Source organism: Streptomyces sp. NBC_00386 (genome assembly GCF_036063235.1).
GTDB lineage: Bacteria > Actinomycetota > Actinomycetes > Streptomycetales > Streptomycetaceae > Streptomyces.
This window is the reverse complement of sequence record NZ_CP107950.1, coordinates 628,166-1,083,261: the sequence shown is the minus strand read 5'-3', so window position 1 is coordinate 1,083,261 and position 455,096 is coordinate 628,166. Positions and strand designations below refer to the sequence as shown.

The 455,096-nt window shown below is 70.9% G+C and carries 407 protein-coding genes, 3 tRNA genes and 16 pseudogenes (2 of these 426 running past the window's edge); 220 read left to right on the top strand and 206 right to left on the bottom strand.

Translation table 11 applies throughout. From position 1 onward, the window contains the following. Positions 1–100, bottom strand: partial view of a TetR/AcrR family transcriptional regulator gene (locus OG780_RS04605; RefSeq protein WP_328444937.1) — the 5' portion only. The gene continues 590 nt to the left of window position 1, outside the view; only the first 100 of its 690 coding nucleotides appear in the window; it begins with the start codon at positions 98–100; the stop codon falls past the left edge of the window. Between the two features lie 91 nt (positions 101–191). Here OG780_RS04605 and OG780_RS04600 point away from each other — a divergent pair, with 91 nt between their 5' ends. Continuing rightward, a complete protein-coding gene (locus OG780_RS04600) occupies positions 192–890 on the top strand; it encodes a class I SAM-dependent methyltransferase (protein ID WP_328444935.1) in 699 nt (232 codons plus the stop codon). A 284-nt stretch (positions 891–1,174) separates the two neighbouring features. Here the strand turns inward: OG780_RS04600 and OG780_RS04595 are convergent, their stop codons facing one another. Continuing rightward, positions 1,175–2,464: an RNA-guided endonuclease InsQ/TnpB family protein gene (locus OG780_RS04595; RefSeq protein WP_328444933.1), complete on the bottom strand. Its 1,290-nt coding sequence runs from the start codon at positions 2,462–2,464 to the stop codon at positions 1,175–1,177. Between the two features lie 39 nt (positions 2,465–2,503). On the opposite strand from OG780_RS04595, the gene OG780_RS44550 reads away from it, so the two are divergent. Both OG780_RS44550 and OG780_RS04590 read left to right on the top strand, forming a co-directional pair. Continuing rightward, positions 2,504–2,620, top strand: a complete 117-nt coding sequence (locus OG780_RS44550) for a toxin-antitoxin system HicB family antitoxin (protein ID WP_443062105.1) — start codon at positions 2,504–2,506, stop codon at positions 2,618–2,620. 904 nt (positions 2,621–3,524) lie between these two features. Further along, on the top strand, positions 3,525–3,932 hold the full coding sequence (locus OG780_RS04590; protein ID WP_328444931.1) for a hypothetical protein: 408 nt from the start codon (positions 3,525–3,527) through the stop codon (positions 3,930–3,932). 125 nt (positions 3,933–4,057) lie between these two features. On the opposite strand, the gene OG780_RS04585 is transcribed toward OG780_RS04590, so the two are convergent. Continuing rightward, on the bottom strand, positions 4,058–4,744 hold the full coding sequence (locus OG780_RS04585; protein WP_328444929.1) for an SIR2 family NAD-dependent protein deacylase: 687 nt from the start codon (positions 4,742–4,744) through the stop codon (positions 4,058–4,060). A 508-nt stretch (positions 4,745–5,252) separates the two neighbouring features. Here OG780_RS04585 and OG780_RS04580 point away from each other — a divergent pair. Further along, positions 5,253–5,818 (top strand): annotated as a pseudogene (locus OG780_RS04580) (IS5 family transposase); the annotation flags it as partial. A 21-nt stretch (positions 5,819–5,839) separates the two neighbouring features. Here OG780_RS04580 and OG780_RS04575 read toward each other — a convergent pair. After that, the gene (locus tag OG780_RS04575; protein WP_328444927.1) at positions 5,840–7,081 is read right to left on the bottom strand and encodes an IS110 family transposase; all 1,242 of its coding nucleotides are present in this window, start codon (positions 7,079–7,081) and stop codon (positions 5,840–5,842) included. Positions 7,082–7,425: 344 nt separating this feature from the next. Between OG780_RS04575 and OG780_RS04570 the strand changes: the two are divergent. The 9 genes and pseudogenes from OG780_RS04570 to OG780_RS04530 form a co-directional block, all read left to right on the top strand. Next, positions 7,426–7,677, top strand: a pseudogene (locus tag OG780_RS04570) (transposase); the annotation flags it as partial. Between the two features lie 92 nt (positions 7,678–7,769). Further along, positions 7,770–8,847, top strand: a pseudogene (locus tag OG780_RS04565) (RNA-guided endonuclease InsQ/TnpB family protein). A 67-nt stretch (positions 8,848–8,914) separates the two neighbouring features. Further along, on the top strand, positions 8,915–9,061 hold the full coding sequence (locus OG780_RS04560; protein ID WP_328444925.1) for a hypothetical protein: 147 nt from the start codon (positions 8,915–8,917) through the stop codon (positions 9,059–9,061). A gap of 79 nt (positions 9,062–9,140) precedes the next feature. Beyond that, complete coding sequence (locus OG780_RS04555; RefSeq protein ID WP_328444923.1) at positions 9,141–9,572, top strand: hypothetical protein; 432 nt, start codon at positions 9,141–9,143, stop codon at positions 9,570–9,572. A 140-nt stretch (positions 9,573–9,712) separates the two neighbouring features. After that, a complete protein-coding gene (locus OG780_RS04550; protein ID WP_328444921.1) occupies positions 9,713–10,435 on the top strand; it encodes a DUF4232 domain-containing protein in 723 nt (240 codons plus the stop codon). A gap of 370 nt (positions 10,436–10,805) precedes the next feature. Next, a complete protein-coding gene (gene rpmG, locus OG780_RS04545) occupies positions 10,806–10,970 on the top strand; it encodes a 50S ribosomal protein L33 (protein WP_328444919.1) in 165 nt (54 codons plus the stop codon). Between the two features lie 87 nt (positions 10,971–11,057). Then, positions 11,058–11,318 carry a type B 50S ribosomal protein L31 gene (locus OG780_RS04540; RefSeq protein ID WP_326783840.1) on the top strand — a complete coding sequence of 87 codons (261 nt, stop codon included), beginning with the start codon at positions 11,058–11,060 and terminating at the stop codon, positions 11,316–11,318. 41 nt (positions 11,319–11,359) lie between these two features. Beyond that, the gene (gene ykgO, locus OG780_RS04535) at positions 11,360–11,482 is read left to right on the top strand and encodes a type B 50S ribosomal protein L36 (protein ID WP_328444916.1); all 123 of its coding nucleotides are present in this window, start codon (positions 11,360–11,362) and stop codon (positions 11,480–11,482) included. 211 nt (positions 11,483–11,693) lie between these two features. Continuing rightward, positions 11,694–12,299 (top strand): GOLPH3/VPS74 family protein, encoded by a 606-nt coding sequence (locus OG780_RS04530; RefSeq protein ID WP_328444914.1) that lies wholly within the window; start codon positions 11,694–11,696, stop codon positions 12,297–12,299. 239 nt (positions 12,300–12,538) lie between these two features. On the opposite strand, the gene OG780_RS04525 is transcribed toward OG780_RS04530, so the two are convergent. Continuing rightward, positions 12,539–13,693 (bottom strand): hypothetical protein, encoded by a 1,155-nt coding sequence (locus OG780_RS04525; protein ID WP_328444912.1) that lies wholly within the window; start codon positions 13,691–13,693, stop codon positions 12,539–12,541. Between the two features lie 380 nt (positions 13,694–14,073). Here OG780_RS04525 and OG780_RS04520 point away from each other — a divergent pair, with 380 nt between their 5' ends. The 6 genes from OG780_RS04520 (at position 14,074) to OG780_RS04495 (ending at position 22,265) form a co-directional block, all read left to right on the top strand. Beyond that, on the top strand, positions 14,074–15,048 hold the full coding sequence (locus OG780_RS04520) for a LacI family DNA-binding transcriptional regulator (protein WP_328444910.1): 975 nt from the start codon (positions 14,074–14,076) through the stop codon (positions 15,046–15,048). A gap of 607 nt (positions 15,049–15,655) precedes the next feature. After that, positions 15,656–16,966, top strand: coding sequence for an ABC transporter substrate-binding protein (locus tag OG780_RS04515; RefSeq protein WP_328444908.1), 1,311 nt, complete (start codon positions 15,656–15,658; stop codon positions 16,964–16,966). An 8-nt stretch (positions 16,967–16,974) separates the two neighbouring features. Next, the gene (locus OG780_RS04510; protein ID WP_328457889.1) at positions 16,975–17,955 is read left to right on the top strand and encodes a carbohydrate ABC transporter permease; all 981 of its coding nucleotides are present in this window, start codon (positions 16,975–16,977) and stop codon (positions 17,953–17,955) included. Then, a complete protein-coding gene (locus tag OG780_RS04505; RefSeq protein WP_328444906.1) occupies positions 17,952–18,848 on the top strand; it encodes a carbohydrate ABC transporter permease in 897 nt (298 codons plus the stop codon). Before OG780_RS04510 ends, OG780_RS04505 begins: the two co-directional genes overlap by 4 nt. 49 nt (positions 18,849–18,897) lie before the next feature. Next, positions 18,898–20,241 (top strand): glycoside hydrolase family 36 protein, encoded by a 1,344-nt coding sequence (locus tag OG780_RS04500; protein ID WP_328457887.1) that lies wholly within the window; start codon positions 18,898–18,900, stop codon positions 20,239–20,241. After that, a complete protein-coding gene (locus OG780_RS04495) occupies positions 20,238–22,265 on the top strand; it encodes a beta-galactosidase (RefSeq protein WP_328444904.1) in 2,028 nt (675 codons plus the stop codon). The genes OG780_RS04500 and OG780_RS04495 overlap by 4 nt, the downstream gene beginning before the upstream one ends. A 101-nt stretch (positions 22,266–22,366) precedes the next feature. On the opposite strand, the gene OG780_RS04490 is transcribed toward OG780_RS04495, so the two are convergent. Genes OG780_RS04490 through OG780_RS04455 form a run of 8 tightly spaced genes read right to left on the bottom strand, consistent with a single transcriptional unit; the run spans position 22,367 to position 26,175 of the window. Then, on the bottom strand, positions 22,367–22,780 hold the full coding sequence (locus OG780_RS04490) for a gas vesicle protein K (protein ID WP_328444902.1): 414 nt from the start codon (positions 22,778–22,780) through the stop codon (positions 22,367–22,369). Beyond that, positions 22,777–23,010, bottom strand: coding sequence for a gas vesicle protein (locus OG780_RS04485; protein WP_328444900.1), 234 nt, complete (start codon positions 23,008–23,010; stop codon positions 22,777–22,779). The genes OG780_RS04490 and OG780_RS04485 overlap by 4 nt, the downstream gene beginning before the upstream one ends. Further along, positions 23,007–23,876, bottom strand: coding sequence for a GvpL/GvpF family gas vesicle protein (locus tag OG780_RS04480; protein ID WP_328444898.1), 870 nt, complete (start codon positions 23,874–23,876; stop codon positions 23,007–23,009). The genes OG780_RS04485 and OG780_RS04480 overlap by 4 nt, the downstream gene beginning before the upstream one ends. Further along, complete coding sequence (locus OG780_RS04475) at positions 23,857–24,270, bottom strand: gas vesicle protein (RefSeq protein ID WP_328444896.1); 414 nt, start codon at positions 24,268–24,270, stop codon at positions 23,857–23,859. Before OG780_RS04475 ends, OG780_RS04480 begins: the two co-directional genes overlap by 20 nt. A 58-nt stretch (positions 24,271–24,328) precedes the next feature. Beyond that, the gene (locus OG780_RS04470) at positions 24,329–24,580 is read right to left on the bottom strand and encodes a gas vesicle protein GvpG (RefSeq protein ID WP_328444894.1); all 252 of its coding nucleotides are present in this window, start codon (positions 24,578–24,580) and stop codon (positions 24,329–24,331) included. Between the two features lie 10 nt (positions 24,581–24,590). Next, the gene (locus OG780_RS04465) at positions 24,591–25,304 is read right to left on the bottom strand and encodes a GvpL/GvpF family gas vesicle protein (protein ID WP_328444892.1); all 714 of its coding nucleotides are present in this window, start codon (positions 25,302–25,304) and stop codon (positions 24,591–24,593) included. Between the two features lie 3 nt (positions 25,305–25,307). Further along, positions 25,308–25,796, bottom strand: a complete 489-nt coding sequence (locus OG780_RS04460; protein WP_328444890.1) for a gas vesicle structural protein GvpA — start codon at positions 25,794–25,796, stop codon at positions 25,308–25,310. Between the two features lie 28 nt (positions 25,797–25,824). Beyond that, positions 25,825–26,175 (bottom strand): gas vesicle protein GvpO, encoded by a 351-nt coding sequence (locus tag OG780_RS04455; protein WP_326783825.1) that lies wholly within the window; start codon positions 26,173–26,175, stop codon positions 25,825–25,827. Between the two features lie 166 nt (positions 26,176–26,341). Here OG780_RS04455 and OG780_RS04450 point away from each other — a divergent pair, with 166 nt between their 5' ends. After that, complete coding sequence (locus OG780_RS04450; RefSeq protein WP_328444885.1) at positions 26,342–26,842, top strand: hypothetical protein; 501 nt, start codon at positions 26,342–26,344, stop codon at positions 26,840–26,842. A gap of 86 nt (positions 26,843–26,928) precedes the next feature. Here OG780_RS04450 and OG780_RS04445 read toward each other — a convergent pair whose 3' ends face one another. The 3 genes from OG780_RS04445 to OG780_RS04435 form a co-directional block, all read right to left on the bottom strand. Then, positions 26,929–27,297 carry a low affinity iron permease family protein gene (locus OG780_RS04445; protein ID WP_328444883.1) on the bottom strand — a complete coding sequence of 123 codons (369 nt, stop codon included), beginning with the start codon at positions 27,295–27,297 and terminating at the stop codon, positions 26,929–26,931. Between the two features lie 2 nt (positions 27,298–27,299). Further along, positions 27,300–27,530 (bottom strand): CsbD family protein, encoded by a 231-nt coding sequence (locus OG780_RS04440; RefSeq protein ID WP_328444881.1) that lies wholly within the window; start codon positions 27,528–27,530, stop codon positions 27,300–27,302. A gap of 430 nt (positions 27,531–27,960) precedes the next feature. Continuing rightward, on the bottom strand, positions 27,961–28,497 hold the full coding sequence (locus OG780_RS04435; protein ID WP_328444879.1) for a DUF5709 domain-containing protein: 537 nt from the start codon (positions 28,495–28,497) through the stop codon (positions 27,961–27,963). Positions 28,498–28,736: 239 nt separating this feature from the next. Between OG780_RS04435 and OG780_RS04430 the strand changes: the two genes are divergently transcribed. From OG780_RS04430 to OG780_RS04415, 4 genes are all read left to right on the top strand, one after another. After that, positions 28,737–28,910, top strand: a complete 174-nt coding sequence (locus OG780_RS04430; protein WP_326783820.1) for a CsbD family protein — start codon at positions 28,737–28,739, stop codon at positions 28,908–28,910. Between the two features lie 236 nt (positions 28,911–29,146). Then, complete coding sequence (locus OG780_RS04425) at positions 29,147–30,655, top strand: MFS transporter (RefSeq protein WP_443062104.1); 1,509 nt, start codon at positions 29,147–29,149, stop codon at positions 30,653–30,655. A 413-nt stretch (positions 30,656–31,068) separates the two neighbouring features. Further along, complete coding sequence (locus OG780_RS04420) at positions 31,069–33,357, top strand: M4 family metallopeptidase (protein ID WP_328457883.1); 2,289 nt, start codon at positions 31,069–31,071, stop codon at positions 33,355–33,357. 474 nt (positions 33,358–33,831) lie between these two features. Further along, entirely contained in the window at positions 33,832–36,375 is a 2,544-nt protein-coding gene (locus OG780_RS04415) for a discoidin domain-containing protein (protein WP_328444875.1), read from the top strand. A gap of 125 nt (positions 36,376–36,500) precedes the next feature. Here OG780_RS04415 and OG780_RS04410 read toward each other — a convergent pair whose 3' ends face one another. From OG780_RS04410 to OG780_RS04375, 8 genes are all read right to left on the bottom strand, one after another. Beyond that, positions 36,501–36,860, bottom strand: coding sequence for a hypothetical protein (locus tag OG780_RS04410; protein WP_328444873.1), 360 nt, complete (start codon positions 36,858–36,860; stop codon positions 36,501–36,503). A 269-nt stretch (positions 36,861–37,129) separates the two neighbouring features. Next, positions 37,130–38,071 carry a Ppx/GppA phosphatase family protein gene (locus tag OG780_RS04405; protein ID WP_328444871.1) on the bottom strand — a complete coding sequence of 314 codons (942 nt, stop codon included), beginning with the start codon at positions 38,069–38,071 and terminating at the stop codon, positions 37,130–37,132. Between the two features lie 210 nt (positions 38,072–38,281). Further along, entirely contained in the window at positions 38,282–38,758 is a 477-nt protein-coding gene (locus tag OG780_RS04400) for an ATP-binding protein (protein WP_443062103.1), read from the bottom strand. Between the two features lie 114 nt (positions 38,759–38,872). After that, positions 38,873–39,313, bottom strand: coding sequence for an OsmC family protein (locus tag OG780_RS04395; RefSeq protein ID WP_328444867.1), 441 nt, complete (start codon positions 39,311–39,313; stop codon positions 38,873–38,875). A gap of 52 nt (positions 39,314–39,365) precedes the next feature. After that, the gene (locus OG780_RS04390) at positions 39,366–40,043 is read right to left on the bottom strand and encodes a response regulator transcription factor (protein WP_328444865.1); all 678 of its coding nucleotides are present in this window, start codon (positions 40,041–40,043) and stop codon (positions 39,366–39,368) included. Next, positions 40,040–41,398 carry a sensor histidine kinase gene (locus tag OG780_RS04385; RefSeq protein WP_328444863.1) on the bottom strand — a complete coding sequence of 453 codons (1,359 nt, stop codon included), beginning with the start codon at positions 41,396–41,398 and terminating at the stop codon, positions 40,040–40,042. Before OG780_RS04385 ends, OG780_RS04390 begins: the two co-directional genes overlap by 4 nt. A 212-nt stretch (positions 41,399–41,610) precedes the next feature. Continuing rightward, complete coding sequence (locus OG780_RS04380; protein ID WP_328444861.1) at positions 41,611–42,459, bottom strand: ABC transporter permease; 849 nt, start codon at positions 42,457–42,459, stop codon at positions 41,611–41,613. Next, entirely contained in the window at positions 42,456–43,391 is a 936-nt protein-coding gene (locus OG780_RS04375) for an ABC transporter ATP-binding protein (RefSeq protein WP_328444860.1), read from the bottom strand. The genes OG780_RS04380 and OG780_RS04375 overlap by 4 nt, the downstream gene beginning before the upstream one ends. Positions 43,392–43,697: 306 nt before the next feature. Between OG780_RS04375 and OG780_RS04370 the strand changes: the two are divergent. From OG780_RS04370 to pgm, 4 genes and pseudogenes are all read left to right on the top strand, one after another. Next, positions 43,698–44,021 (top strand): annotated as a pseudogene (locus OG780_RS04370) (helix-turn-helix domain-containing protein); the annotation flags it as partial. Between the two features lie 501 nt (positions 44,022–44,522). Beyond that, the gene (locus OG780_RS04365) at positions 44,523–45,353 is read left to right on the top strand and encodes a PP2C family protein-serine/threonine phosphatase (protein WP_328444859.1); all 831 of its coding nucleotides are present in this window, start codon (positions 44,523–44,525) and stop codon (positions 45,351–45,353) included. A 146-nt stretch (positions 45,354–45,499) separates the two neighbouring features. Then, the gene (locus OG780_RS04360) at positions 45,500–46,495 is read left to right on the top strand and encodes an MASE1 domain-containing protein (RefSeq protein ID WP_443062102.1); all 996 of its coding nucleotides are present in this window, start codon (positions 45,500–45,502) and stop codon (positions 46,493–46,495) included. Between the two features lie 100 nt (positions 46,496–46,595). Next, positions 46,596–48,236, top strand: a complete 1,641-nt coding sequence (gene pgm, locus OG780_RS04355) for a phosphoglucomutase (alpha-D-glucose-1,6-bisphosphate-dependent) (protein ID WP_328444857.1) — start codon at positions 46,596–46,598, stop codon at positions 48,234–48,236. A gap of 48 nt (positions 48,237–48,284) precedes the next feature. On the opposite strand, the gene OG780_RS04350 is transcribed toward pgm, so the two are convergent. Beyond that, a complete protein-coding gene (locus OG780_RS04350; RefSeq protein ID WP_328444855.1) occupies positions 48,285–49,403 on the bottom strand; it encodes a serine hydrolase domain-containing protein in 1,119 nt (372 codons plus the stop codon). 198 nt (positions 49,404–49,601) lie between these two features. Between OG780_RS04350 and OG780_RS04345 the strand changes: the two genes are divergently transcribed. The 3 genes from OG780_RS04345 to OG780_RS04335 all read left to right on the top strand — a co-directional run bounded on the left by OG780_RS04345 (position 49,602) and on the right by OG780_RS04335 (position 52,008). Then, positions 49,602–50,294 (top strand): TetR/AcrR family transcriptional regulator, encoded by a 693-nt coding sequence (locus tag OG780_RS04345; protein ID WP_328444853.1) that lies wholly within the window; start codon positions 49,602–49,604, stop codon positions 50,292–50,294. A gap of 54 nt (positions 50,295–50,348) precedes the next feature. Further along, positions 50,349–50,819, top strand: a complete 471-nt coding sequence (locus OG780_RS04340) for a DUF5990 family protein (protein ID WP_328444852.1) — start codon at positions 50,349–50,351, stop codon at positions 50,817–50,819. Positions 50,820–50,976: 157 nt separating this feature from the next. Beyond that, a complete protein-coding gene (locus OG780_RS04335) occupies positions 50,977–52,008 on the top strand; it encodes a medium chain dehydrogenase/reductase family protein (RefSeq protein ID WP_328444851.1) in 1,032 nt (343 codons plus the stop codon). 43 nt (positions 52,009–52,051) lie between these two features. On the opposite strand, the gene OG780_RS04330 is transcribed toward OG780_RS04335, so the two are convergent. The 5 genes from OG780_RS04330 to OG780_RS04310 all read right to left on the bottom strand — a co-directional run bounded on the left by OG780_RS04330 (position 52,052) and on the right by OG780_RS04310 (position 56,794). Further along, on the bottom strand, positions 52,052–52,384 hold the full coding sequence (locus tag OG780_RS04330) for a putative quinol monooxygenase (protein ID WP_328444850.1): 333 nt from the start codon (positions 52,382–52,384) through the stop codon (positions 52,052–52,054). A gap of 121 nt (positions 52,385–52,505) precedes the next feature. After that, on the bottom strand, positions 52,506–53,309 hold the full coding sequence (locus tag OG780_RS04325) for a phosphatase PAP2 family protein (RefSeq protein WP_328444849.1): 804 nt from the start codon (positions 53,307–53,309) through the stop codon (positions 52,506–52,508). Beyond that, positions 53,310–54,263, bottom strand: a complete 954-nt coding sequence (locus OG780_RS04320) for a YihY/virulence factor BrkB family protein (protein ID WP_328444848.1) — start codon at positions 54,261–54,263, stop codon at positions 53,310–53,312. After that, positions 54,263–55,999: a diacylglycerol kinase family protein gene (locus OG780_RS04315; RefSeq protein WP_328444847.1), complete on the bottom strand. Its 1,737-nt coding sequence runs from the start codon at positions 55,997–55,999 to the stop codon at positions 54,263–54,265. The genes OG780_RS04320 and OG780_RS04315 overlap by 1 nt, the downstream gene beginning before the upstream one ends. A gap of 297 nt (positions 56,000–56,296) precedes the next feature. After that, a complete protein-coding gene (locus tag OG780_RS04310) occupies positions 56,297–56,794 on the bottom strand; it encodes a lamin tail domain-containing protein (protein ID WP_328444846.1) in 498 nt (165 codons plus the stop codon). Between the two features lie 170 nt (positions 56,795–56,964). On the opposite strand from OG780_RS04310, the gene OG780_RS04305 reads away from it, so the two are divergent. The 4 genes from OG780_RS04305 (at position 56,965) to OG780_RS04290 (ending at position 58,987) form a co-directional block, all read left to right on the top strand. Beyond that, complete coding sequence (locus OG780_RS04305; RefSeq protein WP_328444845.1) at positions 56,965–57,234, top strand: DUF6400 family protein; 270 nt, start codon at positions 56,965–56,967, stop codon at positions 57,232–57,234. Continuing rightward, complete coding sequence (locus OG780_RS04300; RefSeq protein ID WP_328444843.1) at positions 57,221–57,478, top strand: hypothetical protein; 258 nt, start codon at positions 57,221–57,223, stop codon at positions 57,476–57,478. The genes OG780_RS04305 and OG780_RS04300 overlap by 14 nt, the downstream gene beginning before the upstream one ends. A 280-nt stretch (positions 57,479–57,758) precedes the next feature. Beyond that, positions 57,759–58,367 (top strand): hypothetical protein, encoded by a 609-nt coding sequence (locus OG780_RS04295; RefSeq protein ID WP_328444839.1) that lies wholly within the window; start codon positions 57,759–57,761, stop codon positions 58,365–58,367. 185 nt (positions 58,368–58,552) lie between these two features. Continuing rightward, on the top strand, positions 58,553–58,987 hold the full coding sequence (locus tag OG780_RS04290; protein WP_328444837.1) for a hypothetical protein: 435 nt from the start codon (positions 58,553–58,555) through the stop codon (positions 58,985–58,987). 37 nt (positions 58,988–59,024) lie between these two features. Here the strand turns inward: OG780_RS04290 and OG780_RS04285 are convergent, their stop codons facing one another. The 3 genes from OG780_RS04285 to OG780_RS04275 all read right to left on the bottom strand — a co-directional run bounded on the left by OG780_RS04285 (position 59,025) and on the right by OG780_RS04275 (position 62,257). Further along, positions 59,025–59,684 (bottom strand): hypothetical protein, encoded by a 660-nt coding sequence (locus tag OG780_RS04285; RefSeq protein WP_328444835.1) that lies wholly within the window; start codon positions 59,682–59,684, stop codon positions 59,025–59,027. Next, positions 59,681–61,330: a serine/threonine-protein kinase gene (locus tag OG780_RS04280; protein WP_328444834.1), complete on the bottom strand. Its 1,650-nt coding sequence runs from the start codon at positions 61,328–61,330 to the stop codon at positions 59,681–59,683. Before OG780_RS04280 ends, OG780_RS04285 begins: the two co-directional genes overlap by 4 nt. Positions 61,331–61,459: 129 nt before the next feature. After that, positions 61,460–62,257 carry an oxidoreductase gene (locus OG780_RS04275; RefSeq protein WP_443062298.1) on the bottom strand — a complete coding sequence of 266 codons (798 nt, stop codon included), beginning with the start codon at positions 62,255–62,257 and terminating at the stop codon, positions 61,460–61,462. A 414-nt stretch (positions 62,258–62,671) separates the two neighbouring features. Between OG780_RS04275 and OG780_RS04270 the strand changes: the two genes are divergently transcribed. Beyond that, complete coding sequence (locus tag OG780_RS04270) at positions 62,672–63,412, top strand: flavodoxin family protein (RefSeq protein WP_328444830.1); 741 nt, start codon at positions 62,672–62,674, stop codon at positions 63,410–63,412. A gap of 126 nt (positions 63,413–63,538) precedes the next feature. On the opposite strand, the gene OG780_RS04265 is transcribed toward OG780_RS04270, so the two are convergent. Next, positions 63,539–64,108 (bottom strand): TetR/AcrR family transcriptional regulator, encoded by a 570-nt coding sequence (locus tag OG780_RS04265; RefSeq protein WP_328444827.1) that lies wholly within the window; start codon positions 64,106–64,108, stop codon positions 63,539–63,541. A 72-nt stretch (positions 64,109–64,180) separates the two neighbouring features. On the opposite strand from OG780_RS04265, the gene OG780_RS04260 reads away from it, so the two are divergent. After that, positions 64,181–64,672: an FBP domain-containing protein gene (locus OG780_RS04260; RefSeq protein ID WP_328444825.1), complete on the top strand. Its 492-nt coding sequence runs from the start codon at positions 64,181–64,183 to the stop codon at positions 64,670–64,672. Between the two features lie 256 nt (positions 64,673–64,928). On the opposite strand, the gene OG780_RS04255 is transcribed toward OG780_RS04260, so the two are convergent. Then, on the bottom strand, positions 64,929–65,585 hold the full coding sequence (locus tag OG780_RS04255; protein WP_328444823.1) for a hypothetical protein: 657 nt from the start codon (positions 65,583–65,585) through the stop codon (positions 64,929–64,931). A gap of 403 nt (positions 65,586–65,988) precedes the next feature. On the opposite strand from OG780_RS04255, the gene OG780_RS04250 reads away from it, so the two are divergent. From OG780_RS04250 to OG780_RS04240, 3 genes are all read left to right on the top strand, one after another. After that, complete coding sequence (locus OG780_RS04250) at positions 65,989–66,408, top strand: ATP-binding protein (RefSeq protein ID WP_328444821.1); 420 nt, start codon at positions 65,989–65,991, stop codon at positions 66,406–66,408. 123 nt (positions 66,409–66,531) lie between these two features. Next, the gene (locus tag OG780_RS04245; RefSeq protein ID WP_328444819.1) at positions 66,532–67,053 is read left to right on the top strand and encodes a hypothetical protein; all 522 of its coding nucleotides are present in this window, start codon (positions 66,532–66,534) and stop codon (positions 67,051–67,053) included. Positions 67,054–67,168: 115 nt separating this feature from the next. Beyond that, entirely contained in the window at positions 67,169–69,061 is a 1,893-nt protein-coding gene (locus OG780_RS04240) for a glycoside hydrolase family 15 protein (RefSeq protein ID WP_328444817.1), read from the top strand. Between the two features lie 47 nt (positions 69,062–69,108). Here OG780_RS04240 and OG780_RS04235 read toward each other — a convergent pair whose 3' ends face one another. Continuing rightward, complete coding sequence (locus OG780_RS04235; protein WP_443062101.1) at positions 69,109–69,930, bottom strand: maleylpyruvate isomerase family mycothiol-dependent enzyme; 822 nt, start codon at positions 69,928–69,930, stop codon at positions 69,109–69,111. A gap of 466 nt (positions 69,931–70,396) precedes the next feature. Then, positions 70,397–71,998, bottom strand: coding sequence for a hypothetical protein (locus OG780_RS04230; protein WP_328444815.1), 1,602 nt, complete (start codon positions 71,996–71,998; stop codon positions 70,397–70,399). A 625-nt stretch (positions 71,999–72,623) separates the two neighbouring features. On the opposite strand from OG780_RS04230, the gene OG780_RS04225 reads away from it, so the two are divergent. Continuing rightward, a complete protein-coding gene (locus OG780_RS04225; protein ID WP_328444813.1) occupies positions 72,624–72,983 on the top strand; it encodes a DUF1330 domain-containing protein in 360 nt (119 codons plus the stop codon). Positions 72,984–73,124: 141 nt separating this feature from the next. Here OG780_RS04225 and OG780_RS04220 read toward each other — a convergent pair whose 3' ends face one another. Together OG780_RS04220 and OG780_RS04215 are read right to left on the bottom strand one after the other, a co-directional pair. After that, positions 73,125–74,357, bottom strand: a complete 1,233-nt coding sequence (locus OG780_RS04220) for a carbohydrate-binding protein (protein ID WP_328444811.1) — start codon at positions 74,355–74,357, stop codon at positions 73,125–73,127. A gap of 209 nt (positions 74,358–74,566) precedes the next feature. Next, positions 74,567–75,214, bottom strand: coding sequence for a TetR/AcrR family transcriptional regulator (locus OG780_RS04215; protein ID WP_328444809.1), 648 nt, complete (start codon positions 75,212–75,214; stop codon positions 74,567–74,569). Positions 75,215–75,788: 574 nt separating this feature from the next. Between OG780_RS04215 and OG780_RS04210 the strand changes: the two genes are divergently transcribed. Together OG780_RS04210 and OG780_RS04205 are read left to right on the top strand one after the other, a co-directional pair. Further along, positions 75,789–77,204, top strand: coding sequence for an alpha/beta fold hydrolase (locus tag OG780_RS04210; RefSeq protein WP_328444807.1), 1,416 nt, complete (start codon positions 75,789–75,791; stop codon positions 77,202–77,204). A 253-nt stretch (positions 77,205–77,457) separates the two neighbouring features. Next, on the top strand, positions 77,458–80,265 hold the full coding sequence (locus tag OG780_RS04205; protein ID WP_443062100.1) for a hypothetical protein: 2,808 nt from the start codon (positions 77,458–77,460) through the stop codon (positions 80,263–80,265). Positions 80,266–80,364: 99 nt separating this feature from the next. Here the strand turns inward: OG780_RS04205 and OG780_RS04200 are convergent, their stop codons facing one another. The 4 genes from OG780_RS04200 to OG780_RS04185 form a co-directional block, all read right to left on the bottom strand. Further along, positions 80,365–81,234 (bottom strand): nuclease, encoded by an 870-nt coding sequence (locus OG780_RS04200; protein ID WP_328444803.1) that lies wholly within the window; start codon positions 81,232–81,234, stop codon positions 80,365–80,367. 151 nt (positions 81,235–81,385) lie between these two features. Beyond that, a complete protein-coding gene (locus OG780_RS04195; protein WP_328444801.1) occupies positions 81,386–81,796 on the bottom strand; it encodes a hypothetical protein in 411 nt (136 codons plus the stop codon). Positions 81,797–81,906: 110 nt separating this feature from the next. After that, positions 81,907–82,737: an aldo/keto reductase gene (locus OG780_RS04190; protein ID WP_328444799.1), complete on the bottom strand. Its 831-nt coding sequence runs from the start codon at positions 82,735–82,737 to the stop codon at positions 81,907–81,909. Positions 82,738–82,946: 209 nt separating this feature from the next. Next, positions 82,947–84,101 carry a S1 family peptidase gene (locus OG780_RS04185; protein ID WP_328444797.1) on the bottom strand — a complete coding sequence of 385 codons (1,155 nt, stop codon included), beginning with the start codon at positions 84,099–84,101 and terminating at the stop codon, positions 82,947–82,949. Positions 84,102–84,518: 417 nt separating this feature from the next. Between OG780_RS04185 and OG780_RS04180 the strand changes: the two genes are divergently transcribed. The 6 genes from OG780_RS04180 to OG780_RS04155 all read left to right on the top strand — a co-directional run bounded on the left by OG780_RS04180 (position 84,519) and on the right by OG780_RS04155 (position 96,673). Further along, positions 84,519–85,685 carry a serine/threonine-protein kinase gene (locus OG780_RS04180; protein WP_328444795.1) on the top strand — a complete coding sequence of 389 codons (1,167 nt, stop codon included), beginning with the start codon at positions 84,519–84,521 and terminating at the stop codon, positions 85,683–85,685. A 403-nt stretch (positions 85,686–86,088) separates the two neighbouring features. Beyond that, complete coding sequence (locus tag OG780_RS04175; protein WP_328444793.1) at positions 86,089–89,826, top strand: S8 family serine peptidase; 3,738 nt, start codon at positions 86,089–86,091, stop codon at positions 89,824–89,826. A gap of 188 nt (positions 89,827–90,014) precedes the next feature. Further along, positions 90,015–91,769 carry a hypothetical protein gene (locus OG780_RS04170; RefSeq protein ID WP_328444791.1) on the top strand — a complete coding sequence of 585 codons (1,755 nt, stop codon included), beginning with the start codon at positions 90,015–90,017 and terminating at the stop codon, positions 91,767–91,769. Positions 91,770–92,084: 315 nt separating this feature from the next. Further along, positions 92,085–93,284 (top strand): beta-1,3-glucanase family protein, encoded by a 1,200-nt coding sequence (locus OG780_RS04165; RefSeq protein ID WP_328444789.1) that lies wholly within the window; start codon positions 92,085–92,087, stop codon positions 93,282–93,284. 185 nt (positions 93,285–93,469) lie between these two features. Further along, complete coding sequence (locus OG780_RS04160; protein WP_328444787.1) at positions 93,470–95,563, top strand: SpoIIE family protein phosphatase; 2,094 nt, start codon at positions 93,470–93,472, stop codon at positions 95,561–95,563. A gap of 153 nt (positions 95,564–95,716) precedes the next feature. Then, positions 95,717–96,673: a YhjD/YihY/BrkB family envelope integrity protein gene (locus OG780_RS04155; protein ID WP_328444785.1), complete on the top strand. Its 957-nt coding sequence runs from the start codon at positions 95,717–95,719 to the stop codon at positions 96,671–96,673. 30 nt (positions 96,674–96,703) lie between these two features. Here OG780_RS04155 and OG780_RS04150 read toward each other — a convergent pair whose 3' ends face one another. Then, positions 96,704–98,773, bottom strand: coding sequence for a SpoIIE family protein phosphatase (locus OG780_RS04150; RefSeq protein ID WP_328444783.1), 2,070 nt, complete (start codon positions 98,771–98,773; stop codon positions 96,704–96,706). Between the two features lie 246 nt (positions 98,774–99,019). Between OG780_RS04150 and OG780_RS04145 the strand changes: the two genes are divergently transcribed. Continuing rightward, a complete protein-coding gene (locus OG780_RS04145; RefSeq protein ID WP_328444781.1) occupies positions 99,020–101,512 on the top strand; it encodes a SpoIIE family protein phosphatase in 2,493 nt (830 codons plus the stop codon). A gap of 32 nt (positions 101,513–101,544) precedes the next feature. Here OG780_RS04145 and OG780_RS04140 read toward each other — a convergent pair whose 3' ends face one another. The 6 genes from OG780_RS04140 to OG780_RS04115 form a co-directional block, all read right to left on the bottom strand. Continuing rightward, positions 101,545–103,299, bottom strand: coding sequence for a SulP family inorganic anion transporter (locus tag OG780_RS04140; protein WP_443062099.1), 1,755 nt, complete (start codon positions 103,297–103,299; stop codon positions 101,545–101,547). 52 nt (positions 103,300–103,351) lie between these two features. Next, positions 103,352–106,075 carry a cation-translocating P-type ATPase gene (locus OG780_RS04135; protein ID WP_328444779.1) on the bottom strand — a complete coding sequence of 908 codons (2,724 nt, stop codon included), beginning with the start codon at positions 106,073–106,075 and terminating at the stop codon, positions 103,352–103,354. Positions 106,076–106,137: 62 nt separating this feature from the next. After that, positions 106,138–107,175 (bottom strand): polyphosphate kinase 2 family protein, encoded by a 1,038-nt coding sequence (locus OG780_RS04130; protein WP_328444777.1) that lies wholly within the window; start codon positions 107,173–107,175, stop codon positions 106,138–106,140. Positions 107,176–107,216: 41 nt separating this feature from the next. Then, complete coding sequence (locus OG780_RS04125) at positions 107,217–107,720, bottom strand: three-helix bundle dimerization domain-containing protein (RefSeq protein WP_328444775.1); 504 nt, start codon at positions 107,718–107,720, stop codon at positions 107,217–107,219. A 252-nt stretch (positions 107,721–107,972) separates the two neighbouring features. Continuing rightward, entirely contained in the window at positions 107,973–108,653 is a 681-nt protein-coding gene (locus tag OG780_RS04120) for a lipoprotein (RefSeq protein WP_328444773.1), read from the bottom strand. Between the two features lie 246 nt (positions 108,654–108,899). After that, the gene (locus OG780_RS04115; RefSeq protein WP_328444771.1) at positions 108,900–109,352 is read right to left on the bottom strand and encodes a phospholipase; all 453 of its coding nucleotides are present in this window, start codon (positions 109,350–109,352) and stop codon (positions 108,900–108,902) included. A gap of 341 nt (positions 109,353–109,693) precedes the next feature. Between OG780_RS04115 and OG780_RS04110 the strand changes: the two genes are divergently transcribed. The 4 genes from OG780_RS04110 (at position 109,694) to OG780_RS04095 (ending at position 112,393) form a co-directional block, all read left to right on the top strand. Further along, positions 109,694–110,140, top strand: a complete 447-nt coding sequence (locus OG780_RS04110; protein WP_328444769.1) for an SRPBCC domain-containing protein — start codon at positions 109,694–109,696, stop codon at positions 110,138–110,140. After that, complete coding sequence (locus OG780_RS04105) at positions 110,137–110,490, top strand: ArsR/SmtB family transcription factor (protein ID WP_328444767.1); 354 nt, start codon at positions 110,137–110,139, stop codon at positions 110,488–110,490. The genes OG780_RS04110 and OG780_RS04105 overlap by 4 nt, the downstream gene beginning before the upstream one ends. A gap of 381 nt (positions 110,491–110,871) precedes the next feature. Next, the gene (locus OG780_RS04100; RefSeq protein WP_328444765.1) at positions 110,872–111,471 is read left to right on the top strand and encodes a cysteine hydrolase family protein; all 600 of its coding nucleotides are present in this window, start codon (positions 110,872–110,874) and stop codon (positions 111,469–111,471) included. Positions 111,472–111,481: 10 nt separating this feature from the next. Continuing rightward, complete coding sequence (locus OG780_RS04095; protein ID WP_328444763.1) at positions 111,482–112,393, top strand: GlxA family transcriptional regulator; 912 nt, start codon at positions 111,482–111,484, stop codon at positions 112,391–112,393. 17 nt (positions 112,394–112,410) lie between these two features. Here the strand turns inward: OG780_RS04095 and nhaA are convergent, their stop codons facing one another. Then, a complete protein-coding gene (gene nhaA, locus OG780_RS04090) occupies positions 112,411–114,312 on the bottom strand; it encodes a Na+/H+ antiporter NhaA (protein WP_328457875.1) in 1,902 nt (633 codons plus the stop codon). A gap of 290 nt (positions 114,313–114,602) precedes the next feature. On the opposite strand from nhaA, the gene OG780_RS04085 reads away from it, so the two are divergent. The 3 genes from OG780_RS04085 to OG780_RS04075 all read left to right on the top strand — a co-directional run bounded on the left by OG780_RS04085 (position 114,603) and on the right by OG780_RS04075 (position 118,263). Next, a complete protein-coding gene (locus OG780_RS04085; RefSeq protein ID WP_328444761.1) occupies positions 114,603–116,990 on the top strand; it encodes an excinuclease ABC subunit UvrA in 2,388 nt (795 codons plus the stop codon). Positions 116,991–117,320: 330 nt separating this feature from the next. After that, positions 117,321–117,647 (top strand): carboxymuconolactone decarboxylase, encoded by a 327-nt coding sequence (locus tag OG780_RS04080; protein WP_328444759.1) that lies wholly within the window; start codon positions 117,321–117,323, stop codon positions 117,645–117,647. Positions 117,648–118,062: 415 nt separating this feature from the next. Continuing rightward, positions 118,063–118,263 carry a DUF2191 domain-containing protein gene (locus tag OG780_RS04075; RefSeq protein ID WP_328444757.1) on the top strand — a complete coding sequence of 67 codons (201 nt, stop codon included), beginning with the start codon at positions 118,063–118,065 and terminating at the stop codon, positions 118,261–118,263. Between the two features lie 256 nt (positions 118,264–118,519). Here the strand turns inward: OG780_RS04075 and OG780_RS04070 are convergent, their stop codons facing one another. The 4 genes from OG780_RS04070 to OG780_RS04055 all read right to left on the bottom strand — a co-directional run bounded on the left by OG780_RS04070 (position 118,520) and on the right by OG780_RS04055 (position 121,539). Continuing rightward, positions 118,520–119,290: a calcium-binding protein gene (locus OG780_RS04070; protein ID WP_328444755.1), complete on the bottom strand. Its 771-nt coding sequence runs from the start codon at positions 119,288–119,290 to the stop codon at positions 118,520–118,522. Between the two features lie 846 nt (positions 119,291–120,136). Further along, complete coding sequence (locus tag OG780_RS04065; RefSeq protein ID WP_328444753.1) at positions 120,137–120,562, bottom strand: organic hydroperoxide resistance protein; 426 nt, start codon at positions 120,560–120,562, stop codon at positions 120,137–120,139. A gap of 93 nt (positions 120,563–120,655) precedes the next feature. Then, positions 120,656–121,156: an MFS transporter gene (locus OG780_RS04060; RefSeq protein ID WP_328444751.1), complete on the bottom strand. Its 501-nt coding sequence runs from the start codon at positions 121,154–121,156 to the stop codon at positions 120,656–120,658. Positions 121,157–121,161: 5 nt separating this feature from the next. Then, entirely contained in the window at positions 121,162–121,539 is a 378-nt protein-coding gene (locus OG780_RS04055) for a winged helix-turn-helix transcriptional regulator (RefSeq protein WP_328444749.1), read from the bottom strand. A 105-nt stretch (positions 121,540–121,644) separates the two neighbouring features. Here OG780_RS04055 and OG780_RS04050 point away from each other — a divergent pair, with 105 nt between their 5' ends. Beyond that, complete coding sequence (locus OG780_RS04050; RefSeq protein WP_328444747.1) at positions 121,645–122,010, top strand: DoxX family protein; 366 nt, start codon at positions 121,645–121,647, stop codon at positions 122,008–122,010. Positions 122,011–122,095: 85 nt separating this feature from the next. Here OG780_RS04050 and OG780_RS04045 read toward each other — a convergent pair whose 3' ends face one another. Beyond that, a complete protein-coding gene (locus OG780_RS04045) occupies positions 122,096–123,268 on the bottom strand; it encodes an amidase domain-containing protein (protein ID WP_328444745.1) in 1,173 nt (390 codons plus the stop codon). Between the two features lie 403 nt (positions 123,269–123,671). Between OG780_RS04045 and OG780_RS04040 the strand changes: the two genes are divergently transcribed. The 3 genes from OG780_RS04040 to OG780_RS04030 all read left to right on the top strand — a co-directional run bounded on the left by OG780_RS04040 (position 123,672) and on the right by OG780_RS04030 (position 126,145). After that, positions 123,672–124,628, top strand: a complete 957-nt coding sequence (locus OG780_RS04040) for a GlxA family transcriptional regulator (protein ID WP_328444743.1) — start codon at positions 123,672–123,674, stop codon at positions 124,626–124,628. A gap of 117 nt (positions 124,629–124,745) precedes the next feature. After that, on the top strand, positions 124,746–125,744 hold the full coding sequence (gene gap / locus OG780_RS04035) for a type I glyceraldehyde-3-phosphate dehydrogenase (RefSeq protein ID WP_328444741.1): 999 nt from the start codon (positions 124,746–124,748) through the stop codon (positions 125,742–125,744). Between the two features lie 83 nt (positions 125,745–125,827). Further along, the gene (locus OG780_RS04030) at positions 125,828–126,145 is read left to right on the top strand and encodes an antibiotic biosynthesis monooxygenase family protein (protein WP_326783741.1); all 318 of its coding nucleotides are present in this window, start codon (positions 125,828–125,830) and stop codon (positions 126,143–126,145) included. Positions 126,146–126,202: 57 nt separating this feature from the next. Here OG780_RS04030 and OG780_RS04025 read toward each other — a convergent pair whose 3' ends face one another. The 5 genes from OG780_RS04025 to OG780_RS04005 form a co-directional block, all read right to left on the bottom strand. Next, on the bottom strand, positions 126,203–127,384 hold the full coding sequence (locus OG780_RS04025; protein ID WP_328457873.1) for a hypothetical protein: 1,182 nt from the start codon (positions 127,382–127,384) through the stop codon (positions 126,203–126,205). Positions 127,385–127,605: 221 nt separating this feature from the next. After that, positions 127,606–128,832, bottom strand: a complete 1,227-nt coding sequence (locus OG780_RS04020) for a bifunctional glycosyltransferase family 2/GtrA family protein (RefSeq protein WP_328457871.1) — start codon at positions 128,830–128,832, stop codon at positions 127,606–127,608. Positions 128,833–129,166: 334 nt separating this feature from the next. Next, positions 129,167–129,682, bottom strand: a complete 516-nt coding sequence (locus OG780_RS04015; protein WP_328444736.1) for a hypothetical protein — start codon at positions 129,680–129,682, stop codon at positions 129,167–129,169. 8 nt (positions 129,683–129,690) lie between these two features. Further along, positions 129,691–130,206 (bottom strand): SigE family RNA polymerase sigma factor, encoded by a 516-nt coding sequence (locus OG780_RS04010; protein WP_328444734.1) that lies wholly within the window; start codon positions 130,204–130,206, stop codon positions 129,691–129,693. A 153-nt stretch (positions 130,207–130,359) separates the two neighbouring features. Next, the gene (locus OG780_RS04005; RefSeq protein WP_328444732.1) at positions 130,360–131,697 is read right to left on the bottom strand and encodes an NAD(P)-binding domain-containing protein; all 1,338 of its coding nucleotides are present in this window, start codon (positions 131,695–131,697) and stop codon (positions 130,360–130,362) included. A gap of 257 nt (positions 131,698–131,954) precedes the next feature. Here OG780_RS04005 and OG780_RS04000 point away from each other — a divergent pair, with 257 nt between their 5' ends. From OG780_RS04000 to OG780_RS03985, 4 genes are all read left to right on the top strand, one after another. Then, positions 131,955–132,605, top strand: a complete 651-nt coding sequence (locus OG780_RS04000) for a TetR/AcrR family transcriptional regulator (protein WP_328444730.1) — start codon at positions 131,955–131,957, stop codon at positions 132,603–132,605. Next, on the top strand, positions 132,605–134,317 hold the full coding sequence (locus tag OG780_RS03995) for a GMC family oxidoreductase (protein ID WP_328444728.1): 1,713 nt from the start codon (positions 132,605–132,607) through the stop codon (positions 134,315–134,317). The genes OG780_RS04000 and OG780_RS03995 overlap by 1 nt, the downstream gene beginning before the upstream one ends. Beyond that, a complete protein-coding gene (locus tag OG780_RS03990; protein WP_328444726.1) occupies positions 134,314–134,964 on the top strand; it encodes an acetoacetate decarboxylase family protein in 651 nt (216 codons plus the stop codon). Before OG780_RS03995 ends, OG780_RS03990 begins: the two co-directional genes overlap by 4 nt. A gap of 279 nt (positions 134,965–135,243) precedes the next feature. After that, positions 135,244–136,170 carry an SGNH/GDSL hydrolase family protein gene (locus OG780_RS03985; protein WP_328444724.1) on the top strand — a complete coding sequence of 309 codons (927 nt, stop codon included), beginning with the start codon at positions 135,244–135,246 and terminating at the stop codon, positions 136,168–136,170. 86 nt (positions 136,171–136,256) lie between these two features. Here the strand turns inward: OG780_RS03985 and OG780_RS03980 are convergent, their stop codons facing one another. After that, positions 136,257–137,672, bottom strand: a complete 1,416-nt coding sequence (locus OG780_RS03980; protein WP_328444722.1) for a cellulose binding domain-containing protein — start codon at positions 137,670–137,672, stop codon at positions 136,257–136,259. Positions 137,673–137,970: 298 nt separating this feature from the next. Between OG780_RS03980 and OG780_RS03975 the strand changes: the two genes are divergently transcribed. Further along, the gene (locus tag OG780_RS03975) at positions 137,971–138,858 is read left to right on the top strand and encodes a GntR family transcriptional regulator (RefSeq protein ID WP_328444720.1); all 888 of its coding nucleotides are present in this window, start codon (positions 137,971–137,973) and stop codon (positions 138,856–138,858) included. A gap of 113 nt (positions 138,859–138,971) precedes the next feature. Here OG780_RS03975 and OG780_RS03970 read toward each other — a convergent pair whose 3' ends face one another. Together OG780_RS03970 and OG780_RS03965 are read right to left on the bottom strand one after the other, a co-directional pair. After that, positions 138,972–139,745 (bottom strand): crotonase/enoyl-CoA hydratase family protein, encoded by a 774-nt coding sequence (locus tag OG780_RS03970; RefSeq protein ID WP_328444718.1) that lies wholly within the window; start codon positions 139,743–139,745, stop codon positions 138,972–138,974. 131 nt (positions 139,746–139,876) lie between these two features. Then, positions 139,877–141,118 carry a cytochrome P450 family protein gene (locus OG780_RS03965; RefSeq protein ID WP_328444716.1) on the bottom strand — a complete coding sequence of 414 codons (1,242 nt, stop codon included), beginning with the start codon at positions 141,116–141,118 and terminating at the stop codon, positions 139,877–139,879. Between the two features lie 316 nt (positions 141,119–141,434). Here OG780_RS03965 and OG780_RS03960 point away from each other — a divergent pair, with 316 nt between their 5' ends. Further along, entirely contained in the window at positions 141,435–142,262 is an 828-nt protein-coding gene (locus OG780_RS03960; RefSeq protein WP_328444714.1) for an alpha/beta fold hydrolase, read from the top strand. Positions 142,263–142,395: 133 nt separating this feature from the next. Here OG780_RS03960 and OG780_RS03955 read toward each other — a convergent pair whose 3' ends face one another. Then, positions 142,396–145,239 (bottom strand): SpoIIE family protein phosphatase, encoded by a 2,844-nt coding sequence (locus OG780_RS03955; RefSeq protein ID WP_328444712.1) that lies wholly within the window; start codon positions 145,237–145,239, stop codon positions 142,396–142,398. Positions 145,240–145,281: 42 nt separating this feature from the next. Between OG780_RS03955 and OG780_RS03950 the strand changes: the two genes are divergently transcribed. Together OG780_RS03950 and OG780_RS03945 are read left to right on the top strand one after the other, a co-directional pair. Continuing rightward, on the top strand, positions 145,282–145,404 hold the full coding sequence (locus OG780_RS03950) for a hypothetical protein (RefSeq protein WP_328444710.1): 123 nt from the start codon (positions 145,282–145,284) through the stop codon (positions 145,402–145,404). 105 nt (positions 145,405–145,509) lie between these two features. Continuing rightward, positions 145,510–146,808, top strand: a complete 1,299-nt coding sequence (locus tag OG780_RS03945; protein WP_443062098.1) for an AI-2E family transporter — start codon at positions 145,510–145,512, stop codon at positions 146,806–146,808. Between the two features lie 97 nt (positions 146,809–146,905). Here OG780_RS03945 and OG780_RS03940 read toward each other — a convergent pair whose 3' ends face one another. Together OG780_RS03940 and OG780_RS03935 are read right to left on the bottom strand one after the other, a co-directional pair. Next, positions 146,906–147,352 carry an SRPBCC family protein gene (locus OG780_RS03940; RefSeq protein ID WP_328444708.1) on the bottom strand — a complete coding sequence of 149 codons (447 nt, stop codon included), beginning with the start codon at positions 147,350–147,352 and terminating at the stop codon, positions 146,906–146,908. A gap of 104 nt (positions 147,353–147,456) precedes the next feature. Continuing rightward, positions 147,457–148,035, bottom strand: coding sequence for a hypothetical protein (locus tag OG780_RS03935; protein WP_328444706.1), 579 nt, complete (start codon positions 148,033–148,035; stop codon positions 147,457–147,459). A gap of 156 nt (positions 148,036–148,191) precedes the next feature. Here OG780_RS03935 and OG780_RS03930 point away from each other — a divergent pair, with 156 nt between their 5' ends. From OG780_RS03930 to OG780_RS03915, 4 genes are all read left to right on the top strand, one after another. Next, positions 148,192–148,701 (top strand): molybdenum cofactor biosysynthesis protein, encoded by a 510-nt coding sequence (locus OG780_RS03930; protein WP_328444704.1) that lies wholly within the window; start codon positions 148,192–148,194, stop codon positions 148,699–148,701. Between the two features lie 192 nt (positions 148,702–148,893). Next, the gene (locus tag OG780_RS03925; protein ID WP_326783723.1) at positions 148,894–149,256 is read left to right on the top strand and encodes an ArsR/SmtB family transcription factor; all 363 of its coding nucleotides are present in this window, start codon (positions 148,894–148,896) and stop codon (positions 149,254–149,256) included. Further along, positions 149,253–149,762, top strand: coding sequence for an SRPBCC family protein (locus OG780_RS03920; protein WP_328444700.1), 510 nt, complete (start codon positions 149,253–149,255; stop codon positions 149,760–149,762). The genes OG780_RS03925 and OG780_RS03920 overlap by 4 nt, the downstream gene beginning before the upstream one ends. A 29-nt stretch (positions 149,763–149,791) precedes the next feature. Next, positions 149,792–150,346 (top strand): TIGR03086 family metal-binding protein, encoded by a 555-nt coding sequence (locus tag OG780_RS03915; protein WP_328444698.1) that lies wholly within the window; start codon positions 149,792–149,794, stop codon positions 150,344–150,346. A 41-nt stretch (positions 150,347–150,387) separates the two neighbouring features. On the opposite strand, the gene OG780_RS03910 is transcribed toward OG780_RS03915, so the two are convergent. Beyond that, positions 150,388–152,658 carry an FUSC family protein gene (locus tag OG780_RS03910; protein ID WP_328444696.1) on the bottom strand — a complete coding sequence of 757 codons (2,271 nt, stop codon included), beginning with the start codon at positions 152,656–152,658 and terminating at the stop codon, positions 150,388–150,390. Between the two features lie 609 nt (positions 152,659–153,267). On the opposite strand from OG780_RS03910, the gene OG780_RS03905 reads away from it, so the two are divergent. The 3 genes from OG780_RS03905 (at position 153,268) to OG780_RS03895 (ending at position 157,886) form a co-directional block, all read left to right on the top strand. Continuing rightward, on the top strand, positions 153,268–155,328 hold the full coding sequence (locus OG780_RS03905; RefSeq protein ID WP_328444694.1) for a serine/threonine-protein kinase: 2,061 nt from the start codon (positions 153,268–153,270) through the stop codon (positions 155,326–155,328). Between the two features lie 115 nt (positions 155,329–155,443). Next, positions 155,444–156,526 carry a DNA polymerase III subunit beta family protein gene (locus OG780_RS03900; RefSeq protein WP_328444692.1) on the top strand — a complete coding sequence of 361 codons (1,083 nt, stop codon included), beginning with the start codon at positions 155,444–155,446 and terminating at the stop codon, positions 156,524–156,526. A 475-nt stretch (positions 156,527–157,001) separates the two neighbouring features. Beyond that, positions 157,002–157,886 (top strand): lamin tail domain-containing protein, encoded by an 885-nt coding sequence (locus OG780_RS03895; protein WP_328444690.1) that lies wholly within the window; start codon positions 157,002–157,004, stop codon positions 157,884–157,886. A gap of 186 nt (positions 157,887–158,072) precedes the next feature. Here OG780_RS03895 and OG780_RS03890 read toward each other — a convergent pair whose 3' ends face one another. From OG780_RS03890 to OG780_RS03870, 5 genes are all read right to left on the bottom strand, one after another. Continuing rightward, the gene (locus tag OG780_RS03890; protein ID WP_328444688.1) at positions 158,073–159,095 is read right to left on the bottom strand and encodes an ABC transporter permease; all 1,023 of its coding nucleotides are present in this window, start codon (positions 159,093–159,095) and stop codon (positions 158,073–158,075) included. After that, the gene (locus OG780_RS03885; RefSeq protein ID WP_328444686.1) at positions 159,092–160,054 is read right to left on the bottom strand and encodes an ABC transporter permease; all 963 of its coding nucleotides are present in this window, start codon (positions 160,052–160,054) and stop codon (positions 159,092–159,094) included. Before OG780_RS03885 ends, OG780_RS03890 begins: the two co-directional genes overlap by 4 nt. Further along, positions 160,047–161,600, bottom strand: coding sequence for a sugar ABC transporter ATP-binding protein (locus tag OG780_RS03880; RefSeq protein ID WP_328444684.1), 1,554 nt, complete (start codon positions 161,598–161,600; stop codon positions 160,047–160,049). Before OG780_RS03880 ends, OG780_RS03885 begins: the two co-directional genes overlap by 8 nt. A gap of 1 nt (position 161,601) precedes the next feature. After that, complete coding sequence (locus OG780_RS03875) at positions 161,602–162,702, bottom strand: ABC transporter substrate-binding protein (protein ID WP_328444682.1); 1,101 nt, start codon at positions 162,700–162,702, stop codon at positions 161,602–161,604. A 143-nt stretch (positions 162,703–162,845) separates the two neighbouring features. Continuing rightward, positions 162,846–163,859, bottom strand: coding sequence for a LacI family DNA-binding transcriptional regulator (locus OG780_RS03870; protein ID WP_328444680.1), 1,014 nt, complete (start codon positions 163,857–163,859; stop codon positions 162,846–162,848). 159 nt (positions 163,860–164,018) lie between these two features. Here OG780_RS03870 and OG780_RS03865 point away from each other — a divergent pair, with 159 nt between their 5' ends. Both OG780_RS03865 and OG780_RS03860 read left to right on the top strand, forming a co-directional pair. Continuing rightward, the gene (locus tag OG780_RS03865; protein WP_328444675.1) at positions 164,019–166,622 is read left to right on the top strand and encodes a PA14 domain-containing protein; all 2,604 of its coding nucleotides are present in this window, start codon (positions 164,019–164,021) and stop codon (positions 166,620–166,622) included. 238 nt (positions 166,623–166,860) lie between these two features. After that, entirely contained in the window at positions 166,861–168,051 is a 1,191-nt protein-coding gene (locus OG780_RS03860; RefSeq protein ID WP_328444672.1) for an MFS transporter, read from the top strand. Between the two features lie 72 nt (positions 168,052–168,123). On the opposite strand, the gene OG780_RS03855 is transcribed toward OG780_RS03860, so the two are convergent. Together OG780_RS03855 and OG780_RS03850 are read right to left on the bottom strand one after the other, a co-directional pair. Next, positions 168,124–168,573: a hypothetical protein gene (locus tag OG780_RS03855; RefSeq protein WP_328444670.1), complete on the bottom strand. Its 450-nt coding sequence runs from the start codon at positions 168,571–168,573 to the stop codon at positions 168,124–168,126. Positions 168,574–168,629: 56 nt separating this feature from the next. After that, the gene (locus OG780_RS03850; protein ID WP_328444668.1) at positions 168,630–169,232 is read right to left on the bottom strand and encodes a hypothetical protein; all 603 of its coding nucleotides are present in this window, start codon (positions 169,230–169,232) and stop codon (positions 168,630–168,632) included. 246 nt (positions 169,233–169,478) lie between these two features. On the opposite strand from OG780_RS03850, the gene OG780_RS03845 reads away from it, so the two are divergent. Both OG780_RS03845 and OG780_RS03840 read left to right on the top strand, forming a co-directional pair. Continuing rightward, the gene (locus OG780_RS03845; RefSeq protein WP_328444666.1) at positions 169,479–170,006 is read left to right on the top strand and encodes an SMI1/KNR4 family protein; all 528 of its coding nucleotides are present in this window, start codon (positions 169,479–169,481) and stop codon (positions 170,004–170,006) included. A gap of 193 nt (positions 170,007–170,199) precedes the next feature. Further along, a complete protein-coding gene (locus OG780_RS03840; protein ID WP_328444664.1) occupies positions 170,200–170,496 on the top strand; it encodes a hypothetical protein in 297 nt (98 codons plus the stop codon). Positions 170,497–170,615: 119 nt separating this feature from the next. Here the strand turns inward: OG780_RS03840 and OG780_RS03835 are convergent, their stop codons facing one another. Next, positions 170,616–171,143 carry a MarR family winged helix-turn-helix transcriptional regulator gene (locus OG780_RS03835; protein WP_443062097.1) on the bottom strand — a complete coding sequence of 176 codons (528 nt, stop codon included), beginning with the start codon at positions 171,141–171,143 and terminating at the stop codon, positions 170,616–170,618. Between the two features lie 96 nt (positions 171,144–171,239). Here OG780_RS03835 and OG780_RS03830 point away from each other — a divergent pair, with 96 nt between their 5' ends. After that, complete coding sequence (locus OG780_RS03830) at positions 171,240–171,602, top strand: HGxxPAAW family protein (RefSeq protein WP_328444662.1); 363 nt, start codon at positions 171,240–171,242, stop codon at positions 171,600–171,602. 152 nt (positions 171,603–171,754) lie between these two features. Next, a complete protein-coding gene (locus OG780_RS03825; protein WP_328457865.1) occupies positions 171,755–172,495 on the top strand; it encodes a vWA domain-containing protein in 741 nt (246 codons plus the stop codon). 102 nt (positions 172,496–172,597) lie between these two features. On the opposite strand, the gene OG780_RS03820 is transcribed toward OG780_RS03825, so the two are convergent. Next, positions 172,598–173,689 carry a PP2C family protein-serine/threonine phosphatase gene (locus OG780_RS03820; RefSeq protein WP_328444660.1) on the bottom strand — a complete coding sequence of 364 codons (1,092 nt, stop codon included), beginning with the start codon at positions 173,687–173,689 and terminating at the stop codon, positions 172,598–172,600. 284 nt (positions 173,690–173,973) lie between these two features. Between OG780_RS03820 and OG780_RS03815 the strand changes: the two genes are divergently transcribed. After that, a complete protein-coding gene (locus tag OG780_RS03815; RefSeq protein WP_328444658.1) occupies positions 173,974–174,750 on the top strand; it encodes a hypothetical protein in 777 nt (258 codons plus the stop codon). A 46-nt stretch (positions 174,751–174,796) separates the two neighbouring features. Here the strand turns inward: OG780_RS03815 and OG780_RS03810 are convergent, their stop codons facing one another. After that, the gene (locus tag OG780_RS03810) at positions 174,797–175,168 is read right to left on the bottom strand and encodes a VOC family protein (RefSeq protein ID WP_328444656.1); all 372 of its coding nucleotides are present in this window, start codon (positions 175,166–175,168) and stop codon (positions 174,797–174,799) included. Positions 175,169–175,409: 241 nt separating this feature from the next. Further along, positions 175,410–176,345 (bottom strand): SDR family oxidoreductase, encoded by a 936-nt coding sequence (locus OG780_RS03805; protein WP_328444654.1) that lies wholly within the window; start codon positions 176,343–176,345, stop codon positions 175,410–175,412. A gap of 129 nt (positions 176,346–176,474) precedes the next feature. On the opposite strand from OG780_RS03805, the gene OG780_RS03800 reads away from it, so the two are divergent. Together OG780_RS03800 and OG780_RS03795 are read left to right on the top strand one after the other, a co-directional pair. Then, complete coding sequence (locus OG780_RS03800) at positions 176,475–177,041, top strand: TetR family transcriptional regulator (protein ID WP_328444652.1); 567 nt, start codon at positions 176,475–176,477, stop codon at positions 177,039–177,041. A gap of 172 nt (positions 177,042–177,213) precedes the next feature. After that, a complete protein-coding gene (locus OG780_RS03795) occupies positions 177,214–177,954 on the top strand; it encodes a class I SAM-dependent DNA methyltransferase (protein ID WP_328444650.1) in 741 nt (246 codons plus the stop codon). Between the two features lie 36 nt (positions 177,955–177,990). Here OG780_RS03795 and OG780_RS03790 read toward each other — a convergent pair whose 3' ends face one another. Further along, positions 177,991–178,908 (bottom strand): NADP-dependent oxidoreductase, encoded by a 918-nt coding sequence (locus tag OG780_RS03790; protein WP_328444648.1) that lies wholly within the window; start codon positions 178,906–178,908, stop codon positions 177,991–177,993. Positions 178,909–179,068: 160 nt separating this feature from the next. On the opposite strand from OG780_RS03790, the gene OG780_RS03785 reads away from it, so the two are divergent. Then, complete coding sequence (locus OG780_RS03785; RefSeq protein WP_328444646.1) at positions 179,069–179,497, top strand: YrdB family protein; 429 nt, start codon at positions 179,069–179,071, stop codon at positions 179,495–179,497. Between the two features lie 37 nt (positions 179,498–179,534). Here the strand turns inward: OG780_RS03785 and OG780_RS03780 are convergent, their stop codons facing one another. Beyond that, positions 179,535–180,068, bottom strand: coding sequence for a GNAT family N-acetyltransferase (locus OG780_RS03780; protein ID WP_328444644.1), 534 nt, complete (start codon positions 180,066–180,068; stop codon positions 179,535–179,537). A gap of 91 nt (positions 180,069–180,159) precedes the next feature. Between OG780_RS03780 and OG780_RS03775 the strand changes: the two genes are divergently transcribed. Beyond that, positions 180,160–180,420 (top strand): hypothetical protein, encoded by a 261-nt coding sequence (locus OG780_RS03775; protein ID WP_328444642.1) that lies wholly within the window; start codon positions 180,160–180,162, stop codon positions 180,418–180,420. Between the two features lie 109 nt (positions 180,421–180,529). On the opposite strand, the gene OG780_RS03770 is transcribed toward OG780_RS03775, so the two are convergent. Continuing rightward, on the bottom strand, positions 180,530–180,754 hold the full coding sequence (locus OG780_RS03770; RefSeq protein WP_328444640.1) for a hypothetical protein: 225 nt from the start codon (positions 180,752–180,754) through the stop codon (positions 180,530–180,532). Next, complete coding sequence (locus OG780_RS03765; protein ID WP_328444638.1) at positions 180,751–181,380, bottom strand: ParA family protein; 630 nt, start codon at positions 181,378–181,380, stop codon at positions 180,751–180,753. Before OG780_RS03765 ends, OG780_RS03770 begins: the two co-directional genes overlap by 4 nt. A gap of 318 nt (positions 181,381–181,698) precedes the next feature. On the opposite strand from OG780_RS03765, the gene OG780_RS03760 reads away from it, so the two are divergent. Further along, positions 181,699–183,282 (top strand): sodium/solute symporter, encoded by a 1,584-nt coding sequence (locus tag OG780_RS03760; RefSeq protein WP_443062297.1) that lies wholly within the window; start codon positions 181,699–181,701, stop codon positions 183,280–183,282. A 140-nt stretch (positions 183,283–183,422) separates the two neighbouring features. Beyond that, positions 183,423–184,247 (top strand): polysaccharide lyase family 7 protein, encoded by an 825-nt coding sequence (locus tag OG780_RS03755; RefSeq protein ID WP_443062296.1) that lies wholly within the window; start codon positions 183,423–183,425, stop codon positions 184,245–184,247. Positions 184,248–184,324: 77 nt separating this feature from the next. Here OG780_RS03755 and OG780_RS03750 read toward each other — a convergent pair whose 3' ends face one another. From OG780_RS03750 to OG780_RS03740, 3 genes are all read right to left on the bottom strand, one after another. Then, positions 184,325–185,764, bottom strand: coding sequence for a gamma-aminobutyraldehyde dehydrogenase (locus OG780_RS03750; RefSeq protein WP_328444634.1), 1,440 nt, complete (start codon positions 185,762–185,764; stop codon positions 184,325–184,327). Between the two features lie 16 nt (positions 185,765–185,780). After that, complete coding sequence (locus OG780_RS03745) at positions 185,781–186,182, bottom strand: YybH family protein (protein ID WP_328444632.1); 402 nt, start codon at positions 186,180–186,182, stop codon at positions 185,781–185,783. Between the two features lie 74 nt (positions 186,183–186,256). Continuing rightward, on the bottom strand, positions 186,257–187,792 hold the full coding sequence (locus tag OG780_RS03740; protein ID WP_328444630.1) for a purine-cytosine permease family protein: 1,536 nt from the start codon (positions 187,790–187,792) through the stop codon (positions 186,257–186,259). Between the two features lie 109 nt (positions 187,793–187,901). Between OG780_RS03740 and OG780_RS03735 the strand changes: the two genes are divergently transcribed. Beyond that, positions 187,902–189,350: a PucR family transcriptional regulator gene (locus tag OG780_RS03735; RefSeq protein ID WP_328444628.1), complete on the top strand. Its 1,449-nt coding sequence runs from the start codon at positions 187,902–187,904 to the stop codon at positions 189,348–189,350. A 49-nt stretch (positions 189,351–189,399) separates the two neighbouring features. Here OG780_RS03735 and OG780_RS03730 read toward each other — a convergent pair whose 3' ends face one another. After that, positions 189,400–190,032, bottom strand: a complete 633-nt coding sequence (locus OG780_RS03730; protein WP_328444626.1) for a TetR/AcrR family transcriptional regulator — start codon at positions 190,030–190,032, stop codon at positions 189,400–189,402. Positions 190,033–190,096: 64 nt separating this feature from the next. Here OG780_RS03730 and OG780_RS03725 point away from each other — a divergent pair, with 64 nt between their 5' ends. Together OG780_RS03725 and OG780_RS03720 are read left to right on the top strand one after the other, a co-directional pair. Next, complete coding sequence (locus tag OG780_RS03725; RefSeq protein ID WP_328444624.1) at positions 190,097–190,975, top strand: ABC transporter ATP-binding protein; 879 nt, start codon at positions 190,097–190,099, stop codon at positions 190,973–190,975. Then, on the top strand, positions 190,965–191,723 hold the full coding sequence (locus tag OG780_RS03720) for an ABC transporter permease (protein WP_328444622.1): 759 nt from the start codon (positions 190,965–190,967) through the stop codon (positions 191,721–191,723). The genes OG780_RS03725 and OG780_RS03720 overlap by 11 nt, the downstream gene beginning before the upstream one ends. A gap of 20 nt (positions 191,724–191,743) precedes the next feature. Here OG780_RS03720 and OG780_RS03715 read toward each other — a convergent pair whose 3' ends face one another. After that, entirely contained in the window at positions 191,744–192,343 is a 600-nt protein-coding gene (locus OG780_RS03715; RefSeq protein WP_328444620.1) for a TetR/AcrR family transcriptional regulator, read from the bottom strand. A 180-nt stretch (positions 192,344–192,523) separates the two neighbouring features. On the opposite strand from OG780_RS03715, the gene OG780_RS03710 reads away from it, so the two are divergent. Beyond that, entirely contained in the window at positions 192,524–193,543 is a 1,020-nt protein-coding gene (locus tag OG780_RS03710; protein WP_328444618.1) for an aldo/keto reductase, read from the top strand. Positions 193,544–193,664: 121 nt separating this feature from the next. On the opposite strand, the gene OG780_RS03705 is transcribed toward OG780_RS03710, so the two are convergent. Continuing rightward, positions 193,665–196,016 (bottom strand): galactose-binding domain-containing protein, encoded by a 2,352-nt coding sequence (locus OG780_RS03705; RefSeq protein ID WP_328444616.1) that lies wholly within the window; start codon positions 196,014–196,016, stop codon positions 193,665–193,667. 105 nt (positions 196,017–196,121) lie between these two features. Further along, on the bottom strand, positions 196,122–196,547 hold the full coding sequence (locus OG780_RS03700) for a S26 family signal peptidase (RefSeq protein WP_328444614.1): 426 nt from the start codon (positions 196,545–196,547) through the stop codon (positions 196,122–196,124). A gap of 128 nt (positions 196,548–196,675) precedes the next feature. On the opposite strand from OG780_RS03700, the gene OG780_RS03695 reads away from it, so the two are divergent. The 3 genes from OG780_RS03695 (at position 196,676) to OG780_RS03685 (ending at position 199,275) form a co-directional block, all read left to right on the top strand. Next, complete coding sequence (locus tag OG780_RS03695; RefSeq protein ID WP_328444612.1) at positions 196,676–197,386, top strand: VanZ family protein; 711 nt, start codon at positions 196,676–196,678, stop codon at positions 197,384–197,386. 68 nt (positions 197,387–197,454) lie between these two features. Beyond that, entirely contained in the window at positions 197,455–198,162 is a 708-nt protein-coding gene (locus OG780_RS03690) for a response regulator transcription factor (RefSeq protein WP_328444610.1), read from the top strand. Positions 198,163–198,171: 9 nt separating this feature from the next. Continuing rightward, positions 198,172–199,275, top strand: coding sequence for a sensor histidine kinase (locus tag OG780_RS03685; RefSeq protein ID WP_328444608.1), 1,104 nt, complete (start codon positions 198,172–198,174; stop codon positions 199,273–199,275). A 39-nt stretch (positions 199,276–199,314) separates the two neighbouring features. On the opposite strand, the gene OG780_RS03680 is transcribed toward OG780_RS03685, so the two are convergent. Next, positions 199,315–199,905: a TetR/AcrR family transcriptional regulator gene (locus tag OG780_RS03680; protein ID WP_328444606.1), complete on the bottom strand. Its 591-nt coding sequence runs from the start codon at positions 199,903–199,905 to the stop codon at positions 199,315–199,317. 161 nt (positions 199,906–200,066) lie between these two features. Between OG780_RS03680 and OG780_RS03675 the strand changes: the two genes are divergently transcribed. Beyond that, the gene (locus tag OG780_RS03675) at positions 200,067–200,519 is read left to right on the top strand and encodes an iron chaperone (RefSeq protein ID WP_328444604.1); all 453 of its coding nucleotides are present in this window, start codon (positions 200,067–200,069) and stop codon (positions 200,517–200,519) included. Between the two features lie 126 nt (positions 200,520–200,645). On the opposite strand, the gene OG780_RS03670 is transcribed toward OG780_RS03675, so the two are convergent. After that, the gene (locus tag OG780_RS03670) at positions 200,646–202,055 is read right to left on the bottom strand and encodes a DEAD/DEAH box helicase (protein ID WP_328444602.1); all 1,410 of its coding nucleotides are present in this window, start codon (positions 202,053–202,055) and stop codon (positions 200,646–200,648) included. A 392-nt stretch (positions 202,056–202,447) separates the two neighbouring features. Here OG780_RS03670 and OG780_RS03665 point away from each other — a divergent pair, with 392 nt between their 5' ends. Next, on the top strand, positions 202,448–204,103 hold the full coding sequence (locus OG780_RS03665; RefSeq protein ID WP_328444600.1) for a sigma-70 family RNA polymerase sigma factor: 1,656 nt from the start codon (positions 202,448–202,450) through the stop codon (positions 204,101–204,103). 75 nt (positions 204,104–204,178) lie between these two features. Here the strand turns inward: OG780_RS03665 and OG780_RS03660 are convergent, their stop codons facing one another. Further along, entirely contained in the window at positions 204,179–204,775 is a 597-nt protein-coding gene (locus tag OG780_RS03660) for a TetR/AcrR family transcriptional regulator (RefSeq protein WP_328444598.1), read from the bottom strand. Positions 204,776–205,010: 235 nt separating this feature from the next. Here OG780_RS03660 and OG780_RS03655 point away from each other — a divergent pair, with 235 nt between their 5' ends. Then, on the top strand, positions 205,011–205,619 hold the full coding sequence (locus OG780_RS03655; protein WP_328444597.1) for an ATP-binding protein: 609 nt from the start codon (positions 205,011–205,013) through the stop codon (positions 205,617–205,619). A 135-nt stretch (positions 205,620–205,754) separates the two neighbouring features. Here the strand turns inward: OG780_RS03655 and OG780_RS03650 are convergent, their stop codons facing one another. Continuing rightward, positions 205,755–206,570, bottom strand: coding sequence for an alpha/beta fold hydrolase (locus OG780_RS03650; RefSeq protein ID WP_328444596.1), 816 nt, complete (start codon positions 206,568–206,570; stop codon positions 205,755–205,757). A 255-nt stretch (positions 206,571–206,825) separates the two neighbouring features. Further along, a complete protein-coding gene (locus OG780_RS03645) occupies positions 206,826–207,788 on the bottom strand; it encodes an MHYT domain-containing protein (RefSeq protein ID WP_328444594.1) in 963 nt (320 codons plus the stop codon). Positions 207,789–208,111: 323 nt separating this feature from the next. Here OG780_RS03645 and msrA point away from each other — a divergent pair, with 323 nt between their 5' ends. Then, a complete protein-coding gene (gene msrA / locus OG780_RS03640; protein WP_328444592.1) occupies positions 208,112–208,624 on the top strand; it encodes a peptide-methionine (S)-S-oxide reductase MsrA in 513 nt (170 codons plus the stop codon). Between the two features lie 216 nt (positions 208,625–208,840). Here the strand turns inward: msrA and OG780_RS03635 are convergent, their stop codons facing one another. Next, a complete protein-coding gene (locus tag OG780_RS03635; RefSeq protein ID WP_328444590.1) occupies positions 208,841–209,761 on the bottom strand; it encodes an MFS transporter in 921 nt (306 codons plus the stop codon). Positions 209,762–209,771: 10 nt separating this feature from the next. Here OG780_RS03635 and OG780_RS03630 point away from each other — a divergent pair, with 10 nt between their 5' ends. Further along, positions 209,772–210,113 (top strand): Lrp/AsnC family transcriptional regulator, encoded by a 342-nt coding sequence (locus OG780_RS03630; protein WP_328444588.1) that lies wholly within the window; start codon positions 209,772–209,774, stop codon positions 210,111–210,113. A gap of 80 nt (positions 210,114–210,193) precedes the next feature. Here the strand turns inward: OG780_RS03630 and OG780_RS03625 are convergent, their stop codons facing one another. After that, positions 210,194–210,571: a nuclear transport factor 2 family protein gene (locus tag OG780_RS03625; protein WP_328444586.1), complete on the bottom strand. Its 378-nt coding sequence runs from the start codon at positions 210,569–210,571 to the stop codon at positions 210,194–210,196. A 253-nt stretch (positions 210,572–210,824) separates the two neighbouring features. Here OG780_RS03625 and OG780_RS03620 point away from each other — a divergent pair, with 253 nt between their 5' ends. From OG780_RS03620 to OG780_RS03600, 5 genes are all read left to right on the top strand, one after another. Then, positions 210,825–211,136 carry a WhiB family transcriptional regulator gene (locus OG780_RS03620; RefSeq protein ID WP_328444584.1) on the top strand — a complete coding sequence of 104 codons (312 nt, stop codon included), beginning with the start codon at positions 210,825–210,827 and terminating at the stop codon, positions 211,134–211,136. A gap of 100 nt (positions 211,137–211,236) precedes the next feature. Then, positions 211,237–211,596: a hypothetical protein gene (locus tag OG780_RS03615; RefSeq protein WP_328444582.1), complete on the top strand. Its 360-nt coding sequence runs from the start codon at positions 211,237–211,239 to the stop codon at positions 211,594–211,596. A 149-nt stretch (positions 211,597–211,745) separates the two neighbouring features. Beyond that, a complete protein-coding gene (locus tag OG780_RS03610; RefSeq protein WP_328444580.1) occupies positions 211,746–212,348 on the top strand; it encodes a GNAT family N-acetyltransferase in 603 nt (200 codons plus the stop codon). Positions 212,349–212,937: 589 nt separating this feature from the next. After that, the gene (locus OG780_RS03605; RefSeq protein WP_328444578.1) at positions 212,938–214,584 is read left to right on the top strand and encodes a peptidoglycan-binding protein; all 1,647 of its coding nucleotides are present in this window, start codon (positions 212,938–212,940) and stop codon (positions 214,582–214,584) included. A 570-nt stretch (positions 214,585–215,154) separates the two neighbouring features. Further along, positions 215,155–217,080: a glycoside hydrolase family 5 protein gene (locus OG780_RS03600; RefSeq protein WP_328444576.1), complete on the top strand. Its 1,926-nt coding sequence runs from the start codon at positions 215,155–215,157 to the stop codon at positions 217,078–217,080. 381 nt (positions 217,081–217,461) lie between these two features. Here OG780_RS03600 and OG780_RS03595 read toward each other — a convergent pair whose 3' ends face one another. After that, the gene (locus tag OG780_RS03595) at positions 217,462–218,538 is read right to left on the bottom strand and encodes a hypothetical protein (protein WP_328444574.1); all 1,077 of its coding nucleotides are present in this window, start codon (positions 218,536–218,538) and stop codon (positions 217,462–217,464) included. 174 nt (positions 218,539–218,712) lie between these two features. After that, complete coding sequence (locus tag OG780_RS03590) at positions 218,713–219,348, bottom strand: MerR family transcriptional regulator (protein WP_328444572.1); 636 nt, start codon at positions 219,346–219,348, stop codon at positions 218,713–218,715. A gap of 79 nt (positions 219,349–219,427) precedes the next feature. On the opposite strand from OG780_RS03590, the gene OG780_RS03585 reads away from it, so the two are divergent. Next, on the top strand, positions 219,428–219,922 hold the full coding sequence (locus tag OG780_RS03585; RefSeq protein WP_328444570.1) for a DUF4188 domain-containing protein: 495 nt from the start codon (positions 219,428–219,430) through the stop codon (positions 219,920–219,922). Between the two features lie 122 nt (positions 219,923–220,044). On the opposite strand, the gene OG780_RS03580 is transcribed toward OG780_RS03585, so the two are convergent. The 4 genes from OG780_RS03580 to OG780_RS03565 form a co-directional block, all read right to left on the bottom strand. Beyond that, the gene (locus tag OG780_RS03580) at positions 220,045–220,764 is read right to left on the bottom strand and encodes a hypothetical protein (RefSeq protein WP_328444568.1); all 720 of its coding nucleotides are present in this window, start codon (positions 220,762–220,764) and stop codon (positions 220,045–220,047) included. 495 nt (positions 220,765–221,259) lie between these two features. Next, on the bottom strand, positions 221,260–221,928 hold the full coding sequence (locus OG780_RS03575; RefSeq protein WP_328444566.1) for an alpha/beta fold hydrolase: 669 nt from the start codon (positions 221,926–221,928) through the stop codon (positions 221,260–221,262). A 23-nt stretch (positions 221,929–221,951) separates the two neighbouring features. Continuing rightward, positions 221,952–222,533: a hypothetical protein gene (locus OG780_RS03570; protein ID WP_328444564.1), complete on the bottom strand. Its 582-nt coding sequence runs from the start codon at positions 222,531–222,533 to the stop codon at positions 221,952–221,954. A 137-nt stretch (positions 222,534–222,670) separates the two neighbouring features. Continuing rightward, entirely contained in the window at positions 222,671–224,221 is a 1,551-nt protein-coding gene (locus tag OG780_RS03565; RefSeq protein WP_328444562.1) for an FUSC family protein, read from the bottom strand. A 171-nt stretch (positions 224,222–224,392) separates the two neighbouring features. Here OG780_RS03565 and OG780_RS03560 point away from each other — a divergent pair, with 171 nt between their 5' ends. Then, on the top strand, positions 224,393–224,923 hold the full coding sequence (locus OG780_RS03560) for a MarR family winged helix-turn-helix transcriptional regulator (protein ID WP_328444560.1): 531 nt from the start codon (positions 224,393–224,395) through the stop codon (positions 224,921–224,923). 11 nt (positions 224,924–224,934) lie between these two features. Next, positions 224,935–226,251, top strand: coding sequence for an alpha-amylase family glycosyl hydrolase (locus tag OG780_RS03555; RefSeq protein WP_328444558.1), 1,317 nt, complete (start codon positions 224,935–224,937; stop codon positions 226,249–226,251). Positions 226,252–226,450: 199 nt separating this feature from the next. On the opposite strand, the gene OG780_RS03550 is transcribed toward OG780_RS03555, so the two are convergent. Beyond that, positions 226,451–227,062, bottom strand: a complete 612-nt coding sequence (locus OG780_RS03550; RefSeq protein WP_328444556.1) for a helix-turn-helix domain-containing protein — start codon at positions 227,060–227,062, stop codon at positions 226,451–226,453. Positions 227,063–227,506: 444 nt separating this feature from the next. Between OG780_RS03550 and OG780_RS03545 the strand changes: the two genes are divergently transcribed. The 13 genes from OG780_RS03545 to OG780_RS03485 all read left to right on the top strand — a co-directional run bounded on the left by OG780_RS03545 (position 227,507) and on the right by OG780_RS03485 (position 240,632). Continuing rightward, the gene (locus OG780_RS03545; RefSeq protein WP_328444554.1) at positions 227,507–227,776 is read left to right on the top strand and encodes a phosphopantetheine-binding protein; all 270 of its coding nucleotides are present in this window, start codon (positions 227,507–227,509) and stop codon (positions 227,774–227,776) included. Beyond that, positions 227,769–228,536, top strand: coding sequence for an SDR family NAD(P)-dependent oxidoreductase (locus tag OG780_RS03540; protein ID WP_328444551.1), 768 nt, complete (start codon positions 227,769–227,771; stop codon positions 228,534–228,536). Before OG780_RS03545 ends, OG780_RS03540 begins: the two co-directional genes overlap by 8 nt. Positions 228,537–228,561: 25 nt before the next feature. Then, positions 228,562–229,035, top strand: a complete 474-nt coding sequence (locus OG780_RS03535) for a MaoC family dehydratase (protein WP_328444549.1) — start codon at positions 228,562–228,564, stop codon at positions 229,033–229,035. Continuing rightward, positions 229,035–229,841 carry an SDR family NAD(P)-dependent oxidoreductase gene (locus tag OG780_RS03530; RefSeq protein WP_328444547.1) on the top strand — a complete coding sequence of 269 codons (807 nt, stop codon included), beginning with the start codon at positions 229,035–229,037 and terminating at the stop codon, positions 229,839–229,841. Before OG780_RS03535 ends, OG780_RS03530 begins: the two co-directional genes overlap by 1 nt. Beyond that, entirely contained in the window at positions 229,831–231,123 is a 1,293-nt protein-coding gene (locus OG780_RS03525; RefSeq protein WP_328444544.1) for a beta-ketoacyl synthase N-terminal-like domain-containing protein, read from the top strand. Before OG780_RS03530 ends, OG780_RS03525 begins: the two co-directional genes overlap by 11 nt. Continuing rightward, on the top strand, positions 231,120–232,433 hold the full coding sequence (locus tag OG780_RS03520; protein ID WP_328444542.1) for a beta-ketoacyl-[acyl-carrier-protein] synthase family protein: 1,314 nt from the start codon (positions 231,120–231,122) through the stop codon (positions 232,431–232,433). Before OG780_RS03525 ends, OG780_RS03520 begins: the two co-directional genes overlap by 4 nt. 5 nt (positions 232,434–232,438) lie before the next feature. Further along, complete coding sequence (locus OG780_RS03515; protein WP_328457861.1) at positions 232,439–233,152, top strand: alpha/beta hydrolase; 714 nt, start codon at positions 232,439–232,441, stop codon at positions 233,150–233,152. A 113-nt stretch (positions 233,153–233,265) separates the two neighbouring features. Further along, positions 233,266–234,267: an ACP S-malonyltransferase gene (locus tag OG780_RS03510; RefSeq protein ID WP_328444540.1), complete on the top strand. Its 1,002-nt coding sequence runs from the start codon at positions 233,266–233,268 to the stop codon at positions 234,265–234,267. A gap of 561 nt (positions 234,268–234,828) precedes the next feature. Then, complete coding sequence (locus OG780_RS03505) at positions 234,829–235,059, top strand: DUF397 domain-containing protein (RefSeq protein ID WP_326790655.1); 231 nt, start codon at positions 234,829–234,831, stop codon at positions 235,057–235,059. Between the two features lie 79 nt (positions 235,060–235,138). Next, complete coding sequence (locus OG780_RS03500) at positions 235,139–235,942, top strand: SAM-dependent methyltransferase (RefSeq protein ID WP_328444537.1); 804 nt, start codon at positions 235,139–235,141, stop codon at positions 235,940–235,942. Positions 235,943–236,383: 441 nt separating this feature from the next. Continuing rightward, entirely contained in the window at positions 236,384–238,312 is a 1,929-nt protein-coding gene (locus OG780_RS03495) for an FHA domain-containing protein (RefSeq protein ID WP_328444535.1), read from the top strand. Positions 238,313–238,525: 213 nt separating this feature from the next. Then, positions 238,526–239,152, top strand: coding sequence for a TetR/AcrR family transcriptional regulator (locus OG780_RS03490; protein WP_328444533.1), 627 nt, complete (start codon positions 238,526–238,528; stop codon positions 239,150–239,152). A gap of 475 nt (positions 239,153–239,627) precedes the next feature. After that, positions 239,628–240,632 (top strand): patatin-like phospholipase family protein, encoded by a 1,005-nt coding sequence (locus tag OG780_RS03485; protein WP_328444531.1) that lies wholly within the window; start codon positions 239,628–239,630, stop codon positions 240,630–240,632. 174 nt (positions 240,633–240,806) lie between these two features. Here the strand turns inward: OG780_RS03485 and OG780_RS03480 are convergent, their stop codons facing one another. Then, positions 240,807–241,337, bottom strand: coding sequence for a hypothetical protein (locus tag OG780_RS03480; protein WP_328444529.1), 531 nt, complete (start codon positions 241,335–241,337; stop codon positions 240,807–240,809). A gap of 209 nt (positions 241,338–241,546) precedes the next feature. On the opposite strand from OG780_RS03480, the gene OG780_RS03475 reads away from it, so the two are divergent. Continuing rightward, on the top strand, positions 241,547–242,290 hold the full coding sequence (locus OG780_RS03475; RefSeq protein WP_328444527.1) for a class I SAM-dependent methyltransferase: 744 nt from the start codon (positions 241,547–241,549) through the stop codon (positions 242,288–242,290). A gap of 75 nt (positions 242,291–242,365) precedes the next feature. On the opposite strand, the gene OG780_RS03470 is transcribed toward OG780_RS03475, so the two are convergent. Then, entirely contained in the window at positions 242,366–242,671 is a 306-nt protein-coding gene (locus OG780_RS03470) for a hypothetical protein (RefSeq protein WP_328444525.1), read from the bottom strand. 42 nt (positions 242,672–242,713) lie between these two features. Beyond that, positions 242,714–243,025 carry a hypothetical protein gene (locus tag OG780_RS03465; RefSeq protein WP_328444523.1) on the bottom strand — a complete coding sequence of 104 codons (312 nt, stop codon included), beginning with the start codon at positions 243,023–243,025 and terminating at the stop codon, positions 242,714–242,716. Positions 243,026–243,320: 295 nt separating this feature from the next. Here OG780_RS03465 and OG780_RS03460 point away from each other — a divergent pair, with 295 nt between their 5' ends. From OG780_RS03460 to OG780_RS03450, 3 genes are all read left to right on the top strand, one after another. Further along, positions 243,321–244,499 (top strand): hypothetical protein, encoded by a 1,179-nt coding sequence (locus OG780_RS03460; protein WP_328444521.1) that lies wholly within the window; start codon positions 243,321–243,323, stop codon positions 244,497–244,499. 111 nt (positions 244,500–244,610) lie between these two features. Further along, complete coding sequence (locus OG780_RS03455; protein WP_328444519.1) at positions 244,611–245,408, top strand: hypothetical protein; 798 nt, start codon at positions 244,611–244,613, stop codon at positions 245,406–245,408. Positions 245,409–245,576: 168 nt separating this feature from the next. Further along, entirely contained in the window at positions 245,577–246,302 is a 726-nt protein-coding gene (locus OG780_RS03450; protein ID WP_328444517.1) for a spermidine synthase, read from the top strand. 40 nt (positions 246,303–246,342) lie between these two features. Here the strand turns inward: OG780_RS03450 and OG780_RS03445 are convergent, their stop codons facing one another. Genes OG780_RS03445 through OG780_RS03425 form a run of 5 tightly spaced genes read right to left on the bottom strand, consistent with a single transcriptional unit; the run spans position 246,343 to position 251,627 of the window. After that, entirely contained in the window at positions 246,343–247,233 is an 891-nt protein-coding gene (locus tag OG780_RS03445) for an STM4011 family radical SAM protein (RefSeq protein WP_328444515.1), read from the bottom strand. Positions 247,234–247,240: 7 nt separating this feature from the next. Next, complete coding sequence (locus OG780_RS03440) at positions 247,241–248,596, bottom strand: STM4012 family radical SAM protein (protein WP_328444513.1); 1,356 nt, start codon at positions 248,594–248,596, stop codon at positions 247,241–247,243. Then, positions 248,593–249,399, bottom strand: a complete 807-nt coding sequence (locus OG780_RS03435; RefSeq protein WP_328457858.1) for an STM4013/SEN3800 family hydrolase — start codon at positions 249,397–249,399, stop codon at positions 248,593–248,595. The genes OG780_RS03440 and OG780_RS03435 overlap by 4 nt, the downstream gene beginning before the upstream one ends. Before the next feature lie 58 nt (positions 249,400–249,457). Beyond that, complete coding sequence (locus OG780_RS03430; protein ID WP_328444511.1) at positions 249,458–250,621, bottom strand: STM4014 family protein; 1,164 nt, start codon at positions 250,619–250,621, stop codon at positions 249,458–249,460. A 37-nt stretch (positions 250,622–250,658) separates the two neighbouring features. Next, entirely contained in the window at positions 250,659–251,627 is a 969-nt protein-coding gene (locus OG780_RS03425) for an STM4015 family protein (protein WP_328444508.1), read from the bottom strand. A gap of 321 nt (positions 251,628–251,948) precedes the next feature. Between OG780_RS03425 and OG780_RS03420 the strand changes: the two genes are divergently transcribed. Beyond that, positions 251,949–252,275, top strand: a complete 327-nt coding sequence (locus OG780_RS03420) for a hypothetical protein (protein WP_328444505.1) — start codon at positions 251,949–251,951, stop codon at positions 252,273–252,275. Between the two features lie 135 nt (positions 252,276–252,410). Next, a complete protein-coding gene (locus tag OG780_RS03415; protein WP_443062096.1) occupies positions 252,411–253,439 on the top strand; it encodes a DUF6745 domain-containing protein in 1,029 nt (342 codons plus the stop codon). Between the two features lie 35 nt (positions 253,440–253,474). On the opposite strand, the gene OG780_RS03410 is transcribed toward OG780_RS03415, so the two are convergent. Then, positions 253,475–254,275 carry a class I SAM-dependent methyltransferase gene (locus OG780_RS03410; protein ID WP_328444501.1) on the bottom strand — a complete coding sequence of 267 codons (801 nt, stop codon included), beginning with the start codon at positions 254,273–254,275 and terminating at the stop codon, positions 253,475–253,477. Between the two features lie 379 nt (positions 254,276–254,654). Here OG780_RS03410 and OG780_RS03405 point away from each other — a divergent pair, with 379 nt between their 5' ends. Next, positions 254,655–255,926 carry a phosphatase PAP2 family protein gene (locus OG780_RS03405; protein ID WP_328457856.1) on the top strand — a complete coding sequence of 424 codons (1,272 nt, stop codon included), beginning with the start codon at positions 254,655–254,657 and terminating at the stop codon, positions 255,924–255,926. A 157-nt stretch (positions 255,927–256,083) separates the two neighbouring features. Further along, positions 256,084–256,908 (top strand): SDR family oxidoreductase, encoded by an 825-nt coding sequence (locus tag OG780_RS03400; RefSeq protein WP_328444500.1) that lies wholly within the window; start codon positions 256,084–256,086, stop codon positions 256,906–256,908. Positions 256,909–256,961: 53 nt separating this feature from the next. Here the strand turns inward: OG780_RS03400 and OG780_RS03395 are convergent, their stop codons facing one another. Next, positions 256,962–257,312, bottom strand: a complete 351-nt coding sequence (locus OG780_RS03395) for a PRC-barrel domain containing protein (protein ID WP_326783633.1) — start codon at positions 257,310–257,312, stop codon at positions 256,962–256,964. A 148-nt stretch (positions 257,313–257,460) separates the two neighbouring features. On the opposite strand from OG780_RS03395, the gene OG780_RS03390 reads away from it, so the two are divergent. Then, positions 257,461–258,465, top strand: a complete 1,005-nt coding sequence (locus OG780_RS03390; RefSeq protein WP_328444496.1) for a hypothetical protein — start codon at positions 257,461–257,463, stop codon at positions 258,463–258,465. Positions 258,466–258,510: 45 nt separating this feature from the next. Here the strand turns inward: OG780_RS03390 and OG780_RS03385 are convergent, their stop codons facing one another. Continuing rightward, the gene (locus OG780_RS03385; RefSeq protein ID WP_328444494.1) at positions 258,511–259,266 is read right to left on the bottom strand and encodes a tetratricopeptide repeat protein; all 756 of its coding nucleotides are present in this window, start codon (positions 259,264–259,266) and stop codon (positions 258,511–258,513) included. Between the two features lie 329 nt (positions 259,267–259,595). Beyond that, entirely contained in the window at positions 259,596–259,892 is a 297-nt protein-coding gene (locus OG780_RS03380; protein WP_328444492.1) for a hypothetical protein, read from the bottom strand. A gap of 275 nt (positions 259,893–260,167) precedes the next feature. On the opposite strand from OG780_RS03380, the gene OG780_RS03375 reads away from it, so the two are divergent. Both OG780_RS03375 and OG780_RS03370 read left to right on the top strand, forming a co-directional pair. Continuing rightward, positions 260,168–261,457: an RNA-guided endonuclease InsQ/TnpB family protein gene (locus tag OG780_RS03375; RefSeq protein WP_328444490.1), complete on the top strand. Its 1,290-nt coding sequence runs from the start codon at positions 260,168–260,170 to the stop codon at positions 261,455–261,457. A gap of 38 nt (positions 261,458–261,495) precedes the next feature. Continuing rightward, positions 261,496–261,615 (top strand) — tRNA-OTHER (locus tag OG780_RS03370). Here the strand turns inward: OG780_RS03370 and OG780_RS44545 are convergent. The 6 genes and pseudogenes from OG780_RS44545 to OG780_RS03345 form a co-directional block, all read right to left on the bottom strand. Then, positions 261,586–261,819 (bottom strand): annotated as a pseudogene (locus OG780_RS44545) (maleylpyruvate isomerase N-terminal domain-containing protein); the annotation flags it as partial. The gene OG780_RS03370 and the pseudogene OG780_RS44545 sit on opposite strands and share 30 nt — an antisense overlap. 418 nt (positions 261,820–262,237) lie before the next feature. Then, complete coding sequence (locus OG780_RS03365) at positions 262,238–262,660, bottom strand: hypothetical protein (RefSeq protein ID WP_328444489.1); 423 nt, start codon at positions 262,658–262,660, stop codon at positions 262,238–262,240. 209 nt (positions 262,661–262,869) lie between these two features. Next, positions 262,870–263,475 carry an NUDIX domain-containing protein gene (locus tag OG780_RS03360; RefSeq protein WP_328444488.1) on the bottom strand — a complete coding sequence of 202 codons (606 nt, stop codon included), beginning with the start codon at positions 263,473–263,475 and terminating at the stop codon, positions 262,870–262,872. Positions 263,476–263,595: 120 nt separating this feature from the next. Beyond that, positions 263,596–264,123, bottom strand: a complete 528-nt coding sequence (locus tag OG780_RS03355; RefSeq protein ID WP_328444487.1) for a GNAT family N-acetyltransferase — start codon at positions 264,121–264,123, stop codon at positions 263,596–263,598. A 41-nt stretch (positions 264,124–264,164) separates the two neighbouring features. Then, positions 264,165–265,151 (bottom strand): hypothetical protein, encoded by a 987-nt coding sequence (locus OG780_RS03350; RefSeq protein ID WP_328444486.1) that lies wholly within the window; start codon positions 265,149–265,151, stop codon positions 264,165–264,167. A gap of 171 nt (positions 265,152–265,322) precedes the next feature. Then, positions 265,323–266,018, bottom strand: coding sequence for a hypothetical protein (locus OG780_RS03345; RefSeq protein WP_328444485.1), 696 nt, complete (start codon positions 266,016–266,018; stop codon positions 265,323–265,325). Between the two features lie 117 nt (positions 266,019–266,135). Between OG780_RS03345 and OG780_RS03340 the strand changes: the two genes are divergently transcribed. From OG780_RS03340 to OG780_RS03280, 12 genes and pseudogenes are all read left to right on the top strand, one after another. Beyond that, positions 266,136–266,786, top strand: a complete 651-nt coding sequence (locus OG780_RS03340) for a TetR/AcrR family transcriptional regulator (protein ID WP_328444483.1) — start codon at positions 266,136–266,138, stop codon at positions 266,784–266,786. Positions 266,787–267,273: 487 nt separating this feature from the next. Next, positions 267,274–267,899, top strand: a pseudogene (locus OG780_RS03330) (DUF6000 family protein). A 57-nt stretch (positions 267,900–267,956) separates the two neighbouring features. Then, entirely contained in the window at positions 267,957–268,241 is a 285-nt protein-coding gene (locus OG780_RS03325; RefSeq protein WP_328444481.1) for a hypothetical protein, read from the top strand. Positions 268,242–268,909: 668 nt separating this feature from the next. Further along, positions 268,910–270,118, top strand: a complete 1,209-nt coding sequence (locus OG780_RS03320) for a globin domain-containing protein (protein ID WP_328444479.1) — start codon at positions 268,910–268,912, stop codon at positions 270,116–270,118. Between the two features lie 71 nt (positions 270,119–270,189). Beyond that, positions 270,190–270,831: a class I SAM-dependent methyltransferase gene (locus tag OG780_RS03315; protein ID WP_443062095.1), complete on the top strand. Its 642-nt coding sequence runs from the start codon at positions 270,190–270,192 to the stop codon at positions 270,829–270,831. Positions 270,832–271,036: 205 nt separating this feature from the next. Beyond that, positions 271,037–272,053 carry a GlxA family transcriptional regulator gene (locus OG780_RS03310; RefSeq protein ID WP_328444475.1) on the top strand — a complete coding sequence of 339 codons (1,017 nt, stop codon included), beginning with the start codon at positions 271,037–271,039 and terminating at the stop codon, positions 272,051–272,053. Further along, entirely contained in the window at positions 272,050–273,948 is a 1,899-nt protein-coding gene (locus tag OG780_RS03305) for a thiamine pyrophosphate-binding protein (protein ID WP_328444473.1), read from the top strand. The genes OG780_RS03310 and OG780_RS03305 overlap by 4 nt, the downstream gene beginning before the upstream one ends. After that, a complete protein-coding gene (locus OG780_RS03300; protein WP_328444471.1) occupies positions 273,920–274,573 on the top strand; it encodes an SRPBCC family protein in 654 nt (217 codons plus the stop codon). The genes OG780_RS03305 and OG780_RS03300 overlap by 29 nt, the downstream gene beginning before the upstream one ends. Then, positions 274,570–275,589 (top strand): 3-oxoacyl-ACP synthase III family protein, encoded by a 1,020-nt coding sequence (locus OG780_RS03295; protein ID WP_328444469.1) that lies wholly within the window; start codon positions 274,570–274,572, stop codon positions 275,587–275,589. Before OG780_RS03300 ends, OG780_RS03295 begins: the two co-directional genes overlap by 4 nt. A gap of 173 nt (positions 275,590–275,762) precedes the next feature. Further along, positions 275,763–276,080 carry a hypothetical protein gene (locus OG780_RS03290; protein WP_328444467.1) on the top strand — a complete coding sequence of 106 codons (318 nt, stop codon included), beginning with the start codon at positions 275,763–275,765 and terminating at the stop codon, positions 276,078–276,080. Positions 276,081–276,151: 71 nt separating this feature from the next. Continuing rightward, positions 276,152–277,015 carry a GNAT family N-acetyltransferase gene (locus tag OG780_RS03285; protein ID WP_328444464.1) on the top strand — a complete coding sequence of 288 codons (864 nt, stop codon included), beginning with the start codon at positions 276,152–276,154 and terminating at the stop codon, positions 277,013–277,015. A 97-nt stretch (positions 277,016–277,112) separates the two neighbouring features. Next, positions 277,113–277,655 (top strand): GNAT family N-acetyltransferase, encoded by a 543-nt coding sequence (locus tag OG780_RS03280; RefSeq protein WP_328444462.1) that lies wholly within the window; start codon positions 277,113–277,115, stop codon positions 277,653–277,655. A gap of 145 nt (positions 277,656–277,800) precedes the next feature. Here OG780_RS03280 and OG780_RS03275 read toward each other — a convergent pair whose 3' ends face one another. Further along, positions 277,801–280,104 carry a helix-turn-helix domain-containing protein gene (locus OG780_RS03275; RefSeq protein ID WP_328444460.1) on the bottom strand — a complete coding sequence of 768 codons (2,304 nt, stop codon included), beginning with the start codon at positions 280,102–280,104 and terminating at the stop codon, positions 277,801–277,803. A gap of 434 nt (positions 280,105–280,538) precedes the next feature. On the opposite strand from OG780_RS03275, the gene OG780_RS03270 reads away from it, so the two are divergent. Further along, complete coding sequence (locus OG780_RS03270) at positions 280,539–283,898, top strand: S8 family peptidase (protein ID WP_328444458.1); 3,360 nt, start codon at positions 280,539–280,541, stop codon at positions 283,896–283,898. Between the two features lie 203 nt (positions 283,899–284,101). Here OG780_RS03270 and OG780_RS03265 read toward each other — a convergent pair whose 3' ends face one another. Then, positions 284,102–285,091, bottom strand: coding sequence for an aldo/keto reductase (locus tag OG780_RS03265; protein WP_328444456.1), 990 nt, complete (start codon positions 285,089–285,091; stop codon positions 284,102–284,104). A gap of 279 nt (positions 285,092–285,370) precedes the next feature. Then, a tRNA-Met gene (locus tag OG780_RS03260) sits at positions 285,371–285,444 on the bottom strand. A 339-nt stretch (positions 285,445–285,783) separates the two neighbouring features. On the opposite strand from OG780_RS03260, the gene OG780_RS03255 reads away from it, so the two are divergent. Further along, on the top strand, positions 285,784–287,853 hold the full coding sequence (locus OG780_RS03255; protein ID WP_328444454.1) for a glycosyl hydrolase family 28-related protein: 2,070 nt from the start codon (positions 285,784–285,786) through the stop codon (positions 287,851–287,853). A gap of 678 nt (positions 287,854–288,531) precedes the next feature. Then, entirely contained in the window at positions 288,532–289,746 is a 1,215-nt protein-coding gene (locus tag OG780_RS03250; RefSeq protein WP_328444452.1) for an MFS transporter, read from the top strand. A 61-nt stretch (positions 289,747–289,807) separates the two neighbouring features. Here the strand turns inward: OG780_RS03250 and OG780_RS03245 are convergent, their stop codons facing one another. The 3 genes from OG780_RS03245 to OG780_RS03235 form a co-directional block, all read right to left on the bottom strand. Next, positions 289,808–291,091 (bottom strand): aromatic ring-hydroxylating dioxygenase subunit alpha, encoded by a 1,284-nt coding sequence (locus OG780_RS03245; protein ID WP_328444450.1) that lies wholly within the window; start codon positions 291,089–291,091, stop codon positions 289,808–289,810. A gap of 215 nt (positions 291,092–291,306) precedes the next feature. Next, positions 291,307–293,157: a GAF domain-containing SpoIIE family protein phosphatase gene (locus OG780_RS03240; RefSeq protein ID WP_328444448.1), complete on the bottom strand. Its 1,851-nt coding sequence runs from the start codon at positions 293,155–293,157 to the stop codon at positions 291,307–291,309. Between the two features lie 328 nt (positions 293,158–293,485). Continuing rightward, a complete protein-coding gene (locus OG780_RS03235; protein ID WP_443062094.1) occupies positions 293,486–294,982 on the bottom strand; it encodes a PepSY-associated TM helix domain-containing protein in 1,497 nt (498 codons plus the stop codon). A 411-nt stretch (positions 294,983–295,393) separates the two neighbouring features. Here OG780_RS03235 and OG780_RS03230 point away from each other — a divergent pair, with 411 nt between their 5' ends. Continuing rightward, a complete protein-coding gene (locus tag OG780_RS03230; RefSeq protein ID WP_328444446.1) occupies positions 295,394–296,212 on the top strand; it encodes an RNA polymerase sigma factor SigF in 819 nt (272 codons plus the stop codon). A 305-nt stretch (positions 296,213–296,517) separates the two neighbouring features. On the opposite strand, the gene OG780_RS03225 is transcribed toward OG780_RS03230, so the two are convergent. The 4 genes from OG780_RS03225 to OG780_RS03210 all read right to left on the bottom strand — a co-directional run bounded on the left by OG780_RS03225 (position 296,518) and on the right by OG780_RS03210 (position 300,007). Next, positions 296,518–297,099 (bottom strand): DUF2231 domain-containing protein, encoded by a 582-nt coding sequence (locus OG780_RS03225; RefSeq protein WP_328444444.1) that lies wholly within the window; start codon positions 297,097–297,099, stop codon positions 296,518–296,520. A 156-nt stretch (positions 297,100–297,255) separates the two neighbouring features. Then, positions 297,256–298,329, bottom strand: a complete 1,074-nt coding sequence (locus OG780_RS03220; protein ID WP_328444442.1) for a glycoside hydrolase family 19 protein — start codon at positions 298,327–298,329, stop codon at positions 297,256–297,258. Between the two features lie 419 nt (positions 298,330–298,748). Next, positions 298,749–299,348, bottom strand: coding sequence for a DUF4328 domain-containing protein (locus OG780_RS03215; RefSeq protein WP_328444440.1), 600 nt, complete (start codon positions 299,346–299,348; stop codon positions 298,749–298,751). Between the two features lie 209 nt (positions 299,349–299,557). Continuing rightward, positions 299,558–300,007, bottom strand: coding sequence for a MarR family winged helix-turn-helix transcriptional regulator (locus tag OG780_RS03210; RefSeq protein WP_328444438.1), 450 nt, complete (start codon positions 300,005–300,007; stop codon positions 299,558–299,560). Positions 300,008–300,120: 113 nt separating this feature from the next. Between OG780_RS03210 and OG780_RS03205 the strand changes: the two genes are divergently transcribed. The 3 genes from OG780_RS03205 to OG780_RS03195 all read left to right on the top strand — a co-directional run bounded on the left by OG780_RS03205 (position 300,121) and on the right by OG780_RS03195 (position 303,248). Beyond that, positions 300,121–301,629: an MFS transporter gene (locus OG780_RS03205; protein WP_328444436.1), complete on the top strand. Its 1,509-nt coding sequence runs from the start codon at positions 300,121–300,123 to the stop codon at positions 301,627–301,629. A 115-nt stretch (positions 301,630–301,744) separates the two neighbouring features. Beyond that, complete coding sequence (locus tag OG780_RS03200) at positions 301,745–302,536, top strand: maleylpyruvate isomerase family mycothiol-dependent enzyme (RefSeq protein WP_328444434.1); 792 nt, start codon at positions 301,745–301,747, stop codon at positions 302,534–302,536. 145 nt (positions 302,537–302,681) lie between these two features. Then, the gene (locus OG780_RS03195; RefSeq protein WP_328444432.1) at positions 302,682–303,248 is read left to right on the top strand and encodes an AMIN-like domain-containing (lipo)protein; all 567 of its coding nucleotides are present in this window, start codon (positions 302,682–302,684) and stop codon (positions 303,246–303,248) included. Positions 303,249–303,393: 145 nt separating this feature from the next. On the opposite strand, the gene OG780_RS03190 is transcribed toward OG780_RS03195, so the two are convergent. Together OG780_RS03190 and OG780_RS03185 are read right to left on the bottom strand one after the other, a co-directional pair. Next, entirely contained in the window at positions 303,394–304,134 is a 741-nt protein-coding gene (locus OG780_RS03190; RefSeq protein WP_328444430.1) for a VOC family protein, read from the bottom strand. A 403-nt stretch (positions 304,135–304,537) separates the two neighbouring features. Continuing rightward, positions 304,538–304,861: a DUF6191 domain-containing protein gene (locus OG780_RS03185; protein ID WP_326783598.1), complete on the bottom strand. Its 324-nt coding sequence runs from the start codon at positions 304,859–304,861 to the stop codon at positions 304,538–304,540. A 635-nt stretch (positions 304,862–305,496) separates the two neighbouring features. On the opposite strand from OG780_RS03185, the gene OG780_RS03180 reads away from it, so the two are divergent. Both OG780_RS03180 and OG780_RS03175 read left to right on the top strand, forming a co-directional pair. Further along, the gene (locus OG780_RS03180) at positions 305,497–305,820 is read left to right on the top strand and encodes a hypothetical protein (protein WP_328444425.1); all 324 of its coding nucleotides are present in this window, start codon (positions 305,497–305,499) and stop codon (positions 305,818–305,820) included. Between the two features lie 321 nt (positions 305,821–306,141). Next, positions 306,142–307,316: pseudogene (locus tag OG780_RS03175) on the top strand (IS630 family transposase). Here OG780_RS03175 and cpt read toward each other — a convergent pair. From cpt to OG780_RS03160, 3 genes and pseudogenes are all read right to left on the bottom strand, one after another. Then, complete coding sequence (cpt, locus tag OG780_RS03170) at positions 307,309–307,839, bottom strand: chloramphenicol phosphotransferase CPT (RefSeq protein ID WP_328457851.1); 531 nt, start codon at positions 307,837–307,839, stop codon at positions 307,309–307,311. The pseudogene OG780_RS03175 and the gene cpt sit on opposite strands and share 8 nt — an antisense overlap. Continuing rightward, positions 307,721–308,152: pseudogene (locus OG780_RS03165) on the bottom strand (LexA family protein); the annotation flags it as partial. The pseudogene OG780_RS03165 and the gene cpt, both read right to left, overlap by 119 nt. Positions 308,153–308,156: 4 nt before the next feature. After that, positions 308,157–309,659 (bottom strand): MFS transporter, encoded by a 1,503-nt coding sequence (locus OG780_RS03160; protein ID WP_443062093.1) that lies wholly within the window; start codon positions 309,657–309,659, stop codon positions 308,157–308,159. 155 nt (positions 309,660–309,814) lie between these two features. Between OG780_RS03160 and OG780_RS03155 the strand changes: the two genes are divergently transcribed. Both OG780_RS03155 and OG780_RS03150 read left to right on the top strand, forming a co-directional pair. Continuing rightward, positions 309,815–310,291 carry a MarR family winged helix-turn-helix transcriptional regulator gene (locus OG780_RS03155; RefSeq protein ID WP_443062295.1) on the top strand — a complete coding sequence of 159 codons (477 nt, stop codon included), beginning with the start codon at positions 309,815–309,817 and terminating at the stop codon, positions 310,289–310,291. A gap of 118 nt (positions 310,292–310,409) precedes the next feature. Further along, positions 310,410–310,841 (top strand): hypothetical protein, encoded by a 432-nt coding sequence (locus OG780_RS03150; RefSeq protein WP_328444421.1) that lies wholly within the window; start codon positions 310,410–310,412, stop codon positions 310,839–310,841. Between the two features lie 13 nt (positions 310,842–310,854). Here OG780_RS03150 and OG780_RS44540 read toward each other — a convergent pair whose 3' ends face one another. From OG780_RS44540 to OG780_RS03140, 3 genes and pseudogenes are all read right to left on the bottom strand, one after another. Continuing rightward, the gene (locus OG780_RS44540; protein ID WP_443062294.1) at positions 310,855–311,073 is read right to left on the bottom strand and encodes a hypothetical protein; all 219 of its coding nucleotides are present in this window, start codon (positions 311,071–311,073) and stop codon (positions 310,855–310,857) included. After that, positions 311,061–311,729 (bottom strand): annotated as a pseudogene (locus tag OG780_RS03145) (IS5 family transposase); the annotation flags it as partial. The gene OG780_RS44540 and the pseudogene OG780_RS03145, both read right to left, overlap by 13 nt. 45 nt (positions 311,730–311,774) lie before the next feature. Beyond that, on the bottom strand, positions 311,775–312,167 hold the full coding sequence (locus tag OG780_RS03140) for a winged helix-turn-helix transcriptional regulator (protein WP_328444417.1): 393 nt from the start codon (positions 312,165–312,167) through the stop codon (positions 311,775–311,777). A gap of 146 nt (positions 312,168–312,313) precedes the next feature. Here OG780_RS03140 and OG780_RS03135 point away from each other — a divergent pair, with 146 nt between their 5' ends. Then, positions 312,314–313,159: an NAD(P)H-binding protein gene (locus OG780_RS03135; RefSeq protein ID WP_328444415.1), complete on the top strand. Its 846-nt coding sequence runs from the start codon at positions 312,314–312,316 to the stop codon at positions 313,157–313,159. Positions 313,160–313,264: 105 nt separating this feature from the next. Here OG780_RS03135 and OG780_RS03130 read toward each other — a convergent pair whose 3' ends face one another. Beyond that, positions 313,265–313,876 carry a DUF6197 family protein gene (locus tag OG780_RS03130; protein WP_328444412.1) on the bottom strand — a complete coding sequence of 204 codons (612 nt, stop codon included), beginning with the start codon at positions 313,874–313,876 and terminating at the stop codon, positions 313,265–313,267. A gap of 194 nt (positions 313,877–314,070) precedes the next feature. Beyond that, positions 314,071–314,796, bottom strand: coding sequence for a siderophore-interacting protein (locus OG780_RS03125; protein WP_328444410.1), 726 nt, complete (start codon positions 314,794–314,796; stop codon positions 314,071–314,073). 137 nt (positions 314,797–314,933) lie between these two features. Here OG780_RS03125 and OG780_RS03120 point away from each other — a divergent pair. Beyond that, positions 314,934–315,533, top strand: a pseudogene (locus OG780_RS03120) (GNAT family N-acetyltransferase); the annotation flags it as partial. Positions 315,534–315,780: 247 nt separating this feature from the next. Then, positions 315,781–317,241, top strand: a complete 1,461-nt coding sequence (locus OG780_RS03115; protein WP_328444408.1) for an RNA-guided endonuclease InsQ/TnpB family protein — start codon at positions 315,781–315,783, stop codon at positions 317,239–317,241. 96 nt (positions 317,242–317,337) lie between these two features. On the opposite strand, the gene OG780_RS03110 is transcribed toward OG780_RS03115, so the two are convergent. Continuing rightward, entirely contained in the window at positions 317,338–318,654 is a 1,317-nt protein-coding gene (locus OG780_RS03110) for a cytochrome P450 (protein WP_328444406.1), read from the bottom strand. A 30-nt stretch (positions 318,655–318,684) separates the two neighbouring features. After that, positions 318,685–320,040 (bottom strand): glutamine synthetase family protein, encoded by a 1,356-nt coding sequence (locus tag OG780_RS03105; RefSeq protein WP_328444404.1) that lies wholly within the window; start codon positions 320,038–320,040, stop codon positions 318,685–318,687. Between the two features lie 552 nt (positions 320,041–320,592). Here OG780_RS03105 and OG780_RS03100 point away from each other — a divergent pair. The 8 genes from OG780_RS03100 (at position 320,593) to OG780_RS03065 (ending at position 328,524) form a co-directional block, all read left to right on the top strand. Then, positions 320,593–320,781, top strand: a complete 189-nt coding sequence (locus OG780_RS03100; RefSeq protein WP_326783586.1) for a ferredoxin — start codon at positions 320,593–320,595, stop codon at positions 320,779–320,781. 5 nt (positions 320,782–320,786) lie between these two features. After that, positions 320,787–321,995: an NAD(P)/FAD-dependent oxidoreductase gene (locus OG780_RS03095; protein WP_328444395.1), complete on the top strand. Its 1,209-nt coding sequence runs from the start codon at positions 320,787–320,789 to the stop codon at positions 321,993–321,995. 22 nt (positions 321,996–322,017) lie between these two features. Then, on the top strand, positions 322,018–322,824 hold the full coding sequence (locus OG780_RS03090) for an acetoacetate decarboxylase family protein (protein WP_328444393.1): 807 nt from the start codon (positions 322,018–322,020) through the stop codon (positions 322,822–322,824). Positions 322,825–322,864: 40 nt separating this feature from the next. After that, positions 322,865–324,328, top strand: a complete 1,464-nt coding sequence (locus OG780_RS03085) for an aldehyde dehydrogenase (RefSeq protein ID WP_328444391.1) — start codon at positions 322,865–322,867, stop codon at positions 324,326–324,328. After that, positions 324,321–325,256: a 3,4-dihydroxyphenylacetate 2,3-dioxygenase gene (locus OG780_RS03080; RefSeq protein ID WP_328444389.1), complete on the top strand. Its 936-nt coding sequence runs from the start codon at positions 324,321–324,323 to the stop codon at positions 325,254–325,256. The genes OG780_RS03085 and OG780_RS03080 overlap by 8 nt, the downstream gene beginning before the upstream one ends. Positions 325,257–325,265: 9 nt before the next feature. Continuing rightward, positions 325,266–326,111, top strand: coding sequence for a fumarylacetoacetate hydrolase family protein (locus OG780_RS03075; RefSeq protein ID WP_328444387.1), 846 nt, complete (start codon positions 325,266–325,268; stop codon positions 326,109–326,111). A 155-nt stretch (positions 326,112–326,266) separates the two neighbouring features. Continuing rightward, positions 326,267–326,893 (top strand): TetR/AcrR family transcriptional regulator, encoded by a 627-nt coding sequence (locus OG780_RS03070; RefSeq protein ID WP_328444385.1) that lies wholly within the window; start codon positions 326,267–326,269, stop codon positions 326,891–326,893. A 170-nt stretch (positions 326,894–327,063) separates the two neighbouring features. Next, positions 327,064–328,524, top strand: coding sequence for an APC family permease (locus tag OG780_RS03065; RefSeq protein ID WP_328444383.1), 1,461 nt, complete (start codon positions 327,064–327,066; stop codon positions 328,522–328,524). A 15-nt stretch (positions 328,525–328,539) separates the two neighbouring features. On the opposite strand, the gene OG780_RS03060 is transcribed toward OG780_RS03065, so the two are convergent. Next, complete coding sequence (locus OG780_RS03060; protein ID WP_328444381.1) at positions 328,540–329,250, bottom strand: type 1 glutamine amidotransferase; 711 nt, start codon at positions 329,248–329,250, stop codon at positions 328,540–328,542. A 117-nt stretch (positions 329,251–329,367) separates the two neighbouring features. On the opposite strand from OG780_RS03060, the gene OG780_RS03055 reads away from it, so the two are divergent. After that, a complete protein-coding gene (locus OG780_RS03055; protein WP_328444379.1) occupies positions 329,368–330,858 on the top strand; it encodes an aldehyde dehydrogenase in 1,491 nt (496 codons plus the stop codon). A gap of 50 nt (positions 330,859–330,908) precedes the next feature. On the opposite strand, the gene OG780_RS03050 is transcribed toward OG780_RS03055, so the two are convergent. Next, positions 330,909–332,111: an RNA-guided endonuclease InsQ/TnpB family protein gene (locus OG780_RS03050; protein ID WP_328444377.1), complete on the bottom strand. Its 1,203-nt coding sequence runs from the start codon at positions 332,109–332,111 to the stop codon at positions 330,909–330,911. Positions 332,112–332,418: 307 nt separating this feature from the next. On the opposite strand from OG780_RS03050, the gene OG780_RS03045 reads away from it, so the two are divergent. Then, the gene (locus OG780_RS03045; RefSeq protein ID WP_328444375.1) at positions 332,419–333,129 is read left to right on the top strand and encodes a gamma-glutamyl-gamma-aminobutyrate hydrolase family protein; all 711 of its coding nucleotides are present in this window, start codon (positions 332,419–332,421) and stop codon (positions 333,127–333,129) included. Positions 333,130–333,283: 154 nt separating this feature from the next. Here the strand turns inward: OG780_RS03045 and OG780_RS03040 are convergent, their stop codons facing one another. Continuing rightward, a complete protein-coding gene (locus OG780_RS03040) occupies positions 333,284–333,856 on the bottom strand; it encodes a MarR family winged helix-turn-helix transcriptional regulator (RefSeq protein WP_328444373.1) in 573 nt (190 codons plus the stop codon). Between the two features lie 135 nt (positions 333,857–333,991). Here OG780_RS03040 and OG780_RS03035 point away from each other — a divergent pair. The 9 genes from OG780_RS03035 to OG780_RS02995 all read left to right on the top strand — a co-directional run bounded on the left by OG780_RS03035 (position 333,992) and on the right by OG780_RS02995 (position 343,411). After that, positions 333,992–334,064: transfer RNA gene (locus tag OG780_RS03035), tRNA-Trp, on the top strand. Positions 334,065–334,172: 108 nt separating this feature from the next. Then, on the top strand, positions 334,173–334,574 hold the full coding sequence (locus OG780_RS03030; protein ID WP_328444371.1) for a YciI family protein: 402 nt from the start codon (positions 334,173–334,175) through the stop codon (positions 334,572–334,574). After that, the gene (locus OG780_RS03025) at positions 334,571–335,821 is read left to right on the top strand and encodes an RNA polymerase sigma factor (RefSeq protein ID WP_328444368.1); all 1,251 of its coding nucleotides are present in this window, start codon (positions 334,571–334,573) and stop codon (positions 335,819–335,821) included. The genes OG780_RS03030 and OG780_RS03025 overlap by 4 nt, the downstream gene beginning before the upstream one ends. A 93-nt stretch (positions 335,822–335,914) precedes the next feature. Next, positions 335,915–336,868 carry a phytoene/squalene synthase family protein gene (locus OG780_RS03020; RefSeq protein WP_328444366.1) on the top strand — a complete coding sequence of 318 codons (954 nt, stop codon included), beginning with the start codon at positions 335,915–335,917 and terminating at the stop codon, positions 336,866–336,868. A 67-nt stretch (positions 336,869–336,935) separates the two neighbouring features. Continuing rightward, positions 336,936–337,682, top strand: a complete 747-nt coding sequence (locus OG780_RS03015) for a phosphotransferase family protein (RefSeq protein ID WP_328444364.1) — start codon at positions 336,936–336,938, stop codon at positions 337,680–337,682. 448 nt (positions 337,683–338,130) lie between these two features. Then, positions 338,131–339,486 (top strand): beta-1,3-glucanase family protein, encoded by a 1,356-nt coding sequence (locus OG780_RS03010; RefSeq protein ID WP_328444362.1) that lies wholly within the window; start codon positions 338,131–338,133, stop codon positions 339,484–339,486. 475 nt (positions 339,487–339,961) lie between these two features. Then, the gene (locus OG780_RS03005; RefSeq protein ID WP_328444360.1) at positions 339,962–340,795 is read left to right on the top strand and encodes a PIG-L family deacetylase; all 834 of its coding nucleotides are present in this window, start codon (positions 339,962–339,964) and stop codon (positions 340,793–340,795) included. 70 nt (positions 340,796–340,865) lie between these two features. Next, positions 340,866–341,735: a class I SAM-dependent methyltransferase gene (locus OG780_RS03000; RefSeq protein ID WP_328444357.1), complete on the top strand. Its 870-nt coding sequence runs from the start codon at positions 340,866–340,868 to the stop codon at positions 341,733–341,735. Positions 341,736–341,962: 227 nt separating this feature from the next. Further along, positions 341,963–343,411: a tannase/feruloyl esterase family alpha/beta hydrolase gene (locus OG780_RS02995; protein WP_328444355.1), complete on the top strand. Its 1,449-nt coding sequence runs from the start codon at positions 341,963–341,965 to the stop codon at positions 343,409–343,411. A 79-nt stretch (positions 343,412–343,490) separates the two neighbouring features. On the opposite strand, the gene OG780_RS02990 is transcribed toward OG780_RS02995, so the two are convergent. After that, a complete protein-coding gene (locus OG780_RS02990; protein ID WP_328444353.1) occupies positions 343,491–344,741 on the bottom strand; it encodes an MFS transporter in 1,251 nt (416 codons plus the stop codon). A 141-nt stretch (positions 344,742–344,882) separates the two neighbouring features. Here OG780_RS02990 and OG780_RS02985 point away from each other — a divergent pair, with 141 nt between their 5' ends. Further along, complete coding sequence (locus OG780_RS02985; protein WP_328444351.1) at positions 344,883–345,845, top strand: LysR family transcriptional regulator; 963 nt, start codon at positions 344,883–344,885, stop codon at positions 345,843–345,845. A 73-nt stretch (positions 345,846–345,918) separates the two neighbouring features. Here OG780_RS02985 and OG780_RS02980 read toward each other — a convergent pair whose 3' ends face one another. Then, a complete protein-coding gene (locus OG780_RS02980; RefSeq protein ID WP_328444349.1) occupies positions 345,919–346,791 on the bottom strand; it encodes an SDR family oxidoreductase in 873 nt (290 codons plus the stop codon). Between the two features lie 294 nt (positions 346,792–347,085). Next, positions 347,086–347,499, bottom strand: coding sequence for a DUF1398 domain-containing protein (locus OG780_RS02975; protein ID WP_328444347.1), 414 nt, complete (start codon positions 347,497–347,499; stop codon positions 347,086–347,088). A 130-nt stretch (positions 347,500–347,629) separates the two neighbouring features. On the opposite strand from OG780_RS02975, the gene OG780_RS02970 reads away from it, so the two are divergent. Continuing rightward, positions 347,630–348,073, top strand: a complete 444-nt coding sequence (locus OG780_RS02970; protein ID WP_328444345.1) for a MarR family winged helix-turn-helix transcriptional regulator — start codon at positions 347,630–347,632, stop codon at positions 348,071–348,073. Between the two features lie 69 nt (positions 348,074–348,142). Here OG780_RS02970 and OG780_RS02965 read toward each other — a convergent pair whose 3' ends face one another. After that, positions 348,143–348,610: a DUF5959 family protein gene (locus OG780_RS02965; RefSeq protein ID WP_328444343.1), complete on the bottom strand. Its 468-nt coding sequence runs from the start codon at positions 348,608–348,610 to the stop codon at positions 348,143–348,145. Positions 348,611–348,757: 147 nt separating this feature from the next. Here OG780_RS02965 and OG780_RS02960 point away from each other — a divergent pair, with 147 nt between their 5' ends. Together OG780_RS02960 and OG780_RS02955 are read left to right on the top strand one after the other, a co-directional pair. Continuing rightward, positions 348,758–349,210 (top strand): nuclear transport factor 2 family protein, encoded by a 453-nt coding sequence (locus OG780_RS02960; RefSeq protein ID WP_328444341.1) that lies wholly within the window; start codon positions 348,758–348,760, stop codon positions 349,208–349,210. Positions 349,211–349,349: 139 nt separating this feature from the next. Then, positions 349,350–350,081 (top strand): ferritin-like domain-containing protein, encoded by a 732-nt coding sequence (locus OG780_RS02955; RefSeq protein WP_328444339.1) that lies wholly within the window; start codon positions 349,350–349,352, stop codon positions 350,079–350,081. A 33-nt stretch (positions 350,082–350,114) separates the two neighbouring features. Here OG780_RS02955 and OG780_RS02950 read toward each other — a convergent pair whose 3' ends face one another. The 4 genes from OG780_RS02950 to OG780_RS02935 all read right to left on the bottom strand — a co-directional run bounded on the left by OG780_RS02950 (position 350,115) and on the right by OG780_RS02935 (position 355,320). Further along, entirely contained in the window at positions 350,115–350,519 is a 405-nt protein-coding gene (locus OG780_RS02950; RefSeq protein ID WP_328444337.1) for a hypothetical protein, read from the bottom strand. An 83-nt stretch (positions 350,520–350,602) separates the two neighbouring features. Beyond that, a complete protein-coding gene (locus OG780_RS02945; RefSeq protein WP_328444335.1) occupies positions 350,603–351,133 on the bottom strand; it encodes a hypothetical protein in 531 nt (176 codons plus the stop codon). A 124-nt stretch (positions 351,134–351,257) separates the two neighbouring features. Then, on the bottom strand, positions 351,258–353,855 hold the full coding sequence (gene rph, locus OG780_RS02940; RefSeq protein WP_328444332.1) for a rifamycin-inactivating phosphotransferase: 2,598 nt from the start codon (positions 353,853–353,855) through the stop codon (positions 351,258–351,260). A 337-nt stretch (positions 353,856–354,192) separates the two neighbouring features. Further along, entirely contained in the window at positions 354,193–355,320 is a 1,128-nt protein-coding gene (locus OG780_RS02935) for a MerR family transcriptional regulator (RefSeq protein ID WP_328444330.1), read from the bottom strand. A 181-nt stretch (positions 355,321–355,501) separates the two neighbouring features. On the opposite strand from OG780_RS02935, the gene OG780_RS02930 reads away from it, so the two are divergent. After that, entirely contained in the window at positions 355,502–355,939 is a 438-nt protein-coding gene (locus OG780_RS02930) for a hypothetical protein (RefSeq protein WP_328444328.1), read from the top strand. Positions 355,940–356,022: 83 nt separating this feature from the next. On the opposite strand, the gene OG780_RS02925 is transcribed toward OG780_RS02930, so the two are convergent. From OG780_RS02925 to OG780_RS02910, 4 genes are all read right to left on the bottom strand, one after another. Continuing rightward, a complete protein-coding gene (locus OG780_RS02925; protein WP_328444326.1) occupies positions 356,023–356,400 on the bottom strand; it encodes a toxin Doc in 378 nt (125 codons plus the stop codon). A gap of 5 nt (positions 356,401–356,405) precedes the next feature. Further along, entirely contained in the window at positions 356,406–356,657 is a 252-nt protein-coding gene (locus tag OG780_RS02920; protein WP_328444324.1) for a hypothetical protein, read from the bottom strand. A gap of 157 nt (positions 356,658–356,814) precedes the next feature. After that, entirely contained in the window at positions 356,815–357,123 is a 309-nt protein-coding gene (locus OG780_RS02915) for a hypothetical protein (protein WP_328444321.1), read from the bottom strand. A gap of 200 nt (positions 357,124–357,323) precedes the next feature. Further along, positions 357,324–357,848: a MarR family winged helix-turn-helix transcriptional regulator gene (locus tag OG780_RS02910; RefSeq protein ID WP_328444319.1), complete on the bottom strand. Its 525-nt coding sequence runs from the start codon at positions 357,846–357,848 to the stop codon at positions 357,324–357,326. Between the two features lie 39 nt (positions 357,849–357,887). Here OG780_RS02910 and OG780_RS02905 point away from each other — a divergent pair, with 39 nt between their 5' ends. Then, the gene (locus OG780_RS02905) at positions 357,888–358,796 is read left to right on the top strand and encodes an EamA family transporter (RefSeq protein ID WP_328444317.1); all 909 of its coding nucleotides are present in this window, start codon (positions 357,888–357,890) and stop codon (positions 358,794–358,796) included. A 42-nt stretch (positions 358,797–358,838) separates the two neighbouring features. Here OG780_RS02905 and OG780_RS02900 read toward each other — a convergent pair whose 3' ends face one another. After that, the gene (locus OG780_RS02900) at positions 358,839–359,561 is read right to left on the bottom strand and encodes a VOC family protein (protein ID WP_328444315.1); all 723 of its coding nucleotides are present in this window, start codon (positions 359,559–359,561) and stop codon (positions 358,839–358,841) included. 245 nt (positions 359,562–359,806) lie between these two features. On the opposite strand from OG780_RS02900, the gene OG780_RS02895 reads away from it, so the two are divergent. Beyond that, positions 359,807–360,757, top strand: a complete 951-nt coding sequence (locus OG780_RS02895) for a hypothetical protein (protein ID WP_328444313.1) — start codon at positions 359,807–359,809, stop codon at positions 360,755–360,757. An 87-nt stretch (positions 360,758–360,844) separates the two neighbouring features. Here OG780_RS02895 and OG780_RS02890 read toward each other — a convergent pair whose 3' ends face one another. From OG780_RS02890 to OG780_RS02880, 3 genes are all read right to left on the bottom strand, one after another. Then, positions 360,845–361,762, bottom strand: a complete 918-nt coding sequence (locus OG780_RS02890; protein ID WP_328444311.1) for an aminoglycoside phosphotransferase family protein — start codon at positions 361,760–361,762, stop codon at positions 360,845–360,847. Between the two features lie 142 nt (positions 361,763–361,904). After that, positions 361,905–362,720 (bottom strand): bestrophin-like domain, encoded by an 816-nt coding sequence (locus OG780_RS02885; protein ID WP_328444309.1) that lies wholly within the window; start codon positions 362,718–362,720, stop codon positions 361,905–361,907. 675 nt (positions 362,721–363,395) lie between these two features. Further along, positions 363,396–363,755: a GNAT family N-acetyltransferase gene (locus OG780_RS02880; protein WP_328444307.1), complete on the bottom strand. Its 360-nt coding sequence runs from the start codon at positions 363,753–363,755 to the stop codon at positions 363,396–363,398. Between the two features lie 466 nt (positions 363,756–364,221). Here OG780_RS02880 and OG780_RS02875 point away from each other — a divergent pair, with 466 nt between their 5' ends. From OG780_RS02875 to OG780_RS02865, 3 genes are all read left to right on the top strand, one after another. Then, complete coding sequence (locus tag OG780_RS02875) at positions 364,222–364,629, top strand: hypothetical protein (protein ID WP_328444305.1); 408 nt, start codon at positions 364,222–364,224, stop codon at positions 364,627–364,629. An 80-nt stretch (positions 364,630–364,709) separates the two neighbouring features. After that, the gene (locus OG780_RS02870; RefSeq protein WP_328444303.1) at positions 364,710–365,078 is read left to right on the top strand and encodes a hypothetical protein; all 369 of its coding nucleotides are present in this window, start codon (positions 364,710–364,712) and stop codon (positions 365,076–365,078) included. A gap of 797 nt (positions 365,079–365,875) precedes the next feature. Continuing rightward, complete coding sequence (locus OG780_RS02865; RefSeq protein WP_328444300.1) at positions 365,876–366,421, top strand: ISAs1 family transposase; 546 nt, start codon at positions 365,876–365,878, stop codon at positions 366,419–366,421. 37 nt (positions 366,422–366,458) lie between these two features. On the opposite strand, the gene OG780_RS02860 is transcribed toward OG780_RS02865, so the two are convergent. After that, positions 366,459–367,217 (bottom strand): hypothetical protein, encoded by a 759-nt coding sequence (locus tag OG780_RS02860; RefSeq protein WP_328444298.1) that lies wholly within the window; start codon positions 367,215–367,217, stop codon positions 366,459–366,461. A gap of 188 nt (positions 367,218–367,405) precedes the next feature. Here OG780_RS02860 and OG780_RS02855 point away from each other — a divergent pair, with 188 nt between their 5' ends. The 3 genes from OG780_RS02855 (at position 367,406) to OG780_RS02845 (ending at position 372,425) form a co-directional block, all read left to right on the top strand. Next, complete coding sequence (locus OG780_RS02855; RefSeq protein ID WP_328444296.1) at positions 367,406–368,863, top strand: hypothetical protein; 1,458 nt, start codon at positions 367,406–367,408, stop codon at positions 368,861–368,863. A gap of 72 nt (positions 368,864–368,935) precedes the next feature. Continuing rightward, positions 368,936–371,164, top strand: coding sequence for a hypothetical protein (locus OG780_RS02850; RefSeq protein ID WP_328444294.1), 2,229 nt, complete (start codon positions 368,936–368,938; stop codon positions 371,162–371,164). Between the two features lie 118 nt (positions 371,165–371,282). Beyond that, positions 371,283–372,425 carry a winged helix DNA-binding domain-containing protein gene (locus OG780_RS02845; RefSeq protein WP_328444292.1) on the top strand — a complete coding sequence of 381 codons (1,143 nt, stop codon included), beginning with the start codon at positions 371,283–371,285 and terminating at the stop codon, positions 372,423–372,425. A 679-nt stretch (positions 372,426–373,104) separates the two neighbouring features. Here the strand turns inward: OG780_RS02845 and OG780_RS44535 are convergent. Beyond that, positions 373,105–374,070, bottom strand: coding sequence for an NUDIX hydrolase (locus OG780_RS44535; RefSeq protein ID WP_443062092.1), 966 nt, complete (start codon positions 374,068–374,070; stop codon positions 373,105–373,107). A 281-nt stretch (positions 374,071–374,351) separates the two neighbouring features. Here OG780_RS44535 and OG780_RS02830 point away from each other — a divergent pair, with 281 nt between their 5' ends. Continuing rightward, positions 374,352–375,044 carry a VOC family protein gene (locus OG780_RS02830; protein WP_328444289.1) on the top strand — a complete coding sequence of 231 codons (693 nt, stop codon included), beginning with the start codon at positions 374,352–374,354 and terminating at the stop codon, positions 375,042–375,044. 633 nt (positions 375,045–375,677) lie between these two features. Here the strand turns inward: OG780_RS02830 and OG780_RS02825 are convergent. Both OG780_RS02825 and OG780_RS44530 read right to left on the bottom strand, forming a co-directional pair. Then, on the bottom strand, positions 375,678–377,009 hold the full coding sequence (locus OG780_RS02825) for a lanthionine synthetase LanC family protein (RefSeq protein ID WP_328444287.1): 1,332 nt from the start codon (positions 377,007–377,009) through the stop codon (positions 375,678–375,680). A 172-nt stretch (positions 377,010–377,181) separates the two neighbouring features. Further along, a pseudogene (locus OG780_RS44530) lies at positions 377,182–377,385 on the bottom strand (IS5 family transposase); the annotation flags it as partial. Positions 377,386–377,729: 344 nt separating this feature from the next. Here OG780_RS44530 and OG780_RS02820 point away from each other — a divergent pair. Beyond that, positions 377,730–378,970: pseudogene (locus tag OG780_RS02820) on the top strand (IS110 family transposase). 21 nt (positions 378,971–378,991) lie between these two features. Here OG780_RS02820 and OG780_RS02815 read toward each other — a convergent pair. From OG780_RS02815 to OG780_RS02805, 3 genes and pseudogenes are all read right to left on the bottom strand, one after another. Further along, positions 378,992–379,591 (bottom strand): annotated as a pseudogene (locus OG780_RS02815) (IS5 family transposase); the annotation flags it as partial. Positions 379,592–379,757: 166 nt separating this feature from the next. Further along, positions 379,758–380,453, bottom strand: coding sequence for a response regulator transcription factor (locus tag OG780_RS02810; protein ID WP_328444283.1), 696 nt, complete (start codon positions 380,451–380,453; stop codon positions 379,758–379,760). After that, on the bottom strand, positions 380,450–381,712 hold the full coding sequence (locus OG780_RS02805; protein WP_443062293.1) for a sensor histidine kinase: 1,263 nt from the start codon (positions 381,710–381,712) through the stop codon (positions 380,450–380,452). The genes OG780_RS02810 and OG780_RS02805 overlap by 4 nt, the downstream gene beginning before the upstream one ends. 422 nt (positions 381,713–382,134) lie before the next feature. Between OG780_RS02805 and OG780_RS02800 the strand changes: the two genes are divergently transcribed. Both OG780_RS02800 and OG780_RS02795 read left to right on the top strand, forming a co-directional pair. Continuing rightward, positions 382,135–382,827, top strand: a complete 693-nt coding sequence (locus OG780_RS02800) for an ABC transporter ATP-binding protein (protein WP_328444279.1) — start codon at positions 382,135–382,137, stop codon at positions 382,825–382,827. After that, positions 382,824–385,241: an ABC transporter permease gene (locus OG780_RS02795; RefSeq protein ID WP_328444276.1), complete on the top strand. Its 2,418-nt coding sequence runs from the start codon at positions 382,824–382,826 to the stop codon at positions 385,239–385,241. Before OG780_RS02800 ends, OG780_RS02795 begins: the two co-directional genes overlap by 4 nt. Before the next feature lie 193 nt (positions 385,242–385,434). Here OG780_RS02795 and OG780_RS02790 read toward each other — a convergent pair whose 3' ends face one another. Both OG780_RS02790 and OG780_RS02785 read right to left on the bottom strand, forming a co-directional pair. Further along, entirely contained in the window at positions 385,435–386,649 is a 1,215-nt protein-coding gene (locus OG780_RS02790; RefSeq protein ID WP_328444275.1) for a glycoside hydrolase family 3 N-terminal domain-containing protein, read from the bottom strand. Positions 386,650–386,850: 201 nt separating this feature from the next. Further along, positions 386,851–387,144 (bottom strand): annotated as a pseudogene (locus OG780_RS02785) (hypothetical protein); the annotation flags it as partial. A 330-nt stretch (positions 387,145–387,474) separates the two neighbouring features. Here OG780_RS02785 and OG780_RS02780 point away from each other — a divergent pair. From OG780_RS02780 to OG780_RS02770, 3 genes are all read left to right on the top strand, one after another. Further along, positions 387,475–387,921, top strand: coding sequence for a hypothetical protein (locus tag OG780_RS02780; RefSeq protein WP_328444273.1), 447 nt, complete (start codon positions 387,475–387,477; stop codon positions 387,919–387,921). 329 nt (positions 387,922–388,250) lie between these two features. Next, positions 388,251–389,216 carry a poly(ethylene terephthalate) hydrolase family protein gene (locus OG780_RS02775; RefSeq protein ID WP_328444271.1) on the top strand — a complete coding sequence of 322 codons (966 nt, stop codon included), beginning with the start codon at positions 388,251–388,253 and terminating at the stop codon, positions 389,214–389,216. 60 nt (positions 389,217–389,276) lie between these two features. Further along, positions 389,277–389,921, top strand: a complete 645-nt coding sequence (locus tag OG780_RS02770; protein WP_328444269.1) for a hypothetical protein — start codon at positions 389,277–389,279, stop codon at positions 389,919–389,921. 75 nt (positions 389,922–389,996) lie between these two features. Here the strand turns inward: OG780_RS02770 and OG780_RS02765 are convergent, their stop codons facing one another. The 9 genes from OG780_RS02765 to OG780_RS02725 all read right to left on the bottom strand — a co-directional run bounded on the left by OG780_RS02765 (position 389,997) and on the right by OG780_RS02725 (position 399,018). Continuing rightward, the gene (locus OG780_RS02765) at positions 389,997–390,743 is read right to left on the bottom strand and encodes a maleate cis-trans isomerase family protein (RefSeq protein WP_328444267.1); all 747 of its coding nucleotides are present in this window, start codon (positions 390,741–390,743) and stop codon (positions 389,997–389,999) included. Further along, positions 390,740–391,438 (bottom strand): hypothetical protein, encoded by a 699-nt coding sequence (locus OG780_RS02760; protein WP_328444265.1) that lies wholly within the window; start codon positions 391,436–391,438, stop codon positions 390,740–390,742. Before OG780_RS02760 ends, OG780_RS02765 begins: the two co-directional genes overlap by 4 nt. Next, positions 391,435–392,334: an SDR family oxidoreductase gene (locus OG780_RS02755; protein WP_328444263.1), complete on the bottom strand. Its 900-nt coding sequence runs from the start codon at positions 392,332–392,334 to the stop codon at positions 391,435–391,437. Before OG780_RS02755 ends, OG780_RS02760 begins: the two co-directional genes overlap by 4 nt. Next, complete coding sequence (locus tag OG780_RS02750; protein WP_328444261.1) at positions 392,331–393,296, bottom strand: hypothetical protein; 966 nt, start codon at positions 393,294–393,296, stop codon at positions 392,331–392,333. The genes OG780_RS02755 and OG780_RS02750 overlap by 4 nt, the downstream gene beginning before the upstream one ends. Then, positions 393,293–394,096, bottom strand: a complete 804-nt coding sequence (locus OG780_RS02745; protein ID WP_328444259.1) for a hypothetical protein — start codon at positions 394,094–394,096, stop codon at positions 393,293–393,295. The genes OG780_RS02750 and OG780_RS02745 overlap by 4 nt, the downstream gene beginning before the upstream one ends. 8 nt (positions 394,097–394,104) lie before the next feature. Then, the gene (locus tag OG780_RS02740) at positions 394,105–395,322 is read right to left on the bottom strand and encodes an aromatic ring-hydroxylating dioxygenase subunit alpha (RefSeq protein ID WP_328444257.1); all 1,218 of its coding nucleotides are present in this window, start codon (positions 395,320–395,322) and stop codon (positions 394,105–394,107) included. Positions 395,323–395,407: 85 nt separating this feature from the next. Continuing rightward, entirely contained in the window at positions 395,408–396,394 is a 987-nt protein-coding gene (locus OG780_RS02735; RefSeq protein WP_328444254.1) for an alpha/beta hydrolase family protein, read from the bottom strand. Beyond that, complete coding sequence (locus tag OG780_RS02730; RefSeq protein ID WP_328444252.1) at positions 396,391–397,197, bottom strand: hypothetical protein; 807 nt, start codon at positions 397,195–397,197, stop codon at positions 396,391–396,393. The genes OG780_RS02735 and OG780_RS02730 overlap by 4 nt, the downstream gene beginning before the upstream one ends. Before the next feature lie 66 nt (positions 397,198–397,263). Next, positions 397,264–399,018 (bottom strand): nitrilase-related carbon-nitrogen hydrolase, encoded by a 1,755-nt coding sequence (locus OG780_RS02725; protein WP_328444250.1) that lies wholly within the window; start codon positions 399,016–399,018, stop codon positions 397,264–397,266. Positions 399,019–399,125: 107 nt separating this feature from the next. Between OG780_RS02725 and OG780_RS02720 the strand changes: the two genes are divergently transcribed. Continuing rightward, positions 399,126–399,437, top strand: a complete 312-nt coding sequence (locus tag OG780_RS02720; protein ID WP_328444248.1) for a Dabb family protein — start codon at positions 399,126–399,128, stop codon at positions 399,435–399,437. Positions 399,438–399,486: 49 nt separating this feature from the next. On the opposite strand, the gene OG780_RS02715 is transcribed toward OG780_RS02720, so the two are convergent. The 6 genes from OG780_RS02715 to OG780_RS02690 form a co-directional block, all read right to left on the bottom strand. Next, positions 399,487–400,473 carry a hypothetical protein gene (locus OG780_RS02715; protein WP_328444246.1) on the bottom strand — a complete coding sequence of 329 codons (987 nt, stop codon included), beginning with the start codon at positions 400,471–400,473 and terminating at the stop codon, positions 399,487–399,489. Positions 400,474–400,627: 154 nt separating this feature from the next. Beyond that, positions 400,628–402,112 carry an aldehyde dehydrogenase family protein gene (locus tag OG780_RS02710; RefSeq protein WP_328444244.1) on the bottom strand — a complete coding sequence of 495 codons (1,485 nt, stop codon included), beginning with the start codon at positions 402,110–402,112 and terminating at the stop codon, positions 400,628–400,630. Between the two features lie 76 nt (positions 402,113–402,188). Further along, a complete protein-coding gene (locus OG780_RS02705) occupies positions 402,189–403,391 on the bottom strand; it encodes an FAD-dependent oxidoreductase (protein WP_328444242.1) in 1,203 nt (400 codons plus the stop codon). Then, entirely contained in the window at positions 403,388–404,932 is a 1,545-nt protein-coding gene (locus OG780_RS02700) for an aldehyde dehydrogenase family protein (RefSeq protein WP_328444240.1), read from the bottom strand. Before OG780_RS02700 ends, OG780_RS02705 begins: the two co-directional genes overlap by 4 nt. Further along, positions 404,929–406,212, bottom strand: a complete 1,284-nt coding sequence (locus OG780_RS02695; protein WP_328444238.1) for an acyl-CoA dehydrogenase family protein — start codon at positions 406,210–406,212, stop codon at positions 404,929–404,931. The genes OG780_RS02700 and OG780_RS02695 overlap by 4 nt, the downstream gene beginning before the upstream one ends. 41 nt (positions 406,213–406,253) lie before the next feature. Further along, positions 406,254–407,618, bottom strand: coding sequence for a flavin reductase (locus OG780_RS02690; protein WP_328444236.1), 1,365 nt, complete (start codon positions 407,616–407,618; stop codon positions 406,254–406,256). Between the two features lie 263 nt (positions 407,619–407,881). On the opposite strand from OG780_RS02690, the gene OG780_RS02685 reads away from it, so the two are divergent. Beyond that, positions 407,882–408,667 (top strand): IclR family transcriptional regulator, encoded by a 786-nt coding sequence (locus OG780_RS02685; protein ID WP_328444234.1) that lies wholly within the window; start codon positions 407,882–407,884, stop codon positions 408,665–408,667. 12 nt (positions 408,668–408,679) lie between these two features. Here the strand turns inward: OG780_RS02685 and OG780_RS02680 are convergent, their stop codons facing one another. Together OG780_RS02680 and OG780_RS02675 are read right to left on the bottom strand one after the other, a co-directional pair. After that, complete coding sequence (locus tag OG780_RS02680; RefSeq protein WP_328444232.1) at positions 408,680–409,375, bottom strand: hypothetical protein; 696 nt, start codon at positions 409,373–409,375, stop codon at positions 408,680–408,682. Positions 409,376–409,391: 16 nt separating this feature from the next. Beyond that, on the bottom strand, positions 409,392–409,574 hold the full coding sequence (locus OG780_RS02675) for a hypothetical protein (protein ID WP_328444230.1): 183 nt from the start codon (positions 409,572–409,574) through the stop codon (positions 409,392–409,394). 63 nt (positions 409,575–409,637) lie between these two features. On the opposite strand from OG780_RS02675, the gene OG780_RS02670 reads away from it, so the two are divergent. Together OG780_RS02670 and OG780_RS02665 are read left to right on the top strand one after the other, a co-directional pair. Next, a complete protein-coding gene (locus OG780_RS02670) occupies positions 409,638–409,760 on the top strand; it encodes a CoA transferase (RefSeq protein WP_328444228.1) in 123 nt (40 codons plus the stop codon). 1 nt (position 409,761) lies between these two features. After that, the gene (locus OG780_RS02665; protein ID WP_328444226.1) at positions 409,762–410,406 is read left to right on the top strand and encodes an isochorismatase family protein; all 645 of its coding nucleotides are present in this window, start codon (positions 409,762–409,764) and stop codon (positions 410,404–410,406) included. 50 nt (positions 410,407–410,456) lie between these two features. On the opposite strand, the gene OG780_RS02660 is transcribed toward OG780_RS02665, so the two are convergent. The 6 genes from OG780_RS02660 to OG780_RS02635 form a co-directional block, all read right to left on the bottom strand. After that, positions 410,457–411,149 carry a neocarzinostatin apoprotein domain-containing protein gene (locus OG780_RS02660; protein WP_328444225.1) on the bottom strand — a complete coding sequence of 231 codons (693 nt, stop codon included), beginning with the start codon at positions 411,147–411,149 and terminating at the stop codon, positions 410,457–410,459. Beyond that, positions 411,146–411,832 carry a neocarzinostatin apoprotein domain-containing protein gene (locus OG780_RS02655; protein ID WP_328444223.1) on the bottom strand — a complete coding sequence of 229 codons (687 nt, stop codon included), beginning with the start codon at positions 411,830–411,832 and terminating at the stop codon, positions 411,146–411,148. The genes OG780_RS02660 and OG780_RS02655 overlap by 4 nt, the downstream gene beginning before the upstream one ends. Continuing rightward, positions 411,829–413,979, bottom strand: coding sequence for a hypothetical protein (locus OG780_RS02650; RefSeq protein ID WP_328444221.1), 2,151 nt, complete (start codon positions 413,977–413,979; stop codon positions 411,829–411,831). The genes OG780_RS02655 and OG780_RS02650 overlap by 4 nt, the downstream gene beginning before the upstream one ends. A gap of 4 nt (positions 413,980–413,983) precedes the next feature. Further along, positions 413,984–415,105, bottom strand: coding sequence for a hypothetical protein (locus tag OG780_RS02645; RefSeq protein ID WP_328444219.1), 1,122 nt, complete (start codon positions 415,103–415,105; stop codon positions 413,984–413,986). Next, positions 415,102–416,109 (bottom strand): WxL protein peptidoglycan domain-containing protein, encoded by a 1,008-nt coding sequence (locus tag OG780_RS02640; protein WP_328444217.1) that lies wholly within the window; start codon positions 416,107–416,109, stop codon positions 415,102–415,104. Before OG780_RS02640 ends, OG780_RS02645 begins: the two co-directional genes overlap by 4 nt. Positions 416,110–416,356: 247 nt before the next feature. Continuing rightward, a complete protein-coding gene (locus OG780_RS02635; protein WP_328444215.1) occupies positions 416,357–417,976 on the bottom strand; it encodes a hypothetical protein in 1,620 nt (539 codons plus the stop codon). A 497-nt stretch (positions 417,977–418,473) separates the two neighbouring features. On the opposite strand from OG780_RS02635, the gene OG780_RS02630 reads away from it, so the two are divergent. The 12 genes and pseudogenes from OG780_RS02630 (at position 418,474) to OG780_RS02580 (ending at position 428,795) form a co-directional block, all read left to right on the top strand. Further along, the gene (locus tag OG780_RS02630; protein ID WP_328444213.1) at positions 418,474–419,034 is read left to right on the top strand and encodes a MaoC family dehydratase; all 561 of its coding nucleotides are present in this window, start codon (positions 418,474–418,476) and stop codon (positions 419,032–419,034) included. Next, positions 419,031–420,122, top strand: coding sequence for an LLM class flavin-dependent oxidoreductase (locus tag OG780_RS02625; protein WP_328444212.1), 1,092 nt, complete (start codon positions 419,031–419,033; stop codon positions 420,120–420,122). The genes OG780_RS02630 and OG780_RS02625 overlap by 4 nt, the downstream gene beginning before the upstream one ends. Beyond that, positions 420,119–421,351, top strand: a complete 1,233-nt coding sequence (locus tag OG780_RS02620; protein WP_328444211.1) for a CaiB/BaiF CoA transferase family protein — start codon at positions 420,119–420,121, stop codon at positions 421,349–421,351. Before OG780_RS02625 ends, OG780_RS02620 begins: the two co-directional genes overlap by 4 nt. After that, a pseudogene (locus tag OG780_RS44525) lies at positions 421,344–422,156 on the top strand (MmgE/PrpD family protein); the annotation flags it as partial. The gene OG780_RS02620 and the pseudogene OG780_RS44525, both read left to right, overlap by 8 nt. After that, positions 422,143–422,634: pseudogene (locus OG780_RS44520) on the top strand (hypothetical protein); the annotation flags it as partial. The pseudogenes OG780_RS44525 and OG780_RS44520, both read left to right, overlap by 14 nt. A 33-nt stretch (positions 422,635–422,667) precedes the next feature. Beyond that, complete coding sequence (locus tag OG780_RS02610; protein ID WP_328444207.1) at positions 422,668–422,817, top strand: hypothetical protein; 150 nt, start codon at positions 422,668–422,670, stop codon at positions 422,815–422,817. Further along, positions 422,814–423,980, top strand: coding sequence for a RidA family protein (locus tag OG780_RS02605; RefSeq protein WP_328444205.1), 1,167 nt, complete (start codon positions 422,814–422,816; stop codon positions 423,978–423,980). Before OG780_RS02610 ends, OG780_RS02605 begins: the two co-directional genes overlap by 4 nt. Then, complete coding sequence (locus OG780_RS02600) at positions 423,977–424,489, top strand: MaoC family dehydratase (protein ID WP_328444203.1); 513 nt, start codon at positions 423,977–423,979, stop codon at positions 424,487–424,489. Before OG780_RS02605 ends, OG780_RS02600 begins: the two co-directional genes overlap by 4 nt. Further along, positions 424,486–424,911 carry a MaoC/PaaZ C-terminal domain-containing protein gene (locus tag OG780_RS02595; protein ID WP_328444201.1) on the top strand — a complete coding sequence of 142 codons (426 nt, stop codon included), beginning with the start codon at positions 424,486–424,488 and terminating at the stop codon, positions 424,909–424,911. Before OG780_RS02600 ends, OG780_RS02595 begins: the two co-directional genes overlap by 4 nt. Further along, positions 424,908–426,659, top strand: a complete 1,752-nt coding sequence (locus tag OG780_RS02590; RefSeq protein WP_328444199.1) for an acetyl-CoA acetyltransferase — start codon at positions 424,908–424,910, stop codon at positions 426,657–426,659. The genes OG780_RS02595 and OG780_RS02590 overlap by 4 nt, the downstream gene beginning before the upstream one ends. 71 nt (positions 426,660–426,730) lie before the next feature. Continuing rightward, positions 426,731–427,894 carry an acyl-CoA dehydrogenase family protein gene (locus tag OG780_RS02585; protein WP_328444197.1) on the top strand — a complete coding sequence of 388 codons (1,164 nt, stop codon included), beginning with the start codon at positions 426,731–426,733 and terminating at the stop codon, positions 427,892–427,894. A gap of 7 nt (positions 427,895–427,901) precedes the next feature. Further along, positions 427,902–428,795 carry an HpcH/HpaI aldolase/citrate lyase family protein gene (locus tag OG780_RS02580; protein WP_328444195.1) on the top strand — a complete coding sequence of 298 codons (894 nt, stop codon included), beginning with the start codon at positions 427,902–427,904 and terminating at the stop codon, positions 428,793–428,795. A gap of 41 nt (positions 428,796–428,836) precedes the next feature. On the opposite strand, the gene OG780_RS02575 is transcribed toward OG780_RS02580, so the two are convergent. Genes OG780_RS02575 through OG780_RS02565 form a run of 3 tightly spaced genes read right to left on the bottom strand, consistent with a single transcriptional unit; the run spans position 428,837 to position 432,680 of the window. Beyond that, positions 428,837–430,636, bottom strand: a complete 1,800-nt coding sequence (locus OG780_RS02575; RefSeq protein WP_328444193.1) for an MmgE/PrpD family protein — start codon at positions 430,634–430,636, stop codon at positions 428,837–428,839. After that, a complete protein-coding gene (locus OG780_RS02570) occupies positions 430,633–431,457 on the bottom strand; it encodes a cyclase family protein (protein ID WP_328444191.1) in 825 nt (274 codons plus the stop codon). The genes OG780_RS02575 and OG780_RS02570 overlap by 4 nt, the downstream gene beginning before the upstream one ends. Continuing rightward, the gene (locus OG780_RS02565; RefSeq protein ID WP_328444189.1) at positions 431,454–432,680 is read right to left on the bottom strand and encodes a CaiB/BaiF CoA transferase family protein; all 1,227 of its coding nucleotides are present in this window, start codon (positions 432,678–432,680) and stop codon (positions 431,454–431,456) included. Before OG780_RS02565 ends, OG780_RS02570 begins: the two co-directional genes overlap by 4 nt. A 224-nt stretch (positions 432,681–432,904) precedes the next feature. Between OG780_RS02565 and OG780_RS02560 the strand changes: the two genes are divergently transcribed. Next, positions 432,905–434,350, top strand: coding sequence for a dihydroorotase (locus OG780_RS02560; RefSeq protein ID WP_328444187.1), 1,446 nt, complete (start codon positions 432,905–432,907; stop codon positions 434,348–434,350). 57 nt (positions 434,351–434,407) lie between these two features. Here the strand turns inward: OG780_RS02560 and OG780_RS02555 are convergent, their stop codons facing one another. Further along, entirely contained in the window at positions 434,408–435,250 is an 843-nt protein-coding gene (locus OG780_RS02555) for a DUF4437 domain-containing protein (protein WP_328444185.1), read from the bottom strand. 76 nt (positions 435,251–435,326) lie between these two features. Next, positions 435,327–436,931, bottom strand: coding sequence for a class I adenylate-forming enzyme family protein (locus OG780_RS02550; RefSeq protein ID WP_328444183.1), 1,605 nt, complete (start codon positions 436,929–436,931; stop codon positions 435,327–435,329). A 183-nt stretch (positions 436,932–437,114) separates the two neighbouring features. Here OG780_RS02550 and OG780_RS02545 point away from each other — a divergent pair, with 183 nt between their 5' ends. Together OG780_RS02545 and OG780_RS02540 are read left to right on the top strand one after the other, a co-directional pair. After that, entirely contained in the window at positions 437,115–438,056 is a 942-nt protein-coding gene (locus OG780_RS02545; protein ID WP_328444181.1) for an alpha/beta hydrolase family protein, read from the top strand. A gap of 357 nt (positions 438,057–438,413) precedes the next feature. Then, positions 438,414–438,653 carry a hypothetical protein gene (locus tag OG780_RS02540; protein ID WP_328444179.1) on the top strand — a complete coding sequence of 80 codons (240 nt, stop codon included), beginning with the start codon at positions 438,414–438,416 and terminating at the stop codon, positions 438,651–438,653. Between the two features lie 209 nt (positions 438,654–438,862). Here OG780_RS02540 and OG780_RS02535 read toward each other — a convergent pair whose 3' ends face one another. Beyond that, positions 438,863–439,633, bottom strand: a complete 771-nt coding sequence (locus OG780_RS02535; protein WP_328457845.1) for a polysaccharide deacetylase family protein — start codon at positions 439,631–439,633, stop codon at positions 438,863–438,865. A 208-nt stretch (positions 439,634–439,841) separates the two neighbouring features. Between OG780_RS02535 and OG780_RS02530 the strand changes: the two genes are divergently transcribed. Then, positions 439,842–440,276: a VOC family protein gene (locus tag OG780_RS02530; RefSeq protein ID WP_328444177.1), complete on the top strand. Its 435-nt coding sequence runs from the start codon at positions 439,842–439,844 to the stop codon at positions 440,274–440,276. A gap of 465 nt (positions 440,277–440,741) precedes the next feature. Beyond that, positions 440,742–443,417, top strand: coding sequence for a glycoside hydrolase family 5 protein (locus OG780_RS02525; RefSeq protein WP_328444175.1), 2,676 nt, complete (start codon positions 440,742–440,744; stop codon positions 443,415–443,417). 84 nt (positions 443,418–443,501) lie between these two features. On the opposite strand, the gene sigJ is transcribed toward OG780_RS02525, so the two are convergent. Continuing rightward, complete coding sequence (sigJ, locus tag OG780_RS02520) at positions 443,502–444,440, bottom strand: RNA polymerase sigma factor SigJ (protein ID WP_328444173.1); 939 nt, start codon at positions 444,438–444,440, stop codon at positions 443,502–443,504. 178 nt (positions 444,441–444,618) lie between these two features. Here sigJ and OG780_RS02515 point away from each other — a divergent pair, with 178 nt between their 5' ends. Beyond that, positions 444,619–445,275: an LUD domain-containing protein gene (locus tag OG780_RS02515; RefSeq protein WP_328444171.1), complete on the top strand. Its 657-nt coding sequence runs from the start codon at positions 444,619–444,621 to the stop codon at positions 445,273–445,275. A 159-nt stretch (positions 445,276–445,434) separates the two neighbouring features. Here OG780_RS02515 and OG780_RS02510 read toward each other — a convergent pair whose 3' ends face one another. The 4 genes from OG780_RS02510 to OG780_RS02495 form a co-directional block, all read right to left on the bottom strand. Further along, complete coding sequence (locus tag OG780_RS02510) at positions 445,435–452,292, bottom strand: glycoside hydrolase domain-containing protein (RefSeq protein ID WP_328457843.1); 6,858 nt, start codon at positions 452,290–452,292, stop codon at positions 445,435–445,437. A gap of 605 nt (positions 452,293–452,897) precedes the next feature. Continuing rightward, on the bottom strand, positions 452,898–453,761 hold the full coding sequence (locus OG780_RS02505; protein ID WP_328444169.1) for a hypothetical protein: 864 nt from the start codon (positions 453,759–453,761) through the stop codon (positions 452,898–452,900). Between the two features lie 77 nt (positions 453,762–453,838). Continuing rightward, complete coding sequence (locus OG780_RS02500; protein WP_328444167.1) at positions 453,839–454,270, bottom strand: hypothetical protein; 432 nt, start codon at positions 454,268–454,270, stop codon at positions 453,839–453,841. A gap of 207 nt (positions 454,271–454,477) precedes the next feature. Continuing rightward, positions 454,478–455,096 carry the 3' portion of an ArsR/SmtB family transcription factor gene (locus tag OG780_RS02495; RefSeq protein WP_328444165.1) on the bottom strand. 398 nt of this gene lie beyond the right edge of the window, so the window shows 619 of its 1,017 coding nt (coding positions 399–1,017); the start codon falls outside the window, past its right edge — the gene reads right to left on this strand; its stop codon occupies positions 454,478–454,480.

Below are 455,096 nucleotides of genomic sequence, written 5' to 3'. Positions count from 1 at the left end.
CCGCGGCCAGGATCGAGGCGCGCCGCTCGGCGGCCGGCATCCGGGTACGGGTGCGGGCGGCCTTGCCCTGGCGGGTGGAGGCCCTGTCGGTGTCGGTCACACCCGCCATCGTAGGCCCGTTGCGAGTTTTCTTAGTCGGGACTAAGTTAGTGGTGTACTTAGTCGCAACTAAGTTAAGGGAAGTGACCGGTATGTCCATCGGACGCCTCATGCAAGGAAAGCCGCACGCGGACACCCCAGGAGTGACGATCGGAGCTCCGCGCGCCTACGAACTGTGCGGCGCGTTCTGCTTCGCGGGCCGGCGGAACCGCGCCTTCTCCCGGCTGGCCGCGCTGAGCGGCGCCGAGACCGGGGACCGCGTGCTCGACGTGGGCTGCGGCACCGGGTATCTGACCCGGCGGATGGCCGCCGTCGTCGGGCCGGAGGGAACGGTGACGGGCGTGGACCCGTCGCCCTCGGTGCTCGCCTACGCGCGACGCAGGAACAGGGCCGGACAGGGTGCCGTGTGCACCTACCGGGAAGGGGTCGCGGAGGACCTCGCCCACCCGGACGACTCGTTCGACACCGTCGTCACCAGCTTGATGCTGCACCACCTGCCGGAAGAACTCCGGCCGGCCGCCCTCAAGGAGATGTGGCGGGTCCTGCGGCCGGGCGGGCGCCTGCTGGTCGTCGAGTTCCGGCCGCCGAGGAGTGCCGTCGGACGCCATCTGGTGCACGGAGGCCTGGGCCACGCCATGTCCCACAACAGGACCGACCTGCTGGACGGGCTCGTCACCGGCGCGGGCTTCGGGATCCGGGGGAGCGGGGACGTCCGCCCGTGGCTGACCTACGTCCAGGCCGTACGGCCGACGTCCGAGGAGCCCGCGGGGCAGCCGGGTCAGGCACCCTGAGCCGTCGCCGCCGGACCGCGCGACCGGCCGTCGTCGCCCCCGGGCACCCGGCCCGGCGGCGCCGACTCCCGCACAGCGCCCCGCGGACGACGAGACTCGCTGGTGCTGGTGCTGGTGCTGGTGCTGGTGTCGGGTCGGGTCAGCCAGGACACGCCCTGGCCGCGCGAACGCCGCCCGTCACGGCGTCAGTCGTGAGCCATGTCCGACTCTGCGGAACTCACCGCGGACTCCGCGCCGTCGACCAACTTCTGCAGCCGGGCGACATCCTTGACATCCTCCCCCTCTTAAAAGAGGGGGATTCCAACCCGGCTGGGTTGGGGTTCACGGACGTTCGACCGCTGTTCGGGCGGTGTCGTCCCTCCGGCACCGGCTGTTCGCCGGGGGCGGGGGATCCCGCCCTGTCCTGCCGCGACGTTGACTGCTGCGTTGGTGTCCGCGTTGCAGGTGAAGCCGCAGAAGGAGCAGACGAACTCGGCTTGGCTCTTGCGCGAGTTCTTGTCGATCCAACCGCAGACACTGCAGCGCAGACTGGTGTAGGGGGCGGGGACGTCCTCGACCCGGCCCGGGGCCTTGTGCCCGGTGCGCCGGCGGAGCAGGCCCCAGCCCTGAGCAAGGATCGCCCGGTTCAGCCCGGCCTTCTGCCTGACCTGCTTGCCGGGCTGCTCGGTGCTTCCCCTGGCCGAGCGGGTCATGTTCTTGATGTTCAGCTTCTCGAACCGCACCAGGCCGTAGGTGCGGGCCAACATCGTCGAGGTCTTCTCGCACCAGTCCTTGCGCCGGTCGGCCTCACGCGCTTTGAGCCTGGCCGCCTTGGCGTACTCGGCACTCTTGTGCTCGCTTGCCTTCGGGGCGCGAGCGGCACGCCGCTGGTGTTTACGGACCTGCGCACGTTCCTTCACCGTGAGCTGCGGGCAGTTCAGCTTCCGCCCATCGGAGAGGGCGGCCGTGATGTTCACGCCCCGGTCGATACCGATGACCTCACCCGTGCCGGGCGCTTCGATCGGTGCGGGGATGACGGCGAAGGCGATGTGCCACTGGCCGTTGCGGTAGGTGATGCGGAATGTCTTCGCGGTGGGCAGTGCGGTCCGGGTGAGGCGGAAGCGGACCCAGCCGCAGCCGGGCACCTTCACCCGAGCCCACCGGCGATTGAGCCTGTGCACCACCACCGAGCGGGCCATGACCTGCCTGCCGGTCTTCGCGTTCAGCTTCGGTGAACCGTCCGCCTCGAACTCCGGGACGCGGTCGGTGCCGATGACGCGGAAGCCCTCGTGCACGTGCTTCTTGCGCCAGGTCGGCTCACCGAACCCGGACGTGAAGCGGGCGTTCCTGGCCTGGGCGAAGTCCTTCAGCGCCTGTTGCTGAACGTCCGCGTTCCCACTGCCGAGCCACTCGTTGTCGCGCCGGGCCTCGGTGAGCTGACGGCACTGCTCCGCAAAGCCGGGCGCGGACGCGCGGCCGGGCCGCCAGTGCGCATGCTGCTCCACCGCCAGGTTCCACACGTACCGGGCGTGCGCACAGTGCAGCAGCATCTGCTGCTCCTGCGCGCACGTGGGGTACATACGGAACTTCGCCATGCGGCCACTGTAACGGCGCAATAACGCGATAACAGTGGAATGTTCACATTCACGCTCCGCATTCCCGAAGAACTCCATGCCCGGCTCGCCGCTCAACCGGCCGCCGACCGGCAGCCCTCAACGCCGAGATCGTGCACCTGCTCGAGATCGCCCTGACGGCGAGCCCTCTGCCCTGCCCTGCTCCGCAGGGGCTCGCATTCACCCCCGGCCTGAAGGCCAGGGCACCCTGCGAGGAAACGAGGTGGAATTCTTGTGGCCGGACACCGGCGGTCGTGATCACCCAGTTGCGCTGCGCGGGGAGCGTCGCCTCCACGCCGGCCCCGCCGCCCGGCAACGGGAGCACGACCTCGCAAGGCATCGGTGGATGTAACACGCCGATTTGTGGGACCGCCCGCGTCGGCCCTCCCGCAAGTGCGGTCGGTGCAGAGTCTGTTGCGAGCGAGTCCCACCTGCTCTGCGACGTGAACGGCACCCTGCTCACCGCCATCACGCGTCGACGTCATGGCAGTTCGGCCTCACGTCGTGGCCGCCGACGTGACGAAGGCTCGCCCCCGCGTTGCGCCCCGTACTTCATAGCGTGATCAGATCCGCGCTCGTACGGCTCCGAACGGATCCTTCGGTGGGTTCCGTGGCAGGCCCGTTCGCGCCCTGCCGTACAGGGAATCCGGATGGAACGCAGGGACACCCGAAGGTTCGGGACGAGCATGGGCGTCCGGGTGCGGCGTGGTGTGCCGCGGCGTAACGTGAGATGAGAGAGCTGCTCTGTGGGGGTACATGGGGACAGGACTACCGTTTCGCTCATGCTCCGGGGGTTTCCATGTCTCGACGTGTGATCCCATTGGCTGCTGCTCTCATGGCGGCCTTGGCCTTCAGTTCTTACCCGCCCATCGCGGCTGCGGCAGAGCCTCAGGTTGCGACTCGAGCCCACTCGGCCCTGGGTGAACCGGATCCCGACGTGCTTCATCCCATGTCGAGACAGGCGTTTGACGATGCCTGCAAGAACCAAGGTTACGCCCAGGGGGTGACTTTGGTCGGTACCGATGCATATTCCATCCGTTGCGTGAATGATGAGGGAAGTCTTCAGACTTTCAATGAGCGACAGCAGATTCACGACTTCGTGGCACAGGCCTGTCAAGACACCTATCCCGAGCTGAGAGTGACTGACCGTCTCGCGACCATGGGGGGTACCTTCACCGCCTGGCAGTGCGCGGACTACGGGTCCTATGCCGGGATTCCTGACCTCAAAGGGTGGTGCGAGTCCAAGGGGCTTGTGCTCATCAACCGGCGGGACGTCAAATACCCGGCATACAGATGGTTCTGTGCGAACGCGGCCGGGACGAGGTCCGAGGGAATACCGATGGACGAAGTCTGCGCGTGGCAGTACGGCCAGGAATCTCTCGACCGTGTGTACAACGTGTACGGGAAGAAGATCGAAGATTCCTGGGACTGCTTCTACACGAGGGACTGACCAGGAGGTCCAGAATAACCCGGCGCTGTTATGCAGGCCGTGGCGCGCTATTCGGGACTGTGCGAATCCGCGCGCTGGTCCTGGTGACGCTCGCAGTCACCTGCGTACCTGGACATCGATTTCCCTCAGCTGCTCAGCTGCTTCAGCAGCTCCGGCAACGCGGTGTCGATGGGCTCGCGCACGACGTCGTCGGCGAGTTCGTCGTACGGGGTCGGCTCCGCGTTGACGACGACGAGCCGGGCCCCGTGGTCGGCGGCCACGCCCGCGAGGCCCGCCGCCGGCTGGACTTGGAGGCTGCTGCCGACGGCGATGAACACCTGGCAGGCCTTGGCGATGGCGGCGGCCTGGCCGAGGACGACGGGGTCGAGTCGTTCACCGAACATGACGGTCGCCGGTTTGAGGATCCCGCCGCACTCGAGACAGGCCGGATCGTCCTCACCGGCGTCGACCCGGGCGAGGGCGTCCTCCATGGGCCCGCGCGCATGGCATCCGGTGCACACGAAACTCCGTGCGGTGCCGTGCAGTTCGAGGACCTTGCGGGCGGGCATCCCGGCGAGCTGGTGCAGTCCGTCGACGTTCTGCGTGATGACCCTCACGGGGACCCCGGAACGCTCCAGCTCGGCCACCGCCCGGTGCGCGGCGTTGGGCTCGGCCTGGAGCGCGCCCGTCTCGCGCCGCATCTGCCACGCCCGGCGCCTGATCTCGGGATCGCCCATGTAGTACTCGTACGTGACGAGCTTCTCGGCCTGGGGATCCTTCCGCCAGAGCCCGTTGGGGCCGCGATAGTCAGCGATTCCGGAATCGCAAGGCATTGGTGGATGTAACACATGCGGCCTTGCTGGCGCTGTCGGTGGCCGTCCTCAACTCAGGCCGCACTAGTGGGTACATCGACCAGCACGGTGCAGAGACGGTGAGGGAGGGCAGAATGGCGTTCACAAGACGCAGGCGAAGGAGCGTTGCGAAGTGAGGCCAGGAAAGCGACAGGAGCTGGCCGAGGGCACGGGTGAGGCGCAGGCCGTGGACGGGGCACTCGCGAACAGCGGCGTCCTGAAGGTGGCTGGGGATCTGGTCTTGGGGCAGGGCCGCCCCGTCCTGCGCTCGGGCTATCTGCATGAGGTCGCCCAGCTCGCAGCCGCCGGGTTCGAAGGCCGAGACGCCGAATTGGTGGCCGTGTCTGCGTTCTCCACCGCACCCGACGGTGTCCAAGAAGCCCAGGGAGGCGATGCGAGCACGGCCTACTGGCGATGGCTGGCGCCAGCGTGGTCAGGGAAGACCCTGCTTAGACCGTGTCCTACGTGGGGTTCGGTCGTTGGGTCCGTCATGGGGCGGGGTACGTGGAGTTGGATTGTTCCGGACGGGCTGTGGGAGATCGCGGAGCCGCTGATCCCGCCGTCGAAGATGCGGCCGCAGGGTGGCGGGACGCAGGACACACCTGATGAGACGCTGTTCGCCGCGATCATCTACGTGCTGGTCAGCGGATGCGCCTGGCGGGCACTGCCGCCGTGCTTCGGGATATCGAAGTCGACGGCCCACCGCAGGTTCCTGATCTGGTCAAGAGCCGGTGTCTGGGGCCGACTGCACGAAGAGATCCTGCACCGCCTGAACGACGCCGGCCTGCTCGACCTCTCCCGCGCCGTCCTCGACTCCGCCCATGTCCGGGCTAAAAAAGGGGCGAACTCACAGGTCCGAGCCCCGTGGACCGGGGCAAGCCGGGTTCCAAGATGCACGTCCTGTCGGACGCGAACGGACTGCCCCTACTCGTCGGCCTCTCGGCAGCGAACACCCACGACAGCCAAGCACTGAAGCCCATGATCACGGGTCACCAAACGAGACACGACCCCCACAACGGCCGCTACTTCAAGCCGCAACGCCTGCATGCCGACAAGACACCCCATGCAGCTATCGGGTCAAGCAGCAGCTGCTGGCGGTGTCCGTGAGATGACGGTGAAGGCGATCGTTTCGTCGAACTTCTGGCGGGTCGTCAAGCAGTGATGCAGTTGGCCGAGCATGCGGTTGAACAGGCGTCGGAGGGCTGCGTGGTAGCGATCACCGGTGTCTCTTCGGCGGTTGTAGTGGGCATGGGCCCCGGGTGAGGCGGTGAGGGCGGCGAACGCCCAGTGCCGTCCGGTCGCTGCCAGGCGGCTGTTCTTGATCCGCCGATGGCTGACGCGTCTGCTTTTGCCGGATTCACGGGTCACCGGAGCGCTTCCGGCATAAGCCTTGAGGTCCCGGCCCGTCGCGAACCTGGTGCGGTCGTCACCTATCTCAGCGAGCATCCGGGCGCCAGTGAGCACGGAAAGGCCGGGGAAACTTGTGATGATCTCCGCGTCGGGATGCTGAAGAAAGAGTTCCTCGGTGTCACGAGCGAGGTCCTCGCAGGCCCGGCATGCCGCGTCGAGCTGGGCGAGCAGTGCGAGTGTCTGACGCCCCATCGCCGTTTCCACCAGAGCCGGTTGGCGAAGCCGTGTCTCGCGGAGCACTCCGAGGAGTCGGTCGGTCTCGGTATCGATCCGACGCTGGCGGCCGGCCCTTGTGACGGCGGCTCTCAGTCGGCTGCGGGTGAGGCGGGCAGCCTCCGCCGGAGTCGGCGCAACCGCCAGGATCGCGCGGGCCTCTCGGGCAAGCAGACGCTCGCGTTTGTCCGCAAACGCCTCAAGGATCGCCGGGTAGTACTCACGGAGATGAGATCGGAGCCGATTGTGGGCTCGCGTGCGGTCCCAGACCGCGTCCTGCTGAGCTCGAGCCAGAACGGCAATCGCCCTGGCCAGATCGGAGTCGTTCGGCAGCGCCCGATGCTGCTCGGCGTCGGTCCGCAGGATGTTCGCCAGGACCAGGGCGTCGTGGTGGTCGGACTTTTTGCGGGAGACGACATGGCGGTCGCGATAGCGGGCCACAGCCATCGGATTGATGGCGTAGACCCGGCGGCCGGAAGCCCGCAGGCAGGCCACCAGGAGTCCGCGGGAGGTCTCGATCGCGATCGGGATCGGATCGTCCGGGCTGTCGCCGTGCTCGGCGAGCAACTGCAGCAGGTCCTGGAAGCCGGCCGTGTCGTCACTGATCCTGAGCTTGCCGAGCAGTCGGGCGTCGGAGTCGACCACCGCCACGTCGTGGTGGTCCTCCGCCCAGTCGATTCCGCAGGTCACGTGCAACGTGCGCTCCTCTCGAGCCTTCGCTGTCCCTCGGCTTCGAGCCGAGACGGGACCACCCGGCCACCTAATAGAAGCGCTCGCCGGCGCACCACCCCATCAGCCGTCCGTGGCCCCAGCTGAGCCCAGGGGCCTCGCTCTTGTGGAGAGCTCCACGGCTCCGGCTGATCGGGAGGTGGCCCTGGGAACGGCTCGAACCACGGCACGGTACGCCGACCGAATTCGAATCGGCAGAGGCTGGGTCTGCGTCCCTCTTGTCGAAGCGCTCCAGGCGCTGCATACAGACCAGACGTCGCACCCAGCCCCTGCCAGGACTGGCTCAACGGCCAACCCACAGCGCCTATTAGGCCTACGACGTCCCTCACCTGCGAAAATGGTTGTGGGGCAGGCGTATTGGCGTCCGCATTGCACGCAAGGGAGTCGAGTCCAGCGAACGGCTCGGTCGCCGAAGGTGGGTGATCGAACGGACCATGTCCTGGCTGTCGGGCTACCGCAGACTCAGCCCCCGCTACGAACGCCACCCCCGCAACTACCTGGCGTTTCTCGGCCTCGCCGCAGCCCTCTGTTGCTACAAACGATTCGTCCGCCTCACCACATAGGACACGGTCTTAGGTGAGGATCTGGTTCCCGATGTGGTGACAAACGACAGGACAGTAGGACCAAGTCAACCTGACCGAAGGGGGTGGGCTGGATGATCCGTGCGTACAAGTTCCTGCTGCGGCCCACCGTCCGGCAGGCCCAGGCGCTCGCCGAGATGCTGCGCGACCACTGTTCCCTCTACAACGCGGCGTTGCAGGAGAGGCGGGATGCCTGGTGGCACCCGTCGAAGACGAGCGTCAAGTCCGGTGAGACACCCGGCTATCCGCGTTTTCGTGGGGTGAACTGGTTCGACACGGTGGACTTCCCCAGGGACGGGGACGGCTGCCGCTGGGACTCCACTCCGCATGACCTGGTCACCCGCGTCCGTCTCCAGGGCGTCGGCCACGTCAAGGTCAACCGGCACCGCCCGGTGCCCGGCAGGGTCAAGACGATCTCGGTCAAGCGCGAGGGCCGTCAGTGGTTCGTCGTGCTCACCGCCGAACTGGACCGGCCCGAGCCGCTGCCCGCGACCGGCAGCGTGGTCGGGATCGACCTGGGCATCGCGAACTTCCTCGCCGACTCCACCGGCGCCTTCGTGCCCAACCCGCGCCACGGCCGCCGCACGGCCGCCAGGCTCCAGGCCGCGCAGCAGGCCCTGTCCCGGTTCCCGCGCCGCAAGGCCAAGGACCGCACCGCCAACCACCGGCGCGCCGTGGAGAAGGTCGCCCAGCTCCACGGCAAGGTCCGCCGCCAACGGTTCGACCACGCCCACAGGACCGCGCTCGAACTGGTCCACGCGCATGACGTCATCGCGCACGAAGACCTCAAGATCCGCAACATGAGCAGGACCCCCGCCCCGAAAGCCCGACCCCGACCGGCCGGGCGCCTTCCTGCCCAACGGGGCCACCGCCAAGGCCGGGCTCAACAAGTCGATCAACGATGCCGGTTGGGGGGTGTTCCTGACGATCCTGCACGCCAAGGCTGAAAGCGCCGGACGGGAAGTGATCGCCGTGGACCCCCGCAATACCTCCCGCACCTGCCCCCACTGCGGGCACACCGCCAAGGAGAACCGGCCCACCCAGGAGAAGTTCCACTGCGTCGCCTGCGGACATATAGCGCACGCCGACACGGTGGGAGCACTCAACGTTCTACGGGCCGGGCTGGTCCGTCGCAACGCCGACCCGGCGTAACGAGAAGCCCCCGGCCTCAGCCGGGGGAGGAGTCACGAACAGCACCCTCGACCTGGGGGCCGGCCAGATGCCCGGCGGCTTCCCGCACGCACTGGCCGCCGGCACGACGTTCACGGGCCGCCTCGACGGCTCCGGGGCGTCGCTCACCGCCGAGGGAAGCACCACCGACGGCGTGGCCGCGCTCACGTTCACCTTCGACGGCACGGCCTCGTGACACCCTTGTCGGCCCTCATCCGGCGGACGGCCATGACGGGACGGCGGGAAAGCGGGGGGACCGCACCGGGGGAGGCCGGATGACGACAGAGGACCGGCTGGACACCTGGAGCGTACGGATCGCCGAACGGGCCGCAACCCTCTCCCAGGCCCAGGAGGTGGCCGACCGCCTGCGCGGGGCCCGCTGGACACTGCGCGACGACGGCACACTGGCGGCCGACCCGGCCGAGGTCCCGGTCCTGCGCACCACGTCCGTCGATGCCACGACACGCCTGCTGACCGGGAAGCGCACCCGGCGCACGGACGTCAGCGCGACCACGACATGGATGGAGGCCCGTCTCGTCACCGGCGCGGGCCCGACGGTCCGGCTGGACCTCATCAGGGCCGCGACCGGGGTCACGCGGGCCGTGGTCGACTGCCGGGAGTTCACCTCCACGTCGACCACCGCGCAACGCCTGTCGCTGACCTTGGGAAACGACGAGAAGTCCGGTCCGAGCGAGCGGCCCCGGTGATCGGTACCCGGGGCGTCACCGTCGTGTCACAAGCCTGTGCGCGAGTGAACCACGGAGGCCGTCCGGCGATCTACAGCGACGAGTGCCGGTGAACGTCCGGCACCTGAACATCGCAATCGGGGGACTTCATGCTGTACGGGATGCACTTCGGGTCGCGTGTCCGCGGGGCCGCACTGGCCATGGCGACCATGTCGGCGGCCACCCTTCTCATGACCGCGTGCCAGCCGGGCCCGGACAGCGCGGATTCCGCCGCCTCGCCTTCGGGCAAGGCGAAGAAGCCGACGGCCTCGTCCTCCGGCTCCCCGACTCCCACCGCGCCGTCCGGCGGGACGGGCGCCTCGGCCGAACCCGCGGGCGACTCCACGCCCAAGGCCCCGGCATCGGTCCCCGCCACCGCCACCGCGAAACCGGCGACGAAGACCAAGACGTGCGCGGCGGAGTCCTTGAAGGCGTTCATGTACCAGGCCGACGTACGGCCCCCGGGCACCGGAACCGGCGCCGCGATCGTCGAGTTCACCAACATGTCCGGAGCGACGTGCGCCCTCGAGGGGTATCCGACCGTGGCGGGGGCGGCGAACGGCACCCCCGAGAAGAACCACCCGCTGACCGTGACCCGGACGGGCTCCTCGTCCAAGGTGACGCTCGCACCCGCCGCGAAGGCCTGGCTCAAGATGACGTTCGTCCAGGTGCAGGGCGAGGCCGACGGCTACTGCGTGTCCGGGACGACTCCGGTCACCTATCCGACCCTGGTGGTGGGTCTCCCCTCCAGCGGAGCGCACCAGCTCGCTCTCGAAGACGGCGTGCCGGCCGAGTGCGACGACAAGGTGACGGTCACCGCCGTCACCGCGACGAAGCCCTCCTGACCCGACGGTCACCGGCGCGCTGTCACAGCCGTCGCCGAGGGGTGGCCACGACCAGGGGGTGGGCCGCGGCGGGGGTCGCAGAGGGGTGTCCCTTCGAAGCCGTCCATAGGCTGCCGGAGCGGTGCCGTGCCGGTCCGGGCCCTGTGGGCGGCGACCGGAGACGTCTGCCGGGCCGGGCCTATGGAACGGACCCGGCCCGGACCTGTGGAACGGGCGGGGCCGGGTCCGTCGACGCGGCCCTCGGCGCGGTGACCGCCTCCTGCTGTGTCCGGGGGCCGGGAATGCAGGCACCGGGTGCGCTGTTACAGCTCATGTAACTGATTGGCATGCGCGAGTCAAGGCTCGTGCATGGTGGACGAAGGAGGGCCTCATGGCACGCAGCACCGCGCGCCCCGTCGTCACGCTGAGGTCGACGGCCGGGACCGGCGTCACGTATGTGACGCGCAAGAACCGCGGGAACGACCCCGACCGGCTGGTCCTGCGCAAGTACGACCCGCTGGCGGGCCGGCACGTCACGTTCCGCGAGGAGCGCTGACCGCACGCCGGGCGTACCCGGCGGACGCACCCGTCGTATCACCGTCGTATCCGCAGACGAACCTGCCGTAACCGAGGAGGGAACCGCATGAGGCCCCACATCCACCCCGAATCCCGTCCGGTCGTCTTCCGGGACCGTGCCGCCGGTGTCGCGTTCCTGACGCGATCCACCGCGCACTCCGCCCGGACGATCGAGTGGGAGGACGGGGCCGTCCATCCGGTCGTCGACGTGGAGATCTCGTCGGCGAGCCACCCGTTCTACACCGGGACCTCACGGGTCCTGGACACCGCCGGCCGGGTGGAGCGCTTCGAGCGCCGCTACGGCCGTACGGCGTCGAACCGGCACTGACCGCCGGAGCGCGCCGAGTTCGGCAGAAGGAGGACAGAACCATGAAGGTACGAGCGTCACTGCGCTCGCTGAAGTCCAGGCCCGGGGCCCAGGTGGTCCGCAGGCGCGGTGTGGTCTTCGTCGTGAACAAGAAGAACCCGCGCCTGAAGGCCCGCCAGGGCTGACGGCACATCAGGCCGAGGGAAACCGGTCCGGCGGACGCACCGCGCGTCGGCCGGACCGGCCGCGCGTGATGTGTGCCGGGAGTTACGATCACGATCGTGACGTGCCCTTCCTCCGCGGACGACGGATCGCCCGCGGAGGGTGGTGCGGTGGACGCGCTGGATCCGATGCGTGAGGGTCGCGCCGGGCGAAGTACTCCGAAGGGAGCCGTTCGTGACCACGGCCAGGGACTTGTTCATCATCACGATGGACAAGGAGCCGGAACGTAGTGTCGGGCAGGGCGATCTGTCGCTCGCCCTCGCCGGAGCCGAGGTGATCGATCTTCTCGCCGACGAGGTCATCACGCTGGACGGTGACCGGATGACACCGGCGAGGCAGCCCGCGACGGACGACCGTCTTCTGGGCGAGGCGGCGTCCTCGCTCGTGCGGCAGGTCCCGTACGAACGGGTCGAGGACTGGCTCTGGCGCAGAGGCCGCGATCTGGCCAAGGCCTATCAGGCCGACCTCGAACAGGCGGGCCAGCTCACCCGGCAACGGCGGGGCCGACTGCCCTTCGGCCCCGACCGCATGGAGCTGGTGGACTCACCGGCCCGCAGCCGGGCGATGCACCGCTGGGCGGCGGACGAACCCGTCCTCGCCGCGCTCGCCGACGTGGTCGGAATCCCCGCCGAGGAGAGCGATGACAACTCGACGGTCGAGGACGAGGCGGTGACGACCGTCCTGGTCGCCGTGCACGACGCGGTGATGGAACTGGAAGCCGTCCGCCAGCGCCGGGCCATCGAGAACGCGGCCTTCGCCAACATCTGGCGCGGCGCCTGACGGAACCCGCGCCAGGGGCGGGCCCGCAGGCAACGGACGGCCTCGCCGACGTGAGCGACCCGTCGTCCGACGGCCACGGGCGGCCCACCCCGGCAGTGCGTGCGCCGCACCCCGCAATGCGTGGGCCGGGGTCCGCCGCGACGAGCGCCGGGCGTGAACGGGGAGGGGCGTGGGCCGCGGGGCGTGAACGGGGAGGGGCGTGGGGGAGTGGCGGACACGCCGTTCCCCCACGCCGGAGGTCACTCGGAAGCCTCGCGGGCCCGCCGCTCGCTCTCACGTGCCTCCTGGAGGTGGGCGTCGACGCGCTGTGCCCGCCGGGGCAGCAGCGAGTCCGTGACGCGCTGAAGCGTCTTCGCCAGCGGGTGCTTGTCCTGCCCCTGAGCGGAAACCCGCACGGCGGACGCGGCGTCGCGGTACTCGGCCATCCCGGAGAGCGCCGCGTGCGCGAGCTCGGTCGCCTCGCGGTACAGGTCGCGCGACTTCGTCATCGCGTCGAGGGCTTCGGAGTACGAGGCCACCAGAGCGCGTGCGTGCGTGAGTTCCTCTTCGAGGGTCAGCAGACTCCATTCCTCGCGCAGCGCCGTGAAGGCCGCCGCCGCGTCGTCCGGCAGCGGCCAGGGAAGCGCCGCGAACTGCACGACCTTGTCGAGGAGTTCCGTCGGTTCGGAGCCGTCGAGGAAGACGCTGCGCACCCTGAACGCCTGCTCGTCGAAGCCGGTCCGGGCGGGGGTGCCGGACAGGATGACGGCGCCGCCACGCGGGACGGACGTCCCGAGGTCGCCGAGCGCCCAGTTGACGGCGTGGAACTGCTCGGGCGTGGCCCGGTGTTCCACCACGCGGTGCCGCAGCGCGGGCGGCAGCAACCGGACCAGCGGGAGGCGGCCCTCGGCGTCGGGGGTCATGGCCTCGTGCACGACGACGTTGATGCTCCAGCTGTGCCGGGCGATGTCCTTGAGCAGGCGGCGCAGCGCCGCGTCGTCCTTCGGCAGCGGGTTGATGTCCTGGAGCAGCAGCCCGGCCGCGGCGTCACGGTCCCAGGAGAGGTCGCTCCGCTCGGGCCAGAGCAGTGCGGCGGGGGAGGGCCACCCGGGATCCCAGGGACGCTCCGCCTCGGCCGCGAGTGTCCAGCGCCGTTCGCCGTCCACCTGCGCACGTCCGTCGGTGGTGAGCCGCGCCCGCACGGTCACGTCGCCGTCGACGAACCAGCGCGCCTCGAAGACGTGCCCGTCCGGCGTCGTGTCGTTCTCCTTCTCCAGGAAGTCCTGGATCCTTTCACTGTTCTTCAGTTCCCGCAGGTGCTCCCGGAGGGCCGTCTGCGGGGCGGGACCTGTGTGGCGCCCGGCGGCCAGCCAGACCGTTTCCGGGGCGGTGAGACGCTCTGAGGACTTCGGCATGAGTCACTTTGCTGGTGGGGTGAGGTGTGCCCTCCCAGTATGGTCACCTTTGGCCAAGAGCCGGGAGGCGAGGCCCCTTGAGATCACAGACCTCCGCCATCGGGTGACTATGCGCGTTTCGTTGACGATTGACCGTATTGGGGTCATCGTGAGGAATTCGAGCGGCCCCGGGTGTGAGGGCGGTCTGCCGGGACGGCCCGCGCCGCCGGGGTCACGGCATGCGCGCCGGGGCGCGGTGACGGCGGGCGTTTCGGTCCCCCGAGGGTGTGGACCTGCGAGGACGCGACTCGGGCCGTGAACGGCCGGAACTCGCCGGACGGCGGGCGCCGGTAGGGTTGCGGTCGGAGAAGGGGCGGACGCGGATGCGGCAGCGGGTGACCATGAGTGACGTGGCGCGGGCCGCGGGAGTCTCGTCCGCCACCGTCTCGTATGTGCTGAGCGGAAAGCGGCCGGTCACGGAGGAAACGCGCAAAGCGGTCGAATCCGCCATCGAGCGGCTCGGCTTCACCCTCAACCCCGTTGCCCGGAGCCTTCGTACGGGCAAGTCCACCATGGTCGCCCTCGTCGTGCCGGACATCGCGAACCCCTTCTACGCGCTGCTCGCCCGCTCGATCCAGGACGAGCTGCGCGGCCGGGGCTACCACGTGCTGGTGAGCAGTACGGGAGCGCGGCGGGACGAGGAGGAGGCGCTGCTGCACGAAGCGGTGCACCAGAGGTTCGCCGGTGTGGTGATGACACCGTTCCGGCTCGCCACCGACGCATTCGACGTGCTGCGCGCCGCCGGGATCCCGGCGGTGGTCAGCGCCGACGTCTCGTTCGGTGACGTCGATCTGGTGACTCCCGACGCCGACGACGCGGTCCGTGCGGCGCTGGCGCACGTGGCGGCCACCGGCCGGCGGCGCATCGGTGTGATCGCAGGGCCGCTGGATGCCGCCGGCGGTGATCCGCGCCTGGAACGCGTACGGGAGCACGCGGCCGAGGCGGGGCTGCGCATCGCCCGGGAGCACATCGTCCACGGCGAGCACACGCGCGAGGCGGGGGCGGAGGGCTTCGAACGGCTGATGCGGGCACGGTCCCGGCCCGAAGCGGTGCTGTGCGGCAACGACATCACGGCTGTCGGCGCGATGGACACGGCCGAGCGCCTCGGGCTCGACATTCCCCGCGACGTGTCGCTGGTGGGGCACGACGACATCGAGTTCGCCTCGCTCGTCCGGCCGCGTCTGACGACCATCCGCTATCCGGCGCGCGAGGTGGGCCGCGTGGCGGCCGGGCTCCTTCTGGAGCAGATCGACGGCCGGACGCGGCGAAGGACCGTACGGGTCGGTGCGGTCTTCGTGGCGCGCGCGTCGGTCTGACACCGCGTCGGCACGGAGTCCGGGCCGGGTTGCCGACCCCGTCGCGGCCCTGTGACCGCCCCTCCCGCCACGCCTGTTTCCGTTCCACGGCTTTGCCCGATCGATGTCGAGGGACCGTAGCGTAATCGATTACGTTGCGCGAGACTGGACGGCGGACGAACGCCCGACCGGGGTGCACGGCCCCATGACCCGTCATCAGTCTGTCGCATTTGGCAGGGAACAGCCCGCAAGTCGATTTGGGCTGCCTGTAAACAAAACCAACCGTCACCTGTTTGCTTTTGGTCAGCTGCGTCGCAAAAGCCAACACTGTTGATTCGGTCGGGCCGCCCGCCGTTCGCCGGTTCGTGAACCGGGCGAGGTGGTGGACCCGACGGCTCGCGCCGGTCGTTCTCGCCCCCATTTCTTGGCGTCTGCCGAGACTGTGGACTCCCGGCGCCGATGGGCCGTGACGTGTCGGTCACGTTTCGGGTAAGGCGAGTGCGAGGTCTTGACGCCGTGACGACATGAGGCTGTCATTACGCCCACGTTGTTCGGTCGAGTTGGTTTCTGATCGATTTCCGGCCTCCCCGCCGTCCAGCCTGACCGAACCCTGCCCTCAGGAGCCGTCATGCACCTTCCCCTCTCGGGTCTGTCCGCCCCAACGCCCAGCCGTCGCACCCTCATCCGTGGAATCGGCGGCGCGGTCGCCCTCGGCGCGGGCGTACCCCTGCTGAGCGCCTGCGGCGGCAGCGGCACGGCGTCGGACCCCAAGACGGTCACCGTCGGCTCCAACGCGTCCGACGCCGTGCCGAAGAAGGCCTTCGCCGACGTCTACGCGGACTTCAAGAAGCAGTCCGGCATCACGGTCGACGTCAACACGAAGGACCACAACACCTTCCAGGAGCAGATCAACTCGTATCTGCAGGGCACGCCCGACGACGTGTTCAACTGGTTCGCCGGGTACCGGATGCAGTTCTTCGCGGCCAAGAAGCTCGCCTCGCCGATCGACGACGTGTGGGCGAAGATCGGGGACAACTTCCCCGAGGCGATGAAGAAGCTCAGCAAGGGCGAGGACGGCAAGTACTACTTCGTCCCGATGACCACGTACCCGTGGGCCGTCTTCTACCGCAAGAGCGTGTTCCAGCAGTACGGCTACAAGGTCCCCACCACCTGGGACGAACTGATCGCCCTGTGCAAGCAGATGAAGAAGGACAAGCTGGTCCCCATCGCCTTCGGCGACAAGGACGCCTGGCCCGCGATGGGCACCTTCGACCAGATCAACTTCCGTCTCAACGGCTACGACTTCCACGTGCAGCTCATGGCGGGCAAGGCCTCCTGGACCGACGCCAAGGTCAAGGCCGCCTTCGACCACTGGGCCGAGCTCCTGCCCTACCACCAGGACGGCTTCATGGGCCGCACCTGGCAGGACGCGGCGCAGACGCTCGTGGCCAAGAAGGCCGGCATGTACCTCCTCGGCACCTTCGTGGCCCAGCAGTTCACCAACAAGGACGACCTGGACGACCTGGACTTCTTCCCCTTCCCGGAGATCAACTCCGCGTACGGCCAGGACACCGTGGAGGCGCCCACCGACGGCCTCATGGTCAGCAAGGCCCCCAAGAACCACGCCGGTGTCCTCAAGCTGCTGGAGTACATGGGCAGTCCGGCCGCCGAGGAGCTCTACCTCAAGGGCGACCCGAGCGTGGTGGCCGCCTCCGCCAAGGCCGACACCTCCGCGTACTCGGCGCTCCAGAAGAAGGCGTTCGACATGATCGGGGGCGCCAAGACCCTGACCCAGTTCATGGACCGGGACTCCCGGCCGGACTTCACCTCGACGGTGATGCAGCCCGGACTCCAGAAGTTCCTCCAGAACCCCAAGGGCGTGGACGGCCTGCTGGCGTCGATCGAGCGCCAGAAGAAGCAGATCTTCGCGACCTCGTGAACGACATCATGACCACCGACACCACGACGAAGTCCCCGGAGGCGGCCAGCGTGCCGCCTCCGGGCGCCGCCTCCGCGCCGAAGCGGGCCGCACGTGGCAAGCGCCGCCTGCTGACCCGCCGTGACCGCTTCACGCTCGCCCTCATGGCGGGCGTGCCCACGGTCCTGCACGTGGCCCTGGTCTGGGTCACCGCCCTCGCCTCCATCGCGCTCGCCTTCACCACCTGGGACGGCATCGGGTTCGGCTCGATCAGATGGGTCGGCCTCCAGAACTTCGAGCAACTCTTCAACGACAACCCGCAGTTCTGGCCCGCCGTCCAGCACAACATCATCTGGTTCGTCGTCCTCATCCTGATCCCGACGCCGTTCGGCCTCTTCCTCGCCGTCCAGCTCGACAAGAGGATCCGCTTCAGCCGCGTCTACCAGACCGCGTTCTTCCTGCCGGTCGTCATCTCGATGGCCTGCATCGGCTTCGTCTGGCAGCTCGTCTACAACCCGGACACGGGCCTGATCAACAGCCTCATCGGCGCCAACGAGCCGGGCCACTACATCGACTGGATCGGCGACCCCGACCTCAACCTGTGGGCCGTCCTCGTCGCGGCCTCCTGGCGGCACACCGGCTACATGATGATCCTGTACCTGGCCGGCCTCAAGGGCGTCGACCCCTCCCTCAGGGAGGCCTCCGCGCTGGACGGCGCCAACGAGTGGCAGACGTTCAAGAACGTCATCTTCCCCACGCTGCGCCCCACCAACACGGTCGTGCTGGTCGTCACCATCATCGAGGCCCTGCGCGCCTTCGACCTGGTCTTCGTCTTCAACAAGGGTGCCCAGGGGACCGAGTTGCTCTCGATCCTGGTGACCAACAACATCATCGGCGAGTCGAGCCGCATCGGTTACGGCTCCGCGATCGCCGTGGTCCTGCTGGTCATCTCGCTCGTCGTGATCGTCCCGTATCTGGTGGCCACCTTCCGGAAGGAGCGGCGACCGTGAGCGCCCCCACCCTCGCGGCCGGCGCGCGCAAGCGGCGCGCGCCCGTCCGCCCCGCCCGCGTGCTCCTGCACGTCTTCCTCGCCGGTACAGCCCTGGCCTGGCTCGCCCCGCTGCTGTGGGCGGTCTTCTCGGCCCTGCGCCCGTACGGCGAGACCAGTGACAAGGGCTATGTGTCCTGGCCGGACACGCTGAACCTCGACAACTTCAAGAACGCGTTCGAACAGTCGGACATGACGCACTACTTCGTCAACACGCTGCTGATCGCGGTGCCGGCCGTGCTGCTCACGCTGTTCCTGTCGTCGATGGTCGCCTTCTACGTCAGCCGCTTCGACTTCCGCCTCAACCTCGCGCTGCTGCTGGTCTTCACGGCGGGCAACCTGCTTCCGCAGCAGGTCATCATCACCCCGCTGTACCGGATGTACCTGCTGACCGACCTGCCCGGCATCACGGAGAGCGGCAAGCTGTACGACTCCGCGCTCGGCCTGGTGCTGATCCACGTGGCCTTCCAGTCCGGGTTCTGCGCCTTCGTGCTGAGCAACTACATGCGCTCCCTGCCGGACGAGCTGACCGAGGCCGCGCTCGTGGACGGAGCCTCGGTGTGGCGGCTGTACTGGCAGATCACCCTGCCGCTGTGCAAGCCCGCGATGGCGGCCCTCGCGACCCTGCTGTCGATCTGGATCTACAACGACTTCTTCTGGGCCCTCGTCCTGATCTCGACCGGCGAGAACATGCCCATCACCTCCGCCCTGAACAACCTCTCCGGCCAGTACTTCACGGACCCCAACCTGGTCGCCGCCGGCGCTCTGCTCACCGCGATCCCCACACTCGTCGTGTACTTCGCGCTCCAGCGGCAGTTCGTCAGCGGTCTGACCCTCGGCGCCAACAAGAGCTGAGACGACACCACCCGAAAGACTCAGGCGGCTCCACGTGAAAGAGACCGACGTGCCCCAAGCCTTCACCCCCGTAGCCTCCGTACCCGTGGACCCGCGCACCGCACGGGTCCACGAGGAGGGCTGGCAGTCCTGGAGCCCCAGTGGCTCCTACGCCCTCGACGACGCTCCGCACCGCCCGACGAACGCCAACTGGGCGACCGTCTGCTACCGGCCCGGCCGCACCGCGCCGCCCGCCGGCTTCCAGGGCGAGGGACTGCTCGCGCTGGACCCCGGCGACGGCTCCCCGGTCCGGCTGTGGGCGGCGCCCGACCCGGCCGCCTCGGTCCCCTCGATCCGGCTGGCCGTCCACGACGGCCGTGCCGGGATCAGTGCCGACGGCCCGGTCGCAGAATCCTCGTACTCCGGACCGGACGGAGTCCAGGGCGCGCTCGCCGCCTGGGCCGACGCCCTCGCGACACCCGCCCCACGGCCGGCACCCACGGTGTGGTGTTCCTGGTACGAGTACTTCACCGCCGTCACCGAGGACGACATCCACGAGAACCTCCGCGCCATGGACACCCTCGACCTCCCCGTCGACGTCGTCCAGATCGACGACGGCTACCAGAGCGCACTCGGCGACTGGCTCACCCTCTCCGGTCGCTTCCGCTCCCGCGCGGCCCTCGCCGACGCCATCCGCGCGCGCGGCCGGCGCGCGGGAATCTGGACCGCCCCGTTCCTCGTGGCGCCGCACAGCGAACTCGCCGGCCGGCACCCCGACTGGCTGGTCCGCGACCCGGCGGGCGCACCCCTGCACGCGGGCCACAACTGGAACCACGACCTGTACACCCTCGACGCCACGCACCCCGAGGCCAGGGCCTATCTGACCGACGTCTTCGGCACGCTGCGCGCCGAAGGATACGACTACTTCAAGACCGACTTCCTGTACGCGGGAGCCCTGGACGGCGTACGGCACTCCGGAGCCGACGCGCTGACCGCCTACCGCGCCGGAGTCGCCCTGATCCGCGAAGCCATCGGTCCCGACGCCTACCTCCTCGGCTGCGGAGCCCCGATCCTCCCGTCCATCGGCCTGTTCGACGCGATGCGGGTCAGCCCCGACACGGCACCGCACCGGCGACCCGAGGCCGACGACTACAGCCAACCCGGCCAGGACGCCGCCGAGTTCACCGGAGCCGGCCGCCGATGGCAGCACCGGCGCCTGTGGATCAACGACCCCGACTGCCTGATGGCCCGGCCCGCCGTCGAGACCCGCGAACGCTGGGCGGCCCATGTCGAGGCCACCGACGGCCTGATGGCCTCCAGTGACCGGCTGCTGTCCCTCGACGAGTGGGGTGTGGCCACCACCCGCCGCCTGCTGTCCTCGGGACACGCGCCGGCCTCGGGAGGAGCCGCATGACCCACGAACGCACCCTGTCCGTCCCCGGCATCGTCTACGGCGGCGACTACAACCCCGAACAGTGGCCCGAGGAGATCTGGGCCGAGGACATGCGCCTGATGCGCGAGGCCGGCGTCACCATGGTCAGCGTCGGCATCTTCTCCTGGGCGCTCATGGAGCCCTCCGAGGGCCGGTACGACTTCACCCGCATGGACCGGCTCCTGGACCTCCTCCACGAGAACGGCATCGCCGCCGACCTGGCCACCCCCACGGCCGCCCCGCCCGCCTGGTTCTTCCGGGCACACCCCGAAGCGCTCCCGGTCGACCGCGACGGCCGAACACTGACCTACGGCAGCAGGCAGACGTTCTGCCCGAGCAGCCCCGCCTACCGCGAGGCCGCCCTGCGCGTCACGACAGCCCTCGCCGAGCGCTACGCCGCACACCCGGCCGTGGTGATGTGGCACGTCCACAACGAGTACGGCTGCCACAACGCGGCCTGCTACTGCGACATCAGCGCCCGGTCCTTCCGCCGCTGGCTGCGCACCCGCTACGACGACGACCTGGCGGCCCTCAACCACGCCTGGGGCACGACGTTCTGGAGCCAGTGGTACCACGACTGGGAGGAGGTCCTGCCGCCCCGCGCCACCGGCGCCGTCCCCAACCCCACGCACCAGCTCGACTGGCGCCGCTTCTGCTCCGACGAACTGCTGTCGCTGTACACGGCGGAGCGGGACGTCCTGCGCGCGGCCGCCCCGTCGACACCCGCCACCACCAACTTCATGGTGATGGACACCTTCGACGCGCTCGACTACTGGCGGTGGGCCCCGGAACTCGACGTCGTCTCCAACGACCACTACCTGATGTCCACCGACCCGGCCTCCGAGATCGACGTCGCGCTCTGCGGCGACCTGACACGGTCGCTGGCCGGCGGACCCTGGCTGCTCATGGAGCACTCCACCGGCGCCGTGAACTGGCAGCCCGTCAACAGAGCCAAAGCCCCCGGGGAAATGCGCCGCAACGCCCTCGCCCATGTCGCCCACGGCGCCGACGGCATCGCCTACTTCCAGTGGCGGGCCGCGAGGGCGGGCGCCGAACAGTGGCACTCGGCGATGCTCCCGCACGCGGGCACGGACAGCCGCATCTGGCAGGACGTCGTCCGCCTCGGCGCCGACCTCAGGGCCCTGGCCGAGGTGCGCGGCAGCACCGGCACGGCCGAGGTCGCCATCGTCTGGGACTGGAACGCCCGTTGGGCACTGGAGCTGCCCTCCCAGCCCAGCGGCGACCTCCGGTACAAGGATCTGGTCCGTGCCTGGTACGAGCCGCTGTGGCGGTCCGGCGCGGTCGTCGACTTCGTACGCCCGGACGCGGACCTCTCGGCCTACCGCCTGGTCCTCGCCCCGAGCCTCTACCTGGTGGACGAGGCGGGCGCGGCGAACCTGGCCGGCCATGTCGAGCGCGGCGGCACCCTCGCGATCGGCTTCCACAGTGGCGCCGTCGACGAGAACTGCCACGTCAGACTGGGCGGTTACCCGGGAGCGTTCCGCGAGATCCTCGGCATCCGCGGCGACGAACTCTTCCCCCTGCTCCCCGGCGAGTCGGCCGGCCTGACCGGCCAGGTGCCCCCGGGCGCCACGGCCACCCTGTGGTCGGAACGGGTGCGCCTGAACGGCGCCGAGGCGGTCGCCACGTACACGGACGGACCCCTGGCCGGCGTCCCGGCGGTGACGAGGAACACCCACGGACGGGGCACCGCCTGGTACGTGGCGACCCTCCCCGACGCGGACACGCTCACCGCCCTGCTGGACCGCGTCCGCGCCGAGGCAGGGGTGGCCGGCGGTGACACACCACCGGGAGTGGAGAGCGTCCGCAGGCGCGGCCGGGACGCCGACTACGTGTTCCTCATCGACCACGCGGGCCGAGGCGCGGAGATCCCCGTCCCGCCGGGCGCCACCGAACTCCTCACCGGCAAACCCCTGTCGGGCTCGGTGAGGGTCGATCCCGGCGAGATCGCGGTGGTACGGGAGCCGCGTGCGGCGGGCGCGTAGCCCATGGCGGTGACGGCCGGTGGCGGGGGCGGATCCAGACCGGCCCCGCCACCGCTCGCCACGCCAGGATGCGGGCCGAGGAGCAGCCGGTGTGTCCCCGGTCAGTCGGGCGGCGGCAGCAGCGGGCCCAGGGGACCGAGGTCGAGGTTGAGGTCCTCCATGGTCAGGCCATGGGTCGCGCACAGGTCCCTCATCCGGTCGTGCAGGACCATGAGCGTCGCGCCCAGCCGCTCCTCGTCCTCCTCGCTGAGATCACCCTGGTCGACCCGGCGCAGCGCCTGCCGTTCCATGACCTGACGCAGCAGTTCGACCAGCGTCAGAACCAGCCGCAGAAGGTCGCGCTCGACCGTGTCCGGGTCGGTGTTGATCCGCCTGGCCGCGGCACGACCCCGCGCACCCGGCCGTGACCGGTCCGAGGGCTCGGCCGGCAGCAGCCGGAAAGCCCGTGCCGCGGCCTCCGCCGCCTCTTCCAGGGGATCCGCGGCGCCCAGGGTGCCGTCGTCGTCAGCCGTCATCTCCGCCTCGCGGGGGGAGCGGACTGTTCCCAGGGCGACGGGTTCTCCGCGCTGACGGACACGATCAGGGCGCGCAGCGAGATCCGCACGAGATCGATGTCGGCGACGGACAGCACCACGTCACCGGTCAGGACCACCCCTCCGGCGAGCAGCCGGTCCAGCAGGTCGATGAGCGCGACCTGACGGTCCGGCAGCGGTTCCACAGCGGTCGGACGGCCGGGCCCGGTCATGGCCCGACACCTCGGACCGAGTCGTCCCCGCCGTCCGTGCCGCCGGGGCCGTCCGTGTCGTTCACGGGCATCGCGAAGGAGTACGGCGCCCACGGGCCCGTGACCTCGACGCGGATCCCCGCCAGCCCCTGGCCCGCGCGGGCGGCCTCGGAGCGGAAGGCCTCGCCGCGCCCGCGGGGCACCAGAAAGGCGTCGTTGAACACGTTCTCGCCCGCGTCGCCCGCCAGGGCGCCTTGCTGGGGCCGGTGCGCCGCCCGGTCGGTCGCGTACGCGCCTGCCACGTTCCCCACACGCTCGGCCGCCTCCTGGGCCGCTCGGTGGAAGGCCTCCCGGTCGCCGCGCTGTCGTCTTCGGGCACTCAGGTAGGCACGCCCCGGCGAGATGTCCGCCGACGGGGATTCCGGGGCCGCCGGGGTGGGAGGGACGGTCGCCTCGACATAGATCTTCACCCCCCATTCGACCTGGTCGGCCAGGTGGTCCAGGCGCTCGGTGAACAGCCGTACCGCGGAGCGCAGCATGTCGCGCGCACTGCTGTCGTCGCGGTAGACGGTCGCCAGCCGCAGCGGCAGCGCCGGAGCGCGGGCCGCGACTTCCTCGACGATCGCGTGGTGCGCCCGTGCGACCGCCTCCAGCCAGTCCAGGTCCTCCAGGTGCCGTCTGAGACCCTCCTCACGGAAGTCCGCCGCCGGCACCGGGCTCACCACGAGAACGATGTCCGCGTCGCCGTGCTCCTTCCCGCCTTCGGCGATCAGGTGTACCGGGGCGCCGGCCACTCCCGTGAGCCCGGTGAGGGACTGTGGCAGATCCGGGTGCGCGCGTGCCACGGCGTACGCGTAGGTGACCGGTTCACTCGTACTCGTCGTCATCGCGATCAGCTCTTCGGCGGGTGGTGCCGTGCGGTTCCGCGTCCACCTCGGGGATGCCCCTGTCCCGGCGCAGAGCGTTCAACTCGGCGCGCAGCCTGCGGTTCTGTTCGGCCAGCGATCGCTCGTCCCCGGCACCCGACGTGAGCGACGGGTCGTGCTCCCACCAGTCGATGCCCATCTCCCTGGCCTTGTCGACCGAGGCGACGAGCAACCGGATCTTGATGGTGAGCAGTTCGATGTCGAGGAGGTTGATCCGGATGTCGCCCGCGATCACGATGCCTTTGTCGAGGACGCGTTCCAGGATGTCGGCGAGACTGGCGGAGGACCCCTGCGCGTACGGCGGAGCGGCTCGGGACGGATAGTCGCCCAGGCGGTTGGAGAGCGGTTGACTCACGACGGGGGCCTCGAGTTCTCTCGGATCCGGTCGGGGTTCGTTCGGGTGACCGGGCCGGTCAGGGCGGTCCGCCCTGACCGTGGATCCTGATCTCGTCCAGCCGGTCGAGCAGTTGGTCCTCGATCCGGTCGAACGTCTCCTCGTCGATCTCGCCGGCGATCAACTGCCGTTCCAGTTCGGCGAGTTGGAGCCGTATCGGTGCCGGGTCGTAGTACTCGTCCTCCGCGGCCTCCAGGACCCTGTCCATCACCCAGGAGACTCCGCGCACGGGTGCCAGGGGAAGCATGACGATTTCTGTGAACAGTCCCATGACGTCTCCATCAGCTGAAGCTGTACGGAGGGAGCGGACCGTTGAGCCGGAATTCGAACCCCTCGCCCATCTGGTGGGCGAGACTCAGCTCCGTGGCGAGGAAGAGTTCGTCCTGCTCGTCGCTCACCAGGAACGAGACGTTGAGGAAGTCCGTTCCGGTGGGCGGAGAGGAGTCGACCTCCCGGGCGAACGGGCGGAGCGCCTCGATCACGCCGGAGGCCAGTGCCTCCTGGCGGGCCCGGACCTCGTTGGCGACCAACTCGCCGAGCCGCACGGACGTGTCGGGGGCCGCCGTGCCGGCGCGGATGTCGTCGTTGAGCTGCCGGGCCGTCTCCGACTGCGTGAGGATCTCCCGCAGCAGCATCTCCTCGTCCTGCGACGCCTTCAGGTTGTACTCGGCGCAGCCCTCCAACAGGCGCAGGCGTTCGGCGTACTCGTCGCCGCGTTCCTCCAGCGCCTGCCGGACCGTGTCCTCGTCCGGGGCGGTGTAGCCGAACCTGAGGGGCAGCACGGTGCCGTCCGCCAGCAGACGCTGCTGGATCTCCTGGTGCCGGCCGATGTCTCGGCGTTTGGGGCGCAGTTCCTCCGGCGCGTCGCTCACGACCGCGCAGAGCGGGCCCGCGGTCACCGTGCGCAGTGGGGAGGGTGAGGCGCCGACTCCGTCGAGACCGTCGAGGCGCAGCGGATGGTCCTTGAACGTGATCGAGTAGATATAAACGGCCATGGCTCACTCCTCCGCGCGGGACGCGCTTCTCTCCCGCCGGGCGGGGCGCTGGGCGGGCCGCCGTCGTCGCTGCACCGTCTCCTCCTTCTCCTCTTCTTCCTCCGGCTCGTCCTCCTCGTCGCTGTCCTTGCCCGTCACTCCCCGGATGGTTTCGGTGACGGCTTCGGCGGCGCCGCTGAGGGCTCCCTTGGACTTGCCCTTCGCGCCGGATTCCAGGGTGTCGCCGACGAGGTCGGTGAGCTTGGACGGTGCCTTGTCGCCAGATTCCAGGTCAAGGCGGTTGCACGCCTCGGCGAAGCGCAAATAGGTGTCGACGCTGGCCACGACGATGCGTATATCGATCTTCAGGATCTCGATGCCCACGAGGGACACACGGATGAAGACGTCGATGACGAGCCCGCGGTCGAGAATGAGTTCCAGAACGTCGTAGAGAGTGCCGGATGATCCGCCGCTCCGGGCGAGATTGCCACTACTCTGCGGCACCATAGTCATGGTGCCTCCCTTCACCGGCTGTGATGTGTCAGCGCCGGTCGATCTGTCCACGCGTATAGCGGCGCTTCCTCTCGTAGGCCACCAGGTCGCCCTTCTTGTCCAGGGTCACTCGGTAGGTGGCCATCACGCTGGTGGTCTCGGGGACGCGCTCCAGTTCGAGTACCTCCACATCCGCTTCCCAACCGTCGTCCGTGGGTCTGATCGCGGAAACGGATTCGGGGGCTCGGCCGAGCAACGAGCCGAGTTGCTTCACCGCCGAACGGATGGCCCGGGCGGGGCCTCCGGAGCGTGATGGGGCCGCACTGTCACCGGCGGGCCGTCGGCGCGCGGTACCGCGGTCGGCGCTCGGCCGCCGTTTGGCGGGTTCTGCTGCGGCCATGGTGTCTCCGGTCATCGAAACGGACGCCGCATTCCCATGTAAATATGCAATCCCATCATATAGGGGTACTTGGAGTGTCAGGTGTGGACGGCCTTCTCCGAGCCGGCCCAGTGGAGCACGCGGGCTCAGGGGAGGCGGGGCCGCGTGGTCCGAAGGGAAAAGGTTCATGAACGTGACGACCAAGATTGCTCTGGCCGCGGCTGTCGCCGGGGGCTATCTGCTCGGACGTATGAAGAAGGGCCGCCTCACGTTCGCGGTGGCCACATATCTCGCCGGGCGTCGATTCGGGCTCGATCCGCAGCAGTTGGCCACGGAAGGGCTCAAGCGGCTCTCGGAGGTCCCGGCCGTCGCGGAGCTCCAGGAACGGGTACGGGGCGAACTGACGAACGCCGGCCACGAGGCCCTGGCGGCTCCTGCTCCGGCCGAGAAGGCGCCTGCCACGAAGGCGGCAGCCAAGAAGACCGCGCCCCCGGCGAAGAAGATGGCAGCGAAGAAGGCTGCGGCGAAGAAGACGGCCGCTAAGAAGAACCCGCCCCCGGCGAAGAAGACGGAAGCGAAGAAGACCGCGGCTGAGAGGGCCCCAGCGAAGAAGACCGCCGCGAAGAAGGTGCCCGCGAAGGGACCTTCGTCCAGGGCGGCCAAGGGTGCTTCCGGACGCCGGAGATAGGGCATGGCCACCAAGGAACGCGGCTGGACCTCGGGAATTTCCCAGCGCTACCTCACGACGTCACGCTCACCGACGAGGAAGCCCCGTCAGGTCTCGTCCTCCATGCGGATCACCCGCCTGAGATCCTCATGTGCCTTGCCGGGGGTGCCTTTCTGCGCCTCCAGCAGTGCCGAGGCGATGGCGTCCAGCTTGCGCTGGATCGCCCGCTCGGACCGTAGCTCGGAGTTCTTCAGCAGTGCCAGGAGCAGCAGCGTCACCGCGGTCATCGCGTCGCCGGCGAGAAGGAGCCATTCCCCGGCGAGGCCGGCGATGTGGACGGCGACCGTCAGAGCGACCAGTCCGACGCAGAACGTGAAGAAGACGGGCGAGCTGGTGAACCTCGACCCGGACTCGGCGAGTCGCTCGAATCCGCCGCGTTCGTCGCCACCGCGGTCGGCGGGATGCTGAAAGGCCATGGTCAGTGCTTGGTCCACTGACGCACCCGCGCCGTGGCTTTCTCCGTCACCTCCTGCGCCTTGCCCCGCAGTTGCTCACGCCGGCCCGCCCTCTGGACCGACGTGTCGCCCAGCGCCTTCCCGACGGACTCCTTCACCTTGCCCTTGATCTGCTTGGCCTTCGCGTTGCCCTGGAACATCATCGCCACCGTCCTCCGGGTGCGCGCCGTGCCGCGACGCGGCGGGTCGCTCATCCCTTCTCACCGTGTGACCTGGCGGGCGGCACCGCAAACCGGCCCGTCCGCCACCTCGGCCACGTCCGCCACCTCGTGCAGCCCGGCCGGTTTCCCCGCGCGCCGGAGGGGGACCCGATGCCCGAAAGCCCGGAACCAGCGAAAGGGACCGGATCCGATGGAGCCGGACGCGGTGGGAGCCGGGGCCGGACAGAGAAGTGATGAGAAGGAGCCATGGCTGCCGATATCGGGACCAGGAGCACCCAGCGACCGGAGACGGGATGGGCGAAGGCACGTCGTCGGCGGCAGACCGGGCCGAGGACCTGTCTTCCGGCGACGGCCGGCGCGTCGGCCCGCCAGGACCGGACCGCCCCCGAGTGGAACATCGTCAGGGGTGAGGACTGACCGGCCGTCACTTCTCCGTCCAGGGCCGCGCCGTCACGGGTGAGCCTCAGGAGGCGGAGTCCGTCTCGGAGCGCAGCCGGCGGATCTCGTCCTCCGGAGGACGGCGCTGCCCCTCGTCCACCAGGCGCTCGGGCATGTCGTCGTCCGGGATCAGGTGAACGGCCTCCTGCTCGGCGGGGTCGGAGTCGCCGTCGGCGCCGACATCCTCGGCGATCATGTCGTGCTCGGCGTCCTCATGGGCGCCCACGTCGAGGGCCAGGATCCTTTCCGCGGGATCCGTGTCCACCTCGTCGTCCAGGAGATCGCCTCCGTCGGCCGCCAGGTCGTCCTCGCCGTCGTCCTCACCGGGGTCCCGCAGGGCCGGATCCGTCCGTTCCTCGGCCAGCTTCTCGTCCAGGCTCTCCCCCTCGCGCTGTTCACGCGCCGTGGTGCCCGCATGGTCCACCGCGAGCGGGCGCTCGGGCGGGGACCACCCGTCGTCGAAGGGGTCCGAGCCCCGGTATTCCAGGGTGTCCTCGGGGTCGAGGATGCCTTCGTCCTCGCGTATGTCGGGACCTCCCGGCTGGTAGACCTCATCACCCATGACGCCGTCCTCGCTCTGGCTGCCCAAGATGGGCGCGACCTCCGGACGGATCCGAGTGTCATCGGCCCATGTCTCCAGGCTCACCCAGCACACCGGTTCCGGCATGCCGGAACGGCATGCGATCACAGAGAGTCACCGGCGGCGAGGTGATGATTCTCGATCTCCACGTTTGGCACCCGCGGGAAGGGTCACCCGATGAGTCGACACTCGAAGCCGATCGTGATGGGAAGTGAGACATCGTGAGTGGCGAGCAGAAGGCCAAGGCCAAGATGGAACAGGCAAAGGGCAAGACGAAGGAAGCGGCCGGGCGCGCCGTGGGCAACGAGCGGATGACCGCCGAGGGCCAGGCCGAGAAGGCCAAGGGCGACGCGCGGCAGGCCAAGGAGAAGACGAAGGACGTCTTCAAGGGCTGAACAGGGCTGAAGGGGCTGAACCGCCGAAGCCCTGAAAGGGCCGACCGCTCAGGTCCCAGTTCCAGGGGAGTCGGCGCGGCCGCCAGTCCGACCACGTGGGGCCCGTTCCGGGGAACGGGCCCCACGGTCATGCACGCGTCCGGCACGGTCGTGCACGCGGCGACCGGCCGGACCTCGTGTTGCCCCACGCCCCCACGGGCCGAAGATGGTGGGGGTGGCGGAGAGGAGTCCCCGGCGTGGAACTGGACGCGCAGGCAGAGGGGCGAGGGGACCGCGCGCAGGGGCCGACCGAGGGAGCCGATCCGCGGCGGTGGCGCGCCCTGTGGGTCACCCTGACCGCCGGGTTCATGAGCCTGCTCGACGTCACCATCGTCGCCGTCGCGCTGCCCTCCATGCAGCGCGCCCTGCACGCCTCCGCCCCGTCGATCCAATGGGTCGTCTCCGGTTACGCCCTCACCTTCGCGCTGGTTCTCGTGACGGCCGGACGCCTGGGCGACGCGATCGGCCGACGGCGGATCTTCCTGCTCGCCCTCGCCGCCTTCGTCCTGTGCAGCGCCGCGGCCGGCGCCGCGCCGACGATCACTCTCCTCGTCGTGGCGCGACTGGCCCAGGGCGCGGCCGCCGGGTGCCTGGCACCGCAGAACTCCGCCCTCATCCAGCAACTGTTCCGGGGAGCCGAGCGGGGGCGGGCGTTCGGGCTCTTCGGTGCCACCGTCGGCATCTCCAGCGCGGTGGGCCCCGTCATCGGCGGCCTGATCCTGATGCTCGCCGACGGGCCCCAGGGCTGGCGCTGGATCTTCTACGTGAACGTGCCGGTCGGAGCAGTCGCCTTCCTGCTGGGCCTGCGGCTGCTGCCCAAGGTCGCTCCGCGTCGCCGGGAACGGCTCGATCTGCGGGGCGTCCTGCTGCTCGGCTGCGGGGTGCTCGCCCTGATGCTTCCCCTGATCCTGGCCGAGTCCGGCGGCGTACGAAGGCTGTGGTGGCTCTTCCCGCTGGGGGCGGGCCTTCTCGCGGTGTTCGCCGGGTGGGAGCGGCGCCTGACGGCGGTCGGCGGGCAGCCGCTCCTGGATCCGCGCCTGGTGACGAGCACGCGAGGCTACGCGGCCGGAGCGGCCATCGCCGCCCTGTACTTCGTGGGGTTCAGCGGCGTGTGGCTGGTGTTCGCGCTGTACTTCCAGAACGGTGAGGGCTTCTCCCCGCTGCGCTCGGGGCTCGCGGTGACCCCCTTCGCCATCGGTTCGGCGGCGGCGGCCGTGGTGGCCGGACGGCTCGTCGAGCGGCTGGGCCGGCTCCTGACCGTCTGCGGTCTGGCCGCCGTCGCCCTGGGGCTGGGCGCTGCCGTGCTGATCCTGCGCCTCGCGCCCGGGGATCCGACCGTGTGGTACTCGGCTCCGGCCCTGTTCCTCGGCGGGCTGGGCAGCGGCTGCGTCATCTCGCCGAACGTCACGATGACGCTCCGGGACGTGCCGGTGCGGATGGCGGGCGCGGCCGGCGGCGCCCTGCAGACGGCCCAGCGGCTGGGCGGCGCGGTCGGTACGGCGGCGCTGCCGGGACTCTTCTACGTGGTGCTCGGCACGGGAGGGCACGACTTCCGCTCCGCCCTGGCGATCGCCGTGGGCTCCGGGATCGTGGCCGTCCTGTGCGCCCTCGCCCTGGCCGTTCACGACTGGCTGCGCGACCGTGAGCCCCGGCCACCCGGCCACCGGGCCGCCGTTCCGGGACGCCGCACGAACACACCCACGTGAGTCGGCCCTGAGGCACCTGCGTGGGAAACCGGCCGCGTGGAAGGCCGTGCCGTCGGCCATGCTCACAGCCATCGCACAGCGGCCGAAAAGGTGTGACGGGCGGATGAACTCGCAGTAGGTAATGGCAAGTTCAAGCCGAAGTCTTGTCCGCTCCATGACAAGGTCATCGGGTCGATGTCACTCTGCTGTCGACCAGGCACGCTTCGTACACACGCTGGTGCCCTCATCCCCTCCGGCTCATCCCCTCCACATCGTCCCCTTCCAGCGCACCCGCACCCCGACGATTCACGCGCCGCCGACTCCGCGAGCGCCTTCGTGCGGCAGTCACTGCGGCGCTGCTTCCCGCCCGGCTCACCACGGACCGGCCGTACCCGACGGTCGGCCCGCCCGGGCCACCCCCCTCGCAGATGGAGATGACCTTGAACCGGCAACCCCCTTCCGTCCGTCGGCGCAGACGCGCAACTGTCCTCGCCCTCACCGCCGCGAGCTCGTTACTGGCGCTCGCCGTCCGCCCGGCTCCCGCGTCAGCGGCCCCCGCCGATCCGCTGCCCGCCAGGTCCGGCGCCCGGATCGTCGCCGAGCCCAGGTCCGGCGCCCTCCAGGTTCCGCTGTCGCCCGCCCGGCACGCGGCGCTGGTCGAGAGCGCGGGAGCGGCGGCGGGTGCCACCGCGAAGCGGCTCGGCCTCGGCGCCCGGGAGCGACTCGTCGTCAAGGACGTCTCCAAGGACGCGGACGGTACGACCCATACGCGATACGAGCGCACCTATGCGGGACTGCCGGTGCTCGGCGGCGATCTGGTCGAGCACCTGAGGAGCGGCCGGAGCACCGTGTCCGAGGCGGGCCGGGCCGCCGTCACCGTGCCGAGCGTCAAGCCCAGGATCTCCGCCGGTGACGCCGCGGCCAGGGCCCTCGCGGTGGGACGAGCGGCGGCCGTCCGGCGAGCGGGCGTCGACGGGGCACCCCGGCTCGTCGTCTGGGCCGCCGGCACCCGCCCGGTCCTGGCCTGGGAATCGGTGATCGGCGGCGTCCAGCGCGACGGCACACCGAGCGAGCTGCACGTCATCACCGACGCCGCCTCCGGCAAGGTCGCCTCCCGGTATCAGGGGGTCGACACGGGCACGGGGACGGGCCAGTACGTCGGGACGGTGCCGCTGTCCACCACCCCGTCCGGATCGTCGTACCAACTGGTCGACGGCGACCGTGCCGGCCATCGCACCTACGACCTCAACCAGGGAACCTCCGGCACCGGGACCCTGTTCACGGACGACAACGATGTCTGGGGCAGCGGTGCCCAGAGCGACCGGCAGACCGCCGGTGTCGACGTCGCCTACGGAGCGGCCGCGACCTGGGACTACTACAAGGACGTCTTCGGCCGCAACGGGATCCGCAACGACGGTGTGGCCGCCTACAGCCGGGCCCACTACGGCAACAACTACGTCAACGCCTTCTGGCAGGACAGCTGCTTCTGCATGACCTACGGCGACGGCGCGAGCAACACGCACCCCCTGACGGCCCTGGACGTCGCCGCCCACGAGATGAGCCACGGTGTGACCGCGGCCACCGCCAACCTCACCTACTCGGGAGAGTCCGGCGGTCTCAACGAGGCGACGTCGGACATCTTCGCCGCGGCCGTGGAGTTCCACGAGAACCTCGCGGCCGACGTGCCCGACTACCTGGTCGGCGAGAAGATCGACATCCGCGGCACCGGCGCGCCGCTGCGCTACATGGACAAGCCCTCCAAGGACGGTTCCTCCCGCGACTACTGGGACTCCTCGCTGGGCGGCATCGACGTCCACTACTCCTCGGGACCGGCGAACCACTTCTTCTACCTGCTCTCCGAGGGGAGCGGCGCGAAGACCGTCAACGGGGTGTCGTACGACAGCCCGACCCATGACGGTCTTCCGGTGGCCGGCATCGGCATCGAGAACGCCGCCCGGATCTGGTACCGCGCGCTGACGACGTACATGACGTCCACGACCGACTACGCCGGCGCCAGGACCGCGACCCTGCGAGCCGCGGGCGATCTCTTCGGGGCCTACAGCCCCACCTATCTCGCCGTCGCCGACGCCTGGGCGGGGATCAACGTCGGTGACCGCATCGCCCTGGGTGTCAACGTCGCCCCGGTCGCCGACCAGACCTCGGGGGTCGGCCAGCAGGTGTCCCTCCAGGTGAACGCGTACACCACCAACACCGACGCGAGCCTCGCCTACACGGCCACCGGACTGCCGGAGGGCCTGTCCATCGGTGACACCGGGCTGATCTCCGGGATCCCCGTCACGCCGGGGACCAGCGACACGACGGTCACGGTGACCGACAGCACCGGCGCGGCCATGTCGGTGGCCTTCCACTGGCGGATCGCGTACGTCTACGCCAACAGCACCCGAGTCGACATCCCCGACGTCGGCCCGGCGGTCGAGTCGCCCGTCACGATCACGGGCCGGCCCGGCAACGCCTCGGCGACCACCGAGGTCTACGTCAACATCGTGCACACCTACCGCGGTGACCTGACGGTCGATCTGGTCGGCCCCGACGGCACCGTCTACTCGCTGCTGAACCGCAGCGGGGGCTCGGCCGACAACGTGGACCAGACGTTCACGGTGGACGCCTCCGCGCAGCCGGTCGACGGCACGTGGAAGCTGCGCGTCCGCGACCTCGCGTCGATCGACGTGGGCTACATCCAGGAGTGGAGGATCACCCCCTGACCCTCCACTGACCCGTGCCCGTCCGGACCGCCTCGCGGACCGGACGGGCGAGCAGTCCCCGCCGAGTGTCCGGGGGCGTCGCGCCGTTGTGACGGCAGACGCCCCCGGACACTCGGCTTCTTTCTGTCCTCGATCACGTTCCGCTGCGGGACCTCCGCGTGTTCTGGGCTTTCCGAGCCTTCCGAGCCTTCAAGCCTTGACGGATCCGGACGGCCTCCCGCCTGTCCGCGTCGGCCCCCATCCAGGTCAAACCCCTTGAAGTGGCCCACCAACACGGGCCCGACGCACACGAGTTGAAGAAACCCGTGTCATGGGACTTGCCACTCTGATGGTTCATTACTTAAATCAAACCGTGAACTAAGAGCGCCGGAAGGCCAGTTCACTGCGTTCCCACCCACATGGCAGAGCTGTGTCCACAGCTCTCGATCCACTGTGTCCGCTCCGCTCGTTACCCCACCCGCATGGAGTCACGGCATGAAACTCAGAACCCTGGGTGTCGCGCTGGCCGCTATGGCCGCGCTCGTCACCCTGCCCTTGCAGAGACCGGCCGCCGCGGCCGATCTCCCGCTGTCCCAGGGCAAGACGGCCACGTCCTCGTCGGACGAGAACGGGGGCACTCCCGCCGCCTACGCCGTCGACGGCGACACCGCCACCCGGTGGTCCTCGGCCGCCACGGACGCCCAGTGGCTCCAGGTCGACCTGGGCGCCTCGGCCACGATCACCAAGGTCGTCCTCAACTGGGAGGCCGCGTACGGCAGCGACTACCGCATCCAGACGTCACCGGACGGCAGCACCTGGACCGACATCAAGACGGTGACCGGCGGCGACGGGGGCACCGACACCCTCGACGTCTCGGGCCAGGGCCGCTACGTCCGGATGAACGGCGTCCACCGCGCGACCCAGTACGGATACTCCCTCTGGGAGTTCCAGGTCTTCGGCACCAGCGGCACCGGTACCCCGACGACCTGCGACACGGCCAACGCGGCGCAGGGCAAGGCGGCGACCGCCTCCTCCACCGAGAACGCGTCCGGCCCCGCCTCGGCCGCCTTCGACGGCAACACCGCGACGCGCTGGTCCAGCGCCTTCTCCGACCCGCAGTGGGTCCAGGTCGATCTCGGATCCTCCAGCGACCTGTGCCGGGTCGACCTCAACTGGGAGGCGGCGTACGGCAGGGCCTTCCAGATCCAGTCCTCCACGGACGGCCAGAACTGGACCGTCCTCAAGTCCGTCACCGACGGCACCGGCGGCACCGCCTCCTACGACGTCTCCGGCAAGGGCCGGTACGTGCGCATCTACGGGACGACCCGGGGCACCGCGTACGGGTACTCGCTGTGGGAGGTCGCCGTCCACACCGGCACAGGGACCGGCACCCCGCCCGTGCAGGGCGGCGGAGACCTCGGGCCCAACGTCATCGTCGTGGACCCCTCGACGTCCGATCTGCAGGGCAAGTTCGACCAGGTCTTCGCCCAGCAGGAGTCGAACCAGTTCGGTTCCGCCCGCTACCAGTTCCTGATGAAGCCGGGCACGTACAACGGCATCAACGCCCAAGTCGGCTTCTACACCTCGGTCTCGGGCCTCGGCCTGAACCCCGACGACACCCACATCAACGGCGACATCACCGTGGACGCGGGCTGGTTCAACGGCAACGCCACCCAGAACTTCTGGCGTTCGGCGGAGAACCTGTCGATCACCCCGGTCAACGGCACGGACCGCTGGGCCGTGGCCCAGGCCGCGCCCTTCCGCCGCATCCATGTACAGGGCGGCCTCAACCTCGCCCCGAACGGCTACGGCTGGGCCTCCGGCGGCTACATCGCCGACTCCAAGATCGACGGTACGGTCGGCCCGTACTCCCAGCAGCAGTGGTACACCCGTGACAGCTCCGTCGGCGGCTGGACCAACGGTGTCTGGAACATGACCTTCACGGGCGTCCAGGGAGCACCGGCGACGAACTTCGACTCCGGCCCGTACACCACCCTGGACACCACCCCGGTCTCCCGCGAGAAGCCCTACCTCTACCTGGACGGCAGCACCTACAAGGTGTTCGTGCCCTCCAAGCGGACCAACTCCCGCGGCGTCTCGTGGCCCAACACGGCCGGTACGTCGATCCCGCTCGACCAGTTCTACGTCGTCAAGGCCGGCGCGACCGCGCAGACCATCAACGCGGCGCTCGCCCAGGGCCTCAACCTGCTGTTCACCCCGGGCGTCTACCACCTCGACCAGACGATCAACGTGACCCGGGCCAACACCGTCGTCCTCGGTCTCGGGCTCGCGACCGTCGTGCCGGACAACGGCATCGACGCGATGCACGTGGCGGACGTGGACGGCGTCAGGCTCGCCGGATTCCTCATCGACGCGGGCAGCTCCAAGTCCGACACCCTGCTGCAGATCGGTCCGTCGGGCGCCTCGGCCGACCACTCCGCCAACCCGACCACCATGCAGGACGTGTTCGTGCGGATCGGCGGTGCGGGCCCCGGCCTCGCCACCAACTCGGTCGTGGTCAACAGCGACGACGTCGTGATCGACCACACCTGGCTCTGGCGGGCCGACCACGGCGAAGGAGTCGGCTGGGAAACCAACCGCGCCGACTACGGGCTCGTGGTCAACGGTGACGACGTCCTGGCGACCGGCCTGTTCGTCGAGCACTTCAACAAGTACGACGTGCTGTGGAACGGCGAGAACGGGCGCACGATCTTCTACCAGAACGAGAAGGCGTACGACGTACCCAACTCCGCCGCCATCACCCACGACGGCATCGTCGGGTACGCGGCCTACAAGGTCGCCGACTCCGTGGCCGTGCACGAGGCATGGGGCCTGGGCAGCTACTGCAACTTCACCTCGGACCCGTCGATCGTGCAGGCACACGGCTTCCAGGTCCCGGTGAAGACGGGGGTCAAGCTGCACGACATCCAGGTGATCTCCCTGGGCGGCAAGGGCCAGTACGCCCACGTCGTCAACAACACCGGCGCACCCACCTCGGGGACGGACACCGTCCCGTCCAAGGTCACGCAGTTCCCGTGATCCTGAACGGCGCCGGCTGACAGACAAGCGGGTGCCGGCGCTCCCCCGGACCGGGGGAGCGCCGGCACCCGCGCGCGTTCCGCGTCACGCGGCGGCGTGGGCCGCGGTCGGCCCGGTCCGCCCGCTCAGACGGAGCGGTGCCCCGAGCCGAAGCCCGTAGCGGCCCCCGTCGTGCCGCGAGGTGTGTCGAGCCGCGTGTCATGAGCCCGGGGCGCTTCCTGGTCGGGCGGCCCCGCCGGCTCCACCCCGGCGGCGTGCGCGAGGAGGCGACGGGCGAGTTCACGTGCCTCGGCGGGGGTGAGCGAGGCCCACACCCCGTGCTCGTCGCCCTGGTCGGGACCCACGTCCAGCGTCACGCGGCCGATCGTCCGGCCCGGCGTGGGCAGCCGCAGCTCCTTCACGGAGATCCTGCGGCCGCACGAAGTCACCAGGGGCAACTCGCCCGCCCCGGCCACGCGTAGCCGCCGCTGTCCGGACGCCGTCATCGCTCTCACGCCTTTCCACGAACAGAACCGCCGGTGGGTCCACCGCACTCGGTGGAACTCCGCGCTCCGGCATCTGCCGGACTGTTCAGGTCAGCGTCGAGTGGTACCGGTTTGTTCCCGGTCTCCGCGCGCCACGCTCCCTCGCGACCGCATCCCGCGAGCCGCCCGCCGGCCCCGTGGGTCCCGAACACGGGGCGGTGTTCACGTGGTTGACGAAATCCCCGCCCGGTACGCGGACGGGGAGCGCCCGGCGGACCGGGCGGCCCGCGTCAGCGCGGGGTGGAGCCCTTGGCGCGCAGGGCCCCGAGGCGTTCCAGGAGCAGGCCCTCCCGGGTGGACCAGGGCGAGACCTCCACACTCGTGGCCCGGCAGGCCTCCATCAGGGCTTCCGCGACCAGCGCCCCGGCCAGGGACTGTCCGGCCCGGTGACGTGAGATGCCGGGCAGACGGCCGCGGCCCGCGGACCCGTTCTTGGCGAGAACGCCCACCGCGGCCCGTACCTCGTCGAGGGTCAGCCGCTGCGGGGCCCGGGAGCGGTCGCGGCCGGCGGTGGTGTAGCGGGCGAGCTGGGTGAAGGTCTTGGAGCAGGCGAGCACGCGCCCGTCGGGATCGGCGCGCGGCAGGTCGGCCACCTCGGCGAGCCGGCCGCTCAGATGGTCGCGCACCTCGGCGAGCCGTCGCTTCGAGGACACGGCCTCGTCCAGCTTCCAGGCGCGGGTGACCGTACGGGCGCCCAGCGGCAGGGAATGGGTCGTCCGGGGTTGCCTGGACGATCCGGACGCGACCTCCACGGTCCCGCCGCCGATGTCGAGCACCAGCAGGGAGCCGGCCCGTTCGCCCGCCCAGTGGCGTGCGGCCACGTAGGCCAGACGGGCTTCCTCCTCGCCGGACATCACCCGCAGCCGGGTACCGGTCGCGCTGGCCACCTGGGCGAGGACCTCGTCGCGGTTGGGCGCGTCGCGAATCACCGACGTGGCGAACGCGTACACCTCCGGCAGGGCTCCCCGGTTCTCGGCGAGCGTTTCGGCCACGGCCCGCTGCACGCTCCGTACGCCTGATTTGTCCAGTCGTCCCGTGGCGTCCAGTGTCTCGTGCAACTGGAGCCGTACCTTTCGGGACAGCACCTCCTCCATGGCGACTCCGGCGCGGCGCCGCGCCACGGTGAGCAGAGCGCTGTGGCACCCGACGTCTAGTACACCTGCCTGACGCACTGTGTTAACCACCCGTTTCCTGCAGAAGGGGACCCCGCGAACTCACCATTGTCCCGCACGGTGGCCGTGGTGACGCGACACGATTTCGTTTCGGCTCGTCAGGAGCCTGTCGGGGACCTTCAGGGTGCCCACGGCGGCGCCGGGCGGCCGACCGAGGGGACTTCACGCGCGCTGCCGTGCCCCGTGTCGCACCGGGGGCGGGAGCCGGCGTCAGGTGGCGGAGTGGCTCATGTCGCTGTCCGGCGTGTCGGCCAACGCCACCACGGCGGTGATCCGTTTGCCGACGGGTTCCCGGTGCGCCTCGAAGGCATGGCACACGGCCATGACGATCTCCAGTCCGTGCTGGCCGACGCGGCCGGCATCGGCCGCGCGTGCCACCGGAAGGGTCGGGTCGGAGTCCCACACGGTCGCCCGGACGGCGCCCTGGTCGACCTCCAGCGACAACAGGCACGGTCCGCCCGCGTACTTGACCGCGTTGGTCACCAGCTCGCTGACGACCAGGGGGACCATGCCCATCACCCGTCCGGAGACGGGCAGTCCGGCGACCGCCTGCACCCGTGTCAGGAAGTCGCGGGTGAACGCCCGCGCCTGGGCGATGCACGCGGAGTCACCGTCGTACGCGACTGAGGCCTCGATGAGTGCACCCCGCTGTTCCTGCTGTCCCGCTTCGCTCACCTGCTGACCCATATGATCCGTCCCGCGTCCACCTCTTCGACGTTCGGCGTCTGCCCCGGAAATCCGGCTTCACTCCACCCGGCCGCGCATTCGTCCGCGGGGTACCGCGACGGGGTGCCGCCGAGGTCAGGCGTCGGCGACCGTCACGGCGACGGGGGTGCCGGCCTCGATCGTGCGGCTGACCGTGCAGAGCCGGTCGTGCGAGGTCTTGACGGCGCGGGGGAGGATGGCACGGGCGCGGTCGCCGGGCTCGCCGTCCGGGAACGCCACCGAGAAGGTGACCGCGAGGTCGGTCATCCGGTTTCCGAGTTCGTCGCTGATCTTGTCGCCGGTCACCGTCAGGGTGAACCGCGTGGGCTCCACATGGCGGCCGGTCGCGACATCGACATCGGCCGCGGTGCAGCCGCCGATGGCCGCGAGCAGCAGTTCGACCGGGGTGAACTCGTCCTCCCCGCCGGGTCCGGAACCGGTACCGAAGGCGATCGTCCCGCCCCGCGTGTTCGTCGCGGTGAAGTGTCCGGTGCCGGTCCGCTCGACGGTGACGCGGCGCAGCTTGTCGTCAGTCATACCGCCGACCCTAATGTCGCGCCGCGCCGCCCGCCTCGGACGTGCCGTCGGGTCAGTCGGGCGGGTTCGGCCGGACGACACCGAGGTCGTAGGCGAGGATGACCGCCTGGACGCGGTCGCGGACGCCCACCTTCGACAGGACGCGGCCGACGTGCGTCTTGACCGTCGACTCCGCCACGACGAGGCGCCCGGCGATCTCGCTGTTGCTCCAGCCCTCGCCGATGGCGACGAAGATCTCGTACTCGCGCTCGGTGAGGGCGAGAAGGCGGGGGTCGTCCTGCGGCCTCGCGCCCGACGGATCGTGCGGGAGGTGCCGGGCATAGGCGTCCAGGAGACGCCGGGTCAGCGCGGGGGCGATCACCGCGTCCCCCGCAGCGACCGCCCGGATCCCGGCGAGCAGTTCCTCCGGATGGGCGTCCTTGAGGAGGAACCCGCTGGCTCCCGCGCGCAGTGCGGCGTAGGCGTACTCGTCCAGGTCGAACGTGGTCAGGATCAGGACCCGGGAGCGGCCGCCGGAGGCGACGACCCGGCGGGTGGCCTCGATGCCGTCCATCCCGGGCATCCGTACGTCCATGAGGATCACGTCCGGGCGCAGTTCGGCGGCCCTGCGGACGGCGTCGGCGCCGTGGGACGCCTCACCGACGACAGAGGTGTCCGGCGTGCTCTCCAGGAGCATGCGGAAGCCCAGGCGTTGCAGCGGCTGGTCGTCGACGATGAGCACACTGGTCACGCGGCACCGCCCGTGACGGCCGGCGGAGCGAGGCCGGTCCCGGCCGGAGGGGTGAGATCGAGGGTGGCCCGCAGAGTCCACCCGCCGTCGGGGCCGGGCCCCGCGACGACCGTTCCGTCGTAGAGGGCCGCGCGTTCTCTCATGCCGGGGATGCCGTGCCCTTCGTCGTCGTGCGGCCGGGAGCGCACGCTGCCGTTGCCCGGGCCGGTGTCGTGGACGTCGATGTGCAGCAGCGCCTCCTCGACGCCCACCGCGAGATCGACGCGTGTCCCCGGGCCCCCGTGCTTGAGGGCGTTGGTGAGAGCCTCCTGGACGATGCGGTACACGGCGAGCTGGACACCGCGGTCCAGGGTGCGCAGTTCGCCGCTGCTGCGGTGCACGACCACAGGACCGGCGGCCCGGATCCGCTCGCACAGGGCGTCGATGTCCCCGATCCCCGGCTGGGGGCTCAGCTCGGGCGCGCTGGGAGTCGCGGGCTGCTCGCGCAGCACGCCGAGCATGCGGCGCAGCTCGCCGAGCGCCTGCCGTCCGGTGTCACCGATGAGCAGCAGGGCCTGCTTCCCGCGTTCCGGCGCGAGGTCGTTCGCGTACGCGCCGCCGTCGGCCAGGGTGATGATGACGGAGAGGTTGTGGCCGACGATGTCGTGCATCTCGCGGGCCACGCGGGTGCGTTCGGCGGCGGCGGCCAGTCTGCTGCGCTGGTCGCGCTCGACCTCCAGCCGGGTCGCGCGGTCCCGCAGGACGGCGAGCTGGCCGCGCCGGATCCGGACGGCCAGTCCGAGCGCGACGGCCGCGGTTATCGTGCTGAAGAGGAAGAACAGCGCGTCCAGGACATGTACTTCGGGCGGCAGGCGCACGGCGACCAGCCCCAGCGCGCCGGCCGTGACCGCGCAGGCCACGGGCAGTCGTCGCAGCTCTCCGTGCAGCACCAGGCTGTAGAGGGCGATCAGCACGGCGACGTCGGCGCGCAGCCAGACGCCCAGCGCCAGCTGGAGGATGAACACCGTGGTGATCACGGCGAAGGCGAGGGAGGGCCTTCTGCGCCGCCACAGCAGGGGCAGTACCAGTCCGGCCTGCAGCGCGAGCGTTCCCGGCCAGGGCAGGTGGGTGAACTGGGTGTCGAATCCATGGTGTCTGCCGTCGTCGTCGTGCACCAGGTCCGGCACGCAGAACAGCAGTGCCACGACAGCCGTCACCGCCGCGTCGAGGATCCACGGACGCTTTCGGTCACCCTGCTTGAGCCGACGGCCGAGACGGGACAGCGCACGGGCCAGCGGGTGGTTCCACGGCAGGTCGGCCTCGGCGAAAGGACGGTCGTCCGCCGGTTCGGGCAGGGCGGTGTCGTCGGCGTTCATGGGAGTCACTGGTCCACGCTCATGGGTCTCACCTGTCCATTGTGGGTCCGGACGCTGTGGGTCCGGCCGCGTCCTCGTACGCGCCTCCTCGTGTCCTCGTACGGGCGTCACCGCGCGGGTCGGCCGTGATGCCCGGTGCCCGGACGGCACGGCACCGGACCGGGTGATCCGGTCGGGTGCCGTGCCGGTCGTGAGGTGCGGTGCGCGGTGTGTCAGGCGTCCGTGCGGACGAGACGGTAGGCGGCGCCCGCCAGCGCGAGCACGGTCCAGCCGAGGAAGACCACGAGCCCGGCGGTGGGCGACAAGGTGGTCGAGTCGTGGGTCAGCGCGAACATCGACTCGCCCGCGCTGCTCGGCAGGTAGGGGCTGATGTTGTCCTGCCACGAGCTGGGCAGCAGCGAGACCAGACCGGGCACCAGCATCAGCGAGGCGACCAGGACCGAGATACCGCCGGCGACCGAGCGGAGCAGAGCGCCCAGGGCGGTGCCGATCACGCCGACCAGACCGAGGTAGAGACCCGCGCCCAGCAGGCTGCGGACCACGCCGGAGTGGGACAGGGTGAGGGCCGCGGGGGTGCCGGAGACGATGCCGCTGTCGATCGTGAAGGCGACGAAGACGCCGACGGTGGCGACGACGAGGGCGACCAGGCCGAACACCGAGGCCTTGGACCACAGCACCGGCAGCCGGCGCGGCACCGCCGCCAGCGTGGAACGGATCATGCCCGTCGAGTACTCACCGGCGGTGATCAGCACACCCAGCACACCGAGCGCCAGCTGCGCGAAGTTCGTGCCGAACACGGAGAGACTGAGCGCGGTGGCCGCGACGTCGTCGCGGTGCATCGGGTGGCCCGAGTTGAGCTCGGACTTGTAGTGCACGGCGGCGATCACGCCGAACGCGACGAGGAACAGCAGTCCGAGGCCGAGGGTGATCCAGGTGGAGCGCAGCGACCACAGCTTCGCCCACTCGGAGCGCAGCACACGGCGCCCGGTGACCTTGTACGTCGGACGGGCCTCCCGCACCGGTGCGGGCGCGGGGCTGTCGGTGACGGTGACGGTGCTCATGCGGCCCTCCCGGAGGACTCGACGGTGGCGCTGGCGTGGTACTCGACAGCGTCGCGGGTCAGATCCATGAACGCCTCTTCGAGAGAGACGGTCCGGGAGCTGAGCTCGAACAGTGGGATGCCGTGCTCGGCGGCCTTGAGACCGATCGCCCGCGGGGTCAGACCCGTCACCTGAAGTTCTTCGGATCCGGCCGCACCGGTGATCTCGACGCCGGGGCCGGCCAGTACCTCGCGCAGCCGGGCCGCCTGGTCGGTGACCACGGTGACGGTGTCACCGCCGGCCTGCTGGACCAGCTCCCGCACGGTGGTGTCCGCCAGCAGACGCCCCCGCCCTACGACGATCAGGTGGTCGGCGACCAGGGCCATCTCGCTCATCAGGTGAGAGGAGACGAAGACCGTACGGCCGTCCGCCGCGAGCCCGGTGAGCAGGTTGCGGATCCACAGCACGCCCTCGGGGTCCAGTCCGTTGACCGGTTCGTCGAGCATGACGGTGGCCGGGTCGCCGAGGAGTGCCGCGGCGATGCCGAGACGCTGGCCCATGCCGAGGGAGAAGGCGCCCGCGCGCTTCTTGGCCACCGTCTGGAGGCCGGTCAGCTCGATGACCTCCTCCACCCGGCGGCGCGGGATGCCGTGGGTGTAGGCCTGGGCCATGAGGTGGTCGAAGGCGGACCGGCCCGGGTGGATCGACTTGGCCTCGAGCAGCGCGCCGACTTCCTGGAGCGGCGCGGTGTGCTGGGCGTAGTGCCTGCCGTTGACCGTGACGCTGCCACTGGAAGGCGCGTCCAGGCCGACGATCATGCGCATGGTGGTGGACTTTCCCGCGCCGTTGGGGCCCAGGAAGCCGGTGACGGTGCCGGGCTTCACGACGAAGTCCAGCCGGTCCACCGCCGTCTTCTCGCCGTACCGCTTCGTCAGCTGATGTGCCTCGATCATCGATGGTCCCTTGCTTTCGGGGGCAGGCCCCCCACCTGACTGCTCACCCACCACGCTAGGAGCCCGCGGTCCCGGATCCGTGGTACCGGAGAGCCCGGTCGAGGGGAGGCACGTAGTACCGCGGTATCACTCGGCTACGGCTCGCGGATGACAGGACGCGGGCGGGCGCGCCCGGTCCGATCCGGCGAAGCCGGGCAACGCCTCACTCCGTCCGGCCCGTTCCGCTCCCCGGTTCAGGTCAGGGGAGTACCGGTCGTGCATACGTTCTCGCTGGTGGTGGGCGGCGCTCGTTCGTACGATCACCATATGCAGCTTCGGTACGCCTTCAGGCTGTACCCGCAACCGGGCCAACGCCTCGCGCCGGCCAGGGCGGTCGGGTGCGCCCGGGTCGTGTACAACGATGCCGTGCGTGCCCGCGAGGACGCCCGTGCGGCGGGCGAGCCGTTCCCGAAGGCCGCTGAACTGTCCCAGAAACTGATCACCCGGGCCAAGCAGACACCAGGGCGGTCCTGGCTGGGTGAGGTCTCCTCGGTCGTCCTCCAGCAGTCCCTGCGCGACGCGGAGTCCGCGTACCGGAACTTCTTCGCCTCCCTCAAGGGCCGGCGCAAGGGCGCGAAGGCCGGTGCGCCGGTTTGCGGGGTGGCGCCGACGCCGCCATGGGAGGGCTGAAGACGGGCACGAACGGCACACGTCTCACCCTCACGGGTAAGGCGGGCGGCACCGGTCTGCCCGTCACGGTGGGCACCACCCTGTCTACCACTTCCCACAGTCTCCCCGTCACCCTTGCGAGCGTCCTGGTCCTCCGGGTATGACGTCCCGCGCGATGAAGCGGATGAACAGTCCAGCACTGTCTCGCGGGCGGGGCGCGGCTGTCAGCCGAGGACAGGCGGGCCTTGTCGGTGCTGTGACGGTTGCACCGGCCGAGACCTGGGCCGACGGCCTGACGGACCTGGCCCCGTCAGCTCCCCTTCGCTCCGGTCATCCCTGGCCGCCGCCCGTGCCCCTGTCGAGCCGTCGGGCGGTGTCGGCAGGGAAGCGTCGATGTCGGACCTTGCCACCTCGGTCGTTATCATCCGGTAGAGATGTTTTTTTGATTTTTCTTTCACTTGTGGCTTTTCTCCGGGGTGGTCGATGTCCCGCAAGCCGCCGACGGGCGACGACGAGCTGCTCGCCAGGCTCGGATCGCTGACCGCCCAGGCACGTGAACGCGCGGAGTTCCAGCGCTCCCAGGTCGAACTGGCCATCGCGCTGCAACGCGGCATGCTTCCGGGAGACCTGCCCTCCGCCCCGGGTTTCGACGTGGCCGTCCAGTACGCGCCCGCCTGCTACGGCCTCAACGTGGGCGGGGACTGGTACGACGCCTTCAGGCTGCCCGACGAGCGCATCGGCCTGTCCATAGGCGACGTGCAGGGCCACAACATCGAGGCCGCCGCCTTCATGGGGCAGGTCAGGGTCGGCCTGCGCGCCCTCGCCTCCGTCACGAGCGACCCCGGGGAACTGCTCGCCCGGACCAACGACCTCATCCTGTCCATCGGCTCCGACCTCTTCGCGACCTGCATCTTCATGCGGCTCGACCCGGTCACCGGCGTACTGGAGAGCGCGCGGGCCGGGCACATACCCTGCGTCTGGGCGACAGCGGACGGGAAGTCCGGCATCACCGAGGACGAAGGCGGGCCACCGCTCGGCATCGAGGCCGGGACGCGGTACGCGGTGACCCGGCACCGTCTCACCACCGGCGGGGTCTTCGTCCTGCTGACCGACGGCGTCGTCGAGGGCCCGTCGATGAACGTGGACGAGGGCCTCGACCAGGTCGTCCGGCTCGCCGGAGTCGCGGCCGTCGCGGGTCTGTCGGCCGGTTCGCTGGCCGCCGCGGTCATCAAGGGCGCCGAGCGCGTGGGGCACGAGGACGACGCGGCCGTACTCGTGGTCCGCCACGGCGCGCCCGCCGTCCGGTTCCGGTAACGCGCCACCTTCCGGTTCCGGGACGCGGCTGTCGTCCGCTTCAGGGTGACGCGCCCACCGTCCGGCGCTGCTGACGCGCCCGCCGCCACTCGCCGCACACCGGCGCTCGCCTCGCCGACAGGGCCCCGGCGGTGTCTGATGACTCTGTGGTGGCTGCACAGAAGATGAGCCGACCGGCCGTCGGCGCCCTTCAGACCCTGGTGATCGCCGCCTGCTACTACGGAGCAGGGCGGCTGGGACTCATGCGGCGGCTCACTGTCGAAGGAGCGGTGTTCACGCCCATCTGGCCGCCCACCGGCGTGGCCGTCGCCGCCCTGCTGCTCCTGGGGATCCAGGCGTGGCTCGGGATCGCGATCGGGGCCCTCCTGGTCGTCCTGTCCCTGTCCTCGTTCACCTCGCTCCAGCTCTCCGCGGCGGGCATCGTCGCGGGCAACACCGTCGCTCCGGTCTGCGCCTACCTCCTGCTGCTCGCCGTGCACTTCCGCACCGATCTCAGCCGGTTCCGCGACGGTCTCGCCCTGGTGTTCCTGGCGGCCCTGGGCGCCATGACGATCAGTGCGACCGTGGACGTCGGCCTGCTGGTGGCCACGGACAAACTCGCCGTGGGCGACTTCTGGCCGGTCTGGCTGGCGTGGTGGGTGGGCGACGCGATGGGCGTCCTGATCGTCACCCCGGTCATCCTGATGCTGTACGCCATACGAGCCCCGATGCGACTGACACGGTGGAAGGAGGCCGCCGTGATCCTCGTCGTGGCCGGCGTCATGGTGCCGGTCGCCACCCGCAGTTCCATCAGCATGCTGTTCCTGATCTATCCGCTGCTGATCTGGGCGGCCCTGCGATTCGAGCTCCCGGGCAGCATGGTGTGTGCCCTGTTCGCCTCGGTCATGGCCACCGTCGCGGCCACGGAGGAGGTGGGCCCGTTCTACCGGCTGAGCCATACCGAGGTCATGATCAAGCTGCAGGCCTTCAACGGAACCATGGCCCTGACGGCCCTCCTCCTGTCCGCCGTCATCACCGAGCAGCGCAACACCAGACGCTCCGTGGAACGGGCCTGCCAGGAACTGGTGGAGGTCCTCGAACATCTGACCGCAGGGAATCCCACGCCCAGACCGCCTCCCCTGGAGGAGGACGGCCACGCCTGACGGCGGCACGGTTCCGCCGTCCGGCCCGGTGCCGCCGCCCGGCCCGGTGGGGAAAGATGAGACCACCAGCGAAGAACCACCGATGCGGAGGTGCGGGTACATGCAGCACGAGCGAGCGGGCCGTCCGGCCGGCCCCGAGGATCTCGTCGACGTGGCCCGGTTGGTCACCGCGTACTACGCGCTCCACCCCGACCCGGCCGAACCCGGCCAGCGCGTCTCCTTCGGTACGTCCGGACACCGCGGTTCGTCCCTGGCGACGGCGTTCAACGAGGACCACATCGCCGCGACGAGCCAGGCCATCTGCGAGTACCGCGACGGCCGGGGCATCGACGGCCCGCTCTTCCTGGGTGCCGACAGCCACGCGCTCTCGGAACCCGCGAAGGTCACCGCCCTGGAGGTGTTCGCGGCCAACGACGTGTCCGTGCTCCTCGACAGCGCGGACGGCTACACGCCCACCCCGGCGGTGTCGCACGCCATCCTCACGTACAACCGCGGACGCTCCGAGGGCCTCGCGGACGGTGTGGTGGTGACCCCTTCCCACAATCCGCCGGCCGACGGCGGCTTCAAGTACAACCCGCCGAACGGCGGCCCGGCGGGCTCCGAGGCGACCTCCTGGATCCAGGACCGGGCCAACGAACTCATCAGGGACGGCCTCAAGGACGTACGGCGCGTCCCCTACGCCCGGGCGCTCGCCGCACCCGGCACCGGTCGCCACGACTTCCTCGGCACCTACGTGGCCGATCTGCCGCAGGTGCTGGACCTGGACGCGATCCGGGCGGCCGGGGTCCGCATCGGCGCCGACCCGCTGGGCGGGGCATCGGTCGCCTACTGGGGGCGCATCGCCGAACAGCACGCGCTGGACCTGACCGTCGTCAACCCGCTCACCGACCCCACCTGGCGGTTCATGACGCTGGACTGGGACGGGAAGATCCGCATGGACTGCTCCTCGCCGTACGCGATGGCCTCGCTCATCGAGCGGCGCGACCGTTTCCAGATCTCCACGGGCAACGACGCCGACGCCGACCGCCACGGGATCGTCACCCCCGACGGCGGGCTCATGAACCCCAACCACTATCTCGCCGCCGCCATCGCCTACCTCTACTCCCACCGCGAGCGCTGGCCCGCCGGGACGGGGATCGGCAAGACCCTGGTGTCCTCCGGAATGATCGACCGGGTCGCCGCCGACCTCGGCCGCCGGCTGGTCGAGGTGCCCGTCGGATTCAAATGGTTCGTGGACGGGCTGGTCGACGGCTCCCTCGGGTTCGGCGGCGAGGAGTCGGCGGGCGCCTCCTTCCTGCGCCGTGACGGCTCGGTGTGGACCACCGACAAGGACGGCATCATCCTGGCCCTGCTCGCCTCGGAGATCACGGGAGTCACCGGGAAGACGCCCTCCGAGCACTACGCCGGACTCACCTCGCGCTTCGGGGAGCCCGCCTACGAGCGCATCGACGCCCCGGCGTCGCGCGAGGAGAAAGCCCTCCTCGCCAAGCTGTCGCCCGCGCAGATCACGACCGACACGCTCGCCGGGGAGGCCGTCACCGCGGTTCTCACCGAGGCACCGGGCAACGGCGCGCCCATCGGCGGCATCAAGGTGACCACCGAGAGCGCCTGGTTCGCGGCCCGTCCGTCGGGCACCGAGGACGTCTACAAGATCTACGCGGAGTCGTTCCTCGGTGCCGATCACCTGCGCCGGGTGCAGGACGAGGCGAAGGCGGTGGTCTCGGCGGCCCTGTCCGGCTGACACCACGCTTCGGGCCGGAGGCGCCGTGGTCACCGCGACACGGCGCCGTCAGCCGTACATCGCCACCCGGGAGAGAGCCGCGAGGGCCTCGTCGATGGGATGGGGCTGCGGCAGGCCGGAGGAGTCGAGCCTGTTCCAGCGCTGCGTGTTCACCGCGACCGCGAGCTGCCGCCCGCCGTCGGCACGGGTCATGGCCAGCGCCCCACCACCCCAGACCGTGCCGCCATGGCCCCAGAAGGTGGCCTGGCCGGGACCCTCCATCGGATGCAGGCCGAGGCCGTAGTCGATCGTCCTGAGCTCCTGGGACACGACCGGGACCGTACGGCGCATCTGCTCCAGCGACGACGGGCTGACGATCTCCCCGGCCAGCAGCAGGCCGTAGAAGCGGTTGAGGTCCGAGAGGGTCGATATCAGCGAAGCCGACGGCCCCACCCAGGACATGTCGAACACGCTGTAGTCGCGGGGCGGGTCGATCATGCCGAACCACGCCTCGTAGAGCTGTGAGTGCGGCCCGTCGACGTGGGGCCCCGAAGGGAGTCCGGTGTCCCGGAGCCCTGCGCGCTCGATGACGTTCTCGGTGATGCACCGCTCGGCCGTGGCGCCGGTCACCTGTTCCAGGAGCTGGGCGAGGAGCAGGTAGTTGGTGTTGGAGTACACCCCCGGAGTACCGCCGGGGGAGCCGAACGCGGGTGCCGTGACCCCCATCGCGATCAGCTCGACGGGATCGAATCGCGTGAACCGGTGGTCGTCCAGGCTCTGGGGCCCGGTGTCCGCGATGGAGGGGTACGCCTTGAGTGAGGGGTAGGCGTACGGGAGGTACTCGGCGAGGCCGCTGGTGTGGTTGAGCAGCATCCGGACCGTGATGGCTTGGCCGCGTCCGCCGGGAACCAGCGCCGGAAGGTATCGGCCGATCGGAGTGTCGAGCCCGATCCGGCCCGCCTCGACCTGCTGCAGCACCGCGGCGGCGGTGAAGGTCTTGGTGATGCTGCCGACCCGGTGCCGCATGCCGGCGGTGACGGGGCGGCCGGTGGTGACATCGGCGACCCCGGCCGCGCCGCGCCAGACCTGGTCGCCGTCCCGTACCTCGGCGAACAGGCCCGGCACGCCGGCGCGGTGGACGTTCTCGACGGCCGCTTCGAGCGCAGCGGGATCCAGTGGGTTGTTCACGTCATGCGTCCTTTCGGCTTCCCCGGGCCGAGCTCCGCTCAGGTCGCCCGACCCCGGACAACAGGGCACGAGTGGTCTGCCGGCCCGACTCGTCGAGGCGCGCGGCAGGTCCATGTCCTCATTATGCACGCGGTGCGTGCAACACCAAGTGCATAAGCAAGTGCATAGGCTAGGCTGAAACGTGGCGAGAGGAGTGGGATGGCAGGCCGAAGGCGTTGGTCGACCGAAGAGATCCTGGACGTGGCCGCCGAGCTGCTGTGCACGAGCGACCCGGACTCGTTCAGCGTGCGCAAGCTGGCCGCGGCCCTCGGGACCGATTCCTCCAGCCTCTACCGGCACTTCCGCAGCAAGACCGAACTGCTGCGCGCGGTCGCCGACCGGATTCTCCTGACCGCCATGGACGGCTACCGCGCGGAGGGCGACTGGCGGCAGCGCATCACGGCCCTGGCGTTCCAGGTGAGGGACGCCTTCGGCCGGCAGCCCCAGCTCGCCGCGGTCTGGGGGCGGTACGCGTCGAGCGGCGCCGGTTCCCGGCTGGTCATGGAGGAGGCGCTGCAGGCGCTGCGCGCGTCGGGACTGCCCGACGAACAGATCCCGGCCCGCTACCACCGGATCGCGGTCCTCGTCTCCGCGCTGATCGCATCCGAGGCGGGGGTCGGCACGGTGAGCCCCGAAGAGCGCGAACAGGGCCTGGAGCTGTTCCGCGTGGCGGTGCTCGGCGCCGACCCCGAGCGCTTCCCGGCCCTGGCCCACTTCGCCCGTGACATCCGCCCGCTCGGGACGGACCGCCGCGCCGCGTTCGAGGAGATCCTCACCGCCCAGCTCGACCGGATCGAAGCCGCGGTCCGTTCGAGCCGCCCGCTCGGTCCGGAAGAACCGGCCGACGACTGAACCGCCGCGGGCGCGACGGGTGCCCCCTGGCGGTTCGACGGCATGATGGCCCGTATGCACATCCGTATCGACGCCGACGACCTGCCCGGCCTCACCTGCCCGGCCCCCGAAGGCCGCGGCACCGTCGCGGCGTACGACAACATCCACGTGGCGGTGCAACGCCGTGACCGTCCGGCCGAACTGCTCGATCCCCAGCCCGGCGACGGCGCCCTCGCGACCTGGACTCTCCCCTGCACGGCCGCGCCCTCGCCGGCGGGGATCGAACTGAAGGGCCCCTACGTGCAGGACCGCCTGGGGCACCGGTTCATCTATCTGTCGTGGGGCACGGTCGACGAGGCGGGTGTCTTCAGCATGTTCCGTCGCGCCAAACTCATGCTCGACGCCGTCCCCGCGGATGTGCTCGACGCCGCCGCGCGCGAAGGTCTCCTCGTCGGGCGGCTGGGGCTGACCGACGCGCTCGGAAACCCGCGGTGCGCCCGCGTCGTGCCGCCGGACATCGAGTGGACGGCCGAATCCGCCCCGTAATCCCTGCGCGTACCCGAGGCGGTGGCGGGCCGACGGGCCCGGCGGCACCCTCCGAGTTAGAACCTATAACGAAAGCTCTTGACGCTCACGCCCGTGCGTTATAGCTTCTAACTAAAGCGATAGTAGATAACTCGCGCGGAGTGCAGTGGAGGTCGTCATGAACGCCGAAGGGCTCGTCGAGGTCGTCCTGCCGGGCAAGGTGGAGCCGGAAGGGCTGGAGATCCGGCACGGCGCCGTGCCGGTCGCGGGCCCCGGTCAGGTCGTCGTCCGGATGGAGGCGACCGGCGTCTCCTTCGCCGAACAGCAGATGCGCCGCGGGCGGTACTACGACCAGCCGCCGTTCCCCTTCGTTCCCGGCTACGACCTGGTCGGCACGGTTCTCACCACCGGCCACGGGGTCGACCCGGGCCTGACCGGCACCCGGGTCGCCGCGCTGGTCAAGGTCGGCGGCTGGGCCAGTCATGTGCGCGTGGAGGCGGCCGACGTCGTACCGGTGCCCGACGGCGTCGGGGCGGCGGAGGCGGAGACCGTGGTCGTCAACGGCGTCACGGCCTGGCAGATGCTGCACCGCAAGGCACGGATCGGCGCGGGCCGGACCGTTCTCGTGCACGGCGCCAACGGCGGCGTCGGTTCGGTCCTGGTCCAGCTCGCGCACGCCGCCGGCGCCAAGGTGATCGGTACCGCCTCGGCACGTCACCACGACTCCCTGCGCGAACAGGGCGTCATCCCCGTCGACTACCGCACCGAGGACGTCGCGGCGCGCGTACGCGAACTCGCGCCCGGCGGGGTCGACGCCGTGTTCGACCACGTCGGAGGCCGCAGCGCCGTCGACTCGTGGCACCTGCTGGCTCCCGGCGGCACGCTCGTCTCCTACGGCAGCGCCTCCACCCGGGACGACACGGGGTCCAAGCAGTGGCCCGTGCTCAAGCTGCTCGGCCGTGTCTGGCTGTGGAACGCCCTGCCCAACGGCCGCCACGCGTACTTCTTCAACATCTGGGCCGGGCGGGCCCTGTCCCGGACCCGGTTCCGGGCCCGGCTGCACGCCGACCTCACCCAGGTCTTCGGCGCCCTCCAGCGCGGTGACGTCACCGCGCGGATCGCCGCCCAGCTGCCGCTGAGCGAGGCTGCCGAGGCGCTGCGACTGGCCGAGTCCGGCACCGTCGCCGGAAAGGTCGTCCTCAATCCGTAGGCCGGGACCCCCGCCCGGTGCCGCGGCGGCTGTCGGACAGGCTTCAGGGCCGCTCCTCGACGACCATCTCGCCCAGGAGGGACCAGTCGTCCTGGGGGACCTTCATGTTCACGATGCGCGGTGTCGTGGTCAGGTGACCAGGCAGGGCCTGCTGGGCGGCCTTGAAGTGCGCGGACTGGACGTGGGACGCCCCGGCCTCGTCGTCCCGGAAGGCCTCGACCAGGACGTACTCCGTCGGATCGTCGAGGCTCCGGGACCAGTCGAACCACAGGCAGCCGGGCTCGGCGCGGGTGGCCGCCGTGAAGTCGGCCGTGATCTCCGGCCACTTCTCCGCGTCCTCGGGGCGGACGCTGAACTTGACGGTGATGAAGATCATGAGGGCTCCTCGGATCGGTGTCGAGCCATTCTGCGCCGCCCCCGGCAGGTGAACACCAGGGGCCTGTAGGCCGATCGGGGGAACCTCCCCGCGCCGAGGCGCGGCGCGCCCGGACGGACCGTCATGTGGCGGCCCGCTCCCCGGTTCCTCCGGGGGCGTCGGCTTCGGGCCGTTCGTCGGTGAGTTCGGGCTCCAGGCCTTCGCCGACGTCGGCGGGGGGCCTGCCCGTGTCGGCCCGCCAGGCCTCGAACGCCCAGGCGGTGAGGGCGACGACGGTCAGACCGAGCAGCCAGCCGCCCAGCACATCGCTGAACCAGTGAACGCCCAGCGCGACGCGGGTGAAGCCGACGCCGAGGACCGAGAGCACGGCGGCGCCCCAGCACAGAGCGCGCAGGGAGCGCGGCACCATGGGCAGCAGAACCAGCAGCAGCACGGCGAACGAGGTGGTGGCGGTCATCGCGTGGCCCGACGGGAAGGAGAACCCGGGCGCCCGCGCCACCGGATCCTCCAGCGACGGACGTGCCCGCTCGACGACCGTCTTCACCAGGAGCCCGATGAACCCGCCGGCCACCGCTGTCACCGCGGCCCACGCGGCCAGGCGCCAGGCCCGGCGGTACACCAGCCAGACGGTCAGCAGCGCGACAGCCGTGCGCAAGGTGACCGGATCCCAGACGCGGTCGGAGAGGAAACGCAGCGTGCTCGTCCAGGCGGGATGCTCCAGGGCGATCTCGTGCAGCCGGCGGGCGGCGCCCGCGTCGAGCCGGCGCAGGGGTTGCCACCGGCCCTCGATCAGGACGAGGAGCAGGCCGAACGGCACCGCCGTGATCGCGGCCATCGCGGCCGAGCCGAGCAGCCGGGCGCCGAACCGTCGGTCGGCCGCCCGGCGGCGGTCCCTCAGGTTCCGGACCGTCGCGCGCGCCGCCATTCAGACTCCCGGATCGGGTCGGACCGGACCGGGACGCCGTGCGCGTGAGGCCTCCAGCTGGGCGGCGAAGGACAGTCCGAGGAACAGGGCGATCGAGGTCAGATAGGCCCACAGCAGCAGCGACATGAAGGCGCTGAGAGGGCCGTAGACCGTGTCGAAGGTGCCGCTGACCCCGAGATAGAGGCTCAACAGCCAGGTCAGCGTCGTCCACAGCACGAGGTACACGGCCGCCCCGAAGGCCAGCCAGGTGTAGCCGGGTTGGCGACGGCGGGGCGAGCGGCGGAAGATCGCGCTGGCCGAGATGAGGGCGAGGAGCAGGCCGAAGGGCCAACGCAGCATGTCCCAGGCTGTCTTGGCGCCCCCGTCGACGTGGTAGACCGTCACGACGGCGGACGCCAGGTCGCCGCCGGCCACCATCAGGACGAAACCGAGGCCGAGCGGGATGCCCGCGCTCAGGGACATGACCAGGCCGCGCAGGTACTTCCGGTGGAACACGCGGTCGCGCTCGTTGCCGTAGATCCGGTTGGCACCGCGCTCGATCTGGCACATCGCGGTGGTCACGTTGACCAGGGAGAAGGCCAGCCCGAACCACAGGGCGACCTGCGCCCCGTCGCCCGCCGTGTGCCGGCTGCGGCGCAGCGCGTCGTCGACGACGTCGGCGCTCGGGCCCGCGGCGATCCTGCGGATCGTCAGTTCGGCGACTCTGCCGATGTTCTCGGTGTGCAGCGCCGAGGACAGGCCCACGAACGCGATGGCGAGCGGGATCAGGGCCAGTACCGTCTGGAGGGCGAGCGCACGGGAATGGCTGAACCCGTCGGCGTAGCGGAACCGGATGAACGCGTCGCGCAGCAGGGGCCAGCCGCCGTACCGGCGCAGCGACGCCAGGGCCTCGTCGGCCGAGAGCTCGTCGCCGGACATGGCACGGGTCTCCGGGACCTTCGTCGCGGTACCCATCACTTCTCCTGGGAAGGCAGCAGGACGGTCAGGGCGCCGGGCCGGACCTCGGCGGTGAGGCGCCGGCCGGGGTCCACCGGATCCCCGTCGAGCTCCCTGGACTGCGGCGCGTCGAAGGTGAGTTCGGCCCGCCGGAAGGTGAAGAACTCCACGGGGAGCCCGTGACGGTCGTCGCCCTCGGCCGTGAGGGTGCTCGCGGCGGACGGCCGCCGGGGTGCGGCGCGTCCGCGCAGCAGTGTCCGGACGGCCCGCAGCCAGCCGCCGGGTCCGCGCGGGTCGAGGACCAGGAGGTCGAGCAGCCCGTCGTCGGGACGGGCGGCGGGCAGCAGGGTGACCCCGCCCTGGACGGTTCCCACGTTGGCGACGAGCACCATGCGGGCCGTGCGGCGGAAGGCGGGGGACCCGTCCAGCCGGATCGTCACCCGCATACGGGGCGTGCGCAGCGTTCCGAACCCGGCCAGCGCGTAGGCGGGCCAGCCGAGGGCGGCCTTGGCGCGAGGATCGGTGTGCTCCATCATCGCGGCGTCGAGCCCGGCCCCGGCCATGGCGGCGAACCGGGTGGCGGGCAGGCCGTCGCCCTCGATGCTTCCGAGGTCGAGCCGGCGCGGACCGCCGCTCAGCGCGGCTTCGAGCGCGGCGACCGGGGAGAGCGGCAGACCGAGATTGCGGGCCAGCAGATTGCCGGTGCCGCAGGGGACGACGGCCAGGGGAACACCGCTGCCGGCCAGGGCGTCGGCGACCGCGCGGACCGTTCCGTCCCCACCGCAGACCACGACGAGCGTCGCGCCCTCGCGGACCGCGCGGGCGCTCTGTCCGGCCCCGGGATCGTCCGCGGTGGTCTCCAGGAACACGGGTTCGCGGTGGCCGTGCCGTTCGAGGGTCCGCCGCAGTTCGTGGCGCTCGGACTCGTCGGTCACCGTGGGGTTGAGGATCACGGCGGTCGTACCGGGGGGACGCTCGGCGACGGTCCGTGCGGAGCGTGCGCCGGACGGCACGGCGGTCACGGACGGGCCGACGAGCAGGGCGCGCCCCACGATCAGCAGGGACAGCCCGCCGTTGACGAGGCCGCCCAGGACGTCTGTGGGGTGGTGCATGCCCCGGTAGAGCCTGGCGGCGCCCACGAGCAGCGGCAGGAGCAGCAGCAGCCCGGCCACGACCCTGCGCCACGGCCCGCGGACCCGGGACAGTGCGAGAACCGCCAGACCCGCGTAGAGCGCGGTCGCCGCCCCGGTGTGCCCGGAGGTGTAACTCGACGTGGGCGGCGAGGCGTCGAGGCGGTCCACGTCCGGCCGGTTGCGGTCCACCGACTCGGTGATGGCCAGGAAGACCAGCGACTGGAGCGAGACGGCGACGGCGAGGAAGACCGCCTGACGCCACATCGGGAGGCGGGGTATCAGGAGCAGCCCCAGGCAGGCCAGAAGCGTGAGGGCGACGACCGTGAGGGTGTTGCCGGCCTCCGAGGCGATGGAGGACAGCGTGGTGAGGGTGCCCGTGCGGGCCTGTTCGAGGCGCTCGTTGACCGTGTCCTCGGCCGTCAGCGGCCACAGTCCGCGGGCGGGACCGGTGATCAGCAGTCCGAGGCCCACCATCGACGCGGCCTGGCCCGCGGTCAGTGCGGCGATGCGGGCGCTGGTCCGGCCGGTGCCCCGGGGCAGTGCGAACGAGCGGGTGGAGCCCACGGCTTCGGTGCGGCCGCCGGTCACTTCGGCGGCTCCGTCCGGTACGGCGGTCGGCATCGGGGACTCCCAGGGGCAGCGCGCTGCGGCCGGTTGCCGCCCGGGACGCGCTTCCTCCCGGGTCCACGGCCGTCTGCCCCCGATGGCCCCGGACAGGCCTGTCACGGCGTGGATCGGGACGAAAGCCCCCGGTCCTCGCGGTCGTCCCGTCCCGGGCGGAGCGACCGCGTCACGCCGGGAACGGCTCCGTCCCGGGACGGAGCGACCACGCGGTCGCTCCGTCCCGGGGCGGTCGTCTCCGGGCGGACGGTGCCCGGCGGCCGTACGGGGACCGGTCAGCGGGCCCCGGCGCTCGGCTCAGCCGTGGTACGAGATGTAGCCGTTGCCGTCACGGTCGTTGGCCGACTTGGTGTACGAGTGGACGTCGGCACGGGCGCCGGACGACTTGTACAGGTAGATGCTGTCCTTGTCGTTGTTCCAGATGAAGTTGCAGTTCTGGCGGTAGACGACGTTGCCGGCGTCCGAGGCCGTGCCGTGGCCGCCGCGGAGCTTGATGTAGTCCCCGGGCTCCAGGTAGTGGTTCGCCGTGAAGGTGAACTTGTTGCCCGTCGCGTCCTTGACGACGTAACCCTTCAGGTTGACGGTCGTGCCGGCCGAGTAGTTCTTGATCGTCAGGTACTCGTTCTTGCTGTTGCCGCTGGAGCAGCTGTTGGAGTCCCGGCCGGGCGCGTCGTACTGGACGCCCTTGATCTTCAGCGCGGACGAGTACTCCGTGGCCTGGGCCGGAGCCGTGGCGATGGCGGCGAGCGTGCCGGCAGCGGCGGCGGTGACGGCCAGGGCATTGCGGATACGCATGAGGAATCCCCCCTCAGTGGTGCGGATGGAGCTCCAGGAGCATACCGATGATGTGATCAACAGATGACGGAGATGTGTGGGACTCGTAAGCGTCCGCCGGCTTCGGACTCGCTGTGACTTCGCCCACCTCCTCTTGTCCCGACAAGAAAGGCATACCTAAGTTCTCTCCCATGGCCCCACAGAACCCCTCGCTCCCCAGCGACCCCGCCTCCGGGCCGGTCGAGTTCTCCATCGACCTCACCGCCCAGGAGGTCCAGCGGCAGGCCCAGGTCCTGGCCGCACTCGGTCCCGACTGGGACCCCCTGGAGGTGATGCGCCAGGAGGAGGCCGCGTACGCGCTTCTGTACTCCGGTCTCGACGAGCGGCAGCAGCGCGTGTACGACGACCTCGTCGCGGCCGGCGTGCTTCCCCGGCGCGGAGACGGCCGTGCTGCCGCTTGACCCGCAGGCGGACATCGGGCGGCGCGCCTGGGTGACCTGCCCGAACTGCGCCGACAGCCGCGGATGCGCCTCCTGCGAGCAGCGGCGGTCGTGTTCCGACCACTGGCGCTACCTGCTCTCCACCACCGGAAGCCTGCTCCACCTCCAGTGCCCCTCGTGCACCCATGTCTGGGCCCACGAGACCGGATTCGGCGCCACCCGCTCCTGGTGGAGCCGCGTCACGGGCGGCCGCCCCGGACGCTGACCCGGCGGGCCGGCATCGCGGGCGCGGGATGCGCCCACCCCTGATGACCCGCACGTCACGGCGGGGTTATCCTCAAGGGCCCCAGGCGGGTCGAACTCGTCCGACGCGCCGCTGTGGGAAGATCGCAACCCCGCACGACAGCAGTCCGGGCCCGCGCACGCCATCGCTCGAAGATTCGAGGACGCTCGCGGCCCACCGGTGAATGACGGACCGGCCCGCGCGGGTAAAGAAACTCCATGCGCATCTGCGCGAACATCCCACTGCCGAAGGACTGCCGGTCTTGGACCTCCCATACTCAGAATCTCCTGCCGCGCGACGTCCGGGACGCACGTGGACCGTCCGCATCTCCGGCCACAGCGACCGCACCGCGTCGGTCACCTGCTCCTCTCCCTGCGCCATGCCGCCGCGGTCCCGTGACCTCGCCGCGCTGCGCCGCTTCGCCGAGGCCCACATCGGGGCCCACGCCCGCGCGGCCACCGTGCACGCGGACGCCGCCTGCGCCTGCCGGCAGACGCAGTGCGCCTCCCACGAGGGCAGCCAGGTGCACTGCATGGGCAGCGTGCTGCTGGTGCTGCGCCATGATCCGGCCATTGCCCAGGTGTGGAACCTGATGGAAGTCTGCGCCGCCTGCGCCCCGTTGATGACGCACACCCGCGTCCTGGGCCGCGCGGTGCCGCACACCCGGACACCGTCCACGCCCTCCGCGCCGACGGCCGCCGCCGGTGCCCCCGCGGCCGCTCCCGTGGTCCCCGGCGGATTCAGCGCCCCGAGCGGCCCCGGTTTCAACAGCGCGGACGCACCCCCTGCACCGTCACGTCGCCGTACCGGCGGACACGGCCGCCCCCAGCCCCGGCAGGGCCGACGGGACCAGGGCAGGTCTCGCGGCTGACCACCCGGCCGGCCCGCACCGGGCCGACCCGCGGTCCCACCGCCACCGGGCCGGCCCCGCGCACAGGTCGTACCGGAGGGGGCGCAAGACCCAGGTCGGGACATTTTCGTGAACGGCACCTGTTCGGTTGAGAGTTCACCATCGACTGAAAGGTGTTGCATGACTTTGCGCAATTCTTGCAGGCGTTGCAAGGTGGCACGCAGCACGGCTCCACGGCCGCCGCTCTCGCCGACCCGAAGGACGCCTCCATGTTCACCACCAGCCGCCTCATCCATCCGCGCGGGCTCAGGACGGCTCTGGGACTGTCCGTCGCGATCGCGGGCCTGATGGGTGCCGCCGAGGCGCCCGCCGCCGCGCGAGACGCCGGTCAGGGGGTCCTCGCGGGCGATGCCGTCGACGCGACACCCGTTCCGGACTGCGTCCACTACTACAGCGACTGGCGCTACACGACCGTCGTCAACGACTGCGACACCACCGTGGACGTCACCGTCCAGTACACCGACGGCCAGGGCGCCCCGTGCCGCACCCTGCTTCCCCGGGCGATCGCCACCTTCGCCGGCTACGGCCCCCAGCTCAACTACGTCACCGGTCTGAGCGCCTGCACACCGTCGAGCGTGTGAAGTCGCCGTCACGCCGCCGGGCGGATGCCCGGCCTCGTCACGGGCAGTGGTACGTGAGCTTCGTCGACACCGTGCGGCGCACCGGCGACAGCAGGTGCAGCTCGGCGCGTGCCGCGTAGCTGCCGTCGCCCTGGAACGTCCACAACAAGTGCAGTGTCGCCCGCTTCTGGTGACGCGTCAGATCCTCGTGCAGGACGTCCGAGGAGGTGCCGTCGCTGCGGACCCAGCGGTAGGTGAGTTCGCCGGGACTGCCGTTGGTGGTGACAACGCCCGTGATGTCGGCGGTCTCGTCGCATCCGGGCGAGGGCGATCCGGCGCCGACCGCGACGCTTTCCACCCCGAGGGACGGCGCGGAGCGATGCCACAGGAGAAGGGCGGCGACGGCCAGCAGCACCACGGCCGGCAGCGCGTGCCGGCGCCAGGTCCGGCGGCGAACCGGCACGGCCGCGGGAGTCACGGCGACCCGGCGCATGGTGTCGGCGTTCACGCCGGGGCCGAAACGCAGCAGGGTGCCCTCGACCCGGTCGGGCGCGACGGCCCCGGCCTCGGCGTCCGACAGCGCGACGGTGGGCGAACTCCCGGTGAGGGCAAGCGTGTCGGAGGAGTCCGGCCGCTGGATCCAGTGGCTGCCCAGCACGGTCGCGCTGTAGTCGTCGTCGGGGGAGTGGGCGCCCGGGGCGCCGGAGTCGTCGTTCATCGCAGGGAGCACCGCCGGGTCAGGAGTTGTTGCCAGGCGCCGCCGTCGGCGGAGGCCGGCTGGGTGCCGGCCCGGACGCCCCAGTAGCAGCCCGCTCCCTGGAACGTGTGGTCGAGGGCGATGGTGTACTGGGTCGAACCGCTGCGCCGGTACGTCTCCGCCGCCCCGTCCTGGGTTCCGGCCTGCCCGCTGACCTCACCCGTGAACCACGCGACCGTGAGGGTGACCGGCCCGGTGCCGTCAGTGGTGACGGTCGCCGTCGCCGCCGCGGTCGCCGTGCCCGTCTGCCGGAACTCGCCGAAGGTGACGGACTTGACGTTGACGGTGAGGGTGGGCGACGGGGACGTCGTGGTGGGCTCGGACGTCGTCGTGGGCGGTGGCGTCGGAGGCGCCACGGTGGCCGACGCGGACGCCGAACCGGACGCCGAGGCCGACGCCGACGGCTGCGCGGTGGCGTCCGTGGCCGAACCGGAGGGCGAGGGCGGAGCCGACGCGGACGGCGAGGAGGACGGCGTCGGGGAGCCGGGGTCCGCCGTCGCCGTGGGGCCGCTGTCACCGGTCGGCTGCGCGCTGGTGGTGGCCAGTGCCTCCGCGGCCCTTCGGGGGGTGCCGAAGTCCGGGGCGTGCCGGTCGACGCCGTACGTCAGCAGGAGGGCCGCGACGAGCGCGGCCCCGGACACGAGCAGCGCGCGGAGACTCGGCTGCCAGGCCCGGAGCCAGTCCGGTGCACTGCCGAGGACCGTGCGCGCCGCGTCCGTGGCGTGGCGCGGCACGGAGGGGGCGGAGGGGATCAGCAGAAGGCACAGGGCCGCGAGCGCCGCGAGTCGCCGGCGGCCGCGCTCCTCCCAGTCCGGGCCGTACGCGCCGCCGGCAGTGGCCTCGAGTTCCGCGACGAAGTCCTCGGCGTGGGCGGGCCGTTGGCCGGGAGCCTTGGCGAGGCCGCGCTGGACGAGGGAGCGGACAGGCTCGGGGACCTCGTCGGCGGGGATGGGCCCGTCCACGTGCTGGAGGGCGAGTTCGGCCAGGTTCTGGCCCGTGTAGGGCTTGCGGCCGGTCAGGCACTCGAAGAACGTCGCGGTCGCGGCGTACACGTCGGCGGCGGGTGAGGCGGGGGCGCCGGTCCACTGCTCGGGAGCCATGTACGACGGCGTGCCCGCGATGCCGGCCGTGGTGCCGTCGGTGGCGGCGATCCCGAAGTCGACGAGCTTCGACGTGCCGTCGGTGCGGACGAGGACGTTCTCCGGCTTGTAGTCACGGTGGACGACGCCGATGCGGTGGGCGTCGGCGAGGCCGAGCAGCGAGCCCTTGAGGAGGACGAGGGCGGCTTCCGGATCGAGGGGAGCCTGCCGACCGAGCAGGGCCCGCAGGCACACCCCGTCCACCAGTTCCATGACGATGGCCGCGCCCTCGGGCCCCTCCACGTACTCGTAGAGGCCGGCCACATGGTCGCTGCGCAGCCCGCCGAGCAGCCGCGCCTCCGCCCGGAACTCCTGCACGAAGCCCGGACGGGTGCGCAGCGACTCGCTGAGGTACTTGACCGCGACCGGATGGCCGGTCTCCTCGTGCACGGCCAGCGCGACGCGTCCGCTCGCCCCCGAACCGAGCTCGCGGGACTCGGTGTAGCCCGGTACCGCCCAACCGCTCATGACCCATGCCTCCCCGGGACGTGGGACCCGTGAGGCATTCCGGTGCCCCCGCGCTCCAGTCGTGTGCTGTGAGACACGATCGGGGCCGCTTCGGTTGCAGGCGGCGGGGAACGGATCGCCGGGTGTCCGTCACCCCAGTTCGGCGAGGTCCTCGGCGGTCAGTTCGAGTGCTCCGGCGGCGATGTTCTCCTCCAGGTGTGCCAGGGAGCCGGTGCCGGGGATGAGGAGGATGTTGGGCGACCGGGCCAGCAGCCAGGCCAGGGCCACCTGGGGTGTGGTCGCCCGGTGGCGGGCGGCCACGGCCTCCAGGTGCTCGGCGGTGACCGGCTGGAAGCCGCCGACCGGGAAGAAGGGGACGTAGGCGACGCCGGCCTCCGCACAGGCGTCGACCAGGGGATCGTCACCGCGCTGGGACAGGTTGTAGAGGTTCTGGACACAGGAGATCGGCGCGATCTTGCGGGCCTCGGCGAACTGGTCGGCCGAGATGTTGGAAACGCCCAGATGCCGGATCAGGCCCTCGTCCCGCAGCGCCAGCAGCGCTTCCAGCGGCTCGGTCAGGGAGGCCCCGCCGGCTTCGCCGACATCACCCATCCGGAGGTTCACCACGTCCATCCGGTCCAGGCCGAGTGAGCTGAGGTTCGCCTCGACACCACGGCGCAGATTGCCGGCGGTCAGGCCCGTCTTCCGGTCCGCGGGCAGGGTGATGTCGGCGCCCTCCACCAGGGCGCCCACCTTGGTCACGATCACCAGGTCGTCCGGATAGGGGTGCAGTGCCTCCCGGATCAGCTCGTTCGCCGACACCCCGTCACGTGCGTAGTAGTACGAGGTGTCGATGTGGTTCACCCCGAGCTCCACGGCGCGGCGCAGAATGCCCAGTGAGGTGTCCCGGTCCGGCCGCTCGCCCTGCGGCCAGCCGGTCAGCTTCATCGCGCCGTAGCCGATGCGCGCGACGCCCAAGTCGCCGCCGAGTTCCCATCGTTCAGTCGTCACGACCTCCACCCTAGTGTCCCGACAGGCGACGTTCGCCCCGTCGCGACGCCCGGCACGCTCCCCCGAGCTCTCGGCTTCGCTCAAGCAGGGGCCCCCATGACGCCGCTCCTTGACGGGCAAACGTTGCCTGCCGGGCACTGGATCCTGTCGTCCGGCCTGCCGCGTACGGCCCGCATCCGCACGGCGCGTGACACTCCGATGCGCGCCCTGTGCGAGGCGTTCCCGTGAGTCGGTCGAGGACAAGCCGGGGCATACACGAGACGCTGCCCCTGAGCACCGTCCGGACCCGACAACCGAGTCGCCCCCGTTTCCCGGCCCGCACCGCCGCGGCCCCGCACCAAGGAGTCACCCGTGACCGAGTCACCTTCGACCTCGGCAGCCGACGACGCGTACCGCTTCGAGGACCTGCGCGCGCTGTTCATCAACTGCACCCTCAAGCCGGCACCCCAGCTGAGCCACACCGAAGGTCTGGTCGACAAGAGCAGCGCGATCATGGAGGCGCAGGGAGTCACGACCGAGGTCGTACGCGCCGTCGACCACGACATCGCTCCGGGTGTCTACCCGGACATGACCGAACACGGATTCGCTACGGACGACTGGCCCGCCATTCAGGAGCGGGTGATGGCCGCCGACATCCTCGTCCTCGCCGGGCCGATCTGGCTCGGTGACAACAGCTCGGTCACCAAGCAGGTCGTCGAGCGGCTGTACAGCGGCTCGGGACTGCTCAACTCCGCGGGTCAGTACGCCTACTACGGGCGTGTCGGCGGCTGTCTGATCACCGGCAACGAGGACGGTGTGAAGCACTGCGCGATGAACCTCCTCTACAGCCTCCAGCACCTCGGCTACACCATCCCGCCGCAGGCCGACGCCGGCTGGATCGGGCCGGCGGGACCCGGCCCCTCGTATCTCGACCCGGGTTCGGGCGGTCCCGAGAACGACTTCACCAATCGCAACACCACCTTCATGACCTGGAACCTGATGCACATGGCGGCCCTGCTGAAGCGGTCCGGCGGCATCCCCGCCCACGGCAACCAGCGTTCGCGATGGGACGCGGGCTGCCGCCCGGACGCCCCGAATCCCGACTACCGCTGAGGCAGGTACTGCGGGCGGATGGTCCTGTGCCGGACACCGGCGGCGTCGACGGTTGTCCGGCACGGGAACGGGAAACGCGGGCCGTCGGTGCGGCCGGCCGGTCGGCTGGTCGGCCGAGCGCCGGACTCAGGGCGCGGGCCAGTTGCGCAGCAGGGTGTCGAGGGCGTCCAGGACGCGTGCCCAGCTTTCCCCCGAGTCGGGGGCGCTGTGGCTGAAGCCTCCACTCGCCTCCAGGCTCACATAGCCGTGGAACACACTGCCCAGCATCCGGACCGCGTGAGTCTCGTCCGGTTCCGTGAGGTCGTAGCCCCGCAGGATCGCCCGCATCATCCGCGCGTGTCTGACGCCCGCGCTCGCCGCCGCGGTCTCGGGGTCGAGTCTGAGCTGTGCGGCGGCGTAGCGGCCGGGGTGTTCCCTGGCGTAGTCGCGGTAGACGTTCGCGAAGGCGGTCAGCGCGTCCCGGCCGGCCCGGCCCGCCAGCGCGGCGGCACCCCTCTCGGCGAGTTCGTCCAGGGCGAGCAGGGCGATGCGGGTCCTGAGGTCCTGTGAGTTCCTCACGTGCGAGTACAGGCTCGCCACCTTGACGTCGAACCGTCTGGCCAGTGCCGAGACGGTCACCTGATCGAAGCCGACCTCGTCGGCCAGCTCCGCCCCCGCCCGTGTGAGGCGTTCGGCGTTCAGTCCCGCGCGGCCCATGTCCCTACCTCTCCCTCGGCGTAACCGATTATGCATTTGCCTAAAGCTTTTAGGCAAATTACCGTGAGTCTTATGAAGTCGTTGACCGAGCAAGAGATCCGTACCGCGTTCGTGAACTGCAGCAAGGGTGAGGCGAAGCGCCTCTCCGTCCCGCGCGACCTGGCGGAGCGGCCCTGGGACGACCTGGACTACCTCGGCTGGCGGGATCCCCAGGCGCCTGACCGCGCCTACGTCGTGGCCGAGTCGGGTGACGGTCTGAAGGGCCTCGTGCTGCGCTGCCCCGGCGCGACGGTGGGGCAGTTGCGGCGCAGCATGTGCTCGATGTGTGTGACCACCCACACCGGAGGCGTCTCCCTGATGGTCGCGCCCAAGGCGGGGAAGGCCGGGCAGCAGGGCAACTCGGTCGGTGCCTACATCTGCAGCGACCTCGCCTGTTCGCTGTATGTGCGGGGCAAGCGGGACGCGGGCGCCGGCGGGCGGATGCGCGAGTCGCTGACGCTGGAGGAGAAGATCCAGCGGACCGTGGCGAACCTCGCGGCGTTCATCGCCAAGGTGACGGCCTGACCCGTGCATCGGACGGCGGCGGGCCGCGGCGCGAACGCCGCGGCCGCGGCACCGGACTTCACCGGCTCCCGCGGGACCTCGTCAGGTCCTCGCGGCGGCGGGGACCGCCTTCGGGAGAGGGCGCATCAAGGGGTGTGGTGCGTGGTCGCGCGGGACACACGCCGAGGGTCCTCGCGAGCGCCCGACCGTTCGCCCGCAGGGCCCGGGAGGCCGTGTGGACGCGCAAGTCCCGCACGGCGAACCGGGGTCGATCCGTTCAGGCGCTTTCCGTCTTCGCCTCTGCCTTGGCCTTCGTCTCCGCCTTCGCCGGCTGTTCCGTGCCGGGCGACGGCTCTTCGGCGTCGACGGCCGTGTAGAACACGGAAGTGCCCTGCTTGGCGCGGTGTGCATGGCTCTTGGCCACGAGGTTCTCGAGCGTGGTCCGGACGACATTGGTCTGGATGCGACGCTCGGGGTGGGTCTGGCCCAGCGCCGTGGAGACCTCGGCGGCGGAGCGCGGTTCCCGCTGCTCGGTGAGATAGCGGCGGATGAGTTCGATGAGGGTGGGCTGTGCCGAGGCGGTCTCGGCCGCGGGCTTCCTGGCCGTGGACGTCCGCGCCGTCGTGGCCTTCGCGCTGTCGGCCTTCCTGGTCCGGCGCTTGCCCTCGGCGGACTTGCCGGGAGTCTTCTGACGGGGCACCGAGGTCGCCGCCGTCGGCTCGGGGCCGGTCTCGACGGGCGCGGTCGTGGCCCCCAGCGCCTGATGCAGGTTGGTCAGGACGGCGTGGTCGTGGCGCAGAGCGTTCAACTGCTCCTGAAGTGCCTCCATTTCCCCACCGATGCGCTCCTGCTCTTTGGTGTTGCGCTCCAGGTCGGCGACAACCTGGGCCGTGTACTGCGATGTCAGTTCGGTGGGAGTCTTGGTGTCGGGCACGATGGGACCTCTCTTCGATGCGCGGTCGCACATGAACACACCGGGAAGGTGCCGTGGGGCAGGGCGTGTTGGTGTCGACCGGGCTGCATGGCTGGGCGACCGCACGTGGTGCGTATGCCCCGGCTTACAGATAGTACGGACAGTGTTGGCCCGTTGTTCCTTTCGCGTGCGGGTTCGCCCCAAAGGGGAGTTCGGGTCGTTCCACGGGACCGACTCCCTCCGTGCCGTCCGGGCTCCGTTCCGAGCACATGGGTGCCCTGCCCGAACTCCTCGGCGGGGCAGGCGTGGAGGGCCGCCGCGATGTGCCGAAGCGATCGGTGACGGTGCCGACTGTACGCATGTCCCGTGGGTACACGACCCGTACGGGGGGCACGGACGACACCGGCGGAAGCGAGGTCGCGTCATGGCGGTCAAGGCGATGGGCTGGGCGCACTCGTTCCCGGTCTCCGGAGGGGTGAGCGCCGGACGACGCTGGACCCGTGGGCACCTGGAGTCCCTGGCGTGGACGGCGGAGGAGCCCGAGACGGTGGACGCCGTCGTGCTGACGGTGTCCGAGCTGCTCACCAACGCCCACATCCACGCCCGGAGCGACGCGCATCTCGTGCTCACCTGGGACGGCGACTGCCTGCACGTGAGTGTCCACGACGAGGACTCCACACCGCCGATCCAGCGTGACCCGGAGCCGGGAGCGCTGTCCGGCCGCGGGGTGGGCATCGTGCGGATGCTCGCCGACGAGTGGGACATGAAGTGCCAGCGGCACGGGAAGACGGTCACGGCGTGTTTCCGGCCGTCCGGCGCCCGGCAGCGCGGGGACGGCGGCTGAGGCCCGCTCCCTCCCCGCCGCCACCCCGCACTGCGTACGGCGAGTCCGCCCGAGTCCGCCCGAGTCCGCCCGGACGGCCACGCCCGCCGGGCGTGGCCCCGGCCCGCCGCCTATCGTGAACGGGTGAGTGGCTCCAGCGTTCCGCCCGAGCGCGGGGATGGCGCATACCGGCCGGAACACCAGCGGACCGACTACGCGGGCGCCATCTACGGCTCCATCCTGGCCGCCTCCGTGGTGGCCACGGCCGGAACGACGGGGGAGTACCCGCGGCTCGAGGCCGTCGTGCTGCTGGTGGTCACCGGCCTGGTGTTCTGGGCGACCCATGTATACGCGCAGATCGCCGGGGAACGCATCGTCGGCCAGCGCTGGTCGCTGCGCCAGATCCGCCGGATCGGCACGCACGAGTGGTCCATCGTCGAGGCGGCCACCCTTCCCGCCGCCGCCGTGGCCCTCAGCGCAGTCTTCGGGACGAGCGTGGGCACGGGCCTGTGGATCGCCCTGGGCATCGCCGTGGCCCAGCAGATCATGTGGGCGTGCCTCGGAGCCGTCCGCGCCGGCGCCTCCCGCGGGCTGGTCGTCGCCGAGGGCTTCGTCAACCTGGCCCTCGGCCTGGTCATCGTCGCCGCCAAGGTCGTCCTGCACTGAGCACGCGCGAAAACCCCCGAATACCCATGAACACTCATGAACACCCCTGAACGCGGACGACTCGTTAGCCTGGAGCGGAGGGGGAGGCTCGGGTGACGGCCCAGAGGAGGCCGGTATGGCCAGCACGGCGGACATGAACTCCGGGGTCGGAGCCGACGGCGGGACCCATGGCGCGCCCGGTGGCCCGTACGGCACGGGCACCCCCCGTTACCTGCCGATCGCCGACCACGGCCTGATCGGCGACCTGCGCAGCGCGGCGCTGGTCGGCACCGACGGCACCATCGACTGGTACTGCTGCGAACGCTTCGACGCGCCCAGCGTCTTCGCCTCGATCCTGGACGCCGACCGGGGCGGCCGCTTCGAGCTCGCCGCGGACGTTCCGGCACGGACGAAGCAGTTCTACTTCCCCGACACGAATGTGCTGATCACCCGGTTCTTCGCGGACGACGGGGTCGGGGAGATCCAGGACTTCATGCCGGTCGTCGACGACTCGCGCGAGGCCGGCCGGCACCGCCTGATCCGCCGTGTGGTGTGCGTTCGGGGCACCCTGCCCTTTCGCGCGCGCGTCGCCCCCCGTTTCGCCTACGGGACGGTCCCGCACACCGTGCACGTCGACTCCGGTCAGGCCGTCTTCACCACACCCGCGCTCAAGCTGGCCCTGACGTCCACGGTGCCGGTCGAGGTTGCGGGGCAGGACGTGTGGTCGCTGTTCAAGCTGCGCGAGGGCGAGTCCGCGGTCTTCGCCCTCGACCGGATCACCGACGAGGTGGCTCCGCGGTTCTGCGCCGTGACGGAGGCCGAGCGGGACTTCAAGGCCACCGTGCGCTACTGGCGGCACTGGCTGTCGCAGTCCCGCTACCGGGGCAGGTGGCGGGAGATGGTGCACCGGTCCGCCCTCACACTGAAACTGCTCACGTACGCCCCCACCGGCGCCATCATCGCCGCGCCGACCACCAGCCTGCCCGAGCGGATCGGCGGTGAGCGCAACTGGGACTACCGCTATGTGTGGATCCGCGACGCCGCGTTCTGTGTGTACGCGCTGCTGCGCCTGGGCTTCACCGACGAGGCCGAGGCCTTCATGGGTTTCCTGTCCGAGCACGTCCAGACCGGTATACCGGAGGACATCGGCCCGGACGGCCCGCTGCAGATCATGTACGGCATCGACGGGCGCCGTGACCTGCCCGAACGCGAGCTGACCCACCTCGAGGGCTATCGCGGATCCGCGCCCGTACGCGTCGGCAACGGCGCCGTCGGCCAGCTCCAGCTCGACATCTACGGCGCCCTCGTCGACTGCCTCTACCTCTACGACAAGTGGGGGCAGCCCCTCTCCAGCGCGCACTGGGACAACATCCGCGGGTTGGTCGACTGGGTGTGCGAGTACTGGGACCAGCCCGACGAGGGAGTGTGGGAGACCCGCGGAGGCCGTAAGCCCTTCCTCTACTCCCGCGTCATGTGCTGGGTGGCCATCGAACGTGCCATGCGGCTGGCCCGGCACCGTGGCCTGCCCGCCGACGTGCTGCGCTGGGGCGAAGCCCGCGACACGATCTACCAGCGGATCATGAGCAAGGGCTGGTCCACCCGACGCAACGCCTTCACCCAGTGCGAGAACAGCGACATCCTCGACGCGTCGCTGCTGATGATGCCGCTCGGGAAGTTCATCTCCCCCACCGACCCCAAATGGCTCGCCACCCTCGACGCCCTGGGCGAGGACCTGGTCTCCGACTCCCTGGTCTACCGATACGACCCGCAGACGAGCCCCGACGGTCTCCAGGGCGAGGAAGGCACCTTCTCGATCTGCTCGTTCTGGTACGTGGAGGCACTCACCAGAGCGGGCCGACTCGACGAGGCCCGGCTCGCCTTCGAGAAGATGCTCACCTACGCCAACCACCTCGGCCTCTACGCGGAGGAGATCGGTCACACCGGCGAACAGAGCGGCAACTTCCCCCAGGCCTTCACCCACCTCGCCCTCATCAGCGCCGCCTTCAACCTCGACCGCAGGCTCGGCTGATCCCGCGGGAGGGTCGCGGAGAGCGGGCCCGTGCGGGGGCGGTGCGCTCAGGGCGCGGTGAAGAGGCCGGGGAAGCGGGGCGCGAGCCAGGGCTTGCGGCCACGGACGAGGATGCGGCCGCGGAGAAGGGGGCTCACCTGCCCCTGGCGGCCGAGTGCCATCAGGAGGAAGGTGACCGGCTCGATGGAGATGGTGCAGTCCGGTCCCGCCGGTGGCCGCTCGTCGACGGTCACCACACCGTCGGCCAGTGTCACGCCGAACGCGCCGCCGCCCCACAGCCGTATGGCGTAGCGGGCGTTCATCCCGGCGGTGTTGCGCGGTTCGGCCACCCGCGGCATCGCCGTGAGCAGGAACGGCAGGGTCAGCTCCACCCGGGCCCGGTCGAGCATGTGCGGCCGTCCCAGCGCGCGGGCGAGGTCGTAGCCGTGGCCGAGCATGTGCGTGAGCAGGTACGCCCCGAGCTCCGCCGGACTCATCGGGCCCAGCGGAGTGACCACGGGTCCCTCCAGGACGCCTTCGTCCAGTGACGCGGCACAGGCGTCGGCGTGTTCGACGATCATCGCGGCGAGGGGTTCGGCCCGCCGCTCCCCGAACTCCGCCAGCGACCGTTCGTTGGCCCCGGCGAGGCTCTGCGGGGTGCCGTCCCCGTAGGGGCGCGCGTGTCCCGCCGCGAGCTGGGCCATCAGCTCGTTGGCCAGAGCCAGATGTGCGGCCGCCTCGCCGACACTCCACGTGGCCCCGGGGATCCGGCGTTCCATGTCGGCGTCGGCCCGCAGCAGCGCGGCGATGTCCTCGGCGGTCTCGTGCAGCGCCGCACCCAGTCCCTCGGGCAGCTGCCTCCGCACGTCCTGCCCAGCCACTGAGTCCACGTCCTTGCCTTTCCTGCCGGCCTCGCCTCACCCGGGGCTGCGGGCAGACCCTGGGGAGGTGAGGCAGTAACGGTCACCGGGCGTACAGAAGACCAGGCATCGGCGGCAGCGACAAGACCCTGAACAGGGAGAACGCATTTCTGAGGCGGGCCGTCGGCGGAAAAACGGTCATTTACGCCATGGTGCCGGTCCGAACGGCTGAAAGAGCATATAGAGCCCACCCTGACCGTCGACCGGACCGGAACGGCCCGGTGCCCGCCCCCCAGCTCTGGCGCGCTCTCGGTCACGCGGACGGCGAGACTTCCGAAGCTGTGATCCATGTCGCGACGATCGACCTCATATGCCGCAGACCCACCCGCGAATCCACCCCCGACCGGCGCGACACCTGGACCGTGAACCCGGAACATACGGGCTCCCCTACGGCGCTGCCTGCGCGCATGAGCACGCCTGCTTCACCGGACCGGGCTCACACGGTTGACGGCGGTTTGAGCCCGAGGTGAAAGCGCAGCAGGCGCACCTGGTCCGGGCCGAGTGCGTCTTCGGCGTCGTACAGGTGTCTGGTGAGCGCGTCGGCGGTACGGCCCTGCGGCATCGAGTACGTGGTGGCGGCCTCGCGGGTGAGCCAGGCGGCGATGTCGCTGCGGGCGAGGTCTTGCATCGAAGGGTCGGCGACGAGTTCGAGGTCGATGAGCAGCCGAGTCCAGGTGTCCCCTTCGTGCAGCAACCGGTAGGCGGCCGTGCGTATGTGATGGGGGTTGTTCGCGGTGAGCAGTTCCCGCAGACGCGCCAGGTCGAGGCGGGACGCCCAGGGGCGCAGCGCGATGGTGACCTGCCGGGTGACCACGCCGGACGGGTCGGTGAGCATGGCGGAGAGGGTGTCCGGGTCGGCCGCGCCCAGGCGGCGCAGCGCGCGCACGGCCGCTGCCCGGCCGCGGGGCCGCGGGTGATCGAGCCAGCAGGGGATGAGGCCGGCGTCGTCAGCGGTCCCGGTCTCGCCGAGGCCGGCGATGGCTCCCGGCTCGGGGAGCGAAGCCGTGACGAGGCGCCGGTACTGCTCCGCCGGGTCGGATCCGGCGCGGCGCAGCGCGGTCTGAGCGACCGCCCGCACGGTCGGGCTGAGGTCGGCGAGCGCGGCGACGGCGGGGGCGGTGTCGCCTTCTCGGGCCAGTAGCTGGACCGCCTCCGCGCGGACCACCGCGGTACCGCTGGACAGCAGGGGACGGACGAGGTCGAAGGTTTTGGCCGCGGCCGCGGTCTTCACCGCGGCTTCGGCGCACCGGACCCGGGTCGGCAGGTCGTCGTCGTGTTCGGCGGCGTGGAGCATCTGCGTCAGGTCGAGCCGGCCGGCGGCGAGCGCGGTCAGGTGTGCGGTGCGGCGGGTGCGCCGGTCGGGGACGGCAAGGGCGGCGGTCAGCAACTCGACCGGACCTTCCCGGAACGCGGTTTCGATGCGGCCGGCCAGCCAGCGGCCTTCACGCCGTTCCCCCAGGGCCAGGGCGAGCGCCGCGACCAGCATCGCGGTGGAGGGCTCGGCGAGGCGGTGTTCGAGCGCAGGCCGGGCACGGTCACGGACCTGCGGAACCCAGTCGCAGGCCCGCAGCGTCAGCGCGGGCACCGCCAGGGTGTCGTGGAGTTCGGCCAGTCGGGCAACGGCGGCCTCACGGACATGGCCGTCGGGGTGGAACGCGGCGAGCGTGAGTCCCAGCGGGGAGTACTCGCCCCGCGACAGGCGCTGCACCGCGACCGCCGACCAGCGCGGAGCCCGCCACCACACACGGCGTGCCACCACATCGAGCATGAGCCACACACGGGGGTGCGCCCGCAGCAGGAGCTGTCCGGTTTCGGCAACCAGTCCGGGGTCACCGTTGCGGTCGACGGCGAGCAGCAGAGCGGCCAGTTCGTCGGCGTTGCGGTGATGCCGGGACTCGACGGCGGCCGTGGCGTCGCGGAGTTGCTGTGCGGTCGGCCGGACGGGCAGGCGGTCGTCGCGCAGGTGCGCCGGGACGCGGCGAACGTCGGCCCGGGTGCGAAGCCGCAGCAGCAGTTTCCGTACAAGGCCGCGGGTCACGGCGTTCCCCTTCCGGTTCGGCGGGCCGGCCGCTCGCGCTGCCGGAACCTGAGGATCCTCCTCGATCCACGGGCTGCGCGAGCGATTTCCGGGCGGCGGCGACACCGGGGCTTCCGAGGGGGCCGGTCTTCGTTGGCCCGATGCCGCCTGTCGGCCGTCGCTGCTTCGACGCGCTCACGGGACAGCCGCGCTCAGACGGCCGGCGGGCACCGGCAAGGCCGGGTTCGACGATGACGCTGTTCCGGGCACGGCGGTCGGCCCGGGCGGTTTCATCCCCGGCGCCGACGAGGCTGACCTGGAGAAGCAGCTGTGAAGAAGGTGGCGAACGGGCTCTCCTGGACGTGTCGTGCCCGGGTCCCCACGAGGGAGAGGCATACGGGGGAGAGGCGTACCTGTCGCGTCAGCCGCACGAGGGGCGGCTCCTGGTGCGCTGCCAGAGGAGTTTCACATGTTCCGTGGCGATGGAGTGCGCGCGGCTGACGGTCACCGTGACCCGTCCTCCGGTCCGGCCAGGAAGGCCGAAGGCGTAGAGGCGTCACGGGCCGCTTACCTCTCGGGTAATCGACTCCTGTGGGCGCGGCTGCCAGGGTCGGTGAGAACGGAGCCCGAACGGCCGGAGGATGCCATGACCGCGTACGCCATAGCCCACCTGCGGGAAGCCGCACCGCACCCCGAGATCGCCGAGTACATCGAGCGGATCGGCGCGACCTTCGGACCGTACGGCGGCCGCTTCCTCGTGCACGCCACGCGGCACGAGGTGGTGGAGGGAGGCTGGCCCGGCCATGTCGTCGTGATCGGCTTCCCCGGCATGACCGAGGCGCGTGCCTGGTGGGAGTCACCCGCGTACCGGGACATCGCTCCGCTGCGCTCGCGGCACATCGAAGGGGACATCATCCTGGTCCCGGGCGTGCCCGAGGGCTACGACCCGACGGCCACCGCGAAGGCGATGAGGGAGGCACTGCGTTCCGGCCCCGGGGTCACGTGATGAGGGGACGGAGCCGCCCGGATCCCGGGTGACGCCGTCCCCTCAGAGGTACGGTCCTGCGGCGGGCCGAGGGCCGGCGGAGCCGGACGGGGCGCCCGTGGGGGTGCCCCGTCAGAAGCCCGTCAGGAGCCGGTCAAGTGGTCAGCAGGCGCCCTCGTCCTGCCACGGACCCCACTCGGCGCCGGTCGGCGCCTCGTTCTGGGTCCACCACTTGGCCTTCCAGTTGTGGTTGTTGTACGAAGCCTCGTTGCCGGCGGTGTAGACCGTGGCCGAGTTCCAGGCCGTCTTGCAGGCGCTGCTCGGCGGCGTGGGCGTGGGCGTCGGGGTCGGGGTGGGCGTCGGGGTGGGGGTACCGGTGGGCGGGGTCGCACCGGCGAACTTCACCGAGTACTTCGCGAAGTCCCAGGAGTTCTGGGCCACGCTGGAGCAAGTGCCCGACGTACGGCCGCCGTTGTCGGCGGGGGAGCACTGACGGTCGCGGTTGAGGGACCAGAAGGTGAAGCGGTCCATCTTGTGGCTCGTGGCGAAGTCCAGCACCGTCTGGAAGTCGGCCTGGGAGAAGTACTCGCCGGTGTCACTGCGCCCGTTCATGCCGGAGAAGCCCTCATGGGCGTAGGCGGTCGCCTGGTCCCAGCCGAAGGTCGACTGGAGGATCGTGTTGAAGTTGGCGAGCGCGCCGGTCTGGGACGCGGCGCCGTTGAAGCCGCCGTCGAACGGCATGATGGAGAAGTTGTTCGGGGTGAAGCCCTGCGCCTTCGCCTCCAGCAGCATCTGCTTGCCGAACCAGCCCGTTCCGTCCGCCGTGCCGGCCGTGGTGACGGACACGTACAGGCCCGGGTTGTTCTGCTGAAGGATCTTGGCGGCACCGATCTCGTTCTTGATGGCCGCCGTGTTCTCGTACTCCGGCTCCTCGAGGTCGAAGTCGACCGCGTGCAGGCCGTACTTGGTGATGACCTGCTGGTACGCGGCAGCGGTGGAGGCCGCGTCCGAGCAGGTCTGCCCGAGCTTGGTGCCGCCGTAGCCGCCGATCGAGATGGAGACGTCGCCGCCCTTGGCGCGGATGGTGTTGATGACCGACTGCACGGCCGTGTCCGAGGACACCGCTGCCGTTCCGCCCCAAGTGGGCGAGCAGCCGCCGCCGTTGGGGGCGAGGACGAAAGCGAGCTGGAACGCCTTGAGACCGGTCGTGTCCATGATGGCGGCCGCGTCCGGCGGATCGTTGTCCAGCGGCATCAGGTAAGGGGCGGCGGCGTACCAGCGGTTGCTGAGCGCGGTGGTCGCGCCCGAGGCGTTGCCCGCGACGAGCGCGGTCGTGCCGACCGCGGCCAGGCTCACGGCGGCAGCCGCGCCCAGACATGCGCGAAGACGTCTCACTGTGCCTCCAGAGGGGTGGGGGAGTCCCCAGCTTCCGGGCTCTGTCGCGATCACGTCAATATGTTGGACTAGACCAAATGGGTCTTTGGACTAGACCAGATGAAATCTTTACCCGGCCGCCGTTCCCGCGCGCCTCGCGTGGGGCTCGCGGACCGTTCGCCCGCGGCCCGCGGCTCCAACCGGTGGGTCCTGACGGGTCGTTGCCGGCGTCAGTACGGCAGGCCCTCGGATGCCGCCCGGAGTGCGGCGTGCATGCACGCGGCGAGGTCCTCCTCCGAGGCCTGCGCCTCGTCGGCGAAACGTACGGCGAAGTCCTCCGCCGCCGCGCGCAGCGCGCCGTTGACGGTGGCCGCGTGCACCTTGACCCGCAGATCGTCGGTGCTCCCGCCGGAACGCCGGGCGAGGACTTCGGTGAGCACGGGCAGCGCGTCGTCGTGGGCCTGGAGCCAGACGGCGCGCAGCGCCGGCTCGGTGGGGGTCATGCGGATCAGGTCGAGCACCGCGGGGTCGGCGGACGGCAGTGTCCCGTGACGGCAGGAACGGATGAGGAAGTCCAGCAGGCCGGTCTCCGGCGGCCAGTGCCGCAGTTGATCCGTCGCCGCGTCGAGTCCCGCCGTCAGTAACGGGCGTACGCAGCTCTCCTTGGTCGGGAAGTGGCGCCACAGCGTGCGGGTCGAGACGCCCACCGCCTCCGCGATCTGGTCCCCCGTGGTGCTCGTGACGCCCTGGGAGACGAACAGGCGCACGGCCTCGCGGGCTATGTCCAGACGGAGGGCCTCCTTGCGCCGTTCGCCCAGTGACGGCCGCGCGGCCGCCGCGGCCTGCGTGGTCCGGTCTGCGGGTGCCGCTTCGCGCACCGTCGCCCCACCATCCCTGTCTGTCCGACCGGAGGCAGCATAGCGAGCCGTTCGGAAATGGCGCACGCAGACATCTTGTCACTGAGTGACATCCGCTCCTACTCTCCTGATGTGACTCGGGAGTAACTAGCGGGCGCCGAACGGGACTTCGACGTCCGCCGCTGCCGGGAACCGATACAGGAACAGGACGGCACGGGACAGCGGGACACAGTACGGAACGGCGGAGCCGCAGCCACGAGCCCCCGGGCTCCGCCGAACACGACCCCCGAGCCCTGCCGCCTCACCCGCACGTCGGACGACGTGCGGGTGGACACCGCACCACGCGCCGCCCGGCCGACGGCGCGTCGACGGTGTCCTCGTCCTGTCCACCTCCGCGATGCGGCCGGGCGGGGTCCCGTCCTGCCCGAACTCCGCATCCCGGCACCGCTCTTCCCCCCTCACCGACCCGTGACCGTCACCGAATTCCCGCGGTGGCGGCCCCCGGCCGGCCCCCAGCCACACCCGGCGTCACGCCATTGACGCCGTCGGCCGCCCGCACGACCCCCACGTTTTGACGAAGCAGGGAGTGAGCCGCATGGAACGACCCCACAGCACCCATCAGCCGCGTCCGGTGTCCGGCCGGCGTCCGGAACGGGATCTGCCCTCCACGCGCCCCGGGCCCGTCGCACGGAACCGCGGCCGCCTCCTCGCCACCGCACTCGCGGTACTCGCCTGTCTGAGCGTCCAGGCGCTCCCCGCGACGGCGGCCGGCACCGGCGACGTGGTGTCCCGTGGCGTGACCATCCCCGCGTTCTACACGCCGCCTGCGAACCTCCCCGCGGCCAACGGCGCCCTGATCCGCAGCGAACCCCTCCCCCTCGCCCTCAGCCTGCCCGGCCTCGACGGTCCGCTCCCCGGCACCGCGACCCGCCTGATGTACAAGTCGACCGACTCCAACGGGCGGCCCGTCGCCGTGACCGGCGCCTACATCGAGCCCTCGGCCCGCTGGAAGGGCGACGGCCCGCGCCCCCTGGTGGCCGTGGCCCCCGGCACCATGGGCCAGGGCGACCAGTGCGCGGCCTCCATGGGGCTCGAACACCCGATCAGCCTGAACGACGAGACGGTTTCGGTCGGGTACGAGGACCTCTCGATCTACCGGCTCCTGGCCTCCGGCGTGGCGGTGGTCGTCACCGACTACGTCGGGCTGGGCGCGACCGACCGGCTCCACACGTACGTCGACCGCCTCGACGGCGGCCACGCGCTGCTCGACGCCGTCCGCGCGGCCCGCGCGCTGGGCGGAACGTCGGTCACCTCCGCCTCACCCGTCGGCCTCTTCGGCTACAGCCAGGGCGGCGGTGCCAGCGCGTCGGCGGCCGAACTCCAGCCTTCCTACGCCCCGGACATCACCCTGGCCGGCACCTACGCCGGCGCACCGCCCGCCAACCTCACCGAGGTGATCAAGGGCATCGACGGCAGCGCCCTCGCCGGCGCCCTGGGCTGGTCCCTCAACGGCTTCCTCCAGTCCGACCCCGATCTCAAGGACTTCGCGGACGCCCACATCAATGCCGCCGGGAAGGCCGCGCTGAACGACCTCTCCACGATGTGTGTCGGCGACGCGATCCTCGGATACGCGTTCAAGAAGAGCACCTCCTGGACGACCGACGGCCACTCCGTCAGCGACCTCGTCGCGAGCACACCGGCCCTCCAGGCCACGCTCGCCGACCAGCGCATCGGCAATCTCAAGCCGACCAGTCCGGTACGTCTGGTCACCGGCGTCCAGGACGACATCGTTCCGCACGCCCAGGCACGTCAACTCGCCGTCGACTGGTGCCGCAAGGGCGCCGACATCACGTACGACGCCATCGTCCTGCCGAACCTCGGCGACGGACTGCTCCTCAACCATGTCGCACCCCTCCTCACCGACCAGGGCGACGCCATCTCCTGGCTGACCGACCGTCTCTCCGGCAGGCACGCCTCCTCCAACTGCTGGACGATGCCCCTCCAGCCCTGACCCGTCCCGTGCGGGCCCTGGCGCCGATCCCCGGCGCCGGGGCCCGCACGCGTGGGCGGCGGAAGAGAGCGTCACGCGCACCCTCCGTCTGGCCGGAATGCTCGAATCGGCGTCGCCGTAAGGGAGTTGAGAAGGAAGAACGCCGCCGACGCGAGGCAACCCCCCGGCCTCCTCCTCCGTCCTCGTGGGACGGGGGAGCCCTTCGGGACCGACGTGGCGACGGGGGCGCATGCCGACCAGGAGGAGAAGAATCTTGTTCCGTGTCCGGCGAATAGGAGTCGTCGCTGCGGTGTTGCTCGCAGCGGTCGCGGGATCGCCAGGATCGACCCAGGCACAGCACAACACCACCGGCTCCGCGCGGTCCGTGGGATCGGCCTCGGCCGAGGACGCCGACGGCGGACTTCCCACCGGGTGGAGCCTCACCGGAGGGGGAGGGGCGCGACAGTTGGTCTGGCGCTCGGCCGAGCCGGTGCCCATCAGCGACTCGGGCGTCGCGTTCTATTCCGGGGACCGCTTACTCGGCCGTCCCGTCGGCGCGCCGGACGGCCGCTCCTTCCGGCTCGCGCTGGGTGCGGCACAGTTCGGGAAGCCGTCCGATCTCCAGGCACGGACCGGCGAACGGCGCCTGGACGCCGTGGGCGCCGGGCGGAACCGGCCCGTCGGGCCGAAGGAGCCCGGGGAACCGTCCGGGCTGTCGCCCCGGCCTTCGACCCGGCTGCCGGTGAACGCCGTCGACCCCGGCAGGCCGGGCTCCTACCGGACGGCCACCGGTGACTACAAGCTCCCCTCGGTCCGCCTGCCCGGCCTGGCCGAGCGCGTGGAGATGCGCGCCGTGGTGGTCGCGCCCACGAACGCCCCGGGACACCGGCCGCTGGCCCTGTTCCTGCACGGCCGCCACGCCACCTGCTACGGCCATGGCCACGACCCGAGTGGCGAATGGCCCTGCCCGGCGGGCAGCAGGCCCATTCCGAGCTACCGGGGTTACCTCGCCGACCAGAAGCTGCTGGCCTCGCAGGGATATGTGACCGTGTCCATCGCCGCCAACGGCATCAACGGACAGGACTACGCGGCGGAGGACGGCGGCGCGCAGGCCCGGTCGTCGCTGGTGCGGCAGCACTTGGCCCGTTGGGCGGGCTGGTCCGCGGACCCGGCCTCCGCGCCCCCGATCGTACGTCGCGCGGCTCCCGCGGACCTGTCACGTGTCCTGCTGGTCGGCCACTCGCGCGGCGGCGAGGGCGTGAACCGGGCAGCCATGGACAGCCTGTACGGCGCCCCGGCCGACCAGGACGGCTATCACGGGCCGGTGCGCTGGCACATCCGCGGCACCGTCCTCATCGGCCCCACGATCTTCGGGCAGAACCCGGCGCCCGACGTCCCCTCCGCGACGATCCTGCCCGGCTGCGACGGCGATGTGTCCGACCTCCAGGGCGAGATGTACGTGGACGCGACACGCGGAGTCAGCCACGGCGCCGCTCTGCACAGCGCCGTCTACATGGTCGGCGCCAACCACAACTTCTTCAACGCCGAGTGGACCCCGGGCCAGGCCCAGGCACCGGCGGAGGACGACTTCTGGAACGGGGAGCCCGACCGGGTGTGCTCGCCCGGCACCGCCACGAGGCTGACGGCACGTCAGCAGCAGACCGCCGGCGCGACATACATCGCAGCCGCCGCGCGGCTGTTCGTCGCCGGTGACGACCGTGCACGGCCGCTGCTCGACGGTTCGGGGCGGCGCGCGCCCTCCGCCGGTCCCGTCCGGGTTCTCACCCACGCGGTCGGCGGACGCCGGACTCCGGCGTTCCTGCCGGACGGACAGGTCTCCGTCGACGGCGGCAGGCTGTGCGAGGAGGTGACCGAGGCCGTGTCGGAGGCCTGCCTCGGTTCCGGCCGGAGCGGTGTCTCGCCGCACTTCGCCACCTGGGCGCCGTCGCAGGAGCCGGGCCGGCGTGCCGTGGCACTGCGATGGACGTCCGCCGGTCACGCGGTCCGGGTCGGTTCGGCGAGGCCGGTCTCGATCGCCGGCTCCCGGGATCTGGCGCTGCGTCTGATCGTTCCGCCGAACACCAGGGACGCCCGGTTCGACATCGGACTGACCGACACCTCCGGCCACCGGGCGACCCTGGGGCGGGTCCGTCTCGACGGTCTGCCCGGAACCGACCGGACCGCCTCCTTCTGGGGCCAGGAGGTCAGGCTGCCGCTGGCCGCCGCCCTCCGCGCGGGGGTCGATCCACACCGGGTGAAGTCCCTGGAGATCGTCCCGCGCACCGGCTCCGGGCAGGCGTGGCTCGTCGACTCGTGGGGATGGCGCGCCGGAACCCCCGCGGTCGGGGCCGCGGATTTGGTACGCGTCGACATCGGCCGGATGACCGTCGACGAGGGCGGCCCGGGCGTGCGGACCTACCACGTGCCGGTGAAGGTCACCGGTCAGGGGAAGGGCACGCTCCGGCTGTTCGTCGCCGATCCGGACACGGGCCGGACCACCTCGCGCGAGGTGACCGTAGGGCCCGGCCAGAGCCCCGAGGTGCCGGTCGAGGTCCGGGGCAACACGCGCTACGGCTACGACGTCTCCCACGACATCTTCGTGAAGGCGGTCCACGGCGCCGTGACCGGTGCCTACCGGGGTGGTGTGACCGCGCTGAACGACGATCCGGCGCCCACCGTCGAGGTGACCCCGGCCGCCGCCAGTGCCGTCGAGGGCGGGAGACTGACCTGGCGGATGTCCCTCTCCGCGGCGGCCGACGTGGAGATCGCGGCCGACGTCGTCATCCTGCCCGTCGCCTCGGGCGCCGAACTGTCCACCACCGACGTCGATCCCCAGTGGCTGCGGAACAACACCGGCGAGGCACCACTGCCGTCACGGCCCCTGTCCCGGCTGCGCGGACTCTCCCTGTACCCCGACGTTCCGCCCGGCCGGACGAGCACCGAGATCACCATTCCCGTCGTCGCGGACACGGCGACCGAGCCCGCGGAGACGGTACGGCTGCGGCTGCGGGTCTACGACGAGGAGAACGGTACGCGGTACGACGGGCCGGAGTTCACCGGCACGGTGCGTGACGCGGCGTAGCCCGCCGCCGGGCCAGCGCGCCGGCCGGATCCGGGCTCTCTGGACCCGGCTTCCGGCCGGGGCGCGGGACCCGCGCCCCGGCCGGAAGCCCCGGGACGCCTACTTCTCGTCGAAGACGAGGTCCTCCGGAGGGCGGTTGAGCCGTACGGTGTCGCCGTTCGTGACGTCCACGATCGTGTCGAAGCCGGTCCACTGTCCGGCGGACAGGACGAACAGCCGGTCCTCGCGCTGCTCCAGGTAGGGACGGAAGCCGTCCAGGGACGGGTCGCCGTCATTGAGCTGGAGGTAGTCCGCCAGCCGGCGGAAGAGCTTGGGCAGCAGCACCGCGGAGTCGGTCAGCGTGGCCGGGCCCTCCACCTTCGCTCCGCTCTGGGTCTGGTCGGACGGCCACAGCCCGAGACCGTCCTGGCGGGCCTGCCGCGCCGCCCCGGACAGCTCCCGCCGGAGGCCGACGAAGAGGTTGCGGTAGAACGTGGGGTAGGCCAGGCCTTCGGCGAGCTGATGATGGTTGGCGGTCTGCCGAAGGTGCTCGGCGGTGACGGTGACGAGCGCCCCACTGGCACCCGGGGCCTCGGTTCCGCGGCCCGCGAGAGCCACACAGCGCCCGTGGACGTCCGCGCTGCGCGTCAGGATGTAGCCGGGTACGGACTCGGGCGTACTGCGCCTGACGATTCCGTTCGCCCCGCGCTCCACCTCCTCGAATCCCAGCCAGTCGAGCAGCGCCTCCGCGGCCTGACCGGCGTACGGCGCGGGCTGATGGAGTTCGGGCCCGTGCGGCGGCCTGTAGTGGGTCTCCAGGGAGTCGATGCCGTCCAGCCGGAGCTGGGCCCCGCCGGCCAGATTGCGGCGCACCTTTCGTCCCCGCAGCAGGTCCCACTCCCCGGGATCGTCCGGGACGAAGCGAACCGAGTCGCCGTCGGGGCTGGCCCCGACGATTCTGTACGACCCCTTGATCAGCAGCATCGGCATGTCGGTTCCCCCATCACTCGCACGGCCCCTCCACGATGACCCGCACGGCGTCGCACGGCACCTCGGCGGAGCGCGATGGGTACCCGAAGTCATGCAATGAGCGGACCGTGGCACCGCGCTCGGCAGCACGCGGCGTACGACGCGCGCTGTTCTACCCGGTGCCACCGACCGCGCCGCTCGCCGGCAGGAGCGGGGCTATGCCGGAGAGGTCGCGGACGGTGACGCTGTTGCGGTCGCGGACGGACCGGCCGAAGGCGTACTGCGGCCACAGCCCGGCCGCGATCCGGCTGCCCCGCTCGCTCCACTCCCCGGCCGGTTCGCTGTTGCTCCGGTAGTAGTTGAGCGCGTAGCCGCCGGTGTGGACGCGCAGCAGTACGAAGCCACCCGGGTAGTCCTTCGCCGCGCCGACCTCCTGCAGGGTGACATGACCGGCCTGCGGAAGAACGGTGCGCTTGTTGCGGTGGGTGTGCCCCGAGTGGTGCAGGAAGACGCCGGGGGCCGAGGCGCAGGCCTCGAGAATGCTCCGGGCCTGGCGCCGGTCGAGCCGCTGCCCGCTCGTCACGGGGAACGGCGAGTGGGAAGGATGTCGTGTCCCGGTTCCGGGGGACCAGAAGGACACCTCGGCGTCGGCGCCCCGCCGCGGAGACCCGGCACGGGCGGGGCTCCGGGGCCTCAGAACTCCTCGTGTGTCGTGGGGTCGCCGCCGAGGCGCCGGTGCGGACGGTCGCCGACGGCCGTCATCTCGGCGGGAGTCAGCTCGAACCCGAAGACGTCGAGGTTCTCCCGCTGCCGCCCGGGGTCGGCGGACTTGGGGATGGGCACCGCTCCGAGCTGTGTGTGCCAGCGCAGCACGACCTGCCCGGGCGTCACACCGTGGGTCTCGGCGATCTTTCCGAGTACGGGGTCGTCCAGGAGGGCGGAGCCACGGCCCAGGGGACTCCAGCTCTCCGTGATGATGCCCCTGTCGTCATGGAAGGCGCGCAACTCGTCCTGGGGAAGCAAGGGATGGAGCTCGATCTGGTTCACCGAGGGCACCACTCCGGTCTCCGCCTCCAGCCGGCCGAGATGTTCGGCCGTGAAGTTCGAGACACCGATCGACCGCACCAGGCCCGCCGCGCGGAGCTCGATCATCGCCTTCCAGGAGTCCACGTACTTGTCGACGCGGGGCAGGGGCCAGTGGATGAGGTAGAGATCGACGTAGGAGAGTCCGAGACGGGCCCGTGACTCCTCGAAGGAGGCGAGCGTCTCCTTGTAACCGTGGTGCCGGCCCGGCAGTTTCGTGGTGACGACGATCTCCTCACGAGGGACGCCGGAGCGGGCGACGCCCCGTCCGGTGCCGGTCTCGTTGCGGTAGTTGGTCGCCGTGTCGACGAGCCGGTAGCCCATGCCGAGCGCGCGGCTCACCGCTTCCTCGGCCTGCGCGTCGTCCATCGGCCAGGTGCCGAGGCCGACAGCCGGGACCTTCGTACCGTCGTGGGCCGTGCGGCCCGGGATGCTGATCACGAGGAGCCCTTCCGAAGCTGCGAGAGGTACCCGCCCATGGTGCACGGCTGCCGCCGCCGCGGCGACGCGGGCACGCCGTCACCGGCAGGACCTCCGGCCCCGCTCGGCCGGGAGCCGGGGCCGAAGGCCGGCGCACCGCGCCACGCGTCCCGGACGACTCGCGGGTGCAACCGGCCCGCTCGGCGGACGAGCGGGCCGGTGCGGTCGGGTCAGGCCGTGTGCAGCCTGAGCCCGTAGCGGTTCAAGATCTCGTTCACGGGCTGGTACCAGGTCTCGCCTCCGCTGCTGCAGTTGCCCCAGCCGCCGGAGGTGACGCCCTGTGCCTGGTCGCCGCTGATGAACGAGCCGCCCGAGTCGCCGGGTTCGGCGCAGACACTCGTCTTGGTCATCTGGTGCACCGCGCCCTGGCTGTAGTTGACGGTCTCGTTCTTCGCGAGGACGGTGCCGCAGTGCCAGTGGGAGGTCGAGCCGGAGCGGCAGATCGACGCTCCGACGGGCGCCTCGCCCGAGCCGCGGACGAGCTGGTCGGACACGGTGCCCCAGCCGAGGACGACGGGTACCGTCCACCACCCGCTGCCCACGTTGACCCAGGCGTAGTCGTTGTCCGGGAACGAGGAGCCCTGGAAGTTGCCGATGTAGCTGCCGTCCCAGCCGCGGACGGAGGCGCCCGGCTGGGCGCAGTGTCCGGCGGTGACGAAGCCGCCGTACACGGAGAAGCCTATGGAGCAGCGGACGTTGCCGGTGTAGTAGGGGTCACCGCCCACCGTGCCGGCCGCGAACGTCCTCGGAGCCTTGTCCGTCTGCCGCACGACGACGGGGCCGGCCGCCCGGGCGCGGGCGACGAAGGACCGGACATCGTTGTCATCCTTGTGCGCGGACACCACGTCGACGACGACGGAGCCGGCCTGGGGGTCGACGTGCCAACTGCCCACGCCGGCCGGTGCGTGGAGCGCGTCGATGCGTGCCATGGTGGCGTCGAGCTGCCGTTGGCTGTGTTCGACGAGGGTGACGCGCGCGCCGGTCGCCTCCACGGCATCCCGGGACGCGGCTTCGGTGACGGCCACGACGAGCTTGCCGCTCTTCGCGTCGAACCAGGAGCCGCCGTAGGCGGCGCCGGCCACGCGCCGGGCGGTGGCCTCGACGCCGCGTGCGGCGGTTTCCTGGGCGAGTCGGGCGGTCGCCTGCCGCTCGGTGAGTCCGAGGTCGTGCTGCATGGCCGAGACGAGGGCCGAGGAGGCGGGTGCCCGGGATGTCGTGGTGGTGAGGGGGGCCTCGTCGGCCGCGGCCTGGGTGAGTCCGAGCGTCGCGGCGCTGACGAGCAGGCCGGCGGATAAGGCGATGCGCAGAACTGTGGTGCGTCTCATGGAGTTGCCTTTCGTCGATCCGATGGTCGGTGAGTGGGGCGAAGGGCAGGAGAGAGCGCTCTCAAAGTGCGTGAACGAGGGTAGTGGGAGGTCCTTACCAGGTCCATACCAATGCACGGACCGTTCGCCCGGGGCGGCCCGAAGTGCGGGGCTTCCGGTGCGTCCGACCGCCGGGACTTCTTCCTGAGTTGTCGCCGGCCTGCCCCTGGAGCGGTTCTCGGGGTCACTTTCCGTCAGTGTCCGGTGGCGCACCGAACGGTTCTCCGTGATCTTGAGGCCGAGGGTGAACAGCGTCTGATCACCGTCGTGTTGGCAGTAGGCTCAACCTGCTGCGGCGCCCCGATGATCACTCATGCTCGGTAGGGAATCGACCCGTGGCGATCGACGGAATCCCAACGGCGTGAGGATGAAGCACAAGTGCTGATAGCGGGGCGGTATCGGCTGCAGACCACTCTCGGGCGGGGCGCGATGGGGGAGGTGTGGCGGGCCCACGACGAGATGATCGGCCGGTCCGTGGCCGTGAAACTGCTTCTCTCCCAGGACGCCGACCCGACGGCCGCGGCCCGGTTCCGTCTGGAGGCCCAGACCGCGGGCCTGCTCAATCATCGCCATGTGGTGGGTGTTCTGGACTTCGGGGCCTATGAGAACCGGCTGTTCCTCGTGATGGAGCTGGTCGAGGGCGACAGTCTCGCCGGTGTCCTCACCGACGCCGGGAGACTTCCCGCCGGCCGGGTCGCGCGGATCGCGGCCGAGGCCGCCGCGGGGCTGGCCGCCGCGCATCAACAGGGCATCGTGCACCGGGACATCAAGCCGGGCAACCTGCTCCTGGACGCCGAGGGAAGCGTCAAGATCGGCGACTTCGGGATCGCCCGCTTCATGGACGATCCGGCGGGCGGTCTGACCGCGACCGGGCAGATCGTCGGCACCAGCCTGTACCTGGCCCCCGAACGGGCCCTGGGCAAGACCGCCGGGCCGCCCTCCGACATGTACTCGCTGGGCTGTGTCCTGTACCAACTCCTCACCGGACGGCCGCCGTTCCAGGCGGGCAGCCCTGTCGCGGTCCTCCACCACCATCTCGACACCGCCCCCACCCCGCCGCGCGAGCTCGGCGCCGATCTGCCGCCCGCCTTCGAGAACCATCTGCTCGGCCTGCTCGCGAAGCAGCCCGAGGACCGCCCCACCGCGATCGAGGCGGCCGCCTGGTACAGCTCGGGCTCCTGGCAGGGGCGTGCCGAGCCGCTCCCGGCGGTGATGCCGGAGCCGGGGCGCCACCGGCAGGCCGTCAGGGCCACGGGCCCCGCGACCACGTACGCTCTGCCGTCGGTGCTGAGGGACACCGCGGGCGGCGGGCACCGGTCGCGCCGACGCCCGCGCTCGGGGGTCGGCGAACTCCTCGCCGACCGGCGAAGAGTCGTGGGCGCGGCCGCCGGAGCCGTGGTCTTCCTGCTGGCGGTGCTCGTGGGCGTGGCGGTGTTCTCGCCCGACAGCAGCTCCGCGGAGACCCCGGAGCCGGGCTCGACCGGCGGGGTCAGTACCTCCGCCCCCGCCGCCACGGAACCGACCGGTCCGGCCGCCGGCTCCTGACAGGACCGGAGCCCGGCGAGGGTGCGGGGCGGGCGGTGCCCGGCGCGGGCACGCGGGCCTGACGGTGCCCGGTGAGGGTGTGCGGATGGGCCGCGACCCGGCGAGGGTGCATGGGCCGGACGGTGTCCGGGAGGGGGTCCGTGCAGGGCGTGACCCGGCCGGCCCAAGGATGCGGCGAATGAGATAACTCCCCTGTGTTTGTGGGGAGTTCTTCGATCTGGCACATGTGAGACGTGGCGCTTTCGTGCCATCGGCCCGCTGTTCCCTCCGCAGGTCCGGGGCCGGTAGAAAGCGCTCCATGATCTCCCGCATACCTCCCAGCCGCAGCGGCCGAACGCCACTCGCGGCAGCGGTCGGCACCTTGGCCGTTCTGACGTCCCTGGCCTTGCCACCCCCTCTCGCGGTGGCTGACGACTCATCAGCGACCCTCGCCGCGAACCCCGTTGCGGCTTCAGGTTCCGGGCAGCACACCGTCACTCTCCTCACCGGTGACGTCGTACGCGTCACCGGCCTCTCCGGCGGCAAGCAGACCGCCGACGTGACCCGCCCGCCCGGCGCTCTCGGAGGCGTGCGCACCGAGACCGTCGGCGGCGACCTCTACGTCTACCCGGACGAGGTGCTGCCCTACCTGGCCGCGAACCGGCTGGACCGGCGGCTGTTCGACGTCACCGCCCTGATCGAGCAGGGCTACGACGACGCCCACAGCGACGGCATCCCGCTGATCCTGGGCTACGGCTCCAAGACGGCGCCGTCCGCCCAGGGCACGCCCAGCGGCGCCACCCGCGTGCGCAACCTGCCCGCGATCCACGCGACCTCCGTGCGCGCCGCCAAGAAGCAGACCCGGAAGCTGTGGCGGTCCGTCGCGCCCACGGCCTCCGCCACCGACGCCTCCGCGGAAGCCCTGAACGGATCGGCGGCGGCCGGTACTGCCAAGCTCCGCCAGGGGCTGTCCAAGATCTGGCTGGACGGCCGCGTCAAGGCCACCCTGAAGGACAGCACCGCGCAGATCGGCGCGCCCGCCGCCTGGGGCAAGGGCCTCGACGGCAAGGGCGTCAAGGTCGCCGTGCTGGACACCGGCGCCGACTCCCACCACCCCGACCTCGCCGACCGGATCTCCGGGTCGCAGAGCTTCGTCCCCGACGAGACCGCCGACGACGGCCACGGCCACGGCACCCACACCGCCTCCACCGTCGGCGGCAGCGGCGCCGCCTCGGACGGCGCCGAGAAGGGCGTGGCGCCCGGTGCCGACCTGCTGGTCGGCAAGGTGCTCTCCGACGCCGGCTACGGCCAGGACTCCTGGATCATCGCCGGCATGGAGTGGGCCGTCGACCAGGGCGCCAAGGTGATCAGCATGAGCCTCGGCTCCTCGGAGCCGTCCGACGGCACCGACCCGATGAGCCAGGCGGTGAACCGGCTCACCGACGAGAGCGGTGCCCTGTTCGTGATCGCGGCCGGCAACTCCGGCGGCGAGGCGAGCATGGGCAGTCCCGGAGTCGCCGACGAGGCCCTGACCGTCGCGGCCGTGGACTCCGCCGACAAGCGCGCGTCCTTCTCCTCCCAGGGCCCGCGCCTGAACGACTACGCCCTCAAGCCCGACATCTCCGCGCCCGGCGTCGCCGTCCTGGCCGCCAAGGCGGGCGGCAGCGCCGCGACCGGCTGGTACCAGTCGATGAGCGGCACCTCGATGGCGACGCCGCACGTCGCGGGCGCCGCCGCGATCCTCGCCCAGGAGCACCCGGACTGGAAGGCGCACCAGCTCAAGGACGCGCTGATGAGCACGTCCAAGGAGCTGTCCGCCTACACCGCCTACCAGGTGGGCTCGGGCCGCGCCGACCTCGGCGCCGCCACCGCCGCGACGGTCACCGCGACCGGCTCGGCCTATTTCGGCATCGACGCCTGGCCGCACGACGGCGCGAGCTCAGTCGACCGCACCGTCATCTACACCAACACCGGCGACTTTCCCGCGGAGCTGAACCTCGCGCTGAACGCCACCGTCGCCGGCGGCCCGTACGACACCGAGCCGACCGCCGACAAGGGCAAGCCCGCCCCCGACGGCATGTTCACCCTCTCCGCCGACACCGTGACCGTGCCCGCCCACGGCACCGCGACGGTCACCGCGACGGCCGCGCCGGGCCTGGGCGCCGACGGCCGCCGTTACCTCGGCCAGATCACCGCCGCGGACGCCTCCTCCGGCGCGACGCTCGCCCGTACCCAGCTGGGCCTGTACCGGGAGGACGCTCGCCACACCCTGCACGTCACCCTGAAGGACCGTTCCGGCAAGCCGACGGCGGGCTGGGTCGAGGTCCAGCGTTTCGGGGCCAACGAGGACCCGTACTCCCAGACCATCGACGACAGCGGCACGCTGGACCTGCGACTGCGCGAGGGCACCTACAGCCTGGTGACCTACCTGGACGTGCCCGGCAGCCACGGCCCGGACTCGGTCGGCATGGCGCTGATGGGCGACCCCGAGGTCGTCCTCGACCAGGACCGTGACGTGGCCCTCGACGCGAGCCGCACCCGCGAGGTCACCGCGGAGGTCCCGCGCAGGACCGAGGACCGGGTGCTGTCCATGAACTGGTACCGCGCCGACGGCTCGGACCTCAACCAGTACGGGCTGGGCATCCTGGAGGTGCAGTACCTGCTGGCCGCCAAGTACGACAGCATGTTCGTGCTGCCCACCCGCAAGGTGACCACCGGCAGCTTCGAGTACGAGACCCGCTGGCGCAAGGCGGTCCCGTTCCTCACCCTCACCCACGACGGCCGTGAGCTCCGGCCGATGGGCCAGGGCGGCTCCGCGCTGTACGACGGTCACAGGCGCCTGGACGTGGTGTACGCCGGGACCGGCACCGCCGCCGAGTACGCGAAGGTGAGCGCCAAGGGCAAGGTGGCGCTGGTGACCCGTTCGGACGCCATCTCCGCCGTCGACCGGGCACAGGCCGCGGCCGACGCCGGGGCCGGGCTGCTGATCGTCGTCAACGACCGGCCGGGCAAGCTGCTGGAGTACGTCGGCACCACGGGCAGCAACTACAGTGCCGTGCCGGTGTTCTCCCTCACCGCGCGCGACGGCGCGGCCCTGATCGCCGACGCCAAACGCGGCCGGGGACGGCTGGAGGCCGAGGGTGTGCCCAACTCCCCGTACGTGTACGACCTCTCCGACGCCCACCCGGGACAGATCCCGTCCACCGGGCTGACCTACCGGCCCCGTTCGTCCGATCTGGCCACCGTGGACATGCGCTTCCACGGCACCACCACCACGCCCAGCGGCGAGTACCGGTCGGGCTTCCGTCCGTACCGCAAGTACGGCTCCGGGTACCTGCAGCGCTTGGACATCCCCGGCACACGCACCGACTACGTCTCGACGCAGCCGGGCGCGCGGTGGGTGGAGAACCTGGCCACCGGGCCGGGAATGGCGCTCTCCTCGCAGAGCGTGCGGAACGCGTACAAGCCGGGATCGCGGCAGGTCCGTGACTTCTTCGGGGCGGTGACGCGGCCCGCCAACGGTGGCACCTACTGGTGGTCGCAGCGGCAGAAGGCCCAGATCGCGTTCAACGTCCAGCCCTGGGCCGACAGCAGTGCGGGACAGCACGCCGGCGTCATGCAGAGCGGTGACAAGAAGAGCCTGAAGGTCTATCAGGACGGCACTCTGATCAAGACCAGCGCCTCGCAGGCCGCCACGATCTACCCCGCGCCGACGACCCCGTCGGTCTACACCCTCGACCTCACCGCAGAGCGTGACGCGGACACCTACCGGCTGTCCACCCGCACCCACACGGTCTGGCAGGTGAAGTCCGACCCGGTCACCGACCCGACGAAGATCGAACACATGGCCGTGCTCCAGATGGACTACGGCGTCGCCACCGACCTCGCGAACGACGCCCGCGGCGGCCGTCAGACACTCACCCTGACGCCTCGCCACATCGAGGACGCGGTGGGCACCGGGAAGATCCAGGGCGCCACGCTGTCGGTTTCGTACGACGACGGCACCACGTGGAAGCCGGTCAAGGTCACCGGCAAGTCCGGTACCTGGACGGCCTGTTACGACGCCCCGCACTACGGCTACGTCTCGCTGAAGGCCGAGGGCTGGGACGACGCGGGCAACCGCATCACGCAGGAGGTGATCCGCGCCTACGGTCTGAAGTAGTCCGCGAACGGAGGCTGTCGGCCCGGACCACCGGTCGCCCCACCGGCGACCGAGCGGCGACAGCCTCCGTACGCATGAGGGATCGGAGCTGTGTTCCCACCGGAACGACAGCCTGTGTCCGCGCTCTCCGGGCAACCAATACGGGTGCCCGGCTGTCCTTTGGACGAGGATCCCGGAAGGGGGCGCCGATGGGGCTGGTGCGTGTACTGCTGCCGTTGCCGCGCGCGGCGGCCCGGCTCGGTCCTGGTGCGGGGCGGCGGCTGCTCGGCGCCGCGCTGACGCACTGCGTGGCCCCCGGCTGGGTGCTGCTGCGGCCGCCCCCGTCGTGGCGTCGGCTGGCCTGGGCCGAGGAGGCGACGGCCGTGTACCGGGCGCTGGCCGAGGGGAAAGGCGCCCGTCCGCGCGACCGTGACCTGCTGGCGCGCAGTCTTGTCTGGCACGCCTACACGCTGATGCTCGTCAACCGCTGCGAGCAGGCGTGCACGGCGCTGGACGCGTCCTCGGCCGTACCGGGCGCCCGGTGGTCGCCGGCGCAGCGGGCCCTGCACCTGCATCTCCGGGCACAGGCGCAGTTCGGCCTGGCGCGACCGGACGACGCGCTGGTCTCGGCGGGGGAGTGCGTGGCCGCCTACCGTCGCCTCGTCCTCACCCGACGGGACCGGACCCTTGGCACCCTGCCGGGCGCGTTGCGCACCTACGCCCTGGTGCTCGCTGCCCTGAACCGCACGGAGGAGTCCGTGGCCGCCTACGAGGAGTGCGCCGGGCTGTTGCGGGACATGTCGCTGCGCGAGGTGAGCCACGCGATCCTGGTGCGTGTACGCGTACTGTGCGAACTCACCGCGGGGCTGGTGACATTGGGCCGGCACGAGGAGGCGCTGTCCGTCGGCAGGGAGGCCCGGGACGCCGCCGACCCGATCATGCTGCGGGTCGCGCCCGAGGCCGTACGGCCGCTGCGGGTGAGGCTCTTCGTGGACCTGGCCCGTTGCCTGGCGGCCACCGGGGACCGGTCCGCCGCGCGCACGACCGCGGAGGAGTCCGTGACCGAAGCGCGGACCCTGGCGGACCGGGACCGGACGGCGGGTGAACCCCTGCTCATCCTGGCGCTGGACTGCCTTGCCGACCAACTCGGCGAACTCGGGCACCGGGCCGCGGAGTTGAACTGCCGACGGGAGGCGGTCGACCTGAGTGCCACGCTCGTCGGTGAACGGCCGGACACCCACGACTCTCTCCTCGCCGTCTGTCTCGAGCGGCTGGCCGACTGCCACACGGCGGCGGGCGACCGCGGTGAAGCGGTCCGGGCCGGTGAACGCGCCGTGGCCGCGTACCGGCGTGCGGCGGAGTTCGACCCGATGGCGCACGAGCCGCAACTCGCGCGTGTTCTGGAGGACTTGAGCCGACTGCGGTTGGACGACGGAGACCTCGACGGCGCGGTCGGGGCCGCACGGGAGACGGTCGCTCTCACGCGCCGTCTGGCCGAGTCGGACTGGTCGGCCCACCACGCCGTGACGGCCCGCCGTCTACGGGTGCTCGGCCGAGCCCTCCGCCGCGCCGGCGACCACGGGGCGGCTGTCGCCTGCTACGCGGAGTCGGAGTCCGTCCTCGTCGACGAGTCGGCGGGTCCCGAGGCCGGCCGGTACACGGCCTCCCTGGCCGCCACCCGTTCCGGTCTCGCCCGGGCGCTCGACGAGGAGGCCCGCGCCCATCTGGCCGACGGCCGGGCCGACGACGCCGTCGCGGCGCTGCGCGCCCTGCTCTCACTCACCCGCCGCACCGGCCGGACAGACGTCCACGCCCGCTGTGTCACCGCGTTCGCCGACGCCCGCGCGGAATACCCGGACGCAGTCGTACCCGCCTGGACACGGGTGACCGGGCAGGCCTTTCCGACGTTCGTGTACCGCTCGTCCGGGGCCGTGGGCGGGGACACACCGCCGGGCGGGAACTGAGCGCGGCGGCCGATCGGGGTGGATCCGCGACAGACCGGGCGGATCGCGCTCCAGAAGCGGAACCCTCCTTCTTAAGTGCGGGTTAAACGCGTCTTAAGCAACCATGGGGACCGTCTGCTTCAGCAAGTAGCCGCAGGTCAGGGCGATTTGGCGGGCGGCGGCGGCAGTTGGCCTCTCAACAGCTCGTGCGTAGCATCGGTGCCCACCGGTGTCGTCCACCACGGGCGGAGAGCGCTCTCAACGCTTGCTGTCCGCCCGAAAAAGACATCCCCCCACCGCCTTTCCCAGGCACAAGCACCAAGGAGTACCCGTCATATGACGTCTCGTCACCAGCGGAACCTGACCCGTCGCAAGGCCCTGTTCGCCCTCGGCGGCGCCGCCGTCGCCGCACCCGCCATCGCGGCGATCGCGCCGTACGCCATGGCCGGGCAGACGGACGCGTCCACCAAGGCCGCCGCGGGTGCGCTCCCGCTGACGATCGTCAACAACAGCGGCTCGTTCGGCAACGGGTCGGTGTACGTGTACATCGTCGGGAACCAGGACGGAAAGCAGGTCCGCGTCACCCAGGACGGCACACTCGCGCCGATCTCCCTCTCGGACAACGGCGCGGACGGATTCACCGACTACGCGCTCACCCTGGCCGCGAGCGGCGAGACACGGCTCAGCCTCCCGTTCATGTCGGGCCGCGTCTACGTGTCGCTGGGCGCGAAACTGAAGTTCAAGGCGGTCCAGGACGGCAACGGCAACGCGGCCCTCCAGTTCCCGGCCGGCTGGGTCACCTCCGACCCCAGCTTCGGGGTGCTGCACGACTGCGCGGAGTTCACCTACAACTCCGCCGGGATGTTCTGCAACACGACCATGGTCGACATGTTCAGCGTGCCCATGAACATCCGGCTGAACGGGGCCAAGGAGCAGACCACCGGCACCATCCGCGACGGCGGACGGGCCGCCGCCTTCGCCGCGATCAAGCAGAACGAGGACTTCGCGCCCCTCGTGGTGGACGACCTCCGAATCATCGCCCCCGGCCACGGCCTGGACTCCGGCGTGTTCGCCAAGGACTACCTCGCCCCGTACATCGACGAGGTGTGGAGCACGTACACCGGCAAGGACCTGACCGTCACCACCAACGCGGGCACGTTCACCGGCCGGGTCCGCGCGGACCGGTTCACGTTCGACGGACCCGCCTCCGTCTCGTTCGCCAAGCCCTCCACCCGTGACGTCCTCTTCTGTGACGGCACCCTCGCCGCGCCCAACGACGGCACGACCGGCCCGGTGGCCGCCGTGCTCGGTGCCGGGTTCAACCGTTCCACCCTGCTCAGCAACCCGGCACAGCCGACCGTCTCCGCGGCCGACTTCTACCGGACCGAGCTCACCAACCACTATTCCAAGACCGTTCACGCGGCCACCGAGGACGGCAAGGCCTACGGTTTCGCCTTCGACGACGTCGCCGACTTCGCCTCCTTCATCCAGGACGGCGCACCCACGGCGATGCGGCTGACCCTGTCGCCCTTCTAGGGCCGCCTCCGCGCCCGTCCTGCCCGACATGGGCAGGACGGGCGCTCCGGCCGACGGGCGCCCGCGGCGCGGATCGGGGACCGCCGGGCCGCACCGGCGCTCCGGTCGCGCGTCGCCGGTGAGCGAATATGGTGGAACCCTGACAAAACAGAATGTATAGGTGGTCAACGGTCTACGGAAGTGTCATGGTTGCATCGCTGGGTGGACATGGCCGGCCGGACGCGGAGCTGGACGAGGCCATTCTCGGCGCGCTCTTCTCCGAGTCGACCGTGGGTCTGCACGTCCTCGACACACAGCTTCGTCTGGTGCGCTTCAACACGGCGGCCCGTTACGTCAAGGCGTTCGCCCTGGATGAGGCACTGGGGCGCCACCCGAGGGAGTGGGGTCGTGACTTCTACACCGGAAACTACGAGGCGACGCTGCTCGAGGTGCTGGAGACGGGCGTGCCCGCGCTGGACGTGGAGGTGCGCGGTCATCTGAGTTCCGACCAGGCCGAGATCGTGCTGTCGGTCTCGTGTTTCCGGCTGGAGGACGCCACCGGCGGAGTCCTGGGGCTGGCGACGGCGGTGGTGGACATCACCGAGCGCAAGCGGGCGGCGGACCGACTGGCCCTGCTGGAGCGGGCGGGAGGGCGCATCGGCACGACGCTGGACATCTTCCGTACGGCGCAGGAGTTCGCCGACGAGATGGTTCCCGCGCTGGCCGACACGGTCGTGGTCGAGGTCCTGGACTCCGTCCTGCGGGGCGAGGCCGGCGCTCCGGGCACCCTCTTCGAGTACGGGGCCCTGCGGTGCACGAGCCGTCGTTCCTCCGCCCTGGACGCCGAGCGGTACCTGCCCTCCATCGGCGAGGTCATCGGCCTGTCCATGGCGACGCCCTTCGCGCAGTGCCTGTCCGACCTCCGGCCACGCGCCGTCCAGCAGCTGACCCCGGACGCGGACTGGATGGACCGGGAGCCGGTGCGAGGGCGGCGTCTCACCGAGGCGGGGGCGCATTCGCTGCTCGTGCTGCCGCTCACCGCCCGCGGCTCCGTGATCGGGCTGGCCCACTGCTACCGGGACCGCACCCCGCACGCCTTCGACGACGGCGACCTCGCGCTGGCCGCCGAACTCGCCGACCGGGTCGCCCTGTGCCTGGACAACGCCCGCCTGTACGCACGGGAGCGTTCGGCCGGGCGTGTCCTGCAGCTCAGTCTGCGGCCGGCCCGGGTCCTCGGCCACGACGCGGTCGAGACCGCGTACAGCTACTGCCCGCTGGGCGCGGGCGGGGACTGGTTCGACGTGATCCCGCTGTCCGGTTCGCGGGTGGCCCTGGTGGCCGGTGACACGGTGGGCCGGGGCCTGGAGGCGGCCGCCACCATGGGCGAGGTGAGGGCCGCGATCAGCGCGCTGGCCGTCCTCGACCTGGCCCCCGAAGAGGTCCTGGAACGGCTGCACGCCCTGGTGACCCGGCTCCATGGAGAACGGCCGCGGCGCCCGGGCGCCGCGATGGAGGACGCGCGCCAGGACACCACCTGCCTGTACCTCGTCTACAGCCCTGTGACCCGCCGCTGCTCGGTCTCCAGCGCGGGGCATCCGCCTCCGGTGCTCGCGCTGCCCGACGGGACCGTCGAATACGCCGTGGTGCCCGCCGGGCCGTCGCTGGGCCGTGGCCTGGCGAAGTACGGCAGCGCCGAGTTCGAACTCGCCGAGGGCAGCGTCATCCTGCTGTCCAACACCGCCATGCTGCGTGCCGTCTCGGACGACCCGCAGGAACTACTGGAGCGTGTCGGCGACACGTTGCGGCCGGTCGACCGGCCGCTTCAGGAGATCTGCGACGAGGTGCTCTACAAGCTGGCACCGGAGGAGATGGAGAACGACGCCGTCCTGCTGCTGGCGCGTACCCGGGGTCTGGGACCGGACCAGGTCGCCTCGTGGACGCTGCCCAACCACCCCGCGTCCGCCGGCGAGGCACGCTCCCGCGCCGAGCGCGCGCTGGCGGACTGGGGGCTGGAGCAGCACGCCTTCACCGTCACCCTGGTGGTCAGTGAACTCGTCACCAACGCGGTCCGGTACTCGGACGGTCCCATCTGCGTGCGCCTCATTCTCGACGGATCCGCGATCGCCTGCGAGGTGACCGACGACAGCAGCACCGTGCCGCACCTCCGGCACGCCGAGGAGGCCGACGAGGGCGGCCGGGGCCTCTACCTCACCTGGCAGGTCAGCCGGCGCTGGGGGACCCGGCCCGAGTCCCGCGGGAAGACGATCTGGGCGGAGATCGCCCTGTCCGAGGAGGAATGAGCGCGTCGAACGCCTGCCGGCCGCGGAGCCACCCGGCCGGCCGGGTGGCTCCGCACAAACCGCCCGGCCCGGACGCGGACGGCGGGCCGTGTCGGCCGTCCCGGCCGGGACGGCCGTCCGTTACGCTCGCAGCGCCATACCGGGCCCGATGACATGGAGGACAGGACGGCGGGGATCAATCGCGAGCGCCTCGTCAGGATGCTGACGTTCTGGCTGCGTCCCGCGTTCGCGCTGCGCGTCGTCAGCCGGTTCCAGAAGATCGTGGGCTTCGACCGCTCGATGGCCCTGGCGTCCAGCGCGCTCACCGCGCTCATCCCCCTCACGATTCTCATCGGCGCCGTGCTGAGCAGCTTCTCGGACTACGACGCCGCCGACCGGATCATCAAGCGCTACGGCCTCACCGGTCAGGGTGCCGCGGCGGTCAAGTCGCTCCTGGCCCCCGCCGAGAGCGCCAGCGCGAGCGTGGGTGTCTTCGGGAGCCTGTTCCTGATCATCTCCGTGCTGAGCTTCGCCCGCGCCTCGCAGCGGCTGTTCGAGCAGACCTGGGAACTGCCCCCGCTGAGTGTCCGCAACACGAGGAACGGCCTGTGGTGGATCCTCGGGCTCGCCGGGTACGCGGCCGTCACAGGGTGGCTGCACGCGGTTCTCGGGGGGAGCAAGCTGGGCGTGGCGGCCTCGGTGTGCGAGATCCCGGTGAGCGTCGCCTTCCTCGTCTGGAGCGGCTGGGCGCTGTCCGCGAAGCGGATCCCCTGGCGCGACCTTTTGCCCTTCGGCGTCACGGCGGGCGTGGCGACCGCGCTCTACTCGGTGGGCGCGACCGTGTATCTGCCGCGCCTGTTCAACTCCTACGCCGCACGCTACGGGGCGGTGGGCGCCGTCTTCGCGATGATCTCGGCGCTCTTCGCCGCGATGTTCGTCATCGTCGCGTCGGCGGCCCTCGGGCACGAGATGCGCGATGAACTCGTCCGGATCCGCGCGGGCGACCGTCCCTCCGACGACGAGGTCCGCCGCGAGTGGGACAGCGTGGTCGAACAGGCCCGGTCGCGGTGGCACACCACGCGCGAGCAGGTCTCCTCCCGCCGGCGCTCCAGGGACACGAAGAACGGGTAGGGCTCCTTCGCGCGGCCTCCTTCGCGCGGGCTACTTCGCGCGGGCGACGAGCAGGGCGACGTCGTCGTGGTCGTCGGAGTTGCGCAGTCCGTACAGGAGCAGGTCGCAGATCTCCTCGAGCGGTCGGTCCGCCTCGTCGAGGAAGGAGAGAAGGACGTTCAGGCGGTCGTCGATGGGATGCAGTCGGGTCTCGACGAGACCGTCGGTGTAAAGGACGAGCAGATCATTCGGGTTGAGTTCGACCGTGGTGGTCTCGAAGGAGATGCCACCGACGCCGAGGGGGGCGCCCGAGGGCAGGTCCAGCAGTTCGGGGGCGGCGCCGGAACGCACCAGCGCGGGCGGCATGTGCCCGGCGTTGGCGATGCGGCACTGCCCGCTGTGGGGGTCGTACACGGCGTAGATGCACGTCACGATGTAGTGCTCCAGATCGCACGTGATCTTGTCGAGGTGCTGGAGCACATCGCCGGGGTCGAGGTCGAGGTCGGCGTACGCGCAGGTGGCGGTGCGCAGCCGGCCCATGGTGGCGGCGGCGTCGATGCCGTTGCCCATGACGTCGCCCACGACCAGCGCGGTCCGGTCGTCGGCCAGCGGTATCGCGTCGTACCAGTCGCCGCCGACCTCGCTGGTGGCCTGCGCCGGCTGATAGCGGGACGCGACTTCCAGACCGGTGAGACGCGGCGGATGCTGGGGCAGCAGGCTGCGCTGGAGCGTGACGGCCGTGTTGCGCACGCTCTGGAACCAGCGGGCGTTGTCGATGGCCACGGCGGCGCGGGTGGCCAGCTCACCGGCGAGCACCACGTCGTCCTCGTCGAAGGGGAGCGGATTGCGGGTGCGCTTGAGGTCGAGGGCGCCGAGCACCTCACCGTGCGCGATCAGCGGAACCGCGAGGTACGAGTGGACGCCGGCCTGCGCCAGCAACGCCGTGCCCTCGGCGTCGCGGGCGATACGCGGCAGATCGTGCTCGCCGACGTGCCGCACCAGGACCGGCCTGCCGGTGTGGACGCACAGGGTCACCAGACGGTCACCCTCGTATGTAGCCAGGTCGCCGGGAGGGTCGGCGGCGCGCAGGGCCACGGTGGGGTGCGAGGCCTTGAGGGCCAGGGCGCGGAAGAACTCCGGGCCGCTGTCCGGCCTGCGCTTGCGGCGGCAGGCCAGGACGGAGTCGAGAACGTCCACGGCGACCACGTCGGCCAGTTCGGGGGCGGCGATGTCGGCCAGTTCGCGGGCGGTCTGCTCCACCTCCAGGGTGGTGCCTACGCGGGTGGAGGCGCTGGCGACGAGCGCGAGACGACGCCGCGCGCGGTCGGCCTCGGCGGCCGCGCGATGGCGTTCGGTGACGTCGACGACCGAGACGGCCGCGCCCAGGATGCGTCCGCCCGGGTCCTCCAGCCGGTAGAAGGAGAGGGACCAGGCGTGTTCGTGGTCGGGATCGGCGGGCGGGCGGCCCACGTGGTACTGGTCGAGCAGCGGTGTGCCGGTGGTGAGCACCTGACGCAGCGCCGACTCGACGGTGTCCACGTCCGGGAACGGCAGTGTCTCCCGCAGGTGACGGCCGACATGGTCCTCGGCGGGGATGCCGTCGATCCGTTCCAGCGCCGGGTTGACCATGAGATACCGCAGGTCGGGGTCCATCAGGGCCAGTCCGATGGGTGACTGGTTGATCAGCTGCTCGCACAGGGCCAGGTCGGTCTCGACGCGCTGGAGCAACGTGTGGTCGGCCGCGATGCCCAGGGCGTAGACGTCCCCGAGATCGTCCAGGAGCCGCATGTTGCGGAACTCCATGAGGCGGGTGCTGCCGTCCTTGTGCCGGATGGGGAACGCGCCCGCCCAACTGCGTCCCGTCTCCAGGACATCGGCGAACAGTTCGGTGACGGACTGCATGTGCTCGGGGTGGATGATCAGGCGCGCCGCGTACTTGCCGAGGGCCTCCTCCGCCGAGTACCCGATGAGCTCCTCGGCCTGCGGGGTCCAGAACACGATGCGCCCGTCGGCGTCGAGGACCAGCGCGCCCACGTTGAGGACGTCCAGCAGGCCGGTCGGCCGGGACCGTGCGGGTTCGGGACCGCCCGCACTGTCGGACTGCGTGGACTCGGCTGTCATCCCTGGCCCTCCTCCACCGGCCGGCGCGATGTGCCGGGCTCCGTGGCCGCCGCCGGGCACGTGTGTGCCGACTCCGGCCCTTCCATGCTGCGCCCTGCCCCGGGCCTTGCCCACTCCAGAGCGCCCATTGGCATGTTCAGGATGAGAGGTCGATGCCGTGCGGTGCCGTGCCGGGGGTGATCGTCCGGTGGGCCTGCACATCCGGCGGACAAGCAGGAACATGGTCGTGTAGAGGATGAGAGCTTCATGGTTTCTTCGCAGGAAGGTTCCGACGCGCCCGTGTCCCAAGGACCGGGCGATCCCCTTGACGCGTCCTCCGACGCGGCGGCGGTGGTGTCCGGCGAGGGGCTGGTGACGGCCTGGACCAGGGGGGCCGAGGCCCTTCTCGGCCATCCGGCGGCCGAGATGGTCGGCTCATCGGCCGCGCGTCTGCTCGCGCTGCCCAGGGACCCCTCGCGGGTGGCGGCGGTCGCCGAGCGCTGCCGCGGCGGAATGGGCTGGAGCGGACACATCCCCCTGCGGCACCGCGACGGCCGGCGCGTCGACGCCGACCTGCGCGTCTCCGCGTCGTTCCGCATGGGCGGGAGCGAGTGCTTCCTGATCTCGGCACGGGACCGCAGACGGCCGTGGACGGTGGGCCCGGCCTTCCTCGACGGGTTCCTGACCCGCTCGCCGGTCGGCATGGCGGTGCTCGATCTGCAACTGCGCTACGTCTGGATGAACGACACCCTGGAACACCTGGGCGGTGTGCCCCGCGAGCAGCGGCTCGGACGCCGGCTGACCGAACTGCTGCCCGGGCTCCAGGCGGAGACCATCGAGGGACTGATGCGCAAGGTCCTGGCGACCGGCGAGCCGATGATCGACTACGAGTACCTGGGATGGAGCTGGGCCGACCCGCACCGCCGGCACGCCTACTCCTCCTCCTTCTTCCCGCTGGTCGGCGTCGACAAGTCCTACACCGGCGTGTGCTACACGGTCCTGGACGTCACCGACCGATGGAACGCCCGGCAGATCCTGTCGCTCGTCAACGAAGCCGGGACCACCATCGGCGGGACCCTCGACGTCATGCGGACGGCCCAGGAGATCGCCGACTTCGCCGTTCCGCGGTTCGCGGACTTCGTCATCGTCGACCTCCTGGAATCCGTCCTCAGCACCGAGGGCCACGGAGCCTGGCTGTCGGACGCGGGACCCGCACCCGCCAAGCCGCTGATGCGGCGCGCGGGCATGAGCTCGGTGCGGGAGGGGTGCCCGGAGGCCGTGGCCCGGATCGGAGACCGGGCGGACTTCCTGCCGCCGCCCCACGACGTGAACCTGCTCACCAACGGCGAGCCAGTCCTCATCCAGGTCCTCGACCCGGACGACGACCTGTGGATCGCCGAGGAGCCCGCGAGAGCGGCCAGCATCCGCCGGTACGGGCTGCACTCCCTCATCTCCGTGCCGATGCGGGCGCGCAACACCGCCCTCGGACTCACCACGTTCCTGCGCTCGCTCAATCCGGTCTCGTTCCAGCCCGACGACGTCCTGCTGGCACGCGAGGTGGTGGCGCGCGCGGCCCTGTGCGTCGACAACGCCCGCCGCTACACCCGCGAACACACGGCGGCGGTCACCCTTCAGCGCAGTCTGCTGCCCCACGCCCTGTCAGGGGGAACAGCCCTGGAGGTGGCCTCCTCCTACCTGCCGGCGGACCCGAGCGGCGGGGTCGGCGGCGACTGGTTCGACGTCATCCCGCTGTCCGGGGCCCGGGTCGGCCTGGTCGTCGGCGACGTGGTCGGCCACGGCATCACCGCGGCGGCCACCATGGGCCGGCTGCGCACTGCGGTGCAGACCCTCGCCGACATGGAACTGCCCCCCGACGAACTGCTGGCGCACCTCGACGACCTCGTGCTCCGGCTCAGCGAGGAGCGCGGCCAGGAACAGCGGGCCGGCCTGACCACCACCGAACAGGACGCGGACCGGAGCACCACCGCGTCCTTCCTCGGAGCGACCTGCCTGTACGCCGTCTACGATCCCGTCACCAGGCGCTGCACGATGGCCCGGGCGGGACACCCGCCCCCCGTGTTCGTCGCCCCCGACGGGCGCGTCTCCTACCCCGAGCTGCCCGCCGGTCCACCGCTCGGCCTCGGCGGGATGGCCTTCGAGAGCCGGGAGATCGAGCTCGAGGAGAACAGCCTGATCGGCCTCTTCACCGACGGCCTCGTGGCGGGAGCGCACTACGACATGGAACTCGGCATGGCGCAGCTGGGAGAGCTGCTCGCCCGGCCCGATCCCGACCTCGAAGCGCTGTGCTCGGACGCGGTACGGCACCTCGTGCCCGTACCGCAGCCCGATGACATCGCCCTGCTCCTGGCCCGCACCCACTCCCTGGGGGACGACCATGTCGTCTCGTGGGAGGTGCCGGTGGACCCGGCCGCCGTCTCCGAGATGCGGGCCCGCGCCACCCACGTCATCGAGGCGTGGGGCCTCGGGGAACTGACCATGACCACCGAGCTCATCGTGAGCGAACTCGTCACCAACGCGATCCGCTACGCCGTACCGCCCATCCGGCTGCGGATGCTCTGCGACACCCGGCTGACCTGCGAGGTCTCCGACGCCAGCAGCACCGCCCCACGGCTCAGACACGCCCGGAGCACGGACGAGGGCGGCCGGGGCCTGTTCCTGGTGGCCCAGCTCTCCCATCGCTGGGGCGCCCGTTACACGGCGGACGGAAAGATCATCTGGGCCGAACAGGAGATCCCCTGAGGATTCCCGGCGCATGATCCGAACGACAAACCCTAGGCCTGGGGATCACCGTCCTCGTCGCCCGGGTCAATGCCGTGGTCGCGGCACCAGGAACGGTAGGCGGCGACCGCCGTGGGCAGGGTGGGGAAGATCCGCTCCTCGCCGACGGACGCGCTCAGCCCGTAGGCGTCCAGGTCGTCCCGCAGATCCTGCTTGACCCGGGCCATCGCGAACTCGACGCCCCGCTCCCCGAGTTCCCGGCGCAGCTCGTCCATCGAGTCCAGGGCGGTGATGTCCACCTCCACGTTGGCCTCCGCGTTGAGGACGAACCACCTGACGGGGACCTCCTGTTCGGCCACCGCGGCGAGGGCGCTGCGCCGGAAGTCCTCCGCGTTGGCGAAGAACAGCGGGGAGTCGTAGCGGTAGACCACCAGACCCGGGATCACCCGGGCGTCCGGGAAGTCGTCGACGTCGTGCATGCCCGCGAGGCCCGGTACCAGCCCCTGGACCGCGTCGTGCGGGCGCGCCACCCTGCTCAGCAGCTCGGCCACCGACAGACCCACGGCCACCAGCACCCCGTAGAGGATGTCGAGAGCGAGGACGCCGACGAGACAGCCGAGGGCCAGCAGGAGTTCCCGGAGCCGGAAGCCCGCCAGCCGCCGGAAGCCCGCCAGGTCGATCATCCGGATCGCGGCGTAGACGACCAGCGCGCCGAGGACGGCCGTGGGCGTGTCGGTGAGCAGGGGACTCAGGAACAACAGCACGGCCAGCACGAGGAGCCCGGCCGTGAGCCCGTACACCTGGGTGCGCCCGCCCGCGGACTGCGCGAGGGCCGTACGGCTGGCGCTGCTGCTCACCGGGAACCCCTGAAGGGTGCCCGCGCCGAGGTTCGCGGCGCCCAGGGCCAGCAGTTCCTGGTTCGCGTCCATCTCCGTACCGCCGTCGTCGGTCGTGAAGGCACGCGCGGTGAGGATGAAGTCGGTGTACCCGACGAGCAGGACACCGACCGCGGGCAGCAGCAGTTGGGGCAGGGTGTCGAGCGGGGGGAAGTCCGGGCGGGGGAGCCCGGCCGGGATCTTCCCGATCACCGCGAGGCCGTGGTCCTCGAGGCCGAAGGCCGCGACCACGGCCGTACCGGCGACCAGGACCAGCAGCGGTCCGGGGACGCGCCAGCGGAAACGCGTGGCCAGGTAGAGGACGACCAGCGTCGCCGCGCTGAAGATCACCGTGGCGGGATGGACCTCGTCCAGGTTCCCGAAGAAGGAGGCCAGTTTCGGGAAGAACTCCGAACCGTCCGTCGGCACACCGGTGAGCTTCGTGAGCTGATCCACCATCATGATCAGTGCCACGCCCGCCAGATACCCGATCAGCACGGGCCGGGAGAGCAGATCGGCCACGAAGCCCAGCCGTGCCGCCCAGGCCACCACGCACATCAGCCCCACGGCGACGGCGAGCGCCGAGGCCAGTACCGCGTACCGCTCCGGATCGCCGCCGGCGAGCGGCCCGACGACGGTCGCGGTCATCAGCGCCGTCGTCGACTCGGGCCCCACCGACAGAAGCCGGGACGAACCCACGAGGGCGTACAGCACGATGGCGGGCAGGATCGCCCACAGACCCACGACGGGCGGCAGCCCGGCGACACTGGCGTACGCCATCACCTGCGGCACCAGATAGGCCGCGACCGTCACTCCGGCCAGCAGGTCTCCGCGCAGCAGGCTCCGCCGGTAGTGCCTGAGCACCGGGAGTCCGGGCAGCGCCGGTACAGGGGGACGCCACCCTCCGCTCGGGGTGCCGTGATGCTTCGACACGGGCCAGTCCTTCGGATCGCGCCGGCGGGCTCATGGACAGGGGCCCGCGTGGTCACTCGGTGCGCCGCGCCCTGCGGGCCAGGAGCTTACCCACCTCCCACACGACCAGGAACGCGACGGCGGACAGCAGGGCCCAGCCGAACTGCCGCAGGTCGATCTCCGTGGTGCCGAGGATGCGGCGGAACCCGTCCATCTGCGTCACCGCGACCGCGAGGACGAACTGCGCCAGTGCCGTCCAGTTCATCTGCTTGCTGTCGAAGGTGCTCGGCGCCAGCACCGAATCCGTCTCGCTGCGGCATTCGAACGCGGCCACGATCAGGCACAGCGCGAACGCGGTGAACGCGATCGAACTGCCGGTCTGGACACTGTCGTAACGGGATTCGCCCAGCTTGATCAGCCCGAGCAGGATAAGTGTGATCGCCAGACCGCTCAGACCGACGGTCACCATCACCGGCCGGGTCAGCACCGTCTCTCCCCGGGGGCGGGGCCTGCGCCGCATGAGCCCCGCGCTCTCCTTGTCGAAGCCCAGCGCGAAGCCGAACGAGGCGTTGACCACGAAGTGGATCCACAGCACCTGCGGCGGGGTGAAGGGTTCACCGGCCGCGATGTTGAAGACGGTCGCCCCGAGGAAGGTCAGGACGAAGGTGACCAGCAGCAGGAGCACGAAGCGGATGTACTTGGTGAGGTTGTCGTAGAGATTGCGGCCCTGTTCCACGGCGTAGACGATCGTCGCGAAGTTGTCGTCGGACAGGATCATCCGCGCCGCGTTCTTCGCCACGTCCGTACCGCTGCCCATGGCGATACCGATGTCGGCGGACTTGATGGCGGGAGCGTCGTTGACACCATCGCCGGTCATCGCGACGACATCGCCCTTCTTCTTGAGCGTGGCCGCCAGCAGCACCTTGTGCTCCGGCGCGACCCGGCCAACCACCCCGATGTCGTCGATGCGGGCCAACTGCTCGTGCTCCGGCAGCGCGGCGAAGTCCGCTCCGAGGACCGCCTCGCCGGGGATCCCGAGTTGCCGCGCGATGGCGGCACCCGTCGTGACGTCGTCCCCGGTCACCATGCGGACCCGGATGTGAGCCGCCCGGGCGCTCGCCACGGCGGCCTTGGACTCCTCACGCGGCGGGTCGACCATCCCGACCAGACTCGTCATCCTCAGCCCGGTGACGTAACCCAGCAGGTCTCCGTCCGGATCGAAGTCGGCCGGGTCCAGGTCCCGGGTGGCCGCCGCCATCACCCGGCGTCCCTCTCCGCCCATGCGCTCGCCCTGCTGGTCGGCGCGCCGGCCGAGGTCCTCGTCCCACGGGACGGTCGCGCCGCCCGACAGCGCGGTCGTCGCGCGGGCCGTCACCGCCGGAGCCGCGCCCTTGACGAAGCAGCGCACCACCGGACGCCCGGACGGGTCCACCGTGGAGTTGAAGGTGGCCATGAGCTTGTAGCCGGGGTCGAAGGGCAGCGTGGCGAGCCGGGGGAGCCGCTCGCGGGTGCCCTCGATGTCCAGCCCGGCCTTGTGGGCCAGCACCAGGAACGCGCCCTCGGTGGGATCGCCCACGACCTCGCCGTCCACCAGCTTGCCGTCGTTCGCGACGAGGTACGGGAGGATCGCCTCCTCGATGCCCGCGGAGGAGCCCGCGGCATGGTGGATCCTGCCTTCGAGACCGTAACCCGTGCCCGAGACGGTGTAGCGGTCGGTGGGCGTCACCACCTCCACCGCCGTCATCTGGTTCATGGTCAGGGTGCCGGTCTTGTCCGAGTTGATCGCCGACGTGAACGCCAGGGTCTCGACGGACGGCAGCTCCTTCACGATCGCGTTGCGCTTCGCCAGATTGAGACTGCCGACGGACAGAATCGCCTGGGTCACCGTCGGCAGCGCCTCGGGAATGGCGGCGATGGCCAGCGAGACCGCGCTGACGAACAGGGCGTCCCACGCCTGGTCGCGGCGGTACCCGAGCGCGAACATCACGATCATGGTCAGACCCGCGGCGGCCGTGATCCACAGCGTCAGCGTGTCGAGCTCCTTGGTGAGCGGCGCCTCCTCCCGCTCGGTCGCCGACAGCATCTCCGAGATCTTTCCGAGTTCGGTGCCCTCACCCGTCCCGGTGACGACCACGACACCGCTTCCGTGGGTGACCGGGGTGTGCATGAACGCCATGTTCGACTGATCCCCCGGGCCCAGCAGGACCTTCGGCAGGGTCTCGGCGTCCTTGGACGCGGGGACGCTCTCGCCGGTGAGCGCCGACTCGTCGATCTGCAACGCGTGGGCTTCGATGATCCGCCCGTCCGCCGGAACCTGGTCCCCGGCGGTGATGTGCACGACATCGCCCACGACCAGTCGCTCCGCCGGGATCTCCGACTCGGTTCCCTCGCGCCTCACCCGGGCCGTCGCCGTGAGCATGGACTTGAGCGCGTTCATCGCGCTCTCGGCCTTCCCCTCCTGCCGCAGGCCCACGACGGCGTTCAGCAGGGTCAGCAGGACGAGAAGGATCGCGGTGGTCCACTCGGAGATCGCCAGCGAGACGACCGCGGCCACCATGAGGACGACCTGCATATAGCTGCGGTACTGATCGACGAACCGCCGCCACGCCGGTTTCGGCTTCTCCTCCGGCAGCGTGTTCGGCCCGTTCTCGGCGAGCAGCTCGGCGACCCGGGCGGCGGTGAGTCCGGACGTGGGGTCGACGCCGAAAGCCGACGCGACGTCCTGTGGATCACGCGCGTACCAGAGCTCCGGAGCGACGCGCTCCGGAGCCTTCGGGCCGCTCGACTGCATCGCCATCTCAGCACTCCGATCTGGATCCGGTCCGCCGTCCCTGTCCCTGTCCCGGGAAGTCAGGGAACCTACTTCCGCTTGTGCTTCCCGGTCCGCGAGTCCGCGCCGGATGCGTGCCGCCCCTTCGCGCCACGGCCGTCACGTCGCTGTCCCTCGCCCGCTCCGGGAACCGGATGACGGGCCGCGTACGGATCGGCCGGCGCACCCTTCGGAGCGTCGGCCTCCAGTTCCCGCCTCGCGGCCCGGAGATCCTTGCGGGCCTCCTTGCCGACCACCGGGTAAGCGGGGTCGATGTCCATGAGCGTGTGAACCAGTACCGCCGCCGTGCAGATGCGCGCGAACCACTTCCGGTCCGCCGGGACGACGTACCAGGGCGCCCACGGCGTACTGGTCCGCGAGAGCATCTCGGAGAACGCCTGCTGGTACTCGTCCCACCGCCGGCGCTCCCGGACATCGGCGGCGGAGAACTTCCAGTTCCGCTCCGGCAGGTCGAGCCGCTTCATGAAACGGGTGCGCTGTTCCTCCTTGGACAGGTTCAGGAAGATCTTCACGACCTTGAACCCGTTGTCGGTGAGGTAGCGCTCCCAGTCGTTGACGGCTCGGTAGCGGCGGTCCCAGATGTCCGGTCCGCGCGCGTCCGCCGGCAGCCGCTGCCGGTCGAGGACCTCCGGATGGACCCGGACGACGAGGACCTCCTCGTAGTGCGAACGGTTGAAGATCGCGATGTCGCCGCGGGCGGGCAGCCTGGCCGCGTACCGCCACAGGTAGTCGTGGTCGAGCTCCTCGGCGGAGGGCTGTTTGAAGCTGCTCACCTTGACGCCCTGCGGGTTCACCCCGCTCATGACGTGCCGGATCGTGCCGTCCTTGCCCCCGGCGTCGAGTGCCTGCAGACACAACAGGACGCCGTACGTGTCCTGGGCCGCCAGCCGTTCCTGGTACTCGGCGAGCAGCGACACGCCCGTGCGCAGCAGCTCCACCCCCTGCTTCTTCTTCAGGCCGCCCTTGTACCGGGGGTCGAAGTCCTCGCCCAGGTCCACCCGTGACCCCGGCTCGACCCGCAGCGGCTCGATGAGTCTCGCGACGCGTTCGGCCCTGGCATCCGTCATGACGACCCGCCTCTTCTTCTGTCACGGTGAGCACCGCGCGGTCATGGGCCCTCACCGACACCGCCCAGGTCGGACGCGGAGGCGGGCGAGGGCCGCAGCCTGGCGGGTATCAGCCGGCCCAGCAGGGGAGAGCGCCGCGGGCTCTCGGCGGACCGCTTCACCGTCCCGGCCGTCCCCGGCCCCCCGGCACCCGCGTCGCCGACGGCAGTCGGATCGGGGGCGGCCTCTTCCGCGGCGAGACCGGCGAGCAGCGCGCGGACCCGGCGCTCGACCAGAATGGGGACGTACGTCCTGACCTTCGCCTGCCGGAAGGACCCGCGGGCCGTCGCGACCCCCTGGTCGACGACGGACGGGTCCACCGAGGGGTACGCGGCCTTCAGGCTCGTGGCCAGACGACGGAGGGCGACCGCCTCGTCCAGGCGGGCGTCCTCGGGAGCCGTCGGGGCCGCTGTCGTGCCAGGGTCCGCGGGCGGGGCGGGAGCGCGACTCGCCCCGCGTGACGCTCTGCTCTCGTCGGCCGTGGCTTCCGGTTCGTCCGTTTTCATCGTTCGACCACCCGCGCGCTCGCAAGTTCCGAGCCTCAAGGGGCGGAGACCGCAAGGCCAACGGTCACGATCCGGCTGCCCCGAGACGGCTCGACGGCCGGGTCTACGAGGCCGTCCCACTCATTCTGGGTCCGGTCGGTCGAAACCGCCTCACGGACGATCCGCCCGTGCCGTGCCCGCGTGGCGGCCGGTCTTGTGAGGGGTGGCGGTTCGTCGCCTGAGCGCTCGCGGAGGCCTGAGCGCTCGCGGAGGTCAGGTGGTGCGCAGAGTCCGCTGGGCGAGCCGGTACGCGGGAAGCATCTCCGTGTGCTCCCCCGTGTCCAGTCCGCCGAGGTGCACGACGACCGGGCCGTCATCGGTGGTGACGGCGAAGGCGGACTCCTTCTTCGACTCCTGGAAGGCCTCACTGGTGTAGACGTACTCCACCTCGGCGCCGGACAGGCCGTCCGCGTCGAACGTGCGGTAGACCGCCTTGCTCGCGCCGTGCTCGGCGGCCACGAAGGCCTTGAGCACGGTGGCGGCGTCGCCGGCGCCCGGTTTTCCGGTCCAGACCCGGAGGTAGCCGATGTTCCCGGCGGGCTTGGCGTCGATCTCGCAGACGAGGGTGACCGGTCCCTGCCGGAACAGCGGATCCGTGACGTCCCTGGTGCCGTCCGTTCCGATCGGGGCCTGCGTCGCCGCGTCGATGGACTGAGGCTTCCAGTCCTCGGCCGTGTCGAAGCTGACCGGCAGTTCGCAGGCCGAGCCCGCGGGACCGAGTGCGGCACCGCTCCTGGCCGTTGTGCCGGTGGCACCGGAAGCCTGGTCCGTGGACGTCGCGCTCGTGCCCGCCTTCGGACTCCCGTCGGCGGTGGTCGAGCAGCCCGTCGCCACGACGGTCGACAGGGCCACGTACACCGCCCCCCGCCACCCGCCCCGTATCCCTGCAGCCATGATGTGTTCCCCCTATGGTCCAGTGGATGCACAAGGTAACCGAGGCACGGCTGATGGGTGCGGGGCGGGGGGTACGGGTCCAACTGCAGACCGGGAAGGCAGCGCTCCCCGTGATGGGCCGAGGACTGACAATCCGTCATCGATGTTCGGGCAGAACGCAGTTGGTTCGCATCACACCGAGGCGCGGGCAGACACATGGCGAGTATGTCTGCGCACTGTTGAGGCTCCCGGTGGGTGGGCGGAGCGTCAGCCGAAGGCCTTGACCGCCTGGTAGTAGGTCCACGCGGTGCTGTCGCAGGAGACCTTCGTCGCGCCGCTGTAGTTGGCGCAGACTCGGCCCAGGTCCGCGTAGAGCATGCTGTCGAGCCGGGACTTGTTGGCATCGAAGGTGCCGGCGGCCTTGTAGTTGCGATAGCCGAAGTCGTGGCGGGCACATGAAGTGGCGAAGGGGAAGCCGAACGGGTTGTCCGGCGACGTGGAGCAGTAGTCGGTGGACCAGTCGAAGGCATACGCCGACCAGGCCGACTGGTTGGCGCGGGCGGCGACCCAGGTGTTGTAGCTGGACGCGCTGGTCTGGGTCCAGTTGGACAGGACTTGGGGCTTGTCGGCCGGGGCGGCGCTAGCGGCTGTAGCGGTCGCCGTGACGGCCACGAGGGCCATGACCGAGGCGGCGAGGCCGGTGGCGAGTCTTTGGTGCATCCCAACACCTCCATGAGGCTGCGACCCGCCCGTCGGGCTGCAGGTTCATGACACGAATGATCGGCATCGCGACCCTCCTTGCATAGAGCTTTGACCCCAACAATCAATTAACTCGGGGGAGTTGAGGGGTCATGTTTCATGTCTGCGACCACCATGGCCGACTATGGCTGGATGTGTTACTTGGGGTTAGAGGTGTCCTGGTCGGATCCCATTGGTGCCCCGCTCGTCCCGCCTCGCCCGCCGCTCGCGCCCGTTCCCGGACGTGCAACCGCAGGGTTGCGATAAAGGGCAGGACGTGCAACCCTGGAGTTGCATCATTGGTCGCTGTGAAGGAGTCCCTCATGTCCGAGGACCGGATCGAACGCGAAACCCTGATCGAAGCGCCCCTGGAGCGGGTCTGGCCGCTGGTGGCCGTGCCCGGGTTCTGGGTCGCCGACGAGGAGAGCCTGCCCACCACGGAGGGCAGGGCGGGCGAGTCGACCGTGGTCAAGAACGCCCAGTACGGCGAGTTCCCGGTGCGGGTGGAGAAGGTCGAGCCGCCCACGTACGTCGCCTACCGCTGGACCAGCGCGTTCCCTGGGGACGCGCTGAGCGACGGCAACAGCACGCTGGTCGAGTTCACCCTGATTCCGGAGGGTGCGAGCACGCGACTGCGGGTCGTCGAGAGCGGCTTCGCGGCGCTGGCCGGCTCCGCCGAGCTGCGGCACAAGGCCCACGAGGACAACAGCAACGGCTGGCCCCAGGTCCTGGACGCGTTCAAGAAGCGCGCCGCCCAGCCGTCGGTGTGACCGAGGAACGAGGCGAGGCCGAGGAGGTCGACAGCGTCCTCGCCGCGCTGGCCGACCCGACACGGCGTCAACTGCTCGACCTGCTGGCGGCCAGGGGCGAGGTCACGGCCACGAGACTGGCCGAGGAACTGCCCGTGTCGCGGCAGGCGGTGGTCAAGCACCTCGCCGTGCTGGACGCCGCCGGGCTCGTCACCGGGAGCCGGGTGGGGCGGGAGGTGCGGTACGCGGTGCGACCGGCCGCGCTGAACGCCACCGCCCGGTGGATGTCCGCCCTCGCCGCCGACTGGGACCGGCGCCTCGCGCACATCAAGCGCGTCGCCGAGGCCGCCGAGCGAGCGTCACGCGGGTGATCGCCCTGCCGTGGTTCCCGGCCGTCCGGCTCCGGACGGCCGGGAACCACGACAGGCGCCGGGCCCGGTGCGGCACGGGAACCATGTCCCATGCCCTCCCGTGCTCATGTCCCGAGCTCTCCCGTGTTCATGCCCCTTGTTCTCCCGTGTTCATGTCTCCTGTTCTCGCGCGTTCATGTGTGTCCCCATGTACATGCGTGTGGTGCCCTCGTGTTCATGTGCCCGTCGTTCGGCGCCGGAACAGGGCGATGCGCATGACGGCCGGGATCGCGGAGCCGGCTTTCGGCCCGCCCCGGCCGGCGCCGGACGTGACCGGATCGGTCCGCTCCCGGACCCGATGAGGTCTGTCCCCGTGGCACGCGTCCCGGTCAGAGTGGGGACATGACCCGAGCACTGATCGTCATCGACGTCCAGGAATCCTTCCGTGCCCACCCCCTGTGGGACACCATCTCCAACCCGAAGATCACCGACCAGGTGGACCGGCTCGTCCGGCTCGCCCGCCGTGCCGGCGACACGGTGGTGTGGGTGCTGCACACGGAGCCCGGCAGCGGCGACGTCTTCGACCCCGCCCTCGGCCATGTCCGGCTGATGGGCGAGCTCGAGCGCCAGGACGGGGAGCCGCTGATCCACAAGACCTCGCACAACGCCTTCACCACCACCAACCTCCAGCAACTCCTCACCGAACGCGGTGTCCGCGAGCTCACGGTCTGCGGTATCCGGACCGAACAGTGCGTGGAGACCACCACCCGCCTCGCCAGTGACCTCGGCTACCAGGTCACCTTCGTCTCCGACGCCACCGCCACCAACCCCGTCCCGCACCGCGACGCCCCCGCCGGGCAGAGCGTGGCGGAACTCCTCGCGGACCCCCGCACCCTCGGCGCCGAGGACGTCATCAGGCGCACCGAGTACGCCCTGGCCGGACGCTTCGCCACCATTGCCACCGTCGATGAACTGGAGACCGCCGCCGCGTCTCGGGCATGATGACCGGATTGTGAGCCACATCGTCTTCTTCCTGGTGCCCGAAGTCCATCTACTGGACCTGGCCGGCCCCGCGCAGGTCTTCTCCACGGCCGACGACTTCGGGCACCCCTACACCCTCGGCTACGTCGCCGAGGGGCCGCGGATCGTCACCGCCCAGGGGCTGCCGCTGGTGACCACGCCCGACTGGCCCGAACTCGGCCCCGAGGACCTGATCGTCGTGCCCGGCTGGCGCGCGCTCACCCTCGGCGACGGCCCTCCCATCGGTGAGGCGGCCCTGCGGGTCCTGCGGGACCACCATGCGCGCGGCGGCACCGTGGCCAGTGTCTGCGCGGGAGCCGACGCGCTCGGCCGGGCCGGACTGCTCGACGGACGACGCTGCACCACCCACCACGACGTCCAGGACGAACTCGCCCGCCGCTACCCCCGGGCGGCCGTCGTCCGCGACGTCCTGTACACGGAGGACGACCGGGTCGTCACCTCGGCGGGCATCGCCAGCGGGATCGATCTCGCCCTGCACCTGATCGCCACCCGGCACGGCCCGGCGGTCGGCGCGCAGGTGGCCCGGGACATGGTGGTCTACGCACGGCGCAACGGCCATGAACCCCAGGCCAGCGCGATGCTCCGGCACCGGTCCCACCTCGACGACACCGTCCACCGCGCCCAGGACCTGCTCGACGCCCGCTTCGACCGGCCGGTGCCCCTGCCCGAACTGGCCGCGGCCGTCGGCGTCAGCGAACGCACCCTCACCCGCCTCTTCGCCCGCGCGACGCAGGGCCTCACACCGCTGCGCTACCAGCAGTCCCTGCGGCTGGAGCGCGCCGAGCACCTCATCAGCCACGGCGCCACCCTTGACGCCGCCGCCCGCGCCGTGGGCTTCGAGGACGCCCGCATGCTGCGCCGCCTGCGAGCCCGCGCGGCCTGAACCGGGTCCGGCCGCCCTCAGGTCTCCTGGCCCGCTCCGGTGAGCGTCGTCCGCTGGCGCGCGGCACGCACGGCCGCCGTCAGGGAGGCGATGTCGTAGGCGCCGTAGTGACGGCGGCCGTTGACGAAGAACGTCGGCGTGCCCGAGACGCCGCTGAGATCGGCCGACTCGACGTCCATGGCCACCCGGGCCGCGCCCGTTCCGCCCCTCAGGTCCTCGCGGAAGCGGCCGCTGTCGAGGCCGAGCCGGGCGGCGTACCGGAACAGGTCCTTCGGCCCCAGGTCGCCCTGGTGCCCCATGAGGAGGTCGTGCATCTCCCAGTAGCGGTTCTGGCGGGCCGCCGCCTCGGCGGCCTGCGCGGCGAGCTGGGCGTTGGGGTGCACATCGGTGAGCGGCAGATGGCGCCACACATAGCGGACGTCCCCGAAGTCGGAGAGCAGTTCGCGCACCACGGACTCGGCCAGACCGCAGTAGGGACACTCGAAGTCCCCGTACTCCACGAGAGTCACCGGCGCGTCGAGGGGCCCGCGCACATGGTCGCGCTCCACGTCGACGGGCTCGCTCAGATCGACGATCGTCTGGCCGGTGCCGAGGAGGGCCTGCGCGCGCGAGCGCGCGGTGAGCCTGCCGATCACCAGGGTGACGACCCAGGTGAGGAGGAACGAGCCCGCGACCGCGGCCAGAATGCCGATCTTCGCCTGCTCCAGCCGGTCGCCGTCGAAGGCCAGCGACGCGATCAGCAGCGCCACGGTGAAGCCCACGCCGGCCAGTGTGCCGCCCGCGGTGATGGCGCCCCAGCCCACGGGCGGGTGAAGTCGTCCCCGGCCGGCGCGCGTGGTGAGCCAGGTGCCGCCGATGATGCCGACGGGCTTGCCGAGCAGGTAGCCGAAGAAGATGCCGAGGGTGACCGGCGAGGTGAAGGCGTCGGCCAGCTGACCGGCGCTCAGGGTGATGCCGGCGTTGGCCAGGGCGAAGAGCGGCACGATCACGTAACTGGTCCAGGGATGGAACATCTGCTGGAGCCGTTCGTTCGGCGAGAGCGTCGAGGCGAGACCACGGCGCACCGTGCGCTCCAGCTCCGGCGTCGGCTGTTCGCGAAAACGCCGGAACAGCCGGCTGGCGTGCTCCAGATCGCTGCGCTCGGCCGCGTACGCGTAGGTCAGCATGCCCATCGCGAGCCCCGTCACCACGGGGTCGACGCCCGACTTCAGGAGCGCCACCCAGATCGCCACGCCCAGCACCCCGTACAGGGACGGAATCCGGGCGCCGATCGTGCGCCGCAGCAGCAGGACGACCGCGAACAGGGCGAGCGCCGTCAGCAGCGCGGGCACCTTGATGGTGTCGCTGTAGGCGAAGACGACGACGGCCAGGGCAAGGAAGTCGTCCACGACGGCGATGGTGAGCATGAAGACCCGAAGAGTGCCGGGCAGACGGGAGCCGAAGACGGCGAGCATGCCCAGGGCGAAGGCGGTGTCCGTCGACATGGCGGCACCCCAGCCGTGCGCCGCCGAGCCATGGCCGGAGGTGATGGCCAGGTACACGACGACGGGGACGACCATGCCGCAGAGTCCCGCCAGGAGCGGCAGGGTGACCCGGCGCCGCTCGCGCAGCTCGCCCAGGTCGAACTCGCGCCGTGCCTCCAGACCGACGACGAAGAAGAACAGCGTCATCAGTCCGCTGTTCACCCACTCGCGCAGGTCCAGCGACACCCCGCCCGACCCGACGCGGATCGACAGCTCCGTGCTCCACACCCTCTCGTACGCGTCAGGACCGATGTTGGCCCAGGCCAGCGCCAGCAGGGTGGCGGCGAGCAGCACGGCCGCACTGCCGGTCTCCGTCCGCAGGAACGCGTGCAGCGGACTGCGGGCGCGGTTGCCGCACTGCGTCCGGCCGGACATGGGCGACGTGTCGGAAGGCATGGTCACTCTCCGATTCTCGCCCCGGACCCGGAACTTCCCCAGACGACCGCCGACCGACCGGTCAGGATTCGAGAAGCGCCGAGGGCTCCGCCTCACCTAGCGTGGCGCACGGAGGCCGTCACCTCACGTCGGCCGGCACCGCCGACGACGTACGCCGTGGACGCTGCCCGCGTCCGCGCGGACGGAGTCGGCGAAGGTGGACCCGGCGCGCCGCGCGCAGCTGGTTGGATCGAGGCAGGCGATGCCGGCGGAGACCGCGAAGGCGGCCCCGCCCGACAGATGGAGACACGATGAGCAAGGCCACGAGGACGGACCCGCGGCCGTCCGCGCCGCATGGTGCCGACAGCCACGATCTGATCCGCGTGCTCGGCGCGCGCGAGAACAATCTCAAGGACGTCAGCATCGAGATCCCGAAGCGTCGGCTGACGGTGTTCACCGGCGTGTCCGGCTCGGGCAAGAGCTCCCTGGTGTTCAACACGATCGCCGCCGAGTCGCAGCGGCTGATCAACGAGACCTACAGCAGCTTCGTGCAGGGTTTCATGCCCACGCTCGCGCGACCCGAGGTCGACGTCCTCGAAGGTCTGACCACCGCGATCATCGTCGACCAGCAGCGGATGGGCGCCGACCCCCGGTCCACGGTCGGTACCGCCACCGACGCCAACGCGATGCTGCGCATCCTGTTCAGCAGGCTCGGCAAGCCGCACATCGGCCCGCCCAGCGCGTACGCCTTCAATGTCCCCTCGGTCAAGGCGAGCGGTGCCATCACCGTCGAGCGCGGTGCCCAGAAGGCGGTGAAGGCGACCTTCAACCGCACCGGCGGCATGTGCGTGCGCTGTGAGGGCCGGGGCGCGGTCTCGGACATCGACCTCACCCAGCTCTACGACGACTCCAAGTCCCTCAACGAGGGCGCGATCACCATCCCCGGCTACGGCTCGGACGGCTGGAACATGCGCCTCTACAAGGAGTCGGGCTTCGTCGACCCGGACAAGCCGATCCGCAAGTACACGAAGAGGGAGCTCCACGACTTCCTCCACCACGAGCCGACCCGGATGAAGATCGCGGGCATCAACATGACCTACGAGGGGTTGATCCCGCGGATCCAGAAGTCGATGCTCTCCAAGGACAAGGAGGCGATGCAGCCGCACATCCGGGCGTTCGTGGACCGGGCCGTCGCCTTCACCGCCTGCCCCGAGTGCGAGGGCACCAGGCTCAGCGAGGGCGCCCGTTCGTCGAAGATCAAGCGGATCAGCATCGCGGACGCCTGCGCGATGCAGATCAGCGACCTGGCCGAATGGGTCCGCGGTCTCGACGAGCCCTCGGTCGCGCCCCTGCTCTCCGCGCTCCAGCAGACCCTCGACTCGTTCGTCGAGATCGGCCTCGGCTACCTCGCGCTGGACCGCCCGGCGGGCACGCTGTCCGGCGGAGAGGCGCAGCGCGTCAAGATGATCCGCCACCTCGGCTCCTCGCTCACCGACGTCACCTACGTCTTCGACGAGCCCACCGCCGGTCTGCACCCCCACGACATCCAGCGGATGAACGACCTCCTGCTGCGGCTGCGGGACAAGGGGAACACCGTGCTCGTCGTGGAGCACAAGCCGGAGACCATCGTGATCGCCGACCACGTCGTCGACCTCGGCCCCGGAGCCGGTACGGGCGGTGGCTCCGTCTGCTTCGAGGGCACGGTGGAGGAACTGCGGAAGGGCGACACCGTCACCGGCCGCCACTTCGACGACCGGGCCCAGGTCAAGGACACATCGCGCGAGCCCACCGGCACGCTGGAGATCCGCGGCGCGTCGGTGAACAACCTGCGGGACGTGGACGTCGACATCCCGCTCGGAGTGCTGGTCGTCATCACCGGGGTCGCGGGCTCCGGCAAGAGTTCCCTGGTGCACGGGTCCATCCCGGCCGGCGAGGGCGTGGTGTCGGTCGACCAGGCGCCGATCCGCGGTTCACGGCGGAGCAACCCGGCGACGTACACCGGTCTGCTCGACCCGATCCGCAAGGCCTTCGCGAAGGCCAACGAGGTGAAGCCGGCGCTGTTCAGCGCCAACTCCGAGGGTGCCTGTCCCACCTGCAACGGTGCCGGTGTCATCTACATGGACCTGGCGATGATGGCCGGAGTCGCCACCACCTGCGAGGACTGCGAGGGCAAGCGGTTCGACGCCTCGGTCCTGGAGTACCACCTCGGCGGCCGCGACATCAGCGAGGTGCTCGCGATGTCGGTGGACGAGGCCGGGGAGTTCTTCGGCGCCGGTGAGGCGCACACGCCGGCCGCGCAGCGGATCCTCTCGCGGCTCGCCGACGTCGGACTCGGCTATCTCACCCTCGGCCAGCCGCTCACCACCCTGTCCGGCGGCGAGCGGCAGCGGCTCAAGCTCGCCACGCACATGGCCGACAAGGGCGGTGTGTACGTCCTCGACGAGCCGACCACGGGCCTGCACCTGGCCGACGTGGAGCAGTTGCTCGGACTGCTCGACCGGATCGTCGACTCGGGCAAGTCGGTCATCGTCGTCGAGCACCACCAGGCGGTCATGGCACACGCCGACTGGATCATCGACCTCGGCCCCGGAGCCGGCCACGACGGCGGCCGGCTCGTGTTCGAGGGCACCCCGGCCGACCTCGTCGCCACCCGCTCCACCCTCACCGGCGAACACCTGGCGGCGTACGTCGGCGCCTGACGCGGCCCGCACCGACGCGTGGGACGGGTTCCGGCAGCGGCCGGCACCCGTCTCCCACGCGGGCTTCGGCCAGGGACGCACGACGGCTGTGCCGATGGTGATCCGTGAGCGCCGGACGCCGAACAGGACCTGCCCCGACCGCGGGTGGCGACGCGCCCGCCCGGGAACGTACGGAGCCGGGACGGCGTCGGTCCGGTCATGACGGGAGCGCCCTGCTCCGACGGCTCCGCGCGCGCCCGGCCCGGATCCCACCTACGGTTGACGCACACCGCGTGCCCGGGGGCAGTGACTCCCTCGGCGCCCCGTCACCGCATCAGGAGGCCGGCCCCCATGAGCACAGCATCCGACACCCCCGTCCTGGACACCATCGCCGCCATGACCGTCGACTCCCTCGAACGGTGCGAACTGCCCCCGGACCAGCTCCTCCTCACGCGCATCGCCGCGCTCGCGGCCTCGGACGCGCCTCCGATCTCCTACCTCGCGCACATCGAGCCCGCCATCCAGGCCGATCTGACCATGGCTCAGGTCCAGGACGTCCTGGTGGCCATCGCACCCATCGTGGGCACGGCCCGTGTCATGACGGCGGCCGGCAACATCGCCGCCGCGTTCGGCCTCGCGATCGCGGTGGCCGAACAGGAGATCGAGGCCAACGGCTAAGGGCTGTCCCGTAATCCCCGGTGGATCAGCGCGCGGCGTCAGATGCTGGGGGCCCCTCCCACGCCTTTCGGGCTGTGGGGGAGCATCGCAAGGCGGAGGGTCGTCCTCATACTGGGCGTATCCGGGCGATCCGACAACGCGGCGAGGTGCCGTAGCTGTCGTCGTGCGCCGACCGGGGATTACGGGACAGCCCTCAGGCACCCGCCGCTCCGCCCGGATACCCCGTCGCTCGCTGCCGTGACCGCGTGACCCCGCCGGTTTGACCGGGAACGCGGCCATGGCAGGGGTTCGCCCGACTCTCCAGTGCCGTATCGAGCGAGGTTCGCCCTGTTGTTGTCCTGTGCCATGAACCTCAGCGGGAGCGAGTCGCTGCTGTGCGGCTGTTAGAGTCTCGGACCGACGAAGGGGGCTGCTCGTGGCCAAGGTCAGCATCAGTCTCGATGCCGAACTGGTGGTGGAAGTAATGGTCCTGGCCGGGGTCGGCTCGCCCCAGGACGCCGTCGAAGCGGTCGTGCGTGACTACATCGCCCGGGGGCACCGCACCGAGGCACGCACCGAGCTCAAAGAGCAGAGCCTGCGCGAGGTCGAGGTCAAACCGCAGGAGCCTCAAGGCTGACCGGCTGTCGAACGCAGCGTGCCGGCATCTTCCGGACCACCCCGTCAGCAGCCTGACCCGAGCAACTCGACTGCATACGACTCGGGACAGTGCATCGGCTCCACCCGACTCGGGACAGTCCGGAGCCTTCGTCAAACCCGGAGCAGTTCACCGTTCTGTCGCGCGTCAGGGCTCGCTGTTCCGGTGACGGAAGCTCAAGTCCGCTGACGGGCCGCCCGGGCGTTCCGGCCATCCGCACGGCGCGCCGTTCATTCCGCTATCGAACGTCGACGTAGTCGCCCGCTGTCGTGAGCGGGGCCGTCGTCGAGGTGCCCGCGAAGGAGTAGCGCCAGTAGCCGTCTGTGGAGGCGGCGACCGTCGTCCTCAGCGTGCCGGACGCGTCGGTGTGCACGGACTTGACCGTGTTGTAGGTGCTCGTCCCCGCTTTGCGGAACTGCAGCTTGACCAGCTGGCCGGCGTATCCGTGGTACGCGAGTTCGTCGTCCCACCAGGCACGCGAGAGCTTCCCGGCGACCGTGATCGTCCTGCCTCTCTTCACCGGCTCAGGGGACGCGTTCACGGTCAGCTTCGACGCTCGCAGCACACGCAGAGCCGGATCGGGAGTCAGCGTCGTGTACGAGCTCGTGCCGGCGTATGCCTGGGCATAGACGTGCCAGGTTCCGGCGTCGGAATTCTTGATCAGGGTCGGATTGCCGTTGATGAGGAGGCTGCACTTCCAGGTGTGCCCGCTCACTCGTGAGCAGGACGCCTGGTTCTTGGTCGGGTCGAGGACGGCGTCGAAGTCGTCGTCGTTCAGGTCGGTGCCGCCGTGGAACAACGTCACCGAGCCGTTGGTGATGGCGGCTGCGTCGCTCGCGGTGACCGTGGCGGTGATCAGTTCGGTGGAGGTGCCGATCACCACGTCCTTTCCGCCATTGACGGTGACATCGAGGATGACCGGCGGCGCGCCGTCCGCATGAGCGACCGGCACACCGACAGCGGTGACTGCCAGAGCGCCGATCGTGGCACCGAGGACGGATATGCGCATGGCTTCCTCACAGGTCGAGTTACGACGGAACCCTCGTCACTCCGGGGTGGGCGCATCGTATGCGCCCGGTCGTCACAACTGCCGCACGGGGTACCACGACCGCGGTCCTTTGCCCCTCTGCAAGGTTCACCCGACACGTCTGCGGTAGCGGCTTCTTCGGTCAGCCGCCGCTTGCCGGTCACGATCCCTCTCTCTCGCCGGAAGTGCCAGAAGAACGGCCTGGGCAAGGATGGGAACGGGCGGCGGAACCTGCGGCGCAGCTGACAACGACGGAGCCTCAGCGCCGCAGCCTGAGGGGCCGGTTCTCCCGGACCCGAAGGATCGGCACATGCTCACCGAAGCACTCCTGGCCGTGGGTGGAGCTTGCGGTATCAGACGACGAGACCGGCCGGCGAGAGGGGCACGGCGCGTGCGACGCCCGCCCGGCGGGCTGCGCGGAGCCGTTCGCCGAGCCCTGGCCACCGGGCGGTCCACCCTGGCATCGATGTCCGGAACAGGGCGGGGAAGAGGACCGCGGACGCCGGCAGCAACGTCCACCGGGCCACGCGCAGCGGGGTCTTGCCCGCACCCGCCGCCCCCGTCAGGGTGACGACCCGCCCCGGCCCGCGGCGGCGCGCTCGCGCGCCTCCCGTAGCTCACCGAGTACGTCCTCGCGTCCCACGAACGGGAAACCCGTCACCATGGCAGTCCTCGCCGGTCCCTGTGGGCGACCCGTCTTCGCCCCGGCCTCAAGCGTAGGCAGGAGGTACGCGGACCGAGAGGCGTCGGCCGTCCGGTCCGGGGGCCGGGACGGGCGAAGACCCCGCCGCCGGGAGTCGCACCGGGGCGGGGTCTTCGTCGCGCGGGTCAGGCCGTCTTGATCGTGACCTCGATGTCGCCCCGGGTCACCTTGGAGTAGGGGCAGATCTCGTCCGCCTTCTCCACCAGGGCCTTGGCGGTGGCCTCGTCGACCGAGGGGAGGTGGGCGGTGAGCTCGGCGACGATGCCGAATCCGGCGTCGTCGCGGCCGATGCCGACGCGGGCCGTCACGCTGGAACCGGTGATGTCGATCTTCCGCATCCGGGCGATGATCCCGATCGAGGCGTGGAAGCACGCGCTGTAACAGGCGGCGAAGAGCTGCTCGGGGTTGGTGCCGCCGCCCGTGCCGCCCAGTTCCTTGGGCTGGCTGACGACGATGTCGAGCCTGCCGTCCTCGGTGGAGATGCGGCCCTCTCGGCCTCCCTCGGCGGTGGCGACTGCGGTGTAGAGAGCATCACCGGGCTTGATGGGCATCTCTTGCGTACCTTCCGTCGGTTTCGTGCGTACCTGGACCGGATGGACGGCTGCCCGAGCGGGCGGCATCCGGCGCGCGCCGTTCCTCGGAGGTCAGTTGGTTCCCGGGTTCGTCCCGGCCGGCTGCGTGGCACCGGGCGCTGCGCCCTGGGTGGGTCGCTCCTGGGCCGCGGCCGGCGGGGTCTTGATGACGAGCCCGAGGCCCGCCAGCCCTGACAGGACCGTGACGATGGAGCAGAAGAGTAGGACGTGCCCGTAGTCGGAGGCCTCTGATTTCGTCCCGCCGAGCAGCGTGGCCAGCGTCGCGACACCGAAGGCGCCGCCGATCTGGCGGGCCGTCTGGTTGAGCCCGGTCGCCCCCGCGAAACGCAGCGGGGAGACCGAGAGGGCGGCGGCGGTCGACGTGCCCGTGGTGATCGCGCCCATGCCCGCGCCCGCCAGGATGCCGGTGGGCAGCCAGTAGCCGAGGAAGTCGGGCTCGTCGGGCAGGGTGAAGGCGAGGAAGAAGCCGGTGCCCGCGAGGACGACCGCGCCGGCCACCACGACGGCCCGCGGGCCGTACTTCGTCCGGATCCTGCCCGAGTACAGAGCCACCGGCGTCACCCCGCCCCGTCCCCGTAAGCGGCCCTGCTGGCCTCGATCTCGCCGATGTGCTCGATCGCCCAGCCGGCCAGCGCGAGGGCCGGCGGAATGAGGCTCTCTCCGGTGGGGGTCAGCGCGTACTCGACGCGGGGCGGGACCTCCGCGTACACCGTCCTCGACACCAGGCCGTCGCGCTCCAGGTTCCGCAGGGTCAGCGTCAGCATCCGCTGCGAGATGCCGGGAATCTGCCGCTGCAGATCCGTGAAGCGCAGCCGGCCCCGTTCGAGGGTCGTCACGATCAACAGCGTCCACTTGTCGCAGATCCGGTCGAGGACGCTGCGGATCGTCCGGCCGCCGTCCCCGCGGATCATGCAGGTGTGCTCGTACTGCGACACGACAGCTCCCTGTGGGTAGCGCACATCCATGTGCCTTTTGCGGACCCCCCGACGGTGACTCATCATGGGGCAACTTACGCCTGGTAACCATTGTGAGAGGCCGCCATGAACGTCGCCTACTGGATCGTCGCAGCGCTGCTGGCGGCCTTCTACCTCTATGCCGGAGGCATCAAGATCCTGCGGAGCCAGGAGCAGTTGCGGCCGATGATGGGATGGGTCGACCGCGTGCCCATGCCGGTGGTGAGGCTCATCGGGACGCTGGAGGTCCTCGGCGCGGCGGGTCTGATCCTGCCGCCGCTCACCGGGATCGCGCCCTGGCTCGCCGTCGCCGCCGCGACGGGTCTCGTCCTGATCCAGGTCGGCGGGATATCCCTCCACCTCTCGCGCGGCGAGGCACGGCTGATCGGACTCAACATCGCCCTGCTGGCCGCCGCGGCGGCGGCCGTCTGGCTCGGGACCACCTGGCTCTGACCGGACCGCCCTGTGCGGCACCCGCCGAACGCAAAGGGCGGGAGCCGGCACGTGGTGCCGGCTCCCGCCCCGGGAACGCGACCGCTCAGGTGCGGTAGGCGTAGTACGCGGCGTTCGGGTACGACGCGATGATGCTCGCCAACGACCGGTTGTAGGTGTTGGTGGAGTGGTACGACAGGTACGGCACACCCTGCGGGCTGCGGTACGTGACGATCATCGTGTGGTCCTTGGACCCGTCCTTGTTGAAGTCCATCTGGACGACGTCACCGATGTCGGCCTGATAGACGTTCGCGAGGCTGGTGGTCCGCTTCGAGGAGAGGGCGAACCACGAGAACTCGTTGACTCCGACGAACGAGTCCGACTGGATGTCGGCGTTGCCGAACCACTTGTGGAAGTCGTACACGTAACCGGGAACGTGCTTCCAGCCGCCCGCCTTCAGGGACTGGCTGACGAAGTTCGTGCAGTCCCCGCCGGCGCCCTCCCCGTTGAAGTCCGGGTACGCCGGGTTGTAGTTCTTCCAGTACTTCGCGGCGTACGCGGCCATGGCCTTGTAGTCGTAGCCGGTGGCCGAGAAGTTCTTCGGCTTGGCCGGCGCCGGCGTCGTGATGGCGGCACGGGTCGCCGAGGGCGGCGTGCTGTCACCGGTCATGGGCGTGGCGACGAACGTCGTGGCCTCGACCTGGTTGACCGCGACCCCGTCGTCCGTGTCACGGACACCCGTGAGCTGCCAGTCGCCGTCGCGGTCGGCCTTGAACGTCAGCGTGTGGTGCGCCTCGAAGCCGGTGGTCTTCGGCTCGGTGCCCGTGGCCTTGTCGTAGGCCAGCGTCGTCGTCTCGGTGACGTCGACCGTGGCGTGACGGCCCTTCACCCGCGTACGGTCCAGCGACACCGTGGTGTTGGCCGAACGGTACTTCTCGCCGAGCTCCGCCAGACGGGCCTTGCGGCTCTCCAGCTTCGTCAGCGCGGACTTCTCGGCACGCGACTGGGCCGAGGACAGGCGGACCTCGCCGGAGAACCGGGACGTCTTCTGCTTCGTTCCGTCGTCGCCCACCAGGGCGTCGGTGCGGTCGGTGAAGACCGCGTCCGCCAGGCGCTGGAAGGTCGCCTTGGTGGCCGCGTCCACCTTGGGGTCGGCGTTGACACTCGCGGCGCCCGCGGACCAGTTGGGCAGCAGGGCTGCGCCGGCGACGACCGAGGCGGCCGCCGCGGTGACTATGGTCGCGCGTTGCCGCTTACGGCTCAGTTTCCTTGATTTCAATGGGGATCCCCTCTACACCGGTATTCGATACCGGAGCCGCATCCTCGCACGGCGTGTGTGTCTCCTGTGAAGGGGGTTGCCGAAGCGGTACCGAGCCACGGAGACGGAAAGCCGAAGCTCCGCGCTCGCGAGGGCGATCCCGGCGGCCCACCGGTCCTGCCGACGGTCGTTGGCCGCCCGCGAGGACTCCGGGGCCGTGGCGCCGGACCTACGCCGGTTGTGGTGCCGGAGCGTCATATACGGGTGTGAGAAGGGGGGCCGGAGGAGCGTGCGCGCGAACGGTCCCGCGCGAACGGCCGGTGCGAGGGACCCGCGTGAACGGCCGGTGCGAACGGTCCGCGTGAACGATTCGCGCGAGCACGTCGAACAGGCAGGATCCGCCCGCTCGCGTACCCTCTTCACCGTGCCGGCATCCCCCTTGCATCGCGTCGCCGTTCTCGTCCTCGAGGGTGCCAAACCACTCGATGTCGGTATTGCCGCGCAGGTGTTCACAACCCGGGCGAGCATGCCGTACGAGGTGAGGGTGTGCGGCGCGGAACCCGGCCTGGTGACCGGCGGCGACGGCCTGTCGTACCACGTCGCCCACGGCCTCGAACAACTCGCGTGGGCCGAACTCGTCTTCGTCCCCGGCTACCGGTACCCGGACCGCGAGGACCCGCCGCCCGCCGTCGTCGACGCGCTGATCGAGGCCCATGGGCGGGGCGCCCGGCTCGCGGCCATCTCGACGGGCGCGTTCGCGCTCGCCGCCACCGGGCTGCTCGACGGCAGGCGGGCCACGACACACTGGCACTACACACGGGCGCTCGCGGCGAAACACCCGCTCATCAACGTCGACGAGAACGTCCTGTTCGTCGACGAGGGGAGTGTGCTCACGTCGGCCGGCGCCGCCTCCGGGATCGACCTGTGCCTCCACATCCTGCGCGGCGACCTCGGAGTGGCCGCGTCGAACCACGCGGCCCGCCGACTGGTCGCGGCCCCCTACCGCAGCGGCGGACAGGCACAGTACGTCCCGCGCAGCGTCCCCGAACCGCTGGGCGAACGGTTCGCCGCCACCCGTGAATGGGCACTGCACCGGCTCGGTGAACCCCTTTCCCTGGAGACACTCGCCCAGCACGCGGCCGTCTCGCCGCGCACCTTCTCGCGGCGCTTCGCGCAGGACACCGGGTACACGCCGATGCAATGGGTCATGCGCGCCCGCATCGACATGGCCCGCGAACTCCTGGAGCGTTCGCAATGGAGTGTCGAGCAGATCGCCGCGGGCGTGGGCCTCGGCACCGGCGCCAACCTGCGGCTGCACTTCCACCGGATCCTCGGCACCTCCCCGAGCGAGTACCGGCGCACCTTCACCCAGGGCGAATAGCCCGCCGCGGACCGACCGCGGCAGGCTGGCGCGATCCTTGCGGACCATGGCGATCTCGCCGCTGTCACCGCCCCGCACGGCGCGCGAACCTGGGAGTGAGCCGAAGGGACATCACTCATGACTCGTATCGCCATCAATGGATTTGGCCGCATCGGACGCAACGTTCTGCGCGCGTTGCTGGAACGCGACACGGACCTGGAAGTCGTCGCGGTGAACGATCTGACGGAGCCCGCCGCCCTCGCGCGGCTGCTCGCCTACGACTCGACGTCCGGCCGGCTCGGCCGCCCGGTGACCGTCGACGGGGACACCCTTGTCGTGGACGGCAAGCGGATCAAGGTGCTGGCCGAGCGCGATCCGGCGCAGCTGCCCTGGGCCGAGCTCGCCGTCGACGTCGTGCTGGAGGCCACCGGTCGTTTCACCTCGGCCAAGGCGGCCGGGGCGCACCTCGACGCCGGTGCGCGGAAGGTGCTCGTCAGCGCGCCCGCGGAGGGCGCCGACGTGACGCTGGCGTTCGGTGTCAACAACGACGCCTACGACCCGGCCGTGCACACGATCGTCTCGAACGCGTCGTGCACGACCAACGCGCTCGCTCCGCTGGCCGCCGTGCTCGACGACCTCGCCGGCATCGAGCACGGCTTCATGACGACGGTGCACGCGTACACCCAGGAGCAGAACCTTCAGGACGGTCCGCACCGCGACGCCCGGCGGGCCCGTGCCGCCGCCGTCAACATCGTGCCGACCACGACCGGTGCCGCCAAGGCGATCGGCCTGGTGCTGCCGAACCTCGAGGGCAAGCTGTCGGGCGACTCGATCCGGGTGCCGGTGCCGGTGGGCTCGATCGTCGAGCTCAACACCACCGTGGCCCGTGACGTGACACGCGACGAGGTCCTCGCGGCCTACCGCGCCGCGGCCGAGGGCCCGCTCGCCGGCGTCCTCGAATACTCGGAGGACGCGCTCGTCTCGTCCGACATCACGGGCAACCCGGCCTCGTCGATCTTCGACTCGGCCCTCACCCGCGTCGACGGCCGCCACATCAAGGTGGTCGCCTGGTACGACAACGAGTGGGGCTTCTCCAACCGCGTCATCGACACGCTCGGGCTTCTCACGGCCGGCTGAGCGGGTCGAGGCAGGGGCCGTCCGATCGGGGCATCGGGCGGCCCCTGAACCGTGCGCCGGCCGTGGTGCGGCAGGATGGGTGCATGAGCGTAGTCAAGATCAACGTGCTGACCGTCCCCGCCGAACAGCGGGAAACCCTCGAGAAGCGCTTCGCCTCGCGCGCCGGTGCCGTGGAGAGCTCCGACGGCTTCGAGTGGTTCGAGCTCCTCCGCCCCGTCGAGGGCACCGACGACTACCTGGTGTACACGCGCTGGCGTGACGAGGCATCGTTCCAGGCGTGGATGGAGGGCCCCATGAAGGCGGCCCACCAGGGCGGCGGCGACCGTCCGAAGCCCGCCGCCAGCGGGTCCTCGGTCTGGTCGTTCGAGGTCGTGCAGCAGGCGGCGCCCAAGAACGCCTGACACCCGCCACGGCGGGAACGTGCCCCGCGCCGAGGATCCGGTGCGGGGCACGTTCCGTCATGGAATGCCGACCTCGAACAGGACGTACCCGGCGTAGGAGCCCGAGGCGAGTGCCGCGATCGTGAGGATCGCGCACAGGACCGGAACGCTGAGCCGGCGCATGGCGGTGGCGCAGGGGATGAGGAGCGGGAAGGCCGGGAGCAGGTAGCGGGGCACGTTGCCGAAGATCTGCTGGCTGCCCAGGACGAGTGCCATGGTCAGCAGGGTGCTGACGGTCAGCACGAGCGGCGGGCGCAGCCGGAACAGCAGGGGCAGGACGATCAGGGCCAGCAGGACGGTGCCTGCGGCGATGACGTCTTCGTGGGGGTAGGCGAAGAGGTAGTCGTAGTGGCCGACCATCAGGGACGAGAGCACCTTGACGGTGTGCCGGCCGTAGTCGAACGAGTGGGCCCAGGCTTTGTCCTGGAGCGTGAAGTACCCGCCGTAGTCGCCCATCCGGTGTCCCACCCAGCCGAGGTAGCCGGCCAGACCGATGGGGGCGATCAGGACGGCCGCCACCGGGCGCAGGACCGCGTCCCGGGGCCGTGCCCATTGTGGGGCGGGGCGGTCGCCCAGGCGGCGCAGCGCGCGCCGGTGCCGGACCAGGTCCACGAGCGCGACGAGGGCGAGTGCCGCGATCAGCGCGGTGGCCGTCGGCCGGGTGAGGCCCGCGGCGCAGGTCAACAGGCCCGCGGTGAGCCAGTTGCGGCGCATGACGGCGTAGCAGGCCCAGGCGGCGAGGGCGACGTAGAGGGACTCCGAGTAGCCGGACCACTCCACACCGGATCCGGGCCACACGGCCCACAGCCCTGCGGCGGCCAGCCCGGCGCGCCGGCCGCTGACGTGGGCGGTCACGGCGTAGATGGCCAGGGCGGCCACGAACGAGGCGGCGACGGAGACCACCAGGCCCGCGCCGAGCAGGCCGAGCCCGGTGCAGGAGGAGACCAGGCGCATCAGGGCGGGGTACAGGGGGAAGAACGCGGCGGAGTTGCCTTCCAGGGTGATCAGGCCGATTGCGCCGCGCACCGGTACGAGGGCGGGGTGGTAGCCGTGCGCGGCGATCTGCTGGTACCACCAGCCGTCCCAGGTGGCCAGGACGTCCCAGGTGTGGGCGCCGCCCCCGAAGCGGGGGTTCTTCCGGCGGAAGTCGCCGGAGGAGTCGAGCAGGTACATGAAGACGCAGAAGCCGACGAGCTTCATCGTGCCGTACAGGGCGAGGACCGGACCGTGCCGCTCCGCCGTCCGGCACAGCCGTTGCCGCCGGGTGAGGCCGCCGTCCGGGTCGGTACCGCCCCGGCTCGTGCCGTCCGGGGTCGTACTGGCCGGGTTCGTGCCCTCCGGCCGTGTGATCGTGGGCCAACGGACCCCGTTGCGGGGCCTGTTGCCCTGGGGTGCCGACGTGGCCGTGAGGCCGGGCCCGTTCATCGCGGCCCGTTTCCCGTGCCGTCGCCCTGGGCTGCGGTGGCGAACACCCAGGTGCGCAGGAGCAGGAACCGCAGCAGTGTCGCCGCCAGGTTGGCGGTGACGAGGACCACGATCTCGGTGGGGCGTCCTGGTGTGTGCGTCCAGTGGTGCAGCGCGGCCAGTGAGCCGCTGGTGAGCGCGAGTCCGAGGCCGAAGACGGCCAGCCCCTTGGCCTGGTGGCGCAGTGCCCCGCCCCGGCCGTGCAGCCCGAAGGTGAGCCTGCGGTTGGCGGCCGTGTTGGCGACGGCGCAGACCAGCAGTGCCCAGGCGTTGGCGGCCTGAGGGCCCGTCACCGGGCGCAGAGCCGCGTACAGGAGGACGTACCCGATCGTGCTGACCACGCCCACGGCGCCGAACCGCAGCAGCTGAGCCGTCAGGGAGGTCCGCGGCGCGCTCTCGGGGGCGCGCCCGAGCCGCGCCACGGGCAGCGTGCCACGGGCCAGCGAACGGCCGATCCTCGCGATGCCCCGCAGGTCGGCGACGGCGGTCGAGAGCAGATCGACCCGGCTGTCGGGGTCGTCCACCCAGTCGACGGGTACCTCGTGGATACGCAGCCCGGCGCGCTCGGCGATCACCAGCAGCTCGGTGTCGAAGAACCAGCCCGAGTCCTCCACCAGCGGCAGCAGGCGTTCGGCGACATCGCGGCGGACGGCCTTGAAGCCGCACTGCGCGTCGGAGAATCCGACGGCGAGGGCGGAGCGCAACAGGGCGTTGTAGCAACGGGAGATGATCTCTCGTCGGGGTCCGCGGGTCACCCGGGAGCCGCGGGCCAGTCGGGTGCCGATGGCGATGTCGGAGTGCCCGGATATCAGCGGGGCGACGAGCGGCAGGAGCGCGTTCAGCTCGGTGGACAGGTCGACGTCCAGATAGGCGAGCACCGGCGCGTTCGAGCCCGACCACGCGGCGCGCAGAGCCCGGCCGCGCCCCTTCTCGTCGAGCCGTATCCACGTCGCCTCGGGCAGGTCGGCGGCCAGCCGGGCGGCTATCCGCGGGGTGGCGTCGGTGCTCGCGTTGTCGGCGACGGTGATGCGGAACGGGTACGGGAACGTCTCGCGCAGATGGGCGTGCAGGCGACGCACGCTCGGTTCCAGGTCGGTCTCCTCGTTGAACACGGGGACGACCACGTCGAGAACGGGTTCGGTGTGGTCCGCCGGCAAGGGAAGCCGGACGGGCAGGCGGTCCACGAGCGCACGGTCGGCGGGCGTGCGGTCGAGAGGAAGCCCTTCCGCGGACCGTCGCTCGCCCGGCCTTCGTTCCCGGGGCGGCCCGCTGTCGTGTTCCTCGAAGTTCTCCACGTCCTCGCGGCCTTCGGAATCGTGGCCTTCGGAATCCGCGGAACCCTGGAAGCCCGCGGGGGCGGACCGCAATACGTTCGTCATGGTGTGTCCTGTTCTGTGTTCTGTCGTGGGGCAGGCCGGAGACGCTCGCGGCCGAACCGCGTCGACGGGGGTGCGGATGGGGAGTTGTGTGGCCGGGGAAAGGGGGCGGGGACGACGCCGGTGGAGCTGGTGCCGGGGCTTATTCGGTGTTCGTCTCGGCCGATGACGAGGGTTCGAGGTGCGACGGAGGCGGCGAGGACGTCGGGGTCTCGCTCGGCGTCGCCGGTTCGGTGGCCGGCGCGCGGGTCGTGGCCGTGGCCGTGTCTCCGGGTTCGGAGGCGACCGAGGTCGAACTCTCCGTCGTGGTGGGCGTTTCGGGAGGACCGGAGGGCCCGGTGGTGTTCTCGGCCGTGCCGGTGGCCGACTCGCTGGACGACGGGGTCGGTGACGGGGTGACGTACGGGGAGGTGGGGGTGGTCGTGGGCCGCGGCACGGGGCCCAGGGGGCGGTCGCGGTCCGGGGCGTGCGGCAGCAGGAACACGCCGACGCAGATCCCGGCGGTGGCCAGGACGCAGCTCGCCGCCTTCTGCGCCGCGCGGATCCGGCGGCGGACGCGGACGCCCTCCCGGAGGCTGTTCTGCTGTGCGGGCTCGAAGGGGGTCTGTTCCTGGGCGTCGCGCATCATCCGCGCCAACTCCCGCTCGAATTGATCCATTCTTCTCTTCACCCCACCGGCTCGATGACATCCGCCAGGATCTGGCGCAGCCGCGCCACACCGCGTGACGCGTGGGAACGGGCGGTGCCCAGCGGGCAGCCCAGGACCTCCGCGACCTGTTTCTCGGGCAGGTCCTGGTAGTAGCGCAGCACCACGGCCGCCCGTTGCCGGGGCGGCAGTTGGGCGAGAGCCGCTTCGAGGCGCGAGCGCTCCACCACGGCCGCGGACTCGTCGCCGGTGTGCGCGACGTCCGGCAGCGCCTCCACGGGGCGTTCGCCCCACCACCGCCGCCGTGCGGAGCGGGCGGCGGCGCGGGCCAGGACCTTCCGTACGTACGCCTCGGGCGCCTCGTCGGCCACCTTCGGCCAGGCGAACCAGAGTTTGACCAGGGCCTCCTGGAGCAGATCCTCGGCGCGGTGCCGGTCGCCGGCGCAGAGCAGGCGCGCGAGGTGGAACAACGCCGACCAACGGGCCGCGACGAACCCGTCGAAGCCGTCGATCCCTTCGGCTCTTGCCTGTCCCATCCGCACCGTCCCCGCACTTGCCGGCTCGTACACCTGGGGAAAGACGCTGGGGGGCGCCCTACTATGCACCGATGTCACGTGATCTGGATCACGCGGGGTGAGGCCGAGGTGTGAGCGGGGGCGGGGGCGTGGGCTGCTTGGCGCGTGGCTCTCTCAGCGGCCGGTGGCCCCCCGCCGGGCCCGGGCCGTGCCCCTGCGCCGTTCCGTCCGCAGTTCCCGGAGATAGGCCTGCGCGTCCACCTGGATGGTGTGCCGGGTCGAGGTGACGTAGCGGTGGGCCAGCCTCGCGCGGTACGCGCCGGCCTCCTGGCGCATCCGCTCGGGTCCGGGCAGCACGCAGCGGCCCTGAAGGAGATCGGCCACCCAGTGCGCCTGCGCCTCCGCGAGCGGCATGATCGCGCCGAGGGGCTGGACCAGTCCGATGAAGTAGAGGCCGGGACGGTCCGGCGCGACCACCCGGTGGTAGAGCTCGATGTCGTTGTCGGACGGATCGATCACCTCGTCCTTGAGGAACGGGAACGCGATGTCGTAGCCCGTGCAGTAGACGATCGCGTCGATCACCTCCTCGCTTCCGTCCTCGAACGTCACCCGGTCGCCCTCCAGCCGCACGGGAGCGGGTCTCACGGTGAGGTCGCCGTGGCCGAGGCGTGAGAGCAGGTCGTCGGAGATGGTGGGGTGGGCGCCCAGCACGCGGTGCCGGGGCGTCGGCAGCCCGTAGTCCTTCAGCCGGCCCCGGCTGAGCCGCAGCAGAAGCCGCAGGCCTTGTTCCTGAACGGACAGCGGGGCCCGTGACAGCCAGGAGCCGGTGAGATGGTCGGTGGGCACGCCGAAGAGGTACTTGGGCAGGATGTGCGCACCACGGCGCATGGAGAGGACCGTGCGCCGGGACACCCGTGAGGTCTCCACCGCGATGTCGCAGGCCGAGTTGCCGATGCCGAGGACGAGGACGCGCTTGTCGGCGAAGGGCTCCGGTGTCCGGTAGTCGTGCGAGTGCGTCTGCGAGCCGGTGAACTCCTCGGCTCCCGGAAGGGACGGCCGGGGCCAACGGGCCTTCCAGTGGTGGCCGTTGGCGACCAGGACGGCACCGTAGGCCCGTTCGGCGGTCTCACCCGAGTCCAGACGGCGGGTCGTGACGCCCCACTTTCCGCCGGGCAGGGGTTCGGCGCGCACCACTTCGGTGCGGAAGGCGATCGACGTCCGCAGCCCGAAATGGTCCACGAAGCTGTCGAAGTACCGGGCGATGTGGAAGTGGCTGGGATAGACCGGACAGTCCTCCGGCATGGGGAAGCTCGCGTACTCCATGATCTGGCGCGAGGTGTTGATGTGCAGCGAGCGGTAGGCGGACGACATCCCGTTGTCGTTCAGATATCGCCAGTTGCCGCCGACCTCCGAGCCGGTCTCGTAGCAGTCGTACGCGATCCCGCGCTCCGCCAGCACCTGGCAGGCGGCGATCCCGGACGAGCCCGCCCCGATCACACAGACCCTGTCCATGCCCGCCTCTTCCTGAACCAACGTCGGTGACCACCCGGTCATATGACCGGGCGGTCACAGGCTGCTGTCCGTCGGCCCGCCGTGTCAATGACCCTGACGTGAGCGGAAGTTCGGGCATGCGACGGCCGGACGGTGCCGGCCGCCGCGATCTCTGCCGGTCGACTCCCTTTCCTGCCGGACTCGTTGACAGGGCGCGTTCACCGCACCGACGATGACCGGGCGGTCACATGACCGCCCGGTCATACGCAGGAGCACGCATGCCCACTTCCACCTGGACCCGGCTGTCACCCGTGCGGCGCGAACGGGTCCTGGTCGCCGCGATGGACGAGTTCGGCACCCACGGCTACTCCACCGGAAGCCTCAACGTCATCGCCCGCGAGGCCGGCGTGGCCAAGGGCTCGCTGTTCCAGTACTTCGAGGGCAAGCTCGACCTGTTCGCCTACGTGGCCGAGCAGACCTCCCTGCGCGTCTACGCCGCCATGCGGCCCTGGCTCGACGGATACGACGGCTCCACGGAGTTCTCCCGCCATCTCACCGACGCCCTGGAGGCGTGGTTCGACTACTTCGCCGGCCACCCGCTGGAACGAGGGGTCACCGCGGCCACCAACATGGAGCTCGACCCGGCCGTCCGCAACGCCGTACGCGCCCCGGTGCAGGACATGTACCTCGCCGGCCTGCGCCCCCTGGTCGAGCGGGCGGTCGAGACCGGCGACCTGCGCAAGGGGGCCGACGTCGACGCCCTGCTGTCCCTGCTGCTCGTTCTCCTGCCGCACCTCGCGCTCGCGGCCCACACCCTGGGACTCGAAGGACCGGTGCGCCTCGCGGGCGAACACCCGGAAGTCCGCCGGGCGAACATCACCCGCCTGATCGGCCCGGTCCTCGCCGACTTCGTACCGAAGGGGCCCTGATGGACACACCCGACTACGACGTACTCGTCATCGGCTCCGGATTCGGCGGCAGCGTCACCGCGCTGCGCCTCACCGAGAAGGGGTACCGCGTCGGGATCCTGGAGGCCGGACGCCGCTTCGCCGACGGCGACTTCCCCCGAACCTCCTGGCACGTGCGCGACTACCTCTTCGCCCCCCGCCTCGGCTGCACGGGCATCCTGCGCATGACGCTGCTCGGCGACGTCCTCGTCCTCACCGGCGCGGGCGTCGGCGGCGGCTCCCTCGGCTACGCCAACACGCTCTACGAGCCGCCCGAGGCCTTCTACGAGGGCTCGCCGTGGGCCGCCATCACCGACTGGCGCGGCGAACTCGCGCCCTACTACGCCCAGGCCCGCCGCATGCTCGGCGTCACCGACAACCCCCTGTTCACCGACGCCGACCGGCTCCTCAAGGACACCGCGGACGACCTCGGCCGCGCGGACACCTTCAGGACCGTGCCGGTCGGCGTGTACTTCGGGCCGCCCGGCACGGCACCCGGCGCCCGCGTCGCGGACCCCTGGTTCGGCGGCGCGGGGCCGGACCGCAACGCCTGTCTGCACTGCGGCGCGTGCATGACGGGCTGCCGGCACAACGCGAAGAACACCCTGCCCAAGAACTATCTGGGCCTGGCCGAACGCGCCGGCGCCGAGGTGCTGGCCCTGCGCACGGTCACCGACGTCACCCCGCACGGTGAGGGCTGGGCCGTCACCTCGGTACGCACCGGCGCAGGCCCGCGTCGCCGCGTACGGACCCTGACCGCCCGGCACGTCGTCTTCGCGGCGGGCGCCCTCGGCACCCAGCGGCTGCTGCACCGGCTGCGGGAGGGCGGTTCCCTGCCGCGGGTGTCGCCCCGCCTCGGCCGGCTGACCCGCACCAACTCCGAGGCCATCCTCGGCGTCCGGTCGAAGGACAAGGCCGCGGACTTCAGTCGCGGCGTCGCCATCACCTCCTCCGTGCACCTCGACGAGAACACGCACGTCGAAGCCGTCCGCTACGGCCGAGGGAGCAATCTGCTCGGGCTGCTCGGCGCCATGCTCGTCGACCCCGTCCGCGGCCGCTCCCGGCTGCTCACCAGACTGGTCGCGATGGCACGCAACCTGCGCGACCTGCCCAGTCTGCACAACCCGCGCCGCTGGTCCCAGCAGACCGTCGTCCTGCTGGTCATGCAGTCCCTCGACAACTCCGTGACGACGTACCTCCGTCGCACCCCGACCGGGCGCAAGCGGCTGACCAGCCGCCCCGGCGAAGGCACCCCCAACCCGTCCTGGATACCCGCCGGACACCGGGCGGCCCGCACAGCGGCCGAGCGCATCGGCGGCCAGGCCTGCGGCACCTGGGGCGATCTGTTCGACATCCCCACCACCGGCCACCTCATCGGCGGATGCACCGTCGGCGAGAACCCTGAGACCGGTGTCGTCGACCCCTATCACCGGCTGCACGGGCATCCGGGCCTGCACGTCGTCGACGGCTCCACGATCTCGGCGAACCTCGGCGTGAACCCCTCCCTCACCATCACCGCCCTGGCCGAGCGGGCCGTCGCCCTGTGGCCCAACCGTGGCGAGGAGGACCCCCGGCCCGAACCCGGTCTGCCCTACCGCCGGGTGCGGCCGGTACCGCCGAGGCACCCCGCCGTGCCCACGGGCGCACCGGCGGCACTGCTGCTGGAACCCCCCACCGGAAAGGACACCCCGTGACGCCCTACCCCGAGGAACCCTGGCACCTGGCGGGCCAGATGTATCTGTCGCTGTGGCTGGTGCCGGCCCGCGAACTGCCCCCGGTGGCGGACGGCACCCGGCCGGTCACCGTCGCCGGGCGCGGCGCGGTCGGCGCCGCCTGGGTCGTCTACGAGAACGACAGCGTCCTGCACTACAACGAACTGCTCCGGGCCGTCCTCGTACGGGACGGCCGCCGCCCTCGGGTCTGCGTCACCGACATCTGGGTGGACAGCGCCGCCTCGATGGCCGGCGGCAGGCAACTGTGGGGCATCCCCAAGGAGATGGCGGACTTCGACATCGACCGGACCGCCGGCGTCCGGGCCGGCGCGGCGACGGACAAGGGTGTCCTGGCCACCGCGTCCTTCGAACCCGGCCGCCGGATGCCGGGCCGCTGGCCCCTCACCTATCGCGTCACGCAGACCCTCGACGGCGCGCTGAAGACGAGTTCCGTCCGCTCGCGCTCCGCCGTCCGAACGGCACGGGCCCGCTGGACCGCGCAAGAGGACGGCCCGCTGGGGGAGTTGGGCCGCCGTCCGCCCCTGCTCAGCCTGGCTCTGGACGACTTCACCATCCGGTTCGGCGACGCCGCCCCCGGCGCGTCCGCGCGGCAGGCACCCACGCCGTAAGCCGCGTGGGATCGCGCCCCGGCCGGCGCGATCCGTCGCCCAACGTCACCCCGTGCTCATCGAGCGTACGCACGCGCGGTGAACCGGTGCGCGGGGGACGAGAGTTGGACAAGTGGAGGGCGATCAACCCCTGTTCCGGCGGCCTACCGGCCGGTATACAGACCAGGTTGGGTCTGCCGGGCAGGAGCCGTCCGGCCTGCCGCGGCGCCGTGAGACCCGTGCGCCGCGGGACGCCGGTACCCGTTCAGCAGGCTGTCATGGCTTCAGGGGAGGGGCACGATGAACGATCACACGCGTCCGGAAAACGACGGTCCCAGGCGACGGGGCGCCCTGGCGCTGGGGGCCGCGCTGAGCAGCTGCGCGCTCGTCGCGGGCGTCGCGGCGGCGGCCCCCGCCGAAGCGGGCGAAGGGCACACGGCGCACGGCGTGGACTACGTCGCGCTCGGCGACTCGTACACCTCCGGGCCCCTGATCCCTCAGCAGGTCGACGCCAACTGCGCGCGCTCCGACCACAACTACCCATCGATCACCGCGGCCACCCGCAAGGTCGCCTCCTTCACGGACGTCAGTTGCTCCGGCGCGAAGACCGACGAGATGTGGAAGGCACAGGGGACCAACGGACCCCAGCTCGACGCGGTGAAGCACGGCACCGACCTGGTGACCCTGCAGATCGGCGGCAACGACATGGGCTTCGGCCCGATCATCTCCACCTGCGCCGGGCTCAGTTCGAAGGACCTCGCCGGCAACCCCTGTCAGCAGTACTACGGCGCCGCGGGCTACGACCAGCTCACCGTGAACATCCTCCAGACGGCTCCCAAGGTCGCCCGGGTGCTGCGTGAGATACACGCCAGGGCGCCGCACGCCCGCGTGGTCGTCGTCGGCTACCCCGACCTCCTGCCCGACGACGGCAGCGGCTGCTACCCGACGGTGCCGTTCGCCGCGAAGGACTTCCCCTATCTGCGGGACACCGGCAAGCGGCTCAACCTGATGCTCCGCGCAGTGGCCTTCCTGAACCGGGCCGAGTACGTGGACACCTACGGGCCCACCGTGGGCCACGACATGTGCAAGGCGCCCGCCGACCGCTGGATCGAGCCGCTGCGCCCGACCTCGCCCGCGGCTCCGGCCCACCCCAACGCCAAGGGCCAGGAGGCCATGGCGCGCGCGGTGCTGGCCGGGCTGGGCCGGGGAGCGGGCCACCACGGCTGACCGGTTCCGGTCGGCGTACCCGCCGTGTGAACCTCCCTGTCGGCGAGCGCGCGTGCGCTCGCCGACAGGCCCTTCGGACGGCCGCGTCAGGAAGCCGGTACCTCGTCCACGAACGCGGTTCCGGCACCGCGGTAGGCGGCCACCTTCGAGGCGACCTGGGCCGGGGTGAGGACCTGGTCCTTGACGTGCAGGACGTAGTCGACCTGCTCGTTGTACGCTCGCGCCCCCGTCGAGGTCTGCCCGGCGAGGTCGATCAGCCACTGGTTGAAGTTGATCGACATGGGCCGCTCGGGCAGGTACTGGGCGTCGTGGGTGCCGAAGAGCTGTCCGTCGATGTAGTACTTGATGCTGCCGCTGTCGATCGTCAGGACCAGGTCGTGCCAGCCGGCGTAGCTCTGGCGCGCCTCGGTGTGCTGGTTGACGGCCTGCCAGGGATCGGGGTTGTACGTCTCCCAGGAGGTCGTGTAGAGGATGTTGCCCGGCTCGCCCCAGCCGCCGTTGGGCAGGTACTCGAAGTCGTACTCGGCGTAGTCGTCGGCCATCGGCGCCGTGAGGTCGTTGATGGTGAAGAACGTCTGTACCAGGTGGTCGCCGTCGGGGCCGGACTCCGGCGCGTCGGCGAACTTCACCCGCGCCGCGTAGGTGCCGTTCTTGAACTTCATGCCCCTGGAGACGACTTCGGTCTGCCGGGTGGACTCGGCGGTGCCCGAGGTCGACGTCTGGAGGTTCATCACCGTGTTCCCCGACACGACGGGGAACGTCACCTTGGAGGGGTCCCAGGTCGCGCCGGGAACCCCGGGACCGCCGGAGTTCGAGCGGACGTTCCAGCCGTGCGCGGAGATCGCGGGGTCGGTGTACGACGAGTAGGTGAAGTCGTCGAACAGCGCCTGGCCGCCACCGGGCGGGTCGGTCGGATCGGTGGGGTCGTTGCCCGCGGGCGCCGTGCCCCACACGGTGGTTCCGGCGAGCTGGGCGGTGACCTTGTTCCAGTCCGCGTACGAGGTCTGCGCCCCGTTGAAGGAGTAGTCGTCCGCCTGGTTCACGGACTGCCAACTGGACTGGTAGAAGCGCAGCTGCATGTCACCGGTGTCGGCACCCGGAGCCAGCGCGCCGGCCGTGGAGGTGAAGCCGATCTCCAGGTACCTGTCCGCGGTTCCGGTGGGGTGGGCCGGCGTGCCGAACGTGCCGGTGACGTTCGCACATCCCTTGACGGCCCAGGAACAGGCGAAGCGGTAGGCGGCGCCCGCCGAGTCCGCCTTGAAGTAGTAGCGGATCTTCACCTGGCTCAACTGCACCGACGCCGAGCCGGTGTTGCGCACCTTGAACCAGGGCTCGCTCTGGTCGGCGGTGGCACCGCTCGCGCTGGTGCGGTACTGGACGGCGAGGCCTCCGGCCGCGGCGGCGGGGGCGGACATCGGAACGGCCACCAGGGCGGTTCCGCCCAGGAGGGCGGACAGCGCGAGGGCCACGCGGCGGCGGCCTGTGGACGGGCGGTTTCTCATGTGAGTTCCTTCCGGTGGGCTCCCGCGGGGCGCGGGAGGTGGGGGTGCTCAGGAACACGTGGAGACATGCCGTGCTTGACCAGTTGGCCGATCGGCCTTACCAGTTGACGTCGCCTGAAAAGTGGCATAGACCAATGCGCCCGTCAACCCCCTTGTATTCAAGGGAAGTTGGCTGGAGATGGCGGTGTGCGTCACCGTTGGGTCAAACGGGCCGGAACCAATTCACGGGAATCGGCAGACCAGTTAGGGTCAGGGGCCATACCAGTTGGCCGGCACCGACGACGAGAGAGGGTCCCGCATGGAGATCGACTCCGCCGCCTCCCGCGCGGTACTCAAGCGGGAAAGGGTCCGGGACACGATCCTCGAACTCATCGAGGAACGCCGTCCCGGCGACGCCATCCCCTCCGAGCGCACGCTCTGCGCGCAACTCGGGGTGTCCCGCCCCACCTTGCGGGCGGCCGTGGATCAACTCGTGCTGGCCGGGCTCTTGGTGCGCGAGCACGGACGGGGCATGTTCGTCGCCGCCGAGAAGATCACGCAGGAACTCGTCCCGGACCGGCGGACGTTCAGTCTGCCCCGGGCCGCGGGTACATGGACCAGCAGGATCCTGGAGTTCAGCACGGTGCCCGCCGGTGCCCGGGTGGGTCGCAGGCTGCGCGTCTCTCCCGCCGCCGACATCCGGTACGTGGCACGGCTCCGCCTCGTCGACGGCTCGCCCATGGCCATCGAGTACCTGCACGTCCCCGCCGGCCTCGTGCCCGACCTGACCGGTGACGAACTGGAGAACGGCGACCTGTACGAACACCTCGGCGAACGGCACGGGATTCAGGTCAGCGAGGCGGTCCAGTCGATCGAGCCCACGGTCCTGACCCGCGACGAGGCGGGCCTGCTCGACGTGCCGGAGCTGTCCCCGGCCCTGCTGTTCGAGCGCCTCACCTCGGACACCTCGGGCCGGCCGGTGGAGTACGTCCACTCGATCTACCGCGGGGACCGCTACCGCATCGTCTCCCGGCTGGCCCTCGGTCCCCGCTCCGGGCAGCCGTCACCCCGCGACGGACACCACCCCGGGATCCCGCCGGGAGACTTCCTGCCGGGTGAACCCGTCACCTTCTCCACCCGGGGTGTGGTGGCGGGCGACCTCTTCGGGCACGACGGGCGACGGGGTGGGGCCGGACCGGCAACGTGACGGCGCACGGTCCTGCCCGTCCCCGTCGGAGCGCCTTTGAGGGCCGCGGATTCCAGCCCCGCGGCACCTCTCCCGCGCGCGCCGCCCCCCCCACGACCACAGGCCCGAACCTCTCACCGGCTCCAGGCCGGCGGGCGCTTCTCGGTGAACGCCTGGGCTCCCTCGATGGCGGCGCCGGTGGTGAAGACCGGTGCGCTCAGCGGGTCCTGGACGGTGTAGGCGGTGTGATCGTCGAGACCGCGCGTGTCCTGGACGATCCGTTTCGTGACGTGGACGGCCTCGCGGGAGTGGGCCTGGACCCGATCGGCCAGGGTGAGCGCCGCGTCGACGGCCAGGCCTTCGCCGGTGAGCCGGTTGACGAGTCCGTACCGGGCGGCGTCCGGGGCGGGCAGAGGAGCCGCGGTCAGCAGCATCTCCATCGCCACGTGGTACGGGAGCCGGCCGGGCAGGCGGACGGCTCCGCCTTCGGCCGCGACGAGCCCACGGGCGACCTCGGGCAGGGCGAAGAACGCGGTGTCGGACGCGGTGACGAGGTCGCAGGCGAGGGCGAGTTCGAAGCCGCCCGCGACGGCCGCGCCCTCGACGGCGGCGATGAGCGGCTTGCGGACGCGGGCGCGGGTCAGTCCACCGAGTCCGCGGTCGGCGACGAGCGGGACGCCTTCGGTGGGAAAGGCCTTGAGATCCATTCCCGAACAGAAGTGGCCGCCCGCCCCGGTGAGGATGCCGACGGACAGCGACGGGTCGGAATCCAGGCGAGTGAGCGCCGAGTCCAAGGCGTCGGCCAGCGCCTGGTCGACGGCATTACGGACGCGGGGCCTGTTGAGGGTGATGAGCAGGACGCCCGGGCGTGGTTCGGTCGTCATCACTACGGTCTCGTGGCTGTCCATGCGGTGTGCTCCTGGTCGGGGGATGTACGGCATGCGGACATGCGGGAGGGGAGGTACGCGGGCGGGGAGGGCCGTGCCGGTGTGCGGGCACGCGGGCGAGGAGGCCGTGCGGGCAGGCGGTGCGGAGGAGGTCAGGTGCGTACGACCGGCAGTGCCGCCAGTCCGCGCATCACCCGGGCGGGCCGCCAGGGGAGTTCGTCGGCGGGCTTGGCCACCTGCACCCTGCCCAGACGCCGGAGCAACAGAGGGAGGGCCACGGCGCCTTCGAGTCGGGCCAGGGCGGCGCCGATACAGAAGTGGGGGCCGTGACCGAAGGCGAGATGGTCATTGGGCGTCCGGCCCAGATCGAGCCGGTCCGCGTCCGGGAAGCGGGCGCCGTCCCGGTTGGCGGAGCCGATCAGGAGGCTGACGATGTCACCCTCGCCGATCAGCTGACCGTGCAGGCTGATCGGTTTCGTGGCGCACCGGAAGGTGGCGTCGCGCACGGGGGAGTCGTAGCGGAGCAGCTCCTCGACCGCCGTGCCGACAAGCTCCGGGCCTGCTCCGGGTCCGGTCAGCCGGGTGGCCTGGTCCGGGTTCCGGAGCAGGGCGAGCATGCCGTTGCCGATGAGGTTCATGGTGGTGTCGTGGCCCACCAGCAGCAGGAGGTAGGCGGTTGAGCGCAGTTCTTCCTCGCTCATCGCCCCGCTGGTGTCGCCCGCCCGTACGAGAGCGCCCAGCAGGTCCACTCCACCGGGCTCGCCCCCGGCGCGCTTGCCGGTGATCAGGGTGTCGAGGAGGGTGTGCAGGTCCGCTTCCACCCGGGCCGGGTCCCGGCCCGGATCGGGGGCGATCGTGGCCATCAGGGTGTCCCGGGTCGCCGCGTCGTCGAGCTCCTCGGGGACGCCGAGGATCGCGCAGATCATCCGGAAGGTGAGAGGCGCCGCGAACGTCGCGATCACATCGATGTGGGTGTCGTGCTCGATGTCGTCCAGCAGGCGGTTCGCGGTGTCCGCGATGAAGGGTTCCAGCCGGGCGATACGACGGGGGACGAACGCCGCGTTCACCAGGGTCCGCAGCCGGGTGTGGTCCGGGGGATCGGCGTGGACCAGATGCCGGTTCAGTCCGGCCGGCCCCGGAACATAGCCGGGCACCCGGCCGGGGTCCTTGCTCAGCCGCCCGTCGGTCAGCAGTGCCCGGACGTCCGCGTAGCGGGAGACCTGCCACACGGTGGGCCGACCGGGTCTGCGGTCCGCGTGAGCGGGTGCATGCCGGCGCAGCCAGGCGAAGTAGGGATACGGATCCTGCACCCGTGCGGCCAGCAGGCCAGGGGGCGGGGACGGTACTCGGGGAACGGGCACGCCGGCTCCGGACTCGGTGATCGATTCGGTCACCGCGCCAACGCCCGGGCGCGACCGGAGGATACGGAATCCGGTGAACTGCGCGCGCCGGGACAAGCAAGATCGCTCCGGCGGGTCAGTGCTTCCTGTGGCTTCGGAGGCGGCACCTGCCCGGCGCGCCGATGGGCGGTCCCTCGGCTAGAGTAATGCGGACGACGTGCCCATTCCGGTCATTCTGTGCTGTCGACCGCTCCGTCGCCCCCGTGCGTCCGCCATTGCCCGTGGCGTGGCATTCGGCGTTCACAGCCCGGCGCGGGCACCGAAATCGCGTGAAGCGTGGAATTCCGTACCAGCTGGAGAGGAACCACACATGCCCTTCGCCACGGCCGAGGACGGCACGCAGATCTTCTACAAGGACTGGGGATCGGGTCAGCCGGTCGTCTTCTCGCACGGCTGGCCACTGACCGCGGACGCCTGGGACGCCCAGATGAAGGTGATGGCGGACAACGGCTTCCGGGCCATCGCCCACGACCGGCGCGGTGGCGGACGGTCCGGCCAGCCCTGGGACGGCAACAACCTCGACACCTACGCCGACGACCTGGCGGCGGTCATCGAAGCACTCGACCTCCGGGACGTCATCCTGGTCGGCCATTCGACCGGCGGTGGCGAGGTCACCCGCTACATCGGCCGGCACGGCACCCGCCGGGTGGCCAAGGCGGTCCTGGTCGGCGCGATCCCGCCGCTCATGCTCAAGACGGCGGAGAACCCCGAGGGTCTGCCGATCGACGTGTTCGACGAGATCCGCAAGGGCGTCGAGACCGACCGGTCGCAGTTCTACAAGGACCTCAGCGCCCCGTTCTACGGTGCCAACCGCGACGGATCGACCGTCACCCAGGGAACCCGCGACGAGTTCTGGCTGTGGGGAATGACCGTAGGCATCAAGGGTGCCTATGACTGCGTCAAAGCGTTCTCCGAGACCGATCTCACCGAGGACCTCAAGAAGATCGACGTCCCCACCCTCATCGTGCACGGCGACGACGACCAGATCGTTCCCATCGTGGCCTCCGGGGACAAGTCCTCGAAACTCGTCAAGGACGCGGTCTACAAGGTGTACCCGGGCGCTCCCCACGGCCTCGCCATGGTGCCGAAGTTCGCCGAGGTGTTCAACGCCGACCTGCTGGACTTCGCGCGCAGTTGACCGCAGCACATCCGTAGTTGCCCCCGTGGCGCGGTCGATGCGCTGCCCACGAGGGCAACGCCCATGCGGGCGGGGGGAGTTGACTGGCCTCACCGGCCGTTGCCCGGAGCCGAGGCGGTCCAGGTCCGGCGCCTCAGGACGGAGGGCCGGAGGAACCGGCCGGCCGCTCCTCGTCCGCCGGTTCCGCCGCGTCGGGAAGGGCCTGCTCGGTCCAGATGGCCTTGCCGTCCGGGGTGTAGCGGCTGCCCCAGCGCTCGCAGAGGGCGTTGATGAGCTGGAGCCCGCGGCCCCCCTCGTCGGTGTCCGTGGCACGCCGGATGCGGGGCATCGTCAGACTCGCGTCGGACACCTCGCAGACGAGCGTTCCGCTGCACAGGAGGCGAAGACCGATGGGGCCGCCGGCGTGCCGGATGACGTTCCCGACGAGCTCGCTGGCCAGCAGTTCCGTCGTCATGACCAGGTCGTCCAGATGCCATCGGGCGAGCTGCTCCCGTACATGGCGACGGGCCTCACCCGCGGCTTCCGGGCCCTCCGGCAGCGCCCAGGAAGCCACCTGCCGGTCGGCCACGTGGTGCAGGCGCGCGATCAGCAGGGCGGCGTCGTCGGCCGTGGGCCCACCCGGGAGCAGCCCCGCGGTCACGGAGTCGCACAGGACCTCCAGATCGGGAGAACCGGCTTCACCCCCGAGCAGAGCGGCGAGCTGGGCCATGCCCTGGTCGATCTCCCGCTGCGGTGACTCCACGAGCCCGTCGGTGTAGAGGACCAGAAGGCTCTCCGCCGGCAGTTGCAGCTCCGTCGTCTCGAACGGCGGGAACGCGGCGCCCAGGGGAGGGTTGACGGCGACCTCGGGGAAGTGGGCGCTTCCGTCCGGCCGGACGACGAGCGGCGGCGGATGGCCCGCCCGCACCATGGTGCACGATCCGTCGGTGGAGTCGTACAGCGCGTACAGGCAGGTCGCGTACGCGTGCTCGCCCAGGCCGCCCACGATGTCGTTGAGGTGGCCCATGATCTCGTCGGGAGGCAGTTCCAGGGCCGCGAGCGTGTGCAGCGCGGTGCGCAGGCGTCCCATGGTCGCGGCCTCGGACAGCCCGTGGCCCATCACGTCACCGACGACCAGGGCCACCTGTCCCGCGGACAGCGGGATCAGGTCGTACCAGTCCCCGCCCACGTCGGAGGTCTCCCCGGCCGGCAGATAGCGCGCCGTCACGGTCGCCTCGGGCACGGTGGGGAGCTCACGGGGCAGCAGCGCCTGCTGGAGTTCCTCGGAGCGGGTGAGCTCGGCCTCGTAGAGCCGGGCCCGCTCCAGCGCGTGTGCCACCAGGGCGCTGATGGTGATGAGGAGCGTGCGTTCCTCGGCCGTGAGGTGCCGGATGGTGTCGAAGGCGATGACACACACGCCGAAGGTGTGGCCGGAGGCCGTCAGAGGGAGGAACGCCCAGGCCTCCTTGTCGGTCGGAGGCAGGCCGTCGGCGTCGGGGAAGGCCGTGCCCCATTCCTCGCGCGACGAGCAGAAGTGGGGTTCGCCGGTCAGGATCGCCTGCCCGGCGGCACCGGCGTCCGACAAGTCCCTGCCGTGGACTCCTTGCATGTGCTGAAGGAAGGAGCTCGGATAGCCGACGGATCCGATGTGCACCAGCCTCTGGTCCTCGAGGACGAGAACGAGCAGGCCCTGGGCGCCGAACGGGGGCAGGACGCGCTGGGCGACGGCCGTCACCACGTCCTCGGAGGTGGTCGCCGCCGCGAGCTGTGTGGTCAGCTCCGCAGTCCGGCTCGCGCGCTCGGCGGCGGCTCGGACGGCCGCCTCCTCCTCGGCCTCACGGCGACGGCGATCGGTGACATCGGTGAAGTACACCGTGAGGCCGCCGGGGACGGGGACGATCCGCAGGTCGTAGCGGCGTCCGGTGTCGGCCAGCGCGATGTCGAAGCCGGCTGCCGTGGACTGCGCGGCGCCGCGCCGGCACCGCTCCTCCAGGTCGGGCACATGGCGCAGGGCGGGCAGGTGCCACAGGTTCCGGCCGAAGAGCGGCTCGTCGGCCGAACCGAGAATGCGCTCCGCCTCCAGATTGGCGAAGGTGATCCGCCAGTCGTCGTCCACGGACAGGAAGGCGTCGCTCATGTGCCGCAGGGCACGGCTGAGCGTGTCGCGGGTGGAGCGCGCGGCGTCGCTCGCCCAGCCCTTGCCGGTGACGCGCGTGACCTGGCCCTCGTCGTCGAGCACGACGTGACCGGACGCGCGGGTCCAGGTGTAGCCCCCGTCGCTGCGCCGGACCCGGTACTCGGCCTCGAACGGCGCGTGGGTGCGGATGGTGCGTTCGACGGCGGCCAGGGTGGTCGCGAGGTCGTCGGGGTGCACCACCTTCATCCAGGTCTCGACACCGGGCGCGAAGTCCCCGGGCTCGGTCTGGTAGACCTTCATGGCCATCTGGTCCCACTTCAGCTCGCCGGTGCGCACGTCCCACTCCCAGGAGCCGACCGGGGTGGCGTCGAGGTCGGTGTGCAGGAGCGCGGGCGCCGGCATCTTCTTCAGCCGGTTCGTGGTCCATTCGGCCACCGAGGTGAGGAACGTCCACTGCTCGGACGTGGGCTCCTCGTTGTCACCGGTGAGACAGGTGATCGCACCGATGACACGGCCCTCGTAGGCCAGTGGTACGGAGAACCAGCCGGACCGCGACAGCAGCGGCGCGCTGGGCTCGGTCACGTCTGCGGGGAGCGCGGCCACCCACACACGTTCACCGGAACGTACGGCTTGGGCGGTCGCCGTGGGCCCGTCCTGGTCGACGATCTCCCATGCGCGCGTGACCGACGACGGCAGTCCGGTGGAGGACACCAGACGCAGGGCAGACATGGGGCCCCGCAGGTAGACGGCCCCGCCGACGCAGCCCAGCTCCGCGATGGAGTGCTGAAGGGCGAGCCGGAAGACCTCGCTTTCCGTGATGCCGTCGTCAGCGGTGTCGAGTAGGTCCAGCCGCCTGATCACAGACCCAATATAGGGTGCAATGCCGTAAATGACATTAAAGGGATGGTGTGCTTGCCGGAGTGCACCGGGCCGGAGACGGCGGCGGCCGGTCGGGCCGAGGACCGGGTGTCCTTCGGGTTGCGGGGTGCGGTGCGCGACACCACGCTGGCCAGGACGCCCGCGTGATCGACGGCCCGGAACCGGTCGCCCCCTTCCCCGAGGCCGGGCGGCGGTGCGCGTCCGGGCACGCGTGGCGGGTGGGCGCGACGACGGGAGAACGGTGGCACACAGGTGAACGCCGGATCGCGTCGTCCTCACCGGCGGCCTGGCGAGCCCGGCACGGGCCGCGGCGGGCGCCGGACGCGTTACGTCGTGGGGAACCGCTCCTCCCGTGGCGTCTGGACGGTCACGCGGGCGCGAACGGCCGGCGCGTACGGGCGGCACGGCACCGGAGACGACCAGGGCGCCCTGGTGCGTCACGGGCTACGGGTGGCCGCGGCCTACGCGTGGCGCCTACTCGTGATCGGTGTGGTCGCCTATACGGTCTTCGCCCTCCTGGGCAAGCTCCAGCTGGTCGCGGTGGCTCTGTTCCTCGCGCTGGTCGTGACGGCGGTCCTGCGTCCCCTGGCCGACCTGCTGGCGCGGCGCATGCCGAGGACCGTGGCGGTGATCGTCAGCATCCTGGGAAGCATCCTGCTGGTGCTCGGCGTGATGGCGCTGGTCGGTCGTGTCGTGGCGGGCGAGTCCGGCAAACTGGGCCATGAGTTCGCCGGGGGTCTGGGACGGATCGAACGCTGGCTGGAGGGCTCGCCGTTCCATCTGAGTCACGCGGTGATGTCGAACCTCCAGGGCAAGGTGGCCACCTTCGTCTCCGAGCACCGTTCCGTCCTGATCAGCAGTGCCCTCAGCGGTGCCGGCCGCGCGGTGGAGTTCGTCACCGGTCTGGTGCTCGCGCTGTTCTGCTCGCTGTTCTTCATCCGCTCCGGGGACCGGTTCTGGCGCTGGTTCCAGGAGCTGATGCCGGAGAGCGCGCGGGACCCGTGGGACCGCGGCGGGCGTGCGGCCTGGCGGACCTTCGCCGGCTACACGCGCGGCATCATCATCGTGGCGGCCACCAATGCCATCCTCGTCGGCATCGCCCTGTTCCTCCTGGGCGTACCACTGGCGCTGCCGCTCACGCTGCTGGAGTTCTTCGCCGCGTTCATCCCCCTGGTGGGCTCGCCCGTCGCGCTCGCCGTGGCCACGGTCGTCGCGCTAGCCACCCGGGGGCCGGTCGTCGCGCTCATCGTGCTCGGCCTGATCGTCGTCATCGGCCAGCTGGAGGGGCACGTCCTGCACCCGCTCGTCCTGAGCTGGGCCGTGCGGCTGCACCCCGTGGTCGTGGCCCTCTCCGTCATCGCGGGGAGCATCCTGGCCGGTGTGACCGGCGCCGTCGTGGCGGTACCGATGGTGTCGGTCGCCTGGTCCGTGATCACCGAGCTGCGGGCACGCCCCGAGCCGGAACCCTCCGGGCGCTCACCGGACCACCGGTCCGCCTCGGCCGAGCGGCGTTCCGGGCCGACGGGGGATGCCGGGGCCGGGAAGCCGTAGCGGCGCCGGGTCGGCGGCGCCGCTACGTCGTAGCCCCGTAGCCCCGTAGCCGCCTGGCCCTGTGGCCCGTAGCCCCGTCCCCCGTCCTCCCGATTCCTCAGGAGGCCTCGACGGCTGCCTTGATCCGCTGGCCGAAGGCGTCCGCGTCCTTGCGGGCCGCGCTCAGCGCCAAGCCCACCAGGAGTTTGCCGATGCCATGGCCCTCGAGGACGTTGAAGATCCGTACCCGGGTGGTCCGGGGGCCGGTGGACTCGAGGTCGTAGCCGCCCTCCTTCGCCATGACGGTGTTCTTCGAGACCTCGGCCCAGCGGATCCGGCGGGACGGCTCGAACTCGGTGATGCGGAACTCCCGGCCCGTCTTCATGCCGGCGTCCTTGACGGTGCTGGTGAAGACGGTGCCCACGGCCGTCGGGCCCTCCGGAGTCTTCGTGATCGTTTGCACCCTGGGGCTGAACTGGGGGTCGTTCGTGCCGGCGGCGAGGTAGGCGAAGACCTCCTCGACGGGGCGGTTGATCTCGGTTGTCGCCTCGAACTGACCGGACACGGTTCCTCCTGTGCTGCGATCACGGACCGCCCGCTGAGGGCGCGCGGCCGTGCCGCGCCCGATCAGCCTAGGGGTCGGGAGCGCTGCGGGCGCGTCGCGCGGGCTCAGCGGTCGAAGCCGTCGGACAGACGCACGGTGTAGCCGTCCTGCTCCATCAGGACGACGGTGACGCCGAAGGGATTGGGATGGTCCAGCTCCATCGGGGTGAACGCGTACGCGACGGCGGCCTCGACCGGCGGCGGAAGCTCGCCGTCCGGTCGCGGCGCGGGGGCCTGGTCCCAGTCGAGGGCGGTCGCGGACTCGTCCGCGTCCCCGGAACCGGCGGACAAGCACTCCTCGGTGTAGGGGAACTGGTGCAGCACATGCCCGTCCGGGGTGGCGCGGACCATGTTCAGACACGGGGAGGGGCCGGCGACGGGCAGCTCACAGGCGGTGGCGACCTCCTGGGTCTCCCAGGCCAGGACGACCTCGTCCGCGCCGGCCGCCGCCGCGATGTTCGACAGCGCCGCGATGCCGGTGAGCGCGTCGGCCCCGGGCTCGGTCGGGCGGACCCAGACCAGCCCGACCAGCTCGCCCCGTACGAGCGGCATGATGACCGGCCGGGGTACCGCACCCTCGCGCACGCCCTTGACGTAGGCGCTTTTCATCGAACCGACCAGCGTGTCCCACGTTCGCGTGTCCAAGGAAGCCCCTTTGCCGCTGTTGTCTTCGATCACCGCCGACCCTGTCACGCGGGGTGTCCCCGTGTCAGCGGGATGTCCGGCAGGCGACCCCTTCGGTGCCCCTCGCCCGTACGGCGGCGCGGACCGCTCACGCGGACGTCCCTTAGGGTCGACGGAATGGGGCGTGTGGAAGTCCTTCAGCTACTGGTCTCGGCCGTGCACCGGTTCGAGGGCCGACCGGGCGACGGGGTGCCCCCGCTGCCCGACGCGGAACTGGTGACGACCGCTCAGGTGCGCGCCGGACTCGGGATCGTCGGCGACCGCTACTTCAACCATCCGGCCCATCGCAACGCGTCGATCACCCTCATGGCGGCCGAGCGCTTCCCGCAGGGGACGGCCGCGGAAGCGGACCTCCGGCTGACCCGGCGCAACGTTCTGCTCCGGGGGATGGACATCGACGCCTGTGTCGGCGCGACGATCTCCCTGGACTGCGGCACCGGGCCCGTGGTGCTCGCCGTACGCGGCGCGGCCAGGCCCTGCGCCTGGATGGACACCACGCTCGGCCCCGGCTCACGACGGGCGCTGCGCGACGGCGGGGGAATCCGCTGCCGCCCGCTGACCGACGGCACTCTCGCGGTAGGGCCCGCCGAGTTCACGGTGGTGGAGCCGGCACCCGCGAAGGGCTGACCCGAGGGCGCCGAGGGTGGAGCGCGGTCGGCCGCCGCGACGGGCCGGCTTGGACGGGCCGGATTGTGGGAGTGTCCGGGCCGACGGCCGGGAAGCGCCGACCCGTCTAGGTGTATCCAACCAGTTGGTTGACTAAGGCGGGGACCGGGCATACGGTTATTCAACCGACTGGTTGATTACGTGAGGTGAGAGGTGTCCGACGAGCGGCTGTCCCGGGTGTTCTCGGCCCTGGCCGACCCGACGCGGCGCGACATCGTGGCCAGGCTGGCCGCGGGGGACGCCACGGTCAACGAACTGGCCGAGCCCTACGACGTGACGGTGCAGGCCGTGTCCAAGCACATCCGGGTGCTGGAGGACGCCGGTCTGGTCAGCCGCAGCAGAGACGCCCAGCGCCGGCCCTGCCACCTCGAAGGCGAGGTCTTCGACCTGATGACGCGATGGATCGAACGCTACCGCCGCGAGGCGGAGGACCGTTTCCGCCGGCTCGACGCCGTCCTCGAACAGATGGGGGACCAGCCGGGCGAAGGCACCTCCGGCAACGAGGCGGCATCATGAGCACCGCGAACCGGAGCGACCGGCACGAGACGGGGATCGTGGCCGACCCGGCGCTGCCCACCATCCTGATCACCCGGGAGTTCGACGCCCCCGCGGAGCGTGTGTTCAGGGCGTACACCGATCCCGATCTCGTCGTGCAGTGGCTCGGCCCGCGTCGGCTGACCATGCGGATCGACGTGTACGAGGCGCGCACCGGCGGCTCGTACCGCTATGCGCATCGCGAGGCGGACGGGACGGAGTACGGCTTCCGCGGCGTGTTCCACGAGGTGCGCCGCGACGAGCGCATCGTGCAGACCTTCTCCTACGACGGCTTCCCGGACGGCGTCAGCCTGGAGACCACCCTCTTCGAGGACCTCGGCGGCCGGACCCGGGTCACCACCACCTCGCTCATGGCGTCCATCGAGGCCCGCGACGCGATGATCAGAAGCGGTATGCAACGCGGTGTCCGCGAGGGCCATGAGCGCCTCGACGAACTGCTCGGCGGCCGCCGGAGCGGGAACGCCTGAAGAAGAACCGAGACGGAAGGCTTGAGATCATGACGAGCGCAGCCGACGAGCACCGCACTGTCGCCGAGGTCTTCACCGAACGGGTGCGCGGAGTGCGCCCCGGGGCCTGGGAGAACCCCGCGCCGTGCGACGGCTGGATCGCCCGGGACGTGGTGCGTCACCTGGTCGAGTGGTTCCCCGACTTCCTGAAGGCGGGCGCCGGGGTCGAACTGCCGAAGGGGCCGTCGGTGGACGACGACCCGGTGAAGGCCTGGACGGTGCACAGCGACGGAGTGCAGGCACTCCTCGACGACCCGGCCACGGCGCACAGAACGCTGTCGAACCCGCACATCGGCGAGGTCCCGCTGGATCAGGCGGTCGACCGCTTCTACACCGCGGACGTCTTCATGCACACCTGGGACCTGGCACGCGCCAGCGGCCAGGACGAGCACCTCGACCCCGGCAGGTGCGCCCGGTTGCTCGACGGCATGCTGCCGCTCGACGACGTGCTGCGCGGGAGCGGGCAGTACGGGCCACGGGTGGAGGTCCCGGAGACCGCCGACGTACAGACGCGCCTGCTCGCCTTCATCGGACGCAATCCCTGAGGAACCCTCCGAAACGGTCGCCATTCCGGCCGTGGGCACGTTCACCTTCCGGCGCCGTCACCCTCCTGTACGGGCCGTGGCGTCGCGGCTGTACCGGCCGTGGCATCGCGGGCGGTCGCTGGTGGCGTTCCGTCGCCTCGGACCGGAGGCGGCGGCCCGTCCGGACGGCTCCCGCCGATCGCCGTCAGCTCCGCCGCGAGAGTCCGCAGCCAGGTGTCGATGTCGACCAGCGCGGGCAGGACGGGGGCCGGGGCGATGGAGACGACCTCGTGCGGAAGGGGCACCGGCGCCGCCCGGACGCCACCGGGCGGGAAGGCCGCCGCGCTGTCCATCGCCGAGGCCAGTCGCCCCGCGGACTCCCGCGCCCACCGGACCGCTTCGGGCGGCGCCGGGCCGTACGCCTGCCGGGGCAGCCAATGGGATCCGATCACCGCGTGGGAGACGCAGTTGAGCGCCAGGTGCCAGTCCGGTCCGCTGTCGACGGCGTTCCTGCCGCCCTCGGTCCGGTACTGCGCGTAGGCGCGCTCGGCGATGCGGAGCCGGTGCCGGGTCAGCCGGAGCGCCTCATCGGTGCCGCCGTGCCGAGGCCGTGCGTCGCCGGACGTCCCGGACGCCTCGGGTGCGCCGGACGTCCCGGACGCGCGGACCACGGCGGACACGGTGACCCGCACCAGGGGCGCCGCGGAACGCAGCATGTCCGCCACGCCGCGCCGAACCTCGGCGTGGGCTCCCGCGGGCCAGGCGAGCACACCGCACACCAGCCCGATCGTGCAGCCCGCCAGGACGTCGAGCAGCCGTGTCCCCGCCAGCCGCCAGTCGGCCGGGGCGAGCTGGCTGAAGGCGGCGGCGACGACCAGGGTGAACAGTCCCTGCGCCCAGGCCGGTCCCGCGATCGGCCCCACCGAGAACGCCACGAGCATGGCCGGCACCAGCACGGCGGCGTACACCTCGACGGTGCCGCCGGCCTCGAAGATCAGCACCCCGGCGGCCAGCGCGCCCACCAGTGTGCCGACCGCCGCCGAGCGCACCGTGGACCAGGTCGCTCCCGCGGTCGTGCGCCCCAGTGTCAGTACGGCCAGCAGCACCCAGAAACCGTGCGAGAGGCCCAGGGCCCCGGCCACCAGACGGGCGGCGCCGAGGCCCAGGGCCGTGCGTACGGCGTTCTGGAACAGGACCGAGCGCAAGGTGAGGTTGCCGGTCAGACGCAGAGCGAGGAGCCGCGCCGTGGAGGGCCCCGCGTACCAGAACTGTTCGGGCGGCAGCCCGGCCGCGTCGCGGCGCCCACCGATCGCCACGGCCACCGCCGCCTGGGCGGTCAGGGCCGAGGCCGCCATGACCAGCAGGTCGGACCGGCACTCCAGCAGTCGCTGCGACGCTTTGGCGTCCGTGTCGGGCCCGCTGCCGGACGGACGTCCGCGGACGGCGACGAAGTCGGCGACCATCTCTTCCAGGGCCTCGGGCCCCGGGACGGCGCGGGCACCACGCAGAGCGCCCGCCGTCGCGGTGGAGCCGGCCGCGACACCGCGCAGCAGCTCCTCGGAGGGCGGATCGGCGGCCGTGGCGGAGTCCGGCCGCTCGGCCATCCGGGCGAGCTGGTCCAGTACCCGCCGTGTCGCGGCTCCGGCCTGTGCCAGTCCCCGGTCGGTGCGGCCCGCTCCCGTCGGACGTGAGCCCGGTGGCGCCTGTGACAGCCGCAGCGCCAGCCCTTCCTCGCGCAGGCGCCGGGCCCGCTCGGGAGAGCGGCGGTGGCCCCGGGCGGACGCGAGCGCCGAAGCGGCCGCGAGGTCCAGGGCGGCGGCGATCCGTGCCCGATACGGCTGGACGGGCGGGGCGGGCAGGAGCAGCAGCTCGCACAGGACCAGCAGGACGACACCGGCCAGCAGGCCGCCGAGGCGCTGCGGAAGGGTGTCCGGCGCGTACGGCGGGAAGCACGCGAGCACGTAGAAGAGCAGCAGCCCCGGGACCGCGCCCGCCGCGGCCGGTCCGTACGCGGAGGCGAAGGAGATGGCGAAGCCGACCACCAGCATCCCGGCGACTGCGGAGGCCGTCGTCACGGCGAGAGCGGTGCCGAGGGCCGTCAGCGCCACGGCCACCGGCAGCACGATCAGCATGGTCCGCGCCCGGTCCCGGCCGCCGCCCGGGATCGGGGAGAGGACGCCGAGCGCGATCGGCGCGAAGAGGGCGTAGACGGCGACGACCGGCTGGTCCAGCGCGTAGAGGGCCGAGTAGAAGCCCGTGGCGGACGCGACCGTGACCCGTACGGACTGCCGCGCGGCCCGTACGCGACCGGGGGAGGGGGGCCGCTTCGGCATGGACGTTCCTTCCCCGGCGCCTCCCCGGGCCCGTCCCCGCCGTACGCCCATTGTCGACCGGGACCGGGTGCGAGGCACGGGCAGCGACGGCGCCGCGGGTCCGGGTCCGCGCGGGGACGGGACCCGGCTCGGCCGTCCGCCCGAGTCGGTCGGCCGAGTTCCTGTGACACGGGGGAGCCGAGGCCGGCCGTCGGCCGGCTTGGCCCGAGGCCGGTTTTCGGCTTCGCCCGAAGCCTGACTTCGGCTTCGCCTCGGCTGTCCGACGGATCCGATCCGCGCGGACAGGAATCCGCGCCGGTTGAGGCAACAACAGGGTTTTCACGTAAGGCAGTTGAGGAGACAGGCACCGACGGGCGGCCGGTCGGTGTCCGGGCCCGCGACACGGTCCGCAAGCGTCTCGTCACCCGGCGGTCGGGAGCGTGCCGTCTGATCAGGGGTTTCTCTACCCAGGAGGCGGGTGAGCGCATAACATCCGGACGGGAAGTCACCCGGAAGGCATGTCGGGGCAACCTGCCGGGACGCGGGCCCGCCCCCGACTCGCCACCGCCCCCGACCACTCGTCACATCTCCGCCTGCGCACCTGTTCAGTCCCGCACGAAGGAACCATCAGTGAGCGAATCCGGATCCTCCGGAAGAGTCCAGCCGGCTCAGGCCGGCGATCCCTCCCGAATAGGTCCGTACCGGATCGTCGGTCGTCTCGGTGCCGGTGGCATGGGTACCGTCCACGCGGGCGTGGCCTCCGACGGAACGCGTGTGGCGGTGAAGGTGATTCAGCCCTCGCAGGCCCAAGAACCGGAATTCAGGGCCCGTTTCAGGCGTGAAGTCGACATGTCCTCCCGTGTCACCGGCCCGTACCTGGTCCCGCTGCTCACCGCCGACGCGAACGCCGCGCAGCCGTGGCTCGCCACCGAGTACGTCGCCGGGCCGACGCTGCACGAGCACGTGCTCGCCCAAGGACGGGTCGCCGGCCCCAGTCTGTACGCTTTCGCGGCCGCCACCGCGCAGGCGTTGGCCGCCGTGCACGCCGTCGGCGTGGTGCACCGTGATGTGAAACCGCAGAACGTCATCCTCACGCCCTCCGGTCCTCGCGTCCTGGATTTCGGCATCGCGCACGGCGACGACGACACCAGAGTCACCCGTCCCGGAGCCACGACCGGTACCCCGGGCTGGATCGGTCCCGAGCAGTACCGGACGGGAGCCGCCGGATCCGAGAGCGATGTGTTCGCCTGGGGAGCGCTCGTGGCCTACGCGGCCACCGGGAAGTCTCCGTTCGGGACGGGCGCGCCCGACGTGGTCGCGTTCCGCGTGATGTCGGGTGAACCCGACCTGGGCGGTGTCCCCGCGCCCCTGCGCGAGATCGTGCTACGGGCACTGGCCAAGGAACCGGGGGACCGTCCCTCGGCCGCCGACGCCGCCGAGGAGTGCTTCGAACTCCTGGCCGCGCAGCTCATCCAGGCGATGCGGGCCGACACGTTGTTCACGCGGGCGGAGGACATGGTCACCGCGGTCTGGGACATGCCTCACGTGGACGATCCGGCGTGGCCACGACCCCCGAGACGCGGGCGAAGACCATGGGCGGGCACGCTCGTTGTCGCGGCCGCGGTCATCGGGGGCCTGGCGGGCGGAGTGGTCGCCCTGATGCCCGGCAAGCCGGAGAGCGGCCGCCACCCGACGCCGAACGCTTCCTCCGTCCCCGCTTCCCCGGTTCCCGTCGCCTCCACCCCTGCTTCCTCGGCTGCCGTCTCCTCCCCGGCCGGCATCCCGCAGCCGTCCGGGACGGGCACCGGGGCGAGCACGAAGGCGAGCACGTCGGTGAAGCGCGAGCAGGCCACGAGCGGCCGTCCGGCGAGTGTGGAGAGCTGGGCCGACGCGAGGTCGGCACGGGGCGAGGGCGAACACGACGTGGCCCGTGCCGTCCTGCGCGACCAGGGTGTTCTCGTCCGGGAGCTCGGCGACGCCATCGACCTCGTCCCGAACACCGTGAGGTTCCACGCGTCGCGCGGGGAGGTCTACCTGTCGTACCGGCTCGCCTCCGACGAGGCGGGAACGCTGTACGCGGAGACGGAGGTCGCCGGTCTGATGTGCCGGACGCTGCGGGAGTCCGTTCTGCGTCTGCACCCGGAACTGCCGTACCGCGCCTTTGTCATGGTGAGGGAAGCGACCGGTCATGACCCGCTGGTGACCTGGGACGACGACTTCCTCACCGACGCCCGATGCATATCGGCCGACGACGACTTGAGCCCTGCCGGCGCAGGACTGGGCTGGGAGCCGGACGAGCAGGGCCTTGGCCAGGCCATGATTCCCAGCACCGACCGCGACGAGATCGGCGTCGCGGACCGCGCCACCCGCAGGATCATCGAGCGGACCAACGGGATGCGTACGGCGCTCGGTACGGATCGCGTGCTCGGCAACGCGGAGCTCAAGGTGGGCTTCGATCCGAGTCGCTCGGCGATGTATGTGTGGTCGGACTACGGGACGTGGAATCAGCGGCAGGCCGAGGCCTGGGCGGGGATGGCGGCGGGCGAGGCGTGCCGGGCTCTGGTGCGGCAGCGGGACAGCGCGGGCGACGCGTGGCCGTACTCGCGTTACGCCGTGGCGGAGAGAGGCGGCTCCGGCTATCTGATGATCCGCTGGGGCACGGCCGGAACCCTGGCCGACTGTCCGGCCTGACCCCGACCCGACCCGACCCGACCGCCCCGCCCCGGGCCGGGCAGGGTCTCCGAGCATGAACGGGGTTGACCCTCGACATGGTCGAGGGCGCAGGGTCGTGGGTGTGGAGAGCGAGATGCGCAGCATTGGCGAGATGGCCCGGGACAGCGGACTGAGCGTGAGCGCCCTGCGGTTCTACGACCGTGGTGGGGTGCTGGTGCCCGCCTGGGTGGATCCGGTGAGCGGCTACCGCTGGTACGGCCCCGGGCAGCTGGACGAGGCGCGGTTGCTGGCGCGGTTGCGCCGGGCCGCCATGCCGTTGGCGGACATCCGCCTGGTGCTCGCGGGCTGGTCCAGCGCGGACACCGATCTGGTGCGCAAGCTGCTGGAGGCGCATGTGCGTCGCCTCGAGGCGGGTCTGGCCGATGCCCGCGACGAGTTCTCCACGCTCCGAGCACTTCTCGAAAGCAGGGAGAAACCCATGACACCGCCCCGTACCGCCGTCGTCCGTCTGTCCGTCGCCGCGCCGGAACTCGCCGGCGCGCTGGACGCGGTCCGCTTCGCCGTCGGCCGGGACCCCGAGCTGCCGATGCTCGCCGGTGTCCTGTTCGACATCGAGGGCGAGACACTCGACGTCGTGGCCACGGACCGGTACCGGATGGCCGTCGCGCGGGCGGGCACCAGCGGGCATGCCGACACCCGTGTGCAGATCATCGTTCCGACTCCGCTCGTGGACGCGATGCGGGCCTTGCTGGGCGGCGAGGAGCCGGTCCGGCTCGCCGTCGACGGTGACCGCGTGACGCTGGAGAGCGGGGACGGGCAGACGGCCGGCCCTTGCCTCGACCACGACTTCCCCGACTATCGCCGTCTCGTCCGAACGCCGGACGGTCACCGGGCCCTGGTCGATGCGGGGACCTTCCGCGAAGCGGTGGAGACCGGCCCCGTCGTGACGAGCGAAGCGAGCGGACCGGGTGGGACCCCCGCCGACCTCACCCTGCTCAAGGTGACGGGCGACGGAACGGTGACCATCGGCGAAGACCGTTGGAGCGATCAGAATCACGTCGCCGTCAACCGTGAGTACCTGCTGAGCGCGCTCGCCGCGGCGGCCCGCGACCAACTGGCCCTGGAGATCGGCGCTCCCACCGCGCCCATCGCGATCCGACGGCCCGACGACGAGCACACGTTCTCGATACTGATGCCGGTCCGTCTGGAGGACTGAGCGCGGGGACGGCCCCGCGCGCGGCGAAGGCCGACACCACGTGGATGAACGGCAAGGCGCACCGGGGAACGCCTTTGCGCCGGGCCGGAGTGTCGTGCCGCGGGGATGCGACACGTTGCTCCGTGCCCGGATCGGAACGGAGGGGTGTTACTCACTTTTGGGTGACCTGTGGGTGACCTGTGCTGACGGACGGCATGGCCTGATACGCCCTAGTTGTTATCTGTGTAAGGGAGTTGGCGATGACAGTCCATCACTTTTCAGCTTTCCGTAGTTAAAGGCCATATACAGACGCGTGTAACTGATATGTCCGCAATTGGTAACAGGCGCCGGGTGTCACCCGTCCTGGGTGGGGATGTGCAGCAACTTATGAATCCTCGGCCACCGGGCCGGGACTCGCACAGGGTCGCACCGTGCGGGTTCCCCGAGAGGGGCGCCCGCACGGGGTGTGCCGGCTCTCGAACCTTGAGGAGCATTCATGTCCGTTTCCACGTCTGTCACTGCCCGCCGCGTGGCGGCCGCGGTCATCGCGGCCGGCGCGCTGGTCGGCTCGGCGTCCGTGTCGGCCTCGGCCGCCGAGCCGCGCTTCGACCGCTCACACGTCGCCATCAGCAGGGTCCAGAGCGACGCGCCGGGCTTTGACGACCGCTCCGCGCGTTCTCTGAACGCGGAGTGGGTGGAAATCACCAACTCCGGTCGCCACGGGGTGAACCTGAACGGGTGGACGCTGTCGGACGAGGACGGCAACCGCTACAACTTCAGGCACTTCACCCTGGCCGGCCGTTCCACCGTCCGTGTCCACACCGGCTACGGCCGTGACACCAGCCGTGACCTCTTCCAGGACCGCCGCAACGAGGTCTGGGACAACCGTTCCGACGAAGCCACGCTGCGGACCGCCCGCGGCCGCTTCGTCGACAGCGTCTCCTGGGACCGGTACTACGACCGCAACCACGGCCGTGACGACCACCGCGGCCACGGCCGTGACGACCACCGCGGGCACGGCGACCACCGTGGCCACGGCGACAACTGGGGTCACGGCGGCAACTGGGGTCACGGTGACAACCGAGGCCACGGCGACAACCGTGGGCACGGCGACCACCGAGGTCACGGCGACAACCACGGCCACGGTGACAACCGCGGTCACGGTGACAACCGTGGGCACGGCGACCACCGGGGCCAGCAGGGTCAGCAGGGTCCGCGCCAGGGTCAGCAGGGACAGGGCCCTCGCCAGGGCCAGCAGGGTCAGCAGGGACAGGGTCCGCGCCAGGGCCAGCAGGGCCAGCAGGGCCAGCAGGGTCAGCAGGGACAGGGTCCTCGCCAGGGTCAGCAGGGCCAGGGGATGCCCCACCTTCTCGGTCACTGAACAGCGACCGCAGGCTCACCCACCCGGGGTGTACGCGGGTGGCATCCGGTCAGAACGTGGAGATGACCGGCTGTAGTCCGGGCCCGGTCGGACCCGACGAGGCACGAACCCGCAGGACGGCATCACCACAGAGGACCCGCACCGACCGGTGCGGGTCCTCTGTTTCCGCACCGGTCGGCGCGGCCCTCACAGCACCCGGCGTCTGCGTCCGAGCCAGGTCTGGGCGATGACGACGACGGCGAGGAAGGCACCGCTGACGACCTGTTGGTAGGCGGAGTCCAGGGAGCCGATCTGGTTGATGACGTTCTGGATGACCTTCAGGAGCAGCACTCCGACGACTGAGCCGCTGATGAAACCGAACCCGCCGGTGAGCAGGGTGCCGCCGATGACGACGGCGGAGATCGCCTCCAGCTCCATGCCCGAGCCCAGGATCGTGACGCCGGACGCGAGCCAGGCCGCGTTGAGCGCTCCGGCGAGTCCCGCGCACAGCCCGGACAGCGTGTAGACGGAGATCTTCGTACGGGCCACGGGGGCGCCCATCAGCGCCGCGGCGTCCTCGTTCCCGCCGACCGCGTACACGTACTGCCCGAACCGGGTGCGCCGCAGGACCACCGCACCGAGTACGAACAGTGCGACGGTGATCCACACGGGCAGGCCGACGCCGAGCAGCGAGCCTTGTCCGAGTTCCGCGAAGAACGACCCCTTGTCCACGAGATACGTCTTCGAGCCCTCGTCGGTGACGGAGAGCAGAATGCCCCGGGCGCCCAGCATCGAGGCCAGCGTGACGATGAACGGAGCGAGGCGCGAACGGGCGATCAGCAGTCCGTTGACGAGGCCGATCAGTCCGCAGACGGCCAGGGGAAGCAGCAGCGCGACGACCGCTCCGTACCGCGATCCCCATGCCGCGAGCACGCCGCCGAGCGCGAACAGCGAGCCCACCGACAGATCGATGCCGCCGGTGATGATGACGAAGGTCATGCCGAGCGCGACCACGGCGAGGAACGCCGAGGAGAGCGCCATGTTCTCCAGGTTGTCGCCGGTCAGGAAGGTGTCGAAGCTGAGGGACGCCGCGGTCATCGCGACGATCAGCGTGACCAGCGCGCCGTGCTGCTGGGCGAGGGCGCTGAGCCGTTCGGAGCGGCCGGCGCCGGTCGGTTCCTCCTCGGCCGTGTTCTTCGCGCGCACCGGAATGTCCACGTCGGTCGTCATCGCTTTCCTCGTTCCCGGGCCGCGTAGACGGCGAGGACGATCACCACGGCCTGGGCGATCTGGGTCCACGACGGCGGCAGATCGTGCTTGATGAGCGTGGTGGTGAGCAACTGGATGAGGACGGCGCCGGCGACCGTGCCGCCGATCCGGATACGGCCACCGCTCAGCGGTGTCCCGCCGACCACGACGGCGGTGATGGCGGACAGTTCCATCAGGTTGCCGAGCGAGGACGGGTCGCTCGCGGTGAGGCGGGCGGTGGCCAGGACGCCCGCGACGGCCGCGAGGACGCCCGAGCACACGTACACGAGGATGAGGACGCGGCGTACCGGCAGTCCGGCGAGCCGGGCCGCGGGGCGGCTGTCCCCGATGGCGAGGAGGCTGCGGCCGAAGGTCGTGCGGCGTACGACGAAGCCGACGAGCAGGGCGAGGGCCGCGGCGATCAGTACGACGTACGGGACGCCCAGGACGTCGCCGGAGCCGAGTTCCGCCATGGCCGGGTCGTGGATGTCCTTGAGCTGGGGGAGGAGCACCAGGGCCAGCCCGCGCCCGGCGACCATCAGGGCGAGTGTCGCCACGATCGGCTGGACGCCGACGAACGCGATGAGCGATCCGTTCGCGACCCCCACCACGGCACCGCCCACGAGCGCGATCAGGACGGCGACCCCGGGTCCGTAGCCGAGATAGAGGGACAGGAGCGAGGTGGACAGGGCCATCACCGAGCCCACCGCCAGGTCGACGCCTTCGCTGCCGATCGCCAGTGCCATGCCGAGCGCCACGATGAGGACCGGGGCGACCTGGACCGCCTGGGTGCGGAAGTTCTCCGTGGACAGGAAGTGCGGGGTGAAGACGGTGTTCACCAGGAAGAGGACCACGACGCCCAGGTAGACGCCGTACTCCTGGAGCAGGGCCAGCAGACGGTCGCGGTCGGCGGTGATCCGGCCGAGGGTCAGGTCAGTCATCGTGGCCTCCCGGTCCGGTGCCCTTGTCGGTGGCCGCGGCTGTGACGGCGGGTGCGGCGGCGATCGCGCGCATCAGCCGGTCCTCGGTCACGGCGTCGCCCGTCAGTTCCTCCACGACCGCGCCGTCCTTGAGGACGATCACCCGGTCGCTGCCCTCGATCAGTTCCTCGGGGTCGGAGGAGATGAGCAGGACGCCCAGCCCGTCGCCGGCCAGTTCGTCGATCAGTTTCTGCACCTCCGCCTTGGCACCGACGTCGATGCCCCGGGTCGGCTCGTCGAGAAGCAGGACCTTGGGCTGCATGGCCAGCCAGCGGGCCAGCAGCACCTTCTGCTGGTTGCCGCCGGACAGTTCGCCCACCTTCTGGTGGGGGCTCGCGGCCTTGATCCGCAGCCGCTTCATGAACGTCTCCACGATCCGGTCGATGCGTGCCTCGTCGACCAGACCGAAGCGTGAGAGCCCCGGCAGCGCGGCGAGCGCGATGTTCTCCCGGACCGAGAGGCCCGGCACGATCCCCTCGGCCTTGCGGTCCTCGGGCAGCAGGCTGATGCCGGCCCGGATCGCGGCGGGCGTCGATCCCGTGCGTACGCGCACGCCCGCCACCACGACCCGCCCGGAGTCGGTGGGGAGCGCGCCGGCGATGGCCTTGGCGGTCTCGGTACGCCCCGAACCGAGCAGCCCGCCGAGTCCCACCACCTCACCGGGGCGTACGGAGACGGACACGCCGTGCAGCTGGTGACGTACGGTCAGTTCCCTTGCGTCCAGGACGGGTTCGGCATCGGTGTCGTGACCGCCCGAGAACTTGGTCAGGCCCTCCTGCCGTACGTCCGCGATCTCCCGCCCCAGCATCAGCCCCACGAGCCTGAGCCGGTCGAGTTCGGCGATCCGGCCCGTGTGGACGACCTTTCCGTCGCGCAGCACGGTGACCGCGTCGCAGATCTCGTACAACTCGTCGAGCCGGTGGCTGACGTAGATCACCGCGATGCCCCGCTCACGCAGCATCCGGATCACCCCGAACAGGGTCCGCACCTCGCGCGGTTCGAGCGAGGAGGTCGGTTCGTCCATGACGACCACCCGGGCGTCGACCGAGACGGCTCGGGCGAGAGCCACCATCTGCTGTGCACCGACGCCCAGTTCACGCAGTGGCCGGCGTACGTCGACCCGCAGGCCCAGGTCGCGCAGTGCCTCCTCGGCCTGCCGGTGCATGCTCCGGAAGTCGATCAGGCCGAGGCGGCCGCGGGGTTCACGGCCGAGGAAGAGGTTGCGGGCCACGCTCATCAGCGGGACCAGGTTGACCTCCTGGTAGATGGTGGAGATTCCCGCGTGCTGCGCCTGGAGCGGGGTGGCGAAGCGGACCGGGGCGCCGTCGTACGTCACCTCGCCCTCGTCGGGCTGGTAGACGCCGGTGAGAACCTTGATGAGGGTCGACTTGCCCGCGCCGTTCTCACCGATGAGGGCGTGCACCTCCCCGGCGCGGGCCGTGAAGTCCACGAGGGACAGGGCCTTCACGCCGGGGAAGGTCTTCGACAGGCCGGTCACTGACAACATGTCAGAAAGCCTTGCCCAGGTCGGCCTTGGCGTTGTCCTTGGTGTACGCGCTGTCCTGGATGACGATGTCCTGGGAGACCTTCTCGCCCTTGGTGAAGGTGTCCAGGGTCTGGAAGGCGAGCGGACCGAAGCGCGGGTTGGACTCGATGACCCCGTCGATCCAGCCGTCGACGATGCCCTGGACTGCGTTGCGGGTGCCGTCGATCGTCACGATCTTCACCGCGCCGGGCTGCTTGCCGGCCCCCTTGAGGGCGTTCACCGCGCCGAGGCCCATCTCGTCGTTCTCGGCGTAGATCCCGGTGATGCCGGGCTTGGACTGGATGAGGTTCTCGGTGACCGACTGGCCCTTCTCCCGGGCGAATTCACCGGTCTGCTTGAAGACGATCTTGAGGCCGGGGGCCTTCTCCTTGATGCGGTCCTCGAAGCCCTGGGTGCGTTCGGTCGTCACGTTGTTGCCGGCGGCGCCGAGCAGGATGGCGATCTCGCCCTTGCCGCCGGTCGATTCGATCATCTGGTCCGCGGCCCGCTTGCCCTGCTCCACGAAGTCGGAGCCGATGAAGCTCACATAGTCCTTGCAGGCGGTGGCGTTGATCTTGCGGTCGATGGTGATGATCGGGATGTGCTTGGCGGACGCCGAGCGCAGGACCGGTTCCCAGCCGTCGGAGTTGAGCGGCGCGATCACGAGGAGGTCGGCGCCCTTGGCGATGAGGTCCTGGACGTCGCTGATCTGCTTGGAGAACTGCGACTGGGCGTTGGCCGTCAGCAGTTTCACGCCCAGCTTGTCCGCCTCGGCCTTGATCGACGCGGTCTCGGCGATCCGGAAGGGGTTGGCCTCCTTCTCGGACTGGGAGAAGCCGACGGTGGCCGACTTCAGGTCGGTCTTCTTGGCGCCGTAGGCGTCGATGGCGCAGGTCGGTCCCGAACCCGAGGACGGTGAGGCGACGACCTGCCCCTGGTCGCCCTGGCTCGCGGAGCTCTTGTCCTTGCCTGCGGTGTCGTCCTCGGACTTCGCGCATCCGGAGACGAGCGCGAGGCTCGTGATGAGGCCGGTGGCGAGGAGGGTCCTGGCGGAGGTGCGGTGACGTGGTGCGAGCGGCTTCATGGAGTCCCCAAACGACGCGGCCCCGGCGCTGAGAGCGCTCCCGGGGAAGATCGGCTCTTGCGGTCAACTCGGTGTACTCGTCTTTCCGGGGAGGTTTTTACATCGTTGGAAGAGACCTGTAAACCCCTCCGTCCGAAATCCCGTCAGCGCCGCCCCAGCGTGCTCTCGCGCTCAACCAGCTTGAAATCAGCGGTCAGTTCACGTCCGCCGGGTTCGGTCCGGCCCGACAGGCTCCGCAGCAGGGAGGCCACCGCCATCCGCGCGATGGCCTGCTTGTCCGGCGAGATCGTCGTCAGGGTCACCGCCCCGAACCGCCCCTCCTCGATGTCGTCGAAACCCACCACCGCCACGTCCCACGGCACCCGCAGACCCCGTTCGTGCAGCACCCGCATCGCACCGATCGCGACCAGGTCGTTGTACGCGAAGACGGCGTCCGGACGCACCCCGGAGTCCAGCAGCCAGGCCATCGCCCGCGCGCCCTCGTCGCGGTCCCAGCCACCGACCGGAACCACGAGCTCGTCGGGCGCCGGCACCCCGGCCTCCGTCAACTCCGCGCGCCAGCCGGCCAGTCGCAGATGCGCGGGCCGGTTGGCCGAATCCGTGCGGGCCCCCAGGTAGGCGATCCGCGAGCGTCCGCGGCTCAGCAGATGGCGTACCGCACTGCGCGCCGCCGACACGTTGTCGATCGCGATGTGGTCGTAGGGCAGTTCGTACTGCCGCTCGCCGAGCAGCACGAGAGGTACGTCGTCGGTGCGGGAGCGCAGGTCCTCGTCCTCGAGCTCCAGCGGACTGAGGATCAGACCGTCGATGACATTGGCCCGGAAACCCTGGCTCACCAGTACTTCCTGCTCCCGGTCGCCGCGCGTGTGGTCCAGCAGGACGGTGAACTCGTGCTCGGCGGCGGCGTCGATGACGGCTCCCGCCAGCTCCGCGAAGTACGGGTTGCCCAGCTCGGGGACGGCGAGGGCGATGATGCCCGTGCGTCCCTTGCGCAGGTGGCGTGCCGTGAGGTTCGGCCGGTAGCCCAGCTCGTCGATGGCCTCCTGGACCCGGGCCCGCATGGCCGGGGTGACGTGCGGATAGTTGTTCACGACGTTCGAAACCGTCTTGATCGAGACGCCGGCGTGCTCCGCGACGTCCTTCAGGCTGACCCGCAAGGGATCTCCTCTTCATCGATGTGCGCCTCTGTCACCTGGGCGTTTGTCATGAGCCTGGACAGAGACCGGGACCCGTGCTGTGATGCCCACTCCCGCTACTTCCAACGTTGTACAGACTGAAGCAACGAGCCGCCACCCTTCCTCAGCCAAGGAGGATCCGTGCGCATCAGCAGACTCCGACCCCAACTGGCCATCCTGGTCGTCGCGTTACTCGGCCTGACGGGCCTCACGGGAGCCCCGGCCGCCACAGCGGCCGACGACCCCGTGGAAGTCCACGGTCTGAAGGGCGAGTACTACACCCAGTCCGCCCCCGGCGCCTTCGACTTCCACGAGCTCAAAGCCACCGGATTGGACACCAACCTCGACTTCGACAACCTGGAGCCCCGGCTCGCCTTCGCCACCGGACGGTCGGACGACGTCAACGTCCGCTGGACCGGCCGGATCGTCCCCGAGAAGACCGGCCCGCACACGTTCTCGATCATCGGGGACAACGGCTTCAGGCTGTGGGTCGACGGACACCTCGCCATCGACCACTGGGTCGACGACTGGGACCGCGAACAGACCGCCCAGCCCATCGACCTGACCGCCGGACAGGCCTACGACATCAAGGTCGAGTACTTCGAGCACTTCGGCGGCTCCAACCTCCATCTGCGCTGGACCCCGCCCGGCGGCACCAGGACGGCCGTCCCGCAGTCGGCCCTCCGGCTGCCCGACGGATACGCCTACGACGGCGCCATCGCGACCACGGTCCAGGGCGACGGCCGCAGTCTGCGCCTCGACTTCGCCCAGCCGCTCACCGCACCCCCGGCGGGTCTCACCGACCACGTCGAGGCCGTCATCGGCGGCGCCAAGTGGCCGCTGACCACAGCGGAACTGGACCCCGCCGACCCCAAGTCCCTGATCGTCGGCCTGAAGGAACCCGTCGTCGGCAACAAGACCGGCACGGCCAAGGGCACCGCCGACCTGCGCTACGACGGCAAGGGCGGCCTGTCCGGGACGAACGGCAACGTTGTCAGCACCTTCTGGAGCAGCGGACCCAACCACTCCACCCATGAGCTGCGGACGAAGTGGGCCGACGAGGTGGAGGCGGGCAAGGCCCGCACCGAGTACCCCCGGCCCCAGCTCACCCGGGCCGACTGGCGCGACCTGAACGGCTCCTGGCAGTTCGCCCCCGCCAAGGCCGGCGAACAGCCCCCGGTCGGGAAGAAGCTCGCCGAGAAGATCCGCGTGCCCTACCCGGTGGAGTCCCAGCTCTCCGGCATCGAACGGCACGAGGACCGCATGTGGTACCGCCGGACCTTCACCGTCCCGTCCGACTGGAAGGTCGGCTCCGGCAAGCGCCTCCAGCTCAACTTCGGCGCCGTCGACTGGCGGGCCGAGGTCTATGTCAACGGCACCAAGGTCGCCGAACACCAGGGCGGCTACGACAAGTTCAGCGCCGACATCACCGCCGCGCTGAAGCCCGGCCGCACCCAGGAACTGATCGTCGGCGTCTACGACCCGACCGACGCGCAGGGCGGCGAGAACCCGCCGGTCGGCAAGCAGCGTCTGGACCCCAGCGGCATCTGGTACACCCCGTCCTCCGGGATCTGGCAGACGGTGTGGATGGAGCCCGTGGCTACCGACCACGTCGACTCCCTCAAGCTGACGCCCGACGTCGCGAACAGCCGGCTCACCGTCGAGCCGAAGGGCGTGCGGGACGGAGTGCCGGTCACCGCGACCGCGTACGCCGGACACCGCAAGGTCGCCACCGTCAAGGGCCGTACCGGGCAGCCGCTCGTCCTGAAGATCACCGACCCGCACCTGTGGTCACCCGACGACCCCTTCCTCTACGACCTGAAGGTCAGCGTCGGTGCCGACCGCGTCGGAAGCTACTTCGGCATGAGGTCCATCGCCGTGGAACAGGTGAACGGAACCCCGCGCACCGTCCTCAACGGCGAACCCGTCTTCATGATGGCCACCCTCGACCAGGGCTTCTGGCCCGACGGCCTGCACACCGCGCCGACCGACGAGGCCCTGGCGTACGACCTGAAGATGCACAAGGAGATGGGCTTCAACGCGGTCCGCAAACACATCAAGGTGGAACCCGACCGCTGGTTCTACTGGGCCGACCGCCTCGGCCTGATGGTCTGGCAGGACATGCCCGCCATGACCGCGGGCGTCGACCCGAGCGCCGCGTCCCGCGCCGAGTACGAGCGCGAGATGAAGCAGATGATCGACGAGCACATCAGTAGTCCGTCGATCGTCATGTGGGTGACCTTCAACGAGGGCTGGGGCCAGTACGACGAGGCCCGTATCGCCGACCAGGCCAAGGCCTGGGACCCGACCCGCCTCGTCAACTCCATGTCGGGCATCAACCTCGGCGTGGACGGCGGCACCGGCGACATCATCGACGAACACGGCTACCCGAGCCCCGCGCTGCCACCGAACCCGGACGGGAAACGGGCCCTGGTCAGCGGCGAGTACGGCGGTCTCGGACTCGCGGTGCCCGGACACGCCTGGTCCGTCCAGCAGTCCTACGTCGACGTCGACCCCTCGGCGTACACCGACGACTACCTGGCCCGCCTCGCCGAGGTGCACAAGCTCGCCTGCAAGGGCGGCAACGGCGCCGTCTACACCCAGATCTCGGACGTGGAAGGAGAACTGAACGGCCTGATCACCTACGACCGCACGGTGGTCAAGCCCGACGTGGCCCGGCTGAAGGCCGCCCACGACGCGCTGATCCACGACGCGTCACAGGCCACACCGGCCGGCTGCTCCTGACGACGAGGCGCCCGGCGCACGCCTCCCCGTCGCTCCGTACGCGCCTCGCACCGGCCCCCTGACGGGTCGTCGGCGCGGTCCGCCCTCCCGCCGAGGAGGGCGGACCGCGCACAGCCGCACCGCTCACCCACGAGGAACGGGCATCCGGAAACGCGCGTACCGCTCCACGGCCTCCGCCGGTTCCGTCCGGCGGCACGTCGGGCCGGATCGCGGCGGCCACGACGCTACTGTCGGCGCCATGGACGGTGATCGCCGAGGGTGGCGCCAGTGTTTGCTCAGCGGGGCGGTGTTCGCCGTCTGCATGGCCGGCACGACGCTGCCGACCCCCCTCTACGGCCTCTACCAGGAGAAGTTCGGCTTCTCCGAGCTGACCGTCACCGTCGTGTACGCCGTGTACGCCTTCGGGGTCATGGGCGTGCTGCTGCTCGCGGGCAACGCCTCGGACACGGTGGGCCGGCGTCCGGTGCTCCTGTGGGGCCTCGGCTTCGCGGCGGCGAGCGCCGTCTGTTTCCTGGGCGCCACCGGTCTGGGCTGGCTGTACGTGGGGCGGCTGATGTCGGGCCTGTCCGCGGGCCTGTTCACCGGGGCCGCCACCGCCTACGTGATGGAGCTGGCGCCGCCGGGCGGCGCCGCCCGGGCCACCTTCGTCGCGACGGCCGCCAACATGGGCGGACTCGGCTGCGGTCCGCTGCTCGCGGGCCTTCTCGCGCAGTACGCCCCCTGGCCGCTGTACCTGCCGTTCGCCGTCCACCTCGCCCTGGTGGTGCTCTCGGCCGCCGTGTTGCTGCGGCTTCCGGAGACCGTACGCGAACGCCGGCCACTGAGCACCGTACGACCGCAACGGCCCGGCCTGCCCCCACAGGTGCGGCCGGTGTTCGCGCCGCCCGCGATCGCCGCGTTCGTGGGGTTCGCCCTGTTCGGGGTGTTCACCTCCGTCAGCCCCGCGTTCCTCGCCGAGTCCCTGGACGTGACCAACCACGCGGTGAGCGGACTGGTCGTCGCGCTCGCCTTCTTCGCCTCGACCGCCGGGCAGCTCGCCGTCGGTAGGGTCGGAGCGGGACGGTCCCTGCCCCTGGGGTGCGCCGCGCTCCTCGGCGGTCTCGCACTGCTCGCGGGCGCGCTCCGATGGGACCTCCTGGTCCTGGTGGTGCTGAGCGCGATCGTCGGCGGAGCCGGTCAGGGCCTCGCATTCCGCGGCGCCCTGACCACCGTCGCCCAGGCCTCTCCCGAGCATCAGCGCGCGGCGGTGATCTCCACCCTGTTCGTGGTCGCCTACGCGGGCATCTCGGTGCCGGTGATCGGGGTCGGCGTACTGGTGGGCCCGATCGGCCTGGAGGGCGCCGGGCTCGTCTTCATCGCCTGCATGGCGGTACTGGTCTCGGTCGCGGGCGTGTATCTGCTCAGGCGGCCGGTTTCGGTGGAGTCGTAGGTCTTGACGTTCCGCCCCAGGCACGCCGGGTCCCACGGCGGACCGATGGCGTGACGGCACCGATGTGTTGACTCACCCCTGGAGTTTCATGCCCTTGGGTGATGTGAGGCCCTTGTCGGGGTGGGCGCGGAAGGTCGCTGTCCAGGCGGTGGGCCCACAGGATGTGCCGTTGGGGTGCTGGTCGGTCAGCCTGGCCCGGGTGGTGTCCTCGACGACCGTGGCACCGTTCTTCGCCGACGTCACGGTGAGTCGCACCGGCAGGGTGGACGCGCCGACGCCGTCGGGGAGTCGGACGGACAGCGAGAGGAACGGGTCGTCGGGACTGCCCGAACTCCGCTCCTCGCAGCGGCTGTCCACACACAGCATGATCTTCGCCGCGTCCTGGCCGCCGAAGTCGGCGGGCCGCCACACGGCGGAGACCCCCGAGTCCGCGTCGGCCAGGGTGCACGGTGTGTCCCGGCCGAGGAGCGAGCATCCGGCGAGAGCCGCCGCCAGCAGCGGTATGAGAAGGGTGCGGCGCATGCCAGTGCCGTCTCGCGTCATGTCCGCTCCGACCAAGATCCGTTGAGGGACGGACTCTAGTACGGACCCCCGCGGAAGGACAGGCTGCCGTGGTGGCGTGGGCGGTCGCCGCGTTCGTGGGCAGCGTCGGAACGGTCCGCGGGGGCCGACCGGCCCGCCAGGACACGGAGGGCCGCCAGGCCGGCCGGCACCTCGTCACGATGCCCGGCGGACTTCGTCCAGGCCGGCAGCCGGGCGAACGTCGCCCTCGTCTGTGAGGCACGACGCTCGCGCAGCCGGGCGCCCACGAACGCGGCGAGGACGTCGACGTGTTCCACGTCGTAGGCCCACAGAATGCGTCCGGCACAGCGGGTCCGAAGCCAGAGCGGCCGCCGGAAGAAGGGGTCCTCCGTGCCGCCGGGCACCGCGCCGACCAGGGCGGTGTCCCGCTGCTCGGCCGACCGGCCGGCGACGGCGCCGCAGCCGGAGCACGTGAGGCGGCGGGGCCGGAAGAGCAGGTCGCTGAAGTACTTCTGCGCCCCGATGCCGGGCAGCGGAACGACGAGCGCGCGGCCGCCGCGCTTCGGGCAGACCACGAGGATCCGGCCGGTGAACCGGACGAGCCATGTCCCGTGGTCGCGGTGACGGACCGGATTGGGCTGTACAGGCTCGGAGTTCATGACGGACACCCTGCCGGGCCGGATCCGTCCCCGGCGACCGAGATACGGCGCGAGACCGACACGCGAGGCCGGCAAGCCCGTACCGCGCCGAGGCCGAGAAAACCCGCACCCTGAGGCCGTGAGGCTCGCACCACTGAGGCCGAGAAGCCCGTAGTCCTGCCTCCACCCGCTGCTGCCTCCGCACCGGGTGTGCCGCTCGCGAACCGCGGTCGCTCCTCGAGACGCCGGCCGTGGCACCCTGTTCGGGTGACGCAGACCGAAGACCGCCAGTTCCCCGCCGCCCTCGCCGCCGCCCTGGCGGTCCGGTTCGACTACGACGGCGGTGACGGTGTCGACTTCGAACCTTTCGCGGCCTTCCTGTCCGCCGACGAGGCAACCGACTGGTTCCGGGCGTGGACCGGCAACGGCGAGCTGAACGGCGACGACCTGCGTGTGTTCGGTCAGGACGGCACCGGCGGATACGCCGCGTTCTGGCTGGCCCGTCACGGCGCGCCACTGGCCGAGCAGCCTGTCGTCTTCCTGGGTTCGGAGGGGGAGACCGGTGTCGTCGCCGGCAACCTGGGTGCTTTCCTGTGGCTGTTGGCCGACGGCTTCGGCCCCTGGGAGGCGGCCACCTCCTACGAACCCGACTGGGTTCCCCGCCCCCACCGTGAACTGACGGCCATCGCCCGGCGATTCGCACCGGACCACCGCGCACCGGCCCGTTCCGTGATCGAACAGGCCACACGAGAGTTCCCCGGCTTCGACGACACCATCATGGAGCTCTGCCGCTAACGGCGTACCCTCCCACCTGCGGTGATCATTGGGTGGGCGCTTCCCTGTCCGTGGTGTGCACGTGTCCGCCACATCCTGCGCGAGCCGGTACGGTCGGCCGCCCGCGGGGGCGGCCCCGAACCATGAACGTCCACGCGGCACAGGCAAGTTGCGGATTTCACGGGTGCCCAGGCAACTGATTATGATCTTGGCCATGTCTGTGCAGAACTCGAACTCCGACAGAGCCCTGTCGCGCAAGCAGCGCCTTCAGGAGAAGCAGCGCCGTCAGTTGGCGGTGGTCGACACCGTGGACAAGGCCGAGGCCAAGGTCCGCAAGGCCGAGGTCGAGGTGGCCATGGCTGTCGCCGAGGCGGTGCAGGTGTTCGGCGGCATACAGGAGGCGTCCGAGGGGCTGGACATGCCGATCCAGACGGTCCAGCGGTTCCTCGGCATGGCACAGGACGAAGTGGCAAGTGCCGACAACGTCGTGGAGCTCGTCGGCGGATCCTGACCCGGCGCTGACGGCGGGCCCTCGCGGGAGAGCGGGGGCCCGCTCTGCTTTGAGGGCGGCCTGTAGAAGACCTCTTGGGCCGGGCCGCATCCCGCGGCCCTTCGCAGCGCGCGGGATCGTCACCCTCGACGAGACGGAGCCTCGTCGGCCGGCGGAGACGTGGATACTCCCTCCCGGATTTCGTGCAGCGCCTCGTCGAACATGGTGCGGGCGCGGGTGAACCAGTCCGCCAGCACGGCGATCTCATCAGGCCCGTAGTCACCGAAGAGGGACGCCAGGCGCTGATAGACGGGGCCGTAGATCGCGAGAATGCGTTCCTGAGCGGTCTCCTCCATGACCACGTACACGCGGCGGCGGTCGCCCGGGTCCGCGGTGCGCCGGATGTAGCCCGTCTTCTCCAGGCGGTTGAGCACTCCCGTGACCGCTCCCGTGGTCAGTCTGGCCCGTTCCGCGAGATCGCCCGCGACCAGTGACTCACCGGCCATGGACGCCTCCATGAGAAAGCCCAGGCAGGTGAGGTCCGTGACGTTCAGGCCCATCCGGCGGGCGATGTCCTGCTGTCCGAACTGGGCGGTGGCGATCATCCGGTCCATGGCGTAGAGAGCCTGGTCCGCCGTGGCGGCCGGGCGCTCCTTGTGATCACTCACGAGTCCTCTTAGTATCTAAGATAATTAGCTCGCGAGATAAGAGATCTCGCGATGTAGTCAGCCCTACCATTTTCACAGCTCTCAAGGAGCGAGATCTTGTTCATCCACGGTGACGACGACCACGACCTGGGCCACACCGTTGCCGGCTGGAGCGGTGCGGGCATCGCGGCGCTGGGATCCGGTCTGTGCGGACTCGCGATGGTCACGGGGTCGGGGCTTCTCGCGCTTGCGGGAGCGGCGGTGCTGGCCCTGGCCCTGCCGGCCACGTGGGCGCTTCACCTGGCGGGCTGGGGCAAACCGAGCGGCCCGCGCCCGGTCGCCCAGTGGGACTGGCGCGTCAGGGATGTCGCCGCCCGCGACGGCCACAGCGACTGTCTCGGCTGCCGCCTCGCGGGGCGCCAGACGCCTCGCCCGCACGTCGCGGAGCGACCCGCGGAGACGGCCGTCGCCGACGCCTGAACGGGGCAGGTGCCTGGGTTTTCGCTACGGCGCGTCGAGCTTTCAGTACGACCCGGCTGCGGCGCCGATTCCACCGCGTTGTCCAACTCTGCCTCGTGGTACCGCCTCAACCGCAAGGATGAGGGACGTTGCGCGACACGGAAGTGGTGACCATGGGCAGGGCACAGAACGACGCCCCGGCAATCAGTCTGTCCAAGATGCAGGCGCAGGCCCCGGATCTGGTGAGTCTGTACAAGGCGGCCGGATCCAGCGTGCGCGCGCACGGTCTCGAGGGGGTGCGTGCTGCCGTGTATCTCGTACTGGACCGCTCTGGTTCGATGCGGCCCTACTACAAGGACGGCACCATGCAGCATCTCGGTGAGCAGGTCCTCTCCTTGTCCGCCCACCTCGATGACGACGGCACGGTGCCGGTGGTGTTCTTCTCCACCGACGTCGACGGATCCACCGATCTCAGGCTCGGAGGGCATCGTGGCCGCATCGACAAGCTGCACGCGAACCTCGGTCACATGGGACGGACGAACTACCACTGGGCGATGGACGATGTCATCGACCACTACCTGGCTTCCGGCAGCGACGCTCCTGCCCTGGTGATCTTCCAGACCGATGGCGGCCCCACGAGCAGGTTCGCCGCCGAGAAATACCTGTGCAAAGCTGCGCGCTTGCCGCTGTTCTGGCAGTTCATCGGGTTCGGCGACCCCGATGACAACGAGTTCGCCTTTCTCCGCCGCCTCGACAACCTGGCAGTGCCCGGACACCGAGTCGTCGACAACGCGGGCTTCTTCCACGCCGGCCGTGATCCGCGCAAGGTGCGCGACGATCTGCTCTACGACCGGCTTCTGCAGGAGTTCCCCAGCTGGCTTTCGTCGGCCCGCACCGCCCGGGTTCTGCAGTGAGCGCTCCCGTGGCCGGGTCACTTCGAGCGGCGAGGCGCGACCAGAACGCTGACCGGCGGGGGAGCCGCCTGAGCGCTGTCCTGGACTCTTCCGCGAGCTGCGTCACGCGGTGTCGGATGCATGGGTGATCGCCAGCAGAGCCAAGTCGTCGGCCCTGCGGCCGCCGGTGTGTTTGTGGACGTCGGACAGCAGGGCGTCGAGGAAGGCGTCCGGACGGGCGTGCCGAAGCCGGTCGAACCTGCCGAGGGGGTCGTAGAAGTCGCCCTTCGAGTTCCGGGCCTCGGTGAGTCCGTCGGTGTACAGGAGCAGAGTGGCGCCCTGCGGGAACGCCACCGTGTCGACGCGCTCCGGGCCGGTGGCCAGCGCGGTCAGGCCCAGGGGCAAGGCCGGCCGGCTGGGTTCGACGTACCGCACGGCGTCCGGAAGGACCAGCATGGGTGCGGGGTGGCCGCGGTTGATCATGCGGACCTCGTTGCCGTGCCGGGGAAACTCCGCCACCACGCACGTGATGAACCCTTCGAGTTCGGTCGCACCCCCGTACTGCTGGATCTCGAGGGCGACGGCTCGCTCCAGCCGTTCCACGAGCGCGGTGAGGCCGGGTTCTTGCAGGGCCGCCTCACGGAAGGTGCCGATGCTGCCCGCGACCGCCCTGACCGCCTTCAACCCCTTGCCGCGCACATCGCCGATCACACACCGCACGCCGAACGGCGTCTCGACCACCGCGTAGAGATCTCCGCCGATCTGCGCATCCGTCTGCGCGGCCTGATAGCGAGCGGCGAACCGCAGGGGGCCGCTCGCTTCCGGCGGGTCCCGCAGGACGGCCCGCTGGACGGCGGCGGCGATGTCACGCGCCGACCGCAGTTGGGTGTGCAAGTGATACAGAAGGCGATTGAGGAAGACCGCGATCACGGCCACCGTCGCGACCATGGAGAGTTCGCTGAACTCGGTCGCGGTTCCGTGGAAGCCGAAGTACCCGAACATGGCCAGGTCGAGGAGGAACGCCGCCGCCCCGGTGACGACGGTCCCGCTCAGGGACAGCAGGGCAGCGGACGTCAGGATCGCGGCCGCGTAGAGAGCGGCGGCGCTGACCGTGGGCGGCGTGACGAAGTCGATCACCACGGCCGCGAGGAGCAGGACCGCCGGCAGCAGGCGCCTCCACTTTCCCAGCCGCTGCCACACATCCAGCCCGGCCACGCGCTGCTCCAGACGTCGACTGATCTCCCGGTCCGCTCAGGCTATGGTCCGCCCGCCCGCCCGCCCCGCCGCCGCATCGCACCTCGGCTCGCACGCGACGCCATGGCTATGACCCGAACGCCGCACACCGGGGGACACACCGCGGGCGGTCCCGAAGCGGGTCCTGCCGGCGCGAGCCCTTAGCACGCGGGCTGCGGTCCGCCCGGCAACTCCCGATTTCGTGTCCCTCGGCGTCCCGACTGGCTGAATAATTCGGCACCCGGTACAGACGAAGAGGGGATCCGGTGGCTCGTCGCACCAACACGTCCTGCCTGGGCATGGCAGTCAAGGGCTATCTGCTGCTGAACCTGTGGGTCGCCGTCGGCTACGCCCTGGCCCTGCCGGTCACCCTGCCCGACCTGATGGCGTCTCAGGATCCACCCCTGCACGTGCAGGGTCCGGTGCAGTACGCGGTCGTCTACGGCATACCCGTCGCCGCCGCCGTGGGCGTGGCCTTGTTCGCGAGCCGACGACGTCCCGTCGCCCGATGGGTCGTCGGCGCTCGCGCGGCAGGGGTGCTCGTCCTCGGCCAGATCGCCGCCCACTGGGCCGCGGCCCGGTTCGACGCGCCCGAGTGGAGTGCGCGCGCGATGGCGCAGTGCGGTGCCGCCGGTCTCACCGCGTACCTGTGCCTGGTGGTAGTGCGCCGGTGGGACAACCGCGGTCTCCCCTCGGGAAGCCGCCGCCCTGGTCCGGGCGAGATCTGGCACGCGGCGGTTCCGTTCCGGGACACCGAGGGCGGCAAGGAACGCTACTGCGTGGTCATGCGGAACCGTCCCCACTACGCGGAAGTCCTCAAGATCACCAGCCAGAACAAGGACCACCGCCACGACCACATCCGAATGCCCAGCGACGGCTGGGACCTCACCTCGGGCAAGGACCACTGGGTCGAGATCGGCCTTCAGCCGCTCAGAGTTCCCTACCAGGATTTCACCGACGGCCGCCCCAAGGGCCGTTGCCCCCGATCGGTCTGGCGGCGGTTGCAGGCCCAGCACCCGACACCCACGGCGTCCCTGGCGTGAGGGCCGGCGCCGCCGCGGACAGTGTTCGCCCGTCACGACGCCGGCCCTAACCGACGAGGGTCGCCTTCGGGCGTACCACGCAGAACTCGTTCCCCTCCGGATCGGTCAGCACGGTCCACGACTCCTCGCCGCTCTGCCCCACGTCCGCCCTGCGCGCCCCGAGCGCGAGGACGCGCTCGATCTCCGCCTCCCGGTCCTCCGCCTGTGAGGTCAGATCGAGGTGCAGACGGTTCTTGACGACCTTCCGGTCCGTGACCGGCATGAAACAGATGCCCACAGGCGCCGTCTCATTCGGCCCGATCACGACCTCCCGCTCCCGCTCGGAGAGGATCCGCCAGCCCAGCACCGCGGCCCAGAACCGCGCCAGTGAGGGGAGGTCGTGCGCGTCGATGACGATGTGATGCAAGGAAAGGGGCATATTCGCTAATGTGCCCTGGCGTCAGCATCGGCACACCGGCAGCATCGTGACACCGGCCCACCGGCCCACCGGCCCACCGGCCCACCGGCCCACCGGCCCACCGGCCCACCGGCCCACCGGCCCACCGGCCCGGCGTCCGGCGTCCGGCGTCCGGCGTCCGGCGTTGCGTGAGCCGACGGCACGACCGGCGGTCCCGGTCCTGGTGTCCCGGTGTCCGGAGCCGGCCGTGGCGGGCGCGGCTCTACTGCCCGCCGGCCCGGAAGTAGTGACCCTTGTCGAGGTCCTCGATCAGGCCCGGCTCGGTCGGGTGCCAGTCCAGCAGGTCGCGGGTCCGCTCGCTGGAGGCCGGGCTGTCGAGGCCGAGGAATCCCGACAGCCACGTGAAGTGCTCGGCCGCTTCCTCGGCGGGGACGGAGCGGGTGGGTACGTCGAGGTGACGGCCGATGACCTCGGCGACCGAACGGATCGGAACGCCGTCCTCGGCGCTCGCGTGGAGGACCGATCCCGCCGGTGCGCCTTCCAGGGCGAGGCGGAAGAGGCGGGCGGCGTCGCCGCGGTGCGTGGCCGGCCAGCGCTGGGTGCCGTCGCCGATGTACCCGGCGACGCCCTTGTCGCGGGCGATGCCGATCAGGGCCGCCATGAATCCGTTGTCACCCTCGCCGTGCACGGTCGGGGGGAGCCGTACGACGGACGAGCGGATGTTCCGGTCGGCGAGGGCGAGGGCCACGTGGGCGGTGCCCATACGGGTGCGCGGGCCGCCCGGCAGATGTGCGGACTGATCGTCCGGCGTCCGTCCGTCCGCTTCCGTGCTCGGGCGGCCCGGGGCCAGTCCGATCAGCCCCGACGCGATGAGCAGCGGTCGCCCGGAACCCGCGAGTGACTCGCCGAAGAGCTCGACGGTGCGGCGGTCCGCGTCGGCGGCGTCCTGGAAACCGCCGGAGAACGCGAGGTCGTGCTTGAACGCGAGGTGGATCACGCCGTCCGACGCCTCGGAGGCCTCGCGCAGGACGTCGAGGTCGTCGAGGGTGCCGGACACCGTGTCCGCCCCGGCCTTCTTCAGGGCCGCGGCCGAGGCGTCCGAGCGGGCGAGCCCGACAACCTGGTGCCCCGCGCCGATGAGCTCGGGGACGAGTGCGGAGCCGATCCATCCGGATGCCCCGGTGACGAAAACGCGCATGAGAAAGCCTCCAGCCTGGGGTGGCCGTCCGCGCACCCAGGGCACGCAGGAGGCCACCATGCGATGTCAGTGACTGTCATCAAACGTAGCACTCGATGTCAGTGACTGTCATCGAGTACGATGCCGGGTATGGGTCGATGGGAGCCGGACGCGCGCGGCCGCCTGGCACGGGCGGCACTGGAGCTCTACGTCGAGCGCGGCTTCGACCGCACCTCGGTGGCGGAGATCGCCGAACGGGCGGGGCTGACGGAGCGGACGTTCTTCCGGCACTACGCGGACAAGCGCGAGGTGCTGTTCGCGGGTTCGGGCGAGCTGAACGACGTGCTCGCGCGTGCCGTCGCGCAGGCTCCCGAGTCCGCCACCCCGATGGATGCCGTGGCGGCGGCCCTGGAAGGTGCCGCGGCCGTGCTGGAGGCGCGCCAGGAGCACGCTCGGCAGCGGCAGTCCGTCATCGACGCCAACTCCGACCTTCAGGAACGCGAGCTGATCAAACTCGCGTCGATGTCCGCGACGCTCGCGGACGCCTTGCGGCTGCGTGGTGTCGACGAGGCCTCCGCGGGCCTTGCCGCGGAGGTGGGGATCGCCGTCTTCAAGTTCGCTTTCCGGCGCTGGGTCGAGCGGACCGAGGACAAGGAACTGGTCCGGTTCATACGGGAGTCACTGGCCGGCCTGAGGGCAGTCACCGCGGACGCGTGACGCCCTCGCCCGGGACTTTTCGAAGTCGGTCCCGGGGACGGGCAGTTCAGTCCTGTTCCGACGGGACCGCCACCTCACGCCGCGTGCGTGCCGGGAAGGGCCGTGGGCCCGCGGCCGTGAACGCCGCACAATTGGCGCGCGCCGCGAAGAGTTCCCGGAGTACGGTCGGGCGATGGATGAACCGGATGGATACTTCGGTGGGCGAGTCGCGGCAGCCTACGACGAGTCGTCAGGGGACATGTTCGAGCCCGGCGTCATCGACGCGACGTCCGACTTCCTGGCGGGCCTGGCCGCCGGTGGCCGGGCCCTTGAACTGGGTATCGGGACGGGACGCGTCGCGTTGCCGCTGGCGCGACGGGGAGTCCCGGTCCACGGCATCGACCTGTCGCGGGCGATGGTCGCCCGGCTGCGTGCCAAGCCGGACGGGGACGCGATCGACGTCACGATCGGTGACTTCGCGACGACGAAGGTGGACGGGACGTTCTCCGTCGCCTACCTGGTCTTCAACACGATCATGAACCTCACGACGCAGGCGGAGCAGGTGGCGTGCTTCCGCAACACGGCGGCCCACCTGGAGCCCGGGGGCTGCTTCGTCATCGAGGTGGTGATCCCCGAACTGCGCAGACTCCCGCCGGGTCAGAACGTCGTGCCCTTCCAGGTGAGCCCCACACGATGGGCGTTCGACATCTACGACGTTGCCACCCAGGCGACGAGTTCGAACTACATCGAGGTCGTGGACGGCCGCGGCGAGTACCGGTCGATCCCCTTCAGGTATGTGTGGCCGTCGGAACTCGACCTGATGGCCCAGCTCGCCGGCCTGCGACTGCGCGAGCGATGGGACGGCTGGACGCGGGACCCCTTCACGAGCGAGAGCCGTCAGCATGTCTCGGTCTGGGAGAAGCCCGCCGGCTGACCGCGAACAGGCCGGGCGGGACCGAGGGGCGTGTCCTCAGGGCCGGAGCACGATCTTGCCGTGGGTCTGCCGTAGTTCCAGCTCGCGGAACGCGTCCCGGACCCGCTCCAGTGGGTACGTACGGGCGATCGGCACCTCCAGTTCTCCGCGCGCCGCGAGCCGGGCCAGTTCGCCGACCACCACCGCACAGGCCGCCGCGCCCTCGCCGTACGTGTGCGCGCCGACCCGGGCCGCCGCCTCCCAGTCGCGGATCGTGTTGATCCGCTCGGACCGCACGCCCAACTCCACGGCCAGATCCACGTAGCCGTCGCCGAACGTGTCGATGAACGCGTCGACCGTCCCGCCCGAAGCCTGCCGGATCCGTTCGGTCGCGCCCTCGCCGTAGTGGACCGGAACGACCCCCTGCTCCTTCAGCCAGGCGTGGTTCCGCTCACTGGCCAGCCCGATCACCGTGGCACCGCGCCGCCGCGCGAGCTGCACGGCGAGTGATCCGACGCCGCCGGCCGCACCGGACACCACGACGGTGTCGGTCGGACCGGGGTCGACCGCGAACACGGAGGCGTACGCGGTCGTGCCGGCCACGTACAACGAGCCGGCAACCTCCCAGGAGAGCCCCTTCGGACGCGAGGCCAGCTTCACGTCCTCCACCACGACGAACTCCGCGTGGCTCGCCCTGTTGTGCGTGAAGCCCAGGACCTCGTCGCCCACCGCGAAGCCGCGCACCTGCGGACCGGCCTCCACCACGACACCGGCCAGATCGCTTCCCTGCCCGGAGGGAAAGGCCGCCGGCCAGCGTCCGTGCCGCGCTCCCTCGCGGATCATCGCCTCGCCGGGCTGGATCCCGGCCGCGCGGACCTCGACGAGGACCTCCCCGGGTCCGGGTGTCGGACGTTCCACTTCCTCCACCCGCAGCACGTCGATCCCGCCGTACTCGTGGAACCGGACCGCCTTCATCCTGTGATCACCGCTCTTCCTCGTTCGGGCGAAACGGGGGCGCCGGAGCCCCGGAAGGACCGCGCGGCGACCACGCCTTCGGAGTCAACTTCCTTGCAGGGCAGTAGTGTTCCCGCGTGCAAGCCATGCCGGTCGCCCACACGCATACCGAGAGGACTTCATGACTACGGACCCCGGCACAGCCCTGTTCGCCGAGCGGCCGTGGTTCGCGGCCAACGAAATCCTGGCGTTCGTCGTGGAGCTCGCCGCGCTCGCCTGTCTGAGCTGGTGGGGATTCACCGTCGGCGACAGCCGGTCGCTCCACATCCTTCTCGGCCTGGGGGTGCCCCTGACGGCCATTGTGCTCTGGTCGCTGTTCGCGGCACCGAAGGCACGACTGAGGCCCGGGCTGCCCGTCGTGCTTCTCGTCAAAACGGTCGTACTGGGGGGTGGCGCGGCCGCGGTGTACGGAGTGGGGTATCCCCTTGCAGCCGTGGTCATGGCGGTCGTCGTGGTCGCGAACACGGCGGTCGCCGAAACCCTCCGCCGCACCGTTCCCGTCCGGCCCGTGGGACCGGACGGCGCGACCGGGTCACCGGAGTCCGGCTGAGACCCCCCGGAGCGGGCTCACGCGTCGAGAGCGGGGATCACCCCTGGAATTCGGTGAGATCGATCGCGTGGACGGTCAGCGGGAAGCCGTACTCCGGGTGGGTGGTGTGCTTCTCCGGCTCCATGCCGAGCTTGCGGACGACGTTCAACGAGGCCTGATTGCTGACGTGGTTGATGCTGATCACCCGGTCGAGGCCGCGGTCCTGGAGGGCGAACTCCAGTGTGGCGTGGGCGGCTTCGGACGCGTAGCCCTGGCCCCAGAACGGTGTGCCGAAGCGATAGCTGATCGCCACGGCGGGCAGTACCTCGGGCAGGAACTCGGGTACCGACAGCCCCGCGAAGCCCGCCAGCTCCCCCGAGGCCAGCAGCTCGACGGCGAAGATGCCGAAGCCCTCCTCGTCCCATTCGTCCTCCCACCGCTCCATCTCCTCGGCGGTGGCGTCCAGGTCGCGGACCGAACCGTCGTCGATCCAGCGCATGACCTCGGGGTCCGCGTTGATGTCCGCCATGGGGGCGAGGTCGTTGTCGTACCAGCGGCGGAGGAGGAGGCGGGGGGTGCGGATCTCGGTCATGGCATCCATCCTGCCCTACAGGTCAGCCCCCGCCCGACGCAGGCTGAGCGGGTCATTGTTTTGCACGGGTCGACCGGGGCAACCGGCCGTCATGGAGACGAACGACGGTACGGACGAAGTGATCGAGACCCAGGGTGACGAGCATCATGTCGTCCTCAGCGCCGACACCAACGGCGACGGGAAGACCGACGTCTGGATGACCGACACCACAGGAGACGGCAAGGCCGATCTCTACCAGTTCGACACGACGGGTGACGGCCGGATCGACCTGACGATGGTCGAAAGGGGCGACGAGCCGGGCGTGGACCGGGTCGTCGTCGAGGGCGACGGCGGCCACCCGATGGAGAGCTGACCCCTCGTCGCGGCGCCGTGCCCGGCTGGTTCGAGCGACAGGCTCCCGGCCCGGACGAACGGAAACCCTGGACCGTGTCGGCGTCGAGGGACGGGGCCCCCGTCGTTGCCTACGGGGTACCCGTCAGAGGCCGCAGGGCGGCGGCGCCGACACGCAGGATCGCGGACACGGGCGGCCCCACCCAGCGGGTCAGTCCGTCCGGCAGCGCGGGGTCCAGTTCGATCGTCACCCGGACGTACTGCGTGTGCAGCCGCGCGACCTTGGTGTGACGGGGCGCGGCGGCATCGGGTTCCCGTTGCAGGGCGGCCCGGTAGGTGTCCTTGCGCTGGTTCACATCGTGTCCTGACGCTTGATGAGCTCGTCCGCGAGATCCATGTACGCCGAGCCCTTGACCGTGACAGGGCTGCCGAACGACTGGGAGTACAGGTCGAGTCGGGGAATGTGGGTGGACAACACGTCGAAGCCGCGTTCCGTGAGCGCTTCGCGGGCATCGGCATCCGGACCGGTACGGGTGGCGTCCGGACGGTTCGTACGGTTCAGCAGTACGGCGGAACGGGCCGGCCGGGGCCGCAGGGACTGGACGTCGCCCATCTCGCGGCCGATCGGCGCCATGCGGTCCAGCTCGATGGGGGACGGGGTCACCGGCACGATCCACTCGCTCGCGTACCGCATGACGCTCCGGGCGATGTGGGCGTGATCCTCCATCTGCGGGGCGTCGAACACCACGGCCTGCCGGTCGCCGAGGAAGTCGTTCACGCGCCGGTGCACGTCGCCCACCGGGAGGGAGAACACGGGGAAGGGGAAACCTCCCGCCAGTTCGCTCCACCGCAGCGCCGAGGACGCGGGGTCACTGTCCACCAACAGGGGTGAGAAGCCCGACTCGTGCAACGCGTGGGCCAGCCACACCGCGCTCGTCGTCTTGCCCACTCCGGGTTTCAGGTTCACAAAGGCATAGCTCATCGACACAGGGAGCCACGCTAGTGACCGCGAGGGGCCGGGGGTCGGCCAAGCAGCGGATACCGTCCCCGCGTTCACCCCGTCGCGCCCGTGAATCATCCCAATGGATCAACGGTGTGCCGGCGCACAGACCCGCTCCGCAACCGCTGTGCACCCGCCGCCCGAACGCGCGGTCCCCTGTACGCGCTCCGGCGCGGCTGATGCCATGCCGGGCATGTCTCCCGCAGCTTGCCCACATCCCGTTTCTCCCGTCCCTCCGTCATCTCCGGTCCAGGGCGCACGGACGAGCCCGTGCACGCCGGCGCCGACCGCGGGCCGCCGGTGAGCGCCGTGGGCGACGGAGAGTCGCTCGCCGTCATGGTCTTCCTCGGCTTCGTCGCCGTGTCCCTGCTGTTGTGCGGCCTGGCGGCGGCCGATCTGGACGACCCCGAGCACTTCTACGCGGGCGGCGGCGCGGCCTTCGGGCCGGTCGGAGGCGGGCTGGCCATCGCCGGTGACTACATCTCCGCGGCCACCCTGCTCAGCACCACCGGCGCGGTGGCCCTCGACGGCGCGGACGGCATCCTGTTCGCCTGTGCCACCGTCGTCTCCCTCTATCTGATGATGCGGTTCCTGGGTGAACCCCTGCGCAGGAAAGGGGTGTTCACGCTGGGGGACTTTGTCTCCGACCGCCTCGGCGCCCCCTCCGTGCGCCGGGCGCTCGGCGTCGCCTCTCTCGTCGTCCTCACCCCGCTGCTCCTGGTGCAGCTCTCCACCGCCGGACGCATCATGGCGGCCATGTTCGGGCTCCCGGACGGCGCGCTCACCGGATGCACCGTCGCCGGAGGGGCCCTGATGGTCTGTTACGCCGCGTTCGGCGGGATGCGCGGCGTCGGGTACGTACAGATCCTGAAGGTCGGTGTGGTGCTCACCGCCATGCTGCTGCTGGCCGGGGTCGTCCTCGCCCGGTACGGATGGTCGCCGCCGGCCCTGTTCGGTGCCGCCCGGGAGCATTCCGGAGCGGGCGCCGCCTACGCGCGTCCCGGACTCCACTTCGGTCACTCCGTCGCCGGACGCCTCGACCTGATCGGCTTCGAGGCCACCCTCCTGGTCGGAGCCGCCTGTCTGCCGCACATCACCATGCGGCTCCACCCGGTCCGGGAGGCCCGCACCGCGAGGCGCGCCGTCGGCTGGGCGGTCGGCCCGGTGGCGGTGGTGTGTGCCGGGGTCGTGGTGGCCGGGCTGGGTGCCTGTGCCCTGATGGGCCGGGGTCCGGTGCGGGCCGCCGACCCCGGGGGAGCGACCGCCCTGCTGATGGTGACGGGCGCGCTCGACCCGGTCGCCGGGGGCGCCCGGCACAGCATGCTGTTCGCGATCGTCGCCTGCGCCGTCTTCGCGACCACCCTCGCGGCCGTCGCGGGCATCACGCTGGCGGCCGCCTCCAGTCTCGCCCGTGACTTCGGCGGGCGGTCCGCGCACGGGGGCGGGGGCCGTTCGCCCGCCGGGGAGATCCGCCGGGCACGGCTGGGGATCGTCCTGGTCGGAGCGGTCGCCGTCGTCGTGTCGGCGGTCCTCGGGGACCGCGGCAGACTGACGCTGATCTCCTTGTCGTTCACCGTCGCGGCCTCGGTGCTGGCCCCGGTTCTGCTGTACGCGCTCTTCCTGCCCGGTCACTCCGCCACCGGGGTGCGCCGGACCGTCTACGGGACCCTTCCGCTCATCGTGCTGCTGCTCGCGGGATCCCCCGCGGTGTCGGGCACCCCGTTCGCGGTCTTCCCCGACCACGACGTCCGCTGGTTCCCGCTCCAGACACCGGGGCTGATCACCATTCCGGCCGGCTTCCTCCTCGGGCTCATGGGCCGCACGCCCCCACGCGGAGGCACTCCCCGTACGTCCTGGCCGCGCTCAACTGCCGTGAGCGCGTGACCTCTTGACGGAGCTGGTGCAGACCTTTAGCGTCACGGCACACGCGAAGTTCACAGGTGAACTTACTGTTCATGCATGTGAACCTCGGCTTCCCCCACCGTCTGCTCCACCCGACCAGACGAAAGGCCGTGACCCTCATGATGAACAAGCGACCACGTACCCGAACTCCCGCTTTCCGTACCGGACTTGCCGCTCCTCCTCGACTCCTGACAGCGGCGACCCTCGCGGGCCTCGTCGCCGCGGCCACCGTTCTGGGCACCTCCAGCGCCGGTGCCGCCGACCCGAAGGTCGCGCCCGGCGGCAACTTCGACCTGTCGGTGTGGCAGCTCCAGGAGCCCGTGGGCTCCCCGGGCTCGCCCACCACCATCTCCTCCGCCCGGCTGCAGGGGGCGAACGGCTACCAGGACGCGTACTTCTACACCGACACCCGGGACGGCGCGATGACGTTCTGGGCGCCCGAGAAGGGCGTCACGACGCCGAACTCCAACTACGCCCGCTCCGAACTGCGGGAGATGAACCGCAGCGGCAGCGCGGCGAACTGGTCGCTCAGCGGCAGCCACCGGCTGAGCGCGACGCTGCGGGTGGTGTCGGTCACCTCCAACGTGTGCGTCGGCCAGATCCACCTCGGCTCCGGCGGATCGTCCACCAAGCCGCTCGTGGAGCTGTACTACCGCGCGAGCGGTGACATCGTCGTCGGCACGGAGAATTCGCCGTCCGGCGGGCAGACGACCCACACGGTGGGGCATGTGGCGGTCGGCAAGACATGGACCTACACGATCGCCGTCTCCGGCGGGAACACCATCGACCTGACCGTCAACGGCAGCACCACGCACTACGCGATCCCGTCGTCGTTCTTCCCCTACAAGCAGTACTTCAAGGCAGGCTCGTACAACCAGTCGTCCTCCGAGAGCACCACGAAGGGGGCGAGGGTCGCCTTCTACGGCCTGACCGTCTCGCACGGCTGACCAGGTACTCGTCGGACGCGACGGAGGGGTGGGCCCGGCGCGATGCCGGGCCCACCCCTCCGTCGCGGAGCGACCGATCAGAGCGACGTCATGACGTGCTTGATCCGGGTGTAGTCCTCGAAGCCGTAGGCGGAGAGGTCCTTGCCGTAGCCGGACTGCTTGAACCCGCCGTGCGGCATCTCGGCGACGAGTGCCATGTGGGTGTTGATCCACACACAGCCGAAGTCGAGCCTCTTCGACATCCGCATCGCCCGCGCGTGGTCCTTGGTCCACACCGAGGAGGCCAGCGCGTAGTCCACGCCGTTGGCGTACGCGACGGCCTGGTCCTCGTCCGTGAACGACTGGACGGTCATGACCGGGCCGAAGACCTCGTTCTGGATGATCTCGTCGTCCTGCCTCAGACCCGAGACCACGGTCGGGGCGTAGAAGTAGCCCTTGTCGCCGACCCGGTGGCCGCCCGCCTCGACCTTCGCGTGCTCGGGCAGTCGCTCGATGAAACCGCTGACCTGGGCGAGCTGGTTCGCGTTGTTGAGCGGCCCGTACAGCACGTCCTCGTCGTCCGGCTGCCCGGTCTTCGTCCCGGCCGCGGCCTTGGCGAGGGCGGCGACGAACTCGTCGTGCACCGACGCGTGGACCAGGACGCGGGTGGCCGCCGTGCAGTCCTGGCCGGCGTTGAAGAAGCCGCCGACCACCAGGTCCTCGACCGCCTTGGCCAGGTCGGCGTTCTCGAAGACCACGGCCGGGGCCTTGCCGCCGAGCTCCAGGTGGACCCGCTTGACGTCCTTGGCCGCGCTCTGGGCGACCTGGATGCCGGCGCGCACCGAGCCGGTGATGGAGGCCATCGCCGGGGTCGGGTGCTCCACCATCAGCCGGCCGGTCTCGCGGTCGCCGCAGACCACGTTGAAGATCCCCTGGGGCAGGCCGAGCTCCTCCAGGACACCGCCGATGATCTCCGCGATCAGCACCGTGGAGGCCGGGGTGGTGTCCGAGGGCTTGAGCACCACCGCGTTGCCCGCCGCGAGGGCCGGGGCGAACTTCCACACCGCCATCAGCAGGGGGTAGTTCCACGGCGCGACCTGGGCGCACACGCCGACGGGCTCGCGGCGGATGATCGAGGTCATGCCCTCCATGTACTCGCCGGCCGAGCGGCCCTCCAGCATCCGCGCCGCGCCCGCGAAGAAGCGGACCTGGTCGATCGCCGGGGCGAGTTCCTCGCTGAGGGTGAGGTGCAGCGGCTTGCCGGTGTCGCGGCTCTCCGCGGCGACCAGTTCCCCGGCCCGCGCCTCCATCGCGTCGGCGATCTTCAGCAGCGCGCGCTGCCGCACGGACGGTGTCGCGTCGCGCCAGACGGGGAACGCCGCGGCCGCGGCCGCCATCGCCGCGTCGACATCGGCCGCCCCGGACAGCGGGGAGGTCGCGTAGACGTCACCGGTGGTCGGGTCCACCACATCGAGAGTCCGGCCGTCGGCGGCATCCGCGAACGTACCGTCGATGTAGTTGCGGAACGTGCTGCTCATGGAACGTCTCTCCTGGTCAGGCGGTGGTACGGGGGGACAGGTGCTCGTGTACGGCGAGCCAGGCGCCGTCCGCGGAGCGGGCGAAGACGATGGTCTCCCGCTCGTGCACCGTCTCCTCGCCGGCGTTGTTGGCGACGCGGGTCTCCACGTCGTGGCTGAAGACAGCCGTGTCACCGAAGGGCTGGACGAGCTGTGCCGACGAGGTGCAGCCGAGGACGCGGAAACCGTCCTGCTCCACCCACCGCTGCCACAGGGCGCGGTACTCGGCCGTGGAGCCGAGACGCCCCGGCGTGGTGTGGAAGACGAACGTCGCGTCCGGTGCGAAGGCACCGAAGTAGTCGTCGAGGCGGCCCTCGGCGAAGGCGGCGACGAGCGCGTCCGCGGCGGCCCGGACTTCCTGCACGGTGGTGGTGCTCATGCACGGCTCCTGGTCAGGGGCGCCCGGCGGTCAGGGCCGGGCACCCAGTCGGTGGTGTCGGTGGCGCTGAGGGCTCAGAGAGCCGCGGCGGGCTCGGGGGACTTCTCCTCGGTGCCACCGGTGATCGGCGCGATGTCGGTGTCGGACGCCCCGACGAAGCGGGGTCCGTCGGGCCCGTACACGGCGCGCGGCTCGGGGAACAGGGCGAGTGCGGCGAGGTAGAGCACGACCGCCAGACCGAGGCCGACCGGCAGCGAGATGTCCGCGCCGTTCGCGAGGTTGCCCAGCGGACCGACGAACTGACCCGGCAGATTGGTGAAGAGGAGGGCCACGACGGCGCTGACGAGCCAGGTGCCCATGCCGCGCCAGTTCCAGCCGTGCGCGAACCAGTAGCGGCCACCGCGCTGACGCCGGTTGAAGACCTGCAGTGCCTCGGCGTCGTACCAGCCGCGCCGTGTGACGTAGCCGAGCGCCATGACGACCATCCACGGCGCGGTGCAGGTGATGATCAGCGTGGCGAAGGTGGAGATGGACTGCGTGAGGTTGAGCGCGAAGCGGCCGAGGAAGATGAACCCGATGGACAGGACACCGATGAAGAAGGTGGCCTGGACGCGGTTGAAGCGCGGGAAGACGCTGGCGAAGTCCAGCCCCGTTCCGTAGAGGGACGTCGTGCCGGTCGACAGGCCACCGATCAGGGCGATCAGGCAGAGCGGCAGGAAGTACCAGCCGGGGGAGACGGCCAGCAGTCCGCCCACGTAGTTCGGGGCGGCCGGGTCGACGTACTTCGCGGCCTTCGTCGCGATGATCGACGCCGTGGCCAGGCCGAAGACGAAGGGCAGCAGGGTGGCGATCTGGGCGAGGAACGCGGCGCCCATCACCCGGCGGCGCGGGGTGTCCGCGGGGATGTAGCGGGACCAGTCACCGAGGAACGCGCCGAAGGAGACCGGGTTGGAGAGCACGATCAGCGCGGCGCCGATGAACGACGGCCAGAACAGCGGGTCGGCGGTCGAGGCGAAGGCACCCGCGTATCCGGGGTCGAAGTCACCGGCGAAGGCGAAGGCGCCGAGCACGAAGAGGGCCGAGGCCGCCAGCACCGCGATCTTGTTGACCAGCAGCATGAAGCGGAAGCCGTAGATGCAGACGACGAGCACGAGCCCGCCGAAGATCGCGTACGCGATGCCGTAGGTGACGTCCGACTCGGGGACGTTCACGAGCCGGTGCGCGCCGCCGACGAGCGCGTCTCCCGAGGACCACACCGAGATCGAGAAGAACGCGATGGCGGTGAGCAGGGAGAGGAAGGATCCGACGACCCGGCCGTGCACGCCCAGGTGCGCGGAGGAGGAGACGGCGTTGTTCGTGCCGTTGGCGGGGCCGAACAGGGACATCGGGGCCAGCAGCAGCGCACCCGCGACCAGTCCGAGGACGGTCGCCGCGAGCCCCTGCCAGAAGGAGAGCCCGAAGAGGATCGGGAACGCGCCCAGCACACAGGTCGCGAAGGTGTTGGCGCCGCCGAAGGCGAGCCGGAACAGGTCGATCGGCCGGGCCGTGCGGTCCTCGTCCGGGATTCGCTCGACGCCATATGTCTCGATTTCGGTGACCGAGGTCGTCACGGGCCCTCCAGTGTCCGTTAGTGCACCGTTCAAACGGTGGCCTCCACAGTGTGAGGCCCTCGGTGACCTGCGACAATGGTGTCCATCACAGATGCGTACGATGTCATTTGTGGCCAGCGACAAACTCACCATCCAGGACCTGCTCTCCTCCCCGGCGCTCCAGCTCTCGCTGAAGGCCGGCGGCGGTCTGGAACGGTCAGTCTCCTGGGCGCACGCCAGCGAGCTCGTCGACCCCACGCCCTGGCTCCTGGGAGCCGAGCTGATCATGACCGCGGGCCTGGCGATCCCCCGTACCGCGGCGGAACAGCGCGCCTATCTGGAACGGCTGGACGACGCCGGGGCGTCCGGGCTCGCGCTCTCGGCGCAGCTGCACATGCCACCGCTGCACGACGCGTTCTTCCAGGCAGCGCGGGAGCGGGACTTCCCGGTCCTCGAAGTGCCGCTCGCCGTTCCCTTCATCGCCGTCGCCCAGGAAGTCGCGGCCTCCGCCCAGGAGGAGGCGCGGCACCGGCTGGGCGCGCAGCTCCAGGTCTTCGGCGCGCTGCGCTGGCTGGTCACGGAGGATCTCGACACACCGACACTCCTGCGCCGGCTCGAAGGCCTGTCGGGCTACGACGTCTTCCTCTGCACTCCTCAGGGGCGCCCGCTCCTGCCCGGGGTCCCGGTGCCCGACCCGGCCGTCCTGCCCGCGTCCGTCGACGCCCCGCCGACGATCCCCGGCGGGTTCGTCCTCCCGGTGCCCGCGCCCGGCGGCCCGGCGGGCTTCCTCGTCGCGTACGAGCGTGAGGGCGCCCGGCCCGCGGGGCTCGCCGTGGTCCAGCACATCGCCACCGTCGCGGCGCTGCGGCTGGCGATGGTGCGCAACGAGCGCGAGACGTTGCGACGCGAGGGAGCGGAGACGTTGGCCGAACTGCTTCAGGAGGTGCTCGACCCGGAGGCGGCGCGGCGCCGGCTCGCCCGGCACGCGATCGAGGGCGACACCGTGCTGCTGATCGTGCGTCGCACCACCGACGAGGCGCTGCTGCGCTTCCTGGAGGACCGGCCCCATCTGCTGCTGACCCGGGGCGAGGACCGCTATGTCCTCGGGGCGCCGGAGCTGGCGGCGGCCGTCGGTGAGCTGCCCGGCGTGGCGGCCGGGGCCAGCCGCCCCTTCCTGCCGGGGGACGCGCTGAAGGTCGCGCAGCGCGAGGCTCTGTGGGCGGTGTCCAAGGCCGTCGAGTCGGGCCGTGCCGTCGTCCACTACGGCGACGACGGGGCGGGCCGGTGGCTGCCCGACGATCCCGCCGTCCTGGCGGCACTGGTTGAGCACGTGCTCGGCGGCGTGCTGCGTTACGACGAGAGCCACGACTCGCGGTTGCTCGTCTCGGCCCGCACCTGGATGGAGCGCGACCGCCGCACCGAGACGGCGGCCGCGGCACTTCACATCCACCCCAACACCCTCGCTTACCGGCTGCGCCGCTTCGGCGCGCTCACCGACCGCGACCTGACGTCGACGGCGGCCCTGGCGGAGGTCTGGCTGGCGATCCAGGCGGCGGGAGCACTGGGCCTGACCGACTGAACGGGCCCGCGGGTACGTACCGGTCCGCCCCGCGTGTCCGGGGCGCGGATCATTCCTCGCGCCGAGCGACCGCCTCGACCAGCCGCGCGATGTCGGCGAGATCGGCCTCGAACTCGGCGGTGAGGTCGAGGGGCAGGTCCAGCCACGGCCCGAGGGCGCTGTGGCCGGGGAGTTCGCTCTCGTCGAGCTGGCCCCGCCGGCTGCGCGGGTCGCCGGCGCCGGGAGTGAAGCGGCCCGAGGCCTCGGAAGCGGCGAAGCCTATGACGAACGTACTGATCATGCGTTCCAGCCGGGGCACCTGAGGCTCGGAGACCCCGGCCTCGATGAGCGCGGTGTAGATGATCTCCACCGCCCGCAGGCCGTCCGGGGTGACGGCCGGCCGCGAGAAGAGCAGGTGCGCGGCCCAGGGGTGCTGCTGGGTCACCTTCCGGGCCGCGTGCGCGAGGGCGCGGAGCCGTGCGTCCCAGGTGACGTGCTCGGCCGGATCCGCGGGCAGCAGCGCGGTGAGCAGCCGTCCGACCATGCCGTCCAGCAGCGCCGACTTGTCCTTGACGTGCCGGTACAGCGCCATCGGCGTCACCCCGACGCGATCGGCAAGGGCGCGCATCGAGACGGCGTCGACCCCGTGCTCGTCGGCGATGGCCACGGCGGCGTCCAGGATCTCTTCCCGTCTCCCACTCATGGGTCTACAGTGTAGACGTATACGGTGTAGACGTGTACGGCGTAGACCTCACGAAGGACGGATGATGCTGATCGCAGAGGGATTGGTGAAGCGCTACGGCTCACGCCACGCGCTCGACGGGTTCGACCTGACGGTCGCGGCGGGGGAGATCGTGGGACTGATCGGTCACAACGGCGCGGGCAAGACGACGTTCGTCGAGATCGTCGCCGGTCTCGTACGTCCCGACGCGGGCCGCGTCACCATCGCGGCGCTCGACGCGCTGCGGGACGGCCGGGCCGCGCGGCGCTTCCTCGGTGTGGCCCCGCAGGAACTCGCCCTGTACGGGGGCGCCACCGCGCGGGAGAACGTGCGGCTGTTCGCCGGGCTGGCGGGGTTCCGCGGACGGCGCGGGGACGCCGAGATCGCCCGGGTCCTGGACGAGCTGTGCCTGGCGGCCGTGGCGGACCACCCCGTGGCCGCCCTCTCCGGAGGCCAGCGCCGCCGGGTCCAGGCGGCCACCGCCATGGTCGGCTCACCACCTCTCCTCCTGCTGGACGAACCGACCGCCGGAGCCGATCCGGAAACCCGCTCGGCCCTGCTGAGCGCGGTCAGGGCTCGGGCCGAAGCGGGCGCGGCCGTCGTCTACACGACCCACTACCTGCCGGAACTCGTCGACCTGGACGCCACGCTGGCACTGGCGCGGGCCGGACGGATCATCGCGCGCGGCACGCAGGAAGAGCTCACCCGCCACCTGCCCGGCGAGCTCAGGGTCACCTTCGCCGACCCCGGCGAACCCGAGCTGTGCCGTCCGACCACGGACCCCGGTGCCGATCTGGCGGCCCTGCTCGCGTCCGGTCGTACCCCCGCGTCCGTCGACGTGCGCCGCCCCGGGCTGGACGATCTCTACCGGTCCATGGAAGGCGCGGAGACCGCGACGCGGACGGAGGTCCGTGATGCCGCGTGAGTCCGCCGCCCGCGTGGCCGTGCTGGTGCGCCACAACGTGCTGCTCATGGCGCGCGAACCCGGTCCGGTACTGAGCCGGATGATCCTCCCGCTCGTCTTCATCACGCTGCTGCGTCCGCTCTACCTGGCCGGACAGGGCCGCGAGGCCGGCACGGAACAAGCCGTCGTCGGCACGCTGGTCACCTTCTCGCTGCTCGCCCTCGGTATCTGCGGCGGCGCGATCCTCACCGAACGGCTCGGCCGTACCTGGGACCGCCTGCGCGGTACCGCCCTGCGCCCCGCCGAGCTGCTCGTCGCCAAGGCCGTCCCGGCCTTCGCGGCCCTGCTCGCCCAACAGTTGCTCATCGTGGGTTTCGCCGTGTGCGTCTTCGGCCTGCGTGTCCCGCACCCCTTCCTGCTGCTGGGTCTCCTGCTGAGCTGGAGCTGCGCGCTCCTCGGACTCGGCACCCTGCTCGGCGTTCTGGTCCGCAGCCTGGGGGCGCTCTCGGCCGCCTTCGACATCGGCGGCATGCTGCTGAGCAGCCTCGGAGGGGCGCTCGTCCCGCTCGCCGCCCTGCCTGCCTGGGTCTCGGACGTGGCCCCCGCCTCACCCGGCTACTGGGCCGCCCGCGGCCTGCGTGCCGCCCTGTCCGGCGACACCGGCGCCGTGGCGGAGTCCTGTGGCACGCTCCTCGCCGTGGCACTGGTCTGCGGCGCCGCGGCATCGGTCCGGCTGGTGGGCCGCAGCGGCCGGCTGGTGGCGCTCTAGGGGGCCCGCCCTTCGGGTGGTCACGGCCCTTCGGGCAGGCGCAGGCCCGCGACGAGGGTCTCGACCAGTCGCCGCGCGTCGTAGCGGGGGTCGTTGTGGGCGCCGATGCAGAGGTTGCCGATGCCGCGCATCAGTTGATAGGCCGTCAGACCGGGGCGGATCTCGCCGGATTCGGCGGCGGCGTCGAGGAGTTGGGTGCACACGGGGACCAGCCGGTCGACGAAGTACCTGTGCAGTGCGTCGAACGCCGTGTTGTCGGGCTGCAGGACGGCGGCGAGCCCGTGCTTGGTGACGAGGAAGTCGACGAACAGGTCGATCCACCGTGACAGCGCGGTGTAGGGGGACGCGCAGTCGTCCAGCAGGGCCGGACCCGCCTCGGCGCAGGCCTCGACCTGGTGCCGGTACACGGCGACGATGAGATCGGCCCGCGTCGGGAAGTGCCGGTAGATCGTGGCCGTACCGACGCCGGCCCTGGCCGCGATGTCGCGCACGGGCGCCTCCACGCCCGACGTGGCGAAGACCGTGGCGGCGGCGTCCAGTAGCGTCTCCTGGTTGCGCCGGGCGTCGGCCCGCCTGGGCCGGGCCGCCGCCTGTCCCGTGGTGTCGTCGCTGTCGTTCATCGCGCCCTTCCTTGTACGGCATGCCTAAACGGAACGATGTTCCGTATCGCCTTGCTAAGTGGGACAGCGTTCCGTATCGTCAAACGGGACGGTGTTCCGTTTGTTCATGATGGCAGACCGGGGACCCGGCGACCAACGGCGCCGTCACCACGCTTCACCCGTATCGAAGGAGGCAGGGGCATGCAGTACCGCACCTTGGGCCGCACCGGTGTGCAGGTCGGCTCGCTCGCGCTCGGCGCGATGAACTTCGGAAGGATCGGGCGCACCGGTCAGGACGAGGCCACCGCCATCGTCGATGCCGCCCTGGAGGGCGGGATCAATCTCATCGACACCGCCGACATGTACGGCGACGGCGAGTCGGAGGAGATGGTCGGCAAGGCCATCGCCGGCCGTCGCGACGACATCGTGCTGGCCACGAAGGCGGGCATGCCGATGGGGGAGGAGCGCAACCACCGGGGCTCCTCGCGCCGTTGGCTGATCACCGAGCTGGACGACAGTCTGCGCAGGCTCGGTGTCGACCACGTCGATCTCTACCAGATCCACCGGTGGGACCCGGCCACCGGCGACGAGGAGACCCTGTCGGCCCTGACCGACCTGCAACGCGCGGGAAAGATCCGCTACTTCGGCTCCTCGACCTTCCCCGCCCACCGCATCGTGCAGGCCCAATGGGCCGCCCGCGAGCATCATGTGAGGCCCTACGTCACCGAACAGCCCAGCTACTCCATACTGCAACGGGGTATCGAGGCCCATGTCCTGCCCGTGACCGAGGAGTACGGGCTCGGTGTCCTGGCGTGGAGCCCGCTGGCCTCGGGCTGGCTGTCCGGCGCGGTCAGGAAGGGTCGGGAGATCACCACCAGCCGCTCGGCGTTCCTGCCGCAGCGCTTCGACCTCTCCGTCCCCTCCAACCAGGCCCGGCTGGATGCCGTGGAGCGTCTGGCGGTCATCGCCGAGGAGGCCGGACTGACGCTGATCCAGCTCGCGCTCGGCTTCGTCACCGCGCATCCCGCCGTGACCAGCGCGCTGATCGGCCCCCGGACACTGGAGCACCTGCGCACCCAGCTCGCCGCCGCGGACACCGTGCTCTCCGCGGACGTCCTCGACGCGGTCGACGCCGTCGTGTCCCCGGGGACCGACCTTGCTCCGCAGGAGAAGTTCGACACCCCGCCCGCCCTGCTCGACGCGGCGCTGCGCCGCCGCTGACGGCCCGGTGGAACGGGCCTGACGACCCCGCCCGGGTCAGAGTTCCGGAGCGGGGCCGCCAGGAGTCCGTGGCGGAACGGGGCGTGCGGCCCATATGCGTGTCGGCCGGTGTGTGCCTCGATCAGCCGGTGTACGCCTCGATCTCGGACAACTGCCCCGCGGGCCAGCCGGTGTTGCCCGTGATGAGCACGCGCAGATAGCGGGTGGGGGTGCCGGACAGGGTGAGGGTGGTGGTGTTTCCGCTCGACGGATCGAAGGTGTATCCCGCCGACGGCTTCAGGGTGGTGAACGTGGTGCCGTCGGTGCTGCCCTGGATGCTCAGGGTCTGGGTGCGCGTGGCCCACGCCGTCGCCGGCGGCAGCTTGAGGACGACGCGCTTGACCGCCTTGGCGGCGCCCAGGTCGACGGTGAGGGACTGCGGGAAGGCGTTGTTGGCGCTCTCCCAGTAGCTGTTCGCGTTGCCGTCCACCGAGTTGGCCCCGGGGTAGACGTCCGTGTGGCTCGACTCGGTGACCGGCCGGTTCTTCGCGAGGTTCACGGTGGGGTCGGTGGGCGGGTCGGTCGGAGGATCGGTGGGCGGGTCGGTCGGTGGCGGGGTGCCGCCGCCGGGTACTCCGCCGTTGGTCCACTTCGGGTCCGGCCAGGTCCCCGTGCAGGCCGGCGGGTCGGCGTACCAGCCGCTGTTGCCCGTACCCCGGGTGATCTGGAAGCCGGAGCCGACGCAGTTGTGGATCGGGTTGGACTGGCCGATGTTCGTGGCCGTGACGTTGCTGAAGGAGGCCGTCCCCGGCGCCTGGATCTGGAGTGCGTAGGTCCCGGCTCCGTCGATCCGCACATGGTCGAAGTGCAGTCCGTTGGTCGCTCCCTCGATGTTCATGATCGCGGCGTAGGAGCTGTCGAGGATCTCGCTGTCGGTGATGTCGACGGTCGCGTTCAGGGGCTCGTTGAGTCCGCTGAACCAGACCGCGCCGACCCCGAACTGCCAGTTGTAGTCGTTGTTCCCGGCCCGTATCAGGGTGTTGCGGGCGGCCGTGATGGTGCCGGAGACGGCCGTGCCCTGGCCGGAGTTGACCCCGGGATAGCGGTTCGCGACATGCAGGCCGCCACCGTTGGTGACGGTGTCCGCCATGACGTTGTCGGAGAGGGTGATGTCCTTGCCGCCGTACGTGACGATGTTGTTCGCGAGGATCGGCAGGACCACCGTGTCGAAGGTGAACTTGTTCTTGACGTTCGGGACGCTCTCCGCCCACATCGCGAGGCCGTCGTCACCGGTGTTCCGTACGAACGTGTTGGTGACGGTGGAGTTGGTGACGCCCATGTGGAAGTTCACGCCGTCCGCGGTCTGATCGAGGATGCGGCTGTTCTTGATGGTGAAGTTGTTCATCGGCCCGTCCATCCAGGCCCCGCATTTGGTGTGCTGCATCCACACGTTGTCGACCGTGGAGTCGGACAGCGCACCGCCGATGGCGTTGACCTGGTCGTTGTCCACGCGTTCGCGGATGTCGCCGATGACGGCGAAGTCCTTGAGCGTGACGTTCTTGCTGCCGCCCTGGCCGGCGTACTTGCCGTAGACGCCGACGGCCTTCGACCGGTCCACCGGGTCGCGGCCGGTGAGGACGCTGTACCAGGGGCCCGCCCCGGCCAGTGTCACCTGGTCGACGACGATGTGATCGCGGACCTGGAAGGTGCCCTGCGGGATGTACACGGTTCTGCCCTGCGCCTTGCCCGCGTCGACCGCGGCCTGGATCTTGGCGGTGGAGTCCGCGGCGCCGGTCGGGTCCGCGCCGAAGTCGCCGACGACGTCGAGGGCTCCGGACGGTTTGCCGATCGGGGCGCCCACCTGCTCGAAGTCGGCGAGGTCGATGGTGAACGAGGGCGACTCGCTCGTGGAGGAGACCTGGAGGCGCACCTTGCTGCCGGCCGGCAGCGTGGAGCCGAACAGGGTGCGGGTCTCGTCGTAGAAGTGATGCGGGTTGCTGTCGCCGGGGTTGTTGTTGAAGGGGTAACCCCCGTAGTACCAGCCGTACTTGGAGGTCACCGGGACGCTCTTGAGGCGGTTGCCGTCGACCTTGAGGTCGAGACTCGCGTCGCGGCCCGTGCCGGCGGCGTTGTCGGGCAGCGAGTAGCGGAACGACATGGCGTCGGCGGGTGCGGTCAGCGTGAACTCGACGTACTCGCCCGTCGCGTCCAGCGTCACGGCCTGGCGGCCGGACGCCTCGGAGGGGAGATGGCCGTAGAGCCGGTCCGGGCCGATGAGGGTGCCGTTGGTGGCGGCGTACTCGGCCTCCTGTTCCTTGAAGGGGACGGCCGCGCCACGGCCGGAGATCCCGACGGGGGAAGGGGCGGGCACCCCTGCGGCGGCCGCGTGGGGGGCCAGGGCCACCGCGACGACGGTGCCGGCCGCGGCGAGTGCCAGCGACACGGACACCGCCGTGCCGCGTCGCAGGGGTCTGCCTTGGAGAGAGGGAGTCACAGGCGTGCGTCCTTAGGGCTCGTGGGGTGAGCGGACGCAAGAAGGCTAGGAGTGAAGGCAAGGGAAGTCTATGAAGCTGCGCAAGATTGATACAGACTCTCGCAATTATTCGACTAGCTTGTCTTCGGGTCCTTCGTCGGGCTTGGCTTCGGGGTGGCCGTTGCCGTCGGGCCCGGTCGTCGGCTCGGACGCCGGAACCTTGGCCGCGGCACCCGGCCTGGGTGTCCCGTCGACCGCGACGCAGATGCCGAAGACGCGGTCGTGGCCGGTCCAGCCGTTGACGTGGCCCCGGTTGTTGCTGATCTGCACCCGCTTCCTCGCGGGTTCGAGGGACGACACCAGATGCAGGTACACGGTGCCGGCGACCCGGGCGAGGACGATGTCACCGACCGCGAGCTTCGAGGGATCGACGGGAGCGACGGTCACGAGCTGACGACTGCGGATCAACGGGATCATCGAGGTGCCGCTCGGCCGGAACTCCACGGTCTGCCCACCGGCGACCCTCGTCGCCACTCCATCCAGAACGCCCATCCGACGAGCGTGACAGGACCGGCCGGCTCGGCCCACCGATTTTGTCGCGGATGCCGGGGCTCCGTATATCGCGGGCATATCGAAAACGCGATACGCCACCGCAACCGGCCGTCTCCTTCACTGGGACCATGACCCACGACGCACACACGTCAGCACCGCCCCGCCGTACGCGCGGGATCGTGCTGCTCGGTCTGACGGCCCTCGGCCTGGCGAGCGGTCTGTTCGTCATACGGCGGCCGCTCATGATGTCCGCTCCGCGATGCATGGCCGGGCACTGGCACGGCTGCTACGACACGTTCAACGGTGTGGTGCTCATGACGCTGGTCGCGCTGCCACTGGCCGTGCTGGTGACGTGGGCCCTCGCGTACCGGCGGCATGCCGCCGGCCTCGGTTCGACATGGGCCTGGCGCAAGTCGCTGGCCGAGGTGGGCATGGTCCACGGCACGGTGCCGTTCCTGTGGCTCACCATGATGCCGGGCCTCGCGCCCGGCGTCGCTCCCCGCCGGGTGAGCCTGGTACCGCTGCGGGACCTGGTCACGATGGGGGCGGGCGGCATCATCGGCAACCTGCTGGTCTTCGCGGCGCTGGGGTTCTTCGCCCCCATGCGGTTCGCGGCGCTCGCGTCCGTGCCGCGGATCCTGGCGCTCGGCGTGGGCTGCTCGGTCCTGGTCGAGATCGCGCAGTACGTCCTGTGGCTGGACCGGGTGTCCTCCGTGGACGACGTACTGGTCAACGCCACCGGCGCCCTGCTGGCCGGGCTGGCCTCGCGCCGCTGGTGGCGCACGACCGAGCAGGCGCCGTCGGACCGGCCCCGCCCCGTCCCGGCGCCGGTGGGCTGAACCGTGGTCCGGTGCGCACACGCCATCGGGATGCGTCGGCGACACGGAGTGCTGCTTAGGCTTCGGACATGCGTGTACTGATCGTGGAGGACGAGCCCTACCTGGCCGAGGCCGTCCGTGACGGTCTGCGGCTGGAGGCGATCGCCGCCGACATCGCCGCCGACGGCGACTCCGCCCTGGAACTGCTCAGCGTCAACTCCTACGACCTCGCGGTCCTCGACCGCGACATCCCCGGCCCCTCCGGCGACGAGGTCGCCCGGCGCATCGTCGCCTCCGGCAGCGGCCTCCCGATCCTCATGCTCACCGCCGCCGACCGGATCGAGGACAAGGCTTCCGGGTTCGGGCTCGGCGCCGACGACTACCTCACCAAACCGTTCGAGCTGCGGGAGCTCGTCATGCGGCTGAGGGCACTCGACCGCAGGCGCGCCTACGCCCGGCCGCCGGTCCGCGAGATCGCGGGCCTGCGGCTGGACCCGTTCCGCCGGGAGGTCTTCCGCGACGGACGCCATGTCGCGCTCACCCGGAAGCAGTTCGCCGTGCTGGACGTCCTCGTCGCCGCCGAGGGCGGTGTCATCAGCTCCGAAGAGCTGTTGCAGCGGGCCTGGGACGAGAACGCCAACCCGTTCACCAACGCCGTCCGCATCACCGTCTCCGCGCTGCGCAAACGACTCGGCGAACCATGGATCATCGCCACGGTGCCCGGTGTCGGCTACCGGATCGACACCGGCGCGGACACCGACAGGGACGACACACACCCTGGCGACACGCGCGGATAGGCGACACGCATGGACAGACACCCAGGGCGCAGCGCCCGGCTGAAGCTCACCCTCAGCTATGCCGGATTCCTCTTCGTCGCCGGCACGCTCCTGCTGGTCGTGATGTGGGTGTTCGTGCTGCGCTGGCTGCCGACGAACGACCCCGAGCTCATCCAGAAGACGTACGGCGCCGTGATCATCGTCGGGCCCAGCCGCTCCGACCTCCTGCGCGGCTTCGCCCCCGCCGCGGCCGTCTCGCTGGGCTTCCTTCTTGTGTTCGGCCTCCTCGGGGGGTGGATCCTCGCCGGCCGGATGCTCTCACCTCTCACACGGATCACGGACGCGGTACGGACGGCCGGGAGCGGGTCGCTGTCCCACCGGATCCGTATGAAGGGCCGCCGGGACGAATTCCGTGAACTCTCCGACGCGTTCGACTCGATGCTCGAACAACTCGAGTCCAAGGTCGCCGAGCAGCAGCGGTTCGCCGCGAACGCGTCCCACGAGCTGCGCACCCCGCTGGCGATCTCACGCACACTCCTGGATGTCGCCCGCAAGGACCCCACGCGGGACCGGGACGAACTCATCGAACGCCTGGACGCCGTCAACACGCGGGCGATCGATCTCACCGAGGCACTCCTGCTCCTCAGCCGCAGCGACCGCGGGAACCTCCCCCGCGAGAACGTCGACCTCTCCCTCGTCGCCGAGGAAGCCGCCGAGACGCTGCTCCCCTTCGCCGAACAGCGCCGGATCACGCTCGACGTCACCGGCGGGGCGGCCCGTACCGGCGGCTCCGCGGAACTCCTGCTGCGGATGGCGACGAACCTCGTCCAGAACGCCGTCGTCCACAATCTCCCCGACGGCGGCACCGTGACGGTCGACACCGGAACGGACGGGGACACGAGCGTGCTGCGGGTCGAGAACACGGGCCGCCGGCTCCTGCCGGAACGGGTGTCGACCCTCACCGAACCGTTCCAGCGCGGAACGGAACGCGTACGCACCGACGAGCACCCCGGCGTCGGTCTCGGCCTGGCCATCGTGGCCGGCATCGTCCGCGCCCACGACGGAACCCTCGAACTCGTTCCCCGCCCCGAGGGTGGCCTCGTCGTCACGGTCCGGCTGCCCCGGGCGGCATGAGCGACGTCTCCGAGCGGGCCGACCCAGGGTGACGGCCCTTCAGCCGGTGGTTCCGTAGGCGGCCATGAACATGTCCACGAGTCCGTCGACAGCGTCGGTGTCGATGGGGCGGGTCGACAGCAAGCTGCGGTAGTACAGCGCACCGCACAACACCTCGGCCGCGAACTCCAGGTTCGCCTCGGCGTTCAGTTCGCCGGCGCGCTGGGCGCGCGTGATCCGGTCGAGGGTGCTCCGCTCGACGGTGACCAGGAAGCGTTCGTGCAGTGTCGCCCGGAGCGCGGAGTCGCCTTGTGCCTCGGCGATGACCGCGCGGTAGACCGGGCCGATCGGCGGGCTGGAGAGGACCGCGCCGGAACGGAGGAACTGTTCGCGCAGATCCTCGCGGACGTTCCCCGTGTCGCGGTAGTCCAGGTCGCTGGTCCACACGCGGCTGAGCGCGTCGAGCAGCAGCGCCGTCTTGGAGGGCCAGCGCCGGTAGATCGTGTGTTTCCCGACTCCGGCCCGGCGTCCGACCGCCTCGATGCTCAGACCCGCGTACCCGACCTCCGCGGCCAGATCGAGCGTTGCCTGGAGCAGCTCCTCGGTGCGCTCGGCACCTCGACGCCGAGGTACGGCGGGCGGTTCGGTCATGAGTCCATATTATCGGCACGTGCCGTGCCGTTGACAGTGCCGGGTCCGCGCGGAATATTCGGGCAGTATCGGCACGGCGCGTGTCGATGGCGGGCGGGTGGCGTGCCGTCACCCGCGTGCCCGAGAGCGCGGACAACGGGTCCTCAAGGGGGAGTTCTGTCATGAGCAGCAAGGAAAGCGGCCGGCACGAGGGGTTCACGGCCGAAGAGCGGGCCGCGATGAAGGACCACGCCAAGGAACTGAAGAAGGAGGCCCGCCGCGGTTCACGCGCGGACAAGGCGGCCGAGGCGGAGCGGGACGTACTCGCGAAGATCGCCGAGATGGGGGACTCCGACCGGATCATGGCCGAGCGCGTCCATGCGGTCATCACCGCCGGCGCTCCCGCTCTCGCGCCGAAGCTCTGGTACGGCATGCCCGCCTACGCGTTGGACGGCAAGGTCGTCTGCTTCTTCCAGAGCGCGGAGAAGTTCAAGGCGCGCTACGCGACGCTCGGTTTCAGCGACCAGGCGAAACTGGACGACGGCACGATGTGGGCCACCGCGTTCGCCCTGACCGAGCTGACCGCCGAGGTCGAGGCGAGGATCGGTGCGCTCGTGAAGCAGGCGGTGAGCTGAGGCACCGCTCGACGGAGCCCGGACGGTGCCCGGCCCGCGTGTGCCTCGCCCGGACAGCACCGGGCGAGGCACACGCGTCCCGGGCACCCGAGGCGCGCGAGTGATCCAGGGCGGTCGAGCCCGGCCTCAGCGGCCCTTGCGTACCCGGGCGGCCGCGCGGGCTTCCGCGGCCTTGCGGGCGTCCGCGGTCTTGCGTGACTCCTTGGCCTTTCCGGGACGCGTGCCAATGCCCCGGAAGGGCGCGTTGCCGGTGCTCGTCGTCGGCCCGGTGGGCGGGCGCTTGGCCCCGGTGATGGCGGTGAGCGACGCCTCGCCCGAACGTACCTGGGTGACGATCGGCCGGATGCCGGCATCGGACATCAGACGGTTCACATCGCGCCGCTGGTTGGGGGTGACCAGGGTGACCACCTTCCCGGACTCCCCGGCGCGCGCGGTGCGGCCGCCACGGTGCAGGTAGTCCTTGGCGTCGGCGGGCGGGTCGACGTTGACGACGAGGTCGAGCGCGTCGATGTGGATGCCCCGGGCGGCGACGTTGGTGGCCACCAGCACGTTGATCTCCCCGTTCTTGAACTGGGCGAGCGTGTGCGTGCGCTGCGGCTGCGACTTCCCGCTGTGCAGGGCGGAGGCACGGATGCCACTGGCCCGCAGATGACGGGTGAACTGGTCCACGGCCGCCTTCGTGTCCAGGAACATCAGAACCCGGCCGTCCCGAGCGGCGATCTCGGTCGCCGTCGCGTACCGGTCGGCGCCGTGGATGTTCAACTGGTGGTGTTCCATGGTGGTGACCGAGCCCGCCACCCGGTCGACCGAGGCGTGAACCGGGTCGTGGAGGTACTTCTGTACGAGCTCATCGACGTTGCGGTCGAGCGTGGCCGAGAACAGCAGCCGCTGACCGTCGGCGCGCACCTGTTCCATGAGGTCCGAGACCTGCGGCAGGAAGCCCAGGTCGCACATCTGGTCCGCCTCGTCCAGCACCGTGATCCGCACCTGGTTCAGGAGGCAGTCCCGGCGTGACACCAGGTCGGTCAGCCGCCCCGGCGTCGCGATGAGCACCTCCACCCCGCTCCGCAGCTGAGCCTGCTGCCGGTTGATCGACAGCCCGCCCACCACCGTCCCCAGCCGTACGTCCAGGGTCTGCGCGTACGGTTCCAGCGCGTCGCTCACCTGCTGCGCGAGCTCCCGGGTCGGCACCAGGACCAGCGCCAGCGGCCGCTTCGCCTCCGCGCGGCGGCCCGCGGTCCGGGCGAGCAGGGCCAGTCCGAAGGCCAGCGTCTTGCCGGAGCCGGTCCGCGCCCGGCCGAGGACATCGTGTCCGGCCAGCGCGTTCGGCAGCGTCGCGGCCTGGATCGGGAAGGGCTCCGTCACTCCGAGCCCGGTCATCCGGGCCACCAGTGCCGCCGGCAGGCCGAGGGCGTCGAACGACGCGGCGGGAGGCAGGCCTGTGGAGCCGGACAGTGGTGCCGTGACGTCGTCCTGCGGCGCCGGCTGGTGCTCGCCAGCGTCGGAGAGTCCAGGGGCCGGCGGCTTCGCGTTCATGGGGAACCTTCCTCAGTCTGACGCCCGGAACGCCCCGGGGCCCGTACCACTCGGCACGGGCCCCGGCGACTTCGAAGCGTGTTCCCCATTTTACCAGCGGGCCGCCGGGCGCCGGCCGGGCCGGTGACAGGTGACAGGTGAGGAGCGACGGGTGACAGGTGCCGTGTGACCGGGGTCCTGGTCACACGGTCGTCGGCGTCCTCGCGGCGACCCGGTCGTCCGTGGAATCTCTCCGTCCTTCGATGTGACCTCCTCCCCCCTTCCTTGCCATCGGCGCCCGGGTGTGGGAAGCATCTGCGCAACGAGTGTCCGAAGAACTGTTATTCGAGGTTCCGCGGGCGGTCTCCCAGGCAACGGCAGCATCGTTCGGAGTCGAGGACAGGAAAGCTTTCATGAGGAGACAGCACGCGGTGGAGCCGGCGGCACTGGTGACTGCCGCCCGGGCGGGCGACTCGGCGGCTCAGGACGCCCTGGTCAGCGCCTATCTCCCCTTGGTCTACAACATCGTCGGGCGCGCGCTGAACGGCTCCGTCGACGTCGACGACGTCGTGCAGAACACCATGCTCCGCGCCCTGGACGGCCTGGACGGCCTGCGTACGCCGGAGAGCTTCCGTTCCTGGCTCGTGGCGATCGCGATGAACCAGGTCCGGGCGCACTGGCGGGACCGGCAGCTCGCCCCGGACGGTGTGGAGGAGGCGGAGGAACTCGCCGACCCCGGCGCCGACTTCGTGGACCTGACCCTGATGCGGCTCCAGCTCTCCGGGCAGCGGCGGGAGACCGCGCTGGCGACCCGCTGGCTCGAACCCGACGACCGAGGCGTGCTCTCGCTGTGGTGGCTGGAATGCGCCGGTGAGGTGACCCGGACCGAAGTGGCCGAGGCGCTGGAGGTGTCGCCACAGCACGCGGCGGTCCAAGTGCAGCGTATGAAGGCGCAGTTGGAAACAGCTCGTGTGGTGGTACGGGCCCTCGGCGCCCGCCCGCCGTGCGAGGAGCTGCGGGGTGTCCTCGCCTCCTGGGACGGCCGGCCCTCGGCACTGTGGCGCAAGCGCATCGCCCGGCACGCCCGCGACTGTGTCCGCTGCTCCGGTCTGTGGAGCGGACTGATGCCCGCGGAGGGACTGCTGGCAGGTCTGGCGTTGATCGCCGTGTCGCCGGGGCTGACGGCCGCGCTGTACGACGCTTCCGGCGGGATGGCCGCCACGGGCTCGGCGTCAGGGGCCCCGGCCGCCGCGGGGCACGGGGAAGCGGGCTCGTCGGGGGCCGCCGGGCACCGGGCTTCCGGCGGGAGGGCGGCCTCGCGCGGTGAGGCTCGCCGACGCCGACGCGTACGGCGCCGGGCGCTGGGCGGCGCACTCGTGGCGGTCTGCGTGGCGGGCGGCGGTTTCTGGTACGTGGAGACAGGGCCCGGAGCGCGAACCGACGGGGCGGCTCCCTCGCGGACCGCGGGCGACCCCGTCATGGACCTCTCCGCGCCGGACGCCTCGGCCGCCTCCGCCTCGCCGTCGGCAAGCGCCACGGCGTCGGCCTCGCCGTCGGCGTCCGCGTCGAAGAAGGCGAAGGCCTCCAGCACACCCCGTCCCGCCGAGCCGAGCAAGTCGGCCGCCGCCTCCTCGGCCGCGCCGACCCGGAGGGCGTCCGGCGTGGCCCAGGCGCAGTCGGCACCGACGACCACCGTGGCCCAGGTGGTCGCGCTGGTGAACAAGGAGCGGGCGGCCGCCGGCTGCGGACCGCTCACCGAGGACCCGCAGCTGGAGGACGCGGCCCAGGCCCACTCCGAGGACATGGCCGCGCGCGACTTCTTCGAACACACCAACCCCGACGGCGCCGACCCCGGTGAGCGCATCACCGCCGCGGGCTACCGCTGGTCCACGTACGGCGAGAACATAGCCGCGGGTCAGCAGACCCCTTCGGCGGTGATGGACTCGTGGATGAACAGCCCGGGACATCGCGCGAACATTCTCAACTGTTCGTTCAAGAACATCGGGGTGGGCGTGCACAAGGGGTCGGGCGGTCCCTGGTGGACACAGGACTTCGGGGCGAAGCTGTGACGGCCGGAGCTCCTTCCCGGGCGGGAGGTTCCCTGGTCATGGCCCTGCCGGACCCACCTCGGGACCGAACGCGCCTCAGCTGACGTGCCAGCCGGGTTCGAGGCGGTCGAGGAGCGCGCGGAAGGCCGCGTCCGCCGGCTCCCGGCCGCCCTCGGCCTGGGCGGCGACGACCAGGCCGAAGGTCGCATCGACCAGCAGGGCGGCCTCCGTCCGGGCTCGGACCCGCGGCATGCCGAGGTCCCGGAAGACGGAGGTGAGCAACTCCGTCCACTCGGTCAGCACGTCACTCAGGACGGGCCCGTACCGGTCGGGGTCGATCAGGCTGGCGGTCATGATCTCGAGGTAGAGGGGGAGGGCGGGGCGCAGGTCGGGGGCGCCGAACCGCCGCCAGATCTCCTCCATGAAACGGCGGAGGCCGGCCGGATCCCGCGGGGACTCCGCGGAGGCGAGCATCTCCCGGGCCCGCAGGAGCGGTCGCCTCTCGTCCAGGGCGAGCGCCTCGGCGACCATGCCCTCCTTGGTCCCGAAGTAGTACAGGAGCATGCGGTCGCTGGTGCCCAGGGCTCGGGCGAGCGGGCGCAGGGAGAGTCCGGCGAGGCCGTTGCGCACCAGGTACGCACGGACCCGGTCGGTCAGCTCGCGTCGTTTGGCCTGGTCGGAGGGTCGTGGCATGAGGGCTCCCGGCGGTCGTGGTGTCTCTGCGTGGTCGTGTGACACCAGACACATTCCATATGTGCCGGTCAGTACTCTTGGAAAGGATTTTTACCGTAGCGAGCGCTACACGCATATTTGTTATCGTGACGGGCGTTACGTGAACGCGTGACCTGACAATGTCCGGACCGGTCGTCGACGGGTCCGTGCCGCTCGGGCGGTGTGGTCGCCGGCAGTGCAGAAGGGACTGATTCCCATGGCCCCTGGGGCCATCGACCTCCTGGCGACACCTCGCCGGGGGCGCTTTGCCCGGCTCTACCGCCGGCCCGAGGGATCGGAGCGTGAGGACGCCACGGCACGTGATCAGCAGAAGGAGGCATCCGCGGAAGCCGCGCCCACCTCGTGGCTGGCCCGGAACCGGGCTCTTTGGTCGCGTGCGCTGCAACCCATCCGTCCGTTCGACGCGCCTCGCGCCCGGGTCACCCCCTGGGAGTCCTCCTGGCCCCTCTCGCGGGAGCTGACCTCGGCCCGCCGGGCCCGCCGTCTGGTGACGGCACAGCTGGCCGAGTGGGATCTGGAGGACGTGGCCGAGACCGCGGAACTCCTGGTCAGCGAGCTGGTCACCAACGCTCTGTGCCATACGCGCGGTCCTCTGCGGCTCAACCTGTGCCTGCGCGGCGACCGCCTGCTGTGCGAGGTCGAGGACACGGAGCCGGAATGTCCCGTACGGCGCGAGGTCGACGCCGACGCGGAGGGCGGTCGCGGTACCGAACTGCTCGACCTGCTCGCCGAGAGCTGGGGCAGCACCCGCACGCCCACCGGCAAGACCATGTGGTTCGAAGTGCCCACACAGACCCCCTCGTAGCACCCGCCCGGCCCCCTCGGCGGCGATCATCACGCCCGCCCCGTCGACCAGGCGGCGGACAGCGACCCTCCAGCCCCGGTGCTTTTGCCTCCGGTGAAGGGCGCTGAGAGCCGCCGATCTCACCGGCCGGATCGCTCAGGCGACGGTGATCACCTGAGTGGCCAGGAAGTCGAGGAGCGCGGCGTTGAACCGTCCGGGCTGTTCCGCGCCGGGAAGGTGGCCGGCGCCCTCGATGACGGCCAGGACCGCGTGCGGGACGAGAGCGTGGATGGCCTCGGCGTCGCTGACCGGTGTGTAGACGTCGTCGGCGCCGACGACGATCAGTACGGGGGACTGTACGGCGGCGAGTGTGTCCCGGTAGTCGGGGCGCTCGGCCCGGCCGCGCAGGGCCGCCGCGGCACCGCGGGGATCGGTGGCGCGCATCATGCTCAGGACGTGCTCGGCGACGTCGGGCAGCGCGGTGACGTTGTAGTCGGCGAGCATCTTGCCGATGACCTCGTCCGCGTAGCCGTTCATCCCCTCCGCCAGGAGGCGGTCGGCCAGCCGGTTACGGAAGGCCTTTCCCTCGCCGGTCTCGGCCGGGGCGGAGGTGTCCGACAGGACGAGCGCGCGGACGCGGTGGGTGTGGGTCCGTTGAATTTCCAGGGCGATCTGCCCGCCCATCGAGACACCGCCCACCACCGCCCGGTCGATGTCCAGGTGGTCCAGGAGCGCGGCGAGGTCGTCGGCGAAGTCGGAGAGATACACGGGGCCGGTCTCCACCCCGCTGGCGCCGTAGCCGCGCAGATCAGGGGTGATGACCCGGTGCCCGGCCGCGACGAGTGCTTCGGCCTGCGGGGCCCACAGGGTCCGGTCGAAGGGATGCCCGTGGATCAGCAGGACGGGCAGCCCGGCCGAGGAGCCGGTGTCGTCGTAGTGGATCGTCGTACCGCGCAAGGCTATGGAGGTCATGCCAGGCACCCTAGAGCCTGTGCGGTCACAAGATCATCGCGATGGCCGAAGCGGGCCACTGCCTGCCACCGTGCGTACCGGGTACGGATGTTGCTCTCGCCCGGCACGTCCGGGCGCCTCCCGGGTACGGATGTCGCTCTCACTCCACGCGGCCGGGTGCGTCCCGTATCGAAGCCGTCCGGCAGGGACGCCGATGGCCCGGCACGAGCGCGAGGTTGATCGCGTCGGCCGGGCCATCGAGACGCACGGGAGGGGTTACTCCGCCTCGTGCCGGGTTCCGTAGGGGTCGCCGGCGCCCGTGCCGCCGTACTGGGCGTGCTCCTCGGCGGGCCACTGGGGCGGTGCCGACGACCAGTGGCCGGCCTGCGGGGCGCTGTGGGCCATCGGCGCCGGAGCGTCCTCGATGCCCGACACCCGCACCGGCATGGCCTTTCCGCGTGCGACGACCTTGGAGCGCTTCTTGGCCGGCTTGTCCCAACCGCCGTCGCCGAGGATCAGGACCGGGTCGAACATGACGATGGCCGCGGCGAGGATGAGGAAGATGATCGGGCCCAGGAGCATCGGCAGCAGGAGCGAGGTGCCCTCCTGGCCGGTCACGGACGACTCGATGCCGTTGTGGAGATGGACGTTCACGGCGGCCATGCCCGTGTAGTGCATGCCGGTGACGGCCAGGCCCATGACGAGGCTGGCGCCGAGCGTGCGGACGAAGCCCTGTACGGAGACGGCGGCCCACAGCGCGGCGGTCGCCGCCACGAGGGCGATGATCACGGACAGGGTCACGGTGAACGCGTTGTAGCTGAGCTCTCCGTTGAGCTGCATCGCGAACATGCCGAGGTAGTGCATGGTCGCGACGCCGAGACCGGTGATGGAGCCGCCCACGGTGAGGGCCGCTCGCGTGGCACCGCGATGCCCGACGATGAAGACGCCCGCGGAGACCACCACGATCGCCACGGCGAGACTGAGCACGGTCAGCGGGACGTCGTAGGTGACAGTCGTCTCCGCCACGGAGAAGCCCGTCATGGCGATGAAGTGCATCGTCCAGATGCCGCAGCCCAGGGCGCTGGCCCCGAGGGCGAGCCAGCCGAGCCTCCAGCCGGGCTCGTGGTGCACCGTGCGCACCACACAGCGCAGCCCCAACGCCGAGCCCACACAGGCCATGACGTAGGCGGCCACCGGTGTGACCAGCCCGTAGCTGAAGCCGTTGATCGTGCCGTTCATCCGCTCCCTAACTAACTCTGTACCGCTGACATGCGAAGGACATTGAGCCCTTTTTCTGGTAGCGATAGCAAATTCTCGCGCCGATGTTGATTGAAACTTGCAGGATCGTTATCGATCTCCCGCGTTCACTCGCACGCGCGGGCCCCGAGGTGCCCGGACCTTTGTCGCGTCCCGGGTGCCCGGCCGGGAATTTCGACCGGCCCTTTCAGCCTTGTGCAGTGCGATGCCACGTCGTTGTGAGGGCGGGGCGGACGGACGGCCGGCGGCGCGTGAGACCGCGCCTGTGCGAGTCCGACGAGGACTAGGAAGAAGGGGTGCGTGCGATGAGCCGGAACGAGGAGAAGGCGCTGCTGGCCGGCGGCTGTTTCTGGGGCATGCAGGATCTGATCAGGACGTTCCCGGGTGTTCTGGACACACAGGTGGGGTACAGCGGCGGCGACGTGGCCAATGCGACGTATCGCAACCATGGAACGCATGCCGAGGCGATCGAGATCACCTTCGATCCCACGAAGACCGACTACCGGACGATCCTGGAGTACTTCTTCCAGATCCACGACCCGTCGACGAAGAACCGGCAGGGCAACGACATCGGTCTCAGCTACCGGTCCGCCATCTTCTACGCCGACGACGAGCAGAAGCGGGTCGCCGAGGAGACCATCGCGGATGTCGACGCCTCCGGACTGTGGCCGGGGAAGGTCGTGACCGAGGTCGCGCCGGCCGGTCCGTTCTGGAAGGCGGAGCCGGAGCACCAGGACTACCTCCAGCGCTACCCCGACGGCTACACCTGCCACTTCGTCCGTCCGAACTGGCGGCTGCCGAGGCGCGCGGAATCCTGAGCGGTGCCTGACAGCCCGCGTAGTCCCGAGCGGGGCCTGTGACGGCCCGCGCGGCCTGCGCGGGCCTCGGGCGGTCGCACGGGGGTGCCTGGGCCGCGGGCCGGTGTCCTGGCCCGGGTCGTTGCGGATGCGATCTTGCGATCGTCCCGGTCGCGGCGGCTGTCCTCGGGTCCGCGGGGTCCGCGGGGTCGGCGGTGAGCCGGGGGCGACCGGTGGTCAGTGGGTGGCGCGGCGTGTGGTCATGACCGTGGCCGCCACCGCCGTGGCGGCCAGGACCACCGAGGTGGCGCCCAGCGCGTGCTGGGCCGCCGTGCGGGCGTCGTCCGCCGCACCCAGGTAGATGCCGCCGACGACTGCGACCCCTAGTGTGCCGCCGAGTTGCTGTACGGCGTTGAGCAGACCGGCGGCCGAGCCGGTCTCCTGCGGGCCGACGCCGCTGAGCGCCGAGCTGAAGAACGGCGGGGTGAACAGACCGGTGCCGAGCCCGGCGACGGCGAGGGCGGCGGGCAGCACGGCCGGATACGCGCCGGGGTCCGCAGCGCGGTACGCGAGAACCGCGGCCGCAAGGCCGATCGCCAGGACGACGAGGCCGGCGTGCAGGATGCGCGTCCCGTACCGCGTGACCAGATGGGTGCCGGCGGCCCAGGAGCCGGCCGCGAGGCCGACGGACCACGGCAACAGGGTGAGGCCCGCGGTGAGCGGACCGTCGTGGAGGCCGAGTTCGAGGTGCAGAACGACGGTGATCATGACGGCGTTCATGACCGCGAAGAACAGGGCCGACGTGACCAGGGCCGCGGGGAACGCCCGGCCACGCAGCAGGGCCGGCTCGATCAGCGGAGCGTGGCCGCGGCGGCCGGCGCGGCGCTGATGGACGACGAACACGCACAGGACCACGGCTCCCGCGGCGGCGACGGCCCACCTGGCCGGTCCGGAGCTCCCGGAGGCCAGGGGGCAGACGATCAGCGCGGTGCCGAGCATGGCGAGGACGGTGCCCGCCGGGTCGATCCGGGGTCGTATCGGCGCGCGGTCCTCGGTCAGGAACACGGACGCGGCCAGGACGGCGGCGGCCGGCGGGAGATTGACGAGGAAGACCGCGCGCCAGGAGGAGTCGAGCACGTCGGCATGGGTCAGGACCACCGCGAACACCGTGGCCCGCCGGCTGACCGGACTGCGGGCGCGCGGCGCGCTGTTCTTCGACGTCGACATCGATCCGGCGCTGCTGGGCGTGACGGTGTCCGCGCTGCTCTGGATGCAGGTGGCCCCCGCGCACCTGGACGCGGTGGCGACAGCGCTGGCCGGACATGACGAGCTCGCGGTGGTCGCGGCGACGACCGGTCCGACGAGCCTCGTCGCCCACGCGCTGTGCCGCGACGCGGAGGCCCTGCACCACTACCTGACACGGCGGGTGGCCTGGGACGCCGTCACGCGGATCGAGACGGCACCTGTGCTGCGTACCTACAAGGCGGCAGCGACGTTCCACGCGGGCTGAACGCGAACCGCCCCGGCAAGTGCGGGGCGAACGCGAATTGCTCAGGCCGGTGCGGGCCGGCCCCGAACCGCCCCTGCCGTTCAGACGTATTCGTTGCGTTTGAGCTCGATCACCCAAGCGCGGCGTTCACAGATCTTCCCGTCGCGCATGCGGAACACCTCGGCCATCGACATGCGCATCGGCTCTCCCGTTTCCCGCATCACCGTTCCGGTGAGCTCGGCCATGACCACGTCGTCCTCCTCGACCATGCGGACGACCTCCAGCCGGGGAGGCGGGACGAAGCCGGGACCCTCGATCGCGGCGTCGTATGCCTCCTTGCCGGTCAGATGGAAACCGCCGAAAACCGTCCACTCGATGTCATCGGTGAGGCAGTTCAGAATCTGTGCGTGATCGTTCTTCCGGAAACCGTTCAAGTAGGTCTCGACGGTCCGCTTGTTCTCGGACGTGACTCCTGACATGACTCCTGCTTTCCATCGCGAGGAAGGGCGAAAGACGGCCGTACCGCTCCGGAGGCTCTGATCCGGACCGTGAACCGTCGAGGCACCTCCATAGCGCCCACGCGAGCGGGAGGCAAGCTGGGCTCACTCGAAGGTGTGGTGCCGTACGGCAGATAGAGTTGCGGCCTTCGAAAGGCGTAGTGTCATATGCCTGTTGCCCAGGGCAGGCGGGCAACTTGCAGGCGGGGGCCAGGGGAGAGGACGGCATCACGAGATGACGAGCACCGACTGGAGCGATCGAGGATTGTGCCGTACGGCCGATCCTGACGACCTGTTCGTCGAGGGCGCGGCGCAGAACCGGGCCAAAATGCTGTGCATCGGCTGCCCAGTGCTCACCGAATGCCTCGCCTATGCGCTGGACCAGCGCATCGAGCACGGCGTCTGGGGCGGCATGACCGAGCGGGAGCGCCGGGCCCTGTTGCGCCGCCGGCCCACGGTCACTTCCTGGCTGAATCTCCTGGAAACGGCCCGAGTGGAGCACGAACGCTCGCAGGACGCCACGGCTGTCGCACAAACGGCGAGCTGATCACGGTCTTACCCTCGGGAGCATGTATCGGTTCCGAGGGCGCGCCCGGCGCCCTGCTCGTCGCGGGGGAGAGGGGTCCGCCGGGCGCCGGGTCGTGCCCGTGGGCGTGACGGGCGCCGATGTCGTGCTCGTCGGCCAATTCTCCGCAAGGGAGAAGAACTTCGTCGCGCTCATGGATGCCGCGGCGGCGGAACTGACGGCGCGCGGTGCCCGGGTCGTCGGGCGGATCACGCAACGGCGTGGTGTCTCGGACGGCGGGGTCCGGAAGATGAACCTGCCGTATTCCTCGCACACGCTGCTGAGTTCCGGGAAAGTCCTTGAAGTCGCCGCGCTCTGCGAAGAAACCGATGCCGACCTGGTCGTCTTCGTCACTTCTCTGACAGATCGACAGCAAAACGTGCTGACAGGGATATTCGACCGCCCCGTGATGAGTCTCGCCGAGATCATCGACGTCGGCTGAGCGGGAATTGCGCATGCCGCTCGGTTCACCGTTCGTATGACGGCCGGCTGCGGACGGTGAGCGAACTCGTAGCGGCGCGGCGAAGTCCCGAATGGCCCACCCGCCGGAATTCACTGGCTCCGGGCCGGAGACATCCGTAGCATCTGATCATGATCGAGGGCGCGGGGACCATGGGCGACGAGCACGACGCGGAGCCGGAGAGGCAACTCGCCTGGCGCGCCGCGTCTGTCGGGCTCGCGGTGGTCGAGGTGGACGACGCCGGGCTTCTGCACGGCTGGCGATCCGACCCGGTGAACGCCTATGAGTTCTGCACCTGGCCGCGCTCCCTCGCGGCGCTGCGGGAGCGCATCGAGCGCGACAGTGACGACGACGATCGCGACGCCTTCCTCGTCCTGCTCCCGGACGGCACCCCCATCGGCCAGATCGCGCTCAGCGGCCAGAACATGGTCGACGGCACCGCGGAGGTCGAGCTGATGCTGGACCCGCGGTATCGAGGCCATGGGCACGGCATGGACGCCCTCGACGCCCTGGTGGACCTCGCGTTCGGTGAACTCCCGCTGTACCGGCTCACGGCGGAGACTCACACCGGGAACGCCCCCGCCCTGGCGGTCCTCGCCAGGTCCGGCTTCGTCCAGGAGGGCGTCAGCCGCGCCGCCTGCCTCCACCGTGGCCGGCGCCACGACCTCGCGGTGTTCTCGCTTCTCCGCCCCGAATGGGAAGCGCTGAACCGCCCTCGCGCCTGGGACGCCTGACCGGAACCGGAACGCGGGATCAAGAGGGCCTCGCTGCGAAGCCGACACGGGATCCTGTCCCGCTGCCCCTCCCGCCCGCGTGCCCTCGCCGCCTCCCGTGCCGTGTCCCTCCCCGTCCCCTGTGCCGCGATCCTCACCCTCACACGCCGCGATCGTCACCTTTCGCTTGGCCCGCACAAAATGAGGCCGGAAACACCGCAACGAGACAGACCACTGAAAAGGGCCAAATATTCAAAGGCCGTCACGCATGTATTTTTTCCGGCCGCCTGGATCGGTTAAATCAAGCCAGTTGCGCGACCTGACATTGTGCGCAGCGGTCTGAACTGTCACCGTCGTGCGCGGAATGACAGCCCGATCATGACTTTCGAGAACCTCAACTCCGTTGCCACGTAGGGACATTGGTCCACAAGCGTGCCGACCCGGCCAAAAGTGCCAATTTCTCCTCCCTTTGCCGGCTGCAGGCCCGAGGTGAGCGTCTGCCGGGCGGGCGACCCCTTCCACGAACGACACATCACGACAGTGTGCGGTTTCGGCTCGGACGATCTCCGACAGCAATCCGCATATCCAGCTAAGGAGACGTTTCGCAGTCATGAAGACGAGCCCATTGCGTGCGCACGACGGCAAAACATCCATCCGGCACCGGGGCGCCACGAGCACGAGACCTGGCTGGCGGGTCAGGACCGGGGTGTTCGCCGCCACGACGGCGCTCCTCTCTGCCGGCACACTGCTCGGCGCCGGTCCTGCCTCGGCGGCCCCCGCGGCGGTCAAGCTGACCTCCTCGTCCTGCCCCGGCGTGATCCAGAAGGGCCAGACGAGCGGCTGCGTCACGGAGTTGCAGAACCTGCTCAACGCCCACGGGGCCGGACTGCTGGTGGACGGCATCTTCGGGGCGAACACCCTTTACGCGGTGCGCGAGTACCAGGCCTCCACCGCGATCGCCGTGGACGGACAGGTCGGTCCCCAGACCAAGTCGAAGCTGTACGCGACCGGCGGCTCGTCCCCGGCACCGATCAATCTCACGTCCTCCTCGTGCCCGGCGAACATCGTCCAGGGCAACAAGGGGGGCTGCGTCACCGAACTGCAGCGGCTGCTGCGCCACTTCGGCTACTCGATCGACGTGGACGGCGAGTTCGGGCCGGCGACGGACAGCGCGGTCCGCAGCTTCCAGTCCGCGCACGGTCTTTCCGTCGACGGTCAGGTCGGAACGAACACCAAGCGCGAGCTCTACGACACCGACGAGTCGCCGTCCACCGCGCTGGACCTGCGATCGGGCTCCTGTCCCTCGAACATCGTGGAGGGGCAGAGCGGGGGTTGCGTCGCGACGCTTCAGGCCCTGCTCAACGGCAAGGGGCAACACCTGGACGTGGACGGCGAGTTCGGGCCCCTGACCCTTGCTGCCGTGAAGTCGTACCAGTCCTCGGCGGGCCTCTCCGCCGACGGGGAAGTCGGTCCGAACACCAAGGCCGCTCTGTACGCGAACATCAGCACGGGCGGCGGCAGCGGCGCACCGGCCCCGGTCAACCTGAACTCCAGCTCGTGCCCGAGCAACATCGTGAAGGGCCAACGCAGCGGCTGTGTCACCGAGCTGCAGAGCCTGCTCAACCACCACGGAGCCGATCTCGCCGTCGACGGCGACTTCGGACCGTTGACCGACAGCGCGGTGCGGGACTTCCAGGCCGAGAAGGGTCTGTCGGTCGACGGCCAGGTCGGTCCGAACACCAAGGCCGCTCTGTACGGTGCCGTCACCCCGCCCTCCTCGCCCCCGTCCGGCGGCGGGTACGGCAAGATCCTCACTGTGGCCGCCGCCGAGGTGGGGACGGTCGAGGGCAGCGCTCGGGCGAACAGCTACGGATCGGCCGTGGGCCTGTCGCTGTCCACCAGCAACTACGCCTGGTGCGCGACCTTCGTGAGCTGGGTCGCCAAGCAGACCGGGGCCAGTTCCTACCGCAACAGCTACGTCTCGGGCTGGGTCAAGCAGGCGCGGGCCGGCAACTACCACCTCTCGGTGACCACGAACCCGCAGCCGGGCGACATCGTGGCCTTCGACTGGAACGGGGGCAACAACTACACCGGTGGGCAGGAGCACATAGGCATCGTGCGAACGGTGAGCGGCGGGTCCGGCTTCACCACCGTCGAAGGCAACACCGGTAACCCCAACGGCGGGTCGGACGGCGTCTACGTCAAGACGCGCAGCACGAACAGCGGATACGACGTCACGTTCATCCGCGTCCGCTGACCGGCTGACGGGACGAGCCATGAACCACCTTTCCTCACCGGATGGTTCATGGCCGGCCCCGGTGAGGGAGTGCCGTCCGGGAGGCTCCGCATGAATCACCGAGCCGAGCCGAGCCGAGCCGAGCCGAGCGAGCTGAGCTGAGCCGAGCCGACGGGCCGAGTCGGACCGCTGAACCGCGCCGGTGAGCGGGGCGTCGTCCGTGCCCGGCGGGCCGCGTCACAGGAAGGGGAGCGGGCCCCGTGTGCAGGTTGTCACGCCTGACCGGAACTGTCGCCCGGGTTCGGCTCCCCCGCTAGGCTCAGGTCCGTACCTGTGGTCAGCGGGAAGGGTGAAGCGCCCGTGACGTAGCCGTCGCACCGGTCATGAGCGCCAGGTCCACCCCGTTCAGAGCACGGCACCGTGATTCGTCCGCGGCGGCGGCATCCGGACTTCCGCAGGCCGGGAGCCGCCGACCCGGACATGAGCCCGACTCACCCCGTCACGCCGGAACTCGGCGACCGGCGTCCCTCCTCGGGCGCCGGTGGGCACAGACACTCACGTCCGCGTACCGACACCCCTCACAGAGGTCCGATGCCCACCCTCAGAATTGGCAAGTACCTGACATTAGCGGCAGCAGCCCTCCTTCTGCTGGCCACGGCTCCCGGGGCGATCGCCGCCACCCCGGATCCCGCGGACCGCGCGCGGGTGGCCTCCGCCGACGCTCCAGCGGCCGCCGAGACGTGGCAGGCGCCGCTCTCCACCCGCGGACGGTACATCGTGGACGCCGAAGGCAACCGTTTCCGGCTGAAGTCGGCGAACTGGGACGGCGCGCAAGGCTCCTGGACGGGCAGCGGCAGCGTCGACGACCCGGCCAACCACCACGCGGGCCAGGACTCCTACGGCATCCCCCTCGGCCTGGACCGCGCGTCGCTGCCCCAACTGCTCGACGACTTCCACCGGCTGGGCATCAACAGCATCCGGCTGCCCTTCTCCAACGAGATGATCCACTCGACGACCCCGGTGCCGGACGCGGCCGTCACGGCCAACCCGGAGCTGCGCGGCAGAACGCCGCTCCAGGTCTACGACGCCGTGGTCGCCGCCCTCACCCGGAGCGGGTTCGCCGTCATCCTCAACAACCACACCAACACCTCGCGTTGGTGCTGCGGAGTCGACGGCAACGAGCGCTGGAACAGCAGTCAGTCCACCCAGCAGTGGGCGGACGACTGGGTCTTCATGGCCCGCCGTTACGCCGGTGACCCGCGCGTGGTGGGCGCCGACCTCTACAACGAAGTACGCCGTGACGTACTGGACGACCCCAACTGGGGCCTGGGTGACGCCCATGACTGGTACGCGGCCGCCCAGCTCGCCGCTGACCGCATCCTCTCCGAGGCCAACGCCAACCTCCTCGTCGTCATCGAGGGGATCAACTGGACCGGTCTGCCGGTCGACGGCCTGCCGCACGGCCGCCCCACCCTCACCCCCGTGCGCAACCTCTCGCACACCCTCGTCGCCTCGCACAAGCTGGTGTACTCGGCCCACTTCTACGGATACACCGGCCCCAACCACAGCGGGGCGACCGGAATCGGCGAAACCCACGACGCCCGCTACCAGGACCTCACCCGCGACCAGCTCTACCAAGTCCTGGGCGACCAGGCCTTCTTCGTCTCCTCCGAAGCGAACCAGCACTTCACGGCCCCCGTGTGGATCAGCGAGTTCGGCATCGGCGCAGGCGAGACCGGCGCGGCAGCCCGGACCTGGTTCGGCAACATCACCGACTACTTCGCCGACCACGACGTCGATTTCGCCTACTGGCCGCTGGTCAGCTGGGAAGGCCACGACGACTGGTCGCTGCTGCGCTACGACACCTCGGGCAACCGGTACGGCATCCTCGACCAGTCCGACTGGCGCGGCACCGCGTGGAACCGGCTCATGACCGCCCCGACCCGCACCGGGTCCGTCGCAGCGGTCCCCGGCTGGCAGATGCTCGCCACCGATCACGGCGACCAAGTGCAGTCCTTGCGGGTACGCGCGGGCGGCGACTGGAACCCGGGTGCGTCCAAGGCCACGTGTCCCGACGGCGAACGGCTGATCGGACTCGGCCACAGCGGTGTTCGCGCGCTGTGCACGGACGTCTCCACCGGCGACCTCCGCTCCGCGGCCGGCACCCAGACGGTCGTCACCGACGAGCGCCATGTTCCCGCGGGCGGCGACTGGGCCTCCGGGTACACCAAGTTGCAGTGCCCCGCGGGGAACTTCCTCATCGGCTACAGCCGCCGCGGTGGCCGTACCTCCGCGGCCCTGTGCGTTCCGGCCGGCACCTCGCTGGCGGGAACCGGGCGAACCGTGTGGTTCGACCGCTCCGACAACCGGCCCGCCGGCGCGGCCGGAGGGGACTTCGCGAACGGTGACTACAAGGGCCAGTGCGCCGATGACGAGTACGCCGCCGGAATCGCCTACACGACCCGCTTCGGCGCCGCCCAGGGCCCGGCCGCACTGCTCTGCCGCAAACTGAACTGATCACGACCCGCCGCCGTCGAAGCGGTGCGCGGACCGGGGCGAACGGCGCCGGAGCCGCGCAGGGCCGTGACGGACGTACGGCGGTCCCAGAACCGCCGGGACCCGACGGACCGAGCCCATACGCACGGGCCGGCCGGGTCCCGGCGGAGTTTTCCCGTCGCGTTTCCGAGGGTCCCCGTGCGTCGCCCCGGCAGGGTGGATCGCACCCTCCGACGACCGCTCGCAGGTGAATGCGGGCGATCAGGACGCGGGCGCGCTGGAGCTCGCGCCCGGGCGGGGGAACCTCTGCTCGGCACCAGCGAGGCAAGCGGCTGTCACACGACCTGACTCGGCAGTACTTCCGTCACCGGCTACGGGAGGGTGTGTGACAGGCCCGACCGTTCATTGGATCAGGTCGGTGTGCGGATGCTCGGGGGAGGTCGGGCAGACGTAGAGCTGCATGTTGTCGGTGCTGCCTACTTCCACCTTCGTGGGCTGCACGGGGGACCGGCCGGCACGATGACTGGCGGCGTAGGCGGCGGCTTGGTCTTCGTACGGCGCCCAGCCGCGTTTCTCACCGCCGTCCCATTCGAAGGAGGCGATGGTCAGCAGCGGGACCATCTGAGCGTCGCAGACAGCGCAGAATCGGCGATACGGGTCCGTGCGGCCCCACGGAGGCCAGCCGCCGACCTTCCAGCCGGGAGCGTCAGCCAGATTGCCGTCATAGAACTCCGCCGGATAGTCCGCGTACGAGCTGTCCACGCCGACGCCGGCTGCCTGCCAGCTGCTCCAGTCCTCCACCGCCAGCCGCATCTCCGGGCTCAGATCAAGGCTGTTGGGGTACTCGGTGATGGCTTCTGGTGCCAGCAGACACGGCTCCGGCACATAGCCTTCCCAGTCCGCCTCATACGGTTCCGGCGGAGTGGCGAGGACATCACCGACATCTGCGGCGGACCGCCAGAACAGCGCGGTCGCAGGCTTGGCATACGGGTCGTGGTCGTAGGGGCACCAAAGAACCTGGAGCAGATCGGCCTGCCCGGGCGGCCGCAACAGGGGTACGTCACGCAGATACAACTGGGCCACGGGCAACAAGGGGACCGGGCACTCCGCCGGCCAGGGAGGGCCGGCGTCGAGCCGCTTTGCGAGTCTCGCAGCATTCTGTTCCCTGCCGGCCTCCTCCTCGGGCGTGAACGCGGGACCATGGGGATCCCGGAACTGCCGGGCCACTCTGCGCCTGGTCAGCCGTATGTCTGCCGGTGACTGGCGGAACCCACTGTCACGGTGCAGGTGCGAGTCTTCGCAGTGCGGCCACGGTTCCTCAGCCGGCCACAGTAACGGCCCCCCGACCGAACTGTCCCTGACCGAAGGCGACCCCGGGCGGGGATGCAGCCGGATCGCAGGACGCGCCAACGGAGCCAGCTCGGGAAAGACCGCGGTCACCTCGACAGGCCGCGGCGGAGTAGTACGTACGAAAACCATGCCGGTGATCCTGTCACCAGCCACCGACAGTCCCCTGCTGCCTCAACCGGCGTCAGCGCTCAACTGGCTGCAACGCCAACCGACTCGGCCACGATGACAACAAGGCTGCCTATGTGGCAACTACCGTGCCTCCTCCTCACCCGTCTTGCCTCGCGCCGAGGTTGAAGGACAAGCTCAGAACCGCCGGGCGGACTCCTCCGCGTGGGCCATGCGCCGCAGGCTCAGCAGTACCGGTTCGTAGAGCACCGTCAACGCGACGGCCGCCTCGATCTGTTCGGACGGAGTCGGCTGTTCCTCGACCATGTCCAGGTCGGTGACCGCCAGTTGCGCCGCCAGCCGCCCGTACGGCAGCAACTGCTCGGTGTCGCACGGGTAGCCGAGCCGGACCAGCGCGGCGACCGAGTCGATGAGCCGCCGGTGGGCGGGGTCGAGCATGTCAACGCCGGGGTCGCAGGACCAGCCCAGCCGCTCCAGCAACGCCTCCACCGAGCGGCAGGCGGTCGCCACCGCCGGATCGTCCTCGGCGGGCTTCTCGGCGCAGGGCAGCGCCCGGGTCGCCGCGCCCAGCCGCAGATGGTGGTCCAGCGACTCGTCCTCCGCGGCGGAGATCACCTCGCGCGCGTCGGCCACCGAGACTCCGCCGATCTGGATCAGCGCCCGCACGAGGCGCAGCCGCCGCAGGTGGTCCTCCCCGTACTCGGCCTGGGTGGCGGAGATCCGGCGACCCGGCTGGAGCAGTCCTTCGCGCAGGTAGTACTTGATCGTGGCGGTCGATACACCGCTGCGCTCGCTCAGCTCCGCCAGCCGCATGCTCTTGCACCTTTCATCGGACAGTGGCACTATCCAATCATGGATCGTGTCACTATCCAACACGAGAACGGGGAATCTCATGGGTAATGCACCGACATCTGGGCGACGGGTCACGGCCGCCGCCGAGGGAGACGTGGTCGTCTTCCTCATCGGCATGCGCATCAACCGCTGGCGGGCCGTCCGTCACTGGCTGCCGGCCCTGACGGCGATGCCGCGCATGCTGAAGGAGCTCACGCAGGACAGCGACAGCGGGCTGCTGGGCCACCGGAGTCTGAGTGGCGGTCCGCGCGTGTTCACCGTCGCGCAGTACTGGGAGTCGCGCGAGAAGCTGCTCGCCTATGCCTCCGACCAGGCGGGGGAGCATCGCCCCGCGTGGGCGGCGTTCAACCGCCGTCTGCGCAGCAGCAAGGGCAGCGTGGGGGTCTGGCACGAGACGTACATCGTCCCGGCGGGTTCGTACGAGTCGATCTACGTCGACATGCCGCCGACCGGTCTGGCCGCGGCGTGGGGGGTCGAGCCTGTGGAACGACGCGGGGAGCGAGCGGCGCAGCGGCTGGAGAGTCGGGCGTCTTGAGTGAACCGGTGCCGAGCCGGAGCTGGAGCCGGAGTCGGAGCTGGCGACAGGCATTCGGCGTCAGGCACGAGCGCTGGACCGCCATGCCTGGGTCAGTCCCGTCCGAGTCGGTTCCGCCAGGGTCAGTCCCGTCCCGGGTGGATCCAGATCCGCAACGGGCCGATCGGTTCGAAGCCGTGACGCATGGCGGCGGCCAGGTCGTCGCCATGCTCGTAGCCGACCACGGGCAGGCCGGGAAACAGCGAGTGAACCGTGTTCAGCAGGTCCGGCCAGGCCGCGTCCGGACCACCGCCGTGTGCGAAGACGTTGGAGATTCCGACCACCTGGTCACTGTGGCTCGCCACCGCTCCGGAGACCACGCGACCGTCGGCGGAGCGCCCGGCGAGCACGAAGGTGGCCGGATCGTCGAGAAGCTCGGGACGGAACAGATCCGCGTCGCCGCTCCCGCCGGCCCAGGCCAGTGCCCAGTCGCGCAACGCCTCCGGGGCACCTGCCACCTCCCAGGTGAGGTCCGGGGGTCCGGCGGGCTTCATCGCCGGGCGGCGGATCCACCGCGCGTCGAACAGGACCTGAAAGCCGTCCCCCGTCAGGTCCAGGTCGGCGAAGCTGTCCTTGACCGAGGCGCCGGGTACGACGGTGTCGATCCGAGCCGACAGCGCGGTCGGGTTCGCGCCGGGCACCAGCGTCACCGCGTCCGGGTAGTACAGCGGAGTACGGACCGGGGCGGCCCACGCCTGCTCCCTGAACTCGCCCTCCACACCGTGCGACCGGCTCATCGCCGCGCACCACTCGGCGTTGTTGCGGGCGGCGGCACGGACCATGGACGAGGTCGACGTCTTCATGACTGGGGATCATGACATGTCCTGCCGGGCGACACCCCGGATCCGTCCCTCCGGCGGACACCTCGCCCGGAGGGCGTTGGAGAGCGGTGGAGGGGGTGAGGGCCCGAGACCGGGCAGGGATTCGGGCCCTCACGTCGCGCATCCGTCGGGGGCGTTTGCGCGCTGTCCACTTCAACGAGCTTCGTCTCCGGGGGATACGTTTCCTTCGCGGCCGGGCCCGTTCCGGCGGTCCAGCGGCACGCCCCGACGGGACGGACGCGCGAACCCGCCGACCACGGCCACGCATTTACCGCGACGGCCCGGCTGCCGCGACCGCCCGGCTACGCCGGCCGTACGACCCGGTGCCCCGGTGTCCACCACGAAGTCCGGTCCGCCTTCCGGCCGAAGGTGATCGAAGTCACAGGAGGTCGGTGTGCTCCACGAACGGCCCCAACTACCCTCGTGGGCACGCCTGTTGTCCAACCGGCCGGGCAACAAGGGAAGTCGGGGAACGCCTCACGGCAGCCGCTCGACCAGTCTGTCGACGAGCGGCGACGGGTGTGACAGCGCGGCCAGGTGTCCGCCGGGAATGGTCTCGGCCTCGATTCCGAGGCGGTCGCGGGCCACTCGGCGCTGGAAGTCCACCGGGAAGAACCGGTCCCCGGTCGCGGCCAGCACCCGTGTGGTGGTGTCGGGCCATCGCTCGATGTCGCAGGGCTGGTTGAAGGCGATGTCGGCCTCCGGCTGCTCATGGCCCGCCCCGGCGGCGGCGACCTCGGCCGGGACGTCGTGCAGGAAGTAGGTGTCCAGGTCGAATTCGGCGCCGTATCCGCCCGCTTCGGCGGCGGCGAGGCGGGCCGGTTCCGAACCGGTGTTGCCCCACCACTGTCCGGGTGTCTCGCCCGGCAGCGGCACCATCGCGTTGACGAGCACCAGCAGTCCGACCGGAACACGGGTACAGACCATCGGCGCCGTGAAACCGCCCATCGACTGCGCGACCAGCACCGTATCGGTGCGATCGCCGATCACCCCGGCCACGGCGTCGGTGTACTCGGGCAGTCCCGAGGACTCGTCGGCGCCCGGCAGGTCGACCGCGACCGCCTCGTGCCCCCTCGACCGCAACTCGGACACCACACGATGCCAGAACCAGGCCGAACCCCCGGCCCCGGGAACCAAAACAAACACGCTCGCCCTCGCTTCCGTCCGCTTCACCCTGACGACGTAGACCGCCGGGAGCGACGAAAGTCATCGGTGGCGGTGACGACCTGGCAGCCTTCCTGATCGATGTTCCAGCCGGACGGCAGGGCTTCGTCGCAGAACACGCAGACGAAGTCGTCCTCGCGCACGACATTGACCTGTTGGCACGACACGCAACGCCGGAACACCACCTGGTGGGTGAACCCGTCGGGAGGTTCGAACCCGGCCCGGTCCAGGGCGTCCGCGACGGCCGGCCACGAGTCGACGTCCGGGCAGTATCCGGTCGACTGGTTGCTGACCTCGTCGACGACCCAGCGCCCGCACTCCTCACGGAAGCTCACCTCGCCTGCGCTGAGCACCGATTCTCCGCCCGCGCACACCACGTGCTCACTGCGGCGCGGTGCCAAGCGGAGCGCTCCTTCGATGTCGACCACGAAGGTGAAGGGCTCGGCCCGCTCCTCGACGCCGCGGGCGGACAGCCACCGGGTGAAGTCCGAGGCCGAACGGATGCGGGCACCCTCTTTGCCCGGCCGGACGAGACCCCTGAGTTCAGTGGGCCCGACATAACGGTAACCGGGGCGCGGCGCGTGCATGCAGGCCAAGGTAGACGAAATCCACGGCGCCGGCTGTCCCGTACGCCGTCGACTGTCCCGTACGGCACCCGGTCCCGAACCGCGTCGGTCAGGACCGTTTTCCATGCGTCCGGCTTCGACCGCCGCGCGCTTCGCCGTCAGCCGGTCGCGGTCGCCGTCGCGTCGGATGTGAGGACCGGCGGCGGACCGAACAGCGTGCTGAGGACGTCGAGTTGGGCGTCGATTGCCTCAAGGGCGGTGAGGACGGCGGGGACGGAACCGTCGACGGGAGCCGTTGCCCCGGGTGCTCGCGACAGCTCCTGGGGGGCCGCTTCCGCGGCGGCGGGCGGGGCCGGGCGCCGTCCGATCGCCCGGCGTACGGTGAGCGCGTGCGCCGCGACCCGAGCGCGCCGCTGTGCCACGGCGGGGTCGGCGGTCAGCGTGTCCGGTGCCGACCCGGCGGCGTCGGTGAGGTCGTCGACGGGGTCGGCGCAGCGCCGCAGTGCCGTCACGGACCGGAGCGTGAAGCGGTCCGGGTGCCACCGCGCGGACACGGCCCGGGGGACGGGCGCAGCGGCCAGGATCCGCATCGGAGCCGTCACGATCGCCAACTGCTCCACCCGGTAGGCGAATCGGGCCTGCGCCAGGCGGACGGCCCGGCCCTCGCGCCAGTCCGACTCCAGCAATTCGCCCAGACTAGACAGCGCGGCCGCGGTCCGGGCCCGTATCACCGCCTCGGTCCGGATCGGCAGCACGAGCCAGGAAGCCGCGATGCCGAGAACCGCGCCGACCGCGATCCCGGCCAGCCGGGTGTGCAGCAGGTCGCCGGGACTCTGCCCGAACCAGTCGTAGAGCAGCGAGAGTACGGCGGTGACGCAGCCCGCCCAGTACGCGTAGCTGAGTTCACGCAGCCATGTGGCCACGGCGAGCACGACGAAGATGACGACGACCGCGGTGTTCGACCGCGGTCCGAACTCTCCGGAGACGGCGGTGGCCACCACCGTGCCGGCCGCGGCGCCGAGCGTGCGCCAGGCCCCTTTGACCAGGACGTCGCCGCGGCTGCGCGCGCCGCTGCACACCAGGAACGCCGTGAGGACCACCCAGGCCCAGTGATCCGGCCACAGGTTCCGGCCGATCGCGAACGCGGCGGTGAGCGCCGCCGCCATCTGCAGGGCCATCCGGGTGCTCGCGGTCAGGCGGCGGCGCTGGGCGCGGGGCGCCGTGGTCACCTTGGCGGATGGCGGCCGTGGTACGAGACCGGTGCGCTGTGCCGTCCACGTCACCACGGTTCCCCAGGCGACCGCCGCCAGCGCGGTCACCGCCGCCCAGGCGGTGTGCTCGTGCCCGTCGGCGGGAACCGCCCCGGCGGGCACCACCAGGACCGCTATCAGCGGAAGAACGACGAGCGTGCCCGCTCGCGTGGCGCGGGCACCGAACCGGCGCACCCAGATCGCCCCCGCGACCCCCACGACGAACGCCGCGTCACCCGCGAGGGGGTGCTGCTGGATCAGGGTGCTCAGCTCCGTGCCCGCCGCAGCCGCGCAGGGCAGCACGACGCAGGCCGACAGCCGGTCCGTCCGGTCGAAGAGGCGTTGCACGCGACCGAGCGCCGAGGCGATCACCACCGCCTGCACCACACTGTCCACGCGCAGTCCCGCCTCGTGCTCGACGAGCAGGGCCCAGCCGTACGTGCCCAGGACCGTCGCCATGGCAACGGCCGTCGTCCGCAGGTGTGTCCCTCGCGGATCGAAGTGCAGCGCACGACGCGTCGACCTCATAAAGCTACGCAACACGTAGGATCACCGCCAAGAGAACCGCTGGAACCAGCCATCTGGAGACTCACCCTCGAGCGGTATCGTAAGTGATACCTTAGCAATGTGATGGGAGAGCGAACAGACCACGAGGACGCGGAACGCGTCGGGGCCGAGCGTGAGGCGGAGCGGGCCGGGTCCGAGCGGCGGGACGGCCGGGCCTCCGCCGAGATCCGGCAGGGCGTTATCCGGCTCGCCCGCAGGCTGAGCGCGGAGCGTCCCGCGGACGGGCTCAGCCTCAACAAGAGCAGTGTCCTCGGCCACCTGCGCCGCAACGGCCCGATGTCGGCCGGTGCGCTGGCCGCCGCCGACCATCAGCAGCCGCAGTCCCTGACACGGGTCTTCGCGGACCTCGAACAGGAAGGTCTGATCAGCCGGACGCGCGACGCGCAGGACGGGCGACAGCGTGTGGTGGAGCTGACCGAAGCGGGCCGTGCGGCCCTCGCCGGCGACATGGCGCAGCGCGATGCCTGGCTCGAAGTCGCCCTCGTCGATCTCACCGAGACGGAGCGTCAGGTCCTCCTGCTCGCCGCCCGCCTGATGAACCGCCTCGCCGACTCCCCGGCCGCCGTGCCCGGCTCCATGACCCGACCCCACTGACGGAGGCTCCCGTGTCCTGGCCCGACCACGCCATCTGGTGGCATGTCCACCCCTTGAGTTTCCTCGGCGCGGAGGCGGACGCCCTGCCCGCCGGCGCGCCCGTGCGGCACCGGCTGCCGGTCCTCGCCGACTGGCTGGACCACCTGGTCGGGCTCGGCTGCAACGGCCTCGCCCTCGGGCCGGTCTTCGCCGCCGAGACCCACGGCTACGACACGACCGACCACTTCCGCGTCGATCCCCGACTGGGCACCGAGGCCGATCTGGCCGAACTGATCGACCGTGCCGCGTCGCGTGGGGTCCGTGTCCTGCTCGACGGCGTCTTCAACCACGTCGGAAGGTCCTTCGCGCCCTTCGCCGACGTGGCCCGGCACGGTACCGTCTCCCCGTACGCGGACTGGTTCGTCCCCGAGGGCGACGACTTCCGGACCTTCGAGGGGCATCGTCATCTCGTCACACTGAACCACGCGTCCCCCGCGGTCGCGGACCATGTCGTCGAGGTCCTCGGCCACTGGCTCGACCGGGGCGTCGCCGGCTGGCGGCTCGACGCGGCCTACGCGGTTCCGCGGCCCTTCTGGCGGACCGTCACGGACCGGGTCAGGTCGCGTCACCCCGGCGCGTGGTTCAGCGGTGAGGTGATCCACGGCGACTACGCGGCGTACGTCGTCGAGGGCGGACTCGACACCGTGACGCAGTACGAACTGTGGAAGGCGGTCTGGAGTTCGCTCAACGACCGCAATCCGCACGAACTGGCCTGGGCGCTCAAGCGTCACAACGCCATGCTCGACACCTTCGCGCCGCAGACGTTCGTCGGCAACCACGACGTCACCCGAGTCGCCAGCCGGCTGGAGGAACCTGGTCACCTGGCGCACGCGCTCGCCGTGCTCTTCACCGTCGGGGGGACACCGTCCGTCTACGCGGGAGACGAACGGGCCCGCAAGGGCGTCAAGGAAGACCGCGTGGGCGGGGACGACGCCATCCGTCCCGCGTTTCCCGCCTCCCCGTCGGATCTCGGCGCCGACGGACTGGCCGTGCAGCGACTGCACCAGACCCTGGTGGGCGTGCGTCGCCGCCACCCCTGGCTGGTACGTGCCCAGACCCGGGTCCACACCCTCGACAACACCGTCCTCAGCTACACCCTGGCGGCACCCGACGCCGGCTCCACTCTCGCGGTCGCCCTCAACTTCGGCCCCGCTCCGGCCACCGCCGGCATTCCGGCCGCCGTGTGGACGCCGGTCGCGGGCGACGCGTCCGTCGATTCCGCCACGGGTACCGTGTCGCTTCCCGCGACGGGCTGGTTCATCGCCACGACATCGGGAATCCACAACTGATCCCGGGCCGGCCGGCGCTGATTTTCCGGCAGCGGCCATGGCGAGGAATCAATGGTGGTGCGCCCGTCACGGCATCAGGGCGCACAGAAAACCGCCGACGTTTCAAGTCTGTCCTGCCGGAAATCGTTTCAGCCGCGTTGGTGACCCGGCGATTTCATATCGTTGAAACGCTCGCGCAAGTCGATTTCGGACACCTGCATCACGCGGCATCCGCACCGAATGCGCGAGCCCATGCATTGCGCCAGAGCGTGAGCCGGCGCCCACGTTGTCCGCATGCCTGGACATAGGCGACGAGCAGTTCCTCCGACGGCATGCGAAAACCGGCCAGAATGTCGGCGACCGTACTGCGCGGCAATGGTCCGGCGCCGAGGTCGCGGGCCTTCTTCTCCATTTCGCGCAGCGACGGCTGGCCGGCGGCGAGCCGTGCCTGATGCATCGCTTCGAGGAGATGGGCCGGGTGGTACACGAGTTCCAGTTTCCGTTCGCCGCGTGGCGTGGGCGCGACCTCGCGGCCGTCGGGAGTGTGGCCGGATTGCCGCGCAGCCTGCTCCCAGCGCATTCGGGCCTCGCGCCGCGTTGCCCCGCAGACCTGCGCATACGCTTCCACGACATGGCGGCGGGGCAGGAAGGTGCCGCGGTCGGCCCGGGACAGGGTGACGGCGGAACAGGCGGGATCCGCGATCCGCAGACTCTCCGTCCGCTCCGCCATCTGCCGGTAGGTGAGCCCGGATCGCTGGCGCAGTGAGCGTAGCCATTGAGCCAGTTCATAACACTGCGCGGATTGCGGGATGGGTGTTCTGCTCCGCCCCACCACTGCCCCCTGGATGTCGAGACTGCCGGACGCGTGACGCGTTCGATGGTATGTCGATCGACGACGCCCACTGATTCGGTCGATGCCGGGGCCCGGACGGTGCGTACCACTAGGAGGGCCCGTTTTTGTCTTTACTTGGGCTCACATAGATCGACGCTATGGATGGCCTCGATGAAGAGTCAAGGAGGCTTTAACTTACTTTACTCTGCATGGGGATCCCTTTCCTTTCGGTGGATCTTTGGTTCATTTTGTCCGGGAAGTGGAGTGATGGGATCCGTGCGCCCACATGGGGTTTTGTTCGAGCGTCGGCCGAGCGGCCCAGTGGGTGTCCCGAATCCTGCTGCATAACGGCCTTGCTGGCTCATTCACCGCTCTGCTGACATGGATTTGCCCGGTCGGAGGTGCCGGCCGGTCCTGCCCCTGCCAAATCTGCGGAGGAATGCGATGACCACCGTGTCCCATGCTGCCCAGGCCGAAATCATCGAGTTGCTCAAGGAGGTCAAGCCGGGCATAGCCGACCAGGAGATCGAGCCCGGACACTCCGTGGTCGAGGACCTGGGCCTCGACTCGCTGGACCTGCTCCAGCTCGCCCGCCGCATCAACCGCCGCTTCGGCGTCGAGTTCGACCTCGACCAGTGGAACGCCGAAGCCGACGAGCACCACCGCAGCATCGCCTCGATCGTGGCCGTCGTGGCCGCCGGCGATCGTGCCTGAGCCGGCTGCGGCCCCCCGCGTCGCCCTCGTCACGGGCGGTTCACGGGGGATCGGCGCCGCCGTCTCGTACCGCCTCGCCGCCGACGGACACACCGTGCACCTCGTCTGCCGCAGTGCCCTGGACGCCGGACGCCGTGTGGTGAAGGAGATCGAGGCCGCAGGCGGCCGCGCGGTCCTGCACCAGGCGGACATCGGCGACGAGGCCGACGTCGAGGGCCTGGTCGAGCGGGTGACCACCCAGGAGGGCGCACTGCACGTACTGGTCAACAACGCGGCCGTGATCGACGACCAGCTCCTCGCGGTGACCCGCACCGACCGCTGGGAGAACGTTCTGCGGACCAATCTCACCGGTCCCTTCCTCACCAGCAGGGCGGTTCTGCCGACGATGCTGGACCAGGGCTGGGGGCGGATCATCAACATCTCCTCCAACTCCGCGCGCACCCCGGGACCGGGGCAGAGCGCCTACGCGGCGTCCAAGGGCGGCCTCGAAGCCCTCACCCGCGCCCTGGCCGTGGAGGTCGGACGCAAAGGCATCCGGGTCAACTGCGTGGCGCCCGGCAAGGTCCGCACCGAGATGACCGCGGCCGTCGCCGACCAGCTCGGCCCGGACGGCGACGGCACCCGCTGGGGGCTGCCCGAGGACATCAGCGGACTCATCGCCTTCCTCGCCCGTGACGAGGCGGACTACATCCAGGGCCAGACGTTCACGGTGGACGGCGGCCGCATGGTCATGCGCAGCCCGGGCCGGCGATCCCGGTGAACCGGCGGAGAACGGAGGAACAGCCGTGGGGGCTGTGAAGTACTGGGAGGACCTGGCGCACGCGCCGGTGCGCCGGTTCGGACCCGTGGTGTTCGGCGGCGCGCTCCTTGACCAACTCCTCGACCTGATGGGGGAGAAGCACCCGGTGCACGACAGCGACGACTTCGCCCGGGGCACGGACCGCCGGCGGCGCATCGTGCCCGGAGGCTTCATCCACTCCATCACCTCGGGCTGGGTGGTCCAGCACGGCTCCCCGGCTGCCATCGTCGGGATGCGGAGGCTGAGCTGGGACTTCGTCAGGCCGCTGTACCCCGACACCCCGTTCTGGTTCACCACCGCCACCGACCGGGCCGAGGAGATCGACGACCGGATCGGCCTGGTCGAGACCACACGCCGGGTGTTCGACGAGAACGACCGGACGTACGCCATCGGACGCATGAGCGTCGTACTGCTGCGGCACGCCACGCGGCGGACCGCGACGGCAGAAAGGGTTCAGTGATGGACAGTCAGTATCAGCCCCTCAAGGGGCGGGTGGCCCTGGTGACCGGCGGCTCCCGCGGCATCGGCGCGGGCATCACCCGCAAACTCGCGGCCTGGGGAGCCACCCTGGCCGTCAACTACGTCGACCGGGAGGGCCCGGCCAAGGAACTCGCCGAAGAACTCGGCGAGCAGGGTACGGAAGTGACACTGCACCGCGCCGATCTGAGCGAGCCCGCCGAGATCGAGAACCTGATCGCGGAGATCGGCGAGATCCACCAGGACCTCCACATCCTCGTCCAGAACGCTGCCGCCACCAAGTTCGCCCGGCTCGCGGAAGCCTCCCTAGGCGACTGGCAGTTCGTGCAGGACACCAACTCGCGGGCCACCTGGCTGCTCGCCAAGCACGCGCTTCCGCTGATGCGTGAGCGCGAGGGGGCCCGCTTCATCACGATCACCAACTCCACGACCACGCGCATCATCCCGCGCGCCGGACTGTTCGCCGCGGCCAAGGCGGGACTCGAGGCACTGACCGACTACCTCTCCTACGAGCTGGCGCCCTACGGCATCGTCGCCAACTGCGTACGTCCCGGGCTCGTCCAGACAGGGGTCTTCAAGGTCCGCCCCGACTTCGCCCACGGCGTCACCAAGGAACTGTCCGTCTCCCCGTGGCCGGGTGACCGCATGACCACGCCGGAGAACAGCGCGGACGTGGTCGCCCTGCTCTGCCTGGAAGAGGCGTCCTGGATCGCCGGACAGACCATCACGGTGGACGGTGGATACCGTCTGTGGGGCGGCATCAGCGGCGGAGGCCGACGTGCCGAATGAACGTGCCGGCCGGCAGGACCGTCCCGGCATCGTGGTCACCGGTATCGGCGTGATCTCCCCGGCGGGCATCGGCGCGGCCCGGCTGTGGGAGGCCATGGCGGCGGGCAAGACCTTCTTCGACACCGGCGGCCACGACGGGCCCGCCCCCGCGCTGCCGTGGCCGTCGGCCTCGGTCGACACCACGGAGATCACCTGGCCCGCCGGCCGTGACTGGGCCAACGCCGGCAAGTACGCCAACCAGTCGGCCCGTTGGGCCGTCGCCGTCGCGGGTCAGGCCCTGGAGCAGGCCGGGATCACCGGTGACACGGAGGACGTACGCGGCGGCACAGTGATGGCCGTCGGCAGCAGCAGCGACGAACTGAGCGACGTCATCCCGCAACTCGCCTCCCGCTTCCGCAACGACCCGAGGCCCCTCGCGAAATTCCTCCACGACGAGGTTCCCGACTACTCCTACATACGCGGCATCCCCTCGCAGCTGGGCCAGTTCGTCTCGATGGCCAGCGGATTCCGGGGCTCCAACGTCGCGGCCTACGGCGAGGCGGCGGCCGGCGGAACCGGCGCACTCGCCCTGGCCGTACGGCTGTTGGAGAGCGGCGAACTCGACCGGGTGCTCGTCGTGGGCGTCGGAGCGCCGCTGACGACCACCGCGATGGCCGCCTTCGACCAGGACGAGCCCCTCGGCACCCGCGCCACGGCCGGCGCCGGACCCTTCGACGCCGACAGGTCGGGAACCCTGCTCGGCCAGGGCGCCGCCGCCGTCCTCCTGGAGCGCGCCGACGCCGCGCGCGGCACGGCCCGCGCCCGGCTCGCCGGCTGCGAGGTGCTGGCAGCCGCCGACGTCACGGCCTCCGCCGAACTCGTCGTCGACACCGTACTCGCCGACGCGGACACCGCACCCACCGTCTGGTGGGCCCACGGCGCGGGCTCCGCCCGCCTCGACCGCGTGGAGACCCGGGCGGTACTGCCCCGCGCGGGCAGCCTGCCCGTCACCGGCTCGAAGGGCACCATCGGCAACGCCTTCGAATGCTCGGCGCTCATCGACACCGCACTGGTCGTGGAGAGCCTAGGACGCGGCGCGCTTCCTCCCGTGGGCCTGCTGCGCCGCCCCGACCCCGGACTCGGCGGTCTGGATCCGGTCATGGGGGAGACCCGCCCCCTGGGGCCGGCGCCGACAGCGCTGATCACGGCGTTCAACCAGGGACAGCACTCGACAGCGGCGGGAGCCCTGGTCCTCGCATCGACGCACGGGACCTCGGCCGACGACGGGAAGGCACGGACATGAGCGACGACATCGTCATCACCGGCATGGGGGTGATCACCCCCATCGGCGGGGACGTCGAGACGTTCTGGTCGGCCAACCTCGAAGGCCGCTCCGGAGTGGTCCGGGAAGAGCGGATGGACACCACCGGACTTCCCTGCGGCTGGACGGCAGGGCTGATCCCGGAGGACGTCAAGGCGAAGGTCGCCGCGGACTACGGCGCCCCCGACAGGTCCTGGGGCGACTCCCTCATGCTCGCCTCGGTGGACCAGGCGCTCGGCGACGCCCGTCTCGGCGAACTGCCCGCGCAGTCCGGTCCGGCCGCCCTGGTCTACGCGCGCGTGTGGCCGGGCCCCACCGGTTCGTTCCCACAGGACTACGTCACCCATATGGAAGACCTCGCCGAACGCTACGACAGGATCGGCAACGAACCCGCGGCCGTCCTCGAATCCCTGCGCGCCAGGCATCTCCCGCCCGAGACACGGGACTTGTCGGCGTATCCGACCGAGATCACCGAGCGCCTCGGGACCGCCGTCATCCCCGTACGACTGGAAGCCACCTGCTCCGGCGGTCTGCGCGCCATCGCCGAAGCCGCCCGGCTGCTGCGCTCGGGACGCGCGCGGTACGCGGTGGTGTCGGCGGCCGTCTCCCGCAACACACCGTACGTACTCTCCCAGTACGGCCAGCTCATGGCGCTCTCGCGCTGGAAGGGCGACCCCGCCCTGGCCTCCATGCCCTTCGACAGGCGCCGCACGGGCATGGTCATCAACGAGTCGGCGGGCGCGCTCGTCCTGGAGACGGCCGAGCACGCCGCCCGGCGCGGGATGACCCAGCCGTACGCCGTCATCGGTGGCTGGGGGCTCGCGGTGGACACCCGCCACATGACCGCTCCCAGCGTGGACATGATCGAACGGGTCATGCGGACCGCCCTCGAACAGGCCGGCACGCACCCGGACGACGTGGACGCCATCAACGCCCACGGCACCTCCACCCGCCTCAACGACGTCACCGAAGCCCGCGCGCTGCACCGGCTCTTCGGCGAACGGACGGCCGACCTCGATGTGAGCGCCGTCAAGTCACTGACCGGGCACGGCTCCGCGGCCTCCGGCGTGGTGGAGACCGCGGCGGCGGCCCTCACGATGTGCCGGGGGATCATCCCGCCCGTCACGACCTCCACCGAGCCCGACCCCGCCTGTGCCGTGCGCACCTCCCTCACCCCGGTACGGCGACCGGTCGCAACCGTGCTGAAGAACTCCTTCGGTTTCGGCGGCCAGTACGCGTCGATGCTCTTCCGCCGGCCGGCCACGCCACGGCCGGCACCCCAGCCGGTGTGAGCACGATGGACCGGCTGCAGTACGAGACGGCCGACCCCACCCGACCGCACCGCGGCACCGTCGTGTGGCTGCACGGCATCGGCCAGGCACCGGGCGACCTGATGGCCGTGACCCAGCGGTTCCGGCTCGCCGAGGCGGGAGTGCGCGGGGTGTTCCCGAGCGCGCCCGTCGCGGCTCCCAGCCTGCTGAGCGGGCTGGCGGTGCCCTGCTGGTTCCCGCAGAACCTCCTCACGCTCGACCGGATGGACGTCGAGGGCCTGCTGGCGGCGCACCGGCCGCTCTCGAAGCTGCTGGAGGCCGAGGCCGACCGGATCGATGCCGGGCGGATCGTGCTCGCGGGCTTCTCCCAGGGCGCCACGGTCGCCCTGACCATGGCCCTCACCTACACCCGACGGCTGGCGGGCGTGGCACTCTACGCGCCCTTCATGCCTCCCGATCTGCCCGCACTGCTTCCGACCGGCCGTCCGTCGCCCGCCAACAGCGGTCTGCCGGTCTGGATCGGCCACGGGGCACGGGACTGGGTCGTCCCCGAACGCAGCGGAGCCGGGCTGAGGGACCTGCTCACCAGCTGGGGACACCCTGTGACGTGGCAGCGCTACCCCGGCGGGCACGAACCGTTCGCCGGAGTACGGGCATCGCTTCCCGTCTACCTGAGTGACGTCCTGGACGTCCACGTGCCGCGGGTCCCCGGGGCGGGACCGGCGGCCCGCGCCCGCTGACCGGGGTTACCGGCACGCTCTCCTCGCACCGCCCGGACTTCCGGAACCGGTCTCCCCTCCCGGTTCCGGAAGTCCGGGCCACCCGCACGTCGACCGGAAAGGCGTCCGCACCGATGTCACAGGAGTCATCCCTGAGAACGGCTCAGCGTCCGGAGACCGTGCCGTTCGGCGTCGGCCTGCTCTTCCCCGGTCAGGGAGCCCAGCGCCCCGGCATGGGTGAGCCCTGGCGCGACACCCCGCACTGGAAGGTCGTCACGCGTCTCTCCGAGGTCTGCGGACGGGATCTCGGCCGACTGCTGCTCGACGCCGGAGCCGAGCAGCTGACGCGTACCGACACCGCCCAACTCGCCACCTTCACGCTGGAGATGGTGGTGCTCGACGCGCTGCGCACGGCGGTGGGCGACCTGCGGCCCGCGGTGTGTGCCGGACACAGCCTCGGCGAGTACGCAGCCCTGACCGCCGCCGGGGTGCTCGACGCGGAGGACGCCGTGCGACTGGTCGACGAGCGCGGGGCCGCCATGGAAGAAGCCCACCGGCTCAAGCCCGGCACCATGGCGGTACTCCTGGGCACCGACATCGTGCCCAGAACGCGGAGACTCGCCGCCAGAATGCGTGCCGCCCGCCGGGCTCAGGTGTGGGTCGCCAACATCAACGGCGCCGAACAGGTCGTGATCTCCGGCACCGTCGAAGCGGTGGCGGCGCTGGCCGACGAGGCCGCGCGCGACGGCGCCCGCGCCGTCCGTATCCCGGTCGGCGGCGCGTTCCACACCCCCTTGATGGCTCCGGCCGTCCCCCGCCTGGCCGAAGCCGTCGACCGCACTCACCTTCACCCCGCGCGCTGCTCGGTGATCGCGAACGTCGACGCCCGCGCTCACCTCCACGATCAGGAACGATGGCGGGCGATGATGCTCCGTCAGCTCGTCATGCCCGTGCGCTGGGCCGGTTCCATGCGCACGCTCGCAGCCACGGGCCGCGGCCGTCTCCGCCTCATCGAGGTCGGCCCCGGCACCACACTCGCCAACCTCGCCCGCAGGGCCCTGCCCGACGAGGTCCCGGTCCGTTCCGTCGCCACTCCGGCACAGGTGGAAGCCCTCGCCACCGAGTGGTGGCGGTGACCGACGCGACCTGACGCGCGCGGACCGACGCCTGCGACGACATCCTCCGTGCCGACAACGTCCGCGACAGGAAGGGGAGTTCGGGTCGTTGTGCGGTGGCGCGAGGATCACCAGACCTGTCCGTGAGGGGGAAGGTCATGGCAGACTGCTCGGCGTCCAGGGGGTCGATGAGGCGTGAGACGTGAGCCCACCGCGGTCTGCTCCGACCGTTCGCGATGCGGTGCTGGCCGTACGACCGCGCCGTCCGTGATGGATGAGCGGCCGAACCTCCGCGTCTTACAGGTGAGCCGGGCTTGCGTCGCACTGCCGCGCCCGAGACGGTCCGGGTCCCTCTCCCGCCTACCGCCCCCGGATCTCCCGGACACCGTCGGCATCACACCGGCCTCGACAGTGCCGGTACGGCGAGGACCGGGAGCGAGTCGCCCTGTGCGGCGCGGAGTCTCGTCGCACCGCGACGAAGTCCGCCTGCACCGCGCGCTGTCCGGCCGGACGACTGCCCAAGCCATGCCCACACGACGTACCAGGGAGCTCCTGGTGGACGTCCGCAAGGAGACAGAGACGATGAAGCACGCCGTGAACGCAGCCGAAGAGCTGGGAACCCAAGGGTGGAGCAAACCCTGGAGCGCCGGCAGCGACGGCGGCTGCGTCGAGATCAAGAAGCTCGGCGGCGGCATCGTGGCGGTCAGGCAGGCGACGGACCCGGACGGTCCCGCCCTCATCTGTGCCTCGTCGGTCATCGCCGAGTTCGTCGGCGGTGCCAAGGAGGGCCGAGCGGACTTCCTCGTCGTCTGACACACGTCCCTCGGACGGCAGTGCCCGGCCACGACCCGATCAATTCCTACGATCACGCCCGTAACGGCGGAGGACCGAAGTGACAGACGCAGGAACACGCGCGGAAGAGATCGACACCAGCAAACCCCAGTCGGCGCGCATGTACGACTACTTCCTGGACGGCAAGGACAACTATCCCGTCGACTGGGAGGCTGCCGAGCAGGTCATCTCCTTCTTCCCCGCGGTCAAGGAAATGGCCCGGACCAACCGGGACTTCATGCATCGTGCCGCCCGACTGCTGGCACGGCGGGGCATCCGCCAGTTCCTGGACATCGGCACCGGAATCCCGACCGCGCCGAACCTTCACCAGATCGTCCAGGCCATCGCCCCCGCCGCGCGCGTGGTGTACGCCGACAACGACCCGATCGTCCTGCGGCACGCCGAGGCACTTCTGCACAGTGACCCGCAGGGACGCACCGCCTACATCCAGGCGGATGCGCAGGAGCCGCAGAAGATCCTGGCGGCGGCACGGCAGACCCTCGACTTCGATCAGCCGGTCGCCCTGTCCATGATGGCCCTCCTGCACCTCGTGGGGGACGAGGACGACCCGTACGGCATCGTGGCGGAACTCCTCGACTCCCTCGCTCCCGGCAGCTACTTGGCCCTGTCCCACGCGACAGGGGACTTCGACCCCAAAGCGTGGGAGCGGGTCGTGGAGGTCTACCGCAAGGGGGGAACTACGGCGCAGGTCCGATCGCGCGCTGAATTCACCAGTTTCTTCAACGGACTTGAGCTCCTCGACCCCGGTATCGAACTCGCCGCCGAGTGGGATCCCGAGGGAGAGCGCGCGCACACCGAGGGCGAGCGGATCCCGCTGTACGTGGGCGTCGCCCGGAAGCCGTAGGGGCCACGTCCGACCACCGAGCCGGGCGGTGACCGGGTCCGCGGCAGACGTGGCGAAGCCGAACACGTCTGTCGCGGCCGGGCTCCTGACGGCCCAAGCCGGTCCGGGGGTCCGCGAAGCGGGAGTGCGGACGGCAACTCCCCTGCGGCACAGCTCGGCTGACATCGAGTCGGCCGTGAGGCGCGGCCGTGCCGGCCCTGGCGTGGTCCGTTCCGCCGACGCCGGACAGCCTCTCCCGAAAGGCTCCGGATTCGGGCATGATGGGGCATCCGTACCGGTCAAGCGACTCTACGCCGTTGTCGGACCGAACCGTTCACCGTTCCCGTACGTCGAGTGAATGTCGCGCCGCCCTACCCGTCGCACGCTGCCCGGTCACGCCGCCCTGCGTGTGTACGGGGGCACCGCGACAGCGGCAATGTCGTCAACCTGGGAGGAAGTCCAGTGGCGCCGGTGCTTGTTGGACGCGAAGGATTACTGGCCGGAGAACGGATACCGGTGATCGGCACCCGGGTCACGTTCGGACGCAACCCCGAGAACACCGTCGTCGTCTCCAGTCCGAGCGTCTCGCGCTTCCACGCGGAGATCGTCCTGGACGACACCCAGGGCTACGTTCTGCGCGACTGCGGCAGCAGTAATGGCACGCTGGTCAACGGCGAGGAGATCGACTCCCGGCTCCTCGAGCCCGGGGACGACATCACCATCGGCGACCAGGAGTTCCGCTTCGAGGTCGCGGACGCCATGGAGACGATCATGGCGCTCTCCTTGCCCAGGTCGCTGACCTGTGGTGACGAGGAGGTCGAGCGTGGGCCGGTGCTGCGGGTCACCATCGCGGGCGGCGGTCCCGTCGGCCTGTCGCTCGCGTTGCTGCTGGAGCACTTCCTCGGCGCCCAGGTGAACATCACCATCTATGACGGCCGTTGGCGCAAGCAGGGCCGCAAGATCGTCTGGAAGGACGTGGGCCAGGGCAATGTGCGGCGCCAGCAGGTGGTGACCGTACAGAGCCGCCAGTACCTCAGCCTGCCCGACGAGGTGCAGGCCCGGCTCTTCGACCCGGACAGCTACACCGAGATGTGGCCGTCGGGTCCCGACTCCATCGGCGATCACCACCCGCGCAACATGCGCATCGCCTACATCGAGGACCGGCTCCTTGAGGTGGCGAACGAGAAGCGGAGTCGTATCCAACTCGTTCCGGCCCGGTTCGACGTCGACGAGCAGCAGGAGGCGCTGGCCACCCAGCACGTACTGGCGATCTGTGACGGCGGACGGTCGCACACGCGCGAGCACTTCGCCGCCAAGTTCGGCAAAGCGGACGAATCCATCTACTCGCTGAACGGCCGTCATCTCCAGGACGTGGTCCTCGGTCTGCGCGTGAAATCGGGTCTGGCCGACCCCATGGCCGTTCTTCTGACCGTCGGGCAGAACCGCTTCCTGCTCAACTCCCTGCGCGGCGAGGGCTTCCTCAACATGCGCCTGACGGACGCGGAGGCCGCGGAGGTCGTCGGCATCGACCCGGTCCGCCGCGTCTTCGAGGAGTGCATCGCCTCTCGGCCCTGTCTGATGGGGCGCGACGAGCACGGAGACTTCCGGTGCTCCACGCACAGCACGCTGTTCCTGCCGGCCCTCATCAAGGGCTCCGCTCTGTGGAAGCGGGTGGGCGAAGGGCTGCGTCTGTTCGGTGTCGAGCCCGGTGAACTGAGCGCCGTCACCTCGTTCCGCCTCAGCATGGTGCAGCGCCCCCGCTTCACCGCCGAGTTGCTGCCACCGACGGCCAACTCCACAGGCACGTACGGCTTCCTGCTGGGCGACGCCGCCAACGCCATCCACTTCTGGCCGGGCCGGGGACTCAACAGCGGTCTGGCCTCGGCCGTCTCGCTCGCACGGTCCCTCAACGGCGCGTGGAACGGCAAGCCTTTCCGGGACGCGGACTTCCTGCGCCACGAGGCCGCCATGTCGATGCTCCAGTATCGCCACAAGAGCCGCGCCTGGAAGGCGATGGTGACCACGGACGACCAGGGGGCGACCTGGGCCATCAAGGACATCATCGCGCACGGCATCGACGGAATCGCCGAGGATCCGGATCGCGAGGCCGACACCGCGACGCTGCTGGAGCGGCTGCGGGGCATTCGTTCCCGACTGGCGAAGCGCATGACCGGCGTGCCGGACGACGAGGCGATCCTGGAACGACTGGGGACCCTGGAGGACAGGACGCTCCGCATGCTGGTGCTCAGCGGCGCCTGGGACACCCTCACCATGGGCGGCGAGGAGGTCGACATCGACATCTTCTACGGCCCGGATTCCGCTGCCGCGGCGGCGGCCGTCGAGGCGCTCGAGCCGGTCGCCCCCTCCGATCCGGCCGTGGCCGCCGGCTGACGACCGGGGTCCGGCCGACTGACGAACGCTGGTCGGGCCCGGCCGGCGAGGGGTGTCCGGAGCGGATGACCACGGGCCGTCCGGAGCGGATGGCCACGGAGATCCGGCCGGCTGGCCGCTCGCTGGCCGGTGGACTGTGAGGGTAAAGTGGGGCGTTCAGTCCCTTGTCACCAGCGGCTCATGAAGGCAAGACCCATGCGGGAGCGAACGAGCGTGCCCAGCGAGCGAGAGCCGGGCGTCCCGGTGGTCGGTCGATCCGCCCAGGCCGCGGCGACGAGACAGCAGATCGTCGAGACGGCCAAGGGACTCTTCGCCGGTCGCGGCTACCAAGCGACCTCGTTGCAGGCCATCGCGGACGAGATGGGCCTCACCAAGGCCGCGGTCTACTACCACTTCCGGACCAAGGCGCAGATCCTCCAGGCCTCGCTCGATCCGGCGGTGGAGGAAATGACCGTGCTCCTGGACGAGCTGGCGGGCATGGCGTCACGGCAGGAGAGGCTGGACGCGTACGCGGTCGGCTGGGTCGATTTCCTGGTGCGCAACCGCGAACTCGGAACCATGCTTCTGCACGATCCCGAGATCCGGGCCGCCAGCGTCTACGCCGAGAACGACGGGCGCAGGCGACGCATTCTGCGGGTGCTGTTCGGCAGCTCGCCCACGCCCGCGGAGCGCATGGCCTACGTGATGTGCGTGTGGATGCTGGAGGGTCTCGGTGAACTGTCCGATCTCCCGGACGACGACCTGAGGGCCACGCTGCTCCTGACCGTCCGAGGCCTCCTCGCGGTGCCGGGGGCCGCGGGTGGGGGCCCCGAAGGCTCCGCGGAGTCCGTCGAGGCGTGAGGCAACGCCCGCGGCGGCGGGCGTACGAGGGGCGGACGGAAGCCGTCGCCGCAACCAGACACTTCTCGGCGACGGTACCGACGTCAAGCCTTGGGCGACCGTCCACGGCCAGGGCGACGCGTCCATCCGCTGTCAGGATGACGCGTCCACCGGCGTGAGGGTCTGCGGCCGGTAGCGCGGGCGGACCGCCAAGCCGGTCACTCGCGCTCGTTCGGTCCCTGTCCGGATGCGGTGCCCTCATTTGGCTAGCCATCGGCTAGTGAATGGCTGTTCGCTGGTAAAGTGGTTGCCTGGGCGGACGGTGCTGCCACACCCTGTGGCGGCGGCGGGACTGTCGCCGCCCGCACGGCCGAGCGGCGGCCGCCCAGCGTCAGCCAGGCCATGACCCCGGGTGGCGGGCGCGCTCGTGCTGTGCCGTCCCCGGGCGCTGCGCGCAGAAACCACCCCCGAGCTGTCCCCTGGAGCCCTGACCGCGATGACGACGACCGCCACGACCTCTGCCGCCACGTCCGAGCCCGAGGAGCCGCACCCGGTCTGGGGCGTGCTCACCGAGCGCGCGCGAACCGGCAGCCGCCCCGGCGCGCGCGCCGACGGGCACCGCGTCGCTCTGGCCATCGAGGGCGGCGGGATGCGCGGCATCATCGCCGGCGGGATGGCCCTGGCCCTCCACGAACTCGGACTGACCAACAGCTTCGACGCCGTCTACGGTGCCTCCGCCGGTGCCGCCTCCGCCGCGTGGCTGCTGAGCACGAGTCCGGAGTCGCTGCGCTTCTGGGCGGTTCCCAAGTACGCCCGGACGCTCATCCGGCGCTCGAACCCACTGCGCGGCAGGCCGCTCGTGGACCTGCACGCCTTCTACGAGGTGCTCTACCGCTACGGCGACCAGGACTGCGCGCCGATGGACTTCGCCTCGATCCTCGCGAGCGACATCGAGTACCACCCACTGGCAACCGACGCCGAGACCGGGGAATCGACCGACCTGCGGCCCTTCATAGACGACGCCGCGGAACTGCGCCTCGCACTGCGGGCGAGTGCCTCCCTGCCACTCCTGGCGGGAGAACCGGTGACGCTGCGCGGACGCCGGTTCTACGACGCGGGCGTCTCCGAATCCGTGCCCTACCGAACCGCGCTGGCTCAGGGGGCGACCCACGTCATGGTGCTGCGATCGCGGCGTGCGATCGATGTGGCCCGGCCGTCCCGCTCCGCTCCATGGATCGCGAAGACGGTGCTGCGGCGTGAACCCGCGGCCCTGCGGCAGGTGTTCCTCGACCGCGAAACACGCCTGGCCGAGGACGACGCCCGCCTGACCGACCACGAGGCCGTCGTCTCGATCCGCCCCGCACCGGAATCGCCGACCGTCGGCCGGCTGGCGAGCGAGGGTGACCTGCTGGAAACCGCGCTGGAAGCCGGCCGCACCGCGGTACACGACACCTACGGTCGCCTGTTCGGCACTCGCGAACGCCCGGCGGCCACCGACTGACGCGCGGAGCCTTCGCCGTACGCAGCAGGCCTTGCAGCCGGGCAGGATCTCGACAAGATCTGCCCGGAGCCCGGAGCCCGGAGCCCGGAGCCCGGAGCCCGGAGCCCGGAGCCCGGAGCCCGGAGCCCGGAGCCCGGAGCCCGGAGCCCGGAGCCGGCCGGCCGTGGGCGTCCGTCAGCCGTCGCCCGACTCGACGAAACGACCTGCCCAGGCCCTGAACCGATCGTCGTGCTCCTTGCGCGCTTCCCGGAGCGCGTTCGGATCCTCCGGCGGTCCGAGCCCGAACGTCCGGTCCAGCCAGGCGAGGAACTCGGTGTGGCCCTCGCTGTGTTCCTCGACGATGTCCGGATCGAGGAACCCTTCCGAGACCGGCTCGCTGTCGATGGCGAGAAGCCGGAACAGCTCCCTGAGGTCCCGCGCGATCACGTAGAGGTCGCCCTCGTCGCCGACGAAGACGACGGGCAAGGCGGCGAGGTCGGCGCGATCGTCGCACCGCCACAGGGCGTAGTGGGAGCCGGTGCCGTTGGCCTGAGCGAAGGGGATGAACCGGCTGAGGAACTCGGCATCCTCCGACCAGGTGTGGAGTCCGGCGTCCCCGCCGTACTCGCACAGCTCGAAGCCTTCCGAGTAGTACACGGGACCGAGCCGGTCCCCGAACTCCTTGAGCAGGTTCAGTTCGGGGACGGGTGAGTACGACTCGCTCATGCGACCTCCTGGGCCGTCCCGGCAACACGGGTTCGTCTGCTCGGGGCCGGGCCCGCACAAGATATCTTTCGAGGCTTCGATGCCGCGGCCGGTGCCCGTCCCTCCTCGGACGGCGGGCGCGGACCGTAGCGCCGATCCCCGTTTCCGCAAGACCGCCAGTTCCCCGGGCGGCGGCCCGGTGAGGGCGGCTTCTTCGCATACTGAGGGGCATGGCCATCTATGACACGCTCGGCGCGACGTACGGCCGGACCCGGCAGCCGGATCCGCGGATTGCCACGCAGGTGCATGCCGCGCTCGGGGACGCCAGGACGGTGATCAACGTAGGAGCGGGCACCGGTTCCTACGAGCCGGAGCAGACGGTTCTCGCCGTCGAGCCCAGCCAGATCATGATCGCCCAGCGCCCAGGAAGGTCCGCGCCCGCCGTGTGCGCGGTCGCCGAGCGTCTTCCGCTGCGCGACAACGCCGCCGACGCCGTCATGGCGCTGCTGACCGTCCACCACTGGACCGACCTCGCGGCCGGGATCGCCGAACTCCGCCGGGTCGCGCGCCGCCGTATCGTCATCCTGACCTGGGACCAGGAGATCTTTCGCGAGAAGTTCTGGCTCGTACGCGAATACCTCCCGCAGGCCGCGGCGTTCGACGACACCCGAGCCGTCCCGATCGACCGGCTGGCCACACTGCTCGGCGGGGCACGTCAGGAGCCCGTTCATGTCCCGCACGACTGCACGGACGGGTTCGGCGCGGCGTACTGGCGCCGCCCCCACGCCTACCTCGACCCCCAAGTGCGCGCCGGAATCTCCATGTTCGCCCAGACCGGACAGGACGTTCTCGCTCCGGGCCTGGCAGCGCTCACCGACGACCTCGCGACGGGCCATTGGCACCGGCGTCAAGCCGATCTCCTCGCGCTCGACACCATCGACGTCGGCTATCGACTCCTGGTGGCGGACGTCTGACCTTCACGAGGGCTCCTGGTCAGGTGCCTGACCCTCTCTGTCTCTGACAACTACCGTTCCTGTCGTACGACTTGTTCACCCGTTCTCGCTCGTTCCGACGTCTTCGCCGACCTGGAAGCCGTCGGGCCAGCGGGTGTCGTCGAGCGTGTATTCATGCACGAAGAAGCAGTCCGGGGAACGTCTGAACCCGGGCAGGGATCGCGCCCGTTCCACCCGTTCTTCCGCCAGTCGCCTGGTCGAGTACAGCCCGAGGATCTTGAAGTCGTCCTCGCTGTCGTCCCAGAACAAGGGTTCTCCGTCCTCCAGGAAGTCGGCGGCGACGGAGTCGGGTTCGAGTGAGATGCGGTGCCTGTGCACCAGGAGATAGACGGTCTGGTTCACTTCACGCCTTCGTGTGCCGGGTCGGACGAGGAACGAGGTGGTTCAGTCCTGGTGTGTCCCGTCCGGGAATTCGGTGACGAACCCGTGGGTCCACAGATCCTCGTCGAGCGTCAGAGGGGAGATCTCGAAGCAGTCGGGCTCGCCGCGGAACCCCGCCAGCCCCTTCGAAGCCTCTCGCTGCGCCTCCGCCGCCGCTTCGGTGGTGTAGACGCCGACGAGGCGCCACTCCTCTTCATCCAGGTGCATGGTTCCGTCGGGATCCTGATGGACGATCCGCCCGCCCTCGTCCATGGCGAGGTGGCGAGCGTGCCACAACACGTGGACTTCGCCCTTGGTGCCCTGCTCGCGCGTCATGGTGGTCGACAACTCCTCTACGGGATCGGGCGTTCGAGGTGTGACACCCCTGCCGGCCGCTCCCCGGCCTCTGAAGTGCTTGCGTTCGGTCGATAGTGCCCCGCCTCGCCGCTCGGGTGCGAGCGAGATATGGCGGTGGGGGCGTGACCGGACCTGCCCGGTCTCCTTCATTGCGTGGCCCATGCCCTCGGCCGCGTTCTCATGGGTTGGGTGCAGAACGGGGAACGATCAACACCCCTTATTCTGCGGCTGGTTGGAACACCCATGGACGCAGGGAAGAGGCGGGGGAACGCACATGACGTATCGGCGCGCGGTGATACCGGCACTGGTCGGAAGTTTGCTGGTCACGTTGTTGCTGTGGTGGGCGGGGGAGAGTGCGCAAGCGCTTCAACTACGCGGCGCCACCAGCGTGTTCGACGCCCAGTCCGTGAGCGAACTCCGGCTGTGGCTGGCACCCTGGTCGTACGACCCTCCGTCGGCGCTTCTGGCCGAGGGGTCCACGGGCGGAGGCGCGGCGTTCGGCGGAAGCTCCCACTACGCCGACCTGTACACCACCGCGATGCAGATCAGATTCGTGGCAGTTTTCGCGTTCTTCCTGGCCGGCGCGCTGATCCTGATCCGAAGGATCCCGCCCACGCAGGGCCGTACCCCGGCCACGGTGCTCGGACTGTGGGCCTGGACCCCGATGGCCGGAATGCTGGCCGTGACCGTCTCCGCGCCGTGGCTGATCGCGTCGTACGGGCACGGGAGCTTCCGGCTGCTGCCGCGACTGGCGTCCGTGATCGTGTCGAGCGGACCGGTCACCGTGCTCGCGGGCCTGGTGGCCGCACTCGTATCCGTGCTCGTCGCGCGGGTCACCGCCAAGGGCGACGAGCCGTCGCCCAGGCAGAGCGTGCCCCCGCGTGCCGCCCGCCTGGCCGCGAGCGCGGGAACCGCGGTGATCGCACTGTCGCTGGTGGTCCTTTCGTACCAGTCCGTGGCTGCCTGGATCCAGACCTCGTTCGACGGCGCGGGCCTGCTGTCCGAGCCCGGCGAACTGCTGCGCGCGTGGCTGCTGCTCGGCAGCTGGACGAGTCCGGCGAGCACGCCCATCGGCGACTGGCTGCTGTACCGGGCCGCCGACGCGCTTGTGCTCGTCGTGGTCTGGTGGGCGCTGCGGCTGCTGCCCGGCCTGCTCACCCGGACCACGGCACCGGCGATGGCCCTGGGCGGGGTCTGCGCGACCGTCCTGGCGCTGTGGGCCGGCCGGGTGGTGCACATAGCGTTCGACAGCGCGTTCGTCGTGCGTGGTCCGGTGTCCCTGATCACCCAACTCGACGCGGGTGCCCCGGCCGTCCTCACCTTCGGTATCGCCGCGGGGCTGACGGCCCTGGTGACACTGCGGCTGGCGGGAAGCCGTGACGTGGGCAAGGCACCGGCATCAACGTCCGATTCCGGTGAGCCCGTGGCCGGCACCACCCGCACCGAGGAGTAGAAGCCCCGCCGCCCTCGTCGCCAGGCTGCTGGTGAGCACACGCTCTCGCACACCAGCAGCCCCATTGCCTCACCCCGGGCGATGTCAGACCCCCGTGGCACACTCCGGTGCATGTCTCTCGCCGATCTCACACTTGACCACCGGCGCTCGTTCGACCTGCGGACCGCGCGGGGAGTCGCCCAAGATGCAGCCGACCTGGTGGGTGGTCGTGTGACCGTGGTCGAGACTGCCGAGCACCTCGGATCCCCGTTCCATCGTGTCCGGATCGAGCGGAACGCTCAGGACTTCGCTCTGATACCGGGCGGCACGGTCGAGGTCGGTTTCGACCTCGACTCGTGGCAGCCGACGGCCGAGCAGACCGCCGACTACGCGCGGAGCCTTGAGGCCGGTTTCGGTGTCGGCCCCGATCTGCGGGCCTACCTCAGGCGGACTCTCAGCCCCCGGCGAAGCGCCACACTGGCCACCGTGCTCATGGCCGTGGAGGACGAGAAGCTGACCGAGCTTCCGGCCGACACGCCGGCGGAACTCGCGGCTCGTGGCCTGCGTATGCCCACGTCCGACGAGTGGGAACACGCCTGTGGCGCCGGCACCGGCACGCTGTTCCGATGGGGCGACGAGTGCCCGCTGGACCGCATTCCGTACGGGGACCGCACAGGGCCGCACAATGAGCCGAACGCCTTCGGCCTGCGCATCACCTATGACACGTACAGCACGGAACTGACGAGCGACGTCACCGCTGTCCACGGCGGTGACGGCGGCGAGTCGGTGTGCGGCGGCTACGGCACCCTGCTGGCATGGCTGCCCCTGGCCACCGCCAACCGCAACCCCAGCATGGTCGAATTCGTCTACGGCCCCGAGGGCGAGGACCTTTGCGAGGACTTCTCCGTCCGCCCCGTGCTGACCCTCTGAGGGCCCCGCAGGTCCCGGACCTGGACGTGTACGACGGAGCGGACAGACTCGTTCCGGTGTGGTGCGACCGTTTGACCCCCTGTCGGAAGCGCTCCGTGTGAAGATCCTCCCAAGCATCGGACCCGAGCCGGACGGTGCGGCGGGACGAGACCGGGAGAGCAGCAGCGGATGAGCGCACGCTTCGAGGAGATCGACTGGCGGCCGACGCCCATGGGCGAGATCAGCCTGCGCCGCCGGAGGGATCCGCTGTCGGGCGACGACGTGTACGAGGTGAAGCTCGGCGACGAGTACCTGATGTCCAGCCTCTTCACCACGGGAGAGGTCGAGCTGACCCGGATCGGTCTGGCGGAACTGCCCGAGGCCCCGCTCGACGTCGTGGTGGGCGGACTCGGCCTCGGGTACACGGCCAGGACGGCTCTGGACGATCCGCGCGTACGCTCGCTCATCGTCGTCGACACGCTGGCCGAAGTGATCGACTGGCACCGGCGCGGGCTCGTACCCCTGGGCGCGGGCCTGGCGTCCGACCCCCGGTGCCGGCTGGTGCGTGGAGACTTCTTCGCCATGACCACCGGCGAGCCGCGAGGCCTCGACCCCGAGACCCCCGGCCGCCGTTTCCACGCGATCCTCCTGGACGTCGACCACTCGCCCCGCCATGTGCTGCACCCCGACCACGCCGTCCTCTACACCCGGACCGGTCTGACCGCACTGGCCGAACTGCTCCAACCCGGCGGCGTGTTCGCACTGTGGTCGAACGACCCGCCGGACCAGGAGTTCGGCTCGGTGCTCGCGGAGGTCTTCACGGACACCGCGGCACACGTCGTGGACTTCGACAATCCGCTTCAAGGCGGGACCGCCGCCAACACCGTCTACGTCGCCCGAAGGCGCGACGGCTGACACCACCCGGACCGGACGACCGCCACCGCGAGCCCGGCTCTCAGAGCGAGCCGGTCGCGGGGAGGACCGGAAGCAGCACCCGGTCCGGCAGCGCCCGCGGCACGCGTTCCAGGACGCCGCCCGCGAAGACGTCGTACAACGGCAGAGTCTCCAGGTGCACGTAGCCGATGTGGCAGTCGCACGCGGTCAGGGGGCAGGGGCGCGGGGCGAGCGCCGCACGGAAGGAGCCGTCGTACAGCCGGCCCAGTTCGGTCCGGACGAAGTGGCAGCGGCTCACCTTTCCGTCGCCGTCCACCGAGATGACCGACTCGCCGGTGCGGCAGGGCAGGCCGGCCGACCGGTGCGGGTGGCGGCTGAAGGGGAAGAGCGGGTCGAGCGCGGTCCACTCGGCTGCCTGTCCGTCCGTATAGGTGTGTCCTTCGGCGGCGTTCACCCACAGGTACACGTGCTCCGGGAGTTCCGCGCGCAGTCTGCGCGCGGGTTCCGCGTGCTCGGGCAGACCGACGATGCCGACACTGAAGCGGACGCCCAGCTCACCGAGCCGCCGGGTCTTGGCGACGAACCGCTCGTGCGGCGTCTGCCCCGGGTGGTAGGTGCACCACAACGCCACCGTCTCCCGGTCCGTCGCCTCCAGCCAGTCGGTGCGGCAACTGAGGTTCGTCTGGATGGCCACACGCCTGATGTGAGGCTGGTGCGACAGTTCCACGAGGGCGCGGCGGTACCAGGAGCGGACCAGCCCCTCGCCCCACGGGGTGAACAGCACCGACAGCCGGTCCTCGCGCTGCTCTCCCGCCCACGCGGTGAACCGTTCCAGCGCCGCGCGGTCGGCCCGCAGTTGTGCGGGGGTGTCGCGGCGCTTCGCGAACGGACAGTACGGACAGTCGTAGTCGCAGGAGGCGAGCGGGCCGCGGTACAGGATCGTCAGGTCCACCGGAGCCTCACTTCGTCTCGTAGGCGGCCATGGCGTCCCGAACGGCCGGGGAGAAGAACTCGGGGCCTATCGCGTCCGAGTGGGCGAGTCCTTCCGCCGAGAGACGCAGCCGGTCCTCGTCCCGGTCCGCGAGCCATCCCCGTGCGGCGAGTGCGCCGATCTCGGACCGGAAGTCGTCGTACGGATCCGATCCGAAGCGCAGCCGGTAGTCCGCTACGGGCAGGCCCTCGGCCTGGAGGAGGGACTGGAGCAGATGCCGGCGCCGTGCCTCGTCCTCGTCGACACGGCGGCCGTGCAGCGCGTGCGAGAAGTCCTCGGTGGCGGTGTAGTCGTCGATGATGCCGCGGATCTCCCGCATCGACACCGCGTAGTCGAAGGAGTAGTGCAGCGTGGAGGTGTACGAACGGGCACCGCAGCCGAGGCCGATCATGCCGTCGGTCTGGCAGGCGTAGTCGTCCGGTCCCTGCGGTGGGGCGTCCGCGCGCCGGAACATGCGCATCGACACCTGTTCGTAGCCGTGTGCCAGCAGGTGGTCGCGGCCCTCCCGGTACCGGCGCAGCCGCTGTTCGTCCCACTCCAGGTCGGCCGTCCGCGCGTCGGTGTGCCGGCCGAGGCCGGTGAGGGGACGGATGTAGAGGGGGTACAGGTAGATCTCCTCGGGCCGCCAGGCCAGGGCCGCGTCCAGCGAGTGGCGCCAGCCGGCCGCGGTCTGACCGTCGATGCCGTAGATCAGGTCGATGTTGAGGACCGGGACGGCCGCTTCGCGGATCCGTCCGAGCGCCGACTCCACCTCGGAGCGCCGCTGCGGCCGTACGGCGGCACGGGACTCCTCCTCGACGAAGCTCTGCACCCCGAGGCTGAGACGCGTGGTGCCCCGCTCCACCAGCACGGCCAGGCGGTCGGCCGTGGCCGTGGACGGCGAGGCCTCCACGGACAGCGGGATCGCGCGGAGGTCGGCGCCCATCTCCTGCTCGGCGATGTCACACAGCCGCTCCAGCTCGGAGGCCTCCAGGAACGTCGGCGTGCCGCCCCCGAACGCGGCGTTGGCGAAACGGGGCGTCTCCTCGTCGCCGAGTGCCTCGCGCATCGCGGCGGCCTGGCGCCGCACCGAGTCCAGATAGCGTCCCGTCAGGTCACCGGGAGCGCCGATCCGGGTGAACAGGTTGCAGAAGCCGCAGCGGATCTCGCAGAACGGGATGTGCAGGTACAGCGACAGCGACCGCCGGGACTCGCCCGTCCACAGGTCCTTCAGCGCGGGGCGCGGGGCGAGGGGCCGGTAGGCGGTCTTGTGGGGATAGGCGTAGGTGTAGCTCTGGTACGGGCGTGGCAGGCCGGTCGGGGCGGCCGCGGGGGCGAGCGTCATACGGTCGGCTCCAGGAAGAAGTGGCTGTAGGGCACGGTCCACACGCAGTCGTGACCGAGACGGTGGCCGGTGTAGCCGTCGTCCCCGTAGGCGGTGCCGTGATCGGAGCAGACGATGGCGAAGCAGCGGCGGCGTGAGCTCATCGCGCTGAAGAGCCGTCCGACATGAGTGTCGATGTACTCGAGGGCCGCGGCGTGGGTGACCCGGCTGTCCCCGGTCTCGCGGGTGGCACCGGGCAGGTGGAACCAGTTCGGCTGGTGCAGCGCCGACGCGTTCAGGAACAGGAACAGCCGCTGCTCTGCCGGCAGTTCGGCCACGACCTTCTCCGCCCGCGCGACCTGGGCCTCGAACGAGGTGGGCGAGGCCACTCCGAACTCCGGCTCCCAGTGGCTCTCCTGGAAGAGTCCGGGCAGTACGCCGCCCAGTGCGCCCTGCTTGTTGAAGAAGCCGACGCCCCCGATGCACACCGTGCGATAACCGTGTGCGGCGAGGCCGGACACCAGGTCCGGGGTGTCGAAGACGAACGTGCGGTCCGCCGTCGTCTCGCTGCCCGCGAACCGTGCCGCGAACAGCCGCGGGTGCGGTCCCGGTGCCGCAGGGGTGGGCAGGAAGCCCGCGAACATGGCCTGGTGGGAAGCGTAGGTGAAGTTCCCGGGCGCGTGCCGCCGCTCCCAGGTGCCGCCGGGCAGATGCGCGGTCAGGTTCGGCAGACGGCCGGCCGCCGCGAGTTCGACGGCCACGTCGTGGCGCAGGGTGTCGAGGGTGAGCAGGAGCAGGTCGTCCCGGCCCACCACTTCGTTCATGTCCGGCGTCCCGGCCGGCTCCGGGGCGGAAGGGGGCATGGCCGGTGTGCGGTCGGGATCAGGCTGGGGCATGTGCTGTCCTGGCAGGTGTGTCGAGCGGGGGAGCCGGTCGTACGGGGAAGTGTTCGGGGGAGAGGGAGCGGATCGCCGTGACCTGCGCGGCGTACGTGTCGAGGCCTTCCGCGCCGCTGCCCGGCAGACCGGTCAGGCGGGGGAGCAGGTCGCCGAAGGCGTTGACCTCCCCGACGGCGAACCGGCGCCAGCCGACGGCGGGCAGCAGATCGACGCCCACGCACAGAGTGCCGGGGAAGCAGGCGGCGGCCCGTTCGCTGATGGAGAGGGCCTCCACCCACCGGTCACCGGCCAGCGCGCGGACGGCCGCGAGATCGCCCCGCGCCCCGCCCAGATGCAGATTGGTCAGAGGCGAGCGGCTCGTACGCACCACGGCGTGGGTCGCGCGCCCGGCCACGACCACGACACGCAGGTCGGCCGACCTGCTGCCGAGCGAGGCCTTCGGCAGCCAGCGCTCGATGTGCAGTCCGTCCGGCGCGAGCGTGTCCACGATCGCGGCGATCTGCGCCTCGTCCGTGTAGCGGTGGATCCGCAGGGAGTTGTGCAGGTCGCCGGCCGCCGTGCGTTCGACCGAGGTGGTGGCCCGGATCCGGCCGGAGGCGGTCGTCTCGACGGCCAGCACACCCGACGCGGACGAACCGTGCGCGAGCTTGACGAAGACCCGCCGCAGCGCGCCCTCCGCCATGAGGTCACGGACGTCGCTCCAACCCTCCACGGCACGCAGGCTTCCGGACGTGGGGGACTGCGGCACCGGCACACCCGCCGCGTCGAGACGGGCGTGGCACAGCCTCTTGTCGAAGAGCACGGCCAGATCCGCCGGGTCGTCGAGCCGCCGGCCTCCGCGCAGCGAACCCACACCGTCCAGGAAACCCGCGTACCAGCGCGCTGAACCCTCCACCCTGGTCGGCTCGTCGATGCCGCGCAACAGCCGGTCCACCTCGGCGTTCTCGCCGGGGGAGTCCAGCCGGACGACCTCGTCGTCCGCGAAGTCGTGCCCGCCGTCCCGCAGCACGTCCCGCCACTCGACCACGCGGGGCGTGCCGCAGCCCGCCTCCTCGGCCGCTGTCCTGAACAGAGCCACCCGGCGGTTCTCCCCGTTGGCGACGACCGCCCACTTCACCGGCACGCCGTTCGGCCGCAACCCGTCCATCCCGCCTCCTCGTTCCTTCTTCCGACGCCGGCCGCGGCTACTCGCCGACCGCGACGAAACGCCAGACCGTACCGTCCTCCTCCTCGTCGGAGTCCGCGTCGTCCCGGTCGGCGTCGACCGCGACACCGGCGGGCTCCAGCGTCTCCAGCAGGCGCGTCCGTACGCCTGCGCTGAGGTAGTTGTGGTGCAGGTCGAGCGCCTCGAGATGGGTCAACGGCTGGCCCGACAGCAGGGCCGTGGCACCGTCGTCGGTGAGCACGCCCATGGAGACGTCGAGGTGCGTGAGGCGCGCCACGACGGGGGCCGAGGCGAGCGCCGTGCAGATGGCGTCCTGGATCTCGCTGTTGCGCAGACCGAGACGGGTCAGGCCGGGCAGCCGGGTGCCCGCGAAGAACGGCTCCAGGTCGGCGACATCGGCGTCGCCGCCGTACTCGGAGGTGCCGAGCCACAGGTCGAGTCCCACCAGGGCGGGCAGGTCGCTGGCGGCGATGCCGCGCACTGCTTCGGCGGGCAGGCCGCCGCTCTCGATGGTCAGTGTGCGCAACTGCTCGTGGCGGACCGCGGGGAAGACCAGGCCGTTGCCGCCGCGGACGCCGAATTCGACCAGGGAGGGGAAGGCTTCCAGAAGGGGTGACACGTCACCCTGGACGATCCAGGAGATCTCGCACTCCTCCATCACGATGTCGCCGAGGAACAGGGCCCGCAGCGCGGGCAGCCGGTCGCGCGCGGCGACCAGCGCTTCGATCACCGCGTGGGGAGACGAGTCGTAGACATCGCTCCACGCGCCGACGATCAGCGCCCGCACTTGCTCCGTGTCCACGGCGGCCAGGAAGCGCGCGAAGGCGTCCTCCCACTCCTCCTGGCTCTCGTAGGCCTCCACGGCGATGCGCCAGGCGACGGATTCGGGTGAGGGAAGCGATGTGGCCCGGGGCGACTTGTCGGCGGCGTCCGGGAAGGTGAAGGCCGGCAGGCCGTGGAACTCCTCGAGGTGCCTGTTGATGGTCATGCGCGCCCGCTCCTTCGTGCTCATTGCGGTGGATCGACGGTCGTGGCGGAGAGTCCGGAGCGCGCCGTCCGCACCCAGACAGACGAGTTCTACCAAGCCCCACTGACATCGCGGCGAGCCGGGTCGGCACCTGTGGACGGGACGCGGGTGAACGACCGTCGGACATACGGCCCCGAGCGGTCCGACCGAGGTCCGGCGACCTGCCATCGAGGACATGACACCTGGTCACCAGGGGTGCGCCAGGTCCGGAGACCGATTGTCAGTGGTCGCCTCTACGGTTTTTCCCATGGCACATCCCGTGCCGTGCCGGGAGGGAGACCCATGTTCCGCCAAGGAGACGTGCTGATCGTGCCGTTGGACGAGACGGCGGTGCCGGACCACGCCCGCGACGCGGCGTCCGAACCCCGCGACGGCCGCGGACGACTCGTGCTGGCCCTCGGCGAAGTCACCGGGCACGCCCACGCCGTGATCGGTCCGGGGCGGCTGATACGGGAGGGCGGGGTGTTCGGCCCGATGCTTCTGCACGTTCCCGACGGGGCGCGGGTCGTGCACGAGGAGCACGGGGCGATCTCGCTCCACAAGGGCTGGTACCGGGTGATCCGCCAGCGTGAGTACGTGCCGGGCTCGGTGCGGATCGTCGCCGACTGACGGGTTTGCCCGTGGTCCCGGCCCGGGGTGCGGAGCGGTGCGCACCGGGGTGTGGACCGGGCGTTCGACGGCGGGACCGGGTGGCGTCGCGGGTGCCGTGCCGCTCGGGCACGGAGGAAATCGGAGAGGAACGGTGTGATGGAACAGGGCAGTTGGCGTGCCACCGCGACCCGGACGGGGGCGGGTGACCGGGCGGCGGCCGAGGACGGCGTCAGGCTCGCCTATCGAAACGCGGGGCTGGACGAGCCCGAGCGCATCGTCTGGGCACGGTCACCGCATGAGGCCGTACGCATGCTCATGGGTACGGCGCCCGTCGACGGCGCGGTCCTCGGGGACACCGGCCCCAGCGTCCGCGGCGCCGTCGTCGCCGGGCCCTGGGCGGCGGAACGCGCGCGAGCCCACGAACGGCTGGGACCCGAGGGGTGGAGCGGACACTGGCGGGCCACGGGGGCGGCCCTGTGGGAGTCGGCCCGCACACTGGCCGACCGGGTGCGTGCGGGCATCGTCGAGGACCTCGCCGCCGACCGGGACGAGGAGAGCCGGGTGCGGTTGCTGCTCCTGGACGCGACGCTGGGCCAGCACGACGCGGCATGGCTGTGCGCCTTCGAACCCGACGGAGCGAGCGCGCTGGCCGGGATCGCGGCGGTGGCGCGCGACGCCGGCTGGTGGTGGCCGTACGAGAAGGTGGCGGTCATCAGCGAGCGGCCGCTGAGCCTGCACCGCGACGAGGCCGGACGCCTGGACCGGGGAGACGGGCCGGCACTGCGCTACGGGGACGGCTTCGAGCTCTACGCGTGGCGTGGGATGCCGGTCCCACGGGATTTCCTCGACGAACTCACCGCGCTGACGCCCGAGCGGATCCGCGGCGAGGAGAACGCCGAACTGCGCCGGGTGATGCTGGAGTACTACGGCTACGACCGGTACCTGGACGAGTCGGGGGCCGTTCCTGTCCACCGTGACGAGACGGGGGTGCTGTGGCGGGTCGAACTGGCCGGGGACGAGGACGTGGTCATGGTCGAGGTCGTCAACTCGACACCCGAGCCCGACGGCACGAGCCGTACGTACTGGCTGCGCGTCCCGCCGACGACTCGTACGGCTCGGGAGGGCGTGGCGTGGACGTTCGGCCTCGCCGCCGAGGCGTACGAACCGTCCCGGCAGACGTGAGGACGACCGACGCTCGCGCGAGAGCCTGGCAGGGCTCAGGGGCGCTGGCCCCAGGCGATCATCATGCCGGGTCCGAGTTCGGCGAGGCGGGGTGAGGCCAGGTAGGCCACCGCCTCGTCGATGACGGCGGAGTCGACGCGTCCGGTTTCCTCGAGGGCGGGGCGCATCCGGTTCCAGGTCTCGGACCAGAAGCGGGCCAGCGGTCCGTCCGCGACCAGGGGTGGGCAGACCAGTTCGCCGGCGACGTTCTGGAGTCCTTCCTCTCTCAGGAAGTGTGGATAAGCAGGGATGTCGGAGGTGTCGGTGCCGATGGTCGTCCGCAGCGCCTGCCACATGGCGTCCATGGTCCGCCGGTAGGCCGACGAGGAGTCGAGCGGATTCGGCACCTCCACGGCGTCGCCGAGCACCAGCCAGCCGCCCGGGTTCAGCCGACGGGCGAGACGGGAGACGAGTTGACGACGTTCGGGCAGGTGCATGAGAACGAACCGGGCGTGGATGAGGTCGAAGGTGCCCAGGTCCAGATTTTCGTCCCTGAGATCGGTAGTGACCAATCGCACCCGCGGGCCCGCGAGCGTTTCCAGGCCGCTGGTGTCCCGGTCCAGCGCGACCACCTCCGCGGCTCCCGCCTCCTTCAACAGCCAGCGGACCACGGTCCCGGTCCCGGCTCCCACCTCCAGGCAGCGGCTGCCCGGTCCGGCGCCCAGCGCCCGTAGGCGGCCCGTGGTGACAGGGTCGTAGACCAGGGCGGCGTCGTCGATGCGCTCGGCCTCCTGAGGGTTTTCCGGCTCGAAAAGATCTTCTCCGTAGTGGCCGCCGGAGGCCGTGGAGCCGGTCATGACCGGCTCCACGGCCCGAGTTTCGCGTTAGGTTTCGTATCTGTCCGCGCCATGAAAACCCCTGAGCGTCGAAGGGTGATTTACAGACAGAGTGGCAGCTTTCGGTCGCCCCGGCAGATTGTCGTGCACAGGATCTGTCGACCTTTGTACCGGCTGTGACCCTTGAAACCCACCCGTAACGCTCATAGCATGATCGAACTCACGACGATTGCCCTGATCGTCCGTCCTTCACTAGAAGAACACGCTGTCTAGCGCGAAGGGTGAGCCGGATGACCAATACCTAAACAAATCGGCCGAACACTTGATATCTATAGCATCCCGAGCAATTTCACGAATAAACAACATAATTGAATTGGACGAGCGGCGTCGGTCACGGGTGATTCTGTGGGCCGTCGCAGGTGTGGTGACCTTCGGCTTTCTCGTCGCGATGGAGATTGTCGCGCGTCACTACGGCATGCCGGGGCCGATCACGAACCAGGCCCGGGAGGTGATATTCACTCCCACCTCAGGCCCTCTGTTGTACGCCGGCCTGGCATTGATGATGGTCGTCCTCCCCTGGCGGCAACGGTTCATCTCGCTGGGAATCGCGGCCGGTATCGACGTCGTCTTCTTCTTGGTGCGTTGGGTGGTCGACGCCAAGATGATGTTCGGCAATGGCGCATTGTGGGTGATTCTGGGCTATGCGTTCATCGCCGTCACCCGCCGCACGGGCAAGGAACGCGTCCTGCTCCTGAAAGGCGTCGGGCTGGGCCTGCTCCTGGTGGCCGGTCACAAGACGGGCGACACCTGGCTGATGATCACGTCGGAGACCCGTCCGTCCGTCCTCGACGCGTACGTGGCCACGGCCGATCACGCGCTGGGCAACCCGTCCTGGGTGATGGGCCGGTTCGTCGAGGCCACCGGACCGATCGGCTACCACGCCCTCCATCTCGTCTACGGCCAGCTCCCGCTCGCGGCAGCCGTATTCGCGCTCTACCAACTGCGCAACGTGGCCCGGGAGCACCGCTTCCCGGCCCATCATCTGGTGCGTACCTTCCTGGCCGTCGGTCTGGTCGGACCCATCGTCTACATGATCTTCCCGGTGGTCGGGCCGGTCTTCGCCTACGGTGCCGAAGGCGGGCAGTGGGCGGCGGCCAACCTGTGGCCGCAGACCCCGCTGTCGACCGGTGCCCCGCAGGCGTTTCCGTTCGACGAGATCACCCCGCGCAACTGCATGCCCAGCCTCCACACGGCCTGGGCCACCACGCTCTTCGTCCACACCCGCGAGGGCTCACGGCTCCTGCGCAACGCAGGCACCTTCTGGCTGGTCGGCACGCTCACGGCGACGCTCGGATTCGGATACCACTACGGCGCGGACCTCGTCGCCGGCGTGGTGTTCGCGCTCACAGTCGAGGCGACCATGCGCGCTTTCGCCCGAGGATGGGACCGGGCGGGAGTCACGCTGGTCGTCTACGGCTCCGTGGTTTTCACCGTGCTCGTGGTGTCGTACCGCTATCTGCCGGTGGAGATGGCCCGTTATCCCTGGGTTTTCGGACCGACTCTCCTTCTGGCGATGGCCTCCGTGATCTACGGATATCTGCGGACCACCAGAATGTGGAATCCCCGGACCGCGCCCGTGCAGCAACCGGAACCGCAACTCGTGCAGGTGTGACCGCTTCCCGCCCACCGCGGGGGGCGGGAAGCGGTGGCTGGCCGCGCCCGGGGAGACCGGATTTGCCCTGGAGCACACTCGAAGGTGTTGGGTGGCAGGAGTGGCACCGCGGAGACGTGGTGACCGAGCGGACGACACGTTCCACGAGGAGCACTCCATGACACAGAAGATCTGGTTCATCACCGGCGCCTCCCGCGGCTTTGGGCGGGAGTGGGCGATCGCCGCGCTGGAGCGCGGCGACTCGGTGGCCGCGACGGCGCGCGACCTGTCCACGCTGGGCGATCTTCGGGAGACCTACGGAGAGCGGCTGTTGCCGCTTCAGCTCGACGTGACGGACCGCGACGCCGATTTCGCCGCCGTGCGGCTGGCGCACGAGCGGTTCGGCCGGCTCGACGTGGTCGTCAACAACGCCGGTTACGGGCACTTCGGGATGATCGAGGAAATCACCGAAGCCGAGGCTCGCGCGCAGCTGGAGACCAACCTCTTCGGGGCCCTGTGGGTCACCCAGGCGGCGCTGCCGTTCCTGCGCGAACAGGGCAGCGGCCACATTCTGCAGGTTTCCTCCATCGGCGGGATCAGCGCCTTCCCGCTGGTCGGCATCTACCACGCCTCGAAATGGGCTCTTGAGGGAATGAGCCAGGCGCTGGCGCAGGAGGTGGCGGCGTTCGGCATCAAGGTCACACTCATCGAACCCGGCGGGTTCGCCACCGACTGGGCCGGTTCCTCGTCGAGCACGTCCGAGCAGCTCCCCGCGTACGCCGAGTTCCACGAGGAGGTGCAGGAACAGCGGCGCAAGCGCGTCGGCACTCCGGGCGACCCCCACGCGTCCGCCGCGGCCGTGCTGGAGATCGTGGACGCGGACGAGCCACCGCTGCGCTGCTTCTTCGGCGCGGCGCCGCTGGGCATCGCGAAGGCGGACTACGAACGGCGCCTGGCGACATGGGAGAAGTGGCAGCCGGTGGCGGAGCTGGCCCAGGGCTGAGCGCCACCGTCCGTGACCCCGCTCGGCCCCTGACCCACCGGCGCGCCGGTGGGTCAGGCGCGGTGGCTCTGGTAGTAGCCGCCGACCAGCTCGTGGTAGTCGACGTCGCCGACATGCTTGGCCCTGTCGAACTCGGGGGATTCCCTGATCTGCTCCTGGGTGAGCGCGACGTAGATCTTCCGCTCGGTCCGGTCGACCCGTTTCACGGTGCCGGCGGGCAGAAGGACATGCCTTCCGAAGATCCACACGCCGATGTCGACCACCAGATACGCGGAGTCGACGTCGTCCGCATGCTTGTCGACCTTGCCGATGGCGCCGTCGAGGGCCTCGACCTTGTACCCGACCAGGTCCGTGCCGGTGACGTGCCCGGCGGCCGGGTGGTAGCCCCAGATGCTGTCAGTCATGAACGGCTCCCTCATCGAGAATCCGCGCTCGTCCCACAGCGGAACCGGGGAGTCGCGCAGACGCCATCCACGTTAGACGAAGCCCGCGCGGGACGGCGGATGCGACCTGCCGGAGGTTCCGCGTCCGGGCCCGGGTACGGTTCGCGCCGTGGACATGAACGGCTGGCAGTCGGGGCACCGGGCCGCCTACGGCTGCGGGGCGTGGGAACGCGTCCGTCATCAGGCACGCCTGTTGGTCGCCTGGTACGACGAGTGCGATCACGGCCTGGGAACACCGCGGCCCCGGCGGTTCTCCGCGGATCCCGGTCCGCGGGTGAAGTGGCCGTGGGGGAGCGCCAGGCACGACACGCTCGGTCTGCTGCTCTGGCGAGCGGCCCACGACCCGGGGATCCTGGTCGACCAGGTCCTCCTGGCCGACGCCCTGCGCTACTGCGCCCAGGGAGCCGAGCCCTTGGACACCGGTCCCGTGCCCGAGGCTGCCCGCACCGCCGGGATCGGAGTCGGCAGCGCGGCATCGGTGGCCGGAATCAGACACGTACTACAGGCACACGTCGAGGCCGACCTTCCACGGCCGCGCCCTGCCGGGGTGCGACTGACGCTCGGCTACCGCGTCCGGGAGTCACGGGCGACGCCGGACTGGGATCTCGGCGACTGGCCGACGGCTCTCGCCCAGGCCCGCCAGGCCATGGGCCGGGCCGACGATCTGCGGGAGCGGGGGACATGGAAGCCCACCGACCACGAACGGTCCACCGGCGCACGCACCGGCCATGGCCTGGAACAGCCGGCCCGCTCGCCCGCCGCTTCCGGGCACCCGGCACCGAGTTGGCTGGAGCGGGCATCACGCCTGACCGCCACGGCCGACACGCTGACCGCCACGGCCGCCACGCTCCTCGGCGCCGGGCGGGACGACGCGAGCCCGCTGGTGACGGTCCTCGGCACCACGGCCGACGCGTGCGCCAGGCTGAGGGCCGACACCGAGGAGCTCGGGCGGCTCTGGGCGGCCGAGGCGCCGCGTGAGCCCTCGGACCATGCTGCCTGGGAAGCGGCCTGGGAACTGTCCCACGTACCGGGCGCACTGCTGGAGCAGACCGAGGAAACGGAACACCTGGTGCGGGCGCTGGCCGTCTTTCTGTGGGTCCTGGCCGTTTGCTGACCGAGGAGCACGGCGCGCTGCCCAGGGTCAGTAGACCGCCCAGGGTCAGTAGAAGTCTCCTCGGCGCTGCGCGGGGTTGACGGTGTCACGCCGCTGCTGCAACCGGCGGGCTGCCCTGAAAGCCGAGATCTCCCGCAGGTGCGCCTGGCTCTGAAGCGTCATCATCGACCCCAGGGAGTGGCGCTCGGTCATCGGGTTGTCCACGCAGGACTGGTACATCACGGCGGCTCGCTCGTTGTCCTGGTAGAGCGTGCGGTAGATCTCGGCGGCGCGGTACTGGGCGTAGGGGTGGTTACGTGCGGCGGCCGCGAGGAACTGCTCCAGGGCGTGTTCCGCCGGGGTCCGGGTGATCGGAATCAGCCGCTCCAGGTACAGGTCGCCCAGTACGAGCATCGCTTCGGGCTCGCCCAGTTCGGCAGAGGCGCGATACCAGCGGGCCGCCTCGTCCAGCGACTCGACGATGCCCGCTTGAGGGCAGCCGTGGTGATAGAGCGAGGCGAGGTAGAAGGCCGCTCGCGGTGAACCGCTGCTGTGCCGCAGCCGGGGCACCGCGCTCGCGTACCGCCCCTGCGTGTAGTCGATGTGCCCCAGCAGTTCGATCGCGGCGCTGTGTCCGGTGGACGCCGCGGTTTCCAGGAAGTAGACCTCAGCACCGGGGTGCTGCCCGCTGTTCCAGCAGTGCAGGCCGATCCGGTAGTACTCCTCGGCACTGGTCGGCTCGTGTCCGTCCACGGTGAAGTTGGTCCCGTGCCACTGCACCATGTCGCTGCCTTTCGCGTCGTGGCCTGCCCCGGCGGACACGTGCGGCTCTTCGCTCCGCGGCCTCGGGAGGAGGCCGGGACCGACGGCGGGGGCAACCCAGTTGGCCAGTCGTTCCAGCCGGTCCCGTACGTCGTCCCGGTGCGTCGGGGCCTCAACAGATGGTACGGCTCGTCAACCGGCACACAATCGTAGGCCTGGTTGTCCGAAGATCCGCCCGTTGTACGGAACGGATCGCCAATATGGCCCGTTTTCAGTGGCAGTGGCAGTGGCAGTGGCAGTGGCAGTGGCAGTGGCAGTGGCAGCGGCCCGGGTGTTGATGGCCGGGTGTGTCCGGCCCGGAGGTCGCCCTCGAACCGGAACCTGACGTTCTACTCGTTCGGATCCCAAGCCTTGAGCAGGTCCAGGATGCGCTTTTCGCCGTCGACCTTCACGGAGTCCACCGGAACACGGCCGTACAGGACGAGGACCAGCTCACCGGCCGCGCCTTGGGCGGAGATGTGGACCAGATCCGGGGCCTCGTCGGCAGGGTCGGTGGACGGTGCGCAGGGACGGGGGAGGTGTGTGAACCGTACGCCGTCGGCGGAGAGCGACAGGCGCCAGGAGTGTCCCTCGGCGGCGTGGTAGTCCACGGTGGCGGGCTCATACGGCCAGCGGTACGGTCCCACCTCGTTTCCTTGCAGGGTGCCCCGGCCTTCAGGCCGGGGGTGAATGCGAGCCCCTGCGGAGCAGGGCAGGGGCAGAGGAATCGCCGTCAGGGCGATTCGTCGTCGCCTTGACGGCGTCGAGGGCGATCTCGAGCAGGTGCAGGATCTCGGCGTCAAGGGGCCGCTGGTCGGCGGCCGGTTGAGCGGTGAGCCGGGGTGTGGAGTTCTTTAGGGATGCGAAGCGTGAATGTGAGCATTCCGCTGTTATCGCGTTATTGCGCCGTTACAGTGACGGCGTGGCGAAGTTCCGTATGTACCCCACGTGCGCGCAGGAGCGGCAGATGTTGCTGCACTGTGCGCATGCCCGGTACGTGTGGAACCTGGCGGTCGAGCAGCATGCGCATTGGCGCAGGTGGCGTAGGTCGGCGCCCGGTTTTGCCGAGCAGTGTCGTCAGCTCACCAAGGCCCGGCGCGACAATGAGTGGCTGGCGGCCGGGAACGCGGACGTTCAGCAACAGGCGCTGAAGGACTTCGCCACGGCGAAGAACGCCCGCTTCATGTCCGGGTTCGGTGAGCCGACCTGGCGCAAGAAGTTTGTGCATGAGGGCTTTCGTGTCATCGGCACCGACCGCGTCCCGGAGTTGACCGAGGATGGTTCGCCGAAGCTGAACGCGAAGACCGGTAAGCAGGTCATGGCCCGCTCGGTGGTGGTGCAGAAACTGAACCGCCGGTGGGCTCGGGTGAAGGTGCCCGGCTGCGGCTGGGTCCGCTTCCGCCTCACCCGGACCGCACTGCCCGCCGCGAAGACGTTCCGCGTCACCTACCGCAACGGCCAGTGGCACATCGCCTTCGCCGTCATCCCCGCACCGATCGAAGCGCCCAGTACGGGCGGGGTCATCGGTATCGACCGGGGCGTGAACATCACGGCCGCCCTCTCCGATGGGCGGATGCTGAACTGTCCGCAGCTCACGGTGAAGGAACGTGCGCAGGTCCGTAAACACCAGCGGCGTGCCGCTCGCGCCCCGAAGGCAAGCGAGCACAAGAGTGCCGAGTACGCCAAGGTGGCCAGGCTCAAGGCCCGTGAGGCCGACCGGCGCAAGGACTGGTGCGAGAAGACCTCGACGATGCTGGCCCGCACCTATGGCCTGGTGCGGTTCGAGAAGCTGAACATCAAGAACATGACCCGCTCGGCCAGGGGAAGCACCGAGCAGCCCGGCAAACAGGTCAAACAGAAGGCCGGGCTGAACCGGGCGATCCTGGCCCAGGGCTGGGGCCTGCTCCGCCGGCGCACCGGGCACAAGGCACCCGGCCGGGTCAAAGACGTCCCCGCCCCCTACACCAGTCTGCGATGCAGCGCCTGCGGTTGGATCGACAAGAACTCGCGCAAGAGCCAAGCCGAGTTCGTCTGCTCCTTCTGCGGCTTCACCTGCAACGCGGACACCAACGCAGCAGTCAACGTCGCGGCAGGACAGGGCGGGATCCCCCGCCCCCGGCGAGCAGCCGGTGCCGGAGGGACGACACCGCCCGAACAGCGGTCGAGCGTCCGTGAACCCCAACCCAGCCGGGTTGGAATCCCCCTCGTTTAAGAGGGGGAGGATGTCAATCCGTCGAATGCCGCGTCGGCGGGCAGCGGTTGTGGGGTACCCAGACTGATCTGGGCGTCGTAGGTGTGCACCATGACCTCCTGGACCTGGTGCCGGGCGATGGCTCCGGAGGTTTGCGGCGAATCCGATCCTGCCCACCACGTCCAGCAGCCGCGGTCCGGGCCGGACGCGCGCAGTGCGCCGAGGAGTTCCTGCGTCGACGCGGCGGACCAGGCGAGAAGAGCCTCGCGCTCTCGGGGCGCCATCGCGCCGCCCTCCGAGGAGTTCTTGGCCGGGGGAGCGTCGGCAGGCCCTGTGGTGACGATGGTGGCCCAGCGCCGGTGCACCTGGCCCAGATGCTGCACCAGATCGAACAGTGTCCACTCGGGGCAGGTCGGCACCTGCACGTCGAGGCTGGGCGCGGAGGGCAACCGTTTCCCGGAACACGACCGACCGTTCCTCGATCAAGCGCAGCAGGTCGGCGAACTCAAGTTCCGTTGTCACACCGACTCTCTGTCGCCATGATCCGAGAATCGGATAGCGATTTTTACTACCGCCGGCCTGCGCGCCCGACGTGGTCCGCGGGCTTCGGGACGACGCGGTGTGCGGGCCGTATCGAGTGTGCTTGGGGCGGGACTTGGACGATGTCCGAGGTCTCGGCTCGGGACAGAGTTGAGCCGAACCATCGGACGCACTGGTGAGCCTCACCCGGGCCGAGGTGCGCTGCCGGCCTCTGTCGACCGGCCGGCAATCGAGCCAGGCCGAGTCTCGGCCCGAAGGTCATTACTCCACCAGCTGCTCGCTCGGCGCTTCCCGGCGTTCCGGCGGCACACGCGCGGCCACGGCATCGAAGATCCGCCACCCGTCGACTTGGCCGGCGCGCCCGAAGCGTCGGCCGTCCGCCAGAGCCTCTTCGATCAACGCCCGCACGGTCGCGGGCCGGTGGAGATTGAGGTATCCGCCGTGCACGCGGCTGACGCCACCGTCGTGAGCTCCCCAACCACCGCCGCCCACCACGCGATCGGGTCCCGAGTCGAAGACGACGCGGATCACGCCCGGAGTGCCCTCCCGCGCGAAGACGAGAACCTCCTGGCATGAGTGTCCGACCGCACTGCCGGGGTCCGAGTCCGGCACATGGTGGTGGCTGACCCACCACCGGAATCGCTCGGAGCCCATGACCAAGTGCCGTTGTCGACGACGTCCCATGCCATCACGTTAACAACGTGCCCAGGCTCCTCGGCTTCCGCGAGCGCCGGACAGAGCGAGGCGACCGAGGGTGACTTGCCCTCAATCCCGCTGACCGATCTACGACCCCAACGGCATGGGCGCCAAACCACCATCACAGCCCTCAAGGCCACCGACCAGATCCTGGACCGGCACGAGGCCGAACTGGGCAGATGTTGCCGCGAAGATGACTACGCGCAAGCGATGACGTTCATGAGCTTGCGGGTGAATCGATGCATGTGGGGATCGAGCGTGTTCCTGGGTTCGGCAAGGACCTGCCGCAGGGAAAGCCACTTGATCGAATCGAATTCTTCCTCATCGAAAGAGGTGATGCCGTCAACTTTCGACTGCAACACGTACCACAACGACACATCAGTGTGCCGGCCCTGCCCGCGTGTTCGCGTGACGGTGAGGAAGAGTGGTTGGGTGCCCGAGACAGTCGACGGGACGGCCTCGATGCGCAGTTCCTCACGGCACTCGCGCGTGACCGTGTCCCACGGGTCCTCCCACGGCTCGACGTGGCCACCGCTGGGAAGCCAGAGGCCCGCCTTGCGGTGGGCGACAAGCAGGAGCTCCCCGCAGGTTTCATCCAGGACCACGAAGTAGCTGACCAAGTGCATCGACGGGACATCAGGCTTCCGGGTCCGATAGAGCGGAGCCCCGCCGGCGATCCACTCCATAGTCGCGGCGAGGTGCGTGCGCTCCTGTTCGTCCCAGGGGCGCACGCCTTTCAGTAATTCTGTCAGCTGAGCGCGACGAAGCTGGTCGGGAACCTCTGAAGCATCACTGGCAGTCACGGTCCTCATGATGCCAAGGAGCTATGACATCTTCGCGGTTTCGCTGTCCGCAAGAGACGGACCACCGGGCATCAAGACCGTCGCACACGAGGCTGAGGGTTTTCCCGCGACTGCCCCTCGTCACTGGGTAGTGACGTGTAGTTCCCGGACGTACCAGTTGAACCGTGTGCCGTCCTTGCTGTTCGTCTGCTTGCCGGGGGTGAAGCCTGCCCGCTGCGCGACTGCGGCCGATGCGGGATTCTCTGGCTCCACCTGGATCACCGCCTCCTCTCCGCCCTCATTCGCTGCGTACTGGGACGCCAAGAGGACCGCGCGGGTAGCCAGACCACGTCCCCTCCAGGACGGATAGAGGCCGTACGCGAGGTTCACCTGGCCGGGAGCCAGCCCCTCTGCCGCGAACCGCAAGTCGACCGTCCCCGCGAGCACCCCGTCGTCGCCCACCCGTATGCCGAAAGCGCGGAGCGGCCCGGCAGTCTCCCACTGTTGCCGGCAGTGCCGGAAGTACGCTTCGACGCCCTCAACTGTCCCAGGACCGCCGTTGAGCCAGCGAACGAGCAGCTCATCCTCCCCCGTGAGGTGCGCCTCCGCATCGTCCAGGCGCAGCGGGGACAGAGTGATGATCCCGTCGGACAGCTTCACTTCATGCATTCGGCAATTCTTGACGCCGGAGCCGTCCTGGACAGCCCCGTTCACCGGGCTGAGCGGGCGGTGGCGGCGGGGCGCCTGCCGCGTCGGTCGGCGAGGAGAGCGAGGGCGACACCGATGCCGACCCAGATGGTGAGGGTGAGGGCGGGGAGTCCGGCACCTGAGCTGTCGAAGAAGGCGTTGGCGCGCAGGAGGCTGCCGGAGGCGCCCGGAGGGAGGAGCTGTCCCAGGGTGGCCCAGCCGGCGGGGAGCCAGTGGGGTCCGGTGGCCAGGCCGGAGAGCGGGTTGCCCAGGAGCATCATCAGCACGCCGCCGAGGGCGAAGCCGGCCATGCCGAGGAGGGCGTGGAGGCCCAGGAGGGTGGTGGACAGGGCGGCTGTGCCGAGGATGAGTCCGAGGGCGGTCAGCCAGTAGTTCCCGTCGACCGAGTGGGTGGCGAACTGGAGGACGGCGGCGATGGCGGCGCCTGCCACCAGGGAGAACAAGAGGGCTCCCGTGATGCGGGTGCGCAGTCCGCGGTGTCCGGGGAAGATGCTGCCGAGGATGAGGGCGGGGAAGATCCCGCCGAAGATCATGGGCAGGAGTGCGGCGGTCAGTCCCGCACCCCGGGGGTCGTCCGCGGTGAACGGCACCAGGTCGTGGACGGTGGCACGGGTGGTGTGCTGTGCGGCGATGCCGTCGCCCAGCGCGGTGAGGGCGCTGGTGGCGGAGGGGCCGCCCGCGGTGGCCGTGTAGATGTCGACATCGTGAGCGGAGACAGCGAGACCGCCGGCTATGTCCCGGTGCTTGACCGCAGTCTGGAGGGCGGCGGCCGTCGGGTAGAGGCGGACGTCCCAGGCGTCGCCGTCGGTGCTCTCCCGGACGGCCTTCCTGGTCTCTTCGGGGCCGGTGACGCCGATGGGGACGCGGTGCGGGCCGCTGTGGAGCGAGGGCAGCGCGAAGGCGCACAGCATGGTGGTGATCAGTGCTGCCAGGCCGAGGACGACCAGGGTCAGCTTGCGTCCCGTAGCGGGCTGGGTGGGGTTCGACATCGTGGGTCTTTCGTTGCTTCGGAGCGCGCGAAGAGGGCTGCGCCCTTGGTCGACCGGGTCGTGGGAAGCCGGCCGCACGGTCCTGTGAGCCGGATGCGGTGCGCACGGATGGACGGTCCGCGTGGCTTGCCGGCCGGACACCGGGGCCGACCCGGCGTCCGGCCGGGAATCTCAGGCGCGGGCGGACGCGGCGGCCACGATCCAGTTCCTGAACTCGACGGCGTAGTGCCGCAGGTGGTGGTCCAGGACCTCGTCCGGGCACGTGACGGGGAAGTAGACCGTCAGGTTCGCGGTGAAGCCGTCGGCGGTGTCACCGAACTGGATCAGCGCCCGCCCGACGACGGTGCCGTCAGCCAGGAAGAGGTTCGAGGACATCTTGCGGGGAAACTCCGACTCCGGGAGGAGTTCGTCCGCGTCCGCAGCCCAGGCCAGAGCGTCCGTTCCCCAGCCGCCCATGTAGAAGTCGGCGACGTGGGGGCCGATGTTCTCCACCACGCGCGCTCCGATGGAGTCGGTGCCCATCACGTAGTGCTCGGGGTGCGCCGCGAGGAGTGCGCTCTCGTCACCTGCGAACGCCTTGTCCATCCAGGCAAGGAAGGCGCCCGAGGTGAGGCCCTTCGTCGCGAGCACGGTGGTGCCTGCCTTGAAGCTGCCGTCGGAGGTGCGGGCGCTCTCGCGAAGGAAGGCGTTGCCTTCCTCGATGTCCGCGGCCAGGAGGTCGAGGAGGCCCTGGCGGCCCAGCAGCGTCCGGAAGCGGTCCAGGGCGCGGCGGGCGTAGAAGAGCTCGAAGTCGTCGATGCTCCCGGCGCCGGTGGGTCCGGCCTCAAGCGTCACGGAGACGGGCGGGAGCGTCTGGTTGTCGGTCATGATCGAACCTCCGATAGGATGTGAATGTGAATTCACGTTCGCATAATGAGAGTACGCCGAGGAGCGCACCGGTTGTCAAAGGGACCTGTTGAGAGCGCCGCCGATACCATGCGGGACATGACCGAAGAGCCGGAGCGCCCAGCGTCCTACCGGGAGCCCAGGCAGGCCCGCAGCGCCGCGACCCTGGCCCGTGTCCTGCTGGCGGCAGAGGAGATCGCCTGCACCTCCGGCCTGGAGGAGATGACGATCGCGGGTGTCGCGGAACGCGCCGGGGTCTCCGTCGGCACGATCTACCGCCGCTTCGAGGACAAAGAGCAGCTGATCACCGCCTTGTCCGAGCGGATGCTGGAACGCCGCGAGGAGTACGTGGCCGAGCAACTGCGTGCGGCCGAGCCGTCGCTCTCCGGCGTCATGGACGCCTATGCGCACGCCCTGCTGCAGTCCTTCGCCGACAGCAGCAGTCTCTTCCCCGAGCTGCTGCGCACGCGGGGGACCAGGTCACTGGACCGCGGGGCCCGCACCATCACCGAACTCCACCGTCTCCTGCTCGAAGCAGCAGCCCCGTACACCGATCAGATCCGCCGCTCCCAACCGCAGACGGCACTCGACACCGCGGCCCGCGCCATCCTGGGCGCCTGCTTCCACAACTCCGTGCGCCCCGATGCCGCCACCGGCGAAGTGGCCAGGCGTCGGTACGCAGACGAGCTCAGCGACATGGCAATCGCCTACCTTTTCACTCCCGACCGGCGCCGCAGCGCCGACACCTGAGCCGAACGAGTTGCCGCACGGCTCGCACGTCACGGACGCCGCCTACTCCTCCGCGTCGTCGAGTCCTGGGAGCTCCAGGTCGCGCAGGGCCCTCAGAGCTCCGTCGGCAGGGGTGGACGCGCTCCATCGGGTGTGTCGAGCGCATCGACTCCTCGGAGTCGATGCGCTCGACGACGCCACGGAAATCGGGCGTGCCCAGGTGGACGGTGGTGTCCCGGGCCGCGAGGTCGCGCATGGCGGTGAGCTTCTGCTCGGCGGCGGCGAGGCGCTTGCCTCGATCGCGGCGACCTCGCCGAGCCGGCCCTGTTCCTTGGCCTCCTGACGGCGGTCGGGCAGGTTCGCGTGGATCTCCTCCGGCCTGGGCATCTGCTCGGGATCGGGCTGCAGGACGGAGCATCGGATGCAGGCTTCTCTGAACCAGCAGTCGCTACTCGGGGTCGCAGGGTAAACCGCTGCAGCCGGGTGCTCGCCGGGCGAAGATGCAGCCATGCGCTGTGCCGGCACCGACCCCGAGCTGATGGGCCTGATCCGACGATTCGTCACGCCGGGACGGCGGTACCTTCGCTTGGGTGGAAGCTCGCTGCGGTTGAGCGGGCCTGAACGTGAGCTGTTCGTGAGGGAGTTGGTCCAGGACGCCCGGGAGATCACTCCCGCTGAGCTCGGCATCCTCTTCGAAGGTGGGTGGCGAGAGCGTAAGACTGCCTCCTGGCTGGTTGTTGCAGCCGGCAGGACCGAGTTCCGCGGCCGCATCGGCGAACTCCTGCTGGCCAGCGGGGGCCCTATGCCGGTGCGGCCTACTGCGTCACGCTTGCCACGTTCGGAGACAGTGCGGACGCCGATCTGGTCTGCAGATACCTTGATCACTACTTGCTTCGACCAGACCTCGGCTACGACCAAGGCCTTGCTCTTGGCGCGCTGCTTCACCTCGATGCCGCCCTGGGGACCGAGCGCGCATCCCGATACCTTGCCGCCGGTGGCCTGTGGCAGCAGTGGACTGATGTCACGCCGGGCCTGGTGCGGGAACCGCAGGAGTACCGGCAGTTCGTGGACCAGCTCTGTTCCTTCGCCGGCGAGTGCGCTGAACTCTTCGCCAGACCGGAAACCAGACGCTGATCCCCGACCTGACCGCTGGACGCGGACTGCTGAGGGCCCGTCGGTAGGGTCTGGGCCATGACAGGGAACCGCGGGCGCCGGCCAAAGATCGACCAGGATGACCAGGATGGTGGCATCGAGGACGTGACGCTCCTCATCCTGGAATGGCTGGGTGAGCAGGGCGTGAATGCCCTGATCAGGGTGGACGCCGAGAGGGTGGCTGACGACGCGCCGGCGTGGACGTTCGCCGCCGGTGGAGGTCCCTTGGAGCAGGGCATACGTGCTGATGGGAGGACCGTGCGGCAATGCATGTCCGCCGCCCTGTCCCAGCTGCGTGAGGTCGGGCTGCCGGTTCCGTTTTGATCTTCGTCTTCGCTCGCCTCCGAACCGCTGGAGCGCGGAGACCTGGAGGACGGCGATCCAGAGCCGGACGACGCCATGACGGTCCTGAGCGTGGTCGCCGACGCGGCACGGGCGACCGTCATGGAGCCTCCTGTGGCAGGTCTGGCAGGTCTGGCAGGTCTGGCAGGTCTGGCCGGTCTGCCGGGAACACAGGACCGGAATGCATCCCCGTCCTGCCGGCACCTCTGCCGACTGGTACCCGGGTGCGACGGACGAGGCCGGCCCGCCGCTGTGGTGGTGCCGGGGCGGCCGGTCCGGCGCGTGCCACGGCGTATGTCCGGTCGACGAGCCGGCTGCCACCTTGCCGTGACAGCAGCATCGTGCGCGCTGCGGCGCAGCGAGCGCGGAGTGCGCCGTCACCGATCGCCGGACGGGCGCATCGGACTTCACGTCCCCCGGCCGTCCGTGGGCAAGTCCACCAATGAGGGCATAGGGAGTGCGAAGGGGGCGGTGCCCTTCTAGCGTGGAGGGCGGGCGCCGCGCCGCGCGTCCCGGGGATCCGGTCTCCGAGGACGGCCGCGGTATCCGCGCGGGTCAATCGGCCCCGCCCCGGCTCCGACTGTCGTACGAGCGATTCCGTGGTTGCCCGATGCCTGCCCCGCACTTCGCCTGCGCTGGAGATGCACATCATGCTTTCGAACACGTCCCGACCCGTCATCACGGCCACGTTGCCCGTCGTCGGGGAGCACATCGGTGAGATCGCCCGGCGCTTCTACCGTCACATGTTCGCCAACCATCCCGAGCTCCTGGACGGGGTCTTCAACCGCGGGAACCAGGCACACGGAGAACAGCAGCAGGCGCTCGCCGGATCCGTGGCGGCGTTCGCCGGCGGCCTGGTGAGCACCCCGCAGCGGACCCCCGAACACCTGCTGAAGCGCATCGCGCACAAACACGCGTCTCTCGGGATCCGTCCGGACCAGTATCAGACCGTCCACGACAACCTGATGTGGGCGATCGTCGACGTACTGGGCGACGCGGTCACCCCGGAGGTCGCCGCGGCCTGGGACGAGGTCTACTGGCTGATGGCGAACGCCCTGATCAACCAGGAACGCGGCCTCTACAGCGCGCGGGGGGTCACACCCGAGACGGTGTGGCGCAAATGGGAGGTCGAGAAGAAGATCAAGGAGACCCCGGACGTCGTGACCTTCGTGGTCAAGCGGGTCGACGACCGCCTCGTGACGACCTCGCTCCCCGGCCAGTACGTCACGGTGCTGATCGACATGCCCGACGGCGTGCGCCAGCCGCGCCAGTACAGCCTGACCCGGGTCGACGACGGTGAACACCGCCAGTTCTCGGTCAAGCGGGTACGCGGCAACGGCGAGCCCGAGGGAGAGGTGTCCGCTCTCCTGCACGACACGGTCGACGTGGGTGACGTCCTCACCCTGTCGCTGCCCTATGGCGATGTCGTGCTCGACGACTCGGGACGGCCGGTGGTGTTCGCCACGGCGGGCATCGGGATCACCCCCATGGCCGGGATGCTCTCCCACCTCGTCGAGGCCGAGTCCCGGCTGCCGATCACCGTGCTGCACGCCGACCTCGACGAGGCGTCGTTCGCGCTGCGTCGCCAGGTGGTCAGCGACGTACTCGAACTGCGGAACGCCGAGATGTACCTCTGGTACGAGAAGGGCGCGCAGACCAACGAGCCGGTGAAGGGCGTCTTCGACGGGCTCATGGACCTCTCCCACGTCGATCTGCCGGACGACGCGGTGTACTACATGTGCGGGCCGCTGGCGTTCATGCAACCGCTGCGGAGCGCGCTCCTCGGACGGGGCGTCGCACCGCAGGACATCCAGTACGAGGTGTTCGGCCCGGACCTCTGGCAGGCGGACCTCGACTGACGAGCCCGCCACGCCGTCACCACCACGAAGGCTGAACGGCCTTGAACGGCACGGGTGTTAGCTTCTTGCCCGTGACGGAACACCAGACGGAACGCCAGGACGAGACCAGGACGGCCTACGACGGGATCGTCGAGCTCTATGCGTCGTTGTTCGCCGATCGGCTGGAGACACGGCCGTTCACGCGGGCCATGCTCGGCACCTTCGCCGAGCTGGTGCGCGAGACGGGGAACCTGCGGGCAGCCGATGTCGGGTGCGGTCCCGGCCATCTGACGGCCATGCTGCACGACTTGGGTCTGGACGCCTTCGGGCTCGACCTGTCCCCGGCCATGGTCGACCACGCCCGGAAGTCCCATCCCGCCCTGCGGTTCGACCAGGCGCGCATGGAGGCTCTGCCCGTCGAGGACCGTGCGCTCGGCGGGGTGTTGGCCCACTACTCGATGATCCATACCCCGCCTGAGGAATTGCCCGCGCTGCTGGCCGAGCAGGTACGGGTCCTGGCGCCAGGGGGCCTGCTCATGGTCTCGTTCTTCGCGACCGAGGGGACCGAGCCGGTCCGCTTCGATCACAAAGTAACGCCCGCCTACAGCTGGCCGGTTGACCGGTTCGCCGAGCTGCTGGTCGGGGCCGGGCTCGTCACGGTCGCCCAGCTTCTCCACGACCCGGCCTCCGAACGTGGCTTCCTCGACGCTCACTTGATGGCCCGCCTCCCCTAGAGCGATCCATGGCGACGCCCGACTCCTCCCGCGCGAAGTCCCGCCCGTCCGACCGTCTGTGAGTTACCTCACCCGCCATGGCCGTCGGCCGTATGTGAAGTGCCTGGTCAGCAGACCATAACTCCCCTCGAGTGAAGGCCTGTTGGCCGGATGCGTCAGTTATCTGTCATTGCAGTCAGTCGGAGATCCGATACAGGCTGTGACCGTGTCAGAGCGACGTGTTGTTGTGGTGGTGTACGCGGGTGCCATGGCGCTGGACATCACCGGACCGATTGAAGTGTTCGACATCGCCAACAGGCTCCTCGATCCGGGGGCCGTCCCCTATCGGATCGAGCTGGTCTCCGCCGACGCGCCACTGGTGCGCACGAGTTCAGGGGTGAGCGTGGGGGCCCAGCCGCTGGAGGCGGGACAAGGACCCGTCGACACGCTCCTCGTGCCAGGGGGGTGGAGTGTCGGCGAGGTGCTTCGGGATCAGGTGCTGGTCTCGTGGATCGGTGCCGCGGCGGCCCGGTCGCGCAGGGTCGCCTCCGTATGTGGCGGATCCTTTCTGCTGGCCGAGGCGGGCCTGTTGGACGGCAGACGCGCCACCACGCACTGGGCGTACAGCGAGACGATGGCCCGACGCTACCCGGCGGTGACCGTGGACGCCGAGCCGATCTTCGTCTGGGACGGCCCTTTCGTCACCTCGGCGGGCGTGTCGACCGGGATCGACATGGCGCTGGCCCTGGTGGAGGCCGATCACGGAGCGGCACTCGCCTTGGAGACGGCACGGTTTCTGGTGCTCTTCCTCAAGCGGCACGGAGGCCAGTCCCAGTTCAGCGCGATGCTGGACGCCCAGTTGGCCGACCATCCGCCGATCCGGACGGCGCAGGAGTGGATTCTGGAGAACCTCCACAACCCGTTACCCGTGGCCGAGATGGCCGAGAGGGCCAACATGAGCCCGCGCAACTTCGCCCGGGTCTTCCGCCGCGAGGTGGGCACGACTCCCGGCCAGTACGTCCAGCGCACACGGATAGCCCGCGCCCGCGAGCTGCTGGAGACGACCGATCTGCCGATCGGTCAGATAGCCGGCCGCTGTGGATTCGGCGCCCCCGAGACCTTCTTCCGCTCCTTCGGGCGAACCCTGGGACTCACCCCGAAGGAGTACCGGCACCGCTTCCAGGTCATCACGCCGTCCGGCCTCGTCGACCGGCGCCACGAGAGGGACGGGAGCCCCGTATGACCACCGCGGCGGACGGACCCGAAGCCGGGACGGTACGGATGGCCGACTACCTGGCCGCCGAACTCGCCAGGGCCGGAGTCACCCACATGTTCGGTGTCGGCGGTGCGAACATCGAGGACCTGTACGACGCCGTGCACCGCGGCGGAACCGTCCGCGGTGTGGTCGCCAAGCACGAGTTCTCGGCCGTCACCATGGCCGATGGATACGCCCGAACCACCCGGCGTCTCGGGGTTGTCGCCGCCACCTCGGGCGGTGGCGCGATGAACCTCGTACCGGGCCTCGCGGAGGCGTACGCCTCCCGGGTGCCGCTGCTCGCCCTGGTGGGCCAGCCGCCGACGGCCCAGGAGGGCCAAGGCGCGTTCCAGGACACCAGCGGCAAGGGGGACTCCTTCGACGCGGGCGAGGTCTTCACCCCGATCTCCCGGTTCTGTGCCCGGGTCCAGGACGCGGACTCGCTCGTCGAGCTGTTGCCGCGGGCGATGGCGGCGGCGCGGACCGAGCCGTGCGGTCCGGCGGTGCTGCTGCTGCCCAAGGACGTGCAACAGGCCCGGATCCGTCTGCCCGACGGCCATGGTCCGGCGCCGACAGGGGCCATACCGGCAGGGGGCACGACGACACCGGCCGGGCTTCCAGAGCGCGCGCCCTCACCGAGCGACGCAGGCATACCGGCCCCGACCGCCCTGCCTGTCCCGACCGCCCTGCCCGTACCGTCGACGCGGACGGCACCGGTGGCACAGCTCGACAAGGCCGCTCTGGCCGAGGTGTCGGACATCCTTCGCGGCGCGGACACCGTTCTGGTCATCGCCGGTGAGGGCGTCGCCGCGGCGGACGCACGTGCGGAACTGTCCCGGCTGGCCCGGAACCTCGGGGCGTGGGTCGCGGTCACCCCGGACGCCAAGGACGTCTTCGACAACCGTGATCCACGGTTCGCGGGGGTGGCCGGGGTGATGGGCCATGCCAACGTCGAACACTGTCTGTGGCGGGCCGACGTGTGCCTGCTGGTCGGCACCCGGCTGCCGCTCCTGGCGCGCGGCGGGCTGGAGCGGGCGCTGGCCGACACCGACGTCGTATGCCTGGACTCCGAGAAGCCGTTCGTGGCGGGTACGGCGCTGGTCGGGGACCTGCGGGAGGCGCTGCGCGCCGTGACCGGGCGGATCGCGTCAGGCCCGCGTGCCTGCCCCCGGCACCCCGGTCCGGTCCCCACCCCCGTGGCGGGCCCGGAGGCTCCGGCCGGTCCCGGGCGGATCGTCCCGTACTCCCAGGCCCTCGCCGCGGTGGAGGCGGCGCTGCCCGAGGACGCGCACGTCTTCGTGGACGCCGGCAACACCGGTGCCAGCGCGGTTCACCTCCTCCCGGCTCCGCGCCACGGCCGTTTCGTGGTGGCGCTCGGCATGGGAGGCATGGGCTACACCTTCGGCGCGGGCATCGGCGCCGCGCTCGCCACCGGGCGACGCACCTACGTCCTCGCCGGCGACGGGGCCTTCTTCATGCACGGGGCGGAAGTGCACACCGCCGTGGAGCACTCCGCGCCCGTCACCTTCGTCGTCTTCAACAACAACGCCCACGCCATGTGCGCGCTGCGCGAGGAGTTCCTCCAGGGCGGCGTCCGCGACGACGACGTGTTCGGCCGGACCGACATCGCCGCCGGGGTGGCCGCCGCGTTCCCGTCCCTCGACGTCACCGGTGCCCAGAGCGCGGCGCACCTGCGCGAGGCGCTGCTGCGCGGAAACACGGGCGCCGGCCCCGCCTTCGTGGCACTGGACTGCGACCCGAAGGAGATCCCTCCGTTCCTGCCTTTCCAGCCCTTCGCCGAAGCCACCGGCGATGCCGACCGTGCCGAACACACCGACAACAAGGAGAATGCAGATGAGCGACGAGTCGTCCGCGCCGGCTGACATCCCGGGCCTGATGCGGATCGAGAACCCGGGCAAGGACGAACTGACCGCCCACTGCGTGGAGTTGACCCACTCCGTCTACCCCCACCATCAGGTCTACGGGCAGTACTGCACCATCCACGAGTACGTCGACTGCCCGCCGGAACTGACCTACGACTACCTCCGCCAGGGCCATCACCTGGAGGAGTGGACCTGCAGCCTGCGGGACTTCGAACCCTCCGGCACGCCCGGACTGTGGGTCGGCCGCGACCGGCTGGAGGACGACACCAGGATCTACTGCAACGTGGTCGCCAACCCCGAGGCCATGACCGTGGACTACCACTGTTCCTGGGACCAGGGCGACAAGCTGTGGATGATCTACCTGATGCGTGTCGTACCGGCCCCACTCGTGCTCGACAAGCCGGGATCGGTGGTCACCTGGACCAACTGCCGTCATCCCTACTACGACACGAACCCGCACCCCGGCCTCGCTCCCCGCGCCGACCGGCCCTGGGTGGGCGACTACTGGGACCTGTTCTACGCGGGGCACACCGTGGAGATGAACAACCTCAAGGCGATCCTGGAACACCGCCACCGCAACGGTCAGCCGGTCAGCGTGGACCCCGCGAGGGCGGTGGCCCGGTGACCACGGTCAGCCTCACCGACGTGGCGAGCTACCTTCCGGGCGATCCGGTCCCGGCGCGGTACTACACCGAGTACCCGGGAGCGGAGGACAAGCTCCGCGGCCACCCCATGTTCAAGGTCCCGCGGTCACGGCACCACGTAGCCGCGGACGAGACCAACACGGACATGATCGAACGCGCCGTACAGCCCCTGATCGAACGGCACGGCAGGGACGAGATCCGGGGCGTCGACGTACTGCTGGTGCACAGTCAGCTGCCGGATCTGCCGTTCGTCGGCGCGGGCACCGAAGTGGCGCGCCGACTGGGCCTGAACCCGGAGTGGCTCGTCGACGTGGCCAACGCGGGCTGCGCCTCCTTCGTGTACATGTTGAAGCTGGCCCGGCAGATCCTCACCACCACCGACGCTCGGACCGCGCTGATCTGCAACGCGCAGAGCGCCGCCGGCCAGTGCTTCACCCAGTCCGAGGTACGCCGGCTCGCGCAGGCCGCGATCCCGGGCGACGGCTGCGGAGTGGGATGGGTGACGACGTCGGCCGGCGCCCCGGTCCTCGACGTGGAGACCCGGCACATCGGCGATCACGCCGGCGACATGACCTTGGCTCTCGACGACGGTCGCAAGTACTGGGAACCGGGGGAGTCCCAGCTGCGGATCGGGTTCACCGACGCGAGCGTCGCCAAGGTTCTCGCACGCGGCAACCGTCTGGTCCCGGAGGTGGTCACGGACCTGTGCCGACGGCTTCGGGTTGCGACCGCGGACATCGACGTCCTCGTCACCAATCAGCCGAACCGAACCTTCCTGCGCAACTGGACGGAGGCGCTGCAACTGCCCGCCGAACGGCATCTGAACACCTTCGACCAGTACGGAAACCTCTTCGGAGCGGCCATCCCGGTCACCCTGGACCACGCGATCACCTCGGGTCGGGTGAACGACGGTGACCTCGTGGTGCTGGGCGGGTTCGCCCACGCAGGCGACTTCGCGGGAGCCGCCGCCGTGCGCTGGTCCGGCGGGCGAGGCTGACTCCGCGGCCGGTGACCGCGGTGCCTCGAAGCGGCGGCGGACATCTGCCCGTCGTACGAGGTGATCAGCCGCCGATGACGCCGTCAGCGTGACGTTCGGCCGCGAACGCAACCGAAGGGGCCCTCACGGAGCTCTGGACAAGTGATTCACAACACATCGGTGAGGAGACAGAGATGACCCCCTGGAGCAGTGAGAGCCTCGGTTCCTGCGCGTTCGCCGACCCCTATGCCGTACACCCCCGTGAGACCACCGTGCCGGCTCAGGCACAGCCCCTCGACGACGGCGACTTCCTCCTGCCGCCCCCCAACCCCGCCCGCCGCCTCGGCTTCACCATCGACCCGCAGGATGAGCGGCGCCTGGCCCTGCACGCGACCCTCACCGCCGCCGGCATTCCCCCGATGCCCGAGGACCGTGCGGTCATCGACCAGATCAGCGCGCTTCCGGCGGACGTCAACGAGGTGCTTCAGCGCTGGCTGCACCACACCCTGTGACACCGGTCAGGGCGGCGTCGTGGTCCCGGGCGTGTACTTCCCGGAGGAGAGGCGGTCGGAGATCATGAAGCATGGGCCTCGACGACTGGTACTTCACCGAAGACATCGACGACTTCCTCGCCCGGGCGGGAGGCTTCCTGTGCTCGCGCCCCGTCATGCACAACACGCCCCTGACGACGCTCGCGAAAATGCGGGCACAGGGCGCGGGCACACACGGCGGCGAAGCCCCCGTCTTCGGCCGGCTGGAGTCAGGGGGCGAGGTCCGGGCCATCCTGTACCGCACCGCGCGCGGCCGCCTGACCGTCACGACGCTCGCCCCCGAGCAGGCCGACACCCTCGTGCCCCGGCTGACCGGACTCGGGCACCGCGTTTCGGGCGTCACCGCGGACCAGGACACCGCCACCGCTCTCGCGGAGGCGTGGTGGCGGCACAGGGGTGGTGCGGCGCCGGTACGCGACTGGTGGGGTCGTCTGCATCGGCTCGGCACGCTCACCCCGCCGGAGCCGGTCCCGGCGGGCCGGGGCCGACCGGTGGGCGAGCGGGAGCACGAGCATGTGATGCGCTGGTGCCGTGAGTTCGCCGCGGACGTCGGGGAAGCCGTCTCCATAACCGCCGAGTCCTGGGCCGGCACACGCTTCGCGGAGAAGCGCTACACCTTCTGGGAGGCCCCGGACGGCACGCCCGTCTCCATGGCGGGCGCGAACCCGCTGGTCGGCGGCCAGGTCCGGGTGGACCCCGTCTACACCCCGGCCGGCCTCCGGGGACGCGGCTACGCGGGCGCCGTGACGGTCGAGGTGAGCAGGGCCGCGCTGGCCGCGGGCGCGAAGGAGGTAGTGCTGTTCACCAACCCGGCCAACGCGACCAGCAACGCCCTCTACCGACGCATCGGGTACGTCCCGGTCACCGACTTCGTCGGTTACGCCTTCTCTGGCTGACGGCTGACGGCTGACGGCTGACGGCTGCCCGGCCGGACGGGCTTCCGCCTGTCCCGGTTATCCTGGCTCGTTCCGAACAAGCCAGGAGGTCCAGCACATGAGCAGCATCATGCCGTCGTTTCCCGAGCGGATCGAGCTCTCGGGGGAGGGGCTCGTCCTTCGTGACTGGACGGAGACGGACCTGACGGCGATGCCGGAGCTGTTCGATCACCCCGACATCGCCTACTGGACACCGCTCGTCTCCCCCTTCGACGCGGCCGCCGCCCGCGCGCGACTGGACCGGGACCGTCAGTTCCGCGCGGAGGGCACGGTCATTCTGCTCGCGATCACCGTCGACGGCGGAGCACCGCTCGGCGAGGTGATGCTGCGGCGCGCGCCCGAGGGCACGGAGATCGGCTACGCGGTCGGCCCCGCGCACCGCGGTCAGGGGCTGGCGGTGCGGGCGGTACGGGTGATGGCCGCGTACGCCTTCGAGCAGATGGGCGCCGAGCAGGTGATCCTGGAACTCGAGGCCGAGAACGCGGCCAGCGTCGCCGTGGCCACCAAGGCGGGCTTCACGCTGCTCGACGTACCGCTGATCACAGGTGAGGAGAAGGGGCGGCCCTTCACCCTGCAGACGTGGGGTCTGAACCGCCCTTGACCGGCAGGCCTCCCCATCGAGTGGTCGGTCGCCGACGGGAGGCGACTGCTCGGTCCCAGGGCGACTCCGGAGCGTACGGGCTGTGTCGAGGGCTGCATTCCAGGGTCTGCCCTAGCCGCTTGTCCGGGCGGTGGACCCGGAGACCTCACGACGTCCGTACCTCCAGTTCACGCAGTTCGGCCGTGGCCTCCGCCTGCCGTGGGCTGTTGAGCTTGCGAAGTCCCTCGTGGGCGGCGAGCAGGGTTCGGCGAGCCTCGTCGTACCGGGCCAGGTGGCGAAGCACGATGCCGAGGTCGAGGCGGGTGGGTTCGGCCCAGCCGGCCATGCTCGTGGTCTCGAAGATGTCCAGCGCCTGCCGGAGCGGTCGTTCGGCCTCCGGCCAGCGTCCCAGCGCCGCGAGGTCGTTGCCGATCTGCTGCCGGATCGCGGCGAGGTACACGGTGATCAGCTCGGTCGGCCGTCCGGGCACCTCCGCCAGGCAGATCGCCTCGCTGCGCAGGTGGATGGCCAGGGCCTCCTCGACGCTGCCCGACTGACGTAGATAACTGCCCAGTGTGTTCAGGACGGTGAGTTCGGCGAGGCGGCCCTGCACGGAGGTCTGGTCGGCAAGGCAGACGGCGGCCTCGCGCAGCCGGGCTATGGACTCCTCGGTCCGGCCGGTGCGCTGCAGCGCCGATGCCCCGTAGCCCAGCGCCCAGCCCATCTGGAGCCGGTCCCCGATCTCACGGGCCGCCTCCAGGGCGGCGTCCGCGGTGACGAGTGCGGCACCGGGGTCGTGGACGCAGACGTTGTACGACCAGGCCAGGAAGTTCAGCTGGACGGCCTCGTCCTGCCTGCTGCCCAGCGCGCGGGCCGCCTCGACCCCGTGCTGGAACAGCTCCACCCACAGCTCCCAGTGCTGGTTGAACTCGGAGAACCAGTGCATGGCCCTGGCCGTGTCGATCACTTGCCGGTGGTGCCCCGTGGCCTGCGCGTGCCGGACGGCCGCGAGCCATTGGGCCCGCTCGGTCTCCAGCCAGGCGCGGGCCTGGTCACGGTCGGCGGGTGCGCCGACGGGGTCGGGATCGCCGTGAGGTGAGTCTTCGTGGGGTTCGGCGTCGAAGCGCAGCGCGGCTGCCGTGGCCCGGCGCAGCATCCACTGTGCCGTCCGGTCCAGTGCGGCTCGGGACACCTCGGTGCCGTCCTCGGTGGCCAGTTGCTCGGTGGCGAAGAGCTTCAGAAGGTCGTGGAAGCGGTAACGCTCGGCGGAGGCGTCGGACTGCAGCAGCCCGGCATCCGTCAGTTCTTCGGCGCACCGGGCCGCCTCGTCGACCGGCAGGTCGGCGAGGAGAGCGGCGCTCTCGGGGCTGAAGTCGCCTCCGGCGGCCAGGGAGGCCCGGCGCAGTACGGTTCTGGCGGCCGGGGCCAACTGCCGGTAGGACAAGGCGAAAGCGGCTCGTACCTGAAGGTCGCCGACCTGGAGTGTGTCCAGGCGACGGCCTTCCTGGGCCAGTTGGGCGGCCAGCTTGCCGATGCGCTCGTGGGGCCGGCCGGCGAGGCGTTGTCCGGCGATCCGTACGGCCAGGGGCAGGAGTCCGCACAGGTCCGCGAGGTTGCGGGCGGCCTGGGCCTCCCGCCGTATCCGCTCGGGGCCGATGATGCGGCTCAGCAGCTCGACCGCCTCCTCCCGGCGGAACAGGGCGAGGTCGCTGCGGTGGGCCGATTCGAGACCGGCCAGGGCGTGACGGCTGGTGATGATCGTCAGGCAGCGCCCGGCGCCGGGGAGCAAGGGACGGACCTGGTCCTCGCCCGCCGCGTTGTCCAGTACCAGCAGCAGTCGCCGGTCGCGGAGCACGGACCGCAGGAGCCCTGACCGGTCGTCGGTCGCGGCCGGGATCGCGTGCTCGGCCACGCCGACGGCCCGGAGCAGGGACGCGAGAGCGTCGCGCGCGGAGGTGGGCTCCGGGTCCATGCCGTGCAGGTCGAGGACCACCTGTCCGTCCGGGAAGTGCGGCGCGAGAGCGTACGCGGCGTGTACCGCGAAGGCGGTCTTGCCGAGGCCGGGCTGTCCCGACACCACGCTGACCGCGGAACGGCCGGCGTCGGTGCGCTCGGCCAAGGCGAGCAACCGGGCCAGGGCCGGACCACGCGAGACGAAGTCGCCGACGTCACGCGGCAGGGCCAGCGGGCTGTGGGCTCGTGGTCCGGCGGCCGGTCGCGGGCGCGTCCGTCCTCGGCCGGCGGCCCGCTCCAGCTCCGCGGCGGTGTCGTCGTCCAGGCCCAGCCCGGCGGCCAGGGCTTGAACGGTGCGCCGCTGCGGTCCTCGGGACCGACCGCGTTCCAGATCCGCCAGCGCGCGGACGCTCACCCCGGTGGCGTGGGACAGCCGTTCCTGGCTGAGCCCGGCGCGTGTGCGCAGGGTCAGCAGCAGCCGCCCGAACTCGCCCGTGGCCGGTACGGCATTGCCCATGTCGAATCTCCCCGTTCAGCGCTGTCCGGCCTCGAACTCCCCCCTCCCGGCAGAAGTATGACGGGCCGCAATCCTGCCGGAAGTACTGCCTGGTGCCGCTCGGAGCCCGACTGATCAACTTGACCCGTTCGCACGAGGGGGCCGGACCTGCGGATTCCCGGCCCGGTCCGGGCACGGGGTTCGTGGCAGCGCTGAGCCCGGCGGGTCGAGCACCGAAACGATGTGATGTGGATCATGCCGTCGGTGCTCCTTCAAGGAGCGGAATCCGTGGAGCGCGTCGACCACCTCGTCCGCCGACTGGAGGGCGTGCGGCTCTACGACCACCCCGCCGGTTCTCGGGCCGCCATGTCGTCCCCGCGACCGGGCGCCCGCCACCCACGTGCGACGACCATTCGCCTTCAACCCGAACTTCTGGGGGAGACTTGCGCTTAACCGTGAAGAGAACACGCGCCTTCACCGTCACAGTGGCCACGTCGGTGGCCCTCGTGGCAGGCATGACCGGCCCCACGACAGCGATCACCGCGAACACGGCGACCACACCGAACACCACGCGCTTCGACGGCGACCAGCGGATCCGGCTCATCACGGGCGACCGTGTGGTGGTCGGCGCCAAGGGCCAGGTGGTGGGCTTCGAGGCCGCCAAGGGCCGTGAGCGGATACCCGTACAGGTGCAGCGCATCAAGGATCACACGCTGGTGGTGCCCAGCGACGCGCAGCGTCTGATCGCCACGGGGAAGCTGGACCAGCGGCTCTTCGACGTCGCCGAACTCACCGACCCGCAGCTGCGCAAGAGCCAGGGCGACGGGCTCAAGCTGATCGTGCAGTACGACGGGGGCGCCGACGCCGCACGGGCCGAGGTGCGTTCGGCCGGTGACACCCGGCTGCGGCGTACGTTCCCCGCCCTCGACGCCGACGCCATCCGTACGCCGCAGGACGACGTGACCAAGGTGTGGGAGGCGCTGACGGACCAGCGGAAGAGCGGCCTGCGCGCCACCTCCTCCGGCATCAAAAAGGTCTGGCTGGACGGGGTGCGCAGGGCAAGCCTGGACCGCGGCGTCGAGCAGATCGGCGCCGACAAGGCGTGGGAGGCCGGGTACGACGGCACCGGCGTCAAGATCGCCGTCCTCGACACCGGCGTCGACAAGACCCACGACGACCTGAAGACCCAGGTCGTCGGCGAGAAGAACTTCTCCGGCTCGCCCGACACCGTGGACCACGTCGGGCACGGCACGCACGTCGCCTCGATCGCCGCCGGAACCGGCGCCAAGTCGGGCGGTACGTACAAGGGCGTCGCACCGGGTGCCGAGGTGATCAGCGGCAAGGTGCTGAACGACGAGGGATACGGGGACGACTCCGCCATCATCGCGGGCATGGAGTGGGCCGCGGACGAGGGCGCGGACGTGGTCAACCTCAGCCTGGGCGGCCCGGACTCCCCGGGCGTCGACCCGCTGGAGGCGGAGGTCGACAAGCTGTCCGCCGAGAAGGGGATCCTGTTCGCCATCGCGGCGGGCAACGACGGCGAGTACGGCGCATCGACGGTGGGCTCGCCGGGCAGCGCGGACGCCGCGCTGACCGTCGGCGCCGTCGACAAGGACGACAAGCTGGCGTCCTTCTCCAGCACCGGGCCGCGCGTCGGTGACGGCGCCGTGAAGCCGGACGTGACCGCCCCCGGCGTCGCCGTCACCGCGGCCGCCGCCTCCGGCAGCCAGTTCGACACCGACCCCGGTATCCCGCACCCGGCCCCCGGCTACCTGCGGCTCGACGGCACCTCCATGGCCACCCCGCACGTCGCGGGCGCTGCGGCGATCCTCAAGCAGCAGCACCCGACCTGGAAGGCGGCCGAGCTCAAGGGCGCGCTGATCGCGTCCGCCAAGGGCGGCGACTACACCGTCTTCCAGCAGGGCTCGGGCCGCGTCCAGGTCGACAAGGCACTGGCCCAGAGCGTGATCGCCGATCCGGTCTCGTCGACCTTCGGCGTCGCACAGTGGCCGCACACCGACGACCAGCCCCTCACCAGGAAGATCGGCTACCGCAACCTCGGGAGCAGCGACGTCACCCTCGATCTGTCGGTGTCCGCGCTGGACCCGGCGGGAAAGCCGGCCCCGGCCGGTTTCTTCGCACTCGGCACCACCCGGGTGACCGTGCCCGCCGGCGGCAGGACCGACGTCGACCTGACCGCCGACACCAGGATCGGTGACGCCGACGGCACCTATTCGGGCTACGTCACCGCCACCGGCGCGGGCCAGTCCGTCCGCACGGCCGTGGCGGCCGTCCGCGAGGCGGAGTCCTACGACGTCACGCTCAGGACCATCGACCGCGACGGCACCGACGCGCGGAACTTCACCAACAACCTGATCGGCGTCGCCGGCCCCGCCAAGGGCTTCCAGGCCCGTATCGGCGACGAGCCGGGCACGCACACGATCCGCGTGCCCAAGGGTTCGTACACGTTCGACACGGCCGTCTACCAGGACCCGTCGGACTTCACCAAGGGCACCGACTGGATCGCTCAGCCGAAGCTGGACATCTCCGGCGACACCACGGTCACCGCCGACGCGCGTACCACCGAGCCGGTGGACATCACCGTGCCCGGCCTCGACACGGTGGACTTCGGGGGGACGTACTACGAGCGCGCGACCGAGATCGGCTCCGTCGGCAGCGGCTGGGTCCTCAGGGGTTTCACCGGGTTCCGCACCGCGCACATGGGTCCGGCCGTCACGGACGGCTCGCTCCTGCAGACCTGGGACGCGCACTTCATCAAGGACGCCACCTCTCAGTACTCGGTGGCCTACGGCGGCGGGACACAGAAGGTCGCGACCGGCTACACCAAGCACGTGAAGGCGGACGAGCTGGCGACGCTCAAGGTCCGCGTCGGTGCCTCCGCCGCCGGGAAGACCGCTCTCGCCTTCCCGTACCCCCGTCTGCCGGGTGCGCCGGAGGGCAACGCGTTCTCGGCGGCGCAGGCGGCGCCGGGCACGCGCACCTTCTACGTATCCACTGCCGACGGCGTCAAGTGGCTGACCAGAGTCAGTCAGTTGGGCGAGCCGGACGAGTGGGGCTACCCGGCCTTCGACGGGGCCTACGAGATGTCCGAGCCGAAGCGCTACGAGGCCGGCAGGACGTACCGCGAGAAGTTCAACACAGGCGTGTTCGGCCCGCTTCTGGGCGAGAACATGGGTGTCTTCCGCACCGCACCCGACCCGGCCACGGGCGAGCAGCAACTCATCGGCTCCCTGCCGCTGTTCGCCGACGGCAAGGGCCACGTGGGAGGCTCGACGTACACCTCGGCCACGTCGGTGCTGTACCGCGACGGCGTCAAGGTCGGCGAGAACGACGACCCGCTGAGCGGCGCGAAGCCCTTCACCGTCGACTCCACAGACGCCGAATACCGGCTGACGACCTCGGTCGAGCGCTCGGCGAAGGTCGCTGCGGCCTCCACCCGCATCGACGCCGGCTTCACGTTCCGCTCCAAGGAGGTCGCGGCCACCACGGCGCTGCCGGTGTCCACGGTCCGCTTCGCGGCCCCCGTCGACCTCGCCTCGCGAGCCCCGGCGGACACGTCGGTCCAGATCCCGGTGACCGTGCAGGGTTCGGCGGCCGGGAAGAACCTCAAGTCGCTCACCGTGTCAGTGAGTTACGACGACGGGACGACCTGGCAGCTCGTGAAGGTCGAGAGCGGCAGGATCTCCGTGAAGAACCCGGCGAAGGACAAGGGCATCTCGTTCCTCGCCGAGGTCACGGACAAACAGGGCAACAAGTCCACGCTGACGATCCACAACGCGTACTACGGCAAGTGATGTCGCCCCGGTGACGAAGTTCGCGTGACGACGACGTGCTGGAAAACGTTCAAGGACGTTTTCCAGCACGCTCGTTCACCGCCCCGGACCCACCGGTCACAGGCCGGTCCAGGGCCGGGAGAACCGGCCGCACGGGGAAGCGGGCCGGCGAGTCGGCACGAACAGGCCGCACCCCGGCGTCCGGCGACTTCGTTCACGCGCCACTAACGGTTGACGGATCGCATGCCTGCCTCGTCGTACCGCTCGCCCGCCGCCTCGGGCAGCTCCGCGTCGATGCGGGCCAGATCCTCCTTGGTCAGTTCGATGGCGACCGCGCCGGCGTTCTGTTCCAAGTAGGTGCGGCGCTTGGTGCCCGGGATCGGTACCAGGTCCTCGCCCTGGGCCAGCACCCAGGCGATCGCCAGCTGGGCCGGGGTCACGCCCTTCTCGGCGGCGATCTCCTTCACCTTTGCCGCCAGCCGCAGGTTCGCCTCCAGGTTGCCGTCCTGGAAACGCGGGTTCTCGCGGCGCCAGTCGTTCGTCTCCAGCTCGTCCGGCGAGGTGAACCGCCCGGCGAGGAAGCCGCGGCCGAGCGGCGAGTACGGCACGAAGCCGATGCCCAGCTCACGGCAGGCGGGCAGCACCTCGGCCTCCACGTCCCGTGACCACAGCGAGTACTCGCTCTGCACCGCGGTGATCGGGTGTACCGCGTGGGCGCGCCGGATGGTCTCCGCGCTCGCCTCGCTCAGGCCGATGTACCGCACCGTGCCCTCGGCCACCAGTTCGCCCAGCGCGCCGACCGTCTCCTCGATGGGTACGTTCGGGTCGACCCGGTGCTGGTAGTACAGGTCGATGTGGTCGGTCCCCAGGCGTTCCAGGGAGCCGTGGACGGAGCTCCGGACGTGCTCGGCCGAGCCGTCCTGCGGGCCGACCGTGCTGATGTCACCCGGTACGGCGTTGTCCATCCGGTAGTTGAACTTCGTCGCGATCACGTACTCCTCGCGATGCCCCCGGATCGCCTCGCCGACGAGCGACTCGTTGGTGAGCGGCCCGTACATCTGCGCGGTGTCGAGAAAGTTCACCCCGAGGTCGAGGGCGCGCCGGATGGTCGCGATGCCCTCCTGCTGATCGGTGGATCCATAGAAGGCGGACATACCCATACAACCAAGGCCGATGGACGATACCTGAAGGTCTCGCAGACTGCGTTTCTGCATGTCGTGTCCCAGCCTTTCCTGCACGCTCGTTCGTCGTTCGAGCGCACGAAGCCGCTCGTCGACCCAGCGGCGGATTCCCGCGCCGGCATCTCGTGAGAGGCGGCCGGCGACACGGGCTGTGTGCGCCGTGATGTCTGCAACGCTACGAGTTCGAGCGCACTCCAGCGCAAGTCGATCGCACCGCGCTGCCCGCCTGGCCGCGCCCGGCTCATGAGGTGCCGTAAACGAATCCGGCCCCTTGGGGCGGCATCACGCCACCCCAAGGGGCCAGGATCTTCGTAGCGGGGACAGGATTTGAACCTGCGACCTCTGGGTTATGAGCCCAGCGAGCTACCGAGCTGCTCCACCCCGCGTCGACAGACTCATCCTATGGCATCGGCGGGGGCCGGAAGTACCACTCCGCTGTGGAGTGACAGCGGGGGCGACCCGGGACCCGGTCGGCCGGGGATATCCGATGGTGCGCGGTCCGGCGGTGAGGACGGTGCCGCTCCGGAGAATGAGATCCGCGTGCAAGAAATCGACTACAGCTTGCAGGATCTGTACTGAAGGCTGGAAAGACGTGTCCGACGTCTTGTCCGGGTGTCCCGTCGCGCCCTAATGTCCCGGTACGCAGCGGCACGGCCCGTTCCCTCCGTGCCGCCGCGCACCGAGCGGTCCTCGGTGTCCTCGGCTCCGAGAGAAACGAGAATCCGATGGCGCGGTACACCACCCACACGGCTGCGGAGCGGGTCGGCAGCCGCGCGCGAAGACCGGTCCGGACGATCGCGGCGGTGACCGCCGCGGCCGCCGGACTCGTGCTCGTGCTCGGCGCCCCGGCTCCGGCGGCCTCCGGGCGCGGAGGCGGCGGCGCCCCGGCGGTGACCCGGGCCGCCCTCGATCCCGCCCTCGTCGCGGGGCGCGGCGCGAGGGTGGACTTCGCCGAACAGGAGGCGGAGAACGCGTCGACGAACGGAACCGTCATCGGTCCCGACCGCACCGCCTACACCCTGCCCTCCGAGGCGTCCGGCCGCTCGGCGGTGCGCCTGAAGCCGGGCCAGTACGTCGAGTTCACGCTGCCGCGCGCCGCCAACGCCCTCACCGTGCGCTACAGCATTCCCGACGCACCCGAGGGCGGCGGCATCACCGCGCCCCTCGACGTCTCGGTGGACGGTGGACACCGCACCACGATGACCCTCACCTCGCGGTACTCCTGGCTCTACAACCAGTACCCGTTCAGCAACGACCCCCAGGGCGACCTGCTGCACCCCGACTGGTGGATCACCGAATGCGGCTGCGTCCCGGCCGCCACCACCCCGACGCCCACCATCGACAAGCCGTTCAGGCCCAGCCACTTCTACGACGAACAGCGACTCCTGCTCGGCAAGCGGTACACGGCCGGCGACACCGTCCGCCTCACCGCGCCCAAGGGCAGCACCGCCGCCTGGACCGTGATCGACCTGCTCGACACACAACTCGTCGCCGCGCCGCACGTCGAGGCGCACGCGGCGAACGTCCTCGCGTTCGGCGCCGACCCCACCGGCCGCCGTGACGCGGGCGACGCCCTCGACCGGGCCATCGCCTACGCCAAGAAGCGGCACCTCGAGGTGTACCTGCCGCCGGGCACGTACCAGGTGAACCGTCACATCGCCGTGGACGACGTGACGATCGCCGGGGCGGGAAGCTGGTACACGATCGTCAAGGGTCACCAGGTCACCCTCGGCACCCCCGCGCCCGACGGCTCGGTCCACACCGGCGTCGGCTTCTACGGCAAGGACGCGGCGGACGGCGGCAGCCACGACGTCCACCTGTCGGGCTTCACCGTCGAGGGCGACGTCCGTGAACGCATCGACACCGACCAGGTCAACGCCGTCGGCGGCGCCCTCAGCGACTCGACGATCGACGGCCTCTACCTCCACCACACCAAGGTCGGCATGTGGTTCGACGGCCCGATGACGGGCCTGCGCGTCACCCGCACCGTGATCGCCGACCAGATCGCCGACGGACTCAACTTCCATACGGGCGTCACCGATTCCAGCGTCTCGGACACCTTCGTCCGCAACACCGGCGACGACGGCCTGGCCATGTGGTCGGAGAAGACCGGCAACGCGCGCGACGTCTTCGCCCACAACACCGTGCAGACCCCCGTCCTCGCCAACGGCATCGCTCTCTACGGCGGCACCGACAACACGGTCACCGGCAACCTGATCGCCGACCCCGTCAGGGAGGGCAGCGCCATCCAGGTCGGCTCCCGCTTCGGTGCCGAGCCGTTCACCGGACATCTGCGGATCACGGACAACACCACAGTCCGATCGGGGCCGTTCGAGCTGAACTGGAAGATCGGTCTCGGCGCCATCTGGTTCTACGCGCTGGAGCGGGACATCGACGCCGACATCGAGGTCACCGGCGACCACTTCCTCGACAACACCTACAACGCGGTCATGCTCGTCTCCGACTTCCCGGTGAAGGACACGTACGCGATCCGAGGCGTCCGCTTCAAGGACATCCGCGTGGACGGCACCGGCACCTCCGTGCTCAGCGCCCGCTCCGCCGGCTCGGCGTCCTTCGAGAACGTGGACGCCCGTAACGTCGGCGCGGTCGGCATCAACAACTGCGGAGCCTTCAACTTCCCTTCCTCCGGCTCCGAGTTCGCGGTGAGCGACCTCGGCGGCAACGACGGAGGCGGCACGACCGGCCCCTGGCTGGCGTCCTGGGAGCTGCCGAACACCATCACCTGCGACGACCGGCCGCCCGTGGTCCAGCCACCGGCCCCGGCGCCCTGGTGAGGAGCGCCCGCCACATCGGCGTCGCACCGCCGCGCCGGAAGCACTGACGGACCGGGCGGCGGCCGATCCCCATCGGCCGCCGATCCCCATCGGCCGCCGCCCGTGTGCGTCGCTGCGCCCTCTCATGCGCATGACTCGTCAGGCGTGAGCTGGGCAGCTGCCTGGACCCGACGTCATGGGTACGAGCATCGAGGAGCGGGTGCGGGCCGCGTCGGCGGCACTCCTGCACGCGGCCGGCGAGTCGCAGACCGACGTCGGCTTCGCCGCCTGACAGGGTCCGTGCACCGAGGGCCTGGCGCCGCGCACGAACGACACGGCCCGTCGAGAGCCCGTCCGAGCAGGCCGTAGCGCATCCGAGCCGTGGCCCCGCCTGCGCCTGCCCGACCTCGCCCTGCCCGGACGAGGCCGTGGCCGCAGCGGCTATTCTTGCCCCTTGCTCACCGGCCGGGGCCGACCGCCGCAACCGGGGGACGGGGCCCGGCCCGATGCCGCAGACCGCGGGGCGATCTTGGAATGGATGCCCTCGCGTCGTTGCTGCACTCCCTACGGGCTCACCCTCTTCCCGGGGTGCTCCGGGTCACGATGCCCGGCGCGACGGGACGCGGAAACCGCGGGCGAGCTCGTATCGCCCCGCTCCCTGGTCCCCGGCCCGTTGTCTTCGAAAGGTTCTCCTGCACCATGCCCTTGGCTCTGCTGGCCCTGGCTGTCGTCGCGTTCGGCATCGGCACGACCGAGTTCGCCACGATGGGGCTGCTGCCCCAGATCGCCGACGGGGTCGGTGTGTCCGTACCGCACGCCGGCAACGTCGTGTCGGCCTACGCGCTCGGTGTCGTCGTCGGCGCGCCGCTGCTGACGGGTATATGCGCGCGTGTCCCGCACAAGCGGCTGCTGCTGCTCCTGACCGGGCTGTTCGTGATCGGCAACACGGCGTCCGCCGTCGCCCCCGACTTCGGCACCCTCTTCGCCGCCCGCTTCCTGGCCGGCCTGCCGCACGGCGCGCTGTTCGGCGTCGGCGCCGTCGTCGCCTCGCGCCTGGTCGCACCGGACAGGGCGGCACGCGCCGTCTCGAAGATGTTCCTCGGCCTCACCATCGCCAACATCGTCGGCGTTCCGGCCGCCACCGCCCTCGGCCAGCACCTGGGCTGGCGCTCCGCCTACGGCGCGGTCGCCGTCATCGGACTCGTCGCACTGGCCGCACTGGCCGCCTTCGTCCCGCACCAGCCGCGCGGGGACCAGTCCGGCATCCGGCACGAGCTGCGGGCCATGGGCAACAAGCAGGTGGCCATCGGTCTGGCCACGGCCGTCGTGGGCTTCGGCGGATTCTTCGCCGTCTACAGCTACCTCGTACCGATGCTCACGCACGTGACCGGCCTCTCCGGTTCCTCGACCACCTGGGTCCTCGCGCTCTACGGCGTCGGCATGACGCTCGGCACCCTGATCGCCGGACCGCTCACGGACCGCGCCCTGCGCCCGACGATGTACTGGGGGCTCATCCTGCTCGCCGCGGCACTGGTGACGTTCTACTTCGCGGTCCACAGCACGGTGCCCGCACTGATCATGATCACGTTCATCGGCGCGATGGGGTCCCTCATCACCACCCCCATCCAGATGCTGCTCATGGCCAAGGCGAAGAACGCCCCGACGATGGCGGCGGCCTCCAACCACTCGGCCTTCAACCTGGCCAACGCGGGTGGTGCCTGGCTCGGCGGCCTGGTCATCTCGGCGGGCTGGGGCTGGGCGGCTCCCAACCTGGTCGGCGCGGCCCTCGCCGTGGCCGGTCTGGGCCTCGCCTTCACGGGCGGAGTCATGGAGAGGGGCCACAGGCGATCCGAAGTGATCACGCAGGCGTCGCCCGTGGCCGGACAGGAGACGCCGGTCCCCGCCGCGGACTGACCCGTCGACCGGGACGCGGCGCCCTCCCCGGCAGAGCGTCCGGCCCGGCAGGCCGACGGGACTACTCGGACCTGCCGGCGCCCTCCACGGCCGGGCCCGCGGACGGTGCCGGTCCGGCATGGCCCGTCGCACCGGGGGCGCCCGCACCGGCGGCGGCGTGGTGCGACGGGGCGGCCATCCCGCACGGCGTACAGCCGGACGCCCGCTCCGGACGCAGCGGCACGCCGTTGTCGCGCAGTACGTCGCGGAGATCGAGGATGAGCGGGAACACCTCGTGGTTGTGGTCCTCGCCCTGCTCGTCCCAGGCGCGCTGCTCGGCCTCGACCGCCATCCGGTCCTGGGCGAAGACCCGCTCGGTGAAACGGCGGATGAGCGGCCAGGCGAGATGGAGCGCCCCGGGGACCGACGGCTTCGCGATCGTGAGCAGGCCGTAGGCGTGATTGACCCGCTGCTCCGCGTCCTCCGGGACGTAGGCGGCCCACAGCGAGAACACCGGAAGGTCGCTGCCCTCGGGGACGTCCCGCAGGGTCTGGTACGGGTACTCGGTGCGGATCGTGATGACATCGGGCCGGTCCTGGCCCCCGATCCCCTCCGCCGACAGCAGGCCCGCACCCCGGTCCTTGCGGCCTCCGGCGGGGACGAAGAGATAGCGGGCCTCCACGTGCCGTGGCCCGGCGTCGTACCCCAGCAGTTCCGGCCGGATCCGGCCGAGCACACTGCGGTGCAGGAACTGATGGTTCATGTCGAGCAGATTCTCGTGCATGAACGAGTAGTGGCAGCGCACGGTGCGGGAGAACGTCATGGTGCGGTGGGCCGCGGAGTGGTACTCGGGCAGGAACGGGAACGGCGCCTCCTCGGCGAGCGCCGGATCACCGGGGAACACGAAGACCAGGCCGTAGGCCTCGCGGACCGGATACGAGCGCACCCCGCGCGGCGGCCGCTCGCAGCCCTTGGGCAGGTAGGGGATCTGCGAGATGCGTCCGTCGCCCCGGTACGCCCACGCGTGGTAGCAGCAGCGCAGGATGTCACCCTCGACCACGCCCATGCTCAGTGGTACCTGACGGTGCGCGCAGCGGTCCTCCAGCGCGTGGACGACACCGCTGCGCCCCCGGTACAGCACGATCCGCTCACCGGCGAAGACGGCCGCGAACGTCCGGTTGCGCCGCACCTGCCGCGAGGTCGCCACCGGATACCAGTGGTCGGGGGAGATGCCGACACGGCGGAGGTCGGAGACCGCTGCGGGCCGGGCCGCCGGACGGCTGTCCGAGTGGTGCGGCACCGAAGCCCCCGGGCGGGAGGCGGAAGGGCGGTCCGGTCCGGGGCGGTCGTGCCGGGCCTCGGTCATGTGCGGTGCTCCCTTGCACTCGGGGCGCGAGTTCGCGTCGTGCGGCAGCGGGGAGACCGCGCGGCGCGCTCACGTTCCGCGACCCCTCCGCGTCGCCACCCCGTCCAGGGAACTCACCCCGCGGCAGTAGGCGGTTCAGCCCCGCCGTGACGAGGCTCCACCTGACCACCGTCACCGCGTGCGCGACGGCCGTCAACCGCGGGGGTGCGTTGGTGTTACGCCCGCGGCGCTCGGACGGCGGGGACGCGCAACGCGAGCAGGGCGATGTCGTCGACGGCATCGGGACCGGCGATCCGGTCCGTGATCTCGTTCAGCAGCGTGTCCAGGGGACGGCCGGCGTGGGCGGCCAGCATGCGGCCGGCCGCGTCGATGGCCAGGTCCATGTCCTCGTCGGGGCGTTCGACCAGGCCGTCGGTGTAGAACATGAGCAGGCTGCCGGGTGGCAGGAGCAGCCGGTGCTCGCTGCGGGGCGGCGCGTCCAGGCCGGTGAAGAGCATGATGTCGTGCAGGGTCAGCCGAAGGATCGCGCCATCGGGCAGGACGACGAGCGGGGGCGGGTGTCCGGCGTTGGTCCAGGTCAGCTCCCAGCTGCCCGCCTCGGCCGACCGGCAGGGGCGGAGGTGGGCGTGGATGAGGGTGCCGCTCGCGTCGAGACCCAGGGCGGCGTTGGCGTGTTCCAGCGCGCTGACCGCCTGTGCGGGCCCGCCGCCCGCGTGGTCGAGGTCGGCCTGGCGGAGCATGCTGCGTACCTGACCCATCTGGGCGGCCGCCCGCATGTCGTGGCCGGTGATGTCACCGATGGACAGGACCAGCACGGCCGGTTCGGCGGAGTCCTCCCCGCCCCGGGCCGCGTCGGGCAGCAGGAAGGCGTCGTACCAGTCGCCCCCGACCAGATCCGTGCGCGCGGCCGCCCGGTACAGCGCGGCCAGGTCCAGACGCGGCACCGAGGGCACATCGGTGAGCAGGGCCTTCTGCATCTCCCGGGCCACGTCGATGCGGCTGTCCACGAACAGCGCCCGTTCCACGGCCCGCGCGGTGTACCCGGCCAACGAGGAGAGCACCGCCTGTTCCACGATGTCGATCTCGTGCGGGTGGTCCCAGCCCAGTACCAGCGTGCCGAGCGGGAGAACCGTACCCGGCAGCGGCACGCACACCGCGGTCCGCAGCCCCAGAGCCGTGAACGTCGCGACCGCCTCCGGCGCGTATTCGCGCTCCAACTGCGCCGTGTCCGTGACGGTGATCATCCGGTTCTCCCGGGCCGCCCGCGCGGTCGGCCAGGCGGCATCGAGCGTGTACGTCTCGTACGTGCGCTCCATCGACGTGCTGCCCAGCACGTCGACCATGCGCCGCAGCCGCTTCGTGGTGCTTCCCTCCACCAGCACCAGCCCTACGTACACGGGTTTGAGGTCGCTGCTGACCAGGTCCCGCACCTGCTCGCGGACGTCGGCCAGGCCGGTGGTGTCGGCCAGCGCGTCCGCGGCCCGCAGCAGCAGCCGGGAACGCTCCAGCGCGGCGCGGTGCCGCCTGGTCGCGTCGTCCGCCTCGGCCCGCGCCCTGGCCTCGTCGGCGCGGGCCTGCTCACGGTGGCGCGAGACGATCCGCAGCCGCAGCTCCGCGCTGCACGCCGCCGCCAGGTCCTGGAGGAGTTCCAGTTCCCGCGCGGTCCACTTCCGCGGACGGGTGTCGATCGCGCACAGCGAGCCCAGTACATGCCCGGCCCCGTCGGTCAGCGGCATCCCCGCGTAGCCGATGACCCCGAGATCGGGGACGGCCGGGCTCGCGCAGGTCAGGGGATCCTGGCGGACGTCGGTCAGGACCAGCGGCCGGCCGGTGGTCACCACGTGCCGGCACAGCGCATGGGACAAGGGTGTCTGGCGGGTGTCCGACCAGGGCTCGGAGAGCCCCACCATGCCCGGCAGCACCTGCCGCGAGGACTCCACCAGGGACACCAGCGCGATGGGCACACCGATCACGCCGGCCACGAGCCGGGCGAACCGGTCCATTCCCGCGTCCGCCGCAGCCGACAGCCCGGTCTCCCGCAGAGCAGCCAGCCGCCCCCCGGTCACGACCCCAGACGGCTCTCCCGCCGTTGCCACAGTTCGCTCCCGAAGCTTTCTCGCAGACGTCAAGACGATCGACTGACGGCAACGATGGATCTCCCGCTCCCGATACGTGCCCTTCCCCCGGCCGGGAAGGGCAACCGTCGCCAGGACCTGTCCAGTATCGCCGTTCAGGAAGCCGGGCGGAGGCAGACTCCGTGAGCGGTCCGGGCGCGCCCGTCTCCCGGAACGGCCCTGGTACGAGGACGCCGTCCGGGTCGGGAGCGAGATCCAGGCGTCGGTGGAGGCCGTCCGCGGGGGCGGGGGAGGGGGCGATCGATGTCAGTCGTTCGGGTCAGCCCTCGGCGCCGGTTCCGGCCGTGGGCGGCGTCACCGGCCGGCGGCGCCGCACGGCACCCACGACGAGGTCGGCGACCAGGAATACGGCGAGGGGTACGCCGAAGAGAGGGAGCGCCCAGCCGAGCGCGATGACGGCCACGACGCCGGCCGCCAGGGCCCCGTACGGAATTGCGCGCCAGGCGCCGCGGGCCGGCGGGGTGCCGAACAGGGCACGGTGGCCGTCGCGGACGGGACGGCGCTGCCACCACATGCGGTAGCCCCAGACGATCATGCAGGTCAGGCCGATGGCCAGCACCGCCAGCAGGACCTGGTTGACGAGGCCGAACAGGGTGCCCATGTGGGCGCCGATGCCCCAACGCGTCAGCTTGGCCAGGACAGGCCAGTCGGCGAAGTCCACCCGGTCGACCACCTTCTCGCGCGAGGCGTCGACGGCGACGCTGTCGCGTCCGACCGGCCAGAGATTGCGGGTCTGCGACACGGTCCAGGCGGTGGTGTGGTCCTGCGGCACGCCGATGGCCACGGGGCCCGACAGACCGTCGCGCCGCGCCGCGGCAAGAACCCCGTCGATCGCCTTCGGGTCCACACCCTGCGTGGAGTGCGAGCCCCTCCCGCCACCATGGTGGTGGCCGCCCTGCTCGTCGGCGGACGCGCCCGGCAGGGCGGTGGACACACCGGGCGTGCCGGAACGCAGCGCGTCCAGGGCCTCACCGAAGTGGGTCCCCGCGAAACGGGACCAGGTCAGGCCGGTCGCGGAGAGGGCCAGCAGACCGACGGCGAGCCACACACCCGTCGCCGCGTGCCAGCTACGGGTGCGGCGCACGCCCTTCTTGGCGGCGAGGTCGGGCAGCAGCAGACGTCGCGCGGTCCGGTTGCGGCGCTGTCGGCGCCACCAGAGGACCAGGCCGCCGAGGACGAGGACCCACAGCCAGCTCGCCGCGATCTCCGAGTAGTACCGGCCGGTCGTGCCCAGGTGCAGGTTGCGGTGCAGGTCGTCCAGCCATGTCTTCAGGGGCGTGGATCCGTACCAGGTGGTCAGCTGTCCGGTGACCTTGCCGGTGTACGGGTCGACGTAGACGGTGTGCGCCCGCTCGCCGAGTTCGGGCAGCGCGAAGTCCACCTGCGTCGTCTCCTCCCCGGTTCCCGGGCGGACGGCGACGAGCGTGCCCTTCGGGTGACTGACCCGCGCGGCGTCCACCTGCTCGGCCAGGGGCCGGGAGGTGTCGGCCGTGTGCGCGACGGTGAGCTCCTTGTCGTAGACGAACGAGTCCAGTTGAGGGGTGAAGGTGTAGAGGAGACCGGTCACCGCCGCGACGAGGAGGAACGGTGCCACCAGGACTCCGGCGTAGAAATGCAGTCGCGCCATCAACGGCCCGAAGCCCGAGGGCTGTCGCGCCGGTCTCGACACAACGGCCGCGGTGTCCACGCTCTCGGGTATGTCGGTGACCTCCTCGCTCGGGGCGGGCAGGTCGGGGGCATCGGAGTTGACGGACAAAATCCCACCTCGTTCTGTGTCGACCACGCGCGACGCCGCTCCTCGGTCCGAGACGCCTGGCGCCCGGCAGACGACCGAGCCGCGGCGTCCCTCCAGCGGCCTGTCGTGGCCGTGTGATGAAGCAGTCGGACGGGTGAGCCCTCCAGTTCCCGTGACGATCCGGAATGTGCGCGAGAAATACCCGGACAGCGCGGGCCCCTCCGTCACGCTTCACGGCCAGCCGGTTCCTCCGTGTCACATTGCCCCGATATGGGTTTATCGTTCCGTCGGCAGGGGACGGGAAGAGCAGTGCTTCGGATAAAAGGCACGTCCGTGAGAGCGCGCGCTCCAGCGCACGGCTGTGTCTTGAACTCGCGTGCGCCCCCACGGTGTTTCTGTCCGGTCAGCGGCCCTCGAGGGAGCTGTCAGCACATGACCTGCACTGTGACCACGCAACGTCGTCGGCACGACGACGCCCCCGAAACCGACGCGGCCTTCTCGCACCTCTCGGGACTCCCCGACGGGCGCGAGCGACAGGCCCTGCGCGACGAGATCGTCGAAGCCTGGATGCCGATGGCGGAGCGTATCGCCGGCAAGTACCGCGGCAGGGGCGAATCCGTCGAGGATCTGACCCAGGTCGCCGCTCTGGGCCTGGTGAAGTCCGTGGACCGGTACGACCCCGGGCGGGGCAACGCCTTCGAGAGCTATGCGGTCCCGACCATCGTCGGTGAGATCAAGCGCCACTTCCGCGACCACATGTGGGCCGTGCACGTGCCACGCCGGGTCCAGGAGGCGCGCAACAAGGTCCGAGGGGCCGTGAAGGACCTGGCACCGACGAACTCGGACCGACAGCCCGGCGTTGCCGAGATAGCCGAGTACGCGCAGCTGAGCGAGGACGACGTACGTGCGGGCCTGGAGGCCCTGGACAGTTTCGCGACCCTGTCGCTGGACGCCCGGCTCACCGACGGCGACCACGGATACTCCCTGGCGGACGCGCTGGGGGAACCCGACACCGGGTTCGACCTCGTCGTGGACCGAGAGGCCCTGAAACCCGCCCTGGCCAGGCTGCCCGAGCGCGAGCGGACGATCCTCTACCTGCGGTTCTTCCGTGACATGACGCAGACCTGCATCGCCGAGCGGCTGGGCGTCTCGCAGATGCACGTCTCGCGCCTGCTCAGCAGCTGCTGCGCCTCCCTGCGCGAGGAGGTGCTCGCGGACGCGTCCGGAGCCGGAGATTCCCCCCGCCCGTGAACCGTCGCCCACAGGCGTCCTGACGAACCATCACCACTGGGGCGGTACGACTTCCGCCACTGAACGGGAGGCTAGTGCCGCGACAGGCAACGTTCGCCCCGTCGCGACTCCCGGCACGCTCCCCCAAGCTCTTCGAGCAGGGGGGACCCCCACTCGCCGCACCGGCCGAAAGCCCAAGTACATCCAGTACGAGGACTTCCGGCCGGCACACCGAGAGCACGCTCCCCCAAGCTCTCGGCTTCGCTCGAGCAGGGGGGACCCCCATGACGCCGCTCCTTGACGGGCAAACATTGCCCGCCGCGGCACTAGGCCGCCGGCCACGCACCCACGGCCTGCCGGTAGGCCACGTGCCCGCCCAGCGCGCCGGTGACGGCGACCGCCGCCAGCCCGCCCAGCGACCACAGCCTCCCCCTCGCCGTGCGGCGGCGGAGCCGTGCCGTCAGGGACGCGGTGAAGAGGACCACCGTGGCCACGTTCGCGACGGCGTGGACCAGTCCGACGCGCGCCTGCTCGGGCGGCAGGTCGGCCCAGTCGACCCAGCCGCTGATCGCCGCCGGGGCGACCCCGGCCAGTCCGACGGCAGTCAGGGTCGTCGCGGCGCGCTGCCCCGCCGGCATGACGTCCATGACGGCGGCCGACAGCCAGCAGCCGATCGGGACCTGCACCAGAACGGGATGCACGGGATGGCCCAGTGGCCTGCCGTGCAGCAGATCGCGGGCCGCGCCCAGCGGCAGCGAGCGGATTCCCCGCTGCAACTTCTGGATCACGGGGTCCGCCGCCTCCGACCGCTCGATGCGGGCCAGCCCGGCCAGCCAGCGCGCCGAGACGCCGTCCGACGCCAGAATCGTCCGAGTATCCAGGGAAGTGACCGGATCGTATGCGTTCATACCGAACGACTACCCGGCGCGAGGGCACTCTCCCATCCGCCGCGCGTGTGGCGTGGGGTGTTTCCGAGTGGTGCTGCGGTCGGGAAGGGCCGGCAGGCCGAAGGTGCGCCGCGGCGGCGACGCACCTCCGGCTCCACGCGCTCATACCTCGGTCTGTCAGCAGTAAAGGTTGGCTCCCGGCGTGACACCGAGGATCGATGTGAAGCGCTGGTAGGCGTCGACGCGGCTCTGGACCTGTGCGGGGTTCTTGCCGTCGCACTCCAGCGAGCCGTTGATGCTGCGGATGGTCTGGCCGAAGCCGGCGCTGTTGACCATCGCGTTGTGGGGGGTCATGGTGCCGGGGCCCGACTGCGTGTTCCAGTACCAGAGGCCGGTCTTCCAGGCGACGGCGGCGTCGGTCTGGACGAGGTTGGGGTTGCCCAGCAGGTCGATGCCGAGCGCGTCACCCGCGGCCTTGTAGTTGAAGTTCCAGCTGAGCTGGATCGGCCCGCGCCCGTAGTACGCCGACTGACCGGCCGGGCAGCCGTAGGGCTGGCTCCAGTCGCAGTAGTGCGAGTAGTTGGCGGTGTTCTGCTCCACCACGTAGACCAGACCGCCGGTCTCGTGGTTCACGTTGGCCAGGAACGCCGCGGCTTCCTGCTTCTTGACGGTGTCACTGCCGCTGTTGGCGAAGCCGGGGAACGAACTCAGGGCGGCTTTGAGGCCGTTGTAGGTGTAGAAGGAATTCCGGCTCGGGAACATCTGGTTGAACTGCGCCTCGCTCACGACGAAGCCGTCGGAGGGATTGGTCGAGCCGCCGTCACAGGCGTACGGCTCCCAGAACCAGGTGCTGATGACGGGGTCGTACCCCGGGTTGTCGTGCTCCGCGATGTAGGTCTTGCCGTCGGTGTACCGGACGATGTTGCCGGTGACGTAGGACCTGCCGGCGACCCAGTCCGGGTAGCTCGAACAGGACCCGCCGGACGGGTTCGTCGGGCCGCTGTCGCAGGCGTAGGGGTCCCAGTACCAGGTGCTGATGGTGGGGTCGTACCCCGGGTTGTCGTGTTCGGCGATGTAGGTCTTGCCGTCGGTGTACCGGACGATGTTGCCGGTGGCGTAGGACGTGCCGGCGGCCCAACTCGGGTAGCTCGCACAGGAGGCGGCGGAGGCGCTCGTGGCCGGCAGCAGCAGCGGTGCGGTGGTTCCGATCAGGAGCGCGGCCAGGACGGCAGGCATGCGGCGTTGTGACACGGGATCAGTCCTTCGTGGAGCAAGGCCGCGACGCGGACAGGGCGGAGCCATGGGCGCACGCCGACGAGAGCCGACGCCGCGCGGTCCGGGGCGACCGTGGTGGGGGGTGTGGAGCCACACTCAACCGCTTTGGTCTGTACCAGTCAAGGTATGGACCAATGGGCCCGATGTGATTGGCGAAAAACCGCCGTGCAACCGGAAGTCGGCCAACTGCCCTGAGGGTCGCGGTGGTTGGCCCCGGCGGTGGATATGACCCCTGACGTCCGGCGGTTCCCGCCCAGGGGAATCACTCGACCCGGCCTGTGCCCGTTCTCGCCCCGCCTCCACGGCTGGCCGAGCCGCACGGAGTGCCGGCGGCGCGACCACCGGGAACGGTGCTTCCGCCGGGTCCGCCGCCTACTGGTCCCGCGGAGACCGCGTCACCCTAGGGGGAGGGGTTCGACGGGAGCGGTGGCACGGAGTGCGGCGCTCTGGAGTGCCGTGATGCGCTCGATGACGAGTCCCAGCAGCACGGCCGCCGCGATCATGAGGGACTCGGCCGTCACGAGCAGGGCCATCGACCCCGGCGCCACCTGGGTCGCCGTCGTGACCGTCAGCCCGTGCACGATCCAGGCGGCCCACCACAGAGTCACCAGCCGGACGTCTCGCTTCTCCTCCCAGGCCGGGGAACTCGCGCGCCCGATGTCGAGGACCGACTGGCGCGGTGCGAAGAGGTTGACCACCGGGACGAACCAGGCGCCGATCGTCCAGCCCGCGGTCGGGACCGGGCTCGAAGGGGACAGTGACTCGGCGTTGCGCCGGGCCCGGGCGAGCCACACGAGGAACAGCACGATCGCGAGGGTCATCAGGTAGACGAAGATCTCGGAGACGGAGCCCGACTCCGAAGACGCATCCGACGGGTGCAGGCGGTGCTCCCGGAGCGCCACCGCCCGGAACACGTCCGCCACGGCGGCGACCCCGATCGCCGTCTGCGCACAGCGGGCAAGCGTCCGGGGAGCCTTGAGGGCGGTACTCGTCATGTCTGTGCGGCCTGTCTCGAAGGTGAGTGCGCTGGTGCAGCGGTCGCTGGAGCGAAGTGATCATAGAGTCTGATCGCCGCACGCGCGTGCGATTTTCGAGTGCTGGGCCCAGGGTTGCGTCCCCGGCGGGCGTCGGCCGTTCACCGGCCGACGACGGCTGCCGGAACGCCGGCGGGTTCACCCTGGCCGGCGCGAGAAACCTCGGACGCTCAGGCGCTCGGTCGGAGCGGGGCGGGCTGTGCGGTGAAGGCGCGTTCCAGGAGGGCGTAGAGGGTGTCCCGCTCCTCCTGGCTGAGCCTGTTCAGACCGGCGCGCGTGGTGTCCATCTTCGCGCGGATCACATCGATGACGCGTTCGCCCTCGGCGGTGAGGACGACGTTCTTGACGCGCCGGTCGGTGGGGCTGGGCTCGCGCCGTACCAGACCGCGCTTCTCCAGTCGGTCGATGATCCCCGTCATGTTGGAGGCGTCGCAGGTCAGGATGGTGGCGAGGGCGCGCATCGCGGCCGGGCCCCGGCGCAGCACGTTGAGCGTCTTGCCCTGGCTGGCGGTGAGGTTCTCGCTCGCCGCGGCCACCGTGAAGTCGCCGTAGTAGGCCCCGAGCGACACCGACAGGAGCTCCATGAGCTGGTCCGTGTCCACACCGCTGGTTCCTGTCATGTGGGTCACCTTACGCCAGGAAGTTTGACCATCTCAAATATTGACGGCTACGGTCAGCTATTGCTTGAAGTTCTCAAGCATCGAGGTTGTTAAGTAGTTAGGGCAGACTTTCCGTGTCTCACACACAGCAAGCGGCGCCGTCGAGGTCCTCCGGGCACACCGGGATCGTCCTGGTCCTCGGGCTCGCCGCCATGGTCGTCTCGATGATGCAGACCCTGGTCGTCCCGATCCTGGGGATGATCCAGAACGACCTGAACGCCGGCACGGCGAGCGTCAGCTGGGTGACCACCGCCACACTGCTGTCCGCCGCCGTGTTCACCCCGCTCCTCGGCCGCTTCGGTGACCAGCACGGCAAGAAGCCCACGCTCGTCGGTGTGCTGGTCGTGATGATCGCCGGGTCGGTGCTCGCCGCCACGACGACCTCGCTGACCTGGCTGATCGTCGGGCGGGTGATGCAGGGGGCAGCCACCGCGATCTTCCCGCTCGCCCTCTCCGTACTGCGTGAGGAGATCGCGCCGGAGAAGCTGCACGGAGCGATGGCCCTGGTCAGCGGCACGCTCGCGTTCGGCAGCGGACTCGCTCTGGTCGGCGCGGGCCTCCTCACCCAGGGTTCCCACCCCGACTACCACCGCCCCTTCTGGCTGGCGGTCGTCCTCGCCGTGGTGGCGCTGGTGGGCGTGCTGTTCATGGTGCCCGCTTCCCGGACCAAGACGGGTGGACGGACGGACTGGCTGGGCGCGCTGACCCTCGGCATGCTGCTGGTGCTCCTCCTGCTGCCCATCTCGCAGGGGCACGAGTGGGGCTGGACGTCCGGCCGGACGCTCGGCACGTTCGCCGCGGCGGTCGTCATGGCGGGTGTGTGGGTGTTCACCGAGAACCGGGTCAAGGAACCGATGGTGGACATGAAGATGTTCGTCCACCGGCCCGTTCTCTTCACCAACCTGGCGGGGCTGCTGCTGGGATTCGCGATGTTCACCCAGTTCATCGGCGTCTCGTACCTCGTGCAGATGCCCGATGACCTGGTCGGTTACGGCTTCGGCGCCTCGGTGCTCGCCGCGTCCGTCGTCTATCTGCTGCCGACCACGCTCGTCTCCCTGGTCGGCGCCCAGTTCGGCGGGGTGCTGGTGCGCAGGCTCGGCGCCCGCGTCACGCTGGCCGCCGGGGCCTGCTTCGGAGTGCTCGGCTTCACCTGGCTGACCGCCGCGCACGACACCAGCGCCTCGGTCATCGGCGCGGGCATGCTCATCGGTCTGGCGATCAGCTTCGGTTACGCCTCCATGCCCGCCCTCATCGTCGCCGGCGTCCCGGCCCACCAGACCGGCATCGCCAACGGCATCAACTCCATCTCCCGCTCCGTCGGCAGCGCCGTCGCGAGCGCGGTGATCACATCGCTCCTGGCGTCGAAGTCCGTACCGCTGCCGGCCGGCATGCCCGTCCTGCCCCAGGAGAGCCAGTTCACGCTGAGCTTCGCCATCGCCGGAGGGGCGTTCGTCCTGGTCGTCGTCGTCGCCCTCGTCGGCCTCAAGGCGGCACACGCGCCGCGCACACCCGTGGTGCGCAAGCCCGTCACCCCCGAGACCCCGGAGCTCGCGGCGGCCGGGGCCGAGGCCACGTCCGTGTGACCGGCCCCTCGCCGCTCAACGCCCCGCGCGTATCAGCCGGTTCGGACACGGTCGCGACCGTGCCGTCGGCTGCTCGGCGGAACCGAACTTCCCCTCGTAGAAAGGCACCCCAGCGATGATGTCCTCGGACAGCCGCGAACGCGGGGCGACTCCGGTCGACCACCGCGCCGCGATCACGACGGAGACCGCCCGATTCGTCACGGCGCTCAAGAACGCCGATCCGGCCGCAGAGGTGCCGAGTTGCCCCGGCTGGACGCTGGCGGACCTGGTCCGGCACACCGGCAGCGTGCAGCGCTGGTTCTCGGCTCTCCTGCACGCCCGCGTCCAGGAGCCCCCGCGAAGTCGCGACGTGGACCTGCGACTTCCCGACCAATGGGACGGCTACGCCGACTGGCTGGCCGAGAGCGCGACGGTGGCCGCGGAGGCCTTCGCGGCCACCGACCCGGACCTTCCCATGTGGGCATGGGGCGTGGATCAGCACGCCCGCTTCTGGGCGCGCCGGATGCTCTTCGAGACCCTGATGCACCGGGTCGACGCCGAACTGACGCTCGGCCTGCCGCCCACGATCGACCGCCCGTCGGCGGTCGACGGCATCGACGAATTCCTCGTCAACCTGCCGTTCGCCGCTTCCTTCGCACCCACGGTCGCCAACCTGCGCGGTCCCGACAGGACCATCCGCTTCCAGGCGACCGACGGTGACGACGACTGGCTGGTGCGCCTGCGGTCCGACGGCTTCGGGCTCGACGCGTCCGGGGCGGCAGCCGGATCCGCCGACGCGACCGTTCGGGGAACCGCGGCCGACCTGCTGCTCCTCGTCTACGGCCGCCTCCCCCATGAAGCGGAGGTCATCACATACGACGGGGACGAGGGCCTGCTGACCCTCTGGTTCGACAACTCGGCCTTCTGAAAGGCCGGTTGGGGCGGGCGGCCGGTGAAACCGGCTCCGGGTACGGAAGCGATCCACTCGTTTCGGGGCGGTCCGTACAACCAAAACCGTGACCGTCATGTCGTACATGGCAGGGAATCGAGAGCCCCAACCACAAGGGGGAACCATGCGTACGAGACGATCCATGGCGGTGCTGGCCGCCCTGACGATGGCCGGGGTGGGTGCGGTCGTGGCCGCGCCCACGCCGGCGGGCGCGGCCACGGCGGCGGTCGCGTGTCCGACCGGCTGGGGCAGCCTTCCGAAGACCGCGGCGGACGCCGACAACGGGTCGCTGACCGACATCAGGACCGGTCAGCACGACTGCTACGACCGCATGGTCTTCGACGTACCCACCGCCGGCACCACGCCGATCGGGTACACCGTGCACTACGTCGACGCCTTCATCCAGGACCCGTCCGGCATTCGCATTCCGGTCTCCGGCGGGGCGATCCTCGAGATCCTGGTGTCCGCACCCTCGTACGACCCGGAGACCGGCACCGCGACCTACCCCGGCCGAGGCGGCCAGCCCCTTCCGGGCGTCGACCTGACCGGCTACCGAACCTTCCGGGACGCGAAGTTCGGAGCCAGCTTCGAGGGAGTCACACAGGTGGGACTCGGCGTTCGCGCCCGGCTGCCGTTCCGGGTGACGCAGCTCTCCGACCGCCTGGTGATCGACGTCGCGCACACCTGGTGAGGAATCGTCGCCGGCCGCGTCCGGGCCGGTGACGAGACGCGAGTGGGGCGTGGGCGTCCGGCAGCACCGGCGCCCGACGGCCCGCTCGCGTCCGACTCGTTCGATGCCGGCCCGGCCCCATGCCGGGCGTCGTCGACGCGCCGTGTCAGGACAGGGCGAGGACGCAGAACTCGTGGCCCTCGGGGTCGGTGAGGCACGTCCACGGCACGTCGCCCTGGCCGATGTCGAGATCGGTGGCACCGAGGGCCCGCAGCCGCGCCACCTCGGCGTCCTTGTCGTCGCCGGGGTACGGCAACAGGTCGATGTGGACGCGGTCCGGCACGGTCTTCTCGCCGGGCGTGCGGAGGAACTCCAGGTACGGGCCGACATCCTTGGCGGACCGCAGCCTCGCGTGATCGTCGGTCACCTCGTGCAGGGTCCAGTCGGTCGCCTCACCCCAGAACCTGGCCATGGCCCGCGGATCCACGCAGTCGACCACCAGTGTGGCGATCGGCCCGGTGTCCCGGTAGACCTCCCGGGGCTCCAGCACGCAGAACTCGTTGCCTTCCGGATCGGCGAGGACCGTCCACGGTACGTCGCCCTGGCCCACGTCGACGGGCGTCGCGCCGAGCGTCCGCAGGCGGTCGACCAGTTCCGCCTGATGGGCGGCGGAGGTGGTGGCGAGATCGAGGTGCACACGGTTCTTCGTCGCCGTCTTGGGCTCCGGCACCGGAACGACGTCGATGCCGAGGACGACCGGGTCCGGCCAGACCGGACCGCCGGGAGGCCCGACGTAGGTGGTCACGCCAGGGCTGTACGCACTCCAGCCGAGCGCCTCCGCCCAGAACCGGCCGACCGTCGAGCTGTCGACGGCCTTGATATTCACGTGAACAGGTCGCAGTGCCATGCCGGTGATCCTATGCACGTACGCCGCGACGCCCCATGCACGTACGCCGCGACGCCCCATGCACGTACGCCGCGACGTCCAGCACCGGCGCCGAACCGGGACCGACTCGCCCGCCGACCGAGCGTCCCGCGCACCGAGCGCTCCGTCTCCTGCGCCGACCGACGCATGAGGCAGAGTGGGGATCACGAAATCTCTCGCCGCGGCCGGCCTGCTGCTGGTGGACGGGTGGAGCGAGCCCGAAGGACTCGTCCCCGCCATCGTCACTGGTCAGGCACCGAGCTGTCCGCCCGAGGAAGGCCGCGTCGAAGCGATGCTGGACATCCTCGACCCGCTCCTGCACGAGAAGGCGAACGCCGACTGGTACCGGCTGTCGGTCGAAGCAGGACTCTTCACCAGGGGCGGGCTATCGCCGGCCGGTGCCCGGCATGCGGATGACCGCCGTTCCTCCGTCCAGATCCACCGTCGTCCGGTTCGGCGGCGCCCCGTCCTCCTCGTCGTCGCGCAGCAGCAGGGCCGACTGGCGTTCCTTCAGCTCGGTCTGCTTGCCCGGCGACAGGCTCGCGTGCAACTGCTCGAACCCGGTAGCCGATATCTGACCCTGGCGTGCGGCATTGCGCCACGGCAGCAGTCCGGCCTTGCTCGCGCGCAGCAGAAGCTGATCGACGAACGACAGAGCGGTCAGCAGGATGACCAGTCCGGGCAAGGTCATGAAGACGAGGAATGCCATGCCCCGAGTATTCCCTTGGTACCCGGCGGTGTCACCGCCGGGCTGGGGGCCGGCCCACCCGGTCGGTCTCGCCGTCCCAGGCCGAGCACAGCATCATCAAGCCGAGCAGGTCAGGACGTGGTGAGAGGGAGGACGGGTGGGTCGGCAGGAAAGGTACCGCAAGGTGCTCAGACCGCTACTGCGGGCGGGGATCGAGGTGATACCGGACGCGGCTTGCGGGCGTGTACGCCGTACGCGACTCCGCTCAATCGGCGGGCGTCCTGCGGGAGTTGCAGTGGCTCGCCGGGGAGGACGTCGACAAGGACCCGCAGTTCCGGCGGGACGTCGTCAACTGGCTGGAGCGCAGGCGGCGGGGTCAGTCGGCAGGGCTGGGACACGGTCGCAAAGGCGGCCCGCGTCGCGTGCGGGGCAGGCCTGGGAGAGTGTCAGGTCCATCATGCCTGCTCGGGGGCCGTTCGCGGTAGGACGGAGCGCACGTCCGTTCGGTCTTGGCACAGGCACCGGGCTGCCCGCAGACTCGTCGTCATCCACTCACCGGCATGCGTGCCGGCGCCCATATCGGGCTGCCGGCGCGTTCGTTGTGCTGCCTCGTCGTGTGCCGGGGCGGGCCGGGAGTGGTGGAGCGAGGGGGATTGATGGATCAGGACATGGTTATGCGGGCGAGGGTCATGTTGCTGAGCGCCAACACGCGGGTGGTGCGAGGGGTCGCAGGGCTGTGGATCTACCGGACCCTGACACCGGTCGAGCCGGAGGTGTACGGGTCGAAGCTGGCGTACGTGCTGGTGGAGGCCTGCGCCTCGCCGTTGGTGCGGGACCTGCCTGAGCGGCGGATGGCCCTGCTGGACGAGGCGGTGGAGGTGGCGACGGCCCTGAGCCCCGCGAATCCGTTCCGGGACAAGGTGCTGGCAAAGGCGCTGACCACCAGGCGGCGCGAAGTCGAGGGGCCTTCGGCGTCATAGCGGGGTCAACCGAGGATCTGGACGGTCAAGTTCCTTAAGTTGTCGGCTGGTTGGAGCCGTGCTGCCGCCCCGGAACGCGCGTCCGGGGCGGCAGCACAGGTCGGCTTTCGGGGCGGGAGCTCTGTGATCCCGGACCCGTCCGTCGACGTTCCCGGACCCGTCCGCCGACGCGACCCGCCGGCGAAGGACGTACCCGGGTCGAGCTCTCCCGCTGACGCGCTAGTGCTCTGACCGGGAAGGTTCGCCGGGTTGCCGTTCGCGGTGCGGGACTTGCGCGCGGTTGGATGTATGCCGACATCCACTCTGGTGCGTGGAGGCGCGGTGGCAGAGCCGGTCAAGGTCCGCAGACTGACCGGCCAGGAAGGGCAGAGGCTTCAGCAGATCGTGCGCCGGGGCAGCACCAGTACGGTGCGCTACCGGCGCGCGATGATGATTCTGGCCTCGGCCGGGGGTAACCGGGTTCTGGTGATCGCCCAGCTGGTGCAGGCCGACGAGGACACCGTCCGCGACGTGATCCACCTGTTCAACAAGATCGGCCTGGCCTGCCTGGGCCCTCAGTGGGCGGGAGGCCGTCCCCGCCTGCTCAGCCCTGACGACGAGGACTTCGTCATCCAGACGGCCACCACCCACCCTGCGAACTCGACCAGCCCTTTACCCGCTGGTCCATCCGCAAACTCGCCGCCTATCTGCGCAAAGTCCACGGCAGGGTGATCCGCATCGGTCGTGAGACTCTGCGAATGCTACTGGCCCGCCACGGGGTCACCTTCCCGTGCACCAAGACGTGGAAGGAGTCGACCGACCCCGCCCACGACGCCAAGCTCGACCGCATTGAGCAAGTCCTGGAGCACTTCCCGGACCGCACATTCGCCTTGGACGAGTTCGGCCCGCTGGGCATCCGGCCCAGCAGGATCCTGCTGGGCCCAACGCGGCCGGCCCGACCGGCTGCTGGCGACCTACCACCGCACCCACGGTGTCACCTATTTCCACGGCTGCTACTCCGTCGGTGACGACACCCTGTGGGGCGTCAACCGCCGCCGCAAAGGCACGGCCAGCACCCTCACGGCCCTGAAGTCGACCCGGGCCACCCGCCCCGACGGCGCCCCGATCTACATCATCCTGGACAACCTCTCCGCCCACATGGGCAACAAGATCCGCCGCCGGGCGAAGAAGAACAAGGTCGAGCTGTGCTTCACCCCGACCAACGCCTCCTGGGCCAACCCGATCGAGGCGCACTTCGGGCCGCTGCGGCAGTTCACCCCTGCCGACTCCCACCACCCCAACCACACCGTCCAGACCCGCGAGCTGCACCGATATACCTGCGCTGGCGCAACGCCAACGCTCGCCACCCCAACGTCCTCGCTGCCCAGTGCCGCGAGCGTGTCCGCATCCGCAGCGAGAAGGGCATCTGCTGGGGCGGACGCCCCCTCACCACCGCAGCCCGACTTCTCCCGGCACTGCGGTCACAACGCCGGACAGCCGGGCCGTCGATCACTTGACATGTACGGCGATGATCCGTGCGCACTCCATCGACTCGGCATGCGCGGTGTCCACCTCCAGGTCATAGGCCACGCCCTGGTGGACCACATCCGCCTGGGACGCGGCCATCCCGGTGATTCGATCGCCTCGTGCGACCTCACGGCCTGCGGCAACCGCACCGTCACACCTGACGCCGACCCACAGCACCCGCAGTTCACCCAAAGCCTTCTGCCATCGCTGCTGTGAGTCCGCTCCACCGAGGAAGACCTCATCGATGATGACCCGGGCACCCGCACGGGCCATCGCGGCGACCCCTTCGATCCATGCCGCTTCCAGCGTTCGGAACTCCGGCCCGACGATCACCTCTCCGTCCGGAGCGAACTCGATCCCGCCATCCGACGCCTGCATCGACGCCGGCATCGCCTCAACCAGCGTGTCTGTCCCGAAGGCCAGCCACGGATCCGGGAGGACTGCCTGCAGACACCGAACGATCCCGGACTTCCCCGAGCTGGAACCACCGTTGAGAACGATCACCTGAGTCATCACCGCGCCACAGTAGAAGCACTGCAGCAACCCCCGAAACGGATTTCCGCGAACGCTGCCGCCTTCTACAACCCGGTGAACCTTCCCGGTCGGGTCTGCCGCACGATCGGGTGACATTGACCTGCCCCAGGTCCTGGGTTCCAGTTCTGGTGGCTGACTGACAGTCCTTCACGGAAGGCTGGCAGTCATGCCTCGCCCTTATCCTCCGGAGTTCCGGGCACGTGCCCTCGCGCTTGAAGCGCTTTACCGTGGCTTCGCCGTCCAGCATCGCGGCGACGATGTCGCCGTTCTCGGCGACCGGCTGGCGGCGGACCGGCTCACACGGTGAGGTGCTGCTTGGTGCCGGAGCCGTCGGCAGTCGCCTCGGGGGTGATGCCGTGCTGCTCTTCTTCGGGGCGGCCCTTCTTGGGCAGCAGGAAGGTGATCGCGAGGAAGACCACCAGCAGGCACGCCTGGACGATCAGCGCGCGGTGGAAGCCGCCGGTGAAGTCACCGGTCTTGGCCTGGGCGAAGAACACCGAGCCGAAGACCGCGACGCCGATGGAACCGCCGACCGCCTGGACCGCCGACAGGACACCGGAGGCGGATCCGATCTCGTCGTCGTCGACCGCGGCCAGGATGAAGCTGAACAGGGCGGCGATCACCATGCCGGCGCCAGCGCCCGCCACCGCCACGCCGGGAACGATGTCCCAGATCGAGAACGAGGCGGCATCGAGGCCGTCGAGCTCGAACCACAGCACGGCCGCGCCGGCCAGCTGGACCAGCGGTCCGATCTGCAGCACCTTGCGGCCGATCTTGTCCGCGAGGAAGGCGCCGCTGACCGCGCCGCCGATCGCGGTTCCCACCGCGAGGGGCAGGTTGCCCAGTCCCGCGTCACCGGCGGTGAAGTGCCGGCCGATCTGGAGGAACAGGGTCAGTACGAGCTGGGTGCCGATGAGCCCGCCGAAGAACAGGGCGATGCCGCCGAGCCCGACGGTGAAGGCCGGCTTGCGCAGCAGGCCCGGGGTCACCAGCGGCTCGCGGCCCGCGGCGGCCATGCGGCGCTGCTGGAGGGCGAAGAGGGCGAAACCGATCACCGAGGCGGCCATGGACAGCCACGTCCACAGTGGCCAGCCGTCCTCCTGCCCCTGGTTCAGCGGCAGCACCAGCAGGGCGCAGGAGATCACGACCAGGGCGGCGCCGGTCATGTCGCCCCGTACCGTGCGGTCGCCCGCTTTCTTGGGCACGAACTTCGCGGCGACGATCAGTGCCGCGATGCCGATGGGCAGGTTGATCAGGAATACCGACCGCCAGCCCAGGCCGAAGAAGTCGCCCTCGATGAGGAAGCCGCCCAGGACGGGGCCGATGATGCCGCCCAGACCGAGGACGGGTCCGAAGATCGCGAAGACCTTGGTGAGTTCGGGGCCGGAGAAGTTCTCCCGCAGCAGGCCCAGGCCCTGGGGCAGCAGCATCGCTCCGGCGGTGCCTTGCAGCAGGCGGAAGGCGATCAGCGACTCGATGTTCGGCGCGATCGCGCACAGCAGGGAGCACGCGGTGAAAGCCGCAAGGCCGATCAGGAACATCCGGCGTCGGCCGTAGCGGTCGCCGAGTCGGCCGCCGAGCACGAGCCCGGCGCCCAGGGTGAGGGCGTAGCCGCCGATCACCCATTGCAGTCCGACGGAACCGGCACCGAGGGACTTCTCCAGGTCCGGTCCGGCGACGTTGACGATCGAGGCGTCCAGGAGATCCATGATCTCCGCGACGATCATCACCACCAGGATCAGCCATCGCCACCGGTAGGGCTCGGTCGTCTCGTCAGGGGTGGGGAACGGGTCACGCACGCCAGATACCTCCATGGTAAAGTAATTCCATCATGAAGGTAAAGTGGTGACGGTAGGTTGTCAAAGCGAGGTGCGTGGACCGCGTGGCAGGAGAGAAGGGTGGAGGCGTGGAGGAAGCAGTGCGTGACGGTGTCGCGGAGCAGCGTGAGCGGCTGATGGAGTCGCTGAGGATCTACGGCGGCCACTACGCCGAGCTCAGCCGGCGCTTCGCCGCCTGGCTGGGCCTGTACTCCACGGATGCGACCGCAGTCCTGGAGATCGCCGCCGCCGAGGAGCGCGGTACCCCCCTGTCACCGGCGCGGCTGAGCGAGCGGATCTCCCTGTCCACGGGCGCCACCACCGCGCTGCTGAACCGTCTCGAAGCGGCAGGGCACATCACGCGGGCCCGCGAGCACTCCGACCGGCGCATCGTCACGCTGCGCAGCGGCGGGCACATCCAGGAACGGGCGGACGAGTTCTTCGGCCCGCTCGCCCACCGCCTCGACGCCGCGATGTCGCACTACCCGCCCCAGTTCCTGGAACAGGTCGAAGCGTTCATGGCCGACCTGAACACCACCATGGACAGCCACCTCATGGAACAGGACGCGGTGACACCGCGCTCTCTTCGCACCCCTGATGGACGAACTCCCTGACCGGCTTGCTCCCGCCGCCCAGCCGGCTTCCCCTCACCCGCTCGTACTCTTCGCCCGCGTCCCGCCCTGTGCACCTAGGGCGTGTATCGGAAGCGGATCACGCGCATAGGGTGTCGGCATGTCCCTGAGCCACATAGCCCTCTCGTCCGGTCGTTCGATCGAGCTCACAGAACTGCGGATGTCTACGACCTATGGGGGGATGCTGGAGGGCTATCCGTGCCAGCGCATCAACGACATGAAGGTCAGCGGCCTCCTGCGACAGGCCGAGCATGCGTTCTCCTTCGCGCCGGTTCATCTCGTTCCGCCCTCCCGCGAGTACCCGGACCAGACCGCCGGCGCCTTCGGCCCCGTTGAGGTTCTGCCTTCCGTGGCTTGCGTCGGTGTTTTCGGCTCGACAACGGTCGACCCTGAACTCGACGCAGTGCTGCACCGCTCCGTTCTCGTCGTGGCTTGGTTCCAGGCCACCCCGGATGTCCCCTCGGGTGAGAACGCTGATCTTGCTCTTCGTAGCATTCGCTGGGACGAACTGGCCCAGGACTACGAGCTCTAGGGACACGTGCTGATCACAGCCACTCGTTGATGGCCGCTACGAGGACAGTGGCCTCATAGCGGACCGCGAGCTTGTCGTAGCGGGTGGCCACGGCCCGATGACGCTTGAGTCGGTTGATCCCGCACTCGACCGCATGGCGCTCGCGGTAGTCGACCGCGTCAAAACGTGGCGGCCGGCCGCCACGTGGGCCGAGCTTCTGGCGGTTGCGCGCTTGGTCGGCCTTGTCTGGGATGGTGCAGCGGATCCCCCGGCGGCGCAGGTAGACGCGGTTCTTCCGGGAGGCGTACGCCTGTCCGCCCGGACTCGGTTGGGGCGGACGCGTGGCCGGCCCGGCCCGATGCGGGGCACGCAGACCTTCTCCAGCACGGGTTCGAACTGCGGTGAGTCGCCTCGCTGCCCCGCCGTGAGCACGATCGACATGGGCTTCTGGCCCTGCTCGACGGCCAGGTGCAGCTTGGTGGTGAACCCGCCGCGCGAGCGTCCAAGCGCGTGATCACCAGGTTCCGCGAAGACCCCGCCTGGTGGTTCCTTCTGCAGGTCACCCTGCTTGGGGGCCCCGGCCGCGTGCTGATGAGCGCGGCACACCGTGGAGTCGACGCTCAGGTCCCACGTGATCGCACCCTTCGCGTCGGCCGGAGACTGAAGCCGCGTGAGGATCCTGTGCCAGATGCCATCCCGCTGCCACCGGCGGAACAAGTCATAGATCCGGCCCCACGGTCCGTACTCGACGGGCACGTCCCGCCACGGAACACCGGTACGAACCCGGAAACGTATGCCGTCGATCAGCCGCCGCCGAGGCCAGACGGGCGGCCGCCCTGTCTTCGTTCCCTTCGGCAACAACGGCTCCAGCACCGCCCACTGTTCATCCGTGAGATCTCCCCGCCCCATGAACCGTGATCATCCAACGCTCAAGATCCACTTTCGAAACACGGCCTAGCGGGCTGGGTCGGTGTCGTAGTCGTTCCGGGCCTGTTCGACCTTGTCCAGGTTGGCGGCGGCCCATCCGGCGAGCTGGGCGAAGAGCGGGGCCAGGCTGCGGCCCAGCTCGGTGATGTCGTACTCGACCCGAGGAGGAACTTCCGGGTGGTACGTACGGACGACCATGCCGTCGCGTTCCAGCTGCCGCAGCCGCTGGGTCAGCACCTTCGGCGTGATCGTGCCGATCCGTCGTTCCAGCTCGACGAAACGCAGTCGGCCGTGCGAGTTGAGCGTCCACAGGATCGGTGTGGTCCACCGGCTGAACACGATGTCCACAACCGCACTGGTCGGACAGGCGAGTTGAGGGTCGGCCGCATCGGCTGCCACCCAGTCCGTGTTGCCTGCCATGAGCACCCTTAGGGATAGTCACTTTCCTCTAGGTACCTACTATATCCACGGTGTTAGCGTCCCCGTGTCGCCCGGAGAACAGCTCTCCGCGACGGTCCCGCCCACTCGGGCGCGACAACCATGCTGAATCGACACGGGAGTTGTTCATGCTCGTAGTGACGGGGGCAACCGGCAACGTCGGCCGATCGCTCGTCCAGGCCCTCGCGGCAACCGGTGTGCGGGTGACCGCGACATCCCGGGGGATCTCGGACGCGGACGTGCCGGAGGGCGTCGGGTACGCGCGGGCCGACCTGGCCGATCCTGAGAGCCTGCGGTCCGTGTTCGACGGAGCCGACGCGCTCTTCCTGCAGAACGGGGGGCCCGGCGCGCACCTGCTGAGCCCACGGGACATCCTCGACGTGGCCAAGGCCGGCGGGGTCGGGCGAGTCGTCCTGCTGTCCTCCCAGGGAGTCGCGACCCGACCCGGGTCGGCCTCGCACGGGGAGACGGGGCGCTCCATCGAGGACGCCGTCCGGGAATCAGGATTGGCCTGGACGATCCTGCGGCCCGGAGGCTTCGACTCCAACGCGTACGCGTGGGCCGAGTCGGTCCGCGCCCAAAGGGCCGTCGCGGCTCCGTTCGCCGACATCGGCCTGCCGACGGTCGACCCGGACGACATCGCCGAGGTCGCCGCCGTCACCCTGCGCGAGGACGGCCACGCCGGACGGATCTACGAACTGACCGGGCCCGCTCTCAACACTCCCCGCCGGCAGGCCGAGGCGATCGCCGACGCGCTCGGCGAACCCGTCCGGTTCATCGAACTGTCCCGCGACGAGGCCCGCGCGCAGATGCTCCGGTTCATGCCCGAGCCCGTGGTCGAGACCACGCTGGCCATCCTCGGTGAGCCCACCCCGGCCGAACTGCGCATCAGCCCCGACGTCGAGCGGATCCTCGGCCGCGCACCGGGCGCCTTCGCCGACTGGGCTCGCCGCCACATCGCCGCTTTCCGGTGAGAGCGCTGAGGCCGGCTGCGCTTCGGGCATGACCGAGGGCTTCGGGGCAGCCCCGGCCCTCGCTGACGGCGACCGCGGCTCTGCCTCGCCGGGTCGGTCCGCGCTTCAGAGGCCGCGTGCGTCGGCCAGGATCGCGGCCTGCTCCAGCATGCGGGTCGGCTCGCGGCCGTTGCCCCAGGCGTCGTTGAAGGACGGCACGGACTCCACGTGCGGGCCGAACTGTCTGCGGATCGCCTCCAGCAGCACGGCCATGGCCTGTGCCTCGACATGGCGGTCACCGCCCGACTCCCTGAGGATCGCGCCCAGCGAACACAGGCGACCGTCGTCGTCGGTCAGAGCTCCCGCGCACCAGCCGTCCGTCCGCAGCCGCAGCGAAGCGCGGTGCAGGAGGCCCGCGACGGGGGTGGCGTGCGGGGCGAGACCCGGGGGAGCGCTGGGGACAGGAGAGGTCGGGAGGGGTGCGGTGGGAGCCGATGGGGCTCCGATCCGGGACCAGTCGACCGGGGTCGTCTCGATGTGCGCGGTGTTGACCTCGTAGGCGACGGCCGCCTGTGCGAGACGGGCGTCCATCTCCGTTTTGACCGCGGCCAGGCGGGCCTCCAGACCGTCGCCGGGCTGCCGCTCGGGCACGGGCTGCGCGGCGACGGGCGGGGCGATGCCGACGGGTCCGGATGCGGCGGTTTGTTCGGCGGCGACGGTGCGCGTGGGGGACTGCATGAAAGATGGATTCCTGGCACGCCCCGAGTTCAGCGCCGCCGAACGGGCGGTACCGGGCGCGGGGCGCGCCAGGACAGCGGAGCGGGTGGCCGGGCGGCCCACGGCTCGGTCAGGTCGCGGCCGGGCGGCTGTACGGACAGCGGACCCGGTTGCCGTACCTGCCGTACCCGCTGTGCCTGGTCAGGCGTGTGCGCTCAGCTCGCCCGCCAGTACCCGAGCGCGCTGACCCGCTGCTTGGGCACCGACAACTCCTTGCGGACATGTGCCGACAGCGCGCGTGTGGTCGCCGTGTCGCACGCGATCCACACATACGGCCGGGGGCTGTCCTTCAGCAGCTCGGGAAGGGCCGCCTTCACCTCGTCGACCAGCCCGCGCCCGGCGTCCCGGCGCGCCACCTGCCGTACGTCGTGGTGCGTGGCGGCCCGGTAGGGCAGGCCCTCCAGGCTGCCCTCGAACCAGATCGTCGCGGGGACCGGGCCCAGCGCTGTGAGCAGGGAGTTGAGGGCGGGCAGGGAAGCGGGGTCGGCCACGGCGATGACGTGTGAGGGCGCGGGTTCGGGGTGCTCGAAGCCGGTGCCCTGGACCGTCGCCTCGACGGTGTCCCCGGGCTGCGCCGCCCTGGCCCAGTCGCTCGCGCACCCCTCGTGCAGGGCGAACTCCAGGCTGAAGGTGCCGGCCGCCGGATCCGGGTCGACCAGGGTGTACGCCCGCTGGTGGAGCCGGCCCGCGTTGTCGAACCACAGCCGCACCCACATCGTCGGGTGGGCGCCGGTCACCGCCAGCATGCCTCCGTCGGTGAAGTGCAGCCGGCGGTACTCCGCGGTGACGTCCTCCGAGCCCGTCACGGTGAACACGTAGTCCTTCGCACGCAGCAGTTTGAGAACCGCGCCTTCCCAACCCCGCCCCTGTGCCTGCCCCATTGCTTCCTCACCTTTCGGTACGACTTCACCCTGGCATTTAGTTAGGCGAGCCTAACCTAATATGACCGGGGTGGCGCACAGGAGGGTCACAGGAAACCGCCGGGTCGCAACTGGTACCGGCTGAACGAGGGAGACCGATGTCCGACACATACGCCACGCGCGAGGCCCTGTACGAGCAGTTCGTCGACGGCTACGGCGCCGTCCGTGTCCTGCCCCTGGACGCGCGGCTCGACGGCCCGGTGATCCACGGCTGGGTGAACGCGGACAGGGCGGACTTCTGGGGCATGAGAGACCTGGCCGAGGATCAGGTCATCGCGATATACGCCCACATGGAAACGCTCGACACCCACCGCGCCCACCTGCTCGTGAAGGACGGCGAGCCGGTAGCGCTGCTGCAGACGTACGAGCCGGCGGCCGATCGGGTCGGCGCGTGCTACCCGGTCGAACCCGGTGACATCGGCGTCCACCTGCTGATGGCGCCAGCCGGACCCGGCGGCGGGCGTCCCGGCTGGACCACGGCGCTGCTGAGCGCGGCGGCGTCGTACGTCCTGCTGGGCCTGGACCGCGACCGCGTCGTGGTCGACCCCGACGTACGCAACGAGAGGGCCATCGCCCGCTTCCGCCGGCAGGGCTTCATCCCGGGCCCGGTGGTCGTTCTGCCGGAGGTCGACCTTCCCGACGTCCACCTCCCCGAGAAGCGTGCCCAACTCGCCTTCCTCGCCCGGGAGACGGTGTTCCCGGACGGGGTGGTGGAACAGACAGGTCCGGCGGACGCCACGGCGAGTGCCTCCTTGTCGGGCCCTCCGCCCGGCGGTGGCTTCGGCGGGCTCCACCTGGAGACCGTCCACCTCGTTTCCTTGCAGGGTGCCCCGGTCTTCGGGCCGGGGGTGAATGCGAGCCCCTGCGGAGCAGGGCAGGGGCAGAGGAATCGCCGTCAGGGCGATTCGTCGTCGCTTTGACGGTGTCGAGGGCGATCTCGAGCGGGTGCAGGATCTCGGCGTTGAGGGGCGGCCGGTCGGCGGCCGGTTGAGCGGTGGGCCGGGTGTGGGGTTCTTTAGGGATACGAAGCGTGAATGTGAGAATTCCGCTGTTATGGCGTTATTGCGCCGTTACAGTGACGGCGTGGCGAAGTTCCGTATGTACCCCACGTGCGCGCAGGAGCGGCAGATGTTGCTGCACTGTGCGCATGCCCGGTACGTGTGGAACCTGGCGGTCGAGCAGCATGCGCATTGGCGCAGGTGGCGTAGGTCGGCGCCCGGTTTTGCCGAGCAGTGTCGTCAGCTCACCGAGGTCCGGCGTGCCAACGAGTGGCTCGGCATGGGGAACGCGGACGTGCAGCAGCAGGCGCTGAAGGACTTCGCTACGGCGAAGAACGCCCGCTTCACGTCCGGGTTCGGTGAGCCGACCTGGCGCAAGAAGTTCGTGTATGAGGGCTTTCGTGTCATCGGCACCGACCGGGTCCCGGAGTTGACCGAGGACGGCTCGTCGAAGCTGAACGCGAAGACCGGCAGGCAGGTTATGGCCCGCTCGGTCGTCGTACAGAAACTGAACCGCCGGTGGGCTCGGGTCAAGGTGCCCGGCTGCGGCTGGGTCCGCTTCCGGCTCAGCCGCAACGGCAAGGGCTCTGAACTGCCGAAGGCGAAGACGTTCCGCATTACCTACCGCAGCGGCCGGTGGCACATCGCCTTCGCAGCCATTCCCGCACCGGTCGAAGCGCCCGGCACCGGAGGGGTCATCGGTATCGACCGGGGCGTGAACATCACGGCGGCCCTCTCGGATGGGCGGAAGTTGAACTGTCCGCAGCTCACGGTGAAGGAACGCGCGCAGGTCCGTAAACACCAGCGGCGTGCCGCTCGCGCCCCGAAGGCAAGCGAGCACAAGAGTGCCGAGTACGCCAAGGCGGCCAGGCTCAAAGCGCGTGAGGCCGACCGGCGCAAGGACTGGTGCGAGAAGACCTCGACGATGCTGGCCCGCACCTACGGTCTGGTGCGGTTCGAGAAGCTGAACATCAAGAACATGACCCGCTCGGCCAGGGGAAGTACCGAGCGGCCCGGCAAGCAGGTCAGGCAGAAGGCCGGGCTGAACCGGGCGATCCTTGCTCAGGGCTGGGGCCTGCTGCGCCGGCGCACCGGGCACAAGGCCCCGGGCCGGGTCGAGGACGTCCCCGCCCCCTACACCAGTCTGCGCTGCAGTGCCTGCGGTTGGATCGACAAGAACTCGCGCAAGAGCCAAGCCGAGTTCGTCTGCTCCTTTTGCGGTTTTACCTGCAACGCGGACATCAACGCAGCAGTCAACGTCGCGGCAGGACAGGGCGGGATTCCCCGCTCCCGGCGAGCAGCCGGTGCCGGAGGGACGACACCGCCCGAACAGCGGTCGAGCGTCCGTGAACCTCAACCCAGCCGGGTTGGAATCCCCACTCTTTTAAGAGGGGGAGGATGTCAATGACGACGAGTTCGGGCCTCCGGTGGCTGTCCCCCGCCCGGCGGGGCGAGGGACAGCCGTGTCGCGCGTGTCGCGGAGTGCGTCCGCGGGCCACTTCCGTCAGGCGAGCGTGACCTCGACCGGCAGCTTCTTGATGCCGTTGACGAAGTTGGACAGGACGCGGGGCGCGTCGCCGGCCAGCTTGATGTCGGCGATCCTCGGGATCAGCTCCTCGAACATGATGCGGATCTCGGTGCGGGCGAGCAGGTTGCCCAGGCACAGGTGCGGGCTGCCCTTGCCGAAGGTGATGTGATCGTTGTTCGTGCGCGTGACGTCGAAGTCGTACGGGTTGCCGAAGACCTCCTCGTCACGGTTGCCGGAGGCGAACCACATCACCACCTTGTCGCCCTCCTTGACCCGTTTGCCGCCGAGCTCGACGTCGCGGGTGGCGGTGCGGCGGAAGTGGTAGACGGGGGAGGCCCAGCGCAGGAACTCCTCGACCGCGCCCGGGATGAGGGACGGGTCGTCCTTGAGGCGGGCCAGCTGCTCGGGGTGCTGGAGGAGCGCCAGCATCGAGTGCGAGATGGTGTGGCGGGTGGTCTCGTTGCCGGCGACGACCAGAAGCAGGAAGTAGTTGTCGAAGTCCTGCGCGGACAGCGGGATCCCGTCGCGCGGAACGGTGTTGACCAGCTTGGAGACCAGGTCCGTACCGTTGCCGCCGCGGCGTTGCCGGGCCAGTTCGCGCCCGTACTCGAAGACTTCGAGGGAGGCGGGCGAACGGAACGGCAGGTCGCGGTACTTGTCGCTCTCCGCGCTGTGCAGCAGCACGTCCGCGTAGTCGGGGTCGGTGTTGCCGATGATGCGGTTGCCCCAGTCGATGAGCTGCTGGTTGTCCTCCGGCGGCACGTCGAGGAGGCGGGCGAGGACGTTGATGGGGAAGTCGGCGGAGACGTCGGCGACGAAGTCGAAGGTGCCCTTGGCCAGGGCGGCGTCCAGGGTCTGCGCCGTCAGGCCGCGCAGGAAGTCGCTGTAGCTGTTGATGACGCTCGCGCCGAACTGGCGCTGGATGACGCTGCGCATCGCGCGGTGGCGGACACCGTCCAGCTCCAGGATGGACGCCCGCTTCTTGATCTGGTCGTCGTCGACCTCTTCGAGGTTGACGAACCTCGAGGAGGTGAAGGTCTCCGCGTCGCGGTCCACGGTGGCGATGTCCGCGTGCCGGGTGACCGCCCAGAAGCCGGAGTTGGGTGCCTCCTCGGGCTGCCAGTGCACCGGGTCCTCGTGGCGCAGGGTGTGGAACATGCGCCATGGCTTGATGCCGTCGGCGAAGTTGTCGAGGTTCGCGAGGTCGACTTCCTCGAGCGGCAGGGGCTCGGCGAGGGCGGCGCGAAGTTCGGCCTGGGTGGTGGGCGTGGCGGGAACGGTCGGGCTGGTCATGGTGGTTCTCCTGGGCCGGGCTTCGAGGGTTTACAGGTGGTAGGCGTACTCGGTGAACTCCCAGTCGGTGACGTGCCGCCCGAAGCGCTCGACCTCGTCCCGCTTGTAGGTGAGGAAGGACGAGGTGAAGTCCTTGCCGAGGATGTCGGTCAGGGCGGTGTCCGCCTCCAGCGCGTCCAGCGCGGCGGCCAGGCTCGTGGGCAGCAGGGCGGAGCGCGCGGTGTCGTAGCCGTAGCCCTCCAGGGGCGCCTCCGGCTCCTCGCCCGCCAGGACGCCGAGGAGCGCGGCGGCGATGGTCCCGGCGATCAGCAGGTAGGGGTTGGCGCTGGCGTCGCCGAGCCGCAGTTCCAGGCGGGCGCCCGAGCCGCGCTCGGGCGGGATGCGCACCATGGCGCTGCGGTTGTCGAGCCCCCAGTCGATCAGCCAGGGCGCGAGGGTGTCGGGTCCGAAGCGCTTGTACGAGTTCACGGTCGGGTTGGCGAGCGCCGCGAGCGCGGGGGCGTGGGCGAGGATGCCCGCGATGGCGTGGCGGGCCGTGGCCGAGAGCCCGTACGCGCCCGACGGGTCGTCGAAGGCGTTGCGGCCCTCGGCGTCGTCGCAGGACAGGTGGAGGTGGAAGCCGGAGCCGCCGGCGTCGCCGAAGGGCTTTGCCATGAAGGTGGCGAGGTTGCCCTCCTGGCGGGCGAGCTCCTTGACGGCGGCCTTGAAGCGGAAGGCGCGGTCGGCCGCGTCCAGGGCTGCCGAGTGGGTCAGGTTGATCTCGTACTGGCCGCCGTCGAACTCGTGGTTGCCGGTGACGACGCCGAGGCCCAGGTCGCGCAGCCGGCGCAGGGTGCGCAGCAGATGGTTGCCCGGGTCGGCGCGCAGTCCGGCGGTGTAGACGGCTCCGGTGGCCTCGGGGGAGCGGCGCCAGCCGGTGGGGGTGCCGGGGGCGGGCTCCAGCAGGAAGTACTCCAGCTCGGGGCCGACGACAGGGCGCAGACCCTGTTCGGCGCACCGGGCCAGGACGGTCCGCAGCAGGTCGCGCGGTGATTCCGGGGCGGGGGCCCCGGTCGCCGGGTCGGTGACCTCGCCGAGGCAGGTCGCGACCCCGGGCTCCCACGGCAGTACGGCCGCCGTGGACAGGTCGGGGCGTACGGACACGTCGGGCAGGCCGGCGTCCAGGCCGCCCGCGACGGGGACGACGTCGCCCTGGGGCGTGGTGTGGTAGACGGCGCGGCAGAAGGCCAGTCCGTGCTCGCAGGCCGAGGGCAGGTGGTCGAGCAGGACGTCACGGGCGCGGTCGGTGCCGATCAGGTCGGGATAGACGACCCTGACCACGTCGACGCCCTCGGCGGCGAGCCGCTCCATGTGCCGGCGGATGTCTGGGGTGTCGGATGCGCTCACCGTTGTCTCCTTGGCGGAAGGGTGGGGTGTCCGGGCGGCCTGAGGCCGGGGACGCGTGGTGTGCAGAGAACGGGAGCCGGGGTGCGGGGGAGGCGGGGGTGCCGCTCGGAACAGTCCGGCTCCGCGGCGCCCGGGGCGGCGGCACCTCGTGGCGTCGCGGCCCCGTCCGAGTACGTCCCGTAGGCGGATGAGGATGCGCCTTGGAGATGCGTTCCCACAGGCCGGAAGGCGTGGGAGGCACCCCGGGCACCAGACCCCGCGGCCTGATCCGAACTGCTCCGAACGACACCCTCAGGGCGAACCCCGAGTCGGTCGTTTGAGTCCGAACGGTATGAGGCGGGTCGCGGTCCCGCAAGAGGGTGGCGGTAAGAATTTATCCACCTGGACAGGTATTGACCAGGGTCGAACGGCTTCCTATGTTGTTTGAAGCCAAACGAGTCAGGGACGCGGCTTCGTGTCCCTTTGGCCGAGGGGCCCGGTCCGACATCGGTCGGGCCCCTCACTTCCCCTTCCCTCCCTGCTCCGACGCCCGTATCCACAGGAGGACCGGCCATGAAGGTCGTCGTCGACATGATCAAGTGCCAGGACCACGGCCAGTGCGTCTTCGCGGCCCCCGACGTCTTCTCGATGGACGACGACGGCCACCTCGCCTACGTCTCCGACGTGGACGAGGCGCTGCGCGACGAGGTCGAGGAAGCCGCCGACGTGTGCCCGCTCCAGGCCATCCGGATCGAGGGCTGATCCCGATGACCGCACGCGTAGTCGTCGCGGGCGCCTCCATGGGCGGCCTGCGCGCCGCCGAACAACTGCGCGCGGCGGGCTGGACCGGCGAGGTCACCGTCGTCGGCGACGAGCCGCACATGCCCTACAACAGGCCTCCGCTGTCCAAGGAAGTCCTCGCGGGCAAGGCCTCGTTCGAGTCCCTCGCCTTCACCCCGAAGGCGGCCGCCGCCGATGTCGAATGGCGGCTCGGAACGCGGATCGCGACGGCCCGCCTCGACGAACGCGTGGTCGAACTCGCCGACGGCGAGCGGCTTTCGTACGACGGACTGGTCGTCGCCACCGGAATGCGCCCCCGCCGGCTGCGCTGCCCCGGCCCGCTCGTGGGGCGCCACACGGTCCGCACCCTCGCCGATGCCCAGATCCTGCGCGACGCGCTGATCAAGCCCGGAGCACGGGTGGTGGTCGTCGGTGCCGGTTTCATCGGCTGCGAGGTCGCCGCCACCGCCGTAGGACTCGGCGCGGCACAGGTCACGGTCGTCGACCCGCTGCCGCTGCCCATGGCCGGTCCGCTCGGCGACCTGCTGGGCGGTGCGTTGCTCAAGCGGCACGAGGAGCGCGGAGTGCGCTTCGCGCTCGGCACCGGTGTCGCCGGGTTCCAGGGCGACCAGCGGGTCACCGGAGTCGTCCTCGGCGACGGAACGGTCCTCGCGGCCGACGTGGTCGTGGAGTCGGTCGGCTCGGTCGCCAACACCGAGTGGCTGGACGGCAACGGACTCGACCTGTCCGACGGAGTCCTCACGGACGAGTACCTGCGGGTCGGCGGACGCCCCGAGGTCGTCGCGGTCGGCGACGTCGCACGCTTCCCCAACGCCCGCTACGACGGCGTACCCCGCCGTGTCGAGCACTGGTCCATCCCGACGGACACCGCCAAGCACGCCGCGAAGGTCCTCGCCGCCCATCTCGACGGCGCGGAAGCCGAGTTGGGCCCCTTCGCGCCGCTGCCCACGTTCTGGAGCGACCAGCACGAGTTCCGGCTCCAGTCCTTCGGATCGCCGCTGCTCGGCAAGGACGACGTGCGGATCCTCGAAGGCGACCCGGACGGCGACGTCGTGGTCGGCTACCACACCGGCGACCTGCTGGTCGGCGTCGTGGCGCTCGGCGGCCAGTCCGCCGCGATGCGCGCGGCCCGCTACCGCGCCCAGCTGCTGAAGCAGCCTGCCCTCACCGCGTAACGAAGCGTTAGGAATCCCCGCTATGTCCCCTGTCCGTGGCTTCTTCCACCCCAAGACGGCCGGCGGCACCTCGTCGCTCGTCCCGTCCCCGCCGTGGCGCTACTCCGGCGATCTGCTCACCGTGGAGTACCGCACCGATCCCGCACGGGTGCGTGAACTGCTGCCCGAACCACTGGAGTTGGCCGACGAGGACCCGGGCGCGGTCGCGATGATCTGGGCCGACTGGCAGTCCTGCTCCGGCTCCGGCGAGGAACTGCTCGACCCGGTCCTCGCCCAGTACAAGGAGGCGTTCGCGGTCGTCCGCTGCAAGTATCGGGGACAGACCTACACCCGCTGCGTGTACATCTGGGTCGACAAGGACTTCGCCATCGCCCGCGGACTGCACCAGGGCTACCCGAAGAAGCTCGGCTCGATCCACCAGACCCGCCCGCACCCCTACGGCCCGGCCCCGCGCATCGAGGCCGGCGCCCGCTTCGGCGCCACCCTCGCCGCCGCCGACCGGCGCCTCGCCCAGGCCGTGGTCACCCTGCGGGAGCCGTCCGAGACCAACGGCTTCGTCAACAGCCACCCCATGGCCCACCACCGCTGGCTGCCCTCCGTCGAGAAGGGCAAGGGCCTCGCGCTCGACGAACTGATCGAGTCCGGCGCCGCCTCCTTCGAGGGCGGACAGCCCTGGGTCGGCGACGCCGAACTGGAGCTGTTCGAGGCGCCCACCGAGGAGCTGGCCCGACTGGAGATCCGCGAGCCGATCGCCGCCTACTACCGGCAGGTCGGAGTCGTCTGGGACGGCGGACGACTTCTGGAGTCCGGCACCTCCGGCGCCGAGTGACCCCGACCACCGTACCCACCACAGGACTTGGAGTCCGGACATGACCGAGCACACCCTCACGGTGGCCGGGGTCGCCGTCGACACCCGGCACTGGATCGGCGGCGAACGCGTCGCCTCCGCCGAGACGTTCACCGACGTCTCGCCGATCGACGGAAGCGTCCTCGGCGAGATCTCCCGGGGCACCGCGACGGAGGCCGATCTGGCCGTGGCCGCCGCGAAGGCCGCCTTCCCGGCCTGGGCCGCAACCTCCCGCGCCGAACGCGCCCGCATCCTGCACGCCGTCGCCGACGGCGTGGAGAAGCGGATCGAGGACCTGGCGATCGTCGAGACCACCGACAACGGCGCCCTGCTGCGCTCGCACCGCCGGGGCGTGATGCCGCGCGTCGCCCACAACTTCCGCTTCTTCGCCGACTGGCTCCTGAAGCTGGACCACGAGGACTTCGAGACCCGCGGCCACACCAATCACGTCAGCTGGGACCCGGCCGGCCCCTCGGTGCTGATCACCCCCTGGAACGCCCCGCTGATGCTGTCGACCTGGAAGGTCGCCCCGGCCCTCGCCGCCGGCAACACGGTCGTCCTCAAGCCCGCCGAATGGACCCCGCTGACCGTGTCCCTGCTCGCGGACATCGCAGCCGAGGCCGGACTGCCCGCCGGCGTCCTCAACATCGTCCAGGGGTACGGCTCCGAGATCGGCGACGCCCTCACCTCGCACCCCGACGTGCGCCGCATCAGCTTCACCGGTTCCGTGCCGACGGCCCAGCGGATCACGCAGTCGGCGGCCGCGAACCTCACCCCGCTCAGCCTCGAACTCGGCGGCAAGTCACCGCTGTTGGTCTTCGCGGACGCCGACCTCGACCTCGCGGTCGACCTCGCCGTCGAGCAGTACGACAACGCGGGCCAGGTCTGTCTCGCCGCCACCCGCATCCTGGTCGAGGAGACCGTCGCCGAGGAGTTCACCCGCCGGTTCGCGGAGAAGGCCGCGGCCATCGTGCAGGGCGACCCGCGCGACGAGGCCACCGACATCGGCCCGAACATACACGAGCGCCAGCTGGAGAAGATCGACGGCTTCGTGCGGCGCGCGGTCGAAGCGGGCGCACGTGCGGTCATCGGCGGGCACCGCGGAGAAGGCCGGTACTACGCGCCGACCCTCCTCACCGACGTCGCCCAGGATTCCGAGATCGTCCAGGAGGAGGTCTTCGGACCCGTCCTGACCCTCCAGACCTTCACCACCGAGGACGAGGCGGTCCAGCTCGCCAACGACACCCGCTTCGGGCTCGCCGCCACCCTCGCCACCGGCGACCGGGACCGCGCCGCACGCGTCACCCAGCGGCTCGTCGCCGGGACGGTCTGGGTCAACTGCTTCTTCGTACGCGACCTCCAGGCACCCTTCGGCGGCTCCCGGCACTCCGGCGTCGGCCGTGAGGGCGGCACCTGGAGCTTCGACTTCTACTGCGACCTGAAGAACACCGTGACCGCGCCGAAGGGATGGAAGGACCATGGGTGAGATCGTCGGGGCGGGGCTGCTCGCCCACGTCCCCACCATCGTGCTCCCCGAGGAGATCCGGCTGGAGCTGAACGAGGGCAAGGAGATCACCCTCGTCACCGGCCTGGAGCAGCTTCGCCGGGAGGTCTTCGAACGCGACGACTACGACACCGTCGTGGTCCTCGACTCGCACTGGGCGACCACCGTCGAGTTCGTCGCCACCGCCCAGCCGCGCCGGGCCGGCCTGTTCACCTCCGAGGAACTGCCGCGCGGCATGTGCCGGATGCCGTACGACTATCCCGGAGACCCCGAACTCGCCCACAACATCGCGAAGTTCGCGGACAAGCACGGCACCTGGATCACCGCGATCGACGACGAGTACCTGCCGGTCTACTACGCCACCATCAACCTCTGGAAGTTCCTGGGCCAGGGGCTGCCCGACAAGCGGTGGGTGACCATCGGGGTGTGCCAGACCGGCGACATGGAGGACCATCTGCGGCTGGGCCGGGCCCTCGCCGACGGCATCGCCGCCACCCCCGGCCGCCGGGTGCTGCTCATCGCCTCGGGTGCCCTCTCGCACACCTTCTGGCCGCTGCGCGAACTGCGGGACCACGAGTCCGGCGACCCGGCGCACATCTTCACCCCCGAGGCGCGCGCGGCCGACGAGGAGCGCATCACCTGGTTCAAGGAGGGCCGCCACGACAAGGTCCTCGACACCATGGACGAGTTCTGGAAGTACAAGCCCGAGGCCAAGTTCTTCCACTACCTGATGATGGCCGGCGCCCTCGGCGAACAGGCCTGCGTCGCCACGGCCCGCCAGTACGGCGAGTACGAGAACTCGATCGGCACCGGCCAGGTCCACCTCTGGTTCGACCGCCCGGCCGACGGCTGGACCGGCGCGGGAACACCCGCGGCCGTCGCACCCCACAACCCGCACCGACGTTCCTAGGAAGCCGCCATGCCCGAATACCGCCGCATCCTCCTCGACGGCGCCGCCGTCCAGGTCACCGTCGACGGGGACGAACTCGTCGCCGGTGACGGCCGCCGCGTCAAGACCGAGGAGGCACAGCACCTGCCCCCGGTCGTGCCCTCCAAGGTGATCGCCGTCCACCTCAACCACCGCAGCCGCGTCGACGAGTTCGGGATCGACCTCCCGCCCACCCCGACGTACTTCCACAAGCCCACCTCGGCCCTCAACTCCCACAAGGGCGCCATCGTCCGCCCCGAGGGCTGCAAGTGGCTCAACTACGAGGGCGAGGTGGCCATCGTCATCGGGAGGACGGCACGCAACATCTCCCCGGCCGAGGCGGGGGAGTACATCGCCGGCTACACCGTCGCCAACGACTACGGCCTGCACGACTTCCGGGACACCGACGCCGGCTCCATGCTCCGCGTCAAGGGCTCCGACACCCTGTGCCCGCTCGGCCCCGGCCTGGTCACCGACTGGGACTTCCGCGGCAAGAGCCTGCGCACGTACGTCAACGGCGAGGTGGTGCAGGACGGTTCGACCGACGAGATGCAGTGGGACATGCACTACCTCGTCGCCGACATCGCCCGCACCATCACCCTGCACCCCGGCGACGTCCTGCTGTCCGGCACCCCGGCCAACTCCCGCCCCGTACAGCCCGGTGACGTCGTCGAGGTCGAGGTCGAGGGCCTGGGACGGCTCACCAACCACATCGTGACCGGCCCGACCCCGATCCGCACCGACGTGGGCGCCCAGCCCACCGAGTCCGAAGAGGTGCTGTCCACCGCGCTCGGCGGGGACTGGGAGTTCCGCGGCATCCGTCCGCCCCGGCGCTGATGCCCGCCGCACCAGGGCGCCGCGCCGTCCAGGACGGCGTGAGCCGCCCGGCGGGCCACTCCGGCACGCGGCGCGCGGAGCCCGGCACGGGCACCACCAAGGGGCCCGCGCCGGTCCGCCCCGGGCCCCTTGAGCAGGCGGGTAGGGTCGGGACCATGACCGAAACCGCCGAGACGCCTGAGGGCCGCAAGCCGCGTCGGCGCATGAACTACGGGGAGGGCCGCGAAGCCCTGCTCAACGCCGCCGTGCGCGTCGTGGCCAGGGGCGGGCTGCGCCGGCTCACCTACCGGGCCGTGGCGGAGGAGGCGGGCACCACGCACGGGCTGGTCGTGCACCACTTCGGTTCGCGCGACGCACTCATCGAGGAGGCGGTCGCGCACGCGATCCGCACCTCCCTGAACACCAGCGCGCTGGAGCCCGGCACCGGCAAGGTCGATGACTTCTCGGTGGGAGTGTCCGAGATGGTCACGGCCGATCCGGACATCCAGTCGTTCCAGTACGAGCTGCTCCTGGAAGCCAGGCGCCGCCCCGAACTGCTCCCGCATCTGCGCGCGTTGTACGACGAGTACTTCGACGCCACCGGACGCGAGCTGTCCCGCATGCTGCCCGACGGTGCCGGGCAGCCGCTCACCCGGCTCGTCTTCGCCGCCCTCGACGGCCTGGTCCTGCACCAGCTCGTCTTCGGCGGCCCCGAGATCACCGACGCCGCCATCGAGGAGCTGCGCTCGCTGCTCCGGCTGCTGGAGGCCCGGCGGCACACCGACGCCGAGGGCCGCGACTGACGTTGCGAACCGCGTGTTCCAAGGCCCCGGACGCCTGTCGTCCGGGGCCTGTCGCGTTCGGGGCAGGAAACCGGGTGCAGCCCCTTGTCAAACGGATAGTTCCAGCTCAGTATGAGGCAACTCGTTTGGCCTGAAACGAATCCCTCTTTCCTCACTGGCAGGTGATCCGAGTGGACAGTCAGACAGCGGTCGTGAACCAGACCGCGCCCGACGCCCCCACAGCAGGCAAGCTCAAGCCCAACTCGCTCGGCGTTCTGGGCATCCTCTTCTTCGTCCTCTCCGCCCAGGCACCGCTGACCGGTGTCGCGGGCGCCGTTCCCATCGCCGTCGGCATCGGAAACGGTGCGGGGGCACCGGCCGCCTATGTGGTGGCGGGTCTGATCACCCTGCTCTTCTCCGTCGGCTTCGTGGCGATGGGCCGGCACGTCGTGGACGCCGGCGCCTTCTACACGTACATCGGCAAGGGGCTCGGCCGGACCGTCGGGACCGGCAGCGCGGGGATCGCGCTGTTCGCCTACTGCGCGATCCAGGCCGCCATGTACGGCCTGTACGGGGCGACCGTCAACAGCCTGCTCGCCCACTACACCGGCTTGGACGTGCCCTGGTGGGCGTGCGCCCTGGTCACGATGGTGATCGTCCAGGTGCTCGGCAGCGCGGGCATCGAGATGGGCGCGAAGGTGCTGGCGGTCTTCGTCCTGGCCGAGTTCAGCATCCTCAGCGTCTTCGCACTGGTCACCTTCTTCAAGGGCGGCGGGCCCGAAGGCCTGGCCTTCACCGAGTCCTTCTCGCCGAGCGCGGCGTTCGACGGCGCCCCGGGCGTGGCCCTGATGTTCGCCGTGGCGTCGATGATCGGCTTCGAGGCCACCGCGATCTACGGCGAGGAGGCGCGCGAACCCCGCAAGACCGTCCCGCGGGCCACCTACGCGGCCGTCGCCTTCGTCACCGGCTTCTTCGGGTTCGCCTCCTGGATGCTGGTCTCCTCCTACGGACCCTCGAAGGTGTCCGGGGCGGCCGGCAAGGCCCTGGAGAGCGGCGACTCGACGAGCTTCGTCTTCGCACCCATCGCCGACCTGCTCGGCACCTGGGTCAACGACGTCCTGCCCGTCCTGCTGGCGACTTCCCTCTTCGCCGGCATCCTCGCCTTCCACAACTCCGCCAACCGCTACCTGTTCTCGCTCAGCCGCGACGGCCTGCTGCCCCGCAAGCTGTCGTCGATCAACCACCGGCACTCGCCCAGCGTGGCCGGCTGGGTCCAGACGGCCATCGCGGTCCTGCTGGTCGTCCCGTTCGCGCTGGCCGGCAAGGACCCCGTGGTGACCCTGTTCTCCTGGGGCAGCGGCGTGGCCGTCCTCGGCATCATGGCGCTGTACCTGCTGACGTCGGTCTCCGTGGTGATCTTCTTCCGCCGTGAACGCCTGGACACCCGGCCCTGGAACACCCTGATCGCTCCCTCCCTGGGAGCCCTCGGCGTGGCCGGGGCGATCTGGCTGATCGTCCAGAACTTCACCACGCTCATCGGGGGCGAGGGCGGCACCGCCCTCGTGCTCGAACTGACCGTCCCGGCCGTCCTCGTCCTCGGCCTCGTGGCGGCACGGCTCACCCGTGACAGGGCCGGTGCCACCGGCAGCTGACGCACGCCGGGCCGGTCAGCCGGCCCGGCCCGCCGCCCGGCCGAGGAAACCGTCGACCAACCGGCGGGCGTTCGTCCGGGCCATGGGTTCCATGGCCCGGCTCCGCGCCAGCAGTTCGCCGGGGTCCACACCATGGCGTACGCACTGCTCCGCTCCGCCGGCCTCGATCCAGCCGCGCACCATCGCCGTGGTGATCTCCGGATGGAACTGCACACCCAGGCCGGTCTCCGTCCTGAAGGCCTGGACGCACACCTCGTTGCGGGCCACCTCCTTGGCCCCCGGCGGCAGGACGCAGCGGTCGAAGTGCCACTGGAACCAGGGGCCCGCCCCCACCAGGGACGGATCGTCCGTGGCGACCTCGACCCAGCCGATCTCCGGGCGCGGCGACGCCTCCACATGACCGCCGAGCGCGGTGGTCAGCGCCTGGGCGCCGAAACAGACCCCGAGCACCGGGACGCCGAGGCGGTCGGCCTCGCGCAGGAGGGACAGTTCGCCCTCGATCCAGGAGCCGACGGCCGTCCGGTCGTACACCGACCACGGGGCCCCGAGCGACACGATCAGGTCCCAGCCGCCCGCGGCGGGGAAGTCGAACTCGACGTCCGGCGCGTGATGGCGGTGCTCGGGCACGACCGTCATGACCGTGAGGTCGTAACCGCGCTCCTCCAGCCGGGCTCCGACCAACCCCGGCTCCGTCACATGGTCGTGCTGGACGACGAGCGCTCGCACGGTGGCGCTCCCTTCCCCGCGGTGTCCGCGGACCTGCCGGATCGATGCAAGGAGCCCTTGCCCAGGCTCCGCGCCCACCTTATCGTTTGGGTTCAAATAACTTTCTGGAGGCCCCGCATGACGGACGTCACCCACGCGGAGTGGCTGCTCCGAGCCAAGTCCCTGGACCTTTCCGGCGCCCACCACATCGACGGCGCCGACGAGGACGGCGGGGGAGCCGCCTTCGACGCCGTCTCGCCCCGTGACGGCCAGGTGCTCACCCGCGTCGCCGACGCGGGCACCGCCGAGGTCGACGCCGCCGTCGCCGCCGCCCGCCGTGCCTTCGACACCGGCCCCTGGCCGCGCCTCGCGCCCGCCGAACGCGGCACCATGCTGCTGCGCATCGCCGACCTCCTCCAGGAACGCCGGGCCGACCTCGCGCTCACCGTCAGCCTGGAGATGGGAAAGCCCATCACCGACGCGTACGACATCGAACTGCGCGCCCTGATCAACACCTTCCGCTGGTACGGACAGCTCGCCGACAAGCTCACCGACGAGTCCCCGCACACCGCCGCGGACGCGCTCGCCCTGGTCACCCGGGAACCGGCCGGAGTCGTCGGCGCCGTCGTGCCGTGGAACTTCCCCCTGACCCTCGCCGGCTGGAAGGTCGCCCCCGCGCTCGCCGCCGGCTGCACGGTCGTCCTGAAGCCCTCGGAGAACTCGCCCCTGTCCGCGCTCCTCCTGGGCCGCATCGCCACCGAGGCCGGACTGCCGCCGGGCGTCCTCAACGTCGTGGGAGGCACCGGCCCGGTGGCCGGCCGGGCGATCGGCCTCCACCCCGACGTCGACGTCCTCGCCTTCACCGGCTCCACCGCCGTCGGCCGCCACTTCCTGCACTACGCCGCCGACTCCAACCTCAAGCGCGTATGGCTCGAACTGGGCGGCAAGTCACCGAACATCATCCTTCCCGACGCTCCCGACCTGGAGAAGGCGGCCGCCACCGCGGCCTGGGGCATCTTCTTCAACCAGGGCGAGATGTGCACGGCCCCCTCCCGGCTGCTCGTACACTCCTCGATCGCGGAACAGGTCACCGAGTCCGTCGTGCGACGCGCACGTGAACTGCGGATCGGCGACCCCCTCGACCCGTCCACCGAGATGGGCGCCCTGGTCGGCGAAGCGCACCTGGGCCGCGTACAGGACCACATCTCCACCGGCCTGGCCGAGGGCGCCCGGCTGCGCACCGGCGGGTCCCGCACCCTCACCGACACCGGCGGCAGCTTCCTGGAACCGACCGTCTTCGACCGGGTGGACCCCGGCATGAGGCTCTCCCGGGAGGAGATCTTCGGCCCGGTCCTGTCGGTCCTCGCGTTCGACGACCTGGACGAGGCCGTACGGCTGGCCAACGACACCGAGTACGGGCTCGCCGCGGGCCTGTGGACCTCCGACCTGTCGACCGCGCACCGGGTCTCCCGCGCCTTGAAGGCCGGCACGGTCTGGGTCAACTGCTACGAGGAGGGCGACCTGACCGTCCCCTTCGGAGGCATGAAGCAGTCGGGCAACGGCCGCGACAAGTCCGCCCACGCCCTGGAGAAGTACACCGAACTCAAGACCACCTGGATCCAGCTTTGACTCCTCCCCTTCCCTGAGGAGGGGGATTCCTGGCTCACTTCGCCCGGCACCTAGCAGGTGGCAGGGCTTACAAGATCAGCACCAGCCGGGTTGAGACCAGCCCGGACGAGCATCACGCGAGCGGAGTTCTTGTCCCTGGGGGACGCGGCCCCGCACGCGGTGCACGTATACGTTCGTTCAGAAAGGGGCAGTGCGTGCTTGGCTCTCGCTCCGCACTGTGCGCAATCCATGGTGGTGTGCGCGGGGTCGACCAGGTGCACGATGCGCCCGTGCTTGCGGGCCATCTCGAGCAGCGCGTTCTTGGTGGCACCGATGGCGGCGTCGGCAGTCTTGCGGGCCATGTTGGACTTAGCGAGGAACTTCGGGCGGAAGTCCTCGACGGCCAGGGCGTCGTGGTCGCGGACCACGGCCTTGGCCCATTTGCGGCCCGTGTCCTGGCGCTGTCGGGCAATCTTCTTGGAGACCTTCGCCGCCGCGTTGCGGGCCTTGCGGTAGCCGCCGGAGTCGGGCCTGTTCTTCGGCGTCCGGCGGCGGGCCATCTGCCGCTGGTAGCGGGCCAGTTTCGCTGCGGAGGTCCTGCCGTGCTGCGGGTGCGGGAGGTCGTGGGCGTCGCTGGTCGTGGTGGCGGTCTCCTTCACGCCCCAGTCGATGCCGATCGCGCGTCCCGTGGCGGGCAGCGGGTCGATGCCGGCCTGCACGACGAACGAGGCGTACCAGTGGCCGAGGCTGTCCTGGTACACACGCACCGACGTCGGGTCGGTTGGCAGGTCGCGGGACCACACCACGCTCAGGGCGATGTTGCCAGCCAGGTACAGGCGGCCGTCCCTGACCCGGAAGCCGCGCCGCGTGTAGTTCAGCGACACCAACACCTCGCGCTTGCGCTTGATCCGGGGCATCCCGGCCCGCTGCCGCATCGGCAGCCGGGCCTTGATGTCCCCCAGCGCCTTCGCACGGGACGTGGCGAAGTCCCGGATCATCTGCTGCTGAGGCACCGAGCTGCCCTCGCGCAGCCACGCCATCGCACCACGAGCCTCGGTGAGCATCTTGTCGAGCTGTGCCGGACCGCACGTCACCTTCTCGGCGGCGTTCCTGTTCAGACCGTGGACCTTGCGGGACATGGCCACGCACTCGTTCCACACCCACCGGCACCGCGCCCACTCGGCATCCAGGCGGGCAAGCGCGGTGGACGACACGCGAAGGCGATAGGTGTACCGGGCGTGCACGGTATCTCCCGCACCATCTGGCGTCGTCATGTCGTCATGCTGCCAGCGCGGCACCGTGCCGGGAGGGATGAATCGTAAAAAAGCCTGCATCACGTTCACCCTGCCTGTCGAAGCCGCTGCCTGACTCACGTTTCAGGCGAGGGCCAGTCGGCGGTCACTCAACTCAGAGATGGTCCATCGCGGCAAGGGCGAGTACCGCACCGCCGCGACGGACACTGAATCGCCCTGTCGGCGATTCAACTTCCCTTGCCCGGCTCCGCAGGAGCCCGAATCTCCCCCACAAGCGGGAGGTATCCCCAACCCGGCCTGAAGGCTGGGGCAACCTCGGAGGACTTCGTTGATACGCCCCTTGATCGCCGTTCCGGCCCGTTTCTCCGCGACGACCTCAGCCCTGCGGTACGCCGCCGAGGTCAACGCCCGCGCCCTGATCGAGGCGGTGTGGCGGGCCGGCGGCGAACCGGCGACCATCCACCCGGCCGATCCCGCCGTCACGGACGTGACCGCGCGTCTCGCCCGCTTCGACGGTGTCCTGCTCCCCGGTGGCGGCGACCTCGCTCCCCACCGCTACGGAGCCGCCGACACCCACGACAGCGTCTACGACGTCGACGACCTCCAGGACGCCTTCGACCTCGAAGTCGCCCGCCGGACGCTGGACTTGGGCCTTCCGTTGCTGGCCGTGTGTCGCGGCCTCCAGGCTGTCAACGTGGCCCTCGGTGGCACCCTGGAACAGGACATGGGCGGTCCCGAGCGCGAACACCGGCACGTCGTCCACCCGGTGGCCGTCGAGCGCGGAACCCTGCTGGAACGGGCCACCGGCGCGCAGAAGGTGGAGGCGTCCTGCTACCACCACCAGCGGGTCGAACGCCTCGGCGCAGGCTTGACGGTCACCGCACGCGCCGCGGACGGGACCGTGGAGGGCCTTGAACTCCCGTACGCCGAAGGGTGGTTCACCGCGGTGCAGTGGCATCCGGAGGACACCGCGCACGAGGACCCCGTCCAGCAGGCGCTGTTCGACGCGCTGGTCGGCGCGGCCGGTGAGGGACGCTGATCCTGTTGGGCTGCGAGGCTGCGAGGCTGCGAGCCTGCGGGGCCGTGAGGTTGTGAGGTTGTGGGGGCGAGGGGCTCCCGGACCTCGGCCCCCGTGCCCTGGACCACCGGTCCCCGTTCCCGGCCCCTGGACCATCGGCCCCGGCCCGCGGCCCTCAGCCCTTCGCCCGCCGGCCGCTGCGGCGGCGGGCCGGTTCGGCACCGTCGAGGAGGGTGAGACGGCGTTCCTCGCCCTCCTCCTCGACCTGGCGCACGACCTGCCGCAGCCCTTCGGCGACGGTGTGGCACTCCTCGTCGCTGAGCCGCGAGGCGACGAATGCCTCCTCCTGGTTGAACCGCGGGAACAGGCGCTCCATGAGCGCTTCGCCCTCGTCGGTCAGACTGAGCAGCTTCAGTCGGCCGTCGGAGGGATGACCGGCGCGTGTCATCAGCCCCCGCCCCTCCAGGGTCCGCGAGACACCGGTGAGCGTGCCCTTGGAGATCCCGGCCTCCTCGGCGACGTGCCGGGTCTCGGACTCGCCCCAGACCCAGACCACCCAGAGCACGACGAAGGACGTCCAGGTCAGATCCGCGTCGCGCAGCACCGAGTTCTCCAGGTGCTGGCGGACAGCGGAGGCGGCGCGGTAGATGTTCGCGACGACCGCCATCTGCTCGCGGTGTATCGGGATGCCGCCCAGCTTCGCAGCCGCCAGCTTTTCCGCTTCGGTGATGGACCGATGGCCGGGCACGGGCACGCTCCCTTGGTCGTTCGGACCCAAATTGTACGGGACGACGCGCGGTCTCCCTGGTCCTCCACCGGATTCGGGGAGACGGAAAACCCGTGGAGACGAACCGGGCGGGTCGTGCAAGCTTGCACGTGTCGAAGGGGTGTAGCTCAGAGGCCAGAGCGCCGGCTTCCAAATCCGGACGTCGCAGGTTCGACTCCTGCCTCCCCTGCTGTGGATTTTCGGGAATTTCTTCGTCGGCGATGTAGAGAACCCTTGGGCGGCTCCGTTCATAGGGGGAGAGCGCCAGACTGGGCGGGCCGAAGATCGAGGAGTTCATGTGCCGAAGTTCCTGTTGTTGGTCAACCACGACGGTGGAGAGTTCGAGCAGTCCATGGACGAGTGGGCCCCGGACGATGTCACGGCACACTTCGACTACTACGAGGCGTTGACCAAGGAACTGGTCGCGAGCGGTGAGATGGTGCAGTTCACCGGGCTCGCCGACCCGCGTCGCGCCAGGATCGTGCGCGCGGACGGAGCTTCGGCGCCGGTGGTGACCGACGGGCCGTTCCCGGAGTCCAAGGAGGTTCTGGCCGGGTTCAATGTCATCGACGTGGAGTCCGAGGCCCGGGCGCTGGAGATAGCCGCCAGGATTTCGGCGGTGCCCGGACCCGGCGGGGTTCCGACGCGGCAGCCGGTCGAGGTGCGCCAGGTCATGAACGACATCGCGTTCGACCTGTGACGGACGGCCCGATCGTCGAGGACCTGCTGCGCGAGCTGGCGCCGCAGGTCCTCGGCACGCTCGCGCAACGCCTGGGGGACTTCGACGCGTGTGAGGACGCCGTCCAGGAAGCCCTGATCGCCGCGGCCCGGCACTGGCCCGCCCACGGGGTGCCGGAGAACCCGCGCGGCTGGCTGCTGCGGACCGCCACGCGCCGCTACACCGACCAGATGCGTGGCGAGACGGCACGACGGCGACGCGAGGAACGTGTCGCGAGGGAGCCGGCCCCCGACGCGGGCCTGGCCGACGACGACACTCTCGCGGTGCTGTTCATGATCTGTCATCCCACGCTCACGCCCGCCTCGGCGATCGCCCTGACCCTGCGGGCCGTCGGCGGACTGACGACCGCCCAGATCGCAGCCGCCTACCTGGTCCCCGAGGCGACGATGGCGCAGCGCATCAGCCGGGCCAAGCAGCGCCTGAAGGCGTCCTCGGTGCCGTTCGGGGTGCCCGTACCGGGTGCGCCGGACTGGCCCGCGCGGCTCGGCTCTGTACTGCACGTGTTGTACCTGCTGTTCAACGAGGGCTACACCGCCTCGGGCGGCTCGGTCCTGCACCGTGCCGACCTGTCCGGTGAGGCCGTCCGGCTGGCCCGGCAGGTGCACCGGATCCTGCCGGACGAGGGTGAGGTGGCCGGGCTGCTGGCCCTGATGCTGCTGACCGAGGCCCGCCGCCCGGCGCGCACCGGCCCGCACGGCGAGCTGGTCCCCTTGGCCGAGCAGGACCGCACGCTGTGGAACCGCCGCCTGATCCAGGAGGGTTCCACGCTGGTCATCGGCACGTTCGCGAAGGGAGGGCGGCCCGGCGCGTACCGGTTGCAGGCCGCCATCGCGGCCGTGCACGACGCCGCCGTTCGCGCTCAGGACACCGACTGGCCGCAGATCCACGGCCTGTACGAGTTGCTCGAACACGTGACGGGCAGCCCGTTGGTCACCCTCAACCGCGCGGTGGCCCTCGCGATGGTCGACGGTCCGGCCGCCGCCCTGGCGCTGCTCGACCGGCTGGACGCCGACGACCGGGGCCCCCTCGCCGGCCATCACCGGACGCACGCGGTGCGGGCCCACCTGCTGGAGATGGCGGGAGAGTCGACACCGGCCCTGCGCCACTACCGCCTGGCGGCAGCCCTCACCACCAGCATCCCCGAGCAGCGCTACCTCACGACCAAGGCAGCCCGGTTGCACCAGAGTTCGCCCCTGCCGACCGGCTGACGTACGGTCATCCACGTCCTCCGTGGGCGAACTCGTCATCTTCACCAGCACAACTTCCGACCCGGAAGTCAGAGACCGAGTAGGGAATGCGACATGCCCACGTGGGCCTGCACACTGCGCGAGATCGGCATCACCGAGCCGGACCTACGGATCGCATACGGTCAACAGCGCGCGTTCGTCAGGCGATTCAGAACCGCGGAGTATCTGACCGTCCGCCTCCTGCTTCCGGCACGCCTGCACCCACCGGTCATCGCCGCGGTCGCCTTCATGCACGAGACGGACGAGCGCATCGATACGGGCACACGTGAAGCGCGCGGCACGGCGCTGGAGTTGTGGACGTCCGCCACACGTGCGGTACTTGACGGTGGGACCACTACCGATGCGACGCTCAGGGCGCTCGGGGACGCGGCCACGCGACGCCCTGAGCTGCGGCAGTCCGTCGAAGCCTTCCTGCGCGGGGCACGGCACGAGGTCGAGTACACGGGTTTCGACACCGAGGACGAACTGCAGTCCTACGTCGACGGTTACGCGCTGCCCGCCTTCATGCTCCTGGTCTGTCTTTTGGAGCGTGGGGACGCCACGGACGGCGAGGTGTTCGTGCGGCGCTGCCGTGACCTCATCGAGGCGATGCAGCGCATCGACTTCCTCGACGACCTCGCGGAGGACGCGGCACAGGGGCAGGTCGGCATCCCGGGCGAGGATCTGGAACGGCACGGTCTGTCCGTCGCGGCTCTGCGGGGCCCCACGGACGCCGTCCGCGCGCGACTGGGCCAACTGGTCCAAGAACAGATCGAATTGGCTCGCCCACGTCTGTCCGCAAGCGGACAACTGGTGAGCTTGGTGCCACCGGGGACACGCCCCTTCGTCACCGCCCTGCTGCAGGTGCAGGAACTCCGGTTGGTCGCGCTCAGCCGGAAGGGCGGCGAACTCGCCGACGGCGGCGCGCGCCCTTCCGTACCGGCGCTGCTGGGCGTGCTGGCACGTCAGTACCGGGCCGTTCGGCGAACGCGCCAGACATCGCTCCGTCCCAGCCCTGCCCCCCAATGATCACGAGCGTCATCGCACGCGATAAACCCGGCGACGTCGGCGATCAGCCCCGGGATACTGGTCGCCCATGGATGAGGTCGAAGTCGTCGTCGCCCATTCCGAGCGCGCGACTCTGCGCGTCGGCGACGTGTTCCTGAAGGTGGACGCCGATCAGGCGCGCATCGACGTCGAGGTCGAGGCGATGGCCTTGGCGCCGGTCCCGACCCCGGAGGTCCTGTGGCGCAAGCCGCCCGTGCTCGCGATCGCCGCGCTCCCGGGGGCGACGCTCGGGCGCCTCGGCGGGCCGTCGACCGGGTCGCCGGCGGCGTGGGCCGCGGCGGGTGCCGCCATCCGGAAGCTGCACGACGCGCCGCTGCCGCCCCTGCCGGGCCGGGCCGGCCGGAGCGTCGTCGCGCTGGCGGCGGAACTCGACGACGAGTGCGAGTCGCTCGTGACGAACGGCGTCCTGCCCGCCGACCTGATCACCCGCAACCGCCAGGTCGCCGAGGCCGCGCTCCGGCCGTGGACTCCGGCGTTCACGCACGGCGACCTGCAGATCGCGCACGTCTTCGTCGACGGAGACGAGGTCACCGGCATCATCGACTGGTCAGAGGCGGGCCAGGGTGATGCCCTGTACGACCTCGCCACCTTCACGCTCGGACACGAGGAGCACCTCGACGACGTCGTCGCCGGCTATGGCACCGACGTCGACCTCGACGTGATCCACGCGTGGTGGTCGTTGCGCAGCCTGCTGGTGGTTCGCTGGCTGACCGAGCACGGCTTCGACCCGTTCGCGCCGGGCTGTGAGGTCGACGTGCTGAGATCCCGGATGTGAGGCTGCGCGGCCCGACTGCTGTGAGTGCGTTCTGACGCATCGAGCGCCTCCCTTGCTCCCGACCGGTCGCACGGCTTCCGACGCCTGCGGATCCGGTGGGAACGGCGAGCCGACAACCAGGAAGCCTTCCTGGGAGGGGAGGGGAGGGTGGCACGCCGAGCGGTCCGCCCATGTCCCGGCCGCGTGGCGTCCCCTCGAAGAGGTCAACTCTTGAATGCGCGGCCCGATGCGAGCCGGGCGCGTCGTCGGGGTTCGAACGCGTCGGGGTGCCGGACGCGGTTCAAGCGGTGAGAGATGGCGTTCTGCTGGGCCCCGGTACGCGAACTCCCTTCATTTCGGCTTCAGTTGTTGACGTCCGGAACATGCGGGGATACAACCCGGAGAGAGCGCTCTCCGTCTGCTGTTGCTCCGCCCCCACACACGCCGACCCGGCATGAGGAGATCCCGCATGCAGTCCTTAGCCAGCGCCCTTCCCCACCGGCCGTCGAGCAGAACCGCACGGGCCCGTACGGCTCTCGGTCTCGTCGTCGTCCTGCTCGCCGCCTGCGTCGCCTTCCTGAGTCCGTCCTCCGCGCACGCCGCCGACCAACTGCTGTCGCAGGGACGGCCCGCCGCGGCCTCATCGGTCGAGAACGGATCCTTCCCCGCCGGGGCCGCGGTCGACGGGAACACCGGCACCCGGTGGTCCTCGGCCTTCTCCGACCCCCAGTGGCTGCGTGTCGATCTCGGGTCGGTCCAGCAGATCACCCGCGTCACCCTGAACTGGGAGGCCGCCTACGGCAAGTCGTTCCAGATCCAGACCTCCGCGGACGCGAACACCTGGGCCACCGTGTACTCCACGACGACCGGCACCGGTGGCGTGCAGAACATCAACGTCACCGGCAGCGGCAGATACGTGCGCGTCCTCGGAACGGCGCGAGCCACCCCGTACGGCTACTCCCTGTGGGAGTTCCAGGTGTACGGGCCCGGAAGCACCACCCCGCCGGACGACTTCTGGGGCAGCACTGGCGACATACCCGCCGCGAACAACGCCGTCGAGGTGAAAGTCCTCAACCGCACCAACGGCAAGTACCCCGACAGCCAGGTGTACTGGAGCTTCAACGGCCAGGTCCACTCCATCGCCGAGCAGCCCTACCTCGACATGCCGGCGAACTCCGCGGGCCGCATGTACTTCTACCTGGGTTCGCCGAACGGTCCGTACTACGACTTCATCGAGTTCACCGTCGGCAACGACGTCTTCAACGGCAACACCACCAGGGTCGACGCCTTCGGCCTCAAACTGGCCATGCGCCTGCACTCCAAGGACGGGTACGACGTCGAGGTCGGCGAGAACCGGCAGACCTTCGCCGAGGACCGCGCGACGACCTTCCAGCGGTTCACGGCCGCCGTCCCCGACCAGTTCAAGGTGCTGGCCCAGACCCAGTCCCCGTACCGGATCATCGCGCCCGGCAGCGACCCGAGCTTCCGGGCGGGCGGCGCCAACGCCGGCTACTTCACCTCCTACGCCCAGTCCGTGGGCGTGAACGCGGCCACCTCCGACATCTTCGGCTGCGCGGCGGCCCTCGCGAGCAACCCCAATATGTGCGCCGCCCTCAACCGCCATGTGGCGACCCTGCCAGCCTCGCAACAGGGCGATCCCGCTCAGTACTACAAGGCGGCGCCCGCCAACTACTACGCCAGGTTCTGGCACGACAACGCCATCAACAACCTCGCCTACGGCTTCCCCTACGACGACGTGGCGGGTCAGTCCTCCTTCGTCTCCCACGGCAGCCCGCAGTGGCTGCTGGTCGCCGTCGGCTGGTAGCCGGGTCCGCTACCACGGGGGCCGTGCCGGCTCGGCGCCGTCGTGTCGGCGAAGGGGGTCGACCACGACGCCGGGATCGAGGATCCCGGACGGGTCCGGCACGGCCTTGTCCGCCCGCGGACAGGTGGCGAAGAGACCGGGGCGCCGCCGGTCGTACCACGGCCGGCGGCGCCCCGGCCTGCTCGGCATCAACGCCGCCGCCCACCTCCAGGAGCAGACTGAACGCGCCCGAGCTCACCCTCGGTGAGCTCCACCTCGTCGGGCCGTAGCTTGGACGGGTCGCGGATCTCGTGGGCCGCGCCGGGAACAGGCGGTGCCGCCGGCACGGTTGCACCGACCGAGGGACCGGCGCCGCGCGGGCGGGGAACACGGAGACCAGGAGGTCGTCCGCCCCGCCAGGATCCGGGCCCCGGGATCGCGGTACGCCCGCCGCGCATTCGGACCAGGACGTATTTTTCTGCAGGAGGACTGTTTCATGACTGACCGGCCCTTGACGCTCATGGCAGTGCACGCCCACCCCGACGACGAGGCCACCGGAACCGGAGGGGTCCTCGCGCGGTACGCGGCGGAAGGCATCCGCACGGTTCTCGTGACGTGTACCGACGGCCGTTGCGGTGACGGACCAGGGGGTGTCAAGCCGGGCGATCCCGGGCACGATCCGGCGGCCGTCGCCTTGATGCGCCGTCAAGAACTCGAGGAGAGCTGTGAGGTCCTGAAGATCAGCGATCTGGAGACGCTGGACTATGCCGACTCCGGGATGGTGGGCTGGGCGAGCAACGACGCCCCCGGATCCTTCTGGGGGACTCCCGTGCAGGAAGGCGCCACTCGACTCGCCGAACTCATGCGGCACTACCAGCCCGATGTGGTCGTCACCTATGACGAGAACGGCTTCTACGGCCACCCCGACCACATCCAGGCCCACCGCATCACGATGGCGGCGCTGGAGATGACCGAGCTGACACCGAAGGTGTACTGGACCACGATGCCCCGCTCGATGATGCAGCGGTTCGGCGAGATCATGCGCGAGTTCCATGAGGACATGCCGGAGCCGGATCCCGCCGAGGCCGCCGCGCTGGCCGAGATCGGCCTCCCCGACGACGAGATCACCACGTGGGTGGACGCCACCGCGTTCAGCGGTCAGAAGTTCGACGCGCTGGCCGCGCACGCCAGCCAGGGCGAGAACATCTTCTTCCTCAAGATGGGCAAGGAGAGGTTCGGCGAGCTGATGGGCATGGAGACCTTCGTACGTGTCCAGGACGCCACCGGCGCGGCCGTACCCGAGAACGATCTCTTCGCCGGACTGCGCTGATCCGCCCGTCAGAGCCCGGCGGTCCGCTCCGATCAGGGCAGACCGCCGGGGTGGTGTTGAATGTGGCTCCATGAGTGAGCGTGGACGTGCGGCGAGCCGGACGGCGGTGCTGGTCTGTCAGGGGCGGGCGGCCGCGGACGGGCTGGCCGCTCCAGGCCGGTTCGCGGATCCGGTGGCGGTGCGGCTGCTGCGCGTCGCGGAACGTACGCCCGTGGACGAGGTGCGCTCGAACACTCCGCCGAGGGGCTGGCGGGAGCGCACCGTGTACGAGAGTGTGCGGGCGTGCGCCGAGGTGGTCGTGCCGCGGACAGTGGCGATCGACGAGGCACTGCGCGCCCGTGCGACCGGCCAGTTGGTGATTCTCGGCGCCGGTCTGGACACACGAGCGTGGCGTCTGCCCGAGCTCGCGCGGACCGATGTGTGGGAGGTGGACCATCCGGCCTCCCAGAAGGACAAGCGCGCCCGTCTCGCCGCCGGGCTGTCGGCCACCGCCCGTTCCGTGCAGTTCACACCGGTCGATCTCGCCGTCGATGATCTCGGTGCGGCGTTGGATGCCGCGGGTCACGATCCATCCGCGCCGACGACATGGCTCTGGGAGGGCGTCGTCCCCTACCTCACGCGGAACGAGGTACGTGCCACGGTGGCCGCCCTCGTCGCCCGGACGGTCCCGGGCAGCGCACTCGTCGTCAACTACCAGGCACCGTCGGCGAGGGCGGCGGTGGGCCGACTGCTGACACGCGTGCTCGGCAGTTCGATCACCTCGGGCGAGCCGTGGCGCTCGCTGTGGCGACCGCAGCAGATGGCCGAACTGCTCGCGGAGTTCGGCCTGGGGGTGGTGTCGGACGACAACCTCCTCGCCCTCGCGGACACCCTCGGCATCCCGACACGCGGGCGGACCTCCTTGCGGTCAGGTCGCGTAGCCGTCGCGGAGAGCCGATGACCTGAGGAATCGACCGGGGCATGTCCTGGCCGGGCAGCCCCCATCGCGATGACGGGGCCTATTGCGCATCCCGCCGCCGGAGCACGCCCGCGCCCGCGGATCGCGCCATGGTGGACGACGCCTCTCCTGCGGCCGTCATCATGGCGGGCCGGCACATGTCCCCGACGGTCCCCCTGTCACTAGCCTCCGGCGCGTCCACCCCATCCCACTCGGATTCGAGGTCCCGGATGCGCCACCCCAGTACGGACGTCACCCCACCCGGCGGACGGCGGCCCCGACGGCGGGCCGCGCTCTGCGCGCTGTTGCTCGCGATTGCCGGTCCGGGCGTCGTCGCGTCGGCCACGCCGTCACCCGCCGCCGTCGGCCACGGCGCACCCGCCGGGCTCTGTTCCGCGGGCGATCCGCCGCGGGTACCCGGCGCTGCCTTCCAACAGGCCGTCTGTCTCGACGAGTTGACCACCGCCGGGACCGTGGCCTCCGGACACACCGATCCGGCCGACTACGCGGGCCTGACGCCCAAGGACCTGCCGACGCCCAGCGGAGTGCCCGGGACCCAGATCGACGGCTACTTCCCCGACACGTCCACCACCAATACCAACCACGGCTGGACGCACGACGCGCAGTTCGTCATCCGGCTGCCCGACCACTGGAACGGCGGACTCGTCGTCGCCGGAACACCGGGCAACCGCGAGCAGTACGCCAACGACCGTGCGATCTCCGACTGGGTGCTCTCGCGCGGCTACGCCTACGCCGCCACCGACAAGGGCAACACCGGCCTCGCCTTCTACCGGGACGGCGACCGCCCCGGCGACGCCATCGCCGAGTGGAACACCAGGCTCACCCAGCTCACCCGGGCCGCCCGCGCCGTCGTCAGGCAGCGCTACGGGAAATCCCCCTCCCGCACCATCGCCACGGGCATCTCCAACGGCGGCTACCTGGTCCGCTGGCAACTGGAGAACCACCCCGAGCTCTACGACGGGGGAGTCGACTGGGAGGGCACCCTCTGGACCTCCGACGGACCCGGCCTGCTCACCTTCCTGCCGCCCGCGCTGCGCGCTTACCCGGCCTACGCTGCCGGCGGACCCGGTGCCGAGGCGGCCCAGGAGGCGCTGCACGCGGCAGGCTATCCGGCCGGATCGGAGTTCCTCTGGCCCTATCACCACAAGACCTACTGGGATCTGACCCAGCGCCTCTACCGTGAGGAACTGGACCCCGGCTACGACGGGACGACCGAGGCGGGAACCCCGTTCTGCGCCTCCGGAACCCCCGCCTGCGACGCCGACTACGACTACGGCGCGAGGCCGCGGGCGGTGCACCGCGCCGTCGACCGCATCGCGCTGACCGGGCGCATCGGCAAGCCGCTCATCACCCTCCAGGGCACGCTCGACGTGCTGCTGCCGATCAGCCGCGACGCGGACGTCTACGTCCGTATGGTGCGCGATGCCGGGCGGGGACCGTTGCTGCGGTACTACCGCATCGCGGACGGGACGCACACCGACTCGCTCGTCGACGCCTTCCCGGACCGACTCCGTCCGATGACCCCCTGCCACCGCTCGGCCTTCACGGCGCTGGAACGCTGGCTGGCGGGTGAAGGACGCCCTCCGGCCGGCCACACCGTGCCGCGCCCGGCGGCCGCGGACGGTACGGCGCTGCTGACCGAATGCCCCCTGGGGTAGCGGCCGAGGCGACCGCCCTCCCGCCGCCTCCGCCCGGCCACATCCTCGGCGGCCCGGCGCGGAGGCCGGCCGGAAGGCCTCAGACGCGCCCCGGTGCCGGGGCCGCCTCCGCTCCGGCGGCGGGCGCCTCGGCTCGCCGGGGGAGAAGCAGCGGGGTCGCCAGCAGGAGCACGCCGGCCAGGGCGATGGCCGTACGCGGGCCGAGCAGGGCGCCCAGTACGCCCCACAGTGCCGTCAGGAGTGCGGTCGAGCCCTTCGTCGTCACCGCCCAGGCCGTCAGCGTCCGGGCGACCCGGTCGTTCGCGGTGCGTTCGAGACGGTAGGTGGAGTAGACGGGGTTGAAGACCCCGCAGCAGAAGATGAGCCCGAGCTCGACGCCCATCACCAGCAGCAGCCCTCCGGTGCCCGGCCCCAGGAAGGCGAGGCCGAGCGGCCAGAGAGCGCGCAGCGCCCCGGACCCGACCAGGACCCGATGCTGCCCGAACCGGGTGACCAGCGGTCGGGCCAGCCGTGAACCGAGCAGCCCGCCGATCGAGGGCGCGGCGAAGGCCAGGCCGTACTGCCACGGCGTGAACCCGAGCCTGCCGAGCATCAGGACGGCCAGCAGCGGCTGGGCGGCCATCACCAGGCCGTTGAACACGGCTGTGTTGAAGAACAGCGGACGCAGGGTGCGGTCGGCGAGGATGTACCGCCAGCCGTCGAGCAGGTCCGAGGCTCGCATGCGCGCGGCCTCCCGGCGTTCGGGCGGCGGTTCGTGCCCGCCCGTCGCGCGGATGCCCAGGGCGGAGAGCAGATAGCTGACCCCGTCGGCCACCACCGTCGCCACCGGACCCAGAAGCCCGATCGCCGCGCCGCCCAGCGGAGGTCCGATGATCGTGGTGGTCCAGGCCGTCGACTCGAACCGGGCGCCCGCGACCAGCAGGTGCTCGGCCGGTACGAGGGTCTTCAGATACGCGCCGGAGGCGGCGCGGAAGGTGATGTCGGCCGCCGCGACGACCACCGAGACGAGCAGGAGCTGAACGAAGGTGAGCGCGCCGAGCGCGAAGGCGGCGGGGATCGTCAGCAGCGCGGCGAACCGCACCAGGTCCATCGTCACGAGCACCGGCCGCTTGCGGCGGAACTCCACCCACGGGCCCAGCGGCACCGCCACGGCGGCGCCCACCGCGGCCCCCACGGAGGAGAGCACGGCGACCTCGGCCGGTCCGGCGTGCAGCACCCGGATGGCGATCAGCTCGAACGAGCCGAAGGCCAGCCAGGTGCCGAGCGCGCTCGCCCCGTACGCCCCCCAGAGCCACCCGAACCGCCGCCCCAGCCGGTGCCCGCTCCTCATGCCCGACACCCCTCGCACCTCGCCCCTCGTCCCGCACGGCCTATCCGCGTCCGAAGCCATCAAAGCGAGCACCGCGACCGAGGATCAAACAACCGCATGAGCGCGCGCCACAACCATCGGTTGTGGCGCTAGGGTGGCCATGTGGACCTCGACACTGTCCGGACGTTCGTCGCCGTCGCCGACGCGGGGCAGTTCCAGGAGGCCGCCGCCGAGCTGGCGGTCACCCAGCAGGCCGTCTCCAAACGCGTCGCCGTGCTGGAGCGAACCCTCGGTGTGCGGCTGTTCACCCGCACACCGCGAGGCGCCGAGCTCACCATCGACGGCCAGGCGTTCCTGCCCCACGCGCGTGAGCTGCTGCGCGTGTCCGAACGCGCGGTCGCGTCCGTGCGCACCGGCCGCCGCCCGTTGCGCGTCGACATCATCGCCTCGCGCGGCGCGGCGTCGGGCCTGATGCGCGGCTTCCACCGTACGTACCCCGAGGTCGACCTCGACGTGGTGATGCTGTTCGAGATCGAGGCGGCGACCGCCGCCATCCGGTCGGGTGCGATCGACGCGTCCTTCCGTGCCGTCGCCGTGCCGGGCCGGCCCCTGCCCGAGGACATCGAGTCGGTCCGTGTGCTCGACGAGCCGCTCCACCTGCTCACCGGCCCTGCCCACGCGCTGGCCGGGGCCCCTTCGGTGACCGTCGCCGAGCTAGTCGGTCACCGGATCTGGATGCCGGGCATCGTGCCCGGGACCGAGTGGGCCGCGTACTACGACGACCTCGCCGCCGAGTTCGGACTCACCATCGAGGCGACCGGTCCGAACTTCGGCTCCGACGCGCTCCTCGACACCGTCGCCGACACTCCGGCGCTCGCCACGTTCATGGGTGAGCGGACCCTCCCGAGGCTGTCGCAGGGAGGTGCCCCCAACGTCTGGCGCGACGAGCGCGGTCTGCGGCTGATCCCGGTGACCGATCCGACCCCCGTGTACCCGCACTCGCTTCTGTGGCACCGGGACAATCCGAGCCCGGCGCTGGCCACGCTCCGCGCCTACCTCGCCGCCGCGGCGGCCGGTCACGACACGGCCGGGACCTGGACCCCGGGCTGGGTGATCCCGCGCTGATCGCGGCGGACCGCCTTGCCGTCGCAGGGCTGGACAGGCGTCACCTCGCGCCGCCCCCGGGCAGCCGCCGTCCTCACGGAGAAGAGGGCCGCCCTTCGGTTCCCGCCCGCAGGACCTCGTCCAGTGAAGTCGCCCGGTGTCCGGTGAGGTCCTCGACGGCGGTGGTCACGGTGGCGAGAGACCCGTCGGCGATCGCCGCGTACGTGGACACCCATGCGTCGAGCTGCCAGTCGGGCGCCCCGTATCGCGCGCGGGAGGCGTACGCCTCCTCGGTCGTCTCCGGGACGTAGGAGACCGGTGGGCCGCCGACGGCGGTGAGGATCCGGGCCACTTCGGTGAGGGTGAGGGACTGCGGTCCTGTGAGCTCGTACGTGCGGCCGGTGTGCGGATACGGATCGAGCAGTACCGCCACCGCGGCGTCGGCGATGTCGTCCTGGGCGACCAATGCCGCTCTGCCGTCACCGGCCGGCCCGCGGATGACGCCGTCGGCGCCCACGAGAGCGGGCATGAAGTCGGCGTAGAGGTTGTCACGCAGGAAGGTGAAGGGGATGCCGGCGGCACGGATGTGCTGTTCGGTGTGCCAGTGGTCCCGGGCCAGGGTGAAGGTCGCGTCGGGTGCGGCCCCGTAGAAGGAGATGTAGACGAGGTGAGCGACACCGGTCTGAGCCGCGGCATCGATGAAGGTGCGGTGGTCCCGGAGCCGGTCGGGGGACTCCGAGGCCGAGACCATCAGGACGCGGTCGGTGCCGCGCAGGGCGCGCAGGAGGGCTTCGTGGTCGTCGTACGCGCCGGGCACCGCGATCGCGCCGGTCAGCTGCGGAGCACGGGAGGGGGTGCGGGCCAGGAGGGTCTGCGCGATTCCGGCGGCGGCCAGCCTGCGTGCGATACGCCCGCCCAGGCGGCCGGAGGCTCCGGTGATCGCGTAGGTGGCATCGGTGGGAGCCAACGTTCTCCTCCTTGAGCGGGCGCAGGGTGCCGGGCGCCGGGCGTCGGTTTCGCCACGGTGGCCGTGGCGGCGGGCAGCGGGTCGGCCGGTGGTCGGCCGGTCCGCGGGGTGGCGGATGCGGGTGAAGGGGCTACCGGACGAGTGTGACGGTGGTTCGGTGGATGGGCTCGCCGGACGGGCTCGGCGGTCCCGTCGGTGATGTCGCGGTTGTCCGTGAGGGAATGGCGTCGTCGACCGAGCCGGTGCCCAGTCTGCTCGCCAACTCCCTTACAGGAGGGCTGTGTTCGGCCCGGTTCAGATCTCGACCGCCGCGTACGACTCGACGTAGGAGTCACCGTCGGCGCCGTAGTACGTGCAGGTGCGCGCCACCAGGTCGACGTCGTACCGGACGACTCCCGCCTTCCAGCAGCCCTGGACGAACTCGGGGAACGTGGTCCGGCCCGCCTGGTCGGCGCGCAGCGCCTCGACCAGCGCTTCGCGGTCGAACGGCGGGACGTCGACCGTGCCGGTGATCAGCGGCTCTCCTTGGACCGCGACCGGGCCGGCGGCGGTCACGTAGAGCATCGCGTTGGACGGCACGGCCATCTCGCAGCGGGTGACACCGGCCTGGCGCAGCACCTCGGCGAGGTGGGGGAAACCGCCGGCCTGGGGACGGACGGTGTCCGCGCGCGTCATCGCGGCCCGCAGATTGCCGATCGCGTCGGTCATGGTGCTCTCCCGGAGAGGTGATGTGCGGGCGCCGAGGAACGTTTCACGGCGGTAGTACGATGACAACAAACTTACAGAACGACAATATGTTGTCAAAGGGATGTTGTCGACGAGGAGAGAGGTGACCGGCGTGCCTGATGTGCCGGACGAAATGGCCCTGCTGGTCGCGGACGTCTATGAGGCGGCAGGCGTGCTGCGCAGGTCGGGGGAGGCGATCGCGGCGGCCGAAGGGCAGACGCAGGCGCGATGGCAGGTCCTCGGCGCCGTCTCCGACGAGCCCTTGTCGGTCGCCCGGGCCGCCCGCCGCCTGGGCATCACCCGCCAGGGGGTCCAGCGCATCGCCAACGACCTCGCCCGCGACGGACTGGCCGACTTCCGGCCCAACCCCGATCACCGGAGCTCACCGCTGCTTGGCCTCACCCCCCGAGGACGCCGTGTACTGGCCGGGATCACCGACCGCGCCGCGGCGGCCCACCGCGCGCTCTCCGCGGACATCGCCTCCGCCGACATCGTCGCCGCCCGGGACCTGCTGCGCCGAGTGATCGAGCAAGTGCGCCAACGGGAAGGCGAGTAGGCGTCCCCGAGGTGTCGCTGGGCTCGTTCCGGCCTGCGCACTCGTCTGCCGACGCCGGTTCTCAGCAGCTCAGCGCCGCCACTCGTAGACGCCGATTGAGGTCTCCACAACCTCCTGGGGCCAAGAGGCACGGACACGCTGCAGTCGTTCGTGGTGCTCATCGGCCCATCCGCCGGCCAGGCGGACCGGGACACGGACGGATGTCCCCGATGCGGCCATGTCCGCCACCACGATCACGGCAGTCCCGTTGCGACCGGACAGCTCGAACCGGATCTCGGGGGTACGCCCGTCATCCATCCAGACGGCATTCCGCCCAGCTGCGATCTCTCTCAGGACCTGTGACCAACTGTCCAAGTCGTCCGGAGTCAGACACACTTCGAGACGTCCTTGGGCGAACCCGCTGGTGACGACGATCTCCGCATCGAGGTAATCGTGCATGGTCAACACCCCGGGCATCGTCCGGCCGAGAACCCTGACCTCAAGACCGCCCTCCCCGTCGACCAGACGGATGAGATCCACAACGCTGTCCTCTGCCATGCCTGTTCCCCACTCTCGCATCGACTCTCGTCATCATGCACGTGCGTCAGCGGGTGGGGTGCCGCTGGTCGAAACAGCCCGCAAGACCGGCCTGGATCAGGCGATAATGATCACTGGTCACCTGTGCGTACTACTTGGGGAGGTCTTGTGAGTCCGAGTCCGCGCGAGGTGTTTCTCCAGCTTGTTCATGGGGTTGCCGGCGGGAACTTCGACGAGTTGCCCGACCTGTATGGCGAGGTCACCGATGTCCGGCATCCGATGGCGGCGCAGGAGTCGGAGCCGTTGACGAGTCGGCGTGCGCTCCAGGAGCACTTCACGGTGCCGCCGGAAGTCCGGGAGTCCTTGCCGAGGAGGCGGGTCGTCGATGTCGTCGTTCACGAGACCGCCGATCCTGAAGTGATCGTCGCCGAGTTCGCCTATGAGTTCACGTTGCCGGACGACTCCACGGCCAAGGTGCCCTGCGTCTTCGTCATGCGTGTCCGGGACGGCCAGATCATCGAATCACGCGACTACATCGACCCGATTCGTACGTACACGGCGCGCGGGGACCTTGACCGACTCATCGCATCGTTGCGGAAGGATGTTTCCTCAAGGCCCTAGTCTCGCGTTTTCACCAACGAGGCCATTTCGGCGGCCCTGACGCCCTGGCAGGCGAAGGCAAGAAGTGGAACGGTTCGGTGTCCGCCTGCGTCGTCCCTCTTCGGGGCACGGTGGCTGTGTCCCGGGGAGGGGAGACCGGGTGCACAGGGGCGACTTCGCCAAGTGGACAAGGCGGTTCGAGGACGAGCGCGAGCGCAGGCGCGCCCAGGGTGATCCGGACTGGGGGCGAAGCGCGACGCTGCATCCGGCGGTGTGGGCCGGCATCCAGCGCTTCCAGGTCGGCGAGGACGGTGACGGCGCCAACCTCGTCGGCAAAGCGGATCAGGCCGGCGACGCCGACTACGCGCAGGCGGTCCGGCTCTTCGTCGCCGAGGAACAGAACCACGCCCGTCTGCTTGCCCGGCTGCTGGCCGCGGGGGGCGTGCCGACGTTGACCGGGCACTGGAGCGACGCGGCCTTCGTACGGCTGCGGCGTCTCATGGGCCTGCGCATGGAACTACTGGTGCTGATGATCGCGGAAGTGGTGGCGCTGCGTTACTACCGGGCCCTGCGCGATGGCACCGACGACTCGCTCACCACGGAGGTGGCGGGACGGATCCTGTCCGACGAGCAGCGCCATGTCCCGTTCCACTGCGAGCGACTGCACGCCTCCCTCGCGGAGCTGCCCCACGCGACGCGCCGCCCGGTGATGGCCCTGTGGCGACTTCTTCTGCTCGCGGTCTCTCTCGTCGTCGCCGCCGACCACGGCCCGGCACTGCGCCGACTCGGCATCGGGCGCCTGCGATTCGTGGTCGACGTCATGACCTCGTCCCGCGAGGTGGTCTCCGACGTGCTGGTGCCCCGCCCGGACGCATGGACGGGCGCGAGCTGACAACGGACAGCTCCACCGCTTCCTACGACCTCTTCAGGAGCGAGCTTGGGCCGTCACCGGCGTGGCCGCGCGGAAGAGGTGCAGGAGGGCCTGGGCCGGCGGGGTGTCCGGGTCGAAGAACTGCGTGGCCAGCGCGGCCGGCACCGCCGTTCCCTGCATGCGGACCTCGTGGCAGCGGAAACAGAACGCCGCCTCGAACAACGCCAGGTCGAGAGAGTCCTCGTACGACCGGACACTCCAGCCGGGTGAGAAGCCGCAGCGCTGCTGTCCGCTGCCGGGCAGGTCCTCGATCAAAGCCAGGGCTTTCGCGGCCTCGCTCCCCGTCCAGAGGGCGACCGCCCTGCCGGGGTAAGGGGCACCCTTCTTGGCCGGCAGGGCGGAGATCCTCACGACCTCGATCAGCGCGGTGGACGCAACGGCTTCGGCGGGGAGCTGCATGTGCACAGTCTGCTCTTCCTGCCGACGGCCGGCTGAGGCGGGCCGAGATCTGGGCCGAGCGCGGACCGGGCTTGGCTTCGGTGTCACGTCTCCGGGATCGTCAGCCACTGGCCCGGGTGTCCGGGAGGGAGTCGGAGATCCTCGCGTACGGCCGCGTAGTAGCCTTCGCGGCCCTTGCGCTGGCGTTCCAGGAGCGCTTGCCATGCCCCGGGATCGCGGGTGCCCGAGCGCTGGAAGCCCTCCATCTCCATCACCACCGTCACCCATACCCGGGCCCGGTCCACCACCTCGCGGCTGCCCAGCATGAGCAGGGCCTCCCCCGGAGGATCGCGGTCGTCGGTGGCCCGGGCCATGAGCGGTTCGGCCTCGGCCAGGGGCAGCGGGTGCGGATGCGGGTCGTTGCCTATATGGGCGGCGACACGGTAGGTGAGGGTCACCGACTTCTTCAGCGACCGCGCGTACTCGGAGTACACGGCGAGGCGCCGTTCTTCCCACCGCTCCGCCCGATCCCGTTTGAAGCGCTCGCGGTCGCTGCGGACGAGAGCCAGATACGAACCCAGGGCGCCGATCACGACGCCCACGAGCGCGGGGAGTTGCTGAAGGAAAGCGGACATGATCGCACCGTACCGACCGCGGTGTCCGGGACGGGCGACTTCACGACCGCGTGGACCGCCGAGCACCGACGGAGTGGGCCGCAGCCGCGGACGAGACCGCGGCCCACTCGGCCGGCTCGGTCGGTCAGGACAGGATCTCGACGTACCCGTCGGCGCCGTGCACGCGGATCCGCTGCCCGTCCCGGATCAGCCGGGTGGCCCGCTCCACGCCCACGACGGCCGGCAGACCGTACTCCCGGGCGATCACCGCGCCGTGCGTCATCAGACCGCCCACCTCCGTCACCAGGCCCGCCACCGCGACGAACAGCGGGGACCAACTGGGGTCCGTGAACGGTGTGACCAGGATGTCGCCCGGCTCCAGATCGGCGTCCGCCATGTCGAGGATGACGCGGGCCCTCCCCTCGATCGTCCCGGCGGAAACGGGCAGCCCGACCAGAGCGCCGTCCGGCACGTCGTCGCGCCGGTAGGACCCGGTGACGGCCTCACCGTCCGAGGTGAGCACCCGGGGCGGTGTGAGCGCCTGGTACGAGAGGAACGCGTCCTTGCGCCGCTGGATGAGCCGGTCGTCCACCCGGTTCGTGCGTACGACGTCGTGGAACTCCTGGAACGTGAGGTAAAAGACGTCCTCCTTCTCGTGAAGCACGCCGGCCCGCACGAGGCGCCCGGCCTCCTCCAGCAGGGCCCGCTTGTAGACGAAGGAGCGGCTGACGATGCCGTACTTCGGATACTCCCGGTACCCGGCGAAGGCCCTGACCTGGTCGATCATCCGCTTGGTCTCGTCGGCTCCGCGGTCACCGTCCGGCAGGGCCCGCAAGCGTGACAGAACGTCCTGTTCCTTCTCCCACGCTCTCAACCGCCCTTGCTCGAAGCGCCGTTCGGCGGCGCCCGGCTCGAAGTTCCTGACGTTGTCGAGGATCACGGGCACGAGGGTGCTGGGCTGCTCACGCCACCGTGGCCGGGTGATGTCGATCTCGCCGACGCAGCGCATGCCGTACCGGTCGAGGTAGGCCTCGATGGCGTCGCGGGCTTCGGTCCCGCCCGCGAGCTTCGCCAGGTCGTCCAGGAAGTCGTCGTCCTCGACGTTCTGGAGGAACGCCACCACCTCCGGTCGGGAGCGGATCACGTCCGCGACGTCGAGCAGCTCCAGGCCCATCTCCGACGTGATGTTGTCGGGAGCGGACAGCGTCAGCGTGTCGGCCGCGTTCTTCTCGCCCAGCCACTCCCCGAGCCTGTCGTTCAGCCACCAGGTGGCCTCCATCCCCGCCATGATCGCCCGCATGTTCAGCGGATCACCGAGGACCCGCTTGTGCTCCTCGAACGCCTCCAGGAGGAAGTCGAACAGCGCCGGTCCGCTCTTCGTCCGGATGCCGCTCTCCAGGGCGGCGACGGACGCCCGGCTGCGCTCGATCAGCTCGGTGACGATGGCGGGATCGGCCTCGGCCGGAGTGGACGCGCCGCCCGCCGGTGGCCCGCCGGGTCCCGTGTCCGGGAGCGAGGGGACGAAGTCGTCGCGGTCGAGGACGGTCTCCAGAGCGTTTCTGACCAGCGGATCTCCCTTTCCCATGACGTCCAGGAGGGCGGCGCGGCTGGCGGGGGAGGCCAGGCGCCGGGTGACGTCGACGAACAGCCTCCCGCCCGCCTCGTGCATCGGCACCATCGCCGTCAGCTGCCACATGGAGTAGCCCAGCGGCTTCATGGCGTCGGTCATCATCTGCTGATGGCCGACGGAGACGTAGACGTGGTTCTCCCGGTCGCCGGCCTCGGGAACGGGGAACAGCGTGGTGATCGGACGGCTCTGCACGATCCGGAAGCCGTCGTCGGCCAGGCACCACTCGATGTCCTGAGGACGCCCGAAATGCGCTTCGATCCGCCGGCCCAGCCGCACGAGCCGCAGGACCTGTTCATCCGTCAGCGACGGCTGCTCCTGCCGCCCCGCGTCGATCGCCACTTCCCGCGTACCACCGGCCGGCAGGGCCTGAACGGCACGCTGTTTGACGCCGATCGTCCTGGCGACGATTTCGTCGTCCCGCACGGTGAAGACGTCGGGGTTCACCAGTCCGGAGACCAGGGCCTCGCCGAGACCGAAGCCGGCGTCCACGGTGGACACCTTCCGGTTGCCCGTGACGGGGTCGGCGGTGAACAGGATGCCGGCCGCGTGCGGGAAGACCATCCGCTGTACGACGACCGCCATGTGGACCGTACGGTGGTCGATGCCGTTGTGCCGGCGGTAGGTCACGGCCCGCTCGGTGAACAGCGACGCCCAGCACCGGCTGATGTGCCGGAGGATCTCCGTCGGCCCCACGATGTTCAGATACGTGTCCTGCTGGCCGGCGAAGGAGGCCGTCGGCAGGTCCTCCGCCGTCGCGCTGGACCGGACGGCGTAGGCAGCCCCCTCGCCGAGCCGGGCGAGCGCGCGCGTGACCGCCGCCGCGAGATCGTCCGGGACGGTGATCTCTTCGATGGTCCGGCGGATCCGCGCGCTGAGCGTGCGGATCGCGTCCCGGTCGTCCGGGTTCACGCGCGACAGCTCGTCGATCAGGCCGTCGATCGACGGCACCTCCGCCATGATCCGTCGGAAGGCGTCCGTCGTCACACAGAAGCCGCCCGGTACACGGACGCCTTCGATCCGCGACAGCCCGCCCAGATGCGCGCCCTTGCCGCCGACGACCGCGACCCGCGTCTGATCGACCTCTTGAAGATCCAGCACGTACTGCTCAGTCATTGCGATGCCTCCGAGGCGGCCGTGTTCCGTCGTACCGCGATGTCCCATCACCGGCGCCTCCCACTCTGTCGAACCTCTTGTCGAGCACGTCCTCGTCCCTGGTTGCCTTCCCGCTGACGCGTCGTCCGGCCGCTCCGCCGATCGGGCGGCGCGCACCGCGCACCGCCGCGGGTCGGGGCACAGACCGACGATTGTGCGCCGTGACCGGGGCCTTGCGGCAAGCCCCCCGGTGCGCTATAAGTTGAGAGAGGCAAGGAGAGGACTCTCCTTGCCCTTTGGTTTTTCAGGCCCCGAGGGATTCTCAGGCCCCGAGGGATTCTCAGGCCCCGAGGGATTCTCAGGCCACGAGCAGGCGGAGTCCGAGTTCCGCCGCGTCGAGGGCGACGAGGTCGCGATTGCGCTCGGCCCACAGGCCCGAGGACAGATCGTCGCGGAGCCGGGTCACCGCCCGCAGTTCGGCCTCCGGCCCGACCCTGGTCCACACCGACACCGCGCGGCGCACGGGTTCGTCCAGGTACGCCTCGGGCCGGCGCCAGTACGCCTCGAAGAAGCCGTCGGCGCAGTCCCACGGAATGAGCACCGGCTCCGCCCGGCCCCCGATCGCCCGGGTCAGGTCGGCCAGTGAAGGCCAGCCGACGAGAAGGTCGGCGAACTCGGGCAGGTAGTCGCGGCTGAGCCAGAACCGCTCACGCCAGGCGGGGGCACTGGCGTCGTACGTGACCACGACCACGCGCCGGGCCACGCGCCGCATCTCGCGCAGCCCGGCGATCGGGTCCCGCCAGTGATGAACGGTGCTGAAAGCCATCGCCGCGTCGAAGGACCCGTCCTCGAACGGAAGGCTCTCGGCATGCGCGGCCACGCAGGGTGCCGCGCCCGTGGGACGCTGTGCCCGCATGACCGCCGACGGTTCCACCGCGGTCACGTCGCGGTCCGGGGGCTCGTAGGAGCCGGTGCCCGCGCCGACGTTCAGGACCGTGCGGGCGTCCCCGAGCGCATCCCACACCCGCGCGGCGATCCGTGGCTCGGTCCGCCGTGTCGCCGGATAGGCGGACCCGATGGCGTCGTACAACTTCGCTCCGAACATGGTCAGTTGCTCCTCGGGTGTCGTCCTGATCCCCATGGCCCGTGCCTCCAGTTCCCTGTCTATCGCCGTCACCATGGCCGCCGCGCGGTCGCGCTGTTCCAGCAGCAGGGCGCGCAACCGGTGCAGGTGCGCGACCGCGTCGGTGGCCGGGTCGTCGACCAGACCCGCGATCTCCCGCAGTCCGAAGCCCAGCCGCCGATAGGCGAGGACCCTCCGCAGCCGCTCCACGTCACCGGCCGAGTAGGCCCGGTATCCGGCCCTGGTCCGCGCGGACGGCCGTACGAGGCCGATCTCGTCGTAGTGATGCAGCGTGCGGACGCTCACGCCGGCCAGCTCTGCCACGCGTCCCACGGTCAGGTGTTCCTCCACACCACCGACCATGCGGCATGACGCCGCGTGAGGGTCAAGGCGCCCGTCACGGCCGTGGCCTTGTCAACGCGCAAGGGGCCCTTGATAGTTGATCCGTTCGATGAGGCCGATGACTTGGGGGACAGCGGTGCGGCGTACTGGGAGTGAGACGGAGCTCGGTGAGAGACGCGGGAGTTACCCGATAGCGGGCGTCATGGGTGGCGTTCTTCAGATGTTCCGGCGCTTCGTCGTGCTCTTCTGTCTCATCCTGTCGGGATTCATGATCATCAAGAGGCCCCACGGCGCGCTCTTCAAGTGCCTGGTCTCGGTGGCCGTGATCCTCGGCCTGGTCGGGCTGCGGGCCGCGTGGGGCTGGGTATCCGTGCGGGTCGGGGCGCGCCTGTGCCACATCCACACCGGCGGCCTCGCAGTCACCGGACTGTTCGGCCAGGTGAAGCACTCCGTTCCGTGGGACACGATCACCGAGCTGAGGCACATATCCAACCTGTCGCCCCTGCTCACCTTCCACCGGTTCGAGCTGGTGCGGCGCGACGCCCGGACCGTGGCGATCCTCGTCCTGCAGGCGAAACCGGAGTTCGTGCCGGCCTTGCGGAGGGCGTCGGAGCTGGGTGGGCTGCGCCCGGAGCGATGAGCCCGTCGTCCGCGTGCCGGTGCCGGTGCCTCGTCCCGTCCTGCGGCCCTTCTGACGGGCGAGCTCGTCAGGGCAGGAGTTCGTCAGATGCGCTGGGACCGGATCACGTCGGCGGCGCCGAACACGTCGTTCTTGCCCGCGATGAGGTCCTTGCACAGCTCGACGAGTTCCCCGTACGGGCTGTCGAGTCCTTCGCCGCTGGCGTGCATGTAGGCGATGGCCACGGCGCACGCGAAGCGGACGTTCAGCGAGGGAAGCGGCCGCAGCAGGAGCAGCGTGTGCAGCAGGGCCGCCGCGCGCCATGACGCGTCGGGGTCGATGCCCAGGCGAGGCGGATCCACGCGGTGCCGCGCCACCGCCGCGACCAGCGCGGAGAAGTCGCTGATGTGGGGCTGGTCGGGGAGTGCCGCTTCGTGCTGCCGCAGGAGCCAGCGCACGTCGATGTGTACGACGGGAGCCATGGGTTTCAGGCAGCCCTGCCCGTCGTGCGGGTCACCGGACCGTCGTCGATGCCCGCGGCGGCGATGGCATCGGCCAGCGCGGGATCGTGGAAGACGCTCTGGAAGACCGCCGCGCCCTCCTGGAGCGCCCGGTGGTGGGCGATCGCGTTGGCGGTGGACGCCCTCACGAAGGCTTTCATCGGCATGTTCTGCTCCTGAGCGATCGCCCGCAGGTCCGCGAGCTCCGCGTCGGAGAATTCCACGTTGAGTGCTGCCATGACGGCAGGGTACCGCTGAGGTACCACGAGCTCAATCATCCCAGGTCAGGGTCCGTGTGTCCGGTACCTTCAGGGGTACCCGGCCGGGACCTGCTGGGGCGGGATCTGCTCGGGCTGGACTTGTTCGGGTGGACGCGGTGGACGGGGTGGAGGCGTGTCAGGAACGGGCCGGCAGTGCGGCGCCGGGCGTCTCGTCGCCGACGAGGAAGAGCCTGAGGCGGCACTCGTCCTCCGCCTCGACGCCCACCTGCCGTCCCCAGTGGGCGGAGAGCCGGTGCGCGATGTCGACCAGCCGTCGGCGGTCCTCCCGGGTGTGCGCGGGGAACCGGGCCCATCCCTCGTCGGCGATCCTGTTGCCGAGCTCGGTGAACAGCAGGGCCCGGAAGCGTGCCTCTTCCTCGGCGGAGAGCGGTTCGGGCGCGTTCTCCGCGGGCCGCGTCCGTACGTTGTACAGATCTCGTGTCACCGCTTCGCCCACCTCTGCTCCAGGTCCCTTCGCGCGAGCCTACCGGTGCTCGGCGACCGGCTTCGGGGGACCGGCCACGCCGACGCGGGCCTCGTCGCCCCCCGGGGCCGGCCGGTACCCGGTTCGACGGGGCGTCGGCGTCGTTCACCGAACGGCCCGGGCGCTCCGGGGCAGGAGTCGTGCCGGTGCCGGGCCGCAGGTCACTCTTCGCCGGTGGGGCGCGGATGCTCCATGCGGGAGAGCCAGGTGGCCAGCAGCGTCTCCAGTGACGCGGCCTCGGCCGGCGGAAGCAGATCCAGCAGGTGGCGTTCGTTGCGCATGTGGTCGGTGAACGCCCGGTCGATCAGTTCGCGTCCGGGCCCCGTGAGCGCGACGATCCGGCCGCGTTGGTCGTCGTCGGAACGGCGGCGGGTGACGAGCCCGGCCCGTTCCAGACGGTCGATCCTCTTCGTCATCGCGCCGGTGGTGACCATGGTGTGGGCGGCGAGTTCGCCGGGCGCCCGTTCGTAGGGTTCACCGGCGCGGCGCAGTGCGCACAGGACGTCGAACTCGCCCTCGCTCAGGCCGTAACGGTCGTACACGAGGCACAGTTCCTCGCTGAGCCGGTCGGCCAGGCGGTGCAATCGGCCGATCACTCCCTGCGGGGTCGTGTCGACGTCGGGGCGCTCGCGGCGCCACTCCGCCTGGATGCGGGCCACGCGGTCCAGAGATTCATCGTGCTCCATGACTCCATAATAACTTCCCGGGAAGCTATAGTAGCTTCCATGGAAGCTAATTTGCGCTGGGTGGCCCTGACCGCAGTCGCGCCGGTGGCCTGGGGCACCAACTACTTTGTGACCCACGAGTTCCTGCCGGCCGACCGGCCGCTCTACGGGGCCGCCCTGCGGGCACTGCCCGCAGGTCTTGTCCTGCTCGCCCTGTGCAGACAGCTGCCGCGCGGCGCGTGGTGGTGGCGGTCCGCGGTGCTCGGGCTGCTCAACATGAGCGTGTTCTTCGTCCTCGTCTACGCCGCTTCCCAGCTGCTTCCGACGAGCGTGGCCTCGACCGTGATGGCGGTGGCGCCGCTGACGATGATGCTCATCGCCTGGCCCCTGGTGTCCGAGCGGCCCCGTCCCGCCCATCTGGCCGGCGCCGCGATCGGACTCGGCGGGGTCTGCCTCATGCTGCTCTCCGGAGTGGGGACGGTGAGCGTCCCGGGAATCCTCGCCTCGGCCGCCGCGATGCTGGTGTCGTCCTTCGGGTACATCCTGGCCAAACGGTGGAACGCCGGTGCCGACGTGCTCGCCTCGACCGCCTGGCAGCTCACCGCCGGAGGCCTGTTCCTGCTTCCGGTCGCCGCGGCCGTGGAAGGCCGTCCGCCCGCGCTCTCCGGGCAGACGCTCCTCGCGTTCGGTTTCGTCACCCTGATCGCCACCGCGCTGGCCTTCGTCGCCTGGTTCACCGGGCTGCGGCATCTGCCCACCGGGACCGTCGGACTGATCGGACTGCTCAATCCCGTGACCGGCGTACTGCTCGGCACCGTGGTCGCGAAAGAGGTGCTGACCCTTCAGCAACTGGGCGGCCTGGTCCTGGTCCTGGCCGGAGTCGTCCTCGGCCGGCCCAGGCGCGCGGGCCGACGCGACACCGGTCGGACGGTCCACCGCAGATATCCGGCGAGTGTCCGTAACGAGTGATCTTCGCGGGGGCCGGCGTGTGCGAACGCTGGGGCCGGGCTGCTATGGATGCTTCTGTACGGAGAACTCGTTGCCGTCGGGGTCGAGCAGCAGGACGCGGTCGCTTCGGTCCTCGCCGGTGGACGTACGCGTCGCGCCGAGCGAGACCAGGCGGTCCACCTCGGTCTCCCGGTCGGCGCCGGCGGGGAGTGCCAGCTCCAGATACAGCCTGTTCGTTCCCGTCTTCGGTGCCACCGGGGGACCGCCCCAGGTGATCTTCGTGCCGCCGTTCGGCGACTGGATCGCGGTCTCCTGGTCCTGGTCCCAGACCAGCGGCCACCCCAGTGCCTTGCTCCAGAAGTAGCCGACCTCCTGCGTACCGTCGCAGGCGAGCGCTCCGATGACTCCGGTGTCGGCGAGGAACTTGTTGCCCGCCTCGATGACGCAGAACTCGTTGCCGTCCGGATCGGCGAGCACCACATGTCCCTCTTCCGGGAGCTGGCCCACGTCGATGTGCTCGCCGCCGAGTTCCAGGGCCCGGGCGACCGTCTCCCGTTGATCCTCCGGGGAGGCGCTCGTCAGGTCGAAGTGTGCCCGGTTCCGGCCCGTCCTCGGCTCCTGGCTCGGCAGGAAACGGATGCGGAACCCGGCCGTGTCCCGGGGCAGGATCACGACGTCGTCGTTCGGACCGTCGGCCCGTTCCCAGCCCAGGACACCGGACCAGAACCTCGCCAGGTCGGACGGCCGGGTGGCATTGAAGCAGATCGCGAACAGTCGACTGGTCATACCCTGTGCAACTCCGATCCAGTGACGGTCGATTCGACGTCGTGTCCTCCGCGCGCGTGCAGCCTAGGGAGGAATGTGCGGGAACCGCATCCGAGTTTTCGCCGCGGGGGAGCCCTGATCGTCTCGCCAGGACGTACGCCCCCACCCCGGAGCCACACCCGGTGCAACCCGGCCCCGCGCGCGGCCGATCCCAGCATGTCCTGGTCGAAGCGAGCCGGCCGGAGCGGTGTGACACCATCCCCACCGTGGCCGATCGCAGGGAAGACGTGGACTGGTCCAGGTTGTTCCATGCCGAGGGGCCGGCCTCCGACACCCCGCGCCGTCTGGCAGCGCTCCTCGGCGACGACGCGGATGCCTTCGTCGACGGGTACACACACCTGTGGTCGACGACGCTTCGCCGGGAGGGCAAGGCCTGGCCCGCGACGGCGCCCACCGCGCTGCTGGTCGCCGAGCTCCTGGACGATCCGCTGCTGGGGCCCGACGATCCCTCACTGCCGGACGCGATGCTCGCCTATCTGTACGTGGTCGGCGTCGCCGCCGACCTCGGCGAAGGGGTCGCGGAGGTCCGTGCCCGGGTCGAGACCCACGCAGGGGAGCTGAGAGCCTGGACCGATGCCCATCTGTCGGCCGATGCCGACGGCCGGGCCCGCATGTGGCAGGACGGTACGGGGCTGGTCGAACTCGTGTTCGATCAGGCGGCGCTCGCCTGCTTCGACCTGGTGCCCGCTCTCCTGCGGCGCGTGCTGCCGCACCTCGCGTCGGAACGTGCCCGGCGCAGCACGTGTGCCGCCGCGGCCGTCGGGTCACTGGCCCGGCATCCCTCGGCGGCGGCGCAACGTCCGGTGCTGCTGGACCGGTTGACGTCGATGGCACGGGCCGCCGAGTCGTCGTACGACCTGGCGACGATCCTGATCGCCATCGGCCACCTCGACGGCGACACCCGTCCCTGGCTCACCGACCCGCACGCGGGCGTACGGGGCTGCGCGGCCCTCGCTCCCGGCCTCACCGGCGACGACACGGCGGAGCGGGTGCGGCTGGGACTGGCGGGCTCGCCGCGCGCGTTCGGCGACTCCTTCGGTGACATGGCTCCGCCGCTTCAGTTCCAGTCCAGGCCGTACCAGGACCTGCTGACGCCCGCGGGGTTCCTGCGGGTCGATGAAGCCGGGAGGCTCACGCCTGGCGGTGCCGCGTCGTAGGTCCGCCGTGGAGGGGCGCCGTGTCGGAGCCGAGGCTCGGGCACGGCATGGCACGGCATGACACAGCTGTTCTCACGTGGGGCTTGATCACTGCTCGGCTGATGCGGTGAGACGGCGCAGTGACGCTCGGGCGGGTGGGCCCCAACTGGGCTTGCCTCCGGGGCGGCCGTGTACGCCGGCGTCCCCGATGTGGAGGCAGCTCAGAGCTCGCAGCACCGCCCAGCCGCGGGCGCGGCGAAGGGTCGCGGGGTCCGGGCTCGGCCGGTAGGCCTCGTGGAAGCGGTCGACGGCGCCGTCCGGCAGCAGGATCCACGCGGCGGCGAGGTCGAAGGCCGGATCGCCGGCGAAGAGGTCGCCGAAGTCGATCACGCCGGAGAAGGTGCCGTTCGTGGTCAGGATGTTGGCCGGATGCAGGTCGCCGTGGAGCCAGAGCCGCGGGCCGGTCCAGTCGGGCGCGGCGGCGGCGTCCTCCCAGACCGCGCGGACGGCGGCCGGGTCGTGAATCAGCCCCAGGTCGGTGGCCGAGGCGAGGGCCCTGGTGAGGTGTTCGGCGGTGTCGGCGAGCCGGCCCCCGCGGTCTCGGCCCGTCGGTGCCCCGCCGGGGGCGGGTCGGTGAAGGGCGGTCAGGAAGGCGGCCAGGGTGTCGGCTGCTTCCGCGGGCCGTGTCGCGGGGGAGCGGTCGGCGGGCTCGCCCGGCACCCAGGTGGTGACGAGCCAGGGTCGAGGGAAGCGCTCACTGGGCTCAACGAGGCGTTGCGGGACGGGAATCCGCAGCGGAAGGCGCGGGGCGAGGTGCGGCACCCAGGTGTGCTCTTTGTGGAGCAGAGCGTCCGCGGACTGTGTGGCCCAGGGCAAGCGGACGGCTAGGTCGTCGCCGAGCCGCCACACTTGATTGTCCCAGCCGAGCGCTCCGAGCTTCAGGGGGAGATCCGCCAGGTCGGGGCACTGCTCGCGCAGCAGGCCCCGGATCAAGTCCTCCGTGATGTCCGACTCGGTGATGGTCATGTGGAACAACGGTAGTTGGGCCGTAGGCCGCGAGGGTTCCGATCTGATCTCGTCGGACCGTGTCGGGGCCGACGCCGTCGGCGGGACGGCACCTCGAACGTGACAGGCGGGGGCTCACTTCACGGCCGATGTACCCGGCGGCTCACCGGGGCCAGTACTGGGCGAGGGCCCCTTCTCTGTACGGGGCGGGGCTGACGCTGAGTTCGCCGGCGAACGGGCGGTCCAGGACGAAGACCAGGAGCAGGCTGAAGCCGACGAGCCCGGCGACCGAGGCGACGAAGAGGATCTGGACCCTCAGTTTGCGCATGCCGTAGAGGAACGTGAGAGGGATGAGGACGAGTGCGCCGCCGAAGGCCAACACCTGCAGCAGCGGGGGGAGTTCCTGGCGTGCCATGGTGATGCGGGCGCGGCGCTGGGTGGCCACGTCGTCGAGATGGGCGACGGCCTCCTCGTAGAAGACCTGCTCGCTCTGGCTCTTCGGGTTGTACTCCTGGAGTGCCTGGAACGCGTCTCGGAGGTGGGCTTCCGTGGCCCCGTAGCTGGGGTCTCCCGCACGCATCCGGGGCCACTGGTCCTCGACGACCGCGTGGACGTAGCCGCTCATCGAGGCGTCGAGACGTGCGCGTACCGGCTCCGGGAACGCGGCGGCGTCCCGGGTGATGAGCGCCGCGTCGGTGGCCTCGGAAGCGACGATGGTCTGGGTGTCCTCCAGTTGGGTCCAGAGGGTGACGATGACAAAGGCGAGGATGATCCCGTAGATCGCGCCGAACATACCGAGGGTCACCCCGACCATCTCGTTGTGTTCACCGCGGGCCACCGAGGGATACCGGCGACGCAGCAGGACACTGCCGCCGACAGCGAGGAGGACGGTTCCTCCGACGATGACGACGGCCAGGGTCGACGTGCTGAAGTGATTGAGCAGCCAGAGTGAGAGATGTGCGGAGTCGAGGGGGGACACGACTGCCCAAACGCACGGTGTTCATGAGCCGCTACGGGTGGGGCCGGCAGTTCACACCACCGAGTGAGAGATCCCGGTGGCCCGGCGGAGCGCGGCGGGGCGAGGGGCCGGCCGCCGGCCTTACGTAGATGTTTTTGATACCTGGCCGTGAGGTGCGTACGGCTGGATGATCTGGGTTGTGGGGGCTGACGGGACGGCTCGGCGGTATCGCCGGGAGTGCGGTGACCCGCTGCCGCAGACGATGGCGGCGGAGGCGGTGTTCTGCATCGGGTCGATGCAGGTCACGCTGTTGGCGAAGGCTCCAGCGAACCCGGCAACGGGTCATCGCGATACAGCGGGGCGAGCAAGCGGAGTGTCCGGTTTGTGCGACCGCTGGCCAGCTCACCGAGCCGGTCAGCTTCGCCTACGAATTGGCCCGAAGACACGGGCGGGCGTGACCACCAAATGGCCTTCACGGAGTGGGGAGTAAGAGCAGGTGGGGGGACCGGTCCGAGCAGGGGGGAGAATTTCAGCATCCTGATCAACGGCAGACAAAAGAACTTCAGGCCGAGGTCGGCTTGTCCAAGGAGTACACCGTGACCGGATTCCCGAAGAGCGCGTCCTCACGAAGAGGGGTAAAGCCAAGCCGCTCGGCCACGTGCACCGAGGCGGTGTTCCCGGGACGGATCATGGAGATTAGGCCTCGTCCAAGGTCGCAACCCCCCAGTCCAGACATGCACGGGCTGCTTCGGTTGCATAGCCGCGGCCCCACGTCTCGGCCTTCAGCGTCCAGCCGAGTTCGACCTCGTTGAACTGCTCCCAGTAGTTCAGTCCGACCCGACCGATGAATTCACCGGTGGATTTCAGCTCGACGGCACACAGCCCGTGACCACGTTCCGCCCACTGCTGTTCGACGGAGGCCAACCGTTCCAACGCCTGCTGGTTCGAGTAGGCGCCGACGAACCGGTTCACTCGCTCATCCTCATGGAGCGCGACGAACACCTCGACGTCTTCCACTCGGAGAGGTCGCAGCATGAGCCGTTCAGTCTCGATCACCTGGCCAGCCTATCTGCACGGCCATTGGCACACTCCGGCATCCGGATCATCGGAAACTCTTCGAACGCACCGTCACGAAGAAGAGAAACACCTACTCACTGCAAGCGACGTCACACCGACCTCGACTGAACCCTTCACCCAGATGATCCGTCAGATCGCCAAGTGCAACTGGAGTACTGGAGTACTGGAGTACTGGGGCACCAGCACCCGAACGGGCGACCCGGTCCCGCCTGTCGCCGCACCTCAGGTTTCGCTCAACCGTGCGAACGGAGGTGGGAGTCGGCGCTAAGGTCTCTCATCGGCAGCTGTAGAGGCCGTTGTCGACCAAGGAAAACCGAGGGGAACGCGTGCGCCGAATTTCGCGAATCATGTCGGCAGGCTGTGTCGCAGCGGCACTGCCGTCATCTTCTCGGGCACACCTGCGTCCGCCGCTGTGCCCGAGAAGATGAAACCCATGAGTTGCCCGATGACCAAGGGCTACGATTTTTCCGGCAGTCACAATTACTACCGGGACCTGGAACCCCGTTCCGGCGGCGACAGCGGTACGACAATCAGCATCACCTTCCACAAGGGAAAGACGACGACGTCCACCGTGGGCGGAGCGGTCTCGGGCGAAGCGAAGGTGGTCTTCGTCAAGGCGTCGGCGTCGTTCGACTACCACTTCGCATGGCAGTGGACGAACAGCTCGACCTGCACGTGGTCGTGGAAGGTGCCGAACAACATGAAGCACGGTTACCTGCACGCGGGTGTGAAGGTCAAGTACACGAAGTGGAACTACAACCAGACGCAGCCCAACTGCACCACCAAGGTGCTGCGCAGTGGATCAGCGCGGCTGGTCTACAAGGGTCGCGAAACCTGGGACGGAAAGAGCTGATGCGCAGAAGACATCTGGCCGTACTGCCAGTCATCGTCATCCTGGCCACCGGGTGTGAGGGAGGGGGAAATCGGGCTCCTGTGGGCAGCCCGTCGAAATCAGTTCTGGTGTCTGATCCGGACCGTCCTGACAGCGGAAAGGAGACGCCGGGCCATCTCGGACCCGGGACGGTCAAACTTCCTGTTTCTGCTGACCGGATCGCCGAACTAGGCGTCCGCTACGACTGTCTCGGACCTGGCGGTCTCACTGTCACTAGCGGAACCGGCCTCAGCGCCGAGGCCGGTGGCTGCGACGACAGCGCCACGTTCGGCGCCCGCATCAAGGCGAAGGATTTGCACGGCAGAAAATTCGCGGACACGGTCACCGTCACGGTCGGCAAGCGTACGAGGTGGCGTATGTCCGTGGACATCACCACCAAGGACGGTGTGAAGCAGACCGTCCACGGCTGATCGCGTGACGAGGCCCCCGCTGATGCTGATCTCTGACTACGGGCTGACGCGGGGGCGACAAGTTCCAGGCCCGTTCCGGCCAGGAAACCGATGAGGAGTTCGGGGTGGCGCTGGGCGTAGCGCAGGGTGCTCTTCGTGGCCCAGTACTCCAGTCGTACTTCGTGATCTGACGGATCAACGGGGTGGTGGGTTCAGCCGAGGTCGGTGAGGCGTCGCTTGCAGAAGCCGCATCTCAACCGATCTTGAAACCTGCAAGTCGAACGGAGTTCCTGGTCGGGTGATCTTCCGGCCGTACGCGCATGAAGGCAGGGCCTCCTGGTAACTCGGGGGTGCGACCCCATTCCGAGCGTTCCGGGAGGCCCTGTTGCAGGGCGGTTGCAAGTTCCGGCGCCGGCCACGATCGGCCGTGTGCTGGGGGCTGTTGACGGTGACGCCCTGGACCGGGCGGTCGGCGCCTACCTGGCCGACCGGCACCGCGCCGCCACCGAACCCGCCCAGGCTTCGTCGCCCTCCGGGTTCGGGCCGTCGCGTGTGATCGCTGTCGACGGCAAGGCACTCAAGGGATCAGCCCGTCTCACCGCGACGCGCCGACATCTGCTCTCCGCGGTCACCCACGGCACCGTCGTGACCCTTGCCCAGGTAGAAGTCGGCGCGAAGACGAACGAAAACCACACACTCCTGTCCACTGCTGGCACCGCTGGACCTGACCGGCACCGTCGTCACCTTCGACGCCCTGCACTCGGTCAAGTCGAAACATCTCTTGGCTGGTCGAGACCAAGAAGGCCCACTACATCGCCGTGATCAAGACCAACCAGCCCACCGTCCACGCCCAACTCGCCGCCCTGCCCTGGCAGTCCATCGCAGTCCAGCACACCGCCTCCGGGGCTGGACACGGACGCCGCGAGTCCCGCTCGATCAAGACCTGCTCGATCGCCGACAAACTCGGCGGAATCGCCTTTCCCCACGCCCGCCTGGCCATCCGCATCCACCGCCGCCGCAAGCAGACCGGCCGGCGTGAGACCCGTGAGAGTGTCTACGCCGTCACAAATCTCGACGCCCACCAAGCCGGTCCCGCCGATCTGGCCGCCGCGATTCGCGGGCACTGGGGCGTGGAGAACTCCTCGCACCACATCAGGGATGTCACCTTCGCCGAGGACGCCTCCACCGTTCACGCCGGGACCGCACCACGGACCATGGCGACCCTCCGCAACCTCGCCATCGGCGCGCTGAAAACCCTCGGAGCCGACAACATCGCCAAGACCACCCGGGCGATCCGCGACGAGCCCCAACGAGCACTCCCCATCCTGGGCATCACCAACAATCCGGACGCCCACGGAACTTGATCAAGCCCTGACCAACTCAAGGATCAAAGACACCTACTTAAGCAGAGGGCATTTGGTCGTACATCCGGAACGTGTAGGTCGCGTCGTAGGTCATCAGATTTCCGCTCGGCGCGGGCAGTCCCAGTCGCCGGTTGAGCGGCCCTGTCAGGGGCCCGCAGTGCTCGGCCGCGGGGGCGGTGAAGGTGTCGTCGTAGGCCGAGAACTCGATGACCGGTGGATCCTGTGACACCCACTTCGAGGGACCCGACCGCTTCACCTGGAAATCGACCGGCACGCTCGCTCCGATGGTGCATCCGTGCGGCAGCAGCGGACTCGACAGCCGGAAGCGCAGGCTGAGCCGCCCGGTGTAGAAATCGGAGCGGCCACCGTACTCCGGCTTGATCGCCAGTCGAAGCTGCCGTGTGCGCTCACCTGCCGCGGTGCCGGTGAGCCCGCCGGGAACGGTGGTGGGCGTGCTGTGCATCGCACCCCACACCTGTCCCCAGGTGCCGTCCGGCATCTGCCCCTCGGCATGCGTCATGATGATCGGATCGAGAGTCACATCGACCTTCCCCATCGTCAACAGGGGTGCCGCTGTGTGGACTTCGCAGCGCCAGCGGGCCGGGTCGGCCCCGGCCGGAAGGGCGGGGCAGTCGCTGAAGTCGCTTGAGTACCGCGGGGTGGAACTCGGTTCCGCGTGCGCGAGGCTCGGCGTGTACGCCCCCACGAGCCCTGTCAGGGCGGCGGCGCCGGCGAGCGCGAGCGCGGTGCGGCGGGCGAGTGACGGGCGGCGGTCATCGGGAGTCGTGTTCAACATGACCACAGCGTGCGGGTCATGACCGGGCAACGGCTATCCGTGACGTCCCCGCCTCAACCCTGAGCCGACCCTGACGACCTGTCAGGGTGGTGTGGTGTCCTGTCTGCGGGGTTCGAGGGCGCTTGCAGGGGGCACGGCACCCTCACCGGCACGCCTGGCACGCCTGGCACGCCTGGCACGATGACACGGTGTCGTCTTCCACCGAACCTCCCGCCGCCGCACAACCGGACCTCGACGTGCTGCTGCCCGGCCTGGCCGGCAACCCCTCCGCACCGCCGGAGGTCCTGATCCGCCTGACTGCCGCGAGCATCGACCGGTCCGGTCTGGCCCGGCGCCGGGACCTGCCCCCGGAAGCCGCGGCGGTGCTCGCCACCGACCCTGACGCGGCGGTGCGATCGGATCTCGCCGCCCATCCGCATCTCCCACCGGCGGTTCAGCTCGCTCTCGCCGGTGACGCCGACCCGGGGGTGCGGGGCCGACTGGCCGAAGGAGCGGAGTACTTCACCACCGTCGGTGTACACGGGCGCCTCCTCCCGGACCCGCTGGCGCGCGAGGTCTACGAGCTGCTGACGTGCGACCCGGAATCGAAAGTCCGTCGCGCGCTGGCCTTCAACTGCCGGCTGCCGGAGGATCTGCGGGTCAGGATGCTCGATGACCCGGACGCGCGGACGGCCGCGATCGCAGCCTCCCAATGGCCCTCGGTGCCGGCCGGCCGGATCCAGGAACTCCTGTCACGGGTGACCGGCCACTTCGGCCGGCAGATGCTTCTGCTTCGCCTGGACGGCCCGCTTCCCGTCGAGGCGGCATACGCCCTGGTCGCCGAGACCGACTCCGCGGTGGACGGGACTTCGCGCAGCGAAGGCCTGCTGCGGCAGGTCGCCGAAGTCGCCGACCTGGACACCGGTCTGACCGACCGGTTCCTGGCGACTCCGGACCTGCGCGCGGCGGTCGCGGCCAACCCGACCCTGCCGCCCGAGCACCTCGCAGACCTGGCCCGCGATCCGGACAACCGGGTCCGCGCGGCTGTGGCCGCCCGGCGCGGCCTCGACCCGGTGCTGCGCGAGTCGATCCCGGTGGACTACGACGACCGGAGCAGCAGCGTCGTCGGCTGGTTGCTGACCGAGGACCTGTCCGCGGCGGATCGGATGGAGTTCGCCCGAAGCCGTCACCAGATATTCCGCAAGACCCTGGCGATGCGCCCCGATCTGCCGGACGACGTCGTAGGGATCCTCGCCGACGACGAGAGCTTCCCGGTACGACTCTTCGTGTGCGAGCGACAGCCGAACGCCCCCGGCCGGCTGCTGGCGCGGATCGCCGAGAAGTGGACCAGCTACAGCCGGTGGGACATGCTCGACCACAAGAACTTCCCCGCCGATGCCGCCACTCGTCTGGCCCGCTCCGATGATGCCCAGGACCGCGCGGTCTCCGCGGCACATCCCGGATTGCCGGCCGATACGATCGAGGCTCTGCTCACCGACGAGAACGACGCCGTACGGCGTCGGGCCGCGACCAACCCCGCTGTTCCGGCCCACCGGCTGGCCGAACTGCTCGGGACCGCAGACCGTTCGGTCGCGGCTGGAGCCGCCGCGAACCCGTCGCTTCCCCTGACCGCGATGCATCGGATCCTCGACCGGGCAGGACTGTGACGACGCGGCGCCGTCGGTCGGACCTCGGGCGGGCGTGCAGCGTTGTCAGACCCGTCTGACAGGATCCGGCGCATGGATCTTGCCGACGTGTTCGCGGACCTCGACCGGGTTGCCTGGCCCAAGGTGCACCATGCCTACGGCCCCGCCGATGACGTCCCCGGTCTGCTGCGCGCGCTGACCGGCGAGGACCAGGAGATCGTGGCGGAGGCCGAACAGGAGCTGTGGAGCAGCCTCGTGCACCAGGGTTCGGTGTACGAGGCCACGGTCGTGGCTGTTCCCTTTCTGGCGCGTCTCGCGGCTGCGGGCGTCCGTCGTGCGGAGTTGCTCGGCATGCTGGGTGCCGTCGCGGAGAGCACGGACGAACGTGGTCCGGGCACGCCCGGCGCGGCGCGCGCGGCTGTCGTGGAGCAGCTGCCGCTGATGGTGCCTCTGCTGTCCGATGCCGTTCCCGAAGTGCGCCAGTGGGGGGCCTGGGCTGTGGCCCGATGCGGGCAGGTGGCAGGTCCGGCCGCCTCCGCGGCCTTGCGTCGGCGCTGGGAGACGGAAGCCGATCCGGTGGTGCGGGCCGACGTGGTGAGCGCGTGCGTCCGGATCGACCCGGCCGCGGCGGAACACCTGTGCGCGGCCGCCCTGGACGCGTCGGAGCCTTCGCCGGTGCGCGTGGCGGGGCTCCTGGCCGCCGTGGACACGGGCCGTCCCTGGGACGGCGAACTGGCGGCGATCGTGGCGGCGTTGGCGCCGCTTCAACCGCACACCGCGGGCAGCATCTCGGCACGGGCGCCGTTGTGGGCTCTGGCCGCCGGCCTGTACGAGCGCGGCAGCGTGGACGAGGCGATCGAGGTCGTCGTCGCGGCGCTGGAACGTGCGGTGGAGGCCACGCGCCTCGACGTGGATCCCCGGCCGGCCATCGCCGAGGCGACCTGGGCGGCCGAGTCGCTCGCCCTGCGCTCCAGAAGCGCGCCGGGTCGGCTGGTGCCGGCGATGCTGCCCCTGTTGGACACCGCGGTCACCGCCGGAGATGTTCTCGAGGCGGTGAGCCAGTGGGGCGAGCCCGCTCCGCAGGCGGTTCCGGCGCTGGTCGCCCTCGCCGAAGGGACGAGCGAGGTGGCCGACTTCGCCCTGGCGGTACTGGTGTCGCTGGGCGCGCCCGAGGCGTCGGACCTCCTCGCCCGTGATCTGGCACAGCGGCCACTCGCCCTGGAAGCCGCCTGGGCGCGCACGACCACGCGCCGTCCGCCGGCTCCGCTGCCGTGCACCACGCCGTTGCTCGACGCGGTCCGCGTGCGCCTGGCCGCGGTGACGGCCGAGGGTACGAGAGGGGGCAGGCGCGGGTCGCTGCTGACGGACGGGCTCGCGGCCGTGAACCAACCGGTCTACCTGACGGGACTGCTGGCCGGCTGGGGGCGCTCCGCTCGCGCCGCGATACCCGAATTGCTGGACGCGCTGCCGCATCGCCCCTCCGTGGCCGGCCGGGCGCTCGCCGCCGTCGCCGACGCGCGGCTCGACCCCCACGTGATCACCGCCCTGCGGTGCTCCGCCGAGGCAGGGCCCCGGCAGGGCCGTGTGGCGTCCGCGACCGCGCTCCACACGTTGACGGGCGACGCCAGTGCCTTGGTCGCGGTCCTTGGACCGGCGCTCGGCGAGCGGAGCGAACCGCGCGACCAGTGGGTCCGGGCGGCCGTCTCGCTCGGCGGACAGGCCCGCTCGCTGCTGCCCCGGCTCTCGGCCATGGTGGCCGAGCCGGCGGAGACCCGGACGAGCGTCGCCGCGGTCCGGGCGGGACTGGCGGCGGCCGGAGCGGTGTGGGAGCTGACCGGGGATCGGGAGAGCGTGCTGCCCATGGTCCTGGAGGGCCTGACCTGGTCCTCCGGTCCCTGGGCCCACCAGGCGGCGAACAGCGCGGCCGAGATCGCCGCCCTCCTCGGCCCCGACGCGAGGTCCACCGTTCCCCATCTGCTGGCGATGCTGGACCGCCCGGACACGGCAGCGGCGGCCGCGCGAGCACTGGTGGCCGTACACCCGGGTACCGACCGACCCGCCGGTGTCCCGCTCACCGACCTCGTCGATCGGGTCCTCACGGCAGTCGTGCCCGGCGGGCATCTACGCTCCGCGCTGGCCGCGCTCCACGCCCTCGCCGCCATCGGCCCCGCGGCGTTCACTCCGGCCCAACTCGACCGTGTCCGGCTGCTCGCCGATGGGGATCGTCGCGGCGTGGGGTCGGGCAGCCATACCGAGATCATTCACGACGACATGGAACTCCGCGCTGTCGCTCGACGTGTGCTCGCGGACCTGGCGCCTTGAACAGAGAACGGGTAAGAAGCGCTCGGCTCCAGGATCGAGCCGTCTGCTGCCGGGTCGCGTAGCGGTTCACGATGTGCTGATGGCACCGCCGGTGCCGGTCGGGCGGGATAATCCGGGCGTGACCCTCACCGCGCGGCAGCTCACCCTGGCGACCCTGGACCGTCAGCTCCTCCTGGAGCGCCGGCGCCTCGACGTGGCGGAGGCTGTCCGCCAGGTCTGCGCCGTTCAGGCACAGGCACCCGCGTCGCCGTACGTGGCCCTGTGGAACCGCGTGGAGGGCTTCGTGCCCGAGGATCTCGACGCGGCGTTCACGGAGCGCCGGATCGTGAAGGCGACCCTCATGCGGATCACCCTGCACGCCGTCCACGCCGACGACTACGCGCCGTACCACGCCGCCATGGCCCGGAGTCTGCGGGCATCGCGCCTGTACGACCGCCGCTTCACCTCGACCGAACTGACCGACGACGACGCCGACGCGCTGCTCCCGCGGCTCGCCGAGTTCCTGGCGCACCCTCACACCGGAGCCGACGTGGAGGGGGAGGTCACCGCGCACTTCGGCGAACACGCGCACCGTTTGTGGTGGGCCTTGAGGACGTACGCGCCGATCCATCACGCGCCGACCGGCGGTCCGTGGTCCTTCAGACTGCCGAACACCTACCTCGCCTCGCCCGTCGCCCCGGGGGCCGCGGCACAGGACGCGGCGGCGGGAGCACGGCGGCTCCTGCTCGCCTACCTCCGGGCGTTCGGACCGGCGTCGGCCCAGGACTTCGCGCGGTTCACCCTGTTGGGTCGCCCCGTGATCACCCAGGCGCTGAGCGAGCTCGGTGACCAGGTGGTGCGGGTTCCCGGACCGGCCCGCGCCGCCCTGTACGACCTGCCGGGTGCCACCGTGCCGGCGGAGGACACCCCCGCGCCGCCGAGGCTGCTGCCGATGTGGGACAGCACGCTGCTCGCCCACGCCCTGCCCGGGCGGGTCATGCCCCAGGACCACCGGCCGCTCGTAGTCCGGCGCAACGGCGACATCCTGCCCACCCTGCTCGTCGACGGCCAGGTCGCCGGGGTGTGGCGCACAACGAACGCGGGCCTGGAGCTGACCGCGTTCCGCAAGCTCGACAAGGCGGCTTGGCGCGGACTGACAGAGGAGGCGGAGAAGCTGGCGGCGCTGCTCGCAGACCGGGACCCGGCCCCGTACCGCCGCTACAACCACTGGTGGGACAAGGGAATCCCGGCAGCCGAGACCAGGACGGTCAAGGGTTGCTGAACCGGTCCCCCGAGGGAGAGCGGGCGTGGCTCAACCGGGGCCCGAGGTAGGGGCGTTGCTCAACCGGGGCCGGGATGGCGGGTGGTGCCTGTTGACCGAACTAAGTACGTCGTCGTCCCAGGTCGGTGACCAGATGAGGGTTTTGCGTCGGCCCGTCCGTGAACTCATCTCAAGTGCTCCGTAGGGATCTGACGAACCTGGTCGTGCCGCAGATCGGTCGGCTGGAAGCGACGGGCAAGGAAGAGGAGCCGTACGGCTGCTCGACCCTGCTGACGTCGTCGTCGAGCCGGCGGCCGAGTGGTTCGCCGAGCTGCGTGCATGCTCCAAGCCGTCGGCCACGATCCGGTCGTACGGCATGGGTCTGCTGCGGTGGCACCGGTTCCTGTGGACGTTGGAGATCCCCTGGAACAAGGCGTCCCGGGCCGACGCTCGGGACTTCACCCGGTGACTCCAACTCGCCGACAAGCCAGTGCGGTTGCACTGGCGCTACCAGGAGTAATACGGAGGAGCAGGTTAGCGGCCTTGCGCAGCCGCTTGTTGTAGTCGGGTTCCTGCGGCAGGTACGGGAAGGAGATCGTCCTGCTTCGCGATGTCGCCGCCGGGCCAGCCAGGTCGGACGCCTTCCCGCACCACGAACCACCGTGATCGGGAGGTGCAGTTGAAGCACGATCTCCGCGGGTCAGACAGCAGGCTCGGGGAGGTGACCGAGGTGCTCGATGACGCGCTCGCGCAGAAGGAGATACTTCTCCCAGCGCCGAGGAAGAGGCCCAGGTGGACGTTTGACGACTCGGGCTGCGGTCACGGTCTGGCCATCCCGGAACTGCTCGTGCGTCAGGTCGAGGTCCACACCGCTGGGCAACCGATTCCACCAGTGAAATCCGTGCTGTTCCCCGCCGCAGTGGACCTCCCCGACCATGAGGTCGCCACCGAAGATGTCGTTCACTATCAAAGCGGTGATGTCACAGTGGCCCCACGCCGGGTTGTCGGGCTGCCAGCCGGCGCGGGCGAGGTCGTCCGGGGAACAGGTGTCAGCGGCCCAACTGGCGCGCAGAGCCTTGTCGATGACCAGCAGGTTCCAAGGGATCATGCCGACAGCATCGCAGTCGCCACTGACATCGGCGGATCGCCGGGGAGACGCCTCTTCAGCTGCCGGCCCGGACTCGGACTGCAGGTATCGGCGCAGAGCTTTCCGTCCTCCCGGAACGAGGAGCCGTTGATCGACGACCTCGCACAATTCGGTCTCTGTCAGCCAGCCCTGCCAGGCGATCTCGCCCGGGTCCGGGATCAGGGGTTCAGTCACGACAGCCTCATGCACCCCAAACCACACGGGGCTGATCCCCTCCCGGCAAAGGAACTTGAACATGAAGCGCACGGGCGCACGAACGCCCAACTCTTCGGACAGTTCCCGGGCCGCGGCTTCCTCATACGACTCGCCCACGTCCACGGCGCCACCGACCATCACGTCGTAGTAGCCAGGGAACCGGGAATGCGTCTCGGACCGTCGCAGCACCAAGATCCGCCCTGCCCGATCACGGCAGATCGTCGTCGCAATGCGATGCGGCCAGTGCTGACGCACCGCCTCGCCTCGTTCGACGACTCCCAACACGCGGTCCTGCTCATCTACATGCTCCACCAATTCGCTCACGGAGGCACGATCTCAGTCCCCACTGACAGCGCGGCCCCAGGAGCACGAAAGAGAGTGACCTGCATCACAGGAGTTCCTGCGGAATGCAACACAGCCGACCATCTGCGTCGCGAAAGCCGCCTCTGCGATCGGACCTGCTCGATCGCCACACGGAGTCAACCGGATCCCGACAGGGGAGGAGTGGGACGCATTCCTCGCGCACTTCGAGAAGCACAAGGTCTCCATCGGCACCTAGGACGTGTATCGAAAGTACTGGCAGGTGGAGCTGCAAGGATGTGGGCATGGAGCAGATATTGAGTCGGCAGGAAGCGTCCGAAGCGGTCCAGGATCACGGGTGGCGCTACTTGCTGGGCACCTTGCAAACGTCGGTTCTGGTGGGGACGTTGGCTCAAGCGATCAGTTTGGCAGCGGACGCTGTCGCAGTGTGTGGCGACGATGCCGATCGCCATCTCCGGATCGATGTCCGCCCCGACCTGGCCGTCTTCACTCTGCAGTCGTTGGACCACGCAGCGGTTACTACCCGGGATGTCGAACTCGCACGTCGGATCTCTGTCACCGCTGACAAGTCCGGGTTTCTGCCGGAGCCCGGACTCAGAGCGGGGGCACCACGGCCCGTCCAGCTTCTGGAGATCGCAATCGATGCCCTGAACATCGCCGGGATTCGGCCGTTCTGGAAGGCGGTGTTGGGCTATGCCGATGAGGCGGGCGCCGAGGGGCCGGAGGATCCCCTCGTCGACCCGGTCCGGCAAGGCCCGGCCGTCTGGTTCCAACAAATGGACCGCGCGCGTTCGCAGCGCAATCGCATCCACATCGACATCAGTGTTCCGCATGACGAGGCACCCCGGCGGCTCGAAGCCGCGCTGGCAGCCGGGGGCCGGCTTGTGTCCGCGACCCGTGCCCCCGCCTTCTGGGTGCTTGCCGATCTGGAGGGGAACGAAGCCTGCGTCACCACATGGCAGGGGCGAGACAGCTGACACAACGTGCTGGTCAGCGCGTGCAGAGGCTACCAACGGGCGGGGACCTGGAAGCGGCTGCCGTGATGAGATGACGTGATCATCACGGTCTCGGCCGATCCGTTTGTGCAACCGCGGGGAAGAGACCCCGTCAGGGAGGCACTTACTCCGTTCTGGGGGCATGGCGGCCCGACCGTTCCGTGGAGCGGGGTCCGGTGTAGTGCCGGGACCCGTCCACGTGCCGACACCGTTGAGCGGGTATCAGCGCTCCGCGAGGCGCGGCCGTCATGTGACGTTTGTGAAGTCCCTGGACGTCGAACGCTGTCCGGGGAAACTTGAGTTGGCAGTGAACGGCCACAGTTGAGCGTGCGTCCTTGGGATACCGGCGAAGCGCAGCCTTGTGCACGGCAGTGACCAGCACAGTGCCAGGACATGACGCCGACAGCGGGCACGGGAAGTGGCGTACCGCCGGTTACTTTCCCGCTGTCTCGATGGGTGGTGAGCAGGCCTGCGCAGATGGTGTCTCGCGCGTGCCTGCCGCTGGGTGAGGCCCCGCCTTCATTCTGGTGTTGACTCGGGCTGATGTGTCTTGTGGCTGTCGCTGTCCGGTCGCTTCGGTTCGGAGACACTCACATGGTCGTCCACCGGTTGGCATCAGATCTCTTGAGCGGTCAAGCGCACATCGTCGGGCACAGCCCACCACTGATCCGGCCGGTCCACTACAAGAGCTTTCGGGCCTGTTTCGATGAACCGGGCGAGGCGCAAAAGAAAGGCCGCGATGCCTGACGCGCCCTGCATCCACGCGGTGCCGGGTGGCAGCAGGGGCTCGTCGCTCCGATACTCCACAAAGCGCCAGCGGGCACCCGACTCGTCCTGGACCGCCCGCTCCACAAGCGCGTCACCCATCTTGTGGGCCCCGCGCAGAAGCGTCTCCGCCCAGTCCGTGTCAGCGTAGTCCTGTGCGGCGTCCAGGAGCACGTCGCCGACCCCCGCCGTGCCGCAGCACCGGCCGTCGTTGTCCCAGAATCCGGGGCGCAGCCGCTCGGGAATGCCCGACGTGAGGAGGGAGGTCAGACAACGCCGACGCAGCTCGTCGACCTGGAATCCGGCCACCTCTGTGACGCCGGCGTGCGACAACGCCGAGAACAGATGAGAGGTTCCTGCCGGGCCGTGACACCAGGTGTAGGTGAGAGGCTCCACCTCTCGCTTCGACGGCGGGATGGTGTGCGGTACGACGAACCCGCCGTTGTCGAGCACACCCACCGACAGGACGTGCCGAGCGCCTGCGACCGCCGCCTCGACGAAGTCGCCGCGGTCGAGCGCCGCGCCCGCCACGGCCAGCGCGGCGGCCACCCCGGCGGTGCCGTGGGAGTAGTTGGGCGCCCGCCATTGCGTACTCGCCGCGATGCCCCAGTCCAGGCCCGCTTCCGTGCGGTCCGCCGCGCCCAGCAGTACCTCGCAGCCCGTTGTGGCGATCGCGTCCGCGAACTCTCCCCCGGCCCAGACCGCCGTCATGACGACGCCTGCGGTGCCCATGATGATGTCGTTCAGCGGGGCGTCGGAGTCCGGTTCGAACTCGAGGGTCGTCCTCCAGCCGTCGGACGTCGTCAGATCGTCCAGCCGCCGCAGGGCGACGGACTCCACGCCCGGCGCGAGCAGACGCAGTGCCGTGCCGTCACCGGCGAGCCCGTCGTACAACGACGGCTCGACACGCCCTTCGGCCTCTGCCGACAACCTGGTCACGATCCCGTCGGCCAGGGCCCGCTCCCGTTCAGTCAGCTCACGGTGTTGCGCGATCTCCACCAGTACCGGTGCCAGGCCCGCGATCCCCGAGTACAGCGAGTCGCGGTCCTTCGCCGGTGTCACGTCCTGGCCGTCCCCGGGCACCGTCTCCGGGAGCCACGGGCCCTCGTCCTCGCGTACCTGGTCCAGCACCCACGACCATGCCGCCTCGCCCAGCTGCTTGTATGTTTTGCTCGTGGCCACCCAGCGACGATACATCCACCCGAAAAGGCCAGGAGATCGCGAGTGCGGGGACCGTGGCGTCCTGATCGCTTCAGAATGAAGCTCGTTTTCGGGCACGGCAGTTGGGTGCTGCGCCTGGTGATCTTGTGCCTGATGGTCTGTGGCAACGCGCAATGCCGTTCTCACCCCAGGCGGCAACGGGACCGTGGCGCTTGAGGCGGTTGATTCCGTACTCGACCACGTGCCGCTCGCGGTAGTCGGCCGGGTCGAAATGCGGTGGCCGACCACCGCGGGAGCCTCGCTTCTGGCGGTTGCGTGCCTGGTCGGCCTTGTCCGGGATGGTGCAGCGGATCCCTTGGCGGCGCAGGTAGGCGCGGTTTTTGCGGGAGGCGTACGCCTAATAGGCGCTGTGGGTTGGCCGTTGAGCCAGTCCTGGCAGGGGCTGGGTGCGACGTCTGGTCTGTATGCAGCGCCTGGAGCGCTTCGACAAGAGGGACGCAGACCCAGCCTCTGCCGATTCGAATTCGGTCGGCGTACCGTGCCGTGGTTCGAGCCGTTCCCAGGGCCACCTCCCGATCAGCCGGAGCCGTGGAGCTCTCCACAAGAGCGAGGCCCCTGGGCTCAGCTGGGGCCACGGACGGCTGATGGGGTGGTGCGCCGGCGAGCGCTTCTATTAGGTGGCCGGGTGGTCCCGTCTCGGCTCGAAGCCGAGGGACAGCGAAGGCTCGAGAGGAGCGCACGTTGCACGTGACCTGCGGAATCGACTGGGCGGAGGACCACCACGACGTGGCGGTGGTCGACTCCGACGCCCGACTGCTCGGCAAGCTCAGGATCAGTGACGACACGGCCGGCTTCCAGGACCTGCTGCAGTTGCTCGCCGAGCACGGCGACAGCCCGGACGATCCGATCCCGATCGCGATCGAGACCTCCCGCGGACTCCTGGTGGCCTGCCTGCGGGCTTCCGGCCGCCGGGTCTACGCCATCAATCCGATGGCTGTGGCCCGCTATCGCGACCGCCATGTCGTCTCCCGCAAAAGTCCGACCACCACGACGCCCTGGTCCTGGCGAACATCCTGCGGACCGACGCCGAGCAGCATCGGGCGCTGCCGAACGACTCCGATCTGGCCAGGGCGATTGCCGTTCTGGCTCGAGCTCAGCAGGACGCGGTCTGGGACCGCACGCGAGCCCACAATCGGCTCCGATCTCATCTCCGTGAGTACTACCCGGCGATCCTTGAGGCGTTTGCGGACAAACGCGAGCGTCTGCTTGCCCGAGAGGCCCGCGCGATCCTGGCGGTTGCGCCGACTCCGGCGGAGGCTGCCCGCCTCACCCGCAGCCGACTGAGAGCCGCCGTCACAAGGGCCGGCCGCCAGCGTCGGATCGATACCGAGACCGACCGACTCCTCGGAGTGCTCCGCGAGACACGGCTTCGCCAACCGGCTCTGGTGGAAACGGCGATGGGGCGTCAGACACTCGCACTGCTCGCCCAGCTCGACGCGGCATGCCGGGCCTGCGAGGACCTCGCTCGTGACACCGAGGAACTCTTTCTTCAGCATCCCGACGCGGAGATCATCACAAGTTTCCCCGGCCTTTCCGTGCTCACTGGCGCCCGGATGCTCGCTGAGATAGGTGACGACCGCACCAGGTTCGCGACGGGCCGGGACCTCAAGGCTTATGCCGGAAGCGCTCCGGTGACCCGTGAATCCGGCAAAAGCAGACGCGTCAGCCATCGGCGGATCAAGAACAGCCGCCTGGCAGCGACCGGACGGCACTGGGCGTTCGCCGCCCTCACCGCCTCACCCGGGGCCCATGCCCACTACAACCGCCGAAGAGACACCGGTGATCGCTACCACGCAGCCCTCCGACGCCTGTTCAACCGCATGCTCGGCCAACTGCATCACTGCTTGACGACCCGCCAGAAGTTCGACGAAACGATCGCCTTCACCGTCATCTCACGGACACCGCCAGCAGCTGCTGCTTGACCCGATAGCTGCATGGGGTGTCTTGTCCGCCCGGACTCGGTTGGGGCGGACGCATGGCCGGCCCGGCCCGATGCGGGGCACGCGGACCTTTGCCGGCACGGGTTCGAACTGCGGCGAGTCCCCGCGCTGCCCCGCCGTGACCACGATCGAGATGGGCCTTTGGCCATGCTCGACTGCCAGGTGGAGCTTGGTGGTGAACCCGCCGCGCGATCTTCCCAGCCCGTGATCAACGGGCTCGGTGAAGACACCGCCTGATGGTTCCTTCTGCAGGTCACCCTGTCTGCGGGCCCCGGCTGGATGCTGGTGGGCGCGGCACACCGTGGAGTCGACGCTCAGGTCCCACGTGATCGCACCCTTCGCGTCGGCCAGTGACTGGAGTCGGGTGAGGACCTGGTGCCAGGTGCCGTCCCGCTGCCACCGGCGGAACAAGTCGTAGACCCGGTCCCACGGCCCGTACTCGACAGGCACGTCCCGCCACGGAAAACAGGTCCGGACACGGAACCGTATGCCGTCAATCAACTGCCGCCGAGTCCAGACAGGCGGCCGCCCCGCCTTCGTCCCCTTCGGCAACAACGGCTCCAGCACCGCCCACTGCTCGTCCGTGAGATCTCCCCGCCCCATGAGTAGAGATCATTCACCGCTCAAGATCCACTTTCGATACACGGCCTAGCCGCCGAGGCGTCCCACGGCCCTGGTCCCCGGCCAGGTCCCGGGCTTCCGGTTCCCGACGTCGACCTCCCGTCCCCAGGTCCCCGTTCCCAGGTTCCTGCCCCCCGACCGTAGGACGTCAGCCGGTGTCGGGCGGGCCCTGCGGGGAGATCAGACCGCTCTCGTAGGCGAGGACCACGGCCTGTACCCGGTCCCTCAGATCGAGCTTCGACAGGATGCGGCCCACATGCGTCTTGACCGTGGTCGGGCTGAGGAACAGACGGTCCGCGAGTTCGGCGTTGCTGAGGCCGGTCGCCAGCAGGCGGAGCACCTCCAGTTCGCGCGGGGTCAGCCCGGACAGATCACGGTGGAGACCGGTCCGCGGGGACTCCTGGCGGTGCGCGAAGCGCTCGATCAGCCGACGGGTGATCGTGGGTGCGAGCAGCGCGTCGCCGGAGCGCACGAGGCGCACGGCTGCCACGAGGTGCTCGGGCGTGACGTCCTTGAGCAGGAAACCGCTCGCTCCGGCGGTGAGCGCCGCGTACACGTAGTGGTCGAGGTCGTACGTCGTGAGGATGATGACCCGGGTGTCCTCGGAGCCGTCGGGGCCGCCGCCGAGAATGCGCCGGGTGGCCTCGATGCCGTCCATCCGCGGCATCCGGATGTCCATGAGGACGACGTCGGGCCGGGTGCGGCGGACGGCGTCGACCGCCTCGGCGCCGTCCGCCGCCTCGGCCGTCACCTCGATGCCGTCGGCGGCGAGGATCATCCCGAAGCCGGTACGCACCAGGGCCTGGTCGTCCGCGATGACGGCGCGCAGAGCGGGCCCGTTCACACCGCCTCCCACGGGACCCGGGCCGTGACCCGGTATCCGCCGGCGGGCGTGGGCCCGGCGGTGAGCCTGCCGCCGTAGACCGCGAGCCGTTCGCGCAGCCCGATCAGCCCGCGGCCGTTGCCGTCCACCGGGGGCGAGTCGCGGACGGCTCCCGTGTCGGTGACCGCGATCTCCAGCCAGGAGCCGGAGAAGCCGATCTCCACCGTCGCACCGGCGCCCGCCGCGTGCTTGATGGTGTTGGTGAGCGCCTCCTGGACGACGCGGTACGCCGTGAGTTCCACCCCGGGCGGCAGCGGTCCGGGAGGCAGCGAGACGGTCAGGTCCACCGATGTCCCGGCGGCCCGCACCCTTTCGGTGAGGGCGTCGAGCTGTCCGAGGCCGGGCTGCGGTTCCAGGCCGTCGGCGGGGGTGTCGGCGCTCGCGTCCGGGCCCGCCAACAGGCCCATCACATGGCGGAGTTCGGCCATGGCGGCGCGGCCCCCGGCCTCCACCGCCAGCAGTGCTTCCTTGGACCGCTCCGGGGCTGCGTCCATCACCTTGCGCGCCGCGCCCGCCTGAATGACCATCACGCTCACATTGTGGGTGACGACGTCGTGCAGCTCGGCGGCTATCCGGGCCCGTTCCTCGTCGACGGCCCGGCGCATGGCCTTCTCCTGAGTCTGCTGAAGGTCCGTGAACCGCTTGCGGCTCGCTTCCAGCCGCAGGCGCCCGAACCGGACGAGGCTCGCCAGCACCCCGACGACCAGGAGCACCACGGCGGGACTGGACCAGCCGGGAAGCATGGGGTCCGCATCCCGGAACGCGACACCTGCCAGCACGGCGGCGACGATCAGCGCGACCATGGCCCGCGCGCGGTAGCGGCTGTGCGTGACGGCTCCGTACGCGCCGATGCTGCAGGTCAGCACATTGATCCAGGAGACGCGATCCGCTATGGCCAGCGCCGCGGCGGCGACCACCCCGAACGCGAGCAGCGGATACCTGCGCCGGGCCGCGAGCGGCAGCGCCGAGAGCACCACCAGGACCCAGGGCGCGGAGGACTCCGACGGGTACTCGGCCCCCGGGGCCGGGGGCCGAGGCGGTACCGGGTACGGGAACTCGGGCCGGTTCGCGGTCACGGCCCGGGAGCTGATCCGTACCGGCCCGTCCCCGGGATAGCGCGCCGCCACGACGAGCGCGACGACGGTCAGGACGACCGCCAGCACCACGTCCAGGCGCACCGCCCGCCGGGACAGCGGGGCGGGCTCACCCTCCGGGCGCATCGCCTCGCGGAGGCGCGCCCACCACGTCCCGGGCCGCAGCACGTCGCCGGCTCGCACCCGCCAGTCGCTTGCCCGCTCCGGCCGGTCGCCGGTGCGCTCCCGCCGGTCTGCGACCCGCTCCCGCGCGGGGCCGGCCTGTTCTCGCTCTGTGCCTGACCACGACGCGTCGTGCGGCCGCCCGTGCGGGTCCTCCTTCTCCATCCGCACATTGTGCGGCCCGGCGGCACGGTTCCACGTCCACCTGCGTGATCGGCGCACCTGTCCGCCAGGAGTACTCCTCGAGGATGACCCCGCCGCCGGGTCCTCCGCGGGGAGGGCCGTATGTCGGTGCCCCGGCCGACGCGCCGCCGCCGCCTCCGCCCGTACGTTCGCCGGACTTGTACAGGGCATCGGCTCATCGACCGTGAAGGACGGACACACCCATGAATCACGTGATCGAACTGGAGGGCGTCGCCAAGCGGTACGGGGGCGCCGACGCCCCGGCGCTCGGACCGGTCGATCTCGGCGTGGCCCAGGGCGAGGCCCTGGCCGTGACGGGGCCGTCCGGCAGCGGAAAGTCCACGCTGCTCAATCTCATCGCCGGTCTGGACCGGCCCAGCGAGGGCACCGTGACCGTGGCCGGGCAGCGCATCGACCGACTGAGCGAGCACGCGCTGGCCCGGTTCCGCCGCGAACGGATCGGCATGGTCTTCCAGTTCTTCAACCTGCTCGACGACCTCACCGTCGCCGACAACATCCAGCTCCCCGCCCAGCTGACCGGGACCGCCCGGCGGGCGGCGGCGACCCGTGCCGGGGAGCTGATGGAGGTGCTGGGAATCCAGAAGCACGCCCGCGCCTACCCCGGGCGTTTGTCCGGCGGCGAACGCCAACGCGTGGCGGTGGCACGGGCCTTGGTGAACAAGCCCGCGCTGCTGCTCGCCGACGAGCCGACCGGCGCGCTGGACACCGCGTCGGGGCAGGAGGTCCGCGAGCTGCTCGTGGATCTGCACCGCGGCGGGCAGACCGTCGTCCTGGTCACGCACGACCTGGAACTGGCCCGGGCCTGCGCGCAGCGCACGATCCATCTGGTCGACGGCAAGGTCGCCGTCGACACGCGCGCGGAGGCCGTCCGATGATCCGGTTCGGCAGCGGTGCCCTCGGCCGGGTCGTGCGCTCCGGGGTCGGCAGACGACGTGTCCAGACGCTGGTGATCGCCGTGGCCACCATGATGGCCGTGGCCTCGGCCGTGGTCGCCGGGTCCCTCATGGTCGCCACGAACGCACCCTTCGACCACGCCTTCGCGCGGCAGCACGGAGCGCACCTCACCGCGCAGCTCGACCCGCACCGGGCGAGCGCGGCCCAACTGGCGAGCACCCGCGGCCTGGAGGGGGTGACGGCGAGCGCGGGTCCGTTCCCGTCCACGACGATCAACCCGATCGGCCAGGACGGCGGACACCTGCCCGCGCTGACGCTGGTCGGACGGTCCGGTCCGGGAAAGGACGTGGACGCACTGGACCTGAAGTCGGGCCGGTGGCCGCGCAAGTCGGGTGAGATCGTGCTGTCCGCCTCGTTCCAGGGCCCGGATCTCGTGCTCGGCGCGACCCTGATGAGTTCCGAGGCCGCGGACGCGCAGACGCTGACCGTCGTCGGCTTCGCGCTGTCCACGAGCGGGAGCGCCGACGTCTGGGCGACCCCCGCCCAGGTCAGGTCCCTCGCCACCGGGGAGAGCGTCCTGGCGAGCCAGATGCTCTACCGCTTCGACTCCGCGGCGACGAAGTCACAGATCGCGGCCGACCGGAAGAAGCTCGCCGCCGCCCTGCCCGCCGGGGCACTCGTCGGTACCCAGTCGTGGCTGGACACCAAACGCGCCGTCGATCAGGGCGCGGCGGCCACGATCCCGTTCCTGTTCGCGTTCGGCGTGCTCGGCATCGTCATGTCGGTGATCATCATCGGCAGCGTGATCAGCGGCGCCGTCGGCACGGGGCTGCGCCGGATCGGCATCCTCAAGGCCATCGGATTCACTCCGCGCGAGGTCGTACGGGCCTATGTGGCCCAGGCGTTGATCCCCGCGACGGTCGGCATCGCACTCGGCGTCGTCCTGGGGAACCTGCTGGCGGTGCCGCTGCTGGCGGACACCGAGTCCGTGTACGGCACCGTGTCGCTCTCGGTGGCCTGGTGGGTGGACGTCGTGGTGCCGGCCGGTGCGCTGCTCGTGGTGACGATCGCGGCGCTGGTGCCCGCGCTCCGGGCCGGCAGGCTGCGTACGGTCGAGGCCATCGCCGTCGGCAGGGCGCCGCGCACCACACGCGGTCAGTGGGCGCACCGCGCGGCGGGGCGGCTGCCGCTGCCACGTCCGGTGACGTACGGCCTCGCGAGTCCCTTCGCGCACCCCGTACGGGCGATCGCGATGGTGCTGGCGGTGACCTTCGGGACGGTCGCCGCGACGTTCGCGGTGGGACTGACGCAGTCCCTCAACGCGGTGGCGAGCGCGCAGGATCCCGAGAACAGCGCCGATGTCACCGCCGTCACCGGTGGGCCGGGCGGCTCCGGGCCCGGCGTGCCGGAGAAGAAGCAGAAGCCGCCCACGGCCGGTTCCCGGCAGGCGCCCGGTGGCTCAGGGCCGGACCAGCAGGAGCCGGCGGATCCGGACGCGGTGCGGGCCGCGATCGCGGCGCAGTCCGGCACCGCCACGTACTACGGCACGGCGACGGGCGACGCCACGGTGTCCGGCATCTCCGGCACCGTCCGGGCCACCCTTTACCAGGGTGATTCCCGTCCCGGCAGCTACGAGATGATCGCGGGGCACTGGATCTCCGGACGGGGCCAGGTCGTGGTGCCCACCGGCTTCCTGGAGCGGACGGGAACCAGGATCGGCGATTCCGTGCGGGTGACGTTCCAGAAGGAGACGGTGAGCCTGCGCATCGTCGGCGAGGCCTTCGACACGTCGGACGACGGCATGCGGGTCCACGCGGATCTCGACAGCTTCGCCAAGGCGGAGCCGGAGGCCTTCCGCATCGAGGTCAAGTCGGGGGTTTCCCCGGCCGGTTACGCGCAGAAGCTCGGTGCGGTGCTCAAGCCGTTGGGCGGCGACGCCTTCGCCGAATCCGCCCCGGAGGGCGAGAACATGATCGTCCTGCTGGAGGCGATGGCGGCGCTTCTCACCCTGATGCTGGTTTCCGTGGCGGGCCTCGGCGTCCTCAACTCCGTCGTCCTCGACACCCGCGAGCGCGTCCACGACCTGGGAGTGTGCAAGGCGCTCGGCATGTCCCCGCGGCAGACCGTGAGTCTCGTCCTCGCCTCGGTGGCCGGGATCGGCGTGGTCGGCGGGCTGATCGGGGTCCCGGCCGGGTTCGCGCTGCACGGCTATGTCCTGCCGGTCATGGGAGAGGCCGCGGGCACCCGCCTTCCGCCCTCGGTCCTCGATGTGTACGACGGCTCGCAACTGGTGCTGCTGGGCCTGGCCGGGGTGCTCGTCGCCCTGTCCGGCGCGATGGTCCCCGCGGGATGGGCGGCCAAGGTCCGTACGGCCACGGCGCTGCGCACCGAGTGACCCGCCGCGCGGTGGTCGCCTCACCGCGATGTCGTCACTCCGGGAGCAGACCTCCAGCCAGGAGAGATAACCGTCCTGGGTTGAACACCACGGCCTCCCCGGGATGCTCCCCGGCCGTCATCCTGGCGGCCGGGGACCGGTGGACTGATCCCGGGTCTGTCGTGCACGGCTTCGGTGCTCGGTGCGACCTGGGTCAGCTGCAGGAGAGGAGGCCTGCCTTCTGCTTGGCGTTCAGGATGCGATGGACGCTCTGGCTCACCTGCGTGCGGAAGGTCGCGCTCTGGGTCATCCGGCTCTGCACCGCCTTGGTCATGGCCGGGATCAGATTCGGTTCGACGGTCAGGACCAAGTCACCGCCGGCCGCGAGGAACTTGACCGCACGGTCTCCCGGAGCCACGGACTTCACCGCCACCGCGTTCCCGAGGTCGTCCGAGATGACCACGCCCTTGAACCCCATGTTCTTGCGGAGCATGGTCTGGATCACCGTCGGGGAGAACGCGGCCCGGTTGTTCGGGTCGATCTTGCTGTACGTCGCGGAGGAGATCATGACGAACGGCGCCCCGGCATCGATGCCGGACTTGAAGGTGGTGACGCTCGCGCTCGTGCTCGTCGTCACGGTGTCCACGACGTTGGCCGTGGTGTCGGTGTTGCCGCGGACGTAGCCGAGTCCGGGGAAGTGCTTGAGCGTGGCCAGCACGCCGGACTGGGTGGAGCCGGCGAGGAACGCGTTGCTGTGCGGGGCCACCGTCGCGGCCGTGTGACCGAACTCGCGGTCGTACCGGCCGATCGGAGCGTTGGCCGTGCCGAGGCTCGCCGGTACGACATCCGCGACGGGCGCCAGGTTCAGGTTCACACCGGCCGTCTTGAGCTCCTTGGCCCACACGGCCGCCTCGCTCTGCAGTTTCGTCGTCGTCCACGTTCCCTGAGTCAGTGCGCTCGGGATGGTCGAGAAGCCGGGGCCCCTCAGCACCTGCACCTGTCCGCCCTCCTGGTCGGTCGAGACCAGGAGGCCCACACGATGCCCGGCCACCGTGTCCGCCTTCGCCTGAAGACCGTCGACAAGGGACTTGGTCGCCGCCGTTCCGGCGTTGCTGCGCCCGGCGAGGAACACCGAGCCGACGTGGTACTGACGCATGACATCTATGCGCTTGCTGTCAGGAGCGGACGGCGTGACCGATCCCATGAAGAGCTGGCCGACCCGCTGCGAAGCCGTCATCGCCGAATAGGTCCTGTCGGCGCAGGTGGACGCCGCGAGCTTCGAGGTTCCCGCGGACGGGTCGATCGTGGCGGCCCGCGAGACCTGGACACCTCCGACACCCGCCGCCGCGAGAGACACCGCCAGCGCTGAGGCGAGCAGGACGCGTCGGCTGACGGCGGAGCGATGGGTGGGCGACTGGTGTGATGCCATGAAGATACTCCGAGGGTGCCTGCCGGGGGTCCGCTTGTATCTTGCAGCGGGAAGTCAGTTGCCGAGTCCAGCGTACCTCCGAGCCATTGGGCCGGGTCCGAGCGTGCGGCGCTGCCTTTCCGAGGGTCTCGACGCCTGCTCGTGGGCCTACGCGAAGCGCGGTCGGTCCTCGTCCGGACCGTCACCGTGCGGCACGGCCCCGGGGCGCCTCCGTGTGTACGCGTCGACGCACAGCAGCCGCACGTGCTCGGCTACGGGCGGCAGCGCCGACACCTCTCCGTCCGAGATCACGGTGGTGAGCCGCTCGCAGGCGGACAGGAGTGAGCCGCCGATACCCGGGGCGTCGCCGAAGACGGCGAGTATCTCCTCATAAGCGTAGTAGGGGCGGTGAGGGACTTCCACCGATCCCCAGTGGGCCTCCGGCTTCGCGGCGCCGAGACCTTCCGGCAGACCTGGAACCGCACCCGGGGCCAGGGCCCGCCCGGCGTCCGCCTTCGCGTCGACGCACCGGCAGTCCGCCGCCCGGCCCTCGACCGGACCGGAAACGTGGCGTGAATGTCCGGCGAGACCTGTCCCGTCGCCCAACGCGCGCAGCCAGGCCGAGAGTTCGACGGCAGGCCAGGTACGGGATCGGACCAAGGGAGCCCGTCGGCTCCTACGATGCGGGGCGTAGCACGGGGCTGGGGCATGTGCGGGCGGGAACGCCGCATCGCAGTCGACGCTGTTCGTGGCGTGCGGTCCGCCGGGCGCGACCGTGGACCACCGACGTGAACGCGCCCCTGAGGCGAGGGCTGTTCGCGCAGGTGGCGGAGGGGTGGTGGCAGGATGGCGGTCTCGACCGTCATGAGAGGCCGCCCCGTGCCCACGCCCGCCGACCACCTCGCTCTGGCGAGTGCGGAGAAGGACAGCACCGTTCTTCGGCGTCTCGCGCACTGTCCGTACCCCTTCGTCCGGCAGGCCCTCGCCGCCAATCCGCACACCCCGCCCTCGGCCCTCCTGGACCTGAGTGCGGCCCGCGACAGCTCCTGGAACGACAACAGGCTCCTCCGTCTGCTGGCGGAACATCCCGCCGCGGACGCCACCGTCCTGAGAGCTGTCCGTGATGCCGTGGCAGAGAAGCTCGAGGAAGGTGAACGGCCCTACGCGGCGGTGCTCGCCCTCGCGGACCGTCCGGAGCTTGAGGCGGAGACGGTGAGGAGCCTCGGGACCCTTGCCGGGGCCTCGGCTCGTCTACGCCGCCTGCTCGCCCAGAGGCTGAACCCGCGCGTCTGAGCCGTCTCGCCGGACAGGTCCTGGACTGTGCGGTTGTTCCGGGGTGAGTTGAGCCGGAGACCTTGGACCGGGCGATGGTCCACCTGCCTGCCCGCAAGGTCCGCGCACCCGACGAAGATCCGGCCGTCGGTTCGTGGCGGGGATCCGTTCGAAGTCGTGGGCTTCCCCTGTTGACGGTGGCGAGGGACGGTCAGTTTACTGGTGTCGATGTGAAACGAAGTTTCTCTCATGGAAACCATGCGCGTCGTCTCCGAGTCAGGCCGCGAGGTCTGTGAGGGGCTGCTCCTCGTACGTCGTCCGCAATGACATGGCGAAGAACCGGAGTCCTCATGGTGCGTCCCACACATTTCCTCGGATCAGGCGCGAGACGGGCGGTGACCGCCTTCTTCCTGGGGCTCGCCCTCCTGGCGGGGTCCGGCGGTCTGGCTCGGGCGGAAGCCGCGGAAAGTCCGACCGTCTACCCGACGGCCGTCTACGCCACCACGGTCGGCCAGGACCCGGCCGACATCTACTACCCCGCGACCACCACCCGCCGACTGCCGGTGGCGCTGCTGCTCCAGGGCGCGAACGTCGACAAGTCGGCCTACGAAGGGTACGCCCGTACGGTCGCGGCATTCGGATTCGTCGTGGTGGTGCCCAACCACACCAGAACCCTGTACGGCGTGCCCGGACTGTGGGCCTCCTCCGACGAGGGGCTCGCCGCGGTGACATGGGCCGCTGCCGAGAACGCCGACGCCGACAGCCCGCTGGCAGGACGTATCGACTCCGACACCCTGGTTCTGCTCGGCCACTCCTTCGGTGGCGCCGCGGGGCTCGGCACCGTGCAGGGGCAGTGCGCCCCGCCGTTCTGCTTCGGCCTGCCCGCCGGCGCCGTCAAGCCCGTCCAGCTGAAGGCCGCCGCGTTCTTCGGCACGAACAACGTGCCCCCCGGCGGCGGGGCCGCCCCGGCCGTCGACAACACCGGAGTGCCCCTGGCGCTCGTCCAGGGGAGCGTCGACGGCGTCGCCGCACCCGCCGCGGCCCAGGCGACCTACGAGGCACTGACCGCCACGCCGAAGGCGCTCGTCACCGTCACCGGGGCCAATCACTACGGCATCACCGATGCGCAGGACCCGACCGGGGCGCTCCCGGACACGTCGGTCCAGACGCTCGATCAGACCGAGAGCATCCGTACCTCGGCCCGCTGGTCCGCGCTGTTCCTGAGGGCGAGTCTGGGTGACGGGCTGGCCGCCGCCTACGTACGTCAGTGGGGAGACGGCGTCGACAACGCGGTGACCGTCCAGCAGGCCTACTGACCGACCGCTCCGGCGCGGCGACCGCGCGCACAGGCAGGGTTTCTCAAGTGGAGGAGTGTCATGGTCTCGGCGGCCCTGTTCCTGATAGGAGTTCTCCAACTCCTGCTCGCCTTCGCCGCGTTCCGCAGAGGCCGTGCCCCCGGGCTGTGGATCGGTGTCCTCGGGTGTGCGCTGGCGTACGACTCTCTCGTCGTCGCGGCCGGGGCGGTGGTGGGGGCGGGTGCACCGTTGGAGTGGCTCAACACCGGCCGTTTCGTGGTGCACGCCGTGCTGACGCCGCTCTCCGTGGTGTGCGGCACCCTGCTGCTCGACCGAGGGCGGCGCACGGTCCGGTGGGCCTGGGCGTGCGCCGCGGCCCTGTCCGTGCTCGGGGTGGCCACCACGCTGCCGGGCCTCGAACTGGAGCCCCGCTCCTGGGCCGGAACCCTGCGCTACACGGACGCCGGTGGCGGGGGTGCGCCCGTCGCGGCGGTCCTCTCCGTCCTGGCGCTGCTGGCGATCGGCGTCGTGGCGTGGAAGCGGCGATCCGTGCCCTGGATCGCGCTGGGCGCGTTCGCCGTCTTCGTCGCCTCGGCCTTCGCGTTCAAGGTGCCACCGCTGGGCAACGCCGGCGAAGGACTCATGCTGGCCGGTCTGCTGGCCGCCCTGTGCGACCGGCGTATCGACAGGCGCCAAGAAGCCGCGCCCGCACGGGCCGTGCTGTGACCGGGCCGGCCGGGCTCCCACGAGCCCGGCCCGTTCGCCCTGGCCCGTCCGGCCCGATCCGCACCGGTGTGGTTCTCAGTGCTCGCGCAACAGTGAACCCACGCCCCGCACCTGGTCGTTGACCCCGTTGTCGCGCAGTGCCATCCACCACGTGGCGGCGTTGATGGCGATGACCGGGAGCCCGAGCCAGCGCTCCGCCTCGTCGGCCAGGGCGACCATGGACAGGTTGGTCCCGCACTGCACGATCGCCTCGACCCCGTCCAGGAGGGCGAGTTCCGTCAGGGCCTCGCGCAGTCGCCGCTCTTCGACGTGGGCGATGGACACGGCCGTCGGACAGCGCAGTCCGGTGACACCGGCGACCTCGAAGCCCAACTCGGTGAAGAACCTCCGTACGTTGGCATCGCCCACGGGCTGATAGGGGGTCAGTACGCCGATGCGCCGCGCGTCGAACAGACGCAGCGCCCGGTCGCAGGCCTCGGCGCCGGTGGCGACCCGCAGACCGGTGGCCTCGTGGATCTGGCGGATGAACACGCGGTTGCCCTCGACACCGCCCCAGAACGTCTCGGCCGACATGCCCATCACCATGTAGTCGGGTTCGCAGGTGAGCACCCGCTCGCAGGCCGCGCCGATCTCGTCGCGGATCTGGTCCAGCAACCGCTCCATCCCGGCGTCGCCGGACATGTCCTGGTCCCGGATGTGGATGCGCGAGAAGTGCGAGGTCACCCCGGGCACGGTCATCCGGTGGAAGTCCGGCTCCACGATGGTGTTGGTACTGGGGGCGATGACGCCGAACTTGTGGCGCCAGCCGAGGGCGTCGGTCATGGGTTCACCGTTCTGGACAGGCCGGCCGGGTGCGGCGCGGAGCGGGACAGCGAGCGGGCGAGCCTGAGGGCGGCGATCAGGAGGGCCGCCTGGGTGAGCGTGTTGCAGCCCTGCTCGGTCCACTGCAGGGTGACGCTCTGGTCGGGGCGGGCGGCCAGCGGCCCCAGCACGTACATGCCGAGCAGCCACAGGCCCGCCGCCGAAGCTGCCGGAGTGTCCCCGGCGGCCCGTGCGAGCAGGATGAGACGGACCCCGCACACGGTGACCGCGGCTATGGTCAGCACCATGACGGGCAGGGTCGAGCCCAGGAGCAGGGACAGCGCGCCCAGCAGCGTCCAGGTCGCGGCGAACCCCCACAGCGGGGGGACCCGGCCCGCTCCCCGTGGCGAGGGGACCGGGGACGGCAGGGACAGCAGGGCGTGGGCCAGCAGCAGGAAGCCCGCGGCGAGCAGCGGGAACAGCGCCTTGTTCAGGGGCTGGACGTCCGGTCCGTCGAGGGACACGGCGAGTTTCCACACCGCCTTGGACAGCCCGCCCGCCAGGATCAGCGCGGTCGCCGTGGCCGCCGTGGTCCCGGCCCGGGGTACGGCCCGTGCGACCGGCCGGATCAGACAGGCCGCCCCTATGCCGGTCAGGGCGACCGGCACGAAGTCCTGGAGCGCGAGCGCGACGGGGTAGTCCACCGGCGTGCTCACAGCTCCGCCTCCCCGCCGTGTCCGGTCCCGCGCTCCGGGGCCGCCGACCCTGCCGGTCCCGGTGGCGCCGGTGGTCCGGGCGGTGCGGCCGGCAGGACGTCGCGGGTGCGGAGTCCGGCTGTCGCGAACCGCGCCGCCGCCCTGCGCCGGGTCAGCCAGGCGACGCGGCCGCCGTTGCGGGTCCGGTCCGCCAGGATCCGGTCGGTCAGCCAGGGCGCCACGGTCTCCACCCGGTCCGCCAGGATGTTCAGCACCTTGCGGACCTTCGCGTACTCCGCCGGGCCGTAGTCGTGCAACAGGAGGTCGGTCACGACCATGCCCGGCGACAGACGCAGCGCCCGTACGTCGTGCGGTGCGGTCACCGCCCGTTCGCGCAGGTCCGCGGCCAGAGCGTGGGTGAGGTAGGTGACGGCGCGCTTGGTGGTGCCGTACGCGCCGAGGCCCGGCAGGACGCGGCCGTCGGAGCCGAGGCCCTCCATGTTCCACAGGCGTCCGTGGCCTTGGGCGAGGAACCCGTTCAGCGCGACGGCCGAACCATGGGCGGTGCCCACCAGGTTCGTGGCGACGACGGCTTCCAGGTCGCCGTCCGGCAGCTCCCAGAGCGGCCGTCGGACGGTGGCCGCCCCGGCGTTGTTGATCCATACGTCGACGCCGCCGAAGGTGTCGAGGGCCGCGTCCCACAGGTTCTGTACCTGGCCCCGGTCGGTGACGTCCGCCGCCTGTCCGAGCAGCCGGGCCGCCGGGGCGTCCAGGACCGCGGCGGCCTCCTTCACGGTTCGTGGTCCGCGACCGGACACCACGACGCGGCAGCCCCGGTCGAGGAAGGAGCGGGCCAGCCCGTGGCCGATGCCGCGGGTGCTGCCCGTGACCACCACGACGGGCGCCCGCGTTCTCATGTCTCCTCCCAGTCGAGGACGCCGTGCACGACGGCGGCCAGGACGTTGCCGTCGAACAGTTCCCAGGTGACGGCCAGCCGGCCGCCCGCGGTCATGCCGGGGGTGGCGTCCAGGGCGAACTCGCGTCCCTTGACCTTGTGCACGTCCCCGTCGGTGAAGTGCCAGACCGGGTAGTTGGCCCGCCCGAACGCCTGGGCGTTGCCCCAGGCCCCCGGCCCCTCCCAGAACTCCCGGGTGCCGTCCCGGCGGCGTACGACGGTGAAGGCGCGGTCCACGCCGGCGCCCGTCCAGCGGACCCGGTGTTCGGTGCGCAGCAGGTCCAGCGGGGTGAGCCGGTCCTCCACCTCGACCGTTCCCAGCGGCTTCTGGTCGGCGCCCCACACCTCGCACGTTCCCCGGAAGGCGCCGGACCGCTTGGTGGGCAGGATCCACGGCACGGGACCGGACCGGGTCTCCGCGGTGAGATGGGCGTCGATCGCGGCGCGCGTCGCGGGATCGTCGGCCCCGGCGCCGATGGTGCGCCGGTAGAGGCCGTTGAAGCAGCCCACCACCGTCCACCCCTGGTAGAGGACGGACGAGTAGACCTGGGTCTCTCCGTCGGGCAGGACGTGGTTCCAGGTGTTGAGGTCGACCTGCCAGCCGGGCCCGTAGTAGTGGGCGTCCACGAACGAGCCGTACGGCTGGCCCGTTCCGTGGAAGTCGGGCCCGTGGTAGATCCGGTTGTCGTCGGCGTCGGTCACGGTGAACGCGAAGGGCGCGGCGAGCCGGAACCGGCCGGCCAGCGGGCCGCCGCCCTCAAGACCGCCGTCCATGCGGTAGACCGTGCCTCCGTCCTCGAACGCCGAGGAACGGCGGATGTCCTCGAATCCGCACCACGTGCCCGTCGCGTCGAACAGCGAGGGCCGGCCGTGCCATTCACCGGTGATGCGCCGCTGCCAGGCGCTGGGCTCCGGGGCGCTCACGAGGCGTCCCCTTCCGGGCCGTCCGGGCTGCCGGTGATCAGCAGGCCGCGCAGTGCGTCGGTCGTCGCCGGGCCGAGCAGCCGGTCGACCTGCGCCCACACCGGATCGATCTCCCGGCTGAACAGCGCGGCCCGCAGCCGCCGGTCGCGGTCGGCGAGGTCCGTGTCCTTCACTTCGTCGGCCGCTCCCGGAGGGAAGTCCCCGGCCAGGGCCAGCCAGTGCTCCAGATAGCTTTCGGCGATCGGTCCCACGGCCCGCAGCGCCGCCTCGTCGGCACGGTGCACGAGCATCCACGGCGACATCAGGGCGCGCTGGCGCGGACCGATCGCCGCGGGGGCCAGCCCCGGGATCTCCGCCGCGCTGCCGTGCGCCGGGGTCAGGGGGCCGTACACGGCGTCGGTGTAAGCGGGATGGCAGGCCAGGTCCGCCCGCTGCACCAGGTCGAGGTGAAAGGCGTAACCCTCCCCGGCGTGCACGGAGTCGAGGGTGAAGTGCGGCAGCGGTCCCTCGGCCGCGCCGAACGCGAACACCATGTGGCTGTCGAGGCCGATGGGCGGGACCACCAGCGAGATGTGCACGACGGACGCGACGGCGCCGCTCCCGGTGAAATACCGGACGGAGCCGACCTCACCGGGGAAGGCCCCGCTCGTCAACCGCCCCCAGGGCGTGGGGGATTCGGTGACCTCCGCGACGGCTGTGAGGCGGTCGAGGACGCGCGCGGACAGCGCGGCGGGCGGGGACTGCGCCGCCGCGCGGGCCGGCGGGACGGACGGGGGACGGGCCGCTGTCTGATCCGGCATCTCGGGGTTCACTCTCCGGACGGACGCTGTTCGGGGGCGTCGTCCTTGTCGGGGCCGGACGCGGACTGGGCGCCGTCGACCGTGGGGTGGAGGCCGTGCGCCTTCTGCTCCCAGGCGCGGGCGAACTCGGGAACCTCGCGGCGGCCGGGGGAGGCGATCACCGTCGAGGTGCGCTCGGGTACGTCTCCCGTGACGCGGTCCCCGGCGCCCACCGTCCAGCCCTTGGCGGCGAGTTCCTGCCTCTTGCGCCGGTAGGCGACCGAGATCAGGTCCGAACGCAGGTGGAGTTCCGCGCCCAGGTCGGCGGGGAGCAGCTCCGGCCGGGTCCCGTCCACCACCGGGGCGTCCTGCCCGAAGATGCGGTACACCCGCTTGCGCGTGTTGGCGTCGGCCCAGGAACCGGTGAAGAAGTCGCGCAGCGCTACCCACTTGACGAGGGTGGTGGTCTCGTCGACCGGGATGTTCGTGTCGTAGATGATCATGTTGCCGAACGGCAGCCGCACATGCAGCTTGACGAGGTTCGGCAGCATCCAGCCCGCGGTGCTCACCACCGGAGGCCGGTCCCGGCCCTGCGAACGCCGGTCCTGGTAGAGCCTCGACCACAGTCCCTTCGCGGTCGGCGGGTGCATGGAGACGGTGGCGAACGCCGACCACTCGTCGGGCTGGTCGAGGGCGTACTCCTCGACCTCCGGACGCTCCGGGTTGCCGAACGAACCCGCGTGCACGAACGGGGTGTGCGCGATGTCGCAGCCGTTCTCCAGCACCCGCTCGTAGTTGGAGTGCCAGAGGTACTCGCCGGTCACCGCCCTGAAGCGGCCGCCGTCCTCCAACAGCTCTTCGAACTCGGGCCACTTGGGGATGGGCGGCCGTTCCTCCTCGGGCAGGTCGCCGAGGAACACCCAGACGAACCCGTACCGTTCGCGCGCCGGGTACGCGTCGACCCGGGCCTTCCTGGGGATGCCGCGGCCGGGCAGGTTGGCGGGGATCCTGGTGCACGCCCCGTCGGGCTCGAAACGCCAGCCGTGGTAGGGGCACACCACGCAGTCACCGGCCACGCTGCCGTCGGACAGGGCCGCGCCCCGGTGCGCGCAGAGGTCGGACAGGGCCACCGGGCGCCCGTCCTCGGTGCGGTACAGCACCAGACTCTGGCCCAGACAGGTCACTTTCAGGGGCCGGCGTCCCACACGGTCGGCGAACTCGACCGCGTACCAGAAGTTCTTGAGCATCCGTGGCGCTCCTCGGCGTCGTTCTCTGCTGGGGATGCGGGACTTGGGCCCGCGGAGCCGTGCGGGGCTTTCGTACGAGGGGAGTTCAGCGGCGTCGCACCGCGACGAGCCCGGGGTGTGGGGGCGCCAGCAGTTCGTCGAGCCGGGACCGGGCGGCGTCGTCGTCGCGCAGGTGGGCGGTGCAGAACAGGGTGATCAGACGGGACAGCAGGTCTCTGGCGGCACCGCCGTCGTCCGGGACCGTCCGTTCCAGGAACCCGCGCGCACCGGTGGGGTCCTGGGGGTGGCAGGCGGTGAAGTGGTTCGCGCCCGCCAGGGTGGCCAGGACGTTGCCGCCCGCCGCGTCGGGGACGGCCTCGGCGAACGTACGGGCCACCGGATCCGGCGGCGCCCCGCCGGGCGGTCCGGTGTAGCGGTCCGCGCTCGCGGCGATCACACCGTCGTGCTCGCCGGACAGCAGCAGTACCGGCGCGCCGCCGCCCGCCGGCAGGACGGTCCCCGGTGGCCAGCCGAGCAGGTCGGCGACGACCGTGTGGGCTCCGTAGGCGAACACCGCCCGTACACCCGGGGTCAGACCGGCCGACTGGAGCGCCACGGTGCCCCCCGCCGAGTGCCCGCCGAGGGCGACGCGTTCCGTGTCGAGCAGCCCGGCCAGCGGCGGCCTGGTGCCGAGTTCCCGTACGGCTGCCAGCAGCGCGCCGATGAGCGGGCTGGTCGGGCGGGTGCCGTACCCGGCCGGCGCCGCCGCTTCGAGGTCCACCGCCGGGGTGAGGCCGTGACTCCCGGCGAACAGCTCGCCCACCAGGTCCGCGGTCACGGCGACCACACCCGCCGACGCGAGCGCGACGGCCAGCCAACGGTAGGCGTCCTGGCCGACGTTGATGCCCGGCAGGAGCAGCGCCACCGGGTACGGGGCCTCCTCCGGGTCGGCCGGGATCTCGCCCGAGAGCCGCTCGGCGTCGGAGCCGGTGGGCCGAGCCGGATAGAACACCCGCAGGTGCGCGGTGTCGAACGGCTCCTTGAGGCCAGGTACCCGGCAGGCCCACCACAGGGCCCGTACGCCGGCGGTCATCTCGGCCTCGGCAGTTCCCGGTCCCCGCCCCACAGGGCCCGGACCAGGCGGTCGGTCGTGTCCTCGCCGAAGTAGCGCACCCCCATGACGTTGGCGGGGTCCCGCTCGGCGATGTTGCGCCGGGTGGCCAGGTCCGCGGCGGCCAGGACGTCCCGCTCGTCCGGGGGAACGGCCTCTGCCGCGTCCACCCATCCGAGCCAGCGGTCCACGTGCGCGTGGGTGAGCGAGCGGACCAGGCCGACGTGCTCCTGGTCGCGGGGCATCGAGTAGCAGTACGCGGTCGGGGACAGACTCGCCCGGATGAACCCCGCCCGGCTGGTGAACCAGTCCAGGGACGGATGCTGTTCACGGGTGGCGAGCCACTCCTCGTCGAGCGGGGCGTAGTAACGGTCGTAGTACGCGCCGTCGGCGACCAGGTTCGCGCGGGGCACCGAGTCGAGATAGAACCAGCCTCCCGGCCAGCACAGCAGGGCGATGCCCAGGTGCGGCACCCGGATGTGCGGGCCCAGCCACACCGTCAGGTGCAGGTTGGCGAAGCCGCGGGTCGGGTTGCCGAGCCAGGAGTGCACCATCCAGTCGACCTCGGGCCCGCTGTAGGCGGCCAGCGAGCCACCCGGGCTCTGCGGGGGCGCGCCGTAGGAGTCGAGTCCGAGCGTGGAGGGGTCGCGGCGCAGTTCGAAGCGGGCGTCGATCTTGGACTTGAGTTCCGCGAGCAGTTCCCGCCACTGTTCGAAGGTCTCGGTCACGTCGGTGACGGGCGCGTCGTCCGTCATGTCCTGCACGGCCTTGAGGGTCTCGGCCACGGAGCAGCTCCTCGGGGTTCGCGGTGCCGGCGTCGAAGGGCCGGGCGGGGCAAGGGTCCGGAGCGGTCAGGCCGGACGGGGGGCCGGCGCGCCGGCCGGGGCGACCAGCGCGCCGGACAGCCGCCAGGGCCGTCCGTCGACCAGGTCGGTGGAGCGGGACAGCATCCGGCGCAGGGCCTGGGCGGGGTGGATCCCGGCCAGGGTGAGGGGTCCTGTCGCGGTGGTGGTACGGGGATGACTGATACGGCCGGTGAAGCCGCCCCCGTGGTTCTGCCAGAGTCCGAAGTCGGACGGAAGCGCGTGCACGGCGCCCTGGCCGTGGCCGGCCGCGACGAGGTTGAGCCGGTTCTCGGCGGAGCGCTCGGGCAGGCCCAGGGCGCTCTCCCAGGGCTCCAGGCCGGTGAAGCAGACCGCCACGGTGTCGGCGCCGGCCAGCGCGGCGAGCCGGAAGGTCTCCGGATGGACACTGTCGTCCCCGGCGACCAGGGCGATCCGTCCCCACGCGGCGTCATGGACCTCGGGCGGGCCCGCCCGGCCGGTCGCCCACGAGGCATGGCGGGCACTCGGATGGAGTTGGGGGACGCGCAGCACCGGCCCGCCCGCGCCGGTGAGCACGCCCAGGTGTACGTCTCCCGCCGGCACGGTGCAGGCGAGCAGGGCGTCGGTGCCGCTCAGCGCGTCCGCCAGCGTTCGCAGCGCCCCGGCGGCCAGAGCGTCCGCCTCGGTCCCCGTCAGGTGCGCGGGGACACGGCCCGAGGGAAAGTGGAACAGCTCGGGAAGGACCAGCAGGCGGGCGCCTCGCGCGGCGGCGTCGGCCGCCAGCCGAGCCGCGTCCTCGACGGCCGCCCGTCCGGTACCCGCGGGCAGCAGCACCGCGGCCGTGACACTCTCGGCGCGCCGTCCGGCGAAGGCGGGCACCGGGCGCGGCGAACGCGCGATCGGGCCGTACAGGTCGGGGCGGCGGGCCGCGAACACGTCGGTGCCGTCCGGCCGGTGCTTGTCGAGCGCGCCGAGCGGATCGATGTCGGCCACCGCGAGAGCCTCGCCGGTGCGCGGAGCCTTGGCGGCCACCGTGCCGTCGGGCGCGACGATCTGACTCTCGCCGGCGCCGTGGAGCGCCTCGGGCGGAATGCCCAGCCCCTCCGCGACGGCGGCGAGCCGGGCTTCGGGGATGAGGGGACCGACCTTGTTCGCGGCCACCACCCACACCTTGTTCTCCGCGGCCCGGACGGGAATGTGCAGCGACGCCTCGTCCAGTGCGAAGGAGTTGAGGCTGTTGAGAAGTAACCGCGCTCCGCGCAGGGACAGGGAGCGGCACACCTCGTTGATCACCCCTTCCATGCAGGAGTAGAGGCCGACCGGCCCGAGGCCGGTCTCCACGACCGGGCCCTCGGTGTCGGCGGGGTCGAGATGGTCGTTCTCGCTGCCCATCAGCGTCTGTTTGTCGGCCCGTCCCACGAGCGTTCCGTCCGGGGCGAAGAGCAGGCTCGTCGCCGTGATCCGCATGCCGTCGGCCCGGCCGGGGACGGGAGGCGTGGCGGGTGCGGCGAGGGTGACGTGCAGCTTGACGTACAGCCCGTGCCGCGCGGCGGCGGCCGCCACCTCGGTGAGGAAGGTGTCCCCGGGGACGCAGGCCTCGCGCAGCGCGTGCTCCCTGTCCTCGTACCAGGACAGGTGGTTGCAGAACTCGGGCAGGACGACCAGGCGGGCCTTCCGGGCCGCCGCCGCCCCGACGGCGCGCAGTACCGCGGCGAGGTTGGCCGACCGGTCGATCCCCACGGCGAACTGGGCCGCCGCGACGCGCACGGAGACAGGGGGCATCACACTCTCCCTTGGTTCCCCTGGCGGAACACTGTTTCCTGAACATACACTCGCCGCCAGTCCCGCGACAGAGGGGAATTTCCTTGTCGCCCAGCGGAAGGACTCCTGTGCTCACTCATGTCGTGCTGATGAGGTTCAAGGATCCGGCCGACGCGCCCGAGGCCCGCGACAGACTGGAACAACTGGCCCCGCTCGTAAGGGAGATACGCTCCATGACGCTCGGGCTCGACGTCCTGGACACGCCCGTCTCCTACCACCTGAGCATGATCACCAGGCATTCGGGACCGGACGAACTCGCCGCCTATCAGAGGCATCCGGAGCACCTGCTGCTCGCGCGATGGCTGCGCCCCCGGCTCGCGGACCGGGCCGTCGTCGACAGCGTCGACGACGACCCGCGCCAGGGAGCGGACGACGACTGATCAAGTCGGCTTCACCCGGGGCCCGTTCTCGGCAAGGGCGGCCGGCCGTTCAGACACCGGCCCCGGCCAGGGTGCTGATGGTCCCGGCGGCCAGCAGCGCGTCGTAGGACGCGCCTCCCGGGTACCAGGCCGCCGTGGTGCGGCCGGTGAAGGCGTCCGACGCCCACGCCGTGGCGAGACTCTGCAGCGCGGCCACGTTCTTCGTCTGCGGTGTGCCGCACAGGGCGGTGCCCGCGAGGTCGGTGCTCGCGCCCTCCGCGTCCGTGTGGGCGCCCGTCGTCAGCCGTACGCCGACGAACGCGGCCGGAACCAGCTTCTGGACCGCCTCGGTTCCGGTGGCGTCGCTGTTGCACGAGTACGGGGGCGAGGAGATGGTGTGCACGGGCAGGCCCGTTCCCGCCAGCCCGGTCAGCGCGTCCTCGGTGTTGCTGCCCAGGAACGACTTCACCGGGTCGAGCAGCACCAGTCCGCGTACGCGGGCGAAGTCGGCCGGCGCGGCCGTGTGCAGCCGCTGCGCCACGTACTCGACCGCCTCGCCGCCCGCCGAGTGACCCGACAGCACGAGCGAGGACGGCAGCGCCGTGCCCCCGCGCCCCGCCGAGGCCGCGGCGCGGGCGTAACTGGCCCGGAGCCGGTCGGCGCCGGTGCCCTTCGTGGTGAACCAGGAGGCGACGTTGTCGAGGAAGGGCTTGTTGTTGCCGAGGTTGGGCAGGGTGCAGCCGAACAGGTCGGCGCTCGGCAGGGTCGGCGCGAACACGAGGTACCCGGCCGCGGCGTAGCGCTCGGCCAGGTCCCGCACATGGTCATTGGCGCGGGCGAAGCCGTGCTGGAGCCAGATCAGGCCGCTGGGTGTCCCGGAGGGGAAGTACCAGTCGGCGCTCTGGTGGTAGGTGAACGCGGCGCACGAGACATCGACGGTGGTCGACTCCCTGGTGACACCCGCGGCGCGCGCCCCCGACGGGAGGAACGCGAGCAGCAGGGCCACGGCCAGGGTGACGGCCGGAGCGAAGGGCCTGGAGCGGGGGAGCGGTCTCATGACGTGCCTCCGGTCGGAGATCGGCTGGTGCGTGGACGGAAACGGTGGTGCTGTCGTGCGTTGTGGGGCTTCGGGAGGTACCGGTGCGGGCGTGCCGCGCACCGGGCTGCGGTTCACCGCCCCGAGAGGCCTGGTGGGGCGGCGGGGCGGAGGGTCACGGCGGCGACGGGGGCCCGGCCGGGCCGGCGGGGACCGGGTAGGCCCCGGGCGCCATCCCGGCACCACCCCCGCGGAACGCGGCGGGCGCGTGCGTCACACACGGCTGTACGTACTCCAGCAGGCCCTCCGCGCCGTACTCGCGTCCGTGGCCGCTGCGCTTGACCCCGCCGAACGGCGCGCGCAGGGACATGCCCGTCCGGTTGTGGGTGTTGACGAAGCAGAAGCCCGCGTCGAGACGGCCCGCGACACTGAAGGCCCGCTCCTCGTCCGAGCTCCAGACCGAGGCGCCCAGGCCGAGTTCACCCGCGCCCGCCCGTGCGATCACCTCGTCCTCGGCGTCGTAGGCGAGCACCGGTACCACCGGGCCGAACTGTTCCTCCCGCACCACCGGGGCCCGGTCGTCCAGACCGAGCAGCGCCGTGGGCCGCACGAAGTGCCCGGCCGACGCGTCGGCCGACGGGCACAGCTCGCCGAGCGGGACCGCCCGGCCGCCGCGCCGCAGGCCGTCGTCGGTGAGGGCGCGCAGTCGCGTCGCCGACTCCGCCGAGATCACGGGCCCCACACTCACCCCGGGGACGAGGGGATCACCGAGCCGTACGACGCGCGCGGCGGCGGCCGTGAAGGCCTCCACGAAGCGCTCGTGCCGGGCCCGCGGCACGTAGATCCGTTTGACCGCCATGCACACCTGACCGGCCGTGGCCATCGCCGCGAGCACCAGGCGGTCCATGGCGGAGTCGTCCAGCGGGGCGTCGTCGAGGAGGACGGCCGCGTCGTTCCCGCCGAGTTCCATCACCGTCGGGGTGAGCGCCGCGGCGGCGGCCGCCCCGACGGCGCGGGCGGCTGTCGCGCCGCCCGTGAAGGCCACCTTGTAGACGCCGGGATGCCCGGCCAGGTGGGTGGCCACTGGAGCGTGCCCGTGCAGTACGTGCAGCAGCCCGGCCGGGAAATGGTCCGCCAGGCGCGTCAGGAGGGCGCCGACGGCCAGCGGGGCGAGCGGGGAGGGCTTGACCAGCAGGGCGTTGCCCGCGACCAGCGCGGGGGCGAGTTTCAGCGCGGTCAGCACCACCGGCGCGTTCCAGGGAGTGAGGGCGGCGACCGGCCCGTACGGCCGCTGACGAACTGTCAATCTTCCCTGTACGTCATCGATGTGGCGGTCCGCGAGCAGACCGGGGGCCGCGTCGGCGTACCAGCGCAGCACCGCGGCGGAGAAGAGGATCTCCCCGTGGCAGTCGGCCAGCGGTTTGCCCGACTCCCGTGCGAGCAGCGGCGCCTGCGTCGTCGCCGCCGCCTCCAGGCTCGCCGCGGCGGAGAACAGCGCGGCCGCTCGGTCGGACACGGCCGTCCGCGCCCAGTCCGGGGCGGCCCGTCCGGCGGCGGCCACGGCACGGTCCACCCCGCGGGGTGTCGCGGGCGCCACGTGGCCGACGATCTCGGCGCTCCTGGCAGGGTTGTGAATGCTGATCAGGTCGTCGACGGGCATGGCCCTCCTCGCCCCGGTCGTCGGTGAGCGTTCGTTCGGCGGTGCCGGGGCCGTCGGCCGCCTCACTGCCGTGGTGTCACACGGACATCCGCAGCGACGCGATCATCGAACTGCGCAGCAGCGCCTGCCGGGCACGGGCCGGATCGGCCGCCGTGGCCCGCAGTTCGTCCGCGAGTGCGGAGCGCAGCGCCGGGTCGCGGACTCTGAGCCGTTCCCAGTTGCGGTGCGTCTGGGCTCCGACGTACGTCAGCGCGCAGTCCCGCCGGGCCGCCGCGATGCGGTCCAGCGCCTCGTCCGCGCCGGACCGACCGTCTGCGACGGCATGGAGCGCGGCGCCCATCAGCACCGCGTCGTGGATTCCGCTGTTCATGCCCATGCCGCCGAGCGGGTTGTTGACGTGGGCCGCGTCCCCGCACAGCAGGATCCGGCCCAGCCGGAAGGTGTCGGCGACGCGCTGGTGCACACGGTAGAGGCCGGCTTGGACGACCCGCCACGGCGGACCGGTCCGGCCTGCGGAGGCCGCGCGCAGGGCGCTCAACCGGCCCGGCAGCCGGGCGAGTTCGGCCGCGTCCGTGGTGTCGCCGGGGGTCGGCAGCAGGATGCGCCAGTGGTCGGGGGTGCGCAGCAGGACCAGCCATTCGTCGGGGTCCATGACGTAGGCGATGGGGGCGAGCCCGGGGAGTTCGGCCGTCAGGTCGGCCTCGACGGACGCGACGAGGAAGCGTTCCGGATAGGTCATGCCGTGGAACCCGACCCCCAGCGAACGACGTACCGCCGAATGGGCGCCGTCGGCGGCGACCAGGTGGGATCCGCGCGTCGTCGTCCCGTCGCTCAGGACGGCGTCCACCCCGTGTGGATCCTGGCGGACGGCGGTCACCCTGGCGCCGAAACGCACCTCGCTTCCCGGCAGTCGGGACAGCGCGCGCAGGAGCAGGGGAGTGAGCTTGCCCTGTTCCAGCTGCACTCGGTAGGGGTGTCGGGTGTCCGGGGCGAGCACGGCCAGGTCGAGCTCCGCGACGGGACCTGTGCGCCGGTCGCGGTACTGGAAGGTCCTTACGATCAGGCCCTGTTCGAGCACCGGGCCGAGCACGCCGAGGTCCTCCAGCATCTCCAGGGTCGGCGGGTGGAAGGTCGAGGCCCTCGACTCCGAGGAGAGCCCGGGACCCGCCTCCAGCACGGTGACGGGCACCCCGCGCCGGGCGAGCACCAGCGCGGCCGTCAGCCCCACGGGGCCCGCCCCGGCGACCAGGACGCGCCCCTCGGCCGGCGTGCCCGTCACCGGGATCTCTCCGTGGCGGGGCCGGGGCCCTGTCCGGTGTGCAGCGCGAAGGCCGCCTCGACGCCCGTGACCCGGCTGCCCGTGAAGTGCAGCAGTGTCTCGTCGGTGCCCTCGTCGACCAGACCCGACAGCCCCCAGGCGGGGCGCGGGGTGTCCAGGTGCAGGCTCATCAACGACGAGCCGTTGACCTTCACCTCGCCCGCCCTGATCCGGCGTGCCACGGCGAGGGCGGCTTCCTCGTCCGTCCCGGCCACATAGCCCTCCAGGCCGTACCCGGTGCTGTTGGCCAGGGCGACCGCCTCGTCCTCGCCGTCGTAGGCATGGACGGTGGCCACCGGGCCGAACACCTCCTCGCGGGCGGCCTGTTCGGGGACGCCGGTCAGCAGGACCGGCGCGAGGAAGCTGCCCGTCCCGGGGATCTCGGTGAAGGTGTGCGGTGTACCGCCCGCCGCGACGAGCGTGTCGACTGCCGCCGTGACGCGCCGGTGATGGCTCGAATGGGCGAGGGGCCCGTACCCGGTGGCGGCGTCGAACGGCGCGCCGGCCTTCACGTCGGCCAGAGCGGCGCCGATCTCTGTCAGCAGTGCGGACAGCATCGCGGAGGGCACGATCAGCCGGCCCAGGGCGCGGCACCACTGGCCGTTGAGTGTCGTCAGGAGTTCGGTGGCCAGCCGGGCCGCCACCGCCGGGTTCGCGTCCGGCATCACGACGAGCGGGTTGTTCCCGCCGAGTTCGAGCTGGACGGGCTTCAGCCCCTGGCCGCAGACGGCGCCGACCGCCCTGCCCGCCGCCGTGCCGCCCGTGAACGACACCACGCGCACGCGGGCGTCGGCCACCAGCCGGGCGCCGATGCGCCCGTCGCCGTGCAGGAGTTGGAGGACGCCCGGGGGAGCCCCCGCGGCCGCCAGCCCCTCGGCGGCGGCGCGGACGAGCAACTGGGTTCCGTAGGGCGCCAGTTCCGGCGCCTTGACGATGACGGGACAGCCCGCCGCCAGCGCGCTCGCCGCCTTGTGCGCGGCCATCGGCGCGGGCGCGTTGTACGGCACGACGCACAGGGCGGGTCCCAGTGGTTCCCGGCGCACCTCGACGGCGCGCCGGTCCGGCCGCAGCACCTCGGAGCGCAGCACACCGGCACGCAGCCGGGCCGCGGCGAGCCGGAACGCGCCGCCGACGATGACACCCAGGCCGGAGGTCTGGGCCAGCGGAACGCCGGTGGCGAAGGACTCGGCCCGCACGATGGTTTCCACGCGTTCCTCGACGGCGGCCGCCGCCGACTCCAGGGCGTCGGCGCGTACGGTGTCGGCGAGCGACGCCCAGGTGCCGGCGGAGTGCAGGGAGTCGGCCGCCGCCAGGGCCTGTTCGGCGCGCGCGGCCGAACTGCCCAGGGCGGGACGTACCGTCGCGCCGGTGGCGGGATTCTCCAGCAGCGGCCCGAGCCGGTCGCGGCAGGCCGCCCAGTGGCCGTCCACGAGGTCCGCGGTCTCCTCCAGGTCCACGTCCCCCGTGTTCTCCGTGGCGCCTGCCGTTGCGGGTGTGTTCACCGGCCTGCCTCCAGGTTGGCGAAGAGCGCGTTCTCCAGGGAGTCGGTCGCCATCTTCGCGGCCTCCAGCCGGCCCCGTTCCGCGGGGAAGGTCATCACCAGACCCATCGCGAGGTCGCGGACCGTGCGGCCGATCGTGCCGTCCATGGTGGCGCCGGACGTGCCGCAGGCCTTGAGGGCCGCGACGGCCACGTCGAAGCAGGCCTCGGTCACCGAGCCCTTGCCCAGCCGCCACTGCGTGAAGACCTCGGACTTGCCGCGCAGCGGCGGCTCGGAGGTCTCCAGCTCCAACTGCCGCCGGAGCCACAGATACGCGGTCTCCAGCCGTTGGGTCATGTCGCCGATGAGCACCTGGTGCATGGGGCTGGAGGCGATGGGGCGGCCCGTGTCGGCGAAGGTCGCGCGGGTGAGACGCTCCAGCGTGTGGTCGTACACCGCCTGCGCGGCGCCCGTGTACACGGCGGCGATGGCGAGTTGATTGCCGACGAAGCTGCCCCGGCTGACCCGGAGCATGCGGGTGAAGGCGCCCGGCACGGTCAGTGCCTCCGCGCTCGGGACGAACGCGTTGCTCAGCCGAATGCCGTGATTGGCGCTGCCGCGCATGCCGAGCCCGTTCCAGGGCTCGCGCGAACCGACCCCCGGCGCGGACCTCGGCACCAGGAACAGGGCCAGACCGTCCGGTCCCTCGGTGTCCGCCAGCCGTGCCGTGACCAGATACGTGTCGGCGACGCCGGTCGCGCAGCCGAAGGACTTCTCGCCCGTCAACAGCCAGCCTCCGGGGGCCTGTTCGGCCGTGGTGGTGATGGCGATGTTCGCCGTCGAGCTCTTGACCGACTCGCTGGCGAAGTTCCCGAGCCACGTACCGGCGGCCATCGTGGTCAGCACGCGCTCGGCGAAAGCGGTGACCTCCGCGGTCTCGTCCTCGTGGAAGAGCCCCGCGCGGATGGCCTCCAGGGGCAGCAGCCCCCGGGAGGCGCTGGTGTTGTGGAAGAAGTAGGCGAGCGCGGTGGAGGGGCAGGCGGTGCCCATGGCGAAGGTGGCCGCGGCGAGGTCGCGCAGAGTGCCTCCGAGACCCCCGTACTTCTGCGGTACGACGAGCCCCAGCAGTCCCGCGTCCCGCAGGAGCGCGACATGCCCGGCCGGGAACTCGGCCTTCGCGTCCGCTTCGGCGGCACTGGCGCGCAGCGCCGGCAGTACCTTCTCGACGCGTTGTGCTCGGGCGTGTTCGTCCGGCGTCATGGCGTCGACGAGAAGTTCTCCGGTCAGGCGTGGTCCGGTCATCGGGGGCGGCTCCTCGGATGGGGCGCGTGGGGTGGGGAGGTTCACTGGTCGGGGGCGACGCGCGCGGGCAGGGGGCGGCCGTAGCGCATCCGCTCCAGCTCGTTCACCCAGGAGCGCGGGACTTCGGGGCCCACCGGGGTGGCCACCCCCATGCGGGAGCACAGCAGGACCAGGCGCTCGGTGGGCAGCAGGCCGCCGGAGCCGCCGAGTCCGGCCTCGAAGTGGCGGACCCCGCTCTTCATGGCGGTCAGGGCGTTGACCAGGCCCAGCCCGTGATGGTCGCGCAGCGCGAGCCGGACCGGCAGTCCGTCGGCCTCGGGCACCACGTCCTGGAGCAGGGCGCGCAGATGGAGCGGCGATCCGTCCAGCGCGCCGGGCGCGCCAGTGGCCCCCGGACCGGGGCGGGCCTCGACGAGCGAGATCTCCGCGCAGCCCGCGGCCTTGAGCGCCGCGACCGTGTGCAGGACGGTCCGGGCGATGCCGGGGGCCATGGCGTCGCGGACCCGGGCGACGACCGTGGTCGCCGATCCCGCGACGGCCCGGAGCACGGCCCGCGCGGCTGTGCCCGTCCCGTCGGCGGGGACGGTCACCTCCACCCGGGGGCAGCCGGCTTCGACGGCCTCGGCGGCCTGGGCCGCGCTGCGCACGTGCACCGCGGGCGGGCCCGGCGTGGTGAGGGCGGTGGCGTACGCCGGCGCGCCGGGCTCGCCCGCGGGCGTACGGGGTTCGGTGCCGGCCGCGTCGGACCCGCGGGGCGCCGGCCGGGGTGTGCGCAGCGCGCCGTGGGGGACGACGACAGGGATGCCCGCCGCGCGGACCGTCGCCACCAGCCGGGCGCCCCGCCGGGGTGGCGCGCCCTGCTCGTGCAGGGTGCGGGCCAGGCCGGTGTCCGTGATGCCTACGCTCTGGGGCAGCGGGTCGGCGAGCTGGCCCCAGGCCCGGGAGTGGAACAGCAGCGGCGAGGTGATGCGCGGAACGCACGCGGCCACCACGTCGCCCACGAAGATGGTGTGGTCGCCGCCCGGGTAGCCGTTGCGCACGCGGCAGTCGACCCAGGCGGCGGCGTCGGTCAGGACCGGGCTGCCGGTGGCGCCTGGCAGCCAGTCCCCCTCCGCGAAACGGTCGGTCACCTCGGGTTCCATTCCGGCGAACCGGCGGCCGAGGCCGATGTGGTCGCGGCCGAGCACGTTGACGGCGAACACGCCGTTGCGGTCCAGCAGTTCATGGGAGCGCAGCCGCCGGTCGACGCAGACCAGCACCAGGGGCGGATCCAGGCTGACGCTGCTGAAGGAACTCGCCGTCATGCCGTGGCGGCCGGCCGCGCCGGCTGTGGTGACTATCCCGACACCGCTCGGCCAGCGGGCCAGTACTTGCCGAAAGGTGCTCCCGTCCACGGCGGTTGTCATCGCCACCCCCGTTCTCGTCGAGTCTCCAGAGAGTTTCCCTCAGTGGAACGTCGTAACGAAGAGCGTAACGACGGGTCCGAAGGGGTGTCAATGACGGCCGGGTGCCCGCTGAACGCCGTTCGCCGGGCGCCGTTGGACCGTGGCCGCCCGGGGCACCCACTGAACGGTGTTTCCCAGAGGGAAATCCGCGCCTATGCTGTCCGGCATCCCCCGGGGGCTTCCCTGGGGGTGGTTCCACGCACCCGAAAAGTACCGAGGACGCTGTGACCGAGGAGAACACCAGCAGGTCGATCGCCGCAGTCGAGCGCGCCATGGACGTGCTCCTGCTCTTCGGCCGCGGCGGACGCCCCGACCTGGGCATCACCGAGATCGCCCAGGAGCTCGGCATCACCAAGGCCGCCGTGCACCGCATTCTGACCGCCCTGCGCAACCGCGACCTGATCATCGCCGACCCCGTCACCCGGCGGTATGCGCTCGGGCCCGCGGCCATCTCGCTCGGCCGCGCCTATCTGGCCCGTACGGACCTCCGTATCCTCGCCGCGCCCGAACTGCGCCGGCTGGCCGGGCAGTGCGAGGAGACCGCCACCCTGTCGATCCGCCGCGGTGACACCCGCCTCTACGTCGACCAGGTCGTCCCCGACCGGGAGTTGCGCATGGAGGTCGCGCTGGGCATCCCCCTCCCGCTGCACGCGGGCAGCTCCTCCAAGGCGATGCTCGCCTTCCTGCCCGACGTGGAGGTCGACGGCTACCTGGAACGGCACGCCCTCGACCAGCTCACCGAGCGCACCATCACCGACCCCGACAAGCTGCGCAAGGAACTCGCGGCGGTGCGGCGCCGCGGCTATGCCACCTCCGTCGGCGAGCGTGAGGCCGGATCCGCGTCGGTCGCGGCTCCGGTACTCGGACACGACGGCCATGTGATCGCGGTGGTGAGCGTCGCCGGACCCCAGACCCGCTTCAAGCCGCGCATGGCCGAGTGCGCCCCGCTGCTGCTGGCCGCCGTGGAACGGCTGTCCGCGGAGTTCGGCTACCGGCCCGGCGTGAGCTGACCCGGAACCGGTTCACAGCCGGGCCCCGGGCTTCAGCACGCCCAGCGCGGCGGCGGCCAGGACGCAGGACCAGATGCCCGCCACGTAGGGGACGCACCCGTTGACCGCCGCGCGCAGCGCCTGCTCGGTCGCGGGTGTGGAGCCGTCCTCGGCCAGCGTGGTGAAGGCCGGGCCGAAGGGCCGCAGCCTGAGCCGGATGCCGAGGCCGCAGGCGATGGCCAGCGCGTACAGCACCACCTTGGCGCCCAGCCACTTCGGATGGGTGTCCACGCCGAACGGTTCGGGCGCCAGGAGCGTGTACACGCCGGTGGCCAGCAGCGCCCCGGTCAGGGCGATCCGCACGGTCCAGTCCGTGCGCCGGACCCAGGGCCTGCGGCCGGGGTGGTGATGGTCCGCCACCGTGAGCCCGAGCCAGCAGCCGGCCGCGGCCCACGCGGCCGCCGCCGTCCAGCCGTTGAGCAGGCCGGGGGCGCCGTGCGGGTCCAGGGCCATCAGCGTGATGCCGCTCGGGAGGAAGAGGACCAGACAGATCTTCGGGCCGAGATCGAGCACGCCCATGATCTGCAGTGCGGTCGACCGGGCGGCGAACGGCAGGTCCGCCCGCAGGACGAAGCGGCTGGAGACGTAGACCCCCAGGTCGCCGCCCAGCCAGAAGACGAACAGCACCAGGTGGAGCAGGATCCACCAGCCGTGCGGATGCGCTCCCATGGCGTCCCGGCCCCCGTCACGCGGTGCCGGGCCGCGGCCCGGCGGACGGGTCCCAGGCATGTCCTGGGGAGGCGGGCGCGGCGCTTCCGACGGGTGTCCCCGGCCGGGGCGTCGCGGTCTCGTTCTCCAGCCCGTCCCACGGTGCCGGTCCGGTCGTCTCCACGGCCTGCGGGGGTATGGCCCCCGGTGAGGTCTCCATGCCGGCATTCTGCCGTGTCGATTCCACTAGCGAAACAATGTTTCCCAATTTTACACTGAGGCCATGACTGGACCCCTGTCCGACATCCAGGTGGAGAACTTCAGGCCCGCAACCCTCGAACGCCGGGACCTCGGCCACGACCGGCTCGCCGCGATCGATCCGCGCCTGGCCCAGGGGGTGATCTGAGATGGCGTCGGACCCTCTCCACGAGGACTACCGCGCGGCCGGGTTCGGCCGCCGCGTCGGCTGGGGCGAGCGGCCCGCAGTGGTTCTCGTGGACCCCGTACGGGCGTACGCGGACCCCGGTGCCGCGCTCTTCCTGGACGCCGCGGCCGACGCCCTCGCGGCCATGCGCCGGCTGGCGGACACCGCCCGCGCCGCAGGGCTGCCGGTGGTCTTCACGGCCGTGCGCTACACCGGTGAACCCGCCGACGACGTACCGCACTTCGCCCGCAAGGTCCCCGGACTCGCCGCCTTCCGGGCCGGCGCCCCACACGCCGGATTCACCACGGCCTGCCCGCCCGGCACGAGCGACTCCGTCGTGTTCAAGCACTACCCGAGCGCGTTCTTCGGCACCGGCCTGGACGGGACCCTTCGTTCCTGGGGCGTGGACACCCTGGTCTTGGGCGGCTTCTCGACCAGCGGCTGTGTCCGGGCCAGCGCGCTGGACGGCCTCCAGTACGGATTCCGGCCGCTGGTGGTCCGGGAAGCCGTGGCCGACCGGGATCCCGGGCCGCACGAGGCCAACCTCTTCGACCTGGACTCCAAGTACGCGGACGTGATCGCGCTCGACGACGCCTGCGCCGCCCTCGCCCGGTACGCGAGCGCGTGAACCCGGCCCGAAGGCGCCCGGCTGCCTCGGACCGGAACACGTGCGTTCGGTCACGCCACTTCGTCACCCTTGCGCCGCACCAGGATCAGAAACGCCGCGCCGCCCATGAGCAGCGTCCCGCCGGCCAGCAGACCCACCGCGACACCGTCCACGGAACCCGTCTGCGGAAGGCTTTCGGACCCCGATCCCGACGTCGAGCCGGATCCGGAGTCCCCTGACGAGGCCCCTGAGGTGCCGCCGCCGGAGGTGCCCGTGGTGCCGGACGCCGAAGGACTGGCCGACGTACCGGGCGAGGGCGAACCGGACCCGGTGGCGCTCACGGTCAGCGGCACCTGGACGAGTTCGTCGGTCGCGGAGATGAACACCGCGACCACGCAGGCGCCCGCCTTCGACGTGCAGTCCGCGCCGCCCGCCTTCGCGGAGATCTTCAGGGCCGCTGAGGTCGCGTTGCCGGACGACAGGTGCCAGACACCGGAACCGTCGGTCTTGCCGACCAGCGCGGTCGCCGTGTCGCAGTCGGTCGGACCCGTCGGGTCCGGCTTGCACATGCCGAGCGGGACGAACGCCTGACTCGGGCTCAGGCCCTTGGCGGAGACCGTGACGGTGTCACCGGGCGCGAGCCCGGTGGTCCTGCTCACGGTCAGGGTCCCGGCGGCCGAGGCGGGTGTCGCCGCCGAACAGACCGCCGCCACCGCGGCCAGGGCCGCGGCCCCGGTGCCGGTGCGGGAGAGGACGCGGTTCAAGAGGTACCTCCGGTGTCGGGAAGAGGGGTTCCGCCGTCGTGCCGGACGCGGCGGAGGCTGAACAGGGCCGCTCCCGCGCACAGCGCGGCGAGCGCCGTCGAAGCACCCCACAGGAGGGTCGAGGGCCCGCGCCAGCGGGAGCCCGACGACGCGACGGTGCCGCCGGGCGTCGTCGCGGTGACGGCACGTCCCACGCCCGAGGACTCACCCCGGGGAGTTCCGCCCCGGAAGCCGACCGGGATGTCGACGGTGTTGGCGGGCCGCAGCGCGGCCGGAGTGCTGGTCGGCAGCGGGGAGATCCCCACCACGCACGGGACGGTGCGGCAGTCGATACCCGCGAAGCGGGCGTGCGCGGTGAGGGTGATCCGGGGGAGCCTGCCGGAGCCGCCGATGTTCACCAGTACGGCCCCGCCCGCCAGGTCGCAGTCCGTGTTGCCGGTGTATCCCTTCTTGCACAGTCCGACCGCCACCGAGGTGAGTCCGCCACGGAAGCCCTCCCCGGTGACGGTGATCTTCTGGCCCTCGGTGAGATCGACGGCGGCCGACAGCCTGGCCGTGGCGCCCGGCGGGTCGGCGGCCGAGGCCGCTCCGGTGGCGGAGAACGCCAGGACGCAGGCGGCCAGGACACGGACCGCCGTTGCCGGGGCCCGGCCAGCCCGGCCGGGGGAGGACCACCACCTCATGCCGATGCCTTTCTCGTACGGGGGACCAGCGGGGGGCGTGGTGCCCGGCGGCCGGTCGGGAAGCCGACCGCGCGGCCTCCGAGGACGGGTGACGGTTCCCTTACGGCGACCAGGACGGCGGTTCCCTGGCCGGTGATGCGGCGCAGCAGGTCGGCCACGTCCGGGTCGGCCGCGAGATGCCGCGTGCCGGGACCGGTGAGGTCCAGCAGCAGGAGCCGCGGCCGGGCGATCAGGGTCAGGGCGAGGCCGAGCACGCAGCGCTCGACCGGTTCGAGGGCGGCGGGCGGGTCGTCGCCGCGGGCCGCCAGAAACGGGAACGCGGCGCGCGCGGCCCGGCACAACTCGTCGGCCCTTTCCGCCTCCAGAGGCGCCACGGTGGTCCGCAGCGCGCCGGACACACTGGTGGGCGAGGCGAGTTGCGGCAGAGCGCCGGGCACGGCGCCGTCCTGCGGGTCCAGCAGCGCGCAGAGCCCCAGCCGCCAGCGTGTCGCCGCGTCGGTGCGCGTCACATCGTGGCCGAGGATCGTGCGGCGGCCAAAGGACGGGCGCGGGATGCCGGCGATCGCGCGCAGGGCCGATCCCGCCCTGCGGCCCGGCAGCCCGTCGTGCAGGACGACCAGTTCCCCAGGGGCGACGGACAGCCGCAGCCGGGTCACTCGGGGCCGGTTCTTGTGACGCATCGTCAGGCGCCGCACCTCCAGCGCGGGCGGCGCCGCCCCGGGGACCGCGACGCGGCGTGCGGCCCGGTCTGCGCGCAGGAGCAGCGCGGCGCGGCTCAGGGGCAGGGCCGAGGCCAGGACGAGTGCGTCCCCGGCGTCGAGGAGACGCCCGGTCAGTGCCAGAGCGCCGATCCCCGCCAGACCTCCGAGCAGCGCGGGCAGGGCGGTGCCACGGAAGGAGGCCCGCAGCGTCGACACGCCCGCGGCCGCGCTGCCCAGCGCCAGCGCCAGGGCGGCCACGAGCTGCCTCGTGTCGGCCGCCGCCGCCAACGCCGCCGTCGCCGCAGCCACGGCGAGCAACAGCAAGGGCAGGGACGGGTCCCGGGGGAGGAACGCCGGTCCGCCTACCGCGTCGTCGGCAACCGGTCCGCGTGCCCCGCCGCCGGTGCGCCGCAGGAGGGCTGCGGGCACGATCGCCGCGGCCAGTGCCGCGGTTCCCGTCAGAGTGGCAGGCGCGCCGCCGAGTTCCAGCCGCCGGAACACCAGCAGGTCCTGCGCCGCGAAGAAGGCGGCCGCGGCGGCTGCCGAGAGAACCGCGACGTCCACCGTGGCGCTGCGCGCGGCGGATCCGGTACGCGTCTCTTCGGCACCCCGCTCCGAACGCACCGCAGGCACACGTGCCGTGGCACGGGCGCCTTGCGCGGGAGGTTCGTTGTCGGCGCCTGACATCGGCGACCTGGCACCGGCGACCCGCGTGGGCGGTTCGGCACTGGTGCCGGGTGCGGACGGCCCGTCACCGGCGTCCTGTGCGAAGGGCACCACACCTGGGCCCGGTGCGGAGCGCCCGACACCGGCCCCCGGCGCGGACGGTCCGTCACCGATCGTGCCCACGGCCGCTCGGTAAGGAGCCGTCGTCCGCGCTGCCGGACTGTCTGTCGTGGCGGGCGAACTACCCAGCCCGCTCGGCGCGTTGTCCAGTCGGAGGCCCGCGTGCCTCACCGCGAGCGGTGTCAGCAGGACCGCCCCCGCCACCCCGCACACGGTGAGCGTCATGCCGGCGTGCTCCGCCGCCCACCCGGTGAGGCCGCCCGCCGCGCCCAGCCCGGCGAGCCCGCCCACACACCAGGCGGGCGTGGCGCGGAAGAGGCACAGCCCCGGCGCGCCGACGAGAGCGCCCGCGAGTACGGTCCCGCAGTACACCGGGACCGAGGGCCACAGCCCCGCCACCGCGACGAGCAGGCAGGCGAGCAGCGCGCACCGTGCCGCCGTACGCGGGGTGACGGGCCGTCGTCGGCGAAGCCCACGGGTGACTCCCGCGCCGAGGCCGTACAGGAGCGCGGCGGTGAGCAGCACGTAGCGCACCGCCGCGCCGGGCATGCCCACGACCGCACCGAGCAACGGTGCGTCGAGCACCAGGGCGCCGGGGAGCAGCCCGGCCGCGGCACCGGTCCGTACGTCGTCGGCCCATCGCTCACGCGACGGCGTCATGTCCTCACCTCACCTCTCGCGAACGGGCGTCGCACGGTTCGTCGGACTCCGCCCGCCCGGTGTCGCCAGAACGTGTCGGCAGCGGCGGAGCGAGCAGCCGTACGAGGTCGTCCAGACCCTGGCGGTCGGTCAGCTCCGGCTGTCCCGAGACGTGACGCAGCAGCGTGTGCAGGGCGATCGTCCGGTCGCCCTCGTTTCCCGCGCGGGCCAGGAACGTACGCAGGCCGGCGAGTTCGACGTCGGCCGGGGGCACGGGTGCGGTCACGGTCGCGTCCGGGACTCCGGCGCGCCCCGGACGCTCCCGGAAGCGGCGCCGGGCCGCGACACCGATCGCGTGGACCAGGAGCAGAGCCGAGAGAACCGCGGTCGTGATCAGTCCCCAGGGATAGACGTCGGTGGCCGAGGAGAACTTCGCGGGCCCGTACGCGCCGCCCACGGAGTACCTGCCGAAGGCGGCGGCCGGCAGGGTGACGCGGACGCGGTAGGTGCGGGTGGCGCCCGCCGGAAGGTCCTTGGTCAGTGGGGCCGAGACGGGGATGTCCGCCGTACCGCCCGTACCCCAGGCGACGATCAGCGGGGCCCGGCCGAGGGCGGTCGTCCCGGGATTGCGGACCGTGACCGTGAGCGTGCGGTGCGGCGAGGCGCCGAACAGCTCCGCCAGTCCCGGCGAGCCGGACAGACGCGTACGGACCACGTCGACACGCGGCGCCGGGGCGAGCGAGGGCAGGGGCGCCTCCCGCTGCCCGGCGAGTTCGACGTCCAACTGGGCACTGCTCGCGCCGGGCTGGGCCGTCACGCGGATCACACAGGGACAACGGGAGGGCGGCGCACCCGCGATGAGCGTCACCCGGAAGGTCCCGTCGGCCGCCACCAGGGCCACGGCGGCGCGCAGCGTGTCGCAGTCGGCGCTGCCCCGCAGCGCGCGGGCGCCGCACACCTCCGCCTGCACCGTGGCACCCGAGGGCCAGTCGGCGCCGGTGACCGTGACGGGCCGCCCCGGGTTCAACCGTGTGGAGTCGACGCCGATCGAGGGCTGCGAGGCGTCCGCCCGGGCCGATGCGGCGGGCGGAGCGGGACCGGCCAGGAACACCGCCGCGAGCGCCGCCGTGGGGACCCCGAGGTTCATGGCAGCTCCTCCAGGCGGGCACGGCGCCGCCGGCGCACCTGTGAGAGGGCCAGGGCCAGCAGTGCCGACAAGGCGAGAAGTACGGCGACGGTGGTCCAGGACAGCAGGACGGAACCGGATTCGGCGGATGCCTCGGGCACGCCCTGCGCGCTCACGCGTACGGAGGCGTGGACGAAGTCCAGCGGGGGTGCTCCGTCCCAGGCAGCGGTCATGACCGTGCTCTGGCCGGGCAGCAGGACCGGCAGCCGGGCGGTGCGGAAGGTCTTGAGGGTGCGGCCGAAGAGCCCGGTGGCGCGGGGGCGGGCGGTCGGCTGGATGACGGTGTTGCCGGTGTTGACGACCGTGTAGCGGACGGTCGCGGATCCGGAGCGGAACGGCACTCCGGAGGGCCGGTGCGTCAGCCGTACGTCGCGCACCGTCACTCCGGGAGTGAGCGGGCCGGCCACGGTGAGCTGCATCCGCACGGCGATGGCCCGCTGGATGCCGAGGTCGACGCCGTTGTCCCGGCCGGCCTGTTCCACCGCGTTGTCGAGGGCGACGATGCCCCCGACATGGGCGCCGGGCGTCGCGTCCGCGGGAACGGTCAGGGTGAAGGGGATCTCCGCGCTGCGGCCCGCGGGGATCACCAGGGCGTTGGTGGCGAGCGTCACCCAACGTCCGATCCCCTGTTGGGCCTGCCCCGCCTCCCGGTAGGCGAGCGCCCCGTCGCGCGGCGTGTTGTACGCGTCGGTCCCGTACACCTGGAAGGAGATCGGGACCTTGGAGAGGTTGCTGACGAGCACCGCGTCCTTGATCTTCGAGCCCGGCGTGGCGTCCAGTGAGAAGGCGCCGCGCCGCACTCCGTCGGTGGCCGCGCCCGCGGGCCGCACGGACCAGGCGTTCGGCCCGCTCCCCGCGGCCGAGGCGGGCGCGGGACTCACGAGCAGCGTCAGAAGGAGAGCGAGCAGGGCGCACGACACCGTCGGGCGGATCGGCCGGAACGGGCCGTGGCTTCGGACGGGCATGGGGTGTGCTCCTGCTCCGGCGGCGGGTGGGCGGCGGGTCGGCGATGGTCGGGTCGAAGTGCGGGGCCGGGGGCGTGCCATGGCGGATGGTTCGAGGTGCGTGTCCGGCCGGCCGTGAGGGGCGAGGTCCGTGGTCGATGGCCGGGAGGTACGAGATCCGTGGCCCGACGGCCGGTGAGGTACGAGGCGTGCGGCCGATCACGCACCTCGCCCAACCGGCAGGTCCAGTGGTGACTTTGATGAACAGTCAGGAGAGCGTCAGGCGGAGCACGGCTTCGTAGGCACCGCTCTGGGCGATGGCCGGCACGTCGAGGGAGAGTCCCGCGCCCGCGTCGAAGTGACCGCCGGTCACGGATGCCGGATCGGTGCTCGCCGACTGGGTGCAGAGCGGGGCGGCGGTGGTCGTGCCGAGCGGCCCCGGTGAGCCGGCCGTCACTGTCGAGGCGGCCGCCGCTCCCGCGTGCACCCCGCACGTCGGTGTCCACGACAGCCGCCCGCCCGGAATGACCGCGCCCGACGCGGTGCGGAAGTCGCTGACCGTGCCGACCAGCGACCAGCCCTGGGTCCCGCCCCGGAAGTCCTTGACCTGGACCGAGCGCAGGGTGCCGCCCGACGTGTGCTCGGTGCCGTCGACGGTGACCGGTTCGAAGGTCACGTCGCCGGGCTCCTGTGCCATCGTCAGTGCCCCGCCCGCGACCACGATCTTGAGGTTCTGCTCGCTCGACCCGCCGTTCGCCGCGGCCGCCCAGGCCGCCTCGGCGGAGTCCTCGGCGGTGCCGTCCTTCTCGGCCGCGACGATCTTGACGGTGCCCGTGGCGGGTGTGACCGTGGCCGTGAAGGATCCGCGGGCGTCGACCGGAGCCGTCACCGCGGGGTCCGTGGTGGGTGTGCCGGAGTCGTCGACGGGCGTGACGGTGACCTCGTCGCCGGGGTCGAAGCTCGCGCCGGTGACGGTGGTGGCCGTGCCCGGTCCGCCTCCGGAGGGGCTGAGCTGGAGGGTCCTGGTGCCGAGGACGCCCAGGACCAGGGTGGCGGTGGTGCCGCCCTGGGTGATCTTGAGGGTGTGCGGTCCCGGTGCCGCGGACGCCTTGACCAGCACTGTTCCGGTGAGTTTTCCGGCGCTGTCCACGGTGAGATCGGGGGTCAGGTCCGCGCCGGAGCAGCTCGTTCCGGTGAGCGAGCACAGCTCCACGGTGTCGACGGCCGCCGACGGTGTCCAGCCGCTGCCGCCGAGGGTCACGGTGTCACCCGGGCGGGCGCCCGTCGTGTCGGCCGCAGGCCGGCCGGAGATCTTCGAGACCGACAGCGTGCCGGATCCCCCGCCGGCGGTGACGGTCATGGTGTGCAGCACCGGGGCGTCGCCCTGCAACGTACAGGCCAGCGACAGGCCGTAACTCGGGATGTCCAGCGTGATCTGACCGGGCGTCAGGTTGACGCTCCCGGGCTGGGCGACGGTGAGCTTGCCGCTCAGATCGGGGATCGGGATCGTCCCCTTGGCGGGGATGGCCGGATGGGAGGCGGGTGCGCTGAGGGTGATGGGGTCCTGTCCGGAGACGAGGACCTGGGCCGAGGCGGCGACACTGTTCGCGGGCAGCGGTACGGGTCCGTTCGCGGGACCCGCGTCGTCCAGGCCGAGGGTGACGTCGACGCTCTGTCCTGCGGTCGCGGTGGCGGGAGCCGTGAGCGTCGCCGTCGTGGTGAACTGCGAGTGCGACGTGCTGAAGACGCAGTCGTACGACACGGAGGCGCTGCCGGCGGACGCGGGGGACGACCCGCCGAGGACGAGGGAACCGGCCGCCGCGACGACGAGTGCGGCGAGGGCGGCCCCGCCTCGTCCCGGGGCGAGGCCGGGGTGCGGGTGTTTCATGGGCGCTCCTTTCGTGGAGCGGGTGCGCGCGGGCGCGTCGGGGGTTTCGGGCAGCACCGCCGTCGGACCGGACGTCCCGTGGGGGCGGACATCCGTTCCGGCGGGGCGCTCGCCGAGCGGGCCGTCGCCGGGCCGGGGACGCCGGGTTCGGCGAGGTGTCCGACAGTCGGCCGCTCGTTTCCTAGAGTGAAACGACGTTTCGAAAACGTCGTCCAAATACAGCGCCAGGCCCGTCCGGATGTCAAGAGGCGCGGGGTTTCGCTCCCGTTAAACCGTGAGTCCGCGCACGGGGCGGCGGCGGTCCGTCGGAAGGGGTGGGGTGGATTCAGTTGGGGAAACAATGGAACGCATAGGGAAACAAGACTCTTGACGCTCTCTCAGGGGAGATCCTAGGGTTGGCTGCGGCGAGCGGCCGAAACCCCCTGCAGGCAGGCGGAGTTCACGGGCCCGCCACGGTCACCGAGTCCGGGCCGCAGCAGGCCCAGGGGAGGATCCGTATGAGCCCGTCGTCGGGCACCGGCCGGGCCACCGGCACCGTTCGCCCCGGCTGGAGCGGACGCTTCTACGAGGACTTCACGGTCGGCGACATCTACGAGCATCCGCTGGGCCGCACCGTCAGCGACGCGGACAACACCTGGTTCACGCTGCTGACGATGAACACCAACGAGATGCACTTCAACGAGGTGTACGCCGGACACAGCGAGTTCGGCCGGCCGCTCGTCGTCTCCACCCTGACCCTGGCCGTCGCGGTCGGACAGAGCGTCACCGACCTGACCCAGAACGCCTTCGCCAATCTCGGATGGGACGACGTGAGGATGACCGCCCCGGTGTTCGCGGGGGACACTCTGTGGTCCGAGTCGATCGTCCTGGCGGTCCGCGCGTCCGCCTCACGCCCGGCGGCCGGCCTCGTCACCGTCCGCACCCGGACCCTCAACCAGCGTGGCGAGCAGGTGTGTTCGTTCCGCCGCACCTTCTACGTCCACCGACGCGGCGTGCTCCCCGCCGACCGGCACCGCCCCCGGCCCGCCGCGCCGCTCGGGCTGGACGACACCCCGTGAGCGCGACCCGGGCACTGCCACGGATCGGCTACGCACCCTGGGGCGAGACCCTCGACGAACTCGTGGCCGCCGGACGGGCCGCGCGCGAGGCGGGCGCCGACACCCTCTGGGCGGCCGAGCTCCACCGCAGCGCCACGATCACGGCCGCCGCGCTCGCCCCCGTCGCCGGCCCGGCCCGCGTCGGGACCGCCGTCGCGCTCGCCTTCGTCCGCAGTCCGCTCACCACCGCGCTGGAGGCCCTCGACCTCGACGAACTCAGCGCGGGCCGCTTCGTCCTCGGCCTCGGCAGCGGGGTCCGGCGGCTCAACGAGGACTGGCACCACGCCGACTTCGACCCGCCCGTGCGGCGCCTGCGCGAGACGGTCGCCTGTGTCCGGGCCTTCACGGCCGCCTGCGCGGACGGTGCCACGATCGAGGCGGGCGGCGAGGTCACCGGATTCCGCATCCGCGGCTACCGGCGCCCCTTCCCGCCGGTGCGTGCGCGCATCCCCGTCCATCTCGCCGCCGTCGGCCCCGTGATGACCCGCCTCGCGGGCGAGATCGCGGACGGCTGGATCGGCCACGAACTGGGTTCACCGGCCCACCTCGAGGACACCGTCCTGCCCGGGCTCGCCGAAGGACACGCCCGCCGGGCATCCGCCCCGGCCGCCTCTCGCCCGGACAGCGGACCGGCACCCGGCCACGGCCTCGACGGGTTCGAGGTCACCGCCTCCGCCTGCTGCGCGATCGACCCCGATCCCCGGCGCGCCCACCGTCTGGCCGCGGGCGGCCTCGGCTTCTACGCCTCGGTCCGCACCTACGGCCCGCTGTTCGCCGAGCACGGACTCGAATCCGCGCAGCAGCGTGTCCTCGAGGAGTTCCGCTCCGCGGGCGCCCGCGCGGACCGGCTCGGTCATGTCGTCGACCCCTCCATGACCCGGGCCCTGACCCTCACCGGTACCCCCGACGAGGTCGCGCGGCGGCTCACGGAGTACGCGGCCGTGGCCGACTCCGTCAAGCTCGGCCCGCCCGTCCACGGGCTGGAACCCGAGGAGATCCGCGCGGCCCAGGCGGCCGTCATCGCCCTCATCAAGGAGGTACGCGCATGACAGCGCCGACGGATCAAGCGGCGCCGGTCCCGCGCCCGCTGGCGGACGTGCGTGTTCTCGCGGTCGAGCAGTACGGGGCCGGCCCGTTCGGCTCACTGCACCTCGCCGACCTGGGCGCCGACGTCATCAAGATCGAGGATCCGGGCGCCGGCGGCGACGTGGGCCGCTATGTGCCACCCCACCAGCACGGTGAGGACTCGCTGTTCTTCGAGGCGTTCAACCGCAACAAACGAAGCGTCTCCCTCGACCTCGGCCATCCCGTCGGCCGGGCGGTGTTCGAGGACCTCGTCCGGCACAGCGACGCCGTCTACTCCAACCTGCGGGGCGACGTCCCCGAGCGCCTCGGCATCACGTACGACATCCTCAAGCATCTGAACCCGGCGATCGTCTGCTGCTCGCTCACCGGCTTCGGCATGACCGGACCCCGGTCCGCGCAGCCCGGTTACGACTACATCCTCCAGGGCCTCGCCGGCTGGATGGACCTCACCGGCGAACCCGGGGGACCGCCCGCCAAGTCCGGTCTCTCCCTGGTCGACTACTCCGGCGGCTTCGCCGCCGCGCTCGCCCTGCTGGCCGGCCTGCACGCCGCCCGCCGCGACGGCCGGGGCCTCGACTGTGACGTCTCCCTGTACGACACGGCGCTGAGCATGCTCACCTACCCGGGCCTCTGGCATCTCAACGGCGGCTTCACCCCGACCAGGACCCGGCACTCCGCCCACCCCTCCCTCGTCCCGTTCCAGGCGTTCCGGGCCCATGACGCCTGGATCGTCGTGGGCTGCCCCAAGGAGAAGTTCTGGCAGCGCCTCGCGGGCCTGCTCGGCCACCCCGAATGGGCGCGCGCCGACCACGCGTACGGCTCCTTCGAAGGCCGCCGTACCCACCGCGAGGAACTGATACCCCGGCTGGAGAAGCTCTTCGCCGAACAGCCGGCCGCCGCCTGGATCCGGCGGCTCACCGAAGCCGGGGTCCCCTGCGGGCCCGTCAACTCCGTCGCCGAAGCGCTCGCCGACCCCCACACCGAGGCCCGCGGACTCGTCGTGGAGACCAGCCACCCGCGTTTCGGCACCGTCCGCAACCTGCTCAGCCCGGTGCGCACCGGCGCGCCCGCCCCGGCCCACCGACGGGCACCGCTGCGTGGCGAACACACCGACACGGTCCTGACCGAGATCCTCGGATACGAGGAGACGCGCATCGCCGACCTTCGCGCGCAGGGGGCCTTCGGTGCCTGAGACCACCCCGCACGGCCACCCTCACCCGCATAGCCACCCTCACCCGCACAGCCATCCTCACCCGCACGGTCACACGGACGACGATGGGGTTCCGGCCGCCGCACTGATCGCCCGCTGGGCGGGCCGGCTCACCCTGGAGCAGGTGCCCAGCGTCGTGCGCCGAGCCGCGCGCAGACAGTTGCTGGACGGCATCGGCTGCCTGCTCGCCGCCCTGCGGACGGACGCGGCCGTTCCCGCACTGACCGCCGCCCGGGGACTCGGCGGCCCGCGGGAAGCCGCGGTACCCGGTACCACGGAGCTGATCGGCGCGCCCGCCGCCGCACTGGCCACCGGCGCACTCGTCCACGCCCTCGACTTCGACGACACCCACCCCGGCGCACTCGTCCACGCCACGGCCGCCGTGCTCCCCGCACTGCTGACCACCGCCCAGCACACCGCCGCGACCGGCGCGCACGTCCTCACCGCCGCCGTCGCGGGATACGAGACCGCGGTCCGGGTGGGGCTGGCCGCCCCCTACCGCTTCCACGCCCGAGGCCTGCACGCCACCCAGGTCGCGAGCGTCTTCGCCGCCCCCGTCACCGCCGCGGTCCTGCACGGCACCTCCGTTCCCGTGCTCACCCACGCCCTCGGCCTCGCGGGCAGCAGCGCCGGCGGACTCCTCGAATTCCTCGACGCGGGCAGCGACACCAAGACCCTGCACCCCGGCCTCGCCGCCCACGCCGGACTCCTCGCGCTCCGCCTCGCCACCGCCGGCGCCGAGGGGCCGGACACCGTCCTGGAAGGCCGCTACGGTGTGTACGCGGCGCTCGCCGGACATCCCGTCACGGCCGCCAGGGTCGCGGGCGACCTCGGTGAGATGTGGCACGCGCCCGCCGTCGCCGCCAAGCGGCACCCGTGCTGCCGGCTCATGCATCCCGCCCTCGACGCCGCACGAGTCCTGCACGGCGAACTGGCCGGCGCCGAAGTGGCCTCCGCCGTCGTCGGCGTACCCCCCCGGTGCGGTGCCCATCGTGTGCGAGCCCGCCGAGCCGCGCCGGGCACCCCGCACTCCGTACGAGGCGAAGTTCGCCCTCCCGTACTCCACCGCCCTGATGCTGCTCGACGGCCGGATCACCCTCGACTCCTACGACCGGGAGACCGGCGCGCGCCCGGACGCCACCGCGCTGGCCTCCCGCGTCACCCACCGGGAACACCCCTGGCAGGGACCCGACGCGGAGGCCCCCGGCCGCATCCGGGTGCGCACCACGGACGGACGCGAACTCGCGGCCGAGATCCCCGGCGGCTACCGTCCCCCGCCCTCGACCGAGGAGGTGCTGGTGAAATTCCATGCCAACGCCGGTGGAGAGAGCGCCCTTTCGCGTGAACTCGGCGAACGCGTCCTGAGCATCGACCGGGAGCCGACGCTCGACCGGGTGCTCGAACTCACCGCGCGCATCGGCGTCTTCGTCGCGCGGAGGACACCATGAGTGCCCCGGTCCGCCCCGCCGCCCGCCTCACCGCCGTCGTGCCGTCCGCGGACCACAGACCGGGCGTGGAAGCCCGAGCCGTGTGCGACAGGCTGGCGCGGCTGCTCCAGGAACACTCCGCCGCGCCGGGCGACATCGTCCACCTCACGGAGTTCACCGGCGTCGCGGCACTGGAAGCACGGGACGAACTCGGCTGCGCGCTGGCGGAGTTGCTGGGCCCGCACCGCCCGGCGCGGACCACCGTCATCAGCGACACCTTGCCCGCCGGCGCCCGCTTCGCCCTCGCCGTCCGGCTCGATCCCGGCGGCGGCCGGGCCCTGTCGGCGGGTCTGCGCGAAGCGACCGACGGAACGGTCTTCCTGCCCACCGTCCTGCCGCTCGACCCGCGCGGGGACATCGCCCACCCCGGCGACTTCCCGCGCCAGTACGCCCACTGCCTGCGCACCGCCGACCGCCTGCTGCGCGGCGCGGGCCTCAGCCTCGACCACGCGGTGACCACCTACGACTACTCCACCCCCGCGACCCGCCGCGCCTATCCGCTCTGCGCCGGTCCACGCCGCGAACTGCTGGGTGGGGCGGGGGTGTTCCCCGGCGCGGGCGGCATCCTCATGTCCCGGCTGCACGCCCCGGGCATCCTGGTCGCGCTCGATGTCACGGCCTCCCGGCATCCCCTCACCGCCGTCAACCCCGGCTGGCGGCGCTACGACACCCTCACCTACAGCCCGGGCGTGCGCGCGGGCCGCACCCTCCACATGTCCGGCTTCGCCGCTCTCGACATGGACACCCAGCAGGCTCTGCACGCCGGTGACCCGGCCGCCCAGACCGCCGAGATCTATCGCGCGGTGCGCACCGTGATCGAGGCGGCGGGAGGGAGACCCGAACACCTCGTGCACACCCAGGAGTTCCTCTGCCCTCCCGCCTTCGCCCCGGCCGACCCCGGCCGGGCCGCCCTGGCCCCGGCCGATTCCGTGGCCCGGGTGGCCACTTCCGCGACCCCGGCCGACCCGCTGGCCGCATCCCGTGCGGGCGCGCTGGGACCCGGAGCCCATCCGGCCGTCACCACCGCCGGCTGCGCCGCCCTGCTCCGCCGGGAGTTCCTCGTCGAGGTGTTCCCGACCGCGGTCCTGCCCGATCCCGCGGACCTGCCCGAAGGAGGCACGTGACCCGCACCCTGCTCACCGACGAACTGCGCGCCCTCGTCGGCCGTACGACCGTCTACACGGCGCCCGAACCACTCGGTCGCGCCGCCCTGCGCTACTTCGCGACGGCCGTCGGCGACTCCAACCCCCTCTACACGGACCCCGGTTACGCCCGCGCGCACGGCCACCCCGATGTGATCGCACCACCGACCCTGATCTGTGAGACCAACCAGTACACCGGCCTGCCACCGGACGAGGACGGCTACGCGGGACACACCTGGGGCATCCGCGTCCCGCACACCGCCACCGTCCGCGGCTCGCACGCGTACACCTTCCACCGTCCGGCCGGACCCGGCGTCCGTGTCACCGCCACCTGGACCCTCGTCTCCCTCGGCGAACGCACCACTGGCGACGGCCGCCCGCTGCTCACGGTCACCTCGCACTGCGCCTACACCGACCAGCACGGCACCCTGCTCGCCGAGAACGAGGAGACCGTCCTGCACATCGCACTCGCCGCCGAGGAGCCCCGGTGACCGGCCCCCAACTGCTGCCCGGGGCCGTCGTACCACCCCTGGAACGGTCCTTCCCCATCACCCGCCTGGTCGCCTACGCCGGCGCCACCTGGGACTGGCACCGCCTGCACTACGACACCGCCTACGCGGGCGCCAGAGACCTGTCCGCCCCCGTCGTGGACGGACAGGTCTTCGGGGCACTCCTCGCCGAGCAACTCCTCGACTGGCTCGGCCCGGCCTGCTTCCTGCGAAGCCTGCACTTCCGTTTCGCACGGCCGGTGTTCGCCGGAGAGAGCGTGCGCTGCGTCGGCCGGGTCACCGCCGTCGACGGCCGCCTGGTGACCGTCGAGCAGACCGTCGAGGTCCTGGGCCCCCGAGCCCGTACCGCGGTCGCCCCCGCCGGAGCGCTCGTGGAACTCCGCGAACCGGCAGGCGGCCCGTGACCACCGGGATCGCTGTGGCGGGCGTGGCCGAGGCCGACCTCGGCGTCAGTGACCTGCCCGCCCTCGCCCTCCTCGCCCAGGGCGTCACCCGGGCCCTGGACGACGCCGGTCTCACCCTCTCCCAGGTCGACGGACTCGCGACCTCCGGCACCGGCCGCTTCCCCGCCACCCAGGCAGCCGACTACCTCGGGATCACACCGGCCTGGACGGACTCCACCTTCGCGGGCGGCAGCGCCTTCGAGATGTACGTGGCGCGCGCCGCCCAGGCCATCGCGGCCGGACAGTGCACCACGGCCGTCATCGCCTACGGCTCCGACCAGCGCTCGGGCCGCTCCCGCAGCCTCACCGGGCCCCTGGACCCCGCCTCTCCCGAGACCCAGTTCGAGGCACCGGCCGGACCGCTGTACCCGCTCTCCCACTACGCCATGGCCGCCCGGCGCTACCTCCACGTCCACGGCCACTCCCGGCGCGCGCTCGCCGAGGTCGCCGTCGCCGCCCGTGCGTGGGCGCTGCTCAACCCGGCCGCCCACCGTCACGGCGCCGGACCCCTGACCGTCGACGAGGTGCTGGCCTCCCCGATGATCTCCAGCCCCCTCACCAAGGCGGACTGCTGCCTCGTCACCGACGGGGGCGGCGCGATCGTCCTCACCTCCCTCGACCGGGCCCGGGACCTGCGCCGCACCCCGGTGCGCGTCCTCGGGTACGGGGAGGCCACCACCCACACCGGCTCGGCGGGGCCGGACGACCTGTTGGCCAACCCGGGCGCGTACGCGAGCGCCGCCCGCGCCTACCGGCACGCCGGGGTGAGACCGGCGGACATCGACGTCGTCCAGGTCTACGACTCGTTCACGATCACCACGCTCCTGTCGCTGGAAGCCCTTGGCCTGTGCGGCCCCGGGGAGGCGGCGGACCTCGTCGCGGACGGCCGCATCCGCCCCGGCGGCGCCCTCCCGCTGAACACCAGCGGCGGGGGACTGTCGTACGGGCATCCCGGCATGTTCGGGGTGTTCCTCCTGATCGAGGCGGTACGACAGCTGCGCGGCGAGTGCGGCGCGCGCCAGATCCCCGGCGCGCGGACGGCCGTGGCCCACGGCACCGGCGGCATCCTGTCCACCCACGCCACGGTCGTCCTCGCCCGCGAGGACACGGGCGGCGCCGGATCGAGCCCGCCCGGCACTTCCGAGCCGTGGACCGGCGCGGCCGAACTCCCGCCCGGCGCAACCGGACACCGACCCGGTTCACCCGAGCCTCCGCGCACCCCGGACCCCCCGCAGCCGGGGACGAGGCCGCCTTCCGGGCTCACCGGCGGGGCTCACGGCGGACCGCAGGCCCCGCCGTGGGACGGGCCTCTTCCCGCGCCCGCCGACGCCGTCACCCTGCCCTGGTGGGACGCCACGCGGACCGGACGGCTCACCGTCCAGCGCTGCGACGCCTGCCGTCACGCACAGCATCCGCCCCGCGTCCTGTGCACCGCCTGCGGAGCCACCAGCGGGCTCCGGCTCGTCCCGGCCGCCGGAACCGCGGTCCTCGACACCTTCACCGTCGTGCACCGCGCGCCGCACGGCCGCCCGGTGCCGTACGCCCTCGGGCGGACCCGGCTGACCGAGGGCCCGGTGCTCCTCGCCCCGCTGGTGGGGGACCACGAGGCCCTGCTGTGCGGTCAGTCACTGCGGCTGACCTGGCGGGCGTTGCCCGACGGCAGGATGCTGCCCGTGTTCCGTCCCACCGGGGACCCGGCGGACCCCTAAGGCCTGGCACCCCGTCCACCGACCCGCCGCACGCGGCGCCACCGCCGCCCGCCGAACCGGAGCCCTGAGCCGTGGACTTCACCCTGACGCCCGAGCAGAAGCTGTTCCGCCGGACCCTGCGCGACTTCGTCGCCAAGGAGATCGAACCCGTGGCCCAGGAGTGGGAGGACTCCGGCAGGTATCCCACCGAAATCGTCGCCCGCATGCGGGAGATGGGCCTGTTCGGCCTGACCGTCCCGGCGGAGTACGGCGGACTCGCCGCCGACATGGTGTCGTTCGCCCTCGTCTTCGAGGAGATCTCCCGGGGCTGGATGGGCATCGCCGGAATCCTCGGTTCCCACTCCCTGGCCTGCTGGATCCTGGCCCGGCACGGGACGCCGGAGCAGAAGGAGCACTACCTTCCCCGGCTGGCCGACGGCGAGTGGCGCAGCGGCATCGCCCTGACCGAACCCGACGCCGGCACCGATCTCCAGGGCATCCGCACCACGGCCCGCCGCGACGGCGACGACTACGTCGTCCACGGATCCAAGACCTGGATCACCAACGCACGGCACGCCCACGTGCTGCCCGTACTCGTGAAGACCGACCCCGAGGCCGAGCCCGCCCACCGGGGCATGAGCCTGCTGCTCGTGGACACCGCGACACCCGGCTTCACGGTGGAACGCGACCTTCCCAAGCTCGGCTACAAGGGGACCGAGTCCTGCGAACTGCGCCTGGACGGAGTACGCGTACCCGTCGGCGCGCTGCTCGGCGGAGTCGAGGGACGGGGCATGCAACAGGCCCTGTCGGGGCTGGAGATCGGCCGTATCAACGTCGCCGCCCGCTCGGTCGGCATCGCGCAGGCCGCCTACGACGCCGCCCTCGCGTACACCGCGCAGCGGCACGCCTTCGGACGGCCCGTGCACGACTTCCAGGCCGTTCAGTTGCGCCTCGCCGACATGGCCACCGAACTCCAGGCCGCCCGCCTCCTGGTGTACTGGGCGGCCTGCCGGGCGGACGAGGGCCGGCGGGTCGACACGGAAGCGGGCATGGCGAAACTGTTCGCCTCGGAGACCGCCATCCGCGCCTCGCTCGACGCCATGCGCCTGCACGGCGGCTACGGCTACTCCAAGGAGTTCGTCGTCGAACGCCTCTACCGCGACGCCGCCCTGATGGCGATCGGCGAGGGGACCAACGACATCATGCGCACGGTCATCGCCCGCGGTCTGTCCGCGCACACCACCACGATCGGCTGACTCCGGCATGACCGGCCCCACGCCTTCGGACCGCGCGCCCCGCTCCTATCTGTACGTCCCCGGCGACCGCCCCCGCATGCTCGCCAAGGCGCTCGGCCGGGGCGCCGACGCGCTCATCGTCGACCTCGAGGACGCGGTCGCCCCCGCGGCCAGGCGGACCGCGCTGCGAGCCGTACGCACCTGGCTGGAGGCGCTGCCGCCGGACGGCGCCACCAGCGTCTGGGTCCGGGTGAACCCCGGCCCCGACGGACTGCGGGAGGCCGCCGCCCTCGTCTGCCCGGCGCTGCGCGGCCTGTGCCTCGCCAAATGCCCGCACCCCGGGGCCGTATCGGCGTTCCACGACGTGCTCACCGAGCGGGAGGCGCAGCTCGGTCTCCCGGTGGGCCGGATCGCGCTCTCACCCCTGCTGGAGACGGCGGCCGCCGTCCTGAACGCGCCGGCCCTGGCCGCCGCGCCGCGCGTCGCCCATCTCCAGGCCGGAGAGGCCGATCTGTGCGCCGAACTCGGCATGGAACCGTCCTCCGACGACCGGTCGGAACTGCTGGTCGTGCGGACCACCCTCGTCCTCGCCAGTGCGGCGGCCGGGATCGCGCCGCCCGTCGGCCCGGTGAGCACGGTCTTCCGTGACACGCAGGCTCTGCTGGCCTCGACACGCGCTCTGCGCCGCCTCGGCTACCGGTCCAGGGCATGCATTCACCCCGATCAGATCCCCGTCGTGCACGAGGTGTTCACTCCGTCCGCCGAGGAGGTGTCGGCGGCCCGGGCGCTCGTCGACCGCTTCGAGGAGGCGGTCGCCTCGGGCCTCGCCGTCGTCACCGGAGCCGACGGACGCATGGTCGACGAGGCGGTCGTCCGCGCCGCCCGCCGGGTACTGGCCGCGGCGCCCGAACAGACGGCCTGAAGCGTGCCGGTTCAGGCCTGCGGCGCCGGGGAGAGTCCCGGTCAGATCCTCGTCAGGCTCAGCAGATCCGTCACACAGCCCGGTCCGGCGCCCGGCAACGCGGCCGCCGTCGCCGCGAGTCGGCCGCTCCGCTCCGCGCCCAGTGACGGCTCCGCGCCCGTCCGGAACTTCTCGGCGAGCTCCGCCGCGGACAGGGGGTTTCCCGGTCCGCCCCGGGAGGAGGTCACCCGGTGTTCGAGCCTGGCCCCGCCGCGCGTCCGCACCCGCAGCACGGCACCGAAGGCGTGGGGGAACTCGGCGTCGCACCGCGCGTCGGACACCACCTCCACCCGCGCGGCCAGCGCCAGCCGCCGAGGGTCGGTGAACGCCTCCGGGGTGAAGTCCCGCAGCTGGACCCCCGGGCCCCGGTCCCGGTCGGCGAGCAGCGCCGAGGCGACGGTGTAGGGGCCCGAGAACTTCGCGTGGTACGGCGAGGATGGGCGGACTTTTTGCTCGCGGGGCTCCCCGATCGTGCGGCGCGGAGCCGCGGCCACGCCGAGTTCCACCGCCACCACGTCCGCCGGATCGAGTCCGTCGGCGCGCAGCGCCAGGGCACAGTCGATCCCGGGATGGGTGAAGTGGTTGGAGGGGTACGGTTTGTAGACCGTGCGCGGGTACTCCCACCGCGCGGCGTCGTCCATCGCGTCCAGACCGGTGAGCAGCGGTCCCGCGTCCCAGCGGTCGCCGAGAAACGCCGTGAGGAAGCCGAACCTCCCCTCCAGCACGGTGGGCGGTCCGGTCACGCCGCCGGCGGCCAGCTGCGCGGCGCTGACACCGCAGTGAGCCGCCCAGCCGCAGTGGATCCGCTTCACCGTCCCGCCGGTGCGGTTGGCCTCGATGACACCCGCGCCCATCGAACAGGCGATGCCGATCGCGTCGGCGAGCTGCGCCGAGGTCAGTCCGAGGGCGAGGCCGGCTGCGACGGCGGCACCCACGGTTCCGCAGATGGACGTGGCGTGCAGGCCCTTCTCGAAGAAGACCGAGTTGCGCAGCCGGGGATCGTAGGACGCCATGCCGAGCCGTACACAGATCTCACCGCCCGCGACCAGGGCCGCCACCGTCAGCGGCCCGTCCGCGCCGCTCGCCTCGGCGGCGGCCAGCGCGGCGGGCAGGACCGCCGCGGTGGGGTGGAGCACGGAGGGCAGGTGCGTGTCGTCGAAGTCCAGCGCGTGCGCCAGGGTCCCGTTGACCAGTGCCGCGCGGTCGGCGGGAAGGCGTGCCCCGCTGCCGATGGCGGTGGACTCCGGGTTTCCACCGGCCCGCCGAGCCACGGTCAGCGCGGCCTCGTGCGGGCCTCCGGCCGTCTCGTCGCCCACGTAGGGGCCCAGCGCGGCCAGGCAGTTGCCGAGCGCGTCGGTGATCCGGGCCGTGGCGTCCTCGACCACGGCCGGGGGGATCCCGTCGCGGCACCGCGCGGCGAAGTCGGCGAGCCGCGCGGCGAACCCCGTTCCGGATCCGGCGCGTTGGCCGGTTCCCCGGTGTGTGAGGTGCCGGTCGCTCGAGCCGGTCGAGGTGGGGCACGCGTCGTCCGAGCCGGTCGGCGATGCCTGGTGGGGTTTGTCGTCCGGCCCGACGAACTCCCTTCCGGATCCGTTGCCTTCGCCGGTTCCCCGGTGCGTGAGGGGGGCGTCGTCCGAGCCCGTTGACGTGGGGTATGCGTCCCCCGAAGCGGTCGCCGAACCCTGGGGCGCGTCGTCGTCCGTGCCGACGACGGCTCGCCTGACGCCTGTGTCGGCCCTGGCGTCCGGCCGGCGTGTACCGGAGGTCCGCCGGACGCCGGGTCCGTGTTCCGTGCCCGTCATGCGGTGTCCTGCGCGGCCAGGACGGCCAGCGGCCGTACCGGGGAGCCGGTGGCGCCCGCCAGGGGCAGTGGGGCGAGCACCAGCAGGAACTCCGTGGCCCGCGACTCCGCGAGACCGGTCAGCCGCATGGTCTCCACGATGTGGATGCCGGCGTCCACGAGGAGGCTCCCGTGCACGGGCAGTACGGCGTGTCCGCTCCCCGCCGGGATGTGCTCGAAGGCGAGCGTCTCCCCGCCCACGAGACGCGGTCCGCGCTCGGCCAGCCATTCCCCGGCCCCCGGACCCGGCCCCGGGGCTCCGCCCAGTTGACCGGTGAACACCTCGGGATCGTCCCAGTGCCGCGACCACCCCGTGCCGATCAGCACGGCCTCACCCGGCCGCGGTTCGGTCCGTGCCTCCTTCACGGCGTCCTCCAGTTCCCCGACGGTGACTTCGTGGGCGGGCGGCAGGACGGGGACCCCGTGCAGCCGGGCGATGTCGAGGAAGACGGCCCGCCCCACGTAGGGGGTGAACTCCTCGATACCGAGCCGGGAGAACCCCGTCGCGGACTGGGCGGTCGCGGCCTCGGACCCGTCGTGCAGCCGTCCGTCCCGTGACACATGTGCCAGCGCGTCGATGTGCGTACCGACGTGCCCGCCGGTGATGACGATCTCGTTGGCCGCCGATCCGCCGTCGGGCCGTACGAGGTCACCGTGACGGCGCTCCAGGAGCATGCGGTACGGGGGGTGGTTGGGGGACTGCGGCATGCCCCGGCGCATCGGATGGGCCAGATCGAGGATCCGTGCGCCGGACAGGGCGACCCAGGGCTGGTGGACGGTCAAATGACCCTCTCCTCTCGCAAGGTGTCGAGCTCGGCCGCGGTGAGTCCCAGCCGGGTGCCGTAGACACGGTCGGTGTCCTGGCCGTGCGGCCTGCCGGTCCAGCGGATGCTGCCGGGGGTGGCGGAGAGCCGGAACAGGACGTTCTGCATACGCAGCGGACCCAGCTCCGGGTCCTGGACCGTGGTGAGGGTGTCGAGGGCGCGGTACTGCGGATCGGCGAAGACGTCGGCGATGTCGTACACGGGGGAGACGGCGGCGTCGGCGGCCTCGAACGCCTTGAGCACCTCGGCCCGGTCCCGTCCGCCGATCCAGTCGGCGACCTGGGAGTCGAGCAGGTCGGCGTGGGCGGCCCGGCCGGCTCCGGAGCCGAACCAGGGCTCGCGCACGACCTCGCCGTGTCCCACGAGCCGCATCACCCGCTCGGCGACCGTCTGCGCCGAGGTACTGACCGCCACCCAACCGCCGTCCCGGGTGCGGTAGATGTTGCGGGGGGCGTTGTGCGCGGAGCGGTTCCCGGTGCGCCGTGGCACGGTGCCCAGCTGGTCGTAGGCGAGGGGCGCCGGGCCGAGCAGGGTGAGCAGCGGCTCGATGATGGCGAGATCCACGACCTGTCCGCCGCCGCCGTGCACATCGCGGTGGTAGAGCGCGGTCTGTACCGCCGCCGCGGTCACGAGGGCGGTGACACCGTCGGCGAGTCCGAACGGCGGGAGGGTGGGCGGGCCGTCCGGCTGCCCGGTGACGGCGGCCAGTCCGCTCATCGATTCGGCGAGGGTTCCGAAGCCGGGCCGTGCCGCGTAGGGGCCGAACTGGCCGAAGCCGGTGACGCGGGCGATCACCAGGCCGGGGTTCGCGGCATGCAGGGCCGTGGGCGACAGGCCCCAGCGTTCGAGCGTCCCGGGCCGGAAGTTCTCGATGAGGACGTCCACTTCACGGACCAGCCGCAGCAGGATCCGGGCGCCACGCGCTCGGGACAGGTCGAGGGTGACGGTGTGTTTGTTGCGGCCGAGCATCTTCCACCACAGCCCGGTGCCGTCGCGGGACGGACCGTGGGTACGGGAGGGATCGGGCCGGGAAGGGTGTTCGATCTTGATGACGTCGGCGCCGAAGTCTCCGAGAACGGTGGCCGCCAGCGGACCGGCGAACAGCGTCGCGCAGTCCAGGACGGTGATCCCGTGCAGTGGGCCGGGCGGTGCGCCGCCAGGATCGGGGGAGGGGAACGGCACTGTGGCTCACACCCTTCGGATCGACGGATGTTTCTCCTTGTGGAACGCCGTTTCGAAAAGTTAGCATGCGGCCCAGACCCACGAAAGAGAAACAGTGTTTCCCAACCAGTTCCTCTATCCGGGAAAGGGGGTGCGGACGGCTCCCGGGCGAACCGGGGAAGCGCCGCGGTCCGCCGCCCGCGCTCCACGGAAGCGGTCCGGTACACGGAGACCGTCCGGCCGACATGGCACGCTACGACCTGATCGTGAGGAACGGGACGCTCGTCCAGCCCCATGTGGGCGAGATACGCGCCGACTTGGGCGTCCGGGACGGCGTGATCACGGCGCTCGCCGACGACCTGCCCACGGCGGAGGCCGAGGAAGTGCTCGACGCGGCCGGCCGGGTGGTCCTGCCGGGCGCTGTCGACGCCCACTTCCATCTGGGCATCTACCGTCCGTTGGCCCAGGACGCGTTCGAGGAGACGCGGTCCTCCCTCGTCGGAGGCGCCACCACCGTGCTGTCGTACTTCCGCACCGGCGAGCACTACCTCAACTGCACGGGCCCGTACGCGGAGATCTTCCCCGAGGTCCTCGAAGCCGTCGAGGGGCGGTGTCACACCGACTACGGCTTCCACCTCGCTCCGATGGACACGGCGCAGGTGCGCGAGATTCCCGCCCTGCTGGACGGTCACGGGGTCGCCTCGTTCAAGTACTACATGTTCTACAAGGGGTTCAACCTCTCCGCCGACTCACGCGACGCGCGCGGCTTCCGGATGACGGGGGAGGGCGAGGAGTACGACCTAGGTCACCTCTACCAGCTCATGGAGGCCGTCGCCGCCGCCGGGGCCGCCCGCCCCGACGGCCGGGTCTCCCTCTCCCTGCACTGCGAACAGTCCGAGCTGATGCGCCTGTTCATCGACCGGGTGCGCCGCGACGGTGATCCCCAGACCCTCCGGGCGTACAGCGAGGGCCGTCCGCCGCTGACCGAGCAGGTGGCCATCGCGGAGGCGGCGACCCTGGCCCGGGCCACCGGCTGCCCCGTGAATCTGCTGCACCTGTCGAGCGCGGCGGCCCTGGACGCGGCCCGGGCCGCCCGTGCGGCGGCGCCCGGCGGCGACCTGCGGACGGAGGTCACGCTGCACCACCTCTGTCTGGACCACGAGAGTCTGGACGCGGCGGGCCGTGGCCTCGGGGCCAAGGTCAACCCGCCGGTGCGCACCCGGGCCGACAACGAGGCCCTGTGGGCGGGGGTCGTGGACGGCACCGTCGACTGGGTGGCCTCCGACCACGCCTGCTGCATGGAGGAGAACAAGGGCGACGCGCTGTGGCCCGCACTGCCCGGCTTCGGCGGTACGGCGCTGCTCTACCCGGTCCTCCTCTCGGAGGGCCACCACCGGCGCGGGATCCCGCTGCGCAGGATCACCGAACTGGCCTCGGCCGGCCCGGCGGCGGCCTACGGCCTCGCCCGCAAGGGGTCCCTCATGGTCGGCTCCGACGCCGACCTCGTCGTCGTGGACCTCGACGAGACCCGCACGGTCAGCGCGGACCTGCTGCTCTCGGGACAGGACCACTGCCCCTTCGACGGCGTCGAACTCCGCGGCTGGCCCAGGGCCACGGTGGTCGGCGGCCGGATCGCCTACCGGGACGGCCGTGTCCAAGGAACGCCGTCGGGCCGGTACCTGCCGAGGTGAGAGCGTGGGGGCCGCGCCCGGAAGCGATCCTGGCGCGGCTCCGCATCGCTCACGCGCTCACATGCCGTCGTTGTCCCATACGCCCCGCGAGCGGGACCGGATCGGCAGGGTGGAGGGCACCGGCGCCTGGTGCGGCTCGTAGTTCTCGGCGTCGCCACCCCACTTGATCCACTCGTCGGTCGTGTACCAGTTGATGAGCTCGCCGTCGGAGCGGATGATCCACGTCGTGTCCTCCTCCGCCACGAAATGACCGTGCTTCACGAAGGCCGGACGGAAGCAGTAGGTACCCGGGTCGATGTCCCCGAAGTTGTAGGCCATCCGTCCGGACAGCGTGTAGAACTCCTCGTAGCACGGGTGGTGGGCGAGCCGGTGGTCCGTCCAGCCCTTCGGGGCCAGGACGAGACGGGTGTAGAAGCCGGTCTTCTCGTCGCGGTGCAGCAGCTTGATGTACAGCGGGGTCAGCGGGCCGTTGGTCGGCGCCGTGACCCACTCCATGGCCGCCGAGTCCCACTCGGTCACGTCGCCGGACGAATCCGCCCACCGCGCGCCGCCGGGCTCGAAGTCCGAAGGGCCGTACTCCCGCCAGTGCAGCACCCGGCTGCCCGCCTCGGCCGACAACTCCCGCATGGGGACGCCCTTGGGCACGTGCAGATAGCCCCCGGGCCCGAGGTCCGTGGCGCCGTGCCGCAACCGCCCTTCGAGGACGAAGAACTCGGTGTCCGCGGACGGCACCCCGGCCGGACGGTGCGCCGCGGAGTCGAAGGCCAGCGACAGGGCGGCCGAGCCGTCCTCCTCGTCACTGCTGAGCCGCCGCTCGCGCACCTCGCCGACGGTGTGTGGGAGTTCGGCCGGATGCCAGACGTAGTCGTCCTCGTGGATCAGCTCGACGTGCGGGCGCACCGCGCCACCGCCTTTCGCTTGTCGCCGCGGGGCTGTCCCCGGGCGGGTCGGGTGTGATTGCCGACGGGAACGGGGGTCACCGGGGAGGAACGGGCGGCGGGTGCCGCGGTGACGGCGCCTGCGGGGCGGCGGCCGCGCGCAGTTCGCGTTTGAGGACCTTGCCGGCGGAGTTGCGCGGCAACGCCGCCACCGTGCGCACCTGCCGCGGCAGTTTGTAGCCGGCGAGCAACGGCCTCAGGAACAGGGCGAGTTCATCGACGCCGACGGGCGGGGCGCCGGCCGACGCGACGACGTACGCGGTGACCACCTCACCCCAGAGCGGGTCGGGCACCCCGACCACCGCGCACTGGGCCACGCCCGGATGCGCGAGGGAGGCCTCCTCCACCTCACGCGGATAGACGTTGAGCCCGCCCGAGATGATCACGTCCTTCTTGCGGTCGACGATGCGGACATAGCCCTCCTCGTCCATCGTCGCGACATCGCCGACGCTCAGGAAGCCGTCGGCGGTGCGGCAGGCCGCGCTCGCCTCGGCGTCGTCCAGGTAACCCTTCATCAGGAACGGTGAGTGACTGAAGAGTTCGCCGGGTACTCCTGCGGGGACCTCGACGCCGTCGTCGCCGAGGATCCTGAGCCGGGTGCGGAACCAGGCCCGGCCCACCGAACCGGCCTTGCGGCGTGCGTCCGCGGGGCGCAGGTCGGTCACCACACCGCCCTCGGTCGACCCGTACAACTCGTGCACACCGCATTGCGGGAAGGCGTCCAGCACCCATTCCTTGAGCGGGACGGGGAGCGCGGCCGCGTTGAAGTACAGGGTGTCCAGGGACGACAGGTCCCGGCCCTGCGGTCCCTCGCCGCCCAGGTCCCGTACGGCCTGGGCGTGGGTCGGCACCAGGAAGACGGACTGGGCGCGCTCCCGCGAGACGAGGTCCAGCAGATGTCCGGGGTCCCACCGGGGCAGCATCACCACCGTCCCGCCGGTGAGCAGGGGGGCGTAGCCGAACATGAATCCGGCGCCGTGGCTCATGGGCGCCACGGCGACGCTGACCCGTTCCTCGCCCAAGCCCCATTCGTACGCCGACAGTTCGGCCGTCAGCGCGCGGGCCGCGTGGGTGAGGAGCGCCCCCTTGGGCCGCCCGGTCGTCCCCGACGTGTACTGCACACAGAAGGTGTCGTCCCCGGCGACCGCGACGCGCGGGTCCACGTCGCGGCCCCGTGTGAGGACTTCCTCGTAGGCGCGCCCCGGTCCCGGTCCGCCGACCCGCACGACGACGTCCGCGGAGACGGCCGCGCACACCTCCTCGGAACGGTCGTGCTGCACGACGAGCGCGCGGGCGCCGCTGTGCCCGGTGACGAACGCGATCTCCGGGACCGTCTGGCGCACACCGATCGGCACCATCGCCAGTCCCGCCTTGCCGAGGGCCGCCGCGATCTCGGGGTATTCGAGCCGGTTGCCGAGCAGCACGGCGACGCGGTCGCCGGGGTTCAGGCCCGAGGCGAGGAGGCAGCTCGCCAGCCGGTTGGAGCGGCTGTGCACGGCGGCGAAGCTCAGACGCCGGGTGCCGTCCACGACGGCCGTCCGCGTGGGTGCGGCGACCGCCCAGTGGCGCAGCCCCGCGACCATGGAGCGCGCGGAGTGCCGGCCGTCCGGGACGGACCGCAGATGTGCCGGGAGATCTTCCACTACCTGTCCTCCGAAGGCGTCGGGCGAGCGGGAGTCCCACCCTTTTGATACTCCCCGCGTTTCATTGATGTCAACGCTGTTCCGTGGAGCGAAACGATGACAAGGGTCGGAGGGCTTGTCATGTACGCGCATTTCTGCTCTGTTGGGGAAACAATGTTTCCCCCCACAAGAGAAGGTGAACTCGTGTTCCGTGGACTGTTACGGGCCGTGCCGGCGCTGCTGCTGACCGCGGCGGCCGCCTTCACCGTCGTTCCCGCCGCGGCCGCCGCACCCGCGGCCGCACTCCTGACCGCCGCCGCGGCGGACCCCTCGGCACCCGGTACCCAAGCCGTCGCGTACACCGATGTGACCGTGTCGGCGTCGGGCCGTTCCTTCAGCGCGCGGGTCTGGTACCCGGGCACCACCGCAGGCGCCAACGCGCCCGTCGCCGCCGGAGCCCACCCGGGTCTGGCCTTCGGGCACGGCTTCTTCCAGGACATCTCCAAATACGAGTCGCTGCTGCGGCACTACGCGTCCTGGGGGTTCATCACCGTCACGCCGAAGTCCCAGGGAGGCCTCTTCCCGAGCCACTCGGACTTCGCCGACGATCTGAACGCGTCCCTGACCTGGCTCACCGCCCAGAACGCCACGGCCGGCTCCCGCTTCGCCGGCACGGTCGACACGGCCCGCCTCGGGCTCTCCGGACACTCCATGGGCGGCGGCGCCGCACTGCTGGCCGCGAGCCGCAGCACGGCGGTCAAGAGTGTCTCCACCCTGGCGGCCGCCGAGACCAACCCGTCGGCGGTCACGGCCTCCGGCACCCTGGGCATTCCCGCCCAGTACGTGGGCGGCAGCCAGGACGGCATCGCGGGGGTCGCCGACAACCAGCAGAAGATGTACGACGCGAAGTCCGCCCCCACCCAACTGCGGGTCATCACCGGAGGCTTCCACTGCGGCTTCGTCGACAGCTGGGGGATCGGCTGCGACAGCGGATCGATCACCCGCGCCGCACAGCAGAAGCTCACCCAGGGCGTCACCACCGCCTATCTGCTTTACACCCTGGGCGGCGACACCTCGTACTACGACCAGGTCTGGGGCTCCGCCGCCCGGAACCTGGCCGGGGTCGTGTACTCGGCCAAGCCCTGACCGGCACCGTGGACAGGGGCTGACGCGTTCCGTGATCCGCGCGACAGCACTCGCGGGACCCGGACCGTCGCCGCCGCGGTGACGGTCCGGATCCGGGTCGTGCCGGCACCGGTGTGGCCGGATGCACATTCGCCGCCGGAGGAGAAATCGGTCGAGGCCGAAGGGGCTCTCCGGTGCGGCCTGTTGGGACCGTGAGGGGTGCGAGGAACAGCCTCGGGACCGTTCGGGCACGCCCCGTCAAGCGTGCGGCGGGACCGTTGGCGTGCCGTGCCGGGCAGGAGGGTGCCGTGAGGCCCGTACACTCGGCAACCGCCTCCGTGTCCGGCGCGAGGCCCCGAGAGGAAGGACGCGTTGTCCGTGTTCCAGGAAGCCCCGATCTACCGCCAGCTCGTCGCGGAGCGCGGTGACGTCCCCGCGCAGGTCCGAGGTGAGGCCGAGCGGATTCGCAGCGACCTGCAGCGGGTGATGCCGCCCCTCAAGGCCTCGGCGCCCGCCGCGGCCGAGCACGCCTGGTCCGGCGCGCCCGCCGCGGCCGAGCAGGCCTGGCCCGGCGCACCGGCCGGCCTGGCCCTCCCGCCGGGGACGCAGCGGGGCTGATCCGCCGTGCACGGCCCGGCCACGCGCCTGAACGACTCGACCGCCCGGAAGCCGACGGCTTCCGGGCGGTTGCCGTGATGGCCGGGGTGGGTGACCGGCCGCGGCCGGTCGGACCATGACGGCCGGCCCCGGCCCCGGGCCCTGAGCGGTGAGGGTGAAAGGGGCTATCCGGACGAACTGGACGCCTTGCGGCCCTCCGCGGCCCCGGGTCAGCGCACCGGGAAGCCGAAGGTGTGGCCCTGCTCCTTCAGCCAGGGGAGGATCCGGCGCAGGGCCTCGACGGTCTGGGAGCGGTCGCCGCCCGCGTCGTGGAAGAGGATCGTCGGCCCGTTGGGCAGCTCCCGCTCGACCGTGGCGACGACGGCGTCCGTGCCCGGTCGTTCGAAGTCCTTGGAGTCCACGTTCCAGCCCAGTGGCCGCATGCCCCGGGAGGCTGCCAGCTTGCGGCTGTACGGGGTGAAGGCCCCGCCGGGCGCCCGGTAGTACATCGGCCGTACGCCCCCGGACGCCTTGGTGATCATGCGTTCGGCGTCGAGTATCTGCTGCGACTGGTAGGCCTGGGACTTGGTGTCCATGGTGGTGTCGTGCGACACCGAGTGGTCGCACAGCCGGTGTCCGGCCGCGACCACCTTCTTCACGAGGTCCGGATGGGCCTGCGCCTGGGTCCCCACCATGCAGAAGGTGGCCTTCACTCCGTACTCGCGTAGCACGTCCAGCACTTGAGGGGTCCACACCGGGTCGGGACCGTCGTCGATGGTGATGTTGACCCCGCGCGCGCCCTTGTCCGAGGCGTGCACGATGGTCACCGCCACCGGCTTGACCGCGGCCTGCCCGGCCGACGCGGCCGGGCGGGGCGACGAGTCGCGCACGGCACCGGCCTGCGCGGTCCACACCGAGGCACCGGCGGCCAGCAACGTCACCCCGAGTGCCGCCCCGGCCACCTTGCCGTACCAGCCCCGCCTGCTGCCGTGCCGTGCCATGTCCGCCCCGCTCTCCCGCAGTTCCTCGGTCGCCTTCCGACCACCTGGCAGGACGAGCGGAGAGGGCCGGGGGATGCGTCTGTTACGGATCACGGACAGTTCCGGGAGGGAATGGGGACACAACCCCGTGAGTTCGCACTGTTGTCGTGTCAACGTGTCGGTTCCTGGTGAGACTTGAGCCGTCGATTCGTCCTGTTACGGTGTCCCGATGTCATCCGTCAAGCAGTTCCAGGTCACCTTCGACTGTGAGCGACCCGAGCGCGTCGCCCGTTTTTGGTGCGAGGTGTTGGGCTACGTCGTACCGCCGCCGCCGGCGGGGTTCGCCACGTGGGACGACTATGGTCGCTCGCGGCCACCTGAGGAGCAGGACTCATGGTTCGCGTGCGCCGATCCCACCGGCGTCGGCCCGCGACTGTACTTCCAGCGCGTTCCCGAGGGCAGGGTCGTCAAGAACCGGGTGCATCTCGACGTGCGGGTCGGTACCGGCCTCGTGGGTGATGAGCGCTTGGCCGTCCTCGAGGCCGAATGCGCACGTCTGATCGCGCTCGGCGCCGTACACGTGCGAACACTCGTTGCCGATGACGAGAACGAGTCGTGCATCGGGATGCAGGACATCGAGGGCAACGAGTTCTGTCTCGACTGAAACACCCCCCGCGACTGAAACACCCCCCCCGCGACGGGGAGGTGGGGGACTCCCTGCCCGCTGTCCCTGACCCGGACGCCGCGACGGTTCGGGGCAGGTGGCCCGACGGCGTCCCCGTCCGTGACCGGGCGGGGACGCCGAGAACCGGCGGGCGGCGCACGGGCCCGCCCGTCGGGCGTCGCAGCTGAATCGTGACCAGCGGCGGTGGCGTGGATGATGTGACGTTCGGACGGACGGCGCGGGCCGCCCGCGGGGCATCGGCTCCGGGGAAGGACGAGCGTCGGTCCGATGACTCCCAGGCCCACGGCGGGAGTTCGGATCTTCGTATCTCTCCCGGCGGAACACCTCGGCCGAGCAGCCTGGCGTCACCACGCGGTGCGGACCCGTCCGTGCCCCGCGGTTCCGGAGAAATTCCTGCTCACAGGCCTTCCGTGCGACCTTCGGACTGCCCTATGTTCTCCATCCATGCTCCTTGCCGATGATCAGCGCGGCGGCCGTCGGCTTGCCCGCCTCACGTCCCTCACCACCGCGGTCGTACTCGTGGTGCTCTGTGCCGCCCTCGGCTATGCCGACGGGACCGGACTGTTCGCTCCGGAGAACTGGCTGGACGCGGGTTTCGTACCCGGCAACGCCACGAGCCCTGCCTGGGCCACCGTGGTGTTCCTGCCCCTGCTGATCGGCGGCGCCGCGGTGGCCGTCCACCGGTTGGTGCGCGCCGCGGCCCCCGGAGCGAGGGCACGATGGATCTTCGGCGCCGTCTGGTCGAGTCTGATCCTGGTGGCGTTCCTGGCCAAGCTGGCCTACAGCGTGCTGCTGCTGGCGATCGCCGGACCGGCCGGGCTGCACATCTTCCCGACGGTCGGGGCACTGCTCGCCGAGTGCGGTCTGACCGGCGCGAAGTACGCCGTGTTCGGGCCGCTGGTCGCGGGCCTGACGGCGTCGGCGTACCGGATCGGCGTGTGGCGCCTGCGCCGCAAGGCCGACGAGGGTGACAGGGCCAACGAGGTCGGCGAGGGCGCCGAGGGTCGCAAGGCCGAAGAGGGTGGCAAGGCCGAAACAGGTGGCAAAGTGGTCGAGGCTGCCGAGGCCGGTGAGCGCGGCCGGCGCACCGAGCGTGCCGCAGGGGCATCGCGCGCCCCTCTCGACTCGGTCGCAGGGTTCGCCTGGCTGCCGGCCGGTGCCGCCGTCGCGCTCCAGGCGGGGACCGGCGCGTTCGCCTGGGCCGCGGGACCGATACCCGGCGGCCGCGTGGTGACGACGCTGGTCACCGGCGTCGCGGCGGTGTTCGCCGGTGTCGCGCTCTGGCGCCGCGTGGTGGCGCCCGGGCTGACCCGTGCCCGTACCGGGGTGACGCTCTGGTCGCTCGCGACGACCCTCACCGCGGCGGGCGTTCTCGGGTTCGCGCCCCTGTGGATTCTCGACGGGTGCCTGAACGGTTTCGGCGGGGCGCTGTTCCCGGTCGCGTCCGTGCTCGTACGGGTCGCGGAGGGTGTGACCGCGGGCGTGTGCGCGGGCGTCGTGTGCGTGCCCTGGGTCGCGGAGCTGGCGTGGCGGCGCCGGACGGAGCCCTCGGCCGAGCGCGGAGGCCTCGCCTGGGCCGTCCGGTGGGCGCCACCCGTCGCGGTGGCCGCCGTACTGGCGCTCGCCGTGGGCACCCTGGCCCCGGGACCGGCGGTGGCCCCCGTCGGCGCGCAGGCACAGGCCGCGGGCCGCGACCGGAACGAGCTGCTGCCGCTGAGCGTGCTGCGCCGCGACGGACAGGCCCCGGTGATCGGAGACAGCGCGGGACGGCAGGTGCTGCTCCGCGGCGTGAACGTCAATCAGCTCATCGACTACGGACAGCCCGACCCGGCCAAGGCCACCGTGTGGCCGCTGGAGGACTCCGACTACGCCCGGATGGAACGGTACGGGTTCGACGTCCAGCGTCTCGCCCTGTCCTGGTCGGCCCTGGAGCCGGAGCGGGGCGTCTTCGACGAGGCGTATCTGACGCGGGTGCGCACAGCGGTCGACCAGGCCGCCGACCACGGCATCCACACCGTCCTCGACATCCACCAGGACACCTTCTCGAAGTACGTCGGCGCGGCGCCGGGAACACGGTGCAGGGCCAACGCCTCACCGGAGTTCGGCAACGACGGCGCCCCGAAGTGGGCGACCCTCACCGACGGCGCCAAGGCCTGCGGCTTCCTCGGACGCGACCTGGCGCCCAATGTGCAGCAGGCGTTCACCAACCTCTACAACGACACCGACGGCATCGGCGCCGAGTTCGCCCGCACGTGGGGCCGCCTCGCCAAGACCTTCGCGGACGACCCCGCGGTCGCCGGCTACGACCTCCTCAACGAGCCGGGCCCCGGTGACGCCCCGGGCGTGACCTCCTCGATCCTGCTCGGACGCCTCTACCAGCAGGCGATCACCTCGATCCGGGCCGCGGAGTCGAAGGTGGCCGGCGGCTTCCACCACCTGGTGTTCTTCGAGCCCTCGATCCTGTGGTCGGGGCTCGGCTTCGACACCACCCCGCCGGTCGGGTTCGCCGACGACCCGCAGCTCGTCTTCTCGCCCCACCTGTACAGCGAGTCGATCACCATGGACCAGGGTCTGGGCGTCACCCTGACCTCGATCGAGCAGGGCTACGCCACCGCCGAGCGCACCGCCCGGGCGTACGGGGCGCCGCTGTGGTCGGGCGAGTGGGGATGGTTCGGGGAACCCGGCGACTTCCGCTCCCGGTTCGAACGCTTCCTGGAACGGCAGAACACCGAAATGCTGGGCTCGGCGATCTGGGTGTGGAAGAAGGCCTGCGGCGATCCGCAGAACGACCCCGAGGCCACCACCTCGGGCGGCGGCGTCGTGCTGTACACCTGCCCCGACGGCAAGCCGCTGCCGAGCCCGGCCTTCGAGACCACGGCGCTGTCCCAGGCGTACCCGCGCAGCGCTCCCGGCCGCCTGAGCTCCCTGCGGTCCTCCCTCACCGAGCGGGACCTGCGGCTGACCGGCTCCGGGGAGGGCACGCTGGACGTGTGGGTTCCCGGCCAGGGCCGCCCCGAGGCCAAGGGCAGCGGTCTCACCGGCATCCGGCTGGCGGAACGGCCCGGCGGCTGGCGGCTCACCGCGCACACCTCCGGTCGCTACACCCTCCGCGTGGCGTAGCGGCGGCCGTCGGCCGGTCCGCCTCGGGGGCGGGCCGGCCGACGGCACCGGGGCGACGCGCGTGCGTCGCGGGCGGGAGGCGAGTCAGCCCGTGGTCCAGCGACGCAGCTTCTCGGGGTTGCGGACGACCCAGATGTGTTTGATCCGGTCGCCCACGACCTCGAACGCGAGCACCGTCACGATGACTCCGTCCTGCTGGGCCACCAGGCCCGGCTGACCGTTGACGGTACGTTCCAGGAGCGTCATGCCGTCCGGCCTGCGGTGGGCGAGCCCGGCCCAGGCGTGCGCGATCCGCTCGCCGCCCTCGATGGGGTCCAGGAAGCTCCGGGCGAGACCACCTCCGTCGGCGGTCGCGACGGCGTCCGGGTCGAGCAGGCCGATGAGGGCGTCGATGTCCTTGGCCTCCCACGCCTCCTTGAAGGCGCTGACCACGCCGGTGCGCCGGGGCGCCGCGGTCACGGAAGGCCGCGCGGCCCGGACACGGCGGCGGGCCGAGGAGGCCAGCTGGCGGCAAGCGACCGGCGTACGGCCGACGATCCCGGCCACTTCGGCGAAGGAGTGGCAGAAGACGTCGTGCAGGATGAACGCCACGCGCTCGGCCGGGGTCATCGATTCGAGAACGACCAGGAACGCGAGGCCGACCGACTCGTCCAGGGTGACCCGATCGGCCGGGTCGACGGCCGCACCGCCCGGCCGCCCGCTGATCCACTCCGCGCGCCCGGGCAGCGGCTCGGGGATCCATTCGCCCACGTACGTCTCCCGCCGGGCCCGTGCCGAGCCGAGCACGTTGAGGCAGACGCGACTGGCCACCGTCGTCAGCCAGGCACCGGGGGACTCGATGGCGTCCTGCTCCTGCCGGGACATGGCGTACCAACGGGTGTACGTCTCCTGGACGGCGTCCTCGGCCTCGGTCAGGGAACCCAGCAGCCGGTAGGCGAGATTGATCAGGTGACGCCGCTCGCTCATGATCGCGTCCAGGCCCGGATCGGGCCGGCCGTGTCCTGGCTCGGATCGGGTGGTCATGGTGTCGACAACTCCCTCGGTCGCATCCGCTTTCACCGGGTCGCATCCGCTCTCACCTGTACGACAGAACAGCACGCCGGAATGTGAGGCCGGAGCGGCGCCTCACATTCCGCGGGGCTGCCTTGTCGAAGCGGTGAGACCGACACATCATCCAGCGGACAGGAAGGCCGGAGACATCATGACTGCCTCGAACCCGGAGAGCCCGGAGATATCGGCGAGCCCGGAGAGCCCGTTCACCGCCCCGGTGACCGACGAGCGACTGGAGCGGGTGGCCGCCGCGCTGAAGGAGAAGCACTTCGACGTCGAGATCCTCGACGACGCCGCCGCGGCGCGCGCCCGCGTCAAGGACCTGGTTCCCGAGGGCGCCGCGGTGTTCACCGTGGCCAGCGAGACCCTCCGCCTGTCCGGCATCGACGAGGACATCAACGGCAGCGGACGGTACGACTCCGTCAAGGAACGCGGAACGGCCATGGACCGCGCCACGCAGATGGCGGAGATCTGGCGGATGCTCGCCTGCCCCGACGTCGTGGTGGGCAGTGTCGCCGCCGTCACCGAGACCGGCTCCCTCGTCGCCGCCTCGGCCAGCGGAAGCCAACTGCCCGCCTACGCGGGCGCCGCGCCCCGTGTGATCCTGGTGGTCGGTGCGCAGAAGGTGGTGCCCGACCTGGACACCGCGCTGCGCCGCGTCGACGAGTACTGCGTCCCGCTGGAGGACGAGCGCGCCAGGAAGGTGTACGGGGTGCCCAGCGCCCTCAACCGCCTTCTCGTCCTCAACGCGGAACCCCACCCAGGGCGCTGCACCGTCCTGCTGCTCCGCGAGGCCATCGGATTCTGAATCGCCGGGGCCACCTGTGCCGTGACCGCACAGGCATGCGGCCGGCCCCTCCGGAAGAACAGCGGCGGTTATTCCGGAGGGGCCGACCGCGCTCGGCGTCGCCCGGCGAGCGTCAGCGGGGCCGCGCCGTGGCTGTGCGGGGCACGGTTCGCCGGGCGGTCACGACGTGCCGTTCGCCCCGGGGACGCCCACGCGCTCCGCCCACTCCGCATCCGGCGACCAGAGCCTGGTGCCGTCGGCGGCTCCTGCTTCACGGCCTCCGGTGGACCACGATCCGGATCCTCCGGCTTCGCGGTCACCGCCGCCGGCAGCGACCGGCCGTTCGTCCCGGGCGGTGATCCGGAACCCGACGGTGTAGGTGCGGGTGACCGAACCGTTGGCCGAGGTCACCCGGACGGTGCGGGTGGTGAACCGGGATCCGGCCGACGAGAGGACCGAACCGCCCTCGGTGACCCTCACCCGGGCGCCGGACCGGGCCGGTACGGCGGAGACGGCCGGGATCCTCCTGTTCCTCGGCCAGTCCACGACGTACGTGGACACCTCCGGATCGAAGCCGTCGATCGCGACGCCCCCCACCGTGATCGAGTCGGCGTCGGCGACGCTCGCCCTGGTGGCGTCGGAGGAGTTCGTCACCGTGACCGAACCGTCGGCGCCCACGACCACGTGCGCCGTCATCGCGGCCGCCAGGTTGATCCGCTGCCAGCTCGCTCCGCCGTCCGCGGTGAGGTCGAGCGGGTACCCGGAGTCCGTCGCGGTCTGTTCCAGGACCTGAGTGCGCTGTTCGGTGGTCAGGTCCTGGAAGGCCGTGATGAGCAGGGACGCCGCGTCGGCCGGCGTCCTGAGCGTCTGCCCCGCCTTCGCCACCTGGGAGAACCCGTAGGTGAGGCGCCGCGTGTACAGGTCGACGTCCTGCGTCGCGCTCAGGCCGGAGTAGGGGTCGCCCGCGCAGGCCGCGAGCGTGTCCCCGTACCCCTCCGTCCCGCACTGCGCGAGCAGCACGTTCTCGATCTCGGTGTGGGCCTGCGTCAGCAGCTTCCGGAAGTCAGGGTCCGCCCACCGGTGTGCCACGGTGGCCTGTCCGGTGATGCGGCCGCCCATGACGTCCAGCGGGTAGTGGAACCCGAGGACGACGCGGTTGTCCCCGTACTCCGAGGTGCGCGCGAGGATCGACGGCGCCAGTTCCGGCAGGAGCGTGGCGAGGACGGTCCCGGCTTCGTAGCCGCCGTACGTGTGGCCGCTCGGGTACGAGCCGCTGGTGGCGAGGCTGCCGTAGGAGCCGTCCTGCGACTCGTAGATCTCACCGCCGTCGCCGACGAACCCGAGCCGCACGTAAGGGCGTTGGTAGCCGTAGTGGTTCTTCGCCGCGTCGACCTCGTCGAGGCCCTTCGTGATCCGGGAGAACAGAGCGCTCGTCTTGGGCAGCCGTCCGCCACTCAGGGCGTCGCTGTAGATCCGGCCGAGCCGGGAGCCGAGTCCGTCGGCCAGCGTGACGGTGGCGCTGTGCGTCGCGTCCACCTCGGCGCGGTCCACCTCCTTCTGCGTGGCCGCGTTGTTGATGGCCACGGCGGTCCTGTCGTTCTCCGCGGTGGGTGAAGTGCCGTTCGGCACCTTGGTGTTGGTCCCGAGGATGTCGGAGTGCAGGTCGTCGGCACCACTGAGCAGGCCGTCGAAGTAGTCGCTCCCGTCGCCGGTCGTCGGCCAACTGTCCGACGGATAGGCGGCGTTCAGTGTGTCGTCCGGGAAGGGGGACGGCACATAGGCCGGGTCGGAGGCGTCCGACGCGGCCGCTGTGGTTCCCGGGGCGGGCGCGGCACCGTCGGCGGAGGTTCCGGCCAGGGTGACCGCGGTGACGGTCGCCGTGTGTGCCTTCGCCCTGCCGGCGGCCGTGAGGAGCGTGGTGGCCGTGGTGGCGGGAACGTGTGCGGTGGTCCCGTCGTCGAGGGCCACGGTGTAGCCGATGATCGGGAACCCGCCGTCGCCGCCCGCCCGCCAGGTCACGCGGACCTGCCGGCCGTCGGTGATCACTCCCGTCACGGCCGGCGTCTGCGGCTTGCCGCCGCCGGTCACCACGGGTGCCGTGGCCGGGCTCGGGCGCGAGGTGCCGACGGCGTTCACGGCGCGGACGCGCGCCGTGAACGACCTGCCCGCCCGCAGCCGGGTGAACGTCGTGCGCCGGCTGTCCGGATCATGGATCTCGACCTGGTGGCCGTCGTCGAGGGTGACCTCGTAGCCGGTGACCGGTGAGCCGCCGGTGTCCCCGGGCGCGGACCAGGCGACGGTCACGCTCGTGCCGGACGAGATCGCCGACACGGCGTCAGGCACGGCCGGTACCGCCTTCGGCTTGGTGGTGAGCGCGTCCCGGGCGTGGTCGAGCGTGCCGTACCGCGCGGTCAGCGTCTCGTCCGTGGCCGCGGTGTCCGCGACCGCGGTCCTCGCCTCGGCGAGCGCCTCGGTGAACGCCGTCCACGACGTGTCCGTGTAGCGGGCGTCGTCGAGGGCCGACGCGGTCGCGACCAGGTCCTCCAGTCTCAGCCTCGGGAGCGGGATCAACTGCTTGGCGGCGAGGGTGAGGCCGCGTGTCCGGGTGTCGACTTCGAGCTGGGTCACGGCGTCGGCGTCGGCGAGGGTGCGCGCGGAGGCGAGTTCGCGCCGGTACACACCGAAGTCGATCGTGTCGTAGCGCTCCGCGTCGCCGGAGAGCCCCGCGTACCGGTCGATCGCCTTGCGCAGGGCGGACCTGTCCGTGACGGCGGGCGTCTCGACGTGGGTGAAGGTGATCCGGCCCAGGTTCGCGACGTACGGGTGCGAGGAGTCCGGGGTCGTCACCAGCCGCAGGTGGACGCCGTGCGTGCCGGTGATGGCCTCGGGCAGCGTCAGGCTGGTCGTCCCTCCCGAGGACCAAGCGGCTCCCGTGACGGGCAACGGTACGGTCGCGTACGGCGTCCCGGGGCTGCCCGCGTCGAAGGAGTCCAGGTAGAGCTGGACGGCGGAACCGGCGCCGCAGCGGGCGGAGTTGTTGACGTAGGTGATCGTGACGGTGCTCTTAGGGGAGCCGCCGAAGCCGATGTCCCCGTAGTCGAGCCAGGCCCCGTCGTAGGTGCCGCCGAGGTCGGTGGTGGACCCCGAACCGCTCCAGCCGACCGGCTCGCTCTTGAGCCCGCCGCCGCTGTGCGAGCGGAACGCCGTGGCGTCGAACGCCACCGGGGCGCCCGCTTCCTGAGTCAGTGTCAGTGAGTACACGTTGGCCACGTAGGGCTGGGAGGCCGTCTGCGTGCTGGAGACGAAGGCGGCGTACACGTCCTGGACGCCGCTGAAGACGCCCGGATCGAGCTGGACGGTCGTGGTGGCGACGGTTCCCCAGCCCGATCCGCTGTAGTCGAGCGGGATGTCGACTCTCTTCGGCCCGTCCTTCGAGCCGAGGTGCAGTTCGAGGTGCGAGTCCGCCGCCGCACGGGACCGGGGCTTGTCATAGCGGACGGTGACCGTGTCGGCGCCGTCGCGGAGGTCGGTGTCCTTCCACTCGGCCCACGCCCCGTTCGTCGTGTTCTCGAAGATGCCGTTCGCGAGGTCGAGCGGGAGTGAACCGCCGCCGGTCGCGGTGCTGTCGGCCGCGGTCAGCGTGGCGAGCGTGGTCGAGGGGGACGAGGACACCTCGTACGGAGAGAACTGGTACCGGTCGAAGTTCGACACCCACTGCTGCCCGGACGGGGCGTGGAAGACGAACGTCGCGCTCGACGCGCCCAGCAGGGCGTCCGGGTCGGTGACGGCCGCCCGCACCGTGCTGTAGTACTGCCATCCGCCGGTTCCGGGGAGCTGGACGGTGGCGACGACGGGGCCGTCGGCCGCCCCGGCGTGGATGTCGACGCTGCTCGGTCTCGCGTTCGTCGCCTGCGAGTTGGCGTACCGGACCGAGACGCTGCGCGGGGCGACCCCGCCGAAGTCCAGCTTCGTGAACCGCTCCCAGGATCCCTCGGTGACGCCGCCGAGGTCGCCGTCCGAGTAGTACGCCTCGCTCACGAGGCTGGGGCCCTCCTTCTGGTCGGGGTCCTCGGCCTGGAGGACGGCGAAGCCGCCCTCGTCGATGGTGAGCGCGTCGACGGCGGACCGCAGTGTGTCGTCCGCGGCCATGATCGTGCCCGTCGCGGAAGTCGTGTCGGCGAGGACGGTCCGAGCGCGGTCGAGCGCCGCCCGGAACACACTCCACGAGCCGTCGGAGTAGTTGCCTTCGCGCACCAGCACGGCCTGGTCGATGAGCGCGCCGAGCGCCTCGCGATGCACCGCGGCGGTGGACAGGACGAGCGGGTCGGTCGGGGACACCCCGGTGCCGTGCACCGTCGAGGCGCGTACCCCGTGGGCGAAGGCCGCGTCCTGGAAGGTGATGCCGAAGCGCGCGTCGACCCGCGTGCTGCCGGTGAGCGACAGCGTCGCCGTACGCGAGCCGCTGACGCGGAGGTCCGCCGTGACACCGCCCGGCAGTCCGGTCACGGTCGCAGCCCCCGACCTGGTCAGGCTGGTGCCCTTGCGGGCGGCGAAGGACGCCGGTCCGGACAGGGTGAGCTTCACGCTGTCGTGGACGGTTCCGTCCTCGGCGGTGTCGACGGTGCTCGGGTGGGCGGAGACGACGGTGTCGCCCTTGTCCGTGCCGCCGTCACCCGTGTCGCCCGCGTCGGTGTTCAGCGAGTACGCGGGCTCGGTGTGGGCGCCCCACTGGGAGGGCTTGGAACCCATGGTGAAGTCCAGGGTTCCGCCGGAGACGATCTGGGAGTAGTCGAGCCAAGTGTTGGTGAACCGTTTGCCGTTGAGGGTCGCGCTCTGCACGTAGTAGTTGCTCGGCGACACACCCTCGGCCTTCACCGTGAACCGGGCGCCGTTCGCGTAGCGGATCGTCGTGGAGTCGAAGAACGGACTGCCGATCTGGAACTGGCTGGAACCTGCGGTCACCGGGAACAGACCCAGGGCCGCGCCGACGAACATCGTCGACATGGTGCCGGCGTCATTGTCCATGGTCGGCAGGAAACCCCGGGGGGAGAGCCTGTAGACCTGGGTCTTGACCGGCGGGCGGAACTCGCCGCCGGAACTGGGGACTTCGTTCGAGGAGCCCGTCGCGATGTAGCGGTTCCAGGTCGTCCCCGTGTAGATGGCCCGCACCCACTTCTGCGTCAGGCTCGGCTCACCGACGTAGTTGAAGAGGTACGGGGCCTGGAGATCGATCTCGTTGGCGTTGGAGTGCAGCATGGCCGAGCCGTCGTCGGCGCCGGAGTCCTCGCCGAACATGTGCTCCACAGCGGCCTTGCCCGCCTTCGCGCCGCCCATGGCCTCGATGAGGCCGCCCATGTCGTACGCGTCGTACCAGTGGTACTGCCAGAGCGTGCCCTGGTAGAGGCCGGCCGCCTCGAACTTCTCGTAGTCCGCGCTCTGCCAGTCACCGCTCGCGGCGCGCGGGGTGAGCAGCCCGACCTCTGTGCCGTCGCCGGCCGTCCAGGCGCCGGACTTCACGAGGTTGTCGATCGCCATGGTCGACTGCGTACGCAGCTTCTGCGCGTCCGCCTTCTTGCCGAGCGCGCCGGCGATGACGGAGAGCGCCCACTGGTCGTAGCCGCGCTGGACGGTCGTACCGGGATCCCCGGTGACGTAACCCTGCCGCAGCTGCGCCCCCGTGTAGTACCCGGAGTACGACATCAGCGCGGGGTAGGCCTCGTCGAGCCGGTCGAAGTTCTTGTAGCCCTTGGACAGCGCGTCGGCGACCAGGACGGCCGAGCGCTCCCAACGCACGGTCGGGACCGAGTGGGTGAGGCTGCCGAGGCTCTTGCCCGCGGTGTGCGCGTCGGCGAAGAGCTCGATGAGCGACTGCACCATGTCCCGGTAGGTGGCCGGGTCGATGTACGCCTCGACGGAGTACTTGCGGAAGTCGTCCCAGGTGGACCAACCGTCGTAGTACGTATAGCCGTTCGTCTTGTGCACCGCTCCGTCCACGCCGCGGTACGTCCCGCTGGTGCTGGTGGCGTTCACCGGCAGCGCGTACATGCGGTAAAGGTGCGTGTAGAACTCCCGGGTGAGCGTCGACCCGGGGTCGGACGTCGCGGAGGCGCGTACGTCGACGGCGCCGAGCGCGCGGTTCCAGTCCGCCCGGGTCCGCGCGCGGGCCTGGTCGAAGGTGAGGTCGCCCACCTCGTTCCGCTGGTCGGTCGCGGCCTGTTCGGCGCTGATCGGCGACAGCGTGATGCGCAGTTCGATGTCGTCCCCGGCGGACCGGTCGAACCCGAGGACGGCGCCGGTGTCGGACCCGTCCTGCGTGGTCGCGTCGCTCAGCGTGCCGTCGTTGCCCCAGCTCTTCAGGGACGTCACGGGGACGTTCGTGGTGGCGGTGTAATACAGCTTGTACGAGGCGCCGTTGAACGACCCGGCGATGAGCCCGCCGATCGAGGTCGTCCCGTCCGGGAGCGTCGTCGCCTTCAAGGTCGAACGGGTGCGGCTGGTGAAGTTGTTCGCCAGGTCGAGGACGAGCTCGGGGTCCGACCCCGAGGGGAAGCCGTACCGCTCCAGCGCCGTGCGCGTCGTCGCGGTCACCTCGGCCTCGACGCTGCCGGAGTCCTGCGTCACCGACGAAGCGGCGCCGGAGACGGAACCGAGCCCCACCCGGTAGGACCCGGGCGTCGCGGTCTCGTCGTCGTGGTCGTACGCGTGGGCGTAGGTGCTGGGGGAGGGGCGCTTGTCGTACCGGACGGAGGTCGGGACGACGAGCAGGTCGCCACCGCCTCCCGAGCCGCCGACGCCGTCGAGGTCCGTGGCGGTGAACCCGGCTATGCGGTCCTCGTCGTAGTCGTACCCGGAGTGGTTGCGGTTCGGTGTGGTCATCGGGTTGACCTTGGCCAGGCCGTGCGGCGCCTGGGCGCCCGGCAGGTCGTTGCCGTCGTCGCCCGCGGTCGACACGAACGGGTCGACGAGCTTCGTGTAGTCGGTCCCGTCGGAAGTCCCGTCGGACGTCGCGCCTGATGTCCCGACGGACGCTGCGGACATGGTGGGGAAGGGCACCGCCACGGCCGTGCCGACGCCGGCCGGTGCGGCCAGGGCGAGCGCTCCGGTGAGCAGCGCGACGGCCGTCGCGCGCAGCGGCCGGTGACTGCGCCGGGCCGCCCCTAAAAGAATGGCGTGAAACACGGGGGGACGGGATCTGATGGGCACGTGACCTCTCCAGCGTCGCTCATACGCACGCACGGTCCGGCTCATCGGAAGACAACGTTGTCGGCCCGGGGCGCCAGGCGTGCAACTCGGGGTGGGGCGGAAGTGACACACAGGATGCCATCCGTGTAGCGGATTGCACCCCTCCGTGTTCACGACCGTCCGCAATGAGACACGGAGAAGGCGTACGGCGGGCGAACGACATGCGTACGACGGGCGCGTACCGGACGCCACGACGGCGACGGACACGCCCTAGCACCGCAACGGTGCTTGCTCTGATTGCTGGGCAGTCTTCAAGGGTTGAGCCGCATTCCCACGCGCCCGCGCAGCGGAATGCTCATCCGGCCCACCGACGGCCCGCACGCCTGGCCGCCCGGGTTGTGAGGGGACACGCTCCGGAGCTGTCGGCCGCTCCGGTGCTGGGGTGGGCGGGGCGCCCCGGGTCAGGGTGCCGGGAAGGCGAGAGGCACGCCGTAGCGCTTCTCGGCGTGGTGGAGGGCCGGGACGAGGGCGGAGCGCAGGTCACGGATCTCCTCGGCGTGGTCGGTGAGGAAGCGTTCCCGCAGGTGTCGGCGGGCCGGTTCGCGGATGGCCTCGACGGGGCGCATGCAGGTCGCGTAGGCGTGGCCGAGTTCGCTGTTCACGCGGGAGAGGTCGGCGGCGGGGGCGTTCATCAGGCGGCGGTCGGCGAGCGCGAAGAAGGCCTTCTGGTCAGTGACGGCGTAGCCCTGTTCGGTGAGGCAGCCGGGCAGGTCGCGCAGGGCCCGGGCGGCGGCGGAGTCCCGTTTCGCAGCGGTGGCCAGGGCACCGAACCACGCTTGCTGCAGGGGCTGGTAGACCTTCGTCACCTGTTCGGCGGCGGTCGCCCCCGCCGCGCGGCAGCGGCGGATCTCGGCGGTGCCGCCGGACCGGGCCGGGGCGGGCTCTGTCGCGACGGTGGGGACCTCGGAGCTCTGCCCGAATCCGTGCCGGCCGAGGAAGTCGAGGTCGGGCAGGTCGCCGAACGGGATGTACGCGAGAGGGACCTCCTCGGTCAGGCGGAATCCGTTCTCGCGGGCGCACGCGGCGGCGGCAGTCCGGGCCACCTGTTGTCCGAAGACGTTCAGGCCCTGGGTCCACCGGGTCTCGGCACCGGTCGCTGGCAGGGCCATGCGTACCGGGTCGTCCGGCAGGGAGTGGGTGAGGCGTCCGGGTGCCTCCGGGCCGGGGTGCTGCGCGCCGGGTGCGCCGACGGCCGTGCTGCACGCGGCGGTGAGCAGCGCGGCGGCAGCGGCGGCGGCTGTGCGCGCGAGGGTCCTGCGGGTCACGTCCGTCCTTCCTGGGACCGGCCCGGGGTACCGCCGGCCGTCGTGCACCGGCGGCACCCCGGGAACTCGGGGCGAGGTCAGTGGGTGATCGTGACGGTGTCGCCGCCGGCGCTCCAACTGGCCACGGTGAACGGCGTGTTGTCGCCGACGTCGGTGCACAGCCAGTAGTCGTCGTCGTTGACGCTGTGGTAGCCGTCCTGGGCGTAGACGTACCCCGCGGAGCAGGTGAACCAGGTGCCGTTGGAGCGGCGCAGGCGGCCCGCGTAGTAGTCGTAGATGGCGGACGTGCTGTTGTAGGAGTAGGTCAGGTTGAGGTCGCCGCAGGTGCTGCTGGCGGACTTGTTGCGGATCGTGCCGACCCCTTCGTAGCCGCCCGTGGTCAGCGACGAGCCGACGCAGGCCTGCGGGGCGGCGGACGCGACGGGGGCGAAGGCCACACCGGTCGCGGCGGTGACGAGCGCGAGTGCTCCGGCTGCGAAGGTCCGGTTGATGCCAGGCCTCTTCAGCATGTCTGTCTCCCCTGATTCGGTCGTGGTCGGGCTGTCGGCGTTCGCCGGCCCGAGTGGTGCCGCGGGAACAGTCGCATCGCGGGTCCCGCTTGCACCACGACCTTCGAGCACGGTCGAAAGTGGTGTGCCAGGCGGTGGAATGCCCTATTCCAGCGGTGCTGTGGCGACGACTGGGGTCCCTGAGGCAGCGGATGCCGCCCTGGACTGTCAGGGAAGTGCTTGCCCTTGACCGGATGTCGCCGCGAAGGGCCCCGGTGGGGGCCTGCGGAGCATCGTCGCCCCGAGGGGAGTGAGGATGTGCAGGACGGTGTTCTGCACGCGTCGGCTCGTGATGAGTCCGGCGTCGCGCAGGACTGTCGTGTGGTGCGTGGCCGTGGCGGGAGACACGCCCAGGGTGCGGGCGAGCTCCGAGGTCGTCGCGCCGAGGGCGAGTGCGCGCAGCGCGGTGGCCCGGGTTCTGCCCAGCAGGGCACGCAGGGCGGCATCTGGACGGGCGGGTTCGGGGACCCGGGCGCCGTGCACGGGGTAGACCAGAACCGGCCGCAAGGTGTCGTCGGCCAGGGACATCGGTAACTGCCAGCAGAAATAGGAGGGCACCAGGCGCAGCCCGCGCCCGCCGAGGCGCAGATCGCGGTCCTCGATGTAGTCGACGTGCAGCACCGGTGGGAGCCAGCGCATGGCGGGCGAGAGGCCGGAGAGCAGTCCGCCGACGCCGCTGTCGAGGGTCGAGCGGGCGAGCAGGCCGCGCTCGCCGGCGAGCGACTCGCACATGCGGTCGTAGTGGGGTGCGACGACGGCTTCGTGGTAGGCCCGCAGGACCCGGACC

What these genes read in the sequence shown, in the direction of transcription:
- OG780_RS04600 (WP_328444935.1), top strand. Translation starts at nt 192, where the DNA reads ATGTCCATCGGACGCCTCATGCAAGGAAAGCCGCACGCGGACACCCCA.
- OG780_RS04595 (WP_328444933.1), bottom strand. Translation starts at nt 2,464, where the DNA reads ATGGCGAAGTTCCGTATGTACCCCACGTGCGCGCAGGAGCAGCAGATG.
- OG780_RS44550 (WP_443062105.1), top strand. Translation starts at nt 2,504, where the DNA reads ATGTTCACATTCACGCTCCGCATTCCCGAAGAACTCCATGCCCGGCTC.
- OG780_RS04585 (WP_328444929.1), bottom strand. Translation starts at nt 4,744, where the DNA reads ATGCCTTGCGATTCCGGAATCGCTGACTATCGCGGCCCCAACGGGCTC.
- OG780_RS04560 (WP_328444925.1), top strand. Translation starts at nt 8,915, where the DNA reads ATGCCCGGCGGCTTCCCGCACGCACTGGCCGCCGGCACGACGTTCACG.
- OG780_RS04555 (WP_328444923.1), top strand. Translation starts at nt 9,141, where the DNA reads ATGACGACAGAGGACCGGCTGGACACCTGGAGCGTACGGATCGCCGAA.
- OG780_RS04550 (WP_328444921.1), top strand. Translation starts at nt 9,713, where the DNA reads ATGCACTTCGGGTCGCGTGTCCGCGGGGCCGCACTGGCCATGGCGACC.
- rpmG (WP_328444919.1), top strand. Translation starts at nt 10,806, where the DNA reads ATGGCACGCAGCACCGCGCGCCCCGTCGTCACGCTGAGGTCGACGGCC.
- OG780_RS04540 (WP_326783840.1), top strand. Translation starts at nt 11,058, where the DNA reads ATGAGGCCCCACATCCACCCCGAATCCCGTCCGGTCGTCTTCCGGGAC.
- ykgO (WP_328444916.1), top strand. Translation starts at nt 11,360, where the DNA reads ATGAAGGTACGAGCGTCACTGCGCTCGCTGAAGTCCAGGCCCGGGGCC.
- OG780_RS04525 (WP_328444912.1), bottom strand. Translation starts at nt 13,693, where the DNA reads ATGCCGAAGTCCTCAGAGCGTCTCACCGCCCCGGAAACGGTCTGGCTG.
- OG780_RS04520 (WP_328444910.1), top strand. Translation starts at nt 14,074, where the DNA reads ATGAGTGACGTGGCGCGGGCCGCGGGAGTCTCGTCCGCCACCGTCTCG.
- OG780_RS04515 (WP_328444908.1), top strand. Translation starts at nt 15,656, where the DNA reads ATGCACCTTCCCCTCTCGGGTCTGTCCGCCCCAACGCCCAGCCGTCGC.
- OG780_RS04510 (WP_328457889.1), top strand. Translation starts at nt 16,975, where the DNA reads ATGACCACCGACACCACGACGAAGTCCCCGGAGGCGGCCAGCGTGCCG.
- OG780_RS04495 (WP_328444904.1), top strand. Translation starts at nt 20,238, where the DNA reads ATGACCCACGAACGCACCCTGTCCGTCCCCGGCATCGTCTACGGCGGC.
- OG780_RS04490 (WP_328444902.1), bottom strand. Translation starts at nt 22,780, where the DNA reads ATGACGGCTGACGACGACGGCACCCTGGGCGCCGCGGATCCCCTGGAA.
- OG780_RS04485 (WP_328444900.1), bottom strand. Translation starts at nt 23,010, where the DNA reads ATGACCGGGCCCGGCCGTCCGACCGCTGTGGAACCGCTGCCGGACCGT.
- OG780_RS04480 (WP_328444898.1), bottom strand. Translation starts at nt 23,876, where the DNA reads ATGACGACGAGTACGAGTGAACCGGTCACCTACGCGTACGCCGTGGCA.
- OG780_RS04470 (WP_328444894.1), bottom strand. Translation starts at nt 24,580, where the DNA reads ATGGGACTGTTCACAGAAATCGTCATGCTTCCCCTGGCACCCGTGCGC.
- OG780_RS04465 (WP_328444892.1), bottom strand. Translation starts at nt 25,304, where the DNA reads ATGGCCGTTTATATCTACTCGATCACGTTCAAGGACCATCCGCTGCGC.
- OG780_RS04460 (WP_328444890.1), bottom strand. Translation starts at nt 25,796, where the DNA reads ATGACTATGGTGCCGCAGAGTAGTGGCAATCTCGCCCGGAGCGGCGGA.
- OG780_RS04455 (WP_326783825.1), bottom strand. Translation starts at nt 26,175, where the DNA reads ATGGCCGCAGCAGAACCCGCCAAACGGCGGCCGAGCGCCGACCGCGGT.
- OG780_RS04450 (WP_328444885.1), top strand. Translation starts at nt 26,342, where the DNA reads ATGAACGTGACGACCAAGATTGCTCTGGCCGCGGCTGTCGCCGGGGGC.
- OG780_RS04445 (WP_328444883.1), bottom strand. Translation starts at nt 27,297, where the DNA reads ATGGCCTTTCAGCATCCCGCCGACCGCGGTGGCGACGAACGCGGCGGA.
- OG780_RS04440 (WP_328444881.1), bottom strand. Translation starts at nt 27,530, where the DNA reads ATGAGCGACCCGCCGCGTCGCGGCACGGCGCGCACCCGGAGGACGGTG.
- OG780_RS04435 (WP_328444879.1), bottom strand. Translation starts at nt 28,497, where the DNA reads ATGGGTGATGAGGTCTACCAGCCGGGAGGTCCCGACATACGCGAGGAC.
- OG780_RS04420 (WP_328457883.1), top strand. Translation starts at nt 31,069, where the DNA reads ATGACCTTGAACCGGCAACCCCCTTCCGTCCGTCGGCGCAGACGCGCA.
- OG780_RS04415 (WP_328444875.1), top strand. Translation starts at nt 33,832, where the DNA reads ATGAAACTCAGAACCCTGGGTGTCGCGCTGGCCGCTATGGCCGCGCTC.
- OG780_RS04410 (WP_328444873.1), bottom strand. Translation starts at nt 36,860, where the DNA reads ATGACGGCGTCCGGACAGCGGCGGCTACGCGTGGCCGGGGCGGGCGAG.
- OG780_RS04400 (WP_443062103.1), bottom strand. Translation starts at nt 38,758, where the DNA reads ATGGGTCAGCAGGTGAGCGAAGCGGGACAGCAGGAACAGCGGGGTGCA.
- OG780_RS04395 (WP_328444867.1), bottom strand. Translation starts at nt 39,313, where the DNA reads ATGACTGACGACAAGCTGCGCCGCGTCACCGTCGAGCGGACCGGCACC.
- OG780_RS04385 (WP_328444863.1), bottom strand. Translation starts at nt 41,398, where the DNA reads ATGAACGCCGACGACACCGCCCTGCCCGAACCGGCGGACGACCGTCCT.
- OG780_RS04380 (WP_328444861.1), bottom strand. Translation starts at nt 42,459, where the DNA reads ATGAGCACCGTCACCGTCACCGACAGCCCCGCGCCCGCACCGGTGCGG.
- OG780_RS04375 (WP_328444860.1), bottom strand. Translation starts at nt 43,391, where the DNA reads ATGATCGAGGCACATCAGCTGACGAAGCGGTACGGCGAGAAGACGGCG.
- OG780_RS04365 (WP_328444859.1), top strand. Translation starts at nt 44,523, where the DNA reads ATGTCCCGCAAGCCGCCGACGGGCGACGACGAGCTGCTCGCCAGGCTC.
- pgm (WP_328444857.1), top strand. Translation starts at nt 46,596, where the DNA reads ATGCAGCACGAGCGAGCGGGCCGTCCGGCCGGCCCCGAGGATCTCGTC.
- OG780_RS04345 (WP_328444853.1), top strand. Translation starts at nt 49,602, where the DNA reads ATGGCAGGCCGAAGGCGTTGGTCGACCGAAGAGATCCTGGACGTGGCC.
- OG780_RS04340 (WP_328444852.1), top strand. Translation starts at nt 50,349, where the DNA reads ATGCACATCCGTATCGACGCCGACGACCTGCCCGGCCTCACCTGCCCG.
- OG780_RS04335 (WP_328444851.1), top strand. Translation starts at nt 50,977, where the DNA reads ATGAACGCCGAAGGGCTCGTCGAGGTCGTCCTGCCGGGCAAGGTGGAG.
- OG780_RS04330 (WP_328444850.1), bottom strand. Translation starts at nt 52,384, where the DNA reads ATGATCTTCATCACCGTCAAGTTCAGCGTCCGCCCCGAGGACGCGGAG.
- OG780_RS04325 (WP_328444849.1), bottom strand. Translation starts at nt 53,309, where the DNA reads ATGGCGGCGCGCGCGACGGTCCGGAACCTGAGGGACCGCCGCCGGGCG.
- OG780_RS04320 (WP_328444848.1), bottom strand. Translation starts at nt 54,263, where the DNA reads ATGGGTACCGCGACGAAGGTCCCGGAGACCCGTGCCATGTCCGGCGAC.
- OG780_RS04315 (WP_328444847.1), bottom strand. Translation starts at nt 55,999, where the DNA reads ATGCCGACCGCCGTACCGGACGGAGCCGCCGAAGTGACCGGCGGCCGC.
- OG780_RS04310 (WP_328444846.1), bottom strand. Translation starts at nt 56,794, where the DNA reads ATGCGTATCCGCAATGCCCTGGCCGTCACCGCCGCCGCTGCCGGCACG.
- OG780_RS04305 (WP_328444845.1), top strand. Translation starts at nt 56,965, where the DNA reads ATGGCCCCACAGAACCCCTCGCTCCCCAGCGACCCCGCCTCCGGGCCG.
- OG780_RS04285 (WP_328444835.1), bottom strand. Translation starts at nt 59,684, where the DNA reads ATGAACGACGACTCCGGCGCCCCGGGCGCCCACTCCCCCGACGACGAC.
- OG780_RS04280 (WP_328444834.1), bottom strand. Translation starts at nt 61,330, where the DNA reads ATGAGCGGTTGGGCGGTACCGGGCTACACCGAGTCCCGCGAGCTCGGT.
- OG780_RS04275 (WP_443062298.1), bottom strand. Translation starts at nt 62,257, where the DNA reads ATGAAGCTGACCGGCTGGCCGCAGGGCGAGCGGCCGGACCGGGACACC.
- OG780_RS04265 (WP_328444827.1), bottom strand. Translation starts at nt 64,108, where the DNA reads ATGGGCCGCGCGGGACTGAACGCCGAACGCCTCACACGGGCGGGGGCG.
- OG780_RS04260 (WP_328444825.1), top strand. Translation starts at nt 64,181, where the DNA reads ATGAAGTCGTTGACCGAGCAAGAGATCCGTACCGCGTTCGTGAACTGC.
- OG780_RS04250 (WP_328444821.1), top strand. Translation starts at nt 65,989, where the DNA reads ATGGCGGTCAAGGCGATGGGCTGGGCGCACTCGTTCCCGGTCTCCGGA.
- OG780_RS04240 (WP_328444817.1), top strand. Translation starts at nt 67,169, where the DNA reads ATGGCCAGCACGGCGGACATGAACTCCGGGGTCGGAGCCGACGGCGGG.
- OG780_RS04225 (WP_328444813.1), top strand. Translation starts at nt 72,624, where the DNA reads ATGACCGCGTACGCCATAGCCCACCTGCGGGAAGCCGCACCGCACCCC.
- OG780_RS04210 (WP_328444807.1), top strand. Translation starts at nt 75,789, where the DNA reads ATGGAACGACCCCACAGCACCCATCAGCCGCGTCCGGTGTCCGGCCGG.
- OG780_RS04200 (WP_328444803.1), bottom strand. Translation starts at nt 81,234, where the DNA reads ATGCCGATGCTGCTGATCAAGGGGTCGTACAGAATCGTCGGGGCCAGC.
- OG780_RS04185 (WP_328444797.1), bottom strand. Translation starts at nt 84,101, where the DNA reads ATGAGACGCACCACAGTTCTGCGCATCGCCTTATCCGCCGGCCTGCTC.
- OG780_RS04170 (WP_328444791.1), top strand. Translation starts at nt 90,015, where the DNA reads ATGGGGCTGGTGCGTGTACTGCTGCCGTTGCCGCGCGCGGCGGCCCGG.
- OG780_RS04165 (WP_328444789.1), top strand. Translation starts at nt 92,085, where the DNA reads ATGACGTCTCGTCACCAGCGGAACCTGACCCGTCGCAAGGCCCTGTTC.
- OG780_RS04160 (WP_328444787.1), top strand. Translation starts at nt 93,470, where the DNA reads ATGGTTGCATCGCTGGGTGGACATGGCCGGCCGGACGCGGAGCTGGAC.
- OG780_RS04155 (WP_328444785.1), top strand. Translation starts at nt 95,717, where the DNA reads ATGGAGGACAGGACGGCGGGGATCAATCGCGAGCGCCTCGTCAGGATG.
- OG780_RS04150 (WP_328444783.1), bottom strand. Translation starts at nt 98,773, where the DNA reads ATGACAGCCGAGTCCACGCAGTCCGACAGTGCGGGCGGTCCCGAACCC.
- OG780_RS04145 (WP_328444781.1), top strand. Translation starts at nt 99,020, where the DNA reads ATGGTTTCTTCGCAGGAAGGTTCCGACGCGCCCGTGTCCCAAGGACCG.
- OG780_RS04135 (WP_328444779.1), bottom strand. Translation starts at nt 106,075, where the DNA reads ATGGCGATGCAGTCGAGCGGCCCGAAGGCTCCGGAGCGCGTCGCTCCG.
- OG780_RS04130 (WP_328444777.1), bottom strand. Translation starts at nt 107,175, where the DNA reads ATGACGGATGCCAGGGCCGAACGCGTCGCGAGACTCATCGAGCCGCTG.
- OG780_RS04125 (WP_328444775.1), bottom strand. Translation starts at nt 107,720, where the DNA reads ATGAAAACGGACGAACCGGAAGCCACGGCCGACGAGAGCAGAGCGTCA.
- OG780_RS04120 (WP_328444773.1), bottom strand. Translation starts at nt 108,653, where the DNA reads ATGGCTGCAGGGATACGGGGCGGGTGGCGGGGGGCGGTGTACGTGGCC.
- OG780_RS04115 (WP_328444771.1), bottom strand. Translation starts at nt 109,352, where the DNA reads ATGCACCAAAGACTCGCCACCGGCCTCGCCGCCTCGGTCATGGCCCTC.
- OG780_RS04110 (WP_328444769.1), top strand. Translation starts at nt 109,694, where the DNA reads ATGTCCGAGGACCGGATCGAACGCGAAACCCTGATCGAAGCGCCCCTG.
- OG780_RS04100 (WP_328444765.1), top strand. Translation starts at nt 110,872, where the DNA reads ATGACCCGAGCACTGATCGTCATCGACGTCCAGGAATCCTTCCGTGCC.
- nhaA (WP_328457875.1), bottom strand. Translation starts at nt 114,312, where the DNA reads ATGCCTTCCGACACGTCGCCCATGTCCGGCCGGACGCAGTGCGGCAAC.
- OG780_RS04085 (WP_328444761.1), top strand. Translation starts at nt 114,603, where the DNA reads ATGAGCAAGGCCACGAGGACGGACCCGCGGCCGTCCGCGCCGCATGGT.
- OG780_RS04080 (WP_328444759.1), top strand. Translation starts at nt 117,321, where the DNA reads ATGAGCACAGCATCCGACACCCCCGTCCTGGACACCATCGCCGCCATG.
- OG780_RS04070 (WP_328444755.1), bottom strand. Translation starts at nt 119,290, where the DNA reads ATGCGCATATCCGTCCTCGGTGCCACGATCGGCGCTCTGGCAGTCACC.
- OG780_RS04065 (WP_328444753.1), bottom strand. Translation starts at nt 120,562, where the DNA reads ATGCCCATCAAGCCCGGTGATGCTCTCTACACCGCAGTCGCCACCGCC.
- OG780_RS04050 (WP_328444747.1), top strand. Translation starts at nt 121,645, where the DNA reads ATGAACGTCGCCTACTGGATCGTCGCAGCGCTGCTGGCGGCCTTCTAC.
- gap (WP_328444741.1), top strand. Translation starts at nt 124,746, where the DNA reads ATGACTCGTATCGCCATCAATGGATTTGGCCGCATCGGACGCAACGTT.
- OG780_RS04030 (WP_326783741.1), top strand. Translation starts at nt 125,828, where the DNA reads ATGAGCGTAGTCAAGATCAACGTGCTGACCGTCCCCGCCGAACAGCGG.
- OG780_RS04025 (WP_328457873.1), bottom strand. Translation starts at nt 127,384, where the DNA reads ATGAAGCTCGTCGGCTTCTGCGTCTTCATGTACCTGCTCGACTCCTCC.
- OG780_RS04015 (WP_328444736.1), bottom strand. Translation starts at nt 129,682, where the DNA reads ATGGATCAATTCGAGCGGGAGTTGGCGCGGATGATGCGCGACGCCCAG.
- OG780_RS04010 (WP_328444734.1), bottom strand. Translation starts at nt 130,206, where the DNA reads ATGGGACAGGCAAGAGCCGAAGGGATCGACGGCTTCGACGGGTTCGTC.
- OG780_RS04005 (WP_328444732.1), bottom strand. Translation starts at nt 131,697, where the DNA reads ATGGACAGGGTCTGTGTGATCGGGGCGGGCTCGTCCGGGATCGCCGCC.
- OG780_RS04000 (WP_328444730.1), top strand. Translation starts at nt 131,955, where the DNA reads ATGCCCACTTCCACCTGGACCCGGCTGTCACCCGTGCGGCGCGAACGG.
- OG780_RS03995 (WP_328444728.1), top strand. Translation starts at nt 132,605, where the DNA reads ATGGACACACCCGACTACGACGTACTCGTCATCGGCTCCGGATTCGGC.
- OG780_RS03985 (WP_328444724.1), top strand. Translation starts at nt 135,244, where the DNA reads ATGAACGATCACACGCGTCCGGAAAACGACGGTCCCAGGCGACGGGGC.
- OG780_RS03980 (WP_328444722.1), bottom strand. Translation starts at nt 137,672, where the DNA reads ATGAGAAACCGCCCGTCCACAGGCCGCCGCCGCGTGGCCCTCGCGCTG.
- OG780_RS03975 (WP_328444720.1), top strand. Translation starts at nt 137,971, where the DNA reads ATGGAGATCGACTCCGCCGCCTCCCGCGCGGTACTCAAGCGGGAAAGG.
- OG780_RS03970 (WP_328444718.1), bottom strand. Translation starts at nt 139,745, where the DNA reads ATGGACAGCCACGAGACCGTAGTGATGACGACCGAACCACGCCCGGGC.
- OG780_RS03960 (WP_328444714.1), top strand. Translation starts at nt 141,435, where the DNA reads ATGCCCTTCGCCACGGCCGAGGACGGCACGCAGATCTTCTACAAGGAC.
- OG780_RS03950 (WP_328444710.1), top strand. Translation starts at nt 145,282, where the DNA reads ATGGTGTGCTTGCCGGAGTGCACCGGGCCGGAGACGGCGGCGGCCGGT.
- OG780_RS03930 (WP_328444704.1), top strand. Translation starts at nt 148,192, where the DNA reads ATGGGGCGTGTGGAAGTCCTTCAGCTACTGGTCTCGGCCGTGCACCGG.
- OG780_RS03920 (WP_328444700.1), top strand. Translation starts at nt 149,253, where the DNA reads ATGAGCACCGCGAACCGGAGCGACCGGCACGAGACGGGGATCGTGGCC.
- OG780_RS03915 (WP_328444698.1), top strand. Translation starts at nt 149,792, where the DNA reads ATGACGAGCGCAGCCGACGAGCACCGCACTGTCGCCGAGGTCTTCACC.
- OG780_RS03910 (WP_328444696.1), bottom strand. Translation starts at nt 152,658, where the DNA reads ATGCCGAAGCGGCCCCCCTCCCCCGGTCGCGTACGGGCCGCGCGGCAG.
- OG780_RS03900 (WP_328444692.1), top strand. Translation starts at nt 155,444, where the DNA reads ATGCGCAGCATTGGCGAGATGGCCCGGGACAGCGGACTGAGCGTGAGC.
- OG780_RS03895 (WP_328444690.1), top strand. Translation starts at nt 157,002, where the DNA reads ATGTCCGTTTCCACGTCTGTCACTGCCCGCCGCGTGGCGGCCGCGGTC.
- OG780_RS03890 (WP_328444688.1), bottom strand. Translation starts at nt 159,095, where the DNA reads ATGACGACCGACGTGGACATTCCGGTGCGCGCGAAGAACACGGCCGAG.
- OG780_RS03885 (WP_328444686.1), bottom strand. Translation starts at nt 160,054, where the DNA reads ATGACTGACCTGACCCTCGGCCGGATCACCGCCGACCGCGACCGTCTG.
- OG780_RS03880 (WP_328444684.1), bottom strand. Translation starts at nt 161,600, where the DNA reads ATGTTGTCAGTGACCGGCCTGTCGAAGACCTTCCCCGGCGTGAAGGCC.
- OG780_RS03875 (WP_328444682.1), bottom strand. Translation starts at nt 162,702, where the DNA reads ATGAAGCCGCTCGCACCACGTCACCGCACCTCCGCCAGGACCCTCCTC.
- OG780_RS03860 (WP_328444672.1), top strand. Translation starts at nt 166,861, where the DNA reads ATGGACGGTGATCGCCGAGGGTGGCGCCAGTGTTTGCTCAGCGGGGCG.
- OG780_RS03855 (WP_328444670.1), bottom strand. Translation starts at nt 168,573, where the DNA reads ATGCGCCGCACCCTTCTCATACCGCTGCTGGCGGCGGCTCTCGCCGGA.
- OG780_RS03850 (WP_328444668.1), bottom strand. Translation starts at nt 169,232, where the DNA reads ATGAACTCCGAGCCTGTACAGCCCAATCCGGTCCGTCACCGCGACCAC.
- OG780_RS03840 (WP_328444664.1), top strand. Translation starts at nt 170,200, where the DNA reads ATGTCTGTGCAGAACTCGAACTCCGACAGAGCCCTGTCGCGCAAGCAG.
- OG780_RS03825 (WP_328457865.1), top strand. Translation starts at nt 171,755, where the DNA reads ATGGGCAGGGCACAGAACGACGCCCCGGCAATCAGTCTGTCCAAGATG.
- OG780_RS03810 (WP_328444656.1), bottom strand. Translation starts at nt 175,168, where the DNA reads ATGCCCCTTTCCTTGCATCACATCGTCATCGACGCGCACGACCTCCCC.
- OG780_RS03805 (WP_328444654.1), bottom strand. Translation starts at nt 176,345, where the DNA reads ATGCGCGTTTTCGTCACCGGGGCATCCGGATGGATCGGCTCCGCACTC.
- OG780_RS03800 (WP_328444652.1), top strand. Translation starts at nt 176,475, where the DNA reads ATGGGTCGATGGGAGCCGGACGCGCGCGGCCGCCTGGCACGGGCGGCA.
- OG780_RS03795 (WP_328444650.1), top strand. Translation starts at nt 177,214, where the DNA reads ATGGATGAACCGGATGGATACTTCGGTGGGCGAGTCGCGGCAGCCTAC.
- OG780_RS03790 (WP_328444648.1), bottom strand. Translation starts at nt 178,908, where the DNA reads ATGAAGGCGGTCCGGTTCCACGAGTACGGCGGGATCGACGTGCTGCGG.
- OG780_RS03785 (WP_328444646.1), top strand. Translation starts at nt 179,069, where the DNA reads ATGACTACGGACCCCGGCACAGCCCTGTTCGCCGAGCGGCCGTGGTTC.
- OG780_RS03780 (WP_328444644.1), bottom strand. Translation starts at nt 180,068, where the DNA reads ATGACCGAGATCCGCACCCCCCGCCTCCTCCTCCGCCGCTGGTACGAC.
- OG780_RS03775 (WP_328444642.1), top strand. Translation starts at nt 180,160, where the DNA reads ATGGAGACGAACGACGGTACGGACGAAGTGATCGAGACCCAGGGTGAC.
- OG780_RS03765 (WP_328444638.1), bottom strand. Translation starts at nt 181,380, where the DNA reads ATGAGCTATGCCTTTGTGAACCTGAAACCCGGAGTGGGCAAGACGACG.
- OG780_RS03755 (WP_443062296.1), top strand. Translation starts at nt 183,423, where the DNA reads ATGAACAAGCGACCACGTACCCGAACTCCCGCTTTCCGTACCGGACTT.
- OG780_RS03750 (WP_328444634.1), bottom strand. Translation starts at nt 185,764, where the DNA reads ATGAGCAGCACGTTCCGCAACTACATCGACGGTACGTTCGCGGATGCC.
- OG780_RS03745 (WP_328444632.1), bottom strand. Translation starts at nt 186,182, where the DNA reads ATGAGCACCACCACCGTGCAGGAAGTCCGGGCCGCCGCGGACGCGCTC.
- OG780_RS03730 (WP_328444626.1), bottom strand. Translation starts at nt 190,032, where the DNA reads ATGAGTGGGAGACGGGAAGAGATCCTGGACGCCGCCGTGGCCATCGCC.
- OG780_RS03725 (WP_328444624.1), top strand. Translation starts at nt 190,097, where the DNA reads ATGCTGATCGCAGAGGGATTGGTGAAGCGCTACGGCTCACGCCACGCG.
- OG780_RS03720 (WP_328444622.1), top strand. Translation starts at nt 190,965, where the DNA reads ATGCCGCGTGAGTCCGCCGCCCGCGTGGCCGTGCTGGTGCGCCACAAC.
- OG780_RS03715 (WP_328444620.1), bottom strand. Translation starts at nt 192,343, where the DNA reads ATGAACGACAGCGACGACACCACGGGACAGGCGGCGGCCCGGCCCAGG.
- OG780_RS03710 (WP_328444618.1), top strand. Translation starts at nt 192,524, where the DNA reads ATGCAGTACCGCACCTTGGGCCGCACCGGTGTGCAGGTCGGCTCGCTC.
- OG780_RS03700 (WP_328444614.1), bottom strand. Translation starts at nt 196,547, where the DNA reads ATGGGCGTTCTGGATGGAGTGGCGACGAGGGTCGCCGGTGGGCAGACC.
- OG780_RS03695 (WP_328444612.1), top strand. Translation starts at nt 196,676, where the DNA reads ATGACCCACGACGCACACACGTCAGCACCGCCCCGCCGTACGCGCGGG.
- OG780_RS03690 (WP_328444610.1), top strand. Translation starts at nt 197,455, where the DNA reads ATGCGTGTACTGATCGTGGAGGACGAGCCCTACCTGGCCGAGGCCGTC.
- OG780_RS03685 (WP_328444608.1), top strand. Translation starts at nt 198,172, where the DNA reads ATGGACAGACACCCAGGGCGCAGCGCCCGGCTGAAGCTCACCCTCAGC.
- OG780_RS03680 (WP_328444606.1), bottom strand. Translation starts at nt 199,905, where the DNA reads ATGACCGAACCGCCCGCCGTACCTCGGCGTCGAGGTGCCGAGCGCACC.
- OG780_RS03675 (WP_328444604.1), top strand. Translation starts at nt 200,067, where the DNA reads ATGAGCAGCAAGGAAAGCGGCCGGCACGAGGGGTTCACGGCCGAAGAG.
- OG780_RS03670 (WP_328444602.1), bottom strand. Translation starts at nt 202,055, where the DNA reads ATGAACGCGAAGCCGCCGGCCCCTGGACTCTCCGACGCTGGCGAGCAC.
- OG780_RS03665 (WP_328444600.1), top strand. Translation starts at nt 202,448, where the DNA reads ATGAGGAGACAGCACGCGGTGGAGCCGGCGGCACTGGTGACTGCCGCC.
- OG780_RS03660 (WP_328444598.1), bottom strand. Translation starts at nt 204,775, where the DNA reads ATGCCACGACCCTCCGACCAGGCCAAACGACGCGAGCTGACCGACCGG.
- OG780_RS03655 (WP_328444597.1), top strand. Translation starts at nt 205,011, where the DNA reads ATGGCCCCTGGGGCCATCGACCTCCTGGCGACACCTCGCCGGGGGCGC.
- OG780_RS03650 (WP_328444596.1), bottom strand. Translation starts at nt 206,570, where the DNA reads ATGACCTCCATAGCCTTGCGCGGTACGACGATCCACTACGACGACACC.
- OG780_RS03645 (WP_328444594.1), bottom strand. Translation starts at nt 207,788, where the DNA reads ATGAACGGCACGATCAACGGCTTCAGCTACGGGCTGGTCACACCGGTG.
- msrA (WP_328444592.1), top strand. Translation starts at nt 208,112, where the DNA reads ATGAGCCGGAACGAGGAGAAGGCGCTGCTGGCCGGCGGCTGTTTCTGG.
- OG780_RS03625 (WP_328444586.1), bottom strand. Translation starts at nt 210,571, where the DNA reads ATGTCAGGAGTCACGTCCGAGAACAAGCGGACCGTCGAGACCTACTTG.
- OG780_RS03620 (WP_328444584.1), top strand. Translation starts at nt 210,825, where the DNA reads ATGACGAGCACCGACTGGAGCGATCGAGGATTGTGCCGTACGGCCGAT.
- OG780_RS03610 (WP_328444580.1), top strand. Translation starts at nt 211,746, where the DNA reads ATGATCGAGGGCGCGGGGACCATGGGCGACGAGCACGACGCGGAGCCG.
- OG780_RS03605 (WP_328444578.1), top strand. Translation starts at nt 212,938, where the DNA reads ATGAAGACGAGCCCATTGCGTGCGCACGACGGCAAAACATCCATCCGG.
- OG780_RS03600 (WP_328444576.1), top strand. Translation starts at nt 215,155, where the DNA reads ATGCCCACCCTCAGAATTGGCAAGTACCTGACATTAGCGGCAGCAGCC.
- OG780_RS03595 (WP_328444574.1), bottom strand. Translation starts at nt 218,538, where the DNA reads ATGGTTTTCGTACGTACTACTCCGCCGCGGCCTGTCGAGGTGACCGCG.
- OG780_RS03590 (WP_328444572.1), bottom strand. Translation starts at nt 219,348, where the DNA reads ATGCGGCTGGCGGAGCTGAGCGAGCGCAGCGGTGTATCGACCGCCACG.
- OG780_RS03585 (WP_328444570.1), top strand. Translation starts at nt 219,428, where the DNA reads ATGGGTAATGCACCGACATCTGGGCGACGGGTCACGGCCGCCGCCGAG.
- OG780_RS03580 (WP_328444568.1), bottom strand. Translation starts at nt 220,764, where the DNA reads ATGAAGACGTCGACCTCGTCCATGGTCCGTGCCGCCGCCCGCAACAAC.
- OG780_RS03570 (WP_328444564.1), bottom strand. Translation starts at nt 222,533, where the DNA reads ATGCACGCGCCGCGCCCCGGTTACCGTTATGTCGGGCCCACTGAACTC.
- OG780_RS03565 (WP_328444562.1), bottom strand. Translation starts at nt 224,221, where the DNA reads ATGGCGACGGTCCTGGGCACGTACGGCTGGGCCCTGCTCGTCGAGCAC.
- OG780_RS03560 (WP_328444560.1), top strand. Translation starts at nt 224,393, where the DNA reads ATGGGAGAGCGAACAGACCACGAGGACGCGGAACGCGTCGGGGCCGAG.
- OG780_RS03545 (WP_328444554.1), top strand. Translation starts at nt 227,507, where the DNA reads ATGACCACCGTGTCCCATGCTGCCCAGGCCGAAATCATCGAGTTGCTC.
- OG780_RS03530 (WP_328444547.1), top strand. Translation starts at nt 229,035, where the DNA reads ATGGACAGTCAGTATCAGCCCCTCAAGGGGCGGGTGGCCCTGGTGACC.
- OG780_RS03520 (WP_328444542.1), top strand. Translation starts at nt 231,120, where the DNA reads ATGAGCGACGACATCGTCATCACCGGCATGGGGGTGATCACCCCCATC.
- OG780_RS03515 (WP_328457861.1), top strand. Translation starts at nt 232,439, where the DNA reads ATGGACCGGCTGCAGTACGAGACGGCCGACCCCACCCGACCGCACCGC.
- OG780_RS03510 (WP_328444540.1), top strand. Translation starts at nt 233,266, where the DNA reads ATGTCACAGGAGTCATCCCTGAGAACGGCTCAGCGTCCGGAGACCGTG.
- OG780_RS03505 (WP_326790655.1), top strand. Translation starts at nt 234,829, where the DNA reads ATGAAGCACGCCGTGAACGCAGCCGAAGAGCTGGGAACCCAAGGGTGG.
- OG780_RS03485 (WP_328444531.1), top strand. Translation starts at nt 239,628, where the DNA reads ATGACGACGACCGCCACGACCTCTGCCGCCACGTCCGAGCCCGAGGAG.
- OG780_RS03480 (WP_328444529.1), bottom strand. Translation starts at nt 241,337, where the DNA reads ATGAGCGAGTCGTACTCACCCGTCCCCGAACTGAACCTGCTCAAGGAG.
- OG780_RS03475 (WP_328444527.1), top strand. Translation starts at nt 241,547, where the DNA reads ATGGCCATCTATGACACGCTCGGCGCGACGTACGGCCGGACCCGGCAG.
- OG780_RS03465 (WP_328444523.1), bottom strand. Translation starts at nt 243,025, where the DNA reads ATGACGCGCGAGCAGGGCACCAAGGGCGAAGTCCACGTGTTGTGGCAC.
- OG780_RS03460 (WP_328444521.1), top strand. Translation starts at nt 243,321, where the DNA reads ATGACGTATCGGCGCGCGGTGATACCGGCACTGGTCGGAAGTTTGCTG.
- OG780_RS03455 (WP_328444519.1), top strand. Translation starts at nt 244,611, where the DNA reads ATGTCTCTCGCCGATCTCACACTTGACCACCGGCGCTCGTTCGACCTG.
- OG780_RS03450 (WP_328444517.1), top strand. Translation starts at nt 245,577, where the DNA reads ATGAGCGCACGCTTCGAGGAGATCGACTGGCGGCCGACGCCCATGGGC.
- OG780_RS03440 (WP_328444513.1), bottom strand. Translation starts at nt 248,596, where the DNA reads ATGACGCTCGCCCCCGCGGCCGCCCCGACCGGCCTGCCACGCCCGTAC.
- OG780_RS03435 (WP_328457858.1), bottom strand. Translation starts at nt 249,399, where the DNA reads ATGAACGAAGTGGTGGGCCGGGACGACCTGCTCCTGCTCACCCTCGAC.
- OG780_RS03430 (WP_328444511.1), bottom strand. Translation starts at nt 250,621, where the DNA reads ATGGACGGGTTGCGGCCGAACGGCGTGCCGGTGAAGTGGGCGGTCGTC.
- OG780_RS03425 (WP_328444508.1), bottom strand. Translation starts at nt 251,627, where the DNA reads ATGACCATCAACAGGCACCTCGAGGAGTTCCACGGCCTGCCGGCCTTC.
- OG780_RS03420 (WP_328444505.1), top strand. Translation starts at nt 251,949, where the DNA reads ATGTTCCGCCAAGGAGACGTGCTGATCGTGCCGTTGGACGAGACGGCG.
- OG780_RS03410 (WP_328444501.1), bottom strand. Translation starts at nt 254,275, where the DNA reads ATGACCGGCTCCACGGCCTCCGGCGGCCACTACGGAGAAGATCTTTTC.
- OG780_RS03400 (WP_328444500.1), top strand. Translation starts at nt 256,084, where the DNA reads ATGACACAGAAGATCTGGTTCATCACCGGCGCCTCCCGCGGCTTTGGG.
- OG780_RS03395 (WP_326783633.1), bottom strand. Translation starts at nt 257,312, where the DNA reads ATGACTGACAGCATCTGGGGCTACCACCCGGCCGCCGGGCACGTCACC.
- OG780_RS03365 (WP_328444489.1), bottom strand. Translation starts at nt 262,660, where the DNA reads ATGGGACGTCGTCGACAACGGCACTTGGTCATGGGCTCCGAGCGATTC.
- OG780_RS03355 (WP_328444487.1), bottom strand. Translation starts at nt 264,123, where the DNA reads ATGCATGAAGTGAAGCTGTCCGACGGGATCATCACTCTGTCCCCGCTG.
- OG780_RS03350 (WP_328444486.1), bottom strand. Translation starts at nt 265,151, where the DNA reads ATGTCGAACCCCACCCAGCCCGCTACGGGACGCAAGCTGACCCTGGTC.
- OG780_RS03345 (WP_328444485.1), bottom strand. Translation starts at nt 266,018, where the DNA reads ATGACCGACAACCAGACGCTCCCGCCCGTCTCCGTGACGCTTGAGGCC.
- OG780_RS03340 (WP_328444483.1), top strand. Translation starts at nt 266,136, where the DNA reads ATGACCGAAGAGCCGGAGCGCCCAGCGTCCTACCGGGAGCCCAGGCAG.
- OG780_RS03325 (WP_328444481.1), top strand. Translation starts at nt 267,957, where the DNA reads ATGACAGGGAACCGCGGGCGCCGGCCAAAGATCGACCAGGATGACCAG.
- OG780_RS03320 (WP_328444479.1), top strand. Translation starts at nt 268,910, where the DNA reads ATGCTTTCGAACACGTCCCGACCCGTCATCACGGCCACGTTGCCCGTC.
- OG780_RS03305 (WP_328444473.1), top strand. Translation starts at nt 272,050, where the DNA reads ATGACCACCGCGGCGGACGGACCCGAAGCCGGGACGGTACGGATGGCC.
- OG780_RS03300 (WP_328444471.1), top strand. Translation starts at nt 273,920, where the DNA reads ATGAGCGACGAGTCGTCCGCGCCGGCTGACATCCCGGGCCTGATGCGG.
- OG780_RS03290 (WP_328444467.1), top strand. Translation starts at nt 275,763, where the DNA reads ATGACCCCCTGGAGCAGTGAGAGCCTCGGTTCCTGCGCGTTCGCCGAC.
- OG780_RS03285 (WP_328444464.1), top strand. Translation starts at nt 276,152, where the DNA reads ATGGGCCTCGACGACTGGTACTTCACCGAAGACATCGACGACTTCCTC.
- OG780_RS03280 (WP_328444462.1), top strand. Translation starts at nt 277,113, where the DNA reads ATGAGCAGCATCATGCCGTCGTTTCCCGAGCGGATCGAGCTCTCGGGG.
- OG780_RS03275 (WP_328444460.1), bottom strand. Translation starts at nt 280,104, where the DNA reads ATGGGCAATGCCGTACCGGCCACGGGCGAGTTCGGGCGGCTGCTGCTG.
- OG780_RS03265 (WP_328444456.1), bottom strand. Translation starts at nt 285,091, where the DNA reads ATGCAGAAACGCAGTCTGCGAGACCTTCAGGTATCGTCCATCGGCCTT.
- OG780_RS03255 (WP_328444454.1), top strand. Translation starts at nt 285,784, where the DNA reads ATGGCGCGGTACACCACCCACACGGCTGCGGAGCGGGTCGGCAGCCGC.
- OG780_RS03250 (WP_328444452.1), top strand. Translation starts at nt 288,532, where the DNA reads ATGCCCTTGGCTCTGCTGGCCCTGGCTGTCGTCGCGTTCGGCATCGGC.
- OG780_RS03245 (WP_328444450.1), bottom strand. Translation starts at nt 291,091, where the DNA reads ATGACCGAGGCCCGGCACGACCGCCCCGGACCGGACCGCCCTTCCGCC.
- OG780_RS03230 (WP_328444446.1), top strand. Translation starts at nt 295,394, where the DNA reads ATGACCTGCACTGTGACCACGCAACGTCGTCGGCACGACGACGCCCCC.
- OG780_RS03225 (WP_328444444.1), bottom strand. Translation starts at nt 297,099, where the DNA reads ATGAACGCATACGATCCGGTCACTTCCCTGGATACTCGGACGATTCTG.
- OG780_RS03215 (WP_328444440.1), bottom strand. Translation starts at nt 299,348, where the DNA reads ATGACGAGTACCGCCCTCAAGGCTCCCCGGACGCTTGCCCGCTGTGCG.
- OG780_RS03210 (WP_328444438.1), bottom strand. Translation starts at nt 300,007, where the DNA reads ATGACAGGAACCAGCGGTGTGGACACGGACCAGCTCATGGAGCTCCTG.
- OG780_RS03200 (WP_328444434.1), top strand. Translation starts at nt 301,745, where the DNA reads ATGATGTCCTCGGACAGCCGCGAACGCGGGGCGACTCCGGTCGACCAC.
- OG780_RS03195 (WP_328444432.1), top strand. Translation starts at nt 302,682, where the DNA reads ATGCGTACGAGACGATCCATGGCGGTGCTGGCCGCCCTGACGATGGCC.
- OG780_RS03190 (WP_328444430.1), bottom strand. Translation starts at nt 304,134, where the DNA reads ATGGCACTGCGACCTGTTCACGTGAATATCAAGGCCGTCGACAGCTCG.
- OG780_RS03185 (WP_326783598.1), bottom strand. Translation starts at nt 304,861, where the DNA reads ATGGCATTCCTCGTCTTCATGACCTTGCCCGGACTGGTCATCCTGCTG.
- OG780_RS03180 (WP_328444425.1), top strand. Translation starts at nt 305,497, where the DNA reads ATGGATCAGGACATGGTTATGCGGGCGAGGGTCATGTTGCTGAGCGCC.
- cpt (WP_328457851.1), bottom strand. Translation starts at nt 307,839, where the DNA reads ATGACTCAGGTGATCGTTCTCAACGGTGGTTCCAGCTCGGGGAAGTCC.
- OG780_RS03155 (WP_443062295.1), top strand. Translation starts at nt 309,815, where the DNA reads ATGGAGTCGCTGAGGATCTACGGCGGCCACTACGCCGAGCTCAGCCGG.
- OG780_RS03150 (WP_328444421.1), top strand. Translation starts at nt 310,410, where the DNA reads ATGTCCCTGAGCCACATAGCCCTCTCGTCCGGTCGTTCGATCGAGCTC.
- OG780_RS03140 (WP_328444417.1), bottom strand. Translation starts at nt 312,167, where the DNA reads ATGGCAGGCAACACGGACTGGGTGGCAGCCGATGCGGCCGACCCTCAA.
- OG780_RS03135 (WP_328444415.1), top strand. Translation starts at nt 312,314, where the DNA reads ATGCTCGTAGTGACGGGGGCAACCGGCAACGTCGGCCGATCGCTCGTC.
- OG780_RS03130 (WP_328444412.1), bottom strand. Translation starts at nt 313,876, where the DNA reads ATGCAGTCCCCCACGCGCACCGTCGCCGCCGAACAAACCGCCGCATCC.
- OG780_RS03125 (WP_328444410.1), bottom strand. Translation starts at nt 314,796, where the DNA reads ATGGGGCAGGCACAGGGGCGGGGTTGGGAAGGCGCGGTTCTCAAACTG.
- OG780_RS03110 (WP_328444406.1), bottom strand. Translation starts at nt 318,654, where the DNA reads ATGACCAGCCCGACCGTTCCCGCCACGCCCACCACCCAGGCCGAACTT.
- OG780_RS03100 (WP_326783586.1), top strand. Translation starts at nt 320,593, where the DNA reads ATGAAGGTCGTCGTCGACATGATCAAGTGCCAGGACCACGGCCAGTGC.
- OG780_RS03095 (WP_328444395.1), top strand. Translation starts at nt 320,787, where the DNA reads ATGACCGCACGCGTAGTCGTCGCGGGCGCCTCCATGGGCGGCCTGCGC.
- OG780_RS03090 (WP_328444393.1), top strand. Translation starts at nt 322,018, where the DNA reads ATGTCCCCTGTCCGTGGCTTCTTCCACCCCAAGACGGCCGGCGGCACC.
- OG780_RS03085 (WP_328444391.1), top strand. Translation starts at nt 322,865, where the DNA reads ATGACCGAGCACACCCTCACGGTGGCCGGGGTCGCCGTCGACACCCGG.
- OG780_RS03080 (WP_328444389.1), top strand. Translation starts at nt 324,321, where the DNA reads ATGGGTGAGATCGTCGGGGCGGGGCTGCTCGCCCACGTCCCCACCATC.
- OG780_RS03075 (WP_328444387.1), top strand. Translation starts at nt 325,266, where the DNA reads ATGCCCGAATACCGCCGCATCCTCCTCGACGGCGCCGCCGTCCAGGTC.
- OG780_RS03070 (WP_328444385.1), top strand. Translation starts at nt 326,267, where the DNA reads ATGACCGAAACCGCCGAGACGCCTGAGGGCCGCAAGCCGCGTCGGCGC.
- OG780_RS03055 (WP_328444379.1), top strand. Translation starts at nt 329,368, where the DNA reads ATGACGGACGTCACCCACGCGGAGTGGCTGCTCCGAGCCAAGTCCCTG.
- OG780_RS03050 (WP_328444377.1), bottom strand. Translation starts at nt 332,111, where the DNA reads ATGACGACGCCAGATGGTGCGGGAGATACCGTGCACGCCCGGTACACC.
- OG780_RS03020 (WP_328444366.1), top strand. Translation starts at nt 335,915, where the DNA reads ATGCCCACGTGGGCCTGCACACTGCGCGAGATCGGCATCACCGAGCCG.
- OG780_RS03015 (WP_328444364.1), top strand. Translation starts at nt 336,936, where the DNA reads ATGGATGAGGTCGAAGTCGTCGTCGCCCATTCCGAGCGCGCGACTCTG.
- OG780_RS03010 (WP_328444362.1), top strand. Translation starts at nt 338,131, where the DNA reads ATGCAGTCCTTAGCCAGCGCCCTTCCCCACCGGCCGTCGAGCAGAACC.
- OG780_RS03005 (WP_328444360.1), top strand. Translation starts at nt 339,962, where the DNA reads ATGACTGACCGGCCCTTGACGCTCATGGCAGTGCACGCCCACCCCGAC.
- OG780_RS03000 (WP_328444357.1), top strand. Translation starts at nt 340,866, where the DNA reads ATGAGTGAGCGTGGACGTGCGGCGAGCCGGACGGCGGTGCTGGTCTGT.
- OG780_RS02995 (WP_328444355.1), top strand. Translation starts at nt 341,963, where the DNA reads ATGCGCCACCCCAGTACGGACGTCACCCCACCCGGCGGACGGCGGCCC.
- OG780_RS02990 (WP_328444353.1), bottom strand. Translation starts at nt 344,741, where the DNA reads ATGAGGAGCGGGCACCGGCTGGGGCGGCGGTTCGGGTGGCTCTGGGGG.
- OG780_RS02975 (WP_328444347.1), bottom strand. Translation starts at nt 347,499, where the DNA reads ATGACCGACGCGATCGGCAATCTGCGGGCCGCGATGACGCGCGCGGAC.
- OG780_RS02965 (WP_328444343.1), bottom strand. Translation starts at nt 348,610, where the DNA reads ATGGCAGAGGACAGCGTTGTGGATCTCATCCGTCTGGTCGACGGGGAG.
- OG780_RS02950 (WP_328444337.1), bottom strand. Translation starts at nt 350,519, where the DNA reads ATGCAGCTCCCCGCCGAAGCCGTTGCGTCCACCGCGCTGATCGAGGTC.
- OG780_RS02945 (WP_328444335.1), bottom strand. Translation starts at nt 351,133, where the DNA reads ATGTCCGCTTTCCTTCAGCAACTCCCCGCGCTCGTGGGCGTCGTGATC.
- rph (WP_328444332.1), bottom strand. Translation starts at nt 353,855, where the DNA reads ATGACTGAGCAGTACGTGCTGGATCTTCAAGAGGTCGATCAGACGCGG.
- OG780_RS02935 (WP_328444330.1), bottom strand. Translation starts at nt 355,320, where the DNA reads ATGGTCGGTGGTGTGGAGGAACACCTGACCGTGGGACGCGTGGCAGAG.
- OG780_RS02930 (WP_328444328.1), top strand. Translation starts at nt 355,502, where the DNA reads ATGGGTGGCGTTCTTCAGATGTTCCGGCGCTTCGTCGTGCTCTTCTGT.
- OG780_RS02925 (WP_328444326.1), bottom strand. Translation starts at nt 356,400, where the DNA reads ATGGCTCCCGTCGTACACATCGACGTGCGCTGGCTCCTGCGGCAGCAC.
- OG780_RS02920 (WP_328444324.1), bottom strand. Translation starts at nt 356,657, where the DNA reads ATGGCAGCACTCAACGTGGAATTCTCCGACGCGGAGCTCGCGGACCTG.
- OG780_RS02910 (WP_328444319.1), bottom strand. Translation starts at nt 357,848, where the DNA reads ATGGAGCACGATGAATCTCTGGACCGCGTGGCCCGCATCCAGGCGGAG.
- OG780_RS02905 (WP_328444317.1), top strand. Translation starts at nt 357,888, where the DNA reads ATGGAAGCTAATTTGCGCTGGGTGGCCCTGACCGCAGTCGCGCCGGTG.
- OG780_RS02900 (WP_328444315.1), bottom strand. Translation starts at nt 359,561, where the DNA reads ATGACCAGTCGACTGTTCGCGATCTGCTTCAATGCCACCCGGCCGTCC.
- OG780_RS02890 (WP_328444311.1), bottom strand. Translation starts at nt 361,762, where the DNA reads ATGACCATCACCGAGTCGGACATCACGGAGGACTTGATCCGGGGCCTG.
- OG780_RS02875 (WP_328444305.1), top strand. Translation starts at nt 364,222, where the DNA reads ATGACCAAGGGCTACGATTTTTCCGGCAGTCACAATTACTACCGGGAC.
- OG780_RS02860 (WP_328444298.1), bottom strand. Translation starts at nt 367,217, where the DNA reads ATGTTGAACACGACTCCCGATGACCGCCGCCCGTCACTCGCCCGCCGC.
- OG780_RS02850 (WP_328444294.1), top strand. Translation starts at nt 368,936, where the DNA reads ATGGATCTTGCCGACGTGTTCGCGGACCTCGACCGGGTTGCCTGGCCC.
- OG780_RS02830 (WP_328444289.1), top strand. Translation starts at nt 374,352, where the DNA reads ATGGAGCAGATATTGAGTCGGCAGGAAGCGTCCGAAGCGGTCCAGGAT.
- OG780_RS02805 (WP_443062293.1), bottom strand. Translation starts at nt 381,712, where the DNA reads ATGCGCCCGGAGGGTGAGCCCGCCCCGCTGTCCCGGCGGGCGGTGCGC.
- OG780_RS02800 (WP_328444279.1), top strand. Translation starts at nt 382,135, where the DNA reads ATGAATCACGTGATCGAACTGGAGGGCGTCGCCAAGCGGTACGGGGGC.
- OG780_RS02795 (WP_328444276.1), top strand. Translation starts at nt 382,824, where the DNA reads ATGATCCGGTTCGGCAGCGGTGCCCTCGGCCGGGTCGTGCGCTCCGGG.
- OG780_RS02790 (WP_328444275.1), bottom strand. Translation starts at nt 386,649, where the DNA reads ATGGCATCACACCAGTCGCCCACCCATCGCTCCGCCGTCAGCCGACGC.
- OG780_RS02780 (WP_328444273.1), top strand. Translation starts at nt 387,475, where the DNA reads ATGGCGGTCTCGACCGTCATGAGAGGCCGCCCCGTGCCCACGCCCGCC.
- OG780_RS02775 (WP_328444271.1), top strand. Translation starts at nt 388,251, where the DNA reads ATGGTGCGTCCCACACATTTCCTCGGATCAGGCGCGAGACGGGCGGTG.
- OG780_RS02770 (WP_328444269.1), top strand. Translation starts at nt 389,277, where the DNA reads ATGGTCTCGGCGGCCCTGTTCCTGATAGGAGTTCTCCAACTCCTGCTC.
- OG780_RS02765 (WP_328444267.1), bottom strand. Translation starts at nt 390,743, where the DNA reads ATGACCGACGCCCTCGGCTGGCGCCACAAGTTCGGCGTCATCGCCCCC.
- OG780_RS02755 (WP_328444263.1), bottom strand. Translation starts at nt 392,334, where the DNA reads ATGAGAACGCGGGCGCCCGTCGTGGTGGTCACGGGCAGCACCCGCGGC.
- OG780_RS02745 (WP_328444259.1), bottom strand. Translation starts at nt 394,096, where the DNA reads ATGCCGGATCAGACAGCGGCCCGTCCCCCGTCCGTCCCGCCGGCCCGC.
- OG780_RS02740 (WP_328444257.1), bottom strand. Translation starts at nt 395,322, where the DNA reads ATGCTCAAGAACTTCTGGTACGCGGTCGAGTTCGCCGACCGTGTGGGA.
- OG780_RS02735 (WP_328444254.1), bottom strand. Translation starts at nt 396,394, where the DNA reads ATGACCGCCGGCGTACGGGCCCTGTGGTGGGCCTGCCGGGTACCTGGC.
- OG780_RS02725 (WP_328444250.1), bottom strand. Translation starts at nt 399,018, where the DNA reads ATGCCCCCTGTCTCCGTGCGCGTCGCGGCGGCCCAGTTCGCCGTGGGG.
- OG780_RS02715 (WP_328444246.1), bottom strand. Translation starts at nt 400,473, where the DNA reads ATGAGACCGCTCCCCCGCTCCAGGCCCTTCGCTCCGGCCGTCACCCTG.
- OG780_RS02710 (WP_328444244.1), bottom strand. Translation starts at nt 402,112, where the DNA reads ATGCCCGTCGACGACCTGATCAGCATTCACAACCCTGCCAGGAGCGCC.
- OG780_RS02695 (WP_328444238.1), bottom strand. Translation starts at nt 406,212, where the DNA reads ATGACCGGACCACGCCTGACCGGAGAACTTCTCGTCGACGCCATGACG.
- OG780_RS02690 (WP_328444236.1), bottom strand. Translation starts at nt 407,618, where the DNA reads ATGACAACCGCCGTGGACGGGAGCACCTTTCGGCAAGTACTGGCCCGC.
- OG780_RS02680 (WP_328444232.1), bottom strand. Translation starts at nt 409,375, where the DNA reads ATGGGAGCGCATCCGCACGGCTGGTGGATCCTGCTCCACCTGGTGCTG.
- OG780_RS02675 (WP_328444230.1), bottom strand. Translation starts at nt 409,574, where the DNA reads ATGGAGACCTCACCGGGGGCCATACCCCCGCAGGCCGTGGAGACGACC.
- OG780_RS02670 (WP_328444228.1), top strand. Translation starts at nt 409,638, where the DNA reads ATGACTGGACCCCTGTCCGACATCCAGGTGGAGAACTTCAGGCCCGCA.
- OG780_RS02665 (WP_328444226.1), top strand. Translation starts at nt 409,762, where the DNA reads ATGGCGTCGGACCCTCTCCACGAGGACTACCGCGCGGCCGGGTTCGGC.
- OG780_RS02655 (WP_328444223.1), bottom strand. Translation starts at nt 411,832, where the DNA reads ATGAGGTGGTGGTCCTCCCCCGGCCGGGCTGGCCGGGCCCCGGCAACG.
- OG780_RS02650 (WP_328444221.1), bottom strand. Translation starts at nt 413,979, where the DNA reads ATGACGCCGTCGCGTGAGCGATGGGCCGACGACGTACGGACCGGTGCC.
- OG780_RS02645 (WP_328444219.1), bottom strand. Translation starts at nt 415,105, where the DNA reads ATGAACCTCGGGGTCCCCACGGCGGCGCTCGCGGCGGTGTTCCTGGCC.
- OG780_RS02640 (WP_328444217.1), bottom strand. Translation starts at nt 416,109, where the DNA reads ATGCCCGTCCGAAGCCACGGCCCGTTCCGGCCGATCCGCCCGACGGTG.
- OG780_RS02635 (WP_328444215.1), bottom strand. Translation starts at nt 417,976, where the DNA reads ATGAAACACCCGCACCCCGGCCTCGCCCCGGGACGAGGCGGGGCCGCC.
- OG780_RS02630 (WP_328444213.1), top strand. Translation starts at nt 418,474, where the DNA reads ATGAGCCCGTCGTCGGGCACCGGCCGGGCCACCGGCACCGTTCGCCCC.
- OG780_RS02620 (WP_328444211.1), top strand. Translation starts at nt 420,119, where the DNA reads ATGACAGCGCCGACGGATCAAGCGGCGCCGGTCCCGCGCCCGCTGGCG.
- OG780_RS02605 (WP_328444205.1), top strand. Translation starts at nt 422,814, where the DNA reads ATGAGTGCCCCGGTCCGCCCCGCCGCCCGCCTCACCGCCGTCGTGCCG.
- OG780_RS02580 (WP_328444195.1), top strand. Translation starts at nt 427,902, where the DNA reads ATGACCGGCCCCACGCCTTCGGACCGCGCGCCCCGCTCCTATCTGTAC.
- OG780_RS02575 (WP_328444193.1), bottom strand. Translation starts at nt 430,636, where the DNA reads ATGACGGGCACGGAACACGGACCCGGCGTCCGGCGGACCTCCGGTACA.
- OG780_RS02560 (WP_328444187.1), top strand. Translation starts at nt 432,905, where the DNA reads ATGGCACGCTACGACCTGATCGTGAGGAACGGGACGCTCGTCCAGCCC.
- OG780_RS02535 (WP_328457845.1), bottom strand. Translation starts at nt 439,633, where the DNA reads ATGGCACGGCACGGCAGCAGGCGGGGCTGGTACGGCAAGGTGGCCGGG.
- OG780_RS02530 (WP_328444177.1), top strand. Translation starts at nt 439,842, where the DNA reads ATGTCATCCGTCAAGCAGTTCCAGGTCACCTTCGACTGTGAGCGACCC.
- OG780_RS02525 (WP_328444175.1), top strand. Translation starts at nt 440,742, where the DNA reads ATGCTCCTTGCCGATGATCAGCGCGGCGGCCGTCGGCTTGCCCGCCTC.
- sigJ (WP_328444173.1), bottom strand. Translation starts at nt 444,440, where the DNA reads ATGACCACCCGATCCGAGCCAGGACACGGCCGGCCCGATCCGGGCCTG.
- OG780_RS02515 (WP_328444171.1), top strand. Translation starts at nt 444,619, where the DNA reads ATGACTGCCTCGAACCCGGAGAGCCCGGAGATATCGGCGAGCCCGGAG.
- OG780_RS02510 (WP_328457843.1), bottom strand. Translation starts at nt 452,292, where the DNA reads ATGTCCGCAGCGTCCGTCGGGACATCAGGCGCGACGTCCGACGGGACT.
- OG780_RS02500 (WP_328444167.1), bottom strand. Translation starts at nt 454,270, where the DNA reads ATGCTGAAGAGGCCTGGCATCAACCGGACCTTCGCAGCCGGAGCACTC.